This is a genomic window from Pseudoxanthomonas suwonensis, assembly GCF_000972865.1.
Classification (GTDB): Bacteria; Pseudomonadota; Gammaproteobacteria; order Xanthomonadales; family Xanthomonadaceae; genus Pseudoxanthomonas; species Pseudoxanthomonas suwonensis_B.
The window spans coordinates 2,048,521-2,509,893 of record NZ_CP011144.1 but is presented as its reverse complement, the minus strand read 5'-3'; the positions used below and the strand labels follow the sequence as shown (position 1 = coordinate 2,509,893).

Genomic DNA, 461,373 nt, shown 5'->3' with positions numbered 1-461,373 from the left:
GGCGTCGGTGCCGCCACTGGTTTCCGGGATCAGGAGCAGCGGCCGGCCGTCCAGTTCGGCGTAGATCGACTGCGCCAGCCGCGCCAGCGCCATGCCCTTGTCGCCGGCGACGTACATCGGCCGCGCGACCTCGAGCGTGACCGTGCTGCGCGTGTCCGGCACCAGTTGCCCGCGCGACACCGTGTCCTGCAATGCCGCCAGCAGCCGCTCCGGCGCATCGGCCTGCAGGAAGCGCACGTCGGCGCCGGCCTCGGCGTGGTCGGGGATCTGGTTGCGCACCGTGCCGGCGCTGGCGGTGGTCCAGTTCATCTGCGCGCCTGGCACCGTGGCGGCGACGTCGCGCGTGCGCACCAGCTGGTGCGACAGTTCCAGCAGCGCATTGCGGCCCTGCTCCGGCGCCGCACCGGCATGGGCGGCGCGACCTTCGACCCGCAGCCGGGCCTGCGCGGTGCCGGCGGCCTTCAGCAGCACGCCCTCGCTGCCGGCGACCGCCTTGGCCGCGGTGGGCTCGAACGAGAGGACCACGTCGGCGCGTTCGCCGAGTGCGGCGATGATCTCGCCCGACTCGGCCGAGCCGACCTCCTCGTCGGCGTTGAACAGCACCACCAGTTCGGCGTAGTCGTCCCAGCCGCGCGCCTTGAGCAGCTCCAGCGCATGCAGGATCACCGCGATGCCGCCCTTGGCGTCGGCGATGCCAGGCCCGTACAGCCGGTTGCCGTCGCGCCGGTACGGCTCGCTCTGCAGGATGCCGCGGCGATAGACCGTGTCCATGTGCGCGATCAGCCCGATCCGCGCCTTGCCGCGGCCCTGGAACGTGCCCTTGACCAGGCCCGGCGGCTTGCCGGTGGCGCCGGGCACCCGTTCGGTGCGCGCGCCCAGTGCCTGCAGCCGCACTTCCAGGTAGCGGGCCAGGGCGGCCAGGCCCTCGGCATCGTCCGAGCCGGACTCGATCGCCACCATGTCCTGCAGCGACTGGATGACCACCGGTTCCTGGGCGCGGGCGGCGGCCAGCAGCGCGACGTCGGCCGCGGCGGCCGGCGGGGCGAAGGCGATGGCCAGGCCGGCCAGCAGGCAGGTACGTACCAGTGTTGCGGCGTTCATGGGTCGAAAGCCTCCCTGCACAGGACATACGCAGTGGACCGGGCATGCGGTCCGCGGCCAGTTCAGCACTTTCCGTGGCGCCTGTCACCGCTCCATGCGGCGTGCACCGGCCACGCTGAAGGTGCGCCCGTCCAGCGCCTGCAGGAAGGTGTTGTCCAGCAGCACCTGGTCGCGCACCCGGGCCACGCTCATCGGGTCCAGGCGCGCTGCGGCTCGACCCATTCGCGGCCCGGTGGCCGCCTCTCACCATTTCCAGGCCAGGCCGAGCCCGACGGTGACGCCCTCGTAGTCGCCCACCGGTGTCTCGTACCACGCCTGCTCGACCAAGGCGTTGAGCGCGAGCCCGGGCGCAAGAGGCTGCACGCGACGCAGTGTCACGCTGCGGAAATCACCCGCCTGCACGATCGGCGACCAGTCGTATTCGCGGATCGAGGTTCCCTGTCCCAGCCACAGCTGGGTCGCGCCCTCGCCGCCGCGGTCGCGATAGCGCAGCATCAGCAGGTTGCCGTGGCTGGAGCCGCTGCCGGACAGGCGGTAGTGCGAGTATCGGTAGCGCAGCATCAGCCGCGGGAAGTAGTAGGCGCCGGCCAGGTACGCGATGCCGGCGTGGTTGTCGCCGTAGTACTCGGCATAGCGCGCGCCCAGGGTAAGGGTGGTGCGGGCCATCGGCTTGAAGGTGACGTCCTGGTCCACCGCCCGCCGCACGAACACCGGATCGTCGCTGGCCACCGCCACGCTGGTGCGGGTCGAGATCCCCGGGCTCCAGTCCCGGTAGAGCGTGCCCGACAGGGCGACGCCGTCGAAATCGTCGCCGTCGTCGTAGCTGCGTTCGGCGGCGGATGCCTGCACGACCGCGGTGTTGGCGCCGGACCGGTTGACGTACTCGACCGTGAACAGGTCGCGGGTTCCATAGCCGTTGCTGTAATCGGTGCGGCCGAAGCCGACACTCAGGCTGTCGTCGGCCGCGAATGCCTGCGCCGCAACGGTGGCGAGCAGCAGTGGAACCAGGCGTGGCATGGCGTTCATGCGGACTCCCGTCGGTCAGAAGCGTTCCAGTGCCTGCCGCAACCGGTAGCGTCCGGCGGGCAGGTTGCGTTCGATGGTGATGCGTGGCGCGAACAGCGATCCGGGCGCCACGACGCGGCCGGGCAGGACCACGACCTGGATGCCCAGCCGCGCGCGCGCGCCAACCAGGCACCCCAGCTTTTCCAGGCCGGTGTCGTGCTCGGCGCCGTCGATCCGCACCGCGACCGTCTTCCCGTCCAGGCGATGGTTGCTGGTGCGCACCATGGCGCCGAGGTAGACCTCGTCCTCCAGCCGGCTGTCGGCGACGAAGCACAACGGTCCGATGCACACGCCGCGACCGACGATGGCGTTCTTGATCTCGGTCGCATAGCCCACGCGCGTGCCCGGCCCGATCCACGCCGGGCCCCGGATCATGGCGTAGTTGCCGATCCGGCAGCCTGCGCCGATCACCACCGGACCGGCGATGCAGGCACCATGGCAGACCACCGCGCCGGCCTCCACCCGCACCGCACCTTCCAGCACAGCGCCCGGCGCGATCCGCACGCCCGCGTCCCGGTGCGGCTGCAACGACTGCAGGCGCTCGGCCTGCGCCTGGAGCTCAGTCCACCACATGCGCGTACCGCGTCGGCTTGTCGCGCGCCGGCTCGCGCCCGGTGACCAGGCCCTTCAGCCCGTGCACCACCCATATCGCGTACGCCAGCAGCACGTAGACCACCGCCAGCGAGGCCAGCGGCACCAGCACCGGGCGCCGGTGGTGCACGGCGCTGATCGTGCCCAGCCCGCTCACCGCCACCACCCACACCCAGGGGAAAAACGCCAGCGCCAGCCCCCGCAGCGGACCGTGTGCGGTGGCCAGCGAAGTCCAATGCAGCGCATAGACCGCCACCCCGACCAGCACCACCAGCAGCATCGGCATGATGCAGACCAGGCCGAAGCGGGTCGGCAGCAGGCGCCTGTGCAGGCGCATGCACACCGCGTAGCCGACGATCCAGCGCCGCCACCGCCGCCATTCCTCGCGCAGCGTGTTGCACTCCTGCGGATAGACGATGCAGCGGTTGGCCTGGCGCACCTTGCAACCGTGCGCGACCAGGGTCCAGGTCAGGTCCAGGTCCTCGACCCGGGTGCGGTCGGAGAAGCCGTGCCGGCGCAGCACATCGGTGCGGAACATGCCACAGGCACCGGACACGATGAACGGCGCGCCGCCGAACACCTGCTGGCAGGTGCGCCGGATCACGATCATCGGCAGCTTCACCGTGGCCCGGATGCAGGGCAGCAGGCCGGCGCCTTCCAGGTTGGAGGACGGCACCCCGCCTACCGCGTCAGCGCCGTCCTCGATCTCGGCCAGCAGGTAGCCCAGGCCCGCGCGATCGGGCGGCACCCGGGTGTCGGCATCGGTGAGGAACACCTGCGGGGCGGTGGCGTGCGCCAGCCCGGCCATCAGCGCCCCGCCCTTGCCGGTGTTGCGCTGGCTGACCACCAGCAGGCGCCCGCGCCACTGCGCGGCCATCCGTGCCAGCACCGCGGCCGTGCCGTCGGTGGAGCCGTCGTCCACGCAGATCACCCGCCGCACGTACGGGTTGCGCAGCAGGTCCAGCAGCGACCGCTCGATGCACGGCGCCTCGTTGTAGGCTGGCACGATCGCGTCGACCGAGCCGAACGCCAGGCTGGGACCTCGCCGCTGGCGCCCCAGCAGGGCCGCCAACGCGAGCAGGCACATGCCGAAGAAGAGCAGGTCCATCTACAGCACCATCCGGTACGGGATGAAGCCCTCGCACGGCCCCAGCCCGACCTGCTGGCCGCGGAACCGCGCGCTGCAGCGGATCTGCCCCGGATCCATGTAGCTGCGCTGGCGCTGGCTGGCATGGAAGCGCAGGGCGGCGATCTTGCGTTCGAGCAGGTCGTCCACCGGTTCGAACACCGACGGCACATAGTTCGGCCACGAGCTGGGCGTCTCGTAACCCAGCAGCTGCGGCACGCCGCGGCAGGCGACCATGCAGGCCTCGTAAACGGCGCGGTGGTCCTGGTGGCGATCGTCCTTGAACATCGTGTACACCCGGTCCGGCCGCAATTCCCGGCACTGCACCTCCAGCAGGCGCACCGCCTCGGCGATCGCGCCCGGCAGGCCGGTATCGGGCAATCGCGCCTGGTGCAGGTCGTCCACGCCCAGCGCACCGAGCGCGGCCCGGGTCTCGGTGCAACGGTCCTGCCCGGCGGCCGCACCGGCCACACCTTCGGTCAGGACCAGCGCACGTACGCGCACGCCGCCGCGCACGAGCTTGGCCAGGGTAGCTCCGCAGCCCAGCTCCAGGTCGTCCGGATGCGCGCCCACCGCCAGCACTGTCCTGACCTCTGCCATGCGTCGCCTGCCTGCGTGCCCCTGGAAGGTGCGGCGCCAATCCGGCGCCGCCGCGCCTGGCATCCGGCGAACGCCATCGCATGCCGGCGATGGTGCCGCCGGCCGATGCAGCGCCCCATCAGAATCCTCTGAAAAGCCGGGCCCGGGGCCAGCATGCGCCGGCACGCCGCAACCGCGCACAGGCGATGACTTGCCATGGGGCCGGTGCTAGTGTGGCCGGCGACACAACCTGTCCGGCACAGGGGGCACTGGCCGGGCGTCCGTTCCGTCGTCACTGCTTGGGGATACCGAAATGAGCAATTTCTGGGATACCGTCTGGCTGATCCTGATGACCTTCGTCCTGGTCGCCTACCTGCTCGTGCTGTTCCAGATCATCGTGGACCTGTTCCGCGACAAGAACCTGGGCGGCTTCGCCAAGGCGGTCTGGTTCATCGGCCTGATCTTCCTGCCGTTCCTCACCGCGCTGCTGTACATCATCGCCCGCGGCCGCGGCATGTCCGAGCGGCAGGTGGCGGCAGTGCACGAGGCGCGCGCGGAGACCGACGCCTACATCCGCAACATCGCCGGCGGCAAGTCGGCGGCCGAGCAGATCGCCGAAGCCAAGGCGCTGCTGGATGCGGGCACCATCAATGCCGAAGAGTTCGCCAAGCTGAAGGCCCGGGCGCTGGGCTGACGCCAGACCTCCGGCACGCTGTCCAACGGCCCGGTTCCGCCACGCGCGGACCGGGCCGTTGTTTTTTGTTTGGCGTTGCATGGGGGCTGGGCTTGCCTGCGATGCGACGTCGCCGGCACGGGCGACGCTCTCGTGGTCCCGACGCCCGTGTCGCCAGCAAGCTGTGCTCCTACAAATGCCGGCGTCGCGGCTGTTGTAGGAGCCGGGCTTGCCCGCGACCCGACGATGTCGCCACAGGCGACGCCCTCGTGAGCCGGCTCATGCGCCGACGTAGCGCAGCGTGACCCAGGCCAGCACCACGTAACGGCCGGTCTTGGCCACGGCCACCAGCGGCAGGAACACCCGCAGCGGCTCGCGCATCACCCCGGCGACCAGGGTCAGCGGATCGCCGACCACCGGCATCCAGCTCAGCAGCAGCGACCAGCGGCCCCAGCGCCGGTAGCGCGCCTGCGCCCGCGCCATCGCCGCCGGCGACACCGGGAACCAGCGCCGGTCCTGGAAGCGCAGCAGTTCCCGCCCCAGCCACCAGTTCACCGTCGAGCCGAGCACGTTGCCGACGCTGGCCACCAGCACCAGCAGCCACGGCGGATAGTCGGCCAGCAGCAGCGCCACCAGCGCGGCCTCCGACTGCATCGGCAGCAACGTGGCGGCGAGGAACGCGGCCAGGAACAGGCCGCCGTACACCGCGAGCGTGGCGAGCATGCGCGGCCGTCAGTCCGCGGTGGCCACGCAACCGGCAACCACGGCGGGCTGCTCCAGCGCATCGATGAAACCCGGATCCAGCGGCAAGGCGCCGAACACACCGCGGCGGGTGCCGGTGAGCACGCGCAGCATCTGCCCGCGCCCGCCGGGCAGCCGGCCCAGCGGCAGGAACGCCGCATCGCGCAGTTTCGCAGCGGTGTCGCGCTCGGACTGGAACAGCGGGGTCAGCCAGCGGCTCCACAACTGGTAGATCCACACGTGGGCGCGGCGCTCGCGCTGGTAGGCGGCCAGCGCGGCGTCGAGCGGCCCGATGCCGCGCAACGCCTGCGCCAGTGCTGCCGCGTCCATCAGCGCCATGTTCACGCCCTGCCCCAGCTGCGGGCTCATTGCATGCGCCGCGTCGCCAACCAGCACCGTGCGCCCGCGATGCCAGCCACGCACGATCGTGTCGCGGTAGCGCGCCCGCGCCAGCTGCGCCGGATCGGCGATGCCGGCGAACACGCCGGCGGCCTCCGGCCACAGCTGTTTCAATTCATCCAGCCACGCGGCCAGGTCCTGCGCCTGCCAGGCGTCGAAGGCATCGGTACGCAGGCTCCAGAAGAAGCTCAGCCGGCGGACCGGGTCGCCGGGGCAGCTCCCGACCGGCAGTAGCCCGACCATCCGCCGTGCGGCGACGTAGCGCTGGCGCAGTTCGGCGACCCACGGCCAGTCGCCGGCCGGCAGCAGGCACCACAGCGCGCCCCAGGGATAGGGCCGGTCGAGGCGCGGCGCGGCCACCTCTCCGCGCAGGCGCGAGGTCGCGCCGTCGGCCACGACCACCAGGTCGAACGGACCGTGTCCGCCGCCCTGCGCGTCGCGCAGCAGGCCGCGGGCGTGGTCCACCGCGACGATCTCCACGCCGGCACGCAGGGCCTGCCCACGCGCCGGCCAGGCCGCGTCCAGGATCGAGAACAGCGCGCCGCGCTGCAGGCCCACGCCGTACAGGCGCGGCTCCAGGCCCGCGTAGCGCATGTCCATCACCGCGCGCCCGCACGGCGTGTCCCCGAACAGCCGGTCCACGCGCGCGCCGTGGCGCAGCACCGGCTCGAGCAGTCCCATCCGCCACAGCACCTGCAGGCCGCTGGGCTGAAGCAGGAAGCCTGCGCCCACCGGCCCGGGCCGCGGCACGCGCTCGAACACGGTCACGTCGTGGCCGTCGCGCGACAGCAGCACGGCCCCGGCCTGGCCGGCGCTGCCATAGCCGACGATGGCGATGCGCAGGGATTTCACCGTGGCACGCCCTCCGTCGCGGCCGGCCGCGCGCGGTGACCGAAGCGCTGCCGGATCGACCTGCTTCCGTTGGCGGCGCAATCCACGCCGATGATCCGCATCCGCCCACCCGCTGCATCCGGCATCACGCCGTGTCCGGCCACATCGTACGGGCGCCTGGCGAAATATGCTCCCTCTCTCCCATCGCCATGCGATGGGGGAGAGGGTTGGAGTGAGGGGGCTCTTTTGCAACCGACGCACGCCCCGATGGGGCATGGCATCGTGCGGCGGCCGTTGCGACTATCCTGCGCCCTGGCACCCTCCTCGGTGGAGAGACACCATGCACCCGACCACATGCCGCACCGCTTCGCTGCTCCTGCCGCTGCTGATCGCGCTCGCCGGCATGGTCCCGGCCCATGCCGCGCAACCGGTGCCCGAACTGGCCTGGAGCGTCGGCGGCTTCGCCACTCCCGAGTCGGTGGTGTACGACCGCGATCGCGACCAGTTCTACGTCTCCAACATGGCCACCCGCGGCGAGGGCGCCACCCCGGGCGACGGTTTCATCAGCCGCCTCGACGGCCACGGCAACATCGCCGAGCTGAAGTGGGTCACCGGCCTGCAGAATCCCAAGGGCCTGGCGCTGGCCAACGGCCGCCTGTACGCGGGCGACGACGACGCGCTGGTGGAAATCGACCTGGACGCCGCGGCGATCGTCGCCCGCCACGCGCCCGAGGACGGCGGCCCCGGCCAGTTCAACGACGCCACCGCCGATGCGGACGGCAATGTCTACGTCTTCAGCCGCCGCCTGGACACCGTGTACCGCCTGTCCGGCGGCACGTTCGCGCCGTGGGTCAAGGTCGACACCCACGTCACCGGCAAGTTCAACGGCCTGCGCGCCGACGGCGACCGCCTGCTGCTGGGCAGCTGGCAGGTGCCCGGCCCGGACGGCGAGCAGCTCGGCCATCTCACCACCATCGACCTGGCCGACGGCAGCGTCGGCCGCATCGGCAGCATGCCGATCGGCCACATCGACGGGATCGAGCCGGACGGCCGCGGCGGCTGGACGGTGACCGACTGGACCCACGGCGCGTTGCTGCACGTCGACGCCGACGGCACGCCCACGCGCCTGCTCACCCTGGTCAAGGGCTCGGCCGACCACGTCTACTTGCCGGACCGGCAGCTGCTGCTGATCCCGTTCCTGCTCGACGACGTGCTGCGCGCCTACCGCTGGGCGCCTGCGGCCGACTGAGCCGGGTAACGCCGGCCGGGTCGCGTCAGCGCGGTGCGCGCGGCCGGCGCAGTCCCAGCAGCGCCAGCGCGGTGGCCAGCAGCAGCAACGGGTAGACCAGCAGCAGGCCGCCACCGATGTCGGCCTCCGGCGCGAGCCACTGCACGCCGGCCTGCCACAGGCCATAGCCGATCCACAGCACCGAGGCGAGCAGCAGCGGCCAGCGCCGCCGCCGATGCCAGGCCCAGGCGAACAGCAGGCCGATGATCACCGCGGCGACCGCGACGAAGCCGAACAGGGCGATGGACAGGACGGTGGGCGCCATGCGCGCGGCGGCTCGCAACGGGAAACCGGGCCGAGGGTAGCAATTCCGGAAGACGCGCCGGCCGCGCGACGGGCCGGAGCGGTTACCCTGCCCCGACCTCCCCGCCCGGGTGCGCCAGCCGATCCATGCAAGGACGACGATGAGCCACCCTGCCCCGAGCCCGCATTCGCCGCAGGGCCTGCTGCGCGCCGTCGGCCGCTGGCAGATCCTGGGACTGTCGATCAACAGCGTGGTCGGCAGCGGCGTGTACCTGCTGCCGGCGGCGGCGTTCGCGCTGCTCGGCCCCTTCAGCGTCTGGGGCGTGCTGCTGGCCGGGGTGACCGTGGGCCTGCTGGTGCTGTGCTACGCCAAGGCCGGCAGCTACTTCGACGTGCAGGGCGGCAGCGCGCTGTACGCGCGCGAGGCGTTCGGCCCGTTCGCCGGGTTCCAGGTCGGCTGGACGATCTGGCTCACCCGGATCGCCACTGCCGCCACGCTGGCCAACGGCCTGGCCGCGGCGGTGGCGCGCTTCTGGCCGCAGGCTGGCGACGGCGGCGGGCGCATCGCGGTGATCGCCGGTTCGCTGCTGCTGCTGGCCGGGATCAACATCGCCGGCGTGCGCGGCGCAGCGAACCTGTCGATGGTGCTGGTGTTCGGCAAGCTGCTGCCGCTGCTGCTGTTCGTGTGCATCGGCCTGTTCCACGTCGACTGGGGACTGGCCTTCGGCGGGCCGGTGCCCGGCGCGCTGGACTGGCGGCAGGCGGGCCAGGCCGCGTTGCTGCTGCTGTTCGCCTACGCCGGCTTCGAGAACCTGTCGGTGGCCGCCGGCGAGTACCACAACCCGCGGCGCAACGTGCCGTTCGCGCTGGTGGCGATGATCGTGCTGGTCACCGTGCTGTATGCATCCGTGCAGCTGGTGGCGCAGGGCACGCTGCCCGGCCTGGCCGCGTCGAGTACGCCACTGGCCGACGCGGCGGCGATGTTCGGCGGCGAGGGGCTGGCGTTGCTGCTGACCGTCGGCGCGGCGTTGTCGATCCTGGGCACCAGCAACGCGACCATGCTGCTGGGCCCGCGCTTCCTGCACACCCTGGCCGCCGACGGCTACGGCCCGCGCCTGCTGGCGCACGTGCACCCGCGCTGGCACACGCCGGCGGTGGCGATCGCGTTCCAGTGCGCGCTGGCCCTGGCGCTGGCGTTGAGCGGCTCGTTCGTGCAGCTGGCGCTGCTGTCGATGGTCACCCGCCTGCTGGCCTACATCACCACCGCCGCCAGCGTGCTGGTGCTGCACCGCCGCTACGGCGACCCGCCCGGTTCGTGGCGGCTGCCGGGCGGGCCGCTGGTGCCGGTCGCCGCGCTGGCGCTGTCGCTGGCGATGCTGCTGAGCGCCAGCGCCGCGCACCTGGTCGCGGTGGCGATCGCGATGGGGGTGGGCAGCCTGTTCTACCGCTTCCCGCGGCGCGTGCGCTGACTGTCGCCGCCGGCCGGTGGCGACTGCCCATGCGGTCCGCCGGATTCCGGCCCGCGGGCACCTGCGCCCAGGCCTCAGGCGCCATCCCGGCCGACGGCGACAGCGACGCTCACCGATCCCCGTCGTCCCGGCAAAAGCCGGGACCCGTTGACTTCCGCACGCCCCCGGCCAGCGTCGCCAAGGCCAGGTCGCACACGGAAATTGAACACCGCCGGGATGGACCTGTGCCTACCATCGCCGACCTTCCGCCACGGGACAGCGCGCCATGACCACCCGCACCTGGTTCATCACCGGCGCCAGCCGCGGCATCGGCCTGGAAACCGCGCGCGCGGCACTGGCCGCCGGACACCAGGTAGTGGCGACCGGACGCCGCCGCGGCGACGTCATCGCCGCGCTGGGCGAGAGCGAGGCGTTGCTCGCGCTGGAGCTGGACGTGACCGTGCCGGCGCAGATCGCCGCCGCGGTGGACGCCGCGCGCGAACGCTTCGGGCGCATCGACGTGCTGGTCAACAACGCCGGCTACGGCCACCTTGGCCTGTTCGAGCAGACCACCGACGCCGATGTGCGCGCGCAGTTCGAGACCAACGTGTTCGGCCTGTTCAACGTCACCCGCGCGGTGCTGCCGCTGATGCGCGCGCAGCGCGGCGGCCACGTGATCAACCTGTCCTCGGTCGCCGGCATCGCCGGCTTCGCCATGGCCGGCATCTACTGCGCCAGCAAGTTCGCGGTGGAAGGGTTCTCGCTGTCGCTGGCCGAGGAAGTGCGGCAGTTCGGCATCTGCGTGACCATCGTCGGGCCGGGCTTCATCCGCACCGATTTCCTGGATCCGTCCTCGTTCAGGCTGCCCGACATCGCGGTCCCGGACTACGCCGACATGGACGCACAGCTGCGCAACACCTACCTGCCCTACAACCACCTGCAGCCCGGCGACCCGGTGCGGCTGGCGCAGGCGCTGCTGCAGCTGGCCGACCGCGCCGACCCGCCGCTGCGCTTTTCCGCCGGCAGCGACGCGCTGGAGATGGTCGGCGCGCGCCTGGCCCAGCTGGGCGCGGAACTGGACGCCGAACGCGCCCTGTCCGCGTCGGTGGACGGACAGTGGGCCTGATCGACTCCGGTTTTGTCCGTCACCCCCGCGCAGGCGGGAAGCGCTCCACAGCAGCCCCAGGCCGATCGTGGAACGGCGCCGGGTCCAGCGAATCGAACAGCTGGGCGAGCGAATCGAGCCGGATCTCGATCGAGGCCATGGCGATCACCCGCCTCTATTTCTTGTCGCAGCGCAGCAGCTTGGGCGTACTGTACAGGCGGATGTTGAGCGGCTCGTGCGACCGCGCGGCCTTGCCCAGCGCCGTGGCCACGGTCGCCGCGGCCGCCGCTTCATTCCTGCAGCCCTCCTGCGGAAGGCGCACCGAGTACGCGTCCTCGAACACTGCCGCGCGCGCACCGTCCGCGTCCTGGCGCAGAAAGCGGATGGTCACCTCGATCTTCTTCTCGACCTCCTCGGTGGCGCGCGTGCCGACCACGATGGGCGCGCCGCCGACGTCGTCGCAGGTCACCGACCCGTCCGGCCGGACCTTGCAGTGGGTGCCGGTCGCGCGGGTGCTGTAGACCTTCTCGGTGCCCTCGACCACCGCGCTGTCGCTGGCCACGCCCACCTCGGCGACGTAGTTGGCCGCCGCCGCCTCGCCGCGGCTGGCGGCCAGCGATGCACCCGGGAACACCGTCTGCAGTCCCTCGGCATAGGCCGCCGCCACCGTGCGGCCGAGCGCGTCCGGGGTGCCGTCGGCCACCACCACCGCCACCGTCGGCGCCGCGCCGGCCAGCCGCGCGAATTCATCGTCGCCGGCGGTGGCGCGCTCGTACTCCACGACCGCTCCGCCGCGGCCGGATTGCAGGTCGCGCAACGGATTGCTCGCGTGCACCGGCGACGCCAGCAGCAGCACGGCTCCCACCATCCATGCCCGTCCCATAGCCCCTCCGTCGAAGCCCGCGCGGGGATCCGCCGCCATCCGAAGGCAGAACGCGGCCGGGTTCCTCGCGCCGCGCGTCAGTGCCCGCGCACCTTGAACGCCAGCCACGCCGCCAGCGCCACCGGCGCCACGAAGATCAGCAGCTGGATCGGCAGCTCCTGCACCAGCGTGTAGCCGTGCGACAGGCCGGTACGCAGGTTCCACAGCACCACCGCCAGCCATGCGACCGCGAATCCGCCGGCCACCAGCGGCCGGCTGGCCGGCCTGGCCAGCCACATCGACACGCCCGCCAGCAGCAGGCCGACCACGATTAAGACCAAGGTGCGCATGCCACGACTCCCCTTGCTTGCCCGACCGCCCGCCGACGAACGCCGGCAGACGGAACGCTACTACAGGTGCCGGGGCTGCGCGTATTCCGATTCAGCATTCGGCATCCGGCTGGCCTTCATAGCGGGCGCACGGATACGGGACCCCGGCGAGAACGCCGGCGACCAGCCGCTCACCGGCGCCGCGACAGCCGCAGTGCATTGGTCACCACCGACACCGAGCTCAGGCTCATCGCCAGCGCCGCGATCATCGGGCTCAGCAGCAGGCCGAACGCCGGGTACAGCACGCCGGCCGCGACCGGCACGCCCAGCGCGTTGTAGAGGAAGGCGAAGCCCAGGTTCTGCTTCATGTTGGCGATGGTCTGCGTGGACAGCGCGCGCGCGGCCACGATCCGCCCCAGGTCGCCCTTGACCAGGGTCACCTGCGCGCTGGACATGGCCACGTCGGTGCCGGTGCCCATGGCGATGCCGATGTCGGCCGCGGCCAGCGCCGGCGCGTCGTTGATGCCGTCGCCGACCATCGCCACCCGGCGTCCCTCGCGGTGCAGTTCTTCCACCAGCGCGACCTTGCCGGCGGGCGTGGCCGCGCCATGGATCTCGTCGATGCCCAGTGCTGCGCCCACCGAGCGCGCGGTGGCCTCGGCGTCGCCGGTGGCCATGACGATGCGCAGGCCTTCCGCGCGCAGCGCGTGCAGCGCCGCCGGCGTGGTCGCCTTGACCGGGTCGGCCAGGGCGATGGCGCCTTCGAGCCGGCCGTCGGCGACCAGGTACATCGCCGTGGCGCCTTCGCCGCGCAGCGCGGCCGCGGCCTCGCGCACCGGCGCGATGTCCACGCCGAGCGAAGCCATCAGCGCTTCGTTGCCCAGCGCCAGCGAACGGTTTCCGACCCGACCGCGCACGCCCTGCCCGGTGACCGACTCGAAGCCGCTCGCCGCCGGCACCGCCAGTGCGCGGCGCGCCGCCTCTGCCAGGATCGCGGCGGCCAGCGGATGCTCGCTGCCCTGCTCCAATGACGCGGCGTCGGCGAGGATCGCGTCCTCGCCGGCACCGGAAGCGACGAGCACGGCGCGGAACGCCGGCCGGCCTTCGGTCAGCGTGCCGGTCTTGTCGACCACAAGGGTGTCGATCCGCGCCAGCTGCTCGATCGCCGCCGCGTCCTTGAACAGCACGCCTTCCTGCGCGGCGCGCCCGGTGGCGACCATGATCGACATCGGCGTGGCCAGCCCCAGCGCGCACGGGCAGGCGATGATCAGCACCGACACCGCGTTGACCACGGCGAAGACCCAGGACGGCGACGGCCCGAACAGCCCCCACACCAGGAATGTCAGCAGCGCCACCGCCAGCACCGCCAGCACGAACCAGTACGACACCTTGTCGGCCATGCGCTGCATCGGCGCCCTGGAACGCTGCGCCTGCGCGACCAGCTGCACGATCTGCGCCAGCACCGTGGCCGAGCCGACCTGGTCGGCGCGCACCACCAGGCCGCCTGTGCCGTTGAGGGTGGCGCCGATCACGCGCGCGCCGGCGCCCTTCTCCACCGGGATCGGCTCGCCGGTGAGCATGGACTCGTCGACGGCCGAATGGCCCTCGAGCACGGTGCCGTCCACCGGCACCTTCTCGCCCGGGCGCACGCGCAGGCGGTCGCCCACGTGCACGTGCGCCAGCGGCACGTCGGCCTCGCTGCCGTCGTCGGCGATGCGGCGCGCGGTCTTCGGCGCCAGGCCCAGCAGCGCGCGGATCGCCGCCGAGGTGCGCGAGCGCGCGCGCAGTTCCAGCAGCTGGCCGAGCAGGGTCAGCGACACGATCACCGCGGCGGCCTCGAAGTACACGCCGATACGCCCGTGCTCGCGGAACGAATCCGGGAACAGCCCCGGCGCCAGCGTCGCCGCCACGCTGTAGAGGTAGGCCGCGGCCACGCCGATGCCGATCAGCGTCCACATGTTCGGGCTGCGGTGGCGGATCGACTGCACGCAGCGCTGGAAGAACGGCCATGCGCCCCACAGCACCACCGGCGTGGCCAGCGCCAGCTCCAGCCAGGTGCGGACGTCGGCCGGCAGCGCGTGGAAGCGGTGGCCGAACATCGCCAGCACGAACACCGCCAGGGTCAGCGGCAGGGTCCAGGCGAAGCGGCGGGTGAAGTCGCGCAGTTCCGGGTTGTCGTCCTCCTCCAGGCTGGGCATCTCCGGCTCCAGCGCCATGCCGCACAGCGGACAGGTGCCCGGGCCGGGCTGGCGGATCTGCGGGTGCATCGGGCAGGTGTAGATCGTTCCCGCCGGCGCCGGTTCGGCCGGCGCCGCGCCCTGCGGCTGCAGGTAGTGTTGCGGATCGTGTTCGAACTTCGTGCGGCAGCGAGTGGAGCAGAAGTGGTACGTGCGCCCCTCGTGCGCGGCCTCGCCGCCGGGGGCGGCGGCCGGGTCCACGACCATGCCGCAGACCGGATCGTGCACCGTGGTCGCGCCGGATCCGCCGTCGCCGCGCCAGGCGCCGCCATGACCGGTGCCCGGGTGGCGGTGTGGCCCGTGGTCGTGCGATCCGTGGCCGTGCGCGCTCATGCCGCCTTCTCCGCCAGCGCGCGCAGGATCGGGCAGCCCTCGACACTGCCATGTCCCGGGCACGCATCCACCAGCGAGCGCAACGCGTCGCGGATGCGCGCCAGCTCGGCGATGCGCGCGTCGACATCGGCCAGCCGCGCGGCGGCCGTGGCCTTCATCCCGGCCATGTCGTTGTCGCCGCGGCTGGACAGCGAGAGCAGCTCGCCGATGTCCTCCAGGGTGAACCCCAGCGCCCTGGCCTGGCGCACGAAGCGCAGGCGGCGCAGGTCGGCCTCGGCGTACTCGCGGTAGCCCGACGCCAGCCGCCGGGCCGGCGGCAGCAGCCCCTGCCGCTCGTAGTAGCGCACGGTATCGATGTTGACGCCCGCCTTGCGGGCCAACTCGCCGATCTTCATGGGACGCACTCCTGCCGGAACGCCCCCAGCTTGAACCCCGGACCCAGGTCCAGAGTCAAGCCCAGCCCCCAAAATGGGGTCAGGTTCATTTTCCCCGAATGGGGTCAGGTTCATTTCCTGCACGCCACAGAGCAGCCTGATCCATCCGATCGAACGCGGGCAACGGCAGGTAGAAGCGCTCTGCAGCGGTCGATGGAGATCCGGTCGTGGGGCCGACCACCGCGGCCGGGAAAATGAACCTGACCCCATTTGAGCGGCGGCTGCGCTGGGCGGCGCGATGCCGCTCAGTGGGCCAGCGGGTAGGTCTTCTCGCCCGCGGCGATCCGCAGGTCCAGGCGATTCTCCGGCGGCGCGGTCGGGCAGACGACGTGGCCGTTGAGCGCGCACGGCGGGTTCTGCGCGCGGTTGAAGTCCAGCACCACCCGGCCGTCCTGCGCCGGCGCCGTGTACAGGAAGCGGCCGCCGCCGTAGGTCTCCTTGCCGCTGGTGCGGTCTGCGAGGATGAAGAACAGCTGGTCGCCTTCCTTCTCCTGCACCGGCAGCAGCGTGTGGCGACGGCCGTGGAGCTCGAACTCGGCCTGCCCGGTGACCCGCGCCTGCTCCAGTGTGCCGTTGCTGGTGACCAGCTGGATCGTGCGCGGCTGCGGGTAGGCCTGCCACTGCGCCTCGATCCGCCAGGCCGGATCGACCGGAAAATGCGGCACCCCGGCGAACGCCTGCAGCGCCGGCGATTCGGGATCGCGGAAGCGCCAGCCGTGCACGTCGCCGGTCCTGACCACGTAGAAGCGCTGCCGGCCGGCATGCAGGCTGGTCGGCCCGCCTTCGTCCAACTGGGTCAGCAGCGGCCCGCCGGCGAATGGCTGGCCGTCGGCGACCAGGCCGGCATCCGCCGCCGCCTCGAATGACAGCGCGCCGTCGGCGCCCACGCGCAGCACGCCCCAGTTCGCCGGCCCGCCGGGCACGACGATGGCGTTGTCCGGCGCGCTGCCGACACGGTGCGCGCCGGGCGCAACCTGCCCGGACCCGGTGAAGCTGAGCCAGCCGTCGGGCCGGCGCAGTCGTTCCTCGCGCTCGCGGCGCCACTGCTCGACCGAGGCCAGGTAGTCGCCATCGGCGGGCGCATGGGCCGCGGCCGCGGCGGGATCCTCGGCGGGCGGGGCAGGCGGTGGCGAACAGGCGGCCAGCGCGAGCGCAACGGCGGCGGCGAGGGGCAGCAGGATTCCGGGATTCATGGAGACCGACAGCGGAACGTGGGCCGTCACCATACCCGCGATCGCCGCGGCGATGCTTCGACGCGCTCATGCCCTTCCTGCATGAGCTGATCGCTCCGCCGGCGCATCCGCTGGTGCAAGTGGGCCACCGGCGTGGCCTTCGATTCCGAGGTTGGTAGCGGTGGCAGCAACAGGACCTGCCTCTGGCTGCAGATGCACTCGACCTGGTATGGCTGCGTGCGCACCGTCAGGTAGCGAATCTGGCATCGCCAATACCTGCCAGAAGAGGTCGCGCAGGCACTCGCGCAGCGAGCATCGACCACCCGGGCAGACCGGCAAGCCGGCACCCGCAGGCTGGGCTAGACTGGCGCCGTCGCCCTGGGCGGCACCGGTGCGCTGAGCGGGGAGGCGATGCTGCACTTCCAGACGATCGTGGTGTTCACCTCGATGCTGATGGCGGCGGCATCGCTGGTGTTCGCATTCATGGCGCACCTGTACCCGGAACGGCCGGGACTGCGCTACTGGCTGGCCGGCTGCCTGCTGCTGGCCACCGGCTATGCGCTGCGGCTGATCGGCACCATGGATGCCGCCGGCGCCCTGTTCTGGTGGGCCGGCCTGTGCTTCCTCGGCGGCAACCTCGCCATCTGGCTGGGCATCCTCGAGTTCTGCCGGCTGCGGCATCGCGTCCCCGGCCGCTGGATCGCAGCCGCGTTCCTGCTCGCCTGGGTGCTGGCGGCGGCGCTGCCGCACGCGGGGCAGGTCGCGGCGAACCAGGGGCTGGCGGCGCTCGCCTGCGGCTTCGCCGGCCTCGCCCTGCTGCGCGCGCAGGTACTGGAAGAGCGGCTGCTGCGCTGGTCGGTGGCCGGGGTCTACCTGGTGTCGGGCGCGGTGCTGATGGCGCGGGCGCTGTTCATCGGCTTCGACGTCGGACGCATGCCGGAATGGCGGGTCGACGACATGAGCGCCCTCGGCGCGCCGCTGTCGGCGGCGCTGCTTATGCTGCGCTGCATCGCCCTGCTGGTGCTGCTGCACGCCGACCGGGAGAAGGTGCTGCGCGGACTGGCGAGGACCGACGTGCTGACCGGCCTGCTCAATCGCCAGGGGTTCTTCGAGCAGGCCAACCGGCTGCTGGAAAGGCATGCCGGCCAGCGATCCAGCAGCGTGCTGATGCTCGACCTCGACCGCTTCAAGCAGGTCAACGACCGCCATGGCCATGCCGCTGGCGACGCGGTGTTGCGCCACTTCGCCGCGCTGCTGCGCGAGCAGTTGCGGCCCGACGACAGCATCGGCCGGATCGGGGGCGAGGAGTTCGCGGCGCTGCTGCTCGGCGTGTCGCCGCAGCAGGCCGAGGAAATCGCCGAGCGCCTGCGCCGCGCCTGGTCCGCGCAGCCGGTGCCGTTCGGCGACGTGCAGTTGCACTGCGGCGTGAGCGTCGGTGTCGACAGCGGCGACGGCAGCCTGGAGTCGCGCCTGGCCGCGGCCGACCAGGCGCTGTACCGGGCCAAGCAGGGCGGCCGCAACCAGGTGGTCGCCAGCGTCGCCTGAAGCCGGCGCACGGCCATCTTTTTTCATGGGCCACTCACGCGGCACTGGTAGCGTGCGGCGCATGGCCGCTTCCCGAGATGCGCAGCGCGTCCGCCGCCGACAGATCCAGGGCGTGGCCGGCGACGATGCCGGCCTGCGCTACATCGACGACGCCAGCGCCGGCATCCGCCGGCTGCGCTGCGGGCGCGGCTTCCGCTACGTCGATCCGGACGGGCATGCGGTGCGGGACGCGCAGACGCTGGCGCGGATCCGCGCGCTGGCAATCCCGCCGGCCTACCGCGAGGTGTGGATCTGCGCCTCGCCGCACGGCCACATCCAGGCCATCGGCCGCGACGCGCGCGGCCGCAGGCAGTACCGCTACCACCCGGCGTGGCGTCCGCTGCGCGACGCGCACAAGTTCGACCGGCTGGTCGGCTTCGGCAAGGCGCTGCCGCGGCTGCGCCGGCGCCTGCGCCACGACCTGGCCCTGCCCGGCCTGCCGCGCGAGAAGGCGGTGGCCACCACGGTGGCGATCCTGGCAACCACGCTGCTCCGGGTCGGCAATCCCGAGTACGCGCGCGACAACGGCTCCTACGGCCTGACCACGCTGCGCAACCGACACGCCACCTTCCGCGGCGGCACGCTGCGCCTGCAGTTCCAGGGCAAGGGCGGCCGCCTGCACGAGGTGGACGTGGAGGACCGCCGGCTGGCGCGGCTGGTGCGGGCGATGCACGAACTGCCGGGGCAGCGCCTGTTCCAGTACCGCGACGGCGACGGCGGGCTGCAGCCGATCGATTCGGCCGACGTCAATGCCTACCTGCGCGAGGCGATGGCCGGCGACTTCAGCGCCAAGGACTTCCGCACCTGGGGCGCCACCACCGCCGCATTCCGGCTGCTGGCCGACATCGCCGTTCCCGACCCGGCCGGCGAACGCGAACTGGCCGGGATCCGCAACGCCGTCATCGACGAGGTCGCCGCGATGCTCGGCAACACCGCCGCGATCTGCCGCAAGTCGTACGTGGACCCACGTGTGTTCGAGGGCTGGCAGGACGGCCGCCTGCACCGCGCGGCCGCCGGCGCGCGCGGCCCGCGGCAATGGGAGCAGGCCGCGCTGCGCTTCCTCGGGCGCACCCATCGCACGACGCGGCGCACGCAGGCCTGACCCGCCTCGACCGCAGCCAAAATGGGGTCAGGTTCATTTTCCGGGGGACTGGCACGACCCCGGTTGATCGACCACCGCAACTGGCCCGCCCGAAATGGGGTCAGGTTCATTTCCTACGGATCGACGCGACTTTTGCCGATCGATGGCGGCGACGCGCGGGCACAGACTTGGCCATCCCAAGGATGGAATGTGAATGTGCATGGCCCGCCTGCCCCGACCCGATGTCCCTGGCATCCCGCTGCACATCGTGCAACGCGGCAACGACCGGCAACCCTGCTTCGCCGACATCGCCGACTACCAGCGCTTCCTGCACGAACTGGGCGAGGCAGCCCTGCGCCACCACTGCCAGCTGCATGCCTATGTGCTGATGACCAACCACGTGCACCTGCTGGCGACACCGCTGGAGCCCGGTGGCGCATCGCGGATGATGCAGGCCATCGGTCGTCGCTACGTGGCGACCTTCAACACCCGCCACCACCGCACCGGCACGCTGTGGGAAGGGCGGTTCAAGTCTGCCCTGGTCGACAGCGAACGTTATGTGCTGGCGTGCTACCGCTACATCGAACTCAACCCGGTACGCGCCGGCATTACGTCGGCGCCTGGCGCCTATGCCTGGTCCAGCCACGCCTGCAATGCCTATGGCATACGTGAGCCACGGATCACGCCTCACCCTGCCTATCTCGCCCTGGGCAGCAGCGATGGCGACCGGCAAGGGGCGTACCGGGACCTGCTGGCGCAGGGCCTGCCGTCCGAGGAAGCAGAGGCGCTGCGTCTGCACACCCGCCAGCAGAAGGCTTGGGGCAGCGAGCGCTTTCGCCGCCAGATGGAAACATCCGTACTGCGCTCGATGGAATCCCGACCACGCGGGCGACCGGCATCAATTCCGGGGAAATGTACCTGACCCCTTTTAGGGCTGACGCCTTTTGGGGCCGTCCGTTACTCGCCTGCCGGCAACCCCGGAAGCCAATCCCTCCGCGGCAAGAAAATGAACCTGACCCCTTTTCAGGGAAGGAATTGCACCTGCGGCAAGAAAATGAACCTGACCCCTTTTTGGCCTTCGGCCGCTTCAGCCACCCAGTTCGGGATCCAGCAGCAGCAGCGCGGCGGCGGCCGCGGCGAAGTACACGCGCTGGTCGTCGTCGAGCGAACCGTCCAGGTGCACGCGGCCCCGGTTGAGTACGTCGACCACGGCGAGCGTGGTATCGCCGTCGGTGATGGCGTAGCCGGTCGGTTCCATCGCGGCGATCGGCGAGCCCTCGTAGGCATTCAAGCCGTGCACGGCGTACTCGCGGCCCCATGGCGCCTGCAGCCGGCCCCGCATGCGGGCGCCCTGGCGCGCGACTTCCAGCAATTGCACGTCGTAGTCGTCGACCTGCAGTCCGCAGGCCAGCAGCGGCCCGGCCATCGGGGTCAGGTCGACCGTGGCGCGTCGCGACTCGCGGCCAGTGCCGGCCGTCCACGCGCGCGAGCGGCACTGCACTTCCACCGGCGGCAGCCCGCGGGCCACCATCGTGTAGGCGTACGGCTTGGAGCTGCGGTCGACGTCGACCGCAGCCAGCGGCAGGCCCCATGAGAACGTCGAGCCCTCCCGCATTTCCAGCGCACTGTACGGCCCGAACCGGACCGGTTCGTTGAACCGGCGCGGCGAGTGGCCGCTCACCTCGTAAGCCACCGCGTCGGCGGCGAAACCTTCCGGCATGCGCACCTGCGCGGTGGTGCAGGCCGACAGCGGGATGACGAGCAGCAGGGGAACCACGGCAACAAGGGTCATGCGCATGAGGACACCCGGCATGGGGATTCGGGCTCAGGCTAGGCGCAGCGCCCGCGCGTCCCACCCTGCCATTGGTTGGGCATGGGCCATGCGTTCAGCCGGCGTTCCCCCTCGACCGCGGAGGCGTGCCGCGTCGGTCATCCTTCCCCGCGCCTGTAGCGCTGGATGAGGCGCCGGATGCCGGATGCGCCGAATATCAGCCAGATGGCGACAGCCACTTCCACCCCCGTGGCGACCACGTTCGCGACCTGCTCGTGGGACCACTCGAAGTACACCGCTCCCGGATGCCGGGTCCTCACGAACAGCGTGAGCCAGTAGGCGACATCCACCAGCGCATAGGCCAGGACCCAGACGCCGATCAGGGTCAGGCCCACCATCAGGGCGACCTGGGCGTCCATCGCCTGTTCCGACCGCGGCTCCCGCATCACCGGCAGCAGCTTCCTCGCCACGCTGAGCGGGAAGAACCACAGCAACACAGCCACCAGGGCGCCCAGCAGCAGCAGCAGCAGGCTCAACGCGACCAGTCCCCGATCCACGTCCACGGCGAACAGCGCGATCGTGCCAGGGAGCTGGCGCAGGACGCCGAGCACCAGGAAGACCGAAAAGAGCCTGACCGCGACAGCGACTACGTCTTCCCTGCTCATGCCTACCCCGTCGTGGATGGATTCCGCCACCGCGGGGAAGAGTACGGATTCCGCGGGCATGGCCGCCACCCCGGTGGCTGGCGAATTCCGGCGCTGTTTTCCCGGCCCGCCACCAGCGGCAGCTAGCCGCCGGATCCGACCTTCAGCTGGCGTTCGCCGGATGCGGACTCGCTGCCGCCTTCCCCTTTTCCTGTCCCGTCCTGCGCCTTCTGCGCTTCCAGCTCCGCCACCCGCTGCAGCACGCGCGTGGTGCCGAGCACTTCGATCTGGCCGCCTGCGCGTTCGAAGGCAGCCAGGTCGTCGGAGATCCGCTCGCTGGTGAGCGCGCGCGTCGGCTTGGAAGGCTCGCCGGCGGGCCTGCGTGGAGGCACGCTCTTGATGGGCTTGCGTGTGGCCATGTCGTGATTCTCCGGTCAGTAGAGCGTCAAGGGGATGCCGCGCAGGCGCTGGTCGCGGTAGGTCGCGCGGATATCCAGGCAGTACGGCCCGCCCATGGAAAACTTGCGGCAGATCAAGGGGCGGTCGGCATAGATCGAACAGCACAGGCGCTGTGGATCGACCGCGGCGCACCAGCCGTCCTCGTCGCGGGCCATCACCTCCACGCCCTGCGCATTGCGTACGACGAAATGCCGCGGAACGGCGTCGTCCTCGGGCATCACCACCACGGTCAGCCGGCAGCACACCGCATCGCAACGGGCGCACGAGGCGTCGGCGTCGCCGGAGGCGGGGGTGGGTGCGGCCGAACGTGGCATGTGGCTCCCTTCCGACCGGAAACCGGTGCGGAAAGCGTTGCGGTGGAGGGAGCGAAGGGCGTCCGGGGAAGCAGGACGGCAGGTCGCGCGGGGAAGCGGTGCCCCCATCATACGCCTCCCGGATGAACGCGACGGCCGGCCGTCCTTACTGCGCCGAGGCCGCCGGGTGCCTGTGCTTCCGGCAGGAACCGGGCGAGATCCCGCGGATGCTGAAGGCAGCCTCAGCGAGCCTTCGGTCGTGCCAGCCGCCGCGCGTTGGCGACCGCCTTGCGGCGCACCGGCGCGAGCCCGCGGGCGGCGATGCGGTCGAGCGTCGCTTCTGCGTGACGGGCCTGCCACGCAAGTCCGGGCACGCCGGTGAAGAGCGAAAGCGCCAGCTGCTGCTGCGCGAGCACCGTCTCCACCCACATCGCGGTCCACGACTGGGCAAAGGCGACCGGCTTCTCCATCGCCATGCCCAGGAATTCCCTGCGGTCACGGGCCGACAGGACCGGCCCGGCAGCCGCCATCCGTCCCAGCCGATGGGCCACGACCTGGGGCGCGGCCAGGCCCAGCTGCGCCCACTGCAGCGCCGCGGACGCCTTGCGGGACTTTCGCGATCGGACCATGTCCATCACCTTGCAAGACGGGAGGACAATCAGCGTAGCAGCGTGCGGCTGCGAGGATGAACGGGTTGATCACGAGTCAAGGGTTCAGGTGGAAGACCTGCTGACGATCTCCTTGATCCTCCCGGTCCTGCGCCCAATTCCCTGGAGCTTCCTTTCCGTCACCAGAGAATCACATCCTCCACCGGCCGACGGAACGAGCGCGGCGTGCGCGGACCGCGCCCCACGCGCACGACCAGGTCCGGGCGGCGCGGGCCGATGCCGAGGAAGGCGGCGAACTGCGACCGCAGTTCCGGCACTTCCACCGGCTGGTTGATGAAGGCGGTGCGCAGATCGAGGGCGGCCGCCTGCAGGGCGAACCGTTCGTAGCTCCGGCCCGCCTCCACCCAGTGCCGCCTGTCGTCCGCTTCGGAGACGAAGACCGCGACGGCCGAGGAACTGCGGACATGCTCGATGTCCTTGCGGTTCTGGGCGGCGGCCGAGAAGGCGAAGCGCATGAACAGCCGGCCCACCCAGTCCGGGACATCCGGGCTTCCCATCACCGGGCCGTAGAGTCCGTCGCCGGATGCCCGCGCGCTGCGCGAATTGAAGCGTATCCATTCCCGCAGTTCCGCGCGCCAGGCCGGATCCGCGAACTGCGCACTGTTGCCCGCGGCGACGTACTCGGCGACCCGCTCGAGTTGCCCGCGCCCGTCCAGCAGCACGACGGCCACGCCCTCGCCGACGCCGGCAGCCTCGAGCAGCCGGCGTTCCCCGGCCACCAGCGGCGTGCCGTCGTAGCGGCAGCGGCTGCACTGCCGCAGATCGATCGCCGCGTACAGTGCGTCATCCGCTCGCGAGGATTGCGCGAGATCCACCTGGATACCCGACGTGGCCTCCATGAAGCCCGGCGAGGCCTCCAGGCCATTGGCCCGCGCCGCAAGGGACAGGTTCTCCGCCGCGCAACCCAGACTCGCGAACAGGTGGTGGTCATCCGGGTCCACCACCGGACACCGGCGCGACAGGTCGGGCAGGACCGTGATCCGCTCCGCCTCGATCCGGAACTGCCAGGGCTGGGTGTTGTGGCTGGATGCGGCCTTCGTCGCGCAGCTCACCAGGTGGACGTTGCGGGATCGCGTCGCGAAGTTCATGCGTGCGCTCCTTTTCCGGTCCGTCTCAATGCAAGAGGATGCCACGGGCTGGGCCGGGTTAGACTGCGAGCAGCACGAACAGGAGCCAGGGGAGCGCTCGTCGAAGATGTACTCCGACCCCTGTTTTCCCGCTTCCTCCAGGCTCGATGACCGAGCGAGTACGCGATGATCAACAACGACGTGATGCGCAGCATCCGCTACATGCTGGACCTCAGCGATGCCAAGGTGGTGGAGATCACGCGCCTGGCCGACCCGGACTTCCCCCTCGACAAGGCCGATATCCCCGCGCTGCTGAAGAAGGACGGCGAGGCAGGGGCGCTGGTGTGCAGCGACCGGATCCTGGCGCATTTCCTCGATGGCCTGGTCGTGCACTTCCGCGGCCGCGACGAAAGCCTGCCGCCGCGTCCGGTGGAGAGCCGCATCACCAACAACCTGGTACTGAAGAAACTGCGCGTGGCCTTCCAGTTGAAGGACGTGGACATGCACGAGACCTTCGAAGCCGCCGGCTTCCCGTTGACCAAGCCGGAACTGACCGCATTGTTCCGGCAGCCAGGCCACAAGCACTACCGTCCCTGTGGCGACCAGATCCTGCGCAATTTCCTGAAGGGCCTGACCCTGCGCTTCCGCACCGGGGAATAAGCGGCGGCGGGGCTCCGCCAGGTCGACCAGCGTCTGCAGCACCGGCAGCCAGGGCATGGATGGCTCCCGTAGAACCGCACCCGCCCGAAGCCGGCACCCGGGAGCGGCGTGGTGGCCAGCGGCACTAGCCGCTTGTGCGTGGCCGGATCGCGGCGCGCCATCACGCCCGAATAACCTTTCGCGTACCCATACTTTCCAACACCGTGCCGGTCCCGGGGACGGCAGCCACCACCGCTTCCAACGACACGATTCCGCACCCAAGGAGCGACTGTCATGCGCTTCAGGATCCTGTTTGCCGCCAGCCTGATTCTTGTCGCCGGATGCTCCAGGGAGAGCACTCCGGCCAGCGACGGCACCGCGCCGCCTGCCACCTCCGCCACCCCGGCCGCCTCGCCGCAGGAACGGCTGTTCGGGCAGGAGGAACTCGACCAGATGGTCGCGCCCATCGCCCTGTACCCGGACCCGCTGCTGGCGCAGGTACTGATGGCGGCGACCTATCCGGGCGAGGTCGCCGACGCGGCGGCCTGGTCCAAGGCGCATCCCGACGCGCAGGGCGACGCGGCGGTGCGCCAGGTCGCCGACCAGCCGTGGGACGCGAGCGTGCAGTCGCTGGTGGCCTTCCCTCAGGCGCTGGCGACGCTGGGCCAGGATCCGGCATGGGTGCAGAAACTGGGCGACGCCTTCCTGGCGCAACCCAACGACGTGATGGATGCGGTGCAGCGCCTGCGCGGCCAGGCGCAGGCCGCGGGCAACCTGGAATCCAACGAGTACCAGAAGGTGACCGCGCAGCCGGTCGCCGCAGCGCCGGCACCGGCGCCCGTGCCCGCTGGCGGCACTGTCGCCATCGAACCGGCACCGCAGCAGGCGATCATCATCGAGCCCGCGCAACCGGACGTGGTTTACGTGCCCAGCTACGACCCGACCACGGTCTACGGGACCTGGGCCTACCCGTCCTACCCGCCCGTGTACTACCCGCCGCCATCCGCCTACTACCCGGTGGGCACGGCACTGGCCAGCGGCATCGCCTTCGGCGTGGGCCTGGCCATCACCGATGCGATCTGGGGCGACATCGGCTGGCACCACTGGGGCCGCGGCGACGTGGACATCGATATCGACATCGACCGCTACAACAACATCAACGTCAACCGGCTCGACGCCCGCGACAACACCTGGCGGCACGACCCAGCGCACCGCGACGGCGTGCCCTACCGCGACCAGGCGCACCGCGACCGGCATGGCCGCCAGCTCGATGGCGCCGACCGCCGCGCCGAGTTCCGCGGCGACGACGACGCGCGCGCCCAGGCGCGCGAGCAGGCGCGCGCTTCGATGGAGAAGCGCGGCGTGGAAGCACCGGCGCGCACCAATACCGAAGCGCGTGAGCGGGCGCAGCAGGCCGGCCGCGAGCAGGCCCGTGAGCGGGCACAGCAGGTCGATCGCGACCAGGCGCGTGAGCGGGCACAGCAGGTCGATCGCGACCAGGCGCGCGAGCGGGCACAGCAGGTCGACCGTGACCAGGCGCGTGAGCGGGCACAGCAGGTCGACCGTGACCAGGCACGCGAGCGGGCGCAGGCCGCCACCAACCGCGAGGACCGCCCGCGCGATGCCGCCCAGCGCGCACAGCAGGCCACGCCGGCGCAGCGCGAGCAGGCTCGCGAAGCAGTCCAGAACCGGCCCGACGCGGCCCAGCGCATCCACCAGGTCCAGGGCAACGACCAGGCCCGCGCCGCCGCCCGCCAGCAGGCCAGCCAGACCCGGCAGGCCAGCCCGCACAGCAACGCCTTCCAGGGCGCCAGCCATCCGTCGGGTTCGCGCGCCGCCGCCGAACGCGGCCACGCCAGCCAGGCCACCGCGCGCCAGCACGCCCCGGCCAGCCGCCCCGCTGGCCAGCAGGTGTCGCGTCCCGCCAACCCGCCACGCCGCGGACACCGCTGATACGAGGAGAAACCACGGTGAACCGAATCCGCCATCCGATCCTGCTGTCCCTGCTGGCGTTGGCGCTTCCGCTGCCGGCGCTGGCGCAACAGGCCTTCCCCGCGCCGGAGGACGCCGCGCAGGCACTGGTCGACGCGCTCGGCACGGACCGCGCCGATCCGGCCAGGCTGGAAACCGTACTCGGCAAAGGCTGGAAGGACTACGTCCCGGCCGACGTGGAGCGCAGCGACGTGCAGGCCTTCCTCGACCGCTACCGCGAACGCCATGCGATCGAGGCCGCCGGCGCCGACCGCGCCGTGCTGAGCGTGGGCACCGACCCCTGGACCTTCCCGGTGCCGCTGGCCAAGGGCGCCAGCGGCTGGTCGTTCGACCTGAAGGCCGGCGCCGAGGAGATCCGCGCCCGCGCCATCGGCCGCAACGAGCTGGCCGCGATCGATTCCGCCCTCGCCTACCACGACGCCCAGGTGGAGTACGCCAGCGTCGACCGCGACGGCGACGGCGTGCTGGAGTACGCGCAGAAGTTCGTCAGCACCGACGGCCGCCACGATGGCCTGTACTGGGCCGAGGACGACGACGGCCATATCAGCCCGCTGGGTCCGCTGTTCGGCGACGCCACGCCGCAGGGCGACTGGCACGGCTACCGGTTCAGGATCCTCGCCGCGCAGGGGCCGTCCGCGCCCGGCGGCGCGTACGGCTACCGGCTGGGCGAGGACATGAGCCGCGGCTTCGCCCTGGTGGCGTGGCCGGCGAAGTACGGCGAGACAGGAATCAAGAGCTTCATCGTCAGCCACGACGGCGAGGTGTTCCAGAAGGACCTGGGACCGCGCGGCGACCAGGCGGCCAGCGCGATGGAGCGGTTCGACCCGGACGACAGCTGGACGACGGTGCCGAGCCGGGCGACGGCGGGGAACTAGCGCGACACGCGGAGCACCTGCAGCTAAAAAGGGGTCAGGTTCATTTTCCGAAGATCGTTATCACTGGCCTGAAAAAATGTACCTGACCCCATTTTAGAAGAAGGCACCGCGAGCGGTGCCTTCGCCTTATGCGGGAAGCGTGATGGATCCGGCTCAGCGGCCGTCGCCGTCGGCATCGCCCGGCAGGGCGCGCTCCACGTTGTGCCAGGCGTCGCGCGTGGCGGCCTTGGCCTGCTCCCAACCCAGGCGCGAGTTGCCCTTGGCTTGGTCCCAGCCTTGGCCCAGTTCGCTTTCCAGGTGGTCGTCCCATTCGCGGTCACCATAACGGGAGCGCGCCTGGGTGCCGTACCGGTAGGCCGGGCGGTAGTCGTCGAAACCGGCATCGGCCTCGCGGTAGTCGACGCGCTCGAACTGGTCGGCGTAGTAGCGGTCGCTGGCGTCGTAGGCGCGGTAGGTACGGTCGCTGCGGTCCCAGGCGTCGCGTACGGCGTCGCGTGCATGGTCCCACTCCAGCTTCGACTGGCCACGCACCTGGCCCCAGCCGGCGCCCAGTTCGTGTTCCAGGCGATCGTCCCAGACCCGATCGGCCATGCGCGCGCGCGCATCCACGCCGTAGCTGTAGGCCGGCGCGTAGTCGTTCTCGTAGTCGAAGCGGGCGTCGTGGTACGGACGCGAGGCATGGGTCTGGCGCCAGAACACTTCCTCACCGGTGGGATCGATGCGCTCGGCCACGCCCTTGCCGGCGGCCGCACCGACCAGCGTGCCGATACCGCCGCCGATCAGCATGCCCAGCGGGCCTCCCAGCGCGCCGATCACCACGCCAGCCGCCGCTCCGCCCACGCCGCCCACGCCTACGCCGACCGGATGCGAGCCGGGCGCGCCGGTGAGCGGATCGCGGTTGAGGTCACGGGTTTCGTTCTTCTTGGTGTTGTCCACGGTGCAACTCCTCATTTCCCGTTGGTTGTCGTCGCCCGTTTCTCGTTGGTCCGGGCGCCTGCGAAGTGCAGTTGATGACACCATGGGCGGCGTGGCGTGAATCGCGCGTCGCGCAGGGAGGGTCGGCGGTAACGCATGGAATGTGATTCAGCGGGGCGTGGGGTTTGGGGAGGCGGCGTGCAGGTGAAGCCCTGCGCTGCCATTTCGCCTGAACCGATCAGGAAGCCCTGTTTTCAGCCACGACGAGTTCCCGCGCCGGAGACTCAAGCGGGCTGCAGCCCGATTCCCTACTTCTTCAACAGATCCAGCGCCGCGAGTGTCATCGCTTCCACGCCTGCCTTGATCGAAGGTTCCGGCTGGATCTCGAACAGCGGCGAATGATGTTCCGCCCATTGCCCGGAGGCGAGTTTCTCCGGGGCGGTGCCGCCGACCTCGAAGTAGACGCTGGGGATCGGCGGGTCGACCCCGACCAGGTCCGAGAAGTCTTCGGCGCCCATGTCGGTCTGCCGCCAATCGGTGAACGCCTCCTCGCCCATGCCTGCACGGATGGCCGCCCGCACGCGCTGGGCCAGCGCGGCATCGTTGGTGGTGGTCGGCGCACCGTCGGCTCCGACCACGACTTCCGGCAACCGGTCCTCGGGGATGCCGGCGGCGCGCGCGGTGTTCAGCGCGACCCGCTCGATGCCGGCGAGGAGCTTCTTCCGGGTCGCCTCGCTGTTCGCGCGCACAGTGATGTCCAGGCGCGCGTTGTCGGAGATGACGTTGGGCGCGCTGCCGGCGTGGAACGCGCCCACGGTGATCAACGCCGGCTCGATCGGCGAGATCTCGCGGGTCACGATGTTCTGCAGCGCCAGCACGATCTGGCTGCCGATCACCACCGGATCGGTGCCCAGGTGCGGCGACGCGCCGTGGGTCGCGACCGTGCGCAGGTTGATCCGGACCGTGTCCACGCTCGAATACATCAGCCCGTCGCTGAAGGCGATCTTCCCGGCCGGGTATTTCGCGATCACGTGCAGCGCCAGCGCGTGGTCGGGCCGGCCGACGCGGGCGTAGAGGCCGTCGGCCACCATCGCCTTGGCGCCGCCACCGGCCTCCTCCGCCGGCTGCCCGACCAGCAGCAAGGTGCCGCGCCACTGGTCTTTCAGCGCCGCCATCCGCCGCGCGACCCCGACCAGCGTGGTCACATGCATGTCGTGGCCACAGGCATGCATCACCGGCATCTCGACGCCTTCGAGGTTCACCTGGCGCTTCGTCGACCTGTACGGGAGCGCGGTTTTCTCTTCGACCGGCAGCGCATCCATGTCGGCGCGGATCATCAGCACCGGCCCGTCGCCGTTGCGCAGCGTGCCGACCAAGCCGGTGTTGCCGATGCCGCGGGTCACCGAGTAGCCGAGCTGTTCCAGCTCGCGCGCCAGCCGGTCGGACGTTCCGGTCTCCTGCATCGACAGTTCGGGATTGGCGTGCAGGTGGCGGAACAGCGCATCGAGGTACGGGTAGTCGGCGGCGACCGCGTCGCCGAGCGATGAGGCACGCGCGGGGGAACAGCACAGCAGCAACACCGCGGCCACGGTGACGGGCAGGACTGACAGGCGCATTCGGTTTTCCCCTTCGGCGTTGCGCCGACGGGTGAGTCTACAACGCCGGCACGCCCGGACCGGCACACCGGGAGTCGTAAGGAACAGTGGTCAGGGACCCAACCCTGAAAATGCACCCTGACCCTTGTTTCCCCTTTCTCTCCTTCAGAATCCCCGGCGCCACGGGCCAGGGCCAGGGCCCGTGCGAATCATCGGCATCGGCCCTTCGGCCTCTCCCATGTGCAGCTGCATGTTGAACGTGCGTTCGTCGCCCTCGTCGTCGATGATCGACTTGCAGTAGTTCAACCCGACCGCACCGTAGCGGCTGGTGCCCAGGCGAGAGTGACCCACGCCCATGGCGACCTGGCCGGTGAGGTCGGTTGGCTCGCCATCCGGCGTGGTCGGACACGCCGAGCGGCGCCGCGAACCGATATCGGCCGGCGCCGCCGGCACGCCCGAGACATCGCCGTGGTACGCGCCGGGCGGATCGTTGCGATAGGGCGACGCGGATGCCTGCGGCAACGACAGGTCGAGCGCGGCCGGATCATCGGCGGCCATCGACGGCAGGGCGGCCAGGCACAGGCAAGCGGGCAGGAACAGGGGCAGGCGCATGGACGGCTTCCGGGATCGCTGCACAGCGGCAGCGTCGATCTGGGCGATGAATGGATCGTAGCGCGCCAGCGGCACCGTCGATTGGTGGATCCGGGAAAACACGAGGCAGTGTTGGGGATCGTTCATCGAACCCGGCCTAGCGGAAAAGGTCAGGCAGCCGCCCGGCGAAAAAGGGGTCAGGTTCATTTTCTGCAGACTGCTTGTACTGACTGAAATGAACCTGCCCCTTTTATGGGCACTGGCCAAAAAATGTACCTGACCCCTTTTCTGAAAAATGTACCTGACCCCTTTTCTGACCCGTTTTTCTAGGCCGGAGTGGGTTCAATGCCGTCCTTCTCCCCAGCCCAGATCCGGTTCGGCGTGGTAGCGGATACCCAGTGCATCCAGATGCGGACGCAACGTACTCATGCGCTGGACAAACCCGGCGTAGTCGCGCTGTTCGACCGGGCTCCAGGCCACTTCAGCCACCGCCGCCAGCCTTGGCCACAGGCGGTTGTCCGCGGTCGCATCAGAATGCACCAGTTCCGACCACAACGCGGCCTCGATGCCCACCGCGGTCTTGAATGCGGTGGGATCGAAGCCATAGACCCGTTCCAGCGGCACCCCTTCCTTGCGGCACCAGTCGTAGGTTCCGGGCTGGCCCGCGTAGTTGCCGTGGTCGAGGTAGAAGTACGTGCACGGCGACAGGATCAGCGGATGTCCCTTGGCGACCGCCGCATCGATGGCGTAGTTGTCATTCCAGAGTTGCAGCAGGACGTCGGGGCGGGTGTCAGCCACCGAGCCCTCCTCCCAGACGATGGCGGTGCGCCCCATCTCCTCCACCATCGCCGCGGCACGGGCAACGAAGTCGGCATACAGCGGGTGCTTGACCTCATCGCCGCCGACATGGATTTCCGGGGACGGGAAAATCGCCACCACCTCCTCCAGCACGTTGCGGACGAAGGGATAGACGACATCCGGCTTGTACAGGCACAGGACGCTGAAGCCCACTTCCAGCCCGGAATAGGTGGACAGGTTGTCCACGTCATCGCAGGCCAGTTCGTTGTACGAAGCCAGTGCCGACTGCACATGGCCCGGCATGTCGATCTCCGGCACGATGGTGATGCCGCGCGCCTGCGCATAGGCCACCAGATGCTTCAGTTCTTCCTGCGTGTAGTAGCCGGTGCGCCCACCCTTGACCGCGCTGGCACCACCGATTTCCACCAGCTTCGGATAGCGCTTGATCTCGATGCGCCAACCCTGGTCGTCGGTCAGGTGCAGGTGCAGCCGGTTCAGCTTGAAGAACACCATGCGGTCGATGTGCCTTTCGAGGTAGTCGACCGGCAGGAAACTCCTGGCCACGTCCAGCGAAACACCGCGCCAGCGGTAGGCCGGGGCATCGGCAACCACGAGACGGGGCAGCCGGTACTCCGGTTGCGCCTGCGCCGGCAGCAGCTGGCGCAGGCTCTGCACCGCATGGAGCAGGCCAGTATCGGTCTGCGCGCTGAGGGCGATGCCATCTCCCACCACCAGCCGATAGCCTTCCGGGCCCAGCGCCGCATCGTCCACCAGCTGCAGGCGGATGCGTACCGCCGCAGCATCATCCGCGGCGAGGCCCAACCCCGCCAGCAGCTCCTCCAGCGCACGCCGGGCATTGGGTGCAGCCACCGGCGCCTCGAGCGCCACCGCACCCGAAAACTGCAACTCGCCGGAATGCGCTTCCACCGAACGCGGCAGCGGCACGATGCGCACCACCGGGGCAGCGGCCTCCGCGACGGCGGCGGGTGGCGCGTGGCTGCAACCGATCCCTGCAGCGGCGATCAGACAGGCCAGCAGGGCTCCAAGCTTGCTCGATGGCTTCATCTCGAAAAAGGCCCCCAGAAGGTTGGGTTCATCTGCTCGTCTCATGATGATCTCTGACACTGGTCCCCCCTTGCCGTCTTTCGACTACCCGCCCAAAAGGGGTCAGGTTCATTTTCCGCAGACGACTGGCGCTGGCTGAAAATGTACCTGACCCCATTTTCGCGTGCTCCTTTTCCCGCTCGCTCACCGCGGCTCCTCCGCCCGGAACGGGATGTTCGCGTACGCGGCATGCCCCTGGCCGTCGCGTACTTCCACGAACAGGCGGTAGTTGCCGGGCCTGGCCGGCGCGGTGAAGTGCAGGCGGCCGTCGCTGTCGGTGGTGGCGTGCAGCTCCACCTGCGCCGGCACTGCCTCGGGGTCGCCGCCAATGGAGGTGGCGGTGCTCTCCTCCAGTGCATACCAGTGCCATTGCAGCCGGTCGCCGTCGGCATCCCTGGCCGGCGCGGTGGCCGTATGCGTGGATCCCGGCGCCAGCACGACGCTGTCGGTGGCGAGGCGGCCATCGATGCGGGCCGGTTCGATTGACGGGGCGCGGTTGTCCGGCCAGCGGCCGGTCCACAGCTGCTGCATCGCGTCGACAGCCGGGGTGGACTCGCCGGTGGGCAGGAACAGGCCATACCAGGTGGGCGTGCGCTCCTGCTTGTTGCCCCACAGGAACACGTACGAGCCCAGGCCCTGGCGGGTGTCGGCGGCGATGACCTCGCGGTAGCGCTGCTGGAACAGTTCCGCCTTGCGCGAGGCATCGTCCTCCACCGGCGCGCCCCAGGAGGTGAGCGGGCTTTCCCAGTGCCCGGTCGGGCCCCATTCGGTGACGATGTACGGCCCGGTCCAGTCGGCGGCGCGCAGCTTGGCCGGCAGCTCGCCGATATCGCCGTAGAGCTGCACCCCGATCAGGTCCAGCGACGGCGCACGCGCCTTGATCCGGTCGATCAGCTCGCGGTCGAAACCGGCCAGCGGCGTCATCACCGGATGGTTCGGGTCTTCCTCGTGGATCATGTCGGCGATCTGTCCGACCGCGTCCCATACCTTCGGGTTGCGGTATTCCAGGTTCAGCTCGTTGCCGACCAGCCACATCAGCACCGCCGGGTGGTCCTTGTACAGGCGCACCTGCTCTCGCAGCGCTGCAAGCTGCGCGGCCACCGCCTCCGGATCGTCGTAGTCGAAGCCGTGGCGTTCCTTGCCCACCGCCAGGCCCATCGCCACCGTCAGGCCGTTGCGTTGCGCACGGTCGAGCATCGCGCGCACCTGCGCCACGTCGGTACCCGTGCTCCAGGTGCGGAACGAGTTGCCGCCGCGCGCGGCCAGCTGCTCCAGGTCGCCACCGGCCGAACCGGCGCCGCGCACGTAGTACGGCTGGCCGTCGACCGTCATCCGGTAACCGTCGGCGTCCTGCACGATGCGCACCTGCGCCGGACCCCCGGCCCTGGCGGTGTCCTGCGCACGCGCCGCGGGCGCCAGGCCGATTCCCAGTGCCAGCAGGCACGCCATGACTGCACGCATGATCCCTCCGGGAAGATGGTGGAGGGGTGATGGTAACGGCACGGGGCTGCGAAAACCGGGACCACCATTCCCGGAAAGCGTCTACGACACCTTCCTCGAAAGATGCATCTGACCACTTTCCCTCCTGGAAGCCTTCCCCGACACCTTTTTCGCCGGACACCTTTTCCGCCAGGAGAGGATAGGGAAACATCCCTGGCATCCCGCTTCCTTGCGGACAATGCACGAAGTTGACCCACGCGCCGCATGCCCTTAACGTGCCCCCGACGCCATGCCGTCGGGGATTCCATGCACGCAGTCCGCGCCGTCTCCGTATGCCTCGCCATGCTCGCAGCCGCCTGCAGCATCGCCGCCTCGCCGCAGGAGAATTCCCTCGATGCCTGGGTGGCCGAGCTGCACGGCGCCCCCGCTTCGGCCGAAGCCTTTGCCACACGCTGCGACGAAATCCTTGCCCGCGCCTCGACCCTGCGCACCGCGCTGGAGAGCCGATCGGGGCCAGCCTCGATCGAGGCGGACTTCGCCCAGTTCGATCGGCTCTACAACGTGCTCAACGCCGGCATCGCCGATGCGCGGCTCGTGCAGGAGACCAATCCCGATGCAGGGATCCGCGCCGCGGGCGAGGCCTGCACCACGCGCCTGAGCGCCTTCCAGTCGGGAACCATGCTGTCGCGCCCGCTCTACGACCGGCTGGTTGCGATCGATCTCTCCGGTGCGGATGCGATCGACCGGCACTCCGTTACCCGCGCACTCACGGACTTTCGTCTTGCTGGCGTTGACAAGGACGACGCCACGCGCACCCGGATTTCGGCACTCAACGCCGAGATCACCGATCTCGGCCTGAGATTCGCGCGTGTGTTGCGCGAGGACCAGAGCGCCGTGCATCTCGCCGGTGTGCACGCCCTGGAGGGGCTGCCGGAAGACTACATCGCCGCCCACCCCGCGGCGGCGGACGGACGCATCCGTATCACCATGCAGTATCCGGACGTGTTCCCGATCCTGACCTATGCGCGCGACGAAGCCACGCGCCGGGCGGTGTTCGAGACCTTCAACAACCGCGGCTATCCCGAGAACGTAGCGACCATCACCGCGCTCCTGGAAAGACGCTACGAACTGGCACGGCTGCTCGGCTTCACCAACTACGCCGAAGTCGCCACCGTGGACAAGATGATCGGCAACCCGGCGCGCGCCGGGGAGTTCATCGAACAACTGGCGACCTACGCGACCCCCTCGGCGCAACGCGACTATGGCCGCCTGCTGCAACGCCTGCGCAGCGACGCTCCGCATGCGGATGCGCTGCAGCGCTGGGACAGCGGCTATGTGCAGGAGATCGTCCGCCGCGAGGAGTACGCGCTCGACGGCCAGGAGGTGCGCTCCTATTTCGCCTACGACCAGGTGCGCGACGGCATCATCGCCCTGGTGAGCGACCTGTTCGACGTCCGCTTCAGTGAATGGGCCGACGCCCCGGTCTGGCATGAGAGCGTCGGAGCCTACGAGATCCACCAGAACGGCCGGCTGCTGGGGCGCATCTTCCTCGACATGCACCCACGCGACGGCAAGTTCAGCCATGCCGCCAATTTCCCGATCCGTCCCGGCGGGCCGGGCGCCATTCCGGTGGGCGCGCTGGTCTGCAACTTCCCGCGCGGCGACCACGAAACCGGACTGATGACGCACGGCGAGGTCGTCACCTTCCTGCACGAATTCGGCCACCTGATGCATGGCATGTTCTCCGGTCACCAGCGCTATGCCCAGCTCGACTACAACCGGCTCGAATGGGACTTCATGGAGTCGCCCTCGACGCTGCTGGAGGAATGGGTGTGGGACTACGACACGCTCGCGACCTTCGCCGTGAACGCGAAAGGGGGGACGATCCCACGCGAGCTGGTCGAGCGAATGAACTCGGCGCGCTACTTCGCCCGGGGGCTGTGGCTCATGCGCCAGCTGGGACTCGCCTCGATTTCGCTGAACTACTACAACCGTGATCCCGCGGGCATCGATCTGGATGCGCTCGCCCGCGAAAGCTATTCGCGCTACGACCTTTCGCCCTACCCCGACGGCATCCACCCGTACGCCAGTTTCGGCCACCTGGACGGCTATTCGGCCATCTACTACACCTACCTCTGGAGCGGCGCGATCGCCACCGACCTGCTCACGGAGTTCGAGGCCAATGGCATGCGCGACCTCGCCACCGCGCGGCGTTACCGCGACGAGGTGCTCGCGACGGGCGGCTCGCGCCCCGCGGCGGAATCGATCGAGGCGTTCCTGGGCCGGCCGTTCAACCTGGAGGCCGCCCGCGCGCGCCTGGAGCGGTAAGCGCCGGCTTCCGTTCCCCCTCCTCGGATCACACCCCCGCCTTTTCTCCTTTCCGCTCCGCCCAACCCAGCAGCGCATCCAGCGCCGGGCACAGCGACTGGCCCCAGTCGGTCAGGCGGTACTCCACCTTCGGCGGTACCTCCGGATGGACCTGCCGTTGCACCAGGCCGTCGGCCTCGAGCTGGCGCAACTGCTGGGCCAGCATCTTCTGCGAGATGCCGGGGATCGATCGTTCCAGCTCCGAGAAGCGCCGCACCTGGCCGCCGAACAGGTGGAAGAGGATGACCAGCTTCCAGCGGCCGTCGATCAGGCGCAGTGCCTGGCCGACGCCCGCGGCGGCCGATTCCGGCGTGTGGGCCTTACCCATGGGTGCGCTACCTACTTCGCGGTGCGTTCTTGTGCAGGCGGAAGTGTCTCCCCAGAATCTGCGCACCGCAAATACGGCGCATCCGCCATGACGATCCAGCTACCCCCAGCCGTCGAAACCTTCTATTCGGCCAGCAACAGCGGCGACGCTAGCCGGCTGCCGGCATGCTTCGCAGCCGATGCGCTGGTCCACGACGAACACGAAGAACACCGCGGCCTGGAAGCCATCGGCGCCTGGCTGCAGGCGACGCGGACCCGCTATGGCTTCCATGCGCAGCCGCTGTCGGCCGCGCGCACGGGCTCGACGGTCGAGGTGCTGGCCAGGGTGGAAGGCGACTTCCCCGGCTCGCCGGCGCGGCTCACCTATGCGTTCGTGCTCGATGGAGACCGCATCGCCTCGCTGAAGATCGGCTGATGGCCGCCGCCCGCGCAGCCTGAAATGGGGTCAGGTTCATTTTCTACAGGCTGCGAGCACTGGCTGAAAATGTACCTGACCCTCTTTGGGGGTTCATGCCCATCGATTGTCGATTTGCCGATCTCCCGGTCGTCGAACCCGTGATGGATAGCGCAATGAGCCCATCGCCTGCCAACCAGGAGAGCCGCCCCGATGCTGACCCTGCCGGAAGTGGTCGAACGACCCGCAACACCCTACCTCGCGCTGAAGAAGCAGGTGACCTTGCCGTTCGATGCCGAGATTCCCGCGATTCTGGACCGGTTGTTTTCATACCTGCATACAAACGGACTGCAGCCGGCCGGCCCAGTGTTTTTCAAGCACAACGTGGTGGACATGCCGCGGCTCGAGATGGAGTTCGGAGTTCCGCTGGAACACCCCGTGGACGCCGACGGCGACTTCACGAGTGGCGTCCTTCCGGCAGGCCGGTATGCCGAGATCACCTATTTCGGCCCCTACGACGATCTCATTGCCGTCAACGGCGTGCTGATCGGCTGGGCACGCCATGCCGGGCTGGCGTTCGACAGTCGGCAGCAGGCGGACGGGGAGTGGTTCGCGCACCGCTCGGAGATCTATCACAACAGCCCGGACGAAGAGCTTGATTCCCGAAATCTGCGCACTACGGTAACGATCAAGCTGAAGGACTAGGCATATGCGGATGGCCAGCCGCTACTATCGATAGGCGGGTGTCGCGGACAAAGAAGGGGCGGGATCACATATACAGGCCGAGAGCATAAATGTACCTGACCCCTTTTTCGATGGATGCCGCGGCACCTAAAAAGGGGTCAGGTTCATTTCTACAAAAGGGGCCAGAGGGAATTGGTGTTTGAAGCAGATACTTCCTCTGACCCCTTTTACGGACCCCTTATACGATGGGTTCCGTTCTTGAAAATTGCACTCTGACCTTACTCCCGGATACCGCGGCTATCGTCCGAACAGCAAGGAAACGTCATCCGAGTACCTGAACGTTGAAAGCATCCAGCCGCTGTCGCCCCTGTACCAGACGAACATCCAGACCATCGCGTGGTTCTGGAAACGGTGCAGGAACACCGAACGGATCAGCGAACCGCCGATGCTGTCGTTGTGGAGCAGTTCGTAGCCGATGCTTTCACCGAAGCGGTTGGCCATGGCGGGCCCGACCTGCTCGAGGTCCGCGATCATCTTGCCGATGTCGGCGTCGGCCACGAGGGTATGGGTCCTGGCCATTTCGAAGGCCTGGCTCACCCGGCCTTTCACGATGTCCTGCATGAACCGGTCCGACAGCGCGACCGCCGCATCCGCCGTCTCGAGCGCGACGGGTGTCCGTTGTGCCTCCGCCGGGCTGCCGGAGGGGGTGCGCCGCGCAAGAATCGCCGCGATCTTTTCCGCGAAGGCGTCATAGGCCTCGCCGGGCCCGACCACGGGCTCGTAGGCCCGGTAGGCCGTGGAATTCGCAGATATGGATGCATTCCGGAGTGTCACGCCCAGGTCGCTGCGATAGAACGCTATCAGGGCGCGCATGTCATCCGTCGAGAGCGACTGCGCAAGCCCGCCGACGAAGGCATCCAGCACGGCTGCCTTCCCATAGAGGCAGCCATCCCGCAGCATATCGGCATAGAGCGCCCGCGCCTCCACCCACTCCGGATCGCCCGGCTGGATGCCACCCAGTAGCTCGGGGGTATTGGCGACATCGCCTTCGATGTCCTGAGCCGACATCTTCTCGATACAGGCCGATTCCCCGTCATCGAACGCCTGCTCGTAGGCCAGTTCCCCGGCGAGCTGCCGGGCCAGTTCCAGATCCTGCGCCCCGGCGACGCCGGCAACCGCCAGGGCGTACATGGAAAGCGCGATCTTCAACGTCGTACGTGTTGCTTCGAGCACCGATATCCTCCCCGATTCAAATGCTTCACCTATCCCTCCGCCCCAAGCAGAGAAATTCCCTTGGCACTTTTCAATCCATGTACCTGGTTGCCTCCGCCTCCCTGCCATGGCGGGTCCGTTGCGATTCGTCGAGCGGGAATTCGTACAGCTGCAAGCGCCGCTTGAACTGCCCCCAGCCAACCGATGACCCACAAGCCGGCTGGTGCCAGTAGTCTCCCAAGAATGAACCTACCCCCTTTTCAATGAATTGTTAGGCCCACTCACTCGGACGACTCCGGCGGAGGCGGAGGCGGAGGCAGAGGCGGAGGCGGAGGCGGAGGCGGAGGAATCTTCCCGATCTCCTCGGTCATTAAAACTTGCCGCCCTTCTAGGTAGCCAATGAACCCCGTGATGAATGGCCCTGACATGCTGTCAGGATGATCTACGCCATTGCTCTTGAAAAAGCGAGTGAGATCATTGTCATGCCAAAGGTCAAACCTGTTCCGGATGGCTGTGCCGAAGCCACGATGCATCAGAGTGATGTCGTACGGCGTTGCCTCCAAGAGATGCGTCTTGTCTTCTGGCGACAACTCAGCGGAGATCTGCTTAAACGGCTCACAAAATATGGCTGGGTCAACTTTGCAGGTGGAGTCGGACTCCACGGCGCATCCGGCAAGCAAGAGGAAAAGTGCAGAGGCAGCCAGATATCTCATGGTTGGCCTAACGCTTGAATTAAGCCATACCGCGAAGCGGCATCGGCTTGAATGAATAATTGTTAGGCCTCGCCACTTGTCTGGCGGACCTCCAAGTAGTACCCGTAGAAAGGGCCGCTACGGTTCACAAGTTTAAGTACTTCAATGTCGGGCACAGACTCGATGCGGCCCATAAGGTCATCAATGGGCTTCTCTGTCTCGAATGGCTTGAGTCCCTGTGGCGCCAGTACAACCTTTGTTGCCTGACATGCCTCGGCTGGCGAATTGACGAATTTGTAATTGACGCCCCCTTGAGTAACGGCATAGACATCGAAGCCACCACCCACGAGTGGCAGAATTGTTTGCAGGATCAGATCCCACTTACAAGACATTTTTGAACCTCACAAGGAGCCTAACGCCTGAATTAAGCCGACGGGCGAAGCCCGTTCGGCTTGAATGAATTGTTAGACATGCTACCCGTGACCATGACTGAATCCGCCTTGGACAGCTGAAGTTGGGTCACCAAGCTCATTGTGGAGTGACTCAAGGATAGCCGAGATGGAATCGGGGGCTGGCTGGCCATACTGCTCTTGAAGCGCATTGGCAATGTGCCGGATCGTGTCCGCGAGGAAGATGCCCCATGCAGGGGCCTCATTGCGACCGTTGTCTTGCCATAAGCCAACGTTGATAGTGCAGTGTTGTCCTTGTTCAGCGATCCAGGCGCTGAGCATCTGGATGGCCTTCTCATCTCGTTGTGCTGCTGGTGGGATGACGAGTGGTTTCATAGCAGGTCTAACGCCTGAATTAAGCCGACCCGCGAAGCGGGTTCGGCTTGAATGAATTGTTAGGCATACCAGACCAGCGAGTCACCATGCTCTAAGCACTCCTCGTAGTGGTGCTGGAACACCCTCATTTGCTGTGGATTGATGCTCTCTGACTCGAACGGCCCAGCGCACCTCATCTCTGAGTCTGCCCAGCCATGTTTAGCAAGTAGGCCACGTGCCGCTTCAAAGTCATGGTCGGGAGCAGCCTGCGATACGAACAGGATGCAGTCGTGCGACGAGCCAATCTCTGGAGCTTGCGCGTACGTTATGGCGCTGCCACCAGCGAACTGTGCTCTACACAAATACAAGATCACGTGTTGTGTCACGGGTATGCCTAACGCTTGAATTTAGCCGACCTGCGAAGCAGGTTCGGCTTGAATGAATTGTTAGGCACCGGCTGCACGCGCGGATGCCCAGTTTGAGAGCGAGTTGAGACGTGCCAAGAGGTCGATTGTGCTCTCGCAAGAGCCTGTCTCCGAGAACACCACCGCATCAGACGACTGATCAATAACCAATATGTCGAGGCAATAAGCATGTTCCCAAACGCAGACGTCTATGAGATAGCGAGGCATCTCGTACCAAGCTGAAAAAGTCTTGGCGGGTAATTCTACGGTCTCAAACTTGAGTTGCTTAAGGCCCGGCCGCTCATGATTCTCCGAAAGCCAAGCAGCAACATAGCTTCTGGCACTTACTGGATTCGACGAATCGACCATGTTGGTCCCGGTCCTAACGCTTGAATTAAGCCGACCTGCGAAGCAGGTTCGGCTTGAATGAGTTGTTAGACGGTAGTGCCCAGCGAGCCCCCAAGGCCTGGCTCCGTGCTCCCCAGCACCGCCGCCGCTGGGGCGAGCATGCCATAAGCACTGGCAATGTGGCTTGCCCGAGATGCCATGAGGTAGGCGGCCGCCGAAGAAGTGGGACGGTGATCGCAGGCGGGCAATGAAGCGACCTGGCGGAGCGGTGTACGGGCAGGTGGCGAGGACGGTAAGGACTACGAACCGGAGCCGATGCGGGACGCCGCGATGACCTGGCCGAAGGAAGAAGCGGCGAGGCGCCTTCCGCACTACCGTATAACGCTTGAATTAAGCCGCGCCACGAAGTGGCGTCGGCTTGAATGAATGGTTATGCGGTGGTGCCCGGCGAGGCTGGCCGATTGGACCTGTGCTCCCCAGCACCGCCACTGCCAGCCGAGAATGCCACAAGTGACGGCGACAGGGCTTGCCCGACCAGGCATCAGCCGGGCGACCGCCGAAGAAGCGTGACAGTGAGCGCCGCCGGGTAAGAAGGCTGCCGGGCACAACGTTGTGCGGACCGGTGGCGAGGACGCTTGGGACTGTTAACCGGAGCCGATGCGGAACGCCCCGATGACCTGACCGAAGGAGGAAGCGCGAGACGGCCACGCACCACCGTATAACGCCTGAGTTAAGCCGCGCAGCGAAGCGGCGTCGGCTTGAATGAATTGTTAGGCAGCAGCATACAACGCTCCCAACGCCAAAGCCTGAGCACAGACGACTACGAAAGCGAACTGCCAATAGGGCCGCGGCTGCCTGAGCTTATGGACAAAAGCATAGAGTGCCTTGCTATACAAGAATTGATAGGCAAGTGACCCTAGAGCTGCCACTAGAAGGCCAAGGAAAGGCTTCCCGTATGGGAAGGCCCAGATGAGAGCAAACAATGCTGCATAGGTGGGAATGCCAAGTACGTGCATGGACCGCGTACCCGCAGAGTCCATTTGTGTGTACTCAAAGATCATGGTCGCCTTCCCCTGCGGCCTAACTCTAAGTAGCCCCCAAATCCGGGGATATGCGCCCGATATTCAGGCTCTTCGGCGAGCCAAGTCAAGATTGAAGCCTTTCTTTATCAAAAGGTTACCGCCCCAAAGAGTGCAGCCGGCCACCTTCGGACCGCTTGCTAATCTCCTTTTCCGGAGCGATACCACTTATCCACCCGTGTACGGGGGATATCGCTTGAGTTAAGCCGCGTCGCGAAGCGGCGTCGGCTTGGACGAATTGTTAGCTGCGACGTTTCAGCCGCTTGATCCCGTGGTAGCAAAGCCACCCGCTCAACGCGGCAATGGCGACTGTGGCCAGCAATGCACCGAACGCCTCATCGCCGTTCAACGCCCTTGCTTTGTAGCTGCCCGAAAGAAGAGATAAGAGTTGACCAAGAAGAAGCAGCCCGCCTACGCCCACGTAGACGATGGAGATTGCTGCGTTGGGCTTCGAAGCCTTGGCTTCAGCGGTCTGACTGGACTCTGGTGCTTTATACGGATTAGCCACGACACTTCCCCCTGAAAGCCAACTTGCGCTTTCGCACCAAGCAAAGAAAAAGGCCCAGGAAGAACCCGGGCCTTTCGAAGTCATGCGATATGCAACCTCAGCCGCACTTGCTATACCCGCAATTCAAACAAGTCGCGCACCCATCCATGATCACCAGCGCCTTGGTGCTGCACTTGTGGCACATGGTCGCGCTGGGCGGGAAGCTGGTGCCGTCGCCGGTCACCGCGATGTCCTCCTGGGTGCCGGCGGACGGCGCCGCGCTCACGTCACTGTTTTTTTTTGAGCGCTCCTCGAACTGCTTGCGCTTCTCGGCGATCAGGGCGCGCTGGTGGGCGCTCATCTCCGGGTCGTGGATCAGGCCGATCGACTTCATGTGTTCCTCGACCACGGCGCCGATCTCGGCCACCAGCGAGGGCATGTACACACCGCCGGCCTTGAAGTAGCCGCCGCGCGGGTCGAACACGGCCTTCATCTCCTCCACCAGGAAGGTCACGTCGCCGCCCTTGCGGAACACGGCGGACATGATCCGGGTCAGGCCGACGATCCACTGGAAGTGATCCATCGACTTGGAGTTGATGAAGACCTCGAACGGGCGGCGCAGCTCGTGCTCGGTGCCGGCGTTGAGGACGATGTCGTTGATGGTCACGTACATGGCGTGCTCGACCATCGGCGACTTGATCTTGTAGGTGCTGCCGATCAGGACTTCCGGGCGCTCGATGCGCTCGTGCATGTGGATGATGTTGTCCTTGGCCGCCTCGGCTTCCACCGTGGCCCGATCGACCGGCGCGGCGACCACCGGTGGCGCCGCTTCGCGCGCCTTGTCCTCGGGGGTGACCACGGCGTATCCCTTGATTTTCTTGTCGATCTTGACGGCCATCTGCGTGTCCTGTGTGCGTTGCGGTTGAGCGGCGGGGACGCCGCCGCCTTCCCTCCCCGCGCGGGGGAGGGAAGGTATTGCGGTGGTGGTTGTTACTTCTTCGCGGCTTTCTTCGCCGGGGCTTTCTTGGCGGGCGCCTTCTTGGCCGGGGCTTTCTTAACGGCCTTGGCCGCCTTCTTCGGCGCCGCTTTCTTGGCAACCTTCTTCGCGGGCGCCTTCTTGGTCGCAGCCTTCTTGACCGGCGCTTTCTTCACCGCAGCTTTCTTCGGCGCAGCCTTCTTCGCGGTCTTCTTGGCGGTCGCCTTCTTCGCCGCCTTCTTCTTGCCCAGTTTCTTGCGCAGGGCGTCGGCCTCGGCAGTGGCCTTGTCCTTGGCCGCGGTCAGCGACTTCTTGGCCTTGGCCACGGTCTTGTTGACCGCCTTGCCGGCCTTGGCGGCGGTCTTCTTCGCGGCCTTGGTGGCCTTGGCCGCGGTCTTCTTCGCGGCCTTGGTCGCCTTCTTCACCGCCTTGCCGGCGCTGTCCACCGCACCGGTCGCGGTCGAGGCGATCGCACTGCCGACTTCCGATGCTTTCTCTTTCACGGTATCGGCGGCCTCGGAAAGGGTCGCCGTCACACCATTGCCATTGCTCATGGGGCCCTCCTGCGGGCGCTCTCTATATGTGTGGTAATCGGGGACTCACTCAAGCTTTCCGGGCGCCATGCAGCGGTGCAACAACCGCGGCGGGCGCCCGGAACAGCGCGCGCCGCGGCCCTGGCAAGCGTCAGAACTTGCCGTAATAACCTTCTTTGAGCGCATCGAACAGGTTGGCGGCGGTATGGGTCTCGCCGTCGTACTCGATCTCCTCGTTGCCCTTGACCTCCAGCACCGAGCCGTCCTCCAGCTCGAAGCGGTAGGTGGTGTTCTCCAGGTCCTTCTCCTTGACCAGCACGCCCTGGAACGCGGCGGGGTTGAAGCGGAAGGTGGTGCAGCCCTTCAGCCCCTGCTCGTAGGCGTAGCGGTAGATGTCCTTGAAGTCCTCGTACGGGTAGTCCGTGGGCACGTTCGCGGTCTTGGAGATGGAGCTGTCCACCCACTTCTGCGCGGCGGCCTGCACGTCGACGTGCTCCTTGGGATGGATGTCGTCGGCGGAGATGAAGTAGTCCGGCAGCTGCGCGGCCGGGTCCTCGGCGAACGGCATCGCGCCGGGGTTGACCAGGTGTCGGTAGGCCAGCAGCTCGTAGCTGTAGACGTCCACCTTCTCCTTGGACTTCTTGCCCTCGCGGATGACATTGCGGCTGTAGTGGTGCGCGAACGACGGCTCGATGCCGTTGGAGGCGTTGTTGGCCAGCGACAGCGAGATGGTGCCGGTGGGCGCGATCGAGCTGTGGTGGGTGAAGCGGGCGCCGACCTCGGCCAGCTCGTCCACCAGTTCCGGGGCCACGCCGGCCACGCGCTGCATGTAGCGGCTGTAGCGGGCGTGCAGCACCTTGCCGGGAATCTCCTGGCCGACCTTCCAGCCGTCGGCGGCCATCTCCGGGCGCTGGCGCAGCATCTGCGCGGTGACGGTGAAGCGCTCCTCCATGATCGGGGCCGGGCCCTTCTCCTGGGCCAGCGACAGCGCCACTTCCCAGCCGGCCACGGCCATTTCGCGCGACACGCCCTCGGTGAACCCCAGGCTTTCCGGCGAGCCGTACTTCATCTTCAGCATGGTCAGGGTGCTGCCCAGGCCGAGGAAGCCCATGCCGTGGCGGCGCTTGCGCAGGATCTCCTCGCGCTGCTGGGCCAGCGGCAGGCCGTTGACCTCGACCACGTTGTCGAGCATGCGGGTGAACACGCGCACGACTTCCTTGTACTCCTCCCAGTCGAAGCGCGCCTTGTCGGTGAACGGGTCGCGCACGAACGTGGTCAGGTTGACCGAGCCCAGCAGGCAGGCGCCGTACGGCGGCAGCGGCTGCTCGCCGCAGGGGTTGGTGGCGCGGATGTTCTCGCACCACCAGTTGTTGTTCATCTCGTTGACCTTGTCGATCAGGATGAAGCCCGGCTCGGCGTAGTCGTACGTCGAGACCATGATCATGTCCCACAGGTGGCGGGCGCGGATGTGCCCGTACACCTTGCACGCGACCAGGCCGTCGTTGCGGACGATGTAGTTCTGGTGGGTCGGCCAGTCGCGCCAGACCACCTTGTCGGCGTCGGCCAGGTCGAAGTCGGCCTGCTCCTTGGCGCTGACCGGGAACACCAGCGGCCAGTCGGCGTCGTCGGCCACCGCCTGCATGAAGCCGTCGGTGATCAGCAGCGACAGGTTGAACTGGCGCAGGCGCCCGTCCTCGCGCTTGGCGCGGATGAAGTCCTTCACGTCCGGATGCGACACGTCGAACGTGCCCATCTGCGCGCCGCGGCGGCCGCCGGCGCTGGACACGGTGAAGCACATCTTGTCGTAGATATCCATGAAGGACATCGGCCCGGAGGTGTAGGCACCGGCGCCGGCCACGAACGCACCGCGCGGGCGCAGGGTGGAGAACTCGTAGCCGATGCCGCAGCCGGCCTTCAGGGTCAGGCCGGCCTCGTGGACCTTGTCCAGGATCCCGTCCATCGAGTCGGTGATGGTGCCCGAGACGGTGCAGTTGATCGTGCTGGTGGCCGGCTTGTGCTCCTGCGCGCCGGCGTTGGAGGTGATGCGGCCGGCCGGGATCGCGCCGCGGCGCAGCGCCCACAGGAAGCGCTCGTACCAGTACGCGCGCTTCTCGTCGGTCTGCTCGGCGTCGGCCAGGGCGCGGGCCACGCGCTGGTAGGTGCCGTCGATGTCCGCGTCCAGAGGCGCGCCCTGCTTGGTCTTCAGCCGGTACTTCTTGTCCCAGATGTCCTGGGAGGCCGGCTGAAGCGGGATCTCGCCGCTCTTCGTGTTGTCCTGGACCACTTCGAGGCGCACCGTGCTCATGCTGTGGGTTTCTCCTTACCGCACCTGTGATCTGCTTCCTGGGTGCCGGGGACGGAGCGGGGAACGGCAAGGCCGGCGGGTCGCGCTGGCGCGCGCCGCTCGCCGGGTCAGGCGGTAATGGTTCCGCGGCCGGGAAGGCCGCTGCCGACTGTGTTTTCCTGCCGCATCCGCTCGCCACCCCCCGGCGATTCGCCGCCGCGACGCCCTCCATGAAACATGTTCATGAAACACCATCGCTTGGGCCTGGATTCCGCCGCACCGCTATATCTAGTGGCGCAACAGGCCGTCACGCTACCCCCGGCTCCGGGGACTGTCAACTCTTGCGTGACCGCGCTCGCATTGTTCCCGGCAGGGCCGTCCGCCACCGCTGCAGGGGACGGGAACGTTGCCCCGCGAGGCTACTTCACCGACCGTTAAATCCAGGCGCAGCAGACTCGTTCAGCTTCATGAGAACGTCCCCCGCACCCACTTCCCGTTGAGGATCCCGGCTCGATGCGCCCCGCGAAGACCCTGCTCGCCCTGACCGCCGCCGCCGCGTTCGGCGGGTTCGCCGCCACCGCCGTGAGCGAGTTGCTCGAGAACCGGGCCGAGGCCGCGCCCGCCACGGGCGTGCCGGTCCCCGCTGCGCCGCCGCCGGCGGCCACCGCCGCCTCGCTGCCGTCCGCGGTCGACGGCCAGGCCATGCCCTCGCTGGCGCCGATGCTCAAGCGGGTGATGCCGGCGGTGGTCAGCGTCCACACCAAGCAGCGGGTGGCGGTGCGCAACCCGTTCTTCGACGACCCGGTGTTCCGGCGCATGTTCCCGCAGGTGCCGCAGGAGCGGATCAACGAGTCGCTGGGCTCGGGGGTGATCATCGACGCCGCCCGCGGCTACGTGCTCACCAACCACCACGTGATCGAAGGCGCCGACGACGTGTCGGTGACCCTGGCCGACGGGCGCACGCTCACCGCCGAGTTCCTGGGCTCGGACCGCGACACCGACGTGGCCCTGATCCGGATCCCGGCCGAGAACCTCACCGGCCTGCCGCTGGGCGACAGCAGCCGGCTGGAGGTGGGCGACTACGTGGTCGCCGTCGGCAACCCGTTCGGCCTCAACCAGACGGTGACCTCGGGCATCGTGTCCGCGGTCGGCCGCAGCGGCATCCGCGGCCTGGGCTACCAGAACTTCATCCAGACCGACGCCTCGATCAACCCGGGCAACTCCGGCGGCGCGCTGGTCAACCTGCGCGGCGAGCTGGTCGGGATCAACACCGCCAGCCTCAACCCGCGCGGCAGCATGGCCGGCAACATCGGCCTGGGCCTGGCCATCCCCTCCAACCTGGCGCGCGACGTGGTCCAGCAGCTGGTGACCACCGGCGAGGTCCGGCGCGGCACCCTGGGCATCGACACCCAGCGGCTGGACGCGCGCCTGGCGCGCAGCCTGGGCCTGGACGAGGGCCAGCAGGGCGCGCTGGTGACCCAGGTCTATCCCGGCTCGGGCGCGGCGGCGGCCGGGGTGCGTCCGGGCGACGTGATCGTCGGCGCCGGCGGCCAGCGCATCGCCGACCCGCTGGCGCTGCACAACTTCGAGGGCCTGCAGCCGGTCGGGGCCAGTGTGCCGCTGCAGGTGCTGCGCGACGGCCGCACCCAGTCGCTGACCGCGACCCTGCTCGAGCAGCCGCGCAGCCTGGACGGCGGCGCGATGGACCCGCGCCTGGCCGGCGCGCGCCTGGCCGAACTGCCCGAGGCCCAGCGCCAGGCCCGCGGCCGCGGCGGCGTGCTGGTCGAGGACGTGGCCGCCGGCAGCCGCGCCGCGCAGAACCAGCTGCGCCCGGGCGACGTGATCACCGCCACCAGCGCCGGCCCGGTGGACGATCTGACCGCGCTGCGCAGCGGCCTGGCGCGGCGGCCGCAGCAGTTGGTGCTGCAGGTCGATCGGGGTAACGTGCGGGGCAGGCTGTTGATGCAGTGATGTTTTTTTATCGTCATTCCCGCGCAGGCGGGAATCCAGTGTCTTTGCCGTCAACGGCTTGAAGTCGCTGGATCCCCGCCTACGCGGGGATGACGGCATCGTATGGGGACGACGGCACCGCACCGTCCTAACGGAACCTGCACCCGGCCCGTGGTTCCATGGCCCCCGTCGCGCCACACCGGCGTCGCCCCCCACCGCCCGTCCACGAGGAGAACCCCGATGACCCCGACCTCCACCGAGAACCTGAAGGACAACCTGAGCGAAGCCGGCTCGCACCTGAAGGCCGCCGCTGGCGCTGCCGGCGAGGCGATCCGCGGCGCGACCAGCGCCGCCGGCGACGAACTGCGCCTGGGCAAGGCCAACGTCAAGGCCGAACTGGCCGACAGCGCGCTGGCCGGGCTGGCCGCCGCAGAAGTCGGTGGCGACGCCGCGCGCGAGCAGGTGGACGCGCTGATGGACAAGGGCCGCGACCTGATCGACAGCGCCGCCGAACTGATCCGCGAGCGCCCGCTGGCCTCCTTCGGCGTGGCCTTCGCCGCCGGCTGGCTGGTCGCCGCGCTGACCCGCCGCGACCGCTGAGCGGACCCGGGCCCGACATGGCCGAGGGCGAGCGCCCCGAGGGACCGCCGCAGACCCCGGGCACGCCCGGCGGTGACGGCGCATCGCCGCCGCCGCTGGACGAGAGCATCCGCGCCATCGGCGAGGCCGGCCGTGCCTCGCTGGGCGCGACCGTCGACGCCGTGCGCGCCCTGCGCGGGCTGATCTCCGCCGACCTGGCCCTGGCCCGCAGCGCCGCCGGCCGCGGGCTGGCCTGGGCGGGGGCGGCTGTGGTGTTCGGCGCCACCGGCTGGCTGCTGGCCACCGCCGCCGGGGTGGCGCTGATGCAGCGCATGGGCCTGACCTGGCTGTCGGCGCTGAGCATCGCCGCGCTGTTCAACCTGGTCGTCACCGGCCTGGCCGCGTGGGGCGCGTCGCATTACTTCGATTACATGGGCCTGCACGCCACGCGGCGCCAGCTCAGCCGCCTGGGCCTGTTCGACGAGCACGGCCACGACGTGGACGACCCCGACGACGGCACGACCGCGGCCACGCCCTCCGCACCCGCAGGGGAGCCGCGCGCATGAGGTTCGAACTGCTGCGGCAACGGGTCGAGCGGGCCGAACGGCGGGTGGCTGCCTGCGGCGACCGCGCCGAAGCCCATCGCCACGAATTCGGCCAGGCCTGGCGCCGCGGCTGGACGCCGGGGCGGATCGTGGTCGCCGGGCTGGTGTCCGGCTTCCTGGTCGGCCGCGCCGAGCCGCTGTCGAAGATCGGAGGCAGCCGCTGGCTGCAGATGCTGAGCACGGTCTCGTCGATGGTCGCCTCGCTGCGCGCGGCGGCGGCCTCGGAGGAGGCCGGGCAGTCGGCCGACGTGGCCGCGCAGGAAGCGGCGGCCGCCAACCAGAACGTGGCCGCGGCCACCGGCCAGGCACCGGCAGCCGCGACGGCCCCGGCTGCGGCCGACCTGCCCCCGGCACGGGCGCCTTCGCCCGCCGAAGCGGCCACCGAGCTGTCGGAACGCTGACCCGCCCTTTCCTTCGCCCTCGCCGGCGCGTCCCGCCGGCCGTCCCGGCCGCCTCCGCCACGCCGCATGTCCGCCCCCCCGACTCCGCCGCCCGCCCCCGACCCGGCCGAACCGCTGCCGGTGCCGATCGACGCGCACCTGCCGCGGCCGCGGCCGCGCGCCTCGGTCGCCCTGCTGGTGCTGGCCACGCTGGCGGTCGGCTACACCCTGTGGGCGGCGCAGGCGGTGATCCTGCCGGTGCTGCTGGCCGCGTTCTTCGCCCTGATCGGCAATCCGCTGATCCGGTTGTTGCGGCGGCTGTATGTGCCGCGCTTCCTGGCCGCGCTGCTGGTGCTGTGCGCCGGCCTGGCCGGGACCACCGCGCTGGCGTTGCAGCTGGTCGAACCGGCCGCGGCGTGGGCCGAGCAGGCGCCGCGCGAGGCGCGCAAGCTCGGCCGCCAGCTGCAGGAGCTGACCCGGCCGATGCACGAGGCCAACCGCCTGGCCGAGGACATGGCCCGGGCCGCCGCCGGCGACGGCAACCGCAAGGTCGAGGTGGTGCGCACCCGGGTCGACGATCCGTACGCGGCGCTGGTCCGCACCCCGCGCCTGGCCGTGGCGGTACTGGCGGTGGCGCTGCTGACCTTCTTCTTCATGGTCTACGGCGAGAACCTGCAGCGGAATGCGATCGCGCTGCTGCCGGGGCGGGCGCAGAAGAAGTTCACGGTGGAGATCCTGCAATCGATCGAACGCGAGGTCTCTCGCTACGTGCTGACCATCAGCGTGATCAACGCGGTGGTCGGCCTGGCCTACGCCGGGATCCTGGTGCTGCTGCGCTTCCCGGTGCAGGAGGCGCTGCTGTGGGGCACGGCGGTGATGCTGCTCAACTACGCGCCGTACGTGGGGCCGCTGATCGGCATGTGCCTGATGCTGCTGGTGGGCTTCGTCGGCTTCGACGACACCTGGCATGCGCTGCTGCCGGCGGCGCTGTACCTGCTGCTGCATACGATCGAGGGGCAGCTGGTGACGCCGATCGTCCTTGGCCGGCGCATGGCGCTGTCGCCGCTGGTGCTGATCCTGGCGCTGATGTTGTTCGGCTGGTTGTGGGGAATGATCGGACTGCTGCTGGCGGTGCCACTGCTGGTGTGCGTGAAGCTGGTGCTGGGGCAGATCGAGGGGATGCAGGGGTGGGGGCGGTTGCTGGAGTGAGGAAAGCTGCTGCGGGTGGGTGACAGTAGTTCGTTGTCCGGCAGCCACAGCCCAACAGCAAGAGCAGGGCAGGGGTAGGAGAGTCGCTTCGGAAGGGGCCGTCGTGTCCAGGGGGTCTGGCGCATCGCTCCGCTGCGGCGTCCTGCCTCCGAGTCGCGACCGCAGCACATCCCTGTGCTGCTTGCGCCAGACCCCCTGGACACGACGGCCTCGGGTGGCTTGTAGGTCGTGGCTTCGATCGGACGATCAAAGCAACGGCACCCCTCCCCGGCCCTCCCTTCGCCTGCAGCGAAAGGGAGCGGGCAAAGCCACGATGGCGCTGCTTTTTGTAGGAGCGGGCATGACCGCGACCCGACGCCGTCGGCCCAGGCGACGCCCTCGTGATTCCGACGCCCGGGTCGCGGTCATGCCCGCTCCTACAAAAAGCTTTGCGCTGCTCATCGCCTGTGAACGGAGCCACGACGGCAAAGCTCCCGAAGACGTGGCGGGCCGGGGGTATTGCGGCAGTGGCCAGGGATGGCCACGTCGGCGAGTCGGCACATGGATGTGCCGCCGAGACGACCGCAATACCCCCGGCCCGCCACGGCTTCAGCCCGAAGCCGACGCACGCCCGGCGCTCTTGCCGTTGTCGTTGTCTTTGCCTTGTCCGTCGCCCGCGCCGCTGCCGCAAAGAGGGCCCGCCGGAGGCCTACGGCGGGCAAGCAGGCGCGCGGAGGCCTACAATGGCCCGGTGAGCTTTACGGTCCGCGCCATCACCCTCGATCTCGACGACACCCTGTGGCCGTTCGCGCCGATCGGCGCGCGCATCGACCAGGTGCTGCACGAGTGGATGCTCGAGCACAGCCCGGCCACCGCCGCGATGTACCCGGTGGCGGCGATGCGCGAACTGCGCGAGCGCTCCTTCCGCGACCACCCGCACCTGCACCACGACCTGTCGGCGTTGCGCCGGCTGACCCTGCGCGAGGCGCTGGAGAAAAGCAGCGCCTCCCTGGACCTGCTGGAACCGGCCTACGAGGCGTTCTACGCCGCGCGCAACCAGGTCGAGTACTACCCCGACGCGCTCGACGGCCTGGCCCGCATCGCGCGCCGCGTGCCGGTGGCGGCGCTGAGCAACGGCAACGCCGACCTGCAGCGGGTCGGCATCGCCCACCACTTCGCCTTCCAGTTGGGCGCGCGCGAGCACGGCGCGGCCAAGCCGGAGGCCAGCATCTTCCTGGCCGCCTGCTCGCGGCTGGACTGCGATCCGGGCCACGTGCTGCACGTGGGCGACCACGTCGAGATGGACGTGGCCGGCGCCGCGCGCGCCGGACTGCGCAGCTGCTGGATCAACCGCGAGGCCCGCGGCTGGGAACACGCCGAGATCGTGCCCGACCTGCAGTTCACCACCCTCACCGCGCTGGCCGACTGGCTGGACGCGAACCTCACCGACCGCGACTTCGCCCAAGACCACACGCGAGACCACGCCGCATGAACCACCAGTCCCACTACGCCGATACGGGCAGCCACGCGCTGCCGCTGCACCTGCTCGACCGCGACGGCTACGGCGCCTGGCGCTCGGCGCAGCCGGCGGCGGTGTCGGCGTGGCTGGACGCGCAGGAGTTCCAGCCCGCGCCGGGCTCGGTGGCGTTGCTGCCGGGCGAGGACGGCCTGCTCGGCGCGGTGGTCGGCATCGGCGATCCGCTCGATCCGTGCAGCTATGCACACGCGCCCACCGCGCTGCCGCCCGGCGCGTGGGTCCCGGCCGCCGAACTGCCGGCCGGGCAGCAGGCCGCGCTGCAGCTGGGCTGGGGCCTGGGCAGCTACCGCTTCGACCGCTACAAGAACCCGCCGCGCACGCCGGCACGGCTGCGCCTGGCGACGCTGGACGGCGAGGCGCTGGACCTGCTGCACGCCACCATGCGCGTGCGCGACTGGGTCAACACCCCGACCCAGGACATGGGTCCGCAGCAACTGGAGGCGATCGCACGCGAACTGGCGGCCGAACACGGCGCGCACATCGAGGTGGTCGCCGGCGAGTCGCTGCTGGCGCACAACTTCCCGGCGATCCACGCGGTCGGCCGCGCCTCGCACCGCGCGCCGCGGCTGATCGAACTGCGCTGGGGCGAGCAGACCCACCCGCACGTGGTGCTGGTCGGCAAGGGCGTGTGCTTCGATACCGGCGGCCTGGACATCAAGCCGGCCGACGGCATGCGCAACATGAAGAAGGACATGGGCGGCGCCGCGCACGCGCTGGCGCTGGCCGGGCTGGTGATGGCGCAGAAGCTGCCGGTGCGGCTGAGCGTGCTGGTGCCGGCAGTGGAGAACGCGATCGGGCCCGATGCGTTCCGTCCCGGCGAGGTGATCGCCACCCGCGCCGGGGTCAGCGTGGAGATCGACAATACCGACGCCGAGGGCCGGGTGGTCCTGTGCGACGCGCTGACCTACGCCGGCGAGCAGAAGCCGGCGCTGATCGTGGATTTCGCCACGCTCACCGGCGCGGCGCGGATCGCGCTGGGGCCGGACCTGCCGGCGCTGTTCGCCAACGACGATGCGCTGGCCGCCAGCTGGATCGCGGCCGGCGAGCAGACCCGCGACCCGGTGTGGCGCCTGCCGCTGTGGCGGCCGTACCTGCGCTACCTCACCAGCCATGTCGCCGACCTGGCCAACGCCGGCTCGCGCATGGCCGGCGCGGTCACCGCGGCGCTGTACCTGGAGCGCTTCGTGCCCGGCGGCACGCCGTGGGCGCACCTGGACACCTACGCCTGGAACGACAGCAGCCGCCCCGGCCGCCCGGTCGGCGGCGAAGCACTGGGCCTGCGCTCGGCCTGGGCGATGCTGAAGGCGCGCTACCTGTAAGCGCCGGGCTTGCCCGCGACCCGACGCCGTCGGCACAGGCGACGCCCTTGCAACTCCGACGCCCGTGTCGCCGTCATGCCGGCTCCTACAGAAGAGCGCGCGACGCTGCCGTTGTAGGAGCCGGGTTCAGCCGGCGACGCGACGACGCCGGCACAGGCGACGCCCTCGTGGTCCCGACGCCCGTGTCGCCGACTGAAGTCAGCTCCTACAGAAGAGCGGTCGCGTCGCGGCGGTTGTAGGAGCCGGGTTCAGCCGGCGACGCGACGACGCCGGCACAGGCGACGCCCTCGCGGTCCCGATGCCCGTGTCGCCGACTGAAGTCAGCTCCTACAGAGAGCGGCCGCGCGGTGGCTGTTGTAGGAGCCGGGTTCAGCCGGCGACCCGACGACGCCGGCACAGGCGACGCCCTCGTGGTTCCGACGCCCATGTCGCCGCCATGCCGGCCCTGCATGAAAAGCGGCGGCGCGGTCAGAGCAGGCCGCGCTGGCGGGCCAGTCGGTAGGCCTCGATCCGGTTGCCGGCACCGAGCTTGCCGATCGCCTCGGACAGGTAGTTGCGCACCGTGCCCTGCGAGAGGTTGAGCTGGGCGGCGATCTCACCCGAGGTGCGGCCCTCACCGGCCAGGCGCAGCACCTGGCGCTCGCGGTCGTTGAGCGGGTCGGCCTCGCTCCACGCCTCCACCGCCAGGTCCGGGTCGATCGCGCGGCCGCCGTGGCGGACCTTGCGCAGCGCCTCGGCCAGGCGCTCGGCCGGCGCGTCCTTGAGCAGGTAGCCGCACACGCCGGCCTCCAGCGCGCGGCGCAGGAAGCCGGCGCGGGCGAAGGTGGTGACGATCACCACCTTGACAGGCAGTTCGTGGCGGGCGATGCGCTGGGCCAGCTCCAGCCCGGTCAGGCCGGGCATCTCGATGTCGGTCACCAGGATGTCCGGCTGCAGGCGCTGCACTTCACGCCAGGCGCTCTCGCCGTCGGGCACCGCGCCGACGACCTCGATGTCCGGCTCCATCGCCAGCAGCGCGGCCAGCGCGCCGCGGACCATCGCCTGGTCTTCGGCCAGCAGGACGCGGATCATCGGTGGCGATGCATCATGGGCATGGCGCGACGTTAGCAAATGTCGCGGCGGCGGCGGCGGCTCTTCTGTAGGAGCGGGCATGACCGCGACACGGGCGTCGGAACCACGAGGGCGTCGCCTGTGTCGACGGCGTCAGGTCGCGGGCATAACCGCTCCTGCAACAGCCGCGCCGGCTCTTCCGCAGGAGCGGGCATGACCGCGACACCGGCTCCGGATTTACGGGAACGTCGCCTGTGCCGACGGCGTCGGGTCGCGGTCATGCCCGCTCCTACAACGACTTCGTGTGCGCGTCCTCGGGAATGACGGGCGATGCTTCCGTTCCATCCCAGTGCGGCAGTTCGGCCAGCAGGAGCGTGCCGCGGCGCGGGGCGGGCTCCACGCGCAGGCTGCCGCCCAGTGCCTGCAGGCGCTCGCGCATGCCTTCCAGGCCATTGCCTGGCCGGATCGCGCCGCCGCGGCCGTCATCCTCGATCCGCAGCTGCCAACGCTGCGCCACCCGGCGCAGCGACACCTGCACGTGGCGGGCGCGGGCGTGGCGGTGGATGTTGGTCACCGCCTCGCGCAGGCACAGGGCCAGCGCCGTTTCCTGCTCCGGCGGCAGCGCGGCCTCGTCCAGTTCCACCTGCAACGCCACGCCTTCGACCTCCAGCAGCACCCGCGCCGCGGCCAGCTCCGCCGCCAGTCCCGCGGCGCGGATGCCGGTGACCGCGCGCCGCACCTGGCCCAGCGCCTCGCGCGCGACCTGGCCCAGCTCGCCGATCTCACGCTGCGCGGCCTGCGGGTCGCGCTGCAGCAGCCTGCCGGCCAGGTCGGCCTTCAGCGCCACCAGAGACAGGGTGTGGCCGAGCAGGTCGTGCAGGTCGCGGCCGATGCGCTCGCGCTCGGCGGTCGCGGCCAGGCGCCGCACCTCGTCCTGCGAGAGCTTCAGGGCGATGTCCTTCTGCTCGTTGAGGCATTCGACGTGGACGATCGTGCCCACGATCATGGCCACCAGCGGCATCCACACGATCGCCTGCCACGGGTAGCCGATGGCCACCGCCCAGGCCATGAACACGGCCACCGCCACCGCCAGCCGCAGCACGTAGACGCCGAACGGGCGCGCGCCCGCGGTCGGGCGCAGCAGCACGCAGCCGAACACGAAGTAGCTCATGCCCGACGGGTACCAGGGCAGCAGCACCAGGGTCAGCGCGATCAGCCCCACCCCGTAGCGGTACATGCGGTGCTGCGGCTCGACGTAGGCCCTGAACCACAGCAGCAGGAACAGGGGGTACGACAGCAGGGTCAGCGCGAACCAGCGCGCGGTGTAGCCCGGCGGCGAGAACATCGGCGTGATCACCACCCAGACCGACCACATCAGGTGGATGGTGTCGGTCCACAGCGGCTTGCCGCGCCGCAGGGTCGTGGCCGCGGCCGAGTCGGGCGCGGGAGTGAACCAGCGGGCGAGCAATCCGGGCATGCGCTTCGGGTCCGCGGTCAGGAGGAGGCCAGCCGGCGGCGGGCCAGGAACAGGAACAGCACCGCGGTCGCCAGCAGCACCGCGGCCGGCAGCCACAGCGCGCCGGACTCCAGTCCGACCTGCGCCCGGGCGATCCGCGCCAGATGGTACGACGGCCACAGCGGCGCGACCGACCTGAACACCGCCGGCAGCATCGCCAGCGGGATGAACAGCCCCGACAGGAACGCCATCGGCAGGTACACCAGGTTGATCAGCGCCGGCGCGCCGCGGCCGCCGACCAGCGTGCCCAGCCACAGGCCCAGCGCGCTGAACGGCAGCACGCCCAGCAGGCCGACGCCGAACAGGCCCAGCCACTGCCCCGGCGCCAGGCGCACGCCGGCCACCGTCGCCGCCAGTACCGCCAGCAGCGCCAGGACGATCGCGGAGAACAGCATGGCCATGGCCACCTTGGCCAGCAGGTAGGCGCCCGGCGGCATCGGCTGGGCGCGCTTGAGCACCAGCAGGCCTTCCTCGCGGTCCAGCGCCACGGTCACGCCGAAGCCGAACAGGGCCATGCCCATGATCCCGAATATGCTGTAGCCGGCCAGCAGGTAGCGCGCCGCCTGCGGATCGCGGTTGCCGCCGAACACCTCGCCGAACAACAGGTAGAACAGCGGCGGGAACAGCAGCACCGGCAGCGAGAACGCCGGCGTGCGCCACAGGCGCACGAACTCGTAGCGCGCTTCCTGCAGGTAGGCGTTCCACGGGGTCGACGTGGCGGTGATGGCGTCCATCAGGCGGCCTCCTCTTCGGGCTGCGATTGTTCGCGGGCCTGCCCGGTAAGGGCCAGGAAAGCTTCGGCCAGGCCGGCGCGGCGCACTTCCAGCTCGGACAGCGACGGATCCTCGGCCAGCAGCCGTCGCACCACCGGCTCGGCCTGGGTGGCGACGATCTCCAGCCGTCCGTCGGCGGCGGCATGGGCGTCCTGTACGCCGGGCCAGGCGGCCACGAGCGCCGGCGCCAGCGACGACACGCAGCCGATCCGTCGCTGTGCCACCCGCGCGCGAATCTGCGCCACGCTGCCGCGCGCCACCTCGCGTCCCTGGTCGACCACCAGCACGCGGTCGGCCAGCGCCTCGGCTTCCTCCAGGTAGTGGGTGGTGAGCAGCACGCCGCAGCCCTGCGCGGCCAGCTCGCGGATCGCGCGCCACAGCCCCTGGCGCGCGTCGATGTCCAGGCCTGTGGTCGGTTCGTCCAGGAACAGCAGCCGCGGCCGCCCGCACAGCGCCATGGCGAATTGCACGCGCCGCTGCTGGCCGCCGGACAGCTGGCCGTAGCGGCGCGAGCGCAGGTCGGACAGGCCGGCCAGGGCCAGGCATTCGTCGACGCCGCGCGGATCGGGGTAGTAGCTGCGCGCCAGCGCGACCAGTTCGCGCACCTGCAGCGTGTCGGGGATGCCGGCGGTCTGCAGCATCACTCCGGTGCGGCGGCGCGCGGCCAGCGCGTGCGGCGGCAGGCCGAACAGTTCGGCGCGGCCGGCGTCGGGCGACTGCAGGCCCAGCAGCAGGCCGATGGCGGTGGTCTTGCCGGCGCCGTTGGGCCCGAGCAGGGCCAGCACCTGGCCGGCATGCAGTTCCAGGTCCAGTCGGTCGAGCGCGCAGGTGCGGCCGTAGTGCTTGCTGGCCTGCTGCAGGCGCGCCAGCGGCGCGCGGGGGGCGGTGTCCATGGCGGTCTCCCTCGGAGGGCGCCGCCAGTGTCGTGCGCATCCGCCGACGCCGGCAGTCGCCAGGCGCACGCCAAGCGCATGACAGCTGTCACTACGACGGCCCGCACCACGCCGGCAGGATGCGCCGGTGCCACGACGGCGTGTCGATGCACCGCCCGCCGCTTCGTCGCCAGGGGGCCGGCTCGGTCGCATGCGGCGGGCCGTCCGCCAGAAAGTGACTTCCGGCAACTGGCCGCCGTGTACCCTTGCCGCGGACACTGGAACCGGGACCCTACGAGAACGCAATGAACGCTTCCGCCGAACTGCTCAAGGAACTCCGACTGGAGCGCAGCAAGACCCCCGCCCCGCCGCCGCCATCGCGGCGCGGGCTGTGGATCGGGCTGGCCGTGGCCGCGGCGGTGGTGCTGGCCGTGCTGGCCTGGCTGCTGCTGGGCGGCGAGAAGGCGCCGGAAGTGCGCACCGCACCGGTGGTGGCCATCGCCTCCGGTGGCGGCGCCAGTGCTTCGGTACTGGACGCCAGCGGTTATGTCGTGGCCCGGCGCATGGCCACGGTCTCGGCCAAGGTCACCGGCCGGGTCAAGGAAGTGCTGATCGAGGAAGGCATGCGCGTGGAGGAAGGCCAGGTGCTGGCCCGACTGGACCCGATCGACGCCGACGCCCAGCGCACCCTGGCCACCTCGCAGGTCGCCGCCGCGCACAGCCAGGCCGACAGCGTCCGCGCACAGTTGGTCGACGCCGAGGCCAATGCCCGGCGTCTCGCCCAGCTCGTCGAGCAGAAACTGGTGTCGCGCGCCCAGTACGAACAGGCCGTGGCCCAGCGCGATGCGCTGCGTGCCCAGCTCTCCGCCGCCCAGCGCAACGCCCAGGTCGCCGGCGACCAGCTGCGCATCGCCGACCATGCCCTGGACAACACCATCGTCCGCGCGCCGTTCTCGGGCATCGTCACCGCCAAGGCCGCGCAGCCGGGCGAGATCGTCTCGCCGCTGGCCACCGGCGGCTTCACCCGCACCGGCATCGGCACCATCGTCGACATGGAGTCGCTGGAAGTGGAAGTGGAAGTCGGCGAGTCCTACATCGGCCGGGTGCAGCCGAGGATGCCGGTGGAGATCGTGCTCAACGCCTACCCGGACTGGCGCATCCCCGGCGAGGTGATCGCGATCATCCCGGCCGCCGACCGCGGCAAGGCCACGGTCAAGGTCCGCGTCGCGCTCAAGCAGAAGGACGCGCGGATCGTGCCGGACATGGGCGTGCGGGTCAGCTTCCTGGAATCGGCTCCCGAGCCGGGCGAGGACAAGCCGCAGGGCGTGCGCGTGCCGGCCGGGGCGATCGTCCAGCGCGACGGGGCCGAGGCCGCGTTCGTGCTCGGCGGCGAGGACGAGGTCGAGCAGCGCGCGGTCAAGACCGGCATCGCGATGGGCAAGGACCGCCAGGTGCTGTCGGGCCTGGCAGCCGGCGAGACCGTGGTGCTGGATCCGCCGGAAACGCTGGCCGATGGCGACCGTGTGCGCCTCGCCGGCGGTGCGAACTAAAAGTTGTCGTCGTCCCGGCGAGACGACGGCAGGAAGGGTGTTTAGTCCCTATCTCTATGTAAACCACCGCCTTCGCACGCGCGCAGGCCACGAAGAGGAACATGCGATGACGGCTCTGGTCACCCTCCGCAACATCACCAAGACCTACCAGCGCGGCCCCGAGCAGGTGCAGGTGCTGCATGGCATCGACCTGGATATCCCCAAGGGCGACTTCGTCGCGCTGATGGGCCCGTCCGGCTCCGGCAAGACCACCCTGCTGAACCTGATCGGCGGGCTGGACACGCCCACTGGTGGCGAGATCGAGATCGAGGGCGAGCGCATCGACCGGCTGTCGGCCGGGCAGCTGTCGACCTGGCGCAGCCACCACGTCGGCTTCGTGTTCCAGTTCTACAACCTGATGCCGATGCTCACCGCGCAGAAGAACGTGGAGCTGCCGCTGCTGCTGACCAAGCTCGGCGCGGCCGACCGCGCGCGCCGCGCGCAGATCGCGCTGACCCTGGTCGGCCTGGCCGACCGCCGCAGCCACCGCCCCAACGAACTGTCCGGCGGCCAGCAGCAGCGCGTGGCGATCGCCCGGGCGATCGTCTCCGACCCGACCTTCCTGATCTGCGACGAGCCCACCGGCGACCTCGACCGGCATTCGGCCGAGGAGATCCTCGACCTGCTGCAGATGCTCAACCGCGAGCACGGCAAGACCATCATCATGGTCACCCATGACCCGAAGGCCGCCGAGTACGCGACCCACACCATCCACCTGGACAAGGGCGAACTGGCCGACGCGCCGGTCGCGCACTGACCGGAGGCCGCGATGAAATACTTCTCGCTCGTCTGGGCGCAGCTGTTCCGCAGCAAGACGCGGACCCTGCTGACCCTGCTGTCGGTGGTCACCGCCTTCCTGCTGTTCGGCATGCTCGACTCGGTGCGGGTGGCGTTCAATTCCGGCGGAAGCGTCGACGGCGCCAACCGGCTGATCACCACTTCGCGCCTGTCGATCACCCAGAGCCTGCCGGTGCGCCTGCAGGAACAGATCCGCACCGTGCCCGGGGTCAGTGACGTGACCTACGCGATGTGGTTCGGCGGCATCTACCAGGACCCCAAGAACTTCTTCCCCAGCTTCTCGGTGGCGCCCAACTACTTCGACGTCTACTCCAATCTGCAGCTGCCGCCCGAGCAGCTCAGGGCGTTCCAGGACACCCGCACCGGCGCGGTGGTCGGCGAGACCCTGGCCAACGAGTTCGGCTGGAAGGTCGGCGACACCATCCCGCTGCAGGCCACCATCTTCCCGCGCCAGGGCAGCAACGACTGGCCGCTGGAACTGGTCGGCATCTTCCGCTCCAAGGACCGCACCGCCGCCAGCGGCGAGGAACGCCAGCTGATGATGAACTGGACGTACTTCGATGAGTCCAACGACTACATCAAGGGCCAGGTCAGCTGGTACACGGTGACGATGGAAAACCCGGCCCATGCCTCGCGCGTGGCCCAGGCCGTCGACGCGCTGTCGCTGAACTCGGACCGCGAGACCAAGACCCAGACCGAGTCGGCGTTCCAGCAGTCGTTCGCCAAGCAGTTCGCCGACATCGGCCTGATCGTCACCTCGATCATGGGCGCGGTGTTCTTCACCCTGCTGCTGCTGACCGGCAACACCATGGCCCAGGCGGTGCGCGAGCGCGTCCCGGAACTGGCGATCCTGAAGACGCTGGGCTTCAAGGACGGCACCGTGCTGGTGCTGGTGCTGGTCGAATCGGTGCTGCTGGTCGGCCTGGGCGGCGTACTCGGCATGGCGCTGGCGCGGGTGGTCCTGCCGGGGCTGGCGAGCAAGGCCCAGGGCATGCTGCCGGCGACCATCCCGCTGCAGACCTGGCTGCTGGGCGCCGTGCTGATCGTGCTGATCGGCCTGGTGGTGGGCGTGCTGCCGGCGCTGCGCGCCAAGCGGCTGAAGATCGTCGATGCGCTGGCCGGACGCTGAGGAGACACCATGAACAAGCAATGGATCTGGAACCTGGTCACGATCGTGCTGCTGGTCGCCGGCCTGGTCGCGTGGATCGCCCTGCCTTGGTACGGCGTGCTCGCCGTGGCGGTGCTGCTGGCGCTGTGGCTGCTGCTCACCCGCAGCGGCCGGCTGGCGCTGGCCGCCACCCACATCGGCATCGCCAGCCTGCCGCAGCGCTGGGGCGCCTCCTCGGTCATTATCGTGGGCATCGCCGGGGTGGTCGCGGTGCTGGTGGCGATGCTGTCGATGGGCCGCGGCTTCCAGGCGACGATGAACAACACCGGCGACGAGAACACCGCCATCGTGCTGCGCGGCGGATCGCAGGCCGAGACCAACTCGGTGATCATGCGCGACCAGGTGCCGCTGATCTCCAGCCTGCCCGGCATCGCCCGCGACGGCGAGGGCCGGCCGCTGGTCTCGCCGGAACTGTCGCAGGTGGTGAGCCTGGTGTCGCGCGAGGACGGCAGCGACGTCAATGCGCAGTTCCGAGGCGTGAGCGAACTTGGCTGGGCCGTGCACGACCGGGTCAAGATCGTGGAAGGCCGCCCGTATGGCAGCGGCCTGCGCGAGATCGTGGTCGGCCAGGGCGCACGCAAGCAGTTCCGCGACCTGGACGTGGGCAGCACGCTCAACCTCGGCAACCAGCAATGGCAGGTGGTGGGCGTGTTCGCCTCCGGCGACGTGCACGACTCGGAGATCTGGACCGACGCACAGACCCTGGCCACCACCTACAACCGCGGCGCCTGGCAGCTGGTCAGCGTGCGCACCGAGGGCAAGGCCGGCTTCGAGCAGTTCAAGGCGGCGATGGCGGCCGATCCGCGGCTGAAGCTGGACGTGGAGACCACCAAGGCCTACTACGCCAAGCAGAGCGGCCAGCTCAACCAGCTGCTGACCATCCTCGGCACGGTGATCGGCGCGATCATGGCGGTGGGCGCGGTGTTCGGCGCGCTCAACACCATGTACGCGGCGGTGGCCGGGCGGGCGCGCGAGATCGCGACGATGCGCGCGATCGGCTTCCGTGGCCTGCCGGTGGTGATGGCGGTGATGCTGGAGACGATGCTGCTGGCCCTGCTCGGCGGCGCGCTCGGTGGCGCGCTGGCCTGGCTGGTCTTCAACGGCTACAGCGCCTCGACCATGGGCAGCAATTTCAGCGCGGTGGTGTTCCAGTTCAAGGTCACGCCCGAGCTGCTGTGGACCGGGCTGAAGTGGGCGCTGGGCATCGGCCTGGTGGGCGGGCTGTTCCCGGCGCTGCGCGCGGCGCGGCTGCCGATCACCACGGCCCTGCGCGCGCTCTGACCCGGCGCGACCTGGGCGGCGGACAGTGCCGGCTCCCTGGACGGAGCCGGCACTGTCATCACATTGTCACCGCAGTGCGGTAGAAGCGGCGGCCGGCCGCGCGTTACGGTGGCCCGCCGTCTGTCGATGCGACCGCCATGCCCACTGCGGCTGTTTCCCACACGACACGGCCGCGGCGGTTCGCCGCGCGACTGTTCCTGCTGGCCTGCACCTGCCTGCTGCTCGCCGGCTTCACCCACTCGCCCGCCTGGTCGGGCAATGGCGCGGCCACCGCGCTCGGCCAACGCCTGGTCGCGCCCGGCGGCGTCTCGCCGCTGCTGCCGCGCGAGCGGATCGAGGCGCTGCTGGGCAGCGTGCCCACCCGCAGCGGCCACCTGGCCACGCCCGGCGGCGTGTCCGTGTACTGGCGCGCACTGGATCCGGGCGACTACCGCATGCGCTACGCCTACACCGGCCTGTCCGGCACCGAAGACGAGCGCATGGACTACGCGCTTTCGCTGCAGGCGCCCGCACAGGCGCAGCCGCCGCGCGGCACCGTGGTCCTGCTGCACGGCTGGATGATGGACGGCGGCTCGCTGCTGCCGTGGTCGGTGGCGCTGGCCGAGCACGGCTACCGCACCATCGCCCTGGACCTGCGCAACCACGGCCGTTCCGGCGCCGGCCCGTCCGGCTACGGCACCCGCGAGGCCGAGGACGTGGTCGCGGTGCTGCGCCAGCTGCGCGACCGTGGCGAGATCGCCGGGCCGCTGCACGTGCTCGGCGTGTCCTACGGCGCGGCCACCGCGATCTTCGCCGCGCGCGACCTCGGCGCCGAGGTCGGCGGCGTGGTGGCGATGGAGTCGTTCGACAACGCCGGCCGCGCGATCCGCGACATGGTCCCGCACATGCTGCAACGGCCGGGGCACGGCGTGGTCGAACGGCTTTCGCGGCAGTGGCTGCGCTGGCGCTACGACGGCGGCCTGCTCGACGCCGCCATCGCCGAGGCCGACCGCCGCCTGGGCCTGGACCTGGACCGGATCGACGTCGGCCGCGCGCTGGCACAGGCACCGGCCTGCGTGCTGCTGGTCCACGGAAGTGACGACGCGCACGTGCCGGTGGCGCACGGCCGCGCGCTGGCCGCGGCCGCGCCGCGGGCGCGCTACCTGGAACTGGCCGGCGAGGACCACCTCAGCCTGCCGATGCGGCTGGACCGGCTCGCGCCGACGGTGGTGGACTGGTTCGAGCGCACGCCTTCGGCCGGTGCGCCCTGCCCGCAACCGTTGGCGCCGGGGCATGCCTGATCGTACTAGCGGGAACGCTCGGCTCCGCGGCACGCCTGATCGTGCTCGGGAAGCGAACGCTCGGCTCCGGAGGGGGGCCGTCGTGTCCTGGGGGTCTGGCGCATCGCTCCGCTGCGGCGTCCTGCCTCCGAGTCGCGACCGCAGCACATCCCTGTGCTGCTTGCGCCAGACCCCCAGGACACGACGGCCTCGGGAGCTTTGGGGACGCGGCTTCGATCGGAAGAGCAACGGCAAAGGCAAAAGTACCCCTCCGAGCCCTCTCAGACGGCACTGCCTTCTGTAGGAGCGGGCATGACCGCGACACGGGCGTCGGAATCACGAGGGCGTCGCCTGGGCCGACGGCGTCGGGTCGCGGTCATGCCCGCTCCTACAAGAGCCGTGCGCAGCTCAACGCCTGAACGAAGCCACGACGCCAAAGCTCCCGAAGACGTGGCGGGCCGGGGGTATTGCGGCAGTGGCCATGGATGGCCACGTCGGCGAGTCGGCACAGGGATGTGCCGTCGAGACGACCGCAATACCCCCGGCCTGCCACGGCTCAGCCCGAAGGCGACCACACCCGGCGCTTTTGACTGTGCAATTGCGGTTGCGGTTGCCAGAACACGATCGCGGCATGGCATGGCCAACAGAAAGCAGGACCCGCCAGCGGAGCGGTCGCCTACATCGCCGGCCGGCGCCGGCTCCGCCACAGCCCTTCGCCGGCGTAGATCGCCAGCCCCAGCCAGATCGCCCCGAAGCCCAGCGCGCGCGCCGCGTCGAACGGCTCCTGGAAGAACCACACCCCCAGCAACAGCTGCAACGTCGGCGCGATGTACTGCAGCAACCCGACCACGCTCAGCGGAATGCGGCGCACGCCGTAGGCGAAACCGATCAGCGGCACCGCGGTGACCACGCCACCGAACACCAGCAGCAGGTCCGTGCCCAGGCTCCACTCCCCGGCGAAACCACCGCCATGGCCGGCCTCGGCCCACAGCACGTAACCCAGCGCCGGCAGCATCAGGTACAGGCTCTCCAGCCCCAGCCCGGCCACCGGATCGACCGCCACCAGCTTGCGCACCAGCCCGTACAGGCCGAACGAAGCGGCCAGGCCCAGCGCGATCCACGGCGGCGAACCAGCGCTCCAGGTCAGCCAGGCCACGCCCGCCGCGGCGCAGCCGACCGCGACCCACTGCAACCGGCGCAGCCGCTCGTGCAGCACCACCACGCCCAGCACCACGTTGACCAGCGGGTTGATGAAGTAGCCCAGGCTGGTCTCGACCACGTGGCCGGCGTTGACCGCCCAGATGTACAGCCCCCAGTTGAACGCGATCAGCACGCTGCTCAGCGCCAGCGCCGGCAGCGCGCGCGGCTGCGCGGCCAGCCGCCGCAGCCAGCCCCAGCCGTCGCGCAGCAGCAGCCAGCCGACCACCAGCAACGCGCTCCAGACCACCCGGTGGGCCATGATCTGCAGCGCCGGCACCGCCTTGAGCAGGTGCCAGTAGACCGGCACCACGCCCCAGATGACGAAGGTGCCGGCGGTGACCGCCAGGCCGCGGCGGTCGATGCCCGGACCCGCCACTGCGGTCACCGGCGCAGCACCTTGGCCAGGGTGATGATCACCACGCCGGCCAGGATCACCGCCATCGCGCCCAGGTCGTGCGTGGTGAAGCGCTCGCCGGCCAGCCACGCGCCCAGCGCGACCGCGATCGCCGGATTGACGTAGGCATAGCTGCTGACCAGCACCGGGCGCACGTGGTGCAGCAGCCACACGTAGGTGCTGAAGGCGACGATCGAACCGAACACCGCCAGGTACAGCAGCGCCAGGGTGCCGTGCAGGGTCGGCGTCGCGGCGACAAGGCTTTCGCCGCGCAGCAGGCCGACCACCAGGATCAGCGCGCCGCCGCACAGCATTTGCCCGGCGGCGGCCATGAACGGCGGCGGCAGGTCGCGCCCGCGTGACCACACCGAGCCGAACGCCCAGGCCAGCGGCGCGATCAACAGCATCACCAGCCCCGTGGTGCTGGCGCTCAGGCTGCTGCCGGCGTTGAGCCAGAGCACGCCGGCGAAGCCGATGGCGATGCCGGTCCATTCGACCCGGCTCGGCCGCTGCCCGTACATCGCGCCGAACACGCCCATCCACAGCGGCACCGAGGCCACCGCCACCGCGGCCAGGCCGGAGGACACGTGCTGTTCGGCCAGGACCACGAAGCCGTTGCCCAGCAGCAGGAGCATCACTCCCATCGCCGCCAGGTTCTTCCACTGCGCCGGGGTCGGCGCCGGCACCCCGCGCCAGCGCAGGAACGCGTACATGGCGGCGCCGGCGAGCAGGAAACGGCCGCCGGACACCGCCAGCAGCGGCGGCCAGCCGCCTTCCAGGGCAAAGCGGATCGCCAGGTAGGTCGAGCCCCAGACCACGTAGACGATGACCAGGGCGACGACGACGGCCAGGCCGGCGGCGCGCGCCGGGGCCTGCACGGAAGCGGACATGGGGACGGACGGCGGGGGACGGATACGGATTCTAATCCACGCGCCCCTTGCCCGGCCCGCGCACGGCGGTGATGCAGCGTTGCATGAACGGCCCTGCCCGGCGGCTGAAGCCGCGGCAACGGGCGTCGGCGGACGCTTCACCCGGCGCTGCCGCAGGCGCAGAATCGACCCAAGCCATCCGAGGACCGACGCCATGCGACCGCTATTCCTCATCCCGCTGCTGGCCGCGCTGCTCGCCCTGCCGGCGCATGCGCGCCAGGTGGTCACCGATCCGTCGTTGCCGCGCGCCCTGCCCGCCGAGGGCCCGGTCAGCGTCGAATGGACCGACCCGGCCCAGTTCTCGGACCTGCGCTTCAGCAGCAACCGCTGGGAGGCGCAGCAGGGCAACTGGGTGACCCAACTGGCGCAGCACCTGCAGCAGCGCGCCGCCGCACGCCTGCCTGACGGCCAGCGCATGGACGTGACCATCACCGACATCCAGCGCGCCGGCCGCTACGAGCCGGGGAGAAGCATCAACTTCGACCATGTGCGCGTGATGCGCGAGATCTATCCGCCGCGGATGACGCTGAACGTGCGCATCACCGATGCCGATGGCACCGTGCTGGCCGAGGGCGAGCGCCAGCTGTCGGACATGGGCTACCTGCAGCACTCCTCGCCGATCAACAACGACAACCTGCGCTACGAGAAGCGGATGATCGACGATTGGCTGCGGCGGGAGCTGCCGACGGCGCCGCGGACGTAGGCGCCCGCGGCTCACGAGCTGCCTCGCCACCACCCGTGCAGGAGCCCAGCTTGCTGGCGACACGGGCGTCGGGAACACGAGGGCGTCGCCTGGGCCGACGGCGTCGTGTCGCCGGCTGAACCCGGCTCCTACAGACAGCAAACCGCGCGGGGCTTCCCCTTCTGCGGCTTGGCGCTCCTCTGTAGGAGCTGACTTCAGTCGGCGACACGGGCGTCGGAATGACGAGGGCGTCGCCTGTGCCAACGGCGTCGCGTCGCCGGCTGAACCCGGCTCCTACAAAAGGCAACCGCGCGGGACCTCCCTTTCTACGGCTTGGTGCTTTTGTGTAGGAGCTGACTTCAGTCGGCGACACGGGCGTCAGGACCACGAGGGCGTCGCCTGTGCCAAGGGCGTCGCGTCGCGGGCAAGCCCGGCTCCTACAAGAGAAGCAGCGGCGGACTTCAGAAATCCGGCGCCAGCGCGCGCTCGATCTGCTCGCGCGGGGCATTGGTGTAGTTCTTCGGCAGCTCGGCCAGCACGCGGTTGCGCGCCTTCTCGTGCAGCATCTGGCGGATCTGGCCGAGGGTCTGCGGATCGGCCGCCAGCACCAGGTGCTCGTAGCGGTCCACCAGCGCGGCCTGGTTGAGCCGTTGCGCCAGCTGCCGTGCGAACGATGCCTCCTCGGCCTCGCGCATCGGCATGTCGGACGGCAGCACCGAGGGCATCACGCCTTCGGCCGGGTCCAGCTGCAACGCCTCCTCCTGGTGCAGGCGGACCTGCCCGTTCTCGCTGCCGAGGTTGCGGAACAGCCGCGCCGACGCGCCGTCGGCCACCAGCACCCAGGTCTCGCGGGGAATCCTGCGCATGTCGTCTCCTGTGTCTCGGGTATGCCCGAAACTAGGGGTCCCGGCGTTAGCGCCGTGCGCACGGATCGTCACGATTCCGTGGGAAAGGGTCGGCGGGCGACCCGGAGTGCAAGGACGCCTCACCCCGCGGACATGCCGCATGCGCCATCGTGGCGCATCATTCCCGACGATCCGCCCCCTGGAGACGCCATGAGCCGCTTCGACCTCAGCCCGCCCACCCCCGCCCAGCGCGAGGCGCTGGCCGCCGGCCTGTCGCCGGACGAGCGCCGGGTGCTGCTGCAGCACGGTACCGAGGCGCCGTTCTGCGGGGTGTTCCTCGACAACAAGCGCGAGGGCACCTATTGCTGCCGGCTGTGCGGGCTGCCGCTGTTCCGCTCCGGCGCCAAGTTCGACTCGGGCACCGGCTGGCCGAGCTTCTTCGCCCCGTACGACGAGGCGCATGTCCGCCGCATCCGCGACACCAGCCACGGCATGGTCCGCACCGAGATCGTGTGTGCGCGCTGCGGCAGCCACCTGGGCCACGTGTTCCCGGACGGGCCGCCGCCCACCTACGAGCGGCACTGCCTGAACTCGGTGTCGCTGGCGTTCGTCGATGCCGGCCAGCCCCAGCCCGATCCGCTGCAGCGCGGCGGCGCCGAGGCCGGGCCGGCGTGAGCTCGGGCGGTTACCATGCCGCCTTGCCCACCTGCCGGAACGCCGCATGAAGTACCTGCTGCTGGTCTACATCGATCGCGAGATGCTCGAGGCCGTCCCGGCCGAGGAGTACGACAGCCAGATGCGCGATTGCCTGCGCAAGGCCGACGGCCTGCAGGCGCAGGGCACCCTGCTCGGCTTCAACCGGCTGGAGGCGCCGGCGCAGGCGCGCACCGTGCGCGTGCGCGAAGGCCGCACCAGCGTGTTCGACGGCCCGTTCGCCGAGACCAAGGAAGTGCTGGCCGGCTACAACCTGATCGAGGCCGACTCGATCGAGCAGGCGGTGGAACTGGCCCGCCAGTTCCCGTGGGTGCGCTACGGCAGCATGGAGGTGCGCCCGGTGGCCGACACCGACGCCGAGCGCGCGCGCGTCGGCGCCTGAGCCGCCGCGTCCGCCGCGCTCAGGCGCAGCGGGCCGCGTCCTGGCTTGCCGCGTCCTGGGCCGCCACGCAGTGACGGAAGCCGGCCGGCAGGCCTTCCACCCGGTGGCGCTTGCCCACGGTCAGGTCGAACGCGTCGAGGGTCTGCTGCCGGCACGCGCTGGCGGCACCGGTCGTGGCCGCGGCGGCCGCGGCGTCGCAGCGCTCTTCGTAGATCCGGTAGTGGCAGCCGCCGCTGGCGCTGGCGAAGCACTCGAACGTGGCCACGCCGTCGACCAGGGTGGTCTTGCTGAACAAGGTCTCGCTGCCGCTGTCGACGATGCGGGTGATGCTGGTCGTGGTCGGGCGCGTGTCGCAGCCGAACAGCGACAGCACGCAGGAAAACAGGGCGGTCAACAGGCGCATTTCACACCTCGGCGGACGAAGCTGGCGGCGCGGCGGCGCGCACGCAGGGAACGGGTCGGGGACGGGGGACGTGCTGGATCGTCATGCGGGCAACTCCTTCTGGATGCATGGGGGCAATCGACCGTCGCAACGCGGCGACGGCGTCCGTTCACATTCCGCGGAACAGCGCCATGAACGGCGCGCTCACCGGCAGGGTCTCGTCGCGGCCCTTGAGCCGCAGCGTGCCCTTGCCGCTGTCGTCGCGGACCACCGAGGCCACCGCCTTGAGGTTGACGATGGTGGAGCGGTGGATCTGCCGGAACTGGTGCGGGTCCAGCGCCTCCAGCAGTTCCTTCAGCGGGGTGCGAAGCAATGCCTCGCCGTCGGCGGTCACCACCACCGTGTACTTGCTGTCGGCGCGGAAGTAGGCGACCTCGTCGAGCATGATCAGCCGCGTCTCGCGGCCGCTGTTGGCGGTGATCCAGGCCAGCGGCGGCGGCGCGGCCGGCTCGGAGGGCCGCTGCGCCAGGTGCCGCAGCAGCGCGTCGAGCGTGGCCGGGTCCGGGCGGCCTGCCGCCACCCGCGCCTGCAGCCGCTGCACCGTGGCCTGCAGGCGGTCGCGCGCCACCGGCTTGAGCAGGTAGTCGACCGCGCCCTGCTCGAAGGCGTCGATCGCGTACTGGTCATAGGCGGTGACGAACACCACCTGGGTGCGCGGGCTCACTTCGGCCAGCGCCGCGGCGACCTCGATCCCGGTCAGGCCGGGCATGCGGATGTCGAGGAAGGCCACGTCCGGCTTGTGCTCGGCGATGGCCTCCAGCGCGCTGGCGCCGTCCTCGCACTCGGCCACGATCCGCAGCCCCGGCCAGACCTCGCCCAGCTGCAGCAGCAGCGAGGTGCGCAGCAGTTCCTCGTCCTCGGCGACGACGCAATCAAACATGGGAAGGTTCTCCGGCGGCGGGCGCCGCACCGGACGGCAGCGCCTCGGGCAGCGGCAGGGTCAGGGTCGCGGCCACGCCGCTGGGGAAGTTGGACACGATCGAGAAGCCGGCGCGCTCGCCCCAGGTCAGGCGCAGCCGCTCGCGCACGTTCTTCAGGCCGATGCCGGTGCCGGCGGTGGTGGTGCCGAAGCCCTGGCCGTCGTCGGCGACGGTGACCGTGGCGTGGTCGTCGAAGCGGCGCGCCAGGATCCACACGGTGCCGCCGCCGGGCTTGGGCTCCAGGCCGTGCTTGATCGCGTTCTCCACCAGGGTCTGCAGCATCATCGACGGCAGCCGCAGCGCCTTGAGCGCGTCGGGCACCTCGACCTTCAGTTCCAGGCGCGCGCCCATGCGGATCTTGAGGATCTCCAGGTAGGCGCGGGTGCGCTCCAGTTCCTCGCCCAGGGTGGACAGGGTGTCGTGCTCGCGCGGCAGCGAGCGGCGCAGGTACTGGATCAGGTGGCCGAGCATCTCGTCGGCGCGCGGCGGATCGGTGCGCGCCAGCACCTGGGCGTTGGCCAGGGTGTTGTAGAGGAAGTGCGGCTCGACCTGGGCCTGCAGCAGGTTCAGGCGGGCCACGGTCAGCGCGTTGTCGGTGGCGCTGCGCTCGGCCTGCGCCTGCTCGTCGCGGCGCTGCTCGGCGACGCGGCGGGTGACCGAGCGCAGCAGCGCCTCGGCGTTCTCGTAGCTGGTGCCCTCGTCCAGCGCGAACAGGTCGACCCAGTGCGGCGCGTCCGGCTCGCACAGCAGGGTCACGCCGCTGGTGCCCTCGCCGGGCACCACCGTGGCCAGCACCCGGTCATGGGTGATCGCCAGCCGCGCCAGCACGTTCCAGCGCGAAGGCTGGGTGCCGCCGAACGGATCGCTGCGGCGCACCCGGGCGCGCACCTGCAGGCTGCCGCGCGAGGCCTCGATGTCCTCGATCCGCGGCAGTTCGCGCACCGCCGCCTCGACCAGCTCGAAGGCCGCGCCCGCATCCATCGGCACCTCGATCCGGCGCTGCTGGTGGTTGCTGAGCACCGCCGCGTCCAGGCGGCCGGCGGCCAGCCGGACCCGGCGCAGATGGGTCACCGCGCCCAGCATCGCCAGCACCATCGCGCCCAGGGCCAGCAGCCAGAAGAAGCCGCCGACATCGCCGAACATCCCGCCCCAGACGAAGCCGGCGAGCATGATCGCCACTACCCAGGCGAAGAGGATGCGCAGGATCAGGAACAGGCTGGCGGACACGGGGCACCGGGAGCGTTTCGGTGCCGCGGAGCATAGCGGCCCGCCGCGCGGCCGGAACCCCCGCTGCGACGAAACCGGGAATGGGCCGACAGGACGCGCCGGTGCGGGAGCGGGCCGGCGCCCGCCGCGACGCTGTGGCGGGCGCCTGCGCCGCTAGGCGGTGTCGACGGCGTCGACGACCCCGGCGGCATCTTCCAGCCGCGCCCAGGCCCGCTCGAACACCGCGCGCGCCTCGTCCTCGGTCAGCAGGCTGGCGGCCACGTCCTCGCGCAGCAGGTACAGGCGCTCGGCCTCGTCGCGCGGCGCGCGCGGGTGGTTGAGGTAGACGTCGTAGGCCGCGCACAGCACTGGCCAGTAGCGGGCGAAGGTGCGCATCGCCCGCGCCCGCGGCAGCGCGTGGTAGCGCTGGCGCCAGTGTTCGCGCTCGCGGTCGAGGTCGATCACCACCGCTTGCCGCCGCGGCGCTTGCCCGTTGTCCATGGTCCGTTGCCCGCTGCAGGCCGGCGTCGCCGGCATTTCCACCCCTGTCGGGACGAGCATCCCAGTCTCGCCGTCGGAAGCGGGTGAAAATCCCCGCGCGCCCGATGAAGCGTTCAGTCGTCGCGGCGGATCAGGGTGATGTCGCCGCTGGTCTCCAGCACCGCGATCCCGATCCGCGCATCCTCGGCGCAGTCGGCCTCGCGCTTGGCCGCCTCGAAGTCGGCGCGGCTGACGTTCTGCCGGCGCAGCACGTGCCAGAAGACCTCGCCGTTGCGCGCCAGCACCACCGGCTCGCCCTCGATGATCCTGTCCAGCCGCCGGTTGCGCGCGGTGGCGAAGCCCACCGCCCAGTTCAGCGCCAGCAGCGTGGCCGCCAGGATCAGGCCGCCGACCAGCGAGGTGTCCTCCCCGATCAGCGAGTTCTGCACTGCGGTGCCGAGCAGCACGACCAGCAGCAGGTCGAAGGGAGTGAACTGGCCAACGGTGCGCTTGCCGGTCACCCGCACCAGCACCAGCACCACCACGTACACCACCACGGCGCGCAGCACGAACTCCCACCACGGCATCGCCATTTCGAACAGGCTGTCCAGCATGCGGGCGCTCCGTTGCCGCGAGTGCCGCGGCCGGAGCCTATTGGCCGCCGTGGAGCGTCAAACGGCGGTGAAATCGCGGGGCTTGCTACAGGCGACCTGCTGCACTGGACATCGATCGCCGCATCGTTCACGAACCCGCGCACCGCCACCGCCGTTGTAGGAGCCGGGTTCAGCCGGCGACACGACGTCCTCGGCACAGGCGACGCCCTCATGGTTCCGACGCCCGTGTCGCCGACTGAAGTCAGCTCCTACAGAAAGGCGGTCGCGGCGCTGCTGTTGTAGGAGCCGGGTTCAGCCGGCGACACGACGCCGTCGGCACAGGCGACTCCCCCGGCATTCCGACGCCCGTGTCGCCCACTGAAGTGGGCTCCTACAGGAAAGCCGACGCGGCCGTGGTGGTGGAGGCAGGACCGGTCAGCCCAGCGCCGTGCCGGCCGCGTGCCCGCAGGCCCAGGCCCACTGGAAGTTGTAGCCGCCCAGCCAGCCGGTCACGTCCAGCACCTCGCCGACGAAGTACAGGCCCGGCACGAGCCGCGACTGCATCGTGCTGGAGGACACGCCATCGGTGTCCACCCCGCCCAGGGTCACCTCGGCGGTGCGGTAGCCCTCGGTGCCGCTGGCCACCAGCGGCCAGTCGGCCAGCAGCGCGGCGGCCTCGCGCAGCTGCGGGGCGTCGTACTGGCGCATCGGCCGGTTCGGCAGCCAGACCTCGCACAGGCGCTGGGCGAAGCGCCGCGGCAGCGCCTCGGCCAGTACGGTCTTCAGTTCCGCGTCCGGGCGTTGCTTCTGCTGCGCGCTCAGCCAGTCGTGCGCGTCGCGTCCGGGCAGCAGGTCCAGGCGCAATTCGTCGCCGGGCTGCCAGTAGGAAGAGATCTGCAGGATCGCCGGCCCGCTGACCCCGCGGTGGGTGAACAGCAGCGCCTCGCGGAAGCTGCGGCCGTTGCAGCGCGCCTCCACCTCCAGCGCCACCCCGGACAGGTCGGCCAGCCGCTCCTGGTGCTTGCCGCTCAGGGTCAGCGGCACCAGCCCGGCGCGGGTGGGCAGCACGTCGTGGCCGAAGCGTCGCGCCAGTTCGTAGCCGAAACCGCTGGCACCCAGGCTCGGGATCGACAGGCCGCCGCTGGCCACCACCAGCGCCGGCGCGGCGAAACCGCCCTGCGCAGTGCGCAGGCGGAAGCCGCCGCCGTCGGGCTGTTCGACCCGTTCGACCGCGCAGTGGGTGCGCACCTCGACCCCGGCCGCGGCGCATTCGTCCAGCAGCATCTTCACGATCAGCTTGGACGAGACATCGCAGAACAGCTGGCCGAGGGTCTTCTCGTGGTACGCGATGCGGTGCTTCTCGACCAGGTCGATGAAGTGCCAGGGCGTGTAGCGCGCCAGCGCCGACTTGCAGAAATGCGGGTTGGCCGACAGGTAATTGTCCGGACCGGCGCCGGTGTGGGTGAAGTTGCAGCGCCCGCCGCCGGACATCAGGATCTTCTTGCCGACCTTGTTGGCGTGCTCGACCACCAGCACCCGCAGGCCGCGGCCGCCGGCGGTGAGCGCACACATCAGCCCGGCGGCACCGCCGCCGACCACGATCGCGTCGTAGTGCCCGACCATCGCCCGCTCAGGCCGGCTGCGGCGCCATCCGTACCACCGGCTGCAGCACCGCCTCGCGGCCGGCCTCGTCGAGCACGCGCGCCTCGCCGTCCTGGATCTGCACGTCCAGCTTCATCCCGCGCGCGTACAGCGCAGCCAGCGCCTCGACCTGCGCAGCCGGCAGGTCGAGCACGGTGAGGTTGTCGTGGCGCGCGAGCGCGGAGGCAGCCTTGTCCCACCACAGGTCCGCTGCGCGGCCGCCGTAGTTGAGCACCACCACCTCGCGCGCGCGGCCGCAGGCCTTACGGATCCGCGATTCGTCCGGCTGCCCGATCTCGATCCAGCGCTCGACGTCACCGCCGTAGTCGCGCTGCCACAGGTCGGGGTCCTCGTCGGTGCTCAGGCCACGACCGAACTCCAGCCGCTCCTCGGCGTACAGGGCGAACGCCAGCAGCCGCACCATCAGCCGCTCGTCCGTCTCCGACGGGTGCTGGGCCAGGGTCAGCGGGTAGTGGGCGTAGTGGTGGCGGTCCATGTCGCTGAGCTGCAGCTCGGCACGAACGACGGTGGCCTTGAGCGCCATGCGGGATTCCTGGTTGCGGTGGGCACGCCGCGCGCGGGCGACGGCGAAGGACGCGCATGATACGCCGCCGGGGCGGGCATGGCCGGCGGCTGCGGTCGCGGTCGTCGCGGCGTCCGTACGCGGACCGGGAAAAATGGGCCCCTGGTCCGCTTGGGGGACGGTCGCGACGGCCAAGCAACTGCAAAAGCGCCTGGGGTGGTCGGCTTCGGGCTGAGCCGCGGCAGTGCGGGTGTGTTGCGGTCGGCTCGACGGCACATCCGTGTGCCGACTCGCCGACGCGGCCATCCCTGGCCGCTGCCGCAACACACCCGCACTGCCACGTCTTCGGGAGCGTCAGGGTCGTGGCTCCGTTCCGGCGTCCTCCAAGCAACAGCCGTCATTTTGCTGCCGCGCCGTTCTGTAGGAGCCGGGCTTGCCCGCCACACGACGACCTCGGCACAGGCGACGCCCTGGGATTCCCGACACCCGGGTCGCCAGCAAGCTGGGCTCCTACAGGAAACCCGGAACCATCGGTGGCGGTTTTTCGCCAAACCATAGAAGCCATGACCGCCACGCCACCCGAGGACGTCGTCCTGCCGGGGTATGGCGCAAGTGGCACAGGGATGTGCCACGGCCCCGAGTTGGAGGGCAGGATGCCCGACCGAGGGGTGAGCCATACCCCGGCAGGACGGCGGCCCCCGGCCGAAGCCAGCGCTCTTGCTCCAAGGGGCCATAGCGGCGGCGGCCCACCGAAGCCGACACCGGTGGTTCACGACGACGCCTGCTGCTGACAGCACCCGGGTGGCTTCTCCCGGATTCTGGAGAGGAACCTAAAAGAAGGGCCTGCCGGATCGCTCCGGCAGGCCCGCGCATGCGCAGGGCGGCGCGTGGCGCCGCCGAGGTCAGGCGGCCGACTTCATCGCATGCTTGCGCCTGCGCATCTCGTCGTGGCAGGCGCGCACTTCCGGCAGCAGGCGCAGGGCGGCATCGCGTGCCGCCGCCGGCGTGTCGGCATCGGCGACGACTTCGTCGAACGCCTCCAGCAGACGGTCCTCCGACTCTTCCAGCTGGGCGACGTAGGCGTATTTGCTGTCACCCAGGGCGGCGCGCACGTTGCCGTAGGCCTGGCGCAGGCTGCCGACCAGGGTGCCGTCGGTGTCCGGCGTACCACCGGCCGACTGCACCGTGGCGCTCAGCTGGCCGACGACGTCGGTCTTGACCGCGGCCATGCGGCGGAACAGGGCCGCCAGTTCGGCGTCCTCCACCCGCTGGGCGGCCTCGGTGTAGAACTCCTGGCCGTCGCGCGAGATCGCGATCAGGTCGTTGAGGCTGTGTTCGATCTTCTTCTGGTTGTTCATTCGGTACTCCTGGGCTCGGCACGGCGGCCAGGCAACGTGGCTGCAGGATCTGCGTCCTGTTTCGGCCGCCGCGCAACGGGGTTGGCTCGCCTCGTTGCTGTTCCGGCGATGCTTGCGCACCCGCCATCAAGCGGTCGTGAGCCGCAGGCGAACGTCATGTGAGCGCGATCCGGCGACACCCGCAGGCGCCGCCGCCTGGCGCGAGATCCGGCACGGCCGCCGCACCAGGCGACGGCCCGGCTTCCGGAGGAGCGACCGCCCTCAGCCTTCGAGGACGTGCGCGCCGGGGCGCTGGAACGGCCAGTGGTAGGTGTTCGCAGTCACCACCGGCTGGGCGTTGCGGAAGGCACGCGCCCGCTCTTCGTTGGTGAACGCCTCGGGTACCGTCCCCGGCGGCGTATGCTGGATCGACAGGAACGCCAGCGGACCGAAGCCCGCGATCGAAGCGGAGAAATCGGCGACGTTGTTCATGGTGGACACCTCGTGATGGCCCATCTGCGGACCGTTGCTCCTGCATTCCCCGCACGCCGCGACGCCATCAGTGTGCTGCCCGCGGACCACGGGATCCTTCTTGCCCATGACGATGCTGCAGCGGTCGTCGCGAAACGGAAGTGAGGGCAAAGCCCCCCGTCCCGGACCCGCTCCTTCCGTGCACGCCTGCCGCAGCACGTCCCCTTGCCACCACCAACGCATCGCTTGCGGCGGACAGGCCATGCCGCGCCGCCGGCCGGCGCGGAGGTATGCTTGTCACCCCGCCGGCGCCGCCGGCACGCCTGCCCCGCATTCCGATGAGCGACACGCCTCCCGACCGCCTGGCCCTGGATCCCCGCAGCCCGTACCACGACGCGGCCGTGATCGAACGCGGCGTGGGCGTGCGCTTCAACGGCCAGGAACGCGACAACGTCGAGGAATACTCGGTCAGCGAGGGCTGGATCCGGGTCCAGGTCGGGCGCTCGCGAGACCGCCGCGGCAACCCGATGACGATCAAGGTCAAGGGCACGGTCGAGCCCTACTTCATCGAGCCGGCCTGAGCGCGACGCCTGCGGCGTTCAGCCGCTGCAGGCCTGCGCCATCCCGCGGTCGGCGTACCACAGCGCGCGGCGCGACAGGTCGTAGGCGCCGTTGGCGACGTTGGGCAGCATGTGCATGGCACGGACCGGATCGGCCCCGCGCGCGTACGCGGTCTCGGCCTTCTGCAGTTCGTCCAGGTGCAGCAGCAGCGGCTGCATGAGCCGCTGCAGCCGCGCCCGGTCGCAGCGCGCGTACGCGGTCTCCAGCGCGGCCACCTGCTCGCGGATGCGGCGGCTGGCCTCGCCGTCCAGGCCCGGTGCCGGCTGGTAGTCGATCGGCGCGGCCTTGTAGGCGTCGCCGGCGGCCTCGCTGCCCAGGTCGGCGGTGCGCTCGTGGCGCACCGGGTTGTAGCGCACCTCCGGCGAGGGCCGCGCGCGCGCATGCTCGATGTCCTTGCCGAACAGGAACTCGGCGATCCTGTTCTGCGCGCGGGCGATCTCCTGCTGCGCCACGTCGGCCACGTCGCCGTCGCTGATCCAGTCCCGGGCGAAGCGCGTACCGCGTGATTGCACGGGGTTGGGGGGCTGCAGCGCGCGCGCGGCGGCCTCGTCCGCCGGTGCCTGGCCCAGGCCCGGAACCCGGGCCGGCGCTGGCGTCGGAATCCAACGGTCGGAGTCGGTGGCCGGCAGCCGCACCCGGCCGTCGGAGCCGTAGAACTGGACCCCGGCGGCTGTATCCGCCGCCCGCACGGCGCCGGCCGCCATGGACGCTGCATCGGCATCCGGTGGCGGCCGCGACGCTGGCGACGCGGCTTCGGGGTCGCGGACCGGGGGCGACGGCAGCGGCACAAGCGGCGGCGCGTACGGTACCCGCGGCGAATACACCAGCTGCACGCGGTGTTCCTCGGCCGGCGCGGAGCGGACCAGGCGCGGCAGCCCGCCCAGCAGCTTCCAGGCCAGCACCAGCAATGCGATTGCGGTGGCGACCGCCACCGCGCGCGGCAGCACGTCGTCGCTCCAGCGGGAAGTCCATGCGCCTTGCACGAAGAGTGGATGCCGCGTCCGGGTTGCGTGTCAGGTCCCGGATGACCGCCGCCGCACGCGCGAGTTCCCGAACCGCGGTGGACTTCGTCACTCCGTTCATGCGCCGGATATGCCAGCATCCGGGCGTCTTCGCCCCGCCCGATACGCCGATGCCAGACACCGCCGCACCATCGTCCGCCGGCACCGAGTTCCTGCGGGGCGGCGGGATCCTGGCCGCGCGCATCGCCGCCCACGACTGGTCGCGGCACCCGCTAGGCCCGCCGGCGCAGTGGCCGCCGGAGCTGAAGACCACGCTCTCGATCATGCTCGGCTCGCGCTTCGCGATGTGCGTGGGCTGGGGGCCGGACCTGCTGCTGTTCTACAACGACCCGTACATCCCGATCCTGGGCGCCAAGGATGCGGTCGCGCTGGGGGAACCCATCGCCACGGTCTGGTCCGAGGTCTGGGAAGACATCCGTCCGCTTGCCGAAACGGCCATGTCCGGCACCGCCACCTGGCGCGAGGACATGTACCTGCGGATGGAGCGGAACGGTTTTCCCGAGGACACCTGGTGGACCTTCAGCTACACCCCTGTGCGCGATCCGGACGGACGCGTGGTGGCGATGCTCAACGTCACCCACGAAACCACCGCGCGGGTGCTGACCGAACGCCGCCTGGCGGACGAGAACAAGCGCCTGGCGAGCATGTTCGAACTGTCGCCGACCTTCATGGCGATGCTGCGCGGGCCCGGGCACCGCTTCGAGTTCGCCAACGCCAGCTACCGCGGCGTGGTCGGCGGCCGCGACGTGGTCGGACGGACCCTGGCCGAGGCCCTGCCTGACGCGGTCGAGCAGGGCTACCTGCAGGTGCTGGACCGGGTCTACGCCACCGGCATGCCGTTCGTGGCCAGCGACGCGGTCTTCCTGGAGCAAACCACGCCCGGCGGCCCGGTCAACGAACGGCGCCTGGACTTCGTCTACCAGCCGCTGCTCGACGCCCAGGGCCGGGTCGACGGGATCTTCGTCACCGGCGTGGACGCCACCGCCCGCGCGCGCAGCGAGGCCGAACTGCACGCGCTCAACCAGAACCTGGAACGGCAGGTCGCCGAGCAGGCGCAGGAGCGCTCGCTGACCTGGCAGGTGACGCCGGACATGCTCGGCGTGCTCAACCGCGACGGCGTGCTGGAGAAGACCAATCCGGCCTGGCAGCGCACCCTGGGCTGGACCAGCGCGGAACTGGCGGCGCGGCCGGCGCGGGACCTGGTCCATCCGGACGACCTGGAGGCGGTGACGGAGGCCAGGACCCGCCTGCACGCGGGCGAGCCGCTGCTGGGCTTCGAATGCCGCATGCGCACCCGCGACGGCGACTACCGCACCCTGTCCTGGGTGGCCTCGCCGGAGGGCGGCAAGTTCTACTGCAGCGCGCGCGACGTCACCGACATCAACCAGGCCGCGCGCGCGCTGGCCGACTCGCAGGCGCAGCTGCGCAGCCTGTTCGAGAACAGCCACCAGCTGCAGGGCCGCTGCGCGCTGGACGGCACCCTGGAGGACGCCAACCGCACCGCGCTGGACGCCATCGGCTGCGACCTGGAGGACGTGGTCGGCCTGCCGGTGTGGGAAACGCCTTGGTTCACCGGCACGCCCGGCATGCCCGAATGGATGCGCGCCGCGTTCATGCGCGCGCGCGCCGGCGAGCCGGTGCGCGAGGAGGTCACCGTGCACCTGCCTACCGGCCTGCGCTCCTTCGACCTGTCGCTGCGGCCGCTGTATGACGCCTCCGGCGCGGTCAGCGCGGTGGTGCCCGAGGCACTGGACATCACCGGGCGCCGCGCCACCGAGGAGGCGCTGCGCCAGTCGCAGAAGCTGGAAGCGATGGGCCAGCTCACCGGCGGCGTGGCCCACGACTTCAACAACCTGCTGACCCCGATCATGGCCGCGCTGGAACTGGCCGAGGATCCGCAGGTGCGCCCCGAACGGCGCGCGCGCACCCTGGCGGTGGCGCGCCAGTCGGCCGAGCGCGCGGCGACGCTGGTGCAGCGCCTGCTGGCCTTCGCCCGGCGCCAGCCGCTGCAGGCGGTGGAAGTGGACATCCGCCTGCTGGTCGAGGGCATCGCCCATCTGCTGCGCAGCAGCTTCGACCCGCGCGTGCGCGTGGCGGTCGATGTGGAAGACGGACTGCCGCACGCCCGCGCCGACGGCAACCAGCTGGAGATGGCGCTGCTCAACCTCGGCGTGAACGCGCGCGACGCGATGCCCGAGGGCGGCACGATCACGCTGCGCGTACGCTGTGTCGCGCTAGATTCGGGCCAGGACGCGGCGTTGCCGCCGGGCCGTTACGTAGTGATCGCCGTGGAAGACACCGGACTGGGCATGAACGAAGCGACGCGCGCCCGCGCCATCGAACCGTTCTTCACCACCAAGGCCATCGGCCAGGGCACCGGACTGGGCCTGTCGATGGTGCACGGACTGGCCTCCCAACTGGGCGGCCGCCTGCGCATCGACAGCGAGCCGGGCCGCGGCACCACGATGGAACTGTGGCTGCCGCAGGCGCGGACGGCGCAACCTGGCGACCGATAGCGCAACCACACGGAACCACACGGAGGAACCCACACCCATGGCAAGCATCGAACCGCGGCGTGGCGTGGCCCTGGTCGTCGACGACGAGCCGGGCGTGCGCATGTGCACCGCCGACGTGCTGACGGACATGGGCTATGAAGTAGTCGAGGCCAACTCGGCCGAGGACGCGCTGCGCACGCTGGAGCAGGGCGTGGTGCCGGCGCTGCTGGTGACCGACCACCTGATGCCGGGTATGTCCGGCTCGGAGCTGGCGCGCGAGGTCCGCGGCCGCCATCCCCAGGCCGCGGTGATCGTGGTGTCCGGCTACACCAGCGTCGAGCTGGACCCGGGGCTGGTGCTGCTGGGCAAGCCGTTCCGGCTGAAGGACCTGCGCGACTGCGTCGAGGCGGCGACCGCGCGGTCGTCGTAGGCGGGTCGCGGTCGGCGATACGTCACACGGTGCAGGCGACCACTTCGCCCGCATCACCCATGAACGGGCAGCCCCCCGTCGTCCCGGTGGACGCCGGGGGATTGGGTGCTCCTGGCTTCTTGCAGGAGCCGGGCTTGCCCGCGACACGACGGCCTCGGCACAGGCGACGCCCTCGTGATTCCGACGCCCGTGTCGCCGACTGAAGTCAGCTCCTACAGAAAAGCGGCGCGACGCAGCTGTTGTAGGAGCCGGGTTCAGCCGGCGACCCGACGCCGTCGACCCAGGCGACGCCTCGTGATTCCGACGCCCGCGTCGCCAGCAAGCTGGACTCCTGCAAGGACAGCAGCCGACTCACTCGCCGGTCAGGTCGACCACGTCGAACGGAGTGACCGGGTCGACGTCGACGTCGTAGTCCACGTCGTCGCGCTCGAAGCCGAACAGCTTGAGGAAGTCGTGCTTGTAGCTGGCGTAGTCGGTGGCCTCGAACAGGTTCTCGGTCGTCACCGTCGGCCACAGCTCGCGGCAGGCCTGCTGCACGTCGTCGCGCAGCTCGCGGTCGTCCAGGCGCAGGCGGTTGGACTCGTCGGTCGGCGGCGGGTCGGCCGAATACAGGTGCTCGCGGAAGGTGCGCTCGAGCTGCTCGATGGTGCCCTCGTGCAGGCCCTTGGCCTTCATGATCCGGTAGACGATGGCGATGTACAGCGGCATCACCGGGATCGCGGCGCTGGCCTGGGTCACCACCGACTTGAGCACCGTGACATTTCCCTGGCCGCCGCCCGGCTTGAGCCGCGCATCGATCGCGTGGGCGGCGCGGTCCAGGTCCTCCTTGGCCTTGCCCAGCGCGCCGTGCCAGTAGATCGGCCAGGTGATCTCGGTGCCGATGTAGCTGAAGGCCACGGTCTTGGCGTCGGGCGCCAGCACCCCGGCCTTGTCCAGCGCATCGATCCACAGCTCCCAGTCCTCGCCGCCCATCACCCGCACGGTGTCGGCGATCTCCTGCTCGTTGGCCGGCTCGACGGTGGCGTGGATGATCTGGTCGCGGTTGGTGTCCACCGCGGTGGCCTCGTACGGCTGGCCGATCGGCTTGAGCGCCGAGCGCTTGAGCTCGCCGGTGTCCGGCAGGCGCCGCACCGGCGAGGCCAGCGAGTAGACCACCAGGTCGATCGGGCCGCCCATCCCGCGGGCCAGCTCGACGGCCTTGGCGCGCACTTCATCGGAGAACGCGTCGCCGTTGATCGAACGGCTCCACAACCCGGCTTCCTTGGCGTAGCGGTCGAAGGCGGCCGAGTTGTACCAGCCGGCGTTGCCGGTCTTCTTCTCGCTGCCCGGCTTCTCGAAGAACACGCCCAGGGTCGCCGCACCGTAGCCGAAGGCGGCGGTGATGCGCGCGGCCAGGCCGTAGCCGGTGGAGGCGCCGATCACCAGCACGCGCCTGGGCCCGTCGTTGCGCACGCCCTGCGACTGCACGTACCGGATCTGGTCCCGCACGTTGTTCGCGCAGCCCACGGGGTGGGCGGTGGTGCAGATGAAGCCTCGGACTTTCGGATGGATGACCACGCGGACTCTCTCGGAAGCGGATGGAGGCACCGGCGCGCGGGCACGCCGGCGGAGCGGCACAGTCTAAGTGGTCCGGCCGGGAATCGACCCTTCTGCGGCGTATGGGGGGCCATGCCCGCGGCCGGGGGCGGTTCCGCCCCCCGACCACCGTCATCCCCGCGAAACGCTTCACACCTTCGAATGACGGTCACCCGGATATCTTGGCGACTGGGCTCGGCTCCGCGTCCGGAGCCGGCCAGGGCACTGTCGATCCGCCCCCGCCGGCACGTCGTATACCTGTGGTCTGCTGCAGCGGCAGGCGCGCCCCGACCCATCCCGGAGGACGCCATGGGCAAGGTGATCGTCGAACAGATCGTCAGCATCGATGGCTACGCCGAGGACGCAGCCGGCGGTATCGGCTTCTTCACCGACGCGCAGGCCGTCAACGCGGCCGACCAGGAGCAGCTGAGGATGCTGCGCAGCGTCGGCGCTATCGTCCTCGGCGCGCGCACCTACCGCATGTTCGCCGACTACTGGCCGCAGGCCGACCCGGCGGCCGAGCCGGTGGCGGCCCCGATCCGCGAGCTGCCCAAGTTCGTCGTCTCCTCGTCCCTGGAGGCGGCGCCATGGGGTGCCGACCAGTCGGCCACGCTGCTGCGCGGCGACGGCGTGGCGGCGGTGCGCGGGCTGCGCGGACGCATCGCAGGCGACCTGGTCGTCTGGGGTAGCCTGACCCTGGCCGATGCCCTGTTCGAAGCGGGCGAGGTCGACATGCTGCGCCTGCGGATCGTGCCGGCGCTGTTGGGGCGCGGCCGTCCGTTCGCGCCGGCCGGCAGTGCCGCGCGGCGCTGGTCGCTGGCCCGCGCCGACCACTTCGAGGGTGGGCTGGTGGTGCTGGAGTACCACGCGGCCGCCTGAACCGGGCGGCGTGGCGCTTGCGCACGGCCGCGCGTCGGCAGCACGCAAGTCGTTACCCTTGTGGCATCCCGTGCCTGCCAATCGCCAACATGCCGACTGCAATGCGTTTCCTCAGCTGCCTGCTGCTCGCCCTGCTGGCATCCACCGCGGCACGCGCGCAGCCGGTGGCGCAGGCACGGGTGGCCTTCGACCGCGACGGCATCACCGCGGTGCAGGCGCGGGGCCTGGCCGACACCGCCACGGCGCGCGCACTCGAAGCCGACGATCCGGCGCGCATGGCCTCGATCTCCAAGCTGGCCACCGCGATCGGGGTGATGCGGCTGGTCGAGACCGGCACGCTAGACCTGGACGCCGACGTCTCCGCGCAGCTGGGCTGGACCCTGCGCCATCCGGACTTCCCGGACACGCCGATCACCCTGCGCATGCTGCTCTCGCACACCACCGGGCTCACCGACGCGGCCGGCTACTGGCAGGTGCCGCTGGACGGGGAACTGCGCGATCTGCTCGCCGATCCCCGAGCCTGGGACCGGGAACACGCGCCCGGCAGCTTCTTCCGCTACGCCAACCTGAACTTCCCGCTGGTGGCCTCGGTGATGGAGCGCGCCACCGGCGAACGCTTCGACCGGCTGATGCAGCGGCTGCTGTTCGCGCCGCTCGGGCTGGATGCCTGCTTCGGCTGGGCCAGCTGCAGCGACGCTGCGGTGGCACGGGCAGTGGTGCAGTACGACGCGCAGGGTCGGGCGACCACCGACGACCTGGGCGGACAGCGCCCGCCCTGCCCGGTCCGCCCCGCGCGCGACGGCGGCTGCGACCTGGCTCAGTGGCGACCCGGCGTCAACGGCGCGCTGTTCTCGCCGCAGGGCGGCATGCGCATCTCCGCGACCGGGCTGGCCAAGATCGGCCGGCTGCTGCTGCGCGGCGGCGAAGTCGACGGCGTGCGCCTGCTGCGCCCGGAGTCGGTCGATGCGCTGTTCGCCCCGCAATGGACGCTGGCCGATGGCAACGGCGTCACCGCCGAGGAGGACAGCAGCGGCCAGTCGCGTGACGGCTTCTTCTGCCACTACGGCCTGGCCTCGCAATCCCTGGCCACGCCGGCTCCAGGCTGCCGCAACGACCTGTTCGGCGACGGCGTGGCGCGCGTGGGCCACAGTGGTTCGGCCTACGGCCTGCTGTCGGGGCTGTGGCTGGACCGCGCTGCCGGCACCGGCGTGGTCTATTTCGCCACCGGCATGGCCGATGCCGAACCCGGGCGCCGGTCGGCGTTCACCGCCATCGAGGAAGCGATGGCGCGCGGGGAGTAGCACGCCCGCAACCCCGCTGCCGGACGCGCGCTCACCCGAACGGGTACAGGCGCTGGCACTGCTCGCAGAAGAACGCGCGCCGGCGCGCCAGGCCCAGGTGCTTGCGATAGCCGAGCCGCTGGCCGTCGCGCGGGCACACGGTGCGGGTATGCACCTGGAAATGCTGGCGCAGCACGTAGGCCCGCTTCCAGCGCAGGAAGTCGAAGCTGTATTCGCGCGCCTGCTCCACCAGTTCGCCCAGCTTGCGCGGCGGCAGCCCGCCGATCCGGCTCTCCGGGTGCACCCGGATGCGGTGCAGCACCTCGTTCTTGATGATGTTGCCGACGCCGGCGAACACGTTCTGGTCCAGCAGCGCATCGGCCGCCAGCGCCAGCGGCTGCATGCGCAACTTGCGCCGCGCCTGCGCCGGATCCCAGGCGTCGTTCATCACGTCCGCGCTCCAGTCATAGGCTGCGTCCAGCGGGCCTTCGACGAACTTGACCGAGCAGGCGTAGAAGTTGAGTTCCCCGCCATCGCCGAAGTCCAGCCCGACCCGCGGCTCGGTGGCCCGTCGTTCATCGATCCGGTAGCTGCCGAACAGCAGCAGGTGGATGCGCAGGCTGAAGCCCTCGAACTCGACCAGGAAGTGCTTGCCCCAGCTGCGCAGGGCCAATACCCGGCACCCGGCCATGCGCTGGATCGGCTCGCGGCTGTTGCCGCGCACGCGCAGCACCGTGCGCCCGGCGAATGCGGCCGCTTCCTCCTTCAGGATGACGATGGAAGGACCTTCGGGCACCGGGCCAGTATCGACGCGGCGCGGGTGATCGCGCCGTCAACCCGCACGCTCGTGACACACTGGCGGAGCCAACCACGCCGCCGCCGATGAACTACCTGGCCCATCTCTACCTCGCCCGTCCCGACCACGAAGCCATGCTCGGCGCGCTGCTGGGCGACTTCGTGTTCGGCATGGCGGCGCTGCAGGACTGGAGCCCGGTGGTGCGCCGCGAGATCCTGCTGCACCGCCGGATCGACCGCTACACCGACGAGCATCCGCAGGTGGCCCAGGCGCGCTCGCTGTTCGGCGACGGCCGCCGCCGCTACGCCGGCATCGCCCTGGACGTGTACTACGACCACTGCCTGGCGCGCGACTGGGCGCGCTACAGCGAACTGCCGCTGGACGCCTTCACCGCGCCGTTCTACGCCTACCTGCTGGCCCGGCGCGAGGAACTGCCCGGGCGCCTGCACGCGATCGCGCCGCGCATCGCCGCGCACGACTGGCTGGGCTCGTACCGAGAGCGCGGCAACGTCGACCTGGCAGTCACCCGCATCGCCACGCGGCTGTCGCGCAACGGCGACCGGCTGGTCGCCTGCCTGGACGACCTGCGCCGGCACGAGGCCGAGATCGCCGCCGGCTTCGACGCGTTCTTCCCGCAGCTGGTCGCGCACGTCGCCGCGCTGCGGCAGCAGGCGCCGTTCACGGCGGAATGAAGCCGCATGTCGATCCCGCGCCCACACCGACGTCGCAGCGAAGCCACCACCGGAACCCCGCCATGACCCTCGCCCTCTACGCCCATCCGTTCTCCTCCTACTGCCAGAAGGCGCTGGTCGCGCTGTACGAGAACGACACGGTGTTCGAATACCGCAGCCTCGAGGACCCGGTCCACCGGCGCGAGCTGGAGGCGCTGTGGCCGATGAAGCGCTTCCCGATGCTGGTCGATGGCCGGCGCACGGTGATCGAGGCCACGGCCATCATCGAGTACCTGCAGGTCCGCCACCCGGGACGGATACGCCTGCTGCCCGAAGACCCGCTGGCCGCGGTGCAGGTGCGGATGCTGGACCGCTTCTTCGACAATTACGTGTCCACGCCGCAGCAGAAGATCGTGTTCGACGCGCTGCGCACTGAAGCGGACCGCGATCCGTACGGCGTCGCCGAGGCCAGGCGCATGCTCGACACCGCCTATGCCTGGCTGGAACAGCATCTGGACGGCCGCGCCTGGGCGGCAGGCGAGAGCTTCAGCCTGGCCGACTGCGCCGCGGCGCCGTTCCTGTTCTACGCGGACTGGACCCATCCGATCCCGGGAGACCTCCGGCGCGTGCGCACCTACCGCGCGCGCCTGCTCGAGCGCCCTGCATTTGCCCGCGCGGTGGACGAGGCACGGCCGTTCCGGCCCTATTTCCCCTTGGGTGCGCCGGACCGGGACTGAGTGCCGAAGCACGGTTTTCCCTCCCTCCGGAGCCTGGCCCGCGTGGGTGGCGGAGTACTCGACGAGCACGACGCGCGGGCTTGACCGCAGGCTCCCAACCCCTCTCCCGGAGGGAGAGGGGCTTTGCGACGGCGGAATGTTGCAGCGCAACTGGACCTCGCGGTCGGCGATGTTAGCGTTAACACCAGTCCATGGGGATCCGCGATGAACCGATCGAAGAGGCCGCCACTCCGCATCCGCCACCGTTTCCTCCTCGCCGCCGTGCTGGCGGCCGCCGCGCTGGCCGCAGCGGCGGCCGGACCCGGGCCGCAACTCAACGATGCCGGTTACTTCAGCACCCGCGGCCTGGACGTGCTGGCCTTCAACAACACCTACGACGGCAACTTCAGCGACTCCAAGATCGCCGGGGTCGAGCTGATCCACCACGGCGTGCGCACCGCCACCAACGGCGACGTGCGCCTGTCGCCCACGCCCGAGCAGTGGGACCCGGTGGCCACCCTGGTCGAGCGCCAGGTCGATCCAGCCAGCGGCACGGTGACCACGCGCATGCGCTTCGACACGGAAGGCTTCGAGTACGTGGTGCGGGTGGCCCCGCGCGGCGACGGCGTCGCGATCCAGGTCGTGCTCGATCAGCCGCTGCCGAAGGCGCTGGCCGGCAAGGCCGGCTTCAACCTCGAGTTCCTGCCCTCGGCCTACTTCGGCAAGGCGTGGCTGGCCGATGGCGGCAGCGGCCAGCTGCCGCTGTATCCGTCCGGACCCAGCGGACGCGACCGCGACGGTGCGACCGTGCGCCTGCCGATGGCGACCGGCCACTCGCTCACGCTCGCGCCGGAAGACCCGCAGCGCCGCATCGCCATCCACTCGCCCGCTGCCGAGCTGCGCCTGTACGACGGCCGCAACCAGGCGCAGAACGGCTGGTACGTGGTGCACTCGCTGCTGCCGGCCGGCAAGCGCGGCACGGTGCTGGAGTGGACCCTGCAAGGCAGCACCGTGCCCGGGTGGACGCGGCCGACCGTGATCGGCCACTCCCAGGTCGGCTACCACCCGGCACAGCGCAAGGTCGCCGTGCTCGAGCGCGACCGCAACGCACCGGCGCCCGGCCGCGCGCGCCTGCTGCGCGTGGACGCCGGCGGCGGCGCCCGCGAGGCCTTCGCCGCCGAGCCGCAACGCTGGGGCCCGTACCTGCGCTACGACTACTACACCTTCGACTTCTCCGATGTGCGCGAGCCGGGCCTGTACCTGATCGAGGCCGAGGGCCAGCGCACCACCGCGTTCCGGATCGCCGCGGACGCCTACGCCACCGCCTGGCACCCGACCCTGGACGTGTTCTTCCCGGTGCAGATGGACCACGTGTCGGTCAACGAGGCCTACCGGGTCTGGCACGGCCGCTCGCACATGGACGACGCGCGCCAGGTCGCGCCCAACACCGAGCACTTCGACCTCTACGGCCAGGGCCCGGACCTGGATTCGCCGTTCCAGCCCGGCGAGCACATCCCGGGCCTGGCGATCGGCGGCTGGTTCGACGCCGGCGACTACGACCTGCGCACCCAGACCCACTATTCGACGGTGATGTCGCTGGTCGACACCTGGGAGCTGGCGCGGCCGCTGCGCGACGAAACCTCGGTCGACCAGGACAAGGGCCACGTGGAGATCCACCGGCCCGACGGCGTGCCCGACCTGCTGCAGCAGATCGAGCACGGCACGCTGATGCTGATCGCCCAGCACCGCGTGTTCGGCCATGCGATCCCCGGCATCGTCGAGCCGGACCTGGGCCAGTACACCCACCTGGGCGACGCGGTGACCAAGACCGACGGCAAGGTCGACGACCACTCCGACCCGGACTCGCCGCGCGACGACCGCCTGGCCTTCACCACCGCCACCACCGCGCTCAACTACGGCTCGGCCGCCGGCCTGGCCGCGGCCAGCCGCGCGCTGCGCGGCTATGACGACGCGCTGGCACAGGAGAGCCTGGCCACCGCGCAGAAGGTGTGGGAGTTCGAGCATGCGCGCGAGCCGAACCTGTTCCGGGTCGGCAACACCACCGGCGGCGACCCGCAGGACGAGGAACTGCGCGCCGCCGTGCAGCTGCTGCTGGCCACCGGCGAGGCGAAGTACGCGCAGCGCATCGCCGAGCTGTGGCCGGCGATCGACGCGCGCTTCGCGGCCAACGCGCCATGGGCCGTGCGCGCGCTGCCGCACATGGACGCGGACTTCGCCGCCAAACTGCGCACGCGCGCGCAGGCGTTCCGCGCCGAACGCGACGAGGCGCTGCGCGAGAACCCCTACGGCGTGCCGATCACCCGTGGCGGCTGGGCCGGCAACGGCGCGGTGGTCGGCCATGCCACCGCCAACTACTGGCTGCACCGGGCCTATCCCGACCTGTTCGACATCGAACCGACGCTGCAGGGGCTGAACTACCTGTACGGCACCCACCCGGACTCGAACCTGTCGTTCGTGTCGGCGGTCGGCGCGCGCTCCAAGCAGGTGGCCTACGGCATGAATCGCGCGGACTTCAGCTTCATCGCCGGCGGCGTGGTGCCGGGCGTGCTGATCCTCAAGCCGGACTTCCCGGAGAACAAGGAGGACTGGCCGTTCCTGTGGGGCGAGAACGAGTACGTGATCAACCTGGGCGCGAGCTACCTGTTCCTGGTCCACGCCGCGCAGGACCTGCTGGACGCCGCGGCGCCCTAGCCAGCCCCAACCGCCGTCGTCCCCGCGTAGGCGGGGACCCAGTGACTTGTGCCTGTACTGGCCGGCATCTCCTCCCGGCAAAGGAATCCGAGAGCAAAGTCGCTGGATGATCAGCCATTACCAGCCATTCGGCTGTTGTAAATCGCTTCGGCTGCTGTGAAGCGCTTCCCGCCTACACGGGGATGACGGGCAAGTTGTTGCGGAGACGCGATCGCCGAGAGCAAGCAAAACCTGACGCCGATCCCAACCTCCGTCGTCCCCGCGCAGGCGGGGACCCAGTGACTTGTGCTTTGTGCTTGCCTGTTGCCTCTCGCTGCAGGAGCAGAGAGCAAAGTCGCTGGATCCCCGCCTGCGCGGGGACGACGTCAACACGGCATCGTCCAGGCGTTGCGCGCGCTCACGCCACCCGGCGCGCATCGCGCGGGCGCTGGAACAGCACCCGCTGCGGCCGGTGCAGGACGAAGCCCTGGCCATAATCCACCCGCAGCTCGCGCAGCACCGCCAGGGTGTGCTCGCCGTCGACCCATTCGGCCACCACCTTCAGCCCGCGCTGGTGGCCGATCTGGGCCACCGCGTTGACGATCGCCCGGCTCATCGGGTCGCTGCCCAGGTCGCGGACGAAGCTGCCGTCGATCTTGATCAGGTCCACCGGCAGGTTCTTGAGGTAGCCGAACGAGGACATGCCGGCGCCGAAGTCGTCCAGCGCGATCCGGCAGCCGGCCCGGCGCAGGCGCTCGATCACCCGCACCACCCGCAGCAGGTTGCGCACCGCCACCGTCTCGGTGATCTCCAGGCAGATCCGCTCGGCCGGCACGGCGAACTCGTCGATCGTGTCGAGGATGAAGTCGGCCAGGCCCTCGTCCTCGATGCTGGCCCCGGACAGGTTGATCGCGCAGGTGCGCAGCACGTCGCCGCAGGGATGCAGGTCGGCGAAGTGGGCCAGCGCGGTGCGGATCACCCAGCGGTCCACCGCCGGCATCAACCCATAGCGCTCGGCCGCCGGCAGGAACGCACCCGGCAGCACCACCGTGCCGTCCTCCTCGCGCAGGCGCAGCAGCAGCTCGATGTGGGTGCCCGGTTCGGACGCCGGCGCCAGCGGCACGATCTCCTGGTAGTCCAGCAGCAGGCGGTCCTGCTCCAGCGCCCAGCGCAGGCGGTTGGCCCACTCCATCTCGGTGCGGCGCCGACTGGCGTCCTCGTCCTCGCGGTAAGCGCAGACCCGGTTGCGGCCGCTCTCCTTGGCCTGGTAGCAGGCGCTGTCGGCCCAGGCCAGCAGGTCCTTGAGGGTGCAGCCGTCATGGTCGACCAGGACCATGCCGATGCTGGCGCTGACCGCGTAGGTCCGCCCCTGCCAGACGAACATCACGCCCTCGATGCAGCGCCGCAGCCGCTCGGCCAGCACGTGCGCCAGCGCGACGTCCACGTCGAACGCCAGCAGCCCGAACTCGTCGCCGCCCAGCCGCGCCAGCACGTCGCCGGGGCGCAGGTGCTGGCGCATCGCGTGCACCAGTTGCACCAGCAGCTGGTCGCCGGCGGTGTGCCCGGAGACGTCGTTGATCAGCTTGAACTGGTCCAGGTCGATGTACAGCAGCGCGAACGGCGCCGCGTCGGCACGGCGCGCGCGCACATCCAGCGCCACCTGCAGCCGGCGCTCGAACTCGCGGCGGTTGCACAGCTCGGTCAGGCTGTCGTGCGCGGCCTGGTAGCGCAGGCGCTCGGTCAACTCGCGCTGCTCGGTGGTGTCGGTGGCCACCATCAGCAGGTAGGGCGCGCCGTTCACCTCGACCCGGGCGAGCGAGGCGCTGGCCCAGAACACGCCGCCGTCGCGGCCGACGATCACCGCCTCCTGGCTGGCCCAGGCGCCGCCGCGGCCGGCCTCGGCCATCGCCCGGCCGCCGAGCGCCGGGTCGGCGAACAGCGTGGCCAGCGGTGCGTCCACCACCGGCCCCAGGTGCTCGCGCGCGGCCTGGTTGGCGTAGGCGATGCGGCCGCTGCGCGCATCGGCCAGCAGCACCAGCGCCGGCAGCAGCTCGTTTAGCACGCGGAAGCGCGCCTCGCTTTCGCCGAAGCGGGCGGCCATCTCCCGGCCGAGGTCGAGCGCGCGGCGATGGGTGGTCGCCTGCGACAGCAGCAGCAGCGCCAGCAGCACGCTGATCAGCCCGCCAGCGGCCACGATCAGGTGGGTCCGGCCCTCGCCGGGCACCGCCCCATGCGGCCACAGGCGCAGCTCCCAGCGTCGCCCGCCGAATTCGGCGCGGCGGACCTGCACGGCGCTGCCTGCGAGCGGATCCGGATCGGTGGCGAACACCATCTCCTGGCCGGGCGCGGCGTCCAGGTCTCGGATCTCCACGTGCATGTATTCCAGGATCCGGCCCTGCAGGGCGTGGCGCAGCATCGGCTCCAGGCGCAGGCTGACCGCCAGCGCGCCGATCTCCCGCTCGCGGCGCTCGGCCTCGCTGGCCGGAACCGCGCCGCGCGAATACACCGGCAGCCGCACGACCACGCCCTGCGCGGCACCGGAGCCGGCGCCGTCGAACTGCAGCAGCGGGAACGGCGCCGACAGCGACGGCGTATCGGCGTCGCGCGCGCGCTCCAGCGCGGCCAGGTTCTCGGGCTGGGTGGCGATGTCCAGTCCGAGCAGCGCCTCGTTGTCCTGCAGCGGCGCCACCAGCTGGTAGCGGTAGGAAGAGCGCGGTGCGCCGGCCGCGTCCGGCGTGCGCCGGGCGAAGGCGGTGGCGACGTGGCCCGGCACCTGTTGCCGCGTGTGCAGGTTGTCGTGGTACTGGGCGAACAGCGTCCCGTCGACGTCGTCGTTGGACAGGAACACGGTCTGCATCGCCCGCAACGCCAGCGCCGCCGACGCCAGCGGTTCGACCACCCGCGCCTGCGCGGCGTCGGCGAGCGACTGCTGCATGGCTTCGGCGCGGGCCCGCGCATCGACCCATTCGCGCCGCGCCAGTTCGGCGGTGAACGCCAACCCGGCCACCAGCACCACCAGCGCCCACACGGCCGACGCCAGCGGGGCGCGCAGGGCGCCACCGCGCGCGCCCTCGGGCGAAACTGGCAGGTGCTGGTGGGGGACTGGCATGCGGATCCTCTGGCGCGGGGCCGGGCCCGCCCGGAATGACACCGGCGGTCACCCGTCCAGTCGGCGATCCGGTCGGACGGGTCGTGCCCTCCCGTACAAGTTCGGACGCGGGGCCGGAATCTTGAGCGCCGGCACCCCATGCGCCGACGTGCGGCGGGCCCGGCGCCTCCATACGCCATGGCATCGGCCGCCCGCAGCGCCGGCGGCAGCGACCGCTCCGTCCGTCGTCCCGGCGGACGCCGGGGACCCAGTGCCTACAGAGCTTTGCAGCGACCTGGCGCGAAAGCCAAGTCGCTGGGTCCCGGCGTTCGCCGGGACGACGGCATGGAGGGCGACGGGTACCGGGTGCCCGTCGCCAGCAACGGCACGCGGCGACGCCGCTACTTCGCGGTGGCCCCGCCCAGGTGCCGGTAGGCTGTCCATCGACGCCGGTCACAGGCCGGCATCGCGCGGCTTGGCACGCGCGACGGCTTGCCGTTCAATGCAGGCAGGACAGGGGATCAGGGGATGTCATGCACGTACGGGTCTGGGGGCTGCTCGCCTCCATCGGGCTGCTGTTGCCAGTGGGCGCCGCCATCGGTTCCGGGATCAGCGCCGGCTACGAGGAGAGCGACCCGATCGCGCGCAAGCTGCGCAAGGAAACGGCGCAGACGCCGTTCCAGCAGCAGCTCGGCGCGGCGGTGGCCTCGTTCCAGCAGGGCGACCATGCCGGCAGCGAACGCCTGCTGAAGCCGCTGATCGCCGATCCCGGCTTCGGCCGGCTGCCCGGCGAGCAGCGCCACGCCGCGCTGGCGCTGTCCGCGCTCAACGCATTGCTGATGGACGACCCCAAGCGCGCGCGCAAGCTGTTCCTGCGGGCCATCGAGGCCGAGCCCGGGCATGCCACCGACCCGTATTTCCTGTCGCTGATCGCGGCCCAGCAGGGCAGGTACGAGGATGCGGCCCGGCGGCTGACCGAAGCGGTCCGACTTTCGCCCACGGTGCTCGGCGACCTGGAGACGGAGGACCATTTCGTCTACCAGCTGTTGCATGAGCTGGACGACGACGCCCCCGTGCGCCTGGGCCTGCTGCAGGGATTGTTCGACGCCGAGTGGGACCGCGGCGGGCTGGGCGCCGACGACCTCTGGTACGAACTGGCGCTGCTGCGCGTGAAGCGCGGCGAGACCGCGCTGGCCGGCGACGCAGTGGCGCGCATCGGCTGGCCCGACCTGCTGGTGAAGCTGCGCAGCGACCGGCGCTTCGATCCACTGGTGGACCGGCAATCGCCGCGCTTCGACGTGGAGCGGGCCGCGCGCACGCACGTGGACGCATTGCGCTCGCTGGCCGGCGAGCGGCCGAGCAGCCTCAAGGTCCGCACCGACCTGACCTACGCCATGCTGACGCTGGGCCTGGACCAGGAGGTCCTGGACGAGACCGGGAGCATCCTCGACACGCTCGCGGCGGCCACGCCGGAGCAGGCGCCCTACGAGGACACCGCCGACTACCAGGCCTGGATCCTCAACAACCACGCCATCGCCCTGCGCCGCACCGACCGCATCGACGAGGCGGTCGAGCTGCTGGTGCGCGCCAGCCGGCTGGACGAATGGGGCACGCCCAACGTGAGCCAGGTGCTGAACCTGGGCGCCTTCTACTGCAGCCTGGGCCGCGCGGACGATGCGCGCGCCACCATCGCCGCGGTCGGCGGGATGAGCGGCTACGGCCGCATGGTGCAGGCCTCGATCCAGCACTGCGTGGCCTGGCAGGCGGGCGACCGCGCCGGCGCCGCCAAGGCGCTGGCCTACCTGCGCAAGCAGCGCGACGACTCGCCGATGCATGGGGTGTACGCGCTGGTGCGCGAGGACCGCATCGACGAGGCCGCGCGCGCGCTCGCCGGCCTGCTCGAGTCCGGCGAGCATCGCGCCGACGCGCTGGCCGCACTGCAGGACTACCCCGAGCCCGAGCCGCTGCCCGGCGACCGCGAGTCCTTCGCGCGCTGGAACACGCTGAAGGATCATCCGGCGGTACGCCAGGTCGCCGAGCGCGTGGGCCGCATCGAGCGCTACGGCATCCACTACCGCTCCGGCATGTAGGCGGCACGCATCCGCCGCCGCGCGCGGCGGATCCGGTCCGGCGACGGGCCGCAACGGCGCGCTCGGTTACGATGCCCGCCCCTTCCCGCGTCGCCTTCCCGTGCCCCATTCCGCCGGCCCGCTGCTGACCCGTGACACCGCCGAGGCGCTGCTCGCCGCGCGCCAGGCCGGCGCGGCCGCCTGGACCGGCTCGCTCGACCTCGGCCGCAGCGAGGACAGCGCCGCGCTCGGCGCCGACCGCTGGCACTGGCGCGGCACGGCGTACCCGTATCCCGGCCGGCTCAAGGACCGCACGATCTACCGGTTCGACGGCGAGGACTGGGAACCGGTCTCGCGCTACGCCGGCTCGCTGATCAAGCTGGTGCCCACCGAATGGGACGTGCCGACCTTCGAGATCGACGGCATCAAGATGCTGCCGACCTCGAAGGAATCGCCGCTGGACGACGCGCGGCGCAAGGTCGCGCTGGTGGAACCGCGCGGCAAGGCGGTGCTCGACACCTGCGGCGGGCTCGGCTACTTCGCCGCCTGCTGCCTGGAGGCCGGCGTCGGCCGGATCCGCTCGTTCGAGAAGAACGACAGCGTGCTGTGGCTGCGCACGCTCAACCCGTGGTCGCCGGATCCGGACGCGGCGGACGCCGGCGGACGCCTGCAGCTGATGCATGCCGACGTGTCACAGGCGATCGCCGCCGAGGCCGATGCCTCGTTCGACGCGCTGCTGCACGACCCGCCGCGCTTCGGCATCGCCGGCGAACTGTATTCGCTGGCGTTCTACGGCCAGCTCGCCAGGGTCCTGCGCCGCGGCGGCCGGCTGTTCCACTACACCGGCAGCCCGAACCGGCTCACCAGCGGCCGCGACGTGCCGCGCGAGGTGGCGCGGCGGCTGGAGCTGGCCGGGTTCAAGGCGCAGCTGGCCTTGGACGGCGTGCTGGCGGTGCGGCGCTAGGCTCGTCCGTCGTCCCGGCGAAACGCTCCACCACAGCCGAAGCGATTTATGAGAGCCGAATGGCTGGTAATGGCTGGTCACGCCGGGATCCAGCGACTTTCGCTCGTTGATGTCGTCGCAAAGCCAAAGGCACTGGGTCCCGGCGTTCGCCGGGACGACGGTGCGGAGGTGGTTCCGGCGCCGAATCGCTCCCGGCGCAGCGCGCAGCCTCAGCCTTCGCCGCGCGCGTGCCGCGCCCGCTGTCCGTCGGCCCACTGCAACTCCAGCGCGGCGATGCTACCGTCGGGCCGCCGCTCGAAGCGGACCCGGCGGGTCGGCTCGCCATCGACGAAGAACATGTCGGCCGACAGCGGCCGCAGCCGCAGCGCCGGGCGCCGGTCCTGGCGCAGCTGCAGCGCACCTTCCGCCAGCTCGACGCGCAGCACGCCGTAGTCGCCGGCGAAGCCGGCCAGCGTCGTGGCATCCGTGGCCGGCGTGGCGTCCGCCGCCTCCAGCGCCCAGCGCGCAGGCTCGCCGGCGCCGCGCTCCACCAGCGCGGCCAGCGCCAGCCGCCGGGCGCGGTCCAGCGCATCGGCCGCGGCGACCTCCACGTCCGGCGCCACGCCGGTGCCTTCCCAGTTGCTCCCCGTCACCGGGCTGACCGGCGAGCCGGTGGACACGAACACGCTGAAGCCGTCGCCCAGGCGGAACGGACGGCCCGGATTGGCCGCGCCGCCGCTGGCCTCGCCGACCACGGTGGCGCGCCGCGCGTTCTTGAGCGTGTAGGCGAATGCCTCGGCGGCCGAGCCGGTGCGGCCGCTGGTGAGGACGTACAGGGGCAGTTGCGTGCGCGGCGAGGCGAAACCCTGCGCGGGCGCCTCCGACCGGGTGCCGGTGCGCGAATGGAAGGTGTTGTAGATGTCCGCGCCGGGCTCGGCGAAGGCGCTGGCCAGATAGCCGACCATCGCCGGCGAGCCGCCGCCGTTGTCGCGCAGGTCGATGATCAGCGCGTCGACGTGGGCCAGCAGCTGCAGCGCCGCGTCGATCGCCTGGCGGGCCGGCGCCTGCGGGTCGGCGAAGTCGAAATCGGCGAACTGGCGCAGGTCGAGGTAGCCGACGTTGCCCGGCAACACTTCCACCCGGCGGATGCCGAAGTTGTCGCGCGCCGGGCCCGCGCCCGGCGGCGGCCGGCGCGGTCCGTTGGCCGGCGCTTCGTCGCCTGCGGACCAGCGCACGTTGAAATGCCGGTCGTGCGGCTTCAACCGCGTGGTCAGCGCGGTAGCCAGGTCCAGCGGGTCCTGCAGCCGGTCGAAGTCGCCGCGGTCCGCGTCGGCGCGCAGTGCGGCGGCGATCCCGGCGCCGCGCTGCGGATCGAAGTATTCGCGCTCGATGGTCGCGGCGACCTCCCCGGCGACGGCGCGCGGCTCGGCCGCGACCAGGCACGAGGGCAGCCACGACAGGCAGACGGCAAGCAGGAGGATTGCGCGGAACAAGGGCGGCTCCTTCAGTGTGGGTGGCGGCAAGCGGGAAAACCTCGTCTTCAATGATGTTCCAGACGGGCAAAGCGTCGCAGGCGCAGATGGCGGCCGATCCGGCCAGGCCAGGACACCACCCGGACCCCATGGCCGGTGCGCCAGCGAGCGCGGCGACACGCCCACGCGGCGCAACAGCGGCGCACGGCCGTGCTTGGCCGTGGACGGCGGCACCGGACGCGGTCAAGACCGGCTTCGTTGGCGGCGCGGTGCGCGACGGCCCGGCGGTCGACCGCCAGCCGGCGCCGTGCTGGGCCGGATCAGCGTATCGCCAGCCTGCCCGGCCCGGAGGACCCACGGGTTCGGCGCGAAGCGGATCGAGGCGCCGGGCGGCATGCGATCCGGGCCCGGTACGCGCGCAACCGCTCCCGCCGCCTCGCGGCGGGAGCTGCCGGAACGGCTACTGCAGCTTCAACTCGCCGTTCTCCACGATCACCTTGTCGTCCAGGGTGACGGTGCTGCCGGGCAGGAACACGGTACGGCCGCCGCCGGAATGGTTGTCGCCGCCGGCCCAGGCGTTGGAGCCGGTGCCGACCGTGACCGCGCCGGCCGGCATCCAGCTGCCCGCCGTGCTGCCCTCGCCCAAGCGCACGTTCGGGTTGATACCGAGGTTGAAGAACGCGAACTCGTTCTTGCGCTCATCGTCGATGGCATCGTAGACCGCCTTCAGGTCGGCATAGCCGGGACCGGTGCCTTCGATCGCGACGACCTTGCCGTCGTCGATGGTCAGGGTCAGGTTATCGATGTTCTTGCCGCGGAAGCTGCCGCCGGTATCGACCAGCCGGCCCTCGGCGCTGCCGGGCACCGGGGTGGTGTACACCTCGCCGGCCGGCAGGTACACCGACACGGCCGAGCCGCCCTGCCTGACGTCCTCCTCGGAGATGATGCCGTCGCTGACGCCGACCTTGCGGCCCTGGATGCGGAAGGTCAGGTCGGTGCCGTTGGGATGGGTGACGTGGACCACGTTGCCGGCGGCGAGCGTGGCGCGGACCTGCTCGCCGCGGGCCTGCAGCTCGGTGTAGTCCATGCTCAGGCCGTCCCAGAACATCCGCGCCAGTTCGTCCTGGTCCATGCCGAAGCGCTCGGCGCGCCAGGCGGTGGGATACATGTTGTTGCCCAGCTCGACCATGCGCACGCCGTTCTTGTATATCGCCTGGCCGATGGCCTCGTTGGCCCTGCTGCGCGCCGCCACCCGCTTCGGGTCGGCGCCCTCGAACAGGTTCTCGCTGGTGCCGTTGCCCAGGCTGATGACCACGTCGAACGTGTCGACCAGCTTGGCGAGCAGCGCATCCTCGCGGGCGTCGTACTTTTCCGGGACGTCGAAGAACAGGCGCCTGGCCAGGCGGTCGCTGCCGTACTCGATCATCGGATAGCCGCCCACCCGGGCCACTTCCACCGCCAGGTCCTCCATCAGTTCGGCATCCTGATGGCGACCGGTGATCAGCACCGCATCGCCCTCCTTCACCCCGGCGCTCTGGGTGACCACGCGATGGGCCAGCGCCTGCAGGTCCACGGACGGCGTGCCCGCCTGCGCGGCGCCTGCGGCAACTTCGCCACCCGCGGCCGGCGGCGCCGTGGCTGTTTGCTCCGCCGGACGCTGGCAGGCCGCCAGGGAACAGACCGTCGCCGCCACTACGGCGGCAAGCAATGCGCGTTTCATCTGGCGTCTCCGTGACTGCCGCAACTGGCAGGGGACCGATCCTACGTTCAGCCGGACGATGCAAAGCGACCGTTCATCGGCCAGGTCCGACCACGTAAATACCGGAAATACCGGCCATTCCTGCGCTTTCCCGCCTCCGCAACGTGCGTGGCGCGGCCGCGTCGCACGGCGCTCACGGCCAGCGTTCCAGCACCTGCGGCGACACGCCCACGCGGCGGCAGGCACGTACCGCCGGGCCGTCGCCGAGCGCGCGACGGAACAGCGGCGCGATGCCGCGCATCGCCGTCGCCGCGGTACGGTCGCGGGCGCCACGCATGCCCTCGCGCTGCAGCAGCGGCCTCGCCCAGTCCGGCAGCAGCGCCGCGCCGGCGCCGAGGAACACGTCGCGCGACAGCCCCGGCAGCGGCACCGGCAGGCGGATCGCGGCCAGGATCGCCAGCACTTCGCGGGCGCGCGCATCCAGCGCCAGCTGCGGCCGCATCGCGTCGAAGTACGCCGCCACCTGCGCCGCGGATGCCGGCAGGCCACGCGCGCCCAGCGCCTCGGCCACGCGCCGGGTCTCGTCGTAGTAGCGGTCGGCAAGTGCCGCCGGCACCGATCGGCAGTAACGGTGGTAGCCGTGCAGGAAGCCCCAGGCCTCGGTCACGTGCACCCAGGCCAGCAGTTCCGGTTCGTTCGCCGCGTAGCGGCGCCCGTCCGGCAGCTGGCCGTCCACGTGCGCGTGGATGCGGCGTACCCGTTCGACCAGTGCCTGCGCTTGGGGCGTCGACGCGTAGGTGGTGCCGGCGACGAACGCGGTGGTGCGGCGCAGCCGCCCGACCAGGTCCTCGCGGAAGTTGGAATGGTCGTACACGCCGGCCAGCACCCGCGGATGCAGCGCCTGCAGCATCAGCGCGCACAGTCCGCCGGACAGCATGCCTGGGAAGTCGGCGTGCACCCGCCAGGTCACGCTGTCGGGTCCGAACAGGCCCGGGTCGCCTGGCGGCTGGTCGTAGTCGATGCCGCTCTGGCCGCGCGGGAACGCGTCCAGCACCCAGCGCCGGACCTGGCGGACCGCCGGATCGAGCAGGCTGTGCGGCGGGGCGGGCATGCCCGCATGGTAGTGGCAGGTCGCGGATGCGGCCGTGCAGGCGCCGCGCGGGCCCTCAGTCCGTGGCAGTCGCCGGCACCGGCGGCAGTTCCGGCGCCTGCAGGCCGGAGAACGGATCGCGCCAGGCGTCCAGCGCCTCGAGCCGGCCGTACCAGCGCGCGAGTGACGGATAGTCGTGCAGCGGCAGCCGGGCGACGTCGTTGTACGGCAGGAACGTGGCCATGCGGAAATCCGCATAGGACACCGCGTCGCCCAGCAGCCAATCACGTCGCGACAGTTCGGCGTCGAGCAACGCGGCGCCCTCGGCGAAACGCGCCAGGCCTGCTTCGAGCACGGCCGCATCGAACGGGCCCAGCCCGTAGCGCGGCCGGGTGCCGCGCTCGTAGCTGACCATGTCGCAGCCGCGGACGAAGTTTTCCTTGCCCCAGCTGAGCCACTGGATCATCGCCGGTTCCTCGCTGCCGGTGCGCCAGAAGCGCGAGCCCGCATCGCGCGCGAGCCGGCAGGCGATCGCATCGGCTTCCCACAGGCTGCCGCCGTCGGCGAAAACCAGGACAGGCAGCAGCAGGGTCGGATTGAGCGCGCGGTAGCGTTCCGCCTGGCCCGGTGCACGCGGCGCGGCGAATTCGAACGCGACGTCCGCGCCGAGGTGGCGCGCCACGGCCACGGCCAGGCGGGGGTTGGGATTGCGGCTGAACAGCAGTCTCATGGCGGGTCCTCGCACGGCACGATGGCGGCGGCCCCGGAAGGAGCCTGCCTGTGCGACGGATCCGGCTGCGCGGATTCGACAGCGGCGTGGTGTGCGCCGCGACCCTGGCCCCAGCAGGAGGCGCGGATGACGCCGGCGGACGTCTCTATCGACCGGCTTCACCGGCCTGGAGGTGGCGCCGGTACCGGCGCTCCAGATGCCACCACATCGCCGCGCCCCACAGCAGCCCGCCCAGCGGGAACAGCAGCAGCGACAGCGGCAGCAGCACGCGCAGGTCGGCGCCGGCGATGCCCCACATGAGCAGCGAGTAGATCAGGGCCGTGGTCAGGCCCCAGCCCAGCGCGCCGCGGACCAGCACGAACCGGGCCATGCCCTGCTTGCGCAGCTGCGCCCAGCGGGCGAATGGATCGGGTGTTGCGCTCACGCGGCAGCCTCCGTGTGCGGGTGTGGCCGGACTCTACCCTGCCCGGCGTGTGTGCGTCCGTCGCCGCCGGTGCTCCCGCGGTCGGCTCCGCGCAACTGACCGGCCTGCCGCATCGGCCCCGTTCCAACGCATTGAGGGCATGGCAATGGCGCCGTGTCCGCGGCAGGCGGAGGACACCATGGATGCGAAAGAGGCTTCGCTGAAGATCCGGCTGGGTCCGGCCCGGATCGACTTCAAGGGCGATGCGGCGCTGCTGAAGGGCGGCGTGCTGGACGTGGCGCGGGGCCTGGACCGGCTGCTGGTTCCGCGCATCGCCGAACGCGCCGGCACCCTCGCCCTGGACCTGGAAGCCGCCCGCGCCGTGCAGGAGGACATCCGCTCGACGCTGGATTCGCTGGCCGGAATGGGCGAGATGGAAAGCCTGCGGCTGCAGATGGCGATGGACCGGCTCGGCAAGCTGATGAGCACGCTGTCCAACCTGCTGAAGAAGACCAGCGACACGGCGGACGCGATCGTCCAGAACCTCAAGTAGGCACGGGCAGGCGCGCGGGCCCTCCGGATGCAGCGAGCAGCCGGTGGGTGCGTGTGCGGCTGCGCGAGCCCTTGCAGGCGCGACAGGCGTCGCGACGGCGGCCGCGCGCGCCGCGCCGCGACCGAACGCGTCAGTCGTCGCCGTGCCGGTAGACCAGCACCGGCACTTCGGAGTGGGTCAGCACCTTGGCGGTCACGCTGCCCAGCACCAGCGCCTTGACCCCGCGCCGACCGTGGGACGCCATCGCGATCAGGTCGCAGCCCTTCTCCTTCGCCGTGGCGATGATCGCCTCGTGCGGGTCGTCGCTGGCCTGCGACACGGTCGCGTGCTCCACGCCGGCCGCGCTGGCCCGCTCCGCGGCCTGCGCCAGCCGGCGCGCGGCCTCTTCCCTGGCGTGGCGGTCGTAGGCATCGCGCGTCTCGGCGACCTGCTCGGGTGTATACGCGATGACGTGGAACGGCTCGACCGCGGTGAACAGCGTGACCTTCGCCTTCAACGCCACGGCGAGCGCCAGCGCCTGCTCGACCGCGTAGTCCGACAGCGGCGAACCGTCGGTGGGAACCAGGAGATGCGTGTACATGGCTGCTTCCTCCGTCTGATGTGGGGGCAGTATCCCTCTCCCTGCCACGGATGATCATTGATCCAGATCAACACGGAGTGGAGGCGGACCACGGATCGCGGCCGTCCGCGCATGCGTGGCTTGCGGTGAGCGTATTCAGCTTGGGCGATGCGCGGCGATGACCATGCCGCGCGCGCCGCCACCGCGGACCTGCGTTGCCGTCGCTCAGGCCAGGTAGCGGCGGAACCACTCCAGCGTCCGCTCCCACGCCAGTTCCGCCGCCGCCTCGTCGTAACGCGGGGTGGAATCGTTGTGGAAGCCGTGGTGGGTGCCGGGATAGAAGTGCGCCTCGTAGTTCGTGCCGGCGGCCTTCAGCGCCGCCTCGTAGGCCGGCCAGGTCGCGTTGACGTTGGCGTCGTTCTCGGCGAAGTGGATCAGCAGCGGCGCCTTGATCCGCGGCACGTCCTCCGGCCGCGCCTGGCGGCCGTAGAACGGCACCGCGGCGGCCAGTTCCGGATAGGCCACCGCGGCGGCGTGCGACACGCCGCCGCCGTAGCAGAAGCCGGTGATGCCGACCTTGCCGGTGGTGCGTTCGTCGGCGAGCAGGTAGTCGATCGCGGCGAAGAAGTCGTTCATCAGCTTCTCCGGATCGACCTGGCGCTGCAGTTCGCGGCCCCTGTCGTCGTTGCCGGGGTAGCCGCCGACCGAACTCAGGCCGTCGGGCGCCAGCGCGACGAAACCGGCCTTGGCCACGCGCCGGGCCACGTCCTCGATGTAGGGGTTCAGGCCGCGGTTCTCGTGCACCACCACCACTCCCGGCACCGGGCCTTCGGCCTTGGCCGGACGCACCAGGTAGCCGCGCACTTCACCGTGGCCGTTGGGCGAGGGGTAGCGGATGTATTCGGCGACGATGTCCGGGTCGGTGAACTGCACCTGCTGGGCCAGCGCGTAGTCCGGGCCGAGCGCCGCGAGGATGCCGGCCGCGGTCAGTCCGCCCACGGCGAAGGTGCCGGCGCGGTCGAGGAACTGGCGCCGGCTGATGCGGCCGTGCACATAGCCGTCGTACAGCTCCAGCAGTTCCGGTGCGAAGTCGCGGGCGGTCAGTCGCTTCATCATCGTTTCCTGCGCATGGCGGCGAATATCCGCCACCTTGCCACAAAAGGGGTCAGGTTCATTTTCCCGTGCACGCACCCGTGTTGGGAAAATGAACCTGACCCCTTTTGTGGGCACCGCCCCAGGCGGGACGCCAGTTACGTCTCTCGCTTCCTCCCCGTCCTGCCGGTACGTCCGCAAGCCGGCAGGACGATCCATGCACGAGCGCCCGAACTACTCCTCCCGGTGGTCGACGAACTTGATCTTGAAACCCAGCTCGATGGGATTTTCCGGGTCACCGCCCGGGAAATCGCCGGTGACCAGTTTCAGCTGCGAGACAACTCCGGGCTGTGGTATGCACACGTCCGGACTGCTCATCAGGGCGGTCATGTCGACATCGATGGAGATGCCATTGCCAAGGTCGATGGAACCGCTTCCGCCAAAAGTCCTCTGCTGCGACATGTTCATTCTCCTCGTGGTGGTCCCGCTGCTGCGGGGGAAACGGCCGGGGGCGGTGTGTCGCCTTCCGGCGGTTCGGACAGCCCCGTCCGCCTGAAGACGGCATGGGTGGCTATGCGTGACTCGGGAATGCCCGCCGCGCGTGCGGCCTGGAGCGACTCGCGCGCCTGCGGGTACTGGCCCAGGACGGCAAGGGTCTGCGCGTTGTACATCGCCACTTCCCCTGGCTCGTGCGCCAGCGCCCTGGCCTCGCCGACCCGCCGCAGCGCGCCATCGCGGTCGCCAAGCTGCGCCTGGTACCAGCCCAGCGCGGCCAGTGCCTTGGCGTCGCCGGGCTTGACGTCCACGAAGCGCTGCGCAAGCAAGGCCGCCTGGGCATAAGGTTCGCGCGCCTGCGCTGCGGTCCGCGGATCCGCCTCCAGCGCGTCCCCCAGGCGCCCGAGATAGAAGAAGCCCTTGGGGTTGAGTTCGACCGCGCGGCGGTACAGCTCGGCCGCGCCCGCGTAGTCCCCTTCCTGGTAGCGCAGCGTGCCCAGGTTGCTCAACGGGCTTTCGTGGGGCTCTATCGCCAGCGAACGCCGCAGCGCCACTTCGGCGCCCGCGGTGTCGCCGGTCGTCAACAGCAGCCCGCCGTAGGTCCTCCAGTACGAGGCCACGTCCGGGCGCAACGCCACGGCGGTGCGGTACGAGGCGACCGCCTCCGGATACCGGCCCAGGCGGTACTGCTGGTAGCCCAGCTCGGCATGCACTTGCGCATTGCCCGGACTGGCCTGCAATGCCTGGCGGAAATCCCGCATCGCCTGGTCGTCGCGGCCCTGGTCGATGTGCAGCCGCGCGCGTCCCACCAGCGCCCGCCAGCGCATCCCCGGATCGTCGAGGATGGCGTCGTAGTACTTCAGCGCCTGCTTCTCATCCCCCTGCACGCGGTGGAGGTCGCCCAGCGCCAGGCTCACCTCGGCCATGGTGCGGTCCATGTTCATGGCCCGCAGGCAGGCCAGCCGCGCCGTGTCGAACGCATCGGCATTGCGCTTGGACTCGAAGTCCCACAGTTCCATCCGGCACAGGCCGGCCTGCGCCCGGGCGAAGCCCGCGTCCGCCGCCAGCGCCCTGCGGAAGTGCTCGGTGGCGGCGTTGCGGCCCTCGTCACCCTGTGCATGCAGCATCTGCCTCAGGCCGACCAGGTAGGCATCGAACGCGGTCGCGCTGCGGGTAGGCTCCAGCCGCCTGCGCAGGTTCTCGCGCTCCTCCGGCAACACTTCGACCAGCGCGTCGACCACCGCGTCGGCGATGTCGGTCTGGGTGGCGAAAATCGTGTCGGCGTCGCCGTCGTAGCTGCGCGACCACAGCGTGTAGCCGCTGCGGGTATCCGACAGCCGCGCGCTGATGCGCAGGCGCTGCCCGTCGCGGCGCACGCTGGCGTCCAGCAGCGTGGCCACGCCGAGCAGCCGGCCCAGCGCCTGGATGTCCTGGCTGCGGTCGATCGCCTCCGGCGGGCGCCACGCCGCGACCTTCAGGCCATGCACGCCGGCCAGCGCGTTCAGCATCTCCACCGACAACCCCTCGGCGAAGTAGCGGTCGTCGCGCGCGTCGCTCAGCGTAGTGAAGGGCAGCACCGCGATGGATGCCTCGGTCGCCACCGGCGGTGGGCCCGGCTCGCGCCACAGCCAGGCCACCGCTCCCAGGGCCAGCGCCGCCGCCAGCCCGGCCACCCAGGCCAGGAGCGAGGCGCCCGGCGCCTGGTCCTGCAGGCGGGGCTGTGGTCCGGCCGGGTCGTCCGCAGGCGCGACAGGCGCGGCCGGCAGCGCCGGCGCGGCCTGGATGGCATCGGCCGCCTTCACGGCCACAGGGGCTTCGGCCGCCAGCGCCGGCAGGACCGACGTGGCGCTCTCCAGCCTGCCGATGAAACGGTACCCGAGCGCGTGCTGGGTCTGGATGTAGCGCGGGTGCTGGGAGTCGTCGTCCAGCGCCGCGCGCAGCTGGGCGATGGCCCGGGTCAGCACCCCGGGGGTGACGTGGCGGTGGCCCCAGACCTGGTCCAGCAGCGCGTCGCGGCCCAGCAACTCGCCCGGGCGGCGCAGCAGGGCCAGCAGCACGGCGAAGGCCTTGGGCTCCAGCGCCAGCTCGCGGCCGTCGCGCACCAGGGTGTGCGCGGCGGCGTCGACCACGATGCCGTCGAAGCGGTAGCGCCCGCTGCCGCCGTCGCCGTCGGGGGCGGGAGGCTGGTCGGTGCCCGGCTTCATCGCCACTTCCTCATGGTTGCCTCATGGAATCAGCGAACACGCACGGAACGCTCATTCCTGCCTCATGACCCGCATCCGCGGTCCCGGGAAGCTGGCCCGGCGCCGGCGATGCCGCGCCCACCCATCCTATGGAGACGCACGATGAACGCTGTGATGACAACCCGCTCCCTGGTCCAGCCGCTGCCTGCCGTCCTGGACGCCCCCCCGTCCTTCAACCTGCTGCACCGCCGCAAGAACATCGGCGACTACCGGCCGACCTCCGCGGACCTGGCGCGCTTCAACCGCCTGCTGGCCCGCCTGGGCCGGGTCAAGGCGCCGCTGGACATCGACCAGCTGGCCACCGCCGCGCGGCAGCTGTCGGCGGCCGCGGACGAAGACGCGCCCGGCTGTATCGCCCAACGTATTACGTGGATCGAATCGGTCGCCGCCATGGCCGCCGACCCGGACTGGGAGGCCGCCAACGACGTGGCCAACTACGCCCGCCTGGTGGTCGACTACGCCAAGGACACCCGCGACCTGATCCCGGACTGGGTGCCACGGATCGGCCGCCTGGACGACGCCATCGTGGTCGAGACCGCCTGGCCGACGCTGCGCCGCGAGATGGCGTACTACCAGGACTTCCAGCGGCTGCGCGCACTGGAAGCCGGCCTGCGCGGCTGCCCGCCGGAGGAACTGCCGTTCGACCGCCGCGCCTGGGAGACGGCCCGCGACACCGAGGCCGCCCTGGTCGCCCACCGCCGCCGGGTGCGCGAGTCCAGCTACGCGCCGGCGCCGACGGCGATGTTCCGGGTCCACTGACCGCCCACCGGTCCGCGCCACCCGGCGTGCGGGCCCCGCCCGCGGTCCTGTCCGATGCCGCCCCTCGTGGGCGGCATCATTTTTTATGCCGCGTTTCTACCCGACCGCCGGGATCAGTCCCGCCACCAGGCGCGCGTCGGCTGCGGTGCGGCCAGGTCGAAACGCTCGCCCATGCGCGGCGTGGCCAGCGCGATGCCGCGTTCCGACGCCAGCGCCGCCACCCGTTCGAACGGCTCGTCCCAGGCGTGCATGGCCAGGTCGAAGGTGCCGTTGTGCACCGGCAGCAGCCAGCGGCCACCCAGGTCCTGGTGCGCCTGCACGGTTTCCTCCGGCTGCATGTGCACGTAGGCCCAGCGCGCGTCGTAGGCGCCGGTTTCCATGAAGGTCGCGTCGAACGGGCCGAAGCGGCGGCCGATCTCGCGGAAGCCGTCGAAGTAGCCGGTATCGCCGCTGAAGAACAGGCGCAGGCCCGCGTCGCCGTCGCCCGCGGGCGGATCGATGATCACCCACGATGCCCACAGCGTGCGGCCGGCGTCGAACAGCCCGCGGCCGGAGAAATGCTGCGCCGGCGTGGCCACCAGGCGCAGGCCGTCGATCCGCGCTTCCTGCCACCAGTCGAACTGCCGCACCTTGGCCTGCGGCACGCCCCACGCGACCAGCCGGTCGCCGACGCCGAGCGGCGCGAGGAACACCTCGGCCTTGTGCGCCAGCTTCACCACCGCGTCGCGGTCGAGGTGGTCGTAATGGTCGTGCGACAGCAGCACGCCGCGCAGCGGCGGCAGTTCGTCCAGTGCAATCGGCGGCGCATGGAAACGCTTCGGCCCCATCCACTGCACCGGGAACGCGCGCTCGGCGAACACCGGATCGGTGATCCACCAGCCGCCGCGCAGCTTGACCAGCAGGGTGGAGTGGCCCAGCCGGAACAGGCTGCGGTCCGGCGCCGCGTCCAGATCCGCGCGGGTCAGCGGCACCACGTCCGGAGGCGTGGCCGGCGCCGTCCCGGCCGGCTTGTTGAAGGCGAAGTCCCACAGGATCCTGGCCATCTCGCCGGCTCCCTGCGGCGGACGCGGCACCGGGTTGCGGAAACGGCCGTCGGCCGACTGCGGCGAGTCCGGGTAGTCGGCGACGGGGGACTGGGTCCTGACAACGGACAGGGTGCAGGCGCTCAAGACGAGGACTCCAAGGACGAGGACCGGGAACAGCCGGCGGCGGCAAGGCCGGCGGCGACCCGGTTCCGGCGGGGTGGCGGGGGTGGGCATGCGGGACATCCTGAAAACTACACCGTGCAGTGTAATTACAGGTTCGCGAAAAGTAAACCGTCCGGTGTAAAATCCGTGTCGATGGCCAAGCCCGACGCCCCCGCCCGCCTGACCGACCGCAAGCGCGCCGCGATCGTCGACGCCGCCGTGGCCGAGTTCCGCACCGCCGGCTACGAGGCCACCAGCATGGACCGCATCGCCGCCAGCGCCGGCGTGTCCAAGCGCACCGTCTACAACCACTTCCCGGGCAAGGAAGCGCTGTTCGCGCACATCGTCGACCGGATGCTGCTGCACGGCAGCGACGAGTACGCCACGCCCTACCGCGCCGACGCCCCGCTGCGCGGGCAGTTGCTGGAACTGGTGCGGCACAAGCTGCGCCTGCTGCACGACCCGGACTTCGCCGACCTGGCCCGCGTCGCGATCGCCGCCGGCCTGCACTCGCCGGCCCTTGCCCGCGAACTGATGGAGCGCCTCGGCCAGCGCGAGCACGCCATGACCGCCTGGGTGCGCGCCGCCGCCGCCGACGGCCGGCTCAAGGCGCCCGACCCGGCATTCGCCGCGATGCAGCTGGAATCGCTGGTCAAGGGCTTCGCGTTCTGGCCGCAGATCGCGATGGCGCAGCCGCTGCTGAGCGAAGCCGAGCAGGACGCCGTCGCCGCCTCGGCGGTGGACATGTTCCTGGCGCACTACGGCTGAGCGGCGGGGCGCTCCAGCACCGATAGTCGTCCGACCTGCTGGATGGCGCTCATGGAACGGCTGCACCCGGAACGTCCATGGCGGTTCCGCGCAACCGGACCTAGAGGCTCCGGGAGAGCGCCATCTGCGTCATTGCGCTTGTTCGGCGTTTCCTGGCGGCGACCTTTGCGTCCGCCGATGCACGAAGACGCAGGCCAGGCCGCTTGTCGACCGCCATGGCTCCGAACCCGTGGCTGCGACAGAGCCGGTCCCGTGGGATGGCGCCGGGAGCGGACCTGACCTCGTTCCTGCTCCACTCCGGCAGGAAACCACACCCTGGCCGGTGGCGGATCAGACGCGGCAACGGCGCCCATGGCCTGGGTATTGCGGTGTGGCCGTCGGCCGCGGTTTCCATACACCGCCATGACGCAGGCTGCGGGAGCATCGCCGCATGAAGACACCTGCGGACATCGACGCCGAACTGGCACGCCTGGAACGCCGACTGCCGGAACTGATCGCCCGCCACGACGGGCCGGACGTGCTCGAAGCCTTCGCCGCCGAGGCCGAGCCCCTGACCCGCGACGTGCCGGCCGAACACGAGGCCTACGTGAACTCGCGCCTGAACTGCATGCTGGCCGCGGCCGGCCTGGTTCCCGGCGAACCGGAGGGTGAGCCCTGCCCGACCGGCCTGGACGCCGCCGACCCGCAGACGCCGCGCACGCAGCCATCGACGAAGGACGACCCATGAACCGCAACGCCCGCCCACCGCTGCGCATCATGGCCGTGATCATCACTGCCATCGTCGTGTTCGGCGCGGTGCTGCTGTGGGTGTTCCTGCGCTCGGGCGCGAGCGGCTGAACCGGCCAGGCGGCATGCGCCGCCGCCGCCGCTGCGGCATCCTGCGCATACCGCTGGCGCACCGACGGCCGCGTTCCGGAGGCTTCCCATGCACGTCCTGGTCACCGGCGGTACCGGCTTCATCGGCACCGCGCTGTGCGCACGACTGCTGCAGGCCGGCCACGCGCCCGCCGTGCTCACCCGCGATCCGGCCCGCGCGCGTGCGCGACTGCCGGCGGAGGTGGCCGTATTCGGCGCGCTGGAGCAGGCGCGCGAAGTGGATGCAGTGGTCAACCTCGCCGGCGAGCCGCTGACCGACGGCCGCTGGAACGAAGCGCGCAAGGCCCGGTTCCGCAGCTCGCGCATCGACACCACCCGGCGCCTGGTCGAATGGATCGCCGCGCAGCCGCGGCCACCGCGCGTGCTGGTATCCGGCTCGGCGATCGGCTGGTACGGCCCGCGCGACGACACCCCGCTGGACGAATCGGCGGCGCCGGGCGAGGACTTCGCCGCGCGGCTGTGCCGCGACTGGGAAGCCGAAGCGATGCGCGCCGAGGCCCTGGGCGTGCGCACCTGCCGGGTGCGGACCGGCATCGTGCTCGGCCGCGGCGGCGGCGCCCTGGCCAAGATGCTGCCGCCGTTCCGGTTCGGGCTGGGCGGCCCGATGGGCGACGGCCGCCAATGGATGAGCTGGATCCATCGCGAGGACCTGGTCGGCCTGGTCCTCTGGCTGCTGGAGCGCGACGCCGCGCAGGGCGCCTGGAACGGCACCGCACCGGCGCCGCGGACCAACCGCGAGTTCGCCCAGGCCCTGGGCCGCGCCCTGCATCGTCCCGCAGTGCTGCCCACGCCGGCACCGGTGCTGAAGCTGGTGTTCGGCGAGATGGCCCAGCTGCTGCTGACCGGCCAGCGCGTGCTGCCGGCACGTGCGCTGGCCGAGGGCTTCGCGTTCCGCTTCCCGACGCTGGAGCAGGCGCTGGACGACCTGGCCTGTTACGGAACCAGGGCGGCGCACTCTCCGCGCCGTGAAAGCGGGTACGCCGCTCCCGTTGCACTGTTTGACAGTCCCCGGCGCGCCACCACAGCATCCGTGCACCGCCTTGCAGGGGACATCATGGACCGTCGTACTTTCCTGGCCACGGGCAGCTTCGGCATGGTCGCCACGCTGCTGCCCGGTGCCGCCGGCGCAGCCGCGGCAATCACCACGACGCCGGACGACCTGTTCCGGCGCATCGATTTCGTCTCCGACGGCCTCGGCCTGGATCCGCGCGAGTACGCCGCGCGCCTGCACGAAGTCGTCGCCCGCGATGGCCTGGCGGCGGACTACTACTCGCGCGGCGGTGTGGTCGAGCAGCTGGAGCGCAGCTTCGCCCGCCTGCTCGGCAAGCCCGCGGCGATGTTCGTCGCGACCGGCACGCTGGCCAACCACCTGGCCGTGCGCCGGCTCGCCGGCGGCGACCGCCGGGTACTGGTGCAGGCCGAGAGCCACCTCTACAACGACAGCGGCGACGGCGCCCAGGCCCTGAGCGGCCTCAATCTCGTCCCGCTCGCCGCCGGACAGGCCACGCTGCCACTGGACCAGGTGCAGGCCTGGGTCGAGCGCTCGCGCGGCGGGCGCGTGCGCAACGACGTGGGCGCCATCTCCATCGAGACCCCGGTGCGGCGGCTCGACCACGCCATGGCCGACTTCGCCGAGCTCGAACAGGTCAGCCGCTACGCACGAGCGCAAGGCATCGGCCTGCACCTGGACGGCGCCCGCCTGTTCACCCTGCCGCTCCATTCCGGCCGCGCCGTGCACGAATACACCGCCCTGTTCGACACGGTCTACGTGTCGCTGTGGAAGCATTTCAACGGCGCCAGCGGCGCGATCCTGGCCGGCAGCGGGGAATTCATCGATGGCCTGTTCCACGAACGGCGCATGTTCGGCGGCGCCCTGCCCGCCGCCTGGCCATCGGTCGCCCTGGTCGCCGACTACGCGGCCACCTTCGAGGCCGACTACGCCCGTGCCTGGAGTGCGGCCGACGCGCTGATCGAGCGCCTGCAGGCCAGTGGCCGGTTCACGGCGCGCAAGCTGCCCGGCGGCACCAGCCGCTTCTTCCTGTCGGTGGCCGGCGTCGACCCGGCAGCCTTCGCCGAACGCGTCCGGCGGCGCGGCATCGTGCTCGCGCAACCGCGGCCGGACACCGGCGAGTTGCCGCTGCAGGTGAATGCGACTCTGCTGCGGACCGATCCGGCCGAGCTCGCTCGGCGATTCATGGAGTCACTGCCGGAGGCATGAAAACACGTCTTCGATGACGCCGGAGATCGCGTGCGTCGATCTCCATGCCGCATGCCTACTCGCCCAGCAGGAACTCCAGCGGAATCTCCAGACGCTGCGCCCAGCTGGTCTCGTTGTGCTCGGCGCCCTCGAAGACCCGGCTCTCGAAACCGCGCCCCTTCACGTAGCCCCGTTCCTCCAGGAGGCGGTCGACCTGGTCCTGGTAGACCCCGTAGCTCGCGTCCAGTGTTTCGGTACCCCGGTCGAGATAGAGGCGATGCGTGGCGGGATCGGGCAAGCGGGTGCGCAGGTACTCGACCGTGATGCCGTCGCCGATCGGCCAGTGGGTCGACAGCGCGGCGGCGGCGCCGAATACCTCCGGGTACTCCGAGATGGCGTACAGAGAGATCAGCCCACCCATGCTCGACCCCATGATGAAAGTGTCCTCCGGCCCCGGCCCGGTGCGGTAGTGCGCATCGACGTAGGGCTTGAGTTCCCCGACGATGAACCGGAGATAGGCATCGGACCGGATGTCCTGCTCGCCGACCAGGGCACCACGGCTGGAACCGACGGGCCGGTCCCGCGCCTGGGCCATCCGGTAGGCCGCCTCGGGCATGTACTCGCCGGTGCGGTTGGACGTGTTGTCGATGGCCACCACGATGGCCGGGCGGATCCGGTCCTGGGCGAGCAACCGTTCCATCGCCAGCTCGGTCTCCCAACTGCCGAAGCCCGAACCGCTCGACGGCGCGCGGGCGAACACGTTCTGGCCGTCGTGCATGTACAGCACCGGATAGCGCCGGCCCGGCTCCGGGTAGCCGGGTGGCAGCCATATCCGTACCGCCCGTTGCGGCACGTGGCGGGAAGGCAGCAGCAGCGTTTCCTGCAGGTGGCCCTGCCCGGCACCGTCGTGGCCCCAGGCCTGCACCGGCGACAGCAGCAGCAACAGCCACAGCACGGCATACCACCGGACGATTCCACGCACGACGCGACTCCTGCTCATTCGACCGACCGGTAACGGTTCCGGATCTCCTCGGCCATGCCGGCGAGGTGCGCGCGGAAGCCGGCCAGGTCCCGCGGCGGCGACTTCCAGTCCGGATCGGGATAGTTCCGCAGCGCCTCGGCGATGTTCGACGCGTCCACGAAGCCGGGATCCACGGTGGCCGGCTCCAGTTCCCGGAACGGCGCCAGGAACAGGTACCCGTCGAACAGGTCCGCCATCGTGAAGTCGGGATGGCACATCGCGTAGTAGCTGCGGTCGGGCAGCGCGCCCATGGCCGCGTTCTTCAGGTCGAATCCGCGCGGCGCATTGCCCAGCTCCGCCATGATCCGTTCGATGGCACCCTGCGCCGGCTGCACCAGGGCGGGTTGGCGGCCGGGCAGGTTCGGGAACGGCTGGTGCACCAGCACGCTGACGACGCGGTCCGGATGCCGCCGCAGCAGGCGGTTGCCGAGCCAGTTGGCGTCGAACCCGCAGAAGCCTTCGTTGTTGTCCTCCACCCGCGGCATGGCGTAGCGGGTGAACGCATGCGGTGTGCCGGTGAGTACCAGGGCCTTTTCCCCGCGCCGGAGGACCTGGTCCTCGATCACCCGCGCGCGAAAGCCGTCGACCGTCCCGCGCCAGAACACCCGCTGCAGCACGTCCGGCGTGCGCGGCGCGGCGAACTCGTGCCACCGGTACACATAGCTCATGTTGACGATGCGGAACGGCGGCGCACCGGCGGGCAGGCTGCGGTTGAGGCGCCAGGCGGCTTCGTACAGGTCGCGGTACTCGACCCAGCTCCACGCGCTGTTGTAGCGGAACATCAGCCGCTTCAGCGCGTCGGCGTCGTACCCCGGTGAAGTCAGCAGCCGGTCGAGCTCATGCTGGTCTTCCTCGGCCCCGAACTCCACGACCAGGTTGTGGACACCGGCGCGGTGGAGCTGCGGGACCAGGTCGCGCACGAACGCCAGCGTCTGCCGGATCGCATGGTCCTCGCCGAGCAGGACCAGGTCGGCATCCGCGAACTGGTCGAGGATGTACGCCTCGGCGGACCGCCGGTCCGCGGCCAGCATGGCCGCATGCTCCACATCGGAGACGGACGCCGCGGCCTCCCCGGCCAGGCACAAGGTCAACGCCAACAGCAAGCCCCTCACCGATCCCACCTCGAGCGCAACCGTGATCGCGGGACGGCAGGCATGCCCCGTCCCTGGCCGCGACGACGGTAGCCCGCGCCGGAGCGGCCGTGCAACGCGAATACGTATGCAGGACATGCGGGGTCAGGAAGAAGAACGGAGCCCCTGTCCGTCGCACTCCGCTTCAGCGGCGTCCTGGATGGCAACGCGCGCCGTGCGCCCAACGGCGGCTGAATGCTGGCCACCGGTCGATCCAGCGGACCGCAGCACGGGCGTAGTGTCGGCATTGGGGCAACCGGCCTCGCTGCAAGGAGCGACCCATGGCGTTCAGTAGCGCAGGAAGTACCGGACCGCTGGCGGAGATCAACGTCACCCCGCTGGTGGATGTGATGCTGGTGTTGCTGATCATCTTCATCGTGACCGCGCCGATCGTGGCCCGGCCGATCGACGTGGCGTTGCCGCAAGCCACCGACCGCCGCATCGAGCGTCCCGACCCGCCGCCACCGGTCGAACTGCGCCTGGACGCGGCCAACCAGCTGACCTGGAACGGCACGCCCATCGGCGCGGGCGAACTGCGGGCGCGCATGCAGGCACAGGCCCAGTCCCACGCCGGCAACCTGCCGGAGCTTCGCATCGCCAGCGACCCCGACAGCCAGTACGAGGCATTGGTGAGGATCCTCGCCGCGGCCGACGCCACCGGGATGCGGCGCATCGCCTTCGTCCGCTAGCCGGCAGAGGTCACGGCCCGCCCGCTCGCGCGGCGGGGGGCCGCTGGCCACCCGCCGTGGCCCTGGCGCGATCGGTTTTCGGACCCCGGTCCTCGAGGTCAGCGGTCGCGCCTGGGCAGCGGCAGGATCATCGGCACGCGGCGCTGGTACTCACGGTAGGTGTCGCCGTACTGCGCGACCAGGTCGCGTTCCTCCAGGCACTTCACCGCGACCAGGATGTAGCCGGTGGTGGCCAGCGCGAACAGCAGGTGCCCGAGCGTCATCGTCGGCGTCGCCCAGAACGCGACCAGGAAGCCGAGCATCAGCGGATGGCGGACGATGCGGTAGTAGGCGCGGGTCACGAACGGCGCGTGGCCGTCGGGCCGGCGCCGGCCGCGGCTGTACTGCCATACCTGCTTGAGCCCGAACAGGTCGAAATGGCTGATGACGAAGGTGCCGGTGAGCACCAGCAGCCAGCCCAGCGCCGACAGCGCGTACAGGAAGACTCGCGCGGCCGGGTTGCCGACGTGCCAGACCAGCTGCGGCAGCGGCTGCCAGAACCAGAACAACAGGATCAGCGCCACGCTCGTCAACAGCACATAGGTGCTGCGTTCGATCGGTTCGGGCACGAACCGGGTCCACCAGCGCTTGAACCCCGGCCGGGCCATGCCGCTGTGCTGCACGGCGAACAGCGTGAGCAGGGCGAGGTTGACCAGCAGCGCGCGGACCACGCCATCGCCCGTGCCGGAGTCGATGTGCTTGGGTACGCCCAGTCCGGCGACGAAGCCGATGGCGTAGAGGAACGTGACCAGGAACACCGCGTAGCAGACGGCGCCGTAGAGCAGGACGGACAGGCGGGCCATGCGACCACCTCGGACGTGGATGGATTCGTCCAGCGATTGTGGCCGCCGCCTTCATGGCGACGACAGATGAACCTTGTCCCGGTTGCGGCCGGATTCTCCGCCGGCCCGGGACGAATGTCCCGACTAGCGCAACAGTCCGTGGCGATGCGCATACACGATCGCCTGGGCCCGGCTGCGCACGCCGATCTTCCCGTACAGGTGCGAGACGTGGTTGCGCACGGTCTTTTCCGAGATCCGCAGTTCCGCGGCGATCTGCGCATTGCTGGCGCCCTCGCCCAGCCGGGCCAGTATCTCGCGTTCGCGGCGGCTCAGGCCCTCCAGGGTGGCCACCGTCGCAGCGGATGCGGCGATGCCCTGCCCGGTGAACTCGCGCACGGCCTGGCAGAACTGTTCCCAGGCCGGCTCGTGCTCGAGCAGGACATGGTTCGGCGAATCCAGGGTGACGAAATCGGCGCCCGGGATGCCGCTGGCCAGCCGGCGCCCTTCGGACAGCGGCACTACTTCGTCGCGGGTCGCATGCAGGACCAGGGTCGGCGTGGCGACCCGCGGCATGAACTCGCGCGCATCCATTTCCGCACGCGCCGCGATCAGCCGCGCACCGATCTCGGCACGGGTGGACTTGCGGCACAGGTCGTTGAACCAGGCGATCTGCTCCTCGGTGCCCCCGGGAATGAAGCGGGAAGTGAACAGCTGGCGGAAGGCGGGATTGGGTTTGTCCCAGCCGAACCGGGCCAGCTGTTCCATCAACTGGTACAGGTGCGACGATTCGGCGTCGCCGCGTCGCTTGGCGCCCAGCACGTAGCCGCCGTAGAGGATCAGGTGCGAGACCCGCTGCGGGTGGCGCGCCGCGTAGGCCACGGCGGTAGCCGCGCCCTGGCTGATGCCGAGCAGGACGAAGGGCTGCGGCAGGCCGGCCGCATCGACCACCGATTCGAGATCTTCCAGCCAGCGTGGCAGCGACAGTTCGCCCGCGTCCCAGTCGCTCAATCCGCAGCCACGCTCGTCATAGCGCAGGTAGCGGTAGTGGCCGGAAAGGAACCGCACCCAGTGGCGCCAGACCGGGCTGTCAGGGTCGTACTCGAGGTGGGTCAGCCAGTTGGAGGCCTTGACCAGCGGCATCCCCTGCCCGCTGACCGTCCAGGCCAGGCGAACGCCATCGCTGGCGGTGAGCAGATGGGTGGGTGGCTTCATGGCCGGCGCTGTCCAGCGGACGGAGAAACGAAGGAACGGTCAGCCGATCTCCACGTTGGCATACCGATCGTGCGCGTCCTTGACCTCGCTGCGCTTGCCTGGCGAGGGCCGGGGCGCCGGCTTCTTCTTCGGTGCGACGGTCCGGGACGCCGTCTCCATGGTGGGCCGCTTCACCGCGGACTGTTTCTTCACCGCTGACGCCGATGCGTTCTTCGATACCGCCCCTGCCGGCTTGCGGGGCGAAACGGGCTGGGTGGTCCTGGACATCACGGGGCCTCCGGACGGTCCTGCGCGCTGGCAAGCGACAGACGCATGTTACGCCCACCAACCGCGGTCCGGGACCCTTCCCAAAAAGGGGTCAGGTTCATTTTCCCGGCTATCCCAAGCCAAGGAATGCAGGGAACGCAAGGAACGCAAGGAACGCAAGGAACGCAAGGAAATGTACCTGACCCTTTTTATGGACATAGTGGACTCGGCCCGCGGGTGCGCCTGGAGAGGCTGCCAGTAAAAGGGGTCAGGTTCATTCGCCAGGAGAGGCTGTGGACCAGCGACCGGAAGGCAGCCCTGGAGTTGCGGAGAGTTGGTGCCCCGAGGAGGCCGCCGCCGGAGCCGTGAACGTTGCATTGATCCCCAGGTCACGGCTGGATCACTCCCGCCGGGTCAACCTGAGCACCGCTTCCCGATGCTGGAGATCCGCGATGAGCATGCTCAAGACCCTGGCCCTGGGCGTTGTCGGCCTCCTCGCCTACCAGGCCTGGCAGCGCCGCAAGGCCACGGCACCGACGGCCGCCGTGCCCGATGCCGGCGACCGGACCCCGCCGCATGGCGACCCCGTGTTCGCCGGCGCCGATCCGGACCTCGCGTACGCGCCGCGCGCGGCGGCGCAGTCGAGCCGCGGCTTCGGCGAGCCTTGAGGTCGCGGCCTTCGCTACGGCACGCGGTGGAAGGTGATGGTCTGCAGGATCGGCGTGCCGTCGCTGCCGAAGAAGGCCTTGGTCTCGGTCAACGTCCCGCTGTCCGCGGCCACCGAATAGATGCGCGTGGAAGCCGGCGCTCCGTCGTCGACCAGCTGCATCACCAGCACGTTCGGGGCAGGCATCTTCATCGCGGAAACGTCGGCCCAGTAGTTGCCGGCGATCGATCCCGGTGTGCCGTCGAGCGGCAACGTCGCCTCGGCGCGCATGGTTTCGCCGCTCTGATGCACGATCTCCACGTGCGTGGCCCAGTTCCCGTTGCCCGCGTCCTGGAACTCGAGGATCACGCTCTTCGGCCGCGCTTCTGGTGGTATCGGCAATGTCGCGACCTCGATGGCCCAGCGACCCACCAGCGGAGACACGGCCGATTCGGCATGTGCAGGTGTGGCCTGGAACGCGACCACAGCCAGCAAGAGGGCGAACGTCGTCTTCATGGGGAGTTCCCTTGGGATGGGTCGACTTGTTGCTTCGGGCCTAGGAACCGATCAAAAGGGGTCAGGTTCATTTTTCCCAACCCTCCCAAGCGAAGGAATGCAAGGAAATGTACCTGACTCCTTTATGGGCCCCTTCTTCGGCTTCGGGACCGGGACGGCTTAGGTCCGCAAGGGGCGTAGCGGGGGTACCACGTCGCCGGATCAGGATGTCGGCACGGCCTCGATCTCCACGCCCTCGGCCAGGATCCGGTATTCGACCGGCGAAACCTCCAGCCCCTTGCTGTCCTCGCGCAGGTGTTCGAGCTGCTCGGGCGTGAGTTCCTTGCGCGAGAGCACACCGACCGCCTCCGCGTGACCGCTGCTGTCCTTCGGGATCAGGAACGCGTGGTCCTTGAACATCACCCGCGCGGTCTGGCCGTTGTCCTCCAGCACGATCCAGCAACCCTTGGCCTGGCAGACCTGGGTGATGCGGCCGCTATAGCGCTGCTGCTTTCCTGCGTGCTGGTCGAACGCGGCCAACGCCTCGGACAGGGGCACTGCCGCGGTGTCGGGCAACGGTTCGCCGTAGCGGACAGGCTCACCGGCATGGGCAAGGCCCGCCGCGGTCAGCAGGACGACAGGAAGCAGGACGCTGCGCATGATCGGCTCCGGATTGGTTTTCCGGAAAGGATACGCCGCGCGACGGGAAGAATCAGGAGACCCAAAAGGGGTCAGGTTCATTTTCCCGACTCTCCCAAACGAGGGACGCAAGGATATGGACCTGTCCCCTTTTTACTGGCCCCTTTTTCTGAAGTAAATGTACCCGACCCCTTTTATTGACCCCTTTTATTTTCGTGCAGCGGCATTCGAGCGGCCCGGCAAGCATCTGTCCGGCCATGCGCTTATTTCCCCCGTCCCCTTTGGCCTGTTCACCACTGCCGCTGCAGGTAGGCCGAATGTACCCAGCCGGTGACCGTGGCGCCCGCCTGGGCGCGACTGCCTTCACGGACGACCTGGACGTAGGCCCAGTCTCCCTCGTGGCGCAGTGCCTCCACGAGCGTGCCCTGCTGCAGCTGGCCCGGTGGATCGACCAGTTCGTAGCTCGTGGCCGGACCGCCGCGCAGGTTCAGGCGCGAGGCGCTCACCTTGTAGCGCGGTTGCGCCGATTCGCGTCCGTAGTCGTCGACCAGCGACCGGAAGCTGTCCAGCGGGAACGCCGGCCCCGGATCGGTCTTCCACCCCCGCGTGTCGACTTCTTCGTGCGTGACGATCTCGTGGATCGGATAGGCCCTGGCGATCGCCAGGCAGATCTGCCGACTGGTATCGAGTTGCGCATCGGTGTACAGCGGCCAAGCCAGCTCCCCGCTCCCGACCCTGCTATTGCGCGCCAGCAGATAGCCGCCGTCCGACTGCAGCTGGCGCGTGCTGCGTCTGTTGCCGTGGTAGTCGACCCAGCCACCGTGGCCGTCGGGCTTGAGCCAGCCGGGATTGAGCAGCTCGATGCCGATCGCATGGCTGTTCAGGTCCGCAACCGTGCCCAGCCGCGACGGTCCAGCGTGCCAGGCCCGCCGGTTGAACGGACAGATCTGCCAGGCCTTGCCGTCGCGCCCGACCAGGATGTGGGCGCTCGACTCGGTATTGCCGCTGCCGCCGGCCCTGCCTAGCAGCCAGGCCAGGTTGTTTTCCGCGCTCCAGCCGGTCGTGTAATGCATCACGATGAATCGCGGCTTGATGGTCTTGCCCTGGCTGTAGTTGCTGGTGTGCTTGTGCCAGAGCGCATCGATGCGATGGTTGACGACATCCATTTCCACTCCTCCTGCGGGACAAGGAACGACGGCCGCCGGATCCGACCGCACCGCCGTCGACCGGAACAACGCGTCCTGCAAAGCGAGGCGGACATCCTGCGCCGCGGCCCCGCAGGCGGTACCGGCATACAGGGCGCGGAAAGCAAAACGCCGGCACGGGGCCGGCGTTGCATAAAAGGGGTCAGGTTCATTTCCCGGATTTCCTCAACCCAGAAATGAACCTGACCCCTTTTCTGCTTGAGCTCAGTGCACGGTCACCACGATCGGCTCGCCGCGGGTGACGATCAGGGTGTGCTCGAACTGCGCCGAGCGGTTGCCCGGGGCCGCCAACAGCGTCCATCCATCGTCGGCCTCGTCCACGAGGCGGCTGCGGGTGGAGAGGAACGGCTCGATGGTGATCACCAGGCCCTCGTGCAGCACGCGGGTATCGTCCGGGTCGTAGTAGCCGGCGATCTGGCCCGGCTCTTCGTGCAGGGCCCGGCCGACGCCGTGGCTGGCCAGGTTCTCGATCACCCGGAAGCCGAAGCGGCGCGCGGTCGCCTCGATCGCCGCGCCGATGCGGTTCAGCGGCTGCCCGGCGCGCGCCACCTTCAACGCCTCGGCCAGGGCGGTGCGCGACGCATGGCACAGGCGCGTGTCGCGCGCCGAGGCCGAGGGCAGCACCCGGGTGCCGCCGGTGTCGGCGAAGTAGCCGTCCAGCTCGGCGGACACGTCCACGTTGAGCACGTCGCCGGGCCGCAGCACGCGCGCGCCCGGGACGCCGTGCGCGGCCTCCTCGTTGACACTGATGCAGGTCGCGCCGGGGAAGCCGTAGGTCAGCCGCGGCGCGGGCTGTGCGCCGGCTTCGGCCAGCAGCCGTTCGCCGATCACGTCCAGCTCGGCGGTGGTCATGCCCGGCCGGGCCGCGGCCAGCATCGCCTCGCGCACGCGCGCGACGATGCCGCCGATGCGCTGCAGGGCCTCGATGTCGGACTGGGATTCGATGGTCATGGCGGGATTCTATCGCACACGCCACGCATCAAACGGGCTGTCCAAGGGTGGCTACTTCGATGATCTCTTGATCCAATCGGTAGCTACGGAGAACGTCTCAGGCATGTTGTTGTGCCCCAGGCTGGAGAACAGAACGTAGTCGTACCCATGCCCGGCGTCCCGCAGTTTTTGCAGGTTCTGGATGGACAGGTCGACCGGGATGCTGCCATCTCGCCCCCCGAATATCCAAAGCCCGGGAATCCCGAGTTTCGCCAGGCTTTCATTCGGATCCGAATCCTTCCCGAGGAAATCGGGCCAGATGTATTTTTGCTTTCTTGAATCCAAGGCCTCGGAGTAACTTGGAACCCTCTTCCCGTCCAGGTCCCCCGTATATTTGCTGAAGATGTCCTCTTCACTGACCTTGCAGACAGGCCCGCTCCACAGGACCATGAAACTCGCGACGCCACTTTTCTCCGCAGCCAGGGGAACGATCCATCCCGCCTGACTGATCCCTGCCAGACCCACAGGCACACCCTCCAAGGCAGGGTGACTGGAGAGCGTGTTCAAGGCCGACACCGCGTCGTCCGCCAGAAGGACTATGTTCCTTTCACCAACGCTCTGCTCGCCTTCGTACTCGCCCCCCGACCTGCCGACGCCCCGCTTGTCGTAAACCAGGGCCGCCACACCTTCCCTGGCGAAACCCTCGGCCCAGCGCATGTTCCTTGTCTGCTTTCCCGAGCCATGCACGAACACCACGGCGGAATGTATCTCCCTGTCGACGGGAAACACTATCGATCCAGACAGCCTGTCGCCGTGGCTGATGAATTCGACATCCTCGATCCTATGGTTCTCGCCATGCACCCCGAGGCTGTGGAGGAACAGGATCACCATCAACAGGGCTTTTTTCATGGATGTCCTCCGTGGATCCAGGCAGCGGGCAAGACCCGTCGGCAGCAGGCCGGCCGGATGCATCGCATTCCCCAGGCTGGCAGACCGGGAGGCTATCGGGGCACCCATACCCGGCAAACCGCAACCGACCGGACGCAGCCCACGCCGACGAAACCGGGTAATTCGCGGACAGGACGCCCCACGTCCAGCTGGCCAGCGCCAGAACTGCGCCTAAACGGGCCCTCTCCAGGAAGGCCTGAACGATTCGCCTTTTTTGCTCGTCATTCCCGCGAAGGCGGGAAGCGCTTCACAGCAGGTGCTCGCGGAAGAACCGGGTCATCTCCATCGTCGACTTCACCCGGTTGGCCTCCTTGCGCCAGCCGTGGCCCTCGTCCGGGAACAGCACGAACTCGACGTCGACGCCGCGCTGCTTGAGCGTGTCGACGATCTGCTCGGCCTCCACCAGCGGCACGTTGGTGTCGTTGGCGCCGTGCATCACCATCAGCGGAGTGCGGACGCGGTCGAGCTTGTGGATCGGCGACAGGTCGCGCAGCAGCTGGCGCTGGGTCTTCGGGTCGCCGTACTCGCCGGCGGAGATCGCCCCCATCCACGGCGTGCTCTGCGAGAAGAAGGTCTCGAAGTTGACCATGCCGAACAGGTTTACCGCCGCGGCGAAAGTCTCGGGGAACTCGGTGACGCCGACCATGGTCGCGTAGCCGCCGTAGCTGCCACCCATGATGCCCAGCCGTTGCCTGTCGCCGATGCCCTCGCGCACCAGGAACTCGGCGGTGGACTGGATGTCGCGGTTGGCGTCGAAGCGGCCTTCATGATTGTCCATCTGCATGAACGCCTTGCCGAAGCCGGACGAGCCGCGGATGTTCGGCGCGAACACGCCGATGCCACTGGCCAGCAGTGCCTGGTAGTCGGCGCGGAAGGCGGGCCGCTCCTGGCTTTCGGGGCCGCCGTGGAAGCTCAGCACCACCGGGCCCGGGGCCTGGAAGTCCTTCGGCAGGTACAGCCAGCCCGACAGTTCCAGGCCGTCGTGGGCGGTGTAGGTGCGCAGTTCCGGCTTGACCAGCTGCGCCAGGTCCACGCCCGGATGCGGGCTCCAGGTCAGGCGCGTCCAGGTGCCGGCATCGAGGTCCAGCCGCCACAGGTCCGCGGGCGCCTGCGAACCGGACAGCGTCAGCACCACGCTGCGGCCGTCGGGGGCGAAGTCGATGCCGGACACCAGTTCGGACGGCGCCGCCGGCAGCGGCGTGCGCCGGCCGCTGCGCAGGTCGATGCGCTCCAGCTCGTTGCGCCCGGCGATGTTCCAGACCAGCAGCGCGGTCTGTTTGTCGTCGCTCAGGGCGAAGCCCTGCAGTTCGCCGTCGTCGCGGCTGGCCAGGGTCTGCGGTGCGGAAGGCTTGCCATCCGCGCCGATGGCCAGGCGCGCGAACACCGTGCGGTCCAGGCCCAGGTTGTGGTTGAGATAGACCGTCGACGCATCGGCACCAAACAGCCCGTCGACGCTGGCCGAGCCTTCGTGCGGGGTCAGCAGGGTGCTCTTGCCGGTGGCCAGGTCGTCCAGCCACAGGTTGCTGTTGCCGCGTGTGACCAGCCGCGTCACCAGCGCCTGGTCGCCGATGATGTCGAGCGCGCTGCCGAGACCTTCCATCTGGATCGTGTTGCGGGCCTTGCCGGTCTGCGGATCCCAGATCCAGACATCCATGCTGGCGGCATCGCGCACGTTGCTGCCGAACACGTAGCGGCCGTCGCGGGTGAAATCGCCGACGAAGGTGTTGGCGTCGCCGTCGTCGTCGATCGCGCGCGTCCCGGTGCCGTCCGCGGAGGTGAGCAGCAGGGCCGCGTTGTAACCGCCGCCGGGCGACACCGCGTAGGCGAGCCTGCCGTCCGGTGACCAGCGCACTCCCGAAGCGGGGTCGGTGCCCGACGTCACCGCCCGCGGATAGCCGCCTTCGGCCGGGATCCGCCAGACCTGCGGCACGCCGCTGAGGTTGGTGATGTAGGCGATCTGCCTGCCGTCCGGCGAATACTGCGCGCCGCTGGCGCTACCGACGCGGCCCATGGCCGCGATGCGCGCCTCGAGCTCGGGGTCGGCGGCGGGCGCGGCGGATGCGGGTGCCGACAGCAGGGCCGTGGCCAAGCAGGCGGCCAGTGATGCGGAGCGGAGCAGTTGGGTCATGACGGGGTCCCCGGTCGTCGATGGCAGCGCTCAGGGTATACGACGCGGGCCAAAGGGGCCGGAGGCAGCCAGACCCCTTTAGCCAAATGAACCTGACCCCTTTTCTTGCTGGCTCCTTTCAGAAATGAACCTGACCCCTTTTGGGCTCCCTCTTTGCAGATCGCGAGTAGCGACACCTTTCCCGTCAGGATCGCTCTGGTTGGCGGTTCAAGCAGATATTTCCTCTAGCCCCTTCTTCAGTCGCGTTCCGGGATGGTCCAGCGGTAGATCGTGCTGGGCGGAATTTCGACCGTCTGCTCGGGCTGCCAGTCGCCCATGCGGAAGTCGTGGCTGACGATCCGCGTGCCCGGCTTGAGTTCGGCCAGCAACTTGGGCCGCAGTTTCTCGTTGAGGCTGTCCAGCAGGTACAGGGTGACCACGGTGGCCTCGCTGAAGTCGGCTTCGAACAGGTCCTCCTCGCGGAAAGTGACCAGGTCGGCGACGCCGGCTTCCCGTGCATTGGCATTGGCCTCGCGGATGCGCTCGGGATCGATTTCGATGCCGGTGCCGCGCACGCCGAACTTCCTGGCGGCGGCGATCGGGATGCGGCCATCGCCGGAGCCGAGGTCGTAGAGCACGTCGCCGCGCTTGACCTCGCCCAGCTTGAGCATGGCCTCGACCACGTGTTCGGGCGTGGGCACGTAGACCACATCCGGGGTGCGGCGTGGCTGCGCCACCTCACCGGAGGCAAGGGCTTCGGCGGGATCGCCGAATGCATTCACTGCCGGGAGCGTCTGCACGCCGTCGGCCAGGCTTGCGTCCGTGCTGCTGGTGCCGTCGCTGCAGCCTGCCATGAGCAGGGCCGAGAACAGAAGAGCGAATCGGGAAAGCGGTATGGCGGTCATGTCGCTGCCTCGCGGGAGTGGAATGGTCATGGATTTCGTACATCGTGCGTGGACGATGGACGCGGGTTGAACACCAGCAGCAACAATCCGCCGATCGCCAGCACGGCCACGCCCACCAGAGCGCCGATACCGGTATAGGCCAGGCTGGAATAGAGCAGGTAGGCGCTGGTGGCGCAGAACAGCAGCGGCAACAGCGGGTACAACGGCACCCGGAAGCCACGCGGCGCGTCGGGGTCGCGCCGGCGCAGCACCAACAGTGCAATGCCCACCAGCAGGAAGAACAGCCAGAACACCGGCGCGGTGTATTCGACCGCGGTGCCGAAACCGTCGCGGGCCAGGGCGCCCACGCCGACCAGCAGCAGGGCCAGTGCTCCTTGCACGAGCATGGCGGTGCGCGGCGAGCCGCTGCGCTGGTCCCAGCGGCCGATCCAGGCCAGCGCCGGGAAGTCGCGTCCTGCGGCATACGCGCTGCGTGCACCGGTGATCATGGTCGCATTGGCGGACGTCAGTGCCGCCACCACCACCAGTACGCTGATCGCCGCCGCGCCGGGCGCACCCAGGACCACGTGCATCGCATCGGCCGCCACCGCATCCGATCCGGCGATGCCGCCAAGTCCCAGCACCTTTAGGTAGGCGAAATTGACCATCAGGTAGAGGATCGCCACCGCCGCCAGGCTGCCGGTGAGGATCCGCGGCATGACCCGGCGCGCATCGCGGACCTCGGCGGTCACGTATACCGCTTCGCTCCAGCCGCCGTAGGTGAGCAGCACGAACACCAGGATCAGGCCGTAGCCGTTGCCGCCGGCCACGGCCAGCGGATCGACCGGCGCGTCGGGCGCCAGCAGCAGGCAGACGGCCACGATCAGCACCAGGCCTAGGATCTCCACCACGGTCAACCAGTTCTGGGTTCCGCTGCCCTGGCGCATGCCCAGCCAGTTGATCGTGGTCAGCGCCACCACCGCCACGGCCGCGTACACGGTCGCCGACCATGGCCCGATGGGCAGCAGTTGCGCCAGGTAGTCGCCGACCACGAAGGCAAGCAGGGCGATGGAGCCGGTCTGGATCACCGCCAGCCTGGCCCATGCGTACAGGAAAGCCAGGCGCCTGCCGAAGGCCCGGCGCAGGTAGCTGTAGTCGCCCCCCGCTTCGGGGTAGGTGCTGGCGAGTTCGGCGTAGCACAGGGCACCGATGATCGAAAGCACGCCGCCCACCAGCCAGGCCGACAGGAACACCAGTTCGCTGGACGAGCCAGCGGCGACGAGCGAGGGCGTGCGGAAGATGCCGGCCCCCACCACGATGCCGATGGCGATGGCGAATGCGCTGCGGGCGTGCAGCGTCGGCCTGGGCACAGCGGCGGAACTGGCGGCGGGGGCTGTCACGGTAACCATCGCGATCCTGTCAATGGGCGACGGAAACCGGGGCACGCCGCAAATTCACGTAGAGGCGTCAGTCAACCAGTCACAGGGTTTGCTGTCCGTGAATGCGATGTCAACGAACGCCCCACGTCCTGCCTGCGCATCGGCGTGATGCGCACCGCGCAAAGCGCAAAGGGGTCAGGGAGACACAGGAAATGAACCTGACCCCTTTTTGGCTCAGCGCGCGCGCTCCTCCTGGATCCAGGCATCGACCCGCTGCTCGAGCAGTGTCATCGGCATCGAGCCGGCGCCCAGCACCACGTCGTGGAAGCCCTTGAGGTCGAACTTTGGGCCGAGCTCGGACTGAGCCCGCTCGCGCAGCGCCAGGATCGTGTTCATGCCGACCTTGTAGGCCAAGGCCTGGCCCGGCATGACGAAGTAGCGCTCGATCTCCGCCACCACGTCGGCCTCCGACATGCCGGTCTTGGCCACCATGTAGGCGATGGCTTCCTCGCGGGTCCAGCGCTTGTGGTGGATGCCCGTGTCGACCACCAAGCGCACCGCGCGGAACATCTCGGCCTGCAGGCGGCCGAGGTTGTCCAGCGGCTGCGCCTGGTAGCCGGCCTCCCAGGCCAGGCGCTCGGCGTACAGCGCCCAGCCTTCGGAGAAGGCGGTGAACGGCAACACCTTGCGGAAGGTCGGCACGCCCTGCAGTTCCCGCTGCAGGGCGATCTGGAAGTGGTGCCCCGGGATCGCCTCGTGGTAGGCCAGCGTGCGCATGCCGAACTTCTTCACGTCCTCGACGTTGCGCAGGTTGGCGTAGAAGATCCCGGGCCTTGAACCGTCGAAGGCGGGCGCTTCGTAGTAGGCGCCCGGCGCGGTCTTCTCGCGGAACTCGGGCACCCGCTCGACCTTCACCGTGCTCGCCGGCCGGACGTTGAAGTACGGTGCCAGGCCGGCGTCGATCTCGTCGATGGCGGCCTGGTAGTCGGCCAGGATCTGTCCGCGGCCGGCGTCGGAGTCGGGATACATCTGCTCCGGGCGTTCGCCCAGCTGCCGGATCCGCTCACCCACCGTCCCTTCGACCAGGCCCTCGGCGCGCAGGATCGCGTCCATCTCGGCCTCCATCCGCGCCACCTCCGACAACCCCAGCGCGTGCACCTGCTCCGGGGTCATGCCGGTGGTGGTCTGCTGGCGCACCGCCCAGGCATAGAAGGCGTCGCCGTCGGGCAATGCCCACACGCCGTGGTTGCCCGTGGTCCTGGGCAGGAGCTGCTCGTAGTAGGCGATCATTTCCCGGTAGACCGGATACACCTGTCCGGTGATCGCCGCCTCGGCCTCGTCGAGCAGTCGCGCGCCCGCCTCGGCGTCGATCGCGCCGGCCGGCGCCTTGCCGATCTTCTCGGCCAGGCTGGTGTAGAGGATGTTGTCCCGCGCCGGCGCGGCGACAAAGGCCTGCATCTCGGCCAGCACCTTCTCGACCACGAAGGTCGGCGGCACGATGCCTTCCTGTTCGCGCAGGCGCACGCCGTCCAGCACCTGCCGGAACTTGAGCGGGAACTTGTTCAGCCGCGCCACGTAGTTGTCGCCTTCCTTGACGCTGGCCACCGGATGCTGCGTGGCCATGAAGGTCGGCAACCCGTTCTGCACACCGAACAGCTGGTTGAGCGGGTGGTTGTGGCGCTCGAAGCGCCGACCCTGCGCCTGGATGTCGAGGAAGTACTCCAGCATGTCGTAGGACAGCCGCGCGTCCCCGTCGAGCGCGTTGCGGTCGTAGCGGCGCAGCGTGGCCAGGTCGGCGTCGAGCTTGGCGTTCAGCGCCTGCTGGTACGCCTGCGAAGCGTCGGTCAGGTCGTCCGAATACCAGTCCAGCCACGGCGGCAGCATGCGCAGGCTGCTCAACATCTCCGGGTCCTTCAGCGCGTACTCGCCGAACACGCGCTCGTAGAACCAGCCGATCCTCAGCGGCTTGAAGTAGAGGGTATGCAGCACCAGCAACAGGACCAGCAACAGGAGCACCAGCACCAGCCGGAAGCCCCAGCGGAAGAACGTACGCATGCGATCACCCCTGGACGGACATGCGCGCACGCTATCACCAAGCCGCCCCCCGGCGACGGGGGCGGCCTCGTTTTCTTGCGCTGCGTCGGGAATCGCGCCTGGCCAGGACGCCGGCGCGGCCCCGGTCCCGGGCTGAAGGGGGTCAGGCCAGTTCCCCGGATCCATCAAGCGAGAAAATGTACCTGACCCCTTTTTTGCAGCCGGCTACTTGTTGGTGCTGCTCGGTTTGTTGACGATCCGCGGGTCCAGGCTGATGTAGTAGTGGTCGAAGTTGGGCAGCTCGACCGCGGGCTTGTAGTTGTAGGTGTTGCTGTCGTCGTCGTTGTCGACGATGGTCAGCAGCTGGGGAGTGGCGGACGACTGCTCGACCTGGAACTCCTGGGCGTTGCCGCCCTGCGGCACGACGATGGTCGCGCCGGCGCCGTTGCGGCTGGCCCAGACCACCGGGGTGACGTAGCCGGTGGACTGCGGCGCCAGGGTGAACACGAAGTCCACGCTGTCGTTGTACTGAGACGGGTCGTAGGCGGACGCCTGCCGCAGGTCGATGTTGCCGTTGCTGTCCACCACGTTCCCCAGGTCGGAGGGGGTGGAACTGCTCTGGGTGTAGGTGGCGGAACCGCCGAAGTCGTTTGCGCCGTTCTGCACGCAGTTGAAGACGACCGAGACGTTCACTGTCCGGTTCACTGGCATGGTCATGATCCTTTCGCGGCTTGCAGGATGACTCCCGGGTCGTAGCCAAGGCGTACGGCCGGCGCGGGAGCGTCGTCGGCCGGAAGATGCAGGGGCATCTCTCCCCGCAGGTAGCGCAGCACCGCCTGGGTACGCGGCTGCGGCGTGGGCGGCAGCTGCGCCTGCAGCGCGACCAGTCGCTCGCGCGCGGCGTCGGCCTGGCCTGCATTCGCCTGGTCGATCGCATCCATCGCCAGCACCGCCACCCAGGGCATGCGCAGGCTGGAGTCCCCGGAATCGAGGTCATCGCCGAAATCGCGCCGGAAACGGGCAATGCCGGCGCGGCCGGCAGCCGGGCCGTGGAGGGCGAAAGCGATGGCGATATCCATCCAGCGCGCGCTCATCAGCACATCCGTCCGCCAGTCGGCGACCGACGGATCGGTGGCGACCAGCGCGGTGGCAAGCGCAAGCGCCTGCCGGTTGAGCTGCTCGGCCTCCTGCCAGCGCCCGTCGAGCATCAGGGCTTCCACGCGCCTGTTCGTGATCGAAGCCACCATCTCCCGCCAGAGCTGGTTCTCCGGATCCTCGCCGGCCAGCGACACGATCGCCTCGTGGCTGGCCAGGGCAGTCTGGTGGGCCAGTTCCAGCTCGCCATCCATCAACTGCAGATCGGCGATCATCGCCAACGCCACCGACTTGCCTTCGCGCGCCTTGGCGTCGCGCGGGTCCACGACCAGCATCGTCTCGTAGACCGACAGCTCCTGCTGGCGTTGCCGGGCGGCATCGGCGAACTGCCAGGACTGCATCAGCGAGTCGCCCAGCCAGGCATGCGCCTGCGCCAGTGCCCATTGCAGCTCGCGGTCCGCGGGCGCCGCCTTGGCCAGCTCGCGTGACATCGCCAGCGCCTGCCGAAAGTGGTCCGTGGCTTCCGGATGCCGGCCGATCCGCTGCAACAACGCGCCCAGGTTGGACTGCGAGCTGGCGCGCTCGTTGAGCCACTCCTCACGGGTCGGATCCAGCGCGACCAGCTGCGCCGCCAAGCGGTCGTACTCGCGGAAGCCGTGTTCGGCCTGCTCCAGGTCGTTGCGTTGCCAGCCGATGTAGGCAACCCAGTAGACGCTCTGGGCATGGTCGAAGATCCGCTGCGGGTCGTCCGGCGCGCGCGCCAGCAGTTCGGCGGTGGTGCGTTCGGCCTGGACGAATGCCTCCAGCGCCTCCCCGCTGTTGCCGCGCAGTTCGCGTACTTCACCCACCAGGTGCAGGGCCCGGGCCCGGCGGCCCAGGGCGTCGGCGTCGAGCGCTTTGAGTTCCTGCCGGCCGTAATAGGTGAGCGCGCGCTGGCCGACCGAGTCGAAGATCTCCAGCCGGCCCACCGGCTCGAGCTTGGCGCGCAGGTCGGTGAGCATGAACTCGACCAGCCCGTCGGCCTCGGCACGCTGCCGTTCGGCCTCGGCCTGCCCGCGCACGGCCATCAGCGCCAGCACCGACATGCTGAGAGCCACGGTCGCCGCGACCGCCGCCAGCGCGGTGAGCCGGCGATGGCGACGCGCCGCTTCGCGCTGGACCAGCGCGTCCAGCGGCAGGCCGGTGAGGCCGGCGACGAGCTTGAGCTTGGCCATCCGCTTGCCGTCGCCGCCGGCACGCAGGTCCACTGCGATCGGCTCGGCCGGTTCCGTACTGATGCTTCCATCGGCCCCCACGCGGAAGCGCAGCGAAGGCGGAAAGCACTCGGACCCGTCGCCGCCGCCGGGGCAGCCGGCGGCGATTAGCGCCAGCACCCGGCCTTCGCCGTGGACCTGCTTGAAGTGGCGTACCTCCTCGTCCACCCAGCGCGAGCGCGCCGCGGCCGGCGATGCGACTACCACCAGGAACAGGGACGCGCCCAGCGCCTGGCGCAGGGCGTCGGAAAGGTCGCCGGCGGCCGCAAGTTCGTCGCGGTCGCGGAAGATCGGTGTCAGCCGCGCGGGCACCTCGCCCAGGCCGGTCGTGCGGCCCACCAGCCGCGACGGGATGCGATAGGACTCCAGCGCCCGGTGCAGCCACCGCGCCACGGCCGTGTCGGCATGGCTGTAGCTGATGAAGGCGCGGTACCCCGAACCGTGCGGCGGCATGCAGGTTTCCCTCTCCGACCTTCCCAAGGCGCGGCATGCCCGGAACTGACCGACCGGATCCCCTCCTGCCTGCAACCGCTAACGCGACGGGCGGCGCACAGCGGCCAAGTGCTGTGCTCCCCGGCGCCAGGCCAGGCGGGGCACGAGCGGAACAGTGGCTGACCAAAGGGGCCAAGGGGCCAAAGACGAAAGGGGCCAGAGGGAATATCCGATTCAAACGGATATGCCCTCTGGCCCCTTTGGCTCCCCGGTCCCGGGCTGAAGGGGGTCAGGCCATCTCCCCGGATCCATCAAGCGAGAAAATGTACCTGACCCCTTTTTTGACCCATTTTTTCAGTCGCCGCGGCCGCGGTGGTAGGCCACCAGCGCATTGGCGTGGCCATGGCCGAGTCCGTGCTCGCGCTTGAGGAAGGCCACCTGGTCCATGTGCTTCATGTCGCCAGCCGCGTCCAGCAGCGCGAACCAGTGCGCGACGGGCTTGCCGTATGTCTTTTCGATGGACGGGAAGTACGAGGCCGGGCCCTTCGTCTTCTGCTCGCTGGCCATGGTTTGTCCTGTGGGTGGTGATGCGGATACGACGGCCAGCCGGCGGGCGGTTCGACATACTCAGAGTGGGCTGGTTCGCTTCCCCGGCTCCTTTTTCCGCCTTTTCCCGCGCGTTACTCCGGGTAGGCTTCAGCCCCCTCCGGCGTGCTCCGGTTGAACAGGATGAAGGTGATCACATTGCCGGGCTCCGACGTGGCGTCGCTTCGCAGGGCGCCGATCTCGCCATCGACCGGACTGGTGTATTCGGCGACGGTCTCACCGAACATGTTGCGCTGGATTGCGATTTTCTGACCGGGGGTGACCTTGTCCGCCAGCCGCACGAGATGTTCGACAATGCCGCCCGCGGTCGCGAGAACCGGGGCGAGGCTATTGCCCACGAAGACTCCCGTGTCGCGTCCGGTACGTCCCATCGGGCCGTCGATGATGCCGTGCAGCTTGAGCACGTTCTTCGTGCCCTCCACGAAGAGCGGGATCATCGACGGATCAAGGCGCCGGGCGTTGCCGATCTCGGGAGTGAAGGCCGGAATACCCACCCGGAAGAGGGCATCCGTAAGAAGCCCGGGATACCCGGCGTTGTCGAAGATCTGGTCGATCGGGAAGAGCTCCGCCATGGCCTTGACCTCGGGCACGTCCATCTTCGCCAGGTGGAACGCCGGGGCGTCGATGCCGCTCGTGCTGGTGTGGAAATCGAGGACATAGTCCGAGTTCGGACGGATCAACCGGTTGAACAGAAGACCGGCATGGCGCGCCGGTGCACTTGGCGCGTTCTCGTCGCCCGGCCAGACACGGTTGAGGTCGATCAGGTCGACACCGCGACCGGAGTTCGGCCAGCGTCGGCCCATGCTTTCAATCGCAGGGCGGGATACGTCGAAGACCGCCATGACGGTGCCGCTCACCGCGGCCGGGTCGAGTCCGTTGATGATGGCCTGGACAGCGTGGATGGAACTCATTTCATCGCCGTGGACACCACTCACCAGCGTGACGCGTTTGCCCGGGTTCGCTCCCCGCAGGACGGCCACCGACACCAGCCATGGCTGGCCCGAGGGGCCTTCGACACCACGGAAGTAGAGGCGATGGAGTTTTCCCGGCGCAAGGTCGCTGACACCCAGCGCGCTGACAACCGGCTTTCCGTCCACGGTGCCGCCGGTATAGACCGTTCCTCCCGGCAACCGGGTCGCCGCGGTTGGCGCCGCAGCCTGAGCAGAAGCGGGAGCAGCCGATGCCGCAGCGCCGCCGAGGGTTGCAAGGGCGGTTGCGAGCATGAAATCGCGACGATCGAGGTTTGGCGGTGTCATGGTAATTCCCTTCCCGGTTGATACATCAGGCGGTACCGACTACGTCCGGAAGCCGGCTCAGCCGAAATCCGCGTCCAGCACGATCCGGTAGCGCGCCTTGCCCGCGCGCAGGTGGTCCAGCGCCTCGTTGGCGCGGCTCATCGGGAAGTGTTCGGTCTTGGGCGCCACGCCGTGCCGAGCGGCGAAAGCCAGCATGCTGTCGAGCGCCCCACGCGAACCCGTCGGCGAGCCCGACAGCGACTTCTGCCCCATGATCAGCGAGAACGCCGGCACCGGGATCGGCTCCAGCACCGCGCCGACAACGTGCAGCCGGCCCTTCGGCGCCAGCGCGGCCAGCAGGCCGTTCCAGTCCAACGGCACGTTCACGGTGTCGATGATCAGGTCGAACCGGCCCGCCAGTTGCTCCAGCGCCGCGGCATCGCCGGTGGCGACCACGTGGTGGGCGCCGAACGCGCGCGCCTCCTCTTCCTTCGCGGCACTCGTGGTGAACGCCGTGACCTCGCACCCCCAGGCCCGGCAGAACTTCAGCGCCATGTGGCCCAGGCCGCCGATGCCGACCACGCCGACCCGCGCCGTGGGCGAAATGCCCAGTTCCCGCAGCGGCGCAAAGACCGTGATGCCGCCGCACAGCAGCGGCCCGCATTCGGCCGCGTCCAGGCCGTCGGGCAGCGGTATCACCCAGACCCAGTGCGCGCGCACCTTCTCGGCAAAGGCGCCGTGGCGGCCGGCCAGGGTCGGCTGCAGCTCCCGGCACAGGTGCTGGTTGCCGGCCAGGCAGGGATCGCAGTGCAGGCAGCTGTGCGCGTTCCAGCCCAGGCCGACGCGCTGGCCCATCACCACGCCCCGAGCGTTCGCACCCAGCGCGGTGACGCGTCCGACCGCCTCGTGGCCGGGCACGAACGGGTACTGGGTGAACCCCCATGCGTTGTCCAGCATCGACAGGTCCGAGTGGCAGATGCCGCAGTGCTCGACCGTGATCTCGACCTGATCGGCACCCAGCGGGCCCGGGTCGTATTCGAAGGGCTCCAAGGCGGCGCCAGGCTTCGGTGCGGCCCACGCGCGATAGCTGGTCATGGCGGTCCCTTCGTGGCGGCTTGCGGATGAACCCACACGATACTCTGCCCAGGCGAAGCGCGCCCCGGGGGGGGCCGACTCGCTGTCGGCCGCCTCAGTTCTCTAGAACATCCCTATGAAAATGTACCTGACCCCTTTTCTGCTGGCCCCCGCGCTCAGGGCTTGATCGCGATCTTGAGCACGCCGTCGCGCTGGTGGGCGAACAGGTCGTACGCGGCGACGATGTCGTCGAGCCGGTAGTGGTGGGTCACCAGCGCGCCGAAATCGGCACGGTTGGATGCGATCACGCTCATCAGCCTGCGCATCCGTTCCTTGCCGCCGGGGCACAGCGCGGTGTTGATCCTGTGGTCGCCCAGGCCGGCGGCGAACGCGGCAAGTGGAATCTTCAGGTCGCTGGAATACACACCGAGGCTGGAGAGTGTGCCGCCCGGCTTGAGTACCTTCATCGCCTGCTCGAAGGTACTGGCCAGGCCCAGGCATTCGATCGAGGAGTCCGCGCCGCGCCCGCCGGTGAGCTTCATCACCTCGTCCACCACGTCGCACCGGGTGAAGTTCAAGGTGATGTCGGCGCCCATGGTTTTCGCCATGCCAAGACGGTGGTCGTTGCCGTCAATGGCAATGATGGTGGCCGCGCCCAGCAGGCGCGCGCCGACCGTGGCGCACAGCCCGATCGGCCCTTGGGCGAAGATCACCACGGTGTCGCCGATGCGGATGTTGGCGTTCTCCGCGCCCTTGAAGCCGGTGGACATGATGTCCGGGCACATCAGCACCTGCTCGTCGGTGAGGCCATCGGGGATCGGGGCGAGGTTGCCCTCGGCGTCGGGCACCAGCACGTACTCGGCCTGGGTGCCGTCGATCATGTTGCCGAAGCGCCAGCCGGCGGTGGCCTTGTAGCCATGGCAGCCGCACAGGCCGCGCTCGACGAGGTAACTGCCATCCTGCGAGGGAACGCCGTCCTGCGCCGCGTAGGAGTTGAAGTTGGGGCAGATCGCGCCGGCGATCACCCGCTGTCCTTCCTGGTAGCCCTTGACCGCACTGCCGAGCTTCTCGATCACGCCGACCGGCTCGTGGCCCACGGTCAGCCCCTGGGCCACCGGATACTCGCCCTTGAGGATGTGGATGTCGGTGCCGCAGATGGTCGTGGTGGTGATGCTGACCAGGGCATCGGTGGGGCCGACATCGGGGATGGGCTTGTCGGCCAGTTCGATCCGGCCGGGTTCGACGAATACCGCCGCCTTCATCATCGCCATGCCCAGCTCCCGGGTAGCGGAGATGCTCCGCCGCAAGAGCCTAGCCCAAGCCCAGCTTCGCACCACGTGAAGCCGGCGCGCCGGTGGCAAGACTGCACAGATGTGAACCTGACCCCGTTTTCCCTTCCAGCCCTGTTGTTCCCGGGTGCTGCGGATCAGCCGTCGAGATTGGGGGTGCGCAGGCGGGATTCGGCTTCAGGCTTCAGGATTTTCTGGAGTTCGGCGGCGGTGTAGCGACGGCCTGTTTCGAGGCCGGCGACGCTGGAATCGAGGACTTCATACAACTCGCGCTTGCCCTTGATCCAGAGCAGGCTGGTGTGGAGCGCCGGGATGCGAAGCTGCACGGCTTCGCCATCCGCGTCACCGCTACCCTGGGCCATGACAAGCAGCGCGCGGCGGAAGCGGCCGGCACTGGCGGCGTTGGAAATCTGCGCGAAACGGTTGGTGCCTGCAGTCGTCTCGGCGGAGACAGCCCCGGCTTCGGTTGCGATCACCCAGGACCAGCCGGTGAGTTTGGCACCGTCTCCCATCTTGCCCTTGGCCAGTTGATCAAGGCCGAGCGCATAGATGGGGCTGGCGACGACGTCCGAATCGGCGACCTCTGCGAGGCTTCGGGCGACGCGCATATCGGACCTGAGGTTGAAACGAGTGGCTGCACGACCGATTGCAGGTGCGCGGGCTTCGAGCGCGGCGGATCGGGCGAGCGGCGGCAAGCGCTTGCCGAGTTCAACGGCAGCCGCTTCCGGCGGGGTGGCGAGGGTGACGGGCATGGCGGCTCTCCGTAGCTACCTCAGGGTTCGGTGGTGGCGGTGGCGATCCAGCTGCCGGTCGTGTTGTACGCGGTCTGCAAGGTATCGTAATCCCAGACCGAGGTGGTGCCGAGGTTGGCATCCGCCGCGCTCGACGCGCCTGGATCGCAGACGATGACGTTGCCGCCATCCTCGACGCCTGTGGCGAGGACGGCATGGCGGCCGCCGCCAGACCACTGGATACGCATGAACAGCGGCCGGCCGGCAGCGGTCTGGTCGCGCAACGTGGCGTAGGAGACGATGCCGTTGGTGTGGGTGTTGCGATGGCCCAGCGTGTCCAGCACACCGGAGGTGTCGTCCGTCTGGTTGCAGGCGCTGCTGTTGCCGTTCGTGCAGCAGTCGCTGCGGCCGCGGCGGGTGTTGACGAGTTGGCACTGGGTGAGGGTGGAGGCGGGCTGGTAGTAGCGGCGGACGCTGACATTGACCGCCGCCCAGCACCATTGCGACTGCTGCTGGCGCTGGATGCGGAAGCGCAGGTTCACGTCCACCGGACGCTCGCCCCAGTAGCCCGCGACGAAGACGAGGCGGCGGCCCTGGGCCAGTGCAGCATCGAAATTGGCCTGGTAAGCGCCGCCGGTCTGGCCGTGGTGGCCGATGGACGTCGCGGCGCGCTTTTCCCAGAGGCCGGCGTAGAAATCGCTGGAACCGGAGAGCGCGGCGCCGCCCGAGACGAGGTCATAGCCCTGCGCCGCGAGGCTTTCGTGGGTCTGGCGGAAGCTGGCCTCGCCCAGGCCGTGGCGGGCGACCCAGGCCGGGCCGGCGCTCTTTTCCCACCAGGCGATGTAGCGGACGCCGGAGCCTGTGGCATACGGGCAGACGCCGCGGAGGCGGAAGCCCTTGCCGACCCACTTGTCGAACTCGACCTGGTATTGCGCGCCGGTCAGGCCATGCCGCGCGACCCACTCACCACTGCCGCCCTGCTCGTAGATGCAGGCAAACAGCGTGGTACCCCCGACCGTGGCGGCCGAGAGGCTTTTCGGACGGAAGCCCTTGGGCGCCCATTCGTCGACGGCGGCCTGGTATTGCGCGCCGTTGATGCCGTGGCGGGCGACCCAGCCCGGTCCCGACACCTTGTGGAAGATGGAGGCATAACGGGCCGTGGACCCGTCGCGGGCGACGCTGATGCAGACAGGGCGGTGGCCCTTCTTCACCAGATCGTCGAAGGTGGCCTGGTACTGCGCGCCTGTCTGGCCATGGCGGGCAACAAAGGCCGGGCCTGAGCCGGATTCGAAGCTCGCCATATAGAGGATCTGTGCCATTGCTCTCCTCCTTGAATGCTGCACGTACTACCAGTACGGCAACGGCAGACAGGCGCGGCCAGATGCGGGGGCGTGACTGTTTCGACAAAGCTGTCTGGTTCACAGCGAGCACTGCGTGCTGGCTGCTATCGCCGCATCACCCAAACCCGGTGCGTGCCCGTCTTATCGGCGATCCGGCGGCTTACCGCTGCCCCAGTTGCGCCGCTAGTGCGACCAGAGACCTGGCTCCCACCAAAGGGGCCAGAGGGAATATCCGTTTGAATTGAATATTTCCTCTGGCCCCTTTGTTGCGCTGGCCCCTTTGTTGCGCCGGCTCCTAGGCCAGCCTCACATCAAAAGTGAACCTGACCCCCGCTTTCGCCTCATCCACAACGCGACAGATCAATCTTCATCCGGCGGAAGCATGTAAACGCTGAAACGGCCATTTCGCGCAATAACCGAGAAGCTCCAGAACGTTCGAGCGACAACACTTCGCTCGTAGAGAGCCCTCATCTCCGCCCTTTCATCTTGGGCGGAACCCTCGAGCCATCGCTCCTTCATGTCTTCGTCAATCTCGATGACGTCGCTTACGACCCCCCCATCCTGAAGCGGCAACTGTTCTCTATAAACCGCTTGCTCTTCCATGTTCAACTCGCGCCTGCATACGGCGAACGAAGTTGACGGCTCTGCAATAAAGATAGCCCGAGGCAAATCAGCCACCCCTCGAACCGACTCGAAGCGAATGCTTTTCTTCTTGGCCTCAGCTTTTTCCTGGGCAAGCGTCATCTCCGGATAGTGCTCATAGAAGCTAGCCCCCACCCCCAAGATCAGAAGTGACAACCCCTCACCTTGAATGAAATCATCAATAGCGCCCCATATCTGCTCATCGCTTACAGAATCAACCCTGACGACGGACTCAGACCTTTGATGAAGAGATCTAGCGATCGCATTCAGCTCAAAATCGACGAGTGACCGACCGAGGTTGTCGGCGAGCATCTTCACAGGTATGTCGACAACATCGTCACTCACAAAAGAGTCTTTTGGAACGAGTCGACTTACGCCAGATCTATCAAATTCCTGACTAGCATGTTCATACATTATTGAGCCAGCATTTCGCAGCCATTCGTTGTATGAAACGAATTCTGCCTTGATAGACTCCGCCTGGTCGTGTATGAACTCGCGCACCTTCGACGCTGAAACTCTTGCTCCTGCAACTCGTGCTTCGACTAATCCTCTTCTGCGACTTTTGAGGTCCGCAAAGGTTGCGCTCAAACTTCTAATCGAACTTGCAGATGCCATCGGAAGAAGCGCAAGCCACTCGCCACCCTCGATCTCTTTGCTTACCGCAAAAAGAACATCTTCCGACGGGAGGTTTTCATCCTCAAGATAGGAGAGCCTCCAAGAAAAATGAGTGAGCGCTACAACCGATGCCCTTAGCACCCACGCACTCATACTTATCCAATGAGCCCCCGAACCTTTCTGTTCCAGCTCCCACCAATCCAATCGCCAACGCTCCATAAGCGCCCGAGAACTCTGAAGGACAGAGATCACGCCTGCGAATGAAATTTCGTCGTACCGGCTAGACATCAATCCCTGGCTAATCTCCGCGACATGATTCTTGTAAGAATCATCTCGATCCGCCATGAAGAGCGCTACAGCAAGCGCAGCTACCGTAGCTTCAACACGGATACTTTCACCAACATCGCCACTGAAGCGGAGCACTTCATCTATACCCTTAATCAGATCACGACGATCTGTTTCAAACTGATCGCCAGCCAGTCGGCGGTCTACAACAAGCATTATTAGCTCACGCACTATAATTATTACCGCGTCGGAGCGCTCCACTCTCGCGAGGAGAGGGATTTCACGGATTACCACTATTTCATAGCTAGACGCGTGATGACCACTTACAACAGACGATCGCAGAATTCTTCCGAGGAGCGCCATATATGCCCTCGACATATGATCGAACTTTTCATCATTCAGCCAGGCGATCATTCTATTTCGAATGAATGAAACAAGAAGTCGCACGTACATCATGCGACTGTGAGGAACATCCTCCAGTTGATTAGAGACGAAGGCAGGAATGTCGTAGATCCAACGAAACCGATCTGAATTAATAGCGCGCGCGCCATGTGACTCGGTTAGTTGATCAATGATTTGCCCAAGAACATCTAGACCGTACTCGACATCATGCGGTCGCTGGCTCGGAAGAGCCTCCTGGATTACTGCCGCAACGTGACGCATTGCAAGCAGCGGCATACGTGCAAGATCGTCAGTCTCCTGCGTCGTTTGATAGAAGATCGACTCTTCCAATATCTCCTGCAACCTCTCAACAGAAGACGGTTCGACTGGCCCCCGCTCCAATGTCGGCGGCGCCCCCTCAAGTACTGTCACTTGCTCGGTGCGCGCCACTGCTAAGAAGTTAATTTGTCCTCGCCCAAGATGATGACTCATCGATTCGCGCATTAGGTATAGAACACAACCCAATGAGGTAGCTTCAGATACCAATGCCTCGATCGCACCCTTGCGGTATCGAACCAGCTCGGTCTCGGTGAAGGGGCTGCCTAATCGAAGCTTCGAGGGAAGAATGATGCCTTTCGGCAATTTCTGGATGTGCGTGGTCAGTTCAGAGTTAAGTAAATTAGCTAGTCGATCCTGCTCAACACTGGGATCTGCAAGCTTTATCTCTTTTACTACTTGAACTAAGTACTTTCGCGCACTTGCATCATATCGCTCAGGCCTCTCGATCAAATCGAAGCCCTGCTTGAATACCAACCCAGTCTTTACAATCACGTAGCACGTAGCCAGAAGCGCTGCCAGCAGTCCAAGCACAGAAGGCGCAAAGATCACGCCAAGAATTGAAGACACCAGCAAAGAAAGCGACAAGCGAAGATACTTTTCCCATTGAATCTCCAGCGCAACAACGCCGCCCGCCGGGGCTATTCGAGAAGCACTAGTGATGTTGGTGGTGAGTAATGTGTATCCAAGAATTGGCGCCAGGGCACCAACCGCGGCATGCACCCCAATGGCTCCGAGCCAGATTGCATAAATGGAGGATCTATCTTGTATCAGTTCCAGCCTACCGCCGCTGATGGCACGAATTAGATCCGTAGCTCTTTCGTTGAGCGCCCAACCGAACTGACTGATTAAAAATAGACTGGCGGCACCTATTAAGGCCTGTCGCCAAGTCGCAATTGCCCCCATAACTACTTGGCGACGTCCTTTCTTGAACATTTTAGATTCCCCTGCGTAATCCACGGGTCCAGCACATCAGAAAGTTAGAATAAAAAAAGCCCCGAAATATCGGGGCTTTCTCAAGGCACTATCAGGCTCTTCGGTGCCTAGTGATGCCGAACCTCAAACCCCAACCGGATTCGCCTTCTCCGGATCGATCTTGTACTGCTTGATCGCCCGGGCCACGTCCTTCCCGGTCATCTTCCCCTCCTTCGCCAGCGCGGCGATGGCGGCGTGGGCGATGTAGTACCGGTCCACCTCGAAGAACCGCCGCAGGTTGGCGCGGGTGTCGGAGCGGCCGAAGCCGTCGGTGCCCAGCACGGTGTACTGCATCGGGACGAAGGCGCGGATCTGGTCGGCGAAGCCGCGCACGTAGTCGGTGGCGGCGATGGCCGGGCCCTGGCGGCCTTCCAGCAGCTCGGTCACGTAGGCCTTGCGCGGGGTCTTGGCTTCCGGGTTCATGCGGTTCCAGCGCTCGACGTCGAAGCCGTCGCGGCGCAGTTCGTTGAAGCTGGGGCAGGACCAGATGTCGGCGGTGACGCCGAAATCCTTGTCCAGCACCTCCGCGGCGGCGATGGCCTCGCGCAGGATGGTGCCGCTGCCCAGCAGCTGCACGCGCAGTTCGCCCTTCTTCGGCTTGCCGGCGTCCTTGAGCAGGTACATGCCCTTGATGATCCCCTGCTCCGCGCCGGCCGGCATCTCCGGGTGGGCGTAGTTCTCGTTCATCAGGGTCAGGTACCAGTACTCGTCGATCTGGTCTTCCATCATCGCCTTCATGCCGTGCTGGAGCAGCACGGTGACCTCGTAGCCGAAGGTCGGGTCGTAGCTGCGCACGTTGGGGATGAAGCCGGCCTGGACCTGGCTGTGGCCGTCCTCGTGCTGCAGGCCTTCGCCATTGAGCGTGGTGCGGCCGGCGGTGCCGCCGAGCAGGAAGCCGCGGGTGCGCATGTCGGCCGCCTGCCAGGCGATGTCGCCCACGCGCTGGAAGCCGAACATCGAATAGTAGATGTAGAACGGCAGCATCGGCACGTTCGACACCGAGTAGCTGGTGCCGGCGGCCATCCACGAGGCGATCGCGCCCGGCTCGCTGATGCCCTGCTGCAGCACCTGGCCGGCCTGGTCCTCGCGGTAGTACATCAGCTGGTCGGAGTCGACCGGCTTGTACTTCTGGCCGAACGGGGCGTAGATGCCGATCTGGCGGAACAGGCCTTCCATGCCGAAGGTGCGGGCCTCGTCGGCGACGATCGGCACCAGGTGCGGGCCCAGCTCCTTGTCGCGCAGGGCGATGTTGAGCGTCTGCACGAAGGCCATGGTGGTCGAGTAGGTGCGCTCGCCGCTGTCCTTGAGCAGGCGCTCGAACTTGTCCAGCGCCGGCACGGTGAAGCTCTTGCTGGCCTTCTGCCGGCGCTGCGGCAGGTAGCCGCCGAGGGCGGCGCGGCGTTCCTTCAGGTACTGCACTTCCGGCGAGTCCTCGCCGGGGTGGTAGAACGGGACCTGCTCGGCCTCTTCCAGCTGCTTGTCGGTCAGCGGGATGTTGAAGCGGTCGCGGAACGCGCGCACCGCGTCGTCGTCCAGCTTCTTGGTCTGGTGGGTAGGGTTGAGCGACTCGCCCGAGCTGCCCATGCCGTAGCCCTTGACCGTCTTGGCCAGGATCACGGTCGGCATGCCCTTGGTGTTCACCGCCTGGTGGTAGGCCGCGTAGACCTTGTGCGGGTCGTGGCCGCCGCGGTTCAGGCGCCAGATGTCGTCGTCGGACAGGCCCGCGACCATCGCCGCGGTCTCCGGGTACTTGCCGAAGAAATTCTCGCGCGTGTAGGCGCCACCGAAGGCCTTGCAGTTCTGGTACTCGCCGTCGACGGTCTCCATCATCAGCTTCTTGAGGATGCCGTTGGTGTCGCGCGCCAGCAGCGCGTCCCAGTAGCCGCCCCACAGCAGCTTGATCACGTTCCAGCCGCCGCCGCGGAACACGCCCTCGAGTTCCTGGATGATCTTGCCGTTGCCGCGCACCGGGCCGTCCAGGCGCTGCAGGTTGCAGTTGACCACGAAGATCAGGTTGTCCAGGCCCTCGCGGCCGGCCAGCGCGATCGCGCCCAGGGTCTCGGGCTCGTCGGACTCGCCGTCGCCGATGAAGCACCAGACCTTGCGGTCGGACTCCGCGATCAGGCCACGGTGCTCCAGGTACTTCATGAACTGCGCCTGGTAGATCGCGGCCAGCGGGCCCAGGCCCATCGACACGGTCGGGGTCTGCCAGTAGTCCGGCATCAGCCACGGGTGCGGGTAGGAGGAGATGCCACGGCCGTCCACTTCCATGCGGAAGTTGTCCAGCTGGTTCTCGCTGATCCGGCCTTCCAGGTACGAGCGGGCGTAGATGCCCGGGGCGCTGTGACCCTGGATGAACAGCAGGTCGCCCGGATGGTTGTCGGAAGGCGCGCGCCAGAAGTGGTTGAAGCCCACGTCGTAGAGCGTGGCGGCCGAGGCGAACGAGGCGATGTGGCCGCCCAGGTCGCCCGGCTTGCGGTTGGCGCGGACCACGGTGGCCATCGCGTTCCAGCGGATGATCGAGCGGATCCGCCACTCCAGGTCGGCGTTGCCCGGGCTCTTGGCCTCCAGGGTCGGCGCGATGGTGTTGACGTATTCGGTGGTCGGGGAGAACGGCAGGAACGCGCCGGAGCGGCGGGTCAGCTCGACCATGTCCTCCAGCAGCAGGTGCGCGCGCTCGGGGCCGTCACGGTCGATGACCGCCTTGAGCGACTCGATCCATTCCTGGGTCTCGACCGGATCCGGATCGTTCTGCAGCACCTCGTTCAGCCAGTTCATATCACTCCCTATGCCGCGCGCGGGGGTCGCGGCCGCTGTGTTCTTGTGGACCGGGGAGTTTACCGCAAGGGCCGTTTCAGCCGCTTCGCTACGCGGGCGTATTGGCCTGTAAAACCAACGGTTTCGCGTGCAATCGTTCGCTGTCCGGGACAGTCCCGGGACATGCGCCGCTTGTTGCGACGCAACAATCCTTGCCGCCCTTTTGCAGCGGCGACCTCCGGCCCCTTGTGTGGCCTGCGATCTGCTTATGATCGGCACGTCGCCCCGCGCACGGACGCCCATGCCCGCCACTCCGAACGGCAGCCCCGACGCGCCCGCCCCGCCCGCCGGCCGCGTGCGCTGGCGCGACAGCCTGCGCACGCGGATGGTGCTGTGGTCCAGCGTGCTCAACGCCGGGCTGCTGCTGGTCACCGCGCTGGCGTTCTACTTCGGCGCGCGCTGGCTGATCGTGCAGAACGCCCGCGCCGAGGCCGACGGCCTGGCCCGGCAGACCGTGCGCAGCCTGGAAGCAACCCTGGAGTCGGTGCAGGTCAGCGGCCGCACCCTGGCCGCCAGCGCCACCGGGGTCGGGGCGCAGCCGTCCAACCTGCGTTCGCTGCTGGTGGCCAGCCTGGCCGGCGACCCGGACATCGCCGGGGCGATGATCATCATCGAGCCGGGCCTGTTGCCGGGCGACCCGGACGGGTTCACCTGGTACATCCGCCGCGACGGGCCGACGCTGGTGGAGCAATCGGTGGCCGACCTGGGCTACGACTACGCGACCATGCCCTGGTACGTGCGCACGGTGGCCTCGCCGCGGCCGTGGTGGTCCGAGCCCTATGCCAACGCGGCCACCGCCGGTGAGTACTTCTCCACCTACAACCTGCCGCTGTGGCGCCCGGGCGATCCGCCCGGCGCGCCGGCGGTGGGCATGGTCAGCCTGGACGTGCCGGTGGCGCGGCTGGCCGAGCTGGTGACCGGGATCAGCGGCGCCGGGCTGCAGCCGATGCTGTTCTCGCCCGAGGGGCTGGCGGTGGTGCACCCGGATCCGGACGTGCAGATGCGCCTCGGCGCCGCCGAACTGGCCGCCCGGCCCGGCCGCGGCGACCTGGCGCCGCTGGCCGCGGCCATCGCCGAGCGCCGGCCGGCCACCTTCGAGCACCGCGACGCCGGGCGCAATGCGCTGGGTACGGTGGTGGTGCCGGTGGCCGACAGCGGCTGGAGCTTCGCCCTCACCGCCTCGGACCAGCACTTCCTGCACCGGCTGGACCGGGTCGCGGTGGGCGTGGCCCTGGCCAGCCTGATTGCGCTGCTGTTCGCGCTGTGGCTGGCGCGGCGCTACAGCGGCGCGATCGCCGCGCCGATCGAGGAGCTGACCGACAGCGCGCACCACTTCAGCGAAGGCGACTTCGACTACCCGCTGCCCTACGTGGAGCGCGGCGACGAGGTCGGGGTGATGGCGCGCGCGTTCGATGCGGCGCGCGGCTCGATCAAGGAGCAGATGCAGGAGATCGGGGAGATGGCCAGCGCCCGGCAGAAGCTGGAGAGCGAGCTGTCGATCGCGCGTGACATCCAGCAGTCGATGCTGCCAGCCGCGCGCGCGTTCGACACCCGGCACATGCACGTGGAGGCGCACGCGGTGCTGGAGCCGGCCACCGCGGTGGGCGGCGACTTCTACCAGTTCTCCGAGCTGGAGCCGGGGGTGCTGTGGTTCGCCATCGGCGACGTGTCCGACAAGGGCATCCCGGCGGCGCTGTTCATGGCGCGCACGCTGACCGTGCTCGAGCAGATGGCGCGGCGCCACGGCACGCCGGAGAAGATCCTGGCCGCCGCCTCGGTGCGCCTGGCCGAGAACAACGACACCTGCATGTTCGCCACCGTGCTGTGCGGGCGCCTGGACGTGGCCAGCGGCCGCCTGCGCCTGGCCAGCGCCGGGCACGAGCCGCCGCTGCTGCTGCACGCCGACGGCCGCGCCGAGCTGCTGGCGCTGGCCGGCGGCGCACCGCTGGGCTTCGAGCCCAGCGACGACTACCCGCTGCACGAGGGCGTGCTGGCCGCCGGCGCCACCCTGGTCGGCTACACCGACGGGGTGACCGAGGCGTTCGACGCCGACAACCGCGCCTATGGCAGCGAGCGCCTGCTGCGGGTGCTGGCCGCCGGCGACGATGCCGAAACCGCCTGCCGGCGCCTGCTCGAGGACGTGCGTGCGCACGCCGGCGAGGCGCCGCAGTCCGACGACATCACCATCCTGGCGATCAGCCGGGCGCGCGACCTCGACAGCGCCGGGGCCGCGGCGCATGCTGTGGCCACGCAAGGGGAGACTTCGGTGCGGATCGACGGGGCCCGGACGCATGCGGACGTGCTGCGCATGACCGACGCGGTCGACGCGCTGCTGGCACGGCACGGCGCCAGTGCCGCGGCCATCCACGACGCACGGCTGGTGGTGGAGGAAGTGGCCTGCAACGTGGTCGAGCACGCCATCGCGCCGGACGCGCCGCTGCAGCTGCAGGCGCACCTGGACGGCGACCGGCTGCGGCTGGAGTTCCGCGACCGCGGTGCGCCGTTCGACCCGACCGCCCGCGATGCACCGGACCTGGACCTGGACATCGCCGTGCGCGGCATCGGCGGGCTGGGCGTGTTCCTGGTGCGCGAACTGGCCGATGCGGTCGACTACCAGCGTATCGACGGTTGCAACGTGCTGCGCATCACCCTGCGGCTGGACGCCGCCCACGACATGGAGAGCCAGGCATGAGTCTGCTGAGGATCGACATCGCCCCACCGGCCAACGGCGTGCAACGGGTGGCCATCGGCGGCCGCCTGGACACGCACAGCTACGCTGAGCTGGACCAGGCGCTGGCCCCGGTGCTGGCCAACGACGCGATCACCTCGCTGGTGCTGGACCTGGCCGGATTGGACTACATCAGCAGCGCCGGCATCCGCTCGGTGTTCAAGGCGCGCAAGGCGCTGTCCGCGCGCGTGGGCAAGGTGCTGGTGGTGAACCCGCAGCCGCAGATCCAGAAGGTGTTCGACATGGTCAAGGCGGTGCCGCTGGGCGAGATCTTCACCTCGGTGGCCGAGGCCGACGCCTACCTGGACGCGATGCAGCGCAAGGTGGTCGAGGGCGACGACGAGGATTGAGGCGCGCGGCGCGGGCCGCCGCGTTGCCACCTACGCATCCGGGGCCTTCTTGCAGGAGCCCGATTCATCGGCGACGCGACGCCATCGGCACAGGCGACGCCCTCATGTCTCCGACGCCCGTGTCGCCAGCAAGCTGTGCTCCTACAAGAGCCGACACCGCGGCGGTTGCAGGAGCGGGCATGACCGCGACGCGACGCCGTCGGCACAGGCGACGCCCTCATGCCTCCAACGCCCGTGTCGCCAGCAAGCTGTGCTCCTACAAAAGCCGACACTGCGGCGGTTGTAGGAGCGGGCATGACCGCGACGCGACGCCGTCGGCCCAGGCGACGCCCTCACGGTTCCGGCGCCCATGTCGCCCATGGCTGGGCTCCTTCCCCTGATTCCACGCGATGAGCGGCGGCCGGCCGGCGCTACCGCAAGTGGCGCGGCACCTTCGTCCGCAGCAGTTCGACCAGCGCCGGGTCCATGAAGCCGTAGTCGTCGGGGATGTCCAGGCAGACGACGCGCTTGCCGCGCAGGTGAGAGGCGAACTTGGCCGACAACCGCGCGCGGTGCGCGCGCTCCATGACCAGGATCAGTTCCGCCCACGCCAGCAGTTCCGGCGTGACCGGATTGTCGGCGTCCGGCGCCAGGCCGGCCGAGGCGGTCTCGATGCCGGGCCAGCCGGCGAAGACCTGCTCGGCGGTGGGGCTGCGCAGCCGGTTGCGGCTGCAGACGAAGAGGACGTGGCGGGTCAAGCGCAGGCCGGCGGAGAACGGTCGATGCCGGCCACTGTGCGAGACGCCCGCCCCGGCGGCAACGCCGCCGGCTCAGAACGCGACCTGCACCCGCGCCTCGAACACTTCCGGGTCCAGCGACACGCCGGCACGGTCGGTGCGCAGCCACACGTAGTTGGCCTGCAGCTTGAGGTGGCGGCCCCAGTACCAGTTGGCGCCCAGGGTCCAGTCGCGCTGGCGGCCGCCGCGGATCACGCCATCGTCCAGGTCCAGGTCGGCGTAGCGCAGCTGCATGTCCACCGCGCCGGCCTCGCGCGAGGGCCTGGGATTGCCGAACGCGGAATTCATGTAGGGCCGGGTCTCGCCGGTCAGCACCCACGAGGCCAGCGCGTACCAGCCGCGGCCGTCGAAGTCCGGCTGCCCGGACGGGGCGTTGTTGTGGCCGACCAGGTACTCGCCCTGCAGCAGCAGCGGGCCGTCGCGCCAGGCCGCTTCCAACCCGACGCGATCGATGGCGTCACTGGCCAGGCGGCCGGTGTCGACCAGGCGCACGTCGGTCAGCGCCGCATTGGGGCGAGCGCGGAAGCGGGCGATGCCGTCGTCGCGGCGCTCGCGCGAGGCGCTGGCGCCCAGGTGCAGCACGCGTGTGTCGTCGGCGATGGGCGTATGCACCACGCGGCCGGCGAAGGTGGTGCCAGCGTTGGCGTCGTCCAGGTCCGGGCCGGTGTAGCCGGCCAGGGCGAAGCGCCAGTTCTCGGTCCCGGTCCAGGTCCACTCCAGGCCGACGCGGCGGCCCTGGTAGAACGCGTTCTCGGCAGCCGAGCGCTCCAGGTAGATCGTGGAGGTGGTGCCGACGCCATAGTCCTCCCAGCCGACCAGGGTCTTCTGCTGCCCGGCGCGGAAATCACCGGCGGCGGTTTCCAGCTTCAGGTAGGCGTCGAGCCAGACTTCGCCCTCGAAGTCGTAGCCGGCGGTAAGCTCGAAGGCGCCCTTCTTGCGTGCGAACAGGTACAGCTCGGCCCGGCGCCAACCGTCGGCGTCCTCGAAGGCCTCGCCGCCGCCGGCGTAGCGGTCATCCTGGAAGCGGTTGATGTCGTACTGCAGCGTGCCCTTGGCGCCGTATTCCACGCCGTTGGCGGTGAAGGAGGTCGGCAGGCCGGTGGCGGAAGCGACGGGGCTGGCGAGCAGGGCGGCCAGGATGGCAGGAACGGCAAAGGCGCGGGAATTCATGGGAACAGGGTACCGGAGGGTGGACAGACCGGACCTGACTCCCGCCCGGTATGCACACGGCAACGGGGGTCCGGGAGCCCGTAGAGATGGATGACGGGCTCGCCTACGTTAGCGGCGGAAAACCGTAGGGCTGAAGCCGGCTCCGCCGACGATACGCCGCGATCAAGAAAACGACCGATCTCAGGCGCCGGCTTCAGGCGGAGTCGCGCACCTATGGCAATACGCACAGCAGCGACTGACCCGCCTGGACGAATTGGCTAGGGCTCGCATTCGGCAGTCATGGACCTGGGTGATGACAGCCCTTGCCACACTCCACCCAAATTCCAGCTAGAGCATGTAGAGCACCAGAACGTAGGCATTGATCAATCCATGCACTACCACGCAATGAGCAGTCTTGGCCTTGAATCGGAATCTGATCCAGCACAGCGCAAGAGACACGATGAATGCCCATAGCATCACACCCTTGTGTGCAACTGCAAAGAATATCGACACGAGAATCGATGAAATAACTGGTCCTGCCATACCAGTTAGTGATGTCAGAAGCATGTGCCTAAGAAGCTTTTCTTCAAGCCATGGCTTTGTAACAACTAAGCTCAACAACGGAAATATCAGCCTCCAATCCCTATCGAAATTAGACGAATGGGACTCCCAGTACCAAAATCCAAGAGTCCATACAGCACATAGACCAATAGTCATCAAAGCCATTACCGAGACAGCTTTCTTGCCCCAACCAAGGCCAAGACCTGGTTCTGGAAAGATCAAGGCAAGCGCACAACAAATAAGAAGCTCCAATGGAAGCTCCGCATACAAGAACCCTGCTTTTTCAGACAAGGCGATTAGAGTCATGTATGTGAAGATTGCGACTACAAAGCCCGCAAGATAGAGATCCTTTCTTGGAAGAGAATCCACATGGCCTCCACAAAAATAAAAAGGAGAGGGCCAAGCCCTCTCCTTTTCAGCTCAATCCTCCATGAGCTTGGTCGCCATCCAGGGCACAGTGCCAGGGGTGCTCGCCAAGACATTCCAAGCACCCTTCGCAGCACTCACCCAATCCGACAACTTACCTTCGCACTTCACTCCACTCGGAAACCCAGCCGAGCAGTTCAGCTCGCCTCCCGAAACCGCCTCAACTTCATCGACAGTCAGACTACGCATGACATCCACTCCTTGGTTGTTTGCGCGTCGGGCCACCTTGGCCCACACGGCCGGCTTTGCCGGCGCCTCACCTATCGCACATCGACCTTGCCGTCAGGGATAGTCCGATTCCGAACCAAGCGTCGGAAATCCCTGACCACCTCCGAACGCTTCCTTCAGGGAATCACCACCCCGCCCAAGCAAACGATTCCGCGGCCCAAACCATCGAATGCAAAGACACTGGATCCCCGCCTTCGCGGGAATGACGAGCAGGACGTTGAACTGTTTGGAGCCTCCTTGGCGCACCAGTTCGAATCGACCTCACCCCTTCCGCTCTTCCTCCAGCTGCTGCCGGATCTGCGCATCCACCGCCGCGATGGCGGTCATGTTCAGCACCCGCCGCGGCGTCGCGCTGGTGGTCAGGATGTGCACCGGCTTGCTGATGCCCATCAGGATCGGGCCGATGGCCACGCCCTCGGTGACCACGCGGACCATGTTGTAGGCGATGTTGGCCGCGTCCAGGTTGGGCAGCACGAACAGGTTGGCGCGGCCCTTGAGGGTACTGTTGGGCATGATCTTGTGCCGCAGCAGCTCGTCCCAGGCGGTGTCGCCCTGCATCTCGCCGTCGACGTTGAGCTTGGGCACGCGCTTGAGCAGCAGTTCGCGCACCCGGCGCATCTTCAGCGCGCCGGGGGTCTCGTGGCTGCCGAAGTTGGAATGCGACAGCAGGGCGATGCGCGGCTCGATGCCGAACAGCTTCAGGCGGTAGGACGCCTGCAGGGTGGCCTCGGCGATCTGCTCGGCGGTGGGGTCGTCCTGGACGTGGGTGTCCAGGAAGAACCACACGCCCTGGTTGTTGATCACGCCGGTCATGGCGGCGGTGGACTGCACGCCCGGATCCAGGCCAATCACGCTGCGCACGTAGCCGAGCTTCTTGTGGAAGCGGCCGACCACGCCGGTGAGCAGGGCGTCGGCCTCGCCGCGGGCGACCATCACCGCGCCGATCAGGGTCGGGCGCGAACGCATCAGGTTCTTGGCCGCGGCCACGGTGACGCCGCGGCGCTCGGTGATGGCGTGGTAGTGCTGCCAGTACTCGGCGAAGCGCGGGTCGTCGTCCTGGTTGGTGACCTCGAAGTCCTCGCCGGCCTTCATGCGCAGGCCCAGGCGCTTGATCCGGGTCTCGATCACCTCCGGGCGGCCGATCAGGATCGGGAAGGCCACGCCCTCGTCGATCACGGTCTGCACCGCGCGCAGCACCACCTCGTCCTCGCCCTCGGCGTAGGCCACGCGCTTGCGGTCGGCACGGGCGCGGTCGTACACCGGCTTCATCATCAGGCTGGTGCGGTAGACGAACTGGCCCAGCTTCTCGCGGTAGGCGCGCAGGTCCTCGATCGGGCGTTCGGCAATGCCCGATACCATCGCCGCCTGGGCCACCGCCGAGGACAGTTCGACCAGCAGGCGGGGGTCGAACGGGCGCGGGATCAGGTAGTCGCGGCCGAAGCTGGGGATGTCGTCGCCGTAGGCGGCGCCCAGGTCGGAAGCCTCGCGCCTTGCCAGGGCGGCGATGGCGTGCACGCAGGCGACCTTCATCGCCTCGTTGATGCCGGTGGCGCCCACGTCCAGCGCGCCGCGGAACAGGTACGGGAAGCAGAGCGCGTTGTTGACCTGGTTGGGATAGTCCGAGCGGCCGGTGGCGATGATCGCGTCCGGGCGCACGGCCTTGGCGTCCTCCGGCAGGATCTCCGGGTACGGGTTGGCCAGGGCCAGGATGATCGGGTTGTCCGCCATCGTGGCGACCATCTCGGCCTTGAGCACGCCGCCGGCGGACAGGCCGAGGAAGATGTCGGCGCCCTTGACGATCTCCTCCAGCGTGCGCGCGTCGGTGTCGCGGGCGTAGCGGCGCTTGTCCGGGTCCAGGTCGGTGCGGCCGCTGTGGATCACGCCGCTGCGGTCGAAGGCGGTGATGTTCTCCGGCTTCAGGCCCAGCGAGACCAGCATGTCCACGCAGGAGACACCCGCGGCGCCCATGCCGGTGGTGGCCAGCTTCACCTGGCCGATGTCCTTGCCGACCACGTGCAGGGCGTTGACCACCGCGGCGCCGACGATGATCGCGGTGCCGTGCTGGTCGTCGTGGAACACCGGGATGTTCATCCGCTCGCGCAGCTTGCGCTCGACGATGAAGCACTCCGGCGCCTTGATGTCCTCCAGGTTGATGCCGCCGAAAGTCGGCTCGAGGCTGGCGATGATGTCGACCAGCTTCTCCGGGTCGTTCTCGTCGATCTCGATGTCGAACACGTCGATGCCGGCGAACTTCTTGAACAGCACGCCCTTGCCTTCCATTACTGGTTTACCAGCCAGCGGGCCGATGTTGCCCAGGCCCAGCACCGCGGTGCCATTGCTGACCACGGCGACCAGGTTGCCGCGGGCGGTCAGTTCGCTGGCCTGCTTCGGGTCGGCGACGATCGCCTCGCAGGCATACGCCACGCCGGGGCTGTAGGCCAAGGCCAGGTCGCGCTGGGTGAGCATCGCCTTGGTCGGGGCGACCTTGATCTTTCCGGGGCGCGGGTGACGGTGGTAGTCGAGGGCGGCCTGCTTGAAGTCTTCTTGTTCGGACATGTCCGTCACGGCGATGGGCAGGCACGGGATTCTACGCGGCTGGCCGCAGCCGGGTCCCGGCCCCAGGCCCCGCACCGGCTGACGGAACGGGCACAAAGCGGTGGACCAGGGGCCTGACACCGGTCGCAGGCCGGCGCGGCGCCCACCTGGGGCACATTGGCGGCGAACCTCGCCCGCCGGCTTCCATGAAAATCTTTTCCACCCGCTTTGCGGCTGTGGTACATAGGCATTTGGCTGATCGTGCCGGGAACTCCTGCATGCCTCTGACCCATAACGATAATTTATTTCAATCTTCCGCCACCCGGCTCATCGGCAAGGGACTGGGCGCCGGCGCGGCCGGCAGCGAACCCCTCGAGGCGGACGCGGCCGGCTGGCGCATCCTCGAGGGCGAGGTCAGCCTGCCGGTGGCGGTGCTGCGCGACTCGGCGCTGCAGCACAACCTTGCCTGGATGCGCCGGTTCATGGACGCCTACGGGGTCGAACTGGCCCCGCACGGCAAGACCACGATGAGCCCGGAGCTGTTCGCGATGCAGCTCGACGCCGGGGCCTGGGGCATCACCCTGGCGACCGCGCCGCAGGTGCGCGACGCGTACCGGCATGGGCTGCGCCGGGTACTGGTGGCCAACCAGCTGGTCGACCGCGCCAACATGGCTATTGTCTCGGGGCTGCTGGCTGACCCGGACTTCGAGTTCTGCTGCCTGGTCGACTCGGCAGCCAATGCGCAGGCGCTGGGCGCGTTCTTCGCCGCGCAGGGCCGGCGCCTGCGGTTGCTGCTGGAGATCGGTGTGGCCGGCGGCCGCACCGGGGTGCGCGACGAGGCACAGGTGCGCGAGGTGGTCGATGCGATCGCCCAGTGGCCGCAGTCGCTGGCGCTGGTCGGGGTGGAAACCTACGAGGGCGTGCTCAAGGACGAAGCCGGGATCCGCGCCCTGCTCCGCCGCACGCTCGCCACCTTGCAGGCGCTGCGCGTGGAAGGCGCCTTCGCCGAGCCGCGGGCGCTGCTGTCCGGCGCCGGCTCGGCCTGGTACGACGTGGTCGCCGAGGAGTTCGCCGAGGTGGCGCGCGATCCGGGCGTGCGCGTGCTGCTGCGCCCGGGCTGCTACCTGACCCACGACGCCGGCGCCTACCGCGAGGCCGACGCGCGCATCCATGCCTCCAATCCGGTGGCGCGGCAGCTGGCCGAAGGCCTGCGCCCGGCGCTGCAGCTGTGGGCCTGCGTGCAGTCGCGGCCCGAGCCGGGCCGGGCCATCGTCGGCCTGGGCAAGCGCGACGCGGCGTTCGACGCCGGCCTGCCGCTGCCGGTGCTGCGCTACCGCGAAGGCGACGCGGCGCCGCAGCCCGCACCCGCGCACTGGCGGCTGGCCGCGATCATGGACCAGCACGCGTTCCTGGAACTGGCCGACGACGACGACCTGCGGGTCGGCGACCTGCTGTGCTTCGACATCTGCCACCCGTGCCTGACCTTCGACAAGTGGCGGCACCTGCTACGCGTGGACGACGCCTGGCGGGTGACCGGCGTCGTGCGCACGTACTTCTGACCCTCTCTCTTCCACCGGACCGACGCCGCGCATGACTTCCGGAAGCCTGCTGCTGCTCTACGCCGCGATCGCGATCTGCGCGCTGATCGTGCTGATCGCGCGCTACCGGCTCAACCCGTTCATCACCTTGACCCTGGTCTCGCTGGGCCTGGCGCTGGCGGCGGGCATGCCGGCCGGCGAGATCGTCGCCGCCTACGAGCAGGGCGTGGGCCGCACCCTGGGCCACATCGCCCTGATCGTGGCGCTGGGCACCATGCTGGGCAAGATGATGGCCGAGTCCGGCGGCGCCGAGCGCATCGCGCGCACGCTGATCGGCTGGTTCGGCCCGAGGAACGTGCACTGGGCGATGATGCTGGTGGCGTTCGGCATCGGCCTGCCGATCTTCTTCGAGGTCGGCTTCGTGCTGCTGGTGCCGATCGTGTTCAACGTCGCCCGCCGCACCGGCGTGCCGCTGTTGCTGGTCGGCCTGCCGATGGTCGCCGGCCTGTCGGTGGTGCACGGGCTGGTGCCGCCGCATCCGGCAGCGATGCTGGCGGTGAAGGAGTACCAGGCCGACGTCGGCCAGACCGTGTTCTACGCGCTGATTGTCGGCCTGCCGACCGCGGCACTGGCCGGGCCGGTGTTCGCGAAATTCGTCGCGCCGCGGGTGCAGCTGCCGGCGCACAACCCGATGGAAGCGGCGTTGCTGGACGAGGGCCATGGCCGCGTGCCGGACGAGCAGCTGCCCGGCTTCGGCATCACCGTGGCCACCCTGCTGCTGCCGGTGGGCCTGATGCTGCTGGGCGGCTGGGCCGACGTGCTGGCCACGCCGGGCACCCAGGCCAACGAGTGGCTGCGCTTCCTCGGCAACTCGGTGGTGGCGTTGCTGCTGGCCACCCTGCTGAGCTTCGTCACCCTGGGCCTGATGCGCGGCTTCAACCGCGAGCAGATCCTCAAGTTCTCGACCGAGTGCCTGGCGCCGACCGCGGCGATCACCCTGCTGGTCGGCGCCGGTGGCGGCCTCAACGGGATCCTGGTCAAGACCGGCGTGGCCGCCGAGATCACCGCGCTGTCGCAGCGCTTCGAGCTGTCGCCGCTGATGATGGGCTGGACCGTGGCCGCGCTGATGCGGATCGCGACCGGCTCGGCCACGGTGGCGATGAGCACCGCCGCCGGAATCGTCGCGCCGATCGCGCTGGCCGCCGGCTATCCGCACCCGGAACTGCTGGTGCTGGCCACCGGCGCCGGCTCGCTGATCCTGTCGCACGTCAACGACGGCGGGTTCTGGCTGATCAAGGAGTACTTCAACATGTCGGTGGCGCAGACGTTCAAGACCTGGACGGTGCTGGAGACGCTGATCTCGATCATCGCGCTGGCATTCACCGCGGCGCTGGCGATGCTGCTCTGAACAGGCAGGACTGAACATGCACGACCTGGTCTACCAGCTGCGCCAGCGCCTGGACGGGTTCAGCCCGGTGGAGCGGCGCATCGCCGAGACGATCCTGGCCGACATCCCGGCCGCGGCGCAGTCCGGCGTGGGCGAGCTGGCGCAGCGCGCGGGCGTGAGCGTGGCGGCGGTGTCGCGCTTCGCCAAGGCGCTGGGCTGCGCGCATGTGCGCGAGCTGCGCGCGCGGCTGGCCGAGGCCGGCGCGGTCGGCCGCCGCTTCCTGGACGATGCGGACGCGCCGCCGCTGCCGGCGCTGCACGCGCAGATCGGCAGCGACATCGAGGGCGTCCTGCGCCGCAACCTGGCCGGGCTGTCGGAACAGGTGGTGCGCGGGCTGGCAGAGGCGCTGGCCGGCGCGCGGCGCGTGCACGTGTTCGGCATGGGCGGCAGCTCGGCGGTGTTCGCGCAGGAGCTGCAGCACCGGCTGACCCGGCTCGGCCTGCCGGCGGCCGCGTGCAGCGATGCGGTGGCGATGCGCATGCTCGCCGCCACCCTGGAACCGGGGGACGTGGTGCTGGCGCTGTCGGTGAGCGGGCGCAACCCGGAGCTGCTCGACGCACTGGCGATCGCCGCCGGCTACGGCGCGCGGCTGGCCGCGATCACCCGCGACGGCACGCCGCTGGCCGCGCGCGCGCAGTGGCTGCTGCCACTAGCGCTGGAAGAGACCGACTTCGTGTTCAAGCCCTCGGCCTCGCGCTACGCGACGCTGCTGGCGATCGACGTGCTGGCCACCACCGTGGCCCTGCTCGACCCGGCCGGCAACCGCGAGCGGCTGCGCCGGATCAAGCTGGCCCTGGACACCTGGCGCGGCGGCGACGACGAGCGCCTGCCGCTGGGAGACTGACGTGAACGGCTCCGCTTCCCGCAATCCCCGTGGCGCGACCCGGTCCGCTTCCCGCCAACCTGCCGGCGACCTGCCGGCGTTCGACCTGCTCATCCGCGACGTGCTGGTCCTCGACGGCCGCGACGCGCCGGGCGTGCACGGCGACGTGGCGGTGCGCGACGGCCGCGTGGTCGCAGTCGCCGCGCCCGGCGCGCTGGCGGGCGCCGCCGCGCGCATCGTCGAGGGCGCGGGCCTGGCGCTGGCGCCCGGCTTCATCGACGTGCACACCCACGACGACCTGGAAGTGATCCGCCACCCGGCGATGCCGGCCAAGCTCAGCCAGGGCGTGACCACGGTGGTGGTCGGCAACTGCGGGATCAGTGCCAGCCCGGTGGTGCCGCGCCACGGCCCCGCCGGCGATGCCGTGCCCGATCCGATGAACCTGCTCGGCGCTGACGAAGAATTCGCCTACCCGCGCTTTGCCGACTACCGCGCCGCGGTGGAAGCGGCGCGGCCGGCGGTGAACGTGGCCGCGCTGGTCGGCCACACCGCGCTGCGCCAGAACCACCTGGACCGCGTCGACCGCGCCGCCAGCGACGCGGAGATCGCCGCGATGCGCGCGCAGCTGCGCGAGAGCCTGGACGCCGGCGCGCTGGGCCTGAGCACCGGCCTGGCCTACGCCTCGGCGTTCCAGGCGCCGGAGCGCGAAGTGCTGGCGCTGTCCGAGGAACTGGATAGCCACCGCCACGCCTACGCCACCCACCTGCGCGACGAGTTCGCGCGGATCGTGCCGGCGCTGGACGAGGCCTTCGCCGTGGGCCGCCACAGCGGCGCGCCGGTGCGGGTCTCGCATCTCAAGTGCGCCGGCGCCGACAACTGGGGCCGCAGCCGCGAGGTACTGGCCGCACTGGAGCGCGGCGCGCACGGCCACGATGTGGCCTGCGACTGCTATCCGTACGCGGCCAGCTCCTCGACCCTGGACCTGAAGCAGGTCACAGACGCCTACGACATCCTGGTCACCTGGTCCGAACCGCATCCGGACCAGGGCGGCCGCCTGCTGGCCGAGATCGCCGCCGACTGGCGCACCACCCTGCTCGGCGCCGCGCGCCGGCTGCAGCCGGCCGGCGCGGTCTACCACTGCATGGACGAGGCCGACGTGCGCCGGATCCTGTCGCACCCGCTGACCATGGTCGGTTCCGACGGCCTGCCGCGCGACCCGCGCCCGCATCCGCGGCTATGGGGGACCTTCCCGCGCGTGCTCGGCCACTACGCACGCGACGAAAAGCTGTTCCCGCTGCACACCGCCGTGCACAAGATGACCGGGCTGCCGGCCGCGCGCTTCGGCCTGCGCGACCGCGGCCTGATCCGCGAGGGCGCCTGCGCCGACCTGGTCCTGTTCGACCCGGCCACGGTGCGCGACGTGGCCGACTTCCACGACCCGGTGCGGCCGGCCGCGGGCATCTACGCGGTCTGGGTCAACGGCCGGCTGGCCTACGACGGGCGCGAGGTGGCCGGCGAACGCCACGGCCGCTTCCTCGCACCGCACTGATTTCCTACGTTCCACGGAGCAAAGACATGAGCGACATCAAGCGTTACGGCGCCGAGGGCGGCGTCGGCCAGGGCCGGCAGCACATGCCGTTCTCGCGCGCGGTCGAGGCCGACGGCTGGCTGTACGTCTCCGGCCAGGTGCCGATGCGCGACGGCGAACTGGTCGCCGGCAACGTCACCGAGCAGGCGCACGTGGTGATCGGCAACGTGCTGGCGATCCTGGCCGAGGCCGGCTACGGCCCCGAGCACGTCGTGCGCTGCGGCGTGTGGCTGGACGACGCGCGCGACTTCTACGCGTTCAACGCGGTGTTCAAGCATTACTTCGGCGAGCATCCGCCGGCGCGCGCCTGCGTGGAGTCGCGGATGGTGGTGGACTGCAAGGTCGAGGTGGACTGCGTGGCCTACAAGCGGCCGGCGCCCTGAACAACGGCCCGGTATCGGAACCCCGAGTGGCCGCTCTTCATGTAGGAGCCGACTTCAGTCGGCAACGCGACGCCGCAGGCACAGGCGACGCCCCCGTGGTTCCGACGCCCGGGTCGCGGTCATGCCCGCTCCTACACCGGAGAGCCGCTGCGCCGCTGCCTTTTTGTAGGAGCCGGGTTCAGCCGGCGACGCGACGCCGCAGGCACAGGCGACGCCCCCGTGGTTCCGACGCCCGGGTCGCGGTCATGCCCGCTCCTACACAGGGGAGCCGCTGCGCCGCTGCCTTTTTGTAGGAGCCGGGTTCAGCCGGCGACCCGGCGCCGCAGGCACAGGCGACGCCCCCGTGGTTCCGACGCCCGGGTCGCGGTCATGCCCGCTCCTACACGGGAGAGCCGCTGCGCCCTGGCATTCGCAGGAGCCGGCTTCAGCCCGCGAGCGGCCTGGCGTGTCCGGAAAGTTGCAATCTGCGACCATGCGCAGCAGCCGGCCGCCGCACGAAGTGGCGTGCCGGCCCAGGAAGTTCCCCCTTCCTCCCAGGCTGCCCGATGACCGCAAAGGACGCGAACCGTCGATCCAGGCACCGCCCCCGCGCGGGCTTTGCCCCCGCTTGCAGCCTGCCCCGCGCATTCGTCCTGGCCCTGGGCGGCTGCCTGGCGCTGCAGGAGACCGCCGCGGCCCGCGACGCGCAGGCCGCGGCGGCCGAGCCCGAGCGCGCGCCCGTCGCGGCGACCGAACTGGACGCCGTGCAGGTCACCGCGCGGCGCCGGACCGAGCCGGTGCAGGACGTGCCGGCCGCGATCACCGTGGTCGCCGGCAGCGACATGGAGCGCAATGGCATCTACCAGGTCCAGGACCTGCAACGGCTGCTGCCCGGCACCAGCGTCGCGTTCTGGAACCCGCGCCAGTCCAGCGTGGCGGTGCGCGGCATCGGCAACAACCCGGCCAACGACGGCCTGGAAGGCAGCGTCGGCCTGGTCCTGGACAACGTCTACCTGGGCCGCCCGGGCATGGTCGTGTTCGACCTGCTCGACATCGAGCAGGTCGAACTGCTGCGCGGCCCGCAGGGCACCCTGTTCGGCAAGAACGCCACCGCCGGCGTGCTGAACATCGGCAGCCGGCAGCCCGCGTTCGCGCCCGAGCACGGCGTCTCGCTCTCGGCGGGCACGCGCGGCTATGGCCAGGTCCGCGCCACCGTATCGGACCGGCTGGGGGAGACGGTGGCCGGCCGCCTGTCCGCCTACGCGACCCGCGACGACGGCTGGATACGCAACCTGCACGACGGCGCCGACCTCAACGGCATCGGCCGCCACGGCGTGCGCGGGCAGCTGCTGTTCCGTCCGCGCGAGGCCTTGGAGGTGCGCGTGATCGCCGACTACAACCGCCAGGACGACACCCAGGGCGCGACCCTGCTCTACGACATCGGCGCGGCCTCGCCGCTGTACCGCCCGTTCCTGCCCGCGCCCGGCGCCGGCGACTACAGCGTCGACATCGACGGCCGCCTGGCGATGCGGGTCGAACAGGGAGGCGCCTCGGCCGAGGCCAACTACGACCTGGACGGAGGCCACCGGCTGACCTCGGTCAGCGCCTGGCGGTTCTGGGACTATGCGCCGCGCAACGACGTGGACCTGAGCCCGTATCCGATCGTCGACCACGCCGGCTACGACGTGGACTACCGCCAGGCCTCGCAGGAACTGCGCGTGGCCTCGCCGACGGGTAGGCGGCTGGACTATGTCGCCGGCGTGTTCCTGCTCGACCAGGACACGCGCAACACCTACGTCAGCGCGTTCGGTCCGTACGCCGACGCGGCGCTGGTCGGCCCGGTGGCCGGCAGCCTGCGCGGCGTGCTCGATGACGTGCACAGCACCACCCACGGCCGGCTGCGCACGCGCAGCGCCGCGCTGTTCGGCCAGGGCAACTGGCGTCTGGGCGAGCGCCTGGGCGTGACCGCCGGGCTGCGCATCACCCACGAGGACAAGCAGGCGCGCATCGTCCGCCAGCCGCCGCAGGGCGGCAGCGATTTCGCCGGGCTGCCGCCGGCGCTGGCCGCCGCGCTGCGGGCCGTGCGCGACAGCCAGGTCGGCGCCTGGGACTCGGGCGGGTTCGGCTTCGCCGACACCAGCCCGTCGGCGCTGCTCGGCATCGACTACCGGTTCGGCGACGGCATCCTCGGCTACGCCAGCCTGGCGCACGGCGAGAAGTCCGGTGCGATCAACCTCAACGCGCCCACCGCGCAGACCATCGCCCTGCCGCTGGCGCAGGCCCGGCAATCGCTGCTGGTGGCGCCGGAAACCGCCGACACCCTGGAGATCGGCCTCAAGAACACCCTGTGGGACCGGCGCCTGCAACTGGACCTCAACCTGTTCCTGACCCGGCTGCAGGACTACCAGGCCAACGCGATCGTGCCGTACACCAATCCGGCCACCGGCGTGACCACGGTGGCCTTCCTGCTGACCAACGTCGCCGGGGTGGAGAGCCGCGGCATCGAGTGGGACCTGCGTGCGGTGCCGGCCGACGGGCTGACGGTGGCCTTCAACGGCGCCTACACCGACGCGCGTTACCGCAGCTTCGCCAACGCGCCGTGCGCGGTGGAGACGCCGCCCGGCCCGTCCGGCGGCTGCGACCTGGGCGGCCGGCCGCTCAACGGCGCGCCGCGCTGGACGCTCAACGCCAGCGGCGACTACCGCTGGCGGCGCGACGGCGTCGAGCCTTACGTCTCGGCGGTCGCGTCCTGGCGCAGCGAGGTGTACGGCAGCCTCGACAACTCGCGCCACAACCTGCTGCCGGCCTACGGCCTCCTGGACCTGGTCGCCGGCTGGCGCGTCGACCGCGGCGCGTACCAGTGGGACGTCTCGCTTTGGGCGCGCAATGCGCTGGACCGGCGCCACTATCTCAGCGGCGGTCAGCTGCTGGGCACCTACACCGCCGCGGCCGGCGCGCCGCGTACGCTCGGGCTGACCCTGCGCTGCGACTTCCGCTGAGGCCCGGGGCGACGTGCCGGCACCGGGTGACGCGGTGTTCCGGCACTGCTTCAGCGAGCATCCGCCGGCGCGTTCTTGTAGGAGCCGGGCTTGCCCGCGATGCGACGTCGTCGGCACAGGCGACGCCCTCGTGCTTCCGACGCCCGTGTCGCCGACTGAAGTCAGCTCCTACAAAAGAGCGGCCGCGCCGTAGCTGTTGTAGGAGCCGGGTTCAGCCGGCGACCCGACGCCATGGGCACAGGCGACGCCCTCGGAGTCCGACGCCCGGGGCGCCAGCAAGCTGTGCTCCTGCAAAAGCCGAAGTGGTTCGCCGTATCGAGTGCCGATCCCGTCGCACTCCAACGGCGGGACGATCCGGTTTCCCGGAAGCAATCGCCGCCGGGAAACCGCCCACACGCTCAATCCAGCGGGCAGTCGTCGATCCGGTCCATCCGGATCCGGTTCGCGAACAGCGAGAACGCCAGCATCCCGGCCAGGCCGCTGGCGCGCTCGATCCACGGCGGCAGCCAGCGCGGCGGCGCCAGGGTGCCGTCGGCGAACAGCGGCTCGAAGCGGACCACGTCCTCCAGGGTCATCTTGCCGGCGAACAGCCAGCGGCACAGGCGCAGCCGGTCCTGCGCCAGCGCGCGGCGGAAGAAGGTGTGCACGCCGATCAGGCCGCGCAGGTAGACCGTGTCCTTGGTGAAGGCGAAGCCGCCGGCCACCGGCACGCCGCGGAACACGCGCTGGGTGGAGGCGAAGCTCTCGGCCTCGTTCTGCCCGGCCTGGAGGAAGTAGCGGAACACCTGCAGGAAGTCGGCGCCTTCCAAGGCCATGGCGATGGCCTCGATGCGCAGGCTGATCCGCTTCATCCGCTGGATGTCGATGCTGCCGGTGATCTGCTCGGCGAAGGTGGCCAGGCCTTCCTGGGTGGTGGTGACCCGCGGCGAGGCCAGCCCCAGGCTCGGCAGCTGCGCCTGGGCGCGGCCGTTGAGCGCGGTCAGCGAATGCACCAGCGCTTCGTGGTGGAACAGCTGGCGGCGGTCGTAGTCGCTGAAGGCGGCGCCGGCGCGCAGGCGGATGCGGGTGGCGCCGGCGGCGGCTTTGGCGATCAGGGCCGGGTCCAGCTGGATCTCGATCACGCGGCCGGCGAAGAAGTCGTCCAGGTCGCCCTGCAGCTGCAGTGCCAGCGCAGTGGCCGAGACCGGCACCTGTTCCTGCGGCGCCAGCAGCTCGTGGTCCAGTTCGCCGGCGATCTGGATGAAGTGGCGCGCGGCCTCGCGGGTGGTCGGGCCGTCGCCGGGCAGCGGTTCGTCCGGGCGGCCGAACAGGGCCACCGACTCGGCGCAGGCCTGCGCGGTGCCCAGCGCTTCGAGCAGGCGCGCGGCGCGGTCCCAGCTGGCGGCCGATTCGCGCAGGTAGGCACCCAGCGGGTGCGTGGCGTCGGCCTCGGCGGCGATCGCGGCTAGCTCGACGAGCTGACTTCAGTCGGCGAAATCCAGCTTCGGGTAGGACACCGCCGGCAACGCCGGCTGCCCGCGCCGCCAGCCTTCGAGGAAATCCGCCTGCACCCGACGCCGGCCAGCTGGCCAGGCTCAGCAGCTTGATCCCGCGCACCTGCCTTGACCAGGCGCGCGTCGAGCGCGGCGTGGCGGGCGATGTCGGGCGGCACCGGGTCCATCGCGCGACGATAACGCAGGCGGCCGGCGCGGGCATGCGCCCCGCCGCGATGCGCCGGTCCCGCCCTTCTGTAGGAGCACAGCTTGCTCGGCGACATGGGCGTCGGAATCACGAGGGCGTCGCCTGGGCCAGCGGCGTCGCGTCGCCGGCTGAACCCGGCTCCTACAACAGCCGCGGCCAACCGCTTTTCTGTAGGAGCTGACTTCAGTCGGCGACACGGGGCGTCGGAATCACGAGGGCGTCGCCTGGGCCGACGGCGTCGGGTCGCCGGCTGAACCCGGCTCCTACAACAGCCGCGGCCGACCGCTCTTCTGTAGGAGCTGACTTCAGTCGGCGACACGGGCGTCGGGATCATGAGGGCGTCGCCTGTGCCGATGGCGTCGCGTCGCGGGCAAGCCCGGCACCTACAACACAGCCGTCAGCGCCGCGGGTACTTCTCCTCCAGGCGCTTGCGCAACGTCTTGTTCTGCACCCGCGCGTCGGCCTTCTGCGCCAGCCGCGTGGCCAGGCGGTCGGCGGCGCCGGCGACCTCGTCGCGCAGCTTGAGGTAGTTGGCCGCCCGCGCCGCGTCGAGCGTGCCGGCCTCGATCGCCGCGCGTACCGCGCAACCGGGCTCGCTGCGGTGGGCGCAGTCGCTGAAGCGGCACTGCGCGGCCAGCGCCTCGACGTCGGCAAAGCCGCCATCGGCCAACTCCTCCTCACCGGTGGGCTTGAGCTCGCGCATGCCGGGCGTGTCGACCAGGCAGGCGCCGGCGGGCAGCGCGATCAGCGCGCGGTGGGTGGTGGTGTGGCGGCCGCGCGAATCGTGCTCGCGTACTTCGGCGGTCTTCATCCGCTGCTCGCCGAGCAGGCTGTTGCTCAGGGTCGACTTGCCGGCGCCAGAGGAGCCGACCAGCACCACGGTGGCGCCCGGACCCAGCCATGGGGTCAACGCGGCGACGGCTTCGGGATCCTTGGCGTTGAGCGCCAGCACCGGCACGCCCTGGGTGCGCAGGTCGGCCAATGCCGCCAGCGCGGTCTCCGCGTCGGCACCGTCGCGGTCGGCCTTGGTCAGCACGACCACCGGCTGCACCCCGCCACCGCCGACCAGCAGCAGGTAGCGCTCGATCCGGCGCGGGTTGAAGTCGGCGTCCAGGCCGCAGACCACGAACGCGGTATCGACGTTGGCCGCGATCACCTGCTGCTGGTAGTGCTCGCCGGCAGCGGCGCGCTTGATCGCGCTGCGCCGGGGCAGCAGGGCGAGGATGCGGCGGCCGTCGTGCAGGACCCAGTCGCCGACCGCGGCGCGCTCGTGCAGCGGTATCCCGTCGGCGGTGAACACCGGGCGCCGCTGCCATTCCGGCGGTGACTCGGCGCGGAAGCCGGCGTCCGGCGCGTCGGCCAGTACGTAGCCGGTGCGGTGCTGCTCGCTCACCCGCGCCGGGCGGGCGCCGGGGTGGGCGGCAGCCAGCGCCTGCCAGGCCGGATCCTCGGCTGCGCCCGCCCACGGCCAGCCGATGCGGCGCAGGGGGGCGTAGTCGAGGTCGGTCGAGTCCATGGCCGGCATTGTATTCGCGCAGTCCGGAACGCAGTGGGTGGCGCCCTTCTGTGTGTGTAGGAGCGGGCATGACCGCGACAGGGGCGTCGGAAATGCGAGGGCGTCGCCTGTGCCGGCGGCGTCGGGTCGCCGGCTGAACCCGGCTCCTGCAAAGGCAGCGGCACGGCGGTTCTCCTTGTAGGAGCGGGCATGACCGCGACCCGGGCGTCGGAAATGGGAGGGCGTCGCTTGTGCCGACGATGTCGCGTCGCCGGCTGATCCGGCTCCTATCAAACGCCGCCCGGGACGATTTCGGGTGAAATCGATACCACGCCCATTCCCATGCCAGACAGGCACTTGCGCGGTTTTTTTCCGCTAACATGCCAACCCACCCCCCACCCGCCCGCTTGCCGCCATGTCGCCCACCGAGAAACCGCTCAGCGTCCGCGAGCGCCTGTCAGAAGTCCGCTACGAGATCCGCGGAGAACTGGCCCGGCGAGCCCACGCGCTGGAAGCGGAGGGGCGCCAGCTGATCAAGCTCAACATCGGCAACCCCGGCGCGTTCGGTTTCCGCGCCCCCGCGCACCTGCAGCGCGCGATCATCGACGACATCGACCACACCGATCCCTACACCCACCAGCTCGGCCTGCCGGCCGCGCGCGAGGCGCTGGCTTCGGCCTACCGCGCGCGCAACGCGCCGCACGTGGACAGCGACCGGGTGTTCATCGGCAACGGCGTGTCCGAGCTGATCGACATGTCGCTGCGCGCGCTGCTCAACCCCGGCGACGAGGTGCTGGTGCCCTCGCCCGACTACCCGCTGTGGTCGGCCGCCACCATCCTCAACGACGGCCGCCCGGTGTACTACCGCTGCGCGCCGGAGAACGGCTTCCTGCCCGATCCGGTCGAGGTCGAGGGCCTGGTCTCCTCGCGCACCCGCGCGATCGTGCTGATCAACCCGAACAACCCCACCGGCGCGGTCTACCCGCGCGAGTTGCTCGAGCGCCTGGTCGCGATCGCCCAGCGCCACAGCCTGCTGCTGCTGGTCGACGAGATCTACGACCAGGTGCTGTACGACGGTGCGGCGTTCGAGCCGCTGGCGCCGCTGGCCGGCGACCACCCGTGCATCACCTTCAGCGGCCTGAGCAAGGTGCACCGCGCCTGCGGCTGGCGCGTGGGCTGGGCGATCCTCACCGGCGCGCACGCGCGCACCGCCGAGTACCGCAATGCGATGGACCTGCTGTCGGGCCTGCGCCTGTGCGCGAACGTGGCCGGCCAGTACGCGATCGCCGCCGCGGTCGGCGGCCCGGACACGATCAGCGCGCTGTGCGCGCCGGGCGGCCGCCTGTACGAGACCCGCCGCGCGGTGGTCGAGGCCTGCGCTGCCAGCGAACACCTCACGCTGGTCGAACCCAAGGGCGCGCTGTACGCGTTCCCCTCGGTGGTCGGCCCGGCCGCGCGCGGTTTCGACGACCACCGGTTCGCGCTGGAACTGCTGGAAACCGAGGACGTGCTGATCGTGCCCGGCTCCAGCTTCAACGTGCCCTACCGCGACCACTTCCGCGTCACCCTGCTGCCGCAGGCCGAAGTGATGCGCGAGGTGTTCGGCCGCATCGACCGCGCCCTGGCGCGCCGCGCCGAGGCCGCGACCAAGGTCGTGCCGCTGAAGGCCAAGACCCGCAACGCAGCGGCCTGACCGGGACGATGGTCGAGCCGGCCGGTCCCGCCTCCGCCGCCGCGCCCGCCTACCTGGCGCTGGGCGATTCCTACACGATCGGCGAAGGCGTCGAGCCGGCCGGGCGCTGGCCGGTGCAACTGGCCGCGGCGCTGCGCGGCGAAGGCATCGAACTGGGCGAGCCGCGGATCATCGCCACCACCGGCTGGACCAGCGACGAACTCGACGCCGGCATTGACGCAGCCCACGCGCAGGCGCCGATCGGCGTCGAGCACGCGCTGGTCAGCCTGCTGGTCGGGGTCAACAACCAGTATCGAGGCCGGCCGCTGGACGAGTTCCGCGACCAGTTCGTCGCGTTGCTGCGGCGCGCGATCGGCTACGCCGGTGGCGATCCGGCGCGGGTGCTGGTGCTGGCGATCCCGGACTGGGGCGTGACCCCGTTCGCCTTCGCCCAGTCGCGCGATCCGGCATTGGTGGCCGCGCAGATCGACGCGTTCAACGCGGTCTGCCGCGAAGAGGCCGGGCACGCCGGCGCGCGCTGGATCGATATCGCCCCAGTCAGCCGCGAGCGCGGTGGCGAGGCGGCGATGCTGGTCGACGACGGCCTGCACCCCTCGGCGGCGATGTATGCGCTGTGGACCGCGCTGGCGTTGCCGGCGGCGCGCGAGGCGCTGCGCCGGTGAGCGACGCGACGGCGGCGGGCGAATCCGACGCCGCACGCCGGCCACTGCCGCGCGACCGCGCCCGGCGCATCGCCCGCGCGTTCCTGCCCGACTGGCCACTGGGCAACCGCTACCACTACTACTACGCCGGGGCCAAGCTGCGCAGCGATCCGCTGTACCCGGGCGTGTGCGAGGCGCTGCGCGGCACCCGCGCGCCGCTGCTGGACCTGGGCTGCGGCATCGGCCTGCTCGCCCACGCACTGCAACAGGACGGCATCGGCGTGCGCTACTTCGGCGTGGACAACGATGCGCGCAAGATCGTCTCGGCGCGCCGTGCCGCCGCGCGCGCCGGCCTCGTCGACGCCGGCTTCGAGACCCTGGACCTGGCGCGTGCGCTGCCGCCGCACCGCGGCAGCGTGGCGATGCTGGACGTGCTGCAGTTCTTCGCGCCGCAGCGCCAGGCCGAGATCGTCGATGCCATGGCCGGCATGCTCGAAGCGGGCGCGAAACTGGTGATCCGCACCGGCCTGGACGACGGCAGCCGGCGCGCGCACATCACCCGCGCCGGCGACCGCCTGGCGCGCGCGCTGCGCTGGATGAGTTCGGTACCGCGGCAACTCCCCGATGCGGAGATGCTGCGCGCGCGCTTCGACGCCGCCGGCCTGCGCAGCGAGTTCTCGCCGCTGTATGGCAACACGCCGTTCAACAACTGGCGGGTCGTGGCCTGGCGCGAGTGAGGGCCTGGCAATGCCCCCTCTCCCCCGCAAAGCGGGGGAGAGGGCCGGGGTGAGGGGGTAGGCCGTGCCGGCGTACTCGTGTTTCAGGCGTACACAAGAGCAAGAGCCCCCCTCACCCCAACCCTCTCCCCCATCGCTTTGCGATGGGGGAGAGGGGGCATCAATCGGCCAACGTCGCCGAGTCGACCACGTGCTGGCCCGGCCGTGCGTGCAATGCCGCTTCGACCAGGGCTTCGGCGATGCGCGGCGCCGGGTTGATCCGCCAGGCGCGCGGCAGCACCGGATGCAGTGCACCCAGCACCACGGTCGCGATCCCCTCGCCGGTCCGCTTCTCGCTGCGTTCCCCACCGATCAGGCCCGGGCGCACGAAGGTCAGCGACGGGTAGCCGAGCGTGGCCAAATCGCGCTCGAGCTCGCCCTTGACCCGGCTGTAGAAGACGCGCGAACCCGGATCGGCGCCCTTGGCCGAGTTGAGCGCGTAGGCACCGGCGCCATGGCTGCGCGCCAGTTCGGCCACCCGCAGCGGATAGTCGTGGTCGATGCGGTGGAACGCCTCGCGCGAGCCGGCCACGGCGATGGTGGTGCCCAGCGTGCAGACCACCGCGTCAACCGCCCACCACGGCGCATCCTCCGGCAAGTCGTCGTAGTCGACCGGCACGTCCAGCAGTTTCCGATGCGGTGGCAGCGGTCGGCGCACCGGCGCCACCACCCGCGCCACGCGCGGATCGGCCAGCAACAGCGCCAGCACGTGGCGCCCGACCAGGCCGGTGGCACCAGCCAGCAGCACGGTCTTCGCGGCGTTGTCGCCGACGCCCGTCGCGGTCGTGCCGGCGGTGGACGACGTCGCGGTCATTGCGGCGGCTCCGCCGTCGCGTAGCCGCGCTCTTCCAGCAGACACAGCGTCGCCTCGACGATCTCCACGCTGCGCCCGTGCGCTGCGCCCTCGTGCAGCAGCACGATCGCGCCGGGGCGCAGGCCGCGGCCGATCCGCTGCAGCACCCGCACCGGGTCGCTGTCGACCGCGTCGTAGCCGCGCGCGCTCCACGCCACCCGGGCCAGGCCGTGTTCACGCAGCGGCGCGGCCAGGAACGGGTTGCTGTGCCCGACCACGGAACGGAACCAGCGCGGCGGCGCGCCGGTGAGCCCGCCCAGCGCCTGCTGCGCGTGGCGGACCTCGGCCGCCATCGCCCGCGGCCCCAGCGCCCAGAAGCGGCCGGCGGGGTGGGTGTGGCTGTGGTTGCCGATGCCGTGGCCGCGGTGGCGGATCTCGGCCACCAGCTGCGGTCGCGCCTGCGCGCGCCGGCCGACCAGGAAAAAGGTGGCGCGGGCGCCGTGGCGGTCGAGCGCGTCCAGGATCGCGGCGGTGTCGTCCGAGGGGCCGTCGTCGATGGTCAGCCAGACCGTCCGTTCCGTCGCCGGCAGGCGCGCCAGCACCGGCGCGTACAGCCGGGCCCGTGGCAGGAACACCGGCACCACGAACAGCGCATGCGACAGCAGCAGCGCCGGCAGGCCCCAGGTCCAGCCCAGCCGCCACCACAGCACGGCCACCGCCAGCTGCGAGGCGGCCAGCCAGGCCACCCAGGCCCATGGGCGGCGGGGAACGCGATGCAGTGTTGCCGGCCCGCTCATCGCCGCATGATGCCACGGGGCGTAGAATGCGCGGCCTGCAGTCCACTGTCCGCGAGTCCCCCCATGTCCCTCGATCCCGCCCTGCGTTCGCGCATCGAATCGCTGCTCCAGGCCCACCGCGTCGTGCTGTTCATGAAGGGCCAGCCCGGCATGCCGCAGTGCGGCTTCTCGGCCAAGGCCACCGGCGTGCTGGAGGACCTGGGCGTGGAGTACGCCCACGTCAACGTGCTGGCCGACCAGGAGATCCGCGAGGGCATCAAGGTGTTCGGCAACTGGCCGACCATCCCGCAGCTGTACATCGACGGCGAACTGGTCGGCGGCAGCGACATCATCGAGCAGCTGTCCTCCAGCGGCGAACTGTCGCAGCTGCTGGGCCTGCCGGCGCCGGACCGCACCCCGCCGCAGGTCACCGTGACCGACGCCGCGGCCGAGAAGCTGCGCGGTGCGCTGGCCGACGCCGGCAACGCCGCGCTGGCGCTGGCGATCGACGCGCGCTTCCAGCCGCGCTTCCAGATCGCGCCGCGCAATGACGACGCCATCGTGGTGGAGACCGCCGGCCTGCGCATCCAGTTCGACCCGGCCAGCGCGCGCCGCGCCAACGGCATCACCATCGACTGGGTCGACGACTTCCGCGGCCAGGGCTTGGCGATCGACAACCCGAACGCGCCGAAACCCGCCCAGGCGATCACCCCGGCCGAAGCCGACCGCCAGGTCCGCGCCGGCGAGCTGGTGCTGGTGGACGTGCGTCCGGCCGACGAGCGCGCCATCGCCTCGGTCGCCGTCGCCCATCGCAGCTTCGACGACGACGGCCGCGCCGAGCTGGAGGCGCTGCCGAAGGACACCCGGCTGGCGTTCCTGTGCCACCACGGCGGCCGTAGCGGGCAGGCTGCGGAGGAGTTCCGCGGCAAGGGCTTCAGCAACGTGTTCAATGTCGAGGGTGGCATCGACCGCTGGGCCAGCGAGGTGGATGGCAGCGTGCCGCGCTACTGAAGCGCCGCATGATGCTGTCGCTGTAGGAGCCGGGCTTGCCCGCGACGCGATGCCGTCGGCGCAGGCGACGTCCTCGTAGTTCCGACGCCCGTGTCGCCGACTGAAGTCAGCTCCTACAGGAGAGCAGCCGCGCCGCAGCGGTTGTAGGAGCCGGGTTCAGCCGGCGACACGACGCCGCCGGCACAGGCGACGCCCTCGTGATCCCGACGCCCGTGTCGCCGACTGAAATCAGCTCCTACAGGAGAGTGGCCGCGCCGCAGCGGTTGTAGGAGCCGGGTTCAGCCGGCGACACGACGCCGTCGGCACAGGCGACGTCCTCATGATTCCGACACCCGTGTCGCCCACTGAAGTGGGCTCCTACACACGCCTGAGAACGGCGAGCGCCTCGACCGTCAGAATCCGCCACCGGCGTCCAGCCAAGCCTGTTCGGCCGGCGTGCTTTCCCGGCCCAGCGCGCGGTTGCGGTGCGGGAAGCGGCCGAAGCGGGCGATGACCTCCTGGTGCTCGATCGCGTACTTCAGGTAGACCTCGTTGCCCAGCGGGCGGAACAGCTCGACCGAGCGCTGCTGGTCGGCCAGTTCCTCCGAATGCTCGAACGGCAGGTAGAAGAACGCGCGCAGGTCCGGCTCGAACGCGGTGTCGTGGCCGGCGGCCAGCACGCGGTCGGCGTAGTGGCGGGCCAGGCCGTCGGTGGCGAAGGCATGGCCGCTGCCGCGGAACACGTTGCGCGGGATCTGGTCCAGCAGGACCAGCAGCGCCAGCGCGCCGTCGGCACTGTCCAGCCAGTCCTCGTGCCCGCGCCGCGCCGCGACCAGGTGCGCGGCCAGGAAGCGCGTCTCGCATTCGCGGTCGAACGCTTCGCCGCCGTTGAACCAGGCCTGCATCCCGGCCTGGCGCCAGAACCGCACCACTTCCCCGGCCGTGGTCGTCATCGTGTCCTCCTTCCGGATGCCGTCGCCGGCCAGCATGCCGCATTTCCCATCGCTACCGCGTGCATGGTCGGCTGCGCAGGCAAGCCCGGCTCCTGCAACAGCGACGGTATTGGCTCCTGTAGGAGCCCAGCTTGCTGGCGACACGGGCGTCGGAATCACGAGGGCGTCGCCTGTGCCGGCGGCGTCGGGTCGCCGGCTGAACCCGGCTCCTACAACAGCCACGGCGCGGCCGCTCTTCTGTAGGAGCTGACTTCAGTCGGCGACACGGGCGTCGGAGACACGAGGGCGTCGCTTGGGCCGGCGGCGTCGCGTCGCCGGCTGAACCCGGCTCCTACAACAGCGGCGGTAGCGGGCAACGCGATCCGTGACCCGCGTCCGCGCATGCCAGCCATCGGCACATTGCGTGCCGGGCGCAGTCCGTTTAGGTTCGGTCCCCTTAGGTTCCATCCCGGGGAAAATCCATGCGCCACCTGCTGCTCGCCACCGCGGGCCTCGCCGTCATCGGTACGGCCGCCTGCGGCCTCGCGCCGGCCGCGTTCGCGGCGTCGCGCTTCGCCGACGATCCGTATCCCAGCACCTACCGGCCGTTGCCGTCCGAGCCGGTACTGCTGCGCAACGCCACCGTGCTCACCGGTATCGGCCAGCGCCTGGACGGCGCCGACGTGCTGATGCGCGACGGCACGATCGCCGAAATCGGCAGCGGGCTGCAGGCGCCGGCCGGCGTACGCGTGGTCGACGCCAGCGGCAAGTGGATCACCCCGGGCATCATCGACGTGCACTCGCATCTGGGCGTGTATCCCAGCCCGGGCGTGAGGGCGCACAGCGACGGCAACGAGATGACCGCGCCGGTCACCGCCAACGTCTGGGCCGAGCATTCGGTATGGCCGCAGGACCCGGGCTTCGCCGCCGCGCTGGCCGGCGGCATCACCACCCTGCAGATCCTGCCGGGCTCGGCCAACCTGGTCGGCGGCCGCGGCGTGACCCTGCGCAACGTGCCGGCCACCAGCTACCAGGCGATGAAGTTCCCGGGCGCGCCGTGGGGCCTGAAGATGGCCTGCGGCGAGAACCCCAAGCGCGTCTACGGCGGCAAGGGCACCGCGCCGTCCACACGGATGGGCAACGTCGCCGGCTACCGCGCCGCGTTCATCGACGCCAGCGAGTACCTGCGCAAGAACGGCGGCGGCAAGCCGAAGGCTCCGCCCAAGCGCAAGTGGTGGCAGTCGGCCGACGAGGGCAAGGGCGACAGCGCCGGCGACGCCGGCGGCAAGCGCGACCTCAAGCTCGACACCCTGGCCGGCGCGATCAACGGCGACATCCTGGTCCACGTCCACTGCTACCGCGCCGACGAGATGACCACGATGATCGACCTGGCCAAGGAATTCGGCTTCAGGATCGCCGCCTTCCACCACGGCGTGGAGGCCTACAAGGTCGCCGACCGGCTCGCGGAGGAAGGCATCTGCGGCGCGCTGTGGGCCGACTGGTGGGGCTTCAAGATGGAGGCCTTCGACGGCATCCAGGAGAACATCGCGCTGGTCGACCGGCCGCGCAACGGCTGCGCGATCGTGCACTCGGACTCGGGCGAGGGCATCCAGCGCCTCAACCAGGAGGCGGCCAAGGTGATCGCCAACGCGCGCCGCGCCGGGATCGAGATCCCGCCCGAGCGCGCCATCGCCTGGCTGACCTCCAACGCGGCGCGCTCGCTGGGCGTGGCCGACCGCACCGGCAGCCTGGAGGCCGGCAAGCTGGCCGACGTGGTGGTCTGGAACCAGGATCCCTTCAGCGTCTACGCGCACGCCGAGCAGGTCTACATCGACGGCGCACGCATCTACGACCGCCACGATCCGTCGCGGCAGCCGCGCTCGGACTTCATGCTCGGCCAGCCGGCCGCCGCCCCGGGAGGTGCGCTGTGAGCCGCTCACTCGCAACCCGGCGCCTTGCCCGCCGGATCCGCACGGGACTGCTCCACGCCGGCCTGTGTGCCACCGGACTGCTCGGCGTGGCCGCCAACGTCGGCGCGCAAGACGTGCTGATCCGCAACGCCACCGTGCACACCGCCGGGCCGCAGGGCACCCTGCAGGGCACCGACGTGCTGGTCCAGGGCGGCACCATCCGCGCGGTCGGCGCCGGGCTGGCCGCGCCGGCCGGCGTGACCACCGTGGATGCGGCCGGCAAGCCGCTGACTCCGGCCCTGTTCGGCGGCATCACCGGCATCGGCCTGGAGGAGGTCTCCGGCGAGGCGCCGACGGTCGACAACGCGGTGTCGCTGGAAGACCAGCCGATGCGGCCGGAATTCGACGTGACCCTGGCCTACAACCCGGCCTCGATGCTGGTGCCGGTGGCGCGGGTGGAAGGCCTGGGCTTCACCCTGCTGGCCGCCGACACCGGCAAGGCCTTCGTCGCCGGCCAGGGCGGCGTGGTGCGGCTGGACGGCAGCGCCGATCCGATCGGGCCGCGCGCGCTGTTCGTGCGCCTGGGCGCCGGTGCCTCGGACCTGAGCGGCAAGTCGCGCGCGGCGCAGTGGATGCTGCTGGACCAGATGGTCGCCGAGGCGCGCGGCCGGGTGCCGGCCGATTCGCCGCACGCGCTGCTGACCCCGGCCGGGCGCGCGGTGCTGGCCCGCTATCTCGGCGGCCAGGGCCGGATCGTGGTCAAGGTCGACCGTGCTGCCGACATCCGCCAGTTGCTGCGCTGGGCCGCGCGCGAGCGGGTGCGCATCGCCATCGCCGGCGGCGCCGAGGCCTGGCAGCTGGCGCCGCAGCTGGCACAGGCGCAGGTGCCGGTGTTCCTCGACGCGCTCGGCAACCTGCCGGGCAACTTCGACCAGATCGGCGCGACCCTGCGCAACGCGGCGCTGCTGCAGGCCGCCGGCGTGGAGGTGGCCTTCACCCAGGCCGGCGACGCCTCGCACAACGCGCGCAAGGTGCGGCAGCTGGCCGGCAATGCGGTGGCCAACGGCCTGCCCTGGGAAGCCGGCCTGGCCGGCCTGACCCGGGTGCCGGCGCAGGCGCTGGGCGTGGGCGACCGCCTGGGCACGATTGCCGTGGGCCGCAGCGCCGACCTGGTGCTGTGGAGCGGCGATCCACTGGACGTGATCCACACCGCACAGCAGGTCTGGCTGGGCGGCCGCGCCATGCCGATGCGCTCGCGCCAGACCGAACTGCGCGACCGCTACCTGCGCGGCACCGGCGAGGGCGGGCTGCCGCCGGCCTACAGCCACGGCCCGTGATCGCGCACCACGCCGCCGCGCCGGACAGCACCGGCGCGGCGGCATCGGCGTAAGCTGCTTCGGGCATCGCGTCGGGAGGGACGGCAATGACTGATCTGAACGGGTGGGCGGTACTGGCCGCGGCGGCATCGGCGTTCCTGCTGGGCGGGATCTGGTACGGGCCGCTGTTCAAGCAGGCCTGGTGCCGCGAGGCCGGAGTGGACCCGGACAAGCCCAACGGGCATCCGGCATTGGTGTTCGGCGGCGCCTTCGTGCTGAGCCTGGTCGCGGCCGCGGTCTTCGCCGCGTTCCTGGGCCCGGCACCGGCACTGGGCTACGCGGTCGGCGCGGGACTGGCGGCGGGACTGTGCTGGGTCGCGGCCAGCTTCGGCATCAACTACCTGTTCGCCGGCCGCTCGCTCAAGCTGTGGCTGATCGATGGCGGCTACCACACGCTGCAGTTCGCGCTGTACGGGCTGATCCTCGGCCTCTGGCACTGAGCCGGCCGCCGCCGGTCCCGGCCACGAGGCGCTCCGGGAGAACGACATGACGCCACGCTGGTACTTCGATTTCGTCTCCCCGTTCTCCTACCTGCACTGGCAGAAGATGCGGCCGCTGGTCGAGGCCGGGCGGGTGGAGGCGGTGCCGATCGTGTTCGGCGCGGTGCTGCACGCCTTGCAGATCCGCGGCCCGGCCGAGATCCCGGGCAAGCGCGAGTTCATCTACCGGCAGGCGCTGTGGCAGGCGCGGCGCGAGGGCGTGCCGCTGGTGTTCCCGCCGGCGCATCCGTTCAACCCGCTGGCCGCGCTGCGCCTGTGCGTGGCCGCCGACTGCACCCCGCAGGCGATCGATGCGATTTTCGACGCGATCTGGCACGAGGGACGCACCCTCGACACGCCGCAGGCGCTGGCCGGGGTCGCCGCCGGGCTCGGGTTCGACGATCCCGCGGCCGTGCTGGCCGACCCGGCGGTCAAGCAGCGCCTGCGCGCCAACACCGACGCGGCGCTGGAGGCCGGGGTGTTCGGCGTGCCGACCCTGGCCGTCGGCCCGGACCTGTTCTGGGGCAACGACAGCCACGACCTGATGCTGGCGGTGCTGGACGATCCGGGCCTGCTGCGTGAAGGGCCGCTGGCCGGCGTGGACGCGATCCCGGTAGGCGTGGAACGCCGCCGCTGACGCCGGCTTCCGGCATTCGCCAGACCCCGCGCTTTTGCGATAGGGTTCACGCTCAAGACGTGCAGGCCGTTACGGGAGGGGCTCATGCGCATCGGAATCGTGGTCGATTCGACCTGCGACCTGCCGGCCGAGTACATCCAGGGCAACAACGTGGTGCTGCTGCCGATCACCGTGCGCATCGGCGACGCGGTGCTGGCCGACCACCGCGACGAGGAGGCCACGCTCAGCTTCCTGCACGCGCACGTGGCCGAACGCGGCCACGAGGCCGAGACCGTCCCCTACTCGGTGGAACAGATCCGCGACCTGTTCCTGGGCAAGCTCGTGGTCGACTACGACCACGTGTTCTGCCTGACCGTGACCAAGACCCGCAGCCCGATCCACGAGCACGCGGTGCAGGCCAGCTTCGCCATCCTCAACGACTACAAGCCGATCCGCCAGGCGGCCGGCTACAACTCGCCGTTCGCGCTGCGGGTGATCGACAGCCAGAACCTGTTCGCCGCCCAGGGCATCGGCGTGGTCGAAGCGGTGCGCATGCGCCGGGCCGGCGCCGGCGTGCAGCAGATCCGCGAGCGGCTGGAGGAACTGGCGCTCAACACCCACGGCTACATGGTGCCGCGCGACCTGTACTACCTGCGCAACCGCGCCCGTACCAAGGGCGACCGCAGCGTCAGCCTGTTCAGCGCCGCGCTGGGCACGGCGCTGGACATCAAGCCGGTGCTGCACTGCCACCGCGGCGAGACCGCGCCGGCCGGCAAGATCAAGGGTTTCGAGCCGGCGGTGCAGAAGCTGTTCGACTTCACCATCCAGCGCATCCACGTCGGCCTGATGACCCCGACCCTGTGCGTGAGCTACGGCGGCGAGCTGGCCGAACTGCGCGCGCTGCCCGGCTACGCCCGCCTGCGCGAGGTCTGCGCGGCCAACGACATCGAGCTGCACGAGAGCGTGATGAGCCTGACCGGCATGGTCAACGTCGGCAAGGGCGCGGTGGTGGTCGGCTTCGCCGCGGCGCCGCACAAGTTCGCCTGAGCGGGCGCGGCGACCCGGGGGTGCCTGTGCACACCCAGGTCCGCAGGCGCTTCCCGTGTGTGTGTAGGAGCGGGCATGACCGCGACATGGGCGTCGGAAACACGAGGGCGTCGCCTGTGCCGACGGCGTCGTGTCGCGGTCATGCCCGCTCCTGCACAGGAGACCCGGCCGGCCCGCAGATTCGGGGACACCACCGGGCCACCACGCCGGCTTTGCACGCGCGCTGCTAGATTGCCCGCATCGTCACCCTTGGAGCAGCCGATGCCCCGATACCAGATCCGCCTGCCCGATCCCGCGCAGGCCCGCGGCAGCGAGCCGTCGCTGTCGTTCAGCGCCCACGGCGCCGACGCCTTCGCCGAACAGCTGCAGGACGCGCTGCGCACGCCGGCACTGTTCGAACGCTGGCGTGCCCTGCAGCCGGAGCCGGACGAGGTCGATCCCTCGCTGGGTGCCACCGATCCCGCCGCCAGCGTCAGCGGCGAGCAGCGGAACCTGAGCATCGACCTGGTCGCACTGACTACGATCCCTGGCGACCTCCTCCAGCACCGGTTGCGGCTGCTGGCCGGCAACCGCTGGGAACTGCGCAACGTCAGCCACGGCTGAGATGACCACGCCGGTACTGCTGGCCTGGTCCGGCGGCAAGGACGCGGCCTGGACGTTGCACGCGCTGCGCCAACGCGACGACCTCGAAGTCGTCGCGCTGCTGTCGACGGTGACGCGCGAGTACGCGCGCGCCTCGATGCAGGGCGTGCGCGTGGACGTGCTGCGTGCGCAGGCAGCCGCGGCAGGGCTGCCGCTGCTGCAAGCGGACATCCCCGCGCTCTGCGACAACGCCGCCTACGACGCGGCCATGTCACAGGCGCTGGCCGAAGCCGCGCAACGCTGGCCCGGCCTGCGCACCGCCGCCTTCGGCGACCTGTTCCTGGCCGACATCCGCACCTGGCGCGAGCAGCGCCTGGCGGCGGCCGGGTGGGAACTGCTCACTCCGCTGTTCGGCGCCGACACCGCGGCGCTGGCGCGGGAAATGCAGGCCGGCGGCCTGCGCGCGCACCTGTGCTGCGTGGACACCCGGCAGTTGGACCAGGGCTTCGCCGGCCGCGCTTTCGACGCCGCGCTGTTGCAGGCACTGCCGGCCGGCGCGGATCCCTGCGGCGAGAACGGCGAATTCCACACCTGCGTGTGGGCCGGGCCGATGTTCGCCGCGCCGCTGGAACTGCGCCGCGGCGACACCGTGCTGCGCGATGACCGCTTCGCCTATACCGACTTCAGCCTCGCTTCGCGGTAACCACCCGCGCCCCGATTCTGTGTAGGAGCCGGGTTCAGCCGGCGACACGCCACGTCGGCACAGGCGACTCCCTCATATTCCCGACGCCCGTGTCGCCGGCTGAACCCGGCTCATACACGGAAAGCGCCGAACCGCCGCCTGCAGCGCGCGGCGGAACGCCCCTTGCCGGGCACCATCGCGCACTCAATGCCCGCCGCTGCAGCCGTCGTGGCGCCCGTGCGCCACGCCCGCGTGCACCTTCGCCTCGCCGTGCAACGCCGCGGCATGGTGGGCGATGTGCTCGCCGATGAAGCTGGCGATGAAGTAGTAGCTGTGGTCGTAGCCGGGCCGCATGCGCAGCTGCAGCGGATGGCCGGCAGCGACCGCCGCGGCCTGCAGCAGCTGCGGACGCAACTGGGCGTCCAGGAATTCGTCGTCGCCGCCCTGGTCGACCAGCAGCGGCAGCTTCTCCTGCGCCGTCTTCACCAGTTCGCTGGCGTCCCAGGCCTTCCACGCCTCGCGGTCATCGCCTAGGTAGGCGGAGAACGCCTTCTCGCCCCACGGCACCTTCGACGGCGCCACGATCGGCGAGAACGCCGACACGCTGCGGTAGCGGCCCGGGTTGCGCAGGGCCACCACCAGCGCCCCGTGCCCGCCCATCGAGTGCCCGCTGACCGCGCGCGCATCGGTGACCGGGAAGTCCGCCTCGACCAGCGCCGGCAGCTCCTCGACCACGTAGTCGTACATGCGGTAGTGCGCCGCCCAGGGCTCGCGGGTGGCGTTGAGGTAGAAGCCGGCGCCCTTGCCCAGGTCGTAGCCGTCGGCGTCGGCCACGCCGTCGCCGCGCGGACTGGTGTCCGGGGCGACGATCACCACCCCGTGCTCGGCCGCGTAGCGCTGCGCGCCGGCCTTGGTGATGAAGTTCTGCTCGCTGCAGGTCAGCCCGGACAGCCAATACAGCACCGGCAGGCGTCGTTCCTGCGCCTGCGGCGGCAGGTACACGGCGAAATTCATCGCGCAGTCCAGCACCTTCGAGTCGTGCCGGTATACGTCCTGCCAGCCGCCGGAGCAGGCGCGGTGTTCGATCCGTTGCATGGGCATCATCCTGTCTGGCTGGCGGCGGCCATGGTCATGGCCGCCAGCGCGATCGATTCGGTACGACGGATCCAGTCGGCCTTGCAGTCGCTGTAGGCGCCGGTGTCGTCGGGATGCAGCGACTGGCAACGCAGCTTTTCCCGCGCGTAGTCGGATGCGGCGCGGGGATCGGAGCGCAGGAAGTCGCGGAAGGCCAGGTGGCGGACGATGTCCGCCGCACCCTCGGCATAGCCGTGCAGCTGCACGCGGCGGCGTCCGCTTCCCGGATCCTCCCGGGTCAGATAGCGGCGTCCGGGCAGGCCGTTCTCACCACGCCAGCGGTAACCCAGCGCTTCCAGGCCGCCGCGTCGCCGGTCGAACACCGCCAGCGTGCGGGCCACGGCCAGCAGGTCGATCACCGGCTTGGCCGGCAGGCCGGGGATCGCGGTGGAGCCGATGTGGTGCACGGCCAGCAGCCCGTCGTCGAGCACCCCGGCCAACGCCAACGCCTCGGCCCGGGCCTCGTCCGCCCAGGCCGGATCGTGCGCCTGCAGTTGCACCGCGCGCATGCTGCTCAGTACCGCACGACCGAACGGATCGACTTGCCCTCGTGCATCAGCTCGAAGGCGTGGTTGATCTCGTCCAGCGGCATGGTGTGGGTGACGAACGGGGCCAGCTCGATCTCGCCGCGCATCGCCTCCTCGACCATGCCCGGCAGCTGGCTGCGGCCCTTCACCCCGCCGAACGCGGTGCCCTTCCAGGTGCGGCCGGTGACCAGCTGGAACGGGCGGGTGGAGATCTCCTGCCCCGCGCCGGCCACGCCGATGATCACGCTCTGGCCCCAGCCGCGGTGCGCACATTCCAGCGCCGCGCGCATCACGTTGACGTTGCCGATGCACTCGAACGAGTGGTCCACGCCCCAGCCTGTCATCTCCACGATCACCTGCTGGACCGGCTTGTCGTGGTCCTTCGGATTGACGAAGTCGGTGGCGCCGAACTGCCTGGCGAGCTCGAATTTCGACGGGTTGGTGTCGACGGCGATGATCCGCCCGGCCCTGGCCTGGCGCGCGCCCTGCACCACGGCCAGGCCGATGCCGCCCAGGCCGAACACCGCGACGGTGTCGCCTTCCTGCACCTTGGCCGTGTTGTGCACGGCGCCAATGCCGGTGGTCACGCCGCAGCCGAGCAGGCACACGTGCTCGGGGTTCGCTTCCGGGTTGATCTTCGCCAGCGAGACCTCGGCCACCACCGTGTACTCGCTGAAGGTCGAGCAGCCCATGTAGTGGTACAGCGGCTGGCCCTCGTAGGAGAAGCGGCTGCTGCCGTCCGGCATCACGCCCTTGCCCTGGGTCGCGCGCACGGCCACGCACAGGTTGGTCTTGCCGCTCTTGCAGAACAGGCACTGGCCGCACTCGGCGGTGTACAGCGGGATGACGTGGTCACCCGGCGCGACCGAGGTCACGCCCTCGCCCACCTCGACTACCACGCCGGCGCCCTCGTGGCCGAGCACGACCGGGAACAGCCCTTCGGGATCGTCGCCGGACAACGTGAAGGCGTCGGTGTGGCAGACCCCGGTGTGGGTGATCCTCACCAGCACCTCGCCCGCCCTGGGCGGGGCGACATCGATCTCGACGATCTTCAGCGGCTGGCCGGGACCGAATGCGACGGCGGCACGGGACTTCATGGCATGGGCTCCTGCGGTGCTGCGGATACGGATGGCGCGGCGACGAACGCCGCGCCGCTACTTGAGGTACGAGCGCACCAGCCCGGTCATCTCCTCGACCCGGGCCTTGCGCTGGGCATCGGACGTGGCCGGCTGGCCGAACTCCTCGCGGATGTGGGCTTCCATCACCTCCGACATCAGGCCGTTGACTGCGCCGCGGATCGCCGCGATCTGCTGCAGCACCGCGCCGCAGTCGGCGCCGGCCTCCAGCGCGCGCTCCAGCGCCTCGGACTGGCCCCGGATCCGGCGGACCCGGGCCAGCACGCGCTTCTTCTCGTGGGGACTGTGCGGCATGGCTGGGCCTTATCCAGTACTGGGGTACAGTATCAACCTTGGCACATGACAGCCAGGCCAGACCTTTTCAAGTCTCTGCCCGCGCGGCCGATACCGGTGGCGCAGGCATGTTCCGCGGAATCCCCGGTGGAACGCGGAACGGAAATCCGGAAGACGATGCTCAAGACGATCCATGTCGACCAGTTGCGGCCGGGGATGCATGTCCAGCGGTTGAACGGCCCGTGGCTGAAACACCCGTTCTGGCGCTCGTCGTTCGTCGCCAGCGACCGCGACATCGACCGCCTGCGCGAAAGCGAGGTGGAGACGGTGGACATCGACGCCAGCCGTGGTGAGGACGTGGCGGACGCCACGGATACCGCAGTCGCCACCGACACCGCGCCGGTCGTCGACACCGTCACAGCCGATGCCCCGCCGCGCCCCGCGGTCGCGGCCAGGCCCGACCTGGCCTCGGAGCTGACCCGGGCGCGCAACATCTGCCAGGCCGGGCGCGACGCGGTGGAAGCCATGTTCCGCGAGGTGCGGATGGGCCGCATGATCGATCCCGGGGCGATGATGCCGCTGGCCGAGGAGATCACCGCCTCGGTCGACCGCCATCCCGGCGCGCTGATCAGCATCGCCCGGCTCAAGACCGCCGACGACTACACCTACCTGCACTCGGTGGCGGTCAGCGCGCTGATGGTCGGGCTGGCGCGCCAGCTCGGCCTGGACGACGACCGCTGCCGCGAGGCGGCGATGGGCGGCCTGCTGCACGACATGGGCAAGGCCTGCATGCCGCTGGAGATCCTCAACAAGCCCGGGCGCCTGACCGAGGACGAGTTCGCGGTCATGCGCACCCATCCGGAGGAAGGCGAGCGCCTGCTGCGCGACAGCGGCCTGGAGAACGCCACCGTGCTGCACATGGTCCGCCACCACCACGAGAAGTACGACGGCGGCGGCTATCCGGCGCAATTGCCGGCCGAGTCCACGCCGCTGCTGACCCGGATGAGTGCAGTCTGCGACGTGTACGACGCGATCACTTCCAACCGGCCGTACAAGGAAGGCTGGGACCCCGGCGAATCGCTGCGGAAGATGGCCTCGTGGCGCGGACACTTCGACCCGGCGGTGCTCAAGGCGTTCATCGCCAGCGTGGGCATCTACCCGATCGGCACGCTGGTGCGGCTGTCCAGCGAACGGTTGGCGGTGGTGCTGGAGCAGCGCCCCGAGGCGCTGTCCGCGCCGCTGGTGCGGGTGTTCTTCTCGGCCCGCTCGCGCACCCAGATCCTGCAGCGCGACCTGGACCTGTCCGCGCCCGGCTGCGACGAACGCATCGTCGGCATCGAGTCGCCCGCGCAGTGGGGCTTCCGCGAGCTGGTAAAACTCTGGGCGTCCTGAGCCGGACGCCGCCCCCCCCCTTGTCCCCAGGGCGATCCTCACTGCGTGTCCTGTAGGCGCCACTTTCCGCGCATACCTCCGACACGCACCCGAGGCTCCCGCCATGGACACCCGCCGCCGCACCCTTCCGCTCGCCCTCGCCGCCGCCCTGCTGGTCGCCCTGCCCGCCGGCAGCGCGCCGCCCGGCCCGCCGACCCAGGTCTGGATCGACGTCTCCACCCACCACATGGCCGGCATGCCCGACATGGGCGCGATCGGCGGCCTGGGCGGCATGGCCGCGCGGATGATGGGCGGCGGCAAGGGCGAAGTGCTCGGCTATCCCGACGCGCGGCGCCCGGCGCTGCCCGGCAAGTTCTTCGACGTCGCCATGCTCAACCGGCCCGCGCCGGGACAGGCGGCCGAACAGCAGGTGCCGGCTGGGCTGGGCCTGGGACCGTCGCTGCCACTGCTGCCGCCGCCGGCCGTCGTGCACACGCTCGAGCAGGGCGGCACCCTCGACATGCCCGACGCCGAGATCCATATCAAGCTTTACTGGGGCTGCGGCGGCGAGGTGCGCGCCGGCCAGCCGCGCGAACTGCGCATGCGCGCCAAGGACGGCAGGTTTGAGGTCAGCGGCGATCCGATGCAGGGCCGCTACGCGCCCGAGCGCGGCATTCGCCCCGATCCGTCCTACGTGCTGTGGCCCAACCCGAAGGCGCCCAAGCGGGCCCCGGCCAACGCCTCGCTGGCCGGCGCGCACCGCATCACCGGCCCCGGCGTGCCCGAGTCGCTGCAGTTCGAGCTGCAGCCGTCGGCCGACTTCATGCCGAAGATCGCCCTGACCCAATCCGGCGAGCCCGCCAGCGGCGTGACCCTGGCCTGGCAGCCGGTGGACCGCGCCCAGGCCTACTTCCTGCACGCGCTCAGCCTGCAGGACAAGACCATCGTGCTCTGGAGCAGCGCCGAGGTGCCCGACGCCGGCCAGGGCGTGATTGACTTCCTCACCGGCGGCCAGGTCGACCGCTGGCTCAAGGAGAAGGTGCTGCTGCCGCCGTCCGCCACCTCCTGCGCGGTCCCGAAGGGCATCTTCGCCAACCCCGGCGGCGACGCCTCGGCCCCGCTGCTGAGCATGATCGCCTACGGTCCGGAGACGAACATCGCCTGGCCGCCGAAGCCGGCCGACCCGAAGCTGCCGTGGAACCCGGAGTGGAACGTGCGCGTGCGCACCAAGTCCACCGCCGGCGCGCTGCTGGGCATGGACCTGGGCGGGATCGACGGCATGGATGCGGGCGATCCGTCGCAGGCCAGGCCGCAACCGCAGCAGAAGCCTGAGGAGGGCACCGGCAAGAAGCTGCTTAAGGGCCTGCTGCGCAACCTGTGAATCCCGTCATGAGCCTGGTCGCCGCCCGCCGTCTCCTGCTGCTCGCCTCCGCGCTGGCGCTGGCGGCCTGTTCGAAGCCGGCCGACGCGCCGTCCGCGCGCTCGGAGGCGGCGACGCAACCGGCCGGCCTCACCCCGACCCGCGCCGAGGTCGAACGTTTCCTGGCCGAAGGCTCGGAACCGTCGCTGCAGGCGCTGCGCCCGCTCGACTACTGGCTGCACTACAAGGTGCTGCACGCCGCCGGCGCCGAGCAGGCGCTCGGCGGCGAGGCGCAGACGGTCGCCGCCCTGCAGGCGCTGGCCGAGGACTACGAACGCAAGGCTCGCGGCGCGCAGGCGCAGGTGCCGAGGATGGTCCCGGCCGCGTTCACCGGCGAAGGCATGAGCAGCGGCTTCCTGGGCCTGGGACTGGGCAGCTTCGGCGGCCTGCTGACCGGCGGGATGATCTCCAGCGTGGTCAGCGAGATGTCCGACGAGCAGCTGGCGGAAGCGGCCAAGAACGGGTTCGGGCGCACGCAGGACAAGGACGGCAGCTTCGAGGTGCGGGTCGGCGAGGACGGCAGCCTGACCCAGGCCTTCGAGTTCGACGGCAAGGTCGACGACGGCCTGACCGGCAAGGTCAAGCTCAAGATGAAGGTGGATGCCTGCCCGGACGCCTCGGGCAAGGTGAAGGTGGAATCGGACATCGATTCCTCGGTCAGGGTGTCGGGCAAGGCCGGCACCGGCGGCTACGTGCGCTCGCACTTCGTCTACGAGCGCTGGCTGGACGACGACGCGAACCTGATCGACGGCCCGGACGGTTCGTCGTCGAGCATGCGCATCGACATGGGCGGCTTCGAGAACTACGAGAGCCAGCACGTCCAGCTCACGACCGGCTGGTCCCGCGGCGGCAGCGAGACCTTCGAGAACCGCGGCGAGAGCGGCTACAGCATCTTCCGCATGGACGAGGTCGAACGCACCCAGAAGCTGGTCCAGGGCGCGCAGCTGATCCAGACATTGATGGCCGAGGTCATGCTGCGCGGCATGAAGCAGGCGCCCTGGGAAAGCGGCCGCTGCGTCAGGCTGGACGTGGGCAGCGATCCGGCCAGGCGCAAGGGCGCCAGGCCCTCGACCAGATTCCAGGTCACCGCCAGGCCGCGCGCGAAGTCCGACGGCGCGCAGACCGGCGGCAGCGTGCGCGCCGCGCTGAGCGGCGGCGACAGCCTCGCCCGCGAGGGCGAGAAGGTGCCCGCCGACGCGCAATACGGCTACACCGCGCCGGCGAAGAAGGACGAGTCCGCAAGCATCGCCTTCGAGGCGCGCAGCAAGCGCGGCGTCGGCCGGGCCACGCTCGAGTTCGACACCAAACAGAAGCGCGCGTACACGGCAGTGGGCGGGGCGGGCGAATTCCGCGGCAGCGGCAAGATCTGCGACCTGGGGGAGGCGTTCACGATCAGCGGCAGCGGGGTCACGATGACGTTCACGCCCTCCAGCGACACCGGCGGCTCCTACCGCTACGAGGGCCGCATGAGCGGCTTCGCCGTGCACGGCGACGGCACCTACACGGTCAGCGCCGATGACAGCGGCGGCACGCTGGTCGGCACCGGGCCGGGCTGCGTCAACGCCAGGGGCGAGCACTGCGCGGTCGATTCGGAACACTACACGCTGACGCCGGCCGAGCCTTGCGATTGACCCGGCTGCTGGACAGCCGGGCCGGCCTGCAAGCAGGTCGCCGGCACTCGCCTGTCCTGTCCCGTCCCGATTCCACGCATATCCCGGACACCAGGCATCGGACAGGGCGGCCCGCTCCGCCGATCGGGCAAGCCGCCAGCCCTGGGATCGCCGCGCCACCTCCGAGACCGACGCCATGACCACCCTCCACGCCGACAAGGCCCGATCGCGCCGCCGGTTCCACGCCTTGGCCATGCCACTGCTGCTGGCGGCTGCCGCCTGCCTCGCACCCGTCGGCCAGGCCGATGCCGGAGAGCTCGATGCACTGTTCAAGCGCACCGCCAAGCGGCTGAAGGACGAAGCGCTGCGCAACGCCGAGGACGCGACCAGGCGCCCCGCCCAACAGGCGGCGAACGAAAAACCGGCTTCGACGGCGACGCCATCCGCGCAGTCGGTCGGCGTCGCCTGGAACGCGCCGCGCGCGGACACCCGCATCGGCGGCGTCCCGCAGCTGCGCTGGCTGCAGCCTGGGCATGGACGCAAGTTCATCCCCGCCGAGGGCGCTCCGCAGCAGGTGATCGCGGTCAATCCGTACCTGTCGCCGGAGAAGCCGTTCTTCGGCACCATGGACGGGCTGCAATGCGCCGCCGACGGCAGCCTGGTGCTGGCCGGCGAGGGCGGGCTGGATGTGGCAGGCGGCGTCGCCGGCACCGGCTGGTGGCGGATCGCGCCCGACGGCGCGATCACTCCGCTGGTCACCCGCCCCGACGGCAGCCGGCACACGGTGTTCCCGAGCCCGAATTTCAGCCTGGCACCGGACGGTACGCTGCTGGTCAGTTCGCGCGAGGCGGTGCTGCGCGTCACGCCCGACGGCCGCGCCCGGCCCGTCGCCAGCGTCATGGACCGACCCGGCATGCCGGTGCTGGACCCGTCCGGCAACGTCTGGGTGTCCGACAGGCAGCGCTGCGAACTGCTGCGCATCGCGCCCGATGGCCGCCGCACGACCGTCGTCGGCAACGACCAGGGCACCTGCGGCGAAAAGGCGCCGGAAGACCGCATCAACGTCGACAACATCGCCTGGGACCCGGTGCACGGCGAGCTGGTCGCCGGCGGCGGGCTGATCGCCGCGCATCCGACGCACGACATGCGCATCACCCTCTGGCGCATCCGCCCCGACGGGCAGGCGCGCCGCGTCTACTACACGCTCAAGGCCGGGCGCAGCCCAGTGGGCCAGAACATCGACACGATCTGGGCGCTCACCGTGGACGACCAGGGCCGGATCGTGGTCGCCACCCGCCTGCTCGAAGACAACGCGCGGCGCCAGATCATGCGGCTGGACGAAAGCCGCGGAAGGCTGGTGGTCCTGAGCGGCCAGTCCTTCGCCAGGTCCGGCTCGTTCGACGATTACCGCCCCGGCCACGACGAAGCGCCCTACGACGGCCCCGCCGCGCACGCCAGCTTCCGCGCCTCGAAGAACATCTGCTACGGCCCCGACCGCACCCTGTTCGTGCTCGACGAACACCAGGTGCGGCGCTTCGACACCGACGGCAGCGTGCGCACCTGGGCGTACTGACCTGCCCCAGTCCAACCCGGACATCGCGCCATGATTCCGTCCCGCGCCTCGGGCTGAACCCGACCGCCTGCGCGAGGAAGGCCTGAATGCATCGCCCGCGACTTGCGCTTGCTCGACTACCGACCGACCACGCGCGCCAAGCGGTTGTCCTGTCTCCCGGCGTGTCTACGCATACAGCAGACAAGACCATCACCGAGGACGCGCCATGTCGTACCGGAACTCCGTCGCCACGGTCCTGCTGTGTTGCGCCGGCCTGCTGCTGGCGACCGCATGTTCGCGCGGCCCGCAGGACGCGCCCGCCACGATGTCCGCGGCCCAGGACTTGCCCACTGGTCCCGCGCCGGCACCGGACCCGCACGGCACGCCGGACCCGGCCGTCGTCGAACGGCTCATCGCCGCCGGCATCGAGCCGGCCGAAGCGCGTTTGCTGGCGCTGACCACCTCGCAGACCAGCCAACCGGAGCCCGGGCTGGTGCAGCTGGTCATGACCTATCCCTGGGGCGACGTGTACCGCGCCGGCATCCGCGCCCGGCGCGTCGGCGCGGACGAGGTCAAGCCGTTCGAAGTGCTTGCATCCTCGATCACGCCGCAGCGGATATCCGGCACGTTCCGCTACTACGTCGATCTGGCCGACCTGCCGCCGGAAGCGCTTGCGTCGCTCGCCGAACCGGCGCGGGCCGCTCCCTCGATGGGCCTGATCGACTTCTTCATCGCTTCGGCCCATGCCCAGCAACTGCGCGAATACGCCGGACCCAATGCCGTCAACGACGACGGCGGCTTCATGGAGATCGTCTACAACTGGGCCATCGGCCAGGCGGGGGACGAGGCGCGCGATGCCGTCGTGGGAACGGCCTTCGGCGAAAAGGCGGGCGGCGGCATCACCAAGGCGCTGGATGCGTTGAAGGCCGCCGAGGCATTCGCCAGGCTTTCCGACAAGACCCCGAAGATGCTGGACGAACTCGACAGGCTGCGCGCCTGTGCGGAGAACCCGACCAATCCGTTGACCAGGAGATTCTACGAGCAGAACCCGGGCGAGAAGGACCGCATCCTGGACCTGATCGACGGCGCCAAGGCGCACATCGTCGGCAACGCGGTGGGCTCGGCATCCGGGACGCTGGGCAACCTGATCTCCAGCGCCGGCAAGGGTGCGGTCAAGATCGTGGGCGTCGCCCTGGGGCCGCTGGTCGACAAGGCGCAGGCGGACATCGATGGACTGAACCGGACGACCCTGCAGGAACTCAGGAACCGGGTGCCTTCCTGCGGCGGGAGGTCCTTCCATTTCAGCTGCGGCGGCCACGATCCGATCGAACAGGACGTGTGCGACATCCGCACCAGCTTCGTGCTGAACGGCCCGTTGTTCGGCCATGAACTCAGCGGCGGACTGACCGGCACCACGAGGATCGTGCGCACGCCATCGTCCGCGGGCGTGCATTGGGGCGGATCGGGCACCTATGCCATCACCTTTCCCGATGGCGAGGGCAAGCCGGGCACGATGCAGGTTCAGGCCGAAGGCGCCACCCGCACGAGTGGCGGGTTGGCGCAGACGACCGGCGACGAGATGTGCACGCTCACGCCCATCGACAGCTGCAGGGACTGATGGTACGGCCGGGGATGACAGGGCCGGGACATCGAACGCGAATGGGTACGCATCATGAAGAAGCATCTCCTGATTTTCCTTTTCCTGCTGGCCGCCGTCGCTTTGTCGCCGGCCGGCCCCGCCACCGCGCAGGACCTGGGCGGCCTGTTCAAGCGCACCGTCGAGCGGACGAAACAGGAGATCAGGAAGAAGGCCGAGGACAAGACGGCGCACACCGTCGCCCGGCCGCTCGAACAGGGGCTGGACGGCCAGCCGGCCACGGCGCCGCAGGACGGGGTACCGGTCGCGGTCGGGCCGGTGCCCGTCGCGGACGACTCGCCCGCCGCGCGCGAGGCCGCCATCGCCCGCCTGCGCGCCGCCGCGCCCGCCGTGGTCTGCGCCGACGCGTCCACGATGAGCCGCACCTACGGCACCACCTGCAACAGCCGCGAGTTCCCCGCGCCGCCGATCCTCGCCGCGCCGCGGAAGGCATGGGAGACCAAGCCGGGCTGGTGGGGCGCGTGGTCGCCGTTCCTGGTCGGCAACCTGGTGCTGACCGGCAGCTGCAACAACGACGGCAACGAAGGCATCTCCGCACTGGACGCGGGCACCGGCAAGACCGTCTGGCGGATCGCCGGCATCTGCCGGGAGGGCGGGCGGCGCGGCTCGATGGGCAGCGTGGGGTTCCATGAACTGCCGTCGGGCGAAGTGCTGCTGGTCTATCCGCGCAACGACGGCGGCCCGACCGACCACTACGTCATCGACGTCCGGGCCGGGCGCATCGTGCGCACGCTCACGCCCGCCAGGCGCGGGCCGATGCGCCACCCGGGCGAGGTGTTCACCGTGGTCAACCAGTCCACGCCCGAGGGCGTGAGCTACATCACCGCGCTGTCGCCCGCGCTGGACCGCGAACTGTGGCAGAACCGCGGTTTCGGCCTGGCCATGGGCAACGACCTCGACCCGCAGTACAAGCCCACGTTCAGTGCGCCGGCCGCGTCCGGCGGGGTGATGTTCGTGACCGCGCGCAGCCTGGGCCAGCCCGGCTTCCCGACCCGGCAGCTGCACGCCATCGACCTGCGCACGGGCCAGACGCTGTGGCGGCACACCGACCAGCCCATGGTCGAGCGCAACACCAACAACACGGTGGCCTACCGCTCCGACGACGGCACGCCGATGGTCGCCGGCGGCAAGGTGATCATCCGCGTCGACGGACTGCTGGGCACGGTCGGCATCGGCCGCGATCCCGATGGCGAGGGACTGCGCGCGCTCGATCCGCGCACCGGCGCCACGCTGTGGACCACGGCCCCCGTCCGCGGCCGACGGGTCGCCACCCGCATCGCCGCGGGCGACGTGCTGGTGGTCGAGGTCCGCAGCGGCGGCGACCGCGAGCTGTGGGGCCATCGGCTGGCCGACGGCAAGCCGGCCTGGCGCCGCCCCGTCCCGGCGGAAACGCGGTTGCTGGCCTCGTCCGGCGGCGCGTTCTACCTGTCCGAACGCGTGCCCGCCGGGGACGGCAAGCACGACTTCCGCGTGCACGGACTCGACGGCCGCACCGGCACCCTGCTCTGGACCACGCGCCTGCCCGGCCACAACCTGGACATCGACGGCCGCTGGGACATCGAAGACAGGAGCGGCGGTACCGCGCAGGGCCCGAGCTGGCGCATCGGCCGCGACGGCGCGATCTACGGCGTGACCCTGACCGGTGCGTTCAAGCTGCAGTGAGCGGCGGTGGCGCGGGGCCGGATCGTGGCAGGGACGCCACGCCTCCCGTGCAGTCAGCTGCGGCCGGGCCTGGCGAGCATCGCGCGGGCGACGATGCCGAAGGTCAGGCCCACCAGCACCATGTGACAGACGAGTTCCGGCACCGTCGTGGCCAGCCCGATGCGTGGCCACATGCCGGGCCAGCGCAGCGGCCGCACGATCCAGTACATGACCACCCACAGGCCCAAGCCATAGGTCATCCCCCAGGCCAATGGCCGGGCGGCGATCGCCGGGAGCCGGCGGGCGGCGGCCAGGAACACCAGCGCCATCGCCGTCATGATCCCGTAGTGGACGGCCAGTCCCACGACGGCCCAGTGCGCGCCGCCCTTGGTCGCGGCCGGGAACGGACCGCTCGCGACGAAGCGCAGCACGGCGGCCGGCCCGATCCCTGCCAGCCACGCCAGGAGGAAGGCGGCCAGGATATCGAGCGTGCCGGCCACGGCGGTGGCGACGGCGACGGCACGCGGCAGCGACAAGGCCATGACGAGGTCTCCCTTCGGCAGACGTGCCGACGCGGGCGAGACTATCCGATCCCGTTCGTTCCGGGCGCGGGCCGGCGACGCGTGGCGAACCGGGCGCGCTGCGTCATGGTCCGATCCGCGTCGACAGCGCCTCGGCCTCGGCGCGGCCGACATGCGTCGGCAGCACGCCCTCGCGCAACACCGGCAATGCCTGGTCGAGCAGGCGGCGCGCCTCGGCGCGGTCGCCCTGCGCCAGCCGCAGGCGCGCCAGCGTCGCACGGGTCGTCGCCAGGTCCACCGGCTTGTTGCCCGCCGCCTCGAAACGCCGCATCGCCTCGCGCAGGTCGCGCTCGGCCGAGGCGAAGTCGCCGCCGGATTCGGCGAACACGGCGCCGGTCACCAGCGCATGCGCGAACACGAGGTGCTCCGGCGGCACCTGCGCGGCCCAGCGCCGGCGCGCGTCCTCGAGCAGCGGGAGTCCGCGCGCGGCATCGCGCTGGCGTCGGGCCAGGACCAGTTGCTGCCAGACGACCCAGGCCGTTTCCAGGGAATCCTCGCCGTCCAGCGCGCGCGCTTGCTGCAGCAGCCGCTCGAGCAGCGCGTGCGCGTCGTCGCCATGGCCGGTGAAGAACAACACCCGCGCGTAGTTGCGCAGCAGGCTGCGCCTGACCATGTTCTCCGCAGGCACGTCGGCGCGGTCGAGCAGGGCGACGGCACGGTCGTAGAACTCGCGCGCCCGCGCATAGTCGCCCGCGCTCTCCCACGCGCCGGCCACGTTCGCGATCGTCGCCGCGCTCTTCATCGGCGCCTGGCCCGAGGCGGCGAGCAGCTCGCCGCCCCGGGCGAACGCGTCGGCCGCGTCGCGGAAGCGGCCCTGCTCGAAAAGGACCAGGCCAAGCGAGTTGTACAAGGCCCCCATCTCCGCGCCACCGCCACCGACGACCGCCGACTGCAGTGCGATTCCCTCGCGCGCGGTCTTCTCCGCCGCCGCGATGTCGCCGTTCGCGATCTGCGCATCGGCGCGGATCCGCAGCAACGGGACGCGCAGCGGCGACCTGGCGGGCACCTGCAGCCGGTCGGCCGACGCGAGCCCTTCCGCGGTCAGCCTCAGTGCGCCGGCGGTATCGCCCTGCTCGCGCAGCAGGTTGGCCAGACTATGGTGGACGCCGATCACTTCGCCGGCCGACGCATCGGGCAGCACCGACGCCTCCTCGACCGCGCGCTGCCAGTGCGTCGCCGCGCTGTCGTAGTCGTCCGCCGCGTAATAGCCGGTGGCAAGGTCGTCGGCCGCGCGCATCCGCTGCAGCGCATCGCCGGGCGCGAACCGCTCGCGCAGCGCAACCGCGTGCCGCGCCGCCGCCAGCGCGTCCTGCCCCCGCTCGAGCGAGGACAGCGCATCGACCTGGGCCGAGAGGTCGTTGGCGAGCGCGAGGGCTTCGTCGCGCGTGGCAGGCTCGACCCCGGCCAATCCCCGCGTGAACAGGTCGTTCGCGATCTCCGGTTCGCCGAGGTTGCCGTACAGATGGCCGAGCATGCGCTGCACCGGCTGCAGGATGGCCGGATCGACCGCGCCGCGCCGGTCCAGCTGCCCGCGCGCCTTGTCGAGCAGTTCGCGCACGCTGACCTCGGTGGCCATCGCCTGCTCGGGACCGGCCGCGGCCAGCGTGTCGGTCAGGAACGCCAGCGCCGCGCGCGCGTTCGCGCCCTCGCGCTCGGCGAGGCGCGCCTGCTCGCGCGCCTCGCGGGCCTGCCACAGGGCCACGCCGGTGCCGGCCAGCAGGGCGACCGCCACCGCGGCCATCGACACCGCCAGCGCGCGGTTGCGCCTGAGCCACAAGCGCGTGCGCTCGCCGCGGCCCAGGCGCACGGCCGCGATCGGGCGGTCGTCCAGCCACGCGCGCAGGTCGGCGGCGATGGCTTCGGCCGAGGCGTAGCGTGCCTCCGGCTCGCGCCGCAGGCAGGCTTCGACGATCGCCGACAGGTTGCCGCGCAGGGCCTTGGCCAAGGCCGCAGGTGTTTGTCCGCCGCGCTGCGCCGCCTGCTCGGCCGTCGCGCGCGATGCCGCCTTGGTCAACGGCTCCGGCTCGCGTTCCAGTTGCTGCAGTTGCCTGGCCAGTGGCGTGTCGCGGCTCAGGCCGAACGGATGCGCGCCGGACAGCAGCCGGTGCAGCACGATGCCCAGTTGCCAGACGTCGGTGGCGGTGGTGATGGGCGCGTCGTGCAGCTGTTCCGGCGAGGCGTACTCGAAGGTCAGCGCGCGGTCGGAGGTGCGGGTGGCGTCGCCCGCCTCCAGTTGCTTGGCGATGCCGAAGTCCAGCAGCTTGACCCGGCCATCGGCGTCCACCAGCAGGTTGGACGGCTTCAGGTCGCGGTGGACCACCAGGTTGCGGTGGGCGTAGCGCACCGCGTCCAGCACCTGCAGGAACAGCTTGGCCCGTTCGCGCAGGTCGAGCCGGCGTTCGTCGCACCAGCGGTCGATGGGGATGCCGTCCACGTATTCCATGACGAAGTACGGATCGCCCGCGGCGCTGAAGCCGCCGTCGAGCAGCGTGGCGACATGCGGATGCTGCAGCCGCGCCAGGGTCTGGCGCTCGCGCAGGAAGCGTTCGCGCGCGGCCATCGAATCGGCGCCGCTGCGGATCAGCTTCAGCGCCGCCTGCTGGGCGTAGGCGCCGTCGTTGCGCTCGACCCGGTACACCGCGCCCATGCCGCCATGGCCGACCACGCCCACGATGCGCCACGCGCCGATATCGCGGCCCAGCATCGGGTCTTCGCCTGCGCCGGCAACACCGTCCTGCAACGCATCGCTCCAGGCGGCCGCGTTCCCCGAAAACGGCTCGCCCGGGCTGGCGTCGGCCGCCAGCAAGGCATCGACCTGCGCCCGCAGCTTCGCATCGCCCGCGCAGGCCTCGCCGAGCCGGCGTTCGCGCGCATCGCCTTCCAGGTCCGCCGCTTCCTCGAAGATCGCCAGGGCGCGGCGCCTGCGCTCGGTCTCGTCCATGCTCAAACGCCCAGCTCCGCCAGCAGGAACGCGCGCGCCTTGCGCCAGTCGCGGCGCACGGTGCGGTAGCTGATGCCGAGCATGTCGGCGATCTCCTCCTCCTCGTAGCCGCCGAAGTAGCGCAGTTCGACGATCTGCGCGGCGCGCGCGTCGACCTTCTGCAGCGAGGCCAGCAGTTCGTCCAGGGCCAGCACCTCCACCACCGCCTGCTCGCCGGAGCCGACCGAGGCGGTCAGGGTCAGCGCGTCCTGGCCGCTGCCGCGCTTGATCGCCTGCGCGTGCCGGGCCTGGTCGACCAGCACCTGGCGCATGGCCCGCGCCGACAGTGCCAGCAGGTGGTGGCGGTCGTTGGCCGCCAGCGCGGCGCCGCCGGCCAGCTTCAGGTAGGCCTCGTGGACCAGGGCGGTGGTTTGCAGCGGGCCGCGGCCACGGCGCAGTTGCAGGCGGGCGGCGCGCTTGAGTTCCTCGTAGACCGCCGCATAGGCGGCGTCCAGCGCGCCGGCCTCGCCGGCACGGGCGCGCTGCAGCAACCGGGTCACTTCGACCGCACCGCCTTCGCCGCTCATCCCCCGGACTCCCCGGCCCGGCCGTGTGCACGGGCATGTCCTGTCGTGCGTCCGAGTTTCGCATACCCGAACCATGCCCGGCATACCGCCGGCATTCCTGCCGGAGTCCGCCATGCGCCACCACCCATCCCGTCGCCACTCGCCCCTGCCGTCGCCGCTGTCGCTGGCCCTGTTGGCCGCCTTGTCCGCGCCCGCCTTCGCCGCCGACAAGCCTTGCCAGAACCCCGACGGCACGCAGAACACGTCGGCGCCCTGGACCAACCAGGGAAACGAGCACGGCACGGACAACACTACTTGCTTCGGCATTGCGAGCGCCTATGGCGTAGAGAACAATGCCAGCGGTCTTCGCAGCAGCGCCTTCGGTTTCTCCAACATCGCCAGGGGTGCCATCAGTAGCGCCTTCGGTTTCCTCAACGTCGCCAGCGGTGAGTACAGCAGTGCGTTCGGATACGGCAACAATGCCTATGCGAGAGACAGCAGTGCCTTCGGCATGGGGAACGCCGCCAACGCTCTGGCCAGCAGCGCGTTCGGCATGCGCAACACCGTCAGCAGTGTCTACAGCGTCGCGTTTGGTACGTACAGCCAAGTCGCCGCAGGCGCGGCCCATTCGGTGGCGCTCGGCTCGGGCTGGAGTTCGACGACAGGCGCGCGGGTGGGAGAAGACGCCAGCAGCGCGATCGCGATCGGACGCGATGCGGCGGTCGCCGCGAACGCCAGCAACAGCATTGCGATGGGACACGGCAGTCGCGCCAATGCAGCGGACACGGTGGCCGTCGGTTATGGTGCCGAAGCCGATGGTCAGCATGCGACGGCCGTGGGCTACGACAACACCGCCAGCGCGTTCGCAAGCAGCGCCTTCGGTTACCGGTCCCAGGCCCTCAACGTCGGCAGCACGGCGATCGGCCACGAGGCCATTGCAGACCGCGACCATGCCGTTGCCGTCGGTTCCAGCAGCGCGCCGAGGCAGGTGATCCACGTCGCCGCTGGCACCACGGATACCGATGCGGTCAACGTCGGCCAGCTCAATGCCGCGATCGCCGGTGTCGGCGGTGGCGGCCCGGGCGGCGGCGACCTGCACTACTACAGCGTCAACTCCATCGATCCCGCCGCAGGCAACCACGACAACGACGGTGCCACCGGCCTCAACGCGATCGCCGCGGGCGTCGGCAACCTCGCAAGCGGGGAAGGCAGTTCCGCCCTCGGCTACGTCAACCGGGCCGAGGGCGATGCCGCCAGCGCGCTGGGCGTCGGCAATCTCGCCCACGGCAACCAGTCCACCGCGGCCGGCTACCGCAGCCGCGCGGACGGTAGCGACAGCGCCGCGCTGGGCACCCGGGCCACCGCCTGGGGCCAGGGCAGCCTGGCGGTGTCGGCGTTCGCCGGCGGCGACGGCGCGGGCGACGACCTGGACCTGGACGGCGACGGCACGGGCGACGCCAGCAGCGGCGGCGCGACCGCCGCCGGCACCCGTTCGATCGCCATCGGCAGCGCCGTGCTGGCCCGGGGCGACGGCAGCATCGCCGTGGGCGCCTACAACCAGGCCGGCGGCGAGGACAGCGTCGTGTTCGGCGCGTACAACGCCACCGAAGGCGACGGGAACATCGCCCTGGGCCTGGGCAACGACACCGGCTGGGGCAGTTCCAGCATCGCCATCGGCCAGGGCAACTACAACGTTCTCAGCGACTCGCTCAGCATGGGCTCCGGCAACGTCAGCGCCGGCGGCGTCGCCGTGGGCGCGAGCACCTACGCCAACGAGGGCGCGGTGGCGATGGGACTGGGCAGCCGGGCCAACGAAGCGCTCAGCACCGCGCTGGGCCTGCGCGCGGAAGCCAACCGCGGCGGCGCGCTGGCGGTGGGCGGGGGCCTGACCGGCACGTGGGTCGACCTGGACGGCGACGGCGAGGAGGACGGCGTGCTGGAACCGACCCGCGCCAACGGCCTCAACGCGGTGGCGCTGGGCAACGGCGCGCAGGCCGGCGGCGACTATTCGGTCGCGGTGGGCATCGGCGCGCAGGCCGACGGCCGTTCCGCCAGCGCCTGGGGCGTGGGCGCAAGCGCGTTCGCCGATTTCAGCACTGCGATCGGCTTCGGCTCGCTGGCCGATCGCGCCTACACGGTGTCGGTGGGCAGCGCCGGCCACGAGCGCCAGATCGTCAACGTCGCCGCCGGCACCCAGGGCACGGACGCGGTCAACCTCGACCAGCTCAACGCGGCCATTGAGGGTGCCGGCGGTGGCGGCGGATCGCCGACCCGCTTCTACAGCGTCAATTCCGCCAATCCGGCGGCGGACAACTACGGCAACGATGGCGCGACCGGCGCCGACGCGATCGCCGCGGGCGTGTCCAGCCTTGCCAGCGGCGACTACAGCAGCAGCGTCGGCCACTACAACGCCGCCAGCGGGCTCGCCAGCCATGCGCTGGGCGGGTACAACACCGCCAGCGGCGAGGGCGGCAGTGCGTTCGGCCACCAGAACTGGGCCACGGCGCTGTACAGCAGCGCGTTCGGCCACTACAACAGCGCCAACGCCAGCCGGGCGTCCGCGTTCGGCACCGGCAACGTCGCCGACGGAGTGTCCAGCAGCGCCTTCGGCTTCTACGCCCGTACCGGCGCCGATGCGACCGGCGCGCTGGCGTTGGGCGGTTGGATCGACCGCAACAACAGCGGCGACATCGACCACGACGAGACCACCCGTGCACTGGGCATCGGCTCGGTCGCGGTGGGCAATGCCGTGGAAGCCATCGGCATCCGTGCCGCCGTCTTCGGCGTGGACAGCGTCGCCAGCGGGCACTCCAGCAGCGCCGTGGGCCAGCGCAACAACGCGGCCGGCTCCGGCGGCAGCGCCTTCGGCTACGGCAACGCCGCCACCGCCAGCTTCACCAGCGCGGTCGGATTCGAGAACCAGGCCAACGGGCTCAACGGCAGCGCGTTCGGCCATTCGAACGTGGCCGGCGGCGGCAACAGCACCGCCGTTGGTTTCCACAACCAGGCCGGCAACACCGGCAGCACGGCAGTCGGCTACTCCAACGCCGCCAGCGGCATCGCCACGGTGGCCATCGGCATCAACAACGAAGCCATCGGCGGCAACAGCCTCGCCTTCGGTTGGCGCAACATCGCCAGCGGAACCCGCAGCAGCGCGTTCGGCTACCTCAACACCGCAGACGGCGCCTCGAGCAGCGCCATCGGCTTCTACGCCCATACGGGCTCCGCGGCGACCGGCGCGCTCGCCGTGGGCGGGTGGTTCGATCGCAACGGCAACGGCATGCGTGAGGACGACGAGACCTCGCAGGCGCTCGGCGCCGGCTCGGTGGCGGTGGGCAATGCGGTGGTGGCCGCCGGTGACTACAGCAGCGCGTTCGGCGTGGGCAGCCGGGCGACCGCGGTCGGCGCCACCGCACTGGGCTACGGCGCCCTCGCCGACCGCGCCTACACGGTATCGGTAGGCAGCGCCGGCAACGAGCGCCAGATCGTCAACGTCGCCGCCGGCACCCAGGCCACCGACGCGGTCAACCTGGGCCAGCTCAACAGCGCCATCGCCGGGGTGACGGCCGGCGCCAGCAACCCCTACTTCGTCGCCGACGGCGCCAACGACGGCTCCGACAACGCACTGGCCACCGGCAGCAACTCGGTAGCCATCGGCCCCAATTCGGTCGCCGACGAGGACGACACGGTGGCGGTGGGCGATCGCCGCATCACCGACGTGGAGGACGCGCAGAACGGGAAGGACGCGGTCAACCTGCGTCAGCTCACCGCCTCGATGGACGTGCTCGGCGCCGGCTTCGCCACCTGGATGGGCGGAGGCGCCGGCTATGCCGGCGGCGTGTTCACCGCGCCCAGCTTCAGCATCCAGGGCAACAGCTACAACAACGTCGGCGCGGCCTTCGACGCGGTGGACGCGCAACTGACCGCACTGGCCGCAGGCGGCGGCGGTGGCACCGGGCCGCAGGGCCCGGCGGGCGCCAGCGCCTACGAGGTGGCGGTGAACAACGGCTTTGCCGGCACGCAGAGCGAATGGCTCGCGTCGCTGAAGGGCGAAACGGGGGCGACGGGGCCGCAGGGACCGCAAGGCACGCCGGGCGCACAGGGTCCGGCCGGCCCGCAGGGCGAACCGGGCATCGCCGGCAACGACGGCGCGCAGGGGCCCGCTGGCCCGCAGGGACCGGCCGGCCCGCAGGGGCCGCAGGGCGAGCCGGGTGTGCAGGGACCCGCCGGTCCGCAAGGACCGCAGGGTGTTGCCGGCGTGGATGGTGCCCCCGGCGCTCCCGGCGCACAGGGCCCGGCCGGACCGCAGGGACCACAAGGCGATCCCGGCGCGGACGGACTGCCGCTGGCCCAGGTCCAGGCCCTGGTCGAGACCGGCGACGCGGGCACGCTGGAGGCGGCCCGGGCTTTCGCCAGCGCACAGGACGAGCAGACCCTGTCGGCCGCGCGCACCCATGCCAGCAGCACCGCCTCGCAAACGCTGACCACGGCCAATGCCTACACCGACAGCCGCTTCGCCGCCTGGGACGAACAGCTCAGCCAGATCCGCGGCGAACTCGATTGGCGCCTGGGGCAGCAGGACCGCCGCATCGACCGCCAGGGCGCGATGAGTTCGGCTTCGCTCAACATGGCGATGAATGCCGCCGGCAGCGGCAGTCCGCGCGGCCGAATCGCGGTCGGCGTCGGCTTTCAGAACGGCGAGCAGGCCTTGTCGGTCGGCTACGGCAAGCGCGTCGGCCGCGCTTCGCTGTCGCTGGGCGCGGCGTTCAGCGGCGACGAGAAATCCGGCGGTGTCGGCTTCGGCCTGGACCTGTGAGTCCCGGCGGGCAGACGCGGGATGGCCGATGCCGCCGGTTCCGGCGGCATCGGCGACCACCTCAGTAGGCGAATTCGCGGAACACGCGGTCGATGTCGCCGTTCCACTCGCCGTGGAACAGCTCGAGCTTGCGCTCCGCCGCGGTCTGGCCGCTCTCGGCGATCTCGATCAGCGGTTCCAGGAAGCGCGACTCGTCGATGCCGTCGGCGTTGAGCGCGGCGCGGCGGCGCAGGCCGGCGACGGAGATCTTCAGCGCCTCGACCGCCAGCTCGCGCACGCTCGCCCCACGGAACGGCAGCTTCAGCGCATGCTTCGGCACGCCATCGCGCAGCGCGTGGCGCTCGGCGTTGCTGAAATCCCTGACCAGGTCCCAGGCCGCGTCCAGCGCCGCATCGTCGTACAGCAGTCCGACCCAGAACGCCGGCAGCGCGCACAGCCGGTTCCATGGCCCGCCGTCGGCGCCGCGCATCTCCAGGAACTTCTTCAGCCGCACCTCGGGGAAGGCGGTGGTCATGTGGTCGGACCAGTCACGCAGGGTCGGCAACTGGCCCGGCAGCACGTCCAGCCGGCCGGCGAGGAAATCGCGGAACGACTTGCCCGCGGCGTCGACATAGACGCCATCGCGGTAGGAGAAGTACATCGGCACGTCGAGCAGGTAGTCGACGTAGCGCTCGTAGCCGAAGCCGTCCTCGAACACGAAGTCGAGCATGCCGGTGCGGTCCGGATCGGTGTCGGTCCAGATGTGCGAGCGGTAGCTGAGGTAGCCGTTGGGCTTGCCCTCGGTGAACGGCGAGTCGGCGAACAGCGCGGTGGCCACCGGCTGCAGCGCCAGCGACACGCGGAACTTCTTCACCATGTCCGCTTCGCTGGCGTAGTCCAGGTTGACCTGCACGGTGCAGGTGCGGGTCATCATGTCCAGGCCGAGGCTGCCGACCTTCGGCATGTAGTCGCGCATGATCCGGTAGCGGCCCTTGGGCATCCACGGCATGTCCTGGCGCCGCCACTTGGGCTGGAAGCCCATGCCGAGGAAGCCCAGCCGCAGCTCGTCGGCGACCTGGCGCACCTCGTTGAGGTGGCTGCCGACCTCCACGCAGGTCTGGTGGATGGTCTCCAGCGGCGCACCGGACAGCTCCAGCTGGCCGGCCGGTTCCAGGGTGACCGAGGCGCCGTCGCGGAGCAGGGCGATGGTCTTGGCCGGCCCGCCATCGACGCTTTCCTGCACCGGCGTCCAGCCGAAGCGGACCAGGCCTTCGAGCAGCGCCTCGATGCCGCGCTCGCCGTCGAACGGCGGCGGCCGGTAGGCCTGCCCCGGACCCGGTCCGGGGTCATCCAGGAAGCCGAACTTCTCGTGCTCGGTGCCGATGCGCCAATCGCCCCTGGCCTTCTCCCCGGACGCGATGTACTCGACCAGCTGGTCGCGCTGGGTGATCGGGGTATCGGCGGTATGGCTGGGACTCGACAAGGGCGGCTCGCGCGATGCGGACGGGACAGGACGGACGCCTCCCCGGCCGCCGTCGCACGGGCCGCACTATAGCCTGTGACCGCTTCCGCACATCGTCCCCGGCGCGCGCTTTCTGCGTTCCACCGATGCGCGAATGCTTCTCGGCCCGCCGCGCATCGCCATGGCTGGCTACGCTGCGCGCATGCCGCACCGCCACGCCTCGCACAGCCGCCATCCCGAACGCCACCGCTCCCAGCGCGTGGGCTGGCTGCGCGCGGCGGTGCTCGGCGCCAACGACGGCATCGTCTCGGTGGCCGGCGTGGTGGTCGCCGTGGCCGCCAGCGGCGCCGGCACCGAGGTGGTCCTGGCCACCGGCGTGGCCGCGCTGGTCGCCGGGGCGATGTCGATGGCCGCCGGCGAGTACGTCTCGGTGCAGTCGCAGGCCGATACCGAGGCGGCCGACCTGGAGGTCGAGCGCCGGGAACTGGAAGCCGAACCGCACCATGAACTGGCCGAACTGGCCCGCATCTACGTCCGCCGCGGATTGAGCCCGGAACTGGCCCGGCAGGTGGCCGAGCAGCTCACCGTCCACGACGCGCTCGGCGCCCATGCGCGCGACGAGCTCGGCATCACCGAGGCGTTGCGCGCGCGTCCGCTGCAGGCCGCGCTGGCCTCCGCCGCCGCATTCACCGCCGGCGCGGCGCTGCCGATCGGCGCCGCGCTGCTGGCGCCGGAGGCGCGCGTGGGCCCGGTCACGACCGCGGTGACCCTCGCCGGGCTGCTGCTCTCCGGCGGCGTGGCCGCCCGCCTCGGCGGCGCGCCGGTGCTGCGCGGCGCGCTGCGGGTCGGCTTCTGGGGCGCGCTGGCGATGGCGGCTTCGCACCTGATCGGCGGGCTGTTCGACGTGGCGGTGTGAGCCGCCCGCATCCCCATCCCTGGCAGCCACCGCCCACTGCAGGAGCACAGTTTGCTGGCGACATGGGCATCGGAACCACGAGGGCGTCGCCTGGGCCGACGGCGTCGGGTCGCCGGCTGAACCCGGCTCCTACAACAGCCACCGCGCGGCCGCTCGTCTGTAGGAGCTGACTTCAGTCGGCGACACGGGCGTCGGAATCACGAGGGCGTCGCCTGGGCCGATGGCGTCGGGTCGCCGGCTGAACCCGGCTCCTACAACAGCTGCGACGACGCCGCTCTTCTGTAGGAGCTGACTTCAGTCGGCGACACGGGCGTCAGGACAACGAGGGCGTCGCCTGGGCCAGCGGCGTCGCGTCGCGGGCAAGCCCGGCTCCTACAACAGCTCCAGCCAGCCGGCGACCACCGCGCGCGCCTCGTCCACGCCCTGCTTGGTCTCGCTCGAGAACGTCTGGACCCCAACCTGGCCGATGCCGGCCGCGGCCAGCTCCTTGCGCACGCCCTGCAGCGCCTGCGCCTGCTGGCCGCGGCCGAGCTTGTCGGCCTTGGTCAGCAGGGCGTGGGCGGGCAGGCCGCGCGCCACCGCGTAGTCGAGCATCTGCCGGTCGTAGTCCTTGAGCGGATGGCGGATGTCCATCACCACCACCAGCCCGCGCAAGGCCTCGCGGCGCTTGAACCAGCTGTCCAGGAACCCCTGCCAGTGCGCCTTCATCTCCATCGGCACCTTGGCGTAGCCGTAACCGGGCAGGTCGACCAGGTAGCGCTCCGGCGCCACTTCGAAATAGACCAGCTGCTGGGTGCGGCCCGGGGTCTTGGACACCCGCGCCAGCGCGTTCTGCCGGGTCAGGGCGTTGAGCGCGCTGGACTTGCCGGCGTTGGAGCGGCCGGCGAAGGCCACCTCGAAGCCGCCGTCGGGCGGCAGTTGTGCGGGCGTGTGCGCCGAGCCCAGGTAGCGGGCCTTCTCGAGTGGATTGGACATGGGCATAGGATCGCACGGCGCGGGCCGGGCTTCGTCCACGGCGGCCGGCGCCGGGCCGTTTCGTTGACCGTCGCGCCCCGCGGCAGGGATAATCCCGACGTTTCGCGGTCGCCATTCCCATGTGGGGCGGCCGCCTGGATCGGGTTCCCGGAGCTTTAGCATGCGCCACGCTCGCGTTTTCGCCCTTGCCGGACTGGCCGTCGCGGTCACCGCCGTCGCCGCCTACGCCGCCCAGACCACGGTGGTGCCGGTACCGGACAACGCGCCGGTGCAGACCGCGCCGCTGGAGGTGGACCTGAGCAAGACCCACTGGGGCGACGCCGAGGCCGGCGAGGCCATCGCCGCGCCCTGCGCCGCCTGCCACGGCGTCGACGGCAATTCGGTCGATCCGATGTACCCGCGCATCGCCGGCCAGAGCGAGCGCTTCATCGCCAAGCAGCTGGCCCTGTTCGCCAGCGGCGAGCGCCACGGCGGCCTGGCCGCGGTGATGATCCCGTTCGCCCAGGCCCTGAGCCCGCAGGACATGCGCGACGTGGGCGCGTTCTACGCCCGGCAGAAGGCGGCCGCCGGCGTGGCCGACGACAGCGAGGTCACCGACGGCGCCTACGCCGGCCTGAAGTACTTCGAGATCGGCCAGCAGCTGTTCCGCGCCGGCGACGCCGAGCGCGGCATCCCGGCCTGCGCGGCCTGCCACGGCCCCAGCGGCGCCGGCAACCCGGGTCCGCCGTACCCGCACGTCGGCGGGCAGATGGCCGAGTACACCGTGCGCCGCCTGGAGGAATACCGGGCCGGCACCACCAGCGAGAAGGATCCGGCCTCGTTCCACATCATGGCCAAGGTCGCCAACAAGCTCACCGACCAGGAGATCGGCGCGCTGGCCAGCTACCTGCAGGGCCTGCACGACCGGGCCGACGACGTCGAGGTCGCCGCCGCCGGGCCGGGCTACTGAAACTTCGCGGCGCCGGCGCGGTCTGATGGCCGCGGTCCATCTCTCCCGGCTCCATTGCCCATAATTCGCGCCGGCCCCGTGGCCGGCGTCGTTTTTTCCGCCGGATGCCGGAAGCGTCCACCCCACCCGGAGACCCATCGATGAAGGCCCTGCTGACCGGATTCCTGCTTGTGGCCCTGGCCTGGCTGCCCGCCGCGGCTGGCGCGGCCGAGCCGCCGCAGGCCGGCCGCGACTACGTCGAGATCCCGGGCGGCCAGCCCTGGGCGGCCAAGCCGGGCCGGGTCGAAGTGGCCGAGGTGTTCGGCTACTCCTGCCCGCACTGCGCGCACCTGGAGTCCTTGCTGAAGCCGTGGAAGGCCAAGCTGCCGCGCGACGTGGACTTCGTCGCGGTGCCGGCGGCCTTCGGCGGCCCCTGGGACGCCTGGGCCCGCGCCTACTTCGCCGCCCTGAACCTGGGGCTGGCGTCGCGCACCCACGACGCGGTGTTCGACGCGGTCCACAAGACCGGCGCGCTGCCGCGCAACCCCAGCGCGCAGGAACTGGCGACGTTCTATGCCCGCTACGGCGTCGACGAGGACCGCTTCCGCGCGGCGATGGCCGACCCCCAGGTGGACGCGCAGCTGCGCCGGGCCGCGGAGCTGGCCCGCGCCTGGGACCTGGAAGGCACCCCGGCGGTGGTCGTCAACGGCCGCTACCGGGTGCTCGGCCGCTCCTTCGAGGACATGCTGCGCATCACCGACTGGCTGGTGGCGCGCGAGCGCCAGGCCCAGGCCGGGCCCTGATCCGGCGGCCGGCGATGCCGACCCGGCATTGACGGCCCATGCCCCACCCTTCCGTTTCCAGGAGAGCACCCATGAGCAAACGCCACTTCATCAGCCTGACCCTGCCGCTGCTGCTGGCCCTGACCGCCTGTTCCGGCCCGCAAGCCCCGGCGCCGGACGCTACGCCGGCACCACCCGCCACCGCGGCCACTCCCGAAACCGCGCCCGCCGAGACCGCGTCGCCGGCCGAAGCCACGCCGCCGGCCGAACAGGCTGCGGCCGAGCCGGCCGCCGAAGCCGCCCAGGCGCCGGCACCGGCCGCCCCGCGTGGCCCGGCGCCGGTCGCCGGCGTGGACTACGTCGAGATCGCCAACGGCCAGCCGTTCCAGCCGGCCGCCGGCAGGATCGAAGTCGCCGAGGTGTTCGGCTATACCTGCCCGGCCTGCGCCCAGTTCGAACCGGTGTTCCAGTCCTGGAAGAAGCGCCAGCCGGCCGACGTGTCGGCGATCCAGGTGCCGGCCGCGTTCGGTGGCTACTGGCTGCCGTACGCGCGCGCCTTCTACGCCGCCGAGGCGCTGGGCGTGCTGCCGCAGAGCCACGACGCGATGTTCAACGCGATCCACGTCCAGCGCAGCCTGCCGGTGAACAACAACGTCACCGCCGAGCAGATCGCGCCGTTCTACGCCCAGTACGGCGTGGACGCCAAGCGCTTCGCCGACACCTACAACAGCTTCGGCGTGGACGCCAAGATGAACCGGGCCAGGCAGTTCGCGGTGAAGACCCGGGTCGAAGGCACCCCGTCGCTGGTGGTCAACGGCAAGTACACCGTCTCGGTGGACCAGCAGGGCTACGAGAAGATGCTCAACACGGTCGACTGGCTGGTGGCGCAGGAGCGTGGCGGCGCGAACTGACGCGCCGCCTCCCCCCGCATGGGCTCCCCCACGCCCGCACCCGTCCCCGACACGCGCCCGGCCGCCGCCGCCGCGACGGCCGACGCGCGCACGCTGCGCCTGCTCAGCGCCAACATCCAGGCCGGTTCCAGCACGCGCCGCTACAGCGACTACTTCACCCGCAGCTGGTCGCACGCGCTGCCGGCCGGCAGCAAGCGCACCAGCCTGGACGCGATCGCGCAGCTGGCCAGCGGCCACGACATCGTCGGCCTGCAGGAAAGCGACCCGGGCAGCCTGCGCTCGGGCTTCACCAACCAGACCCACTACCTGGCCCAGCGCGCCGGCTTCCACTACTGGACCCACCAGCCCAACCGCAGCGTCGGCGGCGTGGCCTCCAGCGCCAACGGCCTGCTCAGCAAGCTCGAGCCGGTGCGCACCGCCGACCATGCCCTGCCCGGCCGGATCAAGGGCCGCGGCGTGCTGCTGGCGCACTTCGGCGACGACCGCGAGGGCCTGACCGTGGCCGTGGCGCACCTGTCGCTGGGCGCCCGCTCGCGGCTGGCACAGCTGTCGTTCATCGCCGAGGTGCTGCAGGACCATCCCAACTCGGTGCTGATGGGCGACTTCAACTGCCTGCCCGACCAGCCGGAGATGGGCGTGCTCTACCGCAAGACCACCCTGCGCCCGCCCGAGTGCGTGGTGCCGACCTTCCCCAGCTGGAAGCCGCAGCGCGCGATCGACCACATCCTGGTCAGCGGCGACCTGCGCTGCCTGGGCTCGCAGGCCTTCCCCGCCGCGTTTTCCGACCACCTGGCGCTGGCGATGGAGATCGAGGTGCCGGAGAGCGCGCTGCGGACCTGAGCGGTGCCCATCGTGCGCCGCGGTTCCGTGGGAGCCCGTCTTGCGACACGCCATGCCGGCACAGGCGACGCCCTCATGGTCCCGACGCCCGTGTCGCCGACTGAAGTCAGCTCCTACAGGAGAGCGGCCGCGCCGCGGCTGTTGTAGGAGCCGGGTTCAGCCGGCGACACGACGCCGTCGGCACAGGCGACGCCCTCATGATCCCGACGCCCGTGTCGCCGACTGAAGTCAGCTCCTACAGGAGAGCGGTCGCGCCGCGGCTGTTGTAGGAGCCGGGTTCAGCCGGCGACGCGACGCCATCTGCACAGGCGACGCCCTCGTGGTCCCGACGCCCGTGTCGCCAGCAAGCTGGGCTCCTACAGAACAGCCGACGCTACCGGTGTAGGAGCCAGGCTTGCCCGCGACCCGACGCCGCCAGCACAGGCAACGTCCTCATGATCCCGACGCCCGTGTCGCCGACTGAAGTCAGCTCCTACAGGAGAGCGGCCGCGACGCGGCTGTTGTAGGAGCCGGGTTCAGCCGGCGACCCGACGCCGTCGGCACAGGCGACGCCCTCATGATCCCGACGCCCGTGTCGCCGACTGAAGTCAGCTCCTACAGAAGAGCGGCCGCGTCGTGGCAGTTGTAGGAGCCGGGTTCAGCCGGCGACCCGACGCCGTCGGCACAGGCGACGCCCTCATGATCCCGACGCCCGTGTCGCCCACTGAAGTGGGCCCCTACATGGGTCACCGGCTCCCGGGAAGCAACGCCACGGCGACGCATCTTGGTGGCGGCCGCCATGGCTAGTCCGGCGACGGCGCCCAGCGCACCTCGCAGCAGGCACCTTCCGGCCGCTGCGCGAGCGCGACCTGCCAGCCGATCCGGGCCGCCAGCCGCTCCACGATCCGCAGCCCCAGGCCGAAACCGGACGACGCGGCCGCGGGCGGCGGATTGTGCAGGACCAGCCCGCCCTCGTCCGCTTCCAGCGCGATGACGCCCTCGCCGCCATGCTGGATCGCATTGAGCAGCAGGTTGGCCAGCAACGCCTCGACCGGCTCCCACGGCGCGTCCCAATGCAGCCCGGGGTCGACCCGCAGTTCGATCGACTGGCCGCGCACCGCCGCCAGCGGCCGCAGCTCCTCGACCAGCCCGGCCAGGCCGGTCGCCGCATGCGTGCGTCCACCTTCCAGGGCGGCATCGCCGGCCAGCCAGAGGATGGCGTTGCTGGCTCGCGTCAGCCGTTCCACCGCGCGCTGCATCCGCGCCAGCGCCGGCGCATGCGCCGGCGATTCGGCCAGCAGCGCCACGCTGGTACGCGCCGACTGCAGCGGCGTGCGCAGTTCATGGGCCAGGAACGCCAGGGTCTCGCGCTCGCGCTCCACCGCGGCGCGCTGCTCGCGCCACACGCCGGCATGCAGCCGCAGCAGCTCGCCGAACTCGCGCACCGGCTCGCGCTGCGCCAGCGCCTCCAGGGCCTGCGGATCGGGACTGTCGAGCACCTGCCGCATCAATCCGCGCACGCGCTGCACCGTGCGCGCGACGAAGGCGCGCGCCAGCACGTAGGCGCACAGCAACGACAGCGACAGCAGCGCGAACGCATAGGCCAGGCCGACCGGCAGGCGCGGATTGATGGTCAGTTCGTCGGTCACGTCGTACACCAGCACGAACGGCCGGCCGTCGGCGGTCCGCGACGACAGCGCGTGCACGTAGCGGCCGTCGGCGCGGCGGAATTCGGCGATGCTGCCCGGCTTGCGCGCGTCCAGCGGCGTGCGCAGGTCCGCCGGCAGGCCGGTCCATTCCAGCACCTGGAAACCGGCGGGCAGCGAAGCCGGCGCGGCGGCGGGATCGGCCACCGTGGCAGCCACCGCACGCAGGCGCCGGTCGATGAAGCTGTCCTCCAGCACGAACAGCAGCAGCAGCGCGATCGCGGCCGACGACAGCGACAGCACCGCGGCGAAGGCCATCCAACGGCGCGCCAGCGCCTGCTGCAGGCTATGCCGCCGCATCGCCGGGCGCCTCCGCGACGAAGCGGTAGCCCACGCCGCGCACGGTGCCGATCAGCGGCTCGCCGAAGCGGCGTACCAGCTGCTGGCGCAGCTGGTAGACGTGCATGCGCAACGGGTCGCTGCCGGGCGGGCCGTCCTCCCACAGCAGCGCGCACAGTTCTTCGCGCGGCACGCAGCCGGGGCTGGCCTCCATCAGCCTGCGCAGCAGCGCGAAGCCGGTGGCGTGCAGCGGCAGGGTCGCATCGCCGCGGCGCAGCAGATGCCCGCTCAGGTCGAGCTCATAGGCGCCGGCGCGCAGGCCGACGCCGCCGCTGGCCGGCACGTGCGCCACGATCGCCCGCGCGCGGGCCAGCAGTTCGGCGGGCGCGAACGGCTTGACCACGTAATCCACCGCGCCGGAGTCGAACGCCCCCAGCTTGTCCTCCAGCGCGCCGCGCGCGGTCAGGAACAGCACCGGCGCGCGCAGCCCGTGCTCGCGCTTGAGCGAGCGGCACAGCGACAGGCCGTCCTGGTCGGGCAGGTTGACGTCCAGCACCACCAGGTCGAATGCCTGCGCCTGCAGGCGCGAGCGCGCCTGCGCGGCGGTATAGGCGAAATCCACCTCCAGGCCATGCACGCCCAGGTAGTCGCCGATGCCGGCGGCGATGTCGGCATCGTCCTCGACCAGCAGCACCTTCAGTGGCCGTTCTTGCGTCCGCATCCTTCCATCCCGCCCGGGCATGCCGGCCGCCGCATGCCGGCACCGCTGCGAGTGTACCCAGTCGCGCAGGCGTCCCGCGGCGGCGCCAGGCCGCGCTTCATCCCCGCGCCAGCCGCTGCAGCCGCCAGGCATCGCCCGGGTGCCCCTGCATGGCGGCCACCAGTGCGTGCATCAGCAGCAGCCGCTTGTCGGCATCGGGCAGCTGCTTCCTCAGCCGCAGCGCCGCGTCGATGCCGTCGCGCCGGTAGGCGTGCAGCACCTGCACCGCCAGTTCCTCGCCGCTGCGTTCGCGCACGACCGGTTCGTGGCCCAGCGCCCGCACCATCGCCTCGGCGACCGACCAGGTCGACCACGGGTTCTGCCCGGTTACCACGCGGCCGTCGACCACGGTGTTGTCCAGGTACATCGCCCCTTCGACGAACTGCGCGCCGGCCCGCTCCAGCCCGTCCTGCAGCAGGAACGGGAACACCGCGCGCGCGTCCTTGATCAGGAACAGTTCCTCGGCGTTGGTGAAGCCGGTGACGCGCCGGTCGCGCAGCAACGGCGTTCCGTCGTCCAGCACCACCTCGAGCAGCGCGGCCAGGCCGTGGCAGACCGCGCCGACCACGCCGCCGGACTGGTAGACGGTGCGGACCAGATCGTGGATCGCCGGGTTGCCGGGGAAGTCGAACATGGTGCCCTTGCCGCCGACGAAGTACACCGCCGCATAGGCGGACGGATCGACCGAGGCCAGCGGCAGGGTGGCGGCCAGCTTGCGCCGCGCCTGCGGATCGTTGAGGAAGGCGTAGTCGGCCGCGACCATGTCGTCGTCGGTGCGCATCGGCGGCTCGCCGCCGTCCGGGCTGGCGATGTCCACCTCGTAGCCGTTGGCGAGGAAGGTGTAGTACGCGCGCGACAGCTCGGTCAGTTCGTAGCCGCCGCGTCGGCCGCTGTCGCCGAGTGATGCGGTGCTGGTAACCACCGCCAGTACCCGGCCGCGGGGTTCGGCCGGCGCATGGAGGAACGCCAGCTCGGCCACGGTGCTGCCGGGGTCGGCCAGCGGCTGGCTGTCCAGGTCCAGGCCGTGCCACCAGAGGCCGATGGCCGCCGCCAGCACGACCACCACTGCGAGTCCCGACAACGCCAGCCGCTTGATCCACTTCCACATGCCGCATCTCCCGCCGAACCGTCACACGATGGGCGGCAATGCTGGCGCGGCGATGTAGAACCAGGATCAAGGCGGCGTGTGCTGCTTGCGGGCAGGAGCGATTCTTCGGCGATCCGATGCCGTCGGCACAGGCGACGTCCTCATGATTCCGACGCCCGTGTCGCCGACTGAAGTCAGCTCCTACAGAAGAGCGGCCGCACTTCGGCTGTTGTAGGAGCCGGGTTCAGCCGGCGACCCGACGCCGCCGGCACAGGCGACGCCCTCATGATCCCGACGCCCGTGTCGCCGACTGAAGTCGGCTCCTGCAGAAGAGCCGGCGGCTCAGAACCCGTAGCGCAGGAAGCCGCCATCCACCGCGATGCACTCGCCGGTGACATAGCTGGCCGCCGGCAGGCACAGGAACGCGACCGCGCCGGCCACCTCCTCCGGCTCGCCGACCCGGCGCATCGGCGTGCGCCCGATCACTTCCTCGTAGTAGTCCGGGTCCGAGAGCGGGCCGGAGGTGCGGCGGGTGCGGATGTACCACGGCGCCACCGCGTTGACGCGGATGCCGTCCTCGGCCCATTCGGCGGCCAGGTTGCGGGTCATCTGGTGCAGCGCGGCCTTGCTCATGCCGTAGACCACGCCGCTGCGCACGTGGGTCAGGCCCGACACGCTGCCGACGTTGACGATGCTGGAAGCCGCGTGTCGCGACAGCAGCGGATGCGCATAGCGCGACAACTCGAAGGCCGAGAACAGGTTGGTCTCGAAGATCCCGCGCCACTCGTCCTCGGTGTAGTCCACCGCGGCCTTGGTGAGGTTGCCGCCGGCGTTGTTGACCAGAATGTGCAGGCCCTCGCCCTGGTCCTCGGCCCAGTCCAGGATCGCCTGCCGGTCCTCGTCGTCGGCCACGTCGGCGGCCATGGCCAGGATGTCCTGCGCCGGATGGCGATCGGCCAGTTCGTCGCGCGCGTCCTGCAGCGGATCCTCGTCGCGCGCGACCAGCAGCAGGTGCGCGCCCAGCGCGGCCAGTTCGCGCGCGATCGCCAGGCCGATGCCGGCGCTGGCGCCGGTCACCAGCGCCAGTTGCCCGTCCAGCCGCCACCGGTTCGTCTGCATGGGCGTAGGATAGCCCGCTCCTCCCGTCCCGGAGCGCGTCGATGTCCAGGTCCGACCGTCCCTTCCGCAACGCATCAGCCATCGGCGTGCCCGCCCTGGTCCTGTGCGCGGTCGCACTGGCCGCCTGCCGCGCCGAACCGCCGCCGACCGAACGGCCGCCCGAACCGCAGGCGCAGGCACACACCGAACTGCGCGACGCCATCCAGGCGCCGCAGGACAAGGCGCGCGCGGTGGAGCAGACCCTGCAGGAAGCGGCCGAGCGGCAGCAGGCGCAGGCCGAGGACGCCGAAGGCGGCTGAGGCGGCGCCGTTGCTGTCCTGTAGGAGCCGGGTTCAGCAGGCGACCCGACGACGCCGGCACAGGCGACGTCCTCATGATCCCGACGCCCGTGTCGCCGACTGAAGTCAGCTCCTACAGAAGAGCGGTCGCGCCGGGGCTGTTGTAGGAGCCGGGTTCAGCAGGCGACCCGACGACGCCGGCACAGGCGACGTCCTCATGGTCCCGACGCCCGTGTCGCCGACTGAAGTCAGCTCCTACAGAAGAGCGGCCGCGCGGTGGCTGTTGTAGGAGCCGGGTTCAGCCGGCGACCCGACGACGCCGGACAGGCAACGTCCTCATGATCCCGACGCCCGTGTCGCCGACTGAAGTCGGCTCCTACAGAGGCAGGGACGTCGGAATGGCACGGCCGCGGCGCCGGATCCGGCGCCGCGGAAGGTTGCGCGCTACAGCCCGCAGAAGCAGTAGGCCAGCGACTTCACCGGCGCGCCGTTGCGGTCCTTCAGCGCGTTCTCGACGAAGCGCAGCTGCGCCTCGGTCTCCGGCATCGTCCGCACCAGCGCGGCGCGGGCCAGGCCCGAATCCTGCAGCAGCGCCGCGCCGATCCGGCTGCCGGCGAAACTGGCCAGGAACTGCGCGAACGGCGTGGCTGGCTTGTCGATGTAGGTCACCCGGAACTTGCCCTTCTCGCCCAACTCGGCACGCGCGGCCGCATCGGCGACCGCATCACGCAGGTCGCCCAGTTCGTCGACCAGGCCGCGTTCCTTGGCCTGTGCGCCGCTCCACACCCGGCCGCGGGCGACCGCGTCGACTTCCTCGACCGGCTTGCCGCGCGCGGCGGCGACCTTGCCGGTGAAGTCGGCGTAGCCCTTGTCGATCACCGCCTGGATCACCCGGCCCACTTCCGGATCCATCGGCCGGGTCACGTCGAACGCGCCGGCGAAGCGGGTGGTGCTCACGCCGTCGGTGTGCACGCCGATCTTGTCCAGGGTGCGGGTGAAGTTGGGGATCAGGCCGAAGATGCCGATCGAGCCGGTGATCGTCGACGGATCGGCGTAGATCCGGTCGGCGTTCATGCTGATCCAGTAGCCGCCGGAGGCGGCCAGGTCGCCCATCGACACCACCACCGGCTTGCCGGCGGCCTTCAGCAGCTCGACCTCGCGGCGGATCTGCTCGGAAGCGAACACCTCGCCGCCGGGCGAATCCACCCGCAGCACCACCGCCTTGATCTGGTCCTCGTCGCGCGCATGGCGCAGCAGCGCGGCGGTGGACTCGCCGCCGATGCGGCCGGCCGGCTGGTCGCCGCCGGTGATCTCGCCTTCGGCCACCACCACCGCCACCTGCGGCCGCTTGTCCACCGGCAGGCGCCGGCTATCCAGCTGGGTCAGGTAGCCGCCCAGCGAGACGTTGCGGAAGCCGCGGTCGTCGTCCTCGTCGGCCACGCCGCGCTCGGCCAGCAGCGTGTCGACTTCCTCGCGGGTCTTCAGGCCGTCGACCAGCTTCATTTCCAAGGCATGGCGGGCGATGTCGCCGCCGGCCGCCTCGATGCCGTCGGGCAGCGCGTCGATCTGCGCGGCCAGCTGCGCCGGATCGAGCTTGCGCGCAGCACCCACGTCGGCCAGGTAGCGCTGCCAGACGTCGTTCATCCAGTACAGGTCCGCTTCCTTGGCTTCCGGCGAGGCCGCGTCGAGGATGTACGGCTCGGCCGCGGACTTGAACTCGCCGACCCGGAACAGGTGCACGTCCACGCCCAGCTTGTCCTGCAGGCCGGTGCGGAAGTACTGGCGGTAGCGACCCAGGCCCTCCAGCAGCAGTCCACCCATCGGGTCCAGGTAGATCTCGTCGGCCTGCGCCGCCAGCAGGTACTGGCCCTGGCTGATGCCTTCGCCGAAGGCGACCACCTGCTTGCCCGAGGCGCGCAGCTCGGCCAGCGCCGAGGCGACTTCGCGCATCGAGGCCATGCCCGACGGCTGCAGCTTGTCCAGCTGCAGCAGCACGCGCTCGATGTGCTTGTCGTCCCTGGCCGCCTCGATCGCGCGCAGCAGGTCGCGCAGCTGCACTTCCTCGCTGGAGCGGTCGCCCAGCGCGCGCGACAGCGCGCGGGAGACCGGGTCGGCGGTGTACTGCTCCACTATCCGGCCTTCCGGCGCGATCACCAGGGTGGTGCGCTCCTTCAGCGGCTGCACGCCGCGGCCCTTGCCGACCGCGGCGACGAACACGATCAGCAGCAGGAACAGCAGCCCGAAGAACAGCAGGTTCACGATCAGCCGGCGGGTGAAGTTCATCACGTCCCACAGCCCGACGAAGAAGGTGGCGACGGGATTGCGGCGCGGCAGGGGGGGCGGGTTCATCGGACAACGGCTCCGGCAGGCGGGATACGGACCACGGCATGCAGGATAGCCGCTGCGCCGGTGCCTTTCATGCGCCTGAAGTCAGGGTGCCGACGGACGAGGACGTGGGCGGCACCGGCGGCGGCAGGTGCCGCAGGCGCCAGGCCAGGCGCGCGCCCATCAGCACCGCCGCCGCGGCCAGGCCGACGATCAGGCCGGTCCACATGCCCTGCGGCCCCCAGCCCAGGCCCAGGCCGAGCCCGGCCCCCAGCGGCATGCCCAGGCCCCAGTAGGACACCATGGCCAGGAACATCGGCACCCGGGTGTCGCGCAGGCCGCGCAGCGAGCCGGCCGACATCACCTGGATGCCGTCGGGGAACTGGAACGCGGCCGCGTACAGCAGCAGCACCGAGGCCAGCGCCGCCACCGCCGCGTCGCGGGTGTAGACCGCGACGATGGCGTCGTGGCCCAGCAGCAGGATCGCCGCCGAGCACAGCTGGGTGGCCAGCACGATCACGTAGCCGGCGCGGGCGGCGCGGCGCACGCCGGCCGGGTCGCCGGCGCCCAGGGCGTGGCCGACGCGCACGGTGGTCGCCTCGGCCAGCCCCATCGGCACCATGAAGCACAGCGCGGCGACGTTGATCGCGATCTGGTGCGCGGCCGCCGGCACCTCGCCCAGCCGCGCGATCAGCAGCGCGGTGGCGATGAACAGCCCGCCCTCCATCAGCACGGTCACCCCGATCGGCAGGCCGGTGGCGAGCAGGCCGCCGATCACCGCCCGGCGCGGCGGTTCCAGGTGCGAGAACAGGCCCAGCGCCGCGAACCGGGGCGAGGTCCACAGGTAGGCGGCGAAGGCCAGCGCCTGCAGCCACATCACCGTGGCCGAGGCCGCGCCCAGCCCGGCCGCGCCCATCTCCGGCAGCGGGCCGATACCGAAGGTCAGCGCATAGCCCAGCGGCGCCAGCACCGCCAGCCCGCCGAAGCCGATCAGCATGGTCGGCAGCGTCCAGTGCAGGCCTTCGCTGAGGTAGCGCATGCAGAAGAACAGGGTCAGCGCCGGCACGCCCCAGCGCACCGCGTGGCAGAACGCGGTCGCGCCCGGGATGATGTCCGCGGCGATGCCGAACGCGCCCAGCGCCAGCGGCACCGCGCTGAGGAACGCGAACATCAGCAGCCCCAGCGCCAGCGCCAGCCACAGCGCCTGGCGGAACACCGGCGCGATCTCGTGGCGGCGGCCGGCGCCGTCCAGCTGCGAGACCGAGGCGGTCAACGCGATCAGCGTGCCGATCGGCACCATCATCGGCAGCCACAGCAACGCGGTGCCGACCGTGACCGCGGCCAGCGTGCGCGTGCCGTGGTGCCCGGCGATGACGGCATCGACGAAGTTGATCAGGCCGGTCGACACGTGGCCCAGCACCAGCGGCAGGGCGAGCGTGGCGGTGGCGCGCAGTTCGCGGCCGAAGCGCGGCGCGGGGGAGGCGGACATGGAAGGCACTGGACGCGGGCTGCGGTCGTGCGGCGGGCACTGGCACCGGGCTCCGGCGGGCCGCTATCTTACCTGCCGCCCACGCACCGCCACCAAGACCACCCACCATGAGCCAGAGCCCTCCTGCGGCCTGCGAGAACTGCACCGCGCCGCTGCAGGGGCTGTTCTGCCATGCCTGCGGCCAGGCCGCGCACAGCCCGGTGCGCAGCTTCGCCCACGCGGTCGAGGACGTGTTCGAATCGTTCTGGCACCTGGACGGGCGCATCTTCCGCACGCTGCGGCGGCTGCTGTCGCCCGGCACCCTGGCCAACGACTACCTCGCCGGCCGCCGCGCACCGTACGTGGCGCCGATGCGACTGTTCGTGATCCTGTGCCTGCTCACCTTCTTCGTCGGCAAGCTGGTGGATTTCGGCGGCACCGCCGTCGCGCCGTCCATCGAGATGGAGGACACGGGCGTGCAACGGGAGCTGTCGCGGGCCACCACGGTGGCCGAGGTGGAGGCGATCCGCGACCGGGCGGTCGCCGACCTGGAGCAGGCGCACCGGGAAATGCCGGCCACCTTGGCGCCGGTGACGCGTAGCGGGTTCGAGCAGGGCATCGGCGCGGTCCGGCGCCAGGCCGACCGCCGCCTGGTCCAACTCGGTGCCGCTCCGGCCGCGCCAGCGACCCTGCCACCTGCGGACACGGTCTGGGTCTCCACCGACACGCCAGCCGACGGCTGGCTGGCGCGGCAGCTGCAGCGCATCGAGCGCAACGCACCCCGGTTCCAGCAGGATCCGACGCTGTTCAAGTACGCCTTCATGGGCAGCGTGCCCTCGGCGCTGTTCGTGCTGGTGCCGGTATTCGCGCTGCTGCTGAAGCTGTTCTACCTGGATTCGCGCCGCCTCTACCTCGAGCACGTGGTGGTCGCGCTCTACAGCCACGCGTTCCTGTGCGTGGCGCTGCTGGGCCAGTTCGCGCTGCTGGCGCTGGACCACTGGATCACGCCACGGCTGGCCCTGTTCGGGCCCGTCTCCGACGTGCTGGCGATGTCGCTGTGGCTGTGGATGCCGGCCTACCTGCTGCTGATGCAGAAGCGGGTCTACGGCCAGGGCTGGCTGCGGACCGGGGTCAAGTTCTTCGTGCTGGGCAACCTCTACGCCACCCTGCTGGTGATCGCCGCGATGGCCCTGGTGGTCCTGAGCCTGGTCCGGGCCTGAGCGCGGGCGCGGATCGGCGCGACCGCGGCGCTCACTGCCGGCCGCGCTGCTCCAGCCAGACGCCGCGCTGGTGCGGCGGGGTGGCCAGCAACTCGCGCCGCAGATCCGCGCGCGCGGCCGGCGGGGTGCGCAGGGACAGCTCGCCCAGGCGTGCGCGCTGCTCCGGGGTCAGCGCCCGCAGCGCCGCCAGCAGCGGCCCGCGCTCGTCCTCGGCGACGAAACCGAACAGCGGCTGCAACGCGGCATAGTCGCTGCCCAGCGCCGGCCCGAGCAGCCAGCCGCGGCGCTCCATCGCATCGAGCGTGGCGAAGCGCGCGCGCAGCCGCGCCTGCGCCGCCGGCTGCTGCATGCGCAGCGCGGCGGCAGCGGCATGCACCTGCGCCTGCTCGACCGCATCGAGCTGCTGCCAGGCGTCCACGGCGGCGGCGGAGCCGTCGTCCACATCAGTGCCGATGAGCGCCTGCGCCGCGTCGGCCTGGCCGGTGCCGCCTTCGCGCTCCAGGCGCGAGTCCGGCGCGCCGGCGGCATACCACGACAGCAGGGCCAGCTCGGCCACGACCGGGTCCTGCAGCGGTTCGGGCAGGGCGTCCGGCAAGCCGGCCGCTCCCGGCGGCGGCGCGGCCGCCGGGAGCGGCTCGACCACGACCGGCGCGGCGTCGTGGACGCGGAAGTCGTCCTCCCGCGCCGCCGCTTCGTCCTCGGCGGCGCCCGCGGAGGCAGGCGGCGAGGCTGGCCAGCGCCACCAGGCCAGGGCCAGCACCGACACGACAGCCAGCAGCACGGCCACGGCGATCCAGGGCCGCCGGCCGCGCGTGGACGCCCGCCGCGGCCGCCCCGGAGGCGTGGATGGTGCTGCCGCGGCGACCGGAGCCACGCCCGGCGCCACCGCGCGGCCGGCCAGCGCCGCCTCGCGCAGTTGCATCAGGCGCAACAGCTGCCGCTCGTCGAGGTCGCGGCTGGCCTGCTGGATCGCCTCGGCCTGGTGGCGCCAGCCGTCGGCGTCCGGCGCGCCGGCCCCGTCGCGCGGGCAGGCGTCGGCCAGCGCCTGCCGGTAGGCATCGACCTCCACGCCCATGACCTCGGCCGCGGTGGCCTCGTCCAGGCCAGCTACCTGCCGCAGCAGCAGCGCGCGTCGCACCGGCGGCCGCATCGGCGCCAGGAATGCCAGCGCCGGCGGCCAGTCCAGGCCGGGCTCCAGCGGCAGGGCCAGCAGCAGCTTCCAGAAACGGGTCGGCCACTCGGCCATCGGCATCCGTGCCGCCGGCCCGGGGAAGGCACGGATCGCCGCGGCCAGGGCCCGCTCGGCCGCGGCGGCGTCGCCCGACTGCAGCCACAGGAACACGAACGCGCGCCGTTCGGCGCCGCGTACAAAGGCGGACAGGGCGGCCGGCAGCCCGGTCGCCGGGTTCAAGGGTTCGTGCATCGGGTCTCCGGCATGCAGCGAGGATACGCCGGCGGGCGCGCCCGCCGCCTGTTGACAGCGTCGGAACTGCCGTTCCAGCCCGTTGTGACAAGGCCTGCCGTCGGAACGGTTGTGCACAGCGCAATTACTTTCGGCCGAAAACCGCGTTTTTTGCCTGCCGACGCCGTGCTACAGCCATGTTTCACGCCCAACTGCATGATTTTAATGTAATTTTCGATATGGCGTTTTTTTGACCAACCTGACTGACAGGCTTGAATTTGCGTGTTTGCGGCGTGAAGCATCACGGTGATGCACAAGGTTATCCACATCTGGTGTGGATAAGCACAAATCTCCAACTGTGACGGCCGTTTACATCCCACTCATCAACTGGCGCGCAGCAATGCGCCGCAAACCACCGCTCCTGCGACCCGGTCGCACAAGGCCTTAGACTGGCCCGATGCCCGGCCCCGGCCCCGACATTCCCGCCTGCCTCCAGGTTGCCCTGCCGGTCCCGCTGCCGCGGCTGTTCGACTACCTGCCGCCTGAGTCTGAACGGGCCACGCCGGCCCTGGTCGGCCACCGCGTGCGGGTCCCGTTCGGCAACCGCGAACTGGTGGGCGTGGTCGCCGGCATCGGCCCGCCCGGGACCGACGCCGGGCTGCGCCGCGCCAGCGCCCTGCCCGATGCCGAACCGCTGTTCGCGGGCGAACTGCTGGACTCGCTGCGCTGGCTGGCCCGCTACACCCATGCCCCGCTGGGCGAGGTGTTCGCCACCGCCCTGCCCGCGCCGCTGCGCGCCGGCGAGCCGCTGCCCGACACCCATGCCTGGGCCTGGACCCTGACCGAAGCCGGTGCCACCGGCCGCGACGGCCTGCGCAAGGCCGGCCGCCCGCACCGGCTGGCCGCGCTGCTGGCCGCCGGCCCGGTCGACGAGGACCGGCTGGAGCACGAGCTCGACGGCTGGCGCGAGGCGGCACGCGCGCTGGCGCGGCGCGGCTACGCCGAACGCATCGCGGTCCCCGCCGTCGCCCGCGCACCCGCGCCCGCCCCGGGCCCGGAACCCAACCCGGAGCAGCGGGAGGCGATCGACGCGATCGCACGCGCCGGCGGATTCGCACCGCTGCTGCTGGAGGGCGTCACCGGCAGCGGCAAGACCGAGGTCTACCTGCATGCCATCGCCGACTGCCTGGCGCGCGGCCGCCAAGCGCTGGTGCTGGTGCCGGAGATCGGCCTGACCCCGCAGACCCTGGCGCGCTTCCGCGCGCGCCTGGGCGTGCCGGTGCACGCGCTGCACTCGGGCCTGGCCGACGGCGAGCGCGCGCGGGTCTGGGCCGCGGCCTGGCGCGGCGAGGCGCGGGTGATCGTCGGCACCCGTTCGGCGGTGTTCATCCCGCTGCCCGAGGCCGGGCTGATCGTGGTCGACGAGGAGCACGACGCCAGCTACAAGCAGCAGGACGGGATCCGCTACCACGCGCGCGACTTCGCCCTGGTCCGCGGCAAGGCGCTGGGCGTGCCGGTGCTGCTGGGCAGCGCGACGCCGTCGCTGGAGACGCTGCACAACGCCCAGGCCGGGCGCTACGCGCACCTGCGCCTGCGCCGGCGCGCCGGCGAGGCCCGGCCGCCGGCGGTGCGCGTGCTGGACGTGCGCAAACGCCCGCTGCAGGCCGGCCTGGCGCCGGAGACGCTGGAGGCGATCGGCGCGGCGCTGCGCGACGGCGGCCAGGTGCTGGTGTTCAAGAACCGCCGCGGCTACGCGCCGGTGCTGCTGTGCCACGACTGCGGCTGGAGCGCGCAGTGCCCGCGCTGCAGCACGCCGGCGCAGAGCACCCCGCTCACCGTGCATGCCGGCGGCGGCAGGCTGCTGTGCCACCACTGCGGGCACCGCCAGGCGAAACCGCTGGCCTGCCCCGACTGCGCCAGCCTGGCGCTGCAGCCGCAGGGCATCGGCACCGAACGGCTGGAGGAACTGCTGGCCGAGCGCTTCGCTGGCTGGCCGGTGCTGCGCATCGACCGCGGCACCACCCAGCGCCGCGACGGCCTGGCCAGGCTGCTGGCGGAACTGGGCGACAGGCCCGGGATCCTGGTCGGCACCCAGATCCTGGCCAAGGGCCACGACCTGCCGAACCTGACCCGGGTGGTCGTGGTCGGCGTGGACGAGGGCCTGTTCTCCTCCGACTTCCGCGCCGGCGAGAAGCTGGCCCAGCAGCTGATCCAGGTGGCCGGCCGCGCCGGCCGCGCGCAGCGCGCGGGCGAGGTGTGGTGGCAGACCCACCATCCGGAGCACCGCCTGCTGCACGACCTGATCAACGGCGGCTACGACAGCTTCGCCCGCGACGAGCTGGCCCAGCGCGAAGCAGCCGGCTTCCCGCCCTTCGCCCACCTGGCGCTGCTGCGCGCCGAGGCGCAGCAGGCCGAAGCGGCCACCGCGTTCCTGCGCGCGGCCAAGGCCGCGCTGCTCGATGCCGCCGACCCCGCCGCGCCGGCACTGGACCTGCACGGGCCGCTGACCGCGCCGATGCCGCGTCGCGCCGGCCTGTACCGGATGCAGCTGCTGCTGTCCTCGCCCAGCCGCCCGGCGCTGCACGCGCGGCTGGACGCGGCGCTGCCGGCGATCCACGCCCTGCCCGAGGCGCGGCGCACGCGCTGGTCGCTGGACGTGGATCCGGTGGACCTGTACTGAGCGCGGCCCGGCGGCGGCAGCCGCGGCGCTGCATGCGGTGCCGGCGGTGGCCGGCGGCCGCGCTCAGGACGTCTTCTTGGCCGCCGCGCGTCGGCGCGGCTTGTCCCGCACCCAGATCGTCTTGCCTTCCTGCCGCAGTTCGAACAGCCCACTGGCCTTCACCAGGTCGCTGAGCTTGCGATAACCGTAGTTGCGCGGGTCGAACGAGGCCTGGTTGCCGATCTGGCTGCCGACCACGCCCAGGTTGGTCCAGCCCTCGTCGTTGCTGCCGGCCTCCACCGCGCTGCGCAGCATCTGCACCAGGCGCGCGTCGCCACGCAGGTCCTGCGCGGACTTCGGCGCCGCCGCGTCGGCCTTGCCGTCGTCGACCTGCGCGCCCAGCGCCTCGATGTAGGTGAACTGGGAACAGGCGTTGACGAACGGCTTGGGCGTCTTCTTCTCGCCGAAGCCGTAGACCTTGACTCCGTCGGTGAGCAGCCGCATCACCAGCGGGGTGAAGTCGGCGTCGCTGGAAATGATGGCGAAACCGTCGAGGTTGCGCGCGTACAGCAGGTCCATGGCGTCGACCACCATCGCCATGTCCGAGGCGTTCTTGCCGCTGGAATAGGCGAACTGCTGCACCGGCCGGATCGCGTACTCGTGCAGCACCGCTTCCCAGCCCTTCAGGTTCGTGCTCTTCCAGTTGCCGTAGGCGCGGCGCACGTTGGCCACGCCGTGGCGCGCGACCTCGGCCAGGATCACGTCGATCCGGCCCGCCGGCGCGTTGTCGGCGTCGATCAGCAGGGCGATGCGCTTCTCCGCTTCGGCCACGTCGCTCTCCCCGGAAACGGCCGGATGGCCGCCGGTGCAGTCTGGCACAGTCCGGGCGCGCGCCTTCCGGCACCCACCGCCTGCCGGCGCGACGGCCCTATTCCCCGGCGGCACCCGAAGCGCGCGCGGCGGCATCCCCGGAGAGGCCCAGCCGCCAGCGGATGAAGGCGATCTTGTCGGCGTCCTGGGCGTCGTTCTGCGCGCGGCCGGTTCCGTGGCCGTGGCCGGCGTCGTAGTCCACGCGCAGCAACACCGGTTTGCCGCTGCCGCTGGCCGCCTGCAGGCGTGCGGCGAACTTGGCCGAGAACCACACGTCGACCCGGGGATCGTTGTAACCGTGGACCAGCAACACTGCCGGGTACCGGTCGCCGTCCTTCACCTTGTGGAACGCATCCATCGCCCGCAATGCCTCGAAACCCAGGCGGCTGGCGGTCGTGCCGAATTCCGGAGCATTGCCGGCGCCATTGGTCGAGGCCTCCAGCCGCAACGCGTTGGTCCAGCCGACATCGACCAGGGCCACGGCGAACAGGTCCGGGCGCTCGACGAAGGCGTTGCCGATCAGGATGCCGCCGGCGCTGGCGCCGTTGCCGGCCAGCCGCTCCGGCCGGGTATAGCCTTCGCGGACCAGGGTTTCGGCCGCGGCGATGAAGTCCTTCCAGGTGTTGGGCTTGGTCGCCTCCTTGCCGGCCAGGTGCCACGGCCGGCCATATTCGCCGCCGCCGCGCACGCCCGCGATCGCGAGCACGAAGCCGTTGTCGACCCAACGGTCGATGACGCTGCGCTCGGGCCAGTTGGCCGGGTCCAGTATGCTGATCCCGTACGCACCGTAGCCGATCAGCAACGCCGGATGGCTGCCGTCGAGCGCGATGCCCTTGCGGTGCATGACCACCATCGGCACGTCCACGCCGTCATGGCTGGGCGCCTGCAGGACGCGGGTCTGGATGCGGCTGCGGTCCGCCGTGGGTGGGGGCAGCAGGTGCAGGTCGGTGGAACGGCCGACAGCCGGGTCGTAGTGCAAATACGCCGGCGGCGTGGTGAAGGCCGCCAGTGCATAGACCGCACCGGCGGCGTCGGCCGCGGTCGCGCGCGGCAGCAGCGCGGCCGACGTTCCTTCCGGCAGCGCCACCGGCTGCGGCGTACCGCGGCCGTACTCGACGCGCGACAGCTGCGACAGGCCGCCGTCCAGGGTCTGCACGTACAGCGCGTCGCGCGCCGCAGCGATCGCCTGGATCGCCCCGCGGCCCTCGGCCACCACCACCTGCGCGCGCGCCGGATCCGGCGCCTGCAACGAGGTGCGCAACACCCGGTAACGGGGCGCGTCCCTGGACGAGAGCAGGTAGAGGTCCTGGCCGTGGATCGCGATGTCGGCCACTTCGTCCTGGAAGTCGGCCAGTCGCCGCCAGGGAATGCCGGCGTCTTCTTCCAGGCTGGCCAACGGCGCGACATAGAACGCCGAATGCCTGTCGACGCCGCGATCGATCCTGGCCAGCAGCAGCTCGGTGCCTTCCGGCACGGTCAGCGTGGCGCTTTCGATCGGATCCATCGGCAGGCGCGGGTCGATCCCGGCGCCGGCCAGCAGCCGGTCGCGCTCCGGATCCGGTGCGCCGAGCCGGTGCAGGTAGGTACGCAGGTTCCTGCGGCCGTCGAGCGCGGAGTCCGATTCCGACAGCCGCGGCAGCCGCATCGAGAAGAAGCCGCTGCCGTCCGGCAGCCAGCGCGCGTCCCAGGTGCGCTCGATGCGCAGGCCGGTGTCGCGACCGGCCTGGACGTCGAAGACACGCGTGTCCGGGTCCTCGCGCCCGCCTTCCGAAACCAGGTAGGCGACGTGGCGGCCATCGGGCGAGGCATCGAAGTGGTTGATCGACCAGCGCCTGCCGTCCGCGAACGCGGTGGCCGGGTCGACCAGCACGCGCTCGGGCGGGCCGGCGCGCTCGCGCATGACCAGCACGAAGTCGTTCTCGTCCGGCGCGCGACGCAGATAGAACCAGCGCTCGCCGCGCCGTTGCACCCGGCGGATCACGGTCTCCGGGGCGTCCGGCGCCTGCAGCCTGGCCAGGATCGCATCGCGCTCCGGCAACGCCTGCAGGACACGATCGGTGTACTCGGCCTGGGCCTTGATCCAGTCCCGGGTATCCGGGTCCCGCAGGTCCTCGAGCCAGCGATAGGGATCGACGATCTCGACGCCATGGTAGGTGTCGACGACGGGGATCTTCTTTGCCGGCGGCGGCGCATCGGTCGCCCAGGCCCGGGCGCAGCCCGGCATCAGCAGTGCAGCCAGAAGCAGCGCTGGCAATGCGACCTCCCGTGACCCGCACGAAGCGGCGGCGGCCAGGGAACCGGAGAAGGCGGACATGCGCATCGGCGCGCTCCTTGCATCGATGGGGACTGGCGTCTGGACGACCGTTTCCGCGGGCAACGGCTTCGGCGGCCGGCTACAGTCAGGGTGGAACCGCCCGTGCAGTTGTAGGAGACTGCACGCGACGTGCGCTACTCCCAAACAGGAGTGTCGCGATGGACGACAGCCGGGCACTGCTGGAAACGGTGGGCCGCATCTACGAAACCGTGCTCGACGCCGACGCCGAGAGCGTGTGGCTCGACATGCTGCGCGACCGGATCGGCGCCGAGCATGCGGCGCTGTCGGATGCAAGCGGCGGCGCGTTGCTCACCCATTTCAGCCGACTGGATCCCGGCATGCGGACCCTGGCCCGCCGGCTGGCGTCGGCGACGATGTTCGACCCCTCGCTGGCATGCATGCCGGCCAGGGCGGCATGCCGGATGTCGGACTACTTCCCGCTCCGCGAAATGGTGCGCACGGAGTTCTACCAGGAGCTGATCCTTCCGCTGCACGGCGGGCACGGACTGGCGTTCACCTGGCGCCACCGCCACGGCCACGCGGCGATCGCGGTCTGCCGCGACGCGACACGCGGACGCGACTTCTCCGACCGCGACCTGGCGCTGCTCCAGCCGGTGCTGTACCACCTCCACAATGCCTGGCGGCTGCGCAGCCGGCTGCTCGCCGGGGAGACGGCGCTGCATCGGGTCCATGCCGTGCTGGATGCGCTCGAGGAAGGAGTCGTGATCGTCGGCGACGACGGCCGGGTGCACCACCTCAACGCCGCCGCCCGCGCGATCCTGGACGAGGGGAACGCGCTGCGCCTGGACCGCCACGGATTGCGCGCGGCCAACGCCCAGGTCGACCAGCGCCTGCAGGCGCTGCTGCGCAATGCGTCGCGCATCGCACAGGATGGGCGGCGCATGCGCACCGATGCCGATGCCCCGCTCGAGGGGCGCACCACCCTGGCGGTCGCCCGGGATCCCCCACTGCACCCGTTGCTGCTCGCGGCGGCGCCCGCGTGCGGTCTCGCCGGCCCCTTCGATGACCCGTTGTTCGCCGACGCCGTGGTCCTGCTGCTGCGCGATCCCGACCGCGAGTCCAGCGGCGGCATCGACGCCCTGATGGACGCTTTCGGCCTGACCCGGCGCGAGGCCGAACTTGCCGTCGCGCTGAAGGACGGCCACTCCCTGTCCGTATCCGCCGTGCGGCTCGGCATCACCGAGGGCACCGCGCGGCAGTACCTGAAGGGCATCTTCTCCAAGACCGGCACCCACCGGCAGACCGACCTGGCGATACTGCTGCTGCGCAGCCTGTCCTGACCGTGGCCGGCACGGCCGGCGACGGTTCCCGAACCAGCGCACGCGGCGCATCGCCGCACGCGCATCGGCACCGCATCGCGACCGCGTGTCCTCCGCCGCGGCGCCATGCCAGAATCGGGCCATGAGTCCATCACCCGACCTGACGCCGGCCCGCCGCCTGCGCAGCATCTTCAGCGGCTCGGTCGGCAACCTGGTGGAGTGGTACGACTGGTACGTGTACGCGGCGTTCTCGCTGTACTTCGCCGAGGTGTTCTTCCCCGGCGGCGACCGCACCAGCCAGTTGCTGAAGACCGCGGCGATCTTCGCGGTCGGCTTCCTGATGCGGCCGCTGGGCGGCTGGCTGCTGGGCCGCTACGCCGACCGGCACGGGCGCAAGGCAGCGCTGCTGCTGTCGGTGCTGATGATGTGCGCCGGCTCGCTGGTCATCGCCTTCACCCCCGGCTACGCCAGCATCGGCGTGGCCGCGCCGGTGCTGCTGGTGCTGGCGCGGCTGCTGCAGGGCCTGTCGGTCGGCGGCGAGTACGGCACCTCGGCCACCTACCTGAGCGAGATGGCCAGCCGCGAGCACCGCGGCTTCTGGTCCAGCTTCCAGTACGTGACCCTGGTGATGGGGCACCTGATCGCGCTGGCGGTGCTGATCGTGCTGCAGCAGGTGCTGGCGCCGGAACAACTGCGCGAATGGGGTTGGCGCATCCCGTTCGCGATCGGCGCGCTGGCCGCGCTGGTGGCGCTGTGGCTGCGGCGGAACATGGCCGAGACCGAATCGTTCCAGCGCAGCGAGGCCGATGACTCGGCCGAGCACCAGCGCAGCCAGGGCACGCTGCGCGTCCTGCTGCAGCATCCGCGCGCGCTGCTCACCGTGGTCGGCCTAACCATGGGCGGCACGCTCGCCTTCTATACGTACACCACCTACGTGCACAAGTTCCTGGTCAACAGCGCCGGGCTGTCCACCCAGGCCGCCGCGCTGGTCAACGCCTCCACCCTGTTCGTGTTCATGCTGCTGCAGCCGCTGGTCGGCGCGCTGTCGGACCGCATCGGCCGGCGCCCGGTGCTGATCGCCTTCGGCGTGCTGGGCACGCTGATGACCGTGCCGATCCTGGGCCGGCTGCAGACCGTGCAGGGCCCGGGCGAAGCATTCTGGCTGGTGATGCTGGCGCTGGTGGTGCTCAGCGGCTACACCGCGATCAACGCGGTGGTGAAGGCCGAGCTGTTTCCGGTGGAAGTGCGCGCGCTGGGCGTCGGCCTGCCATACGCCCTGACCGTGGCCCTGTTCGGCGGCACCGCCGAGTCGGTGGCGTTGTGGTTCAAGCGCATCGGCGTGGAGAGCGGCTTCTACTGGTACGTCACCGCGTGCATCGCATGCTCGCTGGTGGTGTACGTGTGGATGCCCGACACGCGCCGGCATTCGCGGATCGATCGCGACGCCCTTTCCTAGCACCTGACGACACGACGACGCCGATGACGAGCACAGACGCCGCCCTTCCCCACCTGGTCGTGATCGGCGGCGGCTTCGCCGGCCTGTGGGCGACCCGCGCGCTGGCCAGGGCGCCGCTGCGGATCACCCTGGTCGACCGCAGCAACCACCACCTGTTCCAGCCGCTGCTCTACCAGGTCGCCACCGCCGGCCTGTCGGCGCCGGACATCGCCGCGCCGCTGCGCCATATCCTGCGCAGGCAGCGCAACGTCGAAGTGCGGCTGGGGGAGGCGAGCGCGATCGATGCGCCCGGTCGGCGGGTGACGCTCGCCGACGGCAGCGTGCTCGGGTTCGACTACCTGCTGCTGGCCAGCGGCGCCACCCACGCCTATTTCGGCCACGACGAATGGGCGGCGCACGCGCCGGGCCTGAAGTCGCTGGACGACGCACTGCACCTGCGCCGGCAGCTGCTGCTCGCGTTCGAGCGGGCGGAAGCCTGCGACGACCCGGCCGAGCGCGCGGCCTGGCTCAGCTTCGCCATCGTCGGCGGCGGCCCGACCGGCGTCGAGCTGGCCGGCACCCTGGCCGAAATCGCGCGGCACACGCTGAAGGACGAGTTCCGTCGCATCGACCCGTCCAGCGCACGCGTGCGCCTGGTCGAGGCCGGACCGCGGGTGCTGGCCTCGTTCCCGGAGGAACTCTCGGAGAAGGCACGCCGGCAGCTGGAGAAGCTCGGCGTGGAAGTGTCCACCGGCGTGCCGGTCACCGCGATCGACGAAGGCGGCTACCGCCTGGGCGAGGAGTACGTGCCGGCACGCACCGTGGTCTGGGCCGCCGGCGTAGCCGCCTCGCCGCTGGCGCGCTCGCTGGGCGTGCCGCTGGACCGCGCCGGCCGCGTGCCGGTGGACCCCGACCTCAGCGTGCCGGGGCATCCGCACGTGTTCGTCGCCGGCGACCTGGCCGCGGTGCAGCGCGCGGACGGCAGCCCGGTGCCGGGCGTGGCGCCGGCGGCCAAGCAGATGGGGCGGCATGTGGCCGCCGCGATCCGCGCGCGGCTGCAGCGGCGGGACGCCAGCGCGTTCCGCTACCGCGACTTCGGCAACCTGGCCACCATCGGCCGCATGGCCGCGGTGGTGGACTTGCACGGCTTCAAGCTGTCCGGGCTGCTGGCCTGGTGGTTCTGGCTGGCCGCGCACGTGTTCTTCCTGATCGGCTTCCGCAACCGGCTGGTGGTGCTGCTCAACTGGGCCTGGGCCTACTGGAGCTACCAGCGTGCGGCGCGGATCATCCTCGGCGGCCAAGGCGACGACGGGCCGCCGGCGCCGCGGACCTGAGCGTTGCGCACGCGCGGACCGTCCGCCGCGAGGTGCCTGCCGGTCCGCACATGCGTGCCGGATACGGCGTGACAGCCGTGGCGGCGGTCCCCTGCCTTGCCCGCGCATGAGGGCGTCGCCTGCGCCAACGGCGTCGGGTCGCCGGCTGAACCCGGCTCCTACAACAGCCGCCGCGCAACCGCTCTCCTGTAGGAGCCGACTTCAGTCGGCGACACGGGCGTCGGAAACACGAGGGCGTCGCCTGCGCCAACGGCGTCGCGTCGCCGGCTGAACCCGGCTCCTAAAACAGCGGCATCGCCTCCGTCGCAGCAGGGCTTGCGCGGAAACGCGAACGGCCCGGGGTCGCCGGGCCGTTCTGATCTTCGCGGCAATGCGGGCGGGTCAGGCCGCCAGCAGCGCCCTCATCTTCTTCATCGCGTTGGCCTCGATCTGGCGGATGCGCTCGGCGGAGACGCCGTACTCGTCGGCCAGTTCCTGCAGCGTGACCTTGCTGTCGGCGTCCAGCCAGCGGCGGGCGATGATGTCGCGCGAACGCGCATCCAGGCTGGCCATGCCCTCGCGCAGCAGTTCCAGCTGGTGGTCCTCGCTGTCGGCGCGCTCGTAGGCCTGTGACGGGTCCTCGTCGGCGGCCCGCAGGTAGGCGGCCGGCGATGGCGGCGCGTGCTCGTCGTCCTCGTCGGCCGGCGCATCGAAGCCGATGTCGCGGCCGGACAGGCGCGCTTCCATCTCCAGCACCTCGCGCTCGGAGACGTTGAGGTCCCTGGCCACCGCGCTGACCTCGGCCGCGTTCATCCAGCCCAGGCGGGTCTTGGCCTTGCGCAGGTTGAAGAACAGCTTGCGCTGGGCCTTGGTCGTGGCGACCTTGACGATGCGCCAGTTCTTGAGGATGAACTCGTGCATCTCGGCGCGGATCCAGTGCACGGCGAAGCTGACCAGGCGCACGCCCAACTCGGGGTCGAAACGCTTGACCGCCTTCATCAGGCCGATGTTGCCTTCCTGGATCAGGTCGCCCAGCTGCAGGCCGTAGCCGTTGTAGCCGCGGGCCACGTGGACGACGAAGCGCAGGTGCGAGTGCACCAGCTCGCGCGCGGCGTCCAGGTCCTCCCCGTCGCGGAAGCGGCGGGCCAAGGCCTGTTCCTCCTCGACGGTCAGCACCGGGATCTGGTGCACCGCGCCGATGTAGGCCTCCAGCGACCCCAGCGGGCTGGGGATCGGGAGGTTGTTGGCAACGAGACTGGTCGAACGGATCTGGGTCATGGCGGCCATATTAGCAATCGGGGGGTTGGACTGCTAACGCCGGGGATGGTTCCCAGCATTGCATCCGTGCAACGGCCGGACCGGGTATCCAGCCCTTGAAAATCAATGGCTTGAAGCCATCCAGCTGAACGTCGGCACAGCGCGGGGAGAGCCATCCTGCGCCGCCACCCGTCGCTTGGTTGTGAGGCCGGGACGACCGGTTCTCAAGGGGAAAGCGTGTCATCCCCGCGAAGGCGGGGATCCAGTGACTCCAAGGCCTTTCAGAAGCCAAGTCACTGGGTCCCCGCCTTCGCGGGAACGACGGCATGGGCCTCAATGCCGGGCCAGTTCCGGCAGGTCGAACACCAGCACCTCGGCGCCCTGCCCGGCCTCGATCCGGACTTCCGGCTCGTCGCGGTACAGCAGCGCGTCGCCGGCAGCCAGCTCGCGGCCGTTGACCGTGGCCCGGCCACGGACCAGGTGCACGTAGGCCAGCCGTCCGGGAGCGATCGCCAATGCCGCGTGCTCGGCCCCGTCGAACAGGCCGGCATGCATGCGCGCGTCCTGGTGGATCCGGACCGAGCCGTCGGCGCCGTCCGGGCTGACCACCAGGCGCAGGCGGCCGCGCTTCTCGGCCTCGTCGAACCGCTTCTGCTCGTAGCCGGGGGTGATCCCGGTGCGCTCGGGCAGGATCCAGATCTGCAGGAAATGGGTGGTGCCGGTGCTGTCGTAGTTGAACTCGGAGTGGGTGACGCCGGTGCCGGCGCTCATCCGCTGGACCTCGCCCGGGGTGATGCTCTCCACGTTCCCTATCGAATCCTTGTGCCCCAGCGCGCCCTCGAGCACGTAGCTGATGATCTCCATGTCGCGGTGGCCGTGGGTGCCGAAGCCCTGCCCGGCGGCGACGCGGTCCTCGTTGATCACCCGCAGCGGGCCCCAGTGCACGTGGTCCGGGTCGAAGTAGTCGGCGAAGGAGAAGCTGTGCCAGGAGTCGAGCCAGCCGTGGTTGGCGTGGCCGCGCTCGGCGGCGGGACGCAGGACGATCACAGGGCACCTCCGGTGGCGAGGGTGGACAGGCGGCGGTCGCGGCGCCAGGCGTCGACGCTGAAGGCGCCGGCGCCATTGGCGGCCAGCATCAGGAAGCCGCCGCCCAGGGCGACATTCTTCATCAGGTGGATGAACTGGTTCTGGTCGGCCAGGTCGGCATGGAACAGCACGCCGGCAGCCAGCGAGAACAGGGCCAGCGCCAGCGCCGTGCTGCGGGTGAACACGCCGGCGAGCACGGCCAGGCCGCCGCCGATTTCCAGCGCGACCACCAGCGGCAGCAGGACGCCGGGCACGCCCATCGCCTCCATGTACTGCTGGGTACCGGCGTAGGCGGTCAGCTTGCTCCAGCCGGAGAGGATGAAGATCAGGGACAGGCCGATTCGGCCCAAAAGCGCATACAGGTGGTTCATGGTGGCCTCGAATGCGGGGCGGATACGCGGAATGCGGATCGGATGGGCCCTGCGATTGGCCGACAGGATGATTGCAATCAATATTGGAATAAATATGCTTTGAAACCACTTATTGTTCTATTTTTGCAAATATACAGCCATGGACCTGACCCTGTGCCTTCTGCGGATACAGAGCCGCGTTTTTCCCGGTTGCGTCCAGGTAGTGGATTGGGACCCGCGCCGCCGCTGTAGGAGCCGGGCTTGCCCGCGACCCGACGCCGTCGGCACAGGGCGACGGCATCGTGCTTCCGACGCCCGTGTCGCCGACTGAAGTCAGCTCCTACAGAAGAGCAGCCGCATGGCGGCTGTTGTAGGAGCCGGGTTTAGCCGGCGACACGACGACGCCGGCACAGGCGACGCCCTCGTGGTTCCGACGCCCGGGTCGCCAGCAAGCTGTGCTCCTACAGGGAGCGCAACATCGCCTCGACCTCGACCCGCGGCGGCAGCGACCAGTCGACCGGGGCCTGGCCATGCCGGGCCAGGTATTCGTTGGCCGCGGCGAAGTGGCCGCAGCCGAAGAAGCCGCGGTGCGCCGACAGCGGCGAGGGATGCGGCGCTTTCAGCACCCGGTGCCGGCGCGGATCGATCACCTTGCCCTTGGCCTGGGCGTAGCTGCCCCAGAGCAGGAACACCAGCCCCTCGCGTTCGCTGGCCAAGGCCTCGATCGCGCGGTCGGTGAAGCCCTCCCAGCCCTTGCCCTGGTGCGCGCCGGCGCGGCCTTCCTCCACCGTCAGCACCGCGTTGAGCAGCAGCACGCCGCGCCTGGCCCAGGGCAGCAGGCAGCCGTGGTCCGGCCGCGGCAGGCCCAGTTCCTGGCCGATCTCCTTGAAGATGTTGTCCAGCGACGGCGGCACCGGCACGCCCGGCAGCACCGAGAAGCACAGGCCATGGGCCTGGCCGCGCCCGTGGTACGGGTCCTGGCCGAGGATGACCACCTTGACCTGGTCGAACGGAGTGGCGTCGAAGGCGGCGAAGATCTGCGGTCCGGGCGGATAGACCCGCGCGCCGGCCGCCTTGCGCTGGCGCAGGAACTCCGCCAGCGCCTGCATCTCCGGGCGCAGCAGCCAGTCGCCGATCCGCGCCTTCCACGACGGCTCCAGCCGGATGCGGTCGTCCTCGGCCATGATTCAGTTCGGCCGGCCGCCGTCCAGCCGCGACACGCGCAGCTGGAACAGCACCTTGGTCACCAGCAGCCGTTCCTCGATCGGCTTCTGCACCAGGTCGTTGGCACCGGCGCGCAGCAGCTCGGACTGGTTGTGCTGGTTGCCGTCGCCGGTCATCACCAGCACCGGCAGGCGGCGCTTGCCGTAGGCGAAATCGATGCGGATGCGCTCGACCACGTCGCGGCCGCTCAGTTCCCCCTTCAGGGTGACGTCGGTCAGCACCAGGTCGATCTTGTCCGGGATCCGGCCCAGCGACTCGGCGGTCAGCAGCGCGAACGCCTCCTCGGCGGTCAGCACATGGATCACCTTCAGCTGCTGGCGCTCGAGCATGCGCTTGGTCGCCTCGGCCACCACCCGGCTGTCCTCGACGTACAGCACGGTGGCGCCGACGATCGGCTGCGGCTGCACGTAGCCGCGGATGAACTCGGCCAGTGCGTCGTGGCCCAGCGACTTGTCGAAGTAGTCGGTGACGTATTCGGTGAAGCGGCGCTCGACCAGGTGCTGCTGGGCGTCGCCGGAAACCACGATCACCGGCACGTAGGCCTGGCCGGCGGCCTCGCGCACGCTGCGCGCCAGTTCCAGGCCGTCGCCGTCGGGCAGCGACAGCGCGGTGGTGACCAGGTCGACCGGGCCGGCCTCCAGCGCGGCGCGCGCCTCGGCGATGCTCGAGCAGCCGACCACCTGCACGCCCGGCAGCTCGCGCGCCAGCACGTCGGCGATCAGCTTGCGCACCAGCTTGGAGCCGTCGGCGACCATCACCCGCGGCGCGTCGCTGATCAGGTGCTTGAGCTCTTGGGCAGCCATCAGGTCTCCGTGGGCCGGGTCTGCCGCAGGAAGTGCCCGGTCACCGCCCAGGCGCCCAGCCACCCCAGCAGGACGGTTCCCAGCAATACCATCCCCGAGTGCAGCGCATCCAGACCCTTGAGCGAGAACTGGCTCCCATAGCTGGCACTGAGCGCGGCCAGCGGCTCGCGCAGCGCCCCGCCGGCGGCGGCGATCAGGCCCAGCGCCAGCAGCCCGGCGCCCAGGCCGTACCAGACGCCCAGGTAGAGGAACGGGCGGCGGATGAAACCGTCGCTGGCGCCGAGCAGCTGCAGTACGCCGATCTCCTCGCGCCGCGACTGGATGTCCAGGCGCACGGTGTTGCCGACCACCAACAGCGCGCCCAGGCCGAGCAGCACCGACAGCACCTGGACCACGCGCTGGCCGAAGCGCAGCCAGTTGTCCAGGCGTTGGCGCCAGACCGCGTCGTGCTGGACCAGGTCGGCCTGCGGCAGTGCCTGTAGCGCGGCGACCAGGCGGGCGTCGTCGTCACCTTGCGGCACCACGATCAGCAGGGTCGGCAACGGGTTCTCGCCCAGCGCGTCGAGCGCCTCGCCCAGGCCGCTGCTCTCGCGGAAGCCGGCCAGCGCCTGCTCCGGCGTGCGCAGATCCACCGCGGCGACGTCGCCGCGGCCGCGCAGTTCGTCGGCCAGCTTCGTGGCGGCGGCCGCGTCCACGTCCATCTTCAGGAACAGGTTGACCTCGCGCGACTGCTGCACGCTGCCGGCGAAGTGGCGCAGGTTGTCCATCACGATCGACAGGCCCAGCGGCAGGGCCAGGGCCAGGCCCATGACCGCCACCGTCAGCAGGGTGGCCCAGGGCTTGCGCAGCGTGCGGCCGAGGCTGAAGGCGAGCCCGTGCAGGTGCTGGTCGAACCACACCCGCAGGCGCGACGGTGCGGCAGGGGCGGCCTTGCCGTTCGTGGAGGTCGTCGCGTTCGTATTCATTCCGCCAGGTCCTGCGGCGAGATGTCGTCGACCAGGCGGCCATGGTCGAGCACCAGCACGCGCCGGCGCATGCGCCGCAGCAGCGGCAGGTCGTGGCTGACCACCAGCACGCTGGTGCCGCGGTCGGGCAACCCGGCGAACAGTTCCATGATCTCGGCCGACAGGGTCGGGTCGAGGTTGCCGGTGGGTTCGTCGGCCACCAGCAGGCGCGGCTCGGCGATGATCGCCCGGGCGATGCCGACGCGCTGCTGCTCGCCGGCCGACAGCTGCGACGGCAGCGCCTTCTCGCGATGGCCCAGGCCCATGCGTTCGAGCACCGAGCGAACGCGCTTGCCGATCTCGGCACGGCGGGTACCGCGCAGGATCAGCGGCAACGCCACGTTCTCGCCGATGGTGCGATCGGTGAGCAGGCGGTGGTCCTGGTAGACCACGCCGACCTCGCGCCGGTGCAGCGGCACCTTGCCGCCGCGCACCCGCTGCAGGTTGCGTTCGCCGAACAGCACCGCGCCGCGGCTGGGCCGCTCGGACAGGTGGATCAGCTTGAGCAGGGTGCTCTTGCCCGCGCCGGAATGGCCGGTGACGAACAGCATCTCGCCCTCGGCCACGTCGAAGCTGACGTCGACCAGCGCCTGGTGGCCGCCGGGATACTGCTTGCTGACGTTCTCGAATCGCAGGACGCTCATGCCGCGATTATGTCGGAGCGTCCAGCGCCGCGCGACAGGGACGTCCGGATCGCGAGGACGACGCCTGGGCCTACGGCGCCAGGTCGCGGGCAAGTCCGGCTCCTGCAACGGCAGCCGCGCCGGCTCTTCTGTAGGAGCCCAGCTTGCTGGCGACACGGGCGTCGGGATCACAGGAACGTCGCCTGTGCCGAGGTCGTCGTGTCGCCGGCTGAACCCGGCTCCTACAACAGCCACGGCGCGGCCGCTCTCCTGTAGGAGCTGACTTCAGTCGGCGACACGAGCGTCAGGACAACGAGGCCGTCGCCTGTGCCGACCGGCGTCGGGTCGCTGGCAAGCCCGGCTCCCACCGGGGGCAGCGGGCCTGCCGGCGGGGGCGGCGCGGATCAGCCGCCCGGCACCAGCGAGCGCAGCTTGCGGCCGATGCGGCTCAGGAACGAATCCTTCCCGGCGGCGGCCGGCGCCGGCACGGGCGCCTGGTGCAGGGCAGGCACCTGCGACGGCGGCGTGGCGTTGGGGTCCGCGGCCGCCGCAGCACCTTCGACCGGCTTGCCGTGGCGGCGGCGGCGGCGCTTGCGCGGCGCCCGCTCGCCTTCCGCCTTGGCGGCGTCCGGCTGCGCGTGGCCGTTGCCCTTCGCCGGCCGCGGCTGGCGGGCCTCGCCGGTTGGCTGTTCATCGTCGTTGCCAGCACCGCTGGCCACCGCGACCGCCGCGCCGGCACCCGCCGCGGCCACCGCTGCTCCGCCGGCCACCGCCGCGGCCGGCTTGCGCCGCGGACGGCGCTCGCCGTCGCGACGCTCGCCACCACCGTGCCCGGGCTTGCCGCCGCGCGAACGGCCACCGCCGCGGCGCTCCTCGTCGGCGGCGCGCTGCTCGCGCGCCTCGCGGAAGATCTCGCCGATGCTCTCGTCCTCCTCGCCCTCGCCCGCCTCGGGTCGCTCGCGCGGCTTGCGCGGCAGCGCGGTCAGCAATTCGGCGGTGACCGGCTCGGACGGGATCCGCTGCTCGATGTAGGCCTCGATGTCCGGCAGGCCCATCGCGTAGCGCTCGCAGGCGAAGCTGATCGCGTCGCCCTCGGCGCCCAGGCGGGCGGTGCGACCGATTCGGTGGACGTAGTCCTCCGCGTCGAACGGCAGGTCGTAGTTGTAGACGTGGGAGACGCCGTCGATGTGCAGGCCGCGCGCGGCCACGTCGGTGGCCACCAGGATCTCGAGCTGGCCGGCCTGGAACTTCTTCAGCAGGGTCTCGCGCTTCTTCTGCGGCACGTCGCCGGAGAGCACGCCGACCCGGTAGCCGGCCCGCTCCAGCGAGCGCGCCACCCGCTCGACGAAGGCCTTGGTGTTGACGAACACCATGGTCCGCGCGCCCTCGCTGCGCGAGAGCAGGCCGATCAGCAGCGGCAGCTTCTCCTCGTCGGCCGGGTAGTACAGCTTCTGGCGCACGCGCGCGGCGGTGACCGTCTCGGTCTCCACCACCAGCTTCTCCGGCTCGTTCATGTGCTCGTAGGCCAGCTCCAGCACGCGGTGGCTGAGGGTGGCCGAGAACAGCAGGGTCTGGCGCTCGGTGCGGATCGGCATGCGCCGCAGCAGGAAACGGATGTCCTTGATGAAGCCCAGGTCGAACATGCGGTCGGCCTCGTCCAGCACGCAGATCTCGCAGGCGTGCAGCGAGACCACCTTGTGCTGCTTGACGTAGTCGATCAGCCGGCCCGGGGTGGCGATGATCACGTCCACGCCCTTCTGCAGCAGCTCGCGCTGCTTGTCGTAGTCCACGCCGCCGTAGACCAGGGCGAAGCGCAGGCCCAGCTCGTTGCCGAACTTGACCGCGTCCTTGTGGATCTGGATCGCCAGCTCGCGGGTCGGCGCCAGGATCAGCGCGCGCGGGTCCTCGGGCTTGCGCTCGGCCAGCGCCGGGCGGGTCAGCAGGCGGTTCATCACCGTGACCAGGAACGCCAGGGTCTTGCCGGTGCCGGTCTGGGCCTGGCCGGCGACGTCGCGGCCGGGCAATGCGACCGGCAGGGTCAGCGCCTGGATCGGGGTGCAGCGGGTGAAGCCTGCGGATTCGAGTCCGGCGAGCAGCGCCGGGTGCAGGTCGAACGAGGAAAAAGCTACATCGGTCAGCGGTTTGTCGCTCATCATCCAGTCTTCATATGGCCCGGCGCAGCGTGGTGCGGCAGGCGGCCTTGCACAGGGTTCCGGCGCGCCGCACACTGCGGGCCGTCGTCGGATCGCGCGGCCGTCAGGGGGACGGTAGCCCCCTTGACTTCTCCGCGAAACGCCCCAGTTTACCCCAAAGGCACCGCCTGGCCCCGCCGGCCGGTGCCGGCAATCCATGGAGATGTGAAGTGAACGAGAAGGTGATGCACATCGGCGATGCCGATTTCGACAGCGCCGTGCTGCAATCCCAGGAACCGGTCCTGGTCGACTTCTGGGCCGAATGGTGCGGTCCCTGCAAGATGATCTCGCCGATCGTCGACGAACTGGCCGACGCCTACGACGGCCGGATGAAGGTGGCCAAGGTCAACATCGACCAGAACCGCGCCACCGCGATCCGCTACCACGTGCGCTCGATCCCGATGCTGCTGCTGTTCAAGGACGGCCAGATCCAGGCCACCCAGGTCGGCGCGGTCGGCAAGGGCCAGCTGACCCAGATGATCGACAAGACCCTCGGCGCCGCCGCCTGAAGGCGCCCGCCGCCAGCGCGGGACGGCCGGGGAGGCCGTCCTGCCTGCGCCTGAACCGCCGCCGGCGCCCGCTTGCCGGCGCCCGGCGCGCGGTGGTAGTGTCGCTGCAACCGGCCGCAGATCCATTGGCCGCGTCCTGTCCGGGCCTACCGCCGGACCACCCATCCCACCAGGATCCAACGCCCGCACCGGGCGCTCGCACCTACCAGCGAGGAATCGCAACTTGTCCGAGAACACCCTGCCTGAAGCGCCCGGGAGCGAAGACGCACCCGCCGAGAAGCGTGCGCGCAAGCGCGTGAGCAAGCCGGCCGACGCCGGCGCCGGTGAGGCGCCCGCCGCCCCGGCGCCCGCCGCTTCGGCTCCCCCGCCCCCCCAGGCCCCCGCCCCGGCCCAGTCCGGTGGCGACGCCCCGTCCGCCCCCGCCCCTACCTCGGCCGAAAACGCCGGCGGCCAGAATGGTCAGCCGCAGGGCGACGGCGACCGCGAGCAGGGCGGCCGCAACAACCGCCGCGACCGCTTCCGCAACCGCCGCGACCGCCAGCGCGACCGCTTCCGCGACGACGGCGGCATGCAGGATGACGGCGGCAACAACCAGATGCCGCACCCGCCGCGCCCGCACCCGGGCGTGCCGGAGGGCTTCCCGCAGTACTCGCTGGGCGACCTGAAGCGGATGCCGGCGCACAAGCTGCTGGAGATCGCCGAGCAGCTGCAGATCCACGAGGGCGTGGCCCGCGCCCGCAAGCAGGACGTGATCTTCGCCCTGCTCAAGGTGCTGACCCGCCACGGCGAGGGCGTGGCCGCCGACGGCGTGCTGGAGATCCTGCCCGACGGCTTCGGCTTCCTGCGCGCGGCCGAGGCCAGCTACCTGGCCGGCCCGGACGACACCTACATCTCGCCCAGCCAGATCCGCCGCTTCAACCTGCGCACCGGCGACCACCTGTCCGGCCGCATCCGCTGGCCCAAGGACGGCGAGCGCTACTTCGCCCTGGCCGTGGTCGACACGATCAACGGCGAACCGCTGGAAGCGAGCAAGAACAAGGTCCTGTTCGAGAACCTGACCCCGCTGTTCCCGCGCCGGCGCTTCCGCCTGGAGCGCGGCGACGGCTCGACCGAGGACATCACCGGCCGCATCCTCGACCTGATGGCGCCGCAGGGCAAGGGTCAGCGCGCGCTGATCGTCTCCCAGCCCAAGGCGGGCAAGACGATGATGATGCAGCAGATCGCCACCGCGATCACCACCAACCATCCGGACGTGCACCTGATCGTGCTGCTGATCGACGAGCGCCCGGAGGAAGTGACCGAGATGCAGCGCACCGTGCGCGGCGAGGTCATCTCCTCGACCTTCGACGAGCCGGCCGCGCGCCACGTGCAGGTCGCCGAGATGGTGATCGAGCGGGCCAAGCGCCTGGTCGAGCACAAGAAGGACGTGGTGATCCTGCTCGACTCGATCACCCGCCTGGCACGCGCCTACAACAACGTCGTGCCCAGCTCCGGCAAGGTGCTGACCGGCGGCGTGGACGCCAACGCCCTGCACCGCCCGAAGCGCTTCTTCGGCGCGGCGCGCAACGTCGAGGAAGGCGGCTCGCTCTCGATCATCGCCACTGCCCTGATCGACACCGGCAGCAAGATGGACGAGGTGATCTACGAGGAGTTCAAGGGCACCGGCAACTCCGAGGTGCACCTGTCGCGGCGCATCTCCGAGAAGCGCGTGTTCCCGGCCATCGACATCAACCGCTCCGGCACCCGCCGCGAGGACCTGCTGATCGAGCCGGAGCTGCTGCAGAAGATCTGGATCCTGCGCAAGCTGCTGCACCCGATGGACGAGATCGGCGCGATGGAATTCATGCTCGACAAGATGAAGAACACCAAGTCCAACGACGAGTTCTTCGCTTCGATGCGGCGCTGAGTTCCATCTTCAACGCAAAAAGCAGAACGCCCCGCAATGCGGGGCGTTTTTTTGTTTGGCAGTTCCCAAGCAAACCTGGCCAGACCTGCGAGGATTTGGTCATGAAGCGATGCCCTGTCCGCGAGGGCGCCCGGCACTCCCGGCACGAAGCTGCCGAAGATCTTCCACGTCGACTGGTTCCGCAAGGCCGACGACGGCCGTTTCCTGCGGCCCGACTCCGGCGAGCCCATGCGGGTGCTGGCGTGGGTCGTGGGACGGAGGGCAGGCACGAGGCCCGCGACAGCGCAATGAGGCTGCTTCCTCTCGAGGGTGCAATCGTGCTCCCGGAATGCGCGGCTGATACACCCGCCGCGGCCACGGGGTTCGACGAGGCCGGCCGAGCAGGCCGGGGTCGCCGGGTACATGGAGGCCTATCGCGGCCGCCTGCCGGCACAGGCGGCGTGAGGCGAGGGTTCGCCTGACGCCGGTGCGACGTCCGCCCATCGGCCGGGTCCATCGCGAGTTGGGCGAGCGGAGCAGGAATGGGGCGCGATCATCGCCGCGCTCGAGATCGATCCTTATTTCCTGCCGGTGCTGCTGGGCAAGGGCGAGTTCCTGGAGCAGCAGCGCAAGCCCAGGCTGGCGGCGGGCGTCTTCCGCGACGTGCTCAAGGTTGCGCCGGCCAAGCCCGAATGACCGCCGGCGCTGCGCCAGCGGCTCGCGCACGAGCGCGAGGCGGTCGAGCGCGACACGCAGGAACTCGTCGATTACCTGGGCCACCGGGTCGCCGCGAAGCGCGCCGCGGTGGATGCGGCGCTGTCGGGGCGCTGGGACGAGGCGGTGTCGATCCTTGCCGGGCGCACGCAAGCCTATCATTCGCAGTGCAACCAGCTGTACGTGCCGCGGCTGCCAGCGCTCGCCTTCTACGACGACGCGCTGTTCCCGTGGATGCACGAGCTCGAGTCGCGCACCGACGCGATCAAGGCCGAACTGCAGGAGATCATCGCCAGCCGAGGCGAGGAGTTCGTCCCCTGCATCCAGTACCGGCCGGGCGATCCGGTCAACCAGCGGGACAAGCTCAACCACTCGCGCAACTAGAGCGGCTTCTGCCTGTATGCGCATGGCGAACCGGTGCCGGAGCACCTCGCGCACCTGCCGCTGGTGGTGCCGAAGAAGTGCAGTTACCGCGTCGGCTTCGACTGGCGGCAGTGGCGCGAGGGCAAGTGCAGGGTGTTCGACGACACGCTGGAGCACGAGGCGCGCAACGACAGTGACCAACTGCGCGTCGCCCTGGTGTTCGACGTGTTAATTCCGCTGCGGCCGAACGGGAAATGGCGGCGGCGCTGGCGGGCGCGATGCGCGACTGGCGCAGCGCAAGCGACGTGGTTTGAACCGCTCGGCTATACTAGCCGTTCCGCCGGATTGGGATGCCGATGCGCTGCCTTCTGCTCTCGCTTTTGTGGTCGTTCGCGTTGCCGCTCGCTGCGCAACAGCCCACCCATGCTTGCGCCGGCGTGGCCGAACCCGCCGCGCGGCTGGCCTGCTACGACGGGGCTTTTCCGCCGCCACCGGAAGTGGTCGAGGCGGCAACGGATAAAGCGCAGGCCGATTTCGGTTTGAACAAGCCGCGAGACCTGCTGTGCAATCCGGGGCAGATAATCGAGCAAGCCGACCTGGGACGCATCGAAAGCCAGGTCGTCAAGGTGGGTCATTACAACGGGCAGCGCGTTTTCAGTCTTGAGAACGGCCAAGTCTGGACGCAAGCCGAGTCGCACAGTGGCGGCCACGTGCAGGCCGGTGATGTCGAGCAGGTGCGCAAGGGGATGCTGGGCGGTTGCATGCTGGTGATGCCGAACGGCGTGGCCTTGCACGTGCGTCGCACGCATTGAGCGCAAGGTGTCGTCATCCCGCAACCAGCCGTTGAATGCAGCGCAGGCAGGGCGCTTCAGGCAGGCGCTGGGGCTGCTGCAATCCGGGCAGCGTGCGCAGGCGCTGTCCATCGCCGAAACCCTGGCCGGACAGGCGCCGCAGGCGGCGGATGCGTGGCAGTTGCTGGGCCTGTGCCTGGCGGACAACGGTCGCCAGGCACAGGCCAACGCGGCGTTCGAACGCGCATTGGCCTTGCTGCCCGGCAATGCCATGGTGTCGCGCAACTACGGCGTGTCCCTCGCCCGGCACGGCAAGGCCTTGCGCAGGCAGGGCCAGTGGGAAGCAGCCGAATCCGTGCTGCGCAAGGCGCTTGCGTTGTCGCCGGAACAGGCGTCCGCGTGGGTCGACCTGGGCGTGGTTCTGCGTTTTCTGGGGCGCATCGACGAGGCGTTGGCCGCGTTCCGGCGGGCGGAAGGAATGCTGGACCAACGCGGCGCCAATGCGCTTGAAGTGCAGAACGCCATCAACGGCGTGCTGGCCGACGCGGGTCGTCCGGCCGAAGCGCTGGCGGGTGCGAGACAGCTCGTCGCCCTGCATCCGAACCATGCGCCGGCCCACGAAACGTTGAGCAACCTGCTGTGGGAGAACGGTGCGGAACTTGCACCGGGTGAAGACCCCCTGGGTGAATTCCGTGCCGCGGCCCTGGCGCAGCCGGACAACCGCGCATTGCAACTGGCTTTCGCGCGCACGCTGATGGCGGCAAGGCACGCGGAAGAAGCCCTAGCGTTCCTGCATCCGCTGCGCCAGCGCGAACCCGGCAATGCATTGCTGGACTGGTTCGTCGCTGACGCGCTGGACGCGCTGCAGCAGCACGAACAGGCCGCTCCGTTGTACGCGGCGGCGGCGCGTGGTGAATTGGGCAATCTGCCGGAGTTCCTTAACGCGCGGGCGCGGCATGCGTTTCGCACGCGGGACTTCGCTCTGGCCGCGGACTGCGCGGAAAAAGCGACCAGGCTCGATCCGCGAAACCAGGAAAGCTGGAGCCATCTGGGGACGGCGTGGCGGCTGGCCGGCGATGAGCGCGAGCACTGGCTGTGCGATTACGAAAGACTGGTGGGGTGTGTCGAGGTTGCGCCGCCACCGGGTTTCGGCGACTTGACCACCTTCCTGCAGACACTGGCGGCCACGCTGGACACCATGCACAACGCCAAGCACGAGCCGATGAACCAAAGTGTGCGTGGCGGCACCCAGACGGCGGGCCTGCTGTTCGGACGCGACGATGCGGTCATCCGCGCGGCGGAGGACGCCCTGCGCACGGCGGTCGAGAATTGGCTGGCCGCACTGCCGAACGATGCGTCGCATCCATTCCTGTCACGCAAACAGCGCAGCGTGGGCTTCGTCGGCTCGTGGTCGGTGAGGCTCAGGTCGTCGGGGCGTCATTCCAACCACATCCACTCCGAGGGCTGGGCAAGCTCCGCCTTCTACGTCTCGCTGCCCGGCAGCGTGCTGGAATCGGGCAGCGAATCCCGCGACGGATGGATCCAGTTCGGACAGCCGTTGGAAGAGCTGGGACTCGACCTGTCGCCGCGGCGCGTCATCCAGCCCAAGCCGGGTTATCTGGCGCTGTTCCCTTCCTACATGTGGCATGGCACCGTGCCCTTCGATGCCCGGGAATCGCGCCTGACCGTCGCCTTCGACATGCAGCCGAAAATGTAGAGCGTGCCGTTCCCGCGGCGCGGCCCACACGATCCTCCGGGTCGGGGATGGGGTGAATCGCCCCGGGTTCAGTAGCCATCTCCAAGCCGTACATTGCGGCAATGACGGAGGTGGGTATGAAAAGATGAACGAGTTCTTCAGCTCGATGAAGCGCTGAATCCCGCTTCATGCTCGAGAGAAGAAGCCCCGCGCAAGCGGGGCTTCTTCGTTCCAGCGACGCGCATCGACCGGATCCGGCATCACCTCATCGGCACTGGAAGTCGTCAGCACCCACCGGCCCGCAGCCGTCGCCCCAGCGACCGGTCTGCCGCCAGTAGTCGGCCACGCCGGCCTCGACCAGCAGCTTCTTGAAGTCCGGATGCCCGCGCAGGCCGGAATACGGGGAAATCCAGAAGTCGGCATAAGGGTACTGGGTCATGTTGCCTTCCTTGAATCCGTCCCGGGTTTCAAAATGCTCGCGCAATGCGGTCACGGCCAGATCGGCGTCGTCCAGCGCATCGGCTATGTTGACCAAGACGTAGGGGGGGCCGCCGTAAGCCTGGTCCGCGACAGCCTTGCGCACGAGGCCGAGCATCGCCTCGCGACTATCCAGCACTGCGCCCAAGTCGTGGAAGAACGGCGTGTCGAAAGCCCGGCTCTGTTGCAGCAAGCGACGGTGCAGCTCGCGCAATTCCTGTGGCCCGCCGGGCCGCTTGCCGGCCAACTGGCGGATGAAGGCGACGTAGTCCGGCTCCACCTGGCTGCCTTCCAGTCCCTGGCCACGACGGTATTCGGCCTCGGCGTCCTCGTAGCGGCGCGTCGCGGTGTAGTCGTACTGCAGGTCGCGCGAGAGGAACAGCGCCATCGGCTCGACCGCGCGCACCTGCTCGACCAGCGCCACGATCTCGTCCAGGTGGCCCATGGCGAAGATCATGTAGCTGTAATCCCAGACGCGCTCCTTGGTCAGCGGGCCGGAATCCACGATTTCCTTCGCCAGGGCGATGGCCTCGGCGCGTCGGCCTTCGCGCCACAACGCATTGGATCGGTCGCGCCTGGCCACCCAACTGTCCGGCGCGATGCGGGCGATGCGCTCACGGACCTGCAGCGCCTCGGCGCGCAACTTCTCGGCCTGCGAACCGCCGACTTCGTATGCCATCGCGCCCAAAGAAACGGCCAGCGCATCCCAGCACAGCACGCATTGCGGATCCAGCGCCACCATTTCGCGCGCAAGCCGCAGGCGTTCGCGATCGTGCGCGAAATCGTACAGCTCCCGCATCACGATGCTTCGCCAGCGCAGGAAGCGCTCGTAGGCCTCCACGTTGGTCGTGCCGCCCTGCTCGCGGTTGAACGTCGCCACGTCCAGCTTCACGCTCAGGGCCTGGGCCACGTCGCGCGAGACCTCCTCCTGCACGGCGAACATGTCGCGCGCCTCGCGCGCGTAGGTCTTCGACCACAGGTGGGTGCCGTCGTCGGCACGGACCAACTGCGCGGTGACGCGCAGATCGTCGTCGTCCCTGCGCACGCTGCCTTCCAGCAGGTAGGCGACGCCGAGCTTGCGGCCGATGGAGCGCAGGTCCTCGTTCCTGCCCTTGAACGAGAAGCTCGATGTGCGCCCCACCACCTTCAGCGACTGCGACTGCGCCAGCTGGTTGAGGATTTCCTCGGCCAGGCCATCGGCCAGGTATTCCTGGTCGCGCGCCCGGGAAAGGTCGGCGAACGGCAGCACCGCCAGCGCGGGCGGAGCTGCGGCTGCAGGCGCATCGGCCGGAGCGGCGGGCGCCGCCCGCTCGTCCTGGCGCGACAGCCAGGCGGCGACGGCGGCGGCCAGCAGCGCCACGGCAGCGATGGCGGCGAGCCAGGGCCAGCGCACCCGGACCGGCTCCGGACCCGCTGCCACAGCGGGCGCGGCCGGCATTGCCGCCACTGCCTCCTCCACTCCGGCAGCGTCGTCCCCGGTTCCCGCCATCGCACCAGGCAACGGCTCGGACAGGGGCAGGTCGAAGCGATAGCCGACCCCGTACACCGTATGCAGAAGGCGCGGGTGCAGCGCGTCTTCGCCCAGCGTCTGCCGCAGCAGGCTCATGATCCGGTTCAGCACGCTCTGGGTGACGTGCCGGTGGCCCCAGACCGCATCCAGGATCTCGTCGCGGGTGAATACCCGGCCAGGCGATCCGGCCAGCAGCGCGAGCACGGCGAAGGCCTTGGGTTCCAGCGCCTGCTCGCGGCCCCCGCGCGCGAGCCGCCGGCCGGCGAAGTCGATGACCAGGTCGTCGAAGGCGAGGCGATCCGGAGCAGGCTGCGGCATACGGTTCCCAGCGGGCAGACCCCACCCGGCCAAGTATAGGAGGGAGTCCGCCCGGCCGGCCCGGGCCCTTCCTGAGCCATTCCTCAGCAACCTGCGACTCGCCTGCGACTGGCCTAAAGACTGGCCCACGCCACGGCGGGAAGCTGGCTGCACCGGGGACGACCCCGGAGGAGAGCGCCGAACGAGCAAGCGCGGACCGCAGCCCCTGCCAGGCCGCGACCCGGCGGACGAGGGGATCTCCGTTCCGGACATTTCCGCCGGCCAGGATTGCCTGGTCCAAACGCCGTGCGCCAGCCACGCATGCGTCTTCCCGACAGCCAGCCTCCCTCGAGGGATCCCCCATGAAGAAGCCATCGCCCCGCCTCATCGTCCTGTCCGTCGCGCTTGCCGGCATCGGCGGCTTCGCCAGCCTGATGTGGCGGTCGGAGGACGCGCCCCTGGCGTACGACACCCTGCTCGACCCGGGGAGCGCGCTCTGCTCTGCGTCCGTCGCCGGCCGCCCCGCGCTGCTCGACGCCCTGGTGCTGGCGCAGACCGGCGAAACCCGGCCTTTCCCGGTGCCGCCAATGAAGGCGGCCGATGGCGCGGTACCGCTGTACGACAACCTCGGCCGGTTGAGCCTGAAGGTCGGCACGCAAAGCACCAAGGCGCAGGCGTACTTCGACCAGGGCCTGCGCTGGGCATTCGCGTTCAACCACGCCGAGGCGCAGCGCGCGTTCCAGGCCGCGCAGAAGGAAGACCCGAAGCTGGCGATGGCGCATTGGGGCGAGGCCTTCGTGCTGGGACCGAACATCAATGCGCCGATGCCGCCCGAGGCCGTGGCGCCGGCGTTCGCGGCGCTGGCAAAGGCGGTGGAACTGGCGCCGGCCGCGCCGGCGAAGGACCGCGCACTGATCGCTGCGCTGCAGGAGCGCTATTCGGCCGATCCCGAAGCCGACCGCGCCACGCTGGACGCCGCCTTCGCCGACGCGATGCAAGCCGTGGCCAGGAAGTACCCGGACGACGACACGATCCAGACGCTCTACGCGGAAGCCATCATGGACACGCAGCCGTGGGACTACTGGGAAGCGACTGGAACCCAGCCCAAGGGCCACGCCGGCGAGATGCTCGCGGCGCTCGAGAAAGTCCTGGCCCGCAACCCGGAACATCCGGGCGCGATCCACCTCTACATCCACGCCATCGAGGCCTCCGCCTGGCCGGAACGCGGCCTGCCGCATGCCCGGCGCCTCGCCGCGCTGATGCCGGGCGCAGGGCACATCGTGCACATGCCCGCGCACATCTACTACCGCATGGGCCTGTTCAAGGAGTCGCTGGAGGCCAACAAGCGGGCGATGGCCGCCGACGAGGCGTACTTCGCGACCTCGCCGTCCGATCCGCTCTACAAGGCGGCCTACTACCCGCACAACATCCACTTCGTGCTGGTGTCCGCGCAGATGGGAGGCGACGGGGAGACCGCCATCGACGCGGCCGGCAAGCTCGACGCCTCGCTGGCCGACGAGGTCGTCGCGGAATTCCCGCTGCTGGAGCCGATCAAGGCCGCGCCCTACCTCGCGCACGCCATCTTCAGCCCGCCGGCGGACATCCTCGCGCTGAAGGCTCCGGCGGAAAACCAGGTGGTGGTGGCGGCGCTGGCGCACTACTCGCGCGCGCTGGCCCATGCCGCGAAGCGGGACTTCGACAACGCCGTGCACGAGATCGCCGCCATCGAAGGCATCGAGCGCAACGCCGACTTCCAGCCCTACGTCGACTGGTACGTGCCCGGACAGGAAATCGTGCGGACCGCGCGCCTGGTCGCCACCGCCCGCCTCGCCGACGCCCAGGGCGACCTGCCCGCGGCAGCGAAGGCCTACGAGGAAGCCATCGCGGTGGAGGATTCGCTTGCCTACATGGAACCGCCCTACTGGTACTACCCCATCCGCCAGTCGCTGGGCTCGGTCTACCTGCGGCAGGGCCGGCTCGACGCGGCGGAACAGGTGTTGCGCGAATCGCTGCTGCGCTCGCGCGGCAACGGCTGGGCGCTGGCGGGCCTGACCGAGGTCTACAGGCGCAAGGGCGACAAGGCGGCGGAGAAGGCGGCGCGGCAGGCGTACGACAACGCCTGGTTCGGTGCGAAGGCGCCCGATATCGCCCGGCTATGAAGCCACCACCGACATCTACCTGGTTCCTGGAGCTTGCCACCATGCGCAGAATCGCATCCCTCAGCCTGTTCCTTCTGCTGGCCGTCTGCTCGAACGTGTCCGCCGGAAACGGACAGGAAGGCACCTTCGAGTTCGCCATCGACGCACCCTGGCGCATCGAGCCGGTGGTCGACCAGCTCGGCAACCGGTCCTACGGGGCCATCCCGATCATCATCGCGGTCACCGATGCCAACATCATCCCGTTCGACAATCCTGATGACGACAGGCAGAAGTACCGGATCGGCAACTTCTGCGAACTGAAGGTGTTCGGTGCCGGCGGCACCTGGCGGCAGAACATCGGATTCGAGCAGTTGTCGGAGATCGAGCACACCGGTCATTCCGGCACCACATGGAAGACCGGTGCCTGGGGACCAGGCTACATGGGTGGGAACGAATCGCCATCGCACCGGGTCTGCAAACCGGGCGAACCGTCCTGTGCGTCTTCGCGGACGCCGCACGGCACCAGCGAATGGTACGCGACCGCCTGGTACACGCCGGTGCCCGCCGACGGCTTCGTCCCGGGCGCGGACCTGCCGCTGACCTTGACCGCGATCTTCACCACTGGCCCGGAGGTGTCCTGCGACAGCGTGCACGACGCCGACTTCCTGTCGCTGACCAACCACGTGTCCGTCCACGCGGGCGAGGCACCGCTGCCGAGATTCGACGATCGCTGGGCCTACGGCGACCTGCACTACCACAGCCAGGGCACGGACAACGAGGGCGAGCAGGGTTACGGTTACCGCGGCACGCTCAAGGCGATGGGCGCGATCGGGCTCGATTTCGCCTTCGCGACGGAGCACGCGTCCGATTCCCTGCAGATCGTCGATGTCGATTTCGACGGCTACGGACCGATGTTTATCGGTGGAATCCAGGCAGGCTTCAGCGACCATCCGCTCATCCTGCGCGACATGAGCGCGCCGCGCTTCCGTTTCCTGCACGGCGAACTCTGGCGTCCACAGGGGGCGAACCTCGACAGCGCCTTTCGCGGCTCCAGCCCTTCGCTTCCGCCGCAGACCGTGCGTGCGCGCCGGATCGCGCCGCAGATCTTCCTCGGCGGCGAGGTGGACGTGGTGCCCGAGGTGGGCGCCAACGACAACAGCACGTCCTGGAGCTATGCGGGCGGCCAGATCAGCCTGAACGACCTCTGCGGCGGCTGGAAGCACCCGATCACCGACTGCAACCCATCCCGCCTCCGGGAACAGCGCAACGGCGCCACGATCCTGAAGGACGTCCAGGGCATCAACGAATACCACCCGGCGCGGGCGCACATGGTCTACCTGCCGCGGGACGCCGCCCGCGCTGACGCCTTCGTCTCCAGCCGCACTGGCCGCTACGGCGGCGCAAGCCGGCAGATGACGAAGGGAAGCGATGCCCTCCTGCCCGAGATCGAGGCTGGCGGGGACCGCGGCAAGGGCTACGTCTTCCTGGCCCATCCGATCCCCTTCGGCAATTGCGACGGCGGGCCACCCAACCTGCGCGGAGGTCCGGGACCCGACGTCGTCCCCTACACGAAGCAGATGCTCGACCAGGCGTTCCGTTCGCGCGCTGTCCTCGGCCTGCAGCTGTGGAACGAGGATGTGCGGATGCTCAACCGAAGCGGCGACGGCGACACCACGGAAACGGGCTTCCACTCCGACGACGACGATGGCGGCTACGGCTTCAGGAACTCGCCTCCCGGCGGGTTCGCCGACGGCGCGTTCGAACTGCAGCCCTGGCACCACCGCGACCGCCCCAGTTACGCACGCCATTGCGAGGGTGTCGAATGGATGCTGACTACCGGCACGCGTCTCTGGGACCAACTCATGCTCAAGGGCCTTTCGCCGAGTGAGACCGCCTCCATCGACTGGCTGCCCGCGGGCGATCCGCGGCGGTTGTTTATGGCCGGCGGCTCGGACGCCCACGGTGACCTGAACCACCACCGTGCCGGCTACATGCTCGGGCTGGAACGGGTGGACGACATGGCCATCGGCAAGCCGCGCAACCTGGTAATGGCGGGCAAGCCGCAGACTGCGTTGAATCGCCTGGGGCTCTCGTCATCGCGCCATGTCAGCCCGCGTGGCCGCGAAGCCTTGGCCGACAACCGCGCAACAACAGCGGGAGTTGAGAACTCCACCGGCGGCGCTGGCGCCACAGGCCCCACGGGTGTCCCCGCTGCGACCAGCGTCCTCGATGATCAGGTCAACGCCTACAGCCAGTCGCAGATCGTGGCAGCGCTGGCCGAAGGTGCATTCTCGGTCACCGACGGACCGGCACTGCGCATTGCGATCGACAGGAACGGCAACGGTCGCATCGATGACGCCGACACACCGATGGGCGGGATCATCGAGACCTACGGCGATGTCACCCTGCCGTTGCTGGTCGAGTGGCAGTCGAACGAAGAATGGGGGCCCGTATACCAGGTCGACCTGATCGTTGGAATCAGCACTCCGCATTCCGCAGCCGGCCGGTTCGAAGAGGTATTCGCTCCCTTCAACAACGGACCGCGCACGCGCCTAACCCAGGCCAGCGAACAGGTCGAGCACACCCGGAAAATCGATGACAACCGCACCTTCGTCAAGCGCAGGGGCGAGTACTATTACGACGATCCGACAGGAGGCCTGATGCGTTTCCAGCCAGCCTCGTTCTCCGGAACCCGTCGAATCGACCTGCCGCTCCAGGCTTTCTCCGTCAGGCAGGCGATCCGGGGCGGCCGCCTGGTGCTCCCCGAGCGGATGTTCGTCCGCGCCTATGCGCGCTCGGTGCCCATGGTCGGCAGCAGCGGAACCTGCGCGGTCGACCCGAAGATCGGGCGCTGCATCCCGCGCTACGCGTTCGCCAATCCGGTGTGGGCCATCGCCGGCCCGGGCTCGGCGACGACCTGCCCACGGAACCGGCCACGGGCGATCGACAGCGACGGCGACGGTTTGCCCGACGGTTGCGACCCCTGCCCGCATACCAGCCAATCGTTCTGCCCGCCGGCGCCGAGGGACCGCCCACCGGTTCTCCGCGAGGACAGGCCAGTGCGCTGATGGACGCAGCGGGCACTGGGAGGAGCCCTGCGCGCCGGGGCGCACGCATGGCACGCCGGCGCACGCGCTGAACTCGATGCCTGCGTCGCACCCCGTCGCTGCCATCCTGCCAGCCCTGGCCGGGCGGGTCCGGATCAACGGCTCACCCGCAAGACCCACCGGCAGATCGCTGACCAGCTGCCGGTGGCACCGTCAGCACCTCCCCTAGGGCATCAGCGTATCCAATCTCCCGCAAGCCTGGCCCGATGCGGTGGCGCGGCGGTGGAACGGGCGGCGACGGAAGATATCGGGCCATGGGATGCCAGCCGGGCGATATCGACAAACCGATGCGCCGATCGGCTGAGTCCCGGAAGAAATCGGGGCTCAGCCGCGCGGTTCGCGCAGAAAGCGGGCCATCGACACGCCCGGCTGCGTCGGGGCGAACTCGCCAGCGACGTCGACGAAGCCGCGCATCACCGCGACCTCGCGCGGGCTGCGGTTGAGGGTGTCGCGCAGGTCCGGGTCGGCGCCGGCGCGCAGCAGGCGCTGGACCACGCCGCGCAGGCCGTGCAGCGCGGCCAGGTGCAGCGGGCCGAATCCGCGCGGGTCCTGCGACTCCAGTGACACGCCCTCCTCCAGCAGCCGCTCCAGGCCGGCCAGCACCACGTTCTCGTCGCAGGCGCTGCCCGGTTCGGCGCGCGCGCCCAGCAGCAGCAGCAGCGGGGTCACGCCGCCGGCGGCGGGCATGTCCGGCTCGGCGCCAGCCAGCAGCAGGGTGTCGAACAGGGCCAGCAGGCGCGCGCGGTCGCGGCCCGTAAAGCCGTACAGCGCGGCGCAGTGCAGCGGCGCCAGCCCCTGGCTGTCGCCGGCGTCGATGTCGGCGCCGGCGGTGAGCAGGCGCGCAGCGATGTCGGGCAGGCCCAGCGCCGAGGCCAGCATCAGCACGGTGACCCCGCCGGGCAGGCGGTGCTCGAGGTCGGCACCGGCGTCGAGCAGCGCGGTCACGATCGCGGTCTGGCGCATGCTCACCGCCGCCGACAGCGGGGTGGCGCCGCTGTGCGCGGCGTGCTGCGGGTCGGCCCCGCGCGCCAGCAGCAGGTCGACCGCGGCGGCATGGCCGCCACCGGCTGCACGCAGCAGGCCGGTGCAGCCCTGGGCGTCGACCGCGTCGACCGGGAAGCCGAGTTCGAGCAGGCGCCGCACCGCGTCGGCGTCGCCGGCCATCGCCGCGGCGACCACGTCGGCCTCGCGCAGCGGCCGCTTCGGCAGCGGCCACACGCGCCAGTCGAGCCAGTCGGCCAGGTCGCGGCGGCCGCTGGCCAGGGCCACGCCGAGCGGGGTCTGGCCGTCGGCGGCGCGCGCATCGGGCGAGGCGCCCTGCGCGACCAGCCGTTTGAGCGCCGACTCGCGGCCCAGCGCGGCGGCCAGGTGCAGCGCGGTCATGCCGTGGCCGTCGCGCACCTCGCGGTCGACTCCCGCATCGAGCAGCGCCTCGAGCAGGCGCAGCCAGCCCAGCCGCACTGCCAGCGACAACGGCGGATCGCCGCCGTCCGCGGCCGCGAACGGATCGGCGCCCTGCAGGAACAGGTCCAGCGCCAGCTGCTCGTTGCCGCGCGCGACCTGGTCGCGCTGCACGCAGGCGGCGAGGAGCCGGGCCAGGCCGCCGGCGCCGGCCGGCGATGCGCCGTGGCGCAGCAGCACCTGGACCGCGGCGGCAGCATCGCCGCCCTGGTCGAGCAGCGCGGTCAGCGCGGTTTCGCCTTCCGCCGCCGTTTCCGGGTCGGCGCCATGCGCCAGCAGCCACTCCACGGGCGCCGGCTGCGTGCGCAGCGCCGGGTCGTGCAGCAGGCCGCCCAGTTCGGCCGGCGCGCACAGCCGCGCCAGCGCCGCCAGGCCTTCCATGCGTCCGGCCTGCAGGCCGTCGCGCAGCAGCGCCAGCGGCGGGCGTTCGTCGATCGCGCTCTCGGCCGCGCCTTCGGCCACCGCCACCGGCAACGGATAGTCCGGATCGAGCGCGGACACGATCGACCAGCGCCCGGCTTCGGCGGCGACGTCGACCGCGCGGCGGCCGGCGTGGTCGGCCTGCGCCGGGTCCACGCCCAGTTCCAGCAACCGCCGCACCAGCGCCAGCGAGGCCTGCTCGGCGCCGGCGGCCAGGACCAGCGCGTTGCGGCCCTCGGCGTCGGCGGCGGTCACATCGATGCGCTGCATGGCCAGGTGCTCGACCACGCCGCCGCGCAGCGCGCGCGCCGCTTCCAGCCAGGGCGTGCGGCCTGCGGCGTCGCGCACCTGCGGATCGGCGCCGGCGGCCAGCAGCGCGGCGACGATGTCGGCATGCCCGGCCAGCGCGGCCTCGTGCAGCGCGGTACGTCCCTCGCGGCCCGGGGTGGCGACCCTGGCCTTGAACTTGAGCAGCAGCTGCACCCCGGCCGGATCGTCTTCCTCGGTCGCCGCCGCGGCCAGCAGTGCCGGCTGCCCGCCCTCCGGTTCCGGGCGCGCGCCGCGCTCGAGCAGGAACTTGGCCAGCCGCCAGTTGCCGCTGACGCAGGCCACGGCCAGCGGCGAGAAGCCGTCGTGGTTGAGCGCGTCGATCTCGGCGGCGGCGTCGCGCAGCAGCGCGGCCACGCCCGGGTCGGTGCTGCGCGCGGCATGGTGCAGCGGGGTGTTGCCGTCGGTGTCGGTGGCGCGCGGATCGGCGCCGTTGGCCAGCAGGGTCATCACCGCCTCGGGGCGGCCGTGCCAGCTGTCACGGGTGGCGGCCAGCAGCGGGGTCGCGCCGTCGCCGCCGTTGAGGTCCACGCCGCGCGCGATCAGCGCGCGCAGCAGGCGCAGGTCCGGCAGCACCGCCGCCAGCGCGGCCAGGCTGCGCCGGTCGCGCTCGCCGGCCGGAGGCGCGGCGTGCGCGTCGGCGCCGGCATCGAGCAGTTGCAGCGCGCGATCGACCCGGCCACTGCGCGCGGCGGCATGCAGCTCGGCGGCCAGCTCGCCGGGGTCGGGCAGCGGCTCGGGTTCGGCGGATGGGGTGTCGGCCAGGCCGAGGAAATCCAGCGGCGCGGCCACCTCGGCCGCCGGGGCGACGCGCTGCAGCGCCAGGTGCAGGATCGGCAGCAGTGCCGCGAAGGTGGCCGCCAGCGGCCAGCGCCACGCCGCCGGCAGCAGTTCCGGCCAGGCCAGCAGCAGCACCGCGGCCAGCGCCGCGGCCAGCGCGCCGGCCACCGCCAGCCCGCGCCAGCTGCCGGTCTCCTGCTGCGGCAGCCGCCGCCACAGCGCGGCCAGGCGGCCGCCGCTGCGCTCCAGCGCGTGCCATAGCGGCCAGGTGCGCCACAGGCCGAGCAGCACCGCGCTCGCCATCGCGCTCAGGCCGACCGCCGCGCCCAGGCTGCCGCTCTCCCTCAGCGCCGCCAGCGGCCAGGCCACCACCAGCGCCGACAGCAGCAGCGCCAGCGCCCAGGCGCCCAGCAACGGCAGCCCCTCGGCGACCACGGTGCGTGCATGGACGGGCAGCGGCCGGGTGCCGCGCCACCACGACACCCCCAGCGCCAGCGCCGGCTGCGCCAGCACGCCCGCCAGCAACGCGGCCGCGCCGCCGAAGCCGGCCAGTACCGCCAGCAACACGCCGACGGCCACGGCCAGCAGCGCCGGACGCGGGACGCGCGCGCGCGCCTCAGGAGGCATCAAATGGCTCCGCACCGTCCCGCTGGCTACCGTCGGGCGCGGGCGGGAACTGCACATGGAAGCCGTGCACGGCCAGATTGGCGCGCACCTGCTCCGGATCGGACTGGGCCAGGCGGCGTCCGGGGGTCAGCGCGACCTCGAGCACGAACGCCAGTTCGCCCAGCTGCGCACGCACGGGCCCGGGCAGCCGCGCGAAGTCGTCGCGGATGGCGAGGAACACGTAGGTGTCGGCCTTGTGGCGGCTCTTGTAGACGTAGGCTTGCATGCGCGCGCGCCGCGCCTGTCTTCCATAGGGGGAACCCGGGGGATTGTGTAGGAAATGCGGCAGGCGCGGAAGCGCGAAGGCCGCGGTGGCGCGTGCCGCACCGGTTCATCTTCCCCAACGCGGGATGCACGCCGGGCTGTGGCAAACTCGCCGGCCAACCCGCCGGCCCGGCTTATTGCAGGACACGTGCAGCACGCCCTTCCACCCTCGCGCAGCGTTCCGCTCGCCATCACCGCCCATACCGCGACCACTGCGCTCGGGGCCGGGCTGCATGCGCAGCGCGAGGCGCTGCGCGCCGGCCGCAGCGGGCTGCGCCGCAACGACTTCGGCGACGCGCCGCGGCTGGACTGCTGGATCGGCCGCGTCGGCGGCCTGGAGCAGGCGCCGCTGCCGCCGCCGCTGGCGGACTGGGAGTCGCGCAACCACCGCCTGGCCTGGATGGCGCTGCACCAGGACGGCTTCATCGAGGCCGCGCGCGCCGCGGTCGCTCGCCACGGCGCTACCCGGGTGGCGGTGCTGGTCGGTACCTCGACCTCGAGCATCGGCGAGACCGAGGCGGCCTACGCGCAGCAGGTCGACGGCCGCTTCCCCGAGGCCCTGGTGCGGCTGCTGGTGCACACGCCGCACGCGCTGGGCGATTTCGTCGCACTGGCGACCGGCGCGCGCGGGCCGTGCATGACCGTGGCCACGGCCTGCTCGTCCAGCGCCAAGGTGTTCGCGCTGGCGGCGCGGATGCTGCAGGCCGGGCTGGCCGACGCGGCCGTCGTTGGCGGCGTCGATACGCTGTGCGGCAGCGTGCTGTACGGCTTCAACTCGCTGCAACTGGTCTCGGACGAACCCTGCCGTCCGTTCGACATCCAGCGCCGCGGTCTGTCGCTGGGCGAGGCCGGCGGCTTCGCCCTGCTCGAACGCGACGGCCAGGCGCGCGGCTGGCTGCGCGGCTACGGCGAATCCAGCGACGCCCACCACATGTCCGCGCCGCATCCGCAGGGCCTTGGCGCGCGCCGGGCGATGGCCGACGCGCTGGCGCGCGCCGGGCTGGAACCGGACGCGGTCGGTTACCTCAACCTGCATGGCACCGCCACTCCGGCCAACGACAGCGTCGAGGCGCAGGCGGTGGCGGCGATGTTCCCGGAGACGCTGCACGCCAGTTCGACCAAGGGCTGGACCGGGCACACCCTCGGCGCAGCCGGGATCGTCGAATCGGTACTGACCCTGCTGGCGCTGGAGGACGGGCTGCTGCCGGGCACGCTCAACAGCCGCGATCCGGATCCGGCCTGCGGGCCGCAGGTGCGGTTCGAGACCGCACAGCGCCGGATCGATTACGCGATGAACAACGCCTTCGGCTTCGGCGGCAACAACTGCTCGCTGGTGTTCGCCCGCGCATGACCGCCACCGCGCTCACCGCCGGCATCGAAGGCGTCGGCCTGTGGATCGCGCAGGCGCCCTCGTGGGCGGCCTACCGCGCGCTGCTGGCGGGAACAACCCCGGCGGCGGAAACCGCCACGCGCCCGGCGCCGGCCCTGCTGCCACCCAACGAACGCCGCCGCGCGCCGGACACGGTGCTGGTCGCGCTGGAGGCGGCGCAGGCGGCCTGCGCCGATGCCGGCCGCGACCCGGCCACGCTGCCGTCGGTGTTCGTCTCCACCTATGGCGACCTGGCGATCACCGAGCACCTGTGCCAGACCCTGGCCACCGCGCCGCGGGAGCTATCGCCCACCCGCTTCCACAATTCCGTGCACAACGCCGCCGCCGGTTACTGGACCATCGCCTGTGGTGCGGCCACGCCGGCCACCGCGCTCAGCGCGGAGTTCGCGATGGGCCTGCTCGAGGCGATGGCGCAGCTGGCCACCGGCGCGCCGGCGGTGCTGCTGGTCGGCTACGACGGCAGCGCGCCGGCCCTGCTGCGCCAGGTCGCACCCACCGACGGCCTGCTCGGCGGCGCGCTGGTGCTGGGCCCGCCGGCGCCGGGCCGGCCGCGCCTGACCCTGTCCCTGGACGACGGCGAGGCGCCGCCGCCCTCGACCACGGTCGCCGCCGGCAACGCGATGGCGCCGATGCTGCCACTGTTCGAGGCGCTGGCCCGCGGCGCGCCGGCGGTGGTACTGCCCGCCGGCCCGGGCCGCGTGCTGCGGGTGGAGCTGGCCCATGGTTGAGGCGGGCATCCGCGATGGCGGCGTGGCGGTGGTGATCCCGGCACTGAACGAGGCGCTGCGGATCCGCGAGGTGGTCGAACACACCCTGCGCCATTGCCGCTGGGTGATCGTGGTCGACGACGGCTCCGACGACGGCACCGGCGCATGCCTGGACGGCCTGCCGGTGACGCGGCTGCGCCATCCGCAGCGGCGCGGCAAGGGCGCGGCGTTGCGCACCGGCTTCGCCGAGGCGCTGGCACGCGGCGCGCGCGGCGTGCTGACCCTGGACGGCGACGGCCAGCACGATCCGGCCGACCTGCCGCGCCTGCTGGAAGCGGCCGACCGCCATCCGCACTGCATCGTCATCGGCGCGCGTCTGCGCCAGCGCGCCGCCGCGCCCGTGCACCGGCGCCTGGCCAACGCGTTCGGCGACTGGGGCGTGGCCTGGGCCGCCGGCCACCGCATCGCCGACACCCAGAGCGGGCAGCGCTACTACCCGGCCGAGGTCATCGCCCTGGACGACGTGCCCGGCGAGGACTACGTGTACGAGGCGCAGCTGCTGATCTCGGCCGCGCGCCGGCTCGGCGTGCGCTGCGTGTCGGTGCCGGTGGAGACGCGCTACCGCGGCCGCGACGGCGGCCCGCTGCGGCGCAGCCATTTCCGTCCGCTGCGCGACCTGTACCGGATCACCTCGCACGTGGTCCGCCAGGTACTGGCGCACGGCGACGTGTGGAGCGAGTACCGGCGGGTACGCGCGCAGGCGCCGCGGCTGGATTCCGGCACCTGAGCACGCCCCCGGTTATCTTCGAGGCGCCGGTAGCCGTGCGCCGGCTAGTAGTTGCCTGGTGGAGGTTCGAAAAAACTGTCGTCATCCCGCGCAGGCGGGAAATGCTTCACCACAGCCGAAGAGCTTCACAAAAGCCGGATGGCTGGTCATCCAGTGACTTCAAGCTGTTGAATGCCAGGTCGCTGGATGATCAGCCATCCGGCCGCTGCGGATCGCTTCTCGCCTGCGCGGGAATGACGAACAAGAAGCGAATTGTTCGGACCTTGGAAACCGACTTCCCTGGGGAAGGAATGCATGACCGGGCTGTTGCTGCTGCAGATCGCCGTGATCCTGGTCACCGCGCGCCTGTGCGGCCTGCTCCTGGTCCGCTTCGGCCAACCGCCGGTGATCGGCGAGATGGCGGCGGGCGTGCTGCTGGGGCCAATCGTGTTCGGCGCGGCGCTGCCCGAGGTGCATGCGGCGCTGTTCCCGCCCGCGTCGATGCAGGGCCTGTCCGGGCTGTCGACCCTGGGCATCGTGCTCTTCATGTTCGTGATCGGCGCCGAACTGCGCGCGCCGGAGGGCGCCCGCGCCCAGGTGCTGGCCGCCACCCGGGTGGCCAGCCTGTCGGCGCTGCTGCCGTTCGGCCTGGCGCTGGCGGTGGCGCCGCTGCTGCACGGCCCGCTGGCGCCGGCCGGGGTCGGCTTCTGGCCGTTCGCGTTCTACCTCGCCGTGGCGCTGTCAGTCACCGCGTTCCCGGTGCTGGCGCGGATCCTCAAGGACCGCGGCCTGCAGCAGAGCCCGATCGGCCGGCTGGCGCTGTCGGCGGCGGCGCTGCTGGACGTGGGCGCCTGGATAGTGCTGGCGCTGCTGGTGGCGCTGACCGGCGACGGCGGCTGGTCCACGCTGGTGCGCACGCTGTCCGGGCTGGCGCTGCTGCTGGTGCTGGTCTACGCCGGGCTCAGGCCACTGTACGCGTGGCTGCTGCGGCGCCATGCCAGCGACGGCAAGCCCTCCGGCACGGTCCTGGCCGCGCTGCTGGTCGGCCTGCTGGCCTGCGCGGCGGCCACCGAATGGCTGCACCTGCACGCGGTGTTCGGCGCGTTCCTGTTCGGCACCTGCCTGCCGCGCGACGAGCGGCTGATGCACAGCCTGGTCGAGCGCATCGAGCACCTGGCGCTGGTGCTGCTGATGCCGGTGTTCTTCGCCCTGGCCGGCATGGGCACCACCGCCGACGCGTTCACCGCCGCCGGCCTGGGCGCGTTCCTGCTGATCCTGCTGGTGGCGGTGGCCGGCAAGCTGCTCGGCGGCGGCCTGGGCGCGAGGCTGTCGGGTTATGGCACCCGCGACAGCCTGGCGGTCGGTTCGCTGATGAACGCACGCGGCATGATCGAGCTGATCGTGATGAAGGTCGGCCTGGACGCCGGCCTGATCGGCCCGGAGATGTTCACCCTGCTGCTGTTGCTGGCGCTCACCACCACGCTGATGACCGGGCCGCTGCTGACCCTGTTCGGACATCGCGCACCGCGCGCCGCGCCGGAACGCAGGGCCGACACTGGCGACTGAGGCGACGTCGCGTCAGGCCATGCCGCCGTTGATCCCGATCACCTGGCCGTTGACGTAGCCGGCCGCATCCGAGCACAGGAATGCGACCAGCGCGGCCACTTCCTCCGGCCGCCCGGCACGCGCGGCCGGCACCAGCTGCTTCACCGCCTCGGGCGGGAACTGCGCGGCGGCCATCGCGCCTTCGATCACGCCCGGTGCCACCACATTGACGGTGATGCCACGGCTGGCCATCTCCCGCGCCAGCGACTTGCTGGCGCCGTGCAGCGCCGCCTTGGCCGCGGCGTAGTTGGCCTGGCCGCGGTTGCCCAGCACCGCCGCCACCGAGGACACGCTGACGATCCGGCCCCAGCGCGCGCGCGCCATCGGCAGCAGCAGCGGCCGGGTGACGTGGAAGAAGCCGTGCAGCGACACGTCGATGACGCGCCGCCACTGGTCGTCGCTCATGCCGGCCATGGGCGCGTCGTCATGGACACCGGCGTTGTTGACCAGTACGTCGATGCGGCCTTCGCCCAGCAGCGCGTCGATCGCAGCCGCCGTCGCCGCGCCGTCGGCGACGTCGAAGGCCACCGCCTGCGCATGGCCGCCACGCCCGCGGATCGCCTCCGCCACCGCCTCGGCACGGGCCAGGTTGCCGTGCGCGTGCACGACCACCGCCAGGCCGGCGTCGGCCAGGGCGTGGCAGATCGCGCCGCCGATGTCGCCGCTGCCGCCGGTGACCAGGGCGCGACGCTGGGAAGCTGGGTTCGCCGGTCATGCGTCCATTGTAGGAGCGCAGCTTGCTGGCGACACGGGCGTCGGAACCATGAGGGCGTCGCTTGGGCCGACGGCGTCGGGTCGCCGGCTGAACCCGGCTCCTACAACAGCCGCGGCGCGGCCGCTCTCCTGTAGGAGCTGACTTCAGTCGGCGACACGAGCGTCGGGATCACGAGGGCGTCGCCTGGGCCGACGGCGTCGGGTCGCCGGCTGAACCCGGCTCCTACAACAGCTGCGGCGCGGCCGCTCTTCTGTAGGAGCTGACTTCAGTCGGCGACACGGGCGTCGGGACCATGAGGGCGTCGCCTGTGCCGATGGCGTCGTGTCGCCGGCTGAACCCGGCTCCTACAACAGCATCGCCGCGGCGCGGCCGCTGGCGAGCAGGCGACCGCCGTGGTGGATGCGGAAGGCGTACTGCTGGCTGGCGTCGGAGGCGGCAACCAGTTCGGCCTCGCCCTCCAGTGCGCCGGCCAGGTTGTCGATGCGCGCGACCGCCAGCTCCACCTCGCGCAACGCCACCAGCACGCCGGCCGCGGCGCGGCCGCCCTGCCCCCGCGCCAGCAGGCCGCCATGCACCGCCATGGCCTGCGCGCCGTATTCGCACAGGGCCAGCGCCGGCAACCGCCCACGCGCGCGCAGCGGATGCACCGGGTCGACATGGTTCCAGGCACGCAAGCGGATGCGCTGCGCCTCCCACGCCGCCACTTCGTACCACAGGCACATCGCGCCCTGGTGCGGAACCAGGGCGAGGATGCCGGCGCGGTCGAGCGCGGGCGCGGTCACGGCGCGCGTTCCGCCGCCGGGGCGCGGGCGATCAGCAGCGCCAGCACGAAGTTGAACAGCACGCCCAGCGCCACGGTGCCGCCGATCGCGCGCAGCACCGGGATCGAGGACAGCGCCAGCAGGCTGAATACCAGCAGCGTGACCAGGCTGCACACGATCACCGCGTGCAGGGTGCGCAACTGCTCGTCGCGGTCGTCGCCGGCGTGGTCGAAGAAGAGCGCGTAGTCCAGGCCCAGGCCGGCAGCCAGGATCAGCGAGACCAGGTGGAACAGGTTCAGCTCCACGCCCAGCCCGCGCAGCACGGCCAGGATCAGCAGCGTGCTCAGCGCCATCGGCGCCAGCACCCGCAGCACGCGCCGCGGCGAACGCAGCGCCAGCCAGACCACGCCGGCCAGCAGCAGCGCGGCCGCCGCCAGCGCCGCCAGCAACCGCACCCGCCATTGCGCGACCAGCGATTCGGAGGCGTCCTTCAGGTCCAGCAGCTGCGCACCCAGCGGCGCCACCGCGGCGGCCAGCGCGGCCGGGTCGTGCAGGCCGGTCAGCGACACCAGCGCGGTCGCATGTCCCTCGCCCTCCAGCAACAGGCCGGACACCGCCAGTTCCAGCGGCGTACCGGCCAGGCGGCCGGGGGTGAGCGGGTCGGCCGCGCGCGCGGTGGCCACGTCGTCGACGAACGGGTCGAAGGCGTCGCCATGGAACGGCAGGTCGGCCAACGCTTCGTCCAGCGCCTGCCGCAGCTGCGGCGTGTCGGGCAGTTGCGCCTGGCGCGCGCGCTGGGTGGCGATGCTGGGCAGGTAGCGCGCGGCCAGGTCGTAGCCGTCGAGCACGCCTTCGCCGCTCAGGCGTTGCAGCACCGGGGGCAGGCGTTCGGAGGCCTGCAACGCGGCTTCGGCGTCGTCGCCCTGCACCGCCAGCACGTAGCGCACGTCCGGCGCGCCGAGTTCGGCGCGCAGCTGCGCGTCGCGCTGCAGGTCGGCCGGCGGCACCGGGGTCAGGCGCGAGAGGTCGTTCTGCCAGAACGCGCCCGGCGCGAACGCGATGACCGCCAGCGCCAGCGCCGCGAGCAGGGCCAGCGCCGCGCGCGGCCGCGGCAGCCGCGCCACGCCATGCCACAGCCGCGCCAGCACGCGCGAATCGGCCGGGTCGCGCCGCGCCGGGGTCACCAGCCGCGGCAGCAGCCAGCGGGTGGAGCCCGCGGCGACGGCCAGGCCGGCGACGGTGAACACCGCCAGCTGCTTAAGCCCCTCAACCCCGGAGAACAGGAAGGTCGCGTAGGCAATGCAGGTGGCGATGACCCCGGTGACCAGCGTCGGCCACAGCGCGCGCACGCTGGCGCGCGGTGACTGGCCCGGGCGCAGATGGCTGAAGAAGTGGATCGGATAGTCCTGGGCCACGCCGATCAGGGTGAAGCCGAAGGCGATGGTGATGCCGTGCACGCCGTCGAACAGCAGCGCCACCGCGCCCAGCCCGGCCAGGCCGCCGCTGGCCAGCGGCAGCGCGCCGAACAGCGGCATGCTCCAGCGCCGGTAGGCGAGGCCGAGCAGCAGCAACAGGCCGATCGTGTCGACCGTGCCGATCCAGCGCATCTCGCGCTCGGTGCGGTCGCGGATGGCCACGGCGAAGGCGCCGGGGCCGGAGATCTCCAGGCGCGCATCGGCGCTCTCCGGCGCATCCTGCACGCCAGCGGCGAATGCGGCCCCGATCGCCGCCACCGCCGCCTGCTGGCCGGCGCTGTCGAAGCCGGCGGCATGGGTCTGCACCAGCAGCAGTGCCTGCGCGCCGGCGCGGTCGAACCAGACGCCGTGGCGGCGCTGCGGCGCGTTGGCCGGCTGCCACAGTTCAGCCAGGCGCAGCGTCTCCAGGGTCGGGTCGGACGGCAGCAGCGGTTCGACCAGGTCGGCCGCCGGCGAACCCAGGTCCTGCAGCCGCTGCTCAAGCTCGTCGCGCAGGAACGCCGCATCCAGCGGCTGCGTGTCCAGGGTCGGCGAGAGCAGGTAGCGGTACGGGCGCAGGTGCTCGGGCACCGCGTCCAGGCCGCCGTGGTCGCCGTTGGCCGCCAGCGCGATTTCTCCCCGCGTCGCGAGCGTGTCGTGCAGCGCCTGCGAGCGCGCCGCCAGCGCCTGCGGTGGCGCGCCGGACACGGCCAGCAGCAGCGCGCGCGACCCGGGCCCCTCGCCCAGTTCGTCGACCAGCAGCACCTGCGCCGGGGTGCGCGGGGTCGGCAGGAAGCGGCGCAGGTCCTCCTCCACGCGCAGGCCGCGGCCCAGCGCCCAGCCGGCGACGGCGAGGACCGCCAGCCACGCCAGCAGCAGGCCCAGCCGCGCGCCGGTGCCCGGGACGGCATCCACGGGCCGTGGCTTCACCGCGCCGCGTCGCCGTGGCACAGCGCGGCCAGCGCCGCCGCATCGGCGACGCCGTCCGCGGCGGCGGCCGCGCCGGCCATCAGCGTGCGCTGCGGCGCGCCCTTGGCCGGATGGCTTTCCACGCAGCGCAGTTCGGCGCCGCGACCGTACAGGTCGATGCGCGCCAGCGCGGCAGCCAGGCGCGGGTCGCGCGGCACCAGCCGCAACGTCCATTGCTCGCGCGCGCCACCGGCCTGCACGTCGTAGGTCTTGCGCAGCAGTTCGCGGTCGCCGGCCAGCAGCGCGCCGAAGCCGGCCTGTATCGCGGCCAGTTCCGGCGCCTGGGCCAGGGCGATGCGCCGTGGCGCGCGGCCGGCGCGCTCGACCACCGCCTCGCCGTCCGCCAGGGTGGTGGTCTCGGCATAGGGCGCGTGCACCTGGCGCACCAGGCGGCCGTCGCTCTCGCGCCGGTATTCGCCTTGCAGCCGCAGCGGCTGCTTGAGCATCGGCGAGTCGCGCAGCTCGACGAACACCGTGCGGCTGGGCGCCGGGCGCGCCACCGCCTGCAGGATCCAGTCGGCGTCGGGCACCTGTGCCTGCGCCGCGGCGCACGGCAGCGCGAAGGCGCAGGCCAGTGCCAGGAACCGCCGCGCGGCCGTAGTTAGTGCGCTCATCGGTCCTGTCCGCTCCAGAAGTCGTAGAAGTTGAACCAGTTCAGCGGCGCCTGCCGCGCGTGGTGTTCCAGCCGCGCCGCATAGTCGGCCACGTGCCGGCGCAGCCATTCCCCGCGCTCGCCGCGCACCGGCACGTCGCCGGCCGACGGATCGACGAACGGTTCGAAGTGCAGGTCGTAGCGGTTGCCGCCGCGGTACAGGCCGAAGCACAGCAGTACCGGTGCGTGCAGCGCCGCGGCCAGTTTCCACGGCGTCAGCGGGAAGCGCGCCGGTTCGCCGAAGAACGGCGCCGCGGCGGTGTCCTCGTGCGGCTGCGCGCGGTCGACCAGCAACGCGACCAGTTCGCCGGCTTCCAGCGCGTGCTGGATCTCCAGCGCGATCGCCGCGCCCGGCTGGCCGCCGTCGATCACGCAGCGCGCCAGCGCCGGATCCAGCGAGTCGAAGATCCCGGTCAGCACCGGGTTCTGCGCGCGGTCCAGCACGATCCGCACCTTCAGCCCGGGCCGCTGCCGCGACAGCACCCGCAGCGCGTCGAAGCTGCCCAGGTGCGAACCGAACAGCAGCGCGCCGCGGCCCTGGTCGACCAGCGCCACCAGCGGTTCCAGGCCGTGCACACGGATGTCGAAGCGCCACAGCTGGCCGCCGAGCAGGTACACGCGGTCGAGGATGGTCGCGGCGAAGACGTGGATGTGCCGGGCCGCCTGCCACAGGCCGGCGCGGCGGCCGCGCGCCCGCGCCAGCCAGGCGCGCGAGGCGCGGCGTTCCGGACCGCGCACCAGCAGGAAGTACAGCGTGATCGGGTACAGGCACAGCCGCGCCAGGCCGCGCCCGCCGTGCCGGGCAATGGCCACGATCAGCGCCAGCGCGCCGCGCGTACCGCCTTCGGGACGCTGCTTCCAGGCCGGGCGCACCTGCGCCTGCGATCCGCTCATGCGCCGCTACCCGCGTCGCCCGTCGCAACGGCCTGCACTTCGCCGCGGGCCAGCACGCCGTCGGCGCCGAGCACTTCGAAACGCCAGCGCGGGGCGCTGCCGTCCAGCACCACCTGCGCCTCCCGGTCCGGCAGCAGCGGCCGCAGGAACTTCACCTGCGGCAGGCGCAGCGGACCCTGCACCCCGTGCGCGGCCTCGATCGCCTCGAGCACGCGCTCCAGCAGGACCACCCCGGGCACCAGCGGCCGCCCGGGGAAGTGCCCGGCCAGGCAGGGGTGGTCGTGCGGGATGACGAAACGCATCGCCCAAGCATAGCCGCGCGGCGGCCGGACTCAGCGCAGCAGGCCGCGCCAGAACGCCGGCCCCAACGCGGCCATCCGCCGTGCGAACTCGGCGCCGTTGCGGTAGGGACGCTGCGGGAAGCGGCGCTTGCGGTACTGGAACTCGCCGACCATGAAGCCGGCGACCAGGCCGTAGTTGAGCAGGTTGGCGAACCACGACCAGGCCGAATGCGGCACCGCGATCCACGGCGTGCGGCCCAGCGAATGCAGCACGCCGCCGGGCACGGCGCACAGCGCCAGCAGGGTGTTGGCCACCGCCAGGAAGCCGAGCAGCAGCGCCCAGGCCGCGGTCAGCCGGCGCGCGTAGTCCGGCAGTCCCGCCGGCAGCGTCCAGCCGGACTGCGCGTACAGCGCGGTCACGATCCGCTCCACCAAGGGGGTGCGCCCCGGCAGCAGGCTGCGCGCGAAGAACCAGGCCAGCCAGCCGGTGAACAGCACCGGCGGCGCCAGCAGCAGCAGGTCCAGCCAGGGCGTGCCCATGCCCCAGGCCAGCGCGGCCAGCAGCACCGCCAGCAAACCCAGCGCCCACCAGCGGCGGCGCAGCAGCGGGCCGGCCAGCAGCAGCACGACCAGGTCGGCCAGCGCCAGCGCCGGCCAGGCGCCGCCGCGGGTCCCCGCCAGGTGGGCGAGGAACGGATAGGCCACGCCCAGCAGCAGCTGCGCCGGCACGACCACCGCCCCGGCCGGGTCGCGGCCCGCCGCGCCGGCGCGGTCGCCGGCCATCTCAGCCACCGCGTTGCGACTGGACATGCGCCGACAACGCACGCAGCGAGGCGAAGATGCGGCGGTTGTCCTCGCCCTCCGCGCGCAGCTGCACGCCGTAGCGCTTGGCCACCGCCAGCGACAGCTCCAGCGCGTCGATCGAATCCAGGCCCAGGCCCTCGTTGAACAGCGGCGCCTCCGGGTCGATCGCGTGCGGTTCCACGCCCTCCAGGTTCAGGCTCTCGACCAGGAGTTCGGCCAGTTCGCGTTCGGCATCGGTCTGCTGCGACATCTTCGGTTCCGGGACTTGCGCAAGGCCGGCCACGATCCGGCATCGGCCGCCCCCGCGCAAGTCCGCGGCGGCGGTGACGCCGGGCCGCGACCGCCCGCGCTATCATCGCGGCCTCCATACGCCACGCCCCGGCCGCCTGCGCATGACCCGCCCCGACCCGTCGAACGCACCGTCCACGCCGGAGGCGCAGCAGCGGGCGACGGACGCGGCGACGGAGGCGACCGGGACCGGCGTTCCGGTGGACGTGCTGGTCATCGGCGGCGGCCCCGCCGGCACCACCGCCGCCACCTTCCTGGCCCGCCGCGGCTGGCAGGTGACCCTGCTGGAGAAGGACGTCCACCCGCGCTTCCACATCGGCGAGTCGCTGCTGCCGATGAACCTGCCGATCCTCGAGCGCCTGGGCGTGCTCGACCAGGTGCGCCGGATCGGCGTGCACAAGCCCGGCGCCGACTTCCCGATGCGCGGCGACCGCGACAGCGTCAACGTGTTCCGCTTCGACCGCGCGCTCAACCCGCGCTTCGGCTACGCCTACCAGGTCAGGCGCTCGGAGTTCGACCAGTTGCTGTTCGACAACGCGCTGGCCAGCGGCGTGGATGCGCGGCAGCAGACCCGGGTCGAGCGGGTCGACTTCGGCGCCGACGGCCGCCCTTCGTCGGTCCATGCCCGCGACGCGGACGGCAACGCGCTGGCCTTCCGTCCGCGCTACCTGGTCGACGCCAGCGGCCGCGACACTTTCCTCGGCAGCAAGCTGAAGCTGAAGGAGAAGAACCCGGCGCACCAGTCGGCGGCGATCTTCAGCCACTTCCGCGGCGTCGCCCGGCGCGAGGGCGAGGAGGCCGGCAACATCACCGTCGAGCGCTTCGCCCACGGCTGGATGTGGCTGATCCCGCTGCGCGACGACGTGATGAGCGTGGGCGCGGTGTGCTTCCCCGAATACCTGAAGACCCGCCAGGGCGACAACGAGTCGTTCCTGATGCAGACCCTGCGCGACACGCCCTCGGTGTGGGTGCGGATGCAGGGAGCCGAGCGGATCGCCCCGGTGCACGCCACCGGCAACTACTCCTATACCTGCACCCGCATGCACGGCCCGGGCTGGGTGATGGCCGGCGACGCCTTCGCCTTCATCGACCCGGTGTTCTCCTCGGGTGTGTACCTGGGCATGAACGGCGGCGAGCAGGCGGCCAGGACGGTGGACGCGATCCTGCGCGACCCGTCGCGGGAAGCCGCCGAGCAGCGCGCGATGGACCGGCGCCTGCGCCGCGGCCTGCGCCATTTCTCCTGGTTCATCTACCGCTTCACCACGCCGGTGATGGAGGCGCTGTTCGCGCAGCCGCGCAACGTGCTGCAGCTGGAGCAGGCGGTGATCTCGATGCTGGCCGGCGACGTGTTCGATTCGAAGCCGGTGCGCTGGCGGCTGCGCGTGTTCCGCCTGGTCTACGCACTGACCGCGCTGCAGATGGCGCCGCGCGCGTTCGCCGGCTGGCTGCGCCGGCGGCGCCAGGTCGGCGAGCGCTTCAGCGGCGACACCCTGCAGGGCGGCAACCCGTGAGCCGGCCGCAGCCCTTCGCCGGCCACCAGGCCGAGCCGGCGCTGGAGGTGAGGTACGCGCCGGCCGACTCGCTGCCACGGCAGCTGGCCGACCCGCGCGTGCTGGCGGTGTTCGGCTTCGGCGACGCGACCGCGGCCCATCCCGATCCGCGCTGGCTGCGGGTGCCGCTGCAGCCGCTGCGCGCGGCCGCGCCGGTGGTCGAGGTGTGGCGCGCCGGCGGCCCGGTGGACTGCGGGCGCGACGGCGAGGTGGCGTGGGCCAGCGACGGCCAACTGCTGTTCGGCGCGCTGGAGATCGACGAACCGGAAGGCGACATCGAGGCGGCCGCGAGGCAGGCCTATGCGCGCCTCGGCGCGTTCATGGCCGGCTGCGACACCCCGCACCTGCTGCGGATCTGGAACTACATGGACGCCATCACCCTCGGCGATGACGACGAGGAGCGCTACCGCCGCTTCTGCGTCGGCCGCGTCGCCGGCATGGCCGGGGTGAAGACGCTGGACGTGGCGCGGCTGCCCGCGGCCACCGCGATCGGCCGCTGCGACGGCGTGCGCCGGCTGCAGGTGTACTGGCTGGCGGCGCGCGCGCCCGGGCGGCCGGTGGAGAACCCGCGCCAGGTCAGCGCCTACCGCTATCCGCGCCAGTACGGCCCGCAGTCGCCGAGCTTCGCCCGCGCCATGCTGCCGCCAGCGGACGCGGCGATGCCGCTGCTGCTGTCGGGCACCGCGGCCATCGTCGGCCATGCCTCGCTGCATTCGGGCGAGGTGCGGGCGCAGGTCGACGAGACCCTGGCCAACCTCGACAGCCTGGTCGCGGCCGCGCGCGTGCAGGCGCCGGCTCTGCCGGCGGCGCTCGGCGCCGGCAGCCTGCTCAAGGTCTACGTGCGCGATCACGACGACGCCGAGGCGATCGCGGCCCGGCTCGCGCAGCGGCTGGATCGGTCGGTGCCCTGCCTGCTGCTGCACGCGCAGGTGTGCCGGCGCGAACTGCTGGTGGAGATCGACGGCGTGCACGGCGCACCGCCCTTGTAGGAGCCGGGCTTGCCCGCGACGCGACGCCGTCGGCACAGGCGACGCCCTCATGGTGCCGACGCCCGTGTCGCCGACTGAAGTCAGCTCCTACAGAAGAGCGGCCGCACCGCGGCTGTTTGTAGGAGCCGGGTTCAGCCGGCGACACGACGCCGTCAGCGCAGGCGACGCCCTCATGTTTCCGACACCCGTGCCGCCAGCAAGCTGGGCTCCTGCAGGTAGAGCGGTCAGGCGCATGCGGGAAGCTGGCGCATTCGCCTTGCCGACCCCCGCCACCCGCGTTTGCCATACTGCGGCACCACCGCCGCCGTGCCGGCGACACGCCCCGGGGAGGGGAATGCGATGGCTCGTCCGTTCCTGTGCATGCTGTTGGCCGGCGCATTCGCCGCCCTCGTCCCTGCACCCGCCATCGCCGCAGGAGCGGAACCCGGCCACGCCGACGTCGCGCGCGTCGACCGCGCACGCATCGACACGGTCCTTGGCGGCCTGGTCGATTCCGGCGCGCTGGTCGGCGCATCGGCGCTGGTCTGGCAGGACGGACAGGAAGCGTACTTCGGCGCGTTCGGCCTGGCCGACCGCGAGGCCGGGCGGCCGATGGCGCGCGACACCCTGGTGCAGATCTTCTCGATGACCAAGCCGGTCACCGGCGTGGCGCTGATGCAGCTGTACGAGCAGGGGAAATTCCAGCTCGACGACCCGGTGGCGAAGTACCTGCCGGAGTTCGACGGCGTGCGCGTGTACGCGGGCGCCGACGTGAAGGGCCGCCCCATCCTGGCGGCGCCGCCACGGCCGATCACGGTCCGCGACCTGATGCGCCATACCGCCGGTTTCGCCGGTGGCGGTAGCGAGCCCGGCCAGTTCGGCGACCTGTATCGCAAGGCCGACCTGGAGCGCATCGACATCACCCTGGCCGAGGCGTCGCGCCGGCTGGCCTCGGTGCCGCTGCTGTACCCGCCGGGCACGCGCTGGCTGTATTCGTCGGCGGTCGACGTGCAGGCGCGGCTGGTGGAGGTGCTGTCCGGGCAGCCGTTCGACCGCTACCTGCAGGAGCATGTCTTCGATCCGCTGCGGATGGGGGACACCGGCTACGTGCTGCACGACGGCGACCGCGGGCGGATCGCCGCGCTGTACACGCGCAGCGACGACGGCGTGATGACCCGCGTCCCCGATGCGAAGGCGTTCGAGTTCAACCGCCGCGACTGGCCGATGAAGCCGGGCGGCTGGGGCCTGGTGTCCACCCTGGACGACTACATGCGCTTCGCGCGGATGCTGGTCGACGGCGGCGAGCTGGACGGCGTGCGCGTGCTGCGGCCGGAAACGGTGCGGCTGATGGCCAGCGACGCGCTGCCCGCCGCGGCCACCGATCGCTCGTGGCTGCCGGGCAAGGGCCAGGTCGGTTTCGGCATCGACTTCGCGGTGCGCACGGCGCCGCCGGCCAACGCGGAGGAGGCTTCCGGCGAAGTCGGCGAGTTCTTCTGGGACGGCATGGCCAACACCCTGTTCTGGGTCGACCCGCTCAACCGGATCGCGGCGGTGCTGTTCACCCAGTACGTGCCGTTCGGCAAGGTGCCGCTGCACAAGGCGTTCCGCGACGCCGTGTACGCCGACGACAGTTCCGCGGCCGCACCGCGGGAGTAGCCCGCTCCCGTCGTCCCGGCGGACGCCGGGACCCAGCGACTTGCTGTTTCGGCCCCCAGGGATCCATCACGAACGAAAGGCACTGGGTCCCCGCCTGCGCGGGGACGACGGCGTAATGGCGGGAGGCGCGTCGGATTGCTGCCGGATGCCCGCGAATGGCGCAGGACACGGCTAGCGCTCGGTGAAACGATGGTTCGGCAGCAAGCCGCTCCATCGATCCACAAGCCGCTACCTCAGTTCGATGCTCCGCACGCCGCATCCTTCCGCCGCAGCGGGTTCCAGCGCGAGCCCTCGTCCTCGCACGCCGGCTTTGGCGGCGGCACCAGCGCTGCCTCGCGCTGCGCGGCGAGGCGCGCCTGCTGTTCGCGCGCGGCGGCCAGGCGCTGCGCCTGCAGCTGCTCCAGCTGCGCGCGGATCTGCGGCAGCGCGGCCAGTGCGGCCTTCTCGCCCTCCAGGATCGCCTGGTTGCGGCGGGTGAAGTCGGCCGAACCGTAGTCGAGTACGTTGGGCCGGATCACCACGTCCGCGCGCGCCAGTTCCTGTTCGCCCAGGCGCTGGCCCATGATCGCGATCGACTGGTTGACGATGCCGAGCATGCCGTCGGGACGCTTGCCGCGGGCCTTGCTGGAGATGTCCACGGCGATGACGAAGTCGGCGCCCAGCTCGCGCGCCGCGTCCACCGGCACCGGGCTGACCACGCCGCCGTCCACGTACTGCCAGCTGCCGATGGTCACCGGCTCGAACACGCCCGGCACGCTGCTGGAGGCGCGCACCGCCTGGCCGGCGTTGCCGCGCACGAACACGGTGCGCTCGCCGGTCTCCAGGCGCGTGGCCACCGCCGCGAACGGCCTGGGCATGCGCTCGATCGGGCGCTTGCCGACCTGCTCGTTGACGTAGTCCTGCAGCTTCAGGCCCTGGACCAGGCCACCGGCGAACAGGCGCACGTCGCGGATGCTGGCCTCGTCCAGCGCCACCGCCTTTTCCTGCAGCTGGAACGGGTCCATGCCGCTGGCGTACAGCGCGCCGACCACGCTGCCGGCGCTGGTGCCGGCGACCACGTCCGGCTTGAAGCCGTTGGCTTCCAGCATCTTGATCACGCCGATGTGGGCGAAACCCTTGGCCGCGCCGCCGCCCAGGGCCAGGCCGATCCGCACCGGCGGGACAACCGGATCCACGCGCGCCGGCGGCAGCGGCGTCACCGGCGCCTCCGGCGGCGCTTCCGGCCGCGTGCCGCCACAGGCGGAGACCAGCGCGGCCACGACGAAGGCGGCCAGGGCTGGCAGCGCACGGCGCGGGAACATGGACGGGGAAGGCCGGGTTTTCACGGGACCGGAGAGCGGGCGGGCGCCGCGGCATGCGGCGGCGTGATTCTAGGACGCGCCGGCGCCCGCTTCCGGGACGGCGGATGAATGCGCATGCGCCGCCTCCTCCAGCAGCGCCAGCAACGCGTCGCGGCGCAGCTTGCCGGTCCCGTTGCGCGGCAGCCGCGGCAGCAGCCGCAGCCGGCGCGGCAGGAACACCGGGTCGACCGAGCCGCGCAGCGCCTCGACGATGTCGGCGGCCGCCAGCCCCGGCGCCACCGCCAGCGCGGCGATGCGGCCGACGCCGCCGGCGCGGTCCGGCTCCAGCTGCAGCACCACCCCGTCCTCCACGCCGGGCACGGCGAGCAGGCGCCGGGTCAGGTCGCCCAGCGAGGCGCGCTTGCCGGCGATCTCCAGCAGGTCGGCCTGGCGCCCGCACAGGCGGAAGCGGCCGTCGGCCTGCAGTTCGACCAGGTCGGCCAGCGCCACCGGCGCCGGCAGGTGCGGTGCCTGCACCAGGGTGCCGTCCGGCTGCGGCGCCAGCCGCACGCCCGGCAGCGGCGTCCACGCCGCGTCGTGCGCGGTGCGCCGGCACGCGATCACGCAGGTCTCGGTCGAGCCGAACAGCTCGCGCACCTCGGTGCGGTAGCGCGCCTCGGCCGCGGCCGCCAGTTCCTGCGGCAATGGCGCGGTGGCCGACACGATCCCGGCCAGCGGCGGCAGCACCACCTCCGATTGCAGCAGCGCGCGCAGGTGCACCGGCGTGGTCACCAGCAGCCGCGATGCCTGCGCCTGCTCCAGCGCGCGGGCCACGTCGGCCGGCAGCAGCGGCCGGCCGGCATGCACCGCCGCGCCGCCCAGCAGCGGCAGCAGCACCGACAGTTCCATCCCGTACATGTGCTGCGGCGGCACCGTTGCCACGATCCACGGCGCTGCCGCGCCCCACAGGTCCTGCAGCGCCGCCAGGTTCTGCGTGGTACCGGCGGCGAAGGCGGCCCAGGTCTTGGCGTGCGCCTGCGGCTTGCCGGTGCTGCCGGAGGTGTAGCCGATCGCGGCCAGGGCGCCGGCGTCGACCTCGAAGCCGGCGCCGGCCGGCGCTTCCGTACTTGCCGCCACCGGCGATGCGCCAGCCGCGGCGGCGTCCAGGCGGTAGGCACCGTCGCTGGCGTGGGCTTCCAGGATCTCGGCGACCGTGCCCGGCGCGCCGGACGGCGGCAGCAGTGCGACCTGGCCGCGCAGCGCCGCGGCGCAGAAGCCGAGCAGGAACCGCTGGCGGTCCTCGGCCAGGTGCACGACGTGGCGCGCCTCGGGCAGGGTGGCGGCGAGCGCGCGGGCCCGGGCCTGGAAGGCGCCCAGGGTCAGCGTTCCGCCGTCGCCGAAGACCAGCACGCGCTCCGGGTCGCCGGCCGCCAGGGTCAGGCGCCCGGACGGCGGACTGTGCGCTTGGATGACGGCCGACATCGGGCTGATCCACTCCCCCGGCAAGCCCCGCGCCTGCCCTGCATGCGTGGCTAGCTTGGCGGCGCCGGCCCGGCCAGGCAAGACGGCCGCGCCGGCCCGCCAAAGCGTGCGCCCGGCCCGCCCCGGCATGACCTTCCACAGTGGCCGCCGCGGACCGGGCTGCTACCCTGCGCGGCTTCGCCCTCCACTTCCGTCCCGTCCGATGACCCGACCGCTGCTGCGTGCCCTGCCCCTGCTCCTGCTGCCGATGTCCCTGCTGCCGGCCGCCGCCCAGGAGGCGCCGACGACCTCCGCCACCCCGCTGGCGATCGAACAGGCCATGGCCGACCCGGACTGGATCGGCCCGCCGGTCGAACGTGCCTGGTGGAGCTGGGACAGCCGCGAGGCGCAGCTGCTGCTCAAGCGCGAAGGCGGCCCGATCCGCGACACCTGGCGCCAGCCGGTGGCCGGCGGCGCGCTGCAGAAGGTGGGCGATGCCGAACGCGGCGGCCTGGACGCGCCCGATCCGGTCTACGACGCGCAGCGCCGGCGCATGGTCTTCGTCCGCAACGGCGACGTGTTCCTGCGCGACCTGGCCAGCGGTGCGCTGACCCAGCTCACCCGCAGCGCCGCGGCCGAGTCGCAGCCGCGCTTCGCCGCCGACGGCGGGGTGCTGTGGCGCGCCGGCCACGACTGGTTCAAGTGGAGCGCCGGCGGCGGCACCGTCCAGGTCGCCTCGCTCAAGGCCGAGAAGGACCCGGCCGCGGCGCCCAAGCCCGACGCGCTGCGCGAGCAGCAGCTGCGCACCCTCGACACCCTGCGCCGCGACCGCGAGCAGCGCGAGGCGCAGCGCGCGCAGGAGGAGACCTGGCGCAAGGCCGATCCGACCCGCGCGCCCGGCCCGGCCTACCTTGGCGACGACGTCGAGATCGTCGACAGCAGCCTGTCGCCGGACGCGCGCCACCTGCTGGTGGTGACCCGCAAGAAGGGCGCCGACGCCGGCCGCGAAGGCAAGATGCCGACCTACGTCACCGAATCCGGCTACGAGGAGTTCGAGACGGTGCGCACCCGGGTCGGCCGCAACGACCCGCTGCCGCACGCGCTGTGGCTGGTGGACGCGGCCGACGGCCGCGTGCGCCCGCTCGCGTTCGAGCCGCTGCCCGGGATCGGCGTCGATCCGCTGGCCGCGCTGCGCCGGGCCGCCGGCAAGGATCCGCTCAAGGGCCTGCGCCCGGTTCAGGTCGGCAGCGGCCGCGGCGGGCCGAACATCCGCTGGAGCGGCGATGGCCGCCAGGCCGCGGTGATGCTGCGCGCGATCGACAACAAGGACCGCTGGATCGCCGCCGTCGACCTGGGCGCCGCGACGCTGCAGCCGCGCCACCGGCTCACCGATCCGGCCTGGATCAACTGGGAGTTCAACGACTTCGGCTGGCTGGCGGACAACCGCACGCTGTGGCTGCTGTCGGAGGAATCCGGGTTCTCGCACCTGTACACCCAGGCCGGCAGCGAGCGGCCGCGGCAGCGCACCTCCGGCCAGTGGGAGGTCTCCGCGCCGGTGCCCAGCGCCGATGGCGGCGGCTTCCTGTTCCTGTGCAACCGGCAGTGGCCGGGCGACTACGAGGTCTGCGCGCTGGACCTGGCCAGCAGCCAGGTGCGCGAGTTGACCGCGCTCGACGGGGTGGAGGACTTCAGCCTCTCGCCCGACGGCCGCCAGGTGCTGGTGCGCTACTCCGACAGCTACCTGCCGCCGCAGCTGGCGGTGGCGCCGGTGGCCGGCGGCGACGCCCGCGTGCTGACCGACACCCGCAGCGCCGCGTTCAAGGCACGCGAGTGGATCCGCCCCGAATACGTGCAAGTGCCGTCCAGGCACGGCGCCGGCGTGGTGTGGGGCAAGTTCTACGGGCCGAAGGACTACGAGCCGGGCCGCAAGTATCCGGTGGCGATGTTCGTGCACGGCGCCGGCTACCTGCAGAACGTCTCGGCGCGCTACCCGAACTACTTCCGCGAGCAGATGTTCCACCACCTGCTGGTCGAGCGCGGCTACGTGGTGCTGGACCTGGACTTCCGCGGCAGCAAGGGCTACGGCCGCGACTGGCGCACCGCGATCTACCGGCAGATGGGCCACCCGGAACTGGAGGACTACCTCGATGGCCTGGACTGGCTGGTGGCGAACCACCAGGGCGACCGCGACCGCGCCGGCATCTACGGCGGCAGCTACGGCGGCTTCATGACCTTCATGGCCCTGTTCCGTTCGCCGGGCACGTTCAAGGCCGGCGCCGCGCTGCGCCCGGTGGTGGACTGGACCCAGTACAACCACGAATACACGTCCAACATCCTCAACACCCCCGAGCTCGACCCGGAGGCCTACCGCAAGTCCTCGCCGATCGAGTACGCCGAGGGCCTGCAGGACCACCTGCTGATCGCCCACGGCATGATCGACGACAACGTGTTCTTCCGCGACTCGGTGGTGCTGACCCAGCGCCTGATCGAACTGCGCAAGGACGACTGGGAGCTGGCCGCCTACCCGCTCGAGCGGCATGCCTATACCCGCGCCGACTCGTGGCTGGACCAGTACAAGCGCATCCTCAAGTTGTTCGAGAACACCCTGAAGTGAGCGCGGCGGACGGGGCGGCGCGCGCCGCAGCCGCCGTTCCCGGGGGCGGGGGTCCACTGATCCCCGCCCCGGCCCGGCGGTTGTAGGAGCGGGCATGACCGCGACCCGACGCCGTCGGCACAGGCGACGCCCTCGTTATTCCGACGGCGTCGGGTCGCGGTCATGCCCGCTCCTACAGACGGCCACGTGCCGGCACAATGGGCCTGGTTCCCCGCCAGGCCCCGCATGAACACACCGCCCCCGCTGCCCGTCGCCACCGGCTTCGTCACCGTCCTGGCCCGCATCTCGCTGGTGCTGGCGGCGCTGGGCCTGCTCTGGGCGCTGGCGCAGACGGTCCTGGCGCTGCTGCTGCCGGACGCTGCGGTGGCCCGGATGGCGGCCGAGCCCGGGGTGCCGCCGGGGCTGCTGTGGACGCTGGAGCACCGGCACGCGCTGTCGCTGGCGGTACTGCTGCTGTCGGCGCTGTTCCTGGCGGTGGCCTGGGGCCTGCTGAAGCGGCGCGAATGGGCGCGGCTGGGCTTCATCGCCCTGCTGGTCGCCGGCGCGCTGGCCAACTTCGCCGGCCTGGCCCTGGTCGGGCCGTTCTTCGACGGCCTGGTCGGCATGTTCCCGGCGGAGTACCTGGACACCCCCGACGGCCGGCAGTTCACCGCGCAGATGCAGTTCAACCGCAACACCACCTTCGCCACCAGCCTGCTCGGCGCGCTGTTCTTCGCCGGCCTGCACGGCTGGATCGTGTGGAAGCTGTGCACGGCCCCGGTACGCGCCGAATTCGGTCGGCGCGGCGCCTGACAGGGCTTGATCGCGATCAAGGGCAGCCCAGGTGCCCCCGCTAGAATGCGCCGCATGGACCCGAACTTCGACGCCATACGCGACTACCTGACTGGCCTGCAGGACCGGATCTGCGCGGCCATCGAGGCCGTCGACGGCCAGGCCCGGTTCGCCGAGGACGCCTGGCGCCGCAGCCCGGAGGGCGGCGCGACCCATGCCGGCGGCGGCCGCACCCGGGTGCTGCGCGAGGGCGCGGTGTTCGAGCAGGCCGGGATCGGCTTCTCCGACGTGGCCGGCACCCGCCTGCCGCCCTCGGCCAGCGCGGCGCGGCCGGAACTGGCCGGCGCCTCCTGGCGGGCCACCGGGGTGTCGCTGGTGTTCCACCCGCGCAACCCGTACCTGCCGACCACCCACGCCAACGTCCGCCACTTTCGCGCCGAGCGCGACGGCGAGACCGTGGCCTGGTGGTTCGGCGGCGGCTTCGACCTGACCCCGTTCTACCCGTTCGACGAGGACGTGGCGCACTGGCACCGCACCGCGGCCGACCTGTGCGCGCCGTTCGGCCCGGAGCGCTACGCCGAGCACAAGCGCTGGTGCGACGAGTACTTCTTCCTGCGCCACCGCCATGAGACCCGCGGCGTCGGCGGCCTGTTCTTCGACGACCTGCACGGCGACTTCGAGCGCGATTTCGCCTACCTGCGCGCGGTCGGCGACGGCTTCCTCGACGCCTACCTGCCGATCGTGGCCCGCCGCAAGGACACCCCGTACGGGGAACGCGAGCGCGAGTTCCAGCTGTACCGGCGCGGCCGCTACGTCGAGTTCAACCTGGTCTACGACCGCGGCACCCTGTTCGGGCTGCAGAGCGGCGGACGCACCGAGTCGATCCTGATGAGCCTGCCGCCGCGGGTGCGCTGGGAATACGGCTTCCAGCCCGAGCCGGACAGCGCCGAGGCCCGGCTGCAGGAGTACCTGGTGCCGCGCGACTGGGTGTAGGCGGCCCACCGCGCGGCCTCGGCTTGCTTGTTGTAGGAGCCGGGTTCAGCCGGCGACCCGACGCCGTCGGCACAGGCGACGCCCCCGTGATTCCGACGGCGTCGGGTCGCCGGCTGAACCCGGCTCCTACAACACATGTGAAGGTGCGAGGGTTGGGGCGGCGCAAATAAAAAGCCCCGCCGACCAGGGGGAGGTCGACGGGGCTGGGGAACGGTGCTTGGGGAGGAGCCCCGTTCCGGGTAGATCTGCTCCAGGGGAAGGGAGAGATCCGCGACAGGCGTTGCACCTGTCGGGGCCTATATCAGCATCCGACACATTGATGGATCGTGAAGGAACGGGTTAAAAAAAGCTTGGATTTAGCACGGATTCATCCGTGCGCCAGGGGTCGGGCCACCGCACTGTGACATCGCTTCGCGAATGTGCGGCAAGTGCCTGAATCGCCGTCAATGTGCCTCGTCCCAGTTGTCGCCAATGCCGCTTTCCACCACCAGCGGGACGCTCAGTTGCGCTGCTGACCCCATCCGCCGGCCCACCTCCTCGACCAGGGTCGGCACGAACCCTTCCTCGGCCTCGAACACCAGTTCGTCGTGGACCTGCAGGATCATCAGCGCCTGGTCCCGGTGCCCTGCCAGCCAGCCATCCACCGCGATCATCGCCCGCTTGATGATGTCGGCCGCGGTGCCCTGCATCGGCGCGTTGATCGCCGCGCGCTCGGCGCCGGCGCGCTGGGCCTGGTTGCCGGCGCGGATGTACTCCAGGTACAGGCGGCGGCCGAACACGGTCTCCACGTAGCCCTGCCCGCGCGCCTGCTCGCGGGTGCGCTCCATGTAGTCGCGCACCCCCGGGTAGCGGCTGAAGTACAGGGCGATGTAGTCCTGGGCCTCGCCGCGGCCGATGCCCAGCTGCTTGGCCAGGCCGAACGCGCTCATGCCGTACATCAGGCCGAAGTTGATCGCCTTGGCCGCGCGCCGCTCGTTGCCGGTGACCTCTTCCAGCCGCCGCCCGAACACCTCGGCGGCGGTGGCCTTGTGGATGTCGGCGCCGGATTCGAACGCGCGCACCAGGCCCGGGTCCTGCGACAGGTGGGCCATGATCCGCAGCTCGATCTGCGAGTAGTCGCAGGCCACCAGCTTGCGTCCCGGCGGGGCGACGAAGGCGCGGCGGATGCGGCGGCCGTCGTCGGTGCGGATCGGGATGTTCTGCAGGTTCGGGTCGGACGAGGACAGCCGTCCGGTCGCCGCGCCGGCCTGGTGGTAGCTGGTGTGGACCCGGCCGGTGTCCGGGTTGACCATCTCCGGCAGCTTGTCGGTGTAGGTGCTGCGCAGCTTGGCCAGGCCGCGGTACTCGAGGATCACCCGCGGCAGTTCGTGCTGGTCGGCGATCGCCTCCAGCGCCTCCTCGTTGGTCGAGGGCTGGCCCTTGGGCGTCTTCACCAGCGCCGGCAGCTTGAGTTCCTCAAACAGCAGCGCGCACAGCTGCTTGGGCGAATCCAGGTTGAAGGCGCGGCCGGCCAGTTCGGTGGCCTTCTGCTGCGCGGCGAGCATGCGCCGCGACAAGTCCGCGCTCTGCCGCCGCAGCTCCTCGACGTCGACCTTGACCCCGTTGGCCTCGATCCGCGCCAGCACCGGCACCAGCGGCATCTCGATGTCGCGGTAGACCGCCTCCAGCGCCGGCTCGGCGGCCAGCTGCGGCGCCAGCACCCGGTGCAGGCGCAGGGTGATGTCGGCGTCCTCGGCGGCGTAGCGGGTGGCCTCGTCCACGCCCACCTGGGTGAACGGGATCTGCTTGGCACCCTTGCCGGCCACGTCCTGGTACTTCAGCGTCTCGTAGCCCAGCCAGCGGCGGGCGAGGCTGTCCATGTCGTGGCGGGCGCTGCCGGAGTTAAGTACGAAGCTCTCCAGCAGGGTGTCGTCGGCGTAGCCGGCCAGCTCGACGCCGTGGCGGCGCATCACGTGCAGATCGTACTTGCCGTGCTGGCCGAGCTTGCGCACGGCCGGGTCGGCCAGCAGCGGGCGCAGCAGGTCCAGGGCCTGCGCGCGGTCCAGCTGCGGCGGCGCGCCGGGATAGTCGTGGGCCAGCGGCACGTAGGCGGCCACGCCCGGCTCGGCGGCGAAGCTCAGGCCGACCAGGCTGGCGCGCATCGGGTCCAGGCTGTCGGTCTCGGTGTCGAAGGCGAACTCGCCGGCCGCGCGCAGACGCGCGATCCAGGCCTGCAGGCGTTCGGCATCGAAGATCGCCTCGTACTCGCCGGGCGCGGCCAGCGCCGGGTCCAGGCCGGCAGCCGGCGCTTCGGCCATGGCGGCGACGAAGCCGCTGCCGCGAGAACGACCGGGCTCCTTCTCGGCCACCGCCAGCACCGGGCCACCGCTGCCGCCCTCGGCGGCCACCGCGCCGGCCTCCAGTTCCTTCAACGCCTGGTTGAACCCGTAGCGGGCGTACAGCGCGCGCAGCTCATCCACGTGCGGCTCGCGCAGGCGCAGCGCGTCGGGACCGTACTCCAGCGCGACGTCGGTCTTGATGGTGACCAGTTCGCGGTTCAGCGGCAGCCGCGGCAGTGCCGTGCGCAGGTTGTCGCCGACCTTGCCCTTGATGGAGCCGGCCTGGGCGATCACCCCGTCCAGCGAACCGTACTCGCCAAGCCACTTGGCCGCGGTCTTCGGCCCGCACTTCTCCACCCCGATCACGTTGTCGATGGTGTCGCCCATCAGCGCCAGCAGATCGACGATGCGCTGCGGCGGCACGCCGAACTTCTCCTCCACCGCGGCGTCGGAATCCATGCGGCTGCCGGTCATGGTGTTGACCAGCACGATCGAGCCCGCGGCGGCGCCGTTGGCGCGCACCAGCTGGGCGAAGTCCTTGTCGCCGGTGGAGATGGTGACCTCCATGCCGGCGGCGGCGGCCTGCACCGCCAGGGTGCCGATCACGTCGTCGGCCTCCACGCCCTCCACCCGCAGGATGTCGATCCCCAGTGCATGCACGATCTCGCACATCGGCTGCACCTGCGCGCGCAGCTCGTCAGGCATCGGCGGGCGGTTGGCCTTGTATTCGGGGTAGAGGTCGTCGCGGAAGGTCTTGCCCGGGGCGTCGACCACGAAGGCGACGTAGTCGGGTCTTTCCTTGAGCGTGGCGCGCAGCATGTTGACCACGCCGAACAGCGCGCCGGTCGGCTCGCCGGCCGCGTTGCTCAGCGGCGGCAGCGCGTGGAAGGCGCGGTACAGGTAGCTGGAACCGTCGATCAGTACGAGGCGTGTCATCGGCGCATTCTAGCGGCCGCTGCCGGCGGACGGCTCCGCCGCCCCGATCTTCTTGTAGGAGCTGGCTTCAGCCGGCGACACGCCACGCCGGCACAGGCGACTCCTTCATGGTTCCTGACGCCCGTGTCGCCGGCTGAAGCCAGCTCCTACAAGGTCGGTGAACCGACGTGCCGGGGTCGTCCTGCGACAGCGTGGACGCATCGATCACGGCGGCCCATCCCGAAGCACGCATCCCGTCCACGCACGCTGGCGCATAATGCCGGTCCACGTCGAGGAGATCCCGCCATGCGCCTGCCGATCCTGTCCGCCGCCGTGCTCGCCGCGCTGCTGTCCGCCGGCTGCGCCACCCAGGGCGGCGCCCCGGTCGACCTCACCGGCGCCGAAGTGGCGGTCCGCACCCTCGACAACGGCGACGTGCTCGAGGAATACCGGGTCGGCAGCCAGCTGCGGATGGTCAAGATCACCCCGGTCCGCGGCGCACCCTATTACCTGTACGACCGCGACGGCGACGGCGCGCTCGACCGCGACGATGCCGACAAGCTGCCGCAGACCTACTGGAAGCTGTTCTCGTGGTGAACGGCGCCACGGCGGACATCCGCCCCGCCGACGACGAAGCCACCCTGCGCGCCGCCTGGCCGGTGGTCGCGCAGCTGCGCCCGCACCTGGACGAGGACGCGTTCGTGGCCGCGGCCCTGCGCCAGCGGGCCGAGGGCTGGCAGGCCACGGTGCTGCACGACGCCGACGGCGTGGTCCGCGCCTTCGCCGGCTGGCGCGTGCAGGAGATGCTCGCCCACGGCCGCTTGCTGTACGTCGACGACCTGGTCACCGACACGCACGCCCGCAGCGCCGGCCATGGCAAGGCGCTGCTGGACTGGCTGAAGGAACGCGCCGCCGGGCTGGGTTGCACCAGCCTGCAGCTGGATTCGGGCACCCAGCGGATCGACGCCCACGCCTTCTACCTGCGCGAGCGGCTGCGGATCGTGGCGTTCCACTTCAAGGCGGCGCTCGACGGCTGAACCAGCGCGTTCCGCCGGCGCTCACGCTGGCGCGCCGCGATTGGCCGACAATGGGCGGCCCGCACGGATGCCGGTCCGTGCCCACAAGGACAGGATCGACAAGACCATGCTGCGCTGGTTCGAAACCCGGCTGGACCCGTATCCGGCCGCTCCCGCCACCCAGCCCCCGCGCTCGCTGTACGCGTTCTGCCGCCACTACACGCGCGGCACCGAACCGTGGCTGGCGCTGATGGCGCTACTGACCACCGCGATCGCTGTGACCGAGGTGTCGCTGTACGCGTTCACCGGCTCGATCGTGGATCGCCTGTCCAGCCATACCCCGGCCACCTTCCTGCAGGCGGAGGGCTGGAACTTCGTGCTGATGGCACTGGTGGTGCTGGTGGTGATGCCGGCGCTGAACCTGCTCAGCGCGCTGGTCATCCACCAGACGCTGCTCGGCAACTTCCCGATGCGGATCCGCTGGCAGGTGCACCGCTACCTCCTGCGCCAGTCGATGGGCTACTTCCAGGACGAGTTCGCCGGGCGCATCTCCACCAAGCTGATGCAGACCTCGCTGGCGGTGCGCGAGACGGTGATCAAGCTGCTGGACGTGGGCAACTACGTGGTCGTCTACTTCGGCGGCGCGCTGATCGTGGCCGCCGCGGCCGACTGGCGGCTGATGCTGCCGTTCGCGGTGTGGCTGGTGGGCTACGCGGCGCTGCTGCGTTACGCGATCCCGCGCCTGAACAAGGTCGCCCAGCAACAGGCCGATGCGCGCTCGATGATGACCGGCCGGATCGTCGACAGCTACACCAACATCGCCACGGTCAAGCTGTTCTCGCATTCGCGGCGCGAGGAGGCCTACGCGCACGAATCGATGGACGAGTTCCTGGGCACGGTGCACCGGCAGATGCGCCTGGCCACCATCGTCAACGTCAGCAACGACACCCTGAACATGCTGCTGCTGTTCGCGGTGGCCGCCACCGGCATAGGCCTGTGGATGCAGGACGCGGTCAGCGTCGGCGCGATCGCGGTGGCGATCGCCTTCGTGCTGCGGCTGATGGGCATGTCGCAGTGGATCATGTGGGAGATGTCGGCGCTGTTCGAGAACATCGGCACGGTCCAGGACGGGATCAACTCGATCGCGCTGCCGGCCACGGTGGACGACGCGCCCGGCGCGCAGGCGCTGGACGCGCATGGCCCGGTGCGCGGCGACATCCGCTTCGAGCACGTCACCTTCCACTACGGCAAGCAGGGCGGCGTGATCGAGGGCCTGGACCTGCACATCCGCCCCGGCGAGAAGGTCGGCCTGGTCGGCCGTTCCGGCGCCGGCAAGTCGACCCTGGTCAACCTGCTGCTGCGCTTCTACGACCGCGAGGCCGGCGCGATCCGGATCGACGGTACCGACATCGCCACGGTGACCCAGGATTCGCTGCGCGCCTCGATCGGTGTGGTCACCCAGGACACCTCGCTGCTGCACCGCTCGGTGCGCGACAACATCCTCTACGGCCGCCCGGACGCGACCGAGGCGGAACTGGTCGAGGCCGCGCGCCAGGCCAATGCCGACGGCTTCATCCAGGAGCTGGTCGACGCCAAGGACCGGCGCGGCTACGACGCCCAGGTCGGCGAGCGCGGGGTCAAGCTGTCCGGCGGCCAGCGCCAGCGCATCGCCATCGCCCGTGTGCTGCTGAAGAACGCGCCGATCCTGGTGCTGGACGAGGCGACCTCGGCACTCGACTCGGAAGTCGAGGCGGTGATCCAGGAGAACCTGTACCGGCTGATGGAAGGCAAGACGGTGATCGCGATCGCGCATCGCCTGTCGACCATCGCGGCGATGGACCGGCTGGTGGTGATGGACCAGGGCCGGATCGCCGAGCAGGGCACCCACGAGCAGCTGCTGGCCCGCGGCGGGCTGTACGCGCAGCTATGGCAGCGGCAGTCGGGCGGGTTCCTGGAACTGGAGGCGGAGGCGGAAGCCGAGGGCGAAGCGGAGCCGTCGAGCACCAGGTGACGCCGCATCGCGGCAGCACCGATCCGTAAAGGCGCCAGGACCGATCCCGAAAACCGTCGTCCCGGCGTTCGCCGGGACGACGGGCGGGCATGGGCGGGGAGCCCCACCGGGCCGGCATTTGTAGGAGCCGGGTTCAGCCGGCGACACGCCACGCCGGCACAGGCGACTCCCTCGTGTTTCCGACGCCCCTGTCGCCGGCTGAACCCGGCTCCTACATGGACGCGGATTCGCGGCGGCGCTGGGCGCGGCCCAGGGCGAAGCCGGTACCGGCCCAGGCCAGGGCGACGCCGGCGCCGATGATCATCGCCAGCGCCGGATGCTCGCCCAGCAGGTCCAGGCCACGCTTGACCCAGGCACTGAGCGCATCGCCGCCGCGGTAGACCACCGTGTCGATGAAGTTCTTCGCCTTGTACTTGTCCTCGGCTGGCATGACCGTATAGAGCATCTCCCGGCCCGGCCGCACGAACGCGTACTCGCCGGCCCGCCGCGCCACCATCACCACCACGAACACCGCGAACACCGGCGCCAGCGCCAGCCACAGGAAGCCGAACGCCATCACCAGCGGTACGCCGACCAGCAACGCGCCCACGCCCAGCCGCTGCGCGATGCGGCCGGTGATGAACAGCTGGGTCAGGATCGCCAGGGTCTGCACCACGGTGTCGATCAGGCCGAACACCTGGGTCTGCCGGGTCCGGTCGGGGAACAGCTCGGCGACCATCCGCGCCTGCTCGAAGTACAGGAAGGTGGTCACCGTGGCCAGCAGCACCACGAACAGCGCGATCCCCAACAGGTAACGCGAGCGGAATACGGCGGTGGCGCCGGCAAAGGGATTGCCGCCCAGCGGCCGCTGCCGCTGCGTGGCTGATTCGCCGCCCACGAACGGATGCCGGTCACGCCAGCGGTGCAGCCACAGCGCCGCCACCGCGCTGGCGCCGATGAACAGCGAGGACAGCAGCATCAGCCCGCCGTGGCCCAGCGGCTGCACCAGCCAGGTCGCCAGGATCGGCCCGGTCAGGCCGCCGGCGCTGGCGCCGGCGGCGATCAGCGCGAACAGGCGCTTGGCCTCGGCGCTGGCGAACACGTCGGCCAGCACGCTCCAGGCCAGCGAGATCAGCAGGAAATTGATCACCGAAACCCAGATGTAGAACGCGCGCCCGGCCCACACGTTGTCCGGCTGCAGCACCAGGCCGGCGCCGAAGCCGAGCAGGCTGGCGACCACGAAGCCGAACACCCACGGCACGATCCGCCGCCGCGGCACCTTCGAGGCGATCCAGCCGAACAGCGGCAGCACCGCCAGCGTGGCCAGGAAGGTGCCGGTGAACAGCCATTGCAGGTTGTGCACGCCGCCGGCCACGCCCATGGTTTCGCGCACCGGCCGCAGCATGAAGTAGCCGGTGAACAGCAGGAAGAACATCACCAGGCCGGCGGCGACCGCCGGCGCCTCGTGCGGACGCACGCCGAACAGGCGCGACAGCCAGGGCAGGCGCGCGTCGGCGCCGGGGACGGGAGCATTCATGCCGCGCTGCTCAGGCGGAGAACTGGCGGACCAGTTCCTGCTGCTGCGCCGCGCTCAGCAGCGGACCGCTGCCGGCCTTGAGCTGGTCGCGCTGGCGCTCGGGCTTGCCGGTAGCCGGGATCACCGCCGTGACCGCCGGATGGCTGATCGCGAACTTCAGGAACATCTGCGCCCACGACGTCACCCCGACCTCGCCGGCCCAGGCCGGCAGCGGCACGTCCTTGACCTTGGCGAACAGCTTGCCGTCGTCGAAGACGCGGTTGATCAGCACCGCCACGCCCTTGTCCTGGGCCAGCGGCAGCACCGTGTCCGCGGCACGGGTCGAGTTGACCGAGTAGTGGATCTGGATGAAGTCCAGCGGCTCGCTGCGCAGGATCCGCTCCAGTTCGGGCAGGCCGGCGTCGACGTAGTGGGTCACGCCCACGTACTTGGTCTTGCCCTGCGCCTTGAGCTCGCGCGCATAGGGCAGCTGACGCTGCCAGTCGCGCAGGTTGTGGACCTGCAGCAGCTCGACCTTGTCGGTGCGCAGCCGGCGCAGCGATTCGGCCCACTGCGCCTCGGCCGCCTGGCGGCTGTCGGCGGCGATCTTGGTGGCGATGAAGGCCTTGTCGCGCCAACCGCCGTCCTCCAGCAGGCTGCCGACCACCGTGTCCGAGCGGCCGTAGTTGGGCGCGGTGTCGATCACCCGCGCGCCGCCCTCGAAGAAGATCTTCACCACCTCCTGCAGCTGGGCGTATTCGGGCGAGCCGATGTCCACGTCGTAGCTGCCCGAGGTGCCGGCGCCGATCACCGGCAGCAGTTCACCGCTGGAGGGGATCGGCCGGGTCAGCATCGCGCCCGGCGCGGGCGCGGCGAACACGCGGCCCGGCCCGGCCATCGCCCCGAGCCCGGCGAGGACCGAGGTGGCGAGCGCGGAATTGAGGAAGCGGCGGCGCGAATGCGAGTGCATGGTCGTGGCTCCGTGGACGGACGGCGCGGGGCGGCCGGATCCCCGATCCTACCGTCGCCGGCGCTACCCGCATGTGCACATCGGCACATGAACGCACCGGGCGCGGCGTCCGGAGGCCAGCGGACGCCGTGGTATCCTGCGCGCCTTCCCTTGGGGAGTAGCCTGCTCCGCGCGCTTAGCCGGAGCGTCCGCGTCAACATGCTCGGCCCGCTGCGGCCGTGGCGCGGACACCCGTGGTGACCACCACCGGGCCTGGCGAGACCAACGGCCTGCCGGCGCGTCCACGGTTGGACGCTGGCGGGCCGTGTCCGCCCTTCCAGCCCGGTAGCCCGCATGAACCTGTTCTCGATCCTGCTGATCGGCATCGCGATGTCGACCGATGCCTTCGCCGCGGCGGTCGGCAAGGGCGCGGCAATGCGGCGTCCACGGTTCTCCGAGGCGTTGCGCGCCGGCCTGATCTTCGGCGTGATAGAGGCGATCACCCCGGTCATCGGCTGGCTGCTCGGCACCGCGGCCTCGCGCTACATCACCGCCTGGGACCACTGGATTGCGTTCGCGGTGCTCGGCCTGCTCGGCCTGCACATGATCTGGAACGGCACCCGGCCCGACGACGGCGCCGAGGAGGCGCCGCGCCGGCACGGCTTCTGGAGCCTGGCCGCCACCGGCCTGGGCACCAGCATCGACGCGATGGCGGTGGGCGTGAGCCTGGCCTTCCTCGATGCGCCGATCGGCCTGGTCGCCGCGGTGATCGGCCTGTGTACCCTGGTCATGGTCACCGCCGGGATCATGCTCGGCCGCGTGCTCGGCGCGCTGGCCGGCAAGCGCGCCGAGATCGTCGGCGGCGCGATCATGATCCTGATCGGCGCGGCGATCCTGTACGAGCACCTGACCGGCGCGGCCTGACAGCGCTTCTGTTGCAGGAGCCGGGCTTGCCCGCGACACGACGCCATCGGCACAGGCGACATCTTCGTGACCCCGACGCCCGTGTCGCCGACTGAAGTCGGCTCCTACAGAAGAGCGGCCGCGCCTCAGCGGTTGTAGGAGCCGGGTTCAGCCGGCGACACGACGACGCCGGCACAGGCGACGCCCTCATGATTCCGACGCCCATGTCGCCCACTGAAGTGGGCTCCTACAGAAGAGCGGCCGCGCCGCGGCGGTTGTAGGAACCGGATTCAGCCCGCGACCCGACGCCGTCGGCACAGGCGACGTCCTCGTGATTCCGACGCCCGTGTCTCCAGCAAGCTGGGCTCCTACACACAAACGCCGGCGCGACGGGTGCAGGAGCCGGGCTTGCCCGTGACCCGACGCCTCTTGGGCGCGGGCGACGCCCTCTTGCCGCAATGTGTCACCCGCAGACGGGCTCCTGCATCCAGGAACACGGTAGCGACCGTCGTTTCCGACCGTCAGCGCACCACCAGCACCGGCACAGCCGACTTGGCCAGCACCGCCTGGGTCTGGCTGCCGAGCAGCACCCGGCCCAACCCGCGCCGGCCGTGCGAGGCCATCACCACCAGCCCGGCGCCATGCTCGCCGGCGGCCTGGACGATCGCCTCCGCCGGATAGCCATCGGGCACGTGCACCGTCTCGCAGGCCACCCCGGCGGCGGCGGCCTGGGCCAGCGCGTCCTCGAGGATGCGCTGCGCCGATTGCGCGCAGCCCTCGCGGTATTCCTGCTGCATCGCCGGATCGGCCGACAGCGCCAGCGCGTCGTCGAAGGCCGGCATCCACGGCTCGGTCACGGTCACCAGCACCACCGGCACGCGCAGCGCACCGGCCAGCGTCAGGCCATGGCGCAGGCCCTTGCCGGCCAGGTCCGAGCCATCGGTCGCGATCAGGATGCGGTCGTACATGGCGGGCTCCTGCGGGGGCGTGCCCGCATTGCACACCCGCCGCGGCGATCAGGCAACCGCGTGCCTCCTGTAGAAGCCCAGCTTGCTGGCGACACGGGCGTCGGAAACGCGAGGGCGTCGCCTGGGCCGGCGGCGTCGGGTCGCCGGCTGAACCCGGCTCCTGCAACCGCTACGACGCGACCGCCTTTCTGTAGGAGCTGACTTCAGTCGGCGACACGGGCGTCGGGGTCACAAAGATGTCGCCTGTGCCGACGGCGTCGGGTCGCCGGCTGAACCCGGCTCCTGCAACCGCTACGACGCGACCGCCTTTCTGTAGGAGCTGACTTCAGTCGGCGACATGGGCGTCGGAATCATGAGGGCGTCGCCTGTGCCGATGGCGTCGGGTCGCCGGCTGAACCCGGCTCCTACAACCGCCGCGACGCGGCCACTCATTTGTAGGAGCTGACTTCAGTCGGCAACACGGGCGTCGGGGTCACGAGGACGTCGCCTGTGCCGACGGCGTCGCGTCGCGGGCAAGCCCGGCTCCTACAGCGGCTGCAGCTTGGCGAAGGCCAGCACCAGCCACTTGCTGCCGGCGTCGTCGAAGTTGACCTGCACCCGCGCGTGCGCGCCGCTGCCCTCATAGTCGGTGACGATGCCGCGGCCGAAGCTGGCGTGCACCACGCCCTGGCCCAGCTTCAGCGACGGCGTCTCCAGCACCGGGTGGGCCATCCGCGGCGCCGCGGCCATCGGCCGGGCCACCTGCACCCGCGGTCGCACCTCGTTGAGCAGGTGGCCGGGGATCTCGCGCAGGAAGCGCGAGGGCATGCCGTACATGTCCATGCCGTGGATGCGCCGGCTCTCGGCGTAGGTCAGCACCAGCTTGTGCCGAGCACGGGTGATGCCGACGTAGGCCAGCCGCCGCTCCTCCTCCAGCCGCCCGCTCTCCTCCAACGACTTGCTGCTCGGGAACACGCCCTCCTCCACCCCGACCAGGAACACCAGCGGGAACTCCAGGCCCTTGGCCGAGTGCAGGGTCATCAGCTGCACCCCGTCCTCGTCGGCCTGGGCCTGGCCCTCGCCGGCCTCCAGCGCCGCGTAGGACAGGAACGCGACCAGCTCGCTCATGCTCTCCTGGTCGTCGTCGAGTTCAGCACGGGAAAAGCGCGAGGCCACCGAGACCAGTTCGTCCAGGTTCTCCAGCCGCGACTCGGCGTCGAGCTGGCCGCGCGCCTCGCTGGCCCAGTGCTCGCGCAGGCCCGATCGGGCCAGCACGTGGTCGACCCGGTCCTTCAGCGCCAGGTCGGTGGTTTCCGCGTCCAGCGATTCGACCAGGTTGAGGAAGCCGGCCACCGCGTTGCGCGCGCGCGCCGCCAGCGCGTTCTGCGACACCAGCGCGGTGGCGGCCTGCCACAGCGAGATCGAGGATTCGCGTGCGCGCCGGCGTACTTCGTCGAGGGTGCGGTCGCCTATCCCGCGCGTCGGCGTGTTCACCGTGCGCTCGAAGGCCGCGTCGTCGGCACGGCTGGCGACCAGGCGCAGGTAGGCCAGGGTGTCCTTGATCTCGGCGCGCTCGAAGAAGCGCATGCCGCCATAGACCCGGTACGGCACCTGCTCGGCCAGCAGCACTTCCTCCAGCGCGCGCGATTGCGCGTTGCTGCGGTAGAGCACCGCCGCCTCGCGCCAGCTGCCGCCGTCGCGCATCCACTGGCGGATGCGCTCGACCACGAAGCGGGCCTCGTCCATCTCGTTGTAGGCCGCGTACACGTCCACCGGCTCGCCCTCGCCACTGTCGGTCCACAGCTGCTTGCCGATGCGGTCGGGATTGTGCGCGATCACCGCGTTGGCGGCGTTGAGGATGTTGGCGCTGGAGCGGTAGTTCTGCTCCAGGCGGATGGTCTTCGCGCCCGGGAAATCGCGCAGGAACTGCTGCACGTTCTCGACCTTGGCCCCGCGCCAGCCGTAGATCGCCTGGTCGTCGTCGCCGACCACGAACACCCGGCCCGTATCGCCGGCCAGCACCCGGACGAAGGCGTACTGGATCGCGTTGGTGTCCTGGAACTCGTCGACCAGCAGGTCGCGGAAGCGGGTGCGGTAGTGGGCCAGCAGCGCCGGGGTGTCGCGCAGCAACTCGTGCGCGCGCAGCAGCAGTTCGGCGAAGTCGACCAGGCCGGCGCGGTCGCAGCGCTCCTGGTACAGCGCGTAGGCGCGGCGCAGCGCGTCGGTCCACGGGTCGTCGCCGGGCTGGATGTGCTGCGGGCGCCGGCCTTCGTCCTTCTGCGCATTGATCCACCAGGCGATCTGGCGCGGCGGGAAGCGGCCGTCGTCCAGCTCCAGCTGCTGGGCCACGCGCTTGACCAGCCGCAGCTGGTCGTCGCTGTCCAGCACCTGGAACGCCTCGGGCAGGCGCGCCTCGTTCCAGTGCAGACGCAGCAGGCGGTGGGCGATGCCGTGGAAGGTGCCGATCCACATCCCGCGCGCGCCGTGGCGCAGCTGCGCATCGGCGCGCGCGCGCATCTCGCCGGCGGCCTTGTTGGTGAAGGTGACCGCCAGGATCCCATGCGCCGGCACGCCCAGGACCTCGTTCAGCCAGGCGATGCGGTGGGTCAGGACCCGGGTCTTGCCGGAGCCGGCGCCGGCCAGCACCAGGTAATGACCGGGCGGGGCGGACACGGCCTCGCGCTGGGCGGCGTTGAGGTCGTCGAGCAGGTGGGAGACATCCATGCCGGCATTTTACGCGGTGCCGCGCTGCTGGCTGCAGGAGCCGGGCTCCGGCAGGCGACATGCCTCCTCGACTCAGGCGACTCCCTCATGCCCCCGACGCCCGTGTCGCCCACTGAAGTGGGCTCCTACAAAAGGCGGCGGCGCCGCGGCTGGTGTAGGAGCCGGGTTCAGCCGGCGACACGACGCCGTCGGCCCAGGCGACGCCCGTGATGCCCGTGGATGGGCTCCTGCAGAGGCTGGTGGCGCGTCGGTTCAGTGCGCCTGCTTGCCGTTGCCTCCCGCCATCAGCCGGTCGGTCCAGGCGATGCCGATGGCCGAGAGGATGAACACGACATGGATGATGGTCTGCCACAGCACGCCGGCCTCGGTGTACTTGGTGCCGTCGGTGCCGAGTGTCCCGGCCTCGATGAAGGTCTTGAGCAGGTGGATCGAGGAAATGCCGATGATTGCCATCGCCAGCTTCACCTTCAGCACCGAGGCGTTGACGTGGCTCAGCCACTCCGGCTGGTCGGGGTGGCCCTCCAGGCGCAGGCGCGAGACGAAGGTCTCGTAGCCGCCGACGATCACCATCACCAGCAGGTTGGAGATCATCACCACGTCGATCAGCCCCAGCACGATCAGCATGATCTGCTGCTCGCCCATCGACGGCGCGACCTGGATCAGGTGCCACAGTTCCTTGCCGAACAGGAACACGTACACGCACTGGGCCACGATCAGGCCCAGGTACAGCGGCAGCTGCAGCCAGCGCGAGGCGAAGATCAGGGTGGAGAGCGGGCTCAGGCGCGGCGCGCCGACGGTGTGGGGGTGCGACATTGGATGCTGCGGTGCGGAATGGACGGCGCAGGTTAGCGGCCGCGCGGCGGGCTGCCAAGCGCCCGGTGGGCCGCCAGGCCCGTCCCGGAACGGTGTGATCCATCCCCGGCGCGGCGCCGCGACCTACACTCGCGGCCTCCCCTCCGCAACGCCCCTCCCCAGGAGCCCGCCATGATCGACCTCTACTACTGGCCCACACCCAACGGCCACAAGATCACCCTGTTCCTCGAGGAGGCCGGCCTGCCCTACACGATCAGGCCGGTCGACATCGGCAAGGGCGACCAGTTCCAGCCGGAGTTCCTGACGTTCTCGCCCAACAACAAGATGCCGGCGATCATCGACCACGCCCCGGCCGACGGCGGCGGGCCGCTGAGCGTGTTCGAGTCCGGCGCCATCCTGCTGTACCTGGCCAACAAGACCGGCCGTTTCTTCGGCGCCGATGTGCGGCAGAAGGTCGAGGTCAACCAGTGGCTGATGTGGCAGATGGCCGGCCTGGGGCCGATGACCGGCCAGTACGGCCACTTCGCCGTCTATGCGCCCGAGCCCATCCCCTATGCCATCGACCGCTACACCCGCGAGGTCCAGCGCCTGCTCGGCGTGCTCGACAAGCGCCTGGCCGGCCGCGCCTTCATCGCCGGCAACGACTACACCATCGCCGACATGGCCGCCTGGCCGTGGATCAATCCCTACACCAAGGCGCCGCTGGACCTGGAGCCGTACCCGGAATTGCGCCGCTGGCACGCCGCCATCGCCGCGCGCCCGGCCACCCAGCGCGCCTACGCCCTTGCCGCGCAGGTCAACCCGAATGCGGGCAAGCCGTTGAGCGAGGAAGAGCGCAAGCAGCTGTTTGGGCGTTGAGTTTCATTAAGGCGCCTGTCGTGCGGCGACACGGGTCGGAACCGTGGGGTGTCGCCTGTGCCGACGGCGTCGTGTCGCCGGCTGAACCCGGCTCCTACAACAGCCGCAGTGCGGCGGCTCTTCTGTAGGAGCTCACTTCAGTGGGCGACACGGGCGTCGGTACCACGAAAGAGTCGCCTGTACCGATGTGGTGTGTCTCCGGCAGGACCGGCTTGCACAGATACGCATCCTCGCACCGGGACGCTCCGCCGCGAGCCACCGTCACCGCATGCGAGTCGCCTAGACCGCCTGCCGCACCGCCTCGGGCACCGGTGCCGGCGCGTAGCTGCGCATGTAGTCCATGTGCAACGGCATCTGCCGCACCGTGTGCAGCACGTTGTGGCGGATGTCGCCCAGGAACCGCGCCAGGTCGGCCTGGCTCATCACGTCGGCGGTCGGGTGGTAGCGCTTCGGCTCGATGCCCTGCCCCAGCATCACCTGGACCCAGGAATTCACCCCGAACAGCTCGCCGGGCACATTGAACACCTCGCCGGTCTCGCGGAACAGCTCGATCCTGTGCCGCAGCGTGTCCGGGATGCGCATCTCCGCGATCTCCTGCCAGTACGGCGAATCGCGCCGGTCGCTGATGTGGTAGTGCATCACCACGAAGTCGCGCACGTGCTGCAGTTCCTCGTTGAGCCGGGCGTTGTACTCGTCGATCGCCGGCTGGGTGATCGCGTGCGGGAAGGCCTGCAGCAGGCGCACGATTCCGCGCTGGATCAGGTGGATCGTGGTCGACTCCAGCGGCTCGATGAAGCTGCCGGCCAGGCCTAGGGCCACACAGTTCTTCACCCAGCACTGCTGGCGCTGGCCTGGCTGGAAACGCACCGGCCACGGCTGCTTGATCACCTCGCCCTCGATGCTGCCGAGGAACTCCGCGCGCGCCTCGTCGTCGCCCATGTGGCGGCTGGAATAGACGATGCCGTTGCCGACCCGGTGCTGCAGCGGGATCCGCCACTGCCAGCCCGCCTTTCCGGCGATCGCGCGGGTGTAGGGCACCGCGTCGCGCACCGCGGTGGTCTGGGTGGCCAATGCACTGTCGTTGAACAGCCACTGCGACCAGTCGGTGTAGCCCACGCCCAGGGTCTTGCCGATCAGCAGCGCGCGGAAGCCGGTGCAGTCGATGAACAGGTCGCCCTCGACCACCTCGCCGCGCTCCAGTTTCAGCGCCGAGATGCAGCCCTCGCCGTCGGTGACGACGTCCACGATCTTGCCCTCGACCCGCTTGCAGCCATAGCGCTCGCTGAAACCGCGCAGGTAGCGCGCGTACAGCGCCGCGTCCATGTGATAGGCGTAATTGACGTGGTAGCGCGGCAGGTGCGAGAAGCGGTCCTGCAGGCTGGCCTGAAGCTCGATGCAGTAGTCGCTGTACTCGCTGGCCAGGCCCTCCTTGCGCCCGCGCAGCCAGAAGTTCTGGAAGCCGGCCGACCAGTGGTCCTTGCCGCTGATGCCGAAGGAGTGGATGTAGCGGTGGCCCACGTCCTTCCAGTTCTCGAAGGAGATGCCCAGCTTGACCGTGCCCTGCACCGCGGCCATGTACTCCTGCTCCTTGATGTCGAGCAGGCGGTGGAAGGTGACCAGGGTCGGGATGGTGGCCTCGCCGACACCGACCGTGCCGATCTCCTCCGACTCGACCAGGACGATGTCCAGCACCTTGCCCAGGGTCTTGGACAATGCCGCGGCGGCCATCCAGCCGGCGGTGCCTCCGCCGGCGATGACGACGCGCTTGACGGGACGGGGACTGATTGCCTGGTCGGGATTGTTCATGTCGGTCGTACTCAACGGTTGAGGCGCTTGAGGAGCAGCGCGCGCAGGTGGCGGGCGCGCGCCTCGTCCAGCGGCGCGAGCGCGCGACGCGCGGGTTCGGGGATGTGGCCGGCGACGGCGGCCTCGTCGTAGTCGAACACGTAGTGGTCGAACACGTCCTTCCAGATCGCACGCTCGACCGGCGGCAGGTCGCGCACGCACATGATCGCCAGCATCAGCGCGTTCATCGGCGTATCCATCCACGCCGGCGACTGCCGCCACCAGTAGTTGACCAGCACGTTGAACGCGTCCAGTCCCTCCATGTGGTGCCACCACATGCTCGGGATGAACACCGCATCGCCCGGTTCCAGCACCGCGCCGCGCGCATGGCGCAGGGCCTCGGCGAACCTGGGGAAACGCGCGTGGTCGGGCGCGTGGAAATCGACCAGGCTGACCGCCTGGCCGGCGGGGGTATGGTCCAGCGGGCCGATGTACAGGTTCTCCAGCTGGTCCGGCGGGAACAGGGTCACCCGGCGGCGGCCGGCGACCACGCAGGCCAGGTTGTCCGGCACGTCCTGGTGGGCGGGAATGCGGCTGCGGTTGCCGATCCAGATGCTGGCCAGCGGATCGCGGCCGCCCAGGGCCAGGTCGTTCTCGGCGCGGAAGCCGGGCAGGAAGGTGTCGATCGTGGTCGATGCGAGGTAGATCGACGGCGGCGCCGGGTCGTCCAGGTACTTGCATAGGGTGTCCAGCACCACCGCCAGCGGCACCTGCTCGCGGCGGAAGTTGAAGCCGCTGAGATCCTCGTCGTAGAACACGCGGCCGCCGGCCGGCGGCGGCGCGACGGTGGCCGCCACCGGCATGCCGCCGTGATCGAAGCGCTTGAGGTAGTCGATCGCCGCCGGCGCCGATTCGCGCGCAGCACCGACCATCGGCCACTGCGCCGCCAGGCTGCGCAGGACCAGCGGCTCGGGCGAGCGCAGGACTTCGTCCGGCAGCGACCGTGGATCGAGGCCGGAGAGCTCGCGGATGGGCTCAGCGACCGGCTGCACGGCGGCGGTTCGTCCGCTCGATCAGGTCGCGGAAGCGCGACAGCGAGGCCAGCACCATGTAGACGGGCAGCAGGTGCCCGTCGCGCGCCAGTCGCTCCAGCGCCGCACCGTCCAGTGCCTGCAGCCGCGCCTCGTCGATGGTGTGGAAGCCAGCCAGGCGGTTGTGCGAGCCGTCGTCAAGCTGGACGTCCAGGACGAAGGACTCCAGCAACTGGTGGCGCAGCAGCGCCTCGATGAAAGCCGGCGTGGCCAGGATGCCGTCGTGCAGCGCCGACAGGACGGACTTGATCCGCTCCAGGAACTCGGTGTTGCCGCCGAAGTCGAGGAACAGCGCCTCGCCGGCGCCGCTGCGCACGCGCGGGTGGTCCAGGTCGACGTGGATCACGCGTTCTCCGCCGGAGATCCCGATCAGGAACGGCTGCCGCTGCACCGACAGCGGGATGTAGGATGCGTCCCAGCGCTCGCCTTCCAGGAACAGGTTCGTACCCTCCTGCAGGCCCAACAGCGCCAGCGGATGGAAGCCGCCGGACGCGTCGCGATGGAACACGATCGGGTAGTGCGCCTGGACGTTGCGGAACTCGTCCGGGAAGGTCGGCGCGTACATCACCTCGTCGCCGAGCCCGACCCCGTGGCGAGTATCCACCCGCAGGTCGCGGTGGTCCACGTTGTTCAGCAGGACGTTGTTGCTCATCTGGCTCTTTGCAGTTGCCGGGGCGGGACGCCGCGTCCTGCGGCATCGTGCCCGATCTTCCGGCCCGGCGGAAGCGAGCGCGGAGGAAGAAGGAAGGCGCCGCCGGCGCGCCGGCGGCGCTTCCGGCCGCGCGATGTGGGAGGCATCGCGCGGCCCGAGGCCAGGGGCGTCAGAACCGGTAGCGCACCCCGAACATGTAGCGCGGCCCGGTCTGGGTGGCGAACCGCACCATGTTCTCGTGACGGGCGTGGATGCGCTGCGTCTCGTCGGTGAGGTTGATGCCTTCCAGGCTCAGCGTGAGGTTCTCCATCACCTCGTAGCTGATGATCGCGTCGAGCTGGCCATAGGCTTCTGTCCAGTTCGGGTTGGGCGGGGTGCCGCCACCGCCGATGCCGTTGAGGAACTCGTCGCGCCAGTTGTAGGCCGCACGGACCTGCCACTTGTTCTTGTCGTAGAACGCCACGACGTTGGCCGAGTCGCTCAGGCCCACCATCGGGTACTGGGTGCCCAGGTTGGTGTTGTCGAAGGTCAGGCCCGAGTCCACCTTGGTGTAGTTCGCCGCCAGGCCGAAGCCGGACTCGCCGAACACGTGCTGGATGTTGATCTCGAAGCCATCCAGGTGGTCCGAGCGCTGGTTGGCCGGCGTGGTGATGTCGAACCCGGCGATCGGATCGCCCGGCTGGCCGACGATGCTGCCGGTCAGCTGGCCGGCCGAGTTGGTGCCGGTCACGGTCACGCCCGGCGAACCGGCGAAGTTGGTGAAGATGTAGTCGCGGATGCAGGGCATGTCCGTCGACGCGCAGCCGCCGGCGATCGCCGCGTTCCAGTACGCGCCGCCCACTGGGGTGTGCAGCTCGAACGGGGTCTCGCGCACGATCGTGTCGCTGATGAAGTTCTTGATGTTCTTGCGGAAGTAGCCGATCGAGGCGTAGCTGGATTCGCCGTAGTACCACTCCAGCGACAGGTCGAAGTTGCGCGACAGCAGCGGCTCCAGGGCAGGGTTGCCGCGGCTGCCGTCGCCGCCGTCCACGCGCACGATGTTGGCCAGGCGCTGGCCGCCCTGGATCTGCTGCCAGCCCGGTCGGCCGATGGTCTCGCTGTAGCTGCTGCGCAGGACCAGCTCGTCGGTGATGTGCAGGGCCAGGTCCAGGTTTGGCAGGAAGTAGTCGTAGTCGCCTTCCAGTTCGGTGAAGCCCTGGCCGGGCTCGTAGGTCACGTACAGCTCGTTGGCCGCATCCCAGGAAATGCCGTTGGCGATGCGTACCAGCGCCGAGGAGTCGACGTCGGTTTTCTCGTAGCGCACGCCTACGGCCACGTCCAGCGGCATCGACCAGTCGAAGCTGGTGGTGTACTGCAGGTAGGCGCTCCTGGACTTCTCCGTGGTGCGCAGGTCGTCGGTGAACTCGGTCGGCATCTCGTAGCATTCGGCGCACCCGGTCACGGCGATGGCCGCCTGGCGCAGGCGCTCGAAGTCGAACACCAGGAAGTCGTCGGTCCAGTTCGGGTTGCCGCTGTTGCCGAAGCTCTTGAAGTATCGCGACATCCTGTCGGCGTGCCAGATGCTGTCGTCGTAGTCGGCCGGGCTGCCGACGCCACCCCAGTTGTCGCGCTGCATCACCGCCGCGGCGGTGCGGTTGTTGACCTCGGTGGCGGCCACGCCGAAATCCAGGCCCGAGTAGTCGCCGAACTGGAAGCGGCCGCCGGCCTGGAACTGCTCGACGTCGGACCGGTTGTAGCTGTTCTGGAACACCGAGCCGGTGACCAGCGCATCGGCGGCCTGCACCGCGCTCATGCCCGGGGGCAGCAGGACATTGACGATCGGGATCTCGCCGCTGTAGTCGACCGTGGTGTTGCCGCGGACGAAGGCGGCCACGCCGAGCACGCCGGCCGAGCCGAGGTGGCTGTCGGGGCGGGATTCGGCCTTGGAGTTGTGGTAGTCGAACTGCAGCTTCAGCGCGTCGCTGAGCTCCCATTCCACGTTGAAGCCTAGGGAGTCGCCGCTGTTCTTGGTCGCCAGCTGCATGCCACCCATCGACAGGTCGGAGCCGACCATGTCCTCGGAGTAGATGATCGGCGCGGCCACCGGACCGTCGGTCCAGGAACTGTCGCCGGGCCCCTGGGTGAACCATACCGACAGCTCGCTGCGCTGCTGCTGGACCTTGTTCTCCATGTAGGCGTAGTCCAGCGTGGCGGTGACGTTGTCGGTCGGCGCCCACTGCAGGGTCAGCTGGCCGTTGGTGCGCTGGCGCTGCACGCCGTTGACGCTGTAGCCGGTGTTCTGCGGGCGCGCGTAGATGTTGTCCGGCGTGGGGATGTTGGTGATGCGATCGGAGTACGACTCGCCCGGCTGCGGCAGCCGGTTCCAGCTGTTGGTGTCGTCGCCGGCGAAGGTGATCCAGCCGTCGGCCACGCTGGCCTGGCTGTAGCCCGACTCGCGCTCCTGGTAGCTGCCGCTGAGAGTGATGCCGAACCGGCCGTCGGCATAGGTGTTGCTGAAGATGCCGGAAAGTTCCGGGGTGACGATCGCGCTCGGGAAGCTCTGCGGCAGGTTGCGCGCGGATCGGTCGTGGACCGTCTTGAAGCCGATGCTGGCAAGCGGCTCGCCGATCTCCAGCGGGCGCGCGGTCTTGACGTTGAGTGTGGCGCCGATGCCGCCGGTGGGCAGTTCGGCGCGGCCGGTCTTGTGCACCTCGATCGCCGAGATCGCCTCGGCGGCGATGTTGGCGAAGTCGAAGGAGCGCGAGTTGGAGGTGCCGCCGCCACCCGGGCCCAGGTTGGAGGCCGGCATCTGGCGGCCATTGAGCAGGACCAGGTTGAAGTCGGGACCGACGCCGCGGACGGTGACCCTGGAGCCTTCGCCGCTGGACGTGCGGTCGATCGACACGCCGCTGATGCGCTGCAGCGCCTCGGCCAGGTTGGTGTCGGGGAACTTGCCGATGTCCTCGGCGACGATGCCGTCGACGATGCCCTGCGCGTCGCGCTTGAGGTTCATCGACGAAGTGAGGCTGGCGCGGATGCCGGTCACCACCACCGTGTCCAGTTCGGTGGGGTCCGCATCGGCATTGGCGTTGGCGATCTGCTCCTGGGCGAGCGCCTGGGTCGCCGGCGCCATCGCCAGCAGCAGGGCGGACGCGAGCAGCCGCTTCTTTGGCAAGGCTTGCACGTGCTTCATGGATCTTCCCTCCCGGAATCACACGAATCGATTTGAGTTGTGGCCAGCACCTGCCCCCGGACAGTGGTGCCGACGCGGCGGATTAGGGCGCCGCTTGACAGCGTTGTCAAACTGGCCGCGCAAGTACCCCAAAAACACCGGAGAAAGTGCAAAAACTGCGGTAATCCGATGTTGCGCAGCAACAGAGACCAGCGCTGTCATGCGCAGGATTCACCCCTGAGGACAACGTTGTGTTAGCGCTAACTCTTTGATGTGGAATGCGAATTTCTTCGCCCGCCCCTCAAGCCACTCCCGCTCCTGTGCGGCTGAGGTTTGGCCCCGCGCCGATCGCCGCCATGGATGGCCGCCGAGTCGCCTACGGAGACGCCCCGCCGTGGCCGCAGTCGGGCCACGGCGGGGCAGCATCCGCTTACCGGAAGTTGTAGCTGGCACGCACGCCGTAGAAGCGCGGCATGGAGACGGGACCGCGGACCAGCCCGTCGCCGCCGCCCGCCCAGTAGAACTCGGTCGTGTCGGTGGCGTTGTTGACGAAGGCCTCGACGCTCCACCGGTCGGCTGGCGCGATGTACTTGACGCCGAGGTAGACGTTGGTGTTCGACGGCCGCTTGTCGCTGAACGCATCGGGCGTCGCCGTGGCGAACAGGTCTTCGTGCTTGTCGGTGTTGAAGATGGTGAAGTAGGACGATGACCGGTAATTCGCCGTGATCCAGGGCAGGATCGTGGCGCCGGAATTCAGGTCGAAGGCATGGCTGTAGCTGACGCTGGCCGTGAACTTCGGCGAAGACGGCAGTTCGTTGCCCTTGAGGTTGGCCCTGATCTGCTCGTTCTCCGGATCCACCGATGCGCCGTGGTCGATCTCGAACAGATCGGTGGCGCCGAAGCCCCACTGCTGGATGAAGTCGCTGACGATCTCGGTATCCAGGTAGGTGAAGTAGCCGCTCAGCCGGCCTCCCTGGCTGACTGCCCAGTCGAACTCCACTTCCAGGCCCTTGATCTTGGCCTTGCCGATGTTGTCGGTCTGGAAGACGGTGAACTCGTTGGCCTCGACCTCGTCGGTCTCGACCCCGTTGTCATCCCGCGCGAAGGAATAGGTGACGAACAGCGGCCTGGCGGTGGCGATCTGCATGTCGCGGTAGTCGCTGTAGAACACCGTGGCCATGAGGCGCAGCCGGTTGTCGAGCAGGGTCGACTTTATGCCCAGCTCGAAGGTGGTGACTTCTTCGGGGTCGTAGGTGTTCTCATGCAGTTGCCTGATGATGCGGTTGCCATCGGCATCCAGCGGATACTCGGTGGTCAGCGGATCCTGCTCGTACTGCACCACCACGTCGCCGATGCCGCCGGCCTTGATGCCGTTGGCCACGTAGCCGAAGACCATGCTGCGGTCGGTCAGCTCGTAGTCGAGGCCGGCGCGCCACAGGTTGTAGCTCCATTCGCCCTTGATGTCGTTGTTGGTGACCGGGGTGAAGATGGCAGGATTCCAGAAGTAGTCGCCCGGCAGCTGCACGAAGGCATCGCGATCCCATGCGGGATAGCAGCGGCCGCCGTGCAGGTCCGGATCGAGCAGGTTCGGGTTGGAGTCGTTGCAGTCCATGTTGCGGCCGCCGACGTCTTCCTTGGCGTCCCTGGTATGGCGATAGCCCAGCGTCAGGTGCAGGCCCTCGGTCATCTCATAGGTGCCCTGGGCGAAGATCGCCTGCGACGAGAGGGTGCGGTCCGGCTGGTTCCAGTAGCTGGCGCTGGCCATGGAGTTCATCCAGCCGCCCTGCATGTCGTTGTTCTCTTCGAAATAGAACACGCCCGTGATCCACTGCAGGCGGTTGTCGCCGGTGGATTGCAGCTGCAGTTCGTGCGACTGGGAACGGAAGTCCGCCTTGCGGAAGAAGATCGACATGTCCCAGTCGGTCACGCCGCGGTCCATGTCCGACATCTGCGAGCGGACCTGCTTGGCCCAACCGGCGTTGTAGACCAGTGCCAGGTAGTCGCTGAAGTCCCAGCGCATGTTGGAACGGACGGTGTCGATGCTCAGGTCCAGCATGCCGGGAACGCTGACCAGCACGGTGTAGGAGTCGGCACCCGGGCCGTAGGCGTTCTCGCAACCCTGCAGCGGCGCCGGCTCGCCGTCCTGCAGGAAGACGCGCTTGTTGGCCTTGCTGCAGTCGATGGTGTCGGCGCTGCCGGCGCTGGAGTCCTGGAACTTTTCGTAGGACAGCATCCAGGAGAAGTCCGCCGAGGGTTCCCACAGGCCGGCGATGCGGAAGGCGTACTGGTCGGCGTTGTTGTAGAAACTGCCGGGGTGCGCCTTGACCACATCCTGCAGCCCGTCCTGGCCACCGGCCCACCAGCGCTGGCGCTGCACCAGGTTGCGCTCTTCCGGCGTGCCGGAGTAGGCGGGGGCATTGCGCACGGACTCCGGCAGGTAGCGGGTATCCCACTGGTTGGGGTCGTAGTAGCCGTTCAAATAGGAGTCGCGCTGCTCGGTGATGAAGGAGCCTCGCAGGGCAAAGGTGTCGGACACGGGGATATTGACCATGCCGCGCATCTGCTGGTGGTTCCACCGACCCACTTCCATGCCGACGCTGGCTTCGAAGGCCGAGGCGTCGGGGCGGCGGGAAATGATATTCACGTTGCCCACGGTGGAATTGCGGCCGAACAGGGTGCCCTGCGGGCCGCGCTGGGCCTCCACCCGCTCCACGTCGAACATCAGGGCCATGGCGCCCTGCGGCCGTGGCGAGTAGATGCCGTCCAGGTGCAGTCCGACCGCCGGATCGCCCAGTTCGGTGATGTTGGTCGAGCGCACGCCGCGCATGGAGATCACCGGAGCCGCCTGGGACGAGTCGAAGGCGATATCCATGTTGGGCACCAGCGTGAAGATGTCCTTGACGTTGGTAATGCCCTGACGATCCAGTTCTTCCTGGCCGAATACGGTGATGGAGATCGGCGTCTCCATCAGGTTGGTCTCGCGCTTGGTGGCCGTCACGATGATCTGGTCGAGCGTCGTGGGCTGTGTCTCACCGCTGGCGCCTTGCGCCCCGTCGGGCGTGGCGGGGCTGGCGTCGGCGGTCGGTGCCGGCTGGTCCTGCGCGACCGCATAGGTCGCCGGCGCCAGCGCCAGCAGCAGCGCAGACGCGAGCAGCCGCTTCTTTGGCAAGGCTTGCACGTGCTTCATGGATCTTTCCCTCCCGGAATCACACGAATTGATTTGAGTTATGGCCAACACCCGTCTCCCGGACAGGGCGCCGACGCGGCGGATTAGGAGTTCCGCCTGACAGCGTTGTCAAATTGACCGGCCAAACAGGGAAGTGAATCCAGAAAAAAACGCCAAATTGCCGTTTTTTCATGCTGCGCAGCAGCAGGGACCAGCGCTGTCATGCGCTGGTGGACGCTGGGCGCGGGCGTCCAGGCAGTCCGTATCTCGTTGAATTTGAATACCAATTCTCATTCCAGACTCGAATGCGCCAGTCTGGCACCTCACCGCACCAGCCTTCACACGTTGGAAGCGATGCCTCCAGAACGGCGCTGCGCCGCACAATCCATAAGGCGCCACTAACTTTCACAAAAACGATGATCGCTGAATTTATTCGCATTTGATTGCATATCGTGGCGTATTCCTGAACTGGGCCTCACTTATTCCGACAACGCTGTCATGTCGCAGGACAGCATCAGACAGCGGATGAGACACCACCTGGACATTAGAAGACCGCCGTTGGCCCGTTCGGCCGACCGGGCGCGCGCCCTACAATCCGGCGCTGGTCCACACCCGCCCACCGGAACACCGCATGCGCCTCGCCCTACCGGTCCTGCTGATGACGATGCTCGCCGCCGCCCCGCTCCACGCCGCCAAACTCACCCTGGAGGCGATCACCGGCCCGGCGCCGCTGTCCGGCCCGACCCTGATGAAGCCGCAGGTCGCACCCGACGGTTCGCGGGTGACGTTCCTGCGCGGCAAGGACAGTGACCGCAACCGCCTGGACCTGTGGGAGTACCACATCGCCAGCGGCCAGACCCGGCTGCTGGTCGATTCCAGCGTGGTGCTGCCGGGCGCCGAAACGCTCAGCGACGAGGAGAAGGCGCGGCGCGAGCGCCAGCGCATCGCCGCCTACTCCGGCATCGTCGACTACCAGTGGGCGCCGGACGGCCGCGCGCTGCTGTTTCCGCTCGGTGGCGAGCTCTACTTCTACGACCTGGATCGCGGCGGCGCCGACGCGGTGCGCCGCCTCACCAGCGGCCGCGGCTTCGCCACCGACCCGCGGATCTCGCCCAGGGGCGGCTACGCCAGCTTCGTCCGCGGCCGCAACCTGTGGGTGATCGACCTGGCCAGCGGCAAGGAAGCGCAGCTGACCTTCGACGGCAGCGACACCATCGGCAACGGCGTGGCCGAGTTCGTCGCCGACGAGGAGATGGACCGCCACACCGGCTACTGGTGGGCGCCGGACGACAGCGCGATCGCCTTCGCCCGCATCGACGAATCACCGGTGCCGGTACAGAAGCGCTACGAGGTCTACGCCGACCGCACCGAGGTGATCGAGCAGCGCTATCCGGCCGCCGGCGACCGCAACGTGCTGGTGCAGCTGGGCGTCGTCGCGCCGAAGGCCGGTGCGAAGCCGCAATGGATCGACCTCGGTCCGGAGCAGGACATCTACCTGGCCCGCGTCGACTGGCGCGATCCGCAGCGCCTGACCTTCCAGCGCCAGTCGCGCGACCAGAGGACCCTCGAACTGGTCGAGACCACCCTGGCCACCGGCGCGCAGCGCATCCTGGCCACCGAGACCTCCAAGACCTGGGTGCCGCTGCACAACAGCCTGCGCTTCCTGCCCGACGGCCGCTTCCTGTGGTCGTCCGAGCGCAGCGGCTTCCAGCACCTGTACCTGGCCTCCGAGGACGGCGCCACGCTCGCGCCGCTGACCTCCGGCGACTGGGGGGTGGACGAGGTGCTGGCACTGGACCCGAAGGCCGGCTACGTATGGTTCGCCGGCACCAGGGACTCCGCGCTGGAGAAACATGTCTACCGCGTGCCGCTGGCCGGCGGCGCGGTGGAGAAGCTGTCGCAACAGGCCGGCATCCACGCCGCCAGCTTCGCGCGCAACGCCAGCGTCTACGTCGACAGCTGGTCCGCGCCGGGCACGCCGCCGCAGATCGAGCTGTTCGGCAACGACGGCACCCGACTGGCCACGCTGCTGCGCAACGACCTGGACGACCCGTCGCATCCCTACGCGCAGTACCGCGACGCGCAGCGCCCGGTCGAGTTCGGCACGATCACCGCGGCCGACGGCACCACGCCCCTGCACTACAGCCTGATCAAGCCCGAAGGCTTCGATCCGGCGAAGCGGCACCCGGTCGTGGTCTTCGTCTATGGCGGCCCGGCCGCGCAGACCGTGACCCGCGCCTGGCCGTCGCGCAGCGATGCGCTGTTCAACCAGTACCTGGCGCAGCAGGGCTACGTGGTGTTCTCGCTGGACAACCGCGGCACCCCGCGCCGTGGCCGCGATTTCGGCGGTGCGCTGTACGGCCGGCAGGGCACGGTGGAAGTGGACGACCAACTGCGTGGAGTCGAGTGGCTGAAGTCGCAACCGTGGGTCGACCCGGCGCGGATCGGCGTGCACGGCTGGTCCAACGGCGGCTACATGACCCTGATGCTGCTGGCCCGCACCGACGCCTACGCCTGCGGCGTGGCCGGCGCGCCGGTCAGCGACTGGGCCCTGTACGACACCCACTACACCGAGCGCTACATGGACCTGCCGGCGGCCAACCCCGACGGCTACCGCGACGCGCGCGTGCTCACCCATGTCGACGGCCTGGTCGGCGAAGGCGCGCCGAAGCTGCTGCTGGTCCATGGCATGGCCGACGACAACGTGCTGTTCACCAATTCCACCGCGGTGATGGCGGCGCTGCAGCAGCGCGGGCAGCCGTTCGAGCTGATGGCCTATCCGGGCGCCAAGCACGGACTGGCGGGCAAGGATGCGCTGCACCGGTACCGGCTGGCGGAGGATTTCTTCGCGCGGTGTCTGCAACCGGGGCGTTGAGCTGCGGGGGACAGCGTCGACGCGGGCGGCCGTTCGCTACCGGCCGCGACGCCCTATGCCTTGTAGGAGCCGGGTTCAGCCGGCGACACGACGCCGGCGGCACAGGCGACGCCCCCGGCATTCCGACGCCCGCATCGCCAGCAAGCCGGGCTCCTGCAGGAACGCGACGCGGCCGTTGTAGGAGCCGGGCTTGCCCGCGACGCGATGCCGTCGGCACAGACGCCCTCGTGGTTCCGACGCTCGTGTCGCCGACTGAAGTCAGCTCCTACAGAAGAGCGGTGCGGCGCTGCCGTTGTAGGAGCCGGGTTCAGCCGGCGACACGACGCCGTCGGCACAGGCGACGCCCTCGGCACTCCGACGCCCATGTCGCCAGCAAGCTGGGCTCCTACAACGGCGTGGTCGACGGTGCTGGCGACGGCTGCTGCTGCGCGCCCGGCGGCACCCAGATCGCCATGGCCGCCGCCTTCTTCTGGCTGGTCGGGATGCCGATGCCGACACCGCCATAGGAACTGCGGCCCCAGCTGCCGGCGCCGACCGACATGCTCGCCGGCGAGCCGGCCGTGCCGACGCCGATCAGCACGATGCCGTTGGCGCCCAAGGCCGCAGCCTCGCGCTTGAGCCGTTCGACGGCCGAGTCGGTCTGGCCCTGGGTGCCGAAGCCGATCGCGCTGGAGGCTTCCAGCTGGGCCACGTCCAGCGAGCCGGGTGGCGGCACGGAATAGACCTGGACCTGCGCCGGATCGATCGGCGGGCGGGCCTGGCCGATCATCACCTTGGACGACCCGGCGCAGCCGGACAGGAACAGGACAGCGGTCACGATGGCGATCTGCAGGCGCATGGCGGTCCCCGACGGTTAGGCGATGGATTGTGACCGCATCATCCGCCGACCGGTGTGAATCGGCCGCAAATCCCGTCCGGCGGCCCGTAGCGGTCGGTGAACCGGTCAGGCCCGCCGCAGGCCGGGCGTATCATGGCCGCCTGCGTCCTGCGGAGTTCCCGATGAGCTTCCCCCACGTCCGCCTGCGGCGCATGCGCCGCGACGACTTCTCCCGCCGGCTCGTGCGCGAGCACGTGCTGAGCGCCGACGATCTGATCTACCCGGTGTTCGTCCACGACCTGCCCGGCCGCGCCACGGTGCCGTCGATGCCGGGCGTGGAGCGGCTGTCGATCGATGCGCTGCTGGCGGTGGCCGAACAGGCGGCGGAACTGAAAGTGCCGGCACTGGCGCTGTTCCCGGTGACCCCGGCCGAGGCCAAGTCGCTGGACGCCGAGGCGGCCTGGGCCGAGGACGGCCTGGCCCAGCGCGCGGTGCGCGCGCTGAAGGCGCGCTTCCCGCAGCTGGGCGTGATCACCGACGTCGCCCTGGATCCGTTCACCACCCACGGCCAGGACGGGATCCTCGACGAGAGCGGCTACGTGGCCAACGACGTCACCGTGCACGCGCTGGTCAAGCAGGCGCTGTCGCACGCGCGCGCCGGCGCCGACGTGGTCGCGCCCAGCGACATGATGGACGGCCGCATCGGCGCGATCCGCGAGGCGCTGGAGGCCGAGGGCTTCGTCAACACCAAGATCATGGCCTACTCGGCCAAGTACGCCTCGGCCTTCTACGGCCCATTCCGCGACGCGGTCGGCAGCGCCGGCAACCTGGGCAAGGGCGGCAAGCACACCTACCAGATGGACCCGGCCAACGGCGACGAGGCGCTGCGCGAGGTCGAGCTGGACATCGCCGAGGGCGCGGACATGGTCATGGTCAAGCCCGGCCTGCCCTACCTGGACGTGGTGCGGCGGGTGAAGGACGCGTTCGGCGTGCCGACCTTCGCCTACCAGGTCAGCGGCGAGTACGCGATGCTCAAGGCCGCCGCGGCCAACGGCTGGCTCGACGAGAAAGCCTGCGCGCTGGAGGCGCTGCTGGCGTTCAAGCGCGCCGGCGCCGACGGCGTGCTGAGCTACTTCGCGCTGGACGCGGCGCGCTGGCTGCGCGAGGGCTGAGCGCGCTCAGCCGCCCGCGGGCCGGCAGCCGTCCTGGCCGCGGACCCGCGGCAGCACGATGCGGTAGAGATCGGTCCGCCCCGCCTTCGGCGCGCGCGCCGAACCGGTGACGGTGCCTTCGGCCGGGCGCGACGGATCGGCGACCGGGGCGCGGGTGTAGCCGTCTTCGGTGTTGAAGGACAGCGTCCATGGCAACGCGCCGGCATAGGCATGGCCGTCGCAGGCGGCCACGTACAGCCGGGCCGTGCCCGCCGCCTCGTCGCCGCGCGAGAACAGCAGCGCGCGGCCGCCGTCCAGCCAGGCCGCGTCGATCTCGTCGGCGGCGGTGTTGACGCCCGGCACCGCCACGGGCGCCGCGTCTCCCTCCAGGGTCGCCAGGTAGAGGTCGTGGCCGCCGGCACCGCCCGCACGGTCGCTGGCGAACGACAGCATGCGGCCGTCGGCCAATGGCGTCGGCGAGCGCTCGTCGGCGAGCGTGTTGATGCCGTCGCGCAGCCGCTGCGGCTCGCCCCAGCCGCCATCGGCAAGCACCGCGACCCGGTACAGGTCGCGCCCGCCGGCGCCGCCGGGGCGGTCGGACACGAAGTACAGCCAGCGCCCGTCGGCGCCGAACATCGGCTCGGCCTCCCCGGCCGCGGTGTTGAACGGCAGCGGCTGCGGATCGAGCCAGCGCCCATCCTCGTTGCGCGCCTGCCACAGGTCGCCGCCGCCGGGACCGCCGGCGCGGTCGCTGCCCCAGACCATGCGCCGGCCGTCGGGGGACACGCTGCCACGCAATTCGGCGTCGCGGGTGGACACGGTCCAGATGCCCTCGATGCCGTATTCGGCCAGCTGCGCCAGCGCCGGGCCGCAGAGTAGACTGCAAGCGAAGGCGACGCCCAGTGCACGCTTCATGGCGGTCGCTCCCGGCCAGATCCCTACCCGCGGATTCATACCACGCCATGTCCATCGCCCGATACGCCGTCTTCGGCCACCCGATCGTCCAGTCGCTGTCGCCCCGCATCCACGCCGCCTTCGCCCGGCAGTGCGGCATCGCCCTGGAATACACCGCCATCGACGCACCGGCGCAGGATTTCGCCGCCGAGCTAGAACGGTTCGCCGGTGCCGGCGGGCGCGGCGCCAACGTCACCGCACCGCTGAAGGAGGCCGCGTTCGCGCTGTGCGCGCAGACCAGCAGCCGGGCGCGGCGCGCCGGCGCGGTCAATACGCTGACCCGCAACGACGGCCAGTGGCACGGCGACAACACCGACGGCGCCGGCCTGGTGCGCGACCTCACCGGCCGCCACGGCCTGGACCTGCGCGCGCGCCGCGCGTTGCTGGTCGGCGCCGGCGGCGCCGCGCGCGGGGTGGCGCCGGCGCTGCTGGACGCGGGCATCGGCGAACTGGTGCTGGTCAACCGCACGCCCGAACGCGCCGACGCGCTGGCCGACGCGCTCGGTGAGCCCGGCCGCGCGCATTCGCGCTACTGGAAGGACCTGCGCGACCTCGGCGACTTCGAGCTGATCGTCAACGCCACCTCGGCCGGGCGCGACCCGGACGCCGCCTTCAGCGCGCCGCTGTCGCTGGTCAACAGCCGCACCCTGGCGGTGGACCTGAACTACGGCGAGGTCGCGATCCCGTTCCTGGCCTGGGCGCGCTCGGCCGGTTGCCACAACGTGGTCGACGGCCTGGGCATGCTGGTCGAGCAGGCTGCCGAGGCCTTCGAGCAGTGGCACGGCGTGCGCCCGCAGACCGATGCGGTCTACACCGCGCTGCGCGAGCGCGAGGACGCGCTGGTGACCGCGGATTGAGCCGGATGTCCCTGGACTTGCGGCGCCGGGCCGCCGCGGCCACGCCGCGTTTCCCGCTTTCCTCCCGCTGCCGCGTCGTCGCATTGCTGACGCTGGCCCTGTTGGCGCCGGTTGCGCAGGCCGATGACACTTCGCGTCCGCGCGCACGCGACATCGGCATCGTCGTCGGTACCCTGTCGCCGGGCCCGCACAACGCGATCACCGATGTGACCGGCGTCGGCGTCGGCCATGCCACGCTGGCGCAGGGAACCCGCTTCAACACCGGCGTCACCGCCATCGTCCCGCACCGCGGCAACCCGTACCTGGAACGCGTGCCGGCGGCGATCGTGGTCGGCAACGGCTTCGGCAAGCTGCTCGGCGTCACCCAGGTGCAGGAGCTGGGCGAACTGGAAACGCCGGTGCTGCTGACCGGCACGCTCGGCGTGTGGAACGCGGCCGACGCGCTGGCCGCCCGGCTGCTGGCGCAGCCGGGCATGGAGCAGGTGCGCTCGATCAATCCGGTCGTCGGCGAGACCAACGACGGTTACCTCAGCGACATCCGCGCCCGTCCCGTCGGCCCGGCCCAGGTCGAACAGGCGCTGACCCGGCTGTCGTACGGCGAAGTCGAGGAAGGCGCGGTCGGTGCCGGCGCCGGCACCGTCGCCTTCGGCTGGAAGGGCGGCATCGGCACCAGCTCGCGCGCGCTGCCGGCCGCGCAGGGCGGCTGGACGGTGGGGGTGCTGGTGCAGAGCAACTATGGCGGCCACCTGACCGTGGCCGGTGTGCCGGTGTGGAAGACGCTGCCCGATCCGGCCGCGGTGGCGCGCGCGCAGGTGCCGGCGCCGTCGGGCGGCGACGGCAGCATCATGATCGTCGTCGCCACCGACGCGCCGCTGGATCCGTCGGCCTTGCGCCGGCTGGCCAGCCGCGCCCTGGTCGGCCTGGCCCGTACCGGCTCGGACATGTCGCACGGCTCGGGCGACTACGTGATCGCGTTCTCCACCGCCGAGTCGAACCGGCGCCGTCCCGGCGTGGCGGTGCAGCCGGCCGCCAGCGTCGCCGGCGACGGCATGACGTCGCTGTTCCAGGCCGTGGCCGAGGCGACCGAGGAAGCGATCCTCAACTCGATGCTGCGCGCGCGGACCGTGCACGGGCACCGCGGTACCGCGCCGGCGTTGCCGCTGGAGCCGCTGCTGCAGGCGCTGGACGCGGCCGGTGCGCTGACGGCGCCGGCGACTACCTCCACGCACCCGTAGAAGACTCGCCGTCGTCCCGGCGCATGCCGTGACCCAATGCCTTTGCTGTTGCTTCGAGCGAAGCCACGACATCAATGCCGCGAGGCCGCCGTGCCCTGGGGGTCTGGCGCAAGCAGCACAGGGATGTGCTGCGTTCGCGACTCGGAGGCAGGGCGCCGGAGTGGAGCGATGCGCCAGACCCCAGGGCGCGGCGGCCCCTTCCGAAGCGCAACACCTCGCCATCAGAGGCGGAAGTCGCTGGGTCCCGGCGTGCGCCGGGACGACGGGGATATTCAGATGTCCGGGCGCCGGAACGCCGCGGCGCTGCTCAGGCCGGGCGCCGGTACACCGCCGCGTTGATGCAGGCGAACACGCTGACCACGAACCAGCCGAACGGCAGCAGCGACAGCGTGAGCAGCCAGGTGATCGCAAAGGCAATACACGCCGAGATGAACCACAGGATCGCCGACAGCAGCCGGCCCTGGATCAGCTGGCCCAGCCCCGGCACGACGAAACTGCACAGCGCCGCGATCACGTTGCCGGTCGAACCCTGTCCCGTTGCCATCTGCCGCTCCGCCGATCTGGATGAGAGGCCTACAGGCTACAACAGTCCGTCACGCTTGACCGCCAGGTAGCGCTCGACCAGCGCGGCAGGCAAATCGGCGGGAGCCACGTCCAGGACCATCACCCCGTGCTGGCGCAGCGCATCGTGCGCGGCGGCGCGCTGCTGCAGGTAGTGCGCGACCGCGCCGGCGTCGATCGCGTCGTCCAGGCTGTCCACCTCCGCCTGCAGCGACGCGTCCAGGACCTGCTCGCGCAGGCTGGCCACGCACACCAGGTGCCGGCGCTGCAGCAGGCGCACCGCGGACAGCAGTTCCTCGCTGTCCTCGTCGCGCACGTTGGTCGCCAGCATCAGCAGCGCGCGCCGCGGCTGGCGCCTGGCCAGCTCCCCGGCCAGGGCCAGGTAGTCGGTGGCCACCGGCTCGGGCTGCAGGTCATAGCTGGCGCGCAGCAGCGCATCCAGCGCGCCCATGCCGCGCTTGGGCGGCACCCAGCGCGCCGGCCCGCCGGCCGCCATCAGCCCGACCGCATCGCCCTGGCGCAGGCCCAGCCAGCCGACCACCAGCGCAGCGTTGAGCGCGTGGTCGAAGTGCGACAGCCCGCCCTCGCTGGCGAGCATGCGCCGGCCGGTGTCGACCACCAGCAGCAGCTGCTGGTTGCGCTCTTCCTGGTACTCGCGCGAGACCAGCTTGCGCGCGCGGGCGGTGGCCTTCCAGTCGATCCGGCGCAGGCTGTCGCCGACGCGGTACTCGCGCATCTGCTGGAAATCGGTGCCTTCGCCGCGGCGGCGGCGCAGGTGCGCGCCGACCAGCCGCGAGGCCTGTTCGGCGCTGAGCAGCGCCAGCCGCGCCAGCGGCGCGAAATCGGGATAGACCCGCACCTGCCGCGGCGCGCCGGCCAGCCGCGACTGCGTCCACAGCCGCCACGGCGAGCGCAGGCGCAGCTGGGTGCCGGGGAACTCGGCCAGCCCGCGCGCGGCGGCGGTGAGCCGGTAGCGCAGCAGCGTCGCCTCGCCGGGCCGCACCCGCAGCCGCTGCGGCAGGCCCTCGACCGGCCAGCCGACCGGATGCAGGTCGAACACCTCCAGCCATTGCCGGCGCGCGGTGGTGATGCGCAGTTCGACCTCGCGGCCGTGGCCCACCGGCAGCGCCTCGGGCAGCACGCGCTCGACCTCCGGGGTCGGCCGGTGCCGCAGCCGCAGCGCGTCGAGCAGCGCGACCGCCGCCAGCGCCGCGGCCGACCCGGTCCAGGCCACCATCGGCACGCGACCGGCCAGCACCAGCGCACCGACCACCGCCCACGCGGCCAGCAGCACCAGCAGCGCCGGCGCCGGTCTCATCCGCGCACCCGGGGCGCGATCGCAGACGTTGCATCGCTCACTGGCGCGGCGCCTCCACCCGCGCCAGCAGGCCTTGCAGCACGTCGTCCACCGACTGCCCGTCGATCTGCAGTTCCGGCGCCAGCATGATCCGGTGCCGCAGCGCCGGCAGCGCGATCGCGCGCACATCGTCGGGCGTGGCGAAGTCGCGGCCGCCGAGCACCGCCTGCGCGCGCGCGGCGCGGACCAGGGCGATGCTGCCGCGCGGACCGGCGCCCAGCGCGATCCCGGGCGACTTGCGCGTGGCCGCCGCGATCCGCACCGCGTAGTCGAGCACCGCCGGGTCCACCGCCACCTGCGCGGTGCCCTGCTGCATGCCCAGCACCTCGGCGGCGCCGGCCACGCGCCGCACCTGCGACAGGTCGAAGTCGCCGCCGCTGCGCCCGGAGGTGGTCGCCTCGACCAGCCGCTTCTCCTCCTCCAGCTTCGGGTAGCCGATCAGCACCTTGAGCAGGAACCGGTCCAGCTGCGCCTCCGGCAGCGGATAGGTGCCTTCCTGCTCGACCGGGTTCTGCGTGGCCAGGGCCATGAACGGCGGCGCCAGCGCGAACGAGCGGCCCTCGATCGTCACCTGCCCTTCCTGCATCACCTCCAGCAGCGCCGACTGGGTCTTGGCCGGGGCGCGGTTGATCTCGTCGGCCAGCAGCAGGTGGGTGAACACCGGGCCGCGGCGGATCTTGAAGCTCTCGGTCTTCGGGTCGTAGACCGCGTGGCCGCTGACGTCGCTGGGCATCAGGTCGGGTGTGAACTGCACCCGTGCCCAGTCCAGTTCCAGCGCCTGGCCCAGCGCGCGCACCAACAGGGTCTTGCCCAGCCCGGGCACGCCCTCGACCAGCACGTGGCCGCCGGCCAGCAGCGCGACCAGGACCTGGTCCAGGGCCTCGTCCTGGCCGATGAAGGCCTTGGCCACTTCGCTGCGGACGGCCTCCACGCGCTCGCACAGCGCCGGGCCGGTGAGTGGACGCGGGTCCGGGGTCGTGGCGGTCTCGTTCATAGCCGGTTCCTCATCTGGATCAGGGTGCGCACGCGCGCGAAATAGGTATGGCGGTCCTGCACGCCGCTGCGGGTCAGCGCCTCGCGGACCAGGTAGTGCGGCAGCTGCAGGCGCTCGGCCAGCGCCTGCACCCGCGCTTCGCCGGCCAGCGCGGCGGTGGCCGGGTCGCGCCGGCGCAGCCGCGCCAGGAACGCCTCGCGCACCGCGTCGTACAGCAGCGGTGCCTGGCCGTGGCGGAACAGCAGCGCGCCGCCGGCACGCACGTGCTCGCGCAGCGAACGGCGCGCGGTCGCCGGCGACGGCAGCCACGGCCCGAAGCGCTGTGCGCGCCGCCACAGCCAGCCGGCCAGCAGCAATGCCAGCGGCAGCCACAGCGGCCAGCCGTGCCGGACCAGCCGCCACCAGAGCGAATCCAGGCGGGCGTCGTGGACCAGGTGCACCGTCCCGCGGCCGTAGCGCGGTGCCAGCAGCTGCCGGGCCAGGGCCTGGTGCGTGGCCTCGTCCAGCCGCGAATTGGCGAGGAAATCGAAATCGGCGAGCAGGTCGACGACGCCGCGGCCGTGGGCCAGGCGGACGAACGCATACCCGTCCTGCGCATCGCCCCAGGCGCGCAGCGGCGACACGCCCTCCAGCCGCATGCGCCAGCCGTCGCACAGTTCCACGTGCGGTTCCTCGTCGCGCACCTGCAGCTCGACGCAGCCGGGCGGCAGCAGCTCGCGCACGCCGAGCCGGTGCAGCAACGGCGGCACGTCGGCCTCGTCTTCCCCGTCGAACCAGCCCTGCCGCGGCGTGCGCAGCAGCAGGTGGCCGCCGCGGGCAACCCAGTCGAGCAGCGCCTCGACCTCGCCGGCGCGCAGGCGCGCCGGGTCGGTGTCGAACAGCACGGTGTCGTCCGTCGCCGACGCGAACAGCGCCGGCTGCAGCCGCTGCCGGGTCACCGCCTCCACCCCATCGCCACGCAGGGTCTCGCGCAGCGCGTACAGCGGGTTCCAGACCGCCTCGCCGGCGGGCGGCAGCGGCACCTGGCGCTCGACCCGCTCGTGGGTGTGCAGGAACCAGGCCACCGCCGCGGCCACCAGCGCAGCCGCCGCCAGCGCCAGCACCGTGCCCAGCAGCCACTTCTGCGCGGCCGGCCTCATCGGCTCCATCCCCATTGCACGCGCGCCGCGTCCAGCAGTGACTCGAACTCGTCCTGCTCCGGCAGGCGGCCAGCGTAGGCGGCGTACTGCCACACCCGCACCACGCCCGCGAACAGTTCGCGCGCGGCGTCCAGCGGCAACCGGCGCGCCGCGCGCAGGCATTGCGCCTCGGTCGCACCGGGTGGCAGTTCGACCCCGGCCTGCAGGCTCATCGCCTCGACGCTGCCGCGGTACAGCAGCGCCAGCGCGTCGCGCTGGCGGCCGTCCTGCCAGAGCCGGCGCGCGACGCTGGCGATGTCGTCGGGCAGCGGCTCGGGTTCCGCCAGCACGACGGTCGCCACCGGCGTCGGCACCGTGCGCCTGCGCCGCAGCGAACCGCGCAGCCACGGCAGCCAGCGCGGCGCGGTCAGCACGACCGCCAGCAGCAGCACGCCGGCCAGGATCCACAGGCCCCACTCGGCGAGCAGCGACAGCAGCGCGGCCAAGGCCGACAGGTCCGGGCCTGGCCTGCGCTGGGGCCGCTCCTTGGCCTTCGGCTTCCATTCCACCAGCGTGCGCTCGCCGCCCAGCGGCGGATCGCGGTAGGCGCGCGCGGCCGCCTCGCGGAAACCGGCATCGTCGGCCAGCCGGGGACCGAACACCTGCTCCAGCGTCGCCGGCTCCGCATCGTCGCCTGGCTCCTGGGCGTACGCCGACCACGGCAGCAGCAGCGTGCACGCCAGCAGCGCCACCGCCAGCGGCGCGGCCGCCTGCGCGAGCAGCCGTTCGCGCAGGCGCCGGAACGCCAGTTCCACGTCCCAGGCCTCGGTCTCGGTGCGCCGGTTGAGGTACAGGCCGAAGCCGGCGGCCGTGTAGAACGGCCCGATCACCGACATCGCCAGCCAGAAGGCCAGGTTGAAGCCCAGCAGCAGCCACGGTGGCGGGCCGCCGTACAGCAGCGCCCAGAACGAGCGCAGCGACGCGGGCAGCAGCTCGGCCGGAACGGCGACGAACACCGCCGCCACCGCACCCAGCGCCAGCGCCAGCTCGAACAGCCAGCAGGTCCAGGTCAGCAGCGCCGCCTGCGCATACGCCGGCCCGCCGACCACGCGCCGGCGCATCCAGCGCTGCGTCCCGGCAGTACCTTCGAGCACGTCCACCGGCAGCAGCAGCGAGCGCGCCGGCGACAGGCGCCGCCACAGCAGGTAGCCCGGCATCGCGCCGCGGCCGAACGCCACCTGCGCGCGCAGCGTCTCCCACGCCGGCGGCGTGCGCCCGAACACCCCGCGCGAAAGCACGTACAGCGGGATCCGCTCGAACAGCGGCTTGAGCCACCACATCAGCACCATCGCCAGCCACAGCCGGTCCAGCATCCAGGCCGCGGCGTTGAGCAGCGCGAACACCGGCAGCGTGGCCAGCAGCCACGGCTGCCAGACCGCGCCGGCGTGGCGGCGCAGCAGCGCGGTGCCCAGTTCCATCGCTTCCCACGACGAGCGCGGGCGCAGGGCCACGTCCAGGTCCTCAGGCCTCATCGTCGCCCTCCGCGGCCGCAGTGCCGTGTCCGCCGCGCCACAGCCAGCCCAGCACGCCGGCCCACAACAGCGCCGAGACCGCGTACTTGAGCCAGGCCGGGATCGACTGGGTCGAGGACCAGAACGCTTCCACGAACGCAGCCAGCAGCAGCATCACCGCCACCCCCAGGCACAGCCGCGCGCCGATGCGGCCGGCATGCACCAGCGCATCGCGGCGCCGGCGCCGTCCCGGTGCGACCAGGCCCAGGCCCAGACGCAGGCCGGCGCCGCCGGCGATCACGATCGCGGTCAGCTCCAGCGGCGCATGGCCGGCGACGAAGCGCCAGAACGGATCGCCGTGCCCGATCGCCTGCAGGTGCCCGGCCACCGCGCCGATGTTCACGCCGTTGGCGATCAGCACCAGGATCGTGCCGACCCCGGCCAGCAGGCCGCCGGCGAAGGTGCGCAGGCCGATGCTGATGTTGTTCATCACGTAGTGGCCGAACATCTGCCAGTCGCTGCCGCTGTCGCGGCCCAGCGCGTTGCGCGGGTCGGACGGGTCGTACATGGCCTCCATCCGTGCGATCTGGGCCGGGTCGAGCAGCTGGTGGATCAACTCCGGGCGGAACTGCAGCAACACGAACAGTCCCACCAGCGGCACCGCGAACAGCAGCAGCGAAGCAGCCATGCAACCGGCCTGGCTGCGCACCAGCTGCGGGAAACCAGCGACCAGGAACTCGGCGGCGCGGCGCCAGCGCGGCGGCGGCGCGCGGTACAGCACCGCGTGGCCGCGCTGCATCAGCCCCTGCAGCCGCTCCAGCAGCGGCGTGCTGTAGCCGCGCCGGCGCGCCAGCGCCAGCTGCTGGCACAACCGGCGGTAGCGCGCCGGGACCTCGCCGTCGTCCAGGCCCACCGGCGCGTCGCCGGGGCGCCGGGCGCGGACGCGCTCGCCGCACGCCTGCAGCCACAGCTCGAAGGCGTCCCACTCGGCCTGGTGGCGGGCCACGAACTGCTCCTGCCTCATCCGCGCCCTCCGCATCCGTGCGCCATCAGCGTCGCCCCAGCAGCCAGTTGGCCAGGCCGTACAGCCGGCGCACGCCCTCGCTGCCGGCGCTGCCGGTGAGCGGGAACAGCAGCGCGGCCAGTTCGGCCTGGCGTCCGGCCGACAGCCGCGGCGCGCGCTCGCCGAAGGCCACGATCGCGGCCTGTTCGTCCGGCAGCAGTACCTGCGCCGGCGCCTGCGGCGTGGCCGGCGGCAGCACCGGGTCGATCCGGCGCGGCGCCACGTGCACGACCACGGTATCGGCGACCAGGTCGCCGAGGCGGCGGCCGTGGCGGTCGTACAGGCAGCTGGCGAGCCCGGTGGCGTAGCCGAACGGCAGCATGTCCACCGAACGCATCAGGTTGCGCACCACCGCCGGCAGCCAGCCGACCGGTGCGCCGTCGCCGGCGACCACGCGCAGCCCCAGCGCGCGCTTGCCGGGGGTCTGCCCGTTCCAGGCCGCCTCCAGCACGATCGGATAGGCCCAGAACACCAGGAACAGCCCGACCAGATACAGGCCCTGGCCGAGTCCGCCCAGCAACCCCAGCAGCATCGACAGCGCCAGCAGCACCGCGACGCGCACGAACAGGTCGATCAGCCACGCCAGCGCGCGCGGCACCGGGCCGGCGGCCGGCAGGTGCAGGGCCACGCCTTCGGGCGTGAGCACCTCACGATAGGTGTCGAGCATGGCCGCGGGCGCGGCGGCGGTGCCGGTCCGCTCGTGCGCGGCGACTGCCTGTGGCGGCATGCGGTCCTCGTCGTGGTCCCCGCGCCGACTGTAGCGGCCGTGCACCGGCTTGCCCAGCGCCGGGCCTACACTGCGCGCATGGATACGCCCTTCGCCTGCCGCGGCGGCTGCGCCGCCTGCTGCACGGCGCCGTCGATCACCTCGCCGATCCCCGGCATGCCGCGCGGCAAGCCGGCCGGGGTGGCCTGCGTGCAGCTGGACGAGGCGTTGCGTTGCCGCCTGTTCGGCCGCCCGGAACGGCCGGCGTTCTGCGCCTCGCTCAGGCCCGGCCCGGCGATGTGCGGTGCCAGCCGCGACGAGGCGATGGCGATCCTGGCCGCGCTGGAGGCGGCGACCGCGCCCTGAGCGCGGCTCAGTCGGCGGCGATGCCCAGGTAGCGGTCCTTCAGCCGCACGTAGTGCGCGGCCGAGTAATGCAGGCTCTCGATCTCGCGGTCGCTCAGCCTGCGCACGAAGCGCGCCGGGTTGCCCAGCCACAGCTCGGCCTCGCCGACCACCTTGCCCGGACCGACCACCGCGCCGGCGCCGACGAAGCCGTATTTCTTCACCGTGGCGCCGTCGAGGATGCAGGCGCCCATCCCGATCAGGCACAGGTCCTCGATGGTGCAGGCGTGGATGATGGTGCCGTGGCCGATGGTCACGTCCGCGCCGATCAGGGTCGGGTAACCGGCCTGGTTGAACGGGCTGTGGTGGCTGACGTGGACGATGGTGCCGTCCTGCACGTTGGTCCGTGCACCGACGCGGATGAAGTTGACGTCGCCGCGCAGCACGCAGCCGGGCCAGACCGACGCGTCATCGGCCAGCTCCACGTCGCCGATCACGGTCGCCGCCGGATCGACGTAGACGCGTTCGCCCAGCACCGGCAGGCGGTCGAGGTAGGGGCGCAGCGGCGGCGTGGGTGTGGGCGTGGGCGTGGGCGCAGTCATGCGGCCATTGTAGTGCGCGGTCGCGCAGGCGAAGGCCTACACTGCCGGCATGACCACCGGCGTCACCGCTGCCACGAGCGCTGCCACCACCGCCGCCACGGCGGCCATGACCGCCGCCGGCGCCGCCCTCGCGGCGGCCAATGCCGAACAGTCCCGCGGGCCGCCGCCGCCCGGTGGCGACGCACGCGAGCCGGTGACCGCGATCGCCGACCTGGCGCCGACGCTGCAGCGCCTGCGCCAGGCCTGGCAGGCGGACAAGCCCGGCCATGCGCAGCGCCGCGACGACCTGCGGCGGCTGCGCGCCGCGCTCATGCGCCGGCTGCCGGAGATGGCTGACGCCATCGCCGCCGACTTCGGCCACCGCTCCCGCGACGAAAGCCTGCTGGCCGACGGCATGACCGTGCTGGCGGCCATCGACCACCTGCTGCGCCACCTGCGCGGCTGGATGAAGCCGCGCCGGGTCGGCGCCGGCTGGCGCCTGTGGCCGGCGCGCGCGCAGCTGCGCCACGCGCCGCTGGGCGTGGTCGGTGTGATCTCGCCGTGGAACTACCCGGTCAACCTGGCGCTGGTGCCGCTGGCGACCGCGATCGCCGCCGGCAACCACGTGTTCCTCAAGCCGTCCGAGCACACGCCGCGGACCGCGCGCTTCCTGCACTCGCTGCTGGCCGAGGTGTTCCCGGCCACGCGCGTGGCCGTGGCCGAGGGCGGCAGCGAGGTCGCCGCCGCGTTCGCCGCGCTGCCGTTGGACCATCTGGTCTTCACCGGCTCGACCGAGGTCGGGCGCAAGGTGATGGCTGCTGCCGCCGCGAACCTGACCCCGCTGACCCTGGAGCTGGGCGGCAAGTCGCCGGCGATCGTCTGCGCCGGCTATCCGCCGGAGCAGGCCGCCGCGCGCCTGGCGACCGGCAAGTGGTTCAACGCAGGGCAGACCTGCATCGCGCCGGACTACGTGCTGCTGGTCGGCCGCCAGCGCCGCGATGCGCTGGTGCAGGCGCTGCGCGCGCAGGTCGCCGCGCGCTACGGCGGGCTGCAGGGCGATGCCGAGGACTACACCCGCATCGTCAACGACGCCCAGTTCGCGCGCCTGCAGCGCTGGCTGGACGAGGCGCGCGAACGCGGCTGCGAGGTGCTGCCGCTGGCCGCCGCGCACGATCCGGCGCGGCGCCTGTTCGCGCCGACCCTGGTGCTGGACCCGCCGGACGACATCGCGCTGATGCGCGAGGAGATCTTCGGCCCGATCCTGCCGGTGCGCGTGGTCGATTCGCTGGAACAGGCGATCGACTTCGTCAACGCGCGGCCGCGGCCGCTGGCACTGTATCCCTTCAGCCGCGACCGCAGCGAGGTCGAAACCGTACTGCGGCACACCCTGGCCGGCGGCGTTACCGTCAACGACACGCTGCTGCATTTCGCTGCGGAGAATTTGCCCTTCGGCGGCGTGGGTGCCAGCGGCATCGGCGCCTACCACGGCCGCGCCGGGTTCGATGCGCTGGGCAAGCAGCTGCCGGTGCTGTGGCAGGCGCGTTTCGGCGCCACCGACCTGCTGCGGCCGCCGTACCGGCGGGTGCGGCGGATGATCGACTGGCTGCTGCGCTGAGGGTGGTGGGTGTTCATCGCCCAGGAACGCCCCCATCCCCCGTCGTCCCGGCGTGCGCCGTGACGACGGGGGATGGGGGACGGAGCACCGGGTCCTGGCCGACGACACGCTACGTCGGCACAGGCGACTTCCCAGGGGATTCCGACGCCCGTGTCGCCGACTGAAGTCAGCTCCTACAAGAAGAGCAAGAAGAGCGGCCGCGCCGGGGCTGTTGTAGGAGCCGGGTTCAGCCGGCGACACGACGCCCCCGGCCCAGGCGACGCCCCCATGATTCCGACGCAGGCGTCGCCCGCAAGACGGGCGCCTACAACGGCAGCGCCGGCGCCTCGCGCAGCCACTCGCGGGCGAACTCTTCGGCAGGCACCGCCCGGCCATACAGCCAGCCCTGTCCCAGGTCGCAACCCAGCGCGCGCAGGCAGTCGGCCTGGGCCTGGGTCTCGATGCCTTCGGCCACCACCACCAGGTCCATCGCCTTGGCCATGCCGATCACCGCGCGGACGATGGCCTGGTGGCCGGGCCGCTCAAGCATGCCCTGCACGAACTCCAGGTCGATCTTCAGCTTCTGCAGGCGGAAGCGATGCAACTGCGACAGCGACGAATATCCGGTGCCGAAGTCGTCCAGCGACAGGGCGAAGCCGGCGTCGGCCAGGCGGTCGGACATCGCGCAGGCCAGCTGCGGATCGCCGGCCATCGCGGTCTCGGTCAGTTCCAGTTCGATGTCGCCCGGCACCGCGCCGGCCGCACGCACCACCGCCTCGGCGCGCTCGGCGAAATCGCCCTGCACCAGCTGCCGCGCCGACACGTTGACCGCCACCCGCCAGGGCAGCGGGCGGCGCCGCGACCAGCGCCGGTAGTCGCGCGCGGCCTGGGCCAGCGCCCAGTCGCCGAGCGTTCCGATCAGGCCGCGTTCCTCGGCCAGCGGGATGAACTCGGCCGGGTTCACCCAGCCCAGTTCCAGGTCGTACCAGCGCGCCAGCGCCTCGGCCCCGGCCAGGCGGCCGCTGGCCAGGTCCACCTTCGGCTGGTAGTGCAGCGCCAGCTGGCCGCTGCGCACGGCCACGTCCAGCCGCGTGGCCAGGCGGATCCGGCGCTGCAGCAGCGCGCCCATCTGCCGCCGGTACAGGCCGTAACGCTGGCCGCCGGTGGCCTTGGCCTCGTACATCGCGGTCTCGGCGTGCTGGACCAGCTGCGCCGGCTCGGTGCCGTCCTCCGGCGACACCGCCACGCCCACGCTGGCGCGGACATAGAACAGGCGCCCGCTCCCCAGCTGCAACGGCTGCTCCAGCGACAGCAGCACCCGTTCGGCCAGCGCGATCGCGCCCTCGATGCCGGTGCCGGGCAGGATCGCCACGAACTCGTCGCCGCCGATCCGCGCCAGCACCGTCCCGCCGCCCGCCACCGCCTGCAGGCGCGCGCCGACCTGCACCAGCGCCTCGTCGCCGATCGCCTGGCCGAGGCTGTCGTTGAGCTCCTTGAACCGGTCCAGGTCCAGCACCAGCACGCCGACCTCGGACGGTACGCCGGCGTCACCGTGCAGCAGGCGCTCGAGCTGCATCGCGGCCATGTTGCGGTTCGGCAACCGGGTCAGGGTGTCGTAGTGGATCAGCTGGCGGATGTCCTCCTCGGCCTGCTTGTGCCGGGTGATGTCCAGCACCGAGCCGATCATGCGCAGCGCGCGCCCGTTCGCGTCGGTCTCGAGCAGGCCGCGCGCCTCGACCCAGCGCTCCTGGCCGTCGACGACCACGCGGTGCTCCAGCGCGTATGGCGCGCCGGCCAGGGCGCGGTTCCAGCAGGACAGCACGTGCGCCTTGTCCTCCAGGTGGACGCAGCGCAGGAACCGCTCCAGGTCGACGACCTCGTCCTCGCCGATGCCGTACAGCCGGTAGGCTTCGGGCGTCAGCTGCGAACGGCCGGTGAGGATGTCGACATGCCAGCTGCCGACCCCGGCGCGCGCCTGGGCATCCATCAGGATCCGCTCCAGGTGCCGCTCGCGGGTCATGTCCTGCAGGCTCAGCAGCAGCCGCGGCGCGTCGGCCTCGCCCGGCAGCCGGCGCAGGCACAGGTGCACGGCAAAACCGACGTGCTTGCGCACGGCCACGCGATGCACGCGCGACTCGCAGTCCACCGCCTCGCCGGCCAGGGCCGCGGCCAGCAGGCCGGCCAGGTCGGGGATCTCCAGGTGCTCGGCAAGGGCCCGCCCGAGCCAGTGCTCGCGGGCCACGCCGAAGCGTTCGGCGCAGGCCGGATTGACCTCGAGCACGCAGCCGTCCGCGCGAAGCAACAGCACCGGCAGCGGCAATGCCGCCAGCACCGCCCCCGTGCGCGCGTCCAGACCCTGCATTCCCGTTGCTCCCCTGTCCAGGCCTGGGTTATCGGCCCGGGCGGGCGGAAATGTACCCGACCGCCGCGCCGCCGGCACGGGGCTATCCTATCGGGCCGGCGCCGACGCGCCCGACCGGTCCGCCCATGAAGATCGCCAGCTGGAACGTCAACTCGCTCAACGTGCGCCTGCCGCACCTGGAACAGTGGCTGCGCGCGTTCGGCCCGGACGTGGTCGGCCTGCAGGAGACCAAGCTGGAGGACCACCGCTTCCCCGACGCGGCGCTGGCCGGGCTCGGCTACCGCAGCGTGTTCTCCGGGCAGAAGACCTACAACGGGGTGGCGATCCTGGCGCGCGAGGAGCCGCGCGACGTGCTGGTCGGCGTGCCCGGCTTCGAGCACGAGCACCGGCGCGCGATCAGCGCCACCGTCGGCGACCTGCGCATCGTCAACCTCTATGTGGTCAACGGCCAGGACATCGGCACCGAGAAGTACGAGTTAAAGCTGCAATGGCTGGCCGCGGTGCGCGACTGGCTGGAAGAGGAAGCCCGTCGGCACCCGAGCCTGGTGGTGCTGGGCGACTTCAACGTCGCCCCGGACGAGCGCGACGTGCACGACCCGGCGGTGTGGAACGACCAGCACATCCTCACCTCCGCGCCCGAACGCGCCGCGCTGCGCGACCTGCTCGCCACCGGCCTGCACGACGGCTACCGGCTGCTGCATGGCGACGGCGGGGTGTTCAGCTGGTGGGACTACCGCCAGGCCGCGTTCCGTCGCGACCTGGGCCTGCGCATCGACCTGACCCTGGTGTCGGAGGCGCTGCGCCCGCAGGTGGCCGCCGCCGGCATCGACCGCGAGCCGCGCACCTGGGAGCGGCCCAGCGACCATGCCCCGGCCTGGATCGAACTGGCGCGCTGATTTGGCGCGCCGCCCTCCGCAAACAACGAAGGCCCGGCAGGACCGGGCCTCCGCCGCCTCGTCGATGCCGTCGGGTCAGCGCACCCGGCCGCGGGTGAACAGGTTCACGATCGCCAGCAGGATGACCGCGCCGACGATCGAGAACAGGAACGTGCGGATGGTGATGGCCTCGTTGATGCCGCCGCCGAAGATCCAGCCGGCCAGCACCGCGCCGACGATGCCGACCACGATGTTGAGCAGGATGCCCTGCTGCGCGTCGCGCCTCATGATCAGGCTGGCCAGCCAGCCGACGATGCCGCCCACGATCAACCAGATGATGATGCCCATGCTGTCCGTCTCCTCAGATATCCCACAAGAGTCACCCCGGTACCCGGGGTGGGCCGGGTCATCAGACGCGCCGGGGCGTGAAGCGGCCGTATACCCCGCCGCCGCCGGACCGCGCCGGCCGTGAGCGGGACGACGCCGGCCACCCGGTGGCGGTTCGGCCCGGTGCGGGTGCAGGCGCTGCCGCACGTGCCCGGGCTGCGCGGCGAACCGCAGGTCCGCGACCTGCTCGCCGGCTGGCTCGGCGATCCCGGCGTGGCGCCGCCGCTGGTCCGCGACGCCTGGGGCCGGCCGCGCCTGCTGGCGCCGTACGCCGACCGCGACGCCGGCTGGAGCCACAGCGGCGAACGCCTGCTGCTGGCCCTGGGCCAGGACGTCGTCCTGGGGGTGGACCTGGAACGGCAGCGACCGCGGCCGCGCGCGCTGGAACTGGCGCGGCGCTACTTCGCCCCGGCCGAGACCGAGCGCCTGCACGCGACCGCGCCCCAACTGCGCGACACCGCCTTCCTGCGCCTGTGGTGCGCCAAGGAGGCCCTGCTGAAGGCGCACGGCCGCGGCCTGGCCTTCGGCCTGCACCGGCTGGAGTTCGGCGGCGACGGCGACGGAGCCGACGCGCCGCTGCGCCTGCTGGCCTGCGATCCGGAACTGGGCGACCCGGGCTGGTGGCAGCTGCGCGAGTGGGAGCCGCAGCCCGGCTACCTCGCCGCCCTCGCCTGGCGCCCCCGCCATTTGTAGGAGCCGGGTTCAGCCGGCGACACGGGCGTCGGGAATATGAGGGAGTCGCCTGTGCCGACGGCGTCGCGTCGCCGGCTGAACCCGGCTCCTACAAAAGCAGAGCGCCGCCCGCCCTTCATACGGACACGCCACAGGCGCAGCGACGCCATCGGCGATACTCCGCCCATGGACACCGCCTTCTCCCCCGCCCTGCGCCAGCGCCTGGACGACGGCCTGGCCGCGCTGGCCCTGGACCGCGCCCTGGCCGCGCCGCTGCTGGACTACCTGGCCCTGCTGCTGCGCTGGAACCGCACCTACAACCTCACCGCAATCCGCGACCCGGAGGAGATGGTCGTGCGCCACCTCCTCGACTCGCTGGCCATGCATCCGTACGTGCAGCCCGGCGCGCTGGCCGACCTGGGCACCGGCCCGGGCCTGCCCGGGATCCCGCTGGCGATCGCCCGCCCGGACCTGCAGGTGACCCTGGTGGAGAGCAACGGCAAGAAGGCGCGCTTCCTGCGCGAGGCGGTGCGGCAGCTGAAGCTGGGCAACGCTCGGGTCGCCGAGGCGCGCGCCGAGGCGGTCGCCGAGCCCGGCGCCTACGCCCAGATCACCGCCCGCGCCCTGGACACCCTGGCCGGGATCCTCGAGGTCGGCGGCCACCTGCTGGCCCCGCACGGCCGCCTGCTGGCGATGAAGGGCGTGCACCCGGCCGAGGAGATCGCCGCCCTGCCGCCCGGCTGGACCGCCCTGGCCGTGCACCCGCTCACGGTTCCCGGGCTGGGCGCCGAGCGGCACCTGGTCGAGGTGGGCCGGGCGGCGTGAAATCCGCATAATGGCCCGTTCCGGACCCCAGGCGTCCCGCAACCAAGGCAGTTCCCGCATGGCCCGCATCATCGCCATCGCCAACCAGAAGGGCGGCGTCGGCAAGACCACGACGGCCGTCAACCTGGCCGCCGCGCTGGCGCGCACGCCCAAGCGCGTGCTGCTGGTGGACCTGGACGCCCAGGGCAACGCGACCATGGGCAGCGGCGTGGACAAGCGCGAGCTGGAGGCCTCGACCTGCGACGTGCTGCTCGGCGAACGCGACGCGCGTTCGATCGTGGTGACCACCGCCGAGGGCTTCGACCTGCTGCCCGGCAACATCGACCTGACCGCCGCCGAGATCCAGCTGATGGACATCGACGGCCGCGAACAGAAGCTCAAGCAGGCGCTGGAACCGCTGCGCGGCGACTACGACTTCATCGTCGTCGACTGCCCGCCGGCGCTGTCGCTGCTGACCCTCAACGCGCTGACCGCCGCCGACTCGGTGATCGTGCCGATGCAGTGCGAGTACTACGCGCTGGAGGGCCTGAGCGCGCTGCTGGAGACCATCGACGCGCTGCGCCAGCGGCTGAACCCGGGCCTGGAGATCGAGGGCGTGCTGCGGACCATGTTCGACGTGCGCAACAACCTGGCCAACGCGGTCTCGGCCGAGCTGACCGAGCACTTCGGCGACAAGGTGTTCCGCACCATCGTGCCGCGCAACGTGCGCCTGGCCGAGGCGCCCAGCCACGGCCAGAGCATCGTCGGCTACGACCGCGCCTCGCGCGGCGGCGTGGCCTACCTGGGCCTGGCCGGCGAGGTCATCCGCCGCCAGCACGAACGCGAGCGCGCCGCCGCCCGCCCGGCCCCGGTGGAGGCCGCCTGATGAGCACGGCGAAGAAGCGCGGCCTGGGCCGCGGACTGGAAGCGCTGCTCGGCCCCAAGGGCGCCGCCGCGGCGACCGCGCCGGCGCAGGTCGAGCAGCCGCAGCCCGGCGACGTGCTGCGCACCCTGCCGGTGGCCCAGCTGCAGCCGGGCCGGTACCAGCCGCGCCGGGACATGGACCCGGACAAGCTGGAGGAGCTGTCGGCCTCGATCCGCGCGCAGGGCGTGATCCAGCCGATCGTGGTGCGCGAGATCGGCGCCGAGCAGTACGAGATCGTCGCCGGCGAGCGCCGCTGGCGCGCCTCGCAGCTGGCCGGCCTGAACGAAATCCCGGTGGTCCTGCGCGAGCTGGACGACCGCACCGTCATCGCCATGGCGCTGATCGAGAACATCCAGCGCGAGGACCTCAACCCGCTGGAAGAGGCGCAGGCGCTGCAGCGGCTGATCGACGAGTTCGCGCTGACCCATGCCGAGGCCGCCGCCGCGGTCGGCCGCTCGCGCGCGGCGGTGTCCAACCTGCTGCGCCTGCTCGACCTGCCGCCGGCGATCCGCGGCCTGCTCGAGGCACGGCGGCTGGAGATGGGCCATGCCCGCGCGCTGCTGACGCTGTCGCCGGAACTGGCCAGCAAGCTGGCCTACGAGGCCGCCGAGCACGGCTGGTCGGTACGCGAGGTCGAGCACCGCGCCCAGCAGTTCGCCGCCGGCAAGGTGCCGGTGACCGCCGCCGCCGCGCGCAAGCAGGCCGCGCGCGTGCAGCAGCCGGACATCGCCACGCTGGAAACCGAACTGTCCGAGTCGCTGGGGACGAAGGTCGCCATCGCCCATGGGCGCGGCGGCAAGGGCAAGCTGGTGATCCACTACACCGACCTGGACACCCTGGACGGCGTGCTCGAGCGGCTGCGCAGCCGGCAGGATTGAGGCCCGGGGGGTAGACCCCGGTCGCGACACTGCCCGCTTTCTGTAGGAGCTGGCTTCAGCCGGCGACACACCACGCTGGCACAGGCGACTCCCTCGTATTCCCGACGCACGTGTCGCCGGCTGAAGCCAGCTCCTACAAGAAACCGGGGCCGTAGCACCGGTCGCCGGTGGCGCGATTCCCCGTTCACCCGCCGCTTGCGACAATGCCGCCAGCTGACACGGGCTCTCCCATGACCGTCCTCGTCACCGGCGCCGCCGGCTTCATCGGCGCCTACACCTGCCAGGCCCTGGCCAAGCGCGGCGAACGCGTCGTCGGCCTGGACAGCTACAACGACTACTACGACCCCAGGCTCAAGCGCGACCGCGTGGCCGCGCTGTGCCCGGACACCGACATCCGCGAACTGGACCTGGTCGACCGCGACGCAATGGCCGCGCTGTTCGACGAGGTGCGGCCCACGCGCGTCGTCCACCTGGCCGCGCAGGCCGGCGTGCGCTACTCGCTGCAGAACCCGCACGCCTATGTCGCCAGCAACCTGGACGGCTTCGTCAACGTGCTGGAACTGTGCCGCCACCACGGCGTCGCCCACCTGGTCTACGCCTCCAGCAGTTCGGTCTACGGCGACTCGGCGGTGCCGCCGTTCTCCGAGGACCAGCGCATCGACCAGCCGCGTTCGCTGTACGCGGCGACCAAGGCCGCCAACGAGCTGATGGCCTACACCTACGCCCAGCTGTACGGCCTGCGCGCCACCGGCCTGCGCTTGTTCACCGTGTACGGGCCGTGGGGCCGGCCGGACATGGCGCCACTGCTGTTCTCGCGCGCGGTGCTGGCCGGGCGCGAGATCGAGGTGTTCAACCACGGCCGCATGCGCCGCGACTTCACCCATGTGTCCGACATCGTCGCCGGCGTCCTCGGCGCGCTCGACCATCCTTCCGGCGAAGCGGTACCGCACCGGGTGTTCAACCTGGGCAACCACACCCCGGTCGAACTGGAGCGCTTCATCGCGGTGATCGAGCAGGCCGCCGGCCGGCCGGCGCGCAAGGCCTACCGGCCGATGCAGCCGGGCGACATGGTCGAGACCATGGCCGACACCGCGCGGGCCAGGGCGGCCTTCGGCTTCGAGCCGCACACGCCGATCGAGTCCGGCCTGCCGCCGGTGGTGCACTGGTGCCGCGACTACTTCGGGGACGCGGCCTGACCCGCTCCAACCTCCTCCCCCACCCACGACGCCATGACCCCACCCGAGCTCTCCGTCGTCGTCCCGGTCTTCAACGAGCGCGACAACATCCCGCCGCTGCTCGAAGAGATCGTCGCCGCGCTGCGCGGCCGCACGTCCTTCGAGATCGTCTACGTCGACGACCACTCGGACGACGACTCGCTGGCGGTGCTGCAGGCGTTGAAGGTCCGGGTGCCGGAACTGCGCGTGCTGCACCACCTCAGCCGAAGCGGGCAGAGCACCGCGGTGCGCAACGGGATCAAGGCCGCGCGCGGCGCCTGGATCGCCACCCTCGACGGTGACGGCCAGAACGATCCGGCCGACATCCCGAGGCTGCTGGCCGCGCGCGACGACGCCGCGCCGGAGGTCAAACTGTTCGCCGGCTGGCGGGTGGACCGCCGGGACTCCGGCTCCAAGCGCTGGGCCAGCCGCTGGGCCAACCGGATCCGCGCGCGGATCCTGCGCGACGACACTCCCGACACCGGCTGCGGGATCAAGCTGTTGGAGCGCGCGGTGTTCCTGGACCTGCCCTACTTCGACCACATGCACCGCTACCTGCCGGCGCTGGTCCAGCGCGCCGGCTGGAAGACAGTCAGCGTGCCGGTCGCGCACCGGCCGCGCACGGCCGGGGTATCCAAGTACAACAACCTGGGCCGCGCCCTGGTCGGCCTGCGCGACCTGCGCGGGGTGGCCTGGCTGATCGCGCGCAGCCGCCGCACCCGGATCGAGGAGCGCTGATATGGACCTGCCCGCGTTCGACCTCAACCGGCAGCTGGAATGGCTGGCCTGGACCGGCCTGCACGTCACCGGCTGGAAGCTGATCGGCTACACCGGCGCGCTGATGTTCGGCGCACGCTGGCTTGTGCAGTTCGTCGCCTCGCGGCGGGCCCGGCGGCCGGTGATCCCGCGCCTGTTCTGGTACATGAGCGTGGCCGGCAGCCTGATGACCCTGAGCTACTTCCTGTTCTCGGCCAAGCAGGACTCGGTGGGCGTGCTGCAGAACCTGTTCCCGACCTTCGTCGCCTCCTACAACCTGTACCTGGACATCCGCCACCACGGCTGGCGCCGCGCCCGCGCCGCGCACTAGCACCGCGGGTGCGCCCGGGACTTCCGGCCCGTGACCGCGCCCGCCGCCGATGTCAGGATCACCGGTTCCCCGCCACCGGTCCGCCGCCACATGGTCCAGCCGCTGTCCGCCGCCCTGCTTCTCGCCCTCGCCCTGCCCGGCGCCGCCACGACCGCCGCGGAGCCGCCTCCGGCACCCGCCGTCGCCGATCCCGACGCCCGTTTCCAGGCGATCCACGAGCAGGAATGGACCTGGCGCAGGGAGCAGGACGGCGCCGGCGACGAGGACAGCCGCGGCGAAGGCAACCTCAACCCGCGCCTGCCGGACGTGTCCCCGGCCGCGCAACACGCACGGCTGCAGGTGTGGGAGGGCGTGCTGCGCCAGCTCGACGCCATCGACCCGGCGCAGCTGTCCGACACCAACCGGATCAACCTGGCCGTCTACCGCGTCCAGGTCCGCAACCTCGCCGACGAGACCCGGCTGCGCGGCTACGAGATGCCGTTCAATTCCGACAGCTCGTTCTGGGCCGGCCTGAACTTCATGGCGCGCCGGCCGATGCGGACGCCGGCCGCCTACCGTGCCTACATCGCCCGGCTCGAAGACGTGCCGCGCCATTTCGACCAGCAGACCGCCAACATGCGCGCCGGCCTGGCGCGTGGCTTCAGCGTGCCGCGCGCGGTGCTGGACGGCCGCGAGGGCTCGATCGCGGCGGTGGCGAACCTGCAGGACCCGACCCAGTCGCCGCTGTACGCGCCTTTCCGGGAACTGCCGGCGCAGATACCGGCCGCCGAGCAGCAGGCCCTGCGCGAGGCCGCGCAGGCGGCGATCCGCGACGCGGTGGTCCCCGCCTTCGCCCGGCTGCAGGTGTTCTTCCGCGACGAATACGTCCCGCGCGCGCGGACCACCCTGGCCGCGAGCCGGATGCCCGGCGGCAAGGCCTACTACCGGCAGCAGATCCGCAAGTACACCACCCTGGACCTGTCGCCCGAGGAGATCCACCGCATCGGCCTGGCCGAGGTGGCGCGGATCCAGGGCGAGATGGACGCGATCATCGACCAGCTCGGCTTCGAGGGCGACAGCGGCGAGACCCGCTTCCAGGACTTCCTGCGCTTCCTGCGCACCGACCCGCAGTTCTACGTGGCCGAACCGCAGCAGCTGCTCGACCGTGCGGCCTGGATCTCCAAGCGCGTGGACGGCCAGGTCGACCGCTTCATCGGCACCCTGCCGCGCGGCCGCTTCACCATCGTCCCGGTGCCCGACGACATCGCCCCGTTCTGGACCGCCGGCCGCGGCGGCCTGGGCACCTACTGGCTGAACACCTACGACCTGCGCTCGCGGCCGCTGTACAACCTGCCGGCGCTGACCCTGCACGAATCCTCGCCCGGCCATGCCCTGCAGGCGGCGCTGAGCAAGGAGCAGGGGGACCTGCCCGCGTTCCGCCGCGACAGCTACATCTCCGCCTACGGCGAGGGCTGGGCGCTGTATACCGAGAAGCTCGGCAAGGAGATGGGCATCTACGAGACGCCCTACGAGGACTTCGGCCGGCTGACCTACGAGATGTGGCGCGCCAGCCGGCTGGTCATCGACACCGGCATCCACCACTACGGCTGGAGCCGCGACAAGGCCCTGGCCTACCTGCGCGAGCGCACTGCCCTGTCCGAGCACGAGGTCACCACCGAGGTCGACCGCTACATCTCCTGGCCGGCGCAGGCGCTGAGCTACAAGCTCGGCGAGATCGCCATCGTCCGCCTGCGGGCCAGGGCCGAGGCCGAACTGGGCGACCGCTTCGACATCCGCGCCTTCCACGACGCGATCCTGGCCGAGGGCTCGGTGCCGCTGCCGGTGCTGGAGGAGCGGATCGGCGCGTACATCGAGCGCGCCCGGGCCGACGGAACGGCCGGCGGGGCCGCCCGGGCGCCCTGAACCACCCCGGCGCCCGCCCGGAACCCGGTTGCAATCAGGCACTTGCCCCGGCATAATGCGCGGCTCGCTGCGTCCGGCATGTCCGGATCGGCGGCCCGGGAGCGCGATCCGGGGCCGCCATGGCAGTCGAACCCCTTCCTGCATCGCGTGCGCCGAACCCCGTCTCCGCCTGGAACGAGGGGCCGGTCGCGGGGCCGCCGTCTCCCGGGCTATGGGCGACACCAGACCTTTCGAGGTGCGTTATGTCCCGCGTTTGCCAAGTTACCGGCAAGGGCGTGCAGAGCGGCAACAACGTCTCGCACGCCAACAACAAGACCCGCCGCCGTTTCCTCCCCAACCTGCACGAGCGCCGCTTCTGGGTGGCCTCCGAGAACCGTTGGGTGAAGCTGCGTGTTTCCACCGCTGCCCTGCGCACCATCGACAAGAACGGCATCGACGCCGTCCTGGCCGAGCTGCGCGCGCGCGGCGAGAAGATCTGAGGAGTAATCGACCATGGCATCCAAGCGCGACAAGATTCGCCTGATCTCCTCGGCCGGCACCGGCCACTTCTACACCACCGACAAGAACAAGAAGAACACGCCTGCCAAGATGGAGATCAAGAAGTACGATCCCGTCGTCCGCAAGCACGTGATCTACAAGGAAGGCAAGATCAAGTGACGTTCCGGCGCGTTCGCGCGTAGCGCGAACGCCTTTGCCGGAACGTCATCCCCGCGCAGGCGGGGATCCAGCGACTTCAGAAGCCCCGCGCAAGCGGGGCTTCTGCTTTTTACACTTGGCTCTACGAAACACCCCTTTGCAGAGTCCAGCGTCCCAGCTACTGATCGACACTCCAAAGTCACTGGATCCCCGCCTGCGCGGGGATGACGAGTTGCAGGTCATCCACTCCCGCGCGACAGGCTTTTGCCTTGCCCGCCCCACCCCCGCAGAATCCCCCTACCCCCTCCCGGCCAGGCCGCGCCAATGACCTACTGGTCCCTGGGCACCACCCTCCTGCTCCTGGACTGGACCGTCCGCCTGTTCGCGCTGTGGTGGATCCCCAGCCGCTCGGTCCCGGCCGCCGCCCGCAGCTGGCTGCTGCTGGTGTTCTTCCTGCCGCTGCTGGGCCTGCCGCTGTACCTGCTGGTCGGCCAGCCCTGGCTGTCCGGGCAGCGGCGGCGGCGCCAGGACCAGGCTTCCCAGGCGATCCGCGAAGGCCAGCTGCCGCAGCGGGCGCTGCGCTGGCAGCCGCCGTCCTCCGGCCCGGCCGCCGAGACCGTGCCGCTGGTCGAGCGCATGGGCGACTTCATGCCGGTGCGCGGCAACGCGCTCGAATTGCTCGACGATTACGACGGCTCCATCCGCGCGCTGATCGCCGACATCGACGCCGCGCGCGAGCGCGTGCACCTGCTCTACTACCTGATGTTCGACGACGCGGTCGGCGCGGCGGTCGCCGACGCGCTGGTGCGCGCGGCCGGCCGCGGCGTGCGCTGCCGGGTGCTGCTGGACGCGGTCGGCGCCAAGCGCGGCTACCGGCGCTTCGGCGCGCGGCTGCGCACGGCCGGCGTCGAATTGCACCGGATGATGCCCGGCGGCCTGCGCTGGCGCCGCAGCAGCCGCATGGACCTGCGCAACCATCGCAAGATCGCGGTGATCGACGACCACGTCGGCTACGTCGGCTCGCAGAACCTGGCCGACGCGGTGTTCGTGCCCGGCCATCCCAACCGCGAGCTGGTGGTCCGCGCGCGCGGGCCGATCGTCTCGCACATGGAGGCGGTGTTCGCCAGCGACTGGTACCTGGAGACCGGGCAGATGCTGGAGGTGTCGCCGGTGCGCCCGGTCCACGGCGACGACGTGGCCGCGCAGCTGCTGCCCAGCGGCCCGGCCTACCCGTTCGGCAACGCCGGCGAGACGGTCAACTCGCTGATCCACCTGGCCCAGCACCGGCTGGTGCTGACCACGCCGTACTTCGTGCCGGACGACTCGACCATGAGCGCGCTGCGCATCGCCGCGCTGTCGGGCGTGGACGTGCAGCTGGTGCTGTCGGCGACCAACAACAAGGCGGTGGTGCGGCTGGCACAGCAGTCGTACTACGAGGAACTGCTGCGGGCCGGGGTCAAGATCGCCCTGTACCGGCCGCATTTCATGCACGCCAAACACCTGAGCGTGGACGATTCGGTGGCGCTGGTCAGCTCGATCAACCTCGACATCCGCTCCTTCGCGCTGAATGCCGAGATCGGCCTGCTCTGCTACGACGCCGGCGTGGTGGCGCGGATGCATGAGATCGAGGCCGACTACCTGGCCCACTCGGACATGCTCACACTCGAGCAGTGGCGCGCGCGGCCGTCGTGGAAGCGCAGCCTGGAAGGCCTGTCGCGGCTGGCCGACTCGTTCATGTAGGCCCGCCGGCCACGGGCGGCCGGGTAGAATCGCGGCCATGCAGTCCCGTTTCGACATCGCCATCGTCGGTGGCGGCGCCGCCGGCATCCTGGCGGCGATGCAGTGCCTGCGCCAGGCCAGGTCGCCGTTGCGGATCGCCGTGTTCGAACCGGCGCCGCGCCTGGCCGAAGGCGTGGCCTACGCCACCGACCGCGCCGAACACCTGCTCAACGTGCCCACCGGCCGGATGAGCGCCTTTCCCGACCGGCCCGACGATTTCCTCGACTGGTTCGCCGGTCGCCCGGAGCATGCCGATGCCTCGCGCCAGGCGCTGGCCCACGGCTTCGCGCAGCGCCGCGACTACGGCACCTACCTGCGCGAGCGCCTGGAGCAGGCGCGGCAGGCCAGCATGGCGCAGCTGGAAACCCTGCCGCACCGGATCACCGGCCTGCAGCACGACGGCGAGGGCTGGCGCCTGGAATGGCGCGACGGCCAGGCCTGGGCGCGGCGCGTGCTGCTGGCGACCGGCAACGCGCCGCGGCCGCTGCCGGTGCGTGGCTCGGGCGCGCTGGCCCGGCCGCGGCTGGTCGATGCCTGGGACTATGCTGGGGTCGCCTCGATCGGTGCCGACGCCGAAGTGTGCATCGTCGGCACCGGCCTGAGCATGGCCGATGCGGTGCTCACCCTGGCCGCGAACGGCCACCGCGGCCGCATCCACGTGCTCTCGCGCCACGCCCTGCTGCCGCTGGCCCACGCCACCACGCACGCGGTGGACGAAGACTTCGACGCCGCCGAATTGCATGCGCTGGGAACGCGCGCGCGCCTGCGGCGCCTGCGCCGGCAGATGCGCGACGCCGCCGCGCGCGGCCTGCCCTGGCAGGCGGTGATGGAACGGCTGCGCCCGCACGGGCAGGCGCTGTGGCGCTCGCTGCCGGCCGGCGAGCAGCGCCGCTTCCTGCGCCACGCCGCGCGCCACTGGGACATCCATCGCCATCGCATCGCGCCGGCGGTGCATGCGGTGCTGCAGGAGCTGCGCGACGACGGCCGCCTGCGCGTGCACCGCGCGCGGCTGGACATGGCCGTGGCCGGGCAGCGCTGCGTGCAGCTCACCGCGCACACCCGAGACCACCGCACCCTGGTGCTGGACGTGGACCACGTGGTCAATGCCACCGGCCTGGAAATGCGCGTGCAGGCCATGCGCAATCCCCTGCTCGAACAGCTGCTCGGCGACGGCCACGCCTGCCCCGGCACGCACGGCATCGGCCTGGCCACCGACCGCGAAGGCCGGCTGGCCGGTGCCGGCGGCCGGAACCGGGACGACCTGCGCGTGATCGGCAGCCTGCGCGTGGGCGAGGCCTGGGAGAGCATCGCCGTACCGGAGCTGCGGGTGCAGGCGGAGGCGATCGCGCGCGACTGGCTCGGCAACGGATCCGGCGCGTCGCAGTTGTAGGAGCCGGGCTTGCCTGCGACCCGGCGACGTCGGCGCAGGCGACTTCCTCATGATTCCGACGCCCGTGTCGCCGACTGAAGTCAGCTCCTACAGAAGAGCGGCGGCGGCGCGGCCGTGGTAGGAGCCGGGTTCAGCCGGCGACCCGACGCCGCCGGCCCGGGCGACGCCCTCGCGTTCCCGACGCCCGGGTCGCCAGCAAGCTGGGCTCCTACTAGGGCGTGTGCCGCAACGGCTGCAGGAGCCGGGCTTGCCCGCGACCCGGCGACGTCGGCACAGGCGACTTCCTCATGACCCCGACGCCCGTGTCGCCGACTGAAGTCAGCTCCTACAGAAGAGCGGCGGCGGCGCGGCCGTTGTAGGAGCCGGGTTCAGCCGGCGACCCGACGCCGTCGGCACAGGCGACGCCCTCGCGTTCCCGACTCCCGGGTCGCCAGCAAGCTGGGCTCCTACAAGAGCGTGTGCCCCAACGCGGCCAGGGCTTGCCGCAGCTGCGCCTCCGGCGCCAGGTCGACCGGCAGCGCGACCACGTCCGGCTCGCCGCGCGGGTCCTCCAGCGTCGCGAACTGGCTGTCCAGCAGCGACACCGGCATGTAGTGGCCACTGCGCGCGCGCATGCGGCCGGCGATCAGCGGTGCATCGCCCTCCAGGAACAGGAACCGCAGCGGCAGGCCGGTACCACGCAGCATGTCGCGGTGGTGCCGGCGCAGGCCGGAGAAGGCTAGGGCGACGCGCTCGCCGGCGTCCACGCGCCGCCGCAGCTCGAGTGCGAGGCGCTCGACCCAGGGCTGCCGCATCGCATCGGTCAGCGGCTGGCCATTGGCCATGTGTGCGCGCGCTTCCTCGCTGTGGAAATCGTCGGCATCCAGGAAGGTGGCCGGCCAGGCCTCGGCCAGCGCGCGCGCCAGCGTGGTCTTGCCGCTGCCGGACACGCCCATCGCCACGGCCACGCGCGCGACCCCGCCGCTGGCGCTCACGCGGGCGATACTCCGGCGGTGCCTTCCGCCGAGGCCACGGCAGGCGGCAGTTCCACGCGGACGTGATAGCGCCGTCCCGCCTCGACCGCGGCCAGCGCATCGCCCTGCAGCGGTTCGCCGTCCACCGTGATACGGCGCCCGCGCACGCCTTCCACGCGCTCGATCTCCAGCTCGAACTCCGCGCCGCGGAAACGCCGCCAAGCGCGCGCGCGCGGCCAGTGCGAAGGCAGCTGCGGGACGATGCGCAGCGCGTCGCCGTCGCCGCGCAGTCCGAACAGCTGCTCGACCAGGCAGCGGTACAGCCATGCCGCCGTGCCGGTGTTGAACAGCTGGCTGGAACGCCCGGCGGTGCGCGGATGCAGCCGCCAGGCTCCGCGGTAGTAGTTGGGCACGAAGGTCGGCAGCTGGCCGCGCTGCAGGCAGTCCTCCGCCTCCGGTCCGGCCAGCATCGCCCGCAGCACGCGCCAGGCGCGGTCGTTCTCGCCGACGTGGTAGAGGCTGTGCAGGTAGAACGCCGCGGCGTGGTTGTAGACCGCGCCGTTCTCGGCCGAACCGGGGAACTTCTGGGTCAGCCGGCCCACGTCCTCGCGCATGCCGGTGTAGGGCGGATCGAGCATGGCCACGCCCCAGGGCGAGACCAGGTGCGCGTCGACCGCGTCGAGCAGGCGTGCGCACCTGCCGGCGTCGGCCGCGCCGCTGAGCATCGCCCAGCTCTGCGGGTTGAGGTAGATGCGGCCCTCGGCGTCGGCGCGCACGCCGAAGGCCACGCCGTCGTCGGTGATGCCACGGCCGTACCAGTCACCGTCCCACAGGTGCGCGTTGACCGCGGCATTGAACGCCGCGGCACCCTCGTCGAACGCGGCCGCCTGCGCGGCGCGGCCGCTGCGAGCGCAGATGCCGGCCCACAGCCGCAGCGCATGCGCGCTGGCCAGCGACAGCCAGCCGGACACGCCGCGCCCCCTCCAGCCGACCATGTTCATCGGATCGCACCAGTCGCCCTGGGCGATGAAACTGAGACCGCGCGCATCGCGCTGTGCCAGCAGCCAGTGCATGGCCCGGTCGATGCGCTCGGCCACGCTGGCGCCGCAGCCCTCGCGGTCGAGCACGGTTTCCGCCAGCAGCGCGTCGTCGCCGGTCTCGTCCAGGTAGGCCTGCAGGCACAGCGGCAGCCACACGCAATGGTCGGTGTGCGGCACCTGGTTGATGTACTTCAGCTCGGCGCCCTCGGCCAGCAGGATGCCGTCGGGCATCGCCCCGCTCGGCTCCTGCTGCGACAGCGCGTGCAGGAACGCCGCGCGCGCCGTCGCCGGCCGCAGGTAGGCCATGCCCATGTGGTCCTGCAGGTAGTTGCGGGTCTGCGGATCGGTGGTCAGGCGGTTGCTGTCGCCGTGGTAGTAGACCTGCCGTGGCAGCCAGTGGTTGGCGAAGGCATCCAGCCATGGATCCGGTGTTTCGATGTGCAGGCAGCCGTGTCCTTGCTCCAGGTACGACGCGTACACGGCGCCGGCATCGGCGAAGCCGTCCGCCGACAGGTGGCGCGCGCGCAACGCGGCGACCTCCGCATCGTCGCGCGCCGGGCCGAACAGGAAGCGGTATTCCTCGACGCCGTCGGCCGGCAGCGCCAGCCGGTACTGCAGCACCGCCGCCGGGGTCTCGTACAGCGCATCGCCGCCGGCCAGCCGCTCGCGGCGCACGATCGCATCGGGCGCATGCAGGCCGCCCTCGCCCTCGAACGCGGCCTGGTTCGCCTCCCAGGCATCGGGCGCGCGCTCGTGCAGCAGCATGGTGCGGTCCTTGAACTCGCGATTGCGGAAGTAGTCCTGCACCTTCTGGTAGGGCGTGACGCTGGCGCAGACGATCCCGCCCAGGTCCGCGCGGTACCCGCCGGACTGGTTCATCCACGACATGTAGCCGACCGGAAAATACGGATACAGGCTGATCCGGCGCGGCCGGCCGGAACGGTTGCGCACGCGCAGGGTCCACAGTTCGGCCACCTCGTCCGGCGGCAACGCCACGCCCAGTTCCACCTCGATGCCGTCGCAACGCACCGTCCAGGCCACGTCGCCCAGGCCGGCGGAGAAGACGAACGCATCCGGCGGGCGGTTCACCGGCGCGTGCGGCGCGGAGAACAGCAGGCCGCTGTCCTCGTCCTTCACGTAGCAGAAGCGGCCGGGGTGGTGCGCGTAGTACGGCTGCTCCGGCTGCATGAAGGTCTTCGCCTCCAGCACCGGCGCGTGCGCGTACTTGGCCGGCTCCGGCTGCATGAACTGCGCGGTGGCGTAGCCGCGGCAGTTGAGCTGCAGCAGCATGCGCCGGTTCCACAGGAAGGTGCACGCCTGCGGCATCGCGGTCGGGCTGGCCAGCACCACGCGCCGCCCGTCTTCGTCGAAGCGGCACGGCGAAACGCTCACGCCAGCGCCTCCCGCCGCGCCTGCAACTCGGCCTGCACCCGCGCCAGCGCCGGATCGTCCAGCGGGTAGAAGCGCATCACCCACGCGGCCAGCAGCGCCACCGCACCGGGGATCACGGTCAGCAGCAGGACGATGCCCAGCCGCGAGGCGTCGGACTGGGCCTGGTTGGCGACGTAGCCCATCGCCGCCAGCATCCAGGCGATCGCCGCCGAGGCCAGCGCGCCGCCCAGCTTCTGCGAGAAAGTCGCCGCGGCGAAGGTCATCGCGGTGGCGCGGCGGCCGGTCTTCCATTCGGTGTAGTCGGCGCAGTCGGCGTACATCGAGAACGCCAGCGGCGACTTCGGCCCCAGCAGCAGGCCGATGAAGGTGTTCAGCGCGAACATGGTCCACACCGCGTCCTTCGGCACGAAGTACATCGCGCAGCTGAGCACGCCGACGCCGGCCATCAGCCACATCAGCAGCCGCTTCTTGTCCACGTAGCGGGTCAGCAGCGGGGTCGACGCCGCGCCCACCGCCAGCGCCACCGAATAGCTGCCGAGGAACACCCCGGTCAGTTCCGGACGGACCACGTGGTACTTGAGGTAGTACACCAGGGTGCCGCTGCGCATCACGATCGTGACCATGATGATCAGCGCCAGCGCGAACAGCACCAGCCAGGGCTTGTTGCCCAGCAGGTCGGCCAGGTCCTGGCGCACCGCGCTGCGCTGCTGCGGCGGCGGCTCGATCCGTTCGCGGGTGGCCAGGAACACCGCGACGAAGCAGGCCATCGCGACCACGCCGTACAGTCCCAGGGTCAGCTGCCAGCCCAGCGGCTCGTCGCCGCGGCCGAGCCAGCGCACCAGGTCCAGGGTCAGCCAGTTGACCACGGTGGTGCCGGCGAACGCGGCGATGAAGCGGAAGCTGATCAGGGTGGTGCGTTGCTGGCTGTCGGCGGTGATCACGCCCGACAGCGCCGAGTACGGCATGCTGAGCACGGTGTAGGCCAGCATCATCAGGGTGAAGGTGGCATAGGCCCATAGCAGCTTGCCGCCACCGTCCAGGTCCGGCACGGTCCAGGTGAGCACGCCGGTGACAGCCAGCGGCAGCGCGCCGAACAGCAGGTACGGTCGGAACCGGCCCCAGCGGCTGCGGGTGCGGTCGGCGATCGCGCCCATCAGCGGATCGGTGACCGCATCGACCAGCTTGGTGACCAGCATCATGGTGCCGACCGCGGCCGCGGCCAGGCCCATCACGTCGGTGTAGAAGATCAGCAGGAAGGCCGAGATGTTGGCCCAGTAGAGGTTGAAGCCGAAGTCACCGATGCCGTAGCCGATCTTCTCGCGCAGCGGCAGGCGCGCGGTGTCGCCGCGTGCGCGCGGATGGCCGGCCGGTGCGTCCTGGTCCTGCTGCATGCCTCGCCCCCGAAGTGGCGCGGTCCGGCACGGCCAGCGGGCCCCACCTGGCGCCACGCCTGGTTGACAGCGTTGTCGAGCTTGCCGGGACAGCGCTGCGCAGGCAAGCCCGCCGGTGTTTCCACCATGCGCCGCAGTACACTCGCAGGCTCAAGGTGAGGGAGGGCCACCTTGGTCCCGAGCTGGATCCTGCTGCTGGTGTCGGTCGGCTACTCCGCGCTGCTGTTCACGGTGGCGTGGTGGGGCGACCGTCGCCCGATGTATCCCAACCGGCCCTGGCTGCGGCCGGTGGTCTACAGCCTGGCGCTGGCGGTGTACTGCTCGTCGTGGACGTTCTACGGCGCGGTCGGCAGCGCCGTGCGCAACGGCATCGGCTACCTGCCGATCTATCTCGGTCCGCTGCTGCTGCTGCTGTTCGGCTGGCGGATCATCGAGCGGCTGGCGCTGATCGCGCGCAGCCAGAACACCGTCTCCATCGCCGACTTCATCTCCGCCCGCTACGGCCGCTCGCGGCGGCTGGCCGCGCTGGTCACGATCATCGCGCTGGTCGGCGTGGTGCCGTACGTGGCGCTGCAGTACAAGGCGGTGGCGATGAGCCTGGCGGTGCTGTCCGGCCAGGATGCCGGGCAGGTCGGGATCGGCGCCGACCCGGCGCTGTACGTGGCACTGCTGATGGCGCTGTTCGCCGCGCTGTTCGGCACCCGCCAGGTCGATGCCACCGAACACCACCACGGCATGATGCTGGCCATCGCCCTGGAGTCGCTGATCAAGCTGGTGGCGATGGTGGCGGTGGGCGTGTTCGCCTGGACCTGGCTGGGCGGCCACCAGATCCGGATCGCCGAATCGGCGCGCACGCTGTTCCACGAGGCGCCGCCGGTGGGCTTCATCGCCCAGACCCTGCTCGGCTTCCTGGCCATCGTCTGCCTGCCGCGGCAGTTCCAGGTGGCGGTGGTCGAATGCGGCGATGTGGCCGACATCCGCAAGGCGCGCTGGATGTTCGGCGGCTACCTGATGGTGATCTCGCTGATGGTGGTGCCCATTGCCAGCGCCGGCGTGGCCCTGTTCGGCAGCAACGGCAGCGTGGCCAGCGACACCTTCGTGCTGGCGCTGCCGCTGGCCGAGGGCCGCGACGCACTGGCGCTGGCGGCCTACGTCGGAGGCTTCTCGGCGGCCACCGGCATGGTGATCGTGGCCAGCATCGCGTTGGCGACCATGGTCAGCAACGACCTGGTGATGCCGCTGCTGCTGCGCCGCGGCTGGGGCGAACGGCATGCGGCCGCCGACGTGGCCTCGATGGTGCTGTGGGTGCGCCGCGGGGCGATCCTGGTGCTGGCGCTGTGCGCCTATGCCTACTACCGCTGGATCGGCGGCGACACCACCCTGGCCGCCTACGGGCTGATGGCCTTCGCCGCGGTGGCGCAGTTCGCGCCGGGCCTGATCGGCGGCCTGTACTGGCGTGGCGCCAGCCGCCGCGGCGTGGAGCTGGGCCTGGTGGCCGGCTTCGCCACCTGGATCTACACCCTGCTGCTGCCGGCGCTGTCGGACTCGGGCCTGTTCGACCCGGCCTGGGTGCAGCAGGGCCCGTTCGGCGTGGACTGGCTGCGGCCGCGGCAGCTGTTCGGGCTCAGCGGCTGGGATCCGCTGACCCACGGCACGTTCTGGTCGCTGCTGCTCAACGGCGCGGTGATGATGCTGGTGTCGGCGCGCTGGCGGCCGGGCGTGGACGAGCGCCTGCGCATCGCCCCGTTCCTGGACCCGTACGCCGAGCGCCAGACCCTGGCCGCGGGCGACTGGCGCGGCAACGTCAGCGTCGGCGACCTACAGGCGCTGGCAGTGCGCATCGTCGGCGAGCGGCATGCGCGGCGCGCGTTCTCCGAACAGGCCATCGCCCTGGGTCGCGAGCTGCACCCGGCCGCCGCTGCCGACCGCGCCTGGATCCAGTTCACCGAACGCCTGCTGGCCGCCTCGATCGGCGCGGCCTCCGCGCGCCTGGTGCTGACCAGCGTGCTGCGCGGCTCGGGCATGCACCTGAACGAAGTGATGGCGCTGCTGGACGAGGCCGGCCAGGAACTGCGCTTCAACCGCGAGATCCTCTCCACCACGCTGGAGAACATCAGCGCCGGGGTCAGCGTGGTCGACCCGGAGATGCGCCTGGTCGCCTGGAACCGCCGCTACCAGCAGATGTTCGACTACCCGGCCGGGATGCTCTACGTCGGCCGCCCGGCCGCCGACCTGATCCGCTACAACGCCGAGCGCGGCGAGCTGGGCGAGGGCGACATCGAGGAACACGTGCACAAGCGCATCGAGCACATGCGCGCCGGCAGCGCGCACGTGTTCGAGCGCGTGCGCAGCGACGGCAGCGTGATCGAGATGCGCGGCCAGTCCCTGCCTGGCGGCGGTTACGTCACCAGCTACAACGACATCACCGCCTACAAGCACGCCGAGCAGGGCCTGCGCGAGGCCAACGAGACCCTGGAGCAGCGCGTAGCCGAGCGCACCCGCGAGGCCGAGGACGCGCAGCAGTCGCGCACCCGCTTCCTGGCCGCGATCAGCCACGACGTACTGCAGCCGCTCAATGCCGCGCGCCTGTTCGCCTCGGCCCTGCGCGAGGGCGGCCAGGCCGAAGGCGAGCAGCAGCACCTGGCCGAGCGCGTCGACGCCTCGCTGCGCGCGGCCGAGGAACTGCTCGACGGCCTGCTCGACGTCTCGCGCCTGGACACCGGCGCGCTGCAGGCCGACATCCGCGAGTTCGACGCCGACGAGCTGCTGCGCGAGGTGGCCGCGCAGTACGCGCCGGTCGCCGCCGGCCGCGGCCTGGACCTGCGCGTGCACGCACGCCTCTGCCCGGTGCGCAGCGACCGCCGCCTGCTGCGCCGGGTGCTGCAGAACTTCCTGGCCAACGCCCTGCGCTACACCCGCCAGGGGCGGATCGTGCTGGGCATGCGCGTGCGCGGCGACACGGTGGCGCTGCAGGTGTGGGACACCGGCCCGGGCATCCCCGGACAGCACATGCGCCAGATCTACGACGAGTTCCACCGCTACCAGCAGCCGTTCGACTGGGGCGAGCGCGGCCTGGGCCTGGGCCTGTCGATCTGCCAGCGCATCTCGCGGCTGCTGGGCCACGGCCTGGACGCGCACAGCGAGGTCGGCCACGGCAGCATGTTTTCGATCACGGTGCCGCGCGCCGCCGCCCTGCCGGCGCCGGCTATCCGTCCGCTGGCGCTGCCCGAATCCGGTTCGCTGGCCGGCCTGCGCGTGCTCTGCGTCGACAACGACCGCGAGATCCTCGACGGCATGCGCGTGCTGCTGTCGCGCTGGCAGGCCACCGCGATCACCGCCAGCACCGTGGACGAGGCGCTGGCGCGGATGGCCGACAGCGCGCCGCAGGCCATGCTGGTCGACTACCACCTGCACGACCGCCTGGACGGGCTGGACACGCTCGACGCACTGCGCGCGGCCGGTGGCCCGATCCCCGGCGCACTGCTGACCGCCGACGGCCGCGACGAACTCAAGCGGCAGGCGCGGCAGCGCGGCTATCGATTGCTGACCAAGCCGGTGAAGCCGGCCTCGCTGCGCGCCTGGCTGGCCGCACAGGTCCCGGCGGCCGAGCGGGTCGAACCGTAGCGGGGGCGCGCCGGCCCTGCGGAACCTGGTCGATTGACCAGCGGGCCTTTTGTAGGAGCCGGGTTCAGCCGGCGACCCGAGGCCGCAAGAGGCGCTGCATTCAACCGCACTCCAACCGAAGAGTCCTTCGGAACCTCAGGACGTCGCCTGTGCCGAGGCGTCGGGTCGCCGGCTGAACCCGGCTCCTACAAAAGGCTCGCACCCCAAGCCACTGTGGATCGCTCCTGCATCCATGCCAGGCAATACCGCAACGCCCGCTTGACCCTGGACCGGCTCCAGGGTGTGCAATGCCCCGACCGGCACGGCGTTCATCGCCCATGCGTTGAACCCGCGCCACGTCTGGCTTACCGTGGCCCCGCCCGCCGACACCGCCGCCGATGACCCTGCTCCGCCGCCTTTCGCTCTGCCTGCTCGCCCTGGCCCTGCTGCCGGGCGCACCGGTGCAGGCGCGCCTGGCGATGGCCGCCAGCACGGCGCCGCAGGCAGCACCTGCCGGTGCGCTGGCCGACGCCCAGACCGGCGGCTGCCATGGCGCAGAAGTGGCGCCCGCATCCGAAGCAGCCCGCACCCACCACCGCGACACAGCGCCGGGCGCCGGCCACCCCGCGGACTGCTGCGGCGACACGACTGCCGGCCACGGCTGCGAAACCGCCTGCCCCTGCCCATCCTCGATCACCGCGCTGCCGCCGGCACCGCAGGCCCTGCCCGCCGCCGCGCACGATCGCCGCTGGAACACCGCCGGCCATATCGGCCGTGCCGGCCCCGCGGACGGCCCACCCAAGCGGCCACCGATCGGCTGACGCACGTACCGTGACCGCCCCGCGCACGCCCGGCGTGCGCGCCTCCCTGTCCGTCCGTGCCTGCGCCCACCGCGCACGCCGTCCGCTGGAACCGTCATGACCGGCCCTTCCCGTTTTCCCGCATCTCCCATGCCGCCCTCGCTGCCGCGCCGGCGCTTCGTCCAGGGCCTGGCCCTGGCCGGCCTGGCCGGCGGCACCGGCCTGCTGCGCGCGCCTGCGCTGGCCGCCAACACCCGCGCACCGCAGGTGCTCACCGGCACCGCGTTCGACCTGGCCATCGGCGCCAGCGAGGTGAACATCACCGGCCGCCCGCGCCCGGCGATCACCGTCAACGGCAGCCTGCCGGCGCCGATCCTGCGCTGGCGCGAAGGCGACACCGTCACCCTGCGCGTGTCCAACCACCTGCGCGGCGCACCCAGCTCGATCCACTGGCACGGCATCCTGCTGCCGGCGGACATGGACGGCGTGCCGGGCATGAGCTTCGACGGCATCGCCCCCGGCGAATCCTGGCTGTACCGCTTCACCCTGCGCCAGTCGGGCACCTACTGGTACCACAGCCATTCGATGTTCCAGGAGCAGGCCGGCCTGTACGGCGCGATCATCGTCGACCCGCTGCAGCCACCGCCGTTCCACTACGACCGCGAGCACGTGCTGCTGCTGTCGGACTGGACCGACCTGGATCCGGCCGCGCTGTTCCGGAGGCTGAAGAAGGCGCCCTCCTACGACAACCACTACAAGCGCACCGTCGGCGACTTCCTGCGCGACGCCGGCGAGGACGGGCTGCGCGCGACGCTGTCCGACCGCGGCATGTGGGGGCGGATGCGGATGACGCCCAGCGACCTGTCCGACGTCAACGGCCACACCTACACCTACCTGCTCAACGGCCAGCCGCCGGCGGGCAACTGGACCGGCCTGTTCCGGCCCGGCGAGAAGGTCCTGCTGCGCCTGATCAACGCCGGCGCGATGACCTATTTCGACGTGCGCATCCCCGGCCTGAAGATGACCGTCGTCGCCGCCGATGGCCAGTACGTGCACCCGGTGACGGTGGACGAGCTGCGCATCGCCGCGGCCGAGACCTACGACGTGATCGTCGAACCCTCCGGCCAGGACGCCTACACGATCTTCGCCCAGGACATGGGCCGCACCGGCTGGGCGCGTGGCACCCTGGCGGTGCGCCACGGGCTGGAAGCGCCGGTGCCGGGCAACGACCCGCGTCCGCTGCTGACGATGGAGGACATGGGCCACGGCGCGCACGGCGCCCATGCCGGCGCGCCGATGGAAGGCGGCTGCGGCGCGATGATGCACGGCGAGGGCGGCTGCGGCGCCGCCATGCACGGCGGCGGGCATGGCAAGACGCATGCCGGCCACGACGCGGCCGCCGCGGTGGTCCACCCGGCCAGCGAACGCGGCAACCCGCTGGTGGACATGCAGTCCTCGCCCACCGGCCCGCGCTTGGACGATCCGGGCATCGGCCTGCGCGACAACGGCCGCCGCGTGCTCGCCTACGCCGACCTGAAGAGCCTGTTCGATGATCCCGACGGCCGCGAACCCGGACGCGAGATCGAGCTGCACCTGACCGGGCACATGGAGAAGTTCGCCTGGTCGTTCGACGGCATCCCGTTCGCGAGCGCCGAGCCGCTGCGGCTGAACTACGGCGAGCGGATGCGCATCGTGCTGGTCAACGACACGATGATGCAGCACCCGATCCACCTGCACGGGCTGTGGAGCGACCTGGAGGACGCCGGCGGCGCCTTCCAGGTACGCAAGCACACCGTCGACATGCCACCCGGCACGCGCCGCAGCTACCGCGTGCGCGCTGACGCGCTCGGCCGCTGGGCCTACCACTGCCACCTGCTCTACCACATGGAAGGCGGGATGATGCGCGAGGTGCGCGTGGAGGAGCGCGCATGAGCCGGCCGATGATCCCGACCGCACTGGCGTTCGCCCTGGCCTTCGCGGCGACTGCGGCATCGGCACAGTCGCACGGCCATGGGAGCCACCACACGCACGGCGACCACGCCAACCATGATGCGGTGCAGCCGGACGACGACAACGCGCACACGGCACACCATCCCGCATCCGGTGACGCGCACGAAGGGCATGGCGCACATGCCGGCCACGCGCCAGCCGCGGGCGTGCAGCCGCCAACCACGGACCCGCATGCCGGGCACGACGGCCATCGCGGGCACCACACGTCCGGGGATCATGGCGGGCACCACGGCCACGACGGACATGGCGGCACCGTGGATGCTTCGGCGGTGCCGCCGACGGTCGCCGACCCGCATGCCGGGCATGCGATGCCCGCCGCCGGCGGGCTGCCGCTCGAGCCGATCCCCGTGCCCACCGAGGCCGACCGCGCCGCCGCGTTCCGCCCGCTGCATCATGGCCACGCACATGGCGGCGGCGTGCACAGCCTGGTCCGCATCAACCGTTTCGAAGCCTGGGATGCCGATCCGGGCACCGGCCAGGCCTGGGAAGGCAGCGCCTGGATCGGTGGCGACGTGCAACGGCTGTGGCTGCGCAGCGAAGGCGAGCGCGAGGATGGCCGCACCCACGCCGCCGACCTGGAGGTGCTCTACGGCCGCGCCACCGGTCCATGGTGGGACCTGCTGGCCGGCGTGCGCCACGACTTCCAGCCGGGCCCTTCGCGGACCTGGGCCGCTGTCGGCCTGCAAGGCCTGGCGCCGTACAAGTTCGAGGTGTCGGCCACCGCCTACCTCGGGACCGGCGGTCACAGCGCCTTCAACGCGGAGATCGAGTACGAACTGCTGTTCACCAGCCGCCTGATCCTGCAGCCGCTGCTGGAAGTCGAGCTGCATGGCCGTGACGACCCGCAACGCGGCACCGGCTCCGGGCTGTCGACGGCCGAAGCCGGCCTGCGCCTGCGCTACGAGATCACCCGCCGGTTCGCGCCCTACCTGGGCGTCGCATACGAACGCGCCTATGGCGGCACCGCGGAATACCGGCGGCAGGCGGGAGAGGCGGACCGCGACACACGCTGGGTCGCAGGCGTGCGCTGGTGGTTCTAGCGGGCTGCGCCCGCATCGCCTGGTACGGGAACGGACAGGCGCGTGGCCGGCTACGGAAGCCGGCCACGCGCCTGGAGCCGCACTGCAAGCACGGGGGTATGCCTCAGCGGGCCACGCGGGTCTGCGTACCGTCGTTGGTGACGCGGACGCGGTCGCCGACCCGGTAGTCGCCCACCGAACCCGGCTGCACGACCACGATGGACTGCCCCGAATCCAGGCCGACGGTGAATTCGACCGCACTGGTATCGCTGGTGAGCCTGCGGCCGCTCTCGATCGCCACGGCGCGCACCGCCTGGATGGTGCCCCATTCCACGCTTTGCACCTCCCCCGAGACGCCCCGCCCGAAGGTGCTGGCGTCCCTGGGAGTGCTCGCACATCCTGAAATCGCGGAGGCGGCCACAACGATCGAAACCAGTACAGCTCTGCTGGCATTGCGGTTCATGGTTCCACTCCTGCTTGTTCGCGGTTGGGAGGCATCCGATGAGCCACCCGGCCCGGCGACGGAATGGCGTCGCATGCGGGCCGGCCGTTGGCCTGCCAACCTTACCCGCTTCGCGGACGCGTGCAACAGAGGTCACCCCTAAAGGGTTCCGATCATCCCAGCGGCCCTGCGTCAGTCGACACTCCGACGCGCCGCGTACATGAGAACCGTACGCTCGTCCTGGACAAGCGCCCTGAGCGACTGCTCCCACCGCAGCACGGCACCGCGGTTCTGGACCAGGTCGGCCAGATCCTTGCCCAGGCAGTCGTGGCAGGTCATGCCGCCAAAGCTGGGACGGCGGCAGCGATCGCAGGGAGACCTGGTCGCCGATGCGGGCGGACGAAGCTGGAAGGTGATGCGCTTCATCAACTCGCCGGCACGCTGGATGCTCGGGGCGCGGATCTTCTACTCCAGGTTGAAATGCCCATACAACGCGGCGGGCGATGAGCCCACGAGGCCGATTGCAACCCGGACATCGTCCGGATCCATGTCGAGCACCCGAGACCACATCAACACGGTTTCCTCCGCATCCGTGTCCCGGTTGCGTTCCGCGTCTCCGGCCTGTTCCTTGCCGTCCCTTCGATCTGCCTTACCGGGGCGCTGTTGCACGAAGTTCGAACGTGCATCCGTAACGGCCAACGGCAGCTGTTGCATGTACCTCGTCCTCGAATCCAATTCCGTTCCTGCTGATGATTCGTCGCGGGCTTGTGCCGCGCGGAAACCGCTCCGCTTTCTGTGTCCGTTGTCGGCGACCTTCGGTGCCAACCTTCTCTCGCCTTCTACTAGATACCTCCACCGCAGGAACGACGACGTGAAGTGCAGACGAACCGGTTGCCGGGTGCTGAACCGTACAGACTGGATGCCCGCATCTCTCACGGTGTCGCGACATGATCTGAAGGCTCATCGAAGTCGATCCGTTGGGACGTCCGAATCGGACGTTTCGCCCACAGCGCCTCGAGTAAGGGCGTGCAGTTCCTCCGATTGCTCGGGAACTTGACCAGCGGACACCAAGAACGTCTAGGCCGAATGCGATCGGATCACCCGGATCGCCGGTACCAGCTGCTGCCTGTACGGCTCGTACTCCCGCGTCGTCTCGATCACCGCGCCCGAGGCGTTGGTCATCGCCACCACGCTGCCCAACGCGTCCGTATGCACGTACTTCACCGTCTGCTGCCCATGCGCTGGCGTTAGGGGCAAGCCTAGCACCACCGACAGCCACTGGACGACCCTGCGCGCGCTGATAGTTCTTCCTCCGACGCCGGTACCGCCGAATAGCCCCTGCCGAAAGAAGTGCCAGAGTAAATTAGCGCATGAATCATATATTTCCTCTGGCCCCTTTTACGCCTTTTACGCTGATCCAGTTCATAGCGCGTGGCAGCCGCCACGGCCGTCCAGCTGACCGTGTAGTTGCCGGTACCGTTGGCGGCCGGGGTGGTCAGCGCAGGCGCCGAGGCCGGCGGCAAGGTCACCGTCGTGGTGACGGTGCCCGACCAGCCACTGCAGATGAATTGGAAAATTTCGTCAGGAAGATCGTATGCCGGATTTCGTTTCCCTCATACGACCGCTGATATACGCCTTCGATAGTAACGGGAAGTTCCTCAGGCCTCTTTCCCATACTGTTGTGCGCGTACCTCACAAGACGCGAATAGGCTTTACTAGAAGCCTTACCTTGCCCAGCCTCAAAATTGATCTGCGGCCTTCTTTCTCCGCACTGAAGTAATGTGATGTCATGAATAGTTACGTTCACGCATAAATCCATCCTGACAAAAGCACCATCATAGCTATCCGAACCCGATAGTATGTCCTCTGCATCAACACTTATCGCTTGCGTAGAGCGATCCTGCTCCGCCCCAGACGCACAAGAGACCAAGGGAACACACGCAATATATAACCCAACCACGGCACAATTACGGGTTACAAGCATCAGCCGTCGGACATAGCTGCTCAACAGATCTATCTGCTTGCTCATTGATTGCGTCCCAGTTGATTCCATTAGCCTTAGTATAAAGTCCAAATGGCTCGTCGCGTCCGAGTATTTCAAACATCCTTGCCGAAGCCTCGTTGGCCTTGAGCTCACTCACATTTAGCGCAGACCTGCTCATTATCAAGAGCTGATCGGACACATTCCTATCATCCTGATCGACGCCATGTGAACCCTCATGCATCGTCACCGAACTAAGGCGATCCGTATCCGACAAGGCAGCGAAATTCAATCCGATATGTGTACCGCCACCAAATGTCGGGGTGGCCTCGCCAAGATTCTTGTCGTTCTGAAGCTGGCCAGATATCACAACCCCGTTTTTCTCCCCTGGTTTCCCGAGAAACTGGCTAACCTGCGCAACCCGAGAGCCGCTTGGCGCACTCTCAGCGGCTCTATGGATCTCATTTACCGCCCTCTCAAGACGAGCACAATTGCTCTTTCCTGCCGTGCATTCATACCGACCGTCTGGGTCAACGAATCTATAGGGATTGTTTGCAGCGTATCTATAGCGGTTGAACATCCGCGCCGGCTTGCTTAGCGCTGTTACCGGATCGGTAGACAGGAACCTTCCGATCACCGGATCGTAGTAGCGCTGCTGCATGTATGTCAGCCCGGTAGCCGCATCCTGCACATGCCCGGTATACCCCGGCCCATCCTGGATCACCGGCACCAGCTGCTGTCCGTACGGCTCGTACTCCCGCGTCGTCTCGATCACCGCGCCCGACGCATTGGTCATCGCCACCACGCTGCCCAGCGCGTCCGTGTGCACGTACTTCACCGTCTGCTGTCCATGCGCCGGCGATAAGGGCAAGCCCAGCGCCAACACCAACAGCCACTGGACGATCCCGCGCCCGCTCACAGCTCCTCCTCCGGCGGCGCCGGGACCGAATCCGGCTGGCACTCCGGACAGGCCGCCTGCACCATCACCAGCTGGATCACCGAATAACCACTGCCGAAACAGGCGCCAGAGTAAAAAGAGCGTTTGAATCATATATTTCCTCCGGCCCCTTTTACGTTCCTTTTTTTCGCCGATCCCTTTTTTCGTCCATTTCTCAGTCAGTTTTAAGCGATCGCGCGGTTCTTGCAGCACCCTCTTCCAAGCTATCGAAAATGGAGTCAGGCTCATTTTCCATGATGCCGAGAATGTACCTCTTTCTTATTCAATCTCTGAATGATTTTATCCCAATTCGCAGTAGGACAATGCCGAAGAAAATTAAGCCAGCACCAACAATATTTTTATACTCACCAAAATCGAATGGAATCTTTGCACCAGGAGGAAAATAGCTGCTATTTCCAAACAACAAGTAAGATCCAAGCATTAGCAACAGCATAGCAAGCCCGATGTACCACATATACACCCTCCGTGAACGTCATCAATTACTTGTGTAAATTAAGATTATCATTTGCTGTCGATCCAATAGCACTGCCAATTTGATTTGCAACTGAGCTGGCAGGACTTTGAACGCCAGCGGCACCGGTGATGACTCCAGTGGACAATTCTGCAATGGCAGCTGGAGTCGAAGCAGCAGCGAGCGCACCATAGGCATTAGCTTTAGCCGCGCTGGCGCCAGCATGTCCCGCTACCATGCTTACTTCCGATTCAACTGCCGCCATTGTGCGTACGGTTGCACCTATGACTACGCTAGTCGCTGCCTCACTAGCTGTTGCAATTGCACCTGTTGTCGCGTTAGCGACTTGCTGAGCAGCAAGGCCAGTCTGCACGCTTGCACTTTCCGCCGCAGCCATAACCATCGCCGGGGCCCCCACTGCCACTGCGGCGCCTGCGGCGCCACCTACAACCGCGGAGCCAACGACCAAGCCTACAACCTTCGCATCCCCACGGCTTGCGCCTGGAATCGGTGTATGCGCATTCGGCCCATCCGGAAGGAACCCGTTGCGTACAAGCCAGTTGTGAACAGGATTCATACCATCCGGGTCAGTAAACATGTATGGATTGTTGAACGCGTATGCATAGCGATTGAACTGCCGCCAGTCCTTGCTCTCGTAAGCCGTCACCGGATCAACGCTAAGGAAGATTCCGAGTACCGGATCGTAATAGCGCTGCTGCATGTACGTCAGCCCGGTAGCCGCGTCCTGCACGTGCCCGGTATATCCCGGCCCATCCTGGATCACCGGCACCAGCTGCTGTCCGTACGGCTCGTACTCCCGCGTCGTCTCGATCACCGCGCCCGACGCATTGGTCATCGCCACCACGCTGCCCAGCGCGTCCGTGTGCACGTACTTCACCGTCTGCTGTCCATGCGCCGGCGATAAGGGCAAGCCCAGCGCCAACACCAACAGCCACTGGACGATCCCGCGCCCGCTCATAGCTCCTCCTCCGGCGGCGCCGGGACCGAATCCGGATGGCACTCCGGACATGCCGCCTGCACCATCACCAGCTGGGTCGCCGAATGCCCCCCGCAACCACCCGCATTGCACGCCTGCACCCGGTACAGATAACTGCCCGGCGACCGCATCACCATCAGGCTCGTGCCCGCCGACTCATGGATCACGTTCCAGCCGGCCACGTTCTCCTCCAACCGGTAGCTGGTCGCTCCACTCACCGTGCTCCAGCTCAGCGTGAACACCCCCGAGAAGTCCGGCATCGTGGCGTTCAGCGACGGCGCCCCCGCCGGCGGCAGGATCACTTGCGTGCTGCCGACCGCCGAGTACGCCCCGCATCCACCCTCGTTGCAAGCCCGGACCCGATAGTCGTAGATCCCTGTGGCCTGTCCCGACAGCGCCTTGCTCGTCGCGGCCTCATTGTGGATGTTGCTCCAGGCGCCACCATCCTTGCGCTGATCCAGTTCATAGCGCGTGGCAGCCGCCACGGCCGTCCAGCTGACCGTGTAGTTGCCGGTACCGTTGGCGGCCGGGGTGGTCAGCGCAGGCGCCGAGGCCGGCGGCAAGGTCACAGCCGTGGCGCTGGTGCCCGACCAGCCACTGCAGCCAGCCGCGTTGCATGCCTGCACGCGGTAGCTCCAGGCTCCGGCGGTCTTGCCGCTGACCGCCGTGCTGGTCCCGGCCGCGTCGTGGATCGTGTTCCAACCGCCGGTGGGCGGCTGCTCCTGCAGCTCGTACCGGTCGGCCGTGCCCACGCTCGTCCAACTGACGGTGTAGCTGCCGGTGTAGTTGCTGGATGGCACGCTCAGTGTCGGTGCGCTGGCAGGCGCATAGAGCGCGTTGACCGTCTGGACCGTCGACCAGGCCGCACAGCCGCCCCCATTGCAGGCCCGCACCTGGTAGCTCCAGGCTCCGGCGGTCTTGCCGCTGACCGCTGTGCTGGTCCCGGCCGCGTCGTGCACCGTGCTCCAACTCCCCATCCCCTGGCGTTCCTGCAACTGGTAGCTCGCAGCTGCGGCCACGCTGGTCCAGCTGACGATGAAGTTGCCGTTGATCGCGATGGCCGGGACCGTCAACGTTGGCGCGGCCTGCGGCGGCAGGGTGACCGCCACCGTCCCGACAGCCGAGTACGCGGAGCATCCCCCCGCGTTGCAGGCCCGGACCTGGTAACCCCAGCTTCCCGTGGTCTTGCCACTGATTGCCTTGCTCGTCGCGGAAGTGTTCTGGATCGTGCTCCAGCTGCCCGCGTTCAGGCGCTCCTGCAGTTCGTAGCTTGTGGCGGTCGCCACCGACGTCCAGCTCACACTGTAGCTACCGGTATTGTCCGTCGCCGGGACGGTCAATGCCGGCACCGAGGCCGGCGGCAGGGTCACCACCACCGCCACGATCGCACTCCAGTCGCCGCAGGCATTGACGTTGCATCCACGCGCGCGGTAGCCCCAGCTGCCGGCCGTCTTTCCACTGACTGCCTTGCTGGTTCCAGCCGCATCATGGACAAGGGTCCAACCACCGGCGCCCAACCGCTCCTCGAGTTCATAGCGGGTGGCGGCAGTGACGCTGTTCCAGCTGACCGTGTAGCTGCCGGTGTAGTTGTTGGCCGGGGCCGTCAGCACTGGCACGGCCGACGGTGGCAGGGTCACCTGCGTCACCTTCGCCGCCGACCAGGCCGCGCATCCGACGGCATTGCAGGCCCGAACCTGATAGCTCCAGTTGCCGCTCTGGCGTCCAGTGGCGTTGAGACTGGTGCTGGCGCTGTTCTGGATCGTGGTGTAGCCCCCGCCGTTGACACTCTCCTGCAGTTCATAGGTGGTCGCCGCCGCCACCGTCGTCCAACTGACGGTATAGCTGCCGGTCGTGCTGGAAGCCGGGGCTGTCAAGGTCGGCACGCCGGTGGGCGGCAGTTGCACGGTTACCGCCTTTTCCGCGCTCCAACTGCCGCACGTGGTTTCGCTACAGGCCCTGACCTGGTATCCCCACACCCCTGCCGCCTTGCCGCTCAGGTCCTTGCCGACTCCACCCGCATCATGGATCGTGGTCCAACTGCCGCTGTTTAGCCGCTCCTGCAGCTGGTATTTCGATGCCACCGGCACGGCCGTCCAGCTGACGGTGTAGTTGCCCGTCGTGTTCGAGCTTGGCGCGGTCAGCGTCGGCGTGGACAAGGGGATCGCATTCTCCACCTGCGCCACCAGGCTGCCAGCCAGATGCACGTAGTCGGTCGTCTTGCCAGTGCGCTCGTCTCGCTGGAAGCGCAGGACGCCATCCTGCCCGTAGACCGAATACAGGCTCCGGCCGTCACGGATCGCCAGCACGCGGCGGCCATGGCCGTCGTAGCGATACTGCTCCGCGCCCGTTACCTCGCGCAGGCGGTTGCCCTGGTCGAAACCGTATCGGAACTATTCGTCCCGAAGTAGTAGCTTGGCCTGGCCGAGCAGCAGCGGAGGTGTGGGCTCCTCTTTCATCGTGATTTCGCGGGTTAACGTGCTGACCGGCATAAGCAGTTCCCGCTTCAACCGGTCGTCTATCGACTCGATGGGCTGCACCTCGGTCAAGTCCGCCTCTCGGGAGACAATCGCCATCCCGTCCGGGAAGGTCGCTCCATCCGGACGCGCCTCGCTCCGCCACACATCGTTCTCGTCCAGCAGCAGATGTTCCACGGGCATTGTCCGTGCCTCGGATCCGTACCCGAACTGCTCGAAGGCGGTTCTCGCGATACCGGCCTCCAGCGCAAAGAAATGCTGAGGTTTTCCTCGCCACGGGTATTCGTTCCACAAGCTGCGTTGTGTACGGGCTCGCGCCAGTTCCGGTGGACCAAACCAATCCCTACCGCGCCAACGGAAGAACGTGAACCCGGGACTGTCGGATCGCGACACCAGCCCTCGCAGGAACTGGCCCGCCAGCGCCGCGCCATGCACCAAGGACAACACGGTGGCGTAGTTGTGCCGCTGGACTTCCGCCGCCGAACGTCCGCGACCAATCTGATCGATCCCATTCGGCGAGTGCATATCGTCTGTGCGCCGATCCGGCGTACTCGTATGATGGATACGCAGATCGGCGCGGGTCGGCGATTTCAGGTGCGCGCCGATGCAGTAACCGTGCGACGGCCGGACGCCGTTGAAGTCGTGACCCAGATGCGGCTTCACTTGGTCTAGGTATCCGCGTCGGACGGTCCGATTGAAACTAGACGACGAGGATCCGCGTGATCCCTTCGCCTCCATGATCGCCACGCCGTCCGAACCTAGGAACGCATAGTCGGCCATCTTGCTGGCGGCGGCGTTGCCCTTGCCCATCTGTTCCAAGTGGCCCATCCAGATGTAGCCGTCGCGGACCATGGCCAGGTAGGCGATTCCCGCCGCCACGGTTCCCGCAAAGTAGCTTTTTCCGTAGTCCTTGATCGCATCAGCTGACGCCAGGATCGCGAACTCCGAACTGATATCGTCGACGTGATGCATCAGCATCAACGCCATGTACTGGGACTGTACGGTCACGATATCTGGATCGATCAGATGCGTGTGGTAGGTGCGCGCCATCGCACCAAACAGTTCCATTGGGCCGAACTGAATACTGCTTATGGCCGGCACCCGGCCAATCACGTTCGGCCCGCTGGCCGGATGCGGCTCCTTCGCCACCACCTCGATCGACTTCGTCTTGCTGACCCAATGCATGATCTCCCCCTTCGGTCGCAACTCGCTCAGAACGTCGGTGTGATCCTCAACTGCGGCGCCGGGTTCGGTGCACCTTTCGACAGATCCACCCCCTTCTTCCACTGCTTCCCTTGCTTGTGCAGCTTCTTGTGCATGTCGCGCGCCCGGCGGGCCGCCGCCTCGGACTTGAACGCATAGGATGGCGACTCTTCATCACGAAGCGGTGACCCGCACGCCGCGGCGTATGGCGGCAGCCAGCGCTCCGGCGTGGTGTTATCGGCGAACTCCACCGTGTAGTTCTGCACCGCCGCGCTGAGGTTGCGCCAGCGAACCCAGTAGTGGTTCTCGAAGGAAAACGCGGCGAAGCGCCGCCCGGCGATGGCACCTTTCTTCGCAATGCGCTCCAGCACCGGCGCCGGCATGTCCAGGTTCATCCCGCCCTCGGTGCCCTGCAGCGACACGTGCACGATCCGGTCCCGGTGTCCGGGCGCTCGCGACTGGAGCAGATCGCGCCAGTTCTGCATAGTCCCGACGATGCCGAAGAGGAAGCCGGCAACTTCCTTTGGGGCCCACTCTGAGGCGATCGGGTGATGCGCGTGCTTCCAGCCCTGATTGTTGGATTCAGGAAGGAAGACCGCGGCCTCAAGCTCTTCCAGCGGAACCTCACCATCCGTTTCCCACCGCATATCAGGATCGGGAGGCGGATAGCGTAGGTTGATCGCGAAGGTCGGCCACAACGGCAGCCCCGCGTCGAACAGATGGATCGGGAAATTGCTGCTGATCCCACCGTCCGAGAACCAGCAGATGCGCATCGCGGTTACGTCTGAGGTCCGCCGCCGGCCGCCGCTCGCCAGTCCTTCCATGGTGCCAAGCACGCTGTGCTCGTTTGCCCCCTCCCCCTGCGCCTCCGCATCCTCGTCGACAACGTCTTCTCCCCTCTCGGATGTGGCTGTATCCGGGCGGCGCGCCCACATGGCGGGCTCGTGTAGCGGTACCGCGCTGATCAGCAGCGGAAAGCTCAGGCTCATCCGGGTTGCGACCAGAACCGGGAACCTATCGCCCTCCGGCAACCGGTGATAGATCTCCCCGTCGACGACCAGCGGCGCGCCTTCCTCGGCTCGGATCATCCACTCGACGACGCTGGCCGGGAACAACCGCCTGAACTCGCCCTCCCTGAACCAGAAGTTCTTGTTCGCGAAGGGCAGCGTCCGCGGTTCGCGGTGGGAGACACCGGTGGTGATGACTTGCAGATTGATCGAGAACCCCGACTCGGGCTCGTTGCCGTAGCGCGGCGCGGACCACAGATCGCCGAACGTAAGCGGCTCGCCTTCGGGCTTTCCGGCCAACGCCTGCAGTGTCTGGTGTAGCCACTCTGTCAGCGCCAAGGGGCGCCGCCGCCACGGCCAGGCACGGCGGCCGCTGAGCCCCGAGCACAATCCGAGTAGATTGCGCCGAGCCACCCGAGCGGTGCGGGCCACAGCAAGGGTTGCGGCGCCGCCGTATGCGCACAGCAGTGCCGGCAACATTGCCGCCTTGGCTCCGCCCCAACCTTCAATCCAGTAGCCGACGGTACACAATGCCGCCAGGATCGCCAGAAACTCCAAAGGCGCGATCGCAACTACGGCCACCAAGACGCCCAGCAACTTACGCCAGGATTTGGCGTGGCCGGCCAGCAGCACCACCAGCCGGAACGCGTTGGTCGCCCCGTTGGCAGGCTGGAACAAGCAGTAAATGAACCCCTTGCTGGACAACTGGCGCGCCACATTGGCCATGCCGTTGAAGCCGGCATCGGGCCCCAACTTCTCGCCGGCCTCCTGTCGACGGTCACCCACCGCGGCCGCCGCGGTCACCGCCGCCGCGATCGCGCCTGCCGAGGTTCCGCCGATGCTCTTGAAGCGGTACGACTTCGCCAGCTCCAATACCGCATTGGGGTAAACGATGCCGCTGGTAACGCCACCTTTCATCACAAGGTCGCAGTACTTCTCCGGATGCGCGCCCATCTGTCAGCTCCACGTGCGTTGAACCGAACCAGCTGCTGCTGAACACCGATCTTCGATCATCAACCCAGCAACGAACACCATTTCGCATATCGTCGCCGTTCTGATCCAGGAGAAATGCCCGTTCGACTGCGGCCGCTCCCAAGATCCTTATTTTTCAGCTATTTTCTTGATGCGATCAGTCGGGGTCGGATGTTCTCGAAAGCACAAGTTGACCTCGCATTGAAATCACAGATTGGCTGCTGCTTCTTGGCCCCATTCCAAGAATCGTACGCCACGGCTCACCGGCCGCAGTGTGAGACCGCTGGACACCGCACCCCATTGCCAATCAGACGAGACTAGCAACGCTCCGCGCACGATGGGAAAAGCCGTGTTCACTATCGGCCAGGAATCAAATGCCTAACGCACAAGCTGGGGCGCCCCGAAGAAATCGCGACTTCTGGAATGAACTATCAGCTACCAAGTCCTGTGCCAACGCGTTGCGAGATCGCTTTGTCAAACAACAATCGAACTGTGCTTTCCACATTCTCAAATCTGATTCACTGGGTGAGCCGAGCCGTAGGGCCTGTCTGAGCCCCGTCCTATCAGCCCGGACCGCTCATGCTTGCCGGAAATGTATTGTCCGTTTCGGCCAAACTATGCTTTCCAGAACACCAGACTGCGCCGGAGTGCCATGTGGTGGGCCTGCCAGGACTCGAACCTGGAACCTGGGGATTATGAGTCCCTCGCTCTAACCATTGAGCTACAGGCCCGCGCTGCCATGGAAGTGTAATGGAGCGCCGGCGGCCGCAACCAGAGACAACCACCGGAAAGCCGAAGGCCCCGCCATGCGGGGCCTTCGGGTACCACAGGATCGGCGATGCGCCCTCAGTCGATGTCGAGGAAGCTGCGCAGCTGCTCCGAACGGCTCGGATGGCGCAGCTTGCGCAGCGCCTTGGCTTCGATCTGGCGGATGCGCTCGCGGGTGACGTCGAACTGCTTGCCCACTTCCTCGAGGGTGTGGTCGGTGTTCATGTCGATGCCGAAGCGCATGCGCAGGACCTTGGCCTCGCGCGGGGTCAGCCCGGCCAGCACGTCGCGCACAGTCTCGGACAGGTTGATGTTGGTGGTGTTCTCGATCGGGGACTCCACGTTGGTGTCCTCGATGAAGTCGCCCAGGTGGGAGTCCTCGTCGTCGCCGATCGGGGTCTCCATCGAGATCGGCTCCTTGGCGATCTTCATCACCTTGCGGATCTTGTCCTCGGGCATGTCCATTTCCTTGGCCAGCTCCTCCGGCGTGGCCTCGCGGCCGTACTGCTGGAGCATCTGGCGGGAAATGCGGTTCAACTTGTTGATCGTCTCGATCATGTGCACCGGGATGCGGATGGTGCGCGCCTGGTCGGCGATCGAGCGGGTGATCGCCTGGCGGATCCACCAGGTGGCGTAGGTCGAGAACTTGTAGCCGCGGCGGTATTCGAACTTGTCGACCGCCTTCATCAGGCCGATGTTGCCCTCCTGGATCAGGTCCAGGAACTGCAGGCCGCGGTTGGTGTACTTCTTGGCGATGGAGATCACCAGGCGCAGGTTGGCCTCGACCATCTCCTTCTTGGCCTTGCGCGCCTTGGCTTCGCCATAGGCCATCTGCCGGCCGATCTCGCGGATGTCGGCCAGGTCCAGGTACATGGCCTGCTCGATGGCGATGGTGGCCTGCTGCTCGGCGACGATCTGGTCCTTGACCTCGCGCAGCGCCGAGGACCATTTCTGCTTGCGCTTGAGGACCTCGTCCACCCACTCCAGGTTGACCTGGTTGCCTTCCCAGGCGCGGATGAAGTCCTTGCGCGGCATGTGCGCCACGACCGTGGCCAGGTGCAGCACGCGACGCTCGTGGTCCTTGATCTCGCCCATCACCTCGCGCAGCTTGCGCACCAGGGTGTCGGTCAGCGCCAGCGGCAGCTTGAAGGTGACGAACTGCTCGGCCATCTCGCCGCGCATCTTGATGACGTTCTTGGCCTGCGGGCCGGCCTTGGCGTTGGCCTTCTTGAATTTGGCGTAGTCGGCGGCCAGCTGCTCCATGCGGCGCGCGACCTCGGCCGGGTCCGGGCCGGTCGGGCCGGCTTCGGCCTCGTCGTCGTCGGCCACGTCCTCTTCTTCGTCCTCGTCGGCCTCGGCATCGCTGTCGACCTCGACCGCGGCCACCGCCGGTTCCGGCGTCTCGTCGACCAGGTCATTGAAGCCGACCACGACCTCGGCCAGGCGCTTCTTGCCGGCCTTGTGCAGTTCGTAGTCCTCGAGCAGCAGCTCGATCGACCATGGGAAGCTACCCAGCGCGGCCTGGACCTGGCCCAGGCCTTCCTCGATGCGCTTGGCGATGGCGATCTCGCCCTCGCGGGTCAGCAGTTCGACCGTGCCCATCTCGCGCATGTACATGCGCACCGGGTCGGTGGTGCGGCCACCCTCGGAGTCGAGCGCGGTCAGCGCGGCGGCGGCTTCCTCGGCGGCGGTATCGTCGATCTCGCGGTTGCCGGTGTTGCCGTCGTTGAGCAGCAGGGTTTCGGCATCGGGCGCCACTTCATGGACGTCGATGCCCATGCCGTTGATCATGCCGATGATGTCTTCGATCTGCTCCGCATCGACGATGTCGTCGGGCAGGTGGTCGTTGACCTCGGCATAGGTCAGGTAGCCCTGTTCCAGGCCCTTGCTGATGAGCTGCTTGATTTCGGATTGCTGGGCTGGACGTTCGTTGGCCATGTGCGGCGCCACCGGTGCTTGAGTGTGGTGAAGAGAACCTAGCATTATAACAGGGCACCGGCCCCAAGGCCGGACAACCCTTGTGCGTCAGGTACTTGCGGGCGGCTCGCGTTCAGCGGCGCTCAGGCCCGCAGCAGGAAGGTGACCGGGCCGTCGTTGACCAGGCTGACCACCATATGGGCACCGAAACGGCCGGTTTCCACCCGCCCTGGGTGCTGTCTACGGCAGGCATCGGCCAGCAGGTTGAAGACCCGTTCAGCCTCCTCCGGCGCGGCGGCAGTGCTGAAGCTGGCGCGCATGCCCGCGTCGGTGTCGGCCGCCAGGGTGAACTGGCTGACCAGCAGCAGGCCGCCGCCGGTGTCGGCCAGCGAGCGGTTCATCCGGCCGGCATCGTCGGCGAACACCCGGTAACCGAGCAGCCTTTGGGTCATCCGGGCCACCTTCGCCGCATCGTCGCCCGGCTGCACCCCGACCAGCGCGAGCAGGCCGGCATCAATGCGGCCGACGGCCTGGCCGTCCACTTCCACCGAGGCACGGGTGACGCGCTGGATCAGGGCGAGCATGGGCGGCGGACCGGCGGCGAAGGGGCTCCAGCATCAGCCGGCACGGGCATGGCTGTCACCTGTCCCCGCGCCATGCATCCGGCCGGCGGCATGGGGTTGCCGGCAGTGGCGGCTAGACTTGCCCCCATGTCCCCCCAACGCCAGGCCCGCCTGCTCGTCGCCGCCACCCGTCTGCTGGGCGTCCTGCCATGGGCGGTGCTGTACCGCCTGGGCGACGGCATCGCCGCACTGTGGCGCCGGCGCGACGCGCGCGAGAGCCGGGTCGCGCGGCGCAACCTCGAACTGGCCTTCCCGCAGCTGGACGCGGACCAGCGCGAGGCCCTGCACCGGCGCATCCTGCGCACCACCGCGCGGCAGGCGCTGGAGACGCTGAAGCTGTGGACCCGGCCGCCCGCGGACAACCTGGCCCTGATCCGCGAGGTCCACGGCGCGGCGCTCTACGACCAGGCGCTGGCCGCCGGCGGCGGGGTGATCGTGGCCGCGCCGCACTTCGGCAACTGGGAACTGCTGAACCAGTGGCTGGCCTCGCGCGGGCCGATCGCGATCGTCTACCGCCCGCCCGAATCGGCGATGGGCGACGCGTTCCTGCAGCAGGTCCGCGGCGTCGACAACGTGCGCCAGGTCCGCGCCGAAGGTGCGGCCGTGCGCCAGCTGTGGAAGGTGCTCAAGGACGGCGGCGCGGTCGGGATCCTGCCCGACCAGCAACCCAAGGCCGGCGACGGCGAATTCGCGCCGTTCTTCGGCGTGCAGGCACTGAGCATGACCCTGCTGTCGCGGCTGGCCGAACGCACCGGCGCGCCGGTGCTGTTGGCCTGGTGCGAACGGATCGGCGATGGCCCCGGCTTCGTCCTGCACATCGAACCGGCGCCGCCGGCCATCGCCGACGCCGACCCGAAGGCGGCGGTGGCCTGCCTCAACGCCGAGGTCGAACGCATCGCCCGGCGCGATCCGGCGCAGTACCAGTGGACCTACAAGCGCTACACCCTGCGCCCGCCGGGCAGCGGCGAGGTCACGCCCTACTGAGGACCGCGCCTGGGTATAGCGCCGGGCGTGACCGGCCGGGTACGCGACCAAGGCCGAGGCGCAGAACACGTGCGGCGCACGCGATCGGCAACGGCATGCCGCAGGCCGGCGCGCATCCGGCCACGCGAACGCTTACGATCGGCTACCACACCCTGGTTCGACCGACTCCGTGACCGAATCGCCGGCCGCTTCTCCCCCGCCCCTGGATGCGGGCATCCGTGACCTCCCCGCTTCCTCCGCCTGGCAACCGCTGCCGCGGCGCGGCGCGCTGCTCTACGCCGGCGGGGCCGCCTTCGCCATCGCCATTCCCTCCGGCCTGGGCCTGGGCATGGTGGCGGCGGCGCTGCTCGACCAGCCGCGGTTGCCGGTCGCGATCGCCGCGGCCCTGGTCGGCCTGGTGCTCGGCGCGGCGGTCGGCCTGCTGCGCCACCGCCGCATCGGCTGGAAGCTGGACGGCGACGGCTTCGCCACCCGCCGAGGCGGGCTGTGGCGCAGCGAGACCCTGGTGCCGGTGTCGCGCGTGCAGCACCTGGACCTGGAGCGCGGCCCGCTGGAGCGCCGGCTGGGCCTGGCCACGCTGGTGGTGCACACCGCCGGCACGCGCATGGCCGCGGTGAAGCTGCCGTTGCTGGCACTGGACGATGCCGAGGCCCTGCGCACCCACCTGGCCCGCCAGGTCGAAGCCGACGACGCGCTGTGAACGAGATCTCCGCCGCGCCGCCGGCCGAGCAGCGGCTGCATCGCTGGTCGTGGCTGTTCGTGCTGCTGCAGCAGCTCAGGCAGTTCATCCTGCCGCTGATCGTGCTGGTGTTCGCCGGCCGCCGCAGCGGGCCGGGCGGCGACTTCGCCGAATGGGCGCCGCTGGTCGGCGTCGGCGTGCTGGTGGTGGTGTCGGTGCTGCAGTACTTCACCTACCGCTACCGGGTCGGCTCCGACGGCATCACCATCCGCAGCGGCCTGCTGCAGCGTTCGCAGCGCGAGATCCCGTTCGCGCGGATCCACAATGTGGGCGTGCACCAGTCGCTGCTGCACCGGGCGTTCAACGTGGCCGAGGTGCGCCTGGAATCGGCCGGCGGGCAGAAGCCCGAGGCGCAGATGCGCGTGCTCGGCCTGGACGAGGCGCTGGCGCTGGAGCGGCTGGTGCGCCACCGCGGCACGGCGACGGCCCCGGCCGACGGTAGCGACGGCGCGGCGACCGCGCGCACGGACGACGAAAGCCACACCCTGCTGGCGATGTCCACCGCCGAGATCGTGCGCCTGGGGCTGGTATCCAACCGCGGCATGATCGTGTTCGCCGCGGCCTTCGGCCTGCTCTGGCAGCTGTTTCCCGACGAGCGCCTGATCGCGCGCCTGGCCGAGGACTCCTTCCGCCAGGCCGCCGGCTACGCCGACGACCTGCACCTGGGCTGGCTGGGCATCGCCAGCGCCGCAATGCTGGTGGTCAGCGTATTCGTGTTCCTGCTGCGGCTGCTGTCGGTGGCACTGGCGCTGGCCCAGTACCACGGCTTCCGCCTGAGCGAGACGCAGCGGCGGCTGACCGTGGAGCGCGGCCTGTTCGCGCGCATCCGCACCTCCGTGGCGCCGCGCCGGATCCAGGCCTGGTTCCTGCAGGAAACCCTGCTGCACCGCTGGTTCGGCCGCCGCAGCCTGCGCATCGATACCGCCACCGGCGGCCCGGAGAACGATCCGCGCAAGCTGCGCGAACTGGCGCCGATCGCCACGCCCGACGCCTGCGACGCGCTGGCCGCGCACCTGCTGCCGGGCGCGACCTGGCCGCCGCCGCAGTGGCGGCCGCTGCCGCGGCGGGCCTGGTGGCGGCTGTTCGCCGGCAGCGTGCCGTGGAACCTGCTGCTGGCCGCGGTGCTGGCCTGGCAGCTGGGCGCCTGGGCGCTGCTGGTGCTGCTGTGGCTGCCGTGGTCGGCGTACGCCGCCTGGCGCCAGGCCGGGCGCATCGGCTACGCGGTCGATGCGCGGCTGGTCGCGGTGCGCGGCGGCTGGTGGTCGCGCTGGTGGCGCTTCGCCGAGGTCGACAAGCTGCAGGCGCTGCGCCTGCAGCGCTCGCCGCTGGATCGCTGGTTGGGCACCGCCTCGCTGTGGCTGGACACCGCCGGCGCCGGGGCGATGTCGCCGCCGCTGCGTATCCGCTTCCTGCCCGAGCATGAGGCGCGCGCGCTGTACGCGCAGCTCGGGCGGACGCTGGCTGCGCGGCGGCTGAAGTGGTGACCGCCGCCGCTCACTTCCAGCCGGCCGGTCCCCAGTAGCCGACCCGCTGCCGGATCTTCAGCTTGCGCCACAGGTTCAGCGGCTTGCGCTTGCGGTTGCGCCCGCCGGCCGCGACGAAGGCGTCGATCGCGTTCAGCACGCGCTCGCTGGAACGGCCGTCGCGGTACGGATGCAGCTGGTCGGCGAACTCGCGCACCGCCGCCATCAGCTCGGGGGGGCGCGACAGCGCGCGGCGGATCGCCGGCTCGAACTGCGCCGGGTCGTCGATGTCGATCAGCTGCGGGCCGGGCCGGCGGTTCTTGTAGGTCACCACCGGCTTGTAGGTCAGCAGGAATTCGTTGAGCGCCGAGGACGTGTCCGAGCACATCACGTCCACCTGCGGGAACAGGTCCAGGATGTTGTCGTTCTCGGCGAAGGTCAGGTACTCGTTCTGCAGCGCCTTGTACCGGGCCACCGTCTCCGGTTCCATCTTCGGGTGGAAGGTGACGATCCAGCGCCACTCGCCGGTGCGCGACAGGCGGGCGATTTCGTCGTGCAGGATCGGCGCCGCGCTCCACGAGGGCGAGAAGGTCGAGTGGTAGAGGATCACAGGCGGCTGCCGTACCGGCTCGGGCGCGTCGCCCAGCTGCGCCATGAACGGGTCGATCTTGGGGAAGCCGGTCTCGCTCACCGCGAAGTGGCCGAGCTCGCGCGACAGTTCGCCGAACGCGGCGGTGTCGCGCGGGCCGGTCGTGCAGTACAGGTCGAACAAGCCGCGGATGTAGATGTGGCGCGGCTTGCCGGCGTCGAAGCCGTGGAAGGTCTCGACCTTCACCCCGGGGAAGAAGTGCGGCACTGCGTTGCTGGAGGTGATCACCGCGTACGGCTTCCATGCGCGGACCTGCCCGACGGTCAGCAGGGTCTCGCCCGGCTCCAGGTCCTCGGCGCCGGGTCCGTCGAAGAACCAGGCCGCCTCGCCGCCACGGGCGCGGATCGCGGCCTGGATCGGGCGCAGGATGGCCAGTGCGTAACGCTCGGATCCATAGAGCAGGTAGTGTTTCGGCACATCGCACCCCGGTGCACGCTGGCGGTGGCGCGATTATCGCATCGGCGCGCACCGCCGCAGGCGCCCTGCTAGGCTTCCGCGACGTCCCGCGTCCCGGCCCCGCCGCATGTCCGCCGAACCCCGCCCGTCCCCGCCGAGCCCGTCTGCCCGCGCACCGTTGTCGGCCTGCGTCATCGCCTACAACGAGGCCGACCGGATCGGCGACTGCCTGGCCTCGCTGGCGTTCTGCGACGAGATCGTGGTGGTCGATTCCGGCTCCACCGACGGCACCCGCGAGGTCGCGCAACGGGCCGGTGCGCGCGTGCTGGTGCGGCCGTTCGACGGCTTCCGCAGCCAGAAGCAGTTCGCCGTGGCCCAGTGCGCGCACGACTGGGTGCTGAGCCTGGACGCCGACGAGCGCGTCGACGCCCGCCTGCGCGCGGCGATCGAGGCCGAACGCGATGCCGGCTTCGGGCGCGCGGCCGGCTATCGCTTCGCGCGGATGTCCGAATACTACGGCCGCTTCCTGCGCCACGGCACCGCCTATCCCGACCGCGTGCTGCGCCTGTTCGACCGGCGCCGCGGCGGCTGGCGCGGCGACCGCGAGATCCACGAGGCGGTCTCGGTGGACGGCCAGGTGGCACCGCTGCCCGGCGACCTGCTGCACCACCCGTACCGTTCCTTCATCCAGCTGCTGGACAAGAAGCAGCGCTACGCGCGGATGATGGCCGAGCACGACCATGCGCGCGGCAAGCGCGCGACCCTGGCCAAGCTGGTGCTGGCGCCGGCGTGGCGCTTCTTCCGCGGCTTCGTGCTGAAGGCCGGTTTCCTGGACGGCTGGCCAGGGCTGATCGAGTCGTTCGTCAGCGCCAACTACGTGCGGCAGAAGACGATCATGCTGTGGCTGCTGCAGAACGGCCAGCCGCTGGTGGATCCACCGCGGCCGCGCAAGGACGACGGCCCCGCCGCCGGGTAGGAGCCGGGCTTGCCGCCAAAAAGGGGTCAGGTTCATTTTTCCAAGGAAAATGAACCTGACCCCTTTTTGGCGGCGCTTCTTTGGTGGTGGCCGATCAGCGCGGTGGCGCGGCCAGCTCGCGCGCGTCCAGGTAGCCGTCGCGATCGGCGTCCTGGCGCCGGAAGCGCTCGGCCAGGCGCCGGCGGTGCTCCTCGAGGGTGATCGGCTTGCCCTTGCCGCCCGGCAGTTCGGCGGCGGACAGCACGCCGTCGCCGTCGCGGTCCATGCGCTCGAACGCGTAGCCCATCCAGGCCACGTACTCGGCCTCGGAAACGCGGCCGTCGCCGTCGGTGTCCATCCGCGCCAGGTAGTCGCCGGTGCGCTCGACCTGGGCCACGGCGGCGGAGGCGGCCAGCAGGCCGGCACAAAGCAGCAGGCCCGGGCGCGGGCGCCCGGGCCTGTGCGGAAGCGATAGACGCTGGCCGGGACGCCGGGTCATTGCGCCAGGGCGTAACCCTTCAGCCGCATCGAGTATTCCTGCAGCGCGCGGATGCCGCTGGCCTCGGCCTCGTTGCACCAGGCCTGCAGCTGGCGCAGGCGCTCGGCCGCATCGTGGCTGCGCGCCTCCAGCAGCGCCGCCAGGCGCGCACGGTGCTCGACCAGCGACTGGATTCGCGGCCGCTGCGAGACCCACGCCTGCAGCTGCTCGCGCGCATCCGGCTTGAGCCAGCGACCGTCGTCGACCAGGCCCTTGCGCATCCGCCGCGGCAGCAGTTCGCGCAGCTTGGCGCCGGCGGCCGCAGCCTCCTCGCGCAGCGCCGGCTTGAGCACGTTGCGCTGGTAGTCGGTCATGGCCTGGAAGCGGTGCGACAGCAGCGCGCGCAGGGTCTCGGTGTCGGGCACGGCTATGTTCGGGCGGATGTCCAGGCTCGGCGCCACGCGCAGAACCTTGGCCAGGCGCAGCTTCTCCAGGCCCTTGATCGCGGCCCAGCCGATGTCGAACTCCCAGCGCCGCATCGAGAAACGAGCCGAGCTGGGGAAGGCGTGGTGGTTGTTGTGCAGTTCCTCGCCGCCGATCCACACCGCCCACGGGGTCAGGTTGGTCGAGGTATCGGCCGACTCGAAGTTGCGGTAGCCCCACCAGTGGCCCAGGCCATTGACCACGCCGGCGGCCCAGAACGGGATCCAGGCCATCTGGATCGCCCACAGGGCGATGCCCGGCAGGCCGAACAGGACGAAGTTCACGAAAAACAGCGCGACCGGGCCGAGGTTGGCGTGCGGGGTGTACAGGCGGCGCTCGATCCAGTCGTCCGGCGCGCCCTTGCCGTACTGCTCGATCGAGGCGCGGTCGGCGCGCGCCTCGCGGTACAGCTCCACGCCCTCCCAGAACACCTTGCCGATGCCGCGCGTCTGCGGGCTGTGCGGATCCTCTTCGGTCTCCACCTTGGCGTGGTGCTTGCGGTGGATGGCCACCCACTCGCGGGTGATCATCGAGGTGGTCAGCCAGGTCCAGAAGCGGAAGAAGTGGCTCAGGACCGGATGGAAATCCACGCCGCGGTGCGCCTGGCTGCGGTGCAGGTACAGGGTCACCGAGAAGATGGTCAGCTGGGTGAAGACCAGCAGCACCGCCAGCAGGCCCAGCCAGCCGAGGCCGGCGACACCGGAGGTGAGAAAGGAAACCAGTGCGTCGGGCATCACGGCGGCTCTTGGTACGTGTCGGAGGAGGCGCGGGAGACGCCCGCGTGCGGACATGATGGGGCCTGATCCGGCAAACTTCACCCGTCGGCCGCGTACGGCGTTCAGCCTCGGCCCCGCCCCTGCAGAGACCCCGCCCGGATGCCGTCCCCCGCCCCGCAGCCCGCGGCCGATGCCGCCCGCCCGCCGCTGATCGAACTGGACCGCGCCAGCGTCACCCGCGGCCAGGTCCGGGTCCTGCACGAGCTGTCGCTGCGCATCGACCAGGGCCAGCACACCGCCATCCTCGGCGCCAACGGCTGCGGCAAGTCGACCCTGATCAAGCTGATCACCCGCGAGCTGTACCCGCTGGCGCGCAGCAGCGGCCCGCCGCCGGTGCAGGTGCTGGGCCAGGCGCGCTGGCAGGTGGACCGGCTGCGCTCGCAGTTGGGGATCGTCACCGGCGATTTCGGTGCCCACCTGGCCGACATGCATGCATTGACTGCGGAAGACGCGGTGCTCAGCGGCCTGTTCGCCAGTTTCGTGGTCCCGCCGTTCCGCGAGGTGACCGACGACATGCGCCGGCGTGCGGCCGAGGCGCTCGAACGCGCCCATGCGCTGCCGCTGCGCCACCGCCTGTACGCCGAACTGTCCACCGGCGAGGCGCGCCGGGTGCTGATCGCCCGCGCCCTGGTCAACCGGCCGCAGGCACTGCTGCTGGACGAGCCGGGCACCGGCCTGGACCTGGTCGCGCGCGGCCACCTGCTGGCGATGCTGCGTTCGCTGGCGCGGCAGGGCGTGACCCTGGTGCTGGTCACCCACCACATCGAGGAGATCGTGCCGGAGATCGAGCGGGTGATCCTGCTCGAGAAGGGGCGGGTGCTGGCCGACGGTCCGCGCGCGCGGACCCTGACCGGCGAGCTGCTGTCGCAGGCGTTCGGCGGACCGGTACGGGTCTGGCAGGAGCACGATCCGCACGGCCACGCCCACTACCTAGCCGCCGGAGGCTGAGTCGTGCCCGAGCTGCCCGAGGTCGAGACCACCCGCCGCGGCCTGGCCCCGCACGTGGAAGGCCGGCGGATCACCGGCGTGGTCCTGCGCCGGCCGGACCTGCGCTGGCCGATCCCCGACCAGATCCGCGAGGCACTGCCGGGCCGGCGCATCGCCGCGGTCCGCCGCCGCGCCAAGTACCTGCTGCTGGACACCGACGCCGGCGACAGCGCGCTGCTGCACCTAGGCATGTCCGGGATGCTGCGGGTGCTGCCCGCCGCGACCCCGATCGGCGCGCACGACCACGTCGACCTGGCGCTGGATTCGGGCCGGGTACTGCGCTTCACCGACCCGCGCCGCTTCGGATGCCTGCTCTGGCAGCCGGCCGGGACCGAACATGAACTGCTGCGCGGGCTCGGACCCGAACCGCTGTCGGACGCCTTCGACGGCGACTGGCTGTTCGCGCGCAGCCGCGGTCGCAGCGCGCCGGTGAAGGCCTTCCTGATGGACCAGCGGATCGTGGTCGGCGTCGGCAACATCTACGCCGCCGAGAGCCTGTTCCGCGCCGGCATCTCGCCCAACCGCGCCGCCGGCAAGGTCTCGCGCGAGCGCTACGCCGCCCTGGCCGACGCCGTGCACGACATCCTCGCCTACGCCATCACCCGCGGCGGCACCACCCTGCGCGACTTCCTCAGCCCCGACGGCGCGCCGGGCTACTTCGAGCAGGAGCTGTCGGTCTACGGCCGCGGCGGCCTGCCCTGCCCGGCCTGCGGCGGCCCGCTGCGCGAGGCCAGTATCGGCCAGCGCGCCAGCGTGTGGTGCCCGCGCTGCCAGCGCTGAGCCGGCCATCACCGACGCGCGCGCTAGGTGGCATCGGCACCCCGATCGTGAGGCCCCCTTTGGCCCGGAACAATGGGTTCTTCGCCGATCCGAGGGGCAGGTCCGCACTGCACCGCGGCTCGACGACAAGACAACGGCAACGGCAAGAACGTTTGGGTGGTCGGCTTCGGGCTGAGCCGTGGCAGACCGGGTGTGTTGCGGTCGGCTCGGCGGCACATCCCTGTGCCGACTCGCCGACGCGGCCATCCATGGCCGCTGCCGCAACACACCCGGCCTGCCACGTCTTCGGAGTGATTCCAGGTCGTGGCTCCGTTCGCTGCCCGACGACCTGATTCTTGTAGGAGCCGGGCTTGCCCGCGACGCCGTCGGTGCAGGCGACGCCCTCGTGATCCCGACGCCCGTGTCGCCGACTGAAGTCAGCTCCTACAGAAGAGCGGCCGCGCCGTGGCTGTTGTAGGAGCCGGGTTCAGCCGGCGACACGACGACCTCGGCACAGGCGACGCCCTCGTGATTCCGACACCCGGGTCGCCAGCAAGCTGGGCTCCTACAGGAAACCCGGGACCATCAGGTCGCGGTGTCTTTTCGCCAGGCCATGGAAGCCACGACCACAACGCCGCCCGAGGACGTCGTCCTGCCGGGGTATGGCGCAAGTGGCACAGGGAGGTGCCACGGCCCCGAGTTGAGGGCAGGATGCCCGACCGAGGGGTAAGCCATGCCCCGGCAGGACGGCGGCCCCGGCCGAAGCTGCGAGGCCTTTGCCTTTGCTTTGCCCCTGCTTCTGCCCAGCGTCGCGATGGCAACTGCCATCTACCCGGGATCCCGGTTGCCTTCCAGGGAGTTGGGCGAAGAACCGAAACAACTAAGGGAGGCGCCGGGGACATTCACACCAGAGGCACCACGACGGAGCCACCCCGCCAGCGTGAAGCCGCAAACCGCCCGCCAGCCAAAAACTCGCTATATTCGGCCCCTTGGCGCAGTCGCGGAGACGACGATGGCCAGTTCCCCCGACAGTTCCCCCGAAATCACCGTGTGGCTGGACGCCGCGCGCGGCGGAGACCGCGAGGCGCTCGACCGCGTGCTGGGCACCCTGTACCAGGAACTGCACACGCTGGCCCGGCGCCAGCTGTCGGGCCAGCAGAACAACACCCTGGACCCGACCTCGCTGGTCCACGAGTCCTACCTGAAGCTGGTCGGCGCCAGCAACGGCGCCCGTTTCGAGGACCGCGCCCACTTCTTCGCCTACGCCGCCTCGGCCATGCGCAGCGTGGTGGTGGACTACGCCCGCAACCGCATGGCACGCAAGCGTGGCGGCGACCTCAAGCGCGTGGCCGAGATCCCCGAGGAGGCCGAGAGCAGCCTGCGCCTGGACGAGAACCTTCTCGCGCTGGACACCGCGCTGGAGCGGCTGGCGTCGGTGGACGAGAAACTGGCCAGGGTGGTGGAGTTGCGCTACTTCGCCGGGCTGTCCGAGCAGGAGATCGCCGACCTGTTGCGGCGCTCCGAACGCAGCGTGCGCCGCGACTGGCAGAAGGCGCGCATGTTCCTGCTCGCGGCCATGCGCGAGGACTGACGGCGAAGGGCGGCCCGGGCCATGGATGCCGAGCGCTGGCAGCGCCTGTCGCCGCTGCTCGACGCCCTCCTCGACCTGCCGCCCGCCGGGCGCCTGGACGAACTGGAGCGGCTGCGGGCGCAGGACCCGGCGCTGGCCGCCGACCTCGAAGGCCTGCTGGCCAGGGAGGACAGCGAAGCCGACTTCCTCCACGACCCGCTGCCCGGCACCCGCCCGCCTTCGCGCGAGGGCACCCGACTGGGGCCGTACCGGCTCGAACGCCTGCTCGGCGAGGGCGGCATGGGCCAGGTCTGGCTGGCCGAACGCGCCGACGGCCTGTACCGGCGCCAACTGGCGCTGAAGCTGCTGCGCCCCGGCTACGCCGATCCCAACCTGCGCCTGCGCTTCTCCCGCGAACGCGAGATCCTGGCGCGGCTGCAGCACCCCAACATCGCGCGCCTGCTCGACGCCGGCATCGGCGAGGGCGACCAGCCCTACCTGGTGCTGGAATACGTCGAGGGCGTGCCGCTGACCGACTACTGCCGCGAGCAGGCGCTGCCGGTGGAGGCGCGCCTGCGCCTGTTCCTGCAGGTGTGCGCGGCGGTCAGCCACGCCCACGCCAACCTGATCGTGCACCGCGACCTGAAGCCGTCGAACATGCTGGTGACGGCCGAGCGCGAGGTGCAGCTGCTCGACTTCGGCATCGCCAAGCTGCTCGACCGCGACGGCAGCGAGGCCGCGCACGTGCGCACCGAGGTGCGCGCGTTCACCCTGCACTACGCCGCACCCGAGCAGGTCCGCGGCGAACCGGTGAGCACGCTCACCGACGTCTATTCGCTGGGCGTGGTCCTGTACGAACTGCTGGCCGGCGACAAGCCGTACCGCCTGCGCCGGCAAAGCGACGCCGAATGGGAACGGGCGATCCTGGAGGTATCCCCGCCGCGGCCCTCGGTGACGGTGCAGCGCCTGGCCGAGGCCGGCCAGGTCGAGCGCGCGCAGGCGCGCAAGCTGGCCAGGCGCCTGCGTGGCGACCTGGACAACATCGCGCTCAAGGCGCTGAACAAGGTCCCGGCCCGGCGCTACGGCTCGGTCGAGGCGCTGGCCCGCGACATCGGCCGCCACCTCGAGGGCCGTCCGGTCGAGGCGCGGCCGCCGCGGATCGGCTACCAGCTGCAGAAGTACCTGCAACGCCACCGCTGGGGCGTGGGCCTGGGTTCGCTGGCCATGCTGGCGCTGCTGTCCGCGCTGGGCCTGGCCTTGTGGCACGCGCACGAGGCCCGGCACGAGGCGGCGCGCGCGCAGGCGCTGCAGCGCTTCGTGCTGGGCCTGTTCGACCATGCCGGCGGCGCCCAGCGCAGCCAGGGCATGGCCATGCGCGAACTGCTCTCGGCCGGCGCCAAGCGCGGCGAGAGCGAACTGGAGCAGCAGCCGCGCGCGCGCGCCGAACTGCTCGGGGTGATCGCGCGCCTGTACATCGGCATCGGCGACTACCGCGAGGCACTGGCGCTGTCCGAACGCCAGCAGGCGCTGCTCGGCGGCGACGACGGCGCGCCCGACGGCCTGCGCCTGGACGCGGCCGGCCAGCACGGCCGCGTGCTGCGCCTGCTCAGCCGCTCGCAGGAGTGCGTCGGGCGGATGCAACCGCTGGCCGATGACGCGCAGCGCCTGCAGGCCGAACTGCCGCAGCAGGTCGCCGACTTCTACATCCAGTACGGCCGCTGCCGGCGCATGCTCGGCGAACCCATGGCGGCGCAGCAGCTGTACGAGCGCGCCATCGCGATCCGCCGCGACGTGCTGCGCGACGACGCCGGCGTGGCCGAGGGCATGATCGACCTGGCCGCGCTGGAGAGCGACGCGGCGCGCACCGGCGCGGCGATCGAACAGTTCCTGGCCGCGCAGCGGCAGCTGCGCGCGCGGCTGGGCGACCGCCATCCGCTGCTGGTCGACATCCAGCGCAGCCTGGGCGTGCTCTACCTGGACCGCGGCCAGGTGACGGAAGCCGAAGCGGCGCTGCGCGCCGGGCTGGCGCTGGCGCTGGAGCTGCACGGGCCCAACCATCCCTCGACCCTGGCGGTGCGCCGCCAGCTCGGCCTGGCCTACCTGCAGCAGGGCCGGCTGGCCGAGGCCGAGCAGACCCTGCGCGCGCAGCACGGGCCGACCGAGTCCACCCTCGGCCCGCAGCACCGCGAAACCGCGCTGAGCCTGGACGCGCTCGGCCGGCTCGCGCTCGAGCGCGGCGACACCGAGGCGGCGCTGTCGGCCTTCCAGCGCGCGGTGGCGATCTGGCGCCAGCCCGACGGGCGCCACCTGCTCGACTACGGCCTGGCCGACCTGGCCGCGGCCTTCGAGGCCGGCGGCGACGGCGCCGCGGCGCGGGCCACGCTCGAGGAGGCGCGGCAGGTGCGCGCCGCCCGCCTCGGCGCCAGCCACCCGGCGGTCGGCGACCTGGACCGGCGGATGGGCCAGTTGCTGCTGGACGCCGGCGAGGCCGCGGCCGCGCAGCCGTGGCTGGAGCGCGGGGCGCAGCTGACCCAGGTGGGCTACGGCGCCGACGATCCGCGCACCCTGCTGGCCTGGCTGGCCCTGGCGCGGCTGCGGATCACGCCCGACGCCCCCGATGTGGCCGACGAGGGCCCGGCCGCGCACCTGCACCGCTTCGCCGCCGGCCTGCCCACCGGGCCGGCGCTGGCGCCGGTGCACTGGCAGGCGCGCGCCTACGCGGCGCAGGCCGATTGCCAAGACGGCCAGGTCGCCGACGGACGCCGCCAGCTGCAGGCCCTGGACGCTGAACTTCGCAGCGCGCGCCCTGAAGGCGGCAGCCTGTCGCGCGAGGTGGCGCGCCTGGCCGCCGCCTGCCACGCCCCGCTGAACGGCGGGCCACAGGCCACCGTGGCGCGCTGACCGGCGTGCGTAAGATGGCGCGCCCTTCCCCGCACGCCGCACCATGCACCGACGCCAGTTCCTGATTCGCGCCTCGGCCGCACTCGCCGCATTCGGCCTGCCGCTGCCGCTGCTGGACGCGCTCGCCAGCCCGCTGCCGCTGGGCGAGCGCCATCCGTTCGACTACGCCTGGCTCAAGGGCCATGCCCGCGCCCTGGCCGGCCGGCCGTTCGCGCCGCGCAGCGAGGCGCTGCCACCGGCGGTGGCGGCGCTGGACTGGGACCAGTACCAGTCGATCGGCTTCCGCCAGGACCACGCGCTGTGGGCCGACCTGCCCGGCTCGAAGTTCCAGGCCAAGTTCTTCCACCTGGGCCTGTACTTCAAGCGCCCGGTGCGCATGTTCGAAGTCGCCGGCGGCCAGGCGCAGGAACTGGCCTACGACCCGGCGATGTTCGACTTCGGCAGGAGCGGGCTGAAGGGCCGCAAGCTGCCGCCGGACCTGGGCTTCGCCGGCTTCCGCCTCAACTCGCCCGATGACGTGCGCCGCGACTGGGCCGCATTCCTCGGCGCCAGCTACTTCCGCGCGGTCGGTTCGAACATGCAGTACGGGCTGTCCGCGCGCGGCCTGGCGATCGACACCGGCATGCCGCGGCCGGAGGAATTCCCCGACTTCACCGCGTTCTGGCTGGAGCGCCCGGCACCGGGCTCGGACACGGTGGTGGTCCACGCGCTGCTGGATTCGCCCAGCGTGGCCGGCGCCTACCGCTTCGCCATCACCAGGGGCGAGCCGCTGCTGATGGACGTCGACGCGGCGCTGTATCCGCGCCAGCAGATCGAACGGCTGGGCATCGCTCCGGCCACCAGCATGTACCAGGTCGGCGAGAACGACCGGCGCATGGACTGGGACTGGCGGCCGGAGATCCACGACAGCGACGGCCTGGCGATGCACAGCGGCAGCGGTGAGTGGATCTGGCGCCCGCTGGGCAACCCGGCGCACCTGCGCTTCAACGCCTTCGCCGACGACGGCCCGCGCGGCTTCGGCCTGCTGCAGCGCGACCGCGACTTCGACCACTACCAGGACGACGGCGTGTTCTACGAGAAGCGGCCGAGCCTGTGGGTCGAGCCCAAGCACGGCTGGGGCCGCGGCTCGGTGCAGCTGGTGGAGATCCCCACCGTCGACGAGACCTTCGACAACATCGTCGCGTTCTGGAACCCGGAGGCCAAGCCGCAGCCGGGCCAGGAACTGCTGTACGGCTACCGCCTGTACTGGGGCGAACAGCCACCGGTGCGGCCGCCGCTGGCCGAGACCGTGGCCACGCGCACCGGCCTGGGCGGGGTGATCGGCTTCAGGCGCGAGCGGTTCTCGCAACGTTTCGCGGTGGATTTCGCCGGCGGCGAGCTGGCGCAGCTGGCCGCGCGCAACGCCACCGTCGAGGCGGTGGTGGAAAGCAGCCGCGGCCGCATCGACACGGTCTCGGCGCGGCCGCTGCACGCCATCGACGGTTACCGGGCGATGTTCGACGTCTACCCGCCGGACGATTCCACCGCCCAGATCGACCTGCGCCTGTACCTGCGCCACCAAGGCCGCGCGCTGAGCGAGACCTGGCTGTACCAGTGGAACCCGCCGCCGCCGGGTGAGCGACGATTGTATTGAGTGCGACGCCGGTTCTGTTCCTGTCCCGGCGCGTTCCGGCAAGGCATCGCTGTTGTAGGAGCCGGGTATAGCCGGCGACACGCCACACCGGCACAAGCGACTCCCTCGTGGTTCCGACGCCCGTGTCGCCGGCTATACCCGGCTCCTACAACAACGGCGCCTGCAGCGGCTCGACGATGCCCTCGCCGCGCATCACCTTCTTGAACTCCGGCCGGCTCACCGAGACGTAGCGCTCGTTGCCGCCGATCTCCACCTGCGGGCCGTCCTGCACCGCGCGACCCTGCGCGTCCACGCGCACGTTCATGGTCGCCTTCTTGCCGCTGTGGCAGATGGTCTTGATCTCCTGCAGCTCGTCGGCCCAGGCCAGCAGGTACTGGCTGCCCTCGAACAGTTCGCCGCGGAAATCGGTGCGCAGGCCGTAGCACAGCACCGGGGTGCGCAGCCGGTCGACCACCTCGCTCAGCTGCCACACCTGCGCGCGGCTGAGGAACTGCGCCTCGTCCACCAGTACGCAGCCCAGCGGCCCGTGCGCGGCCAGGTCCGATTCGACCAGCCGCTCCAGGTCGGTGTCGCGGTCGAAGCCGGTGCCCTCGGCGCGCAGGCCGATCCGCGAGGCGACCACCCCGCCACGGCCGGCGCGGTCGTCCAGGCGCGGGGTCAGGATCAGCGTGCGCATGCCGCGCTCGCGGTAGTTGTACGCCGACTGCAGCAGCGTGGTGGTCTTCCCGGCGTTCATCGCCGAGTAGTAGAAGTAGAGCTTGGCCATTCGCAGATTCTACGGCCGCCGCGGGCCGTCGCCCTCATCCGGCCGGCGGCAGCGCCCGCGGGTCGCCGGCCTGGACCCGCCCGGTCGAGTGCAGCGTCCGCCAGATCGTGTCCTGCCAGACCAAGTACGCCTCCGGTTCCCGGAAGGTGTCATCGAAGTATTCGCTGCCGCGCAGGGTGATGGAGCACGCAGGCAGGCCGACCGGACATCGACCGGGCGGCACGCAGGCTAGTCGCCCCCGCGCACCTGCTCCACGTCGCCCACTTCCACGTGCTCGCGCTGCGGCGCCTTCCAGGCCTCGTCCTGCCAGGCCCAGTAGCGCTCCGGGTCCCAGTACTCGCGGCGGTAGTAGTCCTCGGCACGCATCACCTGGCCCTTGCCGGCCATCGGCCCGGTCATCGGCACGATCCGGACGAAGCCGACCGAGCCGGTGCGGCTGCCGGTGGCCTGGCGGCCCTCGCGGCGCAGGACCCGCTCCAGGCGCGGCTTGGCCACGTCGTCGCCGAACTCGGCCAGCAGGGCCTGGCCACGCTCGATCGCCGCCTGCTGCTCGGCCGCGGACAGTTCGCCCCAGTAGCGCTCGCGCAGGATGGTGAAATTCGGGTACAGGCGTTCGGCGGCCAGGTCCATCCAGGCATAGCCGATCGGCCGGTCCCGGGCCACGCCCAGGCCCTTCCAGTACATCTCCGCCAGCATCGCCATGGAGGCCTTGTCGGCATAGCCGGCGGCGCGGCGGAACAGGACGTGCGCCTCCTCGTAGCGTTGGTGGTGGAACGCGTGCAGGCCTTCGCGGCGCCAGCGGATGTCGGGATGGGCGGCGAGGAAGCCTTCAGTCAGCAGCTCCGGGGCGATATCCGGCTCGCCGACGTAGTTGCCGAAGGTGGGACGCTCGACCGGCCCTTCCCATTGCAGCAGCTGTACCGCGCCGGGCTGGGCGGGACCGGCGGCCAGCGGGAAGGCGGACGGCAGCAGCACGGCCAGCAGCCACACGCGCGATCGGTGAACGGCGGTGGGACGACGGCCCGGGCCGGGCCGGTCGGGCATGTTTCGGTTCACGACGCACGCTCCACGGCATGGCGGGCCATGAAAAGGTACGTCGTCCCCGGCCGGACCGTCGCGTCCCCCTGGTCATGGCGACGCAGGTCGCACAGGAGCGGCGCGCCGGAGCCGGTCCGCTTCCCGGCTCCGGGTAGAATGCCCGGCCCGTTCCACCGCGTTCCGCCACCTTGCTCAATTCCCCCCAACGCGCCGCGGTCCTGCACGACGAAGGCCCGCTGCTGGTGCTGGCCGGCGCCGGCAGCGGCAAGACCCGGGTCATCGTCGAGAAGATCGCCCATCTCATCGCCTCCGGCCGCTACCCGGCCCGGCGCATCGCCGCGATCACCTTCACCAACAAGTCGGCGAAGGAGATGCGCGAGCGCGTGGGCAAGCGGATCAAGGGCGACGCCGCCGACGGACTGACCATCTGCACCTTCCACGCGCTGGGGCTGAAGTTCCTGCAGATCGAACACGCCGCCGCCGGCCTCAAGCGCGGCTTCTCGATCTTCGACGCCGACGACAGCCACGCGCAGATCAAGGACCTGATGCCCGGCGCCAAGCCCGACGCCGTGGACGACGCGAAGAACCTGATCTCGCGGGCGAAGAACGCCGGCCTGTCGCCGGAGCAGGCGCTGGCGGCGGCGCGCTCCACCCGCGAGATGGAGGCGGCCAAGCTGTACGCGCGCTACCAGGCGCGGCTGGCCGCGTTCAACGCGGTCGATTTCGACGACCTGATCCGGCTGCCGGTGCAGATCCTGGAGGAGAACGCCGAGATCGTGGCCGGCTGGCGCGAGCGCATCGGCTACCTGCTGGTGGACGAGTGCCAGGACACCAACGACGCCCAGTACCGCCTGCTGAAAGCCATCGCCGGACCGCGCGGCAACTTCACCTGCGTGGGCGACGACGACCAGAGCATCTACGCCTGGCGCGGCGCCAACCCGGAGAACCTGCAGCAGATGGAGCGCGACTACCCGGCGCTGCAGGTGGTCAAGCTGGAGCAGAACTACCGCTGCTCCAACCGGGTGCTGCGCGCGGCCAACGCGCTGATCGCGCGCAATCCGCACCAGCACCTGAAGACCCTGTGGAGCGACCAGGCCGACGGCGAGCGCATCCGCGTGTGGGAATGCCGCGACAACGAGCACGAGGCCGAGAAGGTCGCCGCGGAGATCGCGTTCCTGCAGACCTCGCGGCAGGTTCCGTGGAGCGAGTGCTGCATCCTGTTCCGCGGCAACCACCAGTCGCGGCCGCTGGAGAAGGCGCTGCAGCTGCTGCGCGTGCCCTACCACCTGACCGGCGGCACCGCCTTCCTCGAGCGCCAGGAAGTGAAGGACGCGCTGGCCTGGCTGCGGGTGATCGCCAATCCGGAGGACGACGCGGCCTTCCTGCGCGCGGTGCAGTCGCCCAAGCGCGAGGTCGGCGCCACCTCGCTGGCGAAGCTGGCCGAGCTGGCCTCCAGCAAGCACCTGCCGCTGTCGCGCGCTGCGCAGTCGATGGGCGCGCTGCAGCAGCTGCCGCCGCGCGCGGCCAACGGCCTGGGCGCGTTCAACGACGCCATCGCCGACCTGCGCGAGCAGGCCGCGCGCCTGAGCGCGGCCGACCTGGTCCGGCGCCTGGCCGAGAAGTCCGGGCTGCTGGCCGACCTGCGCGCGCAGTGCAAGGACGAGGCCTCGTTCCAGCGGCGCAAGGCCAACCTGGACGAACTGGCCGGATGGTTCGAGGGCGGCCCGCGCGGCGCCAGCGCCGGCGACCTGGCCGCGCAGCTGGCCCTGCTCTCGCGCAATGACAAGGACGACGGCGGCAACCAGGTGCGGCTGATGAGCCTGCACGCGGCCAAGGGCCTGGAGTTCGGCTACGTATTCATCGTCGGCTGCGAGGACGGCACCCTGCCGCACGAGGCCGCGCTGGAGGAAGGCTCGCTGGAGGAGGAGCGGCGGCTGATGTACGTCGGCATCACCCGCGCCAAGACCCAGCTGTGGCTCAGCCACAGCCGCGAGACCCGGCGCTTCCGCGAGAAGGTGCGGCTCAAGCCCAGCCGCTTCCTCGACGAGCTGCCGGCCGCCGAACTGCAGCGCGACGGCGCCGACCCGGTCGCCGACGCCGAGCGCAGGAAGGAACGGGCCAACGCCAGCTTCGCCGCGATCCAGGCGCTGCTGGGCGAGTAACGGGGCCCCCGCCGATGCGGTAGGCTCGCCGCGAATCCGGAGGCACGCATGGTCCGTTCCCGTCCCCGTCGATCGCCGGCATGAGCGTGCTCTTCGACCTGCTCGGCGGGTTGCTGGCGCTGTACCTGGCCTATGCGCTGGCGCGCGGCGAGGTGGTAGTCAAATCCGGCCCGGGCGCGCGCCGCATCGAGCGCCACCGGTCGCCGCGCGACTACTGGGCGGCCATGGCGGTCTATGCGGTGCTGGCCATCGCCCTGGTCGTGGTGTTCTGATCCAGTGCGCATGCTCGATCATTTCGCCCTGCTGGCCGACTACAACCGCTGGATGAACGGGAACCTGCACCGGTCCGCCGCCGCGCTTCCGGCCGCGGACCTGGCGGCGCCGCGCGGCGCCTTTTTCGGCTCGATCCTGGGCACGTTCAACCACCTGGTCGTGGCCGACACGATCTGGCTCAAGCGCTTCGCCGGCAACGACGAAAGCGGGCGCTGGAGCGCGTTGCGGCCCCTGGCCGGCGTGCCGATGCCCGAGCGGCTCGACGCGCAGCCCTGCGCCGACCTGGCGCAGTGGTGGGCGCGGAGGCAGGCGCTGGACGCGACCATCGTCGACTGGATCGCCCAGCTCGACGCCGACGACCCGTCCCGCACGCTCCACTACGGCAACATGCGCGGCGAGCCGCATCGCAAGCGCCTGTCGCACCTGCTGCTGCACCTGTTCAACCACCAGACCCACCACCGCGGCCAGGCGACCACGCTGTTCAGCCAGTGCGGAGTGGACGTGGGCGCGACCGACCTGCTGCTGCGGATCCCGGCCGCGGACCCGGGGTGATGCCGCGGCCGACGGGGGCGAGCCGGTAAACTGCCGGTCCCCGAGGTTTCCGAGACCGCGCTCCATGCGTCTTCCCCTGCTCGGCGCCGCCCTGGCCGCCGTCCTCCTGGCCGCGTGCCAGCCGGTGCGCCACGACGCGCCCGCCGCCGTCCCGGTCGCCGGCGCCGCCGAAGCGGCCGCGGTGCCCGCCGACGACAACCTCAACGCGGTGCTGTGGGTGCAGCGCTCGGCCGAGTACCGCGCCGCGGCGGCGCAGACCTACCGTGCCGCCATCGCCCAGCTCGATGCCGCGCTCAGGCAGGCCGACTGGGACGCGCTGGTGCCGGAGGAGCGGGCCAACCCCGCCCGCGGCCTGAAGCCGGCGGTGATCCTGGACATCGACGAGACCGTGCTGGACAACTCGCCCTACCAGGCGCGCCTGGTCCGCGACGGCGCCGAGTTCAGCGACCCGACCTGGGATGCCTGGGTCGAGGAACGCCGCGCCAAGGCGCTGCCCGGCATGGTCGAGTTCGCCCGCGCCGCCGACGCCCGCGGCATCACCCTGCTCTACATCTCCAACCGCGCCGTGCACCTGAAGGACGCGACCCTGGACAACCTGCGCGCCGAAGGCCTGCCGGTGGCCGGCGACGACGTGTTCCTCGGCCTGGGCACGGTGGTGGACGGCTGCGAGCAGGAAGGCTCGGAAAAGGACTGCCGCCGCCAGCTGGCCGGCCGCCAGTACCGGGTGCTGATGCAGTTCGGCGACCAGCTCGGCGACTTCGTCCGCATCGACGCCAACACCCCGGCCGGCCGCCAGGCACTGCTGGACCGCTACGACGCCTGGTTCGGCCAGCGCTGGTGGATGCTGCCCAACCCGACCTACGGCAGCTGGGAACCGGCCGTGTTCGACAACGACTGGCGGCAGCCGCGCGAGGCCCGGCGCGCGGCCAAGCGCGACGCCCTGGACGTGGCGCCATGAGCGGCGCCCGCCCGCCGCTGGCGCTGGCCGCGGACGAGCGCCTGATCTTCGCCCTGGACGTGCCCGGCCGGGCGCAGGCGCTGGAATGGATCGACCGCCTCGGCGACAGCGTCCGCTTCTACAAGATCGGCATGGAGCTGCTGGCCTCGGGCGACTACTTCCCGGTGCTCGACGACCTGGCCGCACGCGACAAGCGCGTGTTCGTGGACCTGAAGTTCTTCGACATCCCGGCCACGGTGGCCGGCGTGGTCCGCGGCCTGGGCCGCTGGCCGGTCAGCTACTGCACCATCCACGGCTGGCACCCGGCGATGATGCAGGCCGCGGCCGAGGCCAATACCGGATCCGACATGCGCCTGCTGGCGGTCACCGTGCTGACCTCGATGGACGGCAATGACCTGCGTTCGATGGGCATTCCCGGCGAACCGGAGGCGATCGTCGTGGAACGCGCCCTGGCCGCGCAGGCCGCCGGGATCGACGGGGTGATCGCCTCGGGGCTGGAGGCCGGCCCGATCCGGCGCGCGACCGGGCCCGGCTTCTCCATCGTCTGCCCCGGCATCCGCCCCGGCGGCCCGGCCGGCGACGACCAGAAGCGCAGCGTGGGCGTGGCCCAGGCCTTCCGCGACGGGGCCGACGCCATCGTGGTCGGCCGTCCGATCCGCCAGGCGGACGATCCGCGGGCGGCAGCGGTGGCCATCCAGCGCGAAATCGCAGAATCGCTATCCAATTAAAATCAATGTCTTGCAGCACATGATTTCATGTGTTGCCTAAGGTCCAAGCCGCGGGTAGGATGGCCGCGTCCGGTCGCTGGCCGGAACCGTGCCACAACACGATGTCCTCCGGCTGCGGCCGGATTGAGGGAGGCCGAGCGCCTCCCTTTTTTCTGCGCGGACGCCTTGCCGGCGCCACCGGCCAGCCGCCACACTCGGGCCGACCCTCCGGATGCCGCCCATGCCACAACCGCGCCCCTGGACCCTGCTGTCCCCTGTCGCCCAGTGGCTTTCACCTTCGCGCATCGCGGCGATGCTGGTGCTCGTCCTGGTCCTGGCAGGCTGCCGCCGCGAATCGGCGCCGGCGGAACTGCCCGGCGCGGCCAGCGAACCGGCCGGCGCGGTGCGGCAGCTGGCCGGGCACCTGCAGCGCAACGACCTGGTCGCCTTCGCCCGCGACGCCCTGCCCGCCGAGGAACACGCGCGGCTGGCCGAGGCCTGGGAACAGGACCGCACCCGCTGGCCGCTGACCGAACTGCCGCTCGACGAGCAGCTCGGGCCGCTGCTGGCCACCCTGTCCGCGCCAGGCTCCGAAGCCACGCTGCGCCGCTCGTTCGAGCGGCAGATGGCCGGCCAGGACGCGGCGCTGCGCGAGGCGGCGCGGTCGCTGGCCCTGTTCGGCACCCAGTACGTGCGCCACCAGGGCGACTACAGCGACGAGGAGCGCGCCCACTACGCCCAGATCATCACCGCGCTCGGCAGCTGGTCGGCCACCGCGCCGCTGGGCGACCGCAAGCTCGCCGCCGCGGCCATCGACCGCCTGGCCGCCGCCGCCCGTGACACCGGCCTGGACGGCGATCCGGGCCTGGATGGCGCCGGCATGGAGGACAGCCTGCGCCGGCTCGGCCCGTTCGCCGCCGTGGTCAAGGCGGTGCTGGCCGGTTACGGCCTGGACCTGGACCGCAGCCTGGCCGACCTGCGCACCGGCCTGGTCGAGGAAGACGGCGACCGGGCCACCGTGCGCATCCACTACCCGCTGGCCGGCAGCGAGATCGACACCACGGTCAGCCTGACCCGGCGTGACGGCCACTGGTACCTCACCGACTACCTCGAGCACGCCGCGGCGCTGCTGGCCGAGCCGCCGGCGGACGGGCTCCTGCCCGGCCTGCCAGCCCCGCCCGCGACCGAGCCTCCGGCCGGACCGGCGGCTGCGCGATAATCCGCCCATGCCCGAACAGAATCCCCTGCCGTTCCCGGACCCGCCGCCCGGCCAGAAGCCGGCACCGGGCGCCAGCGCCCCGGCGTCCGCCACCGCCTCCAACCCGGAAAACACGGCCTCGGGGGACGCGCCCGCGCTGTCCGCCGAGGCCATCGTCCCGGTGGCGGCCGCCACCCGCACGGCGGGATCCGCGCCGCGGCGCCCGCTGTGGGCCCGCTTCCTGGGCTGGCTGGCCGACCCGTGGCTGGACCTCAAGCTCGAACCGGCCGACCTGGACATCGGCGCCGACCCGCGCCCGGTCTGCTACGTGCTCGAGGACTACGGCCTGTCCAACGCACTGATCCTGGACAAGGCCTGCCGCCAGGCCGGGCTGCCCTCGCCGCTGATGCCGCTGCCGCGCGACCCGACCGGGCGCAAGCGCGCCTACGTGGCCCTGTCGCGGCGCAACGCCAGCCCGCTGATCCCCGACCAGCGCCCGGCCAAGCGCACCCATTCCGACTCGCTGGCCAAGCTGCTGCAGGCACACCGCGCCGACCCGGCGCTCGACGTGCGGCTCGTGCCGGTGTCGATCTTCGTCGGCCGCGCGCCCGACCGGCAGAGCGGCTGGTTCTCGGTGCTGTTCTCGGAGAACTGGGCCCTGGTCGGCCGTTTCCGCCGGCTGCTGGCGATCCTGCTCAACGGCCGCGACACCCTGGTCCGTTTCGCCGAGCCGGTGTCGCTGCGCGAGACCATCGAGGAAGGCCTGCCGCCCGAACGCACCGTGCGCAAGCTGCAGCGCGTGCTGCGCGCGCACTTCCGCCGGATCCGCGCCGCGGTCATCGGCCCGGACCTGTCGACCCGGCGCCTGCTGGCGGACAAGGTGCTGGCCGCCGACACCGTGCGCGAGGCCATCGCCGACCAGGCCCGGCGCGACAACAGCAAGCCGGTCGACGCCTGGAAGAAGGCCCACGCCTACGCCTGGGAGATCGCCGCCGACTACTCGCACCCGGTGGTGCGCTCGGCCAGCTTCATCCTCACCCCGGTGTGGAACAAGATCTACCGCGGCGTGCTGGTCCACCACCTGGACAGGCTCAAGGAGGTCGCGCCCGGCCACGAAGTGGTCTACGTGCCCTGCCACCGCAGCCACATGGACTACCTGCTGCTGTCGTACCTGCTGTACGAACGCGGCATCGTGCCGCCGCACATCGCCGCGGGCATCAACCTCAACCTGCCGGTGGTGGGCACGATCCTGCGCAAGGGCGGGGCGTTCTTCATGCGCCGCAGCTTCCGCGGCAACCCGCTGTACTCGGCGGTGTTCACCGAGTACGTGGCGCAGCTGGTCTCCGGCGGCTACTCGCTGGAGTACTTCATCGAGGGCGGGCGCTCGCGCACCGGCCGGCTGCTGCAGCCCAAGGGCGGCATGGTCGCCATGACCGTGCGTGCGTACCTGCGCCAGCCCACTCGCCCGGTGCTGTTCCAGCCGATCTACATCGGCTACGAGAAGCTGATGGAGGGCAACAGCTACCTGGACGAGCTCTCCGGCAAGCCCAAGGAAAAGGAATCGATCTGGTCGCTGCTGTGGGGCATCCCCAAGGTGCTGCGCTCCAACTACGGCCAGGTGGTGGTGAACTTCGGCGAGCCGATCGAACTGCGCCAGGTGCTGGCCGAACACGCCCCCGACTGGGACGGCCGGCCGCTGGGCGAGGACGAGAAGCCGGCCTGGCTGGCCGACACGGTCGAGACCCTGGCCCAGCGCATCCAGGTCAACGTCAACGGCGCCGCCGACGTCAACCCGATCAACCTGCTGGCGCTGGCGATCCTGTCCACCCCCAAGCACGCGATGGGCGAGGCCGACCTGCTGGCGCAGATCGCCCTGTCCAAGACCCTGCTGGCCGAACTGCCGTACTCGGACCGCTACACCGTCACCCCGCACACCCCCGCGGAGATCGTCGCCCACGGCGAGGAGATCGGCGTGCTCGAGCGCGTGCCGCACCCGCTGGGCGACGTGCTGACGGTGGACGACGACAACGCGGTGCTGCTGTCGTACTTCCGCAACAACGTGGTGCACCTGTTCACCGCCTCGTCGTGGATCGCCTGCTGCTTCCAGCACAACCGGCGCATGAGCCGGCGCACCCTGGTGCGGCTGGGCCGCACCGTGTATCCGTTCCTGCAGGCCGAGCTGTTCCTGCCCTGGAGCGAGGACGAGTTCGCCGCGCGGGTGGACCGGATCGTCGACGTGTTCGTGCGCGAGGGCCTGCTGCACCTGGTCAATGACGACGAGGGCGGCATCCTGCAGCGCAACCAGGGCCAGAGCGACGAGGTGTTCCGCCTGCGCGCGATCGGCCACACCCTGCAGCAGGCGTTCGAGCGCTACTACATCGCCATCTCGGTGCTGGTGAAGAACGGCCCCGGCACGCTCGGCGCGGCCGAACTGGAAAGCCTGTGCCAGCTGGCCGCGCAGCGGCTGAGTCTGCTCTACGCGCCGGCGGCGCCGGAGTTCTTCGACAAGAGCCTGTTCCGCAGCTTCATCCAGAAGCTGCGCGAGCTGAAGCTGGTCTGGCCCGACCAGAACAGCAAGCTGCTGTTCGACGAGCGCCTGGCCGCGTGGGCCAAGGACGCCAAGCTGATCCTGGGCCGCGAGCTGCGGCACACGATCGAGCGGGTGAGCCCGGAGGCGGCGCGCCCGGACGCGGCGGAGGCGGCCACCAGCGACTGATCCGCTCCCGGAGCGCCGCCGCGGGCCCGTTCATGCTTGCGATCGCGACGCCTGCAGGCGCTCAGCTTGCGCGACCGCGTGCCGCTATCTAATGTCGGCGGTCACGCGGCCGGAGACGTTCCCGGTTCCGCAAAGGGGGAAGCATGGGCGAGGCCGGGGTACTGGATGAACTGCTGGAGCCGCTGTACGGGTCGATCCTGGAGCCGGACCGGCTGGACGAATTCGGCCTGCGCCTGGCCCGGGCGACCGGCAGCCACCTGACCGCGATCCTGGGCCACGACGTGCATTGCGGGCGCGCCAGCGTCAACCGGGTCACCGGCGCCGACCCGGCGCAGGTGGCCGCTGGCCTGCAGCCGCTCAACCTCAACGAGGACCCGTGGGTCAGCCGCGCCATGCCGCGCTTCGCCACCGGCCGCGTGTTCAATACCGAGGACCTGCTGCCCAACGCCAGGATGCGCCGCACCGACGCCTTCAACGCCTACTACCGGCAGTTCGGCGTCGAGCAGCAGGTGGCGGCGGTGGGCCACTACGACGGCAGCAATTCGGTGACGCTGTCGATCTGCCGCGACGATCCGAACCGGCTGTTCAACGAGGCCGAGCTCGACCTGTTCCGCCAGGTGGCGCCGCACTGGGTCAACGCCTACGCGATCATGCGGCGGATGGACATGCTGCAGGCGCGGGTCGCGACGCTGGAGACCGCGCTGGACCGCACGCCGGTGGCCATGTTCGCCCTGGCCGCGGACCTGCGCATGCTGCATGCCAACGCCAGCGGCGAGCGCCTGCTCGCGCAGGGCGTGCTGCGCCGGGCGCATGGCCGCCTGACCGCGCTGGGCCGGCACGACCCCGCCCTGCAGCTGCTGCTGGCCCGCACCGTGCAGGTGGGGACCGGGCTGTGCACGCGCGACGTGGAGAGGCTGGTGCTGAAGGATGCCGACGGCGGCAGCCTGGCCCTGACCGCGCATCCGCTGCCGCCGCTGGCCGCCGGCGAACTGGCCGCGGGCGAGGCCGCGCTGCTGGTCTTCGCCCAGCCGCCGGGCCCGACCGGCGAGCCCGGTGGCATGGAGCGCTCGCTGCGCCAGCTGTTCGGCCTGACCGAGGCCGAGACCCGCCTGGCACTGGCGTTGTTCCGCCAGGCCGACCTGGCGCGCGCCGCGCGCGCCTGCCGCATCGCCCCGTCCACCGCGCGGACGCGGCTCAAGGTGATCTTCGACAAGACCGGCGAGCGCAGCCAGCCGGCGCTGGTGCGCCTGCTGTCGGCGCTGCACGCGCTGGATCCGTAGGACCACGCCGCCCGGCCGCGCTCGGGCGGATACCGGGCCGCAGCCGGCCGGGTCGCTGGCCTCCCCGCCACTGCCGGCGATTGCCGCAGCTGCGGCAATCGCCGGCGGACGACCCGGACCGGCTGGGTTTTCCGCTTCCCCGGTTCCACGTTCCCCTATGCGTGCTTCCTTGCCGCGACGGCATGATTCCCCGGTCGGCCCGCCCGCCGGCAGCCCCATCCGGGACTTGCCGGTCGCGGTCGTCCTCCATGCCCGGCCATGGCAAGGGCCCGGGCCCGCCTGCTAGTCCGTCGCGAACAGGTCGCGCATGGTCCCGGGACCGGCGTCGGCCGGGTAGGTCAGCCGGCCGCGCGCATCCACCCGGGCGGCCGGATCCAGCCGCGCCGGCTCGCCGCGGCCCGGCGCCAGCAGGTGGCGCACCGGTTCGCCCGCATGCAGCAGGTGGTCGACCACGATGCGGCGGTGGCACTGGCGCCAGTCGGCTTCGGCGCACATCAGCGCGCACCCGCCGGCGCGGCCCAGCGCGCGCAACTGCTCCAGCACGGCGGCGAACCGCTCGCCCAGCGCGTAGTCGGCGTAGTGCTGGAACGCGGTGCCGCGCCAGTGCGCGTTGGTCCATGCCGGCACTCCCGGCTGCGGACTGCGGCGCCCGCCTAGCGCGGGCAGGTGCCGGTAGTCGATGCCGGCGGTGGCCAACGCGGCCGCCAGCGCGCCGCGGCCGTACTGCGGGTTGAAGCGCGACTGTGGAACCGCGCGCACGTCGGCCAGCACGCGCACGTCCGCGGCCTGGAGCATGCCGACGAACTCCGCGATCGGGCGGGTCGAATGGCCGATGCTGTGGAACATGCCGGGCGCGCGGCCGGGACGCGGCCCTCAGGCCGGCTCGTCGGGGATCAGCGCGCTTTCCAGGCGGGTGATGCAGTCCTTCAGCCAGAGCTTGCGTTTCTTCATCCGCTTGACCAGCAGCTCGTCCTCGTTGTTCGCGGCGCAGCGCTCGATCTCCGCGTCGAGTTCGCGGTGCTCGCGGCGCAGCCAGGCCAGCTGGCGCGCGATCTCGGTCTGGTCCTGTATCTCCACCCGGCCAGCATACTCCAGCGCCGCGCGGGCCCGGCCGGCGCGGGCAGTTACAATGCCGGCATGTCCGCCGTCCTGCCCCTGCCCGAACCGGCCTCGCGCCGCACCGCCTCCCGCCACGCCGATCCACGCACCGTCCAGCGCGAGCAGGCCAAGCTGGCCAAGCGCCTGCGCCGCCAGGTCGGCCAGGCGATCGCCGACTTCGGCATGATCGAAGCCGGCGACAAGGTGATGGTGTGCCTGTCCGGCGGCAAGGACAGCTACACGATGCTGGACATCCTGCTGCAGCTGCAGCGCAAGGCGCCGGTGCCGTTCGAGCTGGTGGCGGTGAACCTGGACCAGAAGCAGCCCGGCTTCCCGGAACATGTGCTGCCGGACTACCTGCGCGCGCTCGGCGTGCCGTTCCACGTCATCGAGCAGGACACCTACTCGGTAGTCGCCCGGGTGGTGCCGGAAGGCAAGACCATGTGTTCCCTGTGCTCGCGACTGCGCCGCGGTGCGCTGTATTCGTACGCGGCCGCGCACGGCTTCACCAAGATCGCGCTGGGCCACCACCGCGACGACCTGGTCGCCACCTTCTTCCTCAACCTGTTCCACCACGCCAAGCTCTCGGGCATGCCGCCCAAGCTGCTGTCCGACGACGGCCGCCACGTGGTGATCCGGCCGCTGGCCTACGTGCGCGAAAGCGACATCGCCGAGTACGCCACCGCGCGCGGCTTCCCGATCATCCCCTGCAACCTGTGCGGCAGCCAGGAGAACCTGCAGCGCAAGCAGGTCGGGCTGATGCTGCAGCAGTGGGAACGCGATTCGCCGGGCCGGGTCGAGACCATCGCCCGCGCGCTGGGCGACATCCGGCCCTCGCAGCTGTCGGACCCGAAGCTGTTCGACTTCCTTGGCCTGGGCCACCGCGAGGGCGCCGCGCGCGCCGACGCGCACGCGTGGCTGGCGGGCGAGCCGCACGTGGCCGGCGACGCCGACGACCCCTGACTCCCGTCGTTCCCGCGCAGGCGGGAACCCAGCGACTTTTCTGCAGGTTGCGACGACCTGTCCGGAAGGCACTGGGTTCCCGCCTGCGCGGGAACGACGGGCGAACAATCCAACGACGAATCCGAGTACCTGCATGTTCTTCCGCAACCTGACTTTCTTCCGCTTCCCCACCACCCACGATTTCTCCCAGCTCGACGCACTGCTCCCCGAGGCCGCGCTCAAGCCGGTCGGCCCGCTGGAGCTGTCCTCCAGCGGCTTCATCTCCCCGTTCGGCCGTGGCGAGGACGCGCTGTCGCACCGCATCGGCGACGCGATCTGGCTGTCGGTGGGCAGCGAGAACAAGATCCTGCCCGGCTCGGTGGTCAACGACCTGCTGGCGCAGAAGGTGGCCGAGCTCGAGGACAAGGAAGGCCGCAAGCTCGGCGGCCGTGCGCGCAAGCGGCTGAAGGACGACCTGCTGCACGAACTGTTGCCGCGCGCCTTCGTCAAGAGCTCGCGCACCGACGCGCTGCTCGACCTGGAGCACGGCTTCCTCGCCGTGGACACCTCCTCGCGCAAGAGCGGCGAGGCGGTGGCCTCGGAGATCCGCCGCGCGCTGGGCAGCTTCCCGGCGATCCCGCCGAACGCGGAGGTGGCGCCGCGCAGCATCCTCACCGGCTGGATCGCCGGCGAACCGCTGCCCGACGGCCTGTCGCTGGGCGAGGAATGCGAGCTGAAGGACGCGATGGACGGCGGCGCGGTGGTCAAGGCCCAGCACCAGGAACTGCTCAGCGACGAGATCGCCAAGCACCTGGAGGCCGGCAAGCAGGTGACCCGGCTGGCGCTGACCCTGGACGACCACGTGTCCTTCGTCCTCGGCGAGGACCTGGTGGTGCGCAAGCTCAAGTTCCTCGAGGGCGCGGTCGACCAGCTGGAGAGCACCGAGCGCGACGACCTGCGCGCCGAACTCGACGCGCGTTTCGCCCTGCTGGCCGGCGAGGTGCGGCGCCTGTTCCTGGTGCTGGAGTCGACGCTGAAGCTGAGCAAGGCCGAGGCCTGAGCGCCGCGCACGCAGTGCGCGAGCCAGGCCTCGATTCGGCCTAGAATCGCTGCATGTCCTCGCTGCTCCACCGCCTGATCGCCCGCACGCCACCGCGCGTGCAGCGCGACACGCTGGAACTGGAACTGGACGACGGCCGCCGCATCGCCGTGCAGCGGGTGCGCGACCCGCGCGCGCGCCGGCTCAAGCTCAGCGTGGACGAGCGCGGCGCGCGCCTGACCCTGCCGCCGCGGGCGAGCCTGGTGTCCGGCCAGCGCTTCCTCGACGAGCACCGCGGCTGGCTGGCCGCGCAGCTGGCCCGCCACCTGCCCGACGAGGCGATGCCTGCGCTGGTGCCGGGCCAGACCGCGACGTTGCCGCTGCGCGGCGGGCCGGTGCCGCTGCACTGGCGCGAAGGGCGCTACATCCGCATCGCCCGCGACGACGCCGGGATCGACGTGCAACTGCCCGCGCGCGCCTCCGACGCGGCGCTGCGGCGCGCGCTGCGCGCCTTCTACGAAGCCGAGGCGCGCGCCGACGTCGGCCGCTGGCTGCCGGCCTACCTGCCCGGCCTGCCACGCGCGCCGCGCCAGCTGCGTTTGAAGGTCATGTCCTCGCAATGGGGTTCGCTGGCGCCCGACGGCAGCCTGGCGCTGGACCTGGCGCTGGTGCTGGCTCGGCCGTCGGCGTTCGAATACGTGCTGGTCCACGAGCTGTGCCACCTGCTGCAGGCCAACCACTCGCCGGCGTTCTGGCGCGAGGTCGAGGCGCGCTTCCCGGCCTGGCGCGAGGAACGCGACTACTTCCACCGCGAAGGCCGCCAGCTGAAGGGCATGCTGCGCGCGCTGCTGGGCGGCTGAGCCGGCCCGCATCCACGGGCGCCGCGCGGCCGACGCGCTAGGATGGGGCCCGTCCGCCAACGGGAGACTCCCCCATGCTGCTGCCGTCCCGCACCGCACTGCCCGCCGCGCTCGCCGCGCTCCTGCTGTGCGCCTGCCAGCGCCAGGAAGCGGAGGTCCCCGCACCGGCGCCACCGGCGGCGGAGCCCACGGCTGCAGTCGCCCCTGTGGACGCCCGCGGCTACTGTCCCGCCGAGCCCGGCACGGCGCCGAGCGGCGAGCTCGTCGCCACCCGCATCGCCGCCGCCGACGGCGACGGATCCAAGGGCCTGTACGAAGGCCCGGTCTGGAACGGCGACGCCCTCTATTTCTCCGACTTCACCTTCGCCGACGGCTTTCCCTCGCGGATCCGCCGACTGACCGCCGACGGCAGGCTGGAGACCGCGATCGATCCCAGCGGCAGCAACGGCCTGGCGCTGGGCGAGGATGGCGCGCTGGTCGCCGCCACCCACGACCGCAAGGAGCTCTCGCGCTTCGACCTGGTGGATGGCTCGCGCATGCGCATCGTCGGCGAGTTCCAGGGCCAGCCGTTCAATTCGCCCAACGACCTGGTGATCGGCGCGGACGGCACGATCTGGTTCACCGACCCGGACTTCCAGCGCGCGGCCGGGCCCGGCGGCCAGGACAAGACCCGCGTCTACCGCGTCGGTACCGACGGCGAAGTGACGGTGGTCGACGACAGCATCGCCAATCCCAACGGCATCGCCCTGTCGCCCGACGGCGGCACCCTGTACGTGGCCGGCGGCGGCGAACAGGGCGTGCTGCGCGCGTATCCGCTGGTCGACGGCCAGGCACAGGCCGGCCGCGACCTGGTCGCCGCCGCCGTGCCCGACGGGCTGGCGGTGGACTGCCTGGGCAACATCTACCTGACCGAGCACAACCGGCGGCGCGTGCGGGTGATCTCGCCGCAAGGGCAGGAGCTGGCCACGATCGGCGTGGATGCCAACCTCACCAACGCCGCCTTCGGCGGGTCCGACCGGCGCACGCTGTACCTGACCGGCGCCGGCTCGGTGTGGTCGATCGAACTGGATGTGGCCGGACTGCCGTACTGATCGATTCTTACCCCCTGCCGGACGTCTCGTCCTCTGACTCGCGGCCCTTGTGTAAGCAACGACCGTCGTCCTGGCTTAAGCAGCCATGCGGCTGTTACGAAGCGCTTCGCCGGGAGGACGGCAGGGACGATGCGTCGCCGGCCCAGGTGTGATCTCTCGGCCGTCGACGGCAAGACTGGCTCCTGCAAGAGGAGACCGCAGGACCATCAACGTCCGGCTGCGAACGGAGCCACGAACTGAAAGCTCCCGAAGACGTGGCGGGCCGGGTGTGTTGCGGCAGCGGCCATGGATGGCCGCGTCGGCGAGTCGGCACAGGGATGTGCCGCCGAGACGACCGCAACACACCCGGCCTGCCGCGGCTCAGCCCGAAGCCGGCCATACCAAACGCTCTTGTCGTTGCTTGCTGTTGCGGTTGCGGTTGCCGAAGTCGTTGCCGTCACGGTGCAGGCCCATCCCCGCGGAACAGCGAAGCAAAAAAAGAAGGCCCCGCACTGCGGGGCCTCCTGATATCGCTACCTGCAACCGCGGCTCAGAACCGGTACTGCGCCGAGATGCCGAACAGGTTGGCGCCACCGTCGTAGGAACCGGTCAGGCGCGAACGGCTCGAGGACAGGATGTCGATCTCCGGCGTGTCCACCAGCTGGATGCGCGCGTAGCTGGCGTCGAGCGAGAAGTTCTCGCTGGCCGCCCAGGTCAGGCCGACCGCGTACCAGTTGCGGTCCTGGTCGGGCATGCGCGGGGTGCGGTGCGGATAGCTGACCGGGGAATCGTCGCGGGCCACGCCGGCGCGCAGGATGAAGCTGTCGCTGAGCGCGTACTCGCCACCGACGCTGTAGAACCAGCTGTCGCCCCAGCTGTAGTCCTCGGCCGAGTCGGCCTGGGCCGGGTTGTCGAACTGGATGCGGATCTCGCGCAGCGAGCTCCAGCCGGTGTGCGAGGTCTCGGCCATCAGCGCGAAGCGATCGGTGGCCTGCCAGGTGGCGCTCAGGGTGTGCACGGCCGGGGTGGTCAGCCGGGCCAGCGCACCGGTGTCCACGTACTGGCCGGTCGGGGCCAGGATCGGCTGCACGTTGGTCGGCACGGTGAAGTCGGCGGTGCCGGTGAGCCGGTGGTCGACCTCGGAGCGGTAGGCGTAGCCGATCGAGACCGCGTCGGTCGGACGCCAGCTCAGGCCGGCGATGAAGCCCAGGCTGGTGTCGGTGCCGTTCACCTCGACCGCGCCGTCGTTCCGCTGCGGGCCGTACGGACCGGTGATCGGGTTGGGCATGAAGCACAGCGCCTGGGTGGCCGGGTTGGCGCACAGGGCCGAGCCGAAGTCGATCGCGTTGGAGAGGGTGACGTCAGAGTGCTCGATCACCGCGCCCAGGCCGACCGAGAAGGTGTCGCTCAGCTCGAGCGAGGCGGCCAGGGTCAGGTCGATGATCTTCACGTCCGAGTTCAGCGCGTGGTAGCGGCCCTTCCAGCCGTCCTCGTACTCGGTCTTCAGGCCGAACGGCGCGCTGACCATGGCGCCCAGGGTCAGGTACTCGAAGCCGCCTTCCAGCGGCAGGATGAAGGACATCGCCGGGACCGCGGCCACACCGCCGGCCTCGCCACCGTTGCCGCCGGTCAGCGGCTGCTGCAGCGGGGTACCGGCCGCGGCGTAGCCGCTGCCTTCGAATTCGAACGACAGGTCGATCGCGGTGACATCGCCCTGCACGGTGGTGCGCTCGAAGGTCGACATCATCGCCGGGTTGTTGACCACGACCGAGGCGTCGCCCTTGGCCGAGGCGGCGCCAGCCATCGCGCGGCCCTGCGCGCGGACGCTGTTTTCCTTGAGCTGGAACGCCGCGGCGTGGACCTGGCCGCAGGCCAGTGCGCCGGCGATGCCAAGGGCCAGCACGGTGACGCGGGTGAGGGAGTGGGCGGAATGCATGCTTCTGTTCTCTCTGGATGACGGGGGTTGGGAATGCACCAGCGCCCGCAAGCCGCCCGCTCCTCCCGCGAGTGCCCGCATCCGTCGGAGTCCCCTCCCGACATACGACGCCGTATTGCAGTATACCTGCTGCTTTTAACCGGACAATAACGACGAAAGTCATGATCTCCCGCTGCCGGTGCGTGCGCCGTGATGCGCCGGCGACTGACGCCCCGACCCGGCTTGGGCGATAGTGGCGGCCATGTTCGTGTCCCTGCCCTCGCGCCAGAAGGCCTCGCTGCGCTGGGCCACGCCGCTGCTGTTCGCGGCGCTCTGGCTGGCCTTCCTGTGGTCGCTGGGCCGGCCGGACGAGGCCCGGCACAGCCTGTGGCTGGCCTGGGGTGCGCTGGGGCACGGGCTGGGCGGCGGCGACGCCTGGCTGGCGGCGCTGCGCGACGGCAGCGTGCTGCGCCTGTTCACTGCGCTGTTCCTGCACGCCGACTGGGCGCACCTGCTGGGCAACCTGGTGTTCCTGCTGATCTTCGGCCTGCCGGCGGAGCGGACCATGGGGCCGTGGCGATTCCTGCTGCTGTTCCTGCTGGGCGGCGCGGTGGCCAACCTGGCCGCGGTGCTGGCGATCGACAGCCCGGACCGGGTGGTGATCGGCGCCAGCGGCGCGGTGTCGGCGGTGATCGGCGCCTACTTGGCGCTGTTCCCCGGCGCACGGCTGGGCGTGGTCCTGCCGCTGGGGCTGTTCCTGGAGTTCGTGCGCGCGCCGGCGTTCCTGCTGATCGGGATCTGGGCGGCGCTGCAGGTGGTGTTCGCCTACATCGGCCCGGCCTTCGGCGCGGTGGCCTGGGCTGCGCACGTGGCCGGGTTCCTGTTCGGGGTGGTGTTCGCGCTGGTGGTCCGCGCCGGAATCGCCCGCCGGCTGCGCCGGCAGCGCGGCTACTGAACGGGCAGCCTCTTGGGTTCGCGCCTTGCCCGCCCCATCTTTCCGTCCTCCCACCACGGATCCGCCGCTCCATGGCCAAGCCGCTGTACAAGGTGACCTTCCTCAACCACGGCAAGGTGTACGAGCTCTATGCCCGGCACGTGGGCGGCAGTTCGCTGTGGGGCTTCACCGAGGTCGGCGAACTGGTGTTCGACCTGCACGAGGGCCTGGTGGTCGACCCGACCGAGGAGCGCCTGCGCGACGAGTTCGGCAACACCCGCATGCTGCACCTGCCGATGCAGAGCATCGTGCGGGTCGAGGAAGTGGAGCGGAAGGGCCAGTCGGCGATCCGCGACGCGGCCACCGGCGAGAAGGTGGTGACCCCGTTCCCGCTGCCGGCCAAGCCGCCGCGCTGAACCGCGCACGCCACGGCCAGCTCCCCGCCGCCGTCGCAGCGGCGGGCGTGGGTCAGCGTACCTGGGTGGCGGCAGGCGCCCTGGCGACCAGTTTCTTCAGTTCCGCCAGCGCGGCGGCGATCGGCTGGTCGCCCGGCAGCGGCGACCCCGCCTTGTAGCCTTCGGCGCCTTCGTCGTCGCCGCGCAGGTGGCCCGGCAGGATGGCCTCGCTCAGGCCGGTCAGGCTGGCCGGCACATCGGCCGTGCCTATCAGTGCCGGGTCCGGCGCCAGTTCGGTGTCCGGCACGATGCCGCTGGCCTGGATCGAGCGGCCGCTGGGCGTGTAGTAGCGCGCGGTGGTCAGCTTGACCGAATCGCCGTTGTCCAGCGGCAGCACGGTCTGCACCGAGCCCTTGCCGAAGGTGCGGCTGCCGACCACGCGGGCGCGGTCGTTGTCGCGCAGCGCGCCGGCCAGCACCTCGGCGGCGCTGGCCGAACCGGCGTCGACCAGCACCACCACCGGCGCGCCCTTCATGCGGTCGCCCGGGGTGGCGTCGAAGCGGGTGTCGCTGATCGGGATGCGGCCGCGGGTGCTGACGATCCCGCCGCCGTCGAGCAGGTCGTCGGCGACCTGGACCGCCGCAGTCAGCAGCCCGCCCGGGTTGCTGCGCAGGTCCAGCACCAGGCCGCGCAGGCGGCCGCCGGCCTGCGCCTGCAGGCGGTCGACATGGGTCTGGAAATCGGCGCCGGTGTCGGCCTGGAAGGTGCTGATGCGCACGTAGCCGTAGCCCGGCTCGAGCATGCGGCTGCGCACGCTGGTGACCTTGATGGTCTCGCGCACCAGGGTCACGTCGAAGGGCTTGTCGCGTCCGTCGCGGACGATGGTGACGGTGACCTGGCTGCCCGGCGCGCCGCGCAGCGGCTCCATGCCCTCGACCTGGGCGATCGGCTTGCCGTCGATGGCGACGATCGTGTCGCCGGCGAGGATGCCGGCGCGCGCGGCGGGGGTGTCGTCGATCGGCGCGATCACCTTCAGGCTGCGGTCGTGCTGCTGCAGCAGCTCCACGCCGATGCCGTCGTAGGCGCCGCTGGTCTGTTCGTCGAAGGACTCGCTCTCGTCCTTGTCGAGATAGGCGCTGTGCGGATCCAGGTCCAGCAGCAGGCCCTCGATCGCCGACTGCATCAGCTCGCGGTCGTCGACCGGGTCGACGTAGGCATCCTTGATCGCGTTGTAGACGGCGACGTAGCGGCGGATCTCGGCCAGCGGCACCCGGGAGGCGGCCGTGGCGGCCCCGTCGGTCGCGTCCGGGTCGTCGCTGGCCGGGACCGGCGCCTCTTCCTGCGCCTCTTCCTGCGCCGCGAGCGGTGTCGTGGCCGGGTCCGGCTGCTGCGCAGCCCCGTGCACGGCCGGCAGCAGGAGCAGCAGGAGCAGGGCGGAACGACGCATGCGGGACTCCGGGACGCGCCACATGCGCGTTGGATCGATTATGCGGCAAGCCCGGCCGAACGCCGCTTGAACCCGGCGGCAGGCGCGTGCGTTCAGCGGCGCTGCAGCCAGGTCGCCGGATCGACCGGCTGGCCGTTGCGGCGCAGCTCGAAGTACAGCGCCGGGCGGCCGTGTCCGCCGGAGCTGCCGACCCGGGCGATCGCGTCGCCGCGCCGCACCCGGTCGCCGGCATCGCGCAGCAGGGCGTCGTTGTGCGCATACAGGCTCATGTAGCCGTTGCCGTGGTCGATGATCAGGATCAGGCCGTAGCCGGTCATCCATTCGGAGAACACGATCGTGCCGTCGGCCACCGCGGTGACCGGGCTGCCGGCGGCGGCGCCGATCAGCACGCCGCTGCTGGTCCGCCCGTCGGGCAGGCGGCCGCCGTAGCGCGCCAGCAGCTCGCCGCTGGCCGGCCAGCCCAGTCCACCGACCCGGGGCGGCGGCGTGGCCGATGCCACCCGCGGCGGCACCTTGCCCGGCGTGGCCGCACGCCCGGCGGCCTGCTCCTGCTTCGCGCGCGCGGCTGCGGCACGGCGCTCGGCCTCGGCGCGGGCGGCGGCGGCGCGCAGGTTGGCCAGCAGCCGCTCGAGTGACTTCACGTCCTGGCCCAGCGCCTGTTCGCGCTGCTGCCGGTCCTGGTAGCGCTGGTCCAGCTCGGCCACCACGGCCGCGCGCGCGCCGCGGTCGCGCTTGAGCGCGGCCAGTTGCTGCTGCTGCTCGGCCTGCAGGGTTTCCAGCTGCGCGGTGCGGGCCGCGATTTCGGCCTCGTTGGCGGCCAGCGCCTCCAGTCCCTGGGTGATCTCGGCGACCTGGCGCAGCTGCTCGCGCTGGGCGTAGCGGTAGTAGCCCAGCGCGCGCTGGGCGTCGGCGATGCGGTCCTGGGCCAGCAGCAGTTTCAGCGGCGCCTGCGGGCCGGCGGTGTAGGCGCTGCGCAGCAGGCCGGCCAGCCGCTCGCGCCGCTGCGCCAGGTCGCGCTGCATCACCTGGCGCTGCTGCTGCAGCGCGGCCAGCGCCTCGCGCTCGCGGCGCAGCCCTTCCTCGGTCTCGGCCAGCGCGCGCACCGAGCGCCCCAGTTGTTCGTCGGCGCTGCGCAGCTTCTGCGCGGCATCACCGCGCTGGCCCTCGAGCCGCCGGCGCTCGCGGGCGATCTGCTGCAGTTCGGTGCGGGCCTTGCGCAACTCCTGTTCGGTGGCGCGCTGGGTCTGGGCCTGGGCCGGATGAACGGCAAGGCCCAGCAGCAGCGCCAGCGCCAGCCCCGCGCCCAGCCGGCCACCGGCCCACGCGCTCGCCACGGGGCTCGGCAGCCAGGACAGCATGTGCTCGCGGCGAAGGCGCACGCCCGGACATCCCAATGACTTCAGACAGTGGCGGATTGTAGCCAAGCGTGGTCGTATGCTGTCCCGGTTCCAGTCAGCAGGTACCCGACATGACCCGCATTCCCGCGATCCGTTCCCTCGCGCCCCTGGCCTTCGCCGTGGCCATGGCCTGCTCGCTCCCGGCCCTGGCCCAGGAGAGCATCAGCAAGGTCAACGGCAGCATCGAGACCACCGCCGGCCGCAGCTACGGCGACCTGGAGACGGTCAACGGCGCGGTGCGCATCGCCGACGGCGTGCAGGCCGGCGACGCCAGCACGGTCAACGGCAGCATCACCGCCGGTGACGGCGCCCGCGTCGACAGCCTGGAGACCGTCAACGGCTCGATCCGGCTCGGCCGCAACGTGCAGGTCGCCGGCGACATCGAGACGGTCAACGGCAGCGTGTTCACCGACCAGGGCAGCACCGTCGGCGGCAACGTGGAAACGGTCAACGGCGCCATCGGCCTGGTCCGGACCCAGGTCGGCAGGAACCTGGAGACGGTCAACGGCGACATCACCGTGGGCATCGGCTCGCACGTGCGCGGCGGGATCACCGTCGAGCGCAACCGCGGCTGGTTCCAGGGTACGCCCAAGCGCAAGCCGCGGGTGGTGATCGGCCCCGACGCGGTGGTCGACGGTCCGCTGGAGTTCCGCCGCGAGGTCACCCTGTACGTGCACCGCAGCGCCCGCACCGGCCCGGTGACCGGCGCCGAGGCGGTGATCTTCGAAAGCGAGACCGCGCCGCAGGACTGACCCGGCACGGCCGGCTAGAATCGGGATTCCGCCGTCCCATCCGGAGTCACGATGTCCCGCAAAGCCCTGATCGGCCTCGCCGCCGGCGCCCTGGCGCTGGCCGGCTGCAAGCAGGCCGACACGCCCGCACCGGCCGCCGCGCCGGAAACGCCGGCCACCGCCATAGCCGCCAGTACCCACGTCTTCAGCCCCGCGATCGACGCGGGCGACTTCACCGAGCTGGTGAAGACCCTGGCCTCGGACGAATTCGAGGGCCGCGCCCCCGGCTCGCTGGGCGAGGAGCGCACCGTCGAGTACATCCGCGCGCAGATGCAGCGCATCGGCCTGCAGCCAGGCAACGGTGACAGCTACTTCCAGGACGTGCCGATGGTGGAGACCACCGCCGACCCGTCGACCAAGCTGACCCTGACCATCGACGGCAAGCCGGTCGAGCTGGCTTTCGGCACCGACATGGTGGTCGGCACCCGCACCGGCCAGCCGCTGGTCAGCGTCAAGGACAGCCCGGTGGTGTTCGTCGGCTACGGCGTCGACGCGCCCGAGCGCGGCTGGAACGACTACGCCGGCCAGGACTGGACCGGCAAGACCGTGGTGATGTTCGTCAACGATCCGGGCTTCCACGCCAAGGACGAGAAGCTGTTCGACGGCAACAAGATGACCTACTACGGCCGCTGGACCTACAAGTTCGAGGAGGCCGCGCGCAAGGGCGCCGCCGCCGCGTTGATCGTCCACGACAACGCCGGCGCCAGCTATGGCTGGGACGTGGTCAAGAACTCCTGGTCCGGCGCCCAGTACGACCTGCCGGCCAGCGACGACCCCGAGCCGCGCCTGCCTGTGCAGGGCTGGCTGACCGCCGACGCCGCCCGCCAGCTGTTCGCCGGCGCCGGCCTGGAGCTCGACGAGGCCTACCGCAAGGCCAACCAGCCCGGCTTCAAGCCGGTGCCGCTGAACGCGACGCTGTCGGTCGACCTGGCCAGCACCACCGTCGCCAAGACCTCGCGCAACGTGGTCGGCGTGCTGCCTGGCAGCAGCCGCGCCGACGAGGCGGTGCTGTACCTGGCCCACTGGGACCACCTGGGCAAGCACGAGGGCGAGGGCGACACGATCTACAACGGCGCAGTCGACAACGCCACCGGCGTGGCCGGCATCCTCGAGATCGCCGAGGCCTTCGCCGCACAGGACGCCAAGCCCGATCGCTCGGTGGTGTTCCTGGCGGTGACGCTGGAGGAGTCGGGCCTGCTCGGTTCCAAGTACTACGTGGCCCACCCGACCTTCCCGCTGGACAAGATCGCCGGCGTGGTCAACCTCGACGCGATGAGCGTGGCCGGCCGTTCGCGCGACTTCGTGGTCACCGGCAAGGGCAGCTCCGAGCTCGAGGACCTGCTGAAGGCGCATGCCGACCGGCAGGGCCGCGTACTGGTCCAGGAAGGCAACACCGCCGCCGGCTACTACTTCCGCAGCGACCACTTCAACTTCGCCAAGGCCGGCGTCCCGGCGCTGTACGCCAAGGGCGGCAGCGACCTGCTGGAAGGCGGCACCGAGGCCGGCAAGGCCGCCGGCGCCGAGTACGCCAAGCGCTACCACCAGCCCAGCGACGAGATCCATGACGGCTGGCGCTACGACGGCATCGTCGAGGACCTGCAGGCCCTGTACGACGTGGGCAAGGACCTGTCGGCGGCCGACGCCTGGCCGAACTGGTACGAGGGCAACGCCTTCAAGGCCGCCCGCGACCGGATGATGGCCGGCAAGCAGACCACCAGCCCGCAGGAATGAACCTGGCGCCGGCCCGGGCCGGCCGCCAGCAGTACTGAAACGGAAGGGCCGGTCGCCTCGCAGCGACCGGCCCTTTGCTTTGTTTCTGTGGAAGCCGGGTCAGCCGGCGGCACCGGCGTCGGAACCACTGCCGGCGTCGCCTGCCCCGGCGCGTCGTGTCGCCGGCTGAACCCGGCTCCTACACAAAATGGCGGCGCTGTTGCTGTTGTAGGAGCTGGCTTCAGCCGGCGACCGGGGCGTCGGAACCACGAGGGAGTCGCCTGTGCCGATGTCGTCGTGTCGCCGGCTGAAGCCAGCTCCCACGACAACGCCGACAGCGGCCGGGAGATTCAGCCGGCGCCGGCCGTCTCCTTCGCCACCCGCTCGGCCTCGCCCAGCACCCGCAGCACGTTGCCGCTCCAGATGTTGGCGATGTCTTCCTCGCTGTAGCCGGCATCGAGCAGCGCCTGGGTGATCCTGGGCAGCGCGCCCACGTCCTCCAGGCCGGCCACGCCGCCGCCGCCGTCCCAGTCGGCGCCGATGCCCACGTGCTCCGGGCCGAGCAGCCGGACCAGATGCAGCACGTGGTTCATGTAGTCGTCGAAGGTCGCATTCGATACGGGATGGCGCGCATCGATCGCGTCGCGCTCGCGCAGCTTCTGCGTGATCTGGGCGGCGGTGAGCGAACCGTCGTTGCCGTAGCGCGCATCGAGCTCCGCGAGCTCGCGCTTGCGTTCCTCGCTCTGCTCCAGCGGTACCAGATAGCCGCCGTATGCGTTGACGTGGATCACCCCACCGTTCTCCGCCAGCCGGCGCAGGCGTGCGTCATCGATGTTGCGGGGATTGTCGTAGAGCGCGTCGGCGCCGCTGTGCGACAGCACGAACGGCGCGCGCGACAACTCCAGCAACTGGTCGAACACCTGGTCGCTGGCGTGCGAGGCGTCGAGCACGATGCCCAGGCGGTTGGCCTCGGCGACCAGGGCCTTGCCGGCCGGGCTCAGCCCGTTCCACTCGGGCGGGGCGTTGGAGGAATCGCCGAACTCGTTGTTGCGCATGTGGGTGATGCCGAGCATGCGCAGGCCCAGCGCGTGGTAGGCGCTGAGCAGGCTGGGATCGGACGCCAGCGGCGTGGCGTTTTCCATGCTGATGTAGACAACGCGCTTGCCCGCGTCGGCGATGCGGCGCGCATCGTCGGCGCGGAGGGCCAGCTCGAACTGGTCCGGATGCGCGGCGACCATTTCCCGGATCTGCGCCAGCCGCACCAGGCCGTGGTCGCGGGCGCGGCGATTGGCCTCCGGCGTGCGATCTCCCTGGCCGGTGTAGACCACCCAGAACCCGCCATCGAGACCGCCCTTGCGCATGCGCGGCAGGTCGACCTGGGCGAAGTCGCGCTGCGCGGTGTGGTCATCGAGGATGCTCCAGCCCGGGCGCGCGAAGTTGGCCGGCGTGTCCAGGTGCGTGTCCAGGACCAGCAACCGCTGGTGCAGGCGCGCGGCGCGCTCGCTCACCTCGGCCGCCGACAGCGGCACCGCGCAGGCCAGCGCCAGGCAGGCGGCCAGCGTTCCCACCACATGCTTCATTCCGTATTCCCCCGATGTGCGGATGACCGGCCGATTGTTGGCGATTTCGCGCCGATCGGATAGGGCCGGTGCATCGAAGGATGCAAGAAGCGGGGGAAGTCCGCGCATCGGCGGGAAACAACGGATGGACCGACGGCCAGTAGCGGCCACTTCTCGAAACAGACGCGCAAATGAAAGAACCCCCAGCCACAAGGCTGGGGGTTCCGGGTAAAGACCCTGGCGATGACCTACTCTCGCATGGGAAGCCCACACTACCATCGGCGCTGTTGCGTTTCACTTCCGAGTTCGGGATGGGATCGGGTGGTTCCACAACGCTAATTTCACCAGGGAGACGGTTGGAGCGTGCTGGTGAACATGGTCGCCCGTGAGGGACCGACCGTGCATACCGCACCGTCTCGCATATGTACTTGGGATGTAGTGAGCGGCGGATGGCTATCGACGTTATCGTCGAGTCCAAGGCCACTTGAGGTTATATGGTCAAGCCGCACGGATCATTAGTATCAGTTAGCTCAACGCATTGCTGCGCTTACACACCTGACCTATCAACCACCTAGTCTTGATGGTTCCTTTAGGGGACTTGTGTCCCGGGAGATCTCATCTTGAGGCGCGCTTCCCGCTTAGATGCTTTCAGCGGTTATCGCTTCCGAACGTAGCTACCCGGCAATGCCACTGGCGTGACAACCGGAACACCAGAGGTTCGTCCACTCCGGTCCTCTCGTACTAGGAGCAGCCCCTCTCAAATCTCCAACGCCCATGGCAGATAGGGACCGAACTGTCTCACGACGTTCTGAACCCAGCTCGCGTACCACTTTAAATGGCGAACAGCCATACCCTTGGGACCGACTACAGCCCCAGGATGTGATGAGCCGACATCGAGGTGCCAAACACCGCCGTCGATATGAACTCTTGGGCGGTATCAGCCTGTTATCCCCGGAGTACCTTTTATCCGTTGAGCGATGGCCCTTCCATACAGAACCACCGGATCACTAAGTCCTAGTTTCCTACCTGCTTGATCCGTCGATCTTGCAGTCAAGCACGCTTATGCCTTTGCACACAGTGCGCGATGTCCGACCGCGCTGAGCGTACCTTCGAGCTCCTCCGTTACTCTTTAGGAGGAGACCGCCCCAGTCAAACTACCCACCATACATGGTCCCCGCTCCGGATTACGGAGCTAGGTTAGAACGTCAAGCACATCAGGGTGGTATTTCAAGGATGGCTCCATGCCAGCTAGCGCCGACACTTCAAAGCCTCCCACCTATCCTACACAGACGAACTCAACGTTCAATGTAAAGCTATAGTAAAGGTTCACGGGGTCTTTCCGTCTTGCCACGGGAACGCTGCATCTTCACAGCGATTTCAATTTCACTGAGTCTCGGGTGGAGACAGCGCCGCTGTCGTTACGCCATTCGTGCAGGTCGGAACTTACCCGACAAGGAATTTCGCTACCTTAGGACCGTTATAGTTACGGCCGCCGTTTACTGGGGCTTCGATCAAGAGCTTCGCCTTGCGGCTGACCCCATCAATTAACCTTCCAGCACCGGGCAGGCGTCACACCCTATACGTCCACTTTCGTGTTTGCAGAGTGCTGTGTTTTTGATAAACAGTCGCAGCGGCCTGGTTTCTGCGACCCCCCTCAGCTATAGCCCGCATGGGCCACCAAAGAGGGTGCACCTTCTCCCGAAGTTACGGTGCCATGTTGCCTAGTTCCTTCACCCGAGTTCTCTCAAGCGCCTGAGAATTCTCATCCTACCCACCTGTGTCGGTTTACGGTACGGTCTGCGTGAGCTGAAGCTTAGGAGCTTTTCCTGGAAGCGTGGTATCAGTGACTTCGCCCTAAAGGGCTCGTCTCGGTGCTCGGTCTTAAAGGATCCCGGATTTGCCAAAGATCCAAACCTACCTCCTTTCCCCGGGACAACCAACGCCCGGTACACCTAACCTTCTCCGTCCCTCCATCGCACTCACGCGAGGTGCAGGAATATTAACCTGCTTCCCATCGACTACGGCTTTCGCCCTCGCCTTAGGGACCGACTAACCCTGCGTCGATTAACGTTGCGCAAGGAAACCTTGGGCTTTCGGCGTGCGGGCTTTTCACCCGCATTATCGTTACTCATGTCAGCATTCGCACTTCCGATACCTCCAGCGGACTTCTCAATCCACCTTCGCAGGCTTACGGAACGCTCCTCTACCGCGCATAACCAAAGTTATGCACCCCAAGCTTCGGTTTATCGCTTAGCCCCGTTAAATCTTCCGCGCAGACCGACTCGACCAGTGAGCTATTACGCTTTCTTTAAAGGGTGGCTGCTTCTAAGCCAACCTCCTGGCTGTCTGTGCCTTTCCACATCGTTTCCCACTTAGCGATAATTTGGGACCTTAGCTGTGGGTCTGGGTTGTTTCCCTTTTCACGACGGACGTTAGCACCCGCCGTGTGTCTCCCATACAGTCCGTCTCGGTATTCGGAGTTTGCAATGGTTTGGTAAGTCGCGATGACCCCCTAGCCATAACAGTGCTCTACCCCCGAGAGGATACATATGAGGCGCTACCTAAATAGCTTTCGAGGAGAACCAGCTATCTCCGGGTTCGATTAGCTTTTCACTCCTAATCACACCTCATCCCCTACCTTTGCAACGGGAGTGGGTTCGGGCCTCCAGTACCTGTTACGGCACCTTCACCCTGGGCATGACTAGATCACCCGGTTTCGGGTCTACAGCCCGCGACTATGCGCCCTATTCAGACTCGGTTTCCCTTCGCCTCCCCTATACGGTTAAGCTTGCCACGAACTGTAAGTCGCTGACCCATTATACAAAAGGTACGCAGTCACCCTTGCGGGCTCCTACTGCTTGTACGCACACGGTTTCAGGGTCTATTTCACTCCCCTCTCCGGGGTTCTTTTCGCCTTTCCCTCACGGTACTGGTTCACTATCGGTCGGTCAGGAGTATTTAGCCTTGGAGGATGGTCCCCCCATGTTCAGACAGGGTTTCACGTGCCCCGCCCTACTCGTCTTCACTGGAGTGGCCCTTTCAAATACAGGGCTATCACCTTCTATGGCCAACCTTTCCAGGTTGTTTTTCTAGAACCATTCCAGCTTAAGGGCTAGTCCCCGTTCGCTCGTCACTACTTAGGGAATCTCGGTTGATTTCTTTTCCTCCGGTTACTTAGATATTTCAGTTCACCGGGTTCGCCTCCAGCAGCTATGAATTCACTGCAGGATACTGCCGAAGCAGTGGGTTTCCCCATTCGGACATCGCGGGATCAAAGCTTATTGCCAGCTCCCCCGCGCTTTTCGCAGGCTGTCACGTCCTTCATCGCCTCTGACCGCCAAGGCATCCACCGTGTGCGCTTATTCGCTTGACCATATAACCCCAAGTCGCCTCGGAGTTAATGACGTGCCAGTGGGGTACAAAGCCACCAGCGCGAACATATACGACTCACTATTAGGGGCTCGAAGCCCCCGCCTTAGCCTCAACGACACGTCGAGATAGACATCTCAAACGCTCGCTACATCCCAAGTTTTAAAAGAACACGTACCAAGCCTCAACGCCTGGTGCGTAATTCGAAAGTGTGTGCGCTTGTCATTCAGAGTGGTGGGTCTGGGAGGACTCGAACCACCGACCTCACCCTTATCAGGGGTGCGCTCTAACCACCTGAGCTACAGACCCAAAAGTCGCTACTCATATGGTGGAGCCTGTCGGGATCGAACCGACGACCCCCTGCTTGCAAAGCAGGTGCTCTCCCAGCTGAGCTAAGGCCCCTAAAAGGGACTTGCCTAGTCCCGCTGCGGGACCAGGAACTCTGAATGCAAGTAACTTGTGAGGACGCCTGACAGGACGATGCTGCCGTGCTCAAAAGGAGGTGATCCAGCCGCACCTTCCGATACGGCTACCTTGTTACGACTTCACCCCAGTCATCGGCCACACCGTGGCAAGCGCCCTCCCGAAGGTTAAGCTACCTGCTTCTGGTGCAACAAACTCCCATGGTGTGACGGGCGGTGTGTACAAGGCCCGGGAACGTATTCACCGCAGCAATGCTGATCTGCGATTACTAGCGATTCCGACTTCACGGAGTCGAGTTGCAGACTCCGATCCGGACTGAGAGAAGGTTTCTGGGATTGGCTCCCCCTCGCGGGATTGCAGCCCTCTGTCCTTCCCATTGTAGTACGTGTGTAGCCCTGGTCGTAAGGGCCATGATGACTTGACGTCATCCCCACCTTCCTCCGGTTTGTCACCGGCGGTCTCCTTAGAGTTCCCACCATTACGTGCTGGCAACTAAGGACAAGGGTTGCGCTCGTTGCGGGACTTAACCCAACATCTCACGACACGAGCTGACGACAGCCATGCAGCACCTGTCTCACGGTTCCCGAAGGCACCAATCCATCTCTGGAAAGTTCCGTGGATGTCAAGACCAGGTAAGGTTCTTCGCGTTGCATCGAATTAAACCACATACTCCACCGCTTGTGCGGGCCCCCGTCAATTCCTTTGAGTTTCAGTCTTGCGACCGTACTCCCCAGGCGGCGAACTTAACGCGTTAGCTTCGATACTGGGTTCCAAGTTGAACCCAACATCCAGTTCGCATCGTTTAGGGCGTGGACTACCAGGGTATCTAATCCTGTTTGCTCCCCACGCTTTCGTGCCTCAGTGTCAGTGTTGGCCCAGGTGGCCGCCTTCGCCACGGATGTTCCTCCCGATCTCTACGCATTTCACTGCTACACCGGGAATTCCGCCACCCTCTACCACACTCTAGTTGCCCAGTATCCATCGCAATTCCCAGGTTGAGCCCAGGGCTTTCACGACAGACTTAAACAACCACCTACGCACGCTTTACGCCCAGTAATTCCGAGTAACGCTTGCACCCTTCGTATTACCGCGGCTGCTGGCACGAAGTTAGCCGGTGCTTATTCTTTGGGTACCGTCATCCCTGCCGAGTATTAATCAACAGGATTTCTTTCCCAACAAAAGAGCTTTACAACCCGAGGGCCTTCTTCACTCACGCGGTATGGCTGGATCAGGCTTGCGCCCATTGTCCAATATTCCCCACTGCTGCCTCCCGTAGGAGTCTGGACCGTGTCTCAGTTCCAGTGTGGCTGATCATCCTCTCAGACCAGCTACGGATCGTCGCCTTGGTGGGCCTTTACCCCGCCAACTAGCTAATCCGACATCGGCTCATTCAATCGCGTGAGGCCTTGCGGTCCCCCACTTTCACCCTTAGGTCGTATGCGGTATTAGCGTAAGTTTCCCTACGTTATCCCCCACGACAGAGTAGATTCCGATGTATTCCTCACCCGTCCGCCACTCGCCACCCAGAGAGCAAGCTCTCCTGTGCTGCCGTTCGACTTGCATGTGTTAGGCCTACCGCCAGCGTTCACTCTGAGCCAGGATCAAACTCTTCACTTAAAATTACAGACCCGAAGGTCAATACTTTCAGCTGCAGAAGTTCTACCCAGCTACGTATCGCTTGCTATAAAGCATTTGACTTGTTGCTGTTTCAAACGTCTGCAAGATGGACAGTCATCCTTCCTGCAGGCGTCCGCACAAGTTACCTGCGCACACTTTCAAAGAGCGTCGGAATCGGCCTCAGCGCCTTCATCCGTGTCTCGACGTTTCCGTCGAGGTGAGCCGCACATTCTGGCAGCTCGTTCTGGAAGTGTCAACACCGCGTTGCGGGGTTTTCATCTTCCCCTCAGCTTGGCGGCGAACCGCTTCCGTCGAGGTGAGCCGCACATTGTGCCGACTCGTTTCGGATCCGTCAACACCCTGTGAAGGGGCTTTCGTTTCCGCCCTTCGGAGCCGCGGATCGTGCGATCCGTTTCCACCGTAGGGAGCCGCCCATTATAGGAGGCTTCCGGACAACTGCAACACCTTGTTTCGAGGAGTTCCTGCTTCCGGCCCCGCCGCTTCGGCTTCCCGAAGGAGGCCTGCCGTCGGCGGGGCGCGCATTGTGCACGCGGGCACCGGTCTTGGGAAGCCCCCGGACGGAGGAAATCCGCGCTAGGCGGCCGCAGGCACGCTGCGACAGGCAATTCCGGCCTGCGCGCAGGCTTCGGCGAGGCGTCCGCGTGCGCCGGCATCGCAGGGAAGGCGGTGCAGGAACACCACGCGCGCGCCGTCGCCGGCCAGCTCCAGTGCGCGCCGCACGGCCGCCGCGGCGTCGGCGCGGATGCGCGGGGCGTCGCGGCGGGCCGGCTCCAGCAGCGCCGGATCGACGCCCTCGACCAGCACGATCGCGTCGGCCTCGTTGAGCGCGCGCAGCGCGCGCAACGTATACAGGTCAGGCGCGTCGCCGACGGCAACCAGCGCCACCGCGCCGGCCGCGGCCTGCGGCTCCGCCGCGCGCGCCACTTCCTGTGCGAATGCCGCTTCCACCGCCGCGGCGCCGCCACCCTCGAAGGCGCGCTCCATGCGCCCGTCGAGCACGCGCTCGAACCAGCGCCGGCGCGCCGCCAGGTCCGGCAGCCGCGCGCGGATGCGGTCGCGGTACTCGCCGAACAGCGCGGCGAGCACGCCCAGGGAAGGATCGAGCAGCGTCTCCAGGCGCTCGCGGACGCGGCGGGCCAGCATCGGCGCGGCGCCGCCGGAGGAGATGGCCACGACCAGCGGCGCGCGCTCGACCACCGCGGGCACCTGGAAGCTGGAAAGCGCCGCATCGTCGACGACGTTGACCAGGCGCCGGCGGCGCCCCGCCTCGGCGGCCAGGCCCGCGTTGAACGCGGTGTCGTCGGTGGCGGCGACCACCAGCCACACGGCATCCAGCCAGGCCGGATCGAAATCGCCGCCCAGCCGGGCGATGCGCCCGGCGGCGAGCGCGTCGGCGAGCTCCGGATGCGGTACCTCATGGGCATGCAGGCGCACCTGCGCGCCGGCCTTGAGCAGGGCGGCGACCTTGCGCGCGGCGACTTCGCCACCGCCCACCACCAGCACCTCGCGACCTTCCAGGTCGGCGAACAGCGGATACAGCGCCATGCCCGGGCTTACTCCTGGTGTGCGACTGCCCGCATCGTCCCCGCTGGCGCAGGGATTGTCGATGGCGCGCGGCCTGGTCAGCCGGCCAGGAAATCCCGGAACAGGTCCGCCACGGCGTCGGCCTTGTCCATGTGCAAGTGATGGCCGCCCGGCATCACCGTCAGCCCGGCTTGCGGCACGGCGGCCAGGCGCGCGCGGCGCACCGGGTCGGGGAAGTACGGCTGGGCGGGATCGGCGTAGAGCAGCCGCACCGGGCAGGACACCGCCGCCAGCAACGCCTCCACCTGCACCTCGGTGAGGCGGGTCGCGGCCGGTCGGGTCAGGCGCGGATCGCTGCGCCAGACATGGCCGCCGGGCACGGCGCGGGTGCCGCGTTCGACCAGCAGGCGGGCATTGGCCTCGACGATCTGGCTGGCCTGCATTCGCGCACGCACGGCCACGGCCAGGTCGGGGAACACACGCAGCGAGGACGCTCCGGTCGGCCGCGCGCGCGCCGCGGCCACCGCCTGCTGCAGGCGCGAGGCGGTGTTCTCGACCGCCTCGGCGAGCGGGCCGAGGGTTTCCACCAGCGCCAGCCGCTCCACCCGCGGCGGCACCGCCGCGGCGACCAGCGCGGCGATGGCCGCGCCCATGGAGTGGCCGAGCAGGGCGAAACGCTCCCAGCCCAGCGCGTCGGCCGCGTCCAGCACCGCGTGCAGGTGGGTGGTCAGGCCATATTCGGCGCCGGCCGGCAGGTGCGCGCTGTGGCCGTGGCCGGGCAGGTCGAGCAGCAGCAGGTCCAGCTCGGGCAGGTGCGGCAGCAGCGGCAGGAAGCTGGCCGCATTGTCGAGCCAGCCGTGCAGCGCGATGACCCGCGGCCGGCCGGGGCGCTCCAGCCGCAGCCCGGCCAGCTCGCCCCAGGCGGCCGGCAGGGCGACCTCGCGCGGGGTCATGCGTCGCTGCCGGCGGCGCAGCGCGCCAGGTTGGCCAGCGCATCGGCGTGCGCAGGCGCGTCGTTGAGGCAGGGGATGTAGGCCAGGCGCCCACCCCTGGCCTCGAAATGCTCGGCCAGGCCCATCGCCACTTCTTCCAGGGTCTCGAGGCAGTCCACGGCGAAGCCCGGGCAGGCCACGTCCACCTGGCGCACGCCGGCGGCGGCCAGCCGGTCCAGCACGTCGACGGTGGACGGCTCCAGCCAGCGCTCGCGGCCGAAGCGGGACTGGTAGGACAGCGACCACTGCTCCGGCGCCAGGCCGAGCACGGCGGCCACCGCCTCGGCACTGTCCCGGCAGCGCTGGGGGTACGGGTCGCCGGCGTCGGCCACGCGCTGCGGCAGGCCGTGGAACGAGAACAGCAGGTGCGCGCCGGCGCCGTGCTGGCGCCGGTAGCGGCGGATCGAGTCGGCCACGGCGGCCACCCAGCCCGGGTCGGTGGAGTAATCCTCGATCAGGGTGACGTCCATGCCCTGGGTTTCCTCGGCGACCAGGTCGGCCACCGAGGCGGTGGTGGTGGTGGAGTACTGCGGGTACAGCGGCAGCACCACCAGCCGGCGCACGCCGACCGCGCGCAGGTCGCGCAGGGTCGCGCGCAGCGCAGGGCTGCCGTAGCGCATCGCCGGCAGCACCCGCCAGTGCGGCAGCCGCTCCTGCAGCGCGGCCGCCAGTCGCCGGGTGTAGACCAGCAGCGGCGAGCCTTCGTCCATCCACACCTTGGCGTAGTTGGCCGCCGAACGCGGCCCGCGCAGGGGCAGGATCAGCCCGTACAGCAATGGCTTCCACAGCAGCGGGGGAATCGAGACCACCCGCGGATCGCCGAGGAATTCGGCCAGGTAGCGGCGCACGGCAGACGCGGTGGGCGCGTCGGGGGTACCCAGGTTGACCGCGAGCAGCGCGGTGTCGGAGTCGGCTGGCATGGCACCATTCTGACAGAGCCGATGCGCGGGTCGACGGTGCCTGCGCGGCCGCTGGCAGCGTCCGGATGGCCTCAGGCACGATTCATTGCCCTTTCATTAAGTTGAAGGCCGTCAAGTTCAAGACCGTCCGCGGCCGTGGCCGCATCCCGTCGTCCCGGAGTCCTACGCATGTCGCGCCTGTCGAGAATCCTGCTGTCGCTGGCCGTCCTCCTGCCCGTCGCCGGGCATGCCGTCGCTGCGCCCACCGAGGACGAGCGCGCGCGCAACGCGGTCCGGGTGCTCTCGGAGATCCAGCAGATCCCCGAGCAGTCGATTCCGGACAAGCTGCTGGACGAGGCCCGCGCGATCGTCGTGATCCCCGACACGATCAAGGCCGGCCTGGTCCTGGGCGGCCGCCGCGGCCACGGCCTGATGTCGGTCAAGAGCGCCGACGGCACCTGGTCCAACCCGGTGTTCGTGACCCTCACCGGCGGCAGCATCGGTTTCCAGGCCGGCGTGCAGTCGGCCGACGTGGTGCTGGTGTTCCGCAACGACCGCAGCCTGGACGACGTGGTCAACGGCAAGTTCACCCTCGGCGCCGACGCCGGCGTGGCCGCCGGCCCGGTCGGGCGCAACGCCGCCGCGGCCACCGATGGCCAGCTCAAGGCCGAGATCTGGTCGTGGTCGCGCGCACGCGGGCTGTTCGCCGGCGTGTCGCTAGACGGCGCGGCGCTGCAGATCGACCGCGCCGCGCAGGCGCGCGTGTACGGCGCCAGCACCACGCCGCGGATGGTGTTCGAGAACCGCTCGCAGGTGACGCCGACCTCGGCGGTGGTGGCCTTCCGCGACCAGCTCGAGGAAGCCACCCACAGCGCGCGCGTGGCCCGCTCGGGCGGCGCTACGCCGCCAGCGCCGGCCCCGCGGGCTACCGGCAACGGCACCACGGCCCCGGTGCACGGCACCACCGCACCGCCGCCGGCCAGCACCACCGGCCCGACGTCCACCCAGGGCTTCGAACCGGTCGAGGAGCAGCCGGCCACCCGCACCGAACCGCTGCCCTGAGCTTTCATGGGGCTTTCATGGGCGCTGCCTTGGGCGCTGCGCTATCCTGTGCGCCTGTTTCCTAGACTTGTGAGCGCGACATGGGCGGCCTGAGCATCTGGCATTGGATCATCGTGCTGGTAGTGGTGCTGCTGGTGTTCGGCACCAAGCGCCTGCGCAATGCCGGCAAGGACCTCGGCGAGGCGGTCAAGGGCTTCAAGGAAGGCGTGCGCGACCCGGAGAAGCCGGCCGGCCAGCTCGGCGACGAGCGCAGCGCCGAGTCGCAGGACAAGGCCGAGTCCGAGCGCGACCGCGCCCAGCACTGATCCCGCGTCGGTCGCACGCGGATGTTCGATATCGGCTTCGGCGAACTGCTGCTGATCGCGGTGGTCGCCCTCGTGGTGCTCGGTCCGGAGCGGCTGCCCAAGGCGGCGCGCTTCGCCGGCCTGTGGGTGCGCCGCGCCCGCGCGCAGTGGTATTCGGTCAAGTCCGAGCTGGAACGCGAGCTGGAGGCCGAGGAGCTCAAGCGCAGCCTGCAGGACACCCAGAGCGCGCTGAAGCAGGCGCAGACGCGCCTGCAGAATGAGATCGAACAGGCGCAGACGCGCCTGCAGGATGAGGTCGAACAGGCGCAGGCGAAGCTGCAGGACGAGGTCGACGCGGCCGGACGGGAGCTGGGCGAGGTGCGGCGCCAGGTCGACGAGGAGCGTCCGGCGATCGCCGACGGGAACGAAGGCGCCACGCCGCCGGCGGACGGGGACGATGAACCACGCCGGCCCTGATTCCGACGGCGAGAGCAGCCTGCTCGAGCACCTGCTCGAACTGCGCACGCGGCTGCTGCGCGCCATCGCCGGCCTGGTGCTGGTGCTGCTGGCGCTGCTGCCGTTCGCCAACAAGCTGTATGCGTGGCTGGCCGCGCCGCTGCTGGCCAAGCTGCCGGCCGGCGGCCAGCTGATCGCGGTGCAGGTGGCCTCGCCGTTCTTCACCCCGCTCAGGCTGGCGTTCTTCGTCGCCCTGCTGGCCACCGCGCCCTGGCTGCTCTACCAGGCCTGGGCGTTCGTCGCCCCGGGCCTGTACCAGCGCGAGAAGCGGCTGGCGATGCCGCTGCTGGTCTCGGCGGTGGCGCTGTTCTACATCGGCTGCGCGTTCGCCTACTTCGTGGTGCTGCCGTCGGTGTTCGGCTTCCTGGCCGCGATCAAGCCCGAGGGCGTGGCGATGATGACCGACATCAACGCCTACCTGGACTTCGTGCTGGTGATCTTCCTGGCCTTCGGCGCCAGCTTCCAGCTGCCGGTGGCGCTGGTGATCCTGGTCCTGCTGGGCTGGGTCACGCCCGATCAGCTGCGCGCCGGCCGCGGCTACGCGATCGTGGGCATCTTCGTCCTGGCCGCGCTGATCACCCCGCCGGACGTGATCTCGCAGCTGCTGCTGGCGATCCCGATGTGCCTGCTCTACGAGGCGGGCATCCTGGCCGCGAGGCTGGTGGCGCCGAAGCCGGACGCCGCCTCGTCCTCGTCCTGAGCGCGCCCGCTCAGACCTCGATCTGCGCGGGCGCCGCGGCGACTTCGGGCACCGCCTCGCCGAAGAAGCGGGTCCAGGCGGTGTAGGTCGCGCCGGCCAGCAGCGGCATCAGCACACCCATCAGCAGCAGCTGGGCGATCCACATCGCCAGCAGCGGCCCGGCCAGCAGCTGCAGCACCAGGGTCGCCAGCAGCACGCCGAAGTAGACGGCGAACACCGCCACCAGGGTCAGCAGCAGGAACACCGCCAGCGCCGGCAGGTTGTGCAGGCAGGCGCGCAGGCTGTCGCGCATCGCCTCCAGGCCGCCACGGCGGTCGAACAGGATCCGCGGCACCGAGACGAACACGGTCATCGCCACCGCCACCGCGGCGGCCAGGCCCAGCAGCAGCCACAGCAGGATGCGTCCGGCCGGCAGGCCGGCGACCAGCGCCTCGACCTGCTCGGGGGTGGGCTGCTGGCCGGACTGGGCCAGGGCGTTGAGTTCCTCGCTGGCCTGGGCCAGGTGCTGCAGCTGCTGGGTGCCGACCAGCACCAGCAGCAGTACGCCCAGCACCAGGCCGGCCGCGACCTGCGGCAGCAGCGTGGTGAGCAGTTGCGGGACCCGACCCTCGCGCACGCCCTGCAACAGGTGCACCGGCAATGCCGGGCGACCGTGCGCGACCTCGCGCACCGCCCACACCAGGCCGGCGAACAGCACCGGTCCGGCCAGGGCGACCAGGAACTGCAGCACCGCCGCCAGCGCCGGCACGGCCATCCCCACCGCCATCACCAGCGAGGCGAGCAGGCCCCACAGCGCGCCCAGTGCGCCCAGCGCCAGCGGCGCCCGCCGCAGCAGGGCGAAGCCGCCCAGCAGCCATTCCGCACCGTCCGAAGCCGGCAGCTTGCGTATCGTGTCCATCGTGTTCCCGTTGAGGCGCCCCACCGTCGGGAGCGCGGTTGCATTATCGGCGATGCGCGCGCGGCCGCGCAGCACTGCCGGCACGTTCAGCCATGCCAGGGCCGCCCCGGTGTGCCGCGCGCGTGCTGGACGAAGCGGCGCAGGAGCAGCCGCGCCTGCGGCGCGGCGCTGACCTCGCGGGCGACCGTGCGCGGGCAGCGGCCGTGGTTGCGCAGGCAGTCGGCGCGGGCGTTGACGTAACCGCGCATGTGGTGGGTGGCGAACTCGGGGTGGAACTGCACGCCCCAGGCCTGCTCGCCCCAACGGAACGCATGGCAGCCGTCCTGCTCCGAGCGCGCCAGCACGGTGGCGCCCTCCGGCGGCCGCAGCACGGTCTGCAGGTGGGTGGCGTGGGCGGCGAAGCGCGACGGCATGGCCGCGAACAGCGGATCCTCGAACGCCGGCGGGTGCAGGTCGATGAACACCGTGCCCGACTCGCGCCCGGCCGGGTTGTAGTCGACCTGGCCGCCCAGGGCGTGGGCCAGCAGCTGGTGCCCGTAGCAGATGCCCAGCAGCGGGGTGCCGGCGTGGGCGACGTCGCGGATCCAGCCGGCGGTGCGCTCGCTCCATTCGGCGCGGTCGGTGACGAACGCGGCCGAGCCGGAGACGATCACCCCGGCCAGCCCGTCGGCGGCCGGCAGCGGGTCGCCGCGCTCGGCGTTGACCTCGACCACCTCGTGCGCCGACAGCCCGGCGGCGACCCGGATCCAGTGCGGGAAGCGGCCATAGCGCTTGAGGCTGTCGACCGGCTGGCCGGTTTCGACGATCAGGAAGGGCGCGCGGCGGGCGGCGTTCACGGGCGGGGGGGACCGGCGGAAAAAGTAGCGGTTGAAAGCGTCGAAACCCGTGTGGCACGGGGCTTGGGCCTATACTAGCCCGCTTTTCCGCACTGCAATAAATGCCGATGACAGGTCCGACCTTCCAGGGATTGATCCAGGCGCTGAACGCCTACTGGGCCGAGCAGGGCTGCGTGCTGATCCAGCCGCTGGACCTGGAAGTCGGTGCCGGTACCTTCCACCCGGCCACCTTCCTGCGTGCACTGGGGCCCGAGCCCTGGAACGCGGCCTACGTGCAGCCCTCGCGCCGCCCCACCGACGGCCGCTACGGCGAGAACCCCAACCGGCTGCAGCGCTACTACCAGTACCAGGTGGTGATGAAGCCCAACCCGGACAACATCCAGGAGTTGTACCTGGGCTCGCTGAAGGCGCTGGGCATCGACCCGCGCGTGCACGACCTGCGCTTCGTCGAGGACAACTGGGAATCGCCGACCCTCGGCGCCTGGGGCCTGGGCTGGGAGGTGTGGCTCAACGGCATGGAGGTGACCCAGTTCACCTACTTCCAGCAGGCCGGCGGCCTGGAGTGCCGGCCGGTGCTGGGCGAGATCACCTACGGCCTCGAGCGGCTGTGCATGTACCTGCAGAACGTGGACAACGTCTACGACCTGGTGTGGACGGTCGGCCCGCAGGGCGTGGTCACCTATGGCGATGTCTACCACCAGAACGAAGTGGAGCACAGCACCTACAACTTCGAGTACGCCGACGTGGCCGAACTGTTCCACCGCTTCGACGCCTGCGAGGCCGAAGCGCTGAAGCTGGTCGAGGCCGGCCTGCCGCTGCCGGCCTACGAGCAGGTGTGCAAGGCCAGCCACAGCTTCAACCTGCTCGATGCGCGCCGCGCGATCTCGGTCACCGAGCGCCAGCGCTACATCCTGCGCGTGCGCAGGCTGGCCCAGGCGGTGGCCGAGGCCTACCACGCGCAGCGGGAGAAGCTCGGTTTCCCCGGGCTGAAGAAAGAAACGGCATAAGCCCCTCTCCCCTCCGGGAGAGGGGTTGGGGAGAGGGTCGGTCGCCGACGGCCGTCCCGATCCCGAACCCTCATCCGGCGCTTCGCGCCACCTTCTACCCCTAGGGCACCTGGTCCCGGAGGGAGAAGGGACAAGAGCCAAGGTCGAACTTCATGAGCGAACAGAAATCCCTGCTGATCGAACTGGGCACCGAGGAGCTGCCGGTCAAGGCGCTGCCGGGTCTGGCCCAGGCGTTCTTCGACGGCGTGATCGCCGCGCTGGACAAGCGCGGCATCGGTTTCGAGCGCGGCGACGCGCGGCCGCTGTACACCCCGCGCCGCCTGGCGGTGCTGCTGCCGGCGGTAGCTGCCGAGCAGCCCGAGCAGCGCAGCGAGGTGCTGGGCCCGTACCTGAACATCGCGCTCGATGCCGAGGGCAAGCCGACCAAGGCGCTGGAAGGCTTCGCCGCCAAGGCCGGCATCGACTGGACCGCGCTGGAGCGCACCACCGACGCCAAGGGCGAGCGCTTCGTCCACCGCGCGGTCAAACCGGGCGCGCAGACCGCCGCGCTGCTGCCGCAGATCGTCGCCGAGGCGATCGCCGGCATGCCGATCCCCAAGCCGATGCGCTGGGGCGGCCACGACTATGCCTTCGCCCGGCCGGTCCACTGGCTGGTGCTGCTGTTCGGCGGCGAGGTGGTCGATGCGCAGGTGCTGGGCGTGGCCTCCGACCGGATGAGCCGCGGCCACCGCTTCGAGCACGACAAGCCGGTGTGGATCGGCCAGCCGGACGACTACGTCGACGCGCTGCGCGCCGCGCACGTGCTGGTCGACCCGGAGGAGCGCCGCGCGCGGATCGTCGCCGAGGTCGAGCAGGCGGCGAAGCGGGCCGGCGGCAGCGCGCGGATCACCGACGACAACCTCGGGCAGGTGGTGTGCCTGACCGAATGGCCGGCGGCGGTGCTGTGCAGCTTCGAGTCCGAGTTCCTGGCGGTGCCGCAGGAAGCGCTGATCGAGACCATGGAGATCAACCAGAAGTTCTTCCCGGTGCTGAGCGAGGGCGGGAAGCTGACCGAGCGCTTCATCGGCATCGCCAACATCGAGTCGCGCGACGTGGCCGAGGTGAGCAAGGGCTACGAGCGGGTGATCCGTCCGCGTTTCGCCGACGCCAAGTTCTTCTTCGACGAGGACCTCAAGCAGGGCCTGGCGGCGATGGGCGACGGCCTGAAGACCGTCACATACCAGGCCAAGCTCGGCAGCGTGGCCGACAAGGTCGCGCGCGTGGCGGCGCTGGCCGAGGCCGTCGCCGCGCAGGTCGGCGCCGACCCGGCGCAGGCACGCCGCGCCGCGGAGTTGTCGAAGAACGACCTGCAGTCGCGCATGGTCAACGAGTTCCCCGAGCTGCAGGGCATTGCCGGACGCCACTACGCGCTGGCCGCCGGCGAGCCGAAGGAGGTCGCGCTGGCGATCGACGAGGCCTACCAGCCGCGCTTCGCCGGCGACGACATCGCGCTGTCGCCGCTGGGCAAGGTGCTGGCGATCGCCGAACGCCTGGACACCCTGGCCGGCGGCTTCGCCGCGGGCCTGAAGCCGACCGGCAACAAGGATCCGTTCGCGCTGCGGCGCAACGCGCTGGGACTGGCGCGGACGGTGATCGAGAGCGGCTTCAATCTCGATCTTAAGGCTCTGATCTATAGGGCCTACGAGGCAGTCATGCTTTCGATGTCCGATGTGATACTCCGCCAAAAGACAGCTGCCGCAGAGAAGGCGCGAGAGGCAGGTGTCGAAACACCTGCTGGGCACTCGAACGTCCGATCGCTCAACGCGTCAGAGCTGAACGAAATCTACGACTTCATCCTCGACCGCCTCCGCGGCTACTACACCGACAAGGGCGTGCCGGCCGCGCACTTCAACGCAGTGTCCGAACTGAAGCCGGCCTCGCTGTACGACTTCGACACCCGCCTCGACGCGATCGGCACCTTCGCCGCGCTGCCGGAGGCCGAGGCGCTGGCCGCGGCCAACAAGCGCATCGGCAACATCCTGAAGAAGGCCGACATCGCCATCCCGGCGATGGAGGACCCGGCGCTGTTCGCCGAGCCGGCCGAGCGCGCGCTCGGCGAGGCGGTGGAGGCGGCACTGGACGACACCACCGCGGCCCTGCACCGGCACGACTACGTGCAGGTGCTGAACCGGCTGGCGCGGGTGCGGCCGCAGGTGGACGCGTTCTTCGACCAGGTGATGGTCAACGCCGAGGACCCGGCCATCCGCGGCAACCGGCTGGCACTGCTCAAGCGCCTGGCCGACCGCTTCGGCGCGGTGGCCGCGATCGGGCACCTGTCCAGCTGAACGCGGGTGCGTGGGACGGGCTAACGGGGCCGGCGCCGGCCCGCTATCCTGAGCCCATGCGATGCCTCCCCCTCCTCGCACTGCTCCTGGCCTCGGCGGCCTTCCCCGCCTGGGCCCGCGGCACGATCGAGCGGGTCGATATCCGCGGGCTCGAGAACCACGAGGCCATGGAGCAGAACGTGCGCCTGGCCCTGGGCGTGAACAGCGAGATCGGCAAGGTCCAGGGTGAATCGCGCCTGGAGTTCCTGCTGCTCAACGCCGAGCGCGAGGCGCGGCAGGCGCTGGAGCCGTTCGGCTACTACTCCCCGACCATCACCGTCGACTCCCCGCGCGACGCCAACGACCGCATCGTGGTCACCGTCCACGTCGACCGGGGCAAGCCGGTGCGGGTGCGCGACGCGAACGTGGGCATCGTCGGCCCCGGCGGCGAGGACCAGTACCTGGAGCGCGACCTGGACGCGTTCCGCCCGCGCCAGGGCGAGGTGCTCGACCATCCCACCTACGACGCCAGCCGCGACGGCATCAGCCGGCGCCTGGCCGAACGCGGCTACTTCGACGCGGACTTCATGGAGCGCGAAGTGCGGGTGACCCGCGCCGACTTCGCCGCCGACATCGACCTGGTCTGGGACAGCGGATTCCGCTACGACATGGGCCCGACCGTCTTCCACCAGGACTTCTTCCGCCCGGGCCTGCTGGAGAAGCTGGTGACCTGGGACGAGGGCAGCTACTTCCACCAGGGCAAGCTGGACCGGCTGCGCCAGTCGCTGGTCAAGCTCGACTACTTCAGCGCGATCGACATCCAGCCGCGGCCGCAGGACGCCGACGACGATTTCCGCGTGCCGGTCGACGTCAACCTGGTCCTGGCCAATCGCACGGTCTACACCGCCGGCCTCAGCTACGGCAGCGAGAGCGGCATGGGCGTGCGCTTCGGCATGGAACGCCGCTACGTCAACGACCGCGGCCACAAGCTGGTCACCGACCTGGACTACGCGCAGAAGCGCAAGAACCTGCTGGTCCAGTACCGGATCCCGGCCTTCGCCTGGCTCGATGGCTGGTACACCGGCGCGTTCAGCGCCTACGACGAGCAGACCGACTACATCGACCTGCGCAACGTGCGGCTGCTGGCCAGCCGCAGCGGCGAGCTCACCGAGCGCTGGACGGCGGTGGGTTCGATCATCGCCCTGCGCGAGCGCTGGAGCTACGACATGGACGTGGACACCGGCCAGCGGCTGTACACGTACTCGACCCTGTTCTACCCGGAAGTGACCGGCAACTACATCGGCGTGGACAACCGCCTGTTCCCGCGCCACGGCCTGAGCCTGGGCCTGGCCCTGCGCGGCGGCGCCGAGGGCGTGGGTTCGGACACCAGCTTCGTCCAGGGCTGGGGCAGCGCGACCTGGTTCCAGGGGGTGGGCGAGGCCGACCGCCTGATCCTGCGCGGCGAGGCCGGCGCGACCTGGACCAGCGACCTGATCGCGATGCCGCCGAGCCTGCGCTTCTTCGCCGGCGGCGACCGCAGCATCCGCGGCTACGCCTGGCGCGAGGTCGGCCCGCGCACGCCGCCGCCGGACAACTTCGCCCTCGGCGGCCGCTACGTGCTGACCGGCTCGGTCGAGTACGAGCACTACTTCAACGCCGGGCCGTGGGGCATGGCCGCCTTCGTCGACGGCGGCGACGCCTTCGACGACGACTTCGACCTGCACCTGGGCGTGGGCATCGGCGCGCGCTGGCGTTCGCCGATCGGCGGCGTGCGGATCGACATCGCCCGTGGCCTGAACGATCCCGACTCCGGCTTCCAGATCTACCTGAGCCTGGGGGCGAACCTGTGAGCACGCCCGCCCCGCCGCCGCCGGCCCCGCGGCCGCGCTTCTACCGGCGGCGGCGCTTCTGGGCCTGGTCCGGCCTGGGCGTGCTGGCGCTGGTCGTCGGCGCGCTGGTGCTGCTGTACTGGCTGCTGCAGACCGTGGCCGGGCGCGACGTGCTGCTGGCGCAGATCATCTCGCGGCTGCCGGTGGGCGCGAGCCTGACCTGGGAGAAGGTCGAGGGCCCGATCGCCGGGCCGCTGACGATCCATGGCCTGGACTTCCGCTACGACGACTACCGCTTCACCGCGCGGCGCGCGTACCTGGATCCGGACATCCGGCCGCTGCTGGGCCGGCGCCTGCGCCTGGACGCGCTCGAGATCGAAGGCGCCACCCTCAGCCTGGTGCCCAGCGACGAGCCGTTCGAGCTGCCGCGCTGGCCCGGATCGCTGCCGCCGGTGGAGATGCCGCTCGCGATCCAGGCCGACCACATCGTCATCGACGGCTTCACCATCAACTCCGGCGGCGAGCACGTGATCGACATCCGCCACCTGCGCGGCGGCATCGACATTGCCAACGGCTCGCTGCACGCCGAGCACCTGCAGATCGACAGCGACCGCGGCCTGTTCGGGGTCCACGGCAGCTACGAACCGGTGCGCGACTACCGCAGCGACATCCTGGTGACCGCGGTGCTGCCGGCGCCGCGCGGGCGCAACCCGGCGCGCCTGGGACTGATCGCGCGCGGCGACCTGTCGAAGATGGAAGTGGGCATCGGCGGCCGCGCACCCGATCCATTGCGCGCCACCCTGACCCTGGGCGGCGATGCCGACGCGCCGACCTGGCGCCTGGTCGCGCGCAGCGAGGGCCTGGATCCGGCGCTGCTCACCGGCGGCGAGCCCGCGCCCGAGCCGATCCGCTTCGACCTGCAGGCCAGCGGCACCGGTGGCAACGCCGACCTTTCCGGCCAGATCGGCCAGGGCGCGCGGCAGCTGACCATCGCCCCGTCGAACCTGCACCTGGAAGACCAGGTGCTGACCGTCGCACCGCTGGCGCTGGAACTGCAGGGTGGCCAGGTCGTGCTCAAGGGACGCGCCGACTTCACCGACCCGGAGGACGGCCGCTTCCGTTTCTCGCTGGCCGCGCGCGACCTGACGTTCGAGGCCGAGGATCCGGCAACGCCGGCCATCGGCGTCGATGCCGCGCTGGGCCTGGCCGGCTCGATCAACCAGTGGGCCGTCTACGGCGATGCGGTCCTGCGCCGCGGCGGCGAGCAGGCCGACCTGGTCCTGGACGTGCGTGGCGACCGGTCGCGCGCGACGATCCACTCGCTGCAGGCGACCATGCCCACCGGCACGCTGCAGGCCAGCGGCGAGGCCGGCTGGGATCCGGTGCTGGACTGGGACCTGGCGCTGGTGCTGGACGGGTTCGACCCGGGCTACTTCGCGCCCGGCTGGGACGGAAACATCCATGGCCGCATCGCCACCACCGGCCGTGCCCGCGACGGTGGCGGCTTCGACGCGCAGGCCGTCGTGCAGTCACTGGGCGGCCAGCTGCGCGGGCGCGCGCTGTCGGGCAACGGCCGCTTCGTGCTGCGCGGCGACGAAGGCCAGGGCGAACTCGCGCTGGCCCTGGGCAACAGCCGGGTGCGCGCCGACGGCCGCGTCGGCAGCCGCATCGACGTCACCGCCGAGCTGCAGCCGCTGCACCTGGACGACCTGCTGCCCACGGCCGCCGGCATCGTCGAAGGCTCGCTGCGGTTGACCGGCACCCGCCAGGCGCCGAACCTGCAGGCCAACCTGACCGGCCGCGGCCTGTACTGGGACGAGCGCAGCGCCAATGCGGTCGACCTGAGCGGATACCTGCCCTGGCGCGGCGGCGACGGCAACCTCACCCTGCAGGCCAGAGAACTGCAGGTGGGCATCCCGCTGCGGCAGCTGACCGTGCACGCGCAGGGCGCGGTGGAGAACCTGCGGCTGCAGCTGCAGGCCGACAGCCCCGACATGGCCGGCCTGTCCTTCGCCGGCCAGGTGCAGCGCCGCGGCGCCGGCTGGCAAGGTTCGCTGGACCAGCTGCGGATCGAACCGGCGCTCGGCAACGCCTGGTCGCTGCAGGCGCCGGCCGCGTTCACCGTCGCCGGCCAGCGCTGGCAACTGCAGCCGGCCTGCCTGGGGGTCAGCGGCGGCAACGGCGACGCGCAGCTGTGCGCGCATGCGGACTGGCCGCGGGAAGGCCTGGTCGTGACCAGCGAACGCCTGCCGCTGACCCTGCTCGCCCCCTGGCTGCCGCAGCAAGGCGGCCGTGCGCTGGTCCTGCGCGGCGACCTGACCCTCGACGCGCGGATCCGCCCGCAGGGCAACCGCTGGACCGGCGGCATCCACCTGGCCTCGCTGGAAGGCGGCCTGCGCCTGGGCAACAACGCACGCCGCGAGATCGCCCGCTACGACCATTTCAGCTTCGACCTGACCTTCGATCCGCAGACGATCCAGGGCCGGCTCGGCACCGGCTTCCAGGGCAACGGCTACATCGACGCCACCTTCGCCACCGGCTGGGAGCCGTATTCGCCGCTGACCGGCGAGCTGTACACCCACATCTCGCAGCTGTTCTGGCTGGAGCTGTTCTCGCCGGACCTGGTGCGCCCGCGCGGGATCATCCGCGGCCACATGAGCCTGCGCGGCACCCGCGGCGAACCGCTGATGGCCGGCCAGCTGCTGCTGGAGGACTTCCAGGGCGAACTGCCCGCGCTGGGCCTGAGCCTGACCGACGGCCAGGGCAGCCTGGACGCGCAGCCGGACGGTTCGGCGCGGCTGTCGGCCTCGGTCAGTTCCGGCGGCGGCAAGCTGATGGTGGACGGCAGCCTGTCCTGGTTCGGTCAGGCCACGCCGCTGCAGCTGCACATCCACGGCCAGGACGTGCTGGTCGCCGACACGCCCATGCTGCGGGCCACGGCCAACCCGGACGTGGAGTTCAGCATGGACGGCCCGACCATGGTCCTGCGCGGCCAGGTCGAGGTGACCGATGCCACCGTGCACCTGGAACGCTTCGAACAGGGCGTGTCGGTATCCGAGGACGTGGTGGTGGTCGACCCGATCGACCCGGAGGAGCGGCGCGGCACGCCGCTGGACATGGACCTGGCGCTGATCCTGGCCAACGACGTCACAATCACCGGCTATGGCCTGCAGGGCACCATGAACGGGCGGCTGCAGGTGCGTGCCCGCCCGGGCCATGAAATGGTCGCCACCGGCGCGCTGGAAGTCGGCGGCCGCTACCGCGCCTACGGCCAGGACCTGACCATCACCAACGGCCAGCTGACCTGGAGCAACAACCTGATCGCCGATCCGCGCATCAACGTGCGCGCCGAACGCCGGGTGGGCGACGTGGTCGCCGGCATCGACGTGTCCGGCCACGCGATGGCGCCGCAGCTCAACGTCTGGTCCAACCCGGCGATGCCGCAGTCCGAGGCGCTGGCCTACCTGATGCTCGGCCGCAGCCTGGAGGGCGCGACCCGCGACCAGGCCCAGCAGGTCACCGCGACCTCGGCGGCGCTGTCGGCCGGCACCGGGCTGATCGCGGCGCAGCTGGGCACCCGGCTGGGCTTCGACGACGCCGGGGTCATGCACTCGCGCGCGCTGGGCGGCTCGGTGGTGGGCGTGGGCAAGTACCTCTCGCCGCGACTGTACGTCGGCTATGGCGTGTCGATGGTCGGCGCCGGCCAGGTGGTGATCCTGAAGTACCTGCTGCGCAAGGGCTTCGACGTCGAGCTGGAGTCCAGCACGGTCGAGACGCGCACCTCGATCAACTGGCGCACCGAGCGCTGACGCTGCGCGCATGACCTGCGGCGGTTGTCCGCGCCGCGTGCCGCCGCTAACGTTTCCGGTCCGCTTATCGAGAATGTGACCCGCCGATGACGAACAACATGCCGGCCGCCCCGCGGCGCCGACGCCACCCGGCCCGCGCCCTGCTGGCCTGCCTGGCCACCCTGTCCGCCGCCGCGCACGCCGACGAGGGCATGTGGATGGCCGCGCAGCTGCCGCAGATCGGTGAACAGCTGCGTCAGGCCGGCTACGCAGGCGACCCCGCCGCGCTGGCCGACCTCACCGCCGCCCCGCTCAACGCGGTGGTGCGCGCTGGCGGCGGCACCGGCGCCTTCGTTTCCGCCGACGGCCTGGTGCTGACCAACCACCACGTCGCCTACGGCGTGATCCAGTACAACAGCACCCCGCAGCGCAACCTGATCGACGACGGCTACATCGCCGCCGACCGCGCCGCCGAACTGCCGGCCAATCCCGATTACCGGGTGCTGGTCACCGTCGGCTTCGACCGGGTCACCGACCAGGTGCTGGGCGCGGCGCGCGGCAAGTCCGGCCGCGCCTACTTCGACGCGGTCGACGCGGCCAGCAAGCGCATCGTGGCCGAGTGCGAACGGGAAACCGGGATCCGCTGCAGCGTGGCCAACATGTACTACGGCACCGACTTCTACCGGATCCGCCAGCTGGAACTGCGCGACCTGCGCCTGGTGTACGCGCCGCCGCGCGCGATCGGCAACTTCGGCGACGAGACCGACAACTTCATGTGGCCGCGCCACACCGGCGACTTCACCCTGCTGCGCGCCTACGTCGGCCGCGACGGCAAGCCGGCCGCGCATTCGCCGGACAACGTGCCCTACCAGCCGCCCTCGCACCTGCGCATCGCCCACGACGGGCCGCGCGAGGGCGACTTCGCCATGCTCGCCGGCTACCCGGGCATCACCTACCGCCACCGCACCGCCGCCGAGTTCGCCGAGCAGGTGGAGTGGACGCTGCCGGCGCGGGTGGCGGTGTTCGACCAGCTGCTGGCGGCGATCGAGCGCGGCGGCGCCGGCAACGCCGAGGCCGCGACCCGCTACGCCTCGCAGGTGCAGTCGCTGAAGAACAACCGCAAGCGCGCCGCCGGCGAGCTGGACGGTCTGCTGCGCAGCGACGCGGTTCGCCAGCGCGCGCAGGACGAGCGCGGCATGCTCGCCGCCACCGGCCGCGGCGACCGCCGCGACATCGACGCGCTGGCCGGGGTGCTGGCCCAGGCCTCGGCGGTACGCGAACGCGAACTGCTGCTGGGCCTGCTCGGCAGCCAGACCCAGCTGATGCGCTCGGCCCTGCTGCTGGAACGGCTGCGCCTGGAATCGGCCCGGCCCGACGCCGAGCGCGAGAGCGGCTACCAGGCCCGCGACCTGGCCCTGATCGAGGGCACCCTGAAGCAGGTCCAGCGCCGCTACGACCCGGCCGTGGAAAAGGCGCTGCTCGCCGAACTGCTCGGCCGCTACCAGCGCCTGCCCGACGCGCAGCGCCTGCCCGAGTTCGACGCGGCCTTCGGCCGCACCCCGGACGCGCTGGCCACGGCGCTGGATGCGCTGTACGCCGGCACCGCGCTGGGCGACGAACCGGTGCGGCTGGCGGCGTTCGCGGCAGCGCGCGAGGGCCGCGCGCTGCCGGCCGACCCGCTGCTGGAACTAGCAGCGCGGCTCATCCCGGCACAGCTGCGCCTGGAGCAGGAGCGCAAGACCCGCGACGGCGAACTGCTGCGCCTGCGCCCGGCCTACATGCGCGCGCTGGTCGCCTGGCGCGAGCAGCAGGGAGGCGCGGTGTACCCGGACGCCAACGGCACCCTGCGGGTCAGCTACGGCCGTCTGGAACGCCTGCAGCCGCGCGACGCGGTGACCTACGCCCCGGTGACCACGGTGGCCGGGATCGCCGAGAAGCACACCGGCCAGGTCCCGTTCGACGCGCCGCAGCCGCTGCTGGACGCGATCGCCCGCGGCGACTTCGGCGCCACCGCCGACCCGGCGCTGGGCACGCAGACGGTCAACTTCCTCACCAACCTGGACACCACCGGCGGCAACTCCGGCTCGCCGGTGCTCAACGCCCGCGGCGAGCTGATCGGCCTGAACTTCGACAGCAACTGGGAGGCGGTCAGCGCCAGCTGGTGGTTCGACCCGCGCTACAAGCGCGCGATCCACGTCGACATGCGCTACATGCGCTGGCTGATGGAGCAGGTGTATCCGGCGCCGCACGTGCTGCGCGAGATGGGGCTGTAGCCCGGTCCAGAGGCCAGTCTCCAGACATGCTCATCCGCGACTTCACGCCAGCAGACCAAGCGGAACTTCGACATGTGTTCATGTCGTCCGTCCATGAACTTGCGCGCAACTTCTATACGAGGGATCAACTCGATGCGTGGGCTCCGCATGCCCATGACGAGCAGCAATGGGCAGACAGGATCTCCGCCTTGTGCCCGTTCGTTGCGGTAGTCGATGACCAGCTGGCCGGATATGCCGACCTTCAAGCGTCCGGCCATATCGACCACTTCTTCGTGGCGGCGCGATTCTCCGGACGTGGCATTGGCTCCGCACTCATGGAGCACATCCACCAGGCAGCCACCCGGCGTGGCATTCCGGAGTTGTCCGCCTGCGTGAGCCTCGCAGCGGAATCGTTCTTTTCCAGGCATGGGTTTTCGGTCGCGCGGCGCCAGTCGGCAATCGTCAACGGGATATCGCTGGACAACGCCCTGATGACCAAGCGGCTGCTGTCCGGCAGTTCCTTCGGGCCGGCTTGACCCGGACGACCGCCTCCGGCCGCCGGCTTGGCCGGCCCGGGTACTTGTCCTGCGGCCGGACCGCCGCAGATATCTTCCCTTGTCAACGGCTTACATACGCGCGGCGCGGTTGCCACAATCGGGTTCCGCTTTTCCAACGCAGAATCCGCAGTCCATGACCGAAATCTCCGCCGCGCTCGCGCGCAAGATCGCCCAGACCATCGCCGAGGAGATCGGCGCGCAGGCCGCGCAGGTGCACGCCGCCGTCGGCCTGCTCGACGAGGGCGCGACCGTGCCGTTCATCGCCCGCTACCGCAAGGAGGTCACCGGCGGCCTGGACGACACCCAGCTGCGCAACCTGGAGGTGCGCCTGGGCTACCTGCGCGAGATGGAGGAACGCCGCGCCGCGATCCTGGCCAGCATCGACGAGCAGGGCAAGCTGAGCGACGAGCTGCGCGCCGAGATCGAGGCCGCCGACAGCAAGTCGCGGCTGGAAGACCTGTACCTGCCGTACAAGCCCAAGCGCCGCACCCGCGCGCAGATCGCGCGCGAGGCCGGGCTGGAGCCGCTGGCCGACGGCCTGCTCGCCGATCCTACGCGCGTACCGGAAGAGTTCGCCGCCGCGTTCGTCGACGCCGACAAGGGCGTGGCCGACGCCAAGGCCGCGCTGGAAGGCGCGCGCGCGATCCTGATCGAGCGCTGGGGCGAGGACGCGGCGCTGCTGGGCGAACTGCGCGCGTGGCTCGACGCCAATGGCGTGATCCGCGCCAAGGTGGTGGAAGGCAAGCAGGCGGCGGGCGAGAAGTTCCGCGACTACTTCGACCACGCCGAGCCGCTGGCGAAGATCCCCTCGCACCGGCTGCTGGCGCTGTTCCGCGGCCGCCGCGAGGAGTTCCTGCAGCTGGAACTGGATCCGGGCAGCGACGCCGAAGCCGGCAATGCCTATGCCGAGGGCCGCATCGCCCTGCAGGCCGGGATCGCCGACCGCGGCCGCGCGGCCGACGCCTGGCTGCGCAACGCCTGCCGCCTGGCCTGGCGCGCCAAGATCCACCTGCACCTGCTGCTGGACCTGTTCAACCAGGCCCGCGAGAAGGCCGAGGCCGAGGCCATCGCCGTGTTCGGCGACAACCTCAAGGACCTGCTGCTGGCCGCGCCGGCCGGGCCGAAAACCGTGCTCGGGCTGGACCCGGGCCTGCGCACCGGAGTGAAGGTCGCGGTGGTCGACGCCACCGGCAAGCTGGTGGCCACCGACACCATCTATCCGCACGAGCCCAGGCGCCAGTGGGACGCCTCGCTGGCCACGCTGCGCAAGCTGTGCGTCGCGCACGGCGTGCAGCTGGTCGCGATCGGCAACGGCACCGCCTCACGCGAGACCGACAAGCTGGCCGGCGACCTGCTCAAGCTCGCGCCCGAACAGAAGATGCAGAAGATCGTGGTCAGCGAGGCCGGCGCCTCGGTGTATTCGGCTTCCGAACTGGCGGCGAAGGAATTCCCCGGCCTGGACGTGTCGCTGCGCGGCGCGGTGTCGATTGCACGACGCCTGCAGGATCCGCTGGCCGAACTGGTCAAGATCGAACCCAAGGCCATTGGCGTGGGCCAGTACCAGCACGACGTGGACCAGTACAAGCTGGCGCGCGCGCTCGACGCGAGGGTCGAGGACTGCGTGAACGCGGTTGGCGTGGACGTGAACACCGCTTCGGCGCCGCTGCTGGCACGCGTGTCCGGCCTGTCCTCCACCGTGGCCGAGAACATCGTTGCCTACCGCGACCAGAACGGCGCCTTCCCTTCGCGCAGGACGCTGCTGAAAGTGCCGCGCCTGGGCGAGAAGACCTTCGAGCAGTGCGCCGGCTTCCTGCGCATCGCCGACGGCGAGCAGCCGCTGGACGCGTCCTCGGTGCATCCGGAGGCCTATCCGGTGGTCGAACGCATCCTCGCCGGCAGCGGCAAGCAGGTGAAGCAGATCATCGGCGACGGCGCGTTCCTGCGTTCGCTCAGGGCCGAGCAGTTCACCGACGAGCGCTTCGGCCTGCCGACCGTGCGCGACATCCTCAAGGAGCTGGAGAAGCCCGGCCGCGACCCGCGCCCGGAGTTCAAGGCGGCGAGGTTCGCCGACGGCGTGGAAGACATCAAGGACCTGCGCCCGGGCATGGTGCTGGAGGGCGTGGTCAGCAATGTGGCTGCGTTCGGCGCGTTCGTCGACATCGGCGTGCACCAGGACGGGCTGGTCCACATCTCGGCGCTGTCGGACAAGTTCGTGAAGGATCCGCGCGAGGTGGTGAAGGCCGGCGACATCGTCAAGGTCAAGGTGCTGGAGGTGGACGTGGCGCGCAAGCGCATCGCCCTGACCCGGCGCCTGGACGACGAACCGGGCCAGGCGAACCCGCGGGCGGGCGAGCGCGATGCGGGCCGCCGCGACGGCGGACGACCCGGCGGCGGCGCGACGCGCGACGCGCGCGGCAACGACCGCAACCGCGGCGGTGCCCGCCCGCAGGTGCAGGCCGCGCCGTTCAACAGCGCCATGGCCGACGCGCTCAAGGGGCTGCGCCGCCCATAACCGCCATTCCAGCGGTTTCGGGCGTGTTGCGAGGAGAAGCCAAGTCGCTGGGTCCCCGCCTGCGCGGGGACGACGGTGTTCTCACTTGCGCCGAGATGCCTGGCTTTCTCGCCTGCCAGGGATGATGGTCTTGGAGCAGGGCGCGATCGCTAAGCCAGCCGTCGTCCCCGCGCAGGCGGGGACCCAGCGACTTGCGGACGGGCGGCAGGCAGTCGGTGGCCGTGCTCAAATCCGGCTTCTGTCCCCGATCCCGAGGCTTCCCGCATGAAGACCCTTGATCCCCTCGCCGCCCGCGCCCTGCTCGACGACGGCGCCCTGCTGGTGGACATCCGCGACGCCGACGAACATGCGCGCGAACGCATCCCCGGCGCCTGCTGCATCCCGCTGCCGCACCTGGCGTCCTCGCCGCGGCTGCGCGAAGCCGTCGGAGTGGTGCTGTTCCACTGCCGCTCCGGCATGCGTACCCGTGCCAATGCCGCCGCGCTGGAGGCGGCCGCCGGCGGATGCACCGCGTATCTGGTCGAAGGCGGGATCGAGGCCTGGAAGCAGGCAGGCCTGCCGGTGGCGCGCGACGCGCATGCACCGCTGGAACTCATGCGCCAGGTGCAGATCGTGGTGGGCGGCCTGGTGCTGCTCGGCACCGTGCTGGCGGCGACGGTCTCGCCGTGGTTCCTGCTGCTGACCGGCTTCCTCGGCGGCGGCCTGCTGTTCGCCGGACTGTCCGGCTTCTGCGGCATGGCCCTGCTGCTGGCACGCATGCCGTGGAACCGGGCGATGCGCGGCTAGCGCGGCCTCACTCGGCCCATTCGCGGTCGGTGGTGAAGGCGATGGTCAGCCAGCGGTCCGGCGAATCGCCGCCGATCGCCTCGCCGATCTCGTCGCGCAGAGCGTCCCATTGCTCCAGCGTGCGCGCCGGCCAGCCCGCCGGCGCGATGAAGTACAGCTCGATCTGGCGGCCGCGCCCGACCTTGGCCACGTAGGCGCGATAGCCGAGGAAGCCGTGGCGCTCCACGGTCCGCTGCGCGACCTCGTCCACGTGCCGCTTCAGTTCCGCGGGCGTGACCAGCAGGATCTCCTGCAGCGCCTGCCGCACCGCGCCCAGCGGGGTCGGGAACACCACCAGGCACACCAGCGCCAGCACCGCCGGGTCGATGTACGGCGACATCCATTCCAGCGACGTGCCCTGGATCGCCAGGCCGAGGACGAAGGCCACCAGCAGCGCGGCGGTGATCGCCGCCGACATCATCCAGCCACGGACGTCCATCGCCACCAGGTCCGAGCGCAGGCGGCGGTTGGCGCGCCGGCCGTACCCGGCCATGACCAGGCTGATCAGCACGGTGACCACCGCATAGACGATGGCCTGGCCGAACTGCAGCGGCCGGCCGCCGCTCATGAAGCTGCCGACCGCATTGATGAAGGCGTAGACTGCCGCGCCGGACAGCAGCAGGCCGGTGGCGCCCAGCACCATCGGCTCCAGGTGCCAGAAGCCCATGGTGAATTTCTCCACCAGCCGCCGGTTCTGCGCGCCGGTCGCGTTGTAGCCGGCGATCAGGTTGGCCACCAGCAACGCGACCATGCTGGTGGCGCCGTCGGCCAGCGAGTAGATGCCGTCGAAGACGATCGCGTAGGAACCGGAGAGCAGGCCGAAGACGATGCCCAGCGCAGCCACCACCGCGGTGGCGGCGATCGACACGCGCAGCACCCCCGGCTCGGTGGGGGCGTGCCGCGGCCGCTTCCCCGGATCGTCCGGTGCGTGGCCCGGTTCGCTCATGGGCCTAGGGTGCACGAGCGGCCCGGAGCCCGCCACCACCGCCGGAGCGGCGGCGGGCAGCAAGCGACTCTTTCGGACGCGGACCGCGAGAGAGGTTTTCCGCTCAGGCCACCCGGCTGCGACGCAGGCGTTCCAGGTGCACCAGCAGCAGCGAGATCGCCGCCGGAGTCATGCCGGGGATGCGCTGGGCCTGGCCGATGGTCTGCGGGCGTACCCGCTCGAGCTTCTGCTGCACTTCGGCCGACAGTCCGCGCACGGCGGCGTAGTCGAACGCCGCCGGGATCGCGGTGTCCTCCTGCCGTTGCTGGCGCGCGATCTCCTCGCGCTGGCGGTCCAGGTAGCCGGCGTACTTGACCCCGATCTCGACCTGTTCGGCCACCTGCGCGTCGTCCACGCCCGGGCCCAGCGACGGCACCCGCATCAGCGCGGCGTAGCCCAGTTCCGGACGCTTGATCAGGTCCAGCGCGCTGGTCTCGCGGCTCACCGCCACGCCCAGCGCCGCCTCGACCTCGCGGCCCAGCGCGTTGGCCGGCGTCGCCCACAGTGCGCGCAGGCGCTGCGTCTCGCGCTCGATCGCCTCGCGCTTGGCGGCGAAGCGCGCCCAGCGCGCGTCGTCGACCACGCCCAGTTCGCGGCCCTTGGCGGTCAGGCGCAGGTCGGCGTTGTCCTCGCGCAGCTGCAGCCGGTATTCGGCGCGGCTGGTGAACATGCGGTACGGCTCGGTGGTGCCGTGGGTGATCAGGTCGTCGACCAGCACGCCCAGGTAGGCCTCGTCGCGGCGCGGCGACCAGCCGTCGCGGCCCTGCACGAAGCGCGTGGCGTTGAGCCCGGCCAGCAGGCCCTGCGCGGCGGCCTCCTCGTAGCCGGTGGTGCCGTTGATCTGGCCGGCGAAGAACAGGCCCGACACCAGCTTGGTCTCCAGCGTGGCCTTCAGCCCGCGCGGATCGAAGAAGTCGTACTCGATGGCGTAGCCGGGCCGGGTGATGTGCGCCTGTTCGAAGCCGCGGATCGAGCGCACCAGCTCCAGCTGCACGTCGAACGGCAGCGAGGTGGAGATGCCGTTGGGGTAGATCTCGACCACGTCCAGCCCTTCGGGCTCGACGAAGATCTGGTGGCTGGCCTTCTCGGCGAAGCGCACCACCTTGTCCTCGATCGAGGGGCAGTAGCGCGGGCCGATGCCCTCGATCTGGCCGGTGTACAGCGGCGAGCGGTCCAGCGCGGCGCGGATGATTTCGTGGGTGCGCTCGCTGGTATGGGTGATCCAGCACGGCACCTGGCGCGGATGCTCGCGCACGTCGCCCAGGAACGACATCACCGGCAGCGGGTCGTCGCCCGGCTGCTGCTCCATCACCGAGTAGTCCAGGGTGCGTCCGTCGATCCGCGGCGGCGTGCCGGTCTTGAGCCGGTCGATCGCGAACGGGCGCTCGCGCAGGCGCGCGGCCAGGGTGGCGGCCGGCGGGTCGCCCATGCGCCCGGCGGTGTACTGGGTCTCGCCGATGTGGATCTTGCCAGCCAGGAAGGTCCCGGCGGTCAGCACCACGGCGGGCGCCTCGAAGCGCAGGCCGGTGCTGGTGAGGGCGCCGCGCACCCGGTCACCGTCGATGAGCAGGTCGTCCACCGCCGCCTGGAACACGGTCAGGTTCGGCTGGTTCTCGACGATGCGGCGGATCGCGCCGCGGTACAGCGCACGGTCGGCCTGGCAGCGGGTGGCGCGCACCGCCGGGCCCTTGCTGGCGTTGAGCGTGCGCCACTGGATGCCGGCCAGGTCGGCCGCGTGCGCCATCGCCCCGCCCAGCGCGTCGATCTCCTTGACCAGGTGGCCCTTGCCGATGCCGCCGATGGCCGGGTTGCAGCTCATCGCGCCCACGGTCTCGATGTTGTGGGTGAGCAGCAGCGTGCGCGCGCCGGCGCGCGCCGACGCCAGCGCGGCCTCGGTGCCGGCGTGGCCGCCGCCGATCACGATCACGTCATAGCGGTGGAAGGACTGGGTCATGGCATCAGGGTCGCGCCGGCCGGGCCGGCGGCTGCAGGGGTGGCGATTCTACCGCCGCCCTGCCGGGCGGTCGGCCAGAAGTTGGCACGCTTCCTGCGGTAACCATCACGTGCACCCACCGCGGCAATGCGTCGGGGGCGCGGGCTGGAATTGGAACAGGGGCCAGCCACGCGCGTGGTGGGGAAGCCGAGGGGCCGGCAGTCGGGGGACTGCCGGCCCCATTTTTTTGCCCGTCGTCCGCCCATCCGTGACGCCGGTCGCACAAACAGGCAGCCCGGCCAAAGGCCGGGCTGCGCTATGGGCGTCGACGTCCGACAGGGCCGGAACAGGGGGGATCCAGATTTCCCTGCCGGACATCGACATGGACTGCGCCGTGCGGGTCAGAACCTGACGCGGCCGGTCACGTGCCGCGCTAGCTTGCGACCAGAAACTGGCCAACGCAAGCGATTTTTCAAGGCTCGAACGTGTCGCGCGTCGCACTCTGGTCCGGGCCGCTGCGGCGCGATTCGGAGACGCGCGGCGCACTACTGCTGCGCTGCGTGCGCTCGGCGCGCGGCGCCATGCCGCTGCTGCGCGTGCCGCCGGCATCATCACCGCCCATCGCGCGAACGCCAGGGCCGCGATACCCGGCAGCGGGCGCCGGTCGTGCACCGCCGCTCCATGTCCCGGGCTCGGCCGCGGGAACCGGGCCAACAGCGGTATCACCGATACCCATCGCACCCGGTCCTGGCTGGCGACGCCGCGGCGGGCCGCCGTCCTCGCCATTGCCCCGACGCAGGCGCTCCATGTCGCGCCAGGGCCCGCGGTTCAGCGGCGGCGGATTGCCGTCGGCGACCGGCGGCGGCCGGTCCGGGCGGCCGTCGTGGCCTGGGCGGCCGTCGTGGTCCGGACGGCCATCGTGACCCGGTCGTGGGCCCGGGTACGGGTAGTGGTGCGGCGGCCGCTGGTGGTAGTAGGGCGGACGGTAGATGCCGCCCGGATAGGCGTAATAGCTGTACGGGTAGCCGTAGCGCAGGCCGAACGACCAGCCCGGGTTGTAGCGGTAGCTGTGGTACGGCGAGCCGTAGCCGTACACGCCATAGCCGTAGTTGGAGTAGCCGTAGGTGGAATAGGCGGTCCGGCTCGAGGAACCGGTGTAGTAGCCGCCGCCGTCGCCCACGTACCCGTAGGTGGTGCAGCCACCGAGCGCCAGCGCCAGCGCCAGCCCGGTGAACAGTCGCAGTTTCATGGGCGTTCCCCCGTAGCGTGTGGGCCCAGCTTCAGGGCCGGGCTTTGAATCCGTGCTTAATCCAGCCGGCGCCTGCCTGTACCGCTCAGCCCCGGGACAGCAGCGTAACGGCTACGCGAGGCCGCAGGCGCAATACGTTAACCTTTGCCGCATGACCGACCATCCCGCCGCCGACGACGTCCTCGCCGCCGCCGCCCGGATCGCCGGCCACGCCGACCTGACCCCGGTGCTGCGCTCGCGCACGCTCGACGCGATCGCCGGCTGCCGGCTGCACTTCAAGGCCGAGCACCTGCAGCGCGGCGGCGCGTTCAAGTTCCGCGGCGCCTGCAACGCGGTGTGGTCGCTGCCGGACGAGGTGGCCGCGCGCGGCGTGGTGACCCATTCCTCCGGCAACCACGGCGCGGCCCTGGCGCTGGCCGCGCGCAGCCGCGGCATTCCCTGCCACGTGGTCGTGCCCGAGGGCGCGGTGGCGGCCAAGCTGGCCAACATCCAGCGCCACGGCGCCACCCTGTGGCGCTGCGAGGCCACCCAGGCCGCGCGCGAGGCGACCTGCGCGCAGGTGCAGGACGCCACCGGCGCGCACCTGGTCCACCCCTATGCCGACGCCCGGGTCATCGCCGGGCAGGGCACGGCCACCCTCGAACTGGTCGGCCAGGCCGGCGTGCCCGACGTCATGGTGGTCCCGGTCGGCGGCGGCGGGCTGGCCGCGGGCACCGCGCTGGCCCTGGCGGCGGTCGCGCCCGGTTGCCGGCTGGTCCTGGCCGAGCCGGCCGGCGCCGACGACACCGCCCGCTCGCTGGCCGCCGGCGAACGCCGGATCGACTTCGTCCCCGACACCGTCTGCGACGGCCTGCGCGGCGCGCTGGGCGCACCGAACTTCGCCCTGCTGCGCGCCTGGGGTGCGGAGGTCGTCGTGGTCGACGACGCGGCCACCGTCGCGGCGATGCGGCTGGCCTGGCAGGTGCTCAAGCAGGTGATCGAGCCGTCCTCGGCGATCGCGCTGGCGGCGGTGCTGGCGCAGCCGGAGCGCTTCGCAGGCCGGGACGTGGGCGTGGTCCTGTCCGGCGGCAACGTCGAGCTGGAGGCATTGCCGTGGCACGCCTGAGCCGGGCCGCCAGCAAGCGGCGCGGCTGGGCCGGCTGGCTGTGGCGCCTGGCATTGCTGGTGCTGGTCTGGCTGGCCGGAGTGGCGGCGTGGATCGTCTGGGTCGGCCAGCGCGACCAGGCCGCGCCGGCCGACGCGATCATCGTGTTGGGCGCCGCCGCGTACCACAAGAACCCGTCGCCCGTGTTCCGCGAGCGGATCCGCCACGGCCTGGACCTGTACCGGCGCGGCTACGCGCCGGTGATCGTGTTCACCGGCGGCTATGGCGCCGGCGCGCCCTTCGCCGAATCGCAGGTGGCGCGCCGCTATGCCCTGCAGCAGGGCATTCCCGAGTCGGCGATCCTGATCGAGTCGGCCTCGCGCAACACCCGCGAGAACCTGGTCCAGGCGCGCCGGGTGATGCAGCAACACGACCTGCGGCGGGCGATCGTGGTCAGCGACCCGCTGCACATGTCCCGTGCGCTAAGGCTTTCCCGCGAAGTGGGCATCGACGCGGTCGGCTCGCCCACGCCCAGCACCCGCTTCCGCACGGTGCAGACCCAGTGGCGCTTCCTGCTGCAGGAAGTGTATTTCTTCCACCGGGATCTGGTGACGTCGGCCTGACGTTCGTACGAACCTGTCGTCCCGGCGAAAGCCGGGACCCAGCGTCTTACACCAAGTTCGACCCCGCTGCAGAGCCGAAGCCACTGGATCCCGGCTTTCGCCGGGACGACGGGAGAGGGTGCGGGCGTATGATGGCCGCTCCACAGCGCAGGCCGTTCCCATGAGGATCGATGGCACCCGCCGCCAGGACCGCGCGATCGAACTGGTGCTGGCCTATTACGCCGCGTTCAACCGCGGCGACCGCGACGGCATGCTCGCGCTGTTGGGCGACGACGTGGTCCACGACCTCAACCAGGGCGCGCGCGAGACCGGCAAGGACGCATTCGCCGCGTTCCTGCGGCGCATGGACACCAGCTACCGCGAGCAGCTGCGCGACATCGTGGTGCTGGCCTCGCAGGACGGCGACCGCGCCGCGGCCGAGTACCTGGTCCACGGCGAATACCTGCACGACGACGAAGGCCTGCCGCCGGCGCACGGGCAGAAGTACGTATTGCCGGGCGGCGCATTCTTCGACATCCGCGACGACCTCATCGTGCGGGTGAGCAACTACTACAACCTGCGAGACTGGATCGGCCAGATATCGGGCTGAGGCGGCGGCCAAAAAGGGGTCAGGTTCATTTTCCCCAGGAAAATGAACCTGACCCCTTTTTGGCGGCGGCGGGGTGGCCTGGGCGAGCCCGGCTGCTACGGGGAGCGGCGGCGGATCGGGATCTGCGACAGCGGCACTGCCGCGATCTCGTGGCCGTCCTCGCGGATCGGCGCGCCGGGCGCCGGTGCCCAGGCCTGCGCATAGATCACTTCCCAGCTGCTGGGCAGGCGGCCGCTGGCGTCGCGCAGCGGCTCGTAGGCCTCGGCCGCGGCGGCGAAGCGCGCGCGCCCGGTCAGGCTGCGCCGGCGCGTGGCCAGTGCGTTGGTCGCGCCGATCGCGCGCAGTTCGCGCATCAGCGCCGGCAGGTCCGGGTAGGTCAGGGTGAACTGGTCGCGGTCCAGCACCGGGTCGCGGAAGCCGGCCGCCACCAGCGCGTCGCCGAACTGCGCGATCGAGGCGAACGGGCTGACGTGCGGCGCGGCATCGGCCTGGGCGAACGCGGCGCGCAGCTCGCCCAGGGTTTCCGGGCCGAAACTCGAGCACAGCAGCAGGCCGCCGGGTCGCAGCACGCGGCGGAAACCGGCGAACACCGCCGGCAGGTCCTCCACCCACTGCAGGCACAGGTTGCTGAAGACCACGTCCACGCTGCCCTCGGCCAGCGGCAACGCACGCGCGTCGGCGCACACGCGGTGGAACGGCTTCCACCAGCCCGCCTGCTTCTTCGCCTGGCGCAGCATCGGCGACGCCAGGTCCAGCGCCAGCACCTGCGCCTTCGGCCAGCGCTTCTTCATCGCCGCGGCGGCGTGGCCGGTGCCGCTGCCGACGTCGAGCACCACCAACGGCGCGCGGTCGTCCAGATAGTCCAGCGACTCCAGCAGGCGCGTGCGCACCTCGGCCTGCAGCGCGGCCGCGGCGTCGTAGCCGGCGGCCGCGCGCGAGAAGGCGCGGCGCACGTGGCGGGGGTCGAACAGTGGATCCATGGGGAGTGCGGCGTGTCGCGGCTTCAGGGCGCGACATTGTCGGCGAAAGCGCCGATCTCCGCCGCCACCGCGTCGGCGTGGCCCAGGAACGGCGCGTGCGCCGCGCCGGCCAGCTCGACGAAGCGCGAACGTGGCGCCAGCGCGGCCGCCTCGGCCATGCCGCGCGGATCCACCAGCCGGTCGCGGCGGCCGCCCAGCCACAGGCTGGGCACGCGCAGGCCGGGCAGGCTGCGGCGCAGGTCGGTGGTCTCGAGCAGGCGCAGGCCGGCCTGCAGCGCGGCCGGGTCAGGTTCGCCGCGCGCGTGCAGCAGCGCGCGCAGGGTTCTCAGTTCGGCGCGGCCGTGCTCGGAGCCGAGCGTGTCCAGGGCGATGAAGCGGTCCAGGGTGCCGGCGTAGTCCTGCGCCAGTTCCTCGCCGAAACGCGAGAACACCACCGGCTCGACCGCGTGCGGCCAGTCCTCCGCGCGCACGAAGCGCGGCGTGGCCGCGACCATCGCCAGCCCGCGCACGGTCGGCAGCGTGGACGCCGCGCGCAGCGCGAACAGGCCGCCCAGCGACCAGCCCAGCCAGATCGCCGGCGGCGTGCGTGCGGCGATCGCGCTGGCCACCACGGCCAGCTCGAGCGCGTCGTCCGGGTCGCGGCTGTGGCCGTGTCCGGGCAGGTCGACCAGGTGCAGGCGGAAGCGCGGCGCCAGGCGCTCGGCCAGCGGCGCGAACGCGCCGCCGTGCAGCGCCCAGCCGTGGATCAGGACCAGGTCCGGGCCGCTGCCCAGGGTTTCGATGTGCATGGCGCATTGTCGCCGACGCGGGTACGGGCCGGAACCGTGTACACCTGCCACGGTATGGGCCGTTGTTGCAGGGCCCATTGATGGGCGATGCGGGTGTCGGAATCGCGAGTGCGTCGCCAAGGGCAGCGGCGTCGGGTCGCCGGCTGAACCCGGCTCCTACAACGGCTGCAGCGCGGCCGCTCTCGTGTAGGAGCTGACTTCAGTCGGCGACACGGGCGTCGGAATCATGGGGACGTCGCCTGAGCCGACGGCGTCGGGTCGCCGGCTGAACCCGGCTCCTACAACGGCTGCGGTGCGGCCGCTCTTCTGTAGGAGCTGACTTCAGTCGGCGACACGGGCGTCGGGAACACGAGGGCGTCGCCTGGGCCGACGGCGTCGCGTCGCCGGCTGAACCCGGCTCCTACAACGGCGGAGCGGCGGCACGGGCGGCGGCGATGCGCGGGCGCAGCGCGTCCCACTCGGCACGGACCATGCCGCGCAGCCAGCCGTCGCTCAGCGCGCGCCACCAGCGCGGGCGCTCGAGCCTGCGCAGGATCGAGGCCACCAGCCAGTCCGGGTCGAAGCCCGCCCATTCCCCGGACACGCCGGCCAAGTTCCGGCGCAGCAGCGGATGCACTTCGTGCAGCAGGATGTATTCGAGCTCGTCCAGCGCATAGGGCGAAGCCGCCAGGGTGCGGACGATGTGCGGATGGAACGCGGCGACCTCGGTGTCCAAGTATAGGTCCGACAGCGCCAGCCAGACCGGGAGCCGCGCCGGCAGGTCGGCCAGCGCCTGGCTCAACACGGCAAGTTCACGCCGCTGCGGTGCGCAGCGCCTGGTCGCGGGCCTCGGCGATCGCGCCGAGCAGGGCGTTGACCTGCTGCGGGGTGTGCAGCGAGGACAGGGTCACGCGCAGCCGCGAACGCCCTTCGGGCACGGTCGGCGGCCGGATCGCGGTGACCAGGAAGCCGCGCCGCTCCAGCGCCGCCGACATCGCCGTGGCGGTGGCCTCGTCGCCGCACATCACTGGCTGGATCGGGGTGGTGGAGGGCATCAGCTCCAGGCCGAAGCGGCCGGCACCGGTGCGGAACTGGCCGACCAGCTCCTGCAGGCGCGTACGCCGCCAGTCGTCGCGCCGCGCCAGGCGGATGGCCGCCAGCGAGGCCGCGGCCAGCGCCGGCGGCAACGCGGTCGTATAGATGTAGGGCCGGGCCACGCCCGCCAGGTGCTCGATCAGGTCGACGTCGCCGGCCACCACCGCGCCGTAGCCGCCCAGGGCCTTGCCCAGCGTGGCCAGCTGCAGCGGCACGTCGGCCACGCCCAGGCCGGCCTCGGCCACGGTGCCGCGGCCCTGCGGGCCGAGCACGCCGATGCCGTGGGCGTCGTCCACGTACAGCAGCGCCTCCTGGGTGCGCGCCACCAGCGACAGCGCGCGCAGCGGCGCGATGTCGCCGTCCATGCTGAACACCCCGTCGGTGGCGAGCATCGCCGCGCCGCCGGGCGCGTTGCGCAGCTGGCGCATCGCCCCTTCCGGGTCCAGGTGCGGGTAGCGGCGCAGGCGCGCGCCGGCCAGGCGGGTGGCGTCGATCAGGCTGGCGTGGTTGAGCCGGTCCTGGACGCAGACGTCCTCGTCCTCCAGCAGCGCCTGCTGCACCGCCAGGTTGGCGGCGAAGCCGCTGCCGAACAGCAGCGCGCGCGGCACGCCGAGCCAGTCGGCCATCTCGCGCTCGAGCTGTTCGTGCATGGCGTGGTGGCCGCAGACCAGATGCGAGGCGGTCGCGCCAGTGCCTTCGCGCGCCACCGCGTCCTGCAGCGCCGCGCCGACCTCGAACTGCGAGGCCAGGCCCAGGTAGTCGTTGCTGCAGAACCCGGTCAGCCACTGCCCGTCCACTTCCAGGCGCACGCCGTCGCGGCGGCCGATCGTGCGGCGCTGGCGCAGGCGGCCCTGCGCGGCACGCAGGCGGCGCTGGGCGAGGATGCGTTCGTGGATGTCGGTCCGTGCCATCGTTTGCCCCTCCCCCCCGGGAGCGCTGCCGTGGTCAGGCCGCGCGTCCGCAGGCGGGCGCCGGCTCGGTGATGTCGGCATGCACGGTAGCGCCAGCGGGCGTCGCGGTTCCGTGATGCGTATCACAGTGATCGAGCGGCATGGGCCTCAGGCCCAGCCGCACGAACAGGGCCTGGTCGCGCTCGACGTCCGGATTGCCGGTGGTCAGCAGCTTTTCGCCGTAGAAGATCGAGTTGGCCCCGGCGGCGAAGCACAGCGCCTGCAACTCGTCGGACATCGCCTCGCGCCCGGCCGACAGGCGCACCATCGAGCGCGGCATGGCGATCCGGGCCACGGCGATCATGCGCACGAACTCGAACGGATCCAGTTCGGCGGTGCCGGCCAGCGGGGTGCCGGCCACCTGCACCAGGCGGTTGATCGGCACCGAGTCCGGGTGCGCGGGCAGGTTGGCCAGGGCCTGCAGCAGGCCGGCGCGCTGTGCGCGGGTCTCGCCCATGCCGACGATGCCGCCGCAGCAGGTCTTCAGCCCGGCCTCGCGCACGTGCTCCAGCGTGTCCAGCCGGTCCTGGTACTGGCGGGTGTGGATGACGTCGCCATAGAACTCCGGGGCGGTGTCCAGATTGTGGTTGTAGTAGTCCAGGCCGGCGTCCTTCAACGCGCCGGCCTGCCCCGGCGAGAGCATGCCCAGGGTGGCGCAGGTCTCCAGGCCCAGCGCCTTCACCCCGGCGATCATCTCGGCGACCTTGGGGATATCGCGGTCCTTGGGGCTGCGCCAGGCCGCGCCCATGCAGAAGCGTGAGGCGCCGGCGGCCTTGGCCTGGCGCGCCTTCTCCAGCACCGCGGCCCCGTCCATCAGCTTGGTCGCGTCCACGCCGGTGTGGTAGCGCTGGGCCTGCGGGCAGTAGCCGCAGTCCTCCGGGCAGCCGCCGGTCTTGACCGAAAGCAGGGTCGAGACCTGGACTTCGGCCGGGTCGAAGTGTTCGCGGTGGACCGAGGCGGCGCGGAACAGCAGCTCGGTCAGCGGCAGGTCGAACAGGGCGAGCAGTTCCTCGCGGCGCCAGTCGTGGCGGAGTTCCGAAGGCATGGCGGGCGGTTTCCTGACGGTAGCGGCGGCGGAAACGGGGGAGTCTGGAAAGCCACTTCCGGCCTGTCAACCCGAAACAGCAATCCATGGTTTACGGCCCGCTACTTCCGGTCCCGATCCGCGTCCTGCGCCCGCTGGCCGGCCTGTTCGACCGGCTGCTGCCGCTGCGTTGCCTGGTCTGCGCCGAGGCCGGCGCCGACGGCCTGGACCTGTGCCGGGACTGCCGCGCGGCGTTGCCGGCCACCGGCCACGCCTGCGCCAGCTGCGCCCTGCCGCTGCCGGCGCCGGGCCGCTGCGGCCACTGCCTGCGCCGGCCGCCGCCGCTGCACATCGCGCGGGCCGCGTTCGTCTACGCCGCACCGCTGGACCGGCTGCTGCCGCGGCACAAGTTCCGCCACGACCTGGCCGCCGGCCGCCTGCTGGCGCGGTTGATGGCCGACGCGTTCGTCGCCTGCGAACGGCCGCAGGCGCTGGTCCCGGTGCCGCTGCACCGCGGCCGCCTGCGCCAGCGCGGCTACGACCAGGCCCTGGAGCTGGCGCGGCCGCTGGCCGCGCGCCTGCGCCTGCCGCTGCGCGCGGACCTGCTGCGACGCGAGCGCGCCACCGCGGCGCAGTCGGAACTGGATGCGGCGGCGCGGCGGCGCAACCTGCGCGGCGCCTTCCGCGTCGCCGACCGGCCGCTGCCGGACCACGTGGCGCTGGTGGACGACGTGATGACCACCGGCGCGACCCTGCATGCCGCCGCCACCGCGCTGCACCGCGCCGGGGTGGCGCGGGTGGACGCCTGGGTCTGCGCACGGGTGCCCTGAGCGGATGCGGGCGGCGTGCGGACGCGGAACCGTCATTTGACAGTCGCCCGCGCACAGGAGTATCGGTGCGCAGGCCGGCGGGCCATCGCGGCTCCCCTCATCGCAGGAGGCAGCATGCAAGCGGGTACAGCGGAAGAAGTACGTCGCAGCTGGTGGGTGTCGGTGGTGTTCGGCCTGATCGGGATCGCCTTCGGCCTGCTGACCCTGGCCAAGCCGTTCCAGGCGCTGGTGGCGATGGCCTGGGCATTCGGCATCCTCGCCCTGGCCGACGGCATCGCCAGCCTGCTGGCGCTGTTCGACAAGCGCGTGGCCATCCCCAAGTCGTGGCTGCTGCTGTATGCGGTGGCGTCCATCGCCTTCGGCGTCATCGCCGTGGCCAACCCGAAGGCCACTGCCGGCATCCTGTTCCTGCTGCTGTCGTTCTGGCTGATCGTCGCCGGCGTGTTCCGCATCGTGTTCGCCATCCGCGTGCGCAAGGAGATCGTCGGCGAGTGGCTGATCGCGCTCAGCGGCGTGCTGGCGATCGTGCTGGGCGTGCTGTTCCTGCGCAATCCGGCGATCGGCCTGTTGACCACCGCCATCTGGATCGGCGCCGGCGCGCTGGCCTATGGCGTGCTGCAGGTATTCGCCGGCTTCCGGTTCCGCAAGCACAAGCCGCTGGAGGCCTGAACACCGCCACGGCGAGGTGTTCCGCCGGCGGCACCGGTCGCCGGCTTTTCCCCTGGCTCCTGGAGGATTCCATGTCGCGTTCCTGGTGGGTATTCCTGCTGTACGGATTGATGGCGATCGTGTTCGGCCTGTTCGCGCTGTTTCAGCCGCAGGCGACGATATGGGTGGTGCTGATGGCCGTGGGCGTGCTGGCCCTGGGCGACGGCGTGGTCAGCCTGCTGAGTGCGTTCCGCAAGGAGGTGGCGCTGCCGACCTGGCTGCTGCTGGTCTACGCGGCGCTGTCGATCGGCTTCGGCCTGCTGCTGCTGTTCCAGACCCAGGCGGTGGCGACGTTCGTGATCTGGCTGCTGGCGGCATGGCTGATCGTGGCCGGCCTCGCGCGCATCGTCTTCGCGGTCCAGATGCGCGAGGTGATCGACGGCAAATGGCTGCTTTGGCTGAGCGGCGCGGTGGCGATCGGCCTGGGCGTGTGGTTCCTGTTCAACACCCGCGTCGGCGGCGTGGCGATCGCCTGGTGGCTGGGCATCGGTGCGCTGCTGTATGGGGTGCTGCAGGTGGCGCTGGCCTTCTACATGCGCAAGCGGGTGGTGCGGGTGGTGGGCTGAGGTCGCGTGGTGATGCCTCGCGCGCGGGCGGGAGCAGTTCCAGCCCGCGCGCGGCCACTGCGAACGATCTGGCATTTCTGTAGGAGCCCACTTCAGTGGGCGACACGGGTGTCGGGAGCATGAGGGCGTCGCCTGGGCCGACGGCGTCGGGTCGCCGGCTGAACCCGGCTCCTACAACAGCCACGGCGCGGCCGCCTTCCGTAGGAGCTGACTTCAGTCGGCGACACGAGCGTCGGAAGCATGAGGACGTCGCCTGGGCCGATGGCGTCGGGTCGCCGGCTGAACCCGGCTCCTACAAGGGGAGGGCGTAGTGCAGGGCGATGCCGGCGAACACCGCTGCGCCGATCCAGTTGTTGTGCAGGAACGCGCGGAAGCAGGCGTCGCGGTCGCGCCCGCGGGCGATCCAGAACTGCCAGGCCACCAGCACGGCGGCCGCGCCCAGCGCGATCCAGTACGGCATGCCCAGCTGCGCCTGCCGGCCGACCAGCGCCAGCGTCAGCAGCGCCAGTGCGTAAAGGATGCCCTGCGCGACCAGGTCCAGGTCGCCGAACAGGATCGCGGTCGATTTCGAGCCCGCGCGCAGGTCGTCCTCGCGGTCGACCATCGCGTACCAGGTGTCGTAGGCGGTGGCCCAGAGGATGTTGGCGCAGTACAGCAGCCAGGCCAGTGCCGGCACCGTGCCCTGCACCGCGGCGAACGCCATCGGGATGCCCCAGCCGAAGGCCATGCCCAGGTAGACCTGCGGCAGGTAGGTGTGGCGCTTGAGGTAGGGATAGGTCGAGGCCAGGAACAGGCCGGCGAAGCTCAGCCACACCGTCAGCCGGTTGAGCGTGAGCACCAGCGCGAAGGCGGCCAGCATCAGTACCGCGAACACCACCAGCGCCTCGCGCCCGGACACCGCGCCGGTAGCCAGCGGCCGGTCCTGCGTGCGCTCGACCTGCGGGTCGAGCCAGCGGTCGGCGTAGTCGTTGATCACGCAGCCGGCCGAGCGGGTCAGCCACACCCCGGCGGTGAACACGAACAGCGTCCACAGCGGCGGCACCCCGCCGGCGGCCAGCCACAGCGCCCACCAGGTCGGCCACAGCAGCAGCAGCACGCCGATCGGGCGGTCACCGCGGATCAGCCTCCAGTACTGGGACAGGCGCTCGCGCCACCAGGGTGGTGGCACGTGGACAGGGGATTCGTAGCGTTCGTAACTCATGCGCGCAAGGTTAGCAGCCGATTCGGCCATGCCGGTGCGCTCGACCTGGTGGCGTGCTGCCGGGCGCAGACAAACCGTCGTCCCGCCTTCGCCGGGACGACGGGACTGACGAAGGCGTTGGGATTTCGTCGGTCGGGGCTGGAAAAGACTGGGGGTCGCGGCATGACCAGACATTCGTCTGTGATGGAGCGCTTCGCCGGGACGACGGGATGGGCAGCTGGGTGAGCCCATCTCGTTCTTGCGACAGCCCGGGCCAGCGGGAGCCGGCGATGCCCCGGGTCATAATGGCGCCACCCCCACGACCACGGCTGGCGGATGAGACACGAACCGATTCCACGCGCTCCCGGCATCGCCGGCCGGCCGTTCCACGCACACCCGGACGCATGAACGCCATGGACGGAAACCCGAACGAGGCCACCCGCACCATCGCCATCCGCGCCGAGGACATCGAGCGCTTCGTCGCACTGGTCGGCGACCGCAACCCGATCCACGTCGACGAGGATTACGCCGCCGGCACGCGCTTCCAGCGGCGCATCGCACCCGGGATGCTGGTGGCCAGCTACATCAGCGCGGTGATCGCCAACCAGCTCCCGGGCCCGGGCGTGATCTACCTGGAGCAGAACCTGCGCTTCGAAGCCCCGGTCCACATCGGTGACACGATCACCGCGAAAGTCCGCGTGGTCGAGCGGCCGCGGCCGGACCGGCTGCGGCTGGAGACCACCTGCAGCAACCAGTCCGGCCAGCGCGTGCTCAGCGGCACGGCGCTGGTGCAGGTGTCGCCGCCGGTGCCGGCGGAAGCAGGAACCGGCCCCGCCTGAGCCGGTGTTCGCCCCGGTTCAGCTCTCGCGGGCCGAGGCGTACTCGTAGTAGCCGTAGCTGTAGTAGCCGGTGGCGCGCTTCTCCACCGCGTTGAAGATCGCGCCCTTGACCTGCACGCCGTTCTGCTCGAACCGCTTCATGGTCAGCAGGATCTCGCGCGGCTGGTTGATCCCGAAGCGGGTCACCAGCAGGTTCGAGCCGGCGTGGGAGCCGACCAGCGCCGCGTCGGTCACCGCCAGGATCGGCGGGGTGTCGATGATCACCAGGTCGTAGCGCGGCGCCAGCGACTCCAGCAGGCGGCCGAAGCGCGGGTGCATCAGCAGCTCGGACGGATTCGGCGGGATGTCGCCGCGCAGCAGGAAGTGCATGTTCTCCAGGCCACCGACCGGGTGGATCGCCGCGTCGACCTCGAGCTTGCCGGCCAGCACGTCGGACAGGCCCGGCGCCGGCTGCATGCCCAGCACCTTGTGCAGGGTGCCCTTGCGCATGTCGGCGTCGATCAGCAGCACCTTCTGCCCGCCCTGCGCGATCACCGCAGCCAGGTTGGCGGAGACGAAGGTCTTGCCCACGCCCGGGCGCGGGCCGGAGATGGCCAGGATGTTGTTCTTGGCCTCCAGCATGGCGAAGTGCAGGCTGGTGCGCAGGCTGCGCAACGCTTCCACCGCCAGGTCGGCCGGCTCGCCGACCGCGAGCAGGTGCTGGCGGCCATCGGCCACGATCCTGTGCTCGCCGCCACGCGCGCGGCGCACGGTCGGCAGCGCCTTGGAGCTGCTCAGCGGAATGGCGGCATAGACCGGCAGGCCGAGCTCCTCGATCTGCGCCGGGTCCTCGATGCCCGGGTTGAGCATGCGCTGCAGGAACACCGCGCCCACCGCCAGGAAGCCGCCGAGCAGGGTCGCGACCAGCACCACCAGCGACCTGCGCGGCTTGACCGGCTTGGCGGTGTCGGCCACCGCCGGGTCGACGATGCGCACGTTGCCGACGCTGCCGGCGCGGGCCACGTCCAGCTGCTGGGCCTGGTTGAGCAGGGCGGTGTACAGCTCGTTGCTGACCTGCAGGTCGCGGGTCAGGCGCAGCAGTTCCTGCTGGGTGTCGGGCAGCTGGCTGACCTCGCGGCGGAAGCCGGCCTTGCGCGACTCCAGGTCGCCAATCTGCTTGAGCAGCGCGCGGTAGGCCGGGTGCTCGCGGGTGAAGCTGCGGTCCATCTCGGCCTGCTTCAGGCGCAGCTGCTGGATGCTGCTCTCCACCGCCACTTCCTGCTCCAGCAGGCCCTTGGTCTGCAGGGTGATGTCGACCGAATTGGCGCGCGACTGGTAGGCGCTCATCAGCGCCTGCGCCTCCTCCACCTGCCTGCGCACGGTCGGCAGCTGGTCCTTGACGAACTGCAGCTGCGAAGCGGCCTCGGCCGAGCTGCGGTCCACGTTCTGGCGGACGTAGGCCTCGGCGACCTTCTGCACCACCGCCTCGGCACGCAGCGGGTCGGTGTCCTCGTAGGTCAACCGCAGGATGCCGGACTCCTTGCCCTGTTCGGACGCCTTGATGTCCTGCTGCAGCCCGGTGATCACGTCCAGCCGGCGCCGCTTGGTCACTTCGAAGCGGGTGCCCGGGTTGGCGTCCAGCGCCGCAACCTCCAGGACCAGGCCCCGGCCCTCGGCCGTCTGCCCGACCTGGCCGCTCAGCAGTTCGTTGCCATCGTCGTCGAGCAGCACGTAGCGCCCGTCATCGCCGGCCACCAGGCGCAGCGGCGCGTCCACCAGGACCGGGGGAACGTCCAGCCGTTCGATCCGCAGCGACTCGCCGCCCCAGCCGTAGCGCGCCATGCCCAGCCAGGGCGATGCGACCTCGCCTTCCTCCGCGGGGTGGAAGCGCCGGGCGAGGAAAGCGCCCAGCAGCGGGAATCGGGCCGGCTCGACCATCGTGTCCAGGTGCAACTGGTCCACCGCAGTGCCGACCACGCTGCGCGAGGTCAGCAGGGCCACCTCGGTGGTGGATGCGGTGCTGCCGCTGCCGGCCAGCGAGGTCAGGTCGGACAGGCCGGGGATGGACGGCATCTTCGACTCGACCTGGACCATGGCCTGGGCCTGGTAAACCGGCGGAGCCAGCAGCGCATAGGCGACGCCGACCACGAAGAACAGGGCGGTAACCCCCACGATCCACCACTTGCGGTCGACCAGCAGACCCAGCAGCTCGCGCAGGTCGATCTCGTCCTCGTCCCTGGCCGCACCCGCTCCCATTTGCTTCGTCATGACTTCCACTTGCCTTCCGGTACTGCCCGCGTCGCCGCGGCGCGCTGCTTATTTGATGTAGGGGGCCCAACTGGCGACGCAGTCGTCGATCAGGCCATAGACGTGCTCGAACGCCGCCCGCTGCTGCCGGTAGGGGTCGGGGATCTCCCGCCCCCCCCGCCACTTGCCCAGCAGGAAGGTCTTGCCACTGACCTGCGGCACTTCGCGGACGATCCGCGACAGGTGCGCCTGCTCCATCACCAGGATCAGGTCGGCCGCCGCCAGCACCGAGGAGCTGGCCTGGCGCGCCTGGTGCCCGTCCGGATCGTGGCCGGCCTCCCGCAGCAACCCGGCCGCCGTCGGATCTATCGGCCGGCCCACCAGCGCCTGCAGCCCGGCCGACGCGACCTCGACGCCAGGCCGCCCCTGCAGGCGGTGGCGCATCAGGATTTCGGCGGTGGGACTGCGGCAGATATTGCCGATGCAGACCAACAACAACTTCTTGAACACGCGGACCCGAGCCTTCCTTCTTGATGCCCCCTGTGGCCGAGGCTCCGACCAGGCGCGACAGCTTACCCGAACGGGTCCAATACGCGGACGCCCCAATGACGCTCCAGCACCGCCAAATTGTGACACAAGTCCTTGTCTTGATTGACACTCGCCTCCACGCCCGCGTAATGTCCCGCGCTGCACCAGCAACACGCTGCCTACACCTCAGGGGACCCCATGACGTCGAAACTTCTGCCGCTCGGCCTGGCCATCGTGGTCGCGCTGTCGGGCCAGCCTTACGCCTTCGCCCAGACCGCTCCGCAGGATCCCGCGGATACCGCCACGGAAGAGGACGGCGCTCCCGCCGGCACCGACCAGGCGGTGGAAGAGGGCAGCAGCAACACCGCGCTGGTGGTCGGCACCGCGCTGGTGGTCGGCGCCGCACTGGCGGCCGGCGGCGGTGGCGGCGGCAAGAAGTCCACCCCCCCCGTGAATCCGGACCCTGGCACCCCGCCGCCTCCGGGACCGGGCCCTGGCGGTCCCGACCCGGGTGATGGCGACGGCGACGGCGACGGCCCCGGCGGTACGACCGGCACCACCGGAACTACGGGGACCACCGGCACCACCGGAACGACCGGAACGACCGGCACCAGCGGGACCGGCGGCTGATTCCCGAACCCCGGCAGTAGCCCTCAAGCCCGGCGTGGTCATCCCGCCGGGCTTTCTGGCGACTTGCGTCCAAGCAAGCCGCCACTTTCGACTGGAACGCAGTAGATGAACCTGTACCGCCCCTTCGCCATCGCCGTGCTGGCGATGTCCTGCCTGTCCGGTTGCCTCTGGTCTCCCGGCCAGCACCTGGGCAGGACCACACCGGGACCGGCGCAGGTCCGTACCGCCGGCAACGACCAGCTCGACCTGATCGCCATCACACCCAAGTTGATCGCGATGGACCGCGCAGTGCAGGGCAACGGTGCGATCCCGCCGGCCCTGGCCGAGTTCCAGCCGCCGGCCTACACCATCGGCCCGGGCGACGTCCTCTACATCACCGTCTGGGACCACCCGGAACTGACCGTGCCGGCCGGACCACAGCAGCAGCTCAACGCCGCTGGCCGCCTGGTACAGGGCGACGGCACCCTGTTCTATCCCTACGTCGGCAAGCTACAGGCTGCCGGCAAGACACCGACCGCGTTGCGCGACGAGCTGGCTTCCCGGCTGTCCAAGGTCATCGAATCGCCGCAGGTCGACGTGTCCATCCTCACCTACGCCAGCCAGCGCGTCTGGGTGACCGGCGCAGCGCAGAAATCGGCCGTGGTGCCGCTGACGGTGGTGCCGCTGACCCTGCACGACGCGATCAGCAACGCCGGCTTCGACCCCAACGACGCCGACCTGTCCGGCGTGCGCCTGACCCGCGACGGCGCCACCTACACCCTGGACATGGCGCGCCTGGGCGGCCGGCCGATCTACCTGCAGGCCAACGACCACATCTACATCCCGTACCTCGACGCGAAGGAAGTGTTCGTGGTCGGCGAGGTCAACCTGCCCGGCGCGCAGAACTTCAAGACCGGCAGCATCAGCCTGAGCCAGGCCCTGGGCCGCTCGCGCGGGCTGGCCCAGGCCACCTCCAACGGCAACGCCGTGTACGTGATCCGCGGCTCGAACGACCTGCAGGCCAAGCCATCGGTGGTCTACCAGCTGGAAGCCGCCAATCCGGCCGCCTTTGCCGTGGCCAGCCAGTTCGAGCTGCTGCCGGGCGACGTGGTCTTCGTCGGCACCGCCGGCATCACCCGCTGGAGCCGCTTCGTCAGCCAGCTGTTGCCGTTCTCCGGAATCATCAGCAATGCCGCCAGCGTGAGCTCGGATCTTTCGAACTGAGCGGCGGTCCCCCTTGCAGTACCTAAGCAATCCAGTGCCGGGCGCGGCCCGCCAGCGGAGCGCCCCAGGCGGGCGCGACGCGGGGTGGGCGACGCTGGCCGGAGTGGTCCTGGCGGCGGCCGTTCTCGGCGGCTGCAGCAACACCACCCTGGACATCGTGCGCGACGTCGCCGGCAGCCGCGCCGACATCGCGCCCGACGCCGAGGCGATCGCGGCCAGCCCCTACGCGCGCATCCAGGTCAAGGGCGCCGGCGTGAGCGCGGTGATGGTGCTGGGCAACGACGACGACGGCCGCCTGTCCTGGTACAGCGACCGCAGGCACGTCGTGTTCCTGCGCGACGGCCTGCTGGTCGGCAGCGCCGGCCTGGGCCGGGACGTCGACGGGATCCACGTCGAGGGCGACAACCCGTTCCTGGACCTGGCCCGCCTCGACGGGCAACCGGTGGCGGTCGCGCGCCGCTACGACTGGCGCGAGGGCTACCGCTACGGCGTGCCGGTGACCGGCCTGCTGCAGCGTCGCGGCACGCAGGCCGTGGAGATCCTCGGGACCACGCGCACGCTCGTGCATTTCGAGGAAACGCTGCGCGGGCCGGGCGTGGACGCACGCAACGAATACTGGGCCGACCCCGACACCGGCTTCATCTGGAAGAGCCGCCAGCTGCTGGCGCCGGGCGTGAGCCTGGAGATCGTGCAGCTCAAGCCGTACCGGGCGGGGAGGCGCTGATGCGCGTTCTTGTCCTGTTCGCCTGCCTGGTGGCGGGACTGCCGGCTGCGATTGATGGCGTCCGCGCGCAGGAGGTGCGTGTCCAGGTCTCCGGCGAGGTCCGGCACCCGGGCGAGCACGTGCTGCCGGCCAGCAAGCGCTTCGCCGATGCCGCGCTGGCCGCCGGACCGACCATGCGGGCTTATCCGCTGGGTGCGGCCGTGCTGCGCCCGGCGGCCGAGGACGAGCAGCGACGGCTCAAGGCCGGCCTGCTGCACGACCTGGAAGTCCTCGCCACCTTCCCGGATGTCATGCCGGAAGTGGCCGCACGCGCCGATGCCCTGCGCGGCTGGATCGACACCTTGCCGGTGACCGGTCGCATGCGCGTCGAGCTGGATCCGCGACGGCTGGAGATGGATCCGGCTTACAACCGCCGGCTGGCCAGCGGCGACCGCTTCGTCTACCCGCCGCGACCGGCCACGGTGCAGGTGGTCGGCGCCGTCGCCGCGCCTTGCATCCTGGCCCACCTCCCGCTGCGCGATGCGGCCGGTTACCTGCGCGATTGCATCCCGGCCGCCGGCGCCGATCGCGACTTGTTGTACGCCATCCAGCCCGACGGCGAGGTACAGCGCCTGGGCATCGCGCTGTGGAACCGCAGCGCGCCGCAGGCGCTGGCCCCCGGTGCGGTGTTGTACGTGCCGCTCGATGAGCGCGCGCTGCGTGGATTGGTCCCGGACCTCAACGAGGAAGTGGCGCAGTTCATCGCCACCCAGACGTTGCCGGTGGCGGCGCCATGAACGCATGCCACCCGATCCGGCGGTGCGCACCGATGGCCAGCCTGCTCGCGCTGGCGGTCAGCGGCAGCCTGCACGCGCAGTCGCCGACGCCGGCGACCCAGAGCGACTGGGGTGGCGCCGGCCTGCTGCAGACACCAACCGCGCGCATGGCCGACGACGGCGAGTTCGCGTTCACCGCCAGCCATACCTCGCCCTACAGCCGGTACAACTTCTCGCTGCAGCCGTTTCCGTGGTTCGAGGGCACGTTCCGCTATATCAACGTGGCGGGGGTTCGCTATGGCCCGCAGTGGTTCAGTGGCGACCAGAACTACAAGGACAAGTCGATCGACTTCAAGCTGCGGCTGTGGGAAGAGAGCCGCTGGCTACCCGAAGTCGCATTCGGCGTCCGGGACCTTGGCGGAACCGGCCTGTTCTCCAGCGAGTATGGCGTTGCCAGCAAGCGCTTCGGCCCTGTCGATGCCAGCATCGGCCTGGCTACCGGCTACCTGGGTAGCAATGGTGACTTCGAGAACCCCTTGGGATGGATCGACGATCGCTTCAATCATCGACCTGACCCCACAAGCGCGGTAGTCAATGCGGGCAAGCTCGGGCTCCGGTACATGTTCCGCGGGCCGGTCGGCGTGTTCGGCGGCGTCGCCTGGCAGACGCCCTGGGAGCCGCTGTTAGTCAAAGTCGAATACGACGGCCATGACTACGAACACGAACCGCGCGTCGGCACCCTGCTCCATGACTCCCGCTTCAACTTCGGCCTGCAATACAGCGCCAGTCCTGGCGTGAAGCTGAGTCTGGGCTGGCAGCGCGGCAACGAACTGTCGGCCGCGCTGACCCTGCGCGGCAACTTGGCCAGCGCGGAACGGCAGATGCGCTGGATGGACCCGCCGAAGGTGCCGCTGTACGAGGACAACCGGTCGTTGAACCGGAAGGACGCGATCGCGCCAACCGGTGAAGCGGCCGACGTCGAGTCGGGCGTCGATCATGCGGCCGGTCCGCTCGCCGGCGTGCCCCCGCTGCGCCCGGAGCGGAACTGGGACGAAGTCGCCCGCTGGCTCGGGGTCAATGCGGGCATCGCGGTGCAGGACGTCAGCGTCAGCGGACGCGAATTGATCGTGCGCGGCTCGCAGCGTCGCTATTTCTACCCGGCCGAGGCGCTGGGACGCACGGCCCGCGTCCTCGACAACTCGGTCGGCCCGGAGATCGACTGGTTCACGATCGAGCACACCCGCCACGGCCTGCCGCTGGCGCAGACCAGCGTCTCGCGCCAGGCATTGGCCGATTACGTGAAGCGCGACATCGACCTGGACACCCTGGCCCGGCAGGTTGAACTCAACCCGCCGGGCAGTTCACGCGAGGGAAACACGGTCTACAAAGCCCCGCTGCGTCGCGGCAACTGGAACGTCGCGCCCGGCTTCAGCCAGATCATCGGCGGTCCCGATGCATTCCTGCTCTACCAGGTCAGCGTCAATGCCGACGCAGGCTGGCGGTTCTCGCCACATACCTGGCTGTCGGGCACGGTCAGCGCCAACGTGCTTAACAACTACGACCGGTTCCGGTACGACGCGCCCAGCAAACTGCCGCGCGTGCGCACCGACATGCGCCAGTACGTGACCACGTCCGACATCACGGTGCCCAACCTGCAGCTGACCACCGCAAGAGCTCTGGGCCGCGACCTGTACGGGATGGCCTATGCCGGCATGCTGGAATCGATGTTCGGCGGCATCGGAGGTGAGGTGCTGTACCGGCCGTTCGGCGAACGCTGGGCCTTGGGCGTGGACGCCAACTGGGTGCAGCAGCGCGACTACAACCAGCATTTCGGCTTCCGCGACTACCGGGTGGCCACCGGCCACGCCACGCTCTACCAAAGCTTCGGCCGCCAGCAGCGGGTGGTCGGCTCCCTGGCCGCCGGCCGCTACCTGGCCGGCGACTGGGGCGCGACGCTGAACGTGGCCCGCGCCTTCCCCAACGGGGTGACGATGGGCGCATGGGCCACCAAGACCAACGTCTCCTCGGCCGATTTCGGCGAGGGCAGCTTCGACAAGGGCATCTACCTCACCCTGCCCATGGACTTCCTGCTGCCGCGCTCCACCCGCGGCCGGGCCAGCCTGGTTTGGAACCCGCTGCTGCGCGACGGCGGCGCCGGGCTGTTCCGCCGCTACGCCCTGTATCCGTTGACGAGCGAGCGCGATGGGGACCTGCTGTTCGACAACCTGCGGTACATCGACCCATGACCACTCCCATCCGGGAGTCGACCGGCCCGACTGCTTTGTTATGCTCGTCACACTGCTGCAATGCAGCAGGCACCCCGGCTGTGTGGGTAACCCCACGCAAAGGGACCCGGGGAACGTAGTACAGGGGGAAATCGCAATGCTCTACACACCACTTCGGCCCTATGCCGAGGTCAAGTCAGGCTCGGTCAGCAAATTCTCGGCCGCGCTTGGCGCCACCCTCCGCCTTGGTGACCCAGCCATGCTGGTGACGGGCGCGTTGCTGGCCCACGGGCTGCGTTTCGGCAATCTGGCGCTTCCGCTGGATTACGTGCGCATCGTCGTGCTGACGGTACTGTTCGCCCTGCTCGTATTCGGTGCCTCTCCTCTTTACCGCAGCTGGCGCGGGCGCGGATTGACCGCCGAAGTGTTCCAGCTGGCGCTGCAGTGGATCATGGTGTTCGCCGGCCTGGTGCTGTACACCGCCGTTCTGCAGGTGACAGAGTCATTGTCGCGGCTGTGGCTGGGCGCTTGGTTCGGCCTGAGCTTGGCTGGCGCCGTGGCATTGCGCGTCGCCACCCGCAGCGCCGCCGCCTGGATCCGTGCGCAGGGCATGGACCTGCGTACCGCCGTGATCGTCGGTGCCAATCCCGATGCCCAGCGCATCGTCAACACGATGCACAGCGAGACATGGATGGGTATCCGCGTGGAGGGCTGGTTCGCCACCCACGCCGACCGCAGCCCCCTGTCCGGCGTGCCGCCGCTGGGCAGGATCGACGGCCTGGCCGGCTACGTGGAGTCCCGGCACATAGACCAGGTCTGGATCGCGCTGCCCATGCGCGAGCAGGCGCAGATCGCCTACGTGCTGCGCCAGCTCGAGCACTCCACCGCGGAGATCAAGCTGCTGCCGGACCTGTTCGGTCTCCAGCTGCTCAACCATTCGGTCGAACAGATCGGCGGGCTGCCGGTGCTCAACCTGCGCTCCAGCCCACTGGATGGGCCCGCGCACGCGATCAAGTCGGTGATGGACCGCGTCCTGGCCAGCCTGATTCTGCTGTTGATCGCACCGCTGCTGGCGGCTATCGCCATCGGTGTGAAGCTCAGCTCGCCCGGCCCGGTGCTGTTCCGGCAGCTGCGGCATGGCATGGGTGGCAAACCGATCGAGGTATGGAAGTTCCGCAGCATGCGCCTGCACGAGGAGCACGACGGCCAGGTCATCCAGGCCCGCCGCGGCGATGCGCGCGTCACTCCTTTCGGCGCCTTCCTGCGCCGCACCAGCCTGGACGAACTGCCGCAGTTCTTCAACGTACTGCAGGGAACGATGTCGATCGTCGGCCCGCGTCCACACGCGTTGGCCCACAACGAGCAGTACAAGGCCTTGGTTGACCGCTACATGCAGCGGCACCGGGTCAAGCCAGGCATTACTGGCTGGGCTCAGGTCAACGGCCTGCGTGGCGAGACCGACACGGTCTCCAAGATGGCCCGACGGGTGGAGTACGACCTGTACTACCTGCAGAACTGGTCCCCGTGGTTTGACCTGCGGATCATCGTGATGACCGTAGTCAAAGGTTTTGTAGGAAAGAATGCATTCTGAGGAATAGAAAGTGCGCACTGTCTTGACATATGGAACTTTCGACTTGTTTCACGTAGGGCACTTAAATGTGCTGTCTCGTCTCCGAGAGATGGGAGATCGCTTGATTGTCGGAGTATCAACTGACCGATTCAATGAAACAAAGGGAAAACAAACCATCGTCCGTTTCCAAGATCGCGCACGCATAGTTCAATCATTAAAATGCGTGGATTTGGTTATTCCGGAGGACAGTTGGGAGCAAAAGGCCGAAGACATTAAAGAGCATAATGTCACTGTCTTCGGAATTGGGGACGATTGGAAAGGCAAGTTTGATGACCTTAAAGATCTATGCACGGTTGCCTATCTGCCTCGGACCGACAACATATCGAGCACAGACCTAAAAAGACTATTGAGTATTCTTGATAAATCACACATCTCGGAGCTTAAGCAAGCCCTTGATTTAATATCATCAATTGTTGATAGGTTCGAATAACCATTCGACCGTTCTTAAGTGTTCGTTCCGTGTTGCAATACCGGCTTCCTCAATATGCGCCTAGTTCCTATGCATCCCTGCAGATCACTTCGTCATGAACTTTACATCCGCTTAATTTTACGGCGGAGCTTCTAACGTGGCAGGTGAAAGTCCGGACGATAGCAAGAGCAGATTCTTAGTAAACGCGCGCGCATTGGCTATCGCGCAACTCGTCAGTTACGCCATCCCTCTTATGATGGCCCCCTATCTTGCAAGGACTCTTGGTCTCGAAGCATTCGGCATACTTGCGCTGGGCTTGGCTCTGGTTCAAGCGGGAAGCGTCGTAGTTGACTATGGCTTCAACCTATCCGCGACTCATCGCATAGCGACCTCCAAGGATAACAAGCGCGCTACGAATCAAATACTCGGGGCCGTTACAGCATGCAAGACCGTTCTTTTGCTCATAGTTTGCCTGTCAGTAGTTTCATACCTGCTGCTATTTCCTGACAGTCAAAAGTATGCCCCCTTCTTCCTATTGATGTTAATTCCGCTAGCGGGCCAGACGTACCAGCCTGTTTGGTTCTATCAGGGCATAGAGCTAATGAGGCCGCTTACTTTATATACCATTGGATCCAGGTTGATATTTTTGTGCCTGACGGTCCTGCTCGTCCACGCACCAACGGATCTTATCTGGGTGGCACTGGCTAATGGCATTGGTCATTTGGCCGCAGCCGCAGCCGCTACATATACTGTGTTGAAGCTCGGCTACCGATACAAATGGCCTAGCTGGCGAGCAATGAAAGCCGCAATTCGCGAGTCCACTCCCTTTTTTTGGTCTCGAGCCGCCGTCATGACCTATACGTCAGGGGCTACGCTGGCTCTCGGCGCCTTCGCTGGTGCAGCACAAGTGGCCCAATACTCGGCTGCTGAGCAAATATACCGCGGCCTGCAAGCGTTATTCTCTCCGATTCCTCAGGCCCTTTACCCAAACATGGCCAAAGAACGGAACTTGAATCTATTCGCGACTGTGCTTAAAGGCACCATATGTCTATCGATTGTCGCGATAGCAGCCGGTATTTTAGTCGGGGAATGGCTACTAGTTATACTGTTTGGAGAGGAATTTAGAGGAAGCTATTCAATACTCGTGGTTTTCATGGGTATATATGCAGTAACAATGCCATCAATGCTGCTCGGATATCCCCTGCTAGGCGCCTTTGGAAAACTAGACATAGCAAATAGGACTGTACTTCTTGGCGGCATTCTTCAGGTACTTTGCCTCATAGTTGTTTATATCAGTGGGCTTGGGGCACTGGCAGTGGCGACCTCAATTCTGTTGGTTGAACTTTCAATATTGTGTTTTAGAGCATACTACGCTGCATCCTTGTATAGAAAATATTTCGCACAAAGCTGATTTATATATGCAAAACATAATTCATACCGATTTCGGCGATTACTTGTTCAGCGCCGTCCATTTGTATCATGGTCGCGGTGCTATAGATCCTGAGATATCCGCCAGGAATCTCCTTCTCCTCAAGGAGCTATTAGACAACCGTGATATTCGCTTTGGTATTATATATGGAACATTACTAGGCGCCATCAGAGAAGGCGGCTTCATCCCTTGGGACGAGGATGTTGATATATATATCTTGAATGAATACAAGAAGGATTTTCAAAATTATCTGCACGAGCTTCGAGAACATGGGCTTGAGATAGTTCGCGCAGATGGGGATTTATACTCCCTGATGAAAGACAACAACTATATCGACATTTACTTCTTTCGCCGAAATGGCGGGCGAAGAATCTGCAATAGAGACTCTGTCAGGTCGGCCTATATCGAAAACCATGAGCCTTTAAACTTCCTCGGCACCACGTTCCTTGCCCCGTCCAACGCGCGTCAATTCTTGTCCGAGGTCTATGGCCCCGACTGGATGACACCAAAACGGGATTTTCCAGCAAAGCCGTGGTCAAATTGGATGAAGTTTAAAGAAGCAGTCAAGGTCAAATTTCCATTCTTGCTCCAAGCTAAACAATGGCTGCGACGCTAGATCAAATCACTCATTTTCGAACGGTGATTACGAATTCACTGTTCCTGTTGCTCGGGGCCTGGGGAATCTTTCTATCACTTGATCCTTCTGGCATTTATTTTGGAACAAAGATTAGCGCGCAGTATTTCGCGGCGCTGTTAATTTGCACTGTGGGCGCATGGTCTTCTGTTATGTTTAACAGAAGGCAGTGGGATGTTATTCTGCTTTTTGCAGCGACTGCCATAACTGCAATCGGGCTATTGCGACTTGAATGGACGCAAGAGAGTCTGGCCGACTCTTCTATTCGTATCATTCTTATTCCGTATATCATCACGTGCGCCTATGTAGCTTCGTCTGGCGCAAGTCGGGCTGGCAAGTATTTCCAGCTCATGGTCACGGCCGGAGGCATAGTAGTAGGCGTATCGATAATAGCCTGGCGACTCTTGGGATATAAATCTGATTTCTTTCAAATTTATCATGAAGAAGTATTTCTACTAGCACCTCTGATGTTAATAGATGCAAAACGCAGAGGGCGCCTACTAACGCTTCTCGGCTTCTCGCTTGGGCTGTTTGCCCTGTTGTTGAGCAATAAGTTTACGGGCTTCATTGTCTTGGCGGTCGTCTTGTTGCTACGACTAGCGCAACTTCATTCCTCTCGATTCTTGTATAAAAGAGCGAACTCCCTGTGGACCGTTCTTTTCTCGATGTCGGCGGTTCTTCTAGCGATATTTTGCGTCCTTTACTTGCTTACATCGAGTGATGCTCCAACGGGAAGCACCGAGGTTAGATATTTCACTTATCTGATTCGCTGGGACCAATTCATCCATTCGCCATTCTTCGGCGAAGCTCATCGCACAACGGAACTGTTTGTTCCTGATAAGAACTTCTATATTCCAAGCCACTCGGATCTCCTCGATGTACTGGCATTTACCGGGATCGTTGGAGCCGCCTTCCTGCTGATTCCACTCGTATCAACGTTGCGATTGAGCTTGCGTTCCAGGAATTATGTTTGGGCGGCACTAATTTCTTGCATTACGCTTACCTTTCTCGTGAACCCCTTGCTTTATCAGCCTACCTATTTGATTGTCCTCGCAGCCGTAGTCTATTTTTCACGAATTTATGCGCATGATTATCGATCAGATGGCTGACATCAGCATTGTTGTTCCTGTATTGAATGATGAGAAAGGGCTTCTTTTCACTCTTTCCTCCATAGAGTCTGCCGCCGCCTTTGCCGAATCTTTGGTTGTGGAAGTAATAGTTATCGACGGGAACGGAAAATCTTCGGAGCGTCTTGTAGACGCACTTCGCCTGTGGCCCCATCTCCGAATTCGACAGGAAGAAGACCCTGCGCGCGGCGCATACGCCGCCGTTGATAGAGGCTTGGCAGTTGCAAGTGGCCCTATCCAAGGATGGCTGAACGCTGGCGATTACATATTCCCTCAAGCACTGTACGTTGTAGGTCTAGTTTTTGATTCTTATGCACGCATTGATTGGGTATGCGGGCATTCAGCCCTCATGTCTGAAACAGGGCTGATAGGCAAGATTGATTCTTGGCCGGTCTATTATCCTTCTCGATTTATATCCGCCGGCCTCTATCAGAAGAATGGGTTAGGTTACTTGCAGCAGGAGGGTATGTTTTGGAGAAGGACTTTATACTCTCAAGCGCGCGGGCTTGATTTGTCTCTTAAGCTTGCCGCTGATTTTGATCTCTGGAAGAGATTCTCGAATATTTCATCTCTTGCCACGATCGCCACTCCCATTGCAGCATTTGAAGTTTCTCCGTCAACCCAGCGAAGCAGAATATTTGAATCTGAATATCTGGCTGAAGTTTCATCAAGGACTTCACAACGGCCATGGTCGCTGATCTTTAAATTTCTTGGTTCAATTGGCTACTCCTTAGTTGTGCTACTTCGGTTTTTATTTTTTTCGGCCGGCACCGTCATATTCGTCGACGTAGAACGCGGAAAGTTGGTTCCTATCGTCGGGCTATGGCCAGCTGCAAGGGTATCGCTTTGGGGGTTGATATCCACCATTAGAATCGACAAGGCGCGTAATCATGCACAAAAAGGTTGACGTGATTGGCGCACCTATTAATTTGTTCGATTGGGAAGGGGTTATTACCAAAATTTCTGAATGGGCTGAATTACGTCAGAGTAAGGTGGTCTGCATATGCAATGCCCACTCACTTGTAACTGCGAAGCGCAGCCTTAGTTTCGCTCGGATTATTCGACGAGCGGATTTGGCCACTCCGGACGGCATGCCAGTGGCTTGGATGCTTGGATTTATGACAGGGAACCGCCCGAAGCGGATTAGCGGACCGGATCTCATGCTCAGGTACTGTAGGCATGCAGCTGCTTCTGAGCAGTCTATTTATCTGTACGGGGGCTCTCAGGCCACACTTGATTCGCTCGTAGTCGCACTGCAGCGGCAGTTTCCGGGATTGATCATCGCGGGATTCTATTCGCCACCGTTCAGGGAATTGACCACTGAAGAGGCGGATGCCGTTGTTGATGCAATCAACAGTTCTGGTGCCAACGTAGTCTGGGTTGGGCTTGGCTGTCCAAAACAAGAGTTGTGGATGTCTGAAAACTACGGTCGCGTGAACGCGGTAATGATAGGGGTAGGTGCGGCATTTGATTACCACGCTGGCACGCTCAGGCGCGCGCCGGTGTGGATGCAAAATTGCGGACTTGAGTGGCTTTATCGTCTCGCAAATGAACCTCGACGCCTTTGGAAGCGTTATTTAGTAACTAATACCCTTTTCATTTGGTACTCTGCTCGGCAGCTACTATCAATTTAGATGTCGTGTTCCTGTTCTTGGGAAATTCCACGACAGAACCCTGGCGTCACCATGCCAGTCACGCCCCACTGATTGAAGCTGGCGCGCCAATGGACATCGCGCGAATACTAGTCTCAACCACTCATGCGCCAATACGCGCTATTAGCGTTCCCGTGGCCGCGACTGGCGGAATGGAGATGGGTCGGCGGCCGATGGAACGCCCGGGCTATTTGCTGCTCAGACGGCGCGCAGTTGCGACTGGTGGTCCAGAAACCAGCGGTAGGTCTGCTCGATGCCCTCGCGCAAGCCGATCTGCGCATGCCAGCCCAGTCCATGCAGCCGCGAGACGTCCAACAGCTTGCGCGGGGTGCCGTCGGGCTTGCTGGTGTCATTGACGATCCCGCCTCCGAAGCCGGTGACTTCCTTTACCAGTTCAGCCAGGTCGCGGATGCTGACGTCATCGCCCACGCCGACGTTGACGATGTCTGCACCGTCATAGGTCTCGGTCAGGAACACGGTGGCGGCGGCCATGTCGTCCACGTGCAGGAACTCGCGGCGCGGGGTGCCGGTGCCCCACATCACTACTTCCCCGTCGCCGCGCAATTTGGCCTCGTGGAACTTGCGGATCAGCGCCGGCAACACGTGCGAGTTGTTGAGGTCGAAGTTGTCGCCGGGTCCGTACAGATTGGTCGGCATCAGGCTGATCGCGTTGAACCCGTACTGCTTGCGGTAGGCCTGGCACAGCTTGATGCCGGCGATCTTGGCGATGGCGTACCACTCGTTGGTCGGTTCCAGCGCGCCGGTCAGCAGCGAGTCTTCGCGGATCGGCTGCTCGGCGAACTTGGGATAGATGCAGGACGAGCCCAGGAAGGTCAGTTTCTGCGCGCCATGCCGGAAGGCGGCATCGATGACGTTGTTCTGGATCTGCATGTTCTCGAACAGGAACAGCGCAGGGTAGGTGTCGTTGGCGTGGATGCCGCCGACCTTGGCCGCGGCCAGGATCACTACCTGAGGTTTCTCCTTCGCGAAAAAGACCTCGACCGAGGCGGCCTCGCGCAGGTCCAGCATGTCGCGGCCAGCCAGCAGCAGGTTGTCATAGCCCAGCGCTTGCAGCCGGCGGACGATGGCGCCGCCCACCAGGCCGCGGTGGCCCGCGACGAAGATCCGATCCTGCTTCTGCATTGCCTTTCCTGTCCCGCTCGAATCGAGGCGGAATTCTACCCCGTGCGGCACGCATTCCCGGTGGATGCCCTCGTGCTGGCGATGCTTTCGGGAAATCGGTCCGGTGCCGGCGGCTGGTATTCTTTGGCACTGAATTCAACCGATGGACCCCCATGATTCCCGTCATTCTCTCCGGCGGCTCCGGCACCCGACTGTGGCCCCTGTCCCGCGAGGCCTATCCCAAGCAGTTCCTGCCCTTGGCGGGCAAGAACACCATGCTCCAGGCCACCTGGCAGCGGGTCGCAGCGCTGGCCAGCGCTGCGCCGATC

The 461,373-nt window shown here is 70.2% G+C and carries 383 protein-coding genes, 3 tRNA genes, 3 rRNA genes and 5 pseudogenes (2 of these 394 cut by a window edge); 188 read left to right on the top strand and 206 right to left on the bottom strand.

The window, feature by feature from the left end; all coding sequences use genetic code 11:
• The 6 genes from WQ53_RS10400 to WQ53_RS10380 form a co-directional block, all read right to left on the bottom strand.
• Positions 1-1,101 carry the 5' portion of a glutamate carboxypeptidase gene (locus tag WQ53_RS10400; protein ID WP_052632101.1) on the bottom strand. Its footprint begins 177 nt before the window's first position, so only the first 1,101 of its 1,278 coding nucleotides appear in the window; its start codon is at positions 1,099-1,101; the stop codon falls past the left edge of the window.
• An 84-nt stretch (positions 1,102-1,185) separates the two neighbouring features.
• Positions 1,186-1,323, bottom strand: a complete 138-nt coding sequence (locus WQ53_RS17070; protein ID WP_158497838.1) for a hypothetical protein — start codon at positions 1,321-1,323, stop codon at positions 1,186-1,188.
• Positions 1,324-1,344: 21 nt separating this feature from the next.
• Complete coding sequence (locus WQ53_RS10395; RefSeq protein ID WP_052632100.1) at positions 1,345-2,127, bottom strand: YaiO family outer membrane beta-barrel protein; 783 nt, start codon at positions 2,125-2,127, stop codon at positions 1,345-1,347.
• A gap of 15 nt (positions 2,128-2,142) precedes the next feature.
• Positions 2,143-2,739 carry an acetyltransferase gene (locus tag WQ53_RS10390; RefSeq protein WP_052632099.1) on the bottom strand — a complete coding sequence of 199 codons (597 nt, stop codon included), beginning with the start codon at positions 2,737-2,739 and terminating at the stop codon, positions 2,143-2,145.
• The gene (locus tag WQ53_RS10385) at positions 2,726-3,865 is read right to left on the bottom strand and encodes a glycosyltransferase (protein WP_052632098.1); all 1,140 of its coding nucleotides are present in this window, start codon (positions 3,863-3,865) and stop codon (positions 2,726-2,728) included. The genes WQ53_RS10390 and WQ53_RS10385 overlap by 14 nt, the downstream gene beginning before the upstream one ends.
• The gene (locus tag WQ53_RS10380) at positions 3,866-4,483 is read right to left on the bottom strand and encodes a PIG-L deacetylase family protein (protein WP_052632097.1); all 618 of its coding nucleotides are present in this window, start codon (positions 4,481-4,483) and stop codon (positions 3,866-3,868) included.
• A 292-nt stretch (positions 4,484-4,775) separates the two neighbouring features.
• On the opposite strand from WQ53_RS10380, the gene WQ53_RS10375 reads away from it, so the two are divergent.
• Complete coding sequence (locus WQ53_RS10375; RefSeq protein WP_052632096.1) at positions 4,776-5,156, top strand: SHOCT domain-containing protein; 381 nt, start codon at positions 4,776-4,778, stop codon at positions 5,154-5,156.
• A 258-nt stretch (positions 5,157-5,414) separates the two neighbouring features.
• Here the strand turns inward: WQ53_RS10375 and WQ53_RS10370 are convergent, their stop codons facing one another.
• Positions 5,415-5,858, bottom strand: a complete 444-nt coding sequence (locus tag WQ53_RS10370) for a YqaA family protein (RefSeq protein ID WP_052632095.1) — start codon at positions 5,856-5,858, stop codon at positions 5,415-5,417.
• A 9-nt stretch (positions 5,859-5,867) separates the two neighbouring features.
• Positions 5,868-7,127, bottom strand: coding sequence for an FAD-dependent oxidoreductase (locus WQ53_RS10365; protein WP_052632094.1), 1,260 nt, complete (start codon positions 7,125-7,127; stop codon positions 5,868-5,870).
• Between the two features lie 319 nt (positions 7,128-7,446).
• Here WQ53_RS10365 and WQ53_RS10360 point away from each other — a divergent pair, with 319 nt between their 5' ends.
• Positions 7,447-8,355 (top strand): SMP-30/gluconolactonase/LRE family protein, encoded by a 909-nt coding sequence (locus tag WQ53_RS10360; RefSeq protein WP_052632093.1) that lies wholly within the window; start codon positions 7,447-7,449, stop codon positions 8,353-8,355.
• 25 nt (positions 8,356-8,380) lie between these two features.
• Here WQ53_RS10360 and WQ53_RS10355 read toward each other — a convergent pair whose 3' ends face one another.
• On the bottom strand, positions 8,381-8,659 hold the full coding sequence (locus WQ53_RS10355) for a hypothetical protein (protein WP_052632092.1): 279 nt from the start codon (positions 8,657-8,659) through the stop codon (positions 8,381-8,383).
• Positions 8,660-8,798: 139 nt separating this feature from the next.
• On the opposite strand from WQ53_RS10355, the gene WQ53_RS10350 reads away from it, so the two are divergent.
• The gene (locus WQ53_RS10350) at positions 8,799-10,106 is read left to right on the top strand and encodes an APC family permease (RefSeq protein ID WP_052632091.1); all 1,308 of its coding nucleotides are present in this window, start codon (positions 8,799-8,801) and stop codon (positions 10,104-10,106) included.
• Between the two features lie 265 nt (positions 10,107-10,371).
• On the top strand, positions 10,372-11,211 hold the full coding sequence (locus WQ53_RS10345) for an oxidoreductase (RefSeq protein ID WP_052632090.1): 840 nt from the start codon (positions 10,372-10,374) through the stop codon (positions 11,209-11,211).
• 154 nt (positions 11,212-11,365) lie between these two features.
• Here the strand turns inward: WQ53_RS10345 and WQ53_RS10340 are convergent, their stop codons facing one another.
• From WQ53_RS10340 to WQ53_RS10320, 5 genes are all read right to left on the bottom strand, one after another.
• Positions 11,366-12,058: a hypothetical protein gene (locus WQ53_RS10340; protein WP_144409300.1), complete on the bottom strand. Its 693-nt coding sequence runs from the start codon at positions 12,056-12,058 to the stop codon at positions 11,366-11,368.
• A 92-nt stretch (positions 12,059-12,150) separates the two neighbouring features.
• Complete coding sequence (locus WQ53_RS10335) at positions 12,151-12,402, bottom strand: hypothetical protein (protein ID WP_052632088.1); 252 nt, start codon at positions 12,400-12,402, stop codon at positions 12,151-12,153.
• 170 nt (positions 12,403-12,572) lie between these two features.
• Positions 12,573-14,825 carry a heavy metal translocating P-type ATPase gene (locus tag WQ53_RS10330; RefSeq protein WP_428992288.1) on the bottom strand — a complete coding sequence of 751 codons (2,253 nt, stop codon included), beginning with the start codon at positions 14,823-14,825 and terminating at the stop codon, positions 12,573-12,575.
• Positions 14,826-14,947: 122 nt separating this feature from the next.
• Positions 14,948-15,346: a heavy metal-responsive transcriptional regulator gene (locus tag WQ53_RS10325; protein ID WP_052632087.1), complete on the bottom strand. Its 399-nt coding sequence runs from the start codon at positions 15,344-15,346 to the stop codon at positions 14,948-14,950.
• 284 nt (positions 15,347-15,630) lie between these two features.
• On the bottom strand, positions 15,631-16,578 hold the full coding sequence (locus WQ53_RS10320) for a DUF1684 domain-containing protein (RefSeq protein ID WP_052634039.1): 948 nt from the start codon (positions 16,576-16,578) through the stop codon (positions 15,631-15,633).
• A gap of 390 nt (positions 16,579-16,968) precedes the next feature.
• Between WQ53_RS10320 and WQ53_RS10315 the strand changes: the two genes are divergently transcribed.
• The 3 genes from WQ53_RS10315 to WQ53_RS10305 all read left to right on the top strand — a co-directional run bounded on the left by WQ53_RS10315 (position 16,969) and on the right by WQ53_RS10305 (position 20,144).
• Positions 16,969-18,102 (top strand): GGDEF domain-containing protein, encoded by a 1,134-nt coding sequence (locus WQ53_RS10315; protein WP_052632086.1) that lies wholly within the window; start codon positions 16,969-16,971, stop codon positions 18,100-18,102.
• Between the two features lie 25 nt (positions 18,103-18,127).
• On the top strand, positions 18,128-19,243 hold the full coding sequence (locus WQ53_RS10310; protein ID WP_428992244.1) for a DNA topoisomerase IB: 1,116 nt from the start codon (positions 18,128-18,130) through the stop codon (positions 19,241-19,243).
• A gap of 199 nt (positions 19,244-19,442) precedes the next feature.
• Complete coding sequence (locus WQ53_RS10305; protein WP_052632085.1) at positions 19,443-20,144, top strand: transposase; 702 nt, start codon at positions 19,443-19,445, stop codon at positions 20,142-20,144.
• Positions 20,145-20,309: 165 nt separating this feature from the next.
• On the opposite strand, the gene WQ53_RS10300 is transcribed toward WQ53_RS10305, so the two are convergent.
• The 6 genes from WQ53_RS10300 to WQ53_RS10275 form a co-directional block, all read right to left on the bottom strand.
• Positions 20,310-21,020: a hypothetical protein gene (locus WQ53_RS10300; RefSeq protein WP_052632084.1), complete on the bottom strand. Its 711-nt coding sequence runs from the start codon at positions 21,018-21,020 to the stop codon at positions 20,310-20,312.
• A 131-nt stretch (positions 21,021-21,151) separates the two neighbouring features.
• Positions 21,152-21,718 carry a hypothetical protein gene (locus WQ53_RS10295; RefSeq protein WP_052632083.1) on the bottom strand — a complete coding sequence of 189 codons (567 nt, stop codon included), beginning with the start codon at positions 21,716-21,718 and terminating at the stop codon, positions 21,152-21,154.
• A gap of 62 nt (positions 21,719-21,780) precedes the next feature.
• Positions 21,781-22,056, bottom strand: coding sequence for a hypothetical protein (locus WQ53_RS10290; protein ID WP_052632082.1), 276 nt, complete (start codon positions 22,054-22,056; stop codon positions 21,781-21,783).
• A gap of 15 nt (positions 22,057-22,071) precedes the next feature.
• Positions 22,072-22,410, bottom strand: coding sequence for a YkgJ family cysteine cluster protein (locus WQ53_RS10285; protein WP_052632081.1), 339 nt, complete (start codon positions 22,408-22,410; stop codon positions 22,072-22,074).
• A gap of 221 nt (positions 22,411-22,631) precedes the next feature.
• Complete coding sequence (locus WQ53_RS10280; protein WP_082113131.1) at positions 22,632-23,018, bottom strand: polyhydroxyalkanoate granule-associated phasin; 387 nt, start codon at positions 23,016-23,018, stop codon at positions 22,632-22,634.
• A 158-nt stretch (positions 23,019-23,176) separates the two neighbouring features.
• Complete coding sequence (locus WQ53_RS10275) at positions 23,177-24,145, bottom strand: Acg family FMN-binding oxidoreductase (protein ID WP_052632080.1); 969 nt, start codon at positions 24,143-24,145, stop codon at positions 23,177-23,179.
• A gap of 165 nt (positions 24,146-24,310) precedes the next feature.
• On the opposite strand from WQ53_RS10275, the gene WQ53_RS10270 reads away from it, so the two are divergent.
• The 3 genes from WQ53_RS10270 to WQ53_RS10260 all read left to right on the top strand — a co-directional run bounded on the left by WQ53_RS10270 (position 24,311) and on the right by WQ53_RS10260 (position 27,630).
• A complete protein-coding gene (locus WQ53_RS10270; RefSeq protein WP_052632079.1) occupies positions 24,311-24,784 on the top strand; it encodes a DUF1456 family protein in 474 nt (157 codons plus the stop codon).
• 273 nt (positions 24,785-25,057) lie between these two features.
• Positions 25,058-26,716, top strand: a complete 1,659-nt coding sequence (locus tag WQ53_RS10265) for a DUF3300 domain-containing protein (RefSeq protein WP_052632078.1) — start codon at positions 25,058-25,060, stop codon at positions 26,714-26,716.
• A 17-nt stretch (positions 26,717-26,733) separates the two neighbouring features.
• Positions 26,734-27,630: a DUF2950 domain-containing protein gene (locus WQ53_RS10260; protein WP_082112968.1), complete on the top strand. Its 897-nt coding sequence runs from the start codon at positions 26,734-26,736 to the stop codon at positions 27,628-27,630.
• Between the two features lie 153 nt (positions 27,631-27,783).
• Here WQ53_RS10260 and WQ53_RS10255 read toward each other — a convergent pair whose 3' ends face one another.
• The 5 genes from WQ53_RS10255 to WQ53_RS10235 form a co-directional block, all read right to left on the bottom strand.
• A complete protein-coding gene (locus tag WQ53_RS10255) occupies positions 27,784-28,566 on the bottom strand; it encodes a hypothetical protein (protein ID WP_236685853.1) in 783 nt (260 codons plus the stop codon).
• A 287-nt stretch (positions 28,567-28,853) separates the two neighbouring features.
• Positions 28,854-30,227 carry an amidohydrolase gene (locus WQ53_RS10250; RefSeq protein ID WP_201774009.1) on the bottom strand — a complete coding sequence of 458 codons (1,374 nt, stop codon included), beginning with the start codon at positions 30,225-30,227 and terminating at the stop codon, positions 28,854-28,856.
• Between the two features lie 78 nt (positions 30,228-30,305).
• The gene (locus WQ53_RS10245; RefSeq protein ID WP_144409298.1) at positions 30,306-30,938 is read right to left on the bottom strand and encodes a hypothetical protein; all 633 of its coding nucleotides are present in this window, start codon (positions 30,936-30,938) and stop codon (positions 30,306-30,308) included.
• Between the two features lie 135 nt (positions 30,939-31,073).
• Positions 31,074-32,639: a beta-N-acetylhexosaminidase gene (locus WQ53_RS10240; protein WP_082112967.1), complete on the bottom strand. Its 1,566-nt coding sequence runs from the start codon at positions 32,637-32,639 to the stop codon at positions 31,074-31,076.
• A gap of 138 nt (positions 32,640-32,777) precedes the next feature.
• Complete coding sequence (locus WQ53_RS10235) at positions 32,778-34,094, bottom strand: glycoside hydrolase family 2 TIM barrel-domain containing protein (RefSeq protein WP_330217130.1); 1,317 nt, start codon at positions 34,092-34,094, stop codon at positions 32,778-32,780.
• Positions 34,095-34,379: 285 nt separating this feature from the next.
• Between WQ53_RS10235 and WQ53_RS10230 the strand changes: the two genes are divergently transcribed.
• Complete coding sequence (locus WQ53_RS10230; protein ID WP_158497837.1) at positions 34,380-36,401, top strand: M3 family metallopeptidase; 2,022 nt, start codon at positions 34,380-34,382, stop codon at positions 36,399-36,401.
• Between the two features lie 28 nt (positions 36,402-36,429).
• On the opposite strand, the gene WQ53_RS10225 is transcribed toward WQ53_RS10230, so the two are convergent.
• Positions 36,430-36,768 carry a winged helix-turn-helix transcriptional regulator gene (locus WQ53_RS10225; protein WP_052632071.1) on the bottom strand — a complete coding sequence of 113 codons (339 nt, stop codon included), beginning with the start codon at positions 36,766-36,768 and terminating at the stop codon, positions 36,430-36,432.
• A gap of 87 nt (positions 36,769-36,855) precedes the next feature.
• On the opposite strand from WQ53_RS10225, the gene WQ53_RS10220 reads away from it, so the two are divergent.
• Both WQ53_RS10220 and WQ53_RS10215 read left to right on the top strand, forming a co-directional pair.
• Positions 36,856-37,182 (top strand): nuclear transport factor 2 family protein, encoded by a 327-nt coding sequence (locus WQ53_RS10220; RefSeq protein ID WP_052632070.1) that lies wholly within the window; start codon positions 36,856-36,858, stop codon positions 37,180-37,182.
• 192 nt (positions 37,183-37,374) lie between these two features.
• Entirely contained in the window at positions 37,375-37,866 is a 492-nt protein-coding gene (locus WQ53_RS10215) for a GyrI-like domain-containing protein (RefSeq protein ID WP_052632069.1), read from the top strand.
• Between the two features lie 276 nt (positions 37,867-38,142).
• On the opposite strand, the gene WQ53_RS10210 is transcribed toward WQ53_RS10215, so the two are convergent.
• The 7 genes from WQ53_RS10210 to WQ53_RS10195 form a co-directional block, all read right to left on the bottom strand.
• Positions 38,143-39,054 carry a DUF2059 domain-containing protein gene (locus tag WQ53_RS10210; protein ID WP_158497836.1) on the bottom strand — a complete coding sequence of 304 codons (912 nt, stop codon included), beginning with the start codon at positions 39,052-39,054 and terminating at the stop codon, positions 38,143-38,145.
• Positions 39,055-39,338: 284 nt separating this feature from the next.
• Positions 39,339-39,770 carry a DUF6794 domain-containing protein gene (locus tag WQ53_RS17415; protein WP_082112964.1) on the bottom strand — a complete coding sequence of 144 codons (432 nt, stop codon included), beginning with the start codon at positions 39,768-39,770 and terminating at the stop codon, positions 39,339-39,341.
• Between the two features lie 452 nt (positions 39,771-40,222).
• Complete coding sequence (locus WQ53_RS17410) at positions 40,223-40,480, bottom strand: DUF5076 domain-containing protein (protein WP_428992287.1); 258 nt, start codon at positions 40,478-40,480, stop codon at positions 40,223-40,225.
• 2,105 nt (positions 40,481-42,585) lie between these two features.
• Positions 42,586-42,936 carry a hypothetical protein gene (locus WQ53_RS16805; RefSeq protein ID WP_144409297.1) on the bottom strand — a complete coding sequence of 117 codons (351 nt, stop codon included), beginning with the start codon at positions 42,934-42,936 and terminating at the stop codon, positions 42,586-42,588.
• A gap of 13 nt (positions 42,937-42,949) precedes the next feature.
• On the bottom strand, positions 42,950-43,729 hold the full coding sequence (locus WQ53_RS10205) for an NrdJb (RefSeq protein ID WP_052632067.1): 780 nt from the start codon (positions 43,727-43,729) through the stop codon (positions 42,950-42,952).
• A gap of 92 nt (positions 43,730-43,821) precedes the next feature.
• Positions 43,822-44,361, bottom strand: coding sequence for a hypothetical protein (locus WQ53_RS10200; RefSeq protein WP_052632066.1), 540 nt, complete (start codon positions 44,359-44,361; stop codon positions 43,822-43,824).
• A 130-nt stretch (positions 44,362-44,491) separates the two neighbouring features.
• On the bottom strand, positions 44,492-46,645 hold the full coding sequence (locus WQ53_RS10195; RefSeq protein ID WP_052632065.1) for an adenosylcobalamin-dependent ribonucleoside-diphosphate reductase: 2,154 nt from the start codon (positions 46,643-46,645) through the stop codon (positions 44,492-44,494).
• Positions 46,646-47,137: 492 nt separating this feature from the next.
• On the opposite strand from WQ53_RS10195, the gene WQ53_RS10190 reads away from it, so the two are divergent.
• The 7 genes from WQ53_RS10190 (at position 47,138) to WQ53_RS10160 (ending at position 54,182) form a co-directional block, all read left to right on the top strand.
• On the top strand, positions 47,138-48,595 hold the full coding sequence (locus WQ53_RS10190; RefSeq protein WP_052632064.1) for a Do family serine endopeptidase: 1,458 nt from the start codon (positions 47,138-47,140) through the stop codon (positions 48,593-48,595).
• 219 nt (positions 48,596-48,814) lie between these two features.
• Positions 48,815-49,174 carry a hypothetical protein gene (locus WQ53_RS10185; protein WP_052632063.1) on the top strand — a complete coding sequence of 120 codons (360 nt, stop codon included), beginning with the start codon at positions 48,815-48,817 and terminating at the stop codon, positions 49,172-49,174.
• Positions 49,171-49,719: a phage holin family protein gene (locus tag WQ53_RS10180; RefSeq protein WP_428992286.1), complete on the top strand. Its 549-nt coding sequence runs from the start codon at positions 49,171-49,173 to the stop codon at positions 49,717-49,719. Before WQ53_RS10185 ends, WQ53_RS10180 begins: the two co-directional genes overlap by 4 nt.
• Entirely contained in the window at positions 49,716-50,159 is a 444-nt protein-coding gene (locus WQ53_RS10175) for a hypothetical protein (protein ID WP_052632061.1), read from the top strand. Before WQ53_RS10180 ends, WQ53_RS10175 begins: the two co-directional genes overlap by 4 nt.
• 66 nt (positions 50,160-50,225) lie before the next feature.
• A complete protein-coding gene (locus WQ53_RS10170; RefSeq protein WP_052632060.1) occupies positions 50,226-51,347 on the top strand; it encodes an AI-2E family transporter in 1,122 nt (373 codons plus the stop codon).
• A gap of 730 nt (positions 51,348-52,077) precedes the next feature.
• A complete protein-coding gene (locus WQ53_RS10165; RefSeq protein ID WP_052632059.1) occupies positions 52,078-52,818 on the top strand; it encodes an HAD family hydrolase in 741 nt (246 codons plus the stop codon).
• Entirely contained in the window at positions 52,815-54,182 is a 1,368-nt protein-coding gene (locus WQ53_RS10160; protein WP_052632058.1) for a leucyl aminopeptidase family protein, read from the top strand. Before WQ53_RS10165 ends, WQ53_RS10160 begins: the two co-directional genes overlap by 4 nt.
• A 468-nt stretch (positions 54,183-54,650) precedes the next feature.
• Here the strand turns inward: WQ53_RS10160 and WQ53_RS10155 are convergent, their stop codons facing one another.
• The 4 genes from WQ53_RS10155 to WQ53_RS10140 form a co-directional block, all read right to left on the bottom strand.
• Positions 54,651-55,253, bottom strand: coding sequence for a response regulator transcription factor (locus WQ53_RS10155; protein ID WP_052632057.1), 603 nt, complete (start codon positions 55,251-55,253; stop codon positions 54,651-54,653).
• 268 nt (positions 55,254-55,521) lie between these two features.
• A complete protein-coding gene (locus WQ53_RS10150; RefSeq protein ID WP_052632056.1) occupies positions 55,522-56,709 on the bottom strand; it encodes a sensor histidine kinase in 1,188 nt (395 codons plus the stop codon).
• A 17-nt stretch (positions 56,710-56,726) separates the two neighbouring features.
• Positions 56,727-57,482, bottom strand: a complete 756-nt coding sequence (locus WQ53_RS10145) for an ABC transporter permease (protein WP_052632055.1) — start codon at positions 57,480-57,482, stop codon at positions 56,727-56,729.
• The gene (locus WQ53_RS10140) at positions 57,482-58,414 is read right to left on the bottom strand and encodes an ABC transporter ATP-binding protein (protein ID WP_052632054.1); all 933 of its coding nucleotides are present in this window, start codon (positions 58,412-58,414) and stop codon (positions 57,482-57,484) included. Before WQ53_RS10140 ends, WQ53_RS10145 begins: the two co-directional genes overlap by 1 nt.
• Positions 58,415-58,698: 284 nt before the next feature.
• Here WQ53_RS10140 and WQ53_RS10135 point away from each other — a divergent pair, with 284 nt between their 5' ends.
• The 5 genes from WQ53_RS10135 to WQ53_RS10115 all read left to right on the top strand — a co-directional run bounded on the left by WQ53_RS10135 (position 58,699) and on the right by WQ53_RS10115 (position 64,509).
• Positions 58,699-59,943 carry an efflux RND transporter periplasmic adaptor subunit gene (locus WQ53_RS10135; protein WP_052632053.1) on the top strand — a complete coding sequence of 415 codons (1,245 nt, stop codon included), beginning with the start codon at positions 58,699-58,701 and terminating at the stop codon, positions 59,941-59,943.
• Positions 59,944-60,049: 106 nt separating this feature from the next.
• Entirely contained in the window at positions 60,050-60,739 is a 690-nt protein-coding gene (locus tag WQ53_RS10130; protein WP_052632052.1) for an ABC transporter ATP-binding protein, read from the top strand.
• Positions 60,740-60,751: 12 nt separating this feature from the next.
• Positions 60,752-61,909 (top strand): ABC transporter permease, encoded by a 1,158-nt coding sequence (locus WQ53_RS10125; protein ID WP_052632051.1) that lies wholly within the window; start codon positions 60,752-60,754, stop codon positions 61,907-61,909.
• Positions 61,910-61,918: 9 nt separating this feature from the next.
• Positions 61,919-63,229 carry an ABC transporter permease gene (locus tag WQ53_RS10120; protein WP_052632050.1) on the top strand — a complete coding sequence of 437 codons (1,311 nt, stop codon included), beginning with the start codon at positions 61,919-61,921 and terminating at the stop codon, positions 63,227-63,229.
• A gap of 137 nt (positions 63,230-63,366) precedes the next feature.
• On the top strand, positions 63,367-64,509 hold the full coding sequence (locus WQ53_RS10115) for an alpha/beta fold hydrolase (RefSeq protein ID WP_082112962.1): 1,143 nt from the start codon (positions 63,367-63,369) through the stop codon (positions 64,507-64,509).
• Positions 64,510-65,164: 655 nt separating this feature from the next.
• Here the strand turns inward: WQ53_RS10115 and rarD are convergent.
• Entirely contained in the window at positions 65,165-66,073 is a 909-nt protein-coding gene (rarD, locus tag WQ53_RS10110) for an EamA family transporter RarD (protein WP_052632049.1), read from the bottom strand.
• Positions 66,070-66,972, bottom strand: a complete 903-nt coding sequence (gene yedA, locus WQ53_RS10105) for a drug/metabolite exporter YedA (RefSeq protein WP_052632048.1) — start codon at positions 66,970-66,972, stop codon at positions 66,070-66,072. Before yedA ends, rarD begins: the two co-directional genes overlap by 4 nt.
• Positions 66,973-67,165: 193 nt before the next feature.
• Between yedA and WQ53_RS10100 the strand changes: the two genes are divergently transcribed.
• Complete coding sequence (locus WQ53_RS10100; protein ID WP_052632047.1) at positions 67,166-67,714, top strand: DUF3016 domain-containing protein; 549 nt, start codon at positions 67,166-67,168, stop codon at positions 67,712-67,714.
• A gap of 440 nt (positions 67,715-68,154) precedes the next feature.
• On the opposite strand, the gene WQ53_RS10095 is transcribed toward WQ53_RS10100, so the two are convergent.
• Positions 68,155-68,559, bottom strand: coding sequence for a host attachment family protein (locus WQ53_RS10095; RefSeq protein WP_052632046.1), 405 nt, complete (start codon positions 68,557-68,559; stop codon positions 68,155-68,157).
• 189 nt (positions 68,560-68,748) lie between these two features.
• Here WQ53_RS10095 and msrB point away from each other — a divergent pair, with 189 nt between their 5' ends.
• Positions 68,749-69,213, top strand: coding sequence for a peptide-methionine (R)-S-oxide reductase MsrB (gene msrB / locus WQ53_RS10090; protein WP_052632045.1), 465 nt, complete (start codon positions 68,749-68,751; stop codon positions 69,211-69,213).
• A gap of 46 nt (positions 69,214-69,259) precedes the next feature.
• Positions 69,260-69,634, top strand: a complete 375-nt coding sequence (locus WQ53_RS10085) for a YciI family protein (RefSeq protein ID WP_052632044.1) — start codon at positions 69,260-69,262, stop codon at positions 69,632-69,634.
• 19 nt (positions 69,635-69,653) lie between these two features.
• Here WQ53_RS10085 and WQ53_RS10080 read toward each other — a convergent pair whose 3' ends face one another.
• The 9 genes from WQ53_RS10080 to WQ53_RS10040 all read right to left on the bottom strand — a co-directional run bounded on the left by WQ53_RS10080 (position 69,654) and on the right by WQ53_RS10040 (position 77,376).
• A complete protein-coding gene (locus WQ53_RS10080; RefSeq protein ID WP_052632043.1) occupies positions 69,654-70,037 on the bottom strand; it encodes a hypothetical protein in 384 nt (127 codons plus the stop codon).
• 148 nt (positions 70,038-70,185) lie between these two features.
• Positions 70,186-70,956 (bottom strand): LytR/AlgR family response regulator transcription factor, encoded by a 771-nt coding sequence (locus WQ53_RS10075; RefSeq protein WP_052632042.1) that lies wholly within the window; start codon positions 70,954-70,956, stop codon positions 70,186-70,188.
• Positions 70,949-72,223 carry a sensor histidine kinase gene (locus WQ53_RS10070; protein WP_052632041.1) on the bottom strand — a complete coding sequence of 425 codons (1,275 nt, stop codon included), beginning with the start codon at positions 72,221-72,223 and terminating at the stop codon, positions 70,949-70,951. The genes WQ53_RS10075 and WQ53_RS10070 overlap by 8 nt, the downstream gene beginning before the upstream one ends.
• A 153-nt stretch (positions 72,224-72,376) precedes the next feature.
• Complete coding sequence (locus WQ53_RS10065; RefSeq protein ID WP_052632040.1) at positions 72,377-72,703, bottom strand: hypothetical protein; 327 nt, start codon at positions 72,701-72,703, stop codon at positions 72,377-72,379.
• A gap of 113 nt (positions 72,704-72,816) precedes the next feature.
• Positions 72,817-73,293, bottom strand: coding sequence for a DUF421 domain-containing protein (locus tag WQ53_RS10060; protein ID WP_144409436.1), 477 nt, complete (start codon positions 73,291-73,293; stop codon positions 72,817-72,819).
• 417 nt (positions 73,294-73,710) lie between these two features.
• Positions 73,711-74,898 (bottom strand): NAD(P)/FAD-dependent oxidoreductase, encoded by a 1,188-nt coding sequence (locus tag WQ53_RS10055; RefSeq protein ID WP_052632038.1) that lies wholly within the window; start codon positions 74,896-74,898, stop codon positions 73,711-73,713.
• A gap of 7 nt (positions 74,899-74,905) precedes the next feature.
• On the bottom strand, positions 74,906-75,460 hold the full coding sequence (locus tag WQ53_RS10050; protein WP_052632037.1) for a YaeQ family protein: 555 nt from the start codon (positions 75,458-75,460) through the stop codon (positions 74,906-74,908).
• 881 nt (positions 75,461-76,341) lie between these two features.
• Positions 76,342-76,797 (bottom strand): PA2169 family four-helix-bundle protein, encoded by a 456-nt coding sequence (locus WQ53_RS10045; protein WP_052632036.1) that lies wholly within the window; start codon positions 76,795-76,797, stop codon positions 76,342-76,344.
• 261 nt (positions 76,798-77,058) lie between these two features.
• Positions 77,059-77,376, bottom strand: coding sequence for a hypothetical protein (locus tag WQ53_RS10040; RefSeq protein WP_144409296.1), 318 nt, complete (start codon positions 77,374-77,376; stop codon positions 77,059-77,061).
• 209 nt (positions 77,377-77,585) lie between these two features.
• Between WQ53_RS10040 and WQ53_RS10035 the strand changes: the two genes are divergently transcribed.
• Positions 77,586-77,828 (top strand): DUF3297 family protein, encoded by a 243-nt coding sequence (locus WQ53_RS10035; protein WP_052632034.1) that lies wholly within the window; start codon positions 77,586-77,588, stop codon positions 77,826-77,828.
• Positions 77,829-77,846: 18 nt separating this feature from the next.
• Here the strand turns inward: WQ53_RS10035 and WQ53_RS10030 are convergent, their stop codons facing one another.
• Complete coding sequence (locus WQ53_RS10030) at positions 77,847-78,851, bottom strand: hypothetical protein (protein WP_236685852.1); 1,005 nt, start codon at positions 78,849-78,851, stop codon at positions 77,847-77,849.
• 149 nt (positions 78,852-79,000) lie between these two features.
• Here WQ53_RS10030 and WQ53_RS10025 point away from each other — a divergent pair, with 149 nt between their 5' ends.
• Together WQ53_RS10025 and WQ53_RS10020 are read left to right on the top strand one after the other, a co-directional pair.
• On the top strand, positions 79,001-81,406 hold the full coding sequence (locus WQ53_RS10025) for a PAS domain-containing protein (RefSeq protein WP_158497834.1): 2,406 nt from the start codon (positions 79,001-79,003) through the stop codon (positions 81,404-81,406).
• Between the two features lie 37 nt (positions 81,407-81,443).
• Positions 81,444-81,815, top strand: a complete 372-nt coding sequence (locus tag WQ53_RS10020) for a response regulator (protein ID WP_052632031.1) — start codon at positions 81,444-81,446, stop codon at positions 81,813-81,815.
• A 351-nt stretch (positions 81,816-82,166) separates the two neighbouring features.
• Here the strand turns inward: WQ53_RS10020 and fabV are convergent, their stop codons facing one another.
• Positions 82,167-83,372, bottom strand: coding sequence for an enoyl-ACP reductase FabV (gene fabV / locus WQ53_RS10015; RefSeq protein ID WP_052632030.1), 1,206 nt, complete (start codon positions 83,370-83,372; stop codon positions 82,167-82,169).
• 327 nt (positions 83,373-83,699) lie between these two features.
• Here fabV and WQ53_RS17060 point away from each other — a divergent pair, with 327 nt between their 5' ends.
• The gene (locus tag WQ53_RS17060) at positions 83,700-84,269 is read left to right on the top strand and encodes a dihydrofolate reductase family protein (RefSeq protein WP_052632029.1); all 570 of its coding nucleotides are present in this window, start codon (positions 83,700-83,702) and stop codon (positions 84,267-84,269) included.
• A gap of 89 nt (positions 84,270-84,358) precedes the next feature.
• A complete protein-coding gene (locus WQ53_RS10005) occupies positions 84,359-85,570 on the top strand; it encodes a serine hydrolase domain-containing protein (protein ID WP_052632028.1) in 1,212 nt (403 codons plus the stop codon).
• Between the two features lie 31 nt (positions 85,571-85,601).
• On the opposite strand, the gene WQ53_RS10000 is transcribed toward WQ53_RS10005, so the two are convergent.
• Positions 85,602-86,345, bottom strand: coding sequence for a DNA-formamidopyrimidine glycosylase family protein (locus WQ53_RS10000; RefSeq protein WP_052632027.1), 744 nt, complete (start codon positions 86,343-86,345; stop codon positions 85,602-85,604).
• 86 nt (positions 86,346-86,431) lie between these two features.
• Here WQ53_RS10000 and WQ53_RS09995 point away from each other — a divergent pair, with 86 nt between their 5' ends.
• From WQ53_RS09995 to WQ53_RS09985, 3 genes are all read left to right on the top strand, one after another.
• Entirely contained in the window at positions 86,432-87,037 is a 606-nt protein-coding gene (locus tag WQ53_RS09995; RefSeq protein WP_052632026.1) for an ACP phosphodiesterase, read from the top strand.
• Between the two features lie 62 nt (positions 87,038-87,099).
• On the top strand, positions 87,100-87,753 hold the full coding sequence (locus WQ53_RS09990) for a glutathione S-transferase family protein (protein WP_052632025.1): 654 nt from the start codon (positions 87,100-87,102) through the stop codon (positions 87,751-87,753).
• Between the two features lie 204 nt (positions 87,754-87,957).
• Positions 87,958-90,444, top strand: coding sequence for a glycoside hydrolase family 9 protein (locus tag WQ53_RS09985; protein ID WP_052632024.1), 2,487 nt, complete (start codon positions 87,958-87,960; stop codon positions 90,442-90,444).
• A 397-nt stretch (positions 90,445-90,841) separates the two neighbouring features.
• Here the strand turns inward: WQ53_RS09985 and WQ53_RS09980 are convergent, their stop codons facing one another.
• Entirely contained in the window at positions 90,842-93,532 is a 2,691-nt protein-coding gene (locus WQ53_RS09980; protein WP_082112960.1) for a bifunctional diguanylate cyclase/phosphodiesterase, read from the bottom strand.
• 512 nt (positions 93,533-94,044) lie between these two features.
• On the opposite strand from WQ53_RS09980, the gene WQ53_RS09975 reads away from it, so the two are divergent.
• Together WQ53_RS09975 and WQ53_RS09970 are read left to right on the top strand one after the other, a co-directional pair.
• On the top strand, positions 94,045-95,601 hold the full coding sequence (locus WQ53_RS09975) for a tetratricopeptide repeat protein (protein ID WP_052632023.1): 1,557 nt from the start codon (positions 94,045-94,047) through the stop codon (positions 95,599-95,601).
• A 100-nt stretch (positions 95,602-95,701) separates the two neighbouring features.
• A complete protein-coding gene (locus tag WQ53_RS09970) occupies positions 95,702-96,544 on the top strand; it encodes a class I SAM-dependent methyltransferase (protein WP_052632022.1) in 843 nt (280 codons plus the stop codon).
• Positions 96,545-96,753: 209 nt separating this feature from the next.
• Here the strand turns inward: WQ53_RS09970 and WQ53_RS09965 are convergent, their stop codons facing one another.
• The 5 genes from WQ53_RS09965 to WQ53_RS09945 all read right to left on the bottom strand — a co-directional run bounded on the left by WQ53_RS09965 (position 96,754) and on the right by WQ53_RS09945 (position 101,938).
• Complete coding sequence (locus WQ53_RS09965; RefSeq protein ID WP_052632021.1) at positions 96,754-98,016, bottom strand: S41 family peptidase; 1,263 nt, start codon at positions 98,014-98,016, stop codon at positions 96,754-96,756.
• 439 nt (positions 98,017-98,455) lie between these two features.
• Complete coding sequence (locus WQ53_RS09960; RefSeq protein WP_082112958.1) at positions 98,456-99,715, bottom strand: aminopeptidase; 1,260 nt, start codon at positions 99,713-99,715, stop codon at positions 98,456-98,458.
• Between the two features lie 172 nt (positions 99,716-99,887).
• Positions 99,888-100,805: an oxygenase MpaB family protein gene (locus tag WQ53_RS09955; protein ID WP_052632019.1), complete on the bottom strand. Its 918-nt coding sequence runs from the start codon at positions 100,803-100,805 to the stop codon at positions 99,888-99,890.
• Between the two features lie 55 nt (positions 100,806-100,860).
• Complete coding sequence (locus WQ53_RS09950) at positions 100,861-101,514, bottom strand: glutathione S-transferase family protein (RefSeq protein ID WP_052632018.1); 654 nt, start codon at positions 101,512-101,514, stop codon at positions 100,861-100,863.
• A 145-nt stretch (positions 101,515-101,659) separates the two neighbouring features.
• Positions 101,660-101,938 (bottom strand): hypothetical protein, encoded by a 279-nt coding sequence (locus WQ53_RS09945; RefSeq protein WP_144409295.1) that lies wholly within the window; start codon positions 101,936-101,938, stop codon positions 101,660-101,662.
• A gap of 178 nt (positions 101,939-102,116) precedes the next feature.
• On the opposite strand from WQ53_RS09945, the gene WQ53_RS09940 reads away from it, so the two are divergent.
• Complete coding sequence (locus WQ53_RS09940; RefSeq protein WP_144409294.1) at positions 102,117-102,470, top strand: hypothetical protein; 354 nt, start codon at positions 102,117-102,119, stop codon at positions 102,468-102,470.
• A gap of 130 nt (positions 102,471-102,600) precedes the next feature.
• On the opposite strand, the gene WQ53_RS09935 is transcribed toward WQ53_RS09940, so the two are convergent.
• From WQ53_RS09935 to WQ53_RS09920, 4 genes are all read right to left on the bottom strand, one after another.
• Positions 102,601-103,050, bottom strand: coding sequence for a universal stress protein (locus WQ53_RS09935; protein ID WP_052632015.1), 450 nt, complete (start codon positions 103,048-103,050; stop codon positions 102,601-102,603).
• 204 nt (positions 103,051-103,254) lie between these two features.
• Positions 103,255-104,142 carry a YghX family hydrolase gene (yghX, locus tag WQ53_RS09930; RefSeq protein ID WP_052634033.1) on the bottom strand — a complete coding sequence of 296 codons (888 nt, stop codon included), beginning with the start codon at positions 104,140-104,142 and terminating at the stop codon, positions 103,255-103,257.
• A 213-nt stretch (positions 104,143-104,355) separates the two neighbouring features.
• Positions 104,356-104,583, bottom strand: coding sequence for a hypothetical protein (locus WQ53_RS09925; RefSeq protein WP_052632014.1), 228 nt, complete (start codon positions 104,581-104,583; stop codon positions 104,356-104,358).
• Between the two features lie 2 nt (positions 104,584-104,585).
• A complete protein-coding gene (locus WQ53_RS09920) occupies positions 104,586-106,820 on the bottom strand; it encodes a tetratricopeptide repeat protein (protein WP_052632013.1) in 2,235 nt (744 codons plus the stop codon).
• A 153-nt stretch (positions 106,821-106,973) separates the two neighbouring features.
• On the opposite strand from WQ53_RS09920, the gene WQ53_RS09915 reads away from it, so the two are divergent.
• Complete coding sequence (locus WQ53_RS09915) at positions 106,974-107,618, top strand: YkvA family protein (RefSeq protein WP_144409293.1); 645 nt, start codon at positions 106,974-106,976, stop codon at positions 107,616-107,618.
• 113 nt (positions 107,619-107,731) lie between these two features.
• Here WQ53_RS09915 and WQ53_RS09910 read toward each other — a convergent pair whose 3' ends face one another.
• Entirely contained in the window at positions 107,732-108,877 is a 1,146-nt protein-coding gene (locus tag WQ53_RS09910) for an MBL fold metallo-hydrolase (RefSeq protein WP_082112957.1), read from the bottom strand.
• 81 nt (positions 108,878-108,958) lie between these two features.
• Here WQ53_RS09910 and WQ53_RS09905 point away from each other — a divergent pair, with 81 nt between their 5' ends.
• The 4 genes and pseudogenes from WQ53_RS09905 (at position 108,959) to WQ53_RS17265 (ending at position 112,667) form a co-directional block, all read left to right on the top strand.
• Entirely contained in the window at positions 108,959-109,573 is a 615-nt protein-coding gene (locus WQ53_RS09905; protein ID WP_052632011.1) for a TetR/AcrR family transcriptional regulator, read from the top strand.
• A gap of 430 nt (positions 109,574-110,003) precedes the next feature.
• Entirely contained in the window at positions 110,004-110,300 is a 297-nt protein-coding gene (locus WQ53_RS09900) for a hypothetical protein (RefSeq protein WP_052632010.1), read from the top strand.
• 198 nt (positions 110,301-110,498) lie between these two features.
• A pseudogene (locus WQ53_RS17270) lies at positions 110,499-111,368 on the top strand (TIGR01777 family oxidoreductase); the annotation flags it as partial.
• A gap of 135 nt (positions 111,369-111,503) precedes the next feature.
• A complete protein-coding gene (locus WQ53_RS17265; protein ID WP_330217150.1) occupies positions 111,504-112,667 on the top strand; it encodes a threonine aldolase family protein in 1,164 nt (387 codons plus the stop codon).
• Between the two features lie 55 nt (positions 112,668-112,722).
• Here the strand turns inward: WQ53_RS17265 and WQ53_RS09890 are convergent, their stop codons facing one another.
• Positions 112,723-113,628: an alpha/beta hydrolase gene (locus WQ53_RS09890; RefSeq protein WP_158497833.1), complete on the bottom strand. Its 906-nt coding sequence runs from the start codon at positions 113,626-113,628 to the stop codon at positions 112,723-112,725.
• 14 nt (positions 113,629-113,642) lie between these two features.
• On the bottom strand, positions 113,643-114,698 hold the full coding sequence (locus WQ53_RS09885; protein ID WP_052632008.1) for a ChaN family lipoprotein: 1,056 nt from the start codon (positions 114,696-114,698) through the stop codon (positions 113,643-113,645).
• A gap of 380 nt (positions 114,699-115,078) precedes the next feature.
• Here WQ53_RS09885 and WQ53_RS09880 point away from each other — a divergent pair, with 380 nt between their 5' ends.
• Complete coding sequence (locus tag WQ53_RS09880) at positions 115,079-115,486, top strand: ExbD/TolR family protein (protein ID WP_052632007.1); 408 nt, start codon at positions 115,079-115,081, stop codon at positions 115,484-115,486.
• A 98-nt stretch (positions 115,487-115,584) separates the two neighbouring features.
• On the opposite strand, the gene mddA is transcribed toward WQ53_RS09880, so the two are convergent.
• The 3 genes from mddA to WQ53_RS16800 all read right to left on the bottom strand — a co-directional run bounded on the left by mddA (position 115,585) and on the right by WQ53_RS16800 (position 117,786).
• Positions 115,585-116,328 carry a methanethiol S-methyltransferase gene (gene mddA / locus WQ53_RS09875; RefSeq protein ID WP_052632006.1) on the bottom strand — a complete coding sequence of 248 codons (744 nt, stop codon included), beginning with the start codon at positions 116,326-116,328 and terminating at the stop codon, positions 115,585-115,587.
• Between the two features lie 123 nt (positions 116,329-116,451).
• Positions 116,452-117,519 (bottom strand): alpha/beta fold hydrolase, encoded by a 1,068-nt coding sequence (locus WQ53_RS09870; protein WP_052632005.1) that lies wholly within the window; start codon positions 117,517-117,519, stop codon positions 116,452-116,454.
• A gap of 39 nt (positions 117,520-117,558) precedes the next feature.
• The gene (locus WQ53_RS16800; protein ID WP_144409292.1) at positions 117,559-117,786 is read right to left on the bottom strand and encodes a hypothetical protein; all 228 of its coding nucleotides are present in this window, start codon (positions 117,784-117,786) and stop codon (positions 117,559-117,561) included.
• Positions 117,787-118,217: 431 nt separating this feature from the next.
• Here WQ53_RS16800 and WQ53_RS09860 point away from each other — a divergent pair, with 431 nt between their 5' ends.
• Positions 118,218-118,433: a hypothetical protein gene (locus WQ53_RS09860; protein WP_052632003.1), complete on the top strand. Its 216-nt coding sequence runs from the start codon at positions 118,218-118,220 to the stop codon at positions 118,431-118,433.
• A 14-nt stretch (positions 118,434-118,447) separates the two neighbouring features.
• On the opposite strand, the gene WQ53_RS09855 is transcribed toward WQ53_RS09860, so the two are convergent.
• From WQ53_RS09855 to aceE, 19 genes are all read right to left on the bottom strand, one after another.
• Positions 118,448-118,927, bottom strand: a complete 480-nt coding sequence (locus WQ53_RS09855) for a hypothetical protein (RefSeq protein ID WP_052632002.1) — start codon at positions 118,925-118,927, stop codon at positions 118,448-118,450.
• Between the two features lie 201 nt (positions 118,928-119,128).
• Positions 119,129-119,566 carry a DUF4920 domain-containing protein gene (locus tag WQ53_RS09850; RefSeq protein WP_052632001.1) on the bottom strand — a complete coding sequence of 146 codons (438 nt, stop codon included), beginning with the start codon at positions 119,564-119,566 and terminating at the stop codon, positions 119,129-119,131.
• Between the two features lie 269 nt (positions 119,567-119,835).
• On the bottom strand, positions 119,836-120,711 hold the full coding sequence (locus tag WQ53_RS09845; RefSeq protein ID WP_052632000.1) for an N-acetylmuramoyl-L-alanine amidase: 876 nt from the start codon (positions 120,709-120,711) through the stop codon (positions 119,836-119,838).
• A 243-nt stretch (positions 120,712-120,954) separates the two neighbouring features.
• Complete coding sequence (map, locus tag WQ53_RS09840; RefSeq protein WP_052631999.1) at positions 120,955-121,701, bottom strand: type I methionyl aminopeptidase; 747 nt, start codon at positions 121,699-121,701, stop codon at positions 120,955-120,957.
• Positions 121,702-121,752: 51 nt separating this feature from the next.
• Positions 121,753-122,589 (bottom strand): alpha/beta hydrolase family protein, encoded by an 837-nt coding sequence (locus tag WQ53_RS09835; RefSeq protein WP_052631998.1) that lies wholly within the window; start codon positions 122,587-122,589, stop codon positions 121,753-121,755.
• Positions 122,590-122,875: 286 nt separating this feature from the next.
• The gene (locus WQ53_RS09830; protein ID WP_052631997.1) at positions 122,876-124,756 is read right to left on the bottom strand and encodes a S9 family peptidase; all 1,881 of its coding nucleotides are present in this window, start codon (positions 124,754-124,756) and stop codon (positions 122,876-122,878) included.
• 236 nt (positions 124,757-124,992) lie between these two features.
• Positions 124,993-125,589: an SAM-dependent methyltransferase gene (locus tag WQ53_RS09825; RefSeq protein WP_173427212.1), complete on the bottom strand. Its 597-nt coding sequence runs from the start codon at positions 125,587-125,589 to the stop codon at positions 124,993-124,995.
• 77 nt (positions 125,590-125,666) lie between these two features.
• Positions 125,667-127,019, bottom strand: a complete 1,353-nt coding sequence (locus WQ53_RS09820) for an APC family permease (protein WP_201774008.1) — start codon at positions 127,017-127,019, stop codon at positions 125,667-125,669.
• A 213-nt stretch (positions 127,020-127,232) separates the two neighbouring features.
• Entirely contained in the window at positions 127,233-129,053 is a 1,821-nt protein-coding gene (locus WQ53_RS09815) for a DUF885 domain-containing protein (protein WP_052631995.1), read from the bottom strand.
• A 204-nt stretch (positions 129,054-129,257) separates the two neighbouring features.
• Complete coding sequence (locus WQ53_RS09810; protein ID WP_144409291.1) at positions 129,258-129,749, bottom strand: hypothetical protein; 492 nt, start codon at positions 129,747-129,749, stop codon at positions 129,258-129,260.
• Entirely contained in the window at positions 129,746-131,833 is a 2,088-nt protein-coding gene (locus WQ53_RS09805; protein WP_052631993.1) for a TIR domain-containing protein, read from the bottom strand. The genes WQ53_RS09810 and WQ53_RS09805 overlap by 4 nt, the downstream gene beginning before the upstream one ends.
• A 333-nt stretch (positions 131,834-132,166) precedes the next feature.
• The gene (locus tag WQ53_RS09800; RefSeq protein ID WP_052631992.1) at positions 132,167-132,379 is read right to left on the bottom strand and encodes a DUF4287 domain-containing protein; all 213 of its coding nucleotides are present in this window, start codon (positions 132,377-132,379) and stop codon (positions 132,167-132,169) included.
• Between the two features lie 113 nt (positions 132,380-132,492).
• Positions 132,493-133,674, bottom strand: coding sequence for a M14 family metallopeptidase (locus WQ53_RS09795; protein WP_082112950.1), 1,182 nt, complete (start codon positions 133,672-133,674; stop codon positions 132,493-132,495).
• Positions 133,675-133,731: 57 nt separating this feature from the next.
• Positions 133,732-134,748 carry an NADPH-dependent aldehyde reductase Ahr gene (gene ahr, locus WQ53_RS09790; RefSeq protein ID WP_052631990.1) on the bottom strand — a complete coding sequence of 339 codons (1,017 nt, stop codon included), beginning with the start codon at positions 134,746-134,748 and terminating at the stop codon, positions 133,732-133,734.
• Between the two features lie 155 nt (positions 134,749-134,903).
• Positions 134,904-135,998 (bottom strand): NAD(P)-dependent alcohol dehydrogenase, encoded by a 1,095-nt coding sequence (locus WQ53_RS09785; RefSeq protein WP_052631989.1) that lies wholly within the window; start codon positions 135,996-135,998, stop codon positions 134,904-134,906.
• A 155-nt stretch (positions 135,999-136,153) separates the two neighbouring features.
• Positions 136,154-136,768, bottom strand: a complete 615-nt coding sequence (locus tag WQ53_RS09780; RefSeq protein WP_144409290.1) for a hypothetical protein — start codon at positions 136,766-136,768, stop codon at positions 136,154-136,156.
• Between the two features lie 20 nt (positions 136,769-136,788).
• Entirely contained in the window at positions 136,789-138,066 is a 1,278-nt protein-coding gene (locus WQ53_RS09775; protein ID WP_052631987.1) for a papain-like cysteine protease family protein, read from the bottom strand.
• A gap of 381 nt (positions 138,067-138,447) precedes the next feature.
• On the bottom strand, positions 138,448-141,282 hold the full coding sequence (locus WQ53_RS16795; RefSeq protein WP_144409289.1) for a hypothetical protein: 2,835 nt from the start codon (positions 141,280-141,282) through the stop codon (positions 138,448-138,450).
• Positions 141,283-141,405: 123 nt separating this feature from the next.
• Positions 141,406-144,099, bottom strand: coding sequence for a pyruvate dehydrogenase (acetyl-transferring), homodimeric type (aceE, locus tag WQ53_RS09760; protein WP_052631984.1), 2,694 nt, complete (start codon positions 144,097-144,099; stop codon positions 141,406-141,408).
• Positions 144,100-144,379: 280 nt separating this feature from the next.
• Here aceE and WQ53_RS09755 point away from each other — a divergent pair, with 280 nt between their 5' ends.
• A complete protein-coding gene (locus tag WQ53_RS09755; RefSeq protein WP_082112949.1) occupies positions 144,380-146,830 on the top strand; it encodes a SpoIIE family protein phosphatase in 2,451 nt (816 codons plus the stop codon).
• Complete coding sequence (locus WQ53_RS09750) at positions 146,827-147,216, top strand: STAS domain-containing protein (RefSeq protein WP_052631983.1); 390 nt, start codon at positions 146,827-146,829, stop codon at positions 147,214-147,216. The genes WQ53_RS09755 and WQ53_RS09750 overlap by 4 nt, the downstream gene beginning before the upstream one ends.
• Positions 147,217-147,626: 410 nt before the next feature.
• Here the strand turns inward: WQ53_RS09750 and WQ53_RS09745 are convergent, their stop codons facing one another.
• The 4 genes from WQ53_RS09745 to WQ53_RS09735 form a co-directional block, all read right to left on the bottom strand.
• On the bottom strand, positions 147,627-147,953 hold the full coding sequence (locus tag WQ53_RS09745) for a low molecular weight protein tyrosine phosphatase family protein (protein WP_052631982.1): 327 nt from the start codon (positions 147,951-147,953) through the stop codon (positions 147,627-147,629).
• Between the two features lie 72 nt (positions 147,954-148,025).
• On the bottom strand, positions 148,026-149,162 hold the full coding sequence (locus WQ53_RS09740; RefSeq protein WP_052631981.1) for an OprO/OprP family phosphate-selective porin: 1,137 nt from the start codon (positions 149,160-149,162) through the stop codon (positions 148,026-148,028).
• A gap of 327 nt (positions 149,163-149,489) precedes the next feature.
• A complete protein-coding gene (locus WQ53_RS16335) occupies positions 149,490-150,071 on the bottom strand; it encodes a CPBP family intramembrane glutamic endopeptidase (protein ID WP_144409288.1) in 582 nt (193 codons plus the stop codon).
• A gap of 546 nt (positions 150,072-150,617) precedes the next feature.
• Positions 150,618-152,912 (bottom strand): NADP-dependent malic enzyme, encoded by a 2,295-nt coding sequence (locus WQ53_RS09735; protein WP_052631980.1) that lies wholly within the window; start codon positions 152,910-152,912, stop codon positions 150,618-150,620.
• Between the two features lie 257 nt (positions 152,913-153,169).
• Here WQ53_RS09735 and WQ53_RS09730 point away from each other — a divergent pair, with 257 nt between their 5' ends.
• From WQ53_RS09730 to WQ53_RS09705, 6 genes are all read left to right on the top strand, one after another.
• Positions 153,170-154,450 carry an amino acid deaminase gene (locus WQ53_RS09730; RefSeq protein WP_052631979.1) on the top strand — a complete coding sequence of 427 codons (1,281 nt, stop codon included), beginning with the start codon at positions 153,170-153,172 and terminating at the stop codon, positions 154,448-154,450.
• Positions 154,451-154,481: 31 nt separating this feature from the next.
• Positions 154,482-155,837 carry a gluconate:H+ symporter gene (locus WQ53_RS09725; RefSeq protein WP_052631978.1) on the top strand — a complete coding sequence of 452 codons (1,356 nt, stop codon included), beginning with the start codon at positions 154,482-154,484 and terminating at the stop codon, positions 155,835-155,837.
• A gap of 16 nt (positions 155,838-155,853) precedes the next feature.
• Positions 155,854-156,720 (top strand): MurR/RpiR family transcriptional regulator, encoded by an 867-nt coding sequence (locus tag WQ53_RS09720; protein WP_052631977.1) that lies wholly within the window; start codon positions 155,854-155,856, stop codon positions 156,718-156,720.
• 1 nt (position 156,721) lies between these two features.
• Complete coding sequence (locus WQ53_RS09715; RefSeq protein ID WP_201774007.1) at positions 156,722-158,248, top strand: N-acyl-D-amino-acid deacylase family protein; 1,527 nt, start codon at positions 156,722-156,724, stop codon at positions 158,246-158,248.
• A gap of 26 nt (positions 158,249-158,274) precedes the next feature.
• Complete coding sequence (locus WQ53_RS09710; RefSeq protein WP_052631976.1) at positions 158,275-158,670, top strand: RidA family protein; 396 nt, start codon at positions 158,275-158,277, stop codon at positions 158,668-158,670.
• Between the two features lie 545 nt (positions 158,671-159,215).
• Positions 159,216-161,648 carry a TonB-dependent receptor gene (locus WQ53_RS09705; RefSeq protein WP_052631975.1) on the top strand — a complete coding sequence of 811 codons (2,433 nt, stop codon included), beginning with the start codon at positions 159,216-159,218 and terminating at the stop codon, positions 161,646-161,648.
• Between the two features lie 398 nt (positions 161,649-162,046).
• On the opposite strand, the pseudogene WQ53_RS09700 reads toward WQ53_RS09705, so the two are convergent.
• Both WQ53_RS09700 and rsgA read right to left on the bottom strand, forming a co-directional pair.
• Positions 162,047-163,308 (bottom strand): annotated as a pseudogene (locus WQ53_RS09700) (flavohemoglobin expression-modulating QEGLA motif protein).
• 417 nt (positions 163,309-163,725) lie between these two features.
• The gene (rsgA, locus tag WQ53_RS09695) at positions 163,726-164,844 is read right to left on the bottom strand and encodes a ribosome small subunit-dependent GTPase A (protein ID WP_052631974.1); all 1,119 of its coding nucleotides are present in this window, start codon (positions 164,842-164,844) and stop codon (positions 163,726-163,728) included.
• Positions 164,845-165,238: 394 nt separating this feature from the next.
• On the opposite strand from rsgA, the gene WQ53_RS09690 reads away from it, so the two are divergent.
• The 3 genes from WQ53_RS09690 to WQ53_RS09680 are packed head-to-tail and all read left to right on the top strand — an operon-like array spanning position 165,239 to position 167,894.
• Positions 165,239-166,516, top strand: coding sequence for a pyridoxal phosphate-dependent aminotransferase (locus tag WQ53_RS09690; protein ID WP_052631973.1), 1,278 nt, complete (start codon positions 165,239-165,241; stop codon positions 166,514-166,516).
• Positions 166,517-166,524: 8 nt separating this feature from the next.
• Complete coding sequence (locus WQ53_RS09685) at positions 166,525-167,178, top strand: SGNH/GDSL hydrolase family protein (RefSeq protein WP_052631972.1); 654 nt, start codon at positions 166,525-166,527, stop codon at positions 167,176-167,178.
• A gap of 44 nt (positions 167,179-167,222) precedes the next feature.
• Entirely contained in the window at positions 167,223-167,894 is a 672-nt protein-coding gene (locus WQ53_RS09680) for a class I SAM-dependent methyltransferase (protein WP_052634029.1), read from the top strand.
• A gap of 160 nt (positions 167,895-168,054) precedes the next feature.
• On the opposite strand, the gene WQ53_RS09675 is transcribed toward WQ53_RS09680, so the two are convergent.
• Together WQ53_RS09675 and WQ53_RS09670 are read right to left on the bottom strand one after the other, a co-directional pair.
• A complete protein-coding gene (locus tag WQ53_RS09675) occupies positions 168,055-168,747 on the bottom strand; it encodes an NAD-dependent epimerase/dehydratase family protein (protein WP_236685851.1) in 693 nt (230 codons plus the stop codon).
• A complete protein-coding gene (locus WQ53_RS09670) occupies positions 168,744-169,523 on the bottom strand; it encodes a polysaccharide deacetylase family protein (protein WP_052631971.1) in 780 nt (259 codons plus the stop codon). Before WQ53_RS09670 ends, WQ53_RS09675 begins: the two co-directional genes overlap by 4 nt.
• A 63-nt stretch (positions 169,524-169,586) precedes the next feature.
• On the opposite strand from WQ53_RS09670, the gene grxD reads away from it, so the two are divergent.
• Positions 169,587-170,513 carry a Grx4 family monothiol glutaredoxin gene (grxD, locus tag WQ53_RS09665; RefSeq protein ID WP_052631970.1) on the top strand — a complete coding sequence of 309 codons (927 nt, stop codon included), beginning with the start codon at positions 169,587-169,589 and terminating at the stop codon, positions 170,511-170,513.
• Positions 170,514-170,905: 392 nt separating this feature from the next.
• Here the strand turns inward: grxD and WQ53_RS09660 are convergent, their stop codons facing one another.
• A complete protein-coding gene (locus WQ53_RS09660) occupies positions 170,906-171,445 on the bottom strand; it encodes a DUF924 family protein (RefSeq protein WP_052634027.1) in 540 nt (179 codons plus the stop codon).
• 461 nt (positions 171,446-171,906) lie between these two features.
• Here WQ53_RS09660 and WQ53_RS09655 point away from each other — a divergent pair, with 461 nt between their 5' ends.
• The 7 genes from WQ53_RS09655 (at position 171,907) to WQ53_RS09625 (ending at position 178,137) form a co-directional block, all read left to right on the top strand.
• Positions 171,907-173,355 (top strand): amidohydrolase, encoded by a 1,449-nt coding sequence (locus WQ53_RS09655; RefSeq protein ID WP_052631969.1) that lies wholly within the window; start codon positions 171,907-171,909, stop codon positions 173,353-173,355.
• Between the two features lie 47 nt (positions 173,356-173,402).
• Positions 173,403-174,671 (top strand): amidohydrolase family protein, encoded by a 1,269-nt coding sequence (locus WQ53_RS09650; protein ID WP_052634026.1) that lies wholly within the window; start codon positions 173,403-173,405, stop codon positions 174,669-174,671.
• Positions 174,672-174,757: 86 nt separating this feature from the next.
• Positions 174,758-175,150 (top strand): DUF1761 domain-containing protein, encoded by a 393-nt coding sequence (locus WQ53_RS09645; RefSeq protein ID WP_052631968.1) that lies wholly within the window; start codon positions 174,758-174,760, stop codon positions 175,148-175,150.
• A 46-nt stretch (positions 175,151-175,196) separates the two neighbouring features.
• A complete protein-coding gene (locus WQ53_RS09640; protein ID WP_052631967.1) occupies positions 175,197-175,826 on the top strand; it encodes a 2-hydroxychromene-2-carboxylate isomerase in 630 nt (209 codons plus the stop codon).
• A gap of 84 nt (positions 175,827-175,910) precedes the next feature.
• On the top strand, positions 175,911-176,852 hold the full coding sequence (locus tag WQ53_RS09635; RefSeq protein WP_052631966.1) for a DegV family protein: 942 nt from the start codon (positions 175,911-175,913) through the stop codon (positions 176,850-176,852).
• 261 nt (positions 176,853-177,113) lie between these two features.
• The gene (locus WQ53_RS09630; RefSeq protein ID WP_052634025.1) at positions 177,114-177,455 is read left to right on the top strand and encodes a hypothetical protein; all 342 of its coding nucleotides are present in this window, start codon (positions 177,114-177,116) and stop codon (positions 177,453-177,455) included.
• 1 nt (position 177,456) lies between these two features.
• The gene (locus WQ53_RS09625) at positions 177,457-178,137 is read left to right on the top strand and encodes an ATP-binding protein (protein ID WP_052631965.1); all 681 of its coding nucleotides are present in this window, start codon (positions 177,457-177,459) and stop codon (positions 178,135-178,137) included.
• Positions 178,138-178,320: 183 nt separating this feature from the next.
• Here the strand turns inward: WQ53_RS09625 and fghA are convergent, their stop codons facing one another.
• From fghA to frmR, 4 genes are read right to left on the bottom strand one after another with little or no spacing between them, the layout of a single operon-like run.
• Positions 178,321-179,211: an S-formylglutathione hydrolase gene (gene fghA / locus WQ53_RS09620; RefSeq protein ID WP_052631964.1), complete on the bottom strand. Its 891-nt coding sequence runs from the start codon at positions 179,209-179,211 to the stop codon at positions 178,321-178,323.
• A 5-nt stretch (positions 179,212-179,216) separates the two neighbouring features.
• Positions 179,217-179,759, bottom strand: coding sequence for a GrpB family protein (locus WQ53_RS09615; RefSeq protein WP_052631963.1), 543 nt, complete (start codon positions 179,757-179,759; stop codon positions 179,217-179,219).
• A 5-nt stretch (positions 179,760-179,764) separates the two neighbouring features.
• Positions 179,765-180,874 carry an S-(hydroxymethyl)glutathione dehydrogenase/class III alcohol dehydrogenase gene (locus WQ53_RS09610; RefSeq protein WP_052631962.1) on the bottom strand — a complete coding sequence of 370 codons (1,110 nt, stop codon included), beginning with the start codon at positions 180,872-180,874 and terminating at the stop codon, positions 179,765-179,767.
• A gap of 57 nt (positions 180,875-180,931) precedes the next feature.
• Positions 180,932-181,207 (bottom strand): formaldehyde-responsive transcriptional repressor FrmR, encoded by a 276-nt coding sequence (gene frmR, locus WQ53_RS09605; RefSeq protein ID WP_052631961.1) that lies wholly within the window; start codon positions 181,205-181,207, stop codon positions 180,932-180,934.
• Between the two features lie 156 nt (positions 181,208-181,363).
• Between frmR and WQ53_RS09600 the strand changes: the two genes are divergently transcribed.
• From WQ53_RS09600 to WQ53_RS09575, 6 genes are all read left to right on the top strand, one after another.
• Positions 181,364-182,578: an HD-GYP domain-containing protein gene (locus WQ53_RS09600; RefSeq protein ID WP_052631960.1), complete on the top strand. Its 1,215-nt coding sequence runs from the start codon at positions 181,364-181,366 to the stop codon at positions 182,576-182,578.
• A 103-nt stretch (positions 182,579-182,681) separates the two neighbouring features.
• Entirely contained in the window at positions 182,682-183,938 is a 1,257-nt protein-coding gene (locus WQ53_RS09595; RefSeq protein WP_052631959.1) for a hypothetical protein, read from the top strand.
• 8 nt (positions 183,939-183,946) lie between these two features.
• Positions 183,947-185,608 (top strand): hypothetical protein, encoded by a 1,662-nt coding sequence (locus tag WQ53_RS09590; RefSeq protein WP_052631958.1) that lies wholly within the window; start codon positions 183,947-183,949, stop codon positions 185,606-185,608.
• 175 nt (positions 185,609-185,783) lie between these two features.
• On the top strand, positions 185,784-187,160 hold the full coding sequence (locus WQ53_RS09585; RefSeq protein WP_052631957.1) for a hypothetical protein: 1,377 nt from the start codon (positions 185,784-185,786) through the stop codon (positions 187,158-187,160).
• 205 nt (positions 187,161-187,365) lie between these two features.
• Entirely contained in the window at positions 187,366-188,757 is a 1,392-nt protein-coding gene (locus WQ53_RS09580) for a hypothetical protein (RefSeq protein WP_052631956.1), read from the top strand.
• A gap of 54 nt (positions 188,758-188,811) precedes the next feature.
• Positions 188,812-190,458, top strand: a complete 1,647-nt coding sequence (locus tag WQ53_RS09575) for a PQQ-binding-like beta-propeller repeat protein (protein WP_052631955.1) — start codon at positions 188,812-188,814, stop codon at positions 190,456-190,458.
• 53 nt (positions 190,459-190,511) lie between these two features.
• Here WQ53_RS09575 and WQ53_RS09570 read toward each other — a convergent pair whose 3' ends face one another.
• The 3 genes from WQ53_RS09570 to WQ53_RS17055 form a co-directional block, all read right to left on the bottom strand.
• Positions 190,512-190,979, bottom strand: a complete 468-nt coding sequence (locus WQ53_RS09570; protein ID WP_052631954.1) for a hypothetical protein — start codon at positions 190,977-190,979, stop codon at positions 190,512-190,514.
• Between the two features lie 103 nt (positions 190,980-191,082).
• Entirely contained in the window at positions 191,083-193,959 is a 2,877-nt protein-coding gene (locus WQ53_RS09565; RefSeq protein ID WP_052631953.1) for a serine/threonine-protein kinase, read from the bottom strand.
• 2 nt (positions 193,960-193,961) lie between these two features.
• A complete protein-coding gene (locus WQ53_RS17055; RefSeq protein WP_052631952.1) occupies positions 193,962-194,525 on the bottom strand; it encodes an ECF-type sigma factor in 564 nt (187 codons plus the stop codon).
• A gap of 112 nt (positions 194,526-194,637) precedes the next feature.
• On the opposite strand from WQ53_RS17055, the gene WQ53_RS09555 reads away from it, so the two are divergent.
• The gene (locus WQ53_RS09555; RefSeq protein ID WP_052631951.1) at positions 194,638-199,320 is read left to right on the top strand and encodes a hypothetical protein; all 4,683 of its coding nucleotides are present in this window, start codon (positions 194,638-194,640) and stop codon (positions 199,318-199,320) included.
• A 61-nt stretch (positions 199,321-199,381) separates the two neighbouring features.
• Here WQ53_RS09555 and WQ53_RS09550 read toward each other — a convergent pair whose 3' ends face one another.
• Complete coding sequence (locus WQ53_RS09550; RefSeq protein WP_052631950.1) at positions 199,382-200,782, bottom strand: glutamate--cysteine ligase; 1,401 nt, start codon at positions 200,780-200,782, stop codon at positions 199,382-199,384.
• A gap of 160 nt (positions 200,783-200,942) precedes the next feature.
• On the opposite strand from WQ53_RS09550, the gene WQ53_RS09545 reads away from it, so the two are divergent.
• Positions 200,943-201,677, top strand: coding sequence for a VIT1/CCC1 transporter family protein (locus WQ53_RS09545; RefSeq protein ID WP_236685850.1), 735 nt, complete (start codon positions 200,943-200,945; stop codon positions 201,675-201,677).
• Between the two features lie 372 nt (positions 201,678-202,049).
• On the opposite strand, the gene yihA is transcribed toward WQ53_RS09545, so the two are convergent.
• Positions 202,050-202,652: a ribosome biogenesis GTP-binding protein YihA/YsxC gene (gene yihA, locus WQ53_RS09540; RefSeq protein ID WP_052631949.1), complete on the bottom strand. Its 603-nt coding sequence runs from the start codon at positions 202,650-202,652 to the stop codon at positions 202,050-202,052.
• Between the two features lie 160 nt (positions 202,653-202,812).
• Between yihA and WQ53_RS09535 the strand changes: the two genes are divergently transcribed.
• The 4 genes from WQ53_RS09535 (at position 202,813) to WQ53_RS09520 (ending at position 206,113) form a co-directional block, all read left to right on the top strand.
• Positions 202,813-203,601, top strand: a complete 789-nt coding sequence (locus WQ53_RS09535) for a c-type cytochrome (RefSeq protein WP_052631948.1) — start codon at positions 202,813-202,815, stop codon at positions 203,599-203,601.
• Positions 203,602-203,741: 140 nt separating this feature from the next.
• Complete coding sequence (locus WQ53_RS09530; protein ID WP_052631947.1) at positions 203,742-204,383, top strand: thiol:disulfide interchange protein DsbA/DsbL; 642 nt, start codon at positions 203,742-203,744, stop codon at positions 204,381-204,383.
• Positions 204,384-204,454: 71 nt separating this feature from the next.
• A complete protein-coding gene (locus WQ53_RS09525; RefSeq protein ID WP_052631946.1) occupies positions 204,455-205,273 on the top strand; it encodes a thiol:disulfide interchange protein DsbA/DsbL in 819 nt (272 codons plus the stop codon).
• Positions 205,274-205,372: 99 nt separating this feature from the next.
• On the top strand, positions 205,373-206,113 hold the full coding sequence (locus WQ53_RS09520; protein WP_052634023.1) for an endonuclease/exonuclease/phosphatase family protein: 741 nt from the start codon (positions 205,373-205,375) through the stop codon (positions 206,111-206,113).
• 782 nt (positions 206,114-206,895) lie between these two features.
• Here the strand turns inward: WQ53_RS09520 and WQ53_RS09515 are convergent.
• From WQ53_RS09515 to WQ53_RS09500, 4 genes are all read right to left on the bottom strand, one after another.
• Positions 206,896-208,098, bottom strand: coding sequence for a sensor histidine kinase (locus WQ53_RS09515; RefSeq protein ID WP_052631945.1), 1,203 nt, complete (start codon positions 208,096-208,098; stop codon positions 206,896-206,898).
• Positions 208,085-208,798, bottom strand: coding sequence for a response regulator transcription factor (locus tag WQ53_RS09510; RefSeq protein ID WP_052631944.1), 714 nt, complete (start codon positions 208,796-208,798; stop codon positions 208,085-208,087). Before WQ53_RS09510 ends, WQ53_RS09515 begins: the two co-directional genes overlap by 14 nt.
• 97 nt (positions 208,799-208,895) lie before the next feature.
• Positions 208,896-209,945: a type 1 glutamine amidotransferase domain-containing protein gene (locus WQ53_RS09505; protein WP_052631943.1), complete on the bottom strand. Its 1,050-nt coding sequence runs from the start codon at positions 209,943-209,945 to the stop codon at positions 208,896-208,898.
• Between the two features lie 321 nt (positions 209,946-210,266).
• Entirely contained in the window at positions 210,267-211,043 is a 777-nt protein-coding gene (locus WQ53_RS09500) for an SDR family oxidoreductase (protein WP_052631942.1), read from the bottom strand.
• 41 nt (positions 211,044-211,084) lie between these two features.
• Between WQ53_RS09500 and WQ53_RS09495 the strand changes: the two genes are divergently transcribed.
• Complete coding sequence (locus WQ53_RS09495; RefSeq protein ID WP_236685849.1) at positions 211,085-211,342, top strand: hypothetical protein; 258 nt, start codon at positions 211,085-211,087, stop codon at positions 211,340-211,342.
• Between the two features lie 423 nt (positions 211,343-211,765).
• Here the strand turns inward: WQ53_RS09495 and sppA are convergent, their stop codons facing one another.
• Entirely contained in the window at positions 211,766-213,670 is a 1,905-nt protein-coding gene (gene sppA, locus WQ53_RS09490; protein ID WP_052631941.1) for a signal peptide peptidase SppA, read from the bottom strand.
• A 67-nt stretch (positions 213,671-213,737) separates the two neighbouring features.
• On the bottom strand, positions 213,738-215,135 hold the full coding sequence (locus WQ53_RS09485; RefSeq protein WP_052631940.1) for an MATE family efflux transporter: 1,398 nt from the start codon (positions 215,133-215,135) through the stop codon (positions 213,738-213,740).
• 107 nt (positions 215,136-215,242) lie between these two features.
• On the opposite strand from WQ53_RS09485, the gene WQ53_RS09480 reads away from it, so the two are divergent.
• On the top strand, positions 215,243-216,334 hold the full coding sequence (locus WQ53_RS09480) for a DUF3667 domain-containing protein (RefSeq protein WP_052631939.1): 1,092 nt from the start codon (positions 215,243-215,245) through the stop codon (positions 216,332-216,334).
• Positions 216,335-216,365: 31 nt separating this feature from the next.
• On the opposite strand, the gene WQ53_RS17260 is transcribed toward WQ53_RS09480, so the two are convergent.
• Positions 216,366-217,757 carry a hypothetical protein gene (locus WQ53_RS17260; protein ID WP_052631938.1) on the bottom strand — a complete coding sequence of 464 codons (1,392 nt, stop codon included), beginning with the start codon at positions 217,755-217,757 and terminating at the stop codon, positions 216,366-216,368.
• Between the two features lie 436 nt (positions 217,758-218,193).
• Here WQ53_RS17260 and WQ53_RS09470 point away from each other — a divergent pair, with 436 nt between their 5' ends.
• Positions 218,194-220,416 carry a primosomal protein N' gene (locus WQ53_RS09470; protein ID WP_052631937.1) on the top strand — a complete coding sequence of 741 codons (2,223 nt, stop codon included), beginning with the start codon at positions 218,194-218,196 and terminating at the stop codon, positions 220,414-220,416.
• Positions 220,417-220,479: 63 nt separating this feature from the next.
• Here the strand turns inward: WQ53_RS09470 and WQ53_RS09465 are convergent, their stop codons facing one another.
• Both WQ53_RS09465 and WQ53_RS09460 read right to left on the bottom strand, forming a co-directional pair.
• Positions 220,480-221,226: an NYN domain-containing protein gene (locus tag WQ53_RS09465; RefSeq protein WP_052631936.1), complete on the bottom strand. Its 747-nt coding sequence runs from the start codon at positions 221,224-221,226 to the stop codon at positions 220,480-220,482.
• A gap of 97 nt (positions 221,227-221,323) precedes the next feature.
• Complete coding sequence (locus WQ53_RS09460; RefSeq protein ID WP_082112944.1) at positions 221,324-223,585, bottom strand: prolyl oligopeptidase family serine peptidase; 2,262 nt, start codon at positions 223,583-223,585, stop codon at positions 221,324-221,326.
• Positions 223,586-223,737: 152 nt separating this feature from the next.
• On the opposite strand from WQ53_RS09460, the gene WQ53_RS09455 reads away from it, so the two are divergent.
• From WQ53_RS09455 to WQ53_RS09445, 3 genes are all read left to right on the top strand, one after another.
• The gene (locus tag WQ53_RS09455) at positions 223,738-224,880 is read left to right on the top strand and encodes a helix-turn-helix transcriptional regulator (protein WP_052631934.1); all 1,143 of its coding nucleotides are present in this window, start codon (positions 223,738-223,740) and stop codon (positions 224,878-224,880) included.
• A gap of 121 nt (positions 224,881-225,001) precedes the next feature.
• Positions 225,002-226,315: an MFS transporter gene (locus WQ53_RS09450; protein WP_052631933.1), complete on the top strand. Its 1,314-nt coding sequence runs from the start codon at positions 225,002-225,004 to the stop codon at positions 226,313-226,315.
• A 23-nt stretch (positions 226,316-226,338) separates the two neighbouring features.
• Positions 226,339-227,628, top strand: coding sequence for an NAD(P)/FAD-dependent oxidoreductase (locus WQ53_RS09445; RefSeq protein WP_052631932.1), 1,290 nt, complete (start codon positions 226,339-226,341; stop codon positions 227,626-227,628).
• A gap of 381 nt (positions 227,629-228,009) precedes the next feature.
• On the opposite strand, the gene rpoH is transcribed toward WQ53_RS09445, so the two are convergent.
• The 8 genes from rpoH to rhlB form a co-directional block, all read right to left on the bottom strand.
• Positions 228,010-228,885, bottom strand: a complete 876-nt coding sequence (gene rpoH / locus WQ53_RS09440; RefSeq protein WP_052634021.1) for an RNA polymerase sigma factor RpoH — start codon at positions 228,883-228,885, stop codon at positions 228,010-228,012.
• Between the two features lie 312 nt (positions 228,886-229,197).
• Positions 229,198-229,911 carry a pirin family protein gene (locus tag WQ53_RS09435; protein ID WP_052631931.1) on the bottom strand — a complete coding sequence of 238 codons (714 nt, stop codon included), beginning with the start codon at positions 229,909-229,911 and terminating at the stop codon, positions 229,198-229,200.
• Complete coding sequence (locus WQ53_RS09430; RefSeq protein WP_052631930.1) at positions 229,908-230,321, bottom strand: DoxX family protein; 414 nt, start codon at positions 230,319-230,321, stop codon at positions 229,908-229,910. The genes WQ53_RS09435 and WQ53_RS09430 overlap by 4 nt, the downstream gene beginning before the upstream one ends.
• A 440-nt stretch (positions 230,322-230,761) precedes the next feature.
• Complete coding sequence (ung, locus tag WQ53_RS09425) at positions 230,762-231,484, bottom strand: uracil-DNA glycosylase (protein ID WP_052631929.1); 723 nt, start codon at positions 231,482-231,484, stop codon at positions 230,762-230,764.
• A 3-nt stretch (positions 231,485-231,487) separates the two neighbouring features.
• Entirely contained in the window at positions 231,488-232,327 is an 840-nt protein-coding gene (locus WQ53_RS09420; protein ID WP_052631928.1) for a response regulator, read from the bottom strand.
• Positions 232,327-233,292, bottom strand: a complete 966-nt coding sequence (gene ftsX / locus WQ53_RS09415; RefSeq protein WP_052631927.1) for a permease-like cell division protein FtsX — start codon at positions 233,290-233,292, stop codon at positions 232,327-232,329. Before ftsX ends, WQ53_RS09420 begins: the two co-directional genes overlap by 1 nt.
• Positions 233,289-233,975 carry a cell division ATP-binding protein FtsE gene (gene ftsE / locus WQ53_RS09410; RefSeq protein WP_052631926.1) on the bottom strand — a complete coding sequence of 229 codons (687 nt, stop codon included), beginning with the start codon at positions 233,973-233,975 and terminating at the stop codon, positions 233,289-233,291. Before ftsE ends, ftsX begins: the two co-directional genes overlap by 4 nt.
• A 383-nt stretch (positions 233,976-234,358) precedes the next feature.
• Complete coding sequence (gene rhlB / locus WQ53_RS09405; protein WP_052631925.1) at positions 234,359-236,107, bottom strand: ATP-dependent RNA helicase RhlB; 1,749 nt, start codon at positions 236,105-236,107, stop codon at positions 234,359-234,361.
• Between the two features lie 209 nt (positions 236,108-236,316).
• On the opposite strand from rhlB, the gene trxA reads away from it, so the two are divergent.
• From trxA to WQ53_RS09380, 8 genes and pseudogenes are all read left to right on the top strand, one after another.
• Positions 236,317-236,655 (top strand): thioredoxin TrxA, encoded by a 339-nt coding sequence (gene trxA / locus WQ53_RS09400; RefSeq protein WP_052631924.1) that lies wholly within the window; start codon positions 236,317-236,319, stop codon positions 236,653-236,655.
• Between the two features lie 223 nt (positions 236,656-236,878).
• A pseudogene (locus WQ53_RS17405) lies at positions 236,879-237,065 on the top strand (transcription termination factor Rho); the annotation flags it as partial.
• A gap of 26 nt (positions 237,066-237,091) precedes the next feature.
• Positions 237,092-238,561: pseudogene (rho, locus tag WQ53_RS09395) on the top strand (transcription termination factor Rho); the annotation flags it as partial.
• A 114-nt stretch (positions 238,562-238,675) separates the two neighbouring features.
• Entirely contained in the window at positions 238,676-238,852 is a 177-nt protein-coding gene (locus WQ53_RS17355; RefSeq protein WP_144409432.1) for a phosphoenolpyruvate carboxykinase domain-containing protein, read from the top strand.
• A 492-nt stretch (positions 238,853-239,344) separates the two neighbouring features.
• Positions 239,345-239,638, top strand: a complete 294-nt coding sequence (locus WQ53_RS09390) for a hypothetical protein (protein WP_052631922.1) — start codon at positions 239,345-239,347, stop codon at positions 239,636-239,638.
• A 33-nt stretch (positions 239,639-239,671) separates the two neighbouring features.
• A pseudogene (locus WQ53_RS17400) lies at positions 239,672-239,788 on the top strand (aspartyl/asparaginyl beta-hydroxylase domain-containing protein); the annotation flags it as partial.
• Between the two features lie 185 nt (positions 239,789-239,973).
• The gene (locus WQ53_RS17250; protein ID WP_052631921.1) at positions 239,974-240,429 is read left to right on the top strand and encodes a hypothetical protein; all 456 of its coding nucleotides are present in this window, start codon (positions 239,974-239,976) and stop codon (positions 240,427-240,429) included.
• Positions 240,430-240,436: 7 nt separating this feature from the next.
• Positions 240,437-242,125 (top strand): putative 2OG-Fe(II) oxygenase, encoded by a 1,689-nt coding sequence (locus WQ53_RS09380; RefSeq protein ID WP_082112941.1) that lies wholly within the window; start codon positions 240,437-240,439, stop codon positions 242,123-242,125.
• A gap of 244 nt (positions 242,126-242,369) precedes the next feature.
• Here the strand turns inward: WQ53_RS09380 and WQ53_RS09375 are convergent, their stop codons facing one another.
• On the bottom strand, positions 242,370-244,499 hold the full coding sequence (locus WQ53_RS09375) for a winged helix-turn-helix domain-containing protein (RefSeq protein WP_158497831.1): 2,130 nt from the start codon (positions 244,497-244,499) through the stop codon (positions 242,370-242,372).
• A gap of 251 nt (positions 244,500-244,750) precedes the next feature.
• Between WQ53_RS09375 and WQ53_RS09370 the strand changes: the two genes are divergently transcribed.
• Complete coding sequence (locus WQ53_RS09370; RefSeq protein ID WP_201774006.1) at positions 244,751-246,547, top strand: tetratricopeptide repeat protein; 1,797 nt, start codon at positions 244,751-244,753, stop codon at positions 246,545-246,547.
• 41 nt (positions 246,548-246,588) lie between these two features.
• Positions 246,589-249,594, top strand: coding sequence for a hypothetical protein (locus WQ53_RS09365; RefSeq protein ID WP_052631918.1), 3,006 nt, complete (start codon positions 246,589-246,591; stop codon positions 249,592-249,594).
• 363 nt (positions 249,595-249,957) lie between these two features.
• Here the strand turns inward: WQ53_RS09365 and WQ53_RS09360 are convergent, their stop codons facing one another.
• Both WQ53_RS09360 and WQ53_RS09355 read right to left on the bottom strand, forming a co-directional pair.
• Positions 249,958-253,248 carry an ankyrin repeat domain-containing protein gene (locus tag WQ53_RS09360; RefSeq protein ID WP_052631917.1) on the bottom strand — a complete coding sequence of 1,097 codons (3,291 nt, stop codon included), beginning with the start codon at positions 253,246-253,248 and terminating at the stop codon, positions 249,958-249,960.
• Entirely contained in the window at positions 253,238-253,513 is a 276-nt protein-coding gene (locus WQ53_RS09355) for a YcgL domain-containing protein (protein WP_052631916.1), read from the bottom strand. The genes WQ53_RS09360 and WQ53_RS09355 overlap by 11 nt, the downstream gene beginning before the upstream one ends.
• Positions 253,514-253,699: 186 nt before the next feature.
• On the opposite strand from WQ53_RS09355, the gene WQ53_RS09350 reads away from it, so the two are divergent.
• The 4 genes from WQ53_RS09350 to WQ53_RS09335 all read left to right on the top strand — a co-directional run bounded on the left by WQ53_RS09350 (position 253,700) and on the right by WQ53_RS09335 (position 257,980).
• Entirely contained in the window at positions 253,700-254,902 is a 1,203-nt protein-coding gene (locus WQ53_RS09350; RefSeq protein WP_052631915.1) for a beta-ketoacyl-[acyl-carrier-protein] synthase family protein, read from the top strand.
• Complete coding sequence (locus WQ53_RS09345) at positions 254,899-255,669, top strand: beta-ketoacyl synthase chain length factor (protein WP_052631914.1); 771 nt, start codon at positions 254,899-254,901, stop codon at positions 255,667-255,669. Before WQ53_RS09350 ends, WQ53_RS09345 begins: the two co-directional genes overlap by 4 nt.
• Positions 255,662-256,435, top strand: coding sequence for a glycosyltransferase family 2 protein (locus tag WQ53_RS09340; protein ID WP_082112938.1), 774 nt, complete (start codon positions 255,662-255,664; stop codon positions 256,433-256,435). Before WQ53_RS09345 ends, WQ53_RS09340 begins: the two co-directional genes overlap by 8 nt.
• Positions 256,436-256,729: 294 nt before the next feature.
• The gene (locus WQ53_RS09335; RefSeq protein ID WP_052631913.1) at positions 256,730-257,980 is read left to right on the top strand and encodes a cation:proton antiporter; all 1,251 of its coding nucleotides are present in this window, start codon (positions 256,730-256,732) and stop codon (positions 257,978-257,980) included.
• Positions 257,981-257,992: 12 nt separating this feature from the next.
• Here the strand turns inward: WQ53_RS09335 and fabG are convergent, their stop codons facing one another.
• The 8 genes from fabG to WQ53_RS09295 all read right to left on the bottom strand — a co-directional run bounded on the left by fabG (position 257,993) and on the right by WQ53_RS09295 (position 264,799).
• Positions 257,993-258,700, bottom strand: coding sequence for a 3-oxoacyl-ACP reductase FabG (fabG, locus tag WQ53_RS09330; RefSeq protein WP_052631912.1), 708 nt, complete (start codon positions 258,698-258,700; stop codon positions 257,993-257,995).
• A 378-nt stretch (positions 258,701-259,078) separates the two neighbouring features.
• Positions 259,079-259,456 (bottom strand): phosphotransferase, encoded by a 378-nt coding sequence (locus tag WQ53_RS09325; RefSeq protein WP_052634018.1) that lies wholly within the window; start codon positions 259,454-259,456, stop codon positions 259,079-259,081.
• Positions 259,457-259,512: 56 nt separating this feature from the next.
• On the bottom strand, positions 259,513-261,864 hold the full coding sequence (locus WQ53_RS16785) for an MMPL family transporter (protein WP_052634017.1): 2,352 nt from the start codon (positions 261,862-261,864) through the stop codon (positions 259,513-259,515).
• Positions 261,865-261,875: 11 nt separating this feature from the next.
• Positions 261,876-262,532: a LolA-related protein gene (locus WQ53_RS16780; RefSeq protein WP_052631911.1), complete on the bottom strand. Its 657-nt coding sequence runs from the start codon at positions 262,530-262,532 to the stop codon at positions 261,876-261,878.
• Positions 262,529-263,464: an acyltransferase gene (locus WQ53_RS16775; protein WP_144409285.1), complete on the bottom strand. Its 936-nt coding sequence runs from the start codon at positions 263,462-263,464 to the stop codon at positions 262,529-262,531. The genes WQ53_RS16780 and WQ53_RS16775 overlap by 4 nt, the downstream gene beginning before the upstream one ends.
• Positions 263,461-263,766 (bottom strand): polyketide synthase dehydratase domain-containing protein, encoded by a 306-nt coding sequence (locus tag WQ53_RS09305; protein ID WP_052631910.1) that lies wholly within the window; start codon positions 263,764-263,766, stop codon positions 263,461-263,463. Before WQ53_RS09305 ends, WQ53_RS16775 begins: the two co-directional genes overlap by 4 nt.
• Positions 263,767-263,796: 30 nt before the next feature.
• On the bottom strand, positions 263,797-264,555 hold the full coding sequence (locus tag WQ53_RS09300; RefSeq protein WP_236685848.1) for a ketosynthase: 759 nt from the start codon (positions 264,553-264,555) through the stop codon (positions 263,797-263,799).
• Complete coding sequence (locus WQ53_RS09295) at positions 264,530-264,799, bottom strand: phosphopantetheine-binding protein (RefSeq protein ID WP_052631909.1); 270 nt, start codon at positions 264,797-264,799, stop codon at positions 264,530-264,532. Before WQ53_RS09295 ends, WQ53_RS09300 begins: the two co-directional genes overlap by 26 nt.
• Positions 264,800-264,941: 142 nt before the next feature.
• Here WQ53_RS09295 and WQ53_RS09290 point away from each other — a divergent pair, with 142 nt between their 5' ends.
• The 3 genes from WQ53_RS09290 (at position 264,942) to WQ53_RS09280 (ending at position 269,011) form a co-directional block, all read left to right on the top strand.
• Entirely contained in the window at positions 264,942-266,348 is a 1,407-nt protein-coding gene (locus tag WQ53_RS09290) for an NAD(P)/FAD-dependent oxidoreductase (RefSeq protein ID WP_082112937.1), read from the top strand.
• Positions 266,345-267,376: a pteridine-dependent deoxygenase gene (locus WQ53_RS09285; RefSeq protein WP_052631908.1), complete on the top strand. Its 1,032-nt coding sequence runs from the start codon at positions 266,345-266,347 to the stop codon at positions 267,374-267,376. The genes WQ53_RS09290 and WQ53_RS09285 overlap by 4 nt, the downstream gene beginning before the upstream one ends.
• 339 nt (positions 267,377-267,715) lie before the next feature.
• On the top strand, positions 267,716-269,011 hold the full coding sequence (locus WQ53_RS09280; protein ID WP_052631907.1) for a serine hydrolase domain-containing protein: 1,296 nt from the start codon (positions 267,716-267,718) through the stop codon (positions 269,009-269,011).
• Positions 269,012-269,244: 233 nt separating this feature from the next.
• On the opposite strand, the gene WQ53_RS09275 is transcribed toward WQ53_RS09280, so the two are convergent.
• Positions 269,245-270,312, bottom strand: a complete 1,068-nt coding sequence (locus WQ53_RS09275; protein ID WP_052631906.1) for a patatin-like phospholipase family protein — start codon at positions 270,310-270,312, stop codon at positions 269,245-269,247.
• Positions 270,313-270,381: 69 nt separating this feature from the next.
• Positions 270,382-271,773 (bottom strand): AMP-binding protein, encoded by a 1,392-nt coding sequence (locus tag WQ53_RS09270; RefSeq protein ID WP_052631905.1) that lies wholly within the window; start codon positions 271,771-271,773, stop codon positions 270,382-270,384.
• A 202-nt stretch (positions 271,774-271,975) separates the two neighbouring features.
• Here WQ53_RS09270 and WQ53_RS09265 point away from each other — a divergent pair, with 202 nt between their 5' ends.
• The 3 genes from WQ53_RS09265 to hemF all read left to right on the top strand — a co-directional run bounded on the left by WQ53_RS09265 (position 271,976) and on the right by hemF (position 276,130).
• Complete coding sequence (locus WQ53_RS09265; RefSeq protein WP_052631904.1) at positions 271,976-274,366, top strand: S9 family peptidase; 2,391 nt, start codon at positions 271,976-271,978, stop codon at positions 274,364-274,366.
• 225 nt (positions 274,367-274,591) lie between these two features.
• Positions 274,592-275,158, top strand: a complete 567-nt coding sequence (locus WQ53_RS09260) for a hypothetical protein (RefSeq protein WP_052631903.1) — start codon at positions 274,592-274,594, stop codon at positions 275,156-275,158.
• A 54-nt stretch (positions 275,159-275,212) separates the two neighbouring features.
• Complete coding sequence (gene hemF / locus WQ53_RS09255; RefSeq protein ID WP_052634014.1) at positions 275,213-276,130, top strand: oxygen-dependent coproporphyrinogen oxidase; 918 nt, start codon at positions 275,213-275,215, stop codon at positions 276,128-276,130.
• Positions 276,131-276,573: 443 nt separating this feature from the next.
• Here the strand turns inward: hemF and polA are convergent, their stop codons facing one another.
• Complete coding sequence (gene polA, locus WQ53_RS09250) at positions 276,574-279,384, bottom strand: DNA polymerase I (RefSeq protein WP_052631902.1); 2,811 nt, start codon at positions 279,382-279,384, stop codon at positions 276,574-276,576.
• A 285-nt stretch (positions 279,385-279,669) separates the two neighbouring features.
• On the opposite strand from polA, the gene WQ53_RS09245 reads away from it, so the two are divergent.
• From WQ53_RS09245 to WQ53_RS09235, 3 genes are all read left to right on the top strand, one after another.
• Complete coding sequence (locus tag WQ53_RS09245) at positions 279,670-279,960, top strand: DUF2782 domain-containing protein (RefSeq protein WP_052631901.1); 291 nt, start codon at positions 279,670-279,672, stop codon at positions 279,958-279,960.
• Complete coding sequence (locus WQ53_RS09240) at positions 279,957-280,400, top strand: GNAT family N-acetyltransferase (RefSeq protein WP_052634013.1); 444 nt, start codon at positions 279,957-279,959, stop codon at positions 280,398-280,400. The genes WQ53_RS09245 and WQ53_RS09240 overlap by 4 nt, the downstream gene beginning before the upstream one ends.
• A 106-nt stretch (positions 280,401-280,506) precedes the next feature.
• Positions 280,507-282,390, top strand: a complete 1,884-nt coding sequence (locus tag WQ53_RS09235; RefSeq protein ID WP_173427211.1) for an ABC transporter ATP-binding protein — start codon at positions 280,507-280,509, stop codon at positions 282,388-282,390.
• Positions 282,391-282,601: 211 nt separating this feature from the next.
• Here the strand turns inward: WQ53_RS09235 and WQ53_RS09230 are convergent, their stop codons facing one another.
• Entirely contained in the window at positions 282,602-283,906 is a 1,305-nt protein-coding gene (locus WQ53_RS09230) for an NTP/NDP exchange transporter (protein WP_052631899.1), read from the bottom strand.
• 10 nt (positions 283,907-283,916) lie between these two features.
• The gene (locus WQ53_RS09225; RefSeq protein WP_052631898.1) at positions 283,917-284,855 is read right to left on the bottom strand and encodes an aldo/keto reductase; all 939 of its coding nucleotides are present in this window, start codon (positions 284,853-284,855) and stop codon (positions 283,917-283,919) included.
• 333 nt (positions 284,856-285,188) lie between these two features.
• Here WQ53_RS09225 and WQ53_RS09220 point away from each other — a divergent pair, with 333 nt between their 5' ends.
• Positions 285,189-285,758 (top strand): manganese efflux pump MntP family protein, encoded by a 570-nt coding sequence (locus WQ53_RS09220; protein ID WP_052631897.1) that lies wholly within the window; start codon positions 285,189-285,191, stop codon positions 285,756-285,758.
• 500 nt (positions 285,759-286,258) lie between these two features.
• On the opposite strand, the gene WQ53_RS09215 is transcribed toward WQ53_RS09220, so the two are convergent.
• The 3 genes from WQ53_RS09215 to WQ53_RS09205 all read right to left on the bottom strand — a co-directional run bounded on the left by WQ53_RS09215 (position 286,259) and on the right by WQ53_RS09205 (position 290,221).
• Positions 286,259-286,705, bottom strand: coding sequence for a universal stress protein (locus WQ53_RS09215; protein WP_052631896.1), 447 nt, complete (start codon positions 286,703-286,705; stop codon positions 286,259-286,261).
• A 525-nt stretch (positions 286,706-287,230) separates the two neighbouring features.
• On the bottom strand, positions 287,231-289,408 hold the full coding sequence (gene uvrD, locus WQ53_RS09210; protein ID WP_052631895.1) for a DNA helicase II: 2,178 nt from the start codon (positions 289,406-289,408) through the stop codon (positions 287,231-287,233).
• A 252-nt stretch (positions 289,409-289,660) separates the two neighbouring features.
• Positions 289,661-290,221 carry a TIGR00645 family protein gene (locus WQ53_RS09205; protein WP_052631894.1) on the bottom strand — a complete coding sequence of 187 codons (561 nt, stop codon included), beginning with the start codon at positions 290,219-290,221 and terminating at the stop codon, positions 289,661-289,663.
• A 171-nt stretch (positions 290,222-290,392) separates the two neighbouring features.
• On the opposite strand from WQ53_RS09205, the gene WQ53_RS09200 reads away from it, so the two are divergent.
• Complete coding sequence (locus tag WQ53_RS09200) at positions 290,393-291,079, top strand: glutathione S-transferase C-terminal domain-containing protein (RefSeq protein WP_052631893.1); 687 nt, start codon at positions 290,393-290,395, stop codon at positions 291,077-291,079.
• 279 nt (positions 291,080-291,358) lie between these two features.
• Here WQ53_RS09200 and WQ53_RS09195 read toward each other — a convergent pair whose 3' ends face one another.
• The 5 genes from WQ53_RS09195 to WQ53_RS09175 form a co-directional block, all read right to left on the bottom strand.
• A complete protein-coding gene (locus WQ53_RS09195) occupies positions 291,359-292,885 on the bottom strand; it encodes a tryptophan halogenase family protein (RefSeq protein WP_052631892.1) in 1,527 nt (508 codons plus the stop codon).
• A gap of 11 nt (positions 292,886-292,896) precedes the next feature.
• The gene (locus tag WQ53_RS09190) at positions 292,897-293,916 is read right to left on the bottom strand and encodes a cupin-like domain-containing protein (RefSeq protein WP_052631891.1); all 1,020 of its coding nucleotides are present in this window, start codon (positions 293,914-293,916) and stop codon (positions 292,897-292,899) included.
• The gene (locus tag WQ53_RS09185) at positions 293,900-294,607 is read right to left on the bottom strand and encodes a SapC family protein (protein WP_052631890.1); all 708 of its coding nucleotides are present in this window, start codon (positions 294,605-294,607) and stop codon (positions 293,900-293,902) included. The genes WQ53_RS09190 and WQ53_RS09185 overlap by 17 nt, the downstream gene beginning before the upstream one ends.
• 169 nt (positions 294,608-294,776) lie before the next feature.
• Positions 294,777-297,779 carry a TonB-dependent receptor gene (locus WQ53_RS09180; protein ID WP_052631889.1) on the bottom strand — a complete coding sequence of 1,001 codons (3,003 nt, stop codon included), beginning with the start codon at positions 297,777-297,779 and terminating at the stop codon, positions 294,777-294,779.
• A gap of 409 nt (positions 297,780-298,188) precedes the next feature.
• Positions 298,189-300,945: a TonB-dependent receptor gene (locus WQ53_RS09175; protein WP_082112936.1), complete on the bottom strand. Its 2,757-nt coding sequence runs from the start codon at positions 300,943-300,945 to the stop codon at positions 298,189-298,191.
• Positions 300,946-301,588: 643 nt separating this feature from the next.
• Here WQ53_RS09175 and WQ53_RS09170 point away from each other — a divergent pair.
• On the top strand, positions 301,589-303,799 hold the full coding sequence (locus WQ53_RS09170; protein ID WP_144409423.1) for a S9 family peptidase: 2,211 nt from the start codon (positions 301,589-301,591) through the stop codon (positions 303,797-303,799).
• A gap of 385 nt (positions 303,800-304,184) precedes the next feature.
• On the opposite strand, the gene WQ53_RS09165 is transcribed toward WQ53_RS09170, so the two are convergent.
• Complete coding sequence (locus WQ53_RS09165; RefSeq protein WP_052631887.1) at positions 304,185-304,637, bottom strand: hypothetical protein; 453 nt, start codon at positions 304,635-304,637, stop codon at positions 304,185-304,187.
• 161 nt (positions 304,638-304,798) lie between these two features.
• Between WQ53_RS09165 and hemB the strand changes: the two genes are divergently transcribed.
• Positions 304,799-305,788: a porphobilinogen synthase gene (gene hemB / locus WQ53_RS09160; protein ID WP_052631886.1), complete on the top strand. Its 990-nt coding sequence runs from the start codon at positions 304,799-304,801 to the stop codon at positions 305,786-305,788.
• A 6-nt stretch (positions 305,789-305,794) separates the two neighbouring features.
• Here the strand turns inward: hemB and WQ53_RS09155 are convergent, their stop codons facing one another.
• The gene (locus WQ53_RS09155) at positions 305,795-306,682 is read right to left on the bottom strand and encodes a TolB family protein (protein WP_052631885.1); all 888 of its coding nucleotides are present in this window, start codon (positions 306,680-306,682) and stop codon (positions 305,795-305,797) included.
• A 47-nt stretch (positions 306,683-306,729) separates the two neighbouring features.
• On the opposite strand from WQ53_RS09155, the gene aroE reads away from it, so the two are divergent.
• Together aroE and WQ53_RS09145 are read left to right on the top strand one after the other, a co-directional pair.
• On the top strand, positions 306,730-307,578 hold the full coding sequence (gene aroE / locus WQ53_RS09150; protein WP_052631884.1) for a shikimate dehydrogenase: 849 nt from the start codon (positions 306,730-306,732) through the stop codon (positions 307,576-307,578).
• Positions 307,579-307,583: 5 nt separating this feature from the next.
• Positions 307,584-308,813 carry a P1 family peptidase gene (locus tag WQ53_RS09145; protein ID WP_082112935.1) on the top strand — a complete coding sequence of 410 codons (1,230 nt, stop codon included), beginning with the start codon at positions 307,584-307,586 and terminating at the stop codon, positions 308,811-308,813.
• A 307-nt stretch (positions 308,814-309,120) separates the two neighbouring features.
• Here the strand turns inward: WQ53_RS09145 and WQ53_RS09140 are convergent, their stop codons facing one another.
• The 7 genes from WQ53_RS09140 to WQ53_RS09110 are packed head-to-tail and all read right to left on the bottom strand — an operon-like array spanning position 309,121 to position 316,144.
• Complete coding sequence (locus WQ53_RS09140; protein WP_052631883.1) at positions 309,121-309,357, bottom strand: hypothetical protein; 237 nt, start codon at positions 309,355-309,357, stop codon at positions 309,121-309,123.
• Positions 309,358-309,393: 36 nt separating this feature from the next.
• The gene (locus WQ53_RS09135; protein WP_052631882.1) at positions 309,394-310,692 is read right to left on the bottom strand and encodes a DUF58 domain-containing protein; all 1,299 of its coding nucleotides are present in this window, start codon (positions 310,690-310,692) and stop codon (positions 309,394-309,396) included.
• Between the two features lie 37 nt (positions 310,693-310,729).
• Positions 310,730-311,725 (bottom strand): AAA family ATPase, encoded by a 996-nt coding sequence (locus WQ53_RS09130; RefSeq protein ID WP_052631881.1) that lies wholly within the window; start codon positions 311,723-311,725, stop codon positions 310,730-310,732.
• The gene (locus tag WQ53_RS09125) at positions 311,722-312,864 is read right to left on the bottom strand and encodes a DUF4350 domain-containing protein (RefSeq protein ID WP_082113126.1); all 1,143 of its coding nucleotides are present in this window, start codon (positions 312,862-312,864) and stop codon (positions 311,722-311,724) included. Before WQ53_RS09125 ends, WQ53_RS09130 begins: the two co-directional genes overlap by 4 nt.
• Positions 312,861-314,375: a DUF4129 domain-containing protein gene (locus WQ53_RS09120; protein ID WP_052631879.1), complete on the bottom strand. Its 1,515-nt coding sequence runs from the start codon at positions 314,373-314,375 to the stop codon at positions 312,861-312,863. Before WQ53_RS09120 ends, WQ53_RS09125 begins: the two co-directional genes overlap by 4 nt.
• Entirely contained in the window at positions 314,365-315,378 is a 1,014-nt protein-coding gene (locus WQ53_RS09115; RefSeq protein WP_052631878.1) for a stage II sporulation protein M, read from the bottom strand. Before WQ53_RS09115 ends, WQ53_RS09120 begins: the two co-directional genes overlap by 11 nt.
• A 25-nt stretch (positions 315,379-315,403) precedes the next feature.
• Positions 315,404-316,144: an RDD family protein gene (locus tag WQ53_RS09110; RefSeq protein WP_236685847.1), complete on the bottom strand. Its 741-nt coding sequence runs from the start codon at positions 316,142-316,144 to the stop codon at positions 315,404-315,406.
• A gap of 78 nt (positions 316,145-316,222) precedes the next feature.
• On the opposite strand from WQ53_RS09110, the gene WQ53_RS09105 reads away from it, so the two are divergent.
• Positions 316,223-316,489 carry a YkgJ family cysteine cluster protein gene (locus WQ53_RS09105; RefSeq protein ID WP_082112934.1) on the top strand — a complete coding sequence of 89 codons (267 nt, stop codon included), beginning with the start codon at positions 316,223-316,225 and terminating at the stop codon, positions 316,487-316,489.
• A gap of 7 nt (positions 316,490-316,496) precedes the next feature.
• Here WQ53_RS09105 and WQ53_RS09100 read toward each other — a convergent pair whose 3' ends face one another.
• Entirely contained in the window at positions 316,497-317,069 is a 573-nt protein-coding gene (locus tag WQ53_RS09100; RefSeq protein ID WP_052631876.1) for a gamma carbonic anhydrase family protein, read from the bottom strand.
• Positions 317,070-317,118: 49 nt separating this feature from the next.
• Here WQ53_RS09100 and WQ53_RS09095 point away from each other — a divergent pair, with 49 nt between their 5' ends.
• On the top strand, positions 317,119-318,663 hold the full coding sequence (locus tag WQ53_RS09095; RefSeq protein ID WP_236685846.1) for a coniferyl aldehyde dehydrogenase: 1,545 nt from the start codon (positions 317,119-317,121) through the stop codon (positions 318,661-318,663).
• A gap of 304 nt (positions 318,664-318,967) precedes the next feature.
• Here WQ53_RS09095 and WQ53_RS09090 read toward each other — a convergent pair whose 3' ends face one another.
• A complete protein-coding gene (locus WQ53_RS09090; RefSeq protein ID WP_082112933.1) occupies positions 318,968-321,004 on the bottom strand; it encodes a putative bifunctional diguanylate cyclase/phosphodiesterase in 2,037 nt (678 codons plus the stop codon).
• Positions 321,005-321,129: 125 nt separating this feature from the next.
• Between WQ53_RS09090 and xth the strand changes: the two genes are divergently transcribed.
• On the top strand, positions 321,130-321,900 hold the full coding sequence (xth, locus tag WQ53_RS09085) for an exodeoxyribonuclease III (RefSeq protein WP_052631874.1): 771 nt from the start codon (positions 321,130-321,132) through the stop codon (positions 321,898-321,900).
• Between the two features lie 75 nt (positions 321,901-321,975).
• On the opposite strand, the gene WQ53_RS09080 is transcribed toward xth, so the two are convergent.
• Entirely contained in the window at positions 321,976-322,227 is a 252-nt protein-coding gene (locus tag WQ53_RS09080; RefSeq protein ID WP_052631873.1) for a GlsB/YeaQ/YmgE family stress response membrane protein, read from the bottom strand.
• Between the two features lie 120 nt (positions 322,228-322,347).
• On the opposite strand from WQ53_RS09080, the gene WQ53_RS09075 reads away from it, so the two are divergent.
• The 12 genes from WQ53_RS09075 to WQ53_RS09020 all read left to right on the top strand — a co-directional run bounded on the left by WQ53_RS09075 (position 322,348) and on the right by WQ53_RS09020 (position 333,553).
• Positions 322,348-322,959 carry a 4'-phosphopantetheinyl transferase family protein gene (locus WQ53_RS09075; RefSeq protein ID WP_052631872.1) on the top strand — a complete coding sequence of 204 codons (612 nt, stop codon included), beginning with the start codon at positions 322,348-322,350 and terminating at the stop codon, positions 322,957-322,959.
• 165 nt (positions 322,960-323,124) lie between these two features.
• On the top strand, positions 323,125-323,763 hold the full coding sequence (gene rsmG / locus WQ53_RS09070) for a 16S rRNA (guanine(527)-N(7))-methyltransferase RsmG (RefSeq protein ID WP_052631871.1): 639 nt from the start codon (positions 323,125-323,127) through the stop codon (positions 323,761-323,763).
• 58 nt (positions 323,764-323,821) lie between these two features.
• The gene (locus tag WQ53_RS09065; protein ID WP_052631870.1) at positions 323,822-324,628 is read left to right on the top strand and encodes a ParA family protein; all 807 of its coding nucleotides are present in this window, start codon (positions 323,822-323,824) and stop codon (positions 324,626-324,628) included.
• Entirely contained in the window at positions 324,628-325,545 is a 918-nt protein-coding gene (locus tag WQ53_RS09060; RefSeq protein ID WP_052631869.1) for a ParB/RepB/Spo0J family partition protein, read from the top strand. Before WQ53_RS09065 ends, WQ53_RS09060 begins: the two co-directional genes overlap by 1 nt.
• Positions 325,546-325,775: 230 nt before the next feature.
• Complete coding sequence (locus WQ53_RS09055; protein ID WP_052631868.1) at positions 325,776-326,741, top strand: SDR family NAD(P)-dependent oxidoreductase; 966 nt, start codon at positions 325,776-325,778, stop codon at positions 326,739-326,741.
• A gap of 33 nt (positions 326,742-326,774) precedes the next feature.
• Positions 326,775-327,497, top strand: coding sequence for a glycosyltransferase family 2 protein (locus WQ53_RS09050; protein WP_052631867.1), 723 nt, complete (start codon positions 326,775-326,777; stop codon positions 327,495-327,497).
• Position 327,498: 1 nt separating this feature from the next.
• On the top strand, positions 327,499-327,846 hold the full coding sequence (locus WQ53_RS09045) for a lipid-A-disaccharide synthase N-terminal domain-containing protein (RefSeq protein WP_052631866.1): 348 nt from the start codon (positions 327,499-327,501) through the stop codon (positions 327,844-327,846).
• Between the two features lie 90 nt (positions 327,847-327,936).
• The gene (locus WQ53_RS09040) at positions 327,937-329,748 is read left to right on the top strand and encodes a DUF885 domain-containing protein (RefSeq protein ID WP_052631865.1); all 1,812 of its coding nucleotides are present in this window, start codon (positions 327,937-327,939) and stop codon (positions 329,746-329,748) included.
• Between the two features lie 242 nt (positions 329,749-329,990).
• The gene (rpmB, locus tag WQ53_RS09035; RefSeq protein WP_052631864.1) at positions 329,991-330,227 is read left to right on the top strand and encodes a 50S ribosomal protein L28; all 237 of its coding nucleotides are present in this window, start codon (positions 329,991-329,993) and stop codon (positions 330,225-330,227) included.
• Positions 330,228-330,240: 13 nt separating this feature from the next.
• A complete protein-coding gene (rpmG, locus tag WQ53_RS09030; protein WP_052631863.1) occupies positions 330,241-330,405 on the top strand; it encodes a 50S ribosomal protein L33 in 165 nt (54 codons plus the stop codon).
• A gap of 303 nt (positions 330,406-330,708) precedes the next feature.
• Positions 330,709-332,124, top strand: coding sequence for a cardiolipin synthase (gene cls, locus WQ53_RS09025; protein ID WP_052631862.1), 1,416 nt, complete (start codon positions 330,709-330,711; stop codon positions 332,122-332,124).
• 37 nt (positions 332,125-332,161) lie between these two features.
• Complete coding sequence (locus WQ53_RS09020) at positions 332,162-333,553, top strand: FAD/NAD(P)-binding protein (protein ID WP_052631861.1); 1,392 nt, start codon at positions 332,162-332,164, stop codon at positions 333,551-333,553.
• A 446-nt stretch (positions 333,554-333,999) separates the two neighbouring features.
• Here WQ53_RS09020 and WQ53_RS09015 read toward each other — a convergent pair whose 3' ends face one another.
• The 3 genes from WQ53_RS09015 to WQ53_RS17390 all read right to left on the bottom strand — a co-directional run bounded on the left by WQ53_RS09015 (position 334,000) and on the right by WQ53_RS17390 (position 338,329).
• Entirely contained in the window at positions 334,000-334,488 is a 489-nt protein-coding gene (locus WQ53_RS09015; protein ID WP_052634008.1) for a gluconokinase, read from the bottom strand.
• Between the two features lie 35 nt (positions 334,489-334,523).
• Entirely contained in the window at positions 334,524-336,872 is a 2,349-nt protein-coding gene (locus WQ53_RS17395; RefSeq protein WP_082113124.1) for a GH36-type glycosyl hydrolase domain-containing protein, read from the bottom strand.
• A 62-nt stretch (positions 336,873-336,934) separates the two neighbouring features.
• Positions 336,935-338,329: an MFS transporter gene (locus WQ53_RS17390; RefSeq protein ID WP_052631859.1), complete on the bottom strand. Its 1,395-nt coding sequence runs from the start codon at positions 338,327-338,329 to the stop codon at positions 336,935-336,937.
• A gap of 171 nt (positions 338,330-338,500) precedes the next feature.
• Between WQ53_RS17390 and WQ53_RS09000 the strand changes: the two genes are divergently transcribed.
• From WQ53_RS09000 to WQ53_RS16305, 4 genes are all read left to right on the top strand, one after another.
• Entirely contained in the window at positions 338,501-341,953 is a 3,453-nt protein-coding gene (locus tag WQ53_RS09000) for a hybrid sensor histidine kinase/response regulator (protein WP_052631858.1), read from the top strand.
• A 377-nt stretch (positions 341,954-342,330) separates the two neighbouring features.
• Positions 342,331-342,753 (top strand): hypothetical protein, encoded by a 423-nt coding sequence (locus tag WQ53_RS08995; RefSeq protein ID WP_052631857.1) that lies wholly within the window; start codon positions 342,331-342,333, stop codon positions 342,751-342,753.
• A gap of 96 nt (positions 342,754-342,849) precedes the next feature.
• Positions 342,850-344,664 carry a copper resistance system multicopper oxidase gene (locus WQ53_RS08990; protein WP_052631856.1) on the top strand — a complete coding sequence of 605 codons (1,815 nt, stop codon included), beginning with the start codon at positions 342,850-342,852 and terminating at the stop codon, positions 344,662-344,664.
• The gene (locus tag WQ53_RS16305) at positions 344,661-345,782 is read left to right on the top strand and encodes a copper resistance protein B (RefSeq protein ID WP_082112932.1); all 1,122 of its coding nucleotides are present in this window, start codon (positions 344,661-344,663) and stop codon (positions 345,780-345,782) included. The genes WQ53_RS08990 and WQ53_RS16305 overlap by 4 nt, the downstream gene beginning before the upstream one ends.
• A 103-nt stretch (positions 345,783-345,885) precedes the next feature.
• Here WQ53_RS16305 and WQ53_RS08980 read toward each other — a convergent pair whose 3' ends face one another.
• The 12 genes from WQ53_RS08980 to dtd form a co-directional block, all read right to left on the bottom strand.
• On the bottom strand, positions 345,886-346,095 hold the full coding sequence (locus WQ53_RS08980; RefSeq protein ID WP_052631855.1) for a hypothetical protein: 210 nt from the start codon (positions 346,093-346,095) through the stop codon (positions 345,886-345,888).
• 300 nt (positions 346,096-346,395) lie between these two features.
• Positions 346,396-346,629 (bottom strand): hypothetical protein, encoded by a 234-nt coding sequence (locus WQ53_RS16770; protein WP_144409283.1) that lies wholly within the window; start codon positions 346,627-346,629, stop codon positions 346,396-346,398.
• 39 nt (positions 346,630-346,668) lie between these two features.
• The gene (locus WQ53_RS08975) at positions 346,669-346,917 is read right to left on the bottom strand and encodes a hypothetical protein (RefSeq protein ID WP_052631854.1); all 249 of its coding nucleotides are present in this window, start codon (positions 346,915-346,917) and stop codon (positions 346,669-346,671) included.
• A gap of 363 nt (positions 346,918-347,280) precedes the next feature.
• Complete coding sequence (locus tag WQ53_RS17045; RefSeq protein WP_158497830.1) at positions 347,281-347,427, bottom strand: hypothetical protein; 147 nt, start codon at positions 347,425-347,427, stop codon at positions 347,281-347,283.
• 743 nt (positions 347,428-348,170) lie between these two features.
• Positions 348,171-349,370: an RHS repeat domain-containing protein gene (locus WQ53_RS16300; RefSeq protein WP_236685845.1), complete on the bottom strand. Its 1,200-nt coding sequence runs from the start codon at positions 349,368-349,370 to the stop codon at positions 348,171-348,173.
• A gap of 251 nt (positions 349,371-349,621) precedes the next feature.
• A complete protein-coding gene (locus tag WQ53_RS16295; protein WP_236685844.1) occupies positions 349,622-350,572 on the bottom strand; it encodes an RHS repeat-associated core domain-containing protein in 951 nt (316 codons plus the stop codon).
• Positions 350,569-352,896 (bottom strand): hypothetical protein, encoded by a 2,328-nt coding sequence (locus WQ53_RS08970; RefSeq protein ID WP_052631853.1) that lies wholly within the window; start codon positions 352,894-352,896, stop codon positions 350,569-350,571. Before WQ53_RS08970 ends, WQ53_RS16295 begins: the two co-directional genes overlap by 4 nt.
• Before the next feature lie 84 nt (positions 352,897-352,980).
• Positions 352,981-354,249: a hypothetical protein gene (locus WQ53_RS08965; protein WP_144409282.1), complete on the bottom strand. Its 1,269-nt coding sequence runs from the start codon at positions 354,247-354,249 to the stop codon at positions 352,981-352,983.
• 26 nt (positions 354,250-354,275) lie between these two features.
• A complete protein-coding gene (locus WQ53_RS08960; RefSeq protein WP_052631851.1) occupies positions 354,276-356,228 on the bottom strand; it encodes a patatin-like phospholipase family protein in 1,953 nt (650 codons plus the stop codon).
• Between the two features lie 673 nt (positions 356,229-356,901).
• Positions 356,902-356,977: transfer RNA gene (locus WQ53_RS08955), tRNA-Ile, on the bottom strand.
• 115 nt (positions 356,978-357,092) lie between these two features.
• The gene (gene rpoD, locus WQ53_RS08950) at positions 357,093-358,952 is read right to left on the bottom strand and encodes an RNA polymerase sigma factor RpoD (protein WP_052634007.1); all 1,860 of its coding nucleotides are present in this window, start codon (positions 358,950-358,952) and stop codon (positions 357,093-357,095) included.
• Positions 358,953-359,074: 122 nt separating this feature from the next.
• Positions 359,075-359,515, bottom strand: a complete 441-nt coding sequence (gene dtd / locus WQ53_RS08945) for a D-aminoacyl-tRNA deacylase (protein ID WP_052631850.1) — start codon at positions 359,513-359,515, stop codon at positions 359,075-359,077.
• A 72-nt stretch (positions 359,516-359,587) separates the two neighbouring features.
• Here dtd and WQ53_RS08940 point away from each other — a divergent pair, with 72 nt between their 5' ends.
• From WQ53_RS08940 to WQ53_RS08930, 3 genes are all read left to right on the top strand, one after another.
• The gene (locus WQ53_RS08940; RefSeq protein ID WP_428992285.1) at positions 359,588-360,538 is read left to right on the top strand and encodes a lauroyl acyltransferase; all 951 of its coding nucleotides are present in this window, start codon (positions 359,588-359,590) and stop codon (positions 360,536-360,538) included.
• A gap of 169 nt (positions 360,539-360,707) precedes the next feature.
• Positions 360,708-361,238: a PH domain-containing protein gene (locus tag WQ53_RS08935; protein WP_052631848.1), complete on the top strand. Its 531-nt coding sequence runs from the start codon at positions 360,708-360,710 to the stop codon at positions 361,236-361,238.
• Entirely contained in the window at positions 361,235-362,761 is a 1,527-nt protein-coding gene (locus WQ53_RS08930; RefSeq protein WP_052631847.1) for a PH domain-containing protein, read from the top strand. Before WQ53_RS08935 ends, WQ53_RS08930 begins: the two co-directional genes overlap by 4 nt.
• A gap of 10 nt (positions 362,762-362,771) precedes the next feature.
• Here the strand turns inward: WQ53_RS08930 and WQ53_RS08925 are convergent, their stop codons facing one another.
• Positions 362,772-363,806 carry a CDP-glycerol glycerophosphotransferase family protein gene (locus WQ53_RS08925; protein ID WP_052631846.1) on the bottom strand — a complete coding sequence of 345 codons (1,035 nt, stop codon included), beginning with the start codon at positions 363,804-363,806 and terminating at the stop codon, positions 362,772-362,774.
• A 106-nt stretch (positions 363,807-363,912) separates the two neighbouring features.
• Between WQ53_RS08925 and WQ53_RS08920 the strand changes: the two genes are divergently transcribed.
• The gene (locus tag WQ53_RS08920; RefSeq protein ID WP_052631845.1) at positions 363,913-364,761 is read left to right on the top strand and encodes a glycosyltransferase family 2 protein; all 849 of its coding nucleotides are present in this window, start codon (positions 363,913-363,915) and stop codon (positions 364,759-364,761) included.
• 94 nt (positions 364,762-364,855) lie between these two features.
• On the opposite strand, the gene WQ53_RS08915 is transcribed toward WQ53_RS08920, so the two are convergent.
• Positions 364,856-365,239, bottom strand: a complete 384-nt coding sequence (locus tag WQ53_RS08915) for an EF-hand domain-containing protein (RefSeq protein ID WP_144409281.1) — start codon at positions 365,237-365,239, stop codon at positions 364,856-364,858.
• A complete protein-coding gene (locus tag WQ53_RS08910; protein ID WP_052631844.1) occupies positions 365,236-366,435 on the bottom strand; it encodes a DesA family fatty acid desaturase in 1,200 nt (399 codons plus the stop codon). The genes WQ53_RS08915 and WQ53_RS08910 overlap by 4 nt, the downstream gene beginning before the upstream one ends.
• A 141-nt stretch (positions 366,436-366,576) precedes the next feature.
• Here WQ53_RS08910 and WQ53_RS08905 point away from each other — a divergent pair, with 141 nt between their 5' ends.
• From WQ53_RS08905 to WQ53_RS08885, 5 genes are all read left to right on the top strand, one after another.
• A complete protein-coding gene (locus WQ53_RS08905; RefSeq protein WP_052631843.1) occupies positions 366,577-367,425 on the top strand; it encodes an ABC transporter ATP-binding protein in 849 nt (282 codons plus the stop codon).
• Between the two features lie 3 nt (positions 367,426-367,428).
• Positions 367,429-368,244 carry a bifunctional DNA-formamidopyrimidine glycosylase/DNA-(apurinic or apyrimidinic site) lyase gene (mutM, locus tag WQ53_RS08900; RefSeq protein ID WP_052631842.1) on the top strand — a complete coding sequence of 272 codons (816 nt, stop codon included), beginning with the start codon at positions 367,429-367,431 and terminating at the stop codon, positions 368,242-368,244.
• 991 nt (positions 368,245-369,235) lie between these two features.
• A complete protein-coding gene (locus tag WQ53_RS08895; RefSeq protein WP_052631841.1) occupies positions 369,236-369,814 on the top strand; it encodes an ECF-type sigma factor in 579 nt (192 codons plus the stop codon).
• A gap of 21 nt (positions 369,815-369,835) precedes the next feature.
• On the top strand, positions 369,836-372,694 hold the full coding sequence (locus WQ53_RS08890; RefSeq protein WP_052631840.1) for a serine/threonine-protein kinase: 2,859 nt from the start codon (positions 369,836-369,838) through the stop codon (positions 372,692-372,694).
• A 43-nt stretch (positions 372,695-372,737) separates the two neighbouring features.
• The gene (locus WQ53_RS08885) at positions 372,738-374,327 is read left to right on the top strand and encodes a glucan biosynthesis protein (protein WP_052631839.1); all 1,590 of its coding nucleotides are present in this window, start codon (positions 372,738-372,740) and stop codon (positions 374,325-374,327) included.
• Positions 374,328-374,472: 145 nt separating this feature from the next.
• Here WQ53_RS08885 and WQ53_RS08880 read toward each other — a convergent pair whose 3' ends face one another.
• Positions 374,473-375,093: a thymidine kinase gene (locus WQ53_RS08880; protein WP_052631838.1), complete on the bottom strand. Its 621-nt coding sequence runs from the start codon at positions 375,091-375,093 to the stop codon at positions 374,473-374,475.
• A 228-nt stretch (positions 375,094-375,321) separates the two neighbouring features.
• Positions 375,322-376,083 (bottom strand): sel1 repeat family protein, encoded by a 762-nt coding sequence (locus WQ53_RS08870; protein ID WP_052631836.1) that lies wholly within the window; start codon positions 376,081-376,083, stop codon positions 375,322-375,324.
• 236 nt (positions 376,084-376,319) lie between these two features.
• On the opposite strand from WQ53_RS08870, the gene WQ53_RS08865 reads away from it, so the two are divergent.
• The 8 genes from WQ53_RS08865 (at position 376,320) to WQ53_RS08830 (ending at position 385,977) form a co-directional block, all read left to right on the top strand.
• A complete protein-coding gene (locus tag WQ53_RS08865) occupies positions 376,320-378,293 on the top strand; it encodes a UvrD-helicase domain-containing protein (RefSeq protein WP_052631835.1) in 1,974 nt (657 codons plus the stop codon).
• 80 nt (positions 378,294-378,373) lie between these two features.
• Entirely contained in the window at positions 378,374-378,565 is a 192-nt protein-coding gene (locus tag WQ53_RS08860) for a hypothetical protein (protein WP_052631834.1), read from the top strand.
• Between the two features lie 10 nt (positions 378,566-378,575).
• Entirely contained in the window at positions 378,576-379,118 is a 543-nt protein-coding gene (locus WQ53_RS08855; RefSeq protein WP_052631833.1) for a DinB family protein, read from the top strand.
• 64 nt (positions 379,119-379,182) lie between these two features.
• Positions 379,183-380,076 carry a 5'-nucleotidase, lipoprotein e(P4) family gene (locus WQ53_RS08850; protein WP_052631832.1) on the top strand — a complete coding sequence of 298 codons (894 nt, stop codon included), beginning with the start codon at positions 379,183-379,185 and terminating at the stop codon, positions 380,074-380,076.
• Positions 380,073-380,804 (top strand): orotidine-5'-phosphate decarboxylase, encoded by a 732-nt coding sequence (gene pyrF / locus WQ53_RS08845; protein ID WP_052631831.1) that lies wholly within the window; start codon positions 380,073-380,075, stop codon positions 380,802-380,804. The genes WQ53_RS08850 and pyrF overlap by 4 nt, the downstream gene beginning before the upstream one ends.
• Positions 380,805-381,024: 220 nt before the next feature.
• Positions 381,025-382,002 (top strand): hypothetical protein, encoded by a 978-nt coding sequence (locus WQ53_RS08840; RefSeq protein WP_052631830.1) that lies wholly within the window; start codon positions 381,025-381,027, stop codon positions 382,000-382,002.
• Between the two features lie 7 nt (positions 382,003-382,009).
• Positions 382,010-384,697, top strand: coding sequence for a glycerol-3-phosphate 1-O-acyltransferase PlsB (plsB, locus tag WQ53_RS08835; protein WP_052631829.1), 2,688 nt, complete (start codon positions 382,010-382,012; stop codon positions 384,695-384,697).
• Positions 384,698-384,840: 143 nt separating this feature from the next.
• Entirely contained in the window at positions 384,841-385,977 is a 1,137-nt protein-coding gene (locus tag WQ53_RS08830; RefSeq protein WP_052631828.1) for a hypothetical protein, read from the top strand.
• Between the two features lie 282 nt (positions 385,978-386,259).
• Here WQ53_RS08830 and WQ53_RS08825 read toward each other — a convergent pair whose 3' ends face one another.
• Both WQ53_RS08825 and WQ53_RS08820 read right to left on the bottom strand, forming a co-directional pair.
• A complete protein-coding gene (locus WQ53_RS08825; RefSeq protein WP_052631827.1) occupies positions 386,260-386,823 on the bottom strand; it encodes a DUF488 family protein in 564 nt (187 codons plus the stop codon).
• A 27-nt stretch (positions 386,824-386,850) separates the two neighbouring features.
• A complete protein-coding gene (locus WQ53_RS08820; RefSeq protein ID WP_052631826.1) occupies positions 386,851-387,054 on the bottom strand; it encodes a YdcH family protein in 204 nt (67 codons plus the stop codon).
• A 60-nt stretch (positions 387,055-387,114) separates the two neighbouring features.
• Here WQ53_RS08820 and ttcA point away from each other — a divergent pair, with 60 nt between their 5' ends.
• The 4 genes from ttcA (at position 387,115) to WQ53_RS08800 (ending at position 391,007) form a co-directional block, all read left to right on the top strand.
• A complete protein-coding gene (gene ttcA, locus WQ53_RS08815; RefSeq protein WP_052631825.1) occupies positions 387,115-388,038 on the top strand; it encodes a tRNA 2-thiocytidine(32) synthetase TtcA in 924 nt (307 codons plus the stop codon).
• Positions 388,039-388,171: 133 nt separating this feature from the next.
• Positions 388,172-389,077 (top strand): recombination-associated protein RdgC, encoded by a 906-nt coding sequence (locus tag WQ53_RS08810; protein WP_052631824.1) that lies wholly within the window; start codon positions 388,172-388,174, stop codon positions 389,075-389,077.
• A gap of 53 nt (positions 389,078-389,130) precedes the next feature.
• Positions 389,131-389,916, top strand: coding sequence for a SprT family zinc-dependent metalloprotease (locus WQ53_RS08805; protein WP_052631823.1), 786 nt, complete (start codon positions 389,131-389,133; stop codon positions 389,914-389,916).
• A 74-nt stretch (positions 389,917-389,990) separates the two neighbouring features.
• Positions 389,991-391,007, top strand: a complete 1,017-nt coding sequence (locus tag WQ53_RS08800; protein ID WP_052631822.1) for an SMP-30/gluconolactonase/LRE family protein — start codon at positions 389,991-389,993, stop codon at positions 391,005-391,007.
• Positions 391,008-391,536: 529 nt separating this feature from the next.
• Here the strand turns inward: WQ53_RS08800 and WQ53_RS08795 are convergent.
• Positions 391,537-392,922, bottom strand: coding sequence for an OmpP1/FadL family transporter (locus tag WQ53_RS08795; protein WP_052631821.1), 1,386 nt, complete (start codon positions 392,920-392,922; stop codon positions 391,537-391,539).
• 241 nt (positions 392,923-393,163) lie between these two features.
• On the opposite strand from WQ53_RS08795, the gene WQ53_RS08790 reads away from it, so the two are divergent.
• Positions 393,164-393,856 carry a rhomboid family intramembrane serine protease gene (locus tag WQ53_RS08790; protein WP_052634005.1) on the top strand — a complete coding sequence of 231 codons (693 nt, stop codon included), beginning with the start codon at positions 393,164-393,166 and terminating at the stop codon, positions 393,854-393,856.
• A gap of 71 nt (positions 393,857-393,927) precedes the next feature.
• Positions 393,928-394,251 carry a DUF1820 family protein gene (locus WQ53_RS08785; protein WP_052631820.1) on the top strand — a complete coding sequence of 108 codons (324 nt, stop codon included), beginning with the start codon at positions 393,928-393,930 and terminating at the stop codon, positions 394,249-394,251.
• Positions 394,252-394,303: 52 nt separating this feature from the next.
• On the opposite strand, the gene WQ53_RS08780 is transcribed toward WQ53_RS08785, so the two are convergent.
• Together WQ53_RS08780 and WQ53_RS08775 are read right to left on the bottom strand one after the other, a co-directional pair.
• Positions 394,304-395,677: a S41 family peptidase gene (locus tag WQ53_RS08780; RefSeq protein ID WP_082112928.1), complete on the bottom strand. Its 1,374-nt coding sequence runs from the start codon at positions 395,675-395,677 to the stop codon at positions 394,304-394,306.
• A gap of 92 nt (positions 395,678-395,769) precedes the next feature.
• Positions 395,770-397,035 (bottom strand): murein hydrolase activator EnvC family protein, encoded by a 1,266-nt coding sequence (locus tag WQ53_RS08775; RefSeq protein ID WP_052631818.1) that lies wholly within the window; start codon positions 397,033-397,035, stop codon positions 395,770-395,772.
• A gap of 110 nt (positions 397,036-397,145) precedes the next feature.
• On the opposite strand from WQ53_RS08775, the gene WQ53_RS08770 reads away from it, so the two are divergent.
• Positions 397,146-397,826, top strand: coding sequence for a hypothetical protein (locus tag WQ53_RS08770; protein WP_052631817.1), 681 nt, complete (start codon positions 397,146-397,148; stop codon positions 397,824-397,826).
• Between the two features lie 51 nt (positions 397,827-397,877).
• Positions 397,878-399,596, top strand: coding sequence for a M28 family metallopeptidase (locus tag WQ53_RS08765; RefSeq protein ID WP_052631816.1), 1,719 nt, complete (start codon positions 397,878-397,880; stop codon positions 399,594-399,596).
• Between the two features lie 329 nt (positions 399,597-399,925).
• Here the strand turns inward: WQ53_RS08765 and WQ53_RS08760 are convergent, their stop codons facing one another.
• The 9 genes from WQ53_RS08760 to hemH all read right to left on the bottom strand — a co-directional run bounded on the left by WQ53_RS08760 (position 399,926) and on the right by hemH (position 410,000).
• On the bottom strand, positions 399,926-401,155 hold the full coding sequence (locus WQ53_RS08760; protein WP_052631815.1) for a dipeptidase: 1,230 nt from the start codon (positions 401,153-401,155) through the stop codon (positions 399,926-399,928).
• A 214-nt stretch (positions 401,156-401,369) separates the two neighbouring features.
• Positions 401,370-401,483 (bottom strand): 5S ribosomal RNA (gene rrf / locus WQ53_RS08755).
• 145 nt (positions 401,484-401,628) lie between these two features.
• A 23S ribosomal RNA gene (locus WQ53_RS08750) occupies positions 401,629-404,507 on the bottom strand.
• A 228-nt stretch (positions 404,508-404,735) separates the two neighbouring features.
• Positions 404,736-404,812, bottom strand: a tRNA-Ile gene (locus tag WQ53_RS08745).
• Positions 404,813-404,829: 17 nt separating this feature from the next.
• A tRNA-Ala gene (locus WQ53_RS08740) sits at positions 404,830-404,905 on the bottom strand.
• A 93-nt stretch (positions 404,906-404,998) separates the two neighbouring features.
• Positions 404,999-406,543: ribosomal RNA gene (locus tag WQ53_RS08735) — 16S ribosomal RNA — on the bottom strand.
• Together the 16S, 23S and 5S rRNA genes with 2 tRNA genes alongside form the textbook arrangement of a ribosomal RNA operon.
• Before the next feature lie 594 nt (positions 406,544-407,137).
• Positions 407,138-408,109, bottom strand: a complete 972-nt coding sequence (locus tag WQ53_RS08730; protein WP_052631814.1) for an NAD(P)-dependent oxidoreductase — start codon at positions 408,107-408,109, stop codon at positions 407,138-407,140.
• 77 nt (positions 408,110-408,186) lie between these two features.
• Positions 408,187-409,041, bottom strand: a complete 855-nt coding sequence (locus WQ53_RS08725) for an alpha/beta fold hydrolase (RefSeq protein WP_052631813.1) — start codon at positions 409,039-409,041, stop codon at positions 408,187-408,189.
• Positions 409,038-410,000, bottom strand: coding sequence for a ferrochelatase (hemH, locus tag WQ53_RS08720; RefSeq protein WP_052631812.1), 963 nt, complete (start codon positions 409,998-410,000; stop codon positions 409,038-409,040). Before hemH ends, WQ53_RS08725 begins: the two co-directional genes overlap by 4 nt.
• Before the next feature lie 168 nt (positions 410,001-410,168).
• Here hemH and WQ53_RS08715 point away from each other — a divergent pair, with 168 nt between their 5' ends.
• The 4 genes from WQ53_RS08715 (at position 410,169) to tatC (ending at position 412,541) form a co-directional block, all read left to right on the top strand.
• Complete coding sequence (locus tag WQ53_RS08715; RefSeq protein WP_052631811.1) at positions 410,169-411,041, top strand: lipid-binding SYLF domain-containing protein; 873 nt, start codon at positions 410,169-410,171, stop codon at positions 411,039-411,041.
• Between the two features lie 80 nt (positions 411,042-411,121).
• Positions 411,122-411,346: a Sec-independent protein translocase subunit TatA gene (gene tatA / locus WQ53_RS08710; RefSeq protein WP_052631810.1), complete on the top strand. Its 225-nt coding sequence runs from the start codon at positions 411,122-411,124 to the stop codon at positions 411,344-411,346.
• Positions 411,347-411,367: 21 nt separating this feature from the next.
• Positions 411,368-411,802, top strand: coding sequence for a Sec-independent protein translocase protein TatB (tatB, locus tag WQ53_RS08705; protein ID WP_052631809.1), 435 nt, complete (start codon positions 411,368-411,370; stop codon positions 411,800-411,802).
• The gene (tatC, locus tag WQ53_RS08700) at positions 411,783-412,541 is read left to right on the top strand and encodes a twin-arginine translocase subunit TatC (protein WP_052631808.1); all 759 of its coding nucleotides are present in this window, start codon (positions 411,783-411,785) and stop codon (positions 412,539-412,541) included. Before tatB ends, tatC begins: the two co-directional genes overlap by 20 nt.
• 10 nt (positions 412,542-412,551) lie before the next feature.
• Here the strand turns inward: tatC and WQ53_RS08695 are convergent, their stop codons facing one another.
• A complete protein-coding gene (locus WQ53_RS08695; RefSeq protein WP_052634004.1) occupies positions 412,552-413,439 on the bottom strand; it encodes a BPSS1780 family membrane protein in 888 nt (295 codons plus the stop codon).
• Positions 413,440-413,525: 86 nt separating this feature from the next.
• A complete protein-coding gene (locus WQ53_RS08690) occupies positions 413,526-414,275 on the bottom strand; it encodes a glutamine amidotransferase (protein WP_052631807.1) in 750 nt (249 codons plus the stop codon).
• 101 nt (positions 414,276-414,376) lie between these two features.
• Between WQ53_RS08690 and glyQ the strand changes: the two genes are divergently transcribed.
• The 8 genes from glyQ to WQ53_RS08650 all read left to right on the top strand — a co-directional run bounded on the left by glyQ (position 414,377) and on the right by WQ53_RS08650 (position 429,309).
• Entirely contained in the window at positions 414,377-415,282 is a 906-nt protein-coding gene (gene glyQ, locus WQ53_RS08685; RefSeq protein WP_052631806.1) for a glycine--tRNA ligase subunit alpha, read from the top strand.
• A gap of 152 nt (positions 415,283-415,434) precedes the next feature.
• Entirely contained in the window at positions 415,435-417,606 is a 2,172-nt protein-coding gene (glyS, locus tag WQ53_RS08680; protein WP_052631805.1) for a glycine--tRNA ligase subunit beta, read from the top strand.
• Between the two features lie 56 nt (positions 417,607-417,662).
• On the top strand, positions 417,663-419,435 hold the full coding sequence (locus WQ53_RS08675) for an autotransporter assembly complex protein TamA (protein ID WP_052631804.1): 1,773 nt from the start codon (positions 417,663-417,665) through the stop codon (positions 419,433-419,435).
• The gene (locus WQ53_RS08670; RefSeq protein WP_052631803.1) at positions 419,432-423,223 is read left to right on the top strand and encodes a translocation/assembly module TamB domain-containing protein; all 3,792 of its coding nucleotides are present in this window, start codon (positions 419,432-419,434) and stop codon (positions 423,221-423,223) included. Before WQ53_RS08675 ends, WQ53_RS08670 begins: the two co-directional genes overlap by 4 nt.
• 86 nt (positions 423,224-423,309) lie before the next feature.
• On the top strand, positions 423,310-425,475 hold the full coding sequence (locus WQ53_RS08665) for a S46 family peptidase (RefSeq protein ID WP_082112927.1): 2,166 nt from the start codon (positions 423,310-423,312) through the stop codon (positions 425,473-425,475).
• A 26-nt stretch (positions 425,476-425,501) separates the two neighbouring features.
• Positions 425,502-425,990, top strand: coding sequence for a GNAT family N-acetyltransferase (locus WQ53_RS08660; protein ID WP_052631802.1), 489 nt, complete (start codon positions 425,502-425,504; stop codon positions 425,988-425,990).
• 154 nt (positions 425,991-426,144) lie between these two features.
• Positions 426,145-428,523 (top strand): Tex family protein, encoded by a 2,379-nt coding sequence (locus tag WQ53_RS08655; RefSeq protein WP_052631801.1) that lies wholly within the window; start codon positions 426,145-426,147, stop codon positions 428,521-428,523.
• Between the two features lie 264 nt (positions 428,524-428,787).
• Positions 428,788-429,309 (top strand): rhodanese-like domain-containing protein, encoded by a 522-nt coding sequence (locus tag WQ53_RS08650; protein ID WP_052631800.1) that lies wholly within the window; start codon positions 428,788-428,790, stop codon positions 429,307-429,309.
• A 7-nt stretch (positions 429,310-429,316) separates the two neighbouring features.
• Here the strand turns inward: WQ53_RS08650 and WQ53_RS08645 are convergent, their stop codons facing one another.
• The 3 genes from WQ53_RS08645 to WQ53_RS16765 all read right to left on the bottom strand — a co-directional run bounded on the left by WQ53_RS08645 (position 429,317) and on the right by WQ53_RS16765 (position 433,515).
• Complete coding sequence (locus tag WQ53_RS08645; RefSeq protein WP_052631799.1) at positions 429,317-430,294, bottom strand: cation diffusion facilitator family transporter; 978 nt, start codon at positions 430,292-430,294, stop codon at positions 429,317-429,319.
• A 103-nt stretch (positions 430,295-430,397) separates the two neighbouring features.
• Entirely contained in the window at positions 430,398-432,287 is a 1,890-nt protein-coding gene (gene mnmG, locus WQ53_RS08640) for a tRNA uridine-5-carboxymethylaminomethyl(34) synthesis enzyme MnmG (protein ID WP_052631798.1), read from the bottom strand.
• A 451-nt stretch (positions 432,288-432,738) separates the two neighbouring features.
• Positions 432,739-433,515: a hypothetical protein gene (locus WQ53_RS16765; protein WP_052631797.1), complete on the bottom strand. Its 777-nt coding sequence runs from the start codon at positions 433,513-433,515 to the stop codon at positions 432,739-432,741.
• Between the two features lie 151 nt (positions 433,516-433,666).
• Between WQ53_RS16765 and WQ53_RS08630 the strand changes: the two genes are divergently transcribed.
• From WQ53_RS08630 to WQ53_RS08620, 3 genes are all read left to right on the top strand, one after another.
• The gene (locus WQ53_RS08630) at positions 433,667-434,620 is read left to right on the top strand and encodes a pyridoxal-phosphate dependent enzyme (protein WP_052631796.1); all 954 of its coding nucleotides are present in this window, start codon (positions 433,667-433,669) and stop codon (positions 434,618-434,620) included.
• Positions 434,617-435,222, top strand: a complete 606-nt coding sequence (locus WQ53_RS08625) for a YdcF family protein (RefSeq protein ID WP_052634002.1) — start codon at positions 434,617-434,619, stop codon at positions 435,220-435,222. The genes WQ53_RS08630 and WQ53_RS08625 overlap by 4 nt, the downstream gene beginning before the upstream one ends.
• A 160-nt stretch (positions 435,223-435,382) precedes the next feature.
• Positions 435,383-435,811, top strand: coding sequence for a ketosteroid isomerase-related protein (locus WQ53_RS08620; protein WP_052631795.1), 429 nt, complete (start codon positions 435,383-435,385; stop codon positions 435,809-435,811).
• A gap of 95 nt (positions 435,812-435,906) precedes the next feature.
• Here WQ53_RS08620 and bioC read toward each other — a convergent pair whose 3' ends face one another.
• The 5 genes from bioC to bioB form a co-directional block, all read right to left on the bottom strand.
• On the bottom strand, positions 435,907-436,791 hold the full coding sequence (gene bioC, locus WQ53_RS08615; protein WP_052631794.1) for a malonyl-ACP O-methyltransferase BioC: 885 nt from the start codon (positions 436,789-436,791) through the stop codon (positions 435,907-435,909).
• A 23-nt stretch (positions 436,792-436,814) separates the two neighbouring features.
• The gene (bioH, locus tag WQ53_RS08610) at positions 436,815-437,579 is read right to left on the bottom strand and encodes a pimeloyl-ACP methyl ester esterase BioH (protein WP_052631793.1); all 765 of its coding nucleotides are present in this window, start codon (positions 437,577-437,579) and stop codon (positions 436,815-436,817) included.
• Between the two features lie 400 nt (positions 437,580-437,979).
• Entirely contained in the window at positions 437,980-438,360 is a 381-nt protein-coding gene (locus WQ53_RS08605; RefSeq protein ID WP_082112926.1) for a DUF7079 family protein, read from the bottom strand.
• A gap of 10 nt (positions 438,361-438,370) precedes the next feature.
• The gene (bioF, locus tag WQ53_RS08600) at positions 438,371-439,564 is read right to left on the bottom strand and encodes an 8-amino-7-oxononanoate synthase (protein WP_052631792.1); all 1,194 of its coding nucleotides are present in this window, start codon (positions 439,562-439,564) and stop codon (positions 438,371-438,373) included.
• A 34-nt stretch (positions 439,565-439,598) separates the two neighbouring features.
• Positions 439,599-440,648, bottom strand: a complete 1,050-nt coding sequence (gene bioB, locus WQ53_RS08595) for a biotin synthase BioB (protein ID WP_052631791.1) — start codon at positions 440,646-440,648, stop codon at positions 439,599-439,601.
• Between the two features lie 86 nt (positions 440,649-440,734).
• Between bioB and WQ53_RS08590 the strand changes: the two genes are divergently transcribed.
• From WQ53_RS08590 to WQ53_RS08580, 3 genes are all read left to right on the top strand, one after another.
• Positions 440,735-441,457 (top strand): ComF family protein, encoded by a 723-nt coding sequence (locus WQ53_RS08590; RefSeq protein WP_052631790.1) that lies wholly within the window; start codon positions 440,735-440,737, stop codon positions 441,455-441,457.
• 114 nt (positions 441,458-441,571) lie between these two features.
• The gene (locus tag WQ53_RS08585) at positions 441,572-442,126 is read left to right on the top strand and encodes an HdeD family acid-resistance protein (RefSeq protein WP_052631789.1); all 555 of its coding nucleotides are present in this window, start codon (positions 441,572-441,574) and stop codon (positions 442,124-442,126) included.
• Between the two features lie 71 nt (positions 442,127-442,197).
• A complete protein-coding gene (locus WQ53_RS08580) occupies positions 442,198-442,731 on the top strand; it encodes an HdeD family acid-resistance protein (protein WP_052631788.1) in 534 nt (177 codons plus the stop codon).
• Positions 442,732-443,023: 292 nt separating this feature from the next.
• Here the strand turns inward: WQ53_RS08580 and ubiA are convergent, their stop codons facing one another.
• Positions 443,024-443,932, bottom strand: coding sequence for a 4-hydroxybenzoate octaprenyltransferase (gene ubiA, locus WQ53_RS08575; RefSeq protein ID WP_052631787.1), 909 nt, complete (start codon positions 443,930-443,932; stop codon positions 443,024-443,026).
• Positions 443,933-444,324: 392 nt separating this feature from the next.
• Here ubiA and WQ53_RS08570 point away from each other — a divergent pair, with 392 nt between their 5' ends.
• Complete coding sequence (locus WQ53_RS08570) at positions 444,325-444,750, top strand: MaoC family dehydratase (protein WP_144409280.1); 426 nt, start codon at positions 444,325-444,327, stop codon at positions 444,748-444,750.
• An 18-nt stretch (positions 444,751-444,768) separates the two neighbouring features.
• Here the strand turns inward: WQ53_RS08570 and WQ53_RS08565 are convergent, their stop codons facing one another.
• Both WQ53_RS08565 and WQ53_RS08560 read right to left on the bottom strand, forming a co-directional pair.
• The gene (locus WQ53_RS08565) at positions 444,769-446,997 is read right to left on the bottom strand and encodes a polysaccharide biosynthesis tyrosine autokinase (protein ID WP_052631785.1); all 2,229 of its coding nucleotides are present in this window, start codon (positions 446,995-446,997) and stop codon (positions 444,769-444,771) included.
• 48 nt (positions 446,998-447,045) lie between these two features.
• The gene (locus WQ53_RS08560) at positions 447,046-447,486 is read right to left on the bottom strand and encodes a low molecular weight protein-tyrosine-phosphatase (protein ID WP_052631784.1); all 441 of its coding nucleotides are present in this window, start codon (positions 447,484-447,486) and stop codon (positions 447,046-447,048) included.
• Between the two features lie 216 nt (positions 447,487-447,702).
• Between WQ53_RS08560 and WQ53_RS08555 the strand changes: the two genes are divergently transcribed.
• The 12 genes from WQ53_RS08555 (at position 447,703) to WQ53_RS08520 (ending at position 459,904) form a co-directional block, all read left to right on the top strand.
• Positions 447,703-448,134: a hypothetical protein gene (locus WQ53_RS08555; protein ID WP_052631783.1), complete on the top strand. Its 432-nt coding sequence runs from the start codon at positions 447,703-447,705 to the stop codon at positions 448,132-448,134.
• A gap of 105 nt (positions 448,135-448,239) precedes the next feature.
• Entirely contained in the window at positions 448,240-449,337 is a 1,098-nt protein-coding gene (locus WQ53_RS08550; protein WP_052631782.1) for a polysaccharide biosynthesis/export family protein, read from the top strand.
• A 103-nt stretch (positions 449,338-449,440) separates the two neighbouring features.
• Positions 449,441-450,061, top strand: a complete 621-nt coding sequence (locus tag WQ53_RS08545) for a YjbF family lipoprotein (protein ID WP_236685842.1) — start codon at positions 449,441-449,443, stop codon at positions 450,059-450,061.
• Entirely contained in the window at positions 450,061-450,837 is a 777-nt protein-coding gene (locus tag WQ53_RS08540) for a capsule biosynthesis GfcC family protein (protein WP_052631781.1), read from the top strand. The genes WQ53_RS08545 and WQ53_RS08540 overlap by 1 nt, the downstream gene beginning before the upstream one ends.
• A 32-nt stretch (positions 450,838-450,869) precedes the next feature.
• Complete coding sequence (locus WQ53_RS08535) at positions 450,870-453,062, top strand: YjbH domain-containing protein (RefSeq protein WP_236685841.1); 2,193 nt, start codon at positions 450,870-450,872, stop codon at positions 453,060-453,062.
• Positions 453,063-453,198: 136 nt separating this feature from the next.
• Entirely contained in the window at positions 453,199-454,632 is a 1,434-nt protein-coding gene (locus WQ53_RS08530) for an undecaprenyl-phosphate glucose phosphotransferase (RefSeq protein WP_052631779.1), read from the top strand.
• 10 nt (positions 454,633-454,642) lie between these two features.
• Positions 454,643-455,101, top strand: a complete 459-nt coding sequence (locus WQ53_RS08525; protein ID WP_052631778.1) for an adenylyltransferase/cytidyltransferase family protein — start codon at positions 454,643-454,645, stop codon at positions 455,099-455,101.
• Between the two features lie 232 nt (positions 455,102-455,333).
• Complete coding sequence (locus tag WQ53_RS16285) at positions 455,334-456,491, top strand: oligosaccharide flippase family protein (RefSeq protein ID WP_158497829.1); 1,158 nt, start codon at positions 455,334-455,336, stop codon at positions 456,489-456,491.
• A 7-nt stretch (positions 456,492-456,498) separates the two neighbouring features.
• A complete protein-coding gene (locus WQ53_RS16280; protein WP_082112923.1) occupies positions 456,499-457,125 on the top strand; it encodes a LicD family protein in 627 nt (208 codons plus the stop codon).
• Positions 457,110-458,252 (top strand): O-antigen ligase family protein, encoded by a 1,143-nt coding sequence (locus tag WQ53_RS16760; RefSeq protein ID WP_144409279.1) that lies wholly within the window; start codon positions 457,110-457,112, stop codon positions 458,250-458,252. Before WQ53_RS16280 ends, WQ53_RS16760 begins: the two co-directional genes overlap by 16 nt.
• Positions 458,230-459,177: a glycosyltransferase gene (locus tag WQ53_RS16275; protein ID WP_158497828.1), complete on the top strand. Its 948-nt coding sequence runs from the start codon at positions 458,230-458,232 to the stop codon at positions 459,175-459,177. Before WQ53_RS16760 ends, WQ53_RS16275 begins: the two co-directional genes overlap by 23 nt.
• The gene (locus tag WQ53_RS08520) at positions 459,161-459,904 is read left to right on the top strand and encodes a WecB/TagA/CpsF family glycosyltransferase (protein WP_052631777.1); all 744 of its coding nucleotides are present in this window, start codon (positions 459,161-459,163) and stop codon (positions 459,902-459,904) included. The genes WQ53_RS16275 and WQ53_RS08520 overlap by 17 nt, the downstream gene beginning before the upstream one ends.
• 216 nt (positions 459,905-460,120) lie before the next feature.
• Here WQ53_RS08520 and fcl read toward each other — a convergent pair whose 3' ends face one another.
• Positions 460,121-461,065 (bottom strand): GDP-L-fucose synthase, encoded by a 945-nt coding sequence (fcl, locus tag WQ53_RS08515; protein ID WP_052631776.1) that lies wholly within the window; start codon positions 461,063-461,065, stop codon positions 460,121-460,123.
• Between the two features lie 152 nt (positions 461,066-461,217).
• Here fcl and WQ53_RS08510 point away from each other — a divergent pair, with 152 nt between their 5' ends.
• Positions 461,218-461,373, top strand: partial view of a mannose-1-phosphate guanylyltransferase/mannose-6-phosphate isomerase gene (locus tag WQ53_RS08510; protein WP_052631775.1) — the 5' portion only. It continues 1,242 nt past the right edge of the window; only the first 156 of its 1,398 coding nucleotides appear in the window; it begins with the start codon at positions 461,218-461,220; its stop codon lies beyond the right edge, outside the window.

Coding starts and splice junctions, on each gene's coding strand:
- WQ53_RS10305 (WP_052632085.1), top strand. CDS start 19,443: ATGGCCCGCCTGCCCCGACCCGATGTCCCTGGCATCCCGCTGCACATC.
- WQ53_RS08665 (WP_082112927.1), top strand. CDS start 423,310: ATGACGAACAACATGCCGGCCGCCCCGCGGCGCCGACGCCACCCGGCC.
- WQ53_RS09845 (WP_052632000.1), bottom strand. CDS start 120,711: ATGGATGTCGTCAACCATCGCATCGATGCGCTCTGGCACAAGCACACC.
- glyS (WP_052631805.1), top strand. CDS start 415,435: ATGAGCGAACAGAAATCCCTGCTGATCGAACTGGGCACCGAGGAGCTG.
- WQ53_RS10055 (WP_052632038.1), bottom strand. CDS start 74,898: ATGGTCGGGCACTACGACGCGATCGTGGTCGGCGGCGGTGCCGCCGGG.
- WQ53_RS08580 (WP_052631788.1), top strand. CDS start 442,198: ATGTCGCGTTCCTGGTGGGTATTCCTGCTGTACGGATTGATGGCGATC.
- WQ53_RS09355 (WP_052631916.1), bottom strand. CDS start 253,513: ATGCAAGCCTACGTCTACAAGAGCCGCCACAAGGCCGACACCTACGTG.
- WQ53_RS09975 (WP_052632023.1), top strand. CDS start 94,045: ATGCACGTACGGGTCTGGGGGCTGCTCGCCTCCATCGGGCTGCTGTTG.
- WQ53_RS09660 (WP_052634027.1), bottom strand. CDS start 171,445: ATGACGACCACGGCCGGGGAAGTGGTGCGGTTCTGGCGCCAGGCCGGG.
- WQ53_RS09810 (WP_144409291.1), bottom strand. CDS start 129,749: ATGACCATGCCAGTGAACCGGACAGTGAACGTCTCGGTCGTCTTCAAC.
- WQ53_RS08695 (WP_052634004.1), bottom strand. CDS start 413,439: ATGGACACGATACGCAAGCTGCCGGCTTCGGACGGTGCGGAATGGCTG.
- WQ53_RS08650 (WP_052631800.1), top strand. CDS start 428,788: ATGAAGACCCTTGATCCCCTCGCCGCCCGCGCCCTGCTCGACGACGGC.
- WQ53_RS09420 (WP_052631928.1), bottom strand. CDS start 232,327: ATGGCTGCCCAAGAGCTCAAGCACCTGATCAGCGACGCGCCGCGGGTG.
- WQ53_RS09885 (WP_052632008.1), bottom strand. CDS start 114,698: ATGCTGGCCGCGGACCGGCGGTCCGCCGAGGCGTACATCCTCGACCAG.
- WQ53_RS09195 (WP_052631892.1), bottom strand. CDS start 292,885: ATGAACAATCCCGACCAGGCAATCAGTCCCCGTCCCGTCAAGCGCGTC.
- WQ53_RS08860 (WP_052631834.1), top strand. CDS start 378,374: ATGAGCGTGCTCTTCGACCTGCTCGGCGGGTTGCTGGCGCTGTACCTG.
- WQ53_RS10320 (WP_052634039.1), bottom strand. CDS start 16,578: ATGAATCCCGGAATCCTGCTGCCCCTCGCCGCCGCCGTTGCGCTCGCG.
- WQ53_RS08940 (WP_428992285.1), top strand. CDS start 359,588: ATGCATCCGGCCGGCGGCATGGGGTTGCCGGCAGTGGCGGCTAGACTT.
- WQ53_RS09960 (WP_082112958.1), bottom strand. CDS start 99,715: ATGAAACGCGCATTGCTTGCCGCCGTAGTGGCGGCGACGGTCTGTTCC.
- rsmG (WP_052631871.1), top strand. CDS start 323,125: ATGGACACCGCCTTCTCCCCCGCCCTGCGCCAGCGCCTGGACGACGGC.
- WQ53_RS10325 (WP_052632087.1), bottom strand. CDS start 15,346: ATGAAGATCGGCGAGTTGGCCCGCAAGGCGGGCGTCAACATCGATACC.
- WQ53_RS09690 (WP_052631973.1), top strand. CDS start 165,239: ATGTCGCCCACCGAGAAACCGCTCAGCGTCCGCGAGCGCCTGTCAGAA.
- WQ53_RS16275 (WP_158497828.1), top strand. CDS start 458,230: ATGATTATCGATCAGATGGCTGACATCAGCATTGTTGTTCCTGTATTG.
- WQ53_RS16285 (WP_158497829.1), top strand. CDS start 455,334: ATGATGGCCCCCTATCTTGCAAGGACTCTTGGTCTCGAAGCATTCGGC.
- mddA (WP_052632006.1), bottom strand. CDS start 116,328: ATGGCCCGCCTGTCCGTCCTGCTCTACGGCGCCGTCTGCTACGCGGTG.
- WQ53_RS09045 (WP_052631866.1), top strand. CDS start 327,499: ATGGACCTGCCCGCGTTCGACCTCAACCGGCAGCTGGAATGGCTGGCC.
- rsgA (WP_052631974.1), bottom strand. CDS start 164,844: ATGGACTCGACCGACCTCGACTACGCCCCCCTGCGCCGCATCGGCTGG.
- WQ53_RS09850 (WP_052632001.1), bottom strand. CDS start 119,566: ATGCGCAGCGTCCTGCTTCCTGTCGTCCTGCTGACCGCGGCGGGCCTT.
- WQ53_RS09015 (WP_052634008.1), bottom strand. CDS start 334,488: ATGGGCGTGTCCGGCAGCGGCAAGACCACGCTGGCGCGCGCGCTGGCC.
- WQ53_RS10095 (WP_052632046.1), bottom strand. CDS start 68,559: ATGCGCAGGATTCCCCGCGAGACCTGGGTGCTGGTGGCCGACGGCGCG.
- WQ53_RS16760 (WP_144409279.1), top strand. CDS start 457,110: ATGGCTGCGACGCTAGATCAAATCACTCATTTTCGAACGGTGATTACG.
- WQ53_RS16305 (WP_082112932.1), top strand. CDS start 344,661: ATGAGCCGGCCGATGATCCCGACCGCACTGGCGTTCGCCCTGGCCTTC.
- WQ53_RS09580 (WP_052631956.1), top strand. CDS start 187,366: ATGTCGTACCGGAACTCCGTCGCCACGGTCCTGCTGTGTTGCGCCGGC.
- WQ53_RS08905 (WP_052631843.1), top strand. CDS start 366,577: ATGCCGTCCCCCGCCCCGCAGCCCGCGGCCGATGCCGCCCGCCCGCCG.
- WQ53_RS10125 (WP_052632051.1), top strand. CDS start 60,752: ATGAAATACTTCTCGCTCGTCTGGGCGCAGCTGTTCCGCAGCAAGACG.
- WQ53_RS17265 (WP_330217150.1), top strand. CDS start 111,504: ATGGACCGTCGTACTTTCCTGGCCACGGGCAGCTTCGGCATGGTCGCC.
- WQ53_RS09855 (WP_052632002.1), bottom strand. CDS start 118,927: ATGAAGACGACGTTCGCCCTCTTGCTGGCTGTGGTCGCGTTCCAGGCC.
- frmR (WP_052631961.1), bottom strand. CDS start 181,207: ATGCCGCACAGTCCCCACGAGAAGAAGCGCGTGCTGGCCCGGGTCCGC.
- WQ53_RS08730 (WP_052631814.1), bottom strand. CDS start 408,109: ATGGCGCTGTATCCGCTGTTCGCCGACCTGGAAGGTCGCGAGGTGCTG.
- WQ53_RS09545 (WP_236685850.1), top strand. CDS start 200,943: ATGGCTGGCTACGCTGCGCGCATGCCGCACCGCCACGCCTCGCACAGC.
- WQ53_RS09600 (WP_052631960.1), top strand. CDS start 181,364: ATGCTCAAGACGATCCATGTCGACCAGTTGCGGCCGGGGATGCATGTC.
- WQ53_RS17415 (WP_082112964.1), bottom strand. CDS start 39,770: ATGAGATATCTGGCTGCCTCTGCACTTTTCCTCTTGCTTGCCGGATGC.
- WQ53_RS16300 (WP_236685845.1), bottom strand. CDS start 349,370: ATGAGCCTGACTCCATTTTCGATAGCTTGGAAGAGGGTGCTGCAAGAA.
- WQ53_RS08780 (WP_082112928.1), bottom strand. CDS start 395,677: ATGCGTCGTTCCGCCCTGCTCCTGCTGCTCCTGCTGCCGGCCGTGCAC.
- WQ53_RS08790 (WP_052634005.1), top strand. CDS start 393,164: ATGTTCGTGTCCCTGCCCTCGCGCCAGAAGGCCTCGCTGCGCTGGGCC.
- WQ53_RS09630 (WP_052634025.1), top strand. CDS start 177,114: ATGCCCCGATACCAGATCCGCCTGCCCGATCCCGCGCAGGCCCGCGGC.
- WQ53_RS10310 (WP_428992244.1), top strand. CDS start 18,128: ATGGGCCACTCACGCGGCACTGGTAGCGTGCGGCGCATGGCCGCTTCC.
- WQ53_RS08565 (WP_052631785.1), bottom strand. CDS start 446,997: ATGACGAAGCAAATGGGAGCGGGTGCGGCCAGGGACGAGGACGAGATC.
- WQ53_RS16780 (WP_052631911.1), bottom strand. CDS start 262,532: ATGAGCGCACTAACTACGGCCGCGCGGCGGTTCCTGGCACTGGCCTGC.
- tatA (WP_052631810.1), top strand. CDS start 411,122: ATGGGCGGCCTGAGCATCTGGCATTGGATCATCGTGCTGGTAGTGGTG.
- WQ53_RS10350 (WP_052632091.1), top strand. CDS start 8,799: ATGAGCCACCCTGCCCCGAGCCCGCATTCGCCGCAGGGCCTGCTGCGC.
- WQ53_RS09275 (WP_052631906.1), bottom strand. CDS start 270,312: ATGTTCCCGCGCCGTGCGCTGCCAGCCCTGGCCGCCTTCGTCGTGGCC.
- WQ53_RS09290 (WP_082112937.1), top strand. CDS start 264,942: ATGACCCGCCCCGACCCGTCGAACGCACCGTCCACGCCGGAGGCGCAG.
- WQ53_RS09940 (WP_144409294.1), top strand. CDS start 102,117: ATGGATGCGAAAGAGGCTTCGCTGAAGATCCGGCTGGGTCCGGCCCGG.
- WQ53_RS08530 (WP_052631779.1), top strand. CDS start 453,199: ATGCTCTACACACCACTTCGGCCCTATGCCGAGGTCAAGTCAGGCTCG.
- WQ53_RS09955 (WP_052632019.1), bottom strand. CDS start 100,805: ATGCCCGCCCCGCCGCACAGCCTGCTCGATCCGGCGGTCCGCCAGGTC.
- WQ53_RS16295 (WP_236685844.1), bottom strand. CDS start 350,572: ATGAGCGGGCGCGGGATCGTCCAGTGGCTGTTGGTGTTGGCGCTGGGC.
- polA (WP_052631902.1), bottom strand. CDS start 279,384: ATGACACGCCTCGTACTGATCGACGGTTCCAGCTACCTGTACCGCGCC.
- WQ53_RS09570 (WP_052631954.1), bottom strand. CDS start 190,979: ATGGCCTTGTCGCTGCCGCGTGCCGTCGCCGTCGCCACCGCCGTGGCC.
- WQ53_RS09450 (WP_052631933.1), top strand. CDS start 225,002: ATGAGTCCATCACCCGACCTGACGCCGGCCCGCCGCCTGCGCAGCATC.
- WQ53_RS10200 (WP_052632066.1), bottom strand. CDS start 44,361: ATGAGCAATGGCAATGGTGTGACGGCGACCCTTTCCGAGGCCGCCGAT.
- WQ53_RS09335 (WP_052631913.1), top strand. CDS start 256,730: ATGACCGGGCTGTTGCTGCTGCAGATCGCCGTGATCCTGGTCACCGCG.
- WQ53_RS09345 (WP_052631914.1), top strand. CDS start 254,899: ATGACCGCCACCGCGCTCACCGCCGGCATCGAAGGCGTCGGCCTGTGG.
- WQ53_RS10195 (WP_052632065.1), bottom strand. CDS start 46,645: ATGAGCACGGTGCGCCTCGAAGTGGTCCAGGACAACACGAAGAGCGGC.
- WQ53_RS10390 (WP_052632099.1), bottom strand. CDS start 2,739: ATGTGGTGGACTGAGCTCCAGGCGCAGGCCGAGCGCCTGCAGTCGTTG.
- WQ53_RS09655 (WP_052631969.1), top strand. CDS start 171,907: ATGCGCCACCTGCTGCTCGCCACCGCGGGCCTCGCCGTCATCGGTACG.
- WQ53_RS08915 (WP_144409281.1), bottom strand. CDS start 365,239: ATGACCCGGCGTCCCGGCCAGCGTCTATCGCTTCCGCACAGGCCCGGG.
- WQ53_RS10190 (WP_052632064.1), top strand. CDS start 47,138: ATGCGCCCCGCGAAGACCCTGCTCGCCCTGACCGCCGCCGCCGCGTTC.
- WQ53_RS08850 (WP_052631832.1), top strand. CDS start 379,183: ATGCGTCTTCCCCTGCTCGGCGCCGCCCTGGCCGCCGTCCTCCTGGCC.
- WQ53_RS09300 (WP_236685848.1), bottom strand. CDS start 264,555: ATGTCCAGTCGCAACGCGGTGGCTGAGATGGCCGGCGACCGCGCCGGC.
- map (WP_052631999.1), bottom strand. CDS start 121,701: ATGACCATCGAATCCCAGTCCGACATCGAGGCCCTGCAGCGCATCGGC.
- tatB (WP_052631809.1), top strand. CDS start 411,368: ATGTTCGATATCGGCTTCGGCGAACTGCTGCTGATCGCGGTGGTCGCC.
- WQ53_RS09775 (WP_052631987.1), bottom strand. CDS start 138,066: ATGGCACAGATCCTCTATATGGCGAGCTTCGAATCCGGCTCAGGCCCG.
- WQ53_RS10085 (WP_052632044.1), top strand. CDS start 69,260: ATGAAGTACCTGCTGCTGGTCTACATCGATCGCGAGATGCTCGAGGCC.
- WQ53_RS09725 (WP_052631978.1), top strand. CDS start 154,482: ATGACTTCCGGAAGCCTGCTGCTGCTCTACGCCGCGATCGCGATCTGC.
- WQ53_RS17390 (WP_052631859.1), bottom strand. CDS start 338,329: ATGCAGCAGGACCAGGACGCACCGGCCGGCCATCCGCGCGCACGCGGC.
- WQ53_RS17260 (WP_052631938.1), bottom strand. CDS start 217,757: ATGCACGAACCCTTGAACCCGGCGACCGGGCTGCCGGCCGCCCTGTCC.
- WQ53_RS10235 (WP_330217130.1), bottom strand. CDS start 34,094: ATGCGTGCAGTCATGGCGTGCCTGCTGGCACTGGGAATCGGCCTGGCG.
- WQ53_RS09080 (WP_052631873.1), bottom strand. CDS start 322,227: ATGGGCATCATCATCTGGTTGATCGTGGGCGGCATCGTCGGCTGGCTG.
- WQ53_RS08630 (WP_052631796.1), top strand. CDS start 433,667: ATGACCGACCATCCCGCCGCCGACGACGTCCTCGCCGCCGCCGCCCGG.
- WQ53_RS10245 (WP_144409298.1), bottom strand. CDS start 30,938: ATGAACCTGACCCCTTTTTCGCCGGGCGGCTGCCTGACCTTTTCCGCT.
- fghA (WP_052631964.1), bottom strand. CDS start 179,211: ATGCAACGGATCGAACACCGCGCCTGCTCCGGCGGCTGGCAGGACGTA.
- WQ53_RS09815 (WP_052631995.1), bottom strand. CDS start 129,053: ATGCGTACGTTCTTCCGCTGGGGCTTCCGGCTGGTGCTGGTGCTCCTG.
- WQ53_RS09995 (WP_052632026.1), top strand. CDS start 86,432: ATGAACTACCTGGCCCATCTCTACCTCGCCCGTCCCGACCACGAAGCC.
- WQ53_RS09990 (WP_052632025.1), top strand. CDS start 87,100: ATGACCCTCGCCCTCTACGCCCATCCGTTCTCCTCCTACTGCCAGAAG.
- WQ53_RS17410 (WP_428992287.1), bottom strand. CDS start 40,480: ATGCTCAGCGCCTGGATCGCTGAACAAGGACAACACTGCACTATCAAC.
- WQ53_RS10115 (WP_082112962.1), top strand. CDS start 63,367: ATGCCCACTGCGGCTGTTTCCCACACGACACGGCCGCGGCGGTTCGCC.
- WQ53_RS10045 (WP_052632036.1), bottom strand. CDS start 76,797: ATGAACAACCAGAAGAAGATCGAACACAGCCTCAACGACCTGATCGCG.
- WQ53_RS09645 (WP_052631968.1), top strand. CDS start 174,758: ATGACTGATCTGAACGGGTGGGCGGTACTGGCCGCGGCGGCATCGGCG.
- WQ53_RS08570 (WP_144409280.1), top strand. CDS start 444,325: ATGGACGGAAACCCGAACGAGGCCACCCGCACCATCGCCATCCGCGCC.
- WQ53_RS09905 (WP_052632011.1), top strand. CDS start 108,959: ATGGCCAAGCCCGACGCCCCCGCCCGCCTGACCGACCGCAAGCGCGCC.
- WQ53_RS10330 (WP_428992288.1), bottom strand. CDS start 14,825: ATGGTCGTGGACCCGGCCGCCGCCCCCGGCGGCGAGGCCGCGCACGAG.
- WQ53_RS10275 (WP_052632080.1), bottom strand. CDS start 24,145: ATGAACTTCGCGACGCGATCCCGCAACGTCCACCTGGTGAGCTGCGCG.
- ftsX (WP_052631927.1), bottom strand. CDS start 233,292: ATGAATACGAACGCGACGACCTCCACGAACGGCAAGGCCGCCCCTGCC.
- WQ53_RS10345 (WP_052632090.1), top strand. CDS start 10,372: ATGACCACCCGCACCTGGTTCATCACCGGCGCCAGCCGCGGCATCGGC.
- WQ53_RS17395 (WP_082113124.1), bottom strand. CDS start 336,872: ATGCCGCAGGCGTGCACCTTCCTGTGGAACCGGCGCATGCTGCTGCAG.
- WQ53_RS10375 (WP_052632096.1), top strand. CDS start 4,776: ATGAGCAATTTCTGGGATACCGTCTGGCTGATCCTGATGACCTTCGTC.
- WQ53_RS09205 (WP_052631894.1), bottom strand. CDS start 290,221: ATGTCGCACCCCCACACCGTCGGCGCGCCGCGCCTGAGCCCGCTCTCC.
- WQ53_RS09185 (WP_052631890.1), bottom strand. CDS start 294,607: ATGAGCAACAACGTCCTGCTGAACAACGTGGACCACCGCGACCTGCGG.
- WQ53_RS08795 (WP_052631821.1), bottom strand. CDS start 392,922: ATGCATTCCGCCCACTCCCTCACCCGCGTCACCGTGCTGGCCCTTGGC.
- aceE (WP_052631984.1), bottom strand. CDS start 144,099: ATGAACTGGCTGAACGAGGTGCTGCAGAACGATCCGGATCCGGTCGAG.
- WQ53_RS09135 (WP_052631882.1), bottom strand. CDS start 310,692: ATGAGACCGGCGCCGGCGCTGCTGGTGCTGCTGGCCGCGTGGGCGGTG.
- WQ53_RS09260 (WP_052631903.1), top strand. CDS start 274,592: ATGAACACACCGCCCCCGCTGCCCGTCGCCACCGGCTTCGTCACCGTC.
- WQ53_RS08975 (WP_052631854.1), bottom strand. CDS start 346,917: ATGCAACAGCTGCCGTTGGCCGTTACGGATGCACGTTCGAACTTCGTG.
- WQ53_RS08805 (WP_052631823.1), top strand. CDS start 389,131: ATGTCCTCGCTGCTCCACCGCCTGATCGCCCGCACGCCACCGCGCGTG.
- WQ53_RS08880 (WP_052631838.1), bottom strand. CDS start 375,093: ATGGCCAAGCTCTACTTCTACTACTCGGCGATGAACGCCGGGAAGACC.
- pyrF (WP_052631831.1), top strand. CDS start 380,073: ATGAGCGGCGCCCGCCCGCCGCTGGCGCTGGCCGCGGACGAGCGCCTG.
- WQ53_RS08825 (WP_052631827.1), bottom strand. CDS start 386,823: ATGTTCCACAGCATCGGCCATTCGACCCGCCCGATCGCGGAGTTCGTC.
- WQ53_RS10370 (WP_052632095.1), bottom strand. CDS start 5,858: ATGCTCGCCACGCTCGCGGTGTACGGCGGCCTGTTCCTGGCCGCGTTC.
- WQ53_RS09305 (WP_052631910.1), bottom strand. CDS start 263,766: ATGCGTTTCGTCATCCCGCACGACCACCCCTGCCTGGCCGGGCACTTC.
- ubiA (WP_052631787.1), bottom strand. CDS start 443,932: ATGAGTTACGAACGCTACGAATCCCCTGTCCACGTGCCACCACCCTGG.
- ttcA (WP_052631825.1), top strand. CDS start 387,115: ATGTCCGCCGTCCTGCCCCTGCCCGAACCGGCCTCGCGCCGCACCGCC.
- WQ53_RS09460 (WP_082112944.1), bottom strand. CDS start 223,585: ATGCGCATGTCCGCCTTCTCCGGTTCCCTGGCCGCCGCCGCTTCGTGC.
- WQ53_RS09505 (WP_052631943.1), bottom strand. CDS start 209,945: ATGTGGAAGTGGATCAAGCGGCTGGCGTTGTCGGGACTCGCAGTGGTG.
- WQ53_RS09535 (WP_052631948.1), top strand. CDS start 202,813: ATGCGCCACGCTCGCGTTTTCGCCCTTGCCGGACTGGCCGTCGCGGTC.
- WQ53_RS09730 (WP_052631979.1), top strand. CDS start 153,170: ATGCCTCTGACCCATAACGATAATTTATTTCAATCTTCCGCCACCCGG.
- WQ53_RS17060 (WP_052632029.1), top strand. CDS start 83,700: ATGGGCAAGGTGATCGTCGAACAGATCGTCAGCATCGATGGCTACGCC.
- WQ53_RS09295 (WP_052631909.1), bottom strand. CDS start 264,799: ATGTCGCAGCAGACCGATGCCGAACGCGAACTGGCCGAACTCCTGGTC.
- yihA (WP_052631949.1), bottom strand. CDS start 202,652: ATGTCCAATCCACTCGAGAAGGCCCGCTACCTGGGCTCGGCGCACACG.
- fcl (WP_052631776.1), bottom strand. CDS start 461,065: ATGCAGAAGCAGGATCGGATCTTCGTCGCGGGCCACCGCGGCCTGGTG.
- WQ53_RS09155 (WP_052631885.1), bottom strand. CDS start 306,682: ATGAAGCGTGCACTGGGCGTCGCCTTCGCTTGCAGTCTACTCTGCGGC.
- WQ53_RS10355 (WP_052632092.1), bottom strand. CDS start 8,659: ATGGCGCCCACCGTCCTGTCCATCGCCCTGTTCGGCTTCGTCGCGGTC.
- WQ53_RS09175 (WP_082112936.1), bottom strand. CDS start 300,945: ATGAAGCACGTGCAAGCCTTGCCAAAGAAGCGGCTGCTCGCGTCTGCG.
- WQ53_RS08775 (WP_052631818.1), bottom strand. CDS start 397,035: ATGCTGTCCTGGCTGCCGAGCCCCGTGGCGAGCGCGTGGGCCGGTGGC.
- WQ53_RS09270 (WP_052631905.1), bottom strand. CDS start 271,773: ATGTCGGCCGTCATCCAAGCGCACAGTCCGCCGTCCGGGCGCCTGACC.
- WQ53_RS09685 (WP_052631972.1), top strand. CDS start 166,525: ATGGTCGAGCCGGCCGGTCCCGCCTCCGCCGCCGCGCCCGCCTACCTG.
- WQ53_RS10335 (WP_052632088.1), bottom strand. CDS start 12,402: ATGCGCACCTTGGTCTTAATCGTGGTCGGCCTGCTGCTGGCGGGCGTG.
- WQ53_RS09785 (WP_052631989.1), bottom strand. CDS start 135,998: ATGGCGATGATGAAGGCGGCGGTATTCGTCGAACCCGGCCGGATCGAA.
- WQ53_RS09935 (WP_052632015.1), bottom strand. CDS start 103,050: ATGTACACGCATCTCCTGGTTCCCACCGACGGTTCGCCGCTGTCGGAC.
- WQ53_RS10005 (WP_052632028.1), top strand. CDS start 84,359: ATGCCGACTGCAATGCGTTTCCTCAGCTGCCTGCTGCTCGCCCTGCTG.
- WQ53_RS08620 (WP_052631795.1), top strand. CDS start 435,383: ATGAGGATCGATGGCACCCGCCGCCAGGACCGCGCGATCGAACTGGTG.
- bioF (WP_052631792.1), bottom strand. CDS start 439,564: ATGGCACGGACCGACATCCACGAACGCATCCTCGCCCAGCGCCGCCTG.
- hemF (WP_052634014.1), top strand. CDS start 275,213: ATGGACCCGAACTTCGACGCCATACGCGACTACCTGACTGGCCTGCAG.
- WQ53_RS09705 (WP_052631975.1), top strand. CDS start 159,216: ATGACCGCAAAGGACGCGAACCGTCGATCCAGGCACCGCCCCCGCGCG.
- WQ53_RS10140 (WP_052632054.1), bottom strand. CDS start 58,414: ATGGACACCGCCCCCCGCGCGCCGCTGGCGCGCCTGCAGCAGGCCAGC.
- WQ53_RS09710 (WP_052631976.1), top strand. CDS start 158,275: ATGAGCGACATCAAGCGTTACGGCGCCGAGGGCGGCGTCGGCCAGGGC.
- WQ53_RS09445 (WP_052631932.1), top strand. CDS start 226,339: ATGACGAGCACAGACGCCGCCCTTCCCCACCTGGTCGTGATCGGCGGC.
- WQ53_RS16775 (WP_144409285.1), bottom strand. CDS start 263,464: ATGAGCGGATCGCAGGCGCAGGTGCGCCCGGCCTGGAAGCAGCGTCCC.
- rpmB (WP_052631864.1), top strand. CDS start 329,991: ATGTCCCGCGTTTGCCAAGTTACCGGCAAGGGCGTGCAGAGCGGCAAC.
- WQ53_RS09735 (WP_052631980.1), bottom strand. CDS start 152,912: ATGTCCGAACAAGAAGACTTCAAGCAGGCCGCCCTCGACTACCACCGT.
- plsB (WP_052631829.1), top strand. CDS start 382,010: ATGCCCGAACAGAATCCCCTGCCGTTCCCGGACCCGCCGCCCGGCCAG.
- WQ53_RS09145 (WP_082112935.1), top strand. CDS start 307,584: ATGTCCCTGGACTTGCGGCGCCGGGCCGCCGCGGCCACGCCGCGTTTC.
- WQ53_RS10185 (WP_052632063.1), top strand. CDS start 48,815: ATGACCCCGACCTCCACCGAGAACCTGAAGGACAACCTGAGCGAAGCC.
- WQ53_RS10220 (WP_052632070.1), top strand. CDS start 36,856: ATGACGATCCAGCTACCCCCAGCCGTCGAAACCTTCTATTCGGCCAGC.
- WQ53_RS10080 (WP_052632043.1), bottom strand. CDS start 70,037: ATGCGCCTGTTGACCGCCCTGTTTTCCTGCGTGCTGTCGCTGTTCGGC.
- WQ53_RS09495 (WP_236685849.1), top strand. CDS start 211,085: ATGTCCAGGTCCGACCGTCCCTTCCGCAACGCATCAGCCATCGGCGTG.
- WQ53_RS08535 (WP_236685841.1), top strand. CDS start 450,870: ATGGCCAGCCTGCTCGCGCTGGCGGTCAGCGGCAGCCTGCACGCGCAG.
- WQ53_RS08765 (WP_052631816.1), top strand. CDS start 397,878: ATGTCCCGCAAAGCCCTGATCGGCCTCGCCGCCGGCGCCCTGGCGCTG.
- rhlB (WP_052631925.1), bottom strand. CDS start 236,107: ATGAGCGACAAACCGCTGACCGATGTAGCTTTTTCCTCGTTCGACCTG.
- WQ53_RS08770 (WP_052631817.1), top strand. CDS start 397,146: ATGACCCGCATTCCCGCGATCCGTTCCCTCGCGCCCCTGGCCTTCGCC.
- WQ53_RS08555 (WP_052631783.1), top strand. CDS start 447,703: ATGACGTCGAAACTTCTGCCGCTCGGCCTGGCCATCGTGGTCGCGCTG.
- WQ53_RS09095 (WP_236685846.1), top strand. CDS start 317,119: ATGACCACCGGCGTCACCGCTGCCACGAGCGCTGCCACCACCGCCGCC.
- WQ53_RS09625 (WP_052631965.1), top strand. CDS start 177,457: ATGACCACGCCGGTACTGCTGGCCTGGTCCGGCGGCAAGGACGCGGCC.
- WQ53_RS09220 (WP_052631897.1), top strand. CDS start 285,189: ATGAACCTGTTCTCGATCCTGCTGATCGGCATCGCGATGTCGACCGAT.
- WQ53_RS08540 (WP_052631781.1), top strand. CDS start 450,061: ATGCGCGTTCTTGTCCTGTTCGCCTGCCTGGTGGCGGGACTGCCGGCT.
- WQ53_RS08965 (WP_144409282.1), bottom strand. CDS start 354,249: ATGCATTGGGTCAGCAAGACGAAGTCGATCGAGGTGGTGGCGAAGGAG.
- WQ53_RS10380 (WP_052632097.1), bottom strand. CDS start 4,483: ATGGCAGAGGTCAGGACAGTGCTGGCGGTGGGCGCGCATCCGGACGAC.
- WQ53_RS09100 (WP_052631876.1), bottom strand. CDS start 317,069: ATGACTGCGCCCACGCCCACGCCCACACCCACGCCGCCGCTGCGCCCC.
- WQ53_RS09805 (WP_052631993.1), bottom strand. CDS start 131,833: ATGCCGCCGCACGGTTCGGGGTACCGCGCCTTCATCAGCTACAGCCAT.
- WQ53_RS09920 (WP_052632013.1), bottom strand. CDS start 106,820: ATGAAGCCGGGCACCGACCAGCCTCCCGCCCCCGACGGCGACGGCGGC.
- WQ53_RS08960 (WP_052631851.1), bottom strand. CDS start 356,228: ATGGGCGCGCATCCGGAGAAGTACTGCGACCTTGTGATGAAAGGTGGC.
- WQ53_RS09615 (WP_052631963.1), bottom strand. CDS start 179,759: ATGCGCGCGGTGCAACTGCAGGCGCACGATCCGGCCTGGGCGGACGAG.
- WQ53_RS09055 (WP_052631868.1), top strand. CDS start 325,776: ATGACCGTCCTCGTCACCGGCGCCGCCGGCTTCATCGGCGCCTACACC.
- WQ53_RS10340 (WP_144409300.1), bottom strand. CDS start 12,058: ATGGTGGGAGCCGTGCTGCTGCTGGCGTCGCCGGTGCACGCGAGCAAT.
- aroE (WP_052631884.1), top strand. CDS start 306,730: ATGTCCATCGCCCGATACGCCGTCTTCGGCCACCCGATCGTCCAGTCG.
- WQ53_RS09585 (WP_052631957.1), top strand. CDS start 185,784: ATGACCACCCTCCACGCCGACAAGGCCCGATCGCGCCGCCGGTTCCAC.
- WQ53_RS09430 (WP_052631930.1), bottom strand. CDS start 230,321: ATGAACCACCTGTATGCGCTTTTGGGCCGAATCGGCCTGTCCCTGATC.
- WQ53_RS10050 (WP_052632037.1), bottom strand. CDS start 75,460: ATGGCGCTCAAGGCCACCGTCGTTCGTGCCGAGCTGCAGCTCAGCGAC.
- WQ53_RS10025 (WP_158497834.1), top strand. CDS start 79,001: ATGCCAGACACCGCCGCACCATCGTCCGCCGGCACCGAGTTCCTGCGG.
- WQ53_RS09120 (WP_052631879.1), bottom strand. CDS start 314,375: ATGAGGCCTGAGGACCTGGACGTGGCCCTGCGCCCGCGCTCGTCGTGG.
- WQ53_RS09110 (WP_236685847.1), bottom strand. CDS start 316,144: ATGCCGCCACAGGCAGTCGCCGCGCACGAGCGGACCGGCACCGCCGCC.
- WQ53_RS09020 (WP_052631861.1), top strand. CDS start 332,162: ATGCAGTCCCGTTTCGACATCGCCATCGTCGGTGGCGGCGCCGCCGGC.
- WQ53_RS17250 (WP_052631921.1), top strand. CDS start 239,974: ATGCGCTGCCTTCTGCTCTCGCTTTTGTGGTCGTTCGCGTTGCCGCTC.
- WQ53_RS09485 (WP_052631940.1), bottom strand. CDS start 215,135: ATGTCCGCCTCCCCCGCGCCGCGCTTCGGCCGCGAACTGCGCGCCACC.
- WQ53_RS09925 (WP_052632014.1), bottom strand. CDS start 104,583: ATGTCGCAGCAGAGGACTTTTGGCGGAAGCGGTTCCATCGACCTTGGC.
- WQ53_RS08995 (WP_052631857.1), top strand. CDS start 342,331: ATGACCCTGCTCCGCCGCCTTTCGCTCTGCCTGCTCGCCCTGGCCCTG.
- WQ53_RS08645 (WP_052631799.1), bottom strand. CDS start 430,294: ATGAGCGAACCGGGCCACGCACCGGACGATCCGGGGAAGCGGCCGCGG.
- mnmG (WP_052631798.1), bottom strand. CDS start 432,287: ATGACCCAGTCCTTCCACCGCTATGACGTGATCGTGATCGGCGGCGGC.
- WQ53_RS09500 (WP_052631942.1), bottom strand. CDS start 211,043: ATGCAGACGAACCGGTGGCGGCTGGACGGGCAACTGGCGCTGGTGACC.
- WQ53_RS08660 (WP_052631802.1), top strand. CDS start 425,502: ATGCTCATCCGCGACTTCACGCCAGCAGACCAAGCGGAACTTCGACAT.
- WQ53_RS10120 (WP_052632050.1), top strand. CDS start 61,919: ATGAACAAGCAATGGATCTGGAACCTGGTCACGATCGTGCTGCTGGTC.
- WQ53_RS10300 (WP_052632084.1), bottom strand. CDS start 21,020: ATGCGCATGACCCTTGTTGCCGTGGTTCCCCTGCTGCTCGTCATCCCG.
- bioH (WP_052631793.1), bottom strand. CDS start 437,579: ATGCACATCGAAACCCTGGGCAGCGGCCCGGACCTGGTCCTGATCCAC.
- hemB (WP_052631886.1), top strand. CDS start 304,799: ATGAGCTTCCCCCACGTCCGCCTGCGGCGCATGCGCCGCGACGACTTC.
- WQ53_RS09575 (WP_052631955.1), top strand. CDS start 188,812: ATGAAGAAGCATCTCCTGATTTTCCTTTTCCTGCTGGCCGCCGTCGCT.
- WQ53_RS09360 (WP_052631917.1), bottom strand. CDS start 253,248: ATGCCTCCTGAGGCGCGCGCGCGCGTCCCGCGTCCGGCGCTGCTGGCC.
- WQ53_RS08520 (WP_052631777.1), top strand. CDS start 459,161: ATGCACAAAAAGGTTGACGTGATTGGCGCACCTATTAATTTGTTCGAT.
- yghX (WP_052634033.1), bottom strand. CDS start 104,142: ATGAAGCGACTGACCGCCCGCGACTTCGCACCGGAACTGCTGGAGCTG.
- WQ53_RS09800 (WP_052631992.1), bottom strand. CDS start 132,379: ATGGCCAGCGAGCAGAAGACGAAGGGCCCGGCCTCGTACTTCCCGTCC.
- WQ53_RS08550 (WP_052631782.1), top strand. CDS start 448,240: ATGAACCTGTACCGCCCCTTCGCCATCGCCGTGCTGGCGATGTCCTGC.
- WQ53_RS08840 (WP_052631830.1), top strand. CDS start 381,025: ATGCCACAACCGCGCCCCTGGACCCTGCTGTCCCCTGTCGCCCAGTGG.
- WQ53_RS08885 (WP_052631839.1), top strand. CDS start 372,738: ATGCACCGACGCCAGTTCCTGATTCGCGCCTCGGCCGCACTCGCCGCA.
- ftsE (WP_052631926.1), bottom strand. CDS start 233,975: ATGAGCGTCCTGCGATTCGAGAACGTCAGCAAGCAGTATCCCGGCGGC.
- WQ53_RS09040 (WP_052631865.1), top strand. CDS start 327,937: ATGGTCCAGCCGCTGTCCGCCGCCCTGCTTCTCGCCCTCGCCCTGCCC.
- bioC (WP_052631794.1), bottom strand. CDS start 436,791: ATGGATCCACTGTTCGACCCCCGCCACGTGCGCCGCGCCTTCTCGCGC.
- WQ53_RS10065 (WP_052632040.1), bottom strand. CDS start 72,703: ATGGACAACGGGCAAGCGCCGCGGCGGCAAGCGGTGGTGATCGACCTC.
- WQ53_RS09870 (WP_052632005.1), bottom strand. CDS start 117,519: ATGAAGCCACCCACCCATCTGCTCACCGCCAGCGATGGCGTTCGCCTG.
- WQ53_RS10040 (WP_144409296.1), bottom strand. CDS start 77,376: ATGGGCAAGAAGGATCCCGTGGTCCGCGGGCAGCACACTGATGGCGTC.
- xth (WP_052631874.1), top strand. CDS start 321,130: ATGAAGATCGCCAGCTGGAACGTCAACTCGCTCAACGTGCGCCTGCCG.
- WQ53_RS10020 (WP_052632031.1), top strand. CDS start 81,444: ATGGCAAGCATCGAACCGCGGCGTGGCGTGGCCCTGGTCGTCGACGAC.
- WQ53_RS09230 (WP_052631899.1), bottom strand. CDS start 283,906: ATGAATGCTCCCGTCCCCGGCGCCGACGCGCGCCTGCCCTGGCTGTCG.
- WQ53_RS09590 (WP_052631958.1), top strand. CDS start 183,947: ATGAGCCTGGTCGCCGCCCGCCGTCTCCTGCTGCTCGCCTCCGCGCTG.
- WQ53_RS16765 (WP_052631797.1), bottom strand. CDS start 433,515: ATGAAACTGCGACTGTTCACCGGGCTGGCGCTGGCGCTGGCGCTCGGT.
- WQ53_RS10100 (WP_052632047.1), top strand. CDS start 67,166: ATGCGACCGCTATTCCTCATCCCGCTGCTGGCCGCGCTGCTCGCCCTG.
- WQ53_RS08760 (WP_052631815.1), bottom strand. CDS start 401,155: ATGAAGCATGTGGTGGGAACGCTGGCCGCCTGCCTGGCGCTGGCCTGC.
- WQ53_RS08715 (WP_052631811.1), top strand. CDS start 410,169: ATGTCGCGCCTGTCGAGAATCCTGCTGTCGCTGGCCGTCCTCCTGCCC.
- WQ53_RS09670 (WP_052631971.1), bottom strand. CDS start 169,523: ATGAGCGGGCCGGCAACACTGCATCGCGTTCCCCGCCGCCCATGGGCC.
- WQ53_RS10230 (WP_158497837.1), top strand. CDS start 34,380: ATGCACGCAGTCCGCGCCGTCTCCGTATGCCTCGCCATGCTCGCAGCC.
- WQ53_RS10285 (WP_052632081.1), bottom strand. CDS start 22,410: ATGCCACGTTCGGCCGCACCCACCCCCGCCTCCGGCGACGCCGACGCC.
- WQ53_RS09060 (WP_052631869.1), top strand. CDS start 324,628: ATGAGCACGGCGAAGAAGCGCGGCCTGGGCCGCGGACTGGAAGCGCTG.
- WQ53_RS08830 (WP_052631828.1), top strand. CDS start 384,841: ATGGGCGAGGCCGGGGTACTGGATGAACTGCTGGAGCCGCTGTACGGG.
- WQ53_RS08675 (WP_052631804.1), top strand. CDS start 417,663: ATGCGATGCCTCCCCCTCCTCGCACTGCTCCTGGCCTCGGCGGCCTTC.
- WQ53_RS16280 (WP_082112923.1), top strand. CDS start 456,499: ATGCAAAACATAATTCATACCGATTTCGGCGATTACTTGTTCAGCGCC.
- tatC (WP_052631808.1), top strand. CDS start 411,783: ATGAACCACGCCGGCCCTGATTCCGACGGCGAGAGCAGCCTGCTCGAG.
- WQ53_RS10155 (WP_052632057.1), bottom strand. CDS start 55,253: ATGATCCGCGTCCTGCTGGCCGAAGACCAGGCGATGGTCCGCGGCGCG.
- WQ53_RS10225 (WP_052632071.1), bottom strand. CDS start 36,768: ATGGGTAAGGCCCACACGCCGGAATCGGCCGCCGCGGGCGTCGGCCAG.
- WQ53_RS09740 (WP_052631981.1), bottom strand. CDS start 149,162: ATGAATTCCCGCGCCTTTGCCGTTCCTGCCATCCTGGCCGCCCTGCTC.
- WQ53_RS09180 (WP_052631889.1), bottom strand. CDS start 297,779: ATGAAGCACGTGCAAGCCTTGCCAAAGAAGCGGCTGCTCGCGTCCGCC.
- WQ53_RS09480 (WP_052631939.1), top strand. CDS start 215,243: ATGAGCCAGAGCCCTCCTGCGGCCTGCGAGAACTGCACCGCGCCGCTG.
- WQ53_RS09115 (WP_052631878.1), bottom strand. CDS start 315,378: ATGAGGCAGGAGCAGTTCGTGGCCCGCCACCAGGCCGAGTGGGACGCC.
- WQ53_RS09370 (WP_201774006.1), top strand. CDS start 244,751: ATGAAGAAGCCATCGCCCCGCCTCATCGTCCTGTCCGTCGCGCTTGCC.
- rpoD (WP_052634007.1), bottom strand. CDS start 358,952: ATGGCCAACGAACGTCCAGCCCAGCAATCCGAAATCAAGCAGCTCATC.
- WQ53_RS16770 (WP_144409283.1), bottom strand. CDS start 346,629: ATGAAGCGCATCACCTTCCAGCTTCGTCCGCCCGCATCGGCGACCAGG.
- WQ53_RS08655 (WP_052631801.1), top strand. CDS start 426,145: ATGACCGAAATCTCCGCCGCGCTCGCGCGCAAGATCGCCCAGACCATC.
- ahr (WP_052631990.1), bottom strand. CDS start 134,748: ATGACCAGCTATCGCGCGTGGGCCGCACCGAAGCCTGGCGCCGCCTTG.
- WQ53_RS09050 (WP_052631867.1), top strand. CDS start 326,775: ATGACCCCACCCGAGCTCTCCGTCGTCGTCCCGGTCTTCAACGAGCGC.
- WQ53_RS09720 (WP_052631977.1), top strand. CDS start 155,854: ATGCACGACCTGGTCTACCAGCTGCGCCAGCGCCTGGACGGGTTCAGC.
- WQ53_RS10280 (WP_082113131.1), bottom strand. CDS start 23,018: ATGGTCCGATCGCGAAAGTCCCGCAAGGCGTCCGCGGCGCTGCAGTGG.
- ung (WP_052631929.1), bottom strand. CDS start 231,484: ATGGCCGAGGACGACCGCATCCGGCTGGAGCCGTCGTGGAAGGCGCGG.
- WQ53_RS09165 (WP_052631887.1), bottom strand. CDS start 304,637: ATGCGCCTGCAGATCGCCATCGTGACCGCTGTCCTGTTCCTGTCCGGC.
- uvrD (WP_052631895.1), bottom strand. CDS start 289,408: ATGGATGTCTCCCACCTGCTCGACGACCTCAACGCCGCCCAGCGCGAG.
- WQ53_RS09215 (WP_052631896.1), bottom strand. CDS start 286,705: ATGTACGACCGCATCCTGATCGCGACCGATGGCTCGGACCTGGCCGGC.
- WQ53_RS09795 (WP_082112950.1), bottom strand. CDS start 133,674: ATGACACCGCCAAACCTCGATCGTCGCGATTTCATGCTCGCAACCGCC.
- rpmG (WP_052631863.1), top strand. CDS start 330,241: ATGGCATCCAAGCGCGACAAGATTCGCCTGATCTCCTCGGCCGGCACC.
- WQ53_RS08725 (WP_052631813.1), bottom strand. CDS start 409,041: ATGACCCCGCGCGAGGTCGCCCTGCCGGCCGCCTGGGGCGAGCTGGCC.
- WQ53_RS16800 (WP_144409292.1), bottom strand. CDS start 117,786: ATGTCCAGGACCACCCAGCCCGTTTCGCCCCGCAAGCCGGCAGGGGCG.
- yedA (WP_052632048.1), bottom strand. CDS start 66,972: ATGTCCGCTTCCGTGCAGGCCCCGGCGCGCGCCGCCGGCCTGGCCGTC.
- WQ53_RS09635 (WP_052631966.1), top strand. CDS start 175,911: ATGCGCATCGGAATCGTGGTCGATTCGACCTGCGACCTGCCGGCCGAG.
- WQ53_RS09830 (WP_052631997.1), bottom strand. CDS start 124,756: ATGACCCAACTGCTCCGCTCCGCATCACTGGCCGCCTGCTTGGCCACG.
- WQ53_RS09530 (WP_052631947.1), top strand. CDS start 203,742: ATGAAGGCCCTGCTGACCGGATTCCTGCTTGTGGCCCTGGCCTGGCTG.
- WQ53_RS08990 (WP_052631856.1), top strand. CDS start 342,850: ATGACCGGCCCTTCCCGTTTTCCCGCATCTCCCATGCCGCCCTCGCTG.
- WQ53_RS09555 (WP_052631951.1), top strand. CDS start 194,638: ATGCGCCACCACCCATCCCGTCGCCACTCGCCCCTGCCGTCGCCGCTG.
- dtd (WP_052631850.1), bottom strand. CDS start 359,515: ATGCTCGCCCTGATCCAGCGCGTCACCCGTGCCTCGGTGGAAGTGGAC.
- WQ53_RS09835 (WP_052631998.1), bottom strand. CDS start 122,589: ATGAAAAAAGCCCTGTTGATGGTGATCCTGTTCCTCCACAGCCTCGGG.
- WQ53_RS09065 (WP_052631870.1), top strand. CDS start 323,822: ATGGCCCGCATCATCGCCATCGCCAACCAGAAGGGCGGCGTCGGCAAG.
- WQ53_RS09200 (WP_052631893.1), top strand. CDS start 290,393: ATGATCGACCTCTACTACTGGCCCACACCCAACGGCCACAAGATCACC.
- WQ53_RS09280 (WP_052631907.1), top strand. CDS start 267,716: ATGGCTCGTCCGTTCCTGTGCATGCTGTTGGCCGGCGCATTCGCCGCC.
- WQ53_RS09325 (WP_052634018.1), bottom strand. CDS start 259,456: ATGTGCCTGTGGTACGAAGTGGCGGCGTGGGAGGCGCAGCGCATCCGC.
- WQ53_RS08890 (WP_052631840.1), top strand. CDS start 369,836: ATGGATGCCGAGCGCTGGCAGCGCCTGTCGCCGCTGCTCGACGCCCTC.
- WQ53_RS09340 (WP_082112938.1), top strand. CDS start 255,662: ATGGTTGAGGCGGGCATCCGCGATGGCGGCGTGGCGGTGGTGATCCCG.
- WQ53_RS08785 (WP_052631820.1), top strand. CDS start 393,928: ATGGCCAAGCCGCTGTACAAGGTGACCTTCCTCAACCACGGCAAGGTG.
- WQ53_RS09235 (WP_173427211.1), top strand. CDS start 280,507: ATGCTGCGCTGGTTCGAAACCCGGCTGGACCCGTATCCGGCCGCTCCC.
- WQ53_RS10385 (WP_052632098.1), bottom strand. CDS start 3,865: ATGGACCTGCTCTTCTTCGGCATGTGCCTGCTCGCGTTGGCGGCCCTG.
- WQ53_RS09470 (WP_052631937.1), top strand. CDS start 218,194: ATGCCCGGCCCCGGCCCCGACATTCCCGCCTGCCTCCAGGTTGCCCTG.
- WQ53_RS10075 (WP_052632042.1), bottom strand. CDS start 70,956: ATGTTTGATTGCGTCGTCGCCGAGGACGAGGAACTGCTGCGCACCTCG.
- WQ53_RS10360 (WP_052632093.1), top strand. CDS start 7,447: ATGCACCCGACCACATGCCGCACCGCTTCGCTGCTCCTGCCGCTGCTG.
- WQ53_RS09595 (WP_052631959.1), top strand. CDS start 182,682: ATGGACACCCGCCGCCGCACCCTTCCGCTCGCCCTCGCCGCCGCCCTG.
- WQ53_RS17070 (WP_158497838.1), bottom strand. CDS start 1,323: ATGGGTCGAGCCGCAGCGCGCCTGGACCCGATGAGCGTGGCCCGGGTG.
- WQ53_RS09090 (WP_082112933.1), bottom strand. CDS start 321,004: ATGCAGGGTCTGGACGCGCGCACGGGGGCGGTGCTGGCGGCATTGCCG.
- WQ53_RS09525 (WP_052631946.1), top strand. CDS start 204,455: ATGAGCAAACGCCACTTCATCAGCCTGACCCTGCCGCTGCTGCTGGCC.
- WQ53_RS10240 (WP_082112967.1), bottom strand. CDS start 32,639: ATGAGACGAGCAGATGAACCCAACCTTCTGGGGGCCTTTTTCGAGATG.
- WQ53_RS09910 (WP_082112957.1), bottom strand. CDS start 108,877: ATGCCCACCCCCGCCACCCCGCCGGAACCGGGTCGCCGCCGGCCTTGC.
- WQ53_RS09610 (WP_052631962.1), bottom strand. CDS start 180,874: ATGAAGTCCCGTGCCGCCGTCGCATTCGGTCCCGGCCAGCCGCTGAAG.
- WQ53_RS09515 (WP_052631945.1), bottom strand. CDS start 208,098: ATGCGGCGGCATAGCCTGCAGCAGGCGCTGGCGCGCCGTTGGATGGCC.
- WQ53_RS09265 (WP_052631904.1), top strand. CDS start 271,976: ATGACCCGACCGCTGCTGCGTGCCCTGCCCCTGCTCCTGCTGCCGATG.
- bioB (WP_052631791.1), bottom strand. CDS start 440,648: ATGCCTTCGGAACTCCGCCACGACTGGCGCCGCGAGGAACTGCTCGCC.
- WQ53_RS08895 (WP_052631841.1), top strand. CDS start 369,236: ATGGCCAGTTCCCCCGACAGTTCCCCCGAAATCACCGTGTGGCTGGAC.
- WQ53_RS10315 (WP_052632086.1), top strand. CDS start 16,969: ATGCTGCACTTCCAGACGATCGTGGTGTTCACCTCGATGCTGATGGCG.
- WQ53_RS10035 (WP_052632034.1), top strand. CDS start 77,586: ATGAGCGACACGCCTCCCGACCGCCTGGCCCTGGATCCCCGCAGCCCG.
- WQ53_RS10135 (WP_052632053.1), top strand. CDS start 58,699: ATGAACGCTTCCGCCGAACTGCTCAAGGAACTCCGACTGGAGCGCAGC.
- WQ53_RS09915 (WP_144409293.1), top strand. CDS start 106,974: ATGACAACCCGCTCCCTGGTCCAGCCGCTGCCTGCCGTCCTGGACGCC.
- WQ53_RS09950 (WP_052632018.1), bottom strand. CDS start 101,514: ATGAGACTGCTGTTCAGCCGCAATCCCAACCCCCGCCTGGCCGTGGCC.
- WQ53_RS10295 (WP_052632083.1), bottom strand. CDS start 21,718: ATGCCCGCGGAATCCGTACTCTTCCCCGCGGTGGCGGAATCCATCCAC.
- WQ53_RS09980 (WP_082112960.1), bottom strand. CDS start 93,532: ATGCCAGTCCCCCACCAGCACCTGCCAGTTTCGCCCGAGGGCGCGCGC.
- WQ53_RS17055 (WP_052631952.1), bottom strand. CDS start 194,525: ATGAGCGGCGAAGGCGGTGCGGTCGAAGTGACCCGGTTGCTGCAGCGC.
- msrB (WP_052632045.1), top strand. CDS start 68,749: ATGAGCCGCTTCGACCTCAGCCCGCCCACCCCCGCCCAGCGCGAGGCG.
- WQ53_RS09880 (WP_052632007.1), top strand. CDS start 115,079: ATGGCGTTCAGTAGCGCAGGAAGTACCGGACCGCTGGCGGAGATCAAC.
- WQ53_RS09130 (WP_052631881.1), bottom strand. CDS start 311,725: ATGAACGAGACCGCCACGACCCCGGACCCGCGTCCACTCACCGGCCCG.
- WQ53_RS10175 (WP_052632061.1), top strand. CDS start 49,716: ATGAGGTTCGAACTGCTGCGGCAACGGGTCGAGCGGGCCGAACGGCGG.
- WQ53_RS08855 (WP_052631833.1), top strand. CDS start 378,576: ATGCTCGATCATTTCGCCCTGCTGGCCGACTACAACCGCTGGATGAAC.
- cls (WP_052631862.1), top strand. CDS start 330,709: ATGACCTACTGGTCCCTGGGCACCACCCTCCTGCTCCTGGACTGGACC.
- WQ53_RS08920 (WP_052631845.1), top strand. CDS start 363,913: ATGTCCGCCGAACCCCGCCCGTCCCCGCCGAGCCCGTCTGCCCGCGCA.
- grxD (WP_052631970.1), top strand. CDS start 169,587: ATGTCCCTCGATCCCGCCCTGCGTTCGCGCATCGAATCGCTGCTCCAG.
- WQ53_RS10290 (WP_052632082.1), bottom strand. CDS start 22,056: ATGGCCACACGCAAGCCCATCAAGAGCGTGCCTCCACGCAGGCCCGCC.
- WQ53_RS10215 (WP_052632069.1), top strand. CDS start 37,375: ATGCTGACCCTGCCGGAAGTGGTCGAACGACCCGCAACACCCTACCTC.
- glyQ (WP_052631806.1), top strand. CDS start 414,377: ATGCCGATGACAGGTCCGACCTTCCAGGGATTGATCCAGGCGCTGAAC.
- WQ53_RS10150 (WP_052632056.1), bottom strand. CDS start 56,709: ATGCCCGGATTGCTCGCCCGCTGGTTCACTCCCGCGCCCGACTCGGCC.
- WQ53_RS08910 (WP_052631844.1), bottom strand. CDS start 366,435: ATGCCCGACGCACTGGTTTCCTTTCTCACCTCCGGTGTCGCCGGCCTC.
- WQ53_RS09900 (WP_052632010.1), top strand. CDS start 110,004: ATGAAGACACCTGCGGACATCGACGCCGAACTGGCACGCCTGGAACGC.
- WQ53_RS09170 (WP_144409423.1), top strand. CDS start 301,589: ATGCTCGCCGCCGCCCCGCTCCACGCCGCCAAACTCACCCTGGAGGCG.
- WQ53_RS10395 (WP_052632100.1), bottom strand. CDS start 2,127: ATGAACGCCATGCCACGCCTGGTTCCACTGCTGCTCGCCACCGTTGCG.
- WQ53_RS09675 (WP_236685851.1), bottom strand. CDS start 168,747: ATGACCGCGACGTCGTCCACCGCCGGCACGACCGCGACGGGCGTCGGC.
- hemH (WP_052631812.1), bottom strand. CDS start 410,000: ATGCCAGCCGACTCCGACACCGCGCTGCTCGCGGTCAACCTGGGTACC.
- WQ53_RS10270 (WP_052632079.1), top strand. CDS start 24,311: ATGATCAACAACGACGTGATGCGCAGCATCCGCTACATGCTGGACCTC.
- WQ53_RS16805 (WP_144409297.1), bottom strand. CDS start 42,936: ATGACTTCGAAAGGCCCGGGTTCTTCCTGGGCCTTTTTCTTTGCTTGG.
- WQ53_RS16795 (WP_144409289.1), bottom strand. CDS start 141,282: ATGTTCAAGAAAGGACGTCGCCAAGTAGTTATGGGGGCAATTGCGACT.
- WQ53_RS10205 (WP_052632067.1), bottom strand. CDS start 43,729: ATGGCCGTCAAGATCGACAAGAAAATCAAGGGATACGCCGTGGTCACC.
- WQ53_RS10130 (WP_052632052.1), top strand. CDS start 60,050: ATGACGGCTCTGGTCACCCTCCGCAACATCACCAAGACCTACCAGCGC.
- WQ53_RS09860 (WP_052632003.1), top strand. CDS start 118,218: ATGAGCATGCTCAAGACCCTGGCCCTGGGCGTTGTCGGCCTCCTCGCC.
- WQ53_RS08810 (WP_052631824.1), top strand. CDS start 388,172: ATGTTCTTCCGCAACCTGACTTTCTTCCGCTTCCCCACCACCCACGAT.
- WQ53_RS09640 (WP_052631967.1), top strand. CDS start 175,197: ATGACGCCACGCTGGTACTTCGATTTCGTCTCCCCGTTCTCCTACCTG.
- WQ53_RS09510 (WP_052631944.1), bottom strand. CDS start 208,798: ATGCGGACGCAAGAACGGCCACTGAAGGTGCTGCTGGTCGAGGACGAT.
- WQ53_RS09455 (WP_052631934.1), top strand. CDS start 223,738: ATGGACGACAGCCGGGCACTGCTGGAAACGGTGGGCCGCATCTACGAA.
- WQ53_RS10145 (WP_052632055.1), bottom strand. CDS start 57,482: ATGGACGCCATCACCGCCACGTCGACCCCGTGGAACGCCTACCTGCAG.
- WQ53_RS10265 (WP_052632078.1), top strand. CDS start 25,058: ATGCGCTTCAGGATCCTGTTTGCCGCCAGCCTGATTCTTGTCGCCGGA.
- WQ53_RS08800 (WP_052631822.1), top strand. CDS start 389,991: ATGCTGCTGCCGTCCCGCACCGCACTGCCCGCCGCGCTCGCCGCGCTC.
- WQ53_RS09125 (WP_082113126.1), bottom strand. CDS start 312,864: ATGAGGCCGGCCGCGCAGAAGTGGCTGCTGGGCACGGTGCTGGCGCTG.
- WQ53_RS09225 (WP_052631898.1), bottom strand. CDS start 284,855: ATGCACTCGCATTCGCGCCGCCGCTTCCTCAATTCCGCGCTCGCCACC.
- WQ53_RS09780 (WP_144409290.1), bottom strand. CDS start 136,768: ATGCCCGTCACCCTCGCCACCCCGCCGGAAGCGGCTGCCGTTGAACTC.
- WQ53_RS09105 (WP_082112934.1), top strand. CDS start 316,223: ATGGATACGCCCTTCGCCTGCCGCGGCGGCTGCGCCGCCTGCTGCACG.
- WQ53_RS09565 (WP_052631953.1), bottom strand. CDS start 193,959: ATGGACGAGACCGAGCGCAGGCGCCGCGCCCTGGCGATCTTCGAGGAA.
- WQ53_RS09755 (WP_082112949.1), top strand. CDS start 144,380: ATGCCCGCCACTCCGAACGGCAGCCCCGACGCGCCCGCCCCGCCCGCC.
- WQ53_RS09365 (WP_052631918.1), top strand. CDS start 246,589: ATGCGCAGAATCGCATCCCTCAGCCTGTTCCTTCTGCTGGCCGTCTGC.
- sppA (WP_052631941.1), bottom strand. CDS start 213,670: ATGAACCCGCCCCCCCTGCCGCGCCGCAATCCCGTCGCCACCTTCTTC.
- WQ53_RS10170 (WP_052632060.1), top strand. CDS start 50,226: ATGTCCGCCCCCCCGACTCCGCCGCCCGCCCCCGACCCGGCCGAACCG.
- WQ53_RS09750 (WP_052631983.1), top strand. CDS start 146,827: ATGAGTCTGCTGAGGATCGACATCGCCCCACCGGCCAACGGCGTGCAA.
- rpoH (WP_052634021.1), bottom strand. CDS start 228,885: ATGACCCAGATCCGTTCGACCAGTCTCGTTGCCAACAACCTCCCGATC.
- WQ53_RS09245 (WP_052631901.1), top strand. CDS start 279,670: ATGCGCCTGCCGATCCTGTCCGCCGCCGTGCTCGCCGCGCTGCTGTCC.
- WQ53_RS10160 (WP_052632058.1), top strand. CDS start 52,815: ATGAACCACCAGTCCCACTACGCCGATACGGGCAGCCACGCGCTGCCG.
- WQ53_RS09140 (WP_052631883.1), bottom strand. CDS start 309,357: ATGGCAACGGGACAGGGTTCGACCGGCAACGTGATCGCGGCGCTGTGC.
- WQ53_RS09985 (WP_052632024.1), top strand. CDS start 87,958: ATGAACCGATCGAAGAGGCCGCCACTCCGCATCCGCCACCGTTTCCTC.
- WQ53_RS08590 (WP_052631790.1), top strand. CDS start 440,735: ATGGTTTACGGCCCGCTACTTCCGGTCCCGATCCGCGTCCTGCGCCCG.
- WQ53_RS09825 (WP_173427212.1), bottom strand. CDS start 125,589: ATGGCAGGCTGCAGCGACGGCACCAGCAGCACGGACGCAAGCCTGGCC.
- WQ53_RS08585 (WP_052631789.1), top strand. CDS start 441,572: ATGCAAGCGGGTACAGCGGAAGAAGTACGTCGCAGCTGGTGGGTGTCG.